We start from the raw sequence: 455,960 nt of genomic DNA on the forward strand, positions 1-455,960 counted from the left end.
TCCAGCGCCGCCATCTCGCCCACCAGGTCGCCCGCGACCCTGATCGCGAGCAGCGCCGTGTCGCCCGTCTCGTCCGTGGTCTGCACCTTGACCACACCGTCCAGCAGGAGCAATGCGTGGGTGTCCTTCGCATCCTGCTCGATGACCTCGCGGTCCGGCCCGTACCGCACGACCGTGCCGATGTTCAGCAGCTCCCCCCGGGTCGATGCCCGCAGCCGGCCGAGCAGGCTGTGCCCAGGCCATCCCGAGTCCGCCCCGGCCACCGCGGCTACCACGGCCGCCTGCGTCGGCCCGGACGAACGCGGGTACACGAATCCGCTCCGGCTCGGAGTCGGCATCACCCCAGGCGTGAACGAACTCCGTGGCGGCAACGCCACCACCGGAGCCTGCCGGCTCACCCGGCTCATGATGTCCTCGACCACCTCACGAGGGGCGCGGCCACGAAGGTCACGCGCATCATCGGTGCCGAACGAGGAGTCCTCGATGAGGTGCTCGACGGCTGCCGATTGACCGACCACCCTTTCAGGCATTGCCACCCCCACCCCTCACCGGTCGACCAGTATTGCGTCGATGCCTTTCCAGTGCTCCTTTGATCACACCACGGGTGGTGTTCAACAGTTCCGCTATCTCGCCGAGAGCATAACCGGCTTCCGACAGGATCAGCGCCGACCGGGCGTACTCACTCGGGATATCGGCGAGGCCGCGCTTGATCTCTAGTTTGGTGACCACCACGTCACCGGGATCGGGTGCCGGCGACGCGATGTCCACCAGCTCGTCGACACTCGATAATCGGAAGTCTTCGGCTGCTCGACGGGCCCGCTCCTTGCTCCACTTGCGGTAGACGTTGGGAAACGCGAAGACGCAGGCGGTCGTGAAGTAGGTCTTGAGGCTCGCCCCGCCTGCCGGGTCCCACGCACCGTCCAGCAGCGCTTTCCGCCGGAAGTCGCCGATCGCCTTGACCACCGTGTCGCCGGCGAGGCTGACCAGGTCGTCGTGCTCCCAATAGGGTGGCGGCACACCGACCGGGCAGCCCTTCTCCTTGCACAAGGTGAAGATCAACCCCGATCGCAGCCACCCCATCATCGAGGCGAAGCCGTACTCGCTGAGCACCCGGGCGAACCGCTGCCATTCAGGTCCTTCGCAGTTCTCCGCGACGAGCGTGTCACGGATCTTGGCGTCTGCTTGGTGTCGATCATCGCTGCCAACCAATCGCGGCCCCCTCGGACGCGGCTCATCCGAACGACAGGTTCTATGTCGGCGCAGACGGCCGGCGGCACGAGTCGGCTCCGATCGCGTCGCGCGTCACCCCGGCGTGCCGGGTTCCGCGTCGTGCCACGTAGAAGCACCACGAGTCACCAAGCCGCCGACTACTCCGGAGCAGCAAGTGAGCCAGATTTCGCGGCCACCGCTACTGAGCACCCGCACCGCACTGGTCCTGCTGTTGGGCCTCGTGTGCGTGCTGGAGCGGGAACCCTGACCTACCTCGCGGGGAAGAACGTCGCCGCCGCGATCCTCGCCGGACTCGCCTCGAGCGGGGTCTCGGTAGCGTTCTTCCACGCGCACGTGGGCTACGACCCGCCCAGCGATGAAGGCTCGCGCGAGGGCACCTGACCCCGTTGCGCGTGACTGCGGCCGCACGGCGAAGGGCGACGAACCATGACGGCTCGTCGCCCTTCGCCGTGCGATCGGGGGACCTACGACTTGGTGGTCAGCGACCGGTCCAGGTCGGGTTCCAGGTAGATCAGGCGGGCGGCGGGGACCTTGTTCCGGACGCGTTGTTCGGCGGCGTCGATGGCTTCGGCCACCTCGTTGATCGACAGGCCGGAGTTCAGCGCGATCTTCGCCGCCACCAGCAGCTCGTCCGGCCCGATGTACTGGGTCTTGATGTGGATGACGCGCTGCACCTTGCCCGCCGCCAGCTCGTCCACGATCACGTCCAGCTCCGCCGGCGCCGCGCCCTCGCCGATCAGCAGCGACTTCATCTCCACGATCAGGATGATCGCGATGACGCCCAGCAGCACACCGATGCAGATGGTGCCGATGGCGTCCCACACCGGGTCACCGGTCAGCGTCGACAGCCCGACGCCCATCAGCGCCAGGACCAGGCCGAACAGCGCACCCGCGTCCTCCAGCAGCACGACCGGCAGCTCCGGCACCTTCGACTGCCGGATGAACTGCCACCACGTGGCGTCGCCCTTGATCTTCTGCGACTCGACGATCGCGGTGCGGAAGCTGTAGATCTCCAGGCCGATCGCGACGACCAGGATGATCACCGCGACTATCGGGCTGCTCAGCTCCTCGTGCGACTCCAGCTTGTGGATGCCCTCGTACAGGGCGAACACCGAGCCGAGGCTGAACAGCATCAACGCCACGATGAACGAGTAGAAGTACCGGTCCCGGCCGAACCCGAACGGGTGGTTCACGGTGGCCGCGCGCCGGGCCGTCTTCTGCCCCAGGAGCAACAAGCCCTGGTTGGACGTGTCCGCCACCGAGTGCACCGACTCGGCCAGCATCGACGACGACCCGGTGATCAGGAAGCCGATGAACTTGGCCACGGCAATCCCGGCGTTGGCCACCAGCGCGGCGATGATCGCCTTGGTCCCGCCCCCTGCTGACACGGTTGCTCCCTCTACGCCCAGGTCCGATTTGTCGGTGTGACCCTACTCAACACCGGGCGTGGCCCGGAAAAGCTGGGTGTCGACGTCCCCTGTGACCAGCACCTCAGGGTCACGCGCGGGCAGCCACACGGACTGGCCCCGTGCCAGCTCCACGGTCTCGTCACCGCACGTCAACCGCGCCCGGCCGCGCGCGCAGAGCAGGATCTGGGGCCCGCTGTGGTCCACCCGGACGTGCACCGAGGGCCCGACCTCGATCCGCGACAGCTCGAACTCCGGGCACGGCGTCCGGTACGACCACAGCCCCGGCGACGTCTCCACCCCCGTCTGCACGGGCATGTCGCCGCACGCGAAGTCCAGCACCCGCATCAGCTCGGGCACGTCCACGTGCTTGGGCGTCAACCCGCAGCGCAGCACGTTGTCGGAGTTGGCCAGGATCTCCACGCCGGTGCCGTGCAGGTACGCGTGCAGGTTGCCGGCGGGCAGGTAGATCGCCTCACCGGGCTGCAGCACGATCCGGTTGAGCAGCAGCGCGGCCAGCACGCCCGCGTCACCGGGGTACGCCTCGCCCAGCTCCAGGACCGTGCGGCACTCCAGGTCGAACTCGCCGTGCTCCTTCACGTGCAGCACGCACGCGTCCAGCACCTGCGGCAGGAGCATGTCCAGCGCGGTCTGCGGCAGCGTGATGAGGGTGGTGAACAGGGCGCGCAGGCCGTCGCCGTCCGGCTGGGCGGCCAGCAGCTCGGCGTACGGCGCGAAGTCCGGCGCGTCCAACGACCGCAGCAGCGCCACCGTGCGCGCCGGCTCGCGGAACCCCGCCAGCGCGTGGAACTCGGTCAACGCGCAGATCAGCTCGGGCTTCGCGGACGGGTCCTTGTAGTTGCGGATCGGCGAGTCCATCGGCACGCCCGCCGCGTCCTCGGCGGCGAATCCGTTCGCGGCCTGCTCGGCGGACGGGTGCGCCTGCAGGCTCAGCGGCTCGTCCGCGGCCAGCACCTTGAGCAGGAACGGCAGCCTGCTGCCCCACCGGTCGGCGTGGCGGGTGCCGAGCTGGCCGTCCGGGTCGTCGGTGAGCAGGTCGAGCAGCGACCGCGCCGCACCGTCCGGTCCCACCACCCGTGACGGGTCGCCGGGGTGGGCGCCCATCCACAGCTCCGCCTCCGGGTGCGGCGTCGGCACCTCCTTCCCGAGCAGCTCGGCGATGGCGGTGCGCGATCCCCACGCGTACGCGCGCACCGCGTTGTGCAGCAGGTCCACAGTCATCCCCTCACACGGCCGGCGCGTACAGCCCGGGTCCGCCCAGCGTGCCCGCCGCCAGACCCAGGTACAGCGCGGCCAGCTCGAACCGCAGGGCGAGCAGCGCGGCGCACACCGCCTCGCCGCCGCTCACCTCCTCGGCCGGTTCGAGCACGTCGGCTCCGGACAAGGTCTCCATCGCGACCCGCCGGGCGAAGTCGGCCTGCGGGCCCCTGCGCACGGCCACCAGCATCGCGCGGACCAGGCCGTCGTGCTCGTCGTCCGGGTCGGCGAACAGGTCGGCACCGGACGTGCCGCGCACGGCCCGGCGGTGCAGCACCGACCGGGTCAGGGCCTGAGGATAGCCGGCCACGTCGCTCACCACGCCCGCGTAAGTCGCCAGGACCTCCGCGCCGTGGGCGGCGACGGCCGTGGCCAGGTCGTCCAGGCCCCACAGCAGCGGGGTCCGCTCGGCGATGCGCAACGCGAGCGTCTTGGCCGGGTTGACGAACGACTCGTGCATCGGGTGGCACCGCTCGGCCTCGCGGTCCAGCTCGTCCGCGACGGCCTGCACGTCCACGTCGAGCAGCCCCAACGACTTCAGCGCCACCAGCCACGCGGCGAACCCGCGGGCGAAGCCGAAGCCCTGCGGCACCGGCACCCGCGGCGGGATGAGCAGCGCGTGCTGCGCGGCGGACGCGGCCACCGGGCCGTCCGGCTCGGCGGTCAGCAGCACCCGCGCGCCACGCCGGGCCACCCGGTCGATCGACTCGGCCATCCGCACGTCACCGGGGTCCTCGGAGTGCGCGAGGACGACGTCCAGCGCACCGACCCACGTCGGCACGTCGTCGGCGACCACGACCGGCACGGGGCAGCGCGTCCCGAGCAGCGCCGTCACCACGCCGGCGATCGCGCCACCCACACCCGGCCGCGTGACCAGCACCAACGCCCGAGGGCGCTCGGAGAACACCCGGTCGACGCCGAGGTCGTCGGCCGCCTCGGCGGTCGCCCGGACCTGCGCGCCCGCGCGTGCGGCGGCGCGCAGCAGACCCTCCCGGTCGGCGTCGGTGAGCCGGGACTGGTCGTCGAGGAGGCTGTCGTCAAGCACCCGAGCTCACCCGGCCGTCGGCTCGACAGCCTCGTCCAGCAGCAGCACCGGGATGCCGTCCCGCACCGGGAACGACCGGCCGCACGAGGTGCAGGTCAGGTAGTCCGCGAGCGGGTCGGACGCGGTGCCGACCTTCAGCGGCGCGTGTTCCGGGCACGGACAGGCCAGGATCTCCAGCAACTGCGCGTCCAGTTGGACAGCCACGGCGCTCATCCCCTCACGATCGCCAGGACCTCGTCGCGCAGCGCCGCGACGGAGGCCGCGTCGGCGGCTTCGACGTTGAGCCGGAGCAGCGGCTCGGTGTTGGACGCACGGAGGTTGAACCAGGAGCCGTCCGGCAGGTTCACCGTGAGGCCGTCCAGCTCGTCCAGCTCGACGCCCTCGCGCGAGCCGAACTCGGCCTTGATGGCGGCCAGCCTGCCCTGCTGGTCGTCCACCGTGGAGTTGATCTCGCCGGACGCCGCGTAACGGGCGTAGTCGCTGGTCAGAGCGGACAGCGGGCCGTCCTGCTCGCCGAGCGCGGCCAGCACGTGCAACGCGGCCAGCATGCCCGTGTCGGCACGCCAGAAGTCGCGGAAGTAGTAGTGCGCGGAGTGCTCGCCGCCGAAGATGGCGCCGGTCTTGGCCATCTCCTCCTTGATGAACGAGTGGCCGACGCGGGTGCGCACCGGCACGCCGCCGTGCTCGCGGACGATCTCCGGCACCGCGTGCGAGGTGATCAGGTTGTGGATGATCGTGCCGCCGGGGTCCTTGGCCAGCTCGCGCACCGCGACCAGGGCCGTGATGGCGGACGGGGACACCGGCTCGCCGCGCTCGTCCACCACGAAGCAGCGGTCGGCGTCGCCGTCGAACGCGACACCCGCGTCCGCGCCCTCTTCCTGGACGCGTTTCTGCAGGTCGACGATGTTCTTCGGGTCCAGCGGGTTGGCCTCGTGGTTCGGGAAGTTGCCGTCGAGCTCGAAGTACATCGGCACGATGTCGATCGGCAGGCCCTCGAACACCTCGGGCACGGTGTGGCCGCCCATGCCGTTGCCCGCGTCGACCACGACCTTCAACGGCCGGCTGCCGCTCAGGTCGACCAGTTCCCGCAGGTAGGCGGCGTAGTCAGTGAGCATGTCCTGCTCGGTGACCTTGCCCTTGGCCACGCCCTCGGCGTCCGGCACGCCCTGCTCGGCGTCCTCGCGGATCTGCGCCAGGCCGCTGTCCTGGCCGACCGGCGCCGCGCCCGGGCGGCACAGCTTGATGCCGTTGTACTTGGCCGGGTTGTGGCTGGCGGTGAACATCGCGCCGGGCAGGTCGAGCTTGCCGGAGGCGAAGTACAGCATGTCGGTGCTGGCCAGGCCGATGCTGACCACGTCGACGCCCTGCGCGGTGACGCCCTCGGCGAACGCCGCGGCCAGGCCGGGCGACGAGTCGCGCATGTCGTGCCCGATCACCACGGCGGGTCCGCCGACCAGGCGGGCGAACGCCGCGCCGAAGTCGCGTACGACGTCGGCGTCGAGCTGCTCGCCGACGACACCGCGGATGTCGTAAGCCTTGACGATGCCGGACAGATCGCGCACGGCCACACTCCCAAGTTGGCTCTTGACACTGCCTTGGGAAGCCTACCGGCGCGCGGCGGGGCGTCGTGCCCGGTCGCTGGGTCTTCGTTCAGTCTTCGTTCGGATCGGGCAGAACGCGCAGGTGGCCGCGTCGGATCGTGCCCGCCGGCAGCTCCGGCAGCTCGACCTGCGGTGTGGCCCGGCCCGCCTCGCGGACCGCCTCGGCCAGCGCCGTCAGGTCGTCCACGGTGGGTTCGGGGGCGCGGAACTCGCCCTGGTGCCGCACGACCTCCCAGCCGCGCGGCGCGGTGAGGCGCAGGGCGTGCTCTTCGCAGAGGTCGTAGGAGTGCGGTTCGGAGTAGGTCGCGAGGGGCCCGACGACCGCCGTGGAGTCCGCATAGGCGTACGTGAGCGTGGCGACTGCCGGGTTCGCGCACCCGGTTCGCGAGCACCGTCTCACGCTCCGCACGGCGGGGACGATATCGCGTCCCGCGCGACGTGTGTTGGATTACCTCCGGCGCGGCGTTGGCGGTGGTGCCGCGCTCGGCCAACTTGCCTGGTCGCGGAGGTACGTGGACGGGGCCGTCCGGCGGACAACTACCCTCTACCCCGTGGTGATGGCTCGGGGTTCACGGCGGCAGGGCGCTCCGCGGCGACGCAACCGCGACCGGCACGGTCGGGGGCTGCGCGGACCCCTCTACCCGGCCACGTTGCCGGCGGCCCGCAGCCGGGCGGAGCGGTTCGACGCGCTGGTGCTGGAGGCGTTGGAGCCGATCGAGGCGCGGTGGCGCACCGAGCTCACGCAGCTGGACGTCGCGGTGGACGACGTGCCGGACATCCAGTCGGGTGATGACGGCGACGTGGTGGAGGACGGCAACGTGCCCCTGGCGCGGCTCGTGCCCGCCGGTGCCGACCGCCGTGCCCGGATCGTGCTGTACCGGCGGCCGTTGGAGGCGCGGGCCAAGGACGGCGCCGACCTGTCCGACCTGGTGCACGACGTGCTGGTCGAGCAGGTGGCCAACTACCTGGGCCTGGACCCGGACGTGATCGACGGCGACTGACCCGAGCGTTGAACTCGGGGTACCCGAACGTACGACTCTCGCGTTCCGAACGTAGGACTCTCGCGAGAGTCCTACGTTCGCGTCGCGAGAGTCCTGCGTTCGGAACGGGTGAGTTGAACGTTCAGGGGCGGCGGCGGGAGGGGATGGCGGTCAGGGCGGTGAAGAGGGCGGCGGCGGCCTGGAGCATCAGGAGCAGTTCGCGCAGGGTCGAGGAGGCCTCGACGCGCACCTCCGAGGCCGTGGTGGGCACCGTCACGCCGACCAGGTGACCCCACGCGCGCACGATCGTCGTCTCACGGCCGTCCACCCACGCACGCCAGCCCGGCTCCTCCTCCGCCGCCAGCACCAGCAGCCGACCCTCGGGCCCCTCGGACACCCGCACGCCGACCTCCGGCGGAGCGGCTTCGACGGGGGCGATGCCCGGCGCGCCCAGCTCGACCGGGGGGTTGCCGCCGGTCCGGGCCCGCCGCGCCAGCTCCGGTGACAGCAGCACGGCGTTGCCCGCCGCCAACTGCACCCGCAGCACCGGCCGCCCGTCCGACATCGCCGGCGTCACGGCCACCAGCTCGCCCACCGCCTCGCGCACCACCTGCGCCGTCTTCAGGTCCGGCGCCACCACGAACGCCACCCCCGACGCCGCCGCCTGCGCCAACGCCGTCCGCGCCGCCGACGCCGACCCGCCGGTCAGGTCGCGCGTCCACCGCTCCAACCTCGCGGTGGCCGTCGCGGCGGGCACCAGGTCGTCGTCACCGAACGCGGGCAGCCGCCCGGCCACCAGCCTCGTCGGCGTGCCCAGCACCAGCACCGAACGCCCGGTGGCCGGCAACTCCTGCGCCAACGTCGACGGCAGCCGCGCACCGTCCGCCGTCAACGCGCCCGAGCGCAGCCCGACGAACCCGGCGCACGCCAGCCCGACCACCGACAGCACCCCGACCACCGACACGACCCGGCGCACCGGCACCGTGCCGGCGTCCCGCCGGAACGCCGACAGCACCACCCACAGCAAGCCCCACCCGACCAGCACCAGCGGCCCACCGGTCCACCCGGGCGACGCGTCACCGCCGGGCAGCGGCGCCACCACCACGGTCCGCAGCACGATCACCGCGAACCCGCCGAGCACGACCACCGCCCAACCCGCCAGCATCGACCGCGACGGCCGCAGCACCGCCGCGACCAGCGCGAACCCGACCACCAGGAGCCCGACGAACGGCACCGAACCCGTCCCGCCCGGCCGCAGCGACAGCAGGTCCACCAGCTCCACCGCGGGCGTCACCACGAACGCGCCCACCCCGTGCAGCACCACGGCCGGGTTCTGCAACACCACCGCCGGCCACGGCAGCAGCAGCGCCATCGGCAGCAGCACGACCATGAACAGCGACGCCACCCGCCGCCGACCGTCACCGTGCCGCCCGGGCACCACCACGAACCCGACCAGCGCCGCCAACGCCACCAGCCCGTGCACCAACGGCGAGAACGCGCCCACCGCCGCCAGCGCCAGCGCCGTCCCCGACGCCACCGGCAGCCACGACGCGCCCGCCCCACCCCGCAGGACCGCGGCCACCCCGGCGAACACCACCGGCGCCAGGACGTGCACCACGACGACGTCCAGCCTGCCCTGGCTCACCGCCGACGTCGCCGCCGGCAGCAACGCGTACGCCGCCGCCACCAAGGCCCGCACCGGCCGCCGCACGGGCATCCGCCGTGACGCCGCGTACGCCAGCAGCCCGGCCAACGGCGCGTCGCCGATGAACAGCAACGCCACCAGGGTGGCGGGCGACCCGACCAGCACGCCGACCGTCCCGAGCACCGCCAACGCCGCGGGTGCGGGCGCGGTCGTGCCACCGGCCACCGGGTGCCACGCGGCCAGGTAGGCCGACCACGTGCTCGCCAGGTCACCGACCGGCAGCAGCCGACCGCCGCTCAGGTCCAGCCCGATCCGCGACGCGTTGGCCAGGATCCCGACCACCGCCAGCCCCACGACCAGCAGCAACGGCGGTCCGAGCACCAGCGACCACAGCACGCGCGCCCGGTCGACCTCCACGAACACCACACCGGGCGCACCGGGGGCGCGCGGCACGGGCGAAGGACGGGGACGCGGCGAGGGTCGCGGCCCGGGCGGCGCCTCCACCGGCACGGCCACGACCGGCCGGCGCAACCCACCGGTCGCCCGCACGGGACGCCGCCGGGACAGCACACCGGCCGGCAGCGCCGAAGGTCCGACCACCGGACGCTCCACTTCGGACGGAAGCGCCCACGCGCCCGGCCGCGCGTCGTCCTCGGGCAGCCGCCCCAACGCCAGGTCCGCCTCGACGCGCCGCCGGACCAACGCCGCCGACGCACCGCGGATCGCGTTGCGCAACCGGGTGATCCGGCTGGTGGACAAACCGCGCACGACCCCGTGCGCCGGTCGTTCGGCACGTCCCGCCAACAACCGCGCCCGCCCGCTCAGCAGGTACCGCAGGGCGCCGATCTCGGCCCGCGCGTCGGAAAACCGGCGCAGCAACAAAAAGCCAGAAGAACGCAAGAACGCGAGCACCGCGAACCGGGGCAGTCCCAGCACGAACGACAACGTCCCGCAGTTGAGCAGGAACGTGCGCAACCCGTGCGCCCGGTCCACACCGCGCAGGGCCGGCCCGGGAGGCGCCGCCGCCGCGTCCAACCTCCGCACGCCACGCCCCGCCGCACGCGCGTGGCGCAGCCGTGCCACCGGGACCGACAGCACCAGGTGCCCGGCGAGGTTGGCCCGCCAGCCGAAGTCGATGTCGTCGCGCAGCAGCGGCAGGGCGCGGTCGTAGCCGCCGAGTTCCTCCCACGCCGTGCGGCGGATCAGCGACCCGGCGGACGGCACCGCCAACGCCTCGGTGCTCTGCCGGAACGACCCGGCCAGCTCGACCCGGCCCATGCCGGTCTGCCGGTGGCCGGACGCGTCGGTCGACAGCGCCGCCTCCACCACGAGCCGCGGGTCGGTCCAGTCCAGGCTCAACGGCCCGAGCACGGCCGCGGACGGCGACACCTCCGCCGCGGTCAGCAACGCGGACAGGCAGTCCGGTTCGGGCGCGCAGTCGTCGTGCAGCAGCCACAGCCACGCGCCCGGATCGCCCCACCGCTGCACGGCGTGCTCGACGGCGGCGTGGACGGCCGCGCCGAAACCGGTGCCGCGGGGCAGCGTCAGCACACCGTCGATCACCCGATCGGGACCTTCGGAGGCGTCGGCGAGCACCTTCGCGGTGCCGTCCACGGAACCCGTGTCGACGGCGATCACGTGCCGCGGCCGCGGCTGCTGGCGGCGCAACGCGGACAGCGCCGTGCCCAGCCACCGGTCGCCGTCGTGGCACACCAGTACCGCCAGCACGGGCGCGGTGCGCAGCCGCGGAGTGGCCCCGCTCGTCAAGTGCCGCTCCTAGTTGCTCCGACTACGCCGTGGGACGACCACGGTAAGCCAGAGCACGGGCCGCGAGCGATCACCCGTGCGCATCCATCACACGGCGCGCTTTTTGAGCTTCCTCCGCTCACGCTCGGACAGCCCGCCCCAAATGCCGAAGCGCTCGTCGTGCTGCAGGGCGTACTCCAGGCATTCGGAGCGCACCTCACAACCGAGGCAGATCCGCTTGGCCTCCCTGGTCGAGCCGCCCTTCTCCGGGAAGAACGCCTCCGGGTCGGTCTGCGCGCACAGGGCGCGCTCCTGCCAGTCCTGCTCATCGGCCGCGTCGAACAGGTCGAGTACGACCGGCTCCGGTGCCGGGACGTCCCCGTCCACGATGCGACCCCCGTCGAATTCCTGCATAGTCCGCCTCCTCGCCTTCCGCTCTCCCCGGTTGGCGGACACCACTCGCCGTCCCCACAACGACGAATGACACCGATGTGATTACACCTGTGTCACAACACGCGGTCAAGCGGAGTCCACAGGACGGGGGATATTCCCGCGGATGGTGCGAAAAGCCTTGACTAGCAGCACAGACGGTGATTGAGGAGGTGCTCGCAGCGATAATGGCTGCGCGGATGGCCTATCGGACGCCTGTGAAGCACCGGCGCGGGGACGTCACACTGGTGGGGTGAAGCGATCAGCGGTGCGTCCGAGTCCACTGTTCCTCAGCCTGCTCGCGGTGACGGTGGCAGGCGCCGTGCTGACCCTGTTCGACGACTCCACCGCCGCGCTGACCGCCGGCACGGTGCTGTTCGTGCTCGGCGGCTGGGCGGTTTCGCTGTGCCTGCACGAGTTCGGTCACGCGATCGTGGCCTACCGCGGCGGCGACTACGCCGTGCAGGCCAAGGGGTACCTGACCCTCGACATCCGGCGCTACACCGACCCGGTGTTCAGCATCGTGCTGCCGTTGGTGCTGCTGGCGTTCGGCGGCATCCCGCTGCCCGGCGGCGCGGTGTGGATCAACCACCACGCCTTGCGCGACAAGCGGGTCGAGTCGATGGTGTCGTTGGCCGGACCGCTGAGCAACCTGGTGCTGGGCATCCTGCTGTCGCTGTCGGTGATCCTTTTCACGCCGCCGGCGGGTTTGGCCGCCGCTCTGTCCTACCTGGCGGCCGTGCAGATCCTCGCGTTCGTGCTCAACATCCTCCCGATCCCGGGCCTGGACGGGTGGGGCGCGATCGAGCCGTACATGTCGTACTCGGCGCGGCAGTTCGGCGCGAAGGCGCGGATGTGGGCGCCGTTCGTGCTCTTCGCGGTGCTGATCGGGTTCCCGACCATCGGCCGGCTGTTCTTCGAGGCCGGGTACGGCGTGTTCGAGTTGATCGGCGGCGACCGGTGGCTGGCGGCGGACGGGCAGGGCACCTTCCTGTTCTGGCGCTGAGCGCCGGTGGGAGGATGGCGACTCGTGAAGGTCGTCGTACTGGTTGGCGGGGTTGGCGGGGCGCGGTTCCTGGTCGGGCTGAAGAGCCTGCTGACCGGTCCGGAGCACGAGATCACCGCCGTGGTGAACACGGGTGACGACGTGTGGATGCACGGGTTGCGGATCTGCCCCGACCTGGACACCTGCATGTACACCCTCGGTGACGGGATCGACTCCGAGCGCGGGTGGGGGCGCGCGGGCGAGACGTGGTCGGTCAAGGAGGAGCTGACCGCCTACGGCGCCGACCCGACGTGGTTCGGGCTGGGCGACCGGGACATCGCCACGCACCTGGTGCGGACCCGGATGCTGCGCGCGGGCTACCCGCTGTCGGCCGTGACGGAGGCGTTGTGCCACCGGTGGGAGCCGGGCGTGCGGCTGCTGCCCATGTCGGACGACCGGGTGGAGACGCACGTCGTCGTGACGACCGAGGAGGGCGAGAAGGCCATCCACTTCCAGGAGTGGTGGGTCAAGCACCGGGCCGGGCTGCCCGCGCGGTCGTTCGCGTCGGTCGGGGTGGAGACGGCGACGCCCGCTCCCGGCGTGCTCGACGCGGTGCGCGACGCGGACGCGGTGCTGATCGCGCCGTCGAACCCGGTGGTGAGCGTGAACACGATCCTGGGCGTGCCGGGGGTGCGTGACGCGTTGCGCAAGACCGAGGCGGGCGTGGTGGGGCTGTCGCCGATCATCGGCGGCAAGCCGCTGCGCGGGATGGCGGACGCGTGCCTGTCGGCGATCGGCGTGGAGACCTCCGCCGAGGCGGTCGGCCGGTACTACGGGTCGCGCAAGACCACCGACAAGGGCGTGCTGGACGGCTGGCTCGTGCACACCGGTGACCGCTCGGACGTGCCCGGGGTCGCGGTGCGCGCGGTGCCGCTGTTGATGTCCGATGTGGACGCCACGGCCGCGATGGCGCGGGCGGCGCTGGAACTGGCCGGTGTCGACGTTGGCTGACCACGCGGCCGGATCGCCGATCACCGTGCTGCCGGTGACCGGGCTGCCGGAGTTCCGGCCCGGTGACGACCTGGCGGCCGCCATCGCCGCGGCCGCGCCTTGGCTGGCCGATGGCGACATCGTGGTCGTGACGTCCAAGGCGTTGTCCAAAGTGGAAGGTCGGCTGGTGCCGGTGCCCGCCGACCCCGAGGCGCGCGACGCCGTGCGGCGGCAGTGGGTCGAGGCCGAGTCGGTGCGCGTGCTGGCGCGGCGCGGGCGGACGTTGATCACCGAGAACAAGCTGGGCATCGTGCAGGCGGCGTCCGGTGTGGACGCGTCGAACGTCAACGGCGACGAGATCGCGTTGCTGCCGGTGGACCCGGACGGATCGGCGGCGGCGATGCGGGCGGCGTTGGCGGCGGCGTTGGGCGTGTCGGTGGCGGTCGTGGTGACCGACACGATGGGCCGGGCGTGGCGGGTGGGCCAGACCGACGCCGCGATCGGGTCGTCCGGGCTGGCCGTGCTGCACCGGTACGCGGGCTCGGTGGACCGCTACGGCAACCCGTTGGTGGTGACCGAGGTGGCGGTGGCCGACGAGATCGCGGCGGCGGCCGACCTGGTGAAGGGCAAGCTGGGCGCGGTGCCGGTGGCGGTGGTGCGCGGGTTGCCGTTCGCGGACGACGGTTCCACGGCCCGTGACCTGGCCCGGCCGGTGGCCGAGGACCTGTTCCGGCTCGGGACGGCGGAAGCGGTCGCGCAGGGGCGGGCCGAGGCGGTGTTGCTGCGCCGTTCGGTGCGGGCTTTCTCGTCGGCGCCGGTGTCCGTGGACGCCGTGCGGCGGGCCGTGGCGGCGGCGTTGACCGCGCCCGCGCCGCACCACACGCGGCCGGTGCGGTTCGTGCGGCTGTCCGGGCGGCGGGACGTGCTGCTGGACGCGATGGCCGACCGGTGGCGGGCGGACCTGCGCGGTGACGGGTTGGCGGAGGAGCAGGTCGCGGCCCGGGTCGGCCGGGGTGACTTCCTGCGGAACGCGCCGGAGATCGTCGTGCCGTTCCTGGTGCGTGACGGTGCGCACGCGTACCCGGACCCGCGCCGGGCGGAGGCCGAGCGGACGATGTTCACGATCTCGGGCGGTGCGGCGGTGCAGGGGCTGCTGGTGGCGTTGGCCGCCGAGGGCCTCGGGTCGTGCTGGGTGTCGTCCACGATCTTCTGCGCGGACGTGGTGCGTGACGTGCTGGGGCTGCCGGCCGCCTGGGAACCGTTGGGCGCGGTGGCGATCGGGCACCCGGAGGCGGAGCTGACGCCGCGGCCGTTGCCCGAGGCGGACGAGAGGTTCCTGGAGCTGTGAGCCACTCGGCGTTGCACGCGGACGCGGTGGCGACGTTGGGCGCCTGGCGTCCGGCGGACCCGGCGCAGGAGTCGCTGCGGCAGGCTTACCTGGGGTTCCTGGCGGCCCGGGAGGACGCGTGCCTGCGGTCGTGCGAGCCGGGGCACCTCACCGCGTCGGCGCTGGTCGTGGACGCTTCCGGGGAGCGCACGCTGCTGACGCTGCACCCGCGGGTGGGCCGTTGGCTGCAGTTGGGCGGGCACTGCGAGGCGTCCGACACGACGCTGGCCGGTGCGGCGCTGCGTGAGGCGACGGAGGAGTCGGGAATCGGCGACCTGCGCATCTCCCCCGTCCCGGTCCACCTGGACGTCCACCCGATCACGTGCTCACTGGGCAAGCCGACCCGTCACTTCGACGTCCGCTTCCTGGTCCGCGCCCCGCTCGACGCCGAACCGTCCCGCAGCTCGGAGTCCCTCGACCTGGCCTGGTGGCCCCTGTCCGCCCTACCACCCGACGTCGACGACCTGCACCCCCTGATCGCCGCCACCACCCCCCACCTCTAACCCCCGCGCGAGAGTCGTACCTCCAGCGCGCGTGAGTCCAACGCTCAGCGGCCGAGAGTCCAACGTTCACGACACCTGAATTCAACGCTCAGCCACGTGCCGCTCGTCGTGAGCGTTGAACTCGGGGTGCGCGAACGTTGGACTCTCGCGCGCTGAACGTTGGACTCACGCGCCGCGAAGGTACGACTCTCGGGCGCTGAGCGTTGGACTCTCGCGGTGTCAGGAGTCGCCGTTGAGGCGTTGGGAGAGGCCCGGGGGGTGTTGGGGTTGGCCGCCGGAGAGGCGTTGGGACAGGGTCGGGCGGGAGCTCGGGACCTGTTGGACGGTCGGGACCGGGCCCGGGGCCACGCGCTGTTCCGGTTCGAGGGCGGGCGCGGCGGGTGGTGGGGGCGGGGGTGGCGGCGCGGGTTGACCTGCGGCTACGTGCGCGGCCAGCACCATGGTCGAGTCCGGGTCGCCGCCACGCGGGTCGACCGCGTTGACCATGGCGCGCGGGATCTGCTGGGTCGCCGACGAGTCCATGGGCGACGTCATGTTGTCCGGCGTCACGACGTGGATGCCACGTGCACGAGCACGGGCCAGCGCCGCGTCGGCCCGAGCGCGGGGGTCCATCCGGATCTCTCCTGCGTGTGCCTTGGGCCGGCTGGTTAACGCCGGCGTGCCGATCGGTGACGCTCGTCGACACGGACCACCGCCCGTGCCGCCGGAGTGCTCATGCCAGAGTATTCGCAAACTACGGGTGGAAGTAAGCGGAGGAGGAAAAACGGCATGTCGGAGCTGCAAGGCGCCGAGGCGGTGGTTCTGGTCGGGGGCAAGGGAACCCGACTTCGACCACTGACCCTGTCCGCGCCCAAGCCCATGCTGCCGACCGCCGGGGTGCCGTTCCTCACCCACTTGCTGTCGCGGATCCGGGAAGCCGGCATGACCCACGTCGTGCTGGGCACGTCCTACAAGGCCGAGGTCTTCCAGGAGCACTTCGGTGACGGCACGGCGCTCGGCCTGGAGCTGGAGTACGTGGTCGAGGACGTGCCGCTGGACACGGCGGGCGCGATCCGCAACGTCGCCCACAAGCTGCGCGAACGCGACGTGGTGGTGTTCAACGGCGACATCCTGTCGGGGGTCGACCTGCGTGCCGTGGTCGACACGCACCGCAAGGCCGAGGCCGACGTGACGCTGCACCTGGTCCAGGTGGACGACCCGCGCCGGTTCGGCTGCGTCCCGACCGACGAGAACGGCCGCGTCACGGCGTTCCTGGAGAAGACGGAGAACCCTCCGACGAACCAGATCAACGCGGGCTGCTATGTGTTCCGGCGCGAGGTGATCGAGGGCATTCCCGCAGGTCGGCCGGTGTCGGTGGAACGGGAGACGTTCCCGGGGCTGCTGGCGGCGGGTGCCCGCGTGCAGGGTTACGTCGACGCGTCGTACTGGCTGGACCTGGGCACGCCCGCCGCGTTCGTGCAGGGTTCGGCGGACCTGGTGCGCGGGATCGCGCCGACGGCCGCGCTGGCGCTGCGAGGTGAGGCGGTGATCCTCGACGGCGCGTCGGTGGACGAGAACGCCGTGGTCAAGGGCGGCGCGACGGTCGGCGCGAACTGCACGGTCGCGGCCGGCGCGGTGGTGGACGGCTCGGTGCTGTTCGACGGCGCGGTGGTCGGCGAGGGCGCCCGGGTCGAGCGCAGCGTGCTCGGGGCGAACTCGCTGGTGCAGGCCGGTGCGGTCGTGTCGGACGCGGTGATCGGTGACAACGCGGTCGTCGGCGCGCGGTGCGAGCTGATCAACGGCGCCAGGGTGTGGCCGGGGGTCGTGCTGCCGGAGGGCGGTGTGCGGTTCTCCGCCGATGTGTAGAGGTCTGATGGTCAGTGATGCTCTCTAGGACGTGGGCGCCGACGTTCCCGCTGGACTTCGGCGCGCTGCTGATGCCGTTGCGGCGGGGTCCGGGCGATCCGACGTTCCGCGTGGACGACGCCGGGGTGTGGCTCGCGGCCAACACCCCGGCGGGTCCGGGCACCCTGCGCGTCCGCCGCGCCGACGTGGTGGAGGCGGACGCGTGGGGCGACGGCGCGCAGTGGCTGCTGGACGGCCTGCCCGCGTTGCTGGGCGCCGGGGACGACGACTCGGCGTTCGAGTGCCACCACCCGCTGGTCGCGGAGACGAGGCGGCGGCGTCCGGGCATCAGGCTCGGCACGACGGGCCGCGTGTGGGACTCGCTGCTGCCCGCGATCCTGGAGCAGAAGGTGACGGGCACCGAGGCGTTCCGCTCGTACCGGGAGCTGGCACGGCGGTTCGGCACGCCGGCGCCGGGCGTGCCTGACCTGGTCGTGCCACCGACACCCCGGGCGATCCTGGGCGTCACGGACTGGGAGTGGCACAAGGCGGGTGTCGACGGTGGCCGTCGCCGTGCCCTGATCGCGGCGGCCCAGGTGGCACACCGCCTGGAACGCGCGGCGGAGCTGGGCGGCGAGGACGGCCGCACCCTGCTCCGGAAGGTGCCCGGCATCGGCGTGTGGACGGCGGCCGAGGTCGCGCAACGGGCCTGGGGCGACCCGGACGCGGTCAGCTTCGGCGACTACCACCTGGCCGGCATCGTCGGCTGGGCGTTGGTCGGACAGGCCGTGGACGATGATCGAATGGCCGAGCTCCTGGCCCCCTACGCCCCCCAACGCCACCGCGCCGTCCGCTACATCCTCGCCTCGGGCGTCACCAAACCCCGCCGAGGCCCCCGCTTCTCCCCCCGCGACTACCGCGCCATGTGATCGCCGAGCCCGATCGACTCCAACGCCCGCCGGAGACGGACGTGCAGGTGCCGGTCGGTTCGCGCGACGACGTCGAGTTCGAGGGCCTCCAGCAGCTTCGGCACGTCCTGGAAAGCGCGAACGGGCCGGCGGTCGATGCCGAGTTCGATGAGGCAAATCAGCGCCTCGACCACGGTGTGCGGCAGGAGTTCGCGGATATCCCGCTCCGCGAAGAGCTGGTCGAGCAGGTCGACAGCTTCACCGTGCGGCTCGCCGGTGTCACCCAGCAGCCGCAACGCGCACCTGATCAGCGGTTCGTCCTCGGCCTCGCTGCCGACTCCGAGTGAGACGACTTCTTCGAGCAACGCGCGCGAGGCCGCCGGGTCCTTGGCCAGGGCGTCGAAGTACAGCGCCCAGTAATGCCCGCCCACCCGCGCACCTGCCTTCAACGCCTTCACGCCCGACGTGTAGGCCGCCAACCGTCGAGGCGGGGAACCCGAAGTCAAGACGGTCAGCAGCAGGTGCCAAAGGGTGACGAACCGCCCTTCGTGCCGCACGAGCACGGTCGACGCGGCCATCAGGTCCGGGAAAAGGGGCTCGATGTTGTGCAGCAGCAATCCCTCGCGCCACGACGTGCGGAGCGCCTCCCACCTGCGGACTTCATCGAGGTAGTTCGGCAGGTACCTCATGTCGGCGGATGAGTCCGCCAACCACTCCACGTCGACCGGTGAGGGCTCCAGCGTCCTCCGCAGCACGACCGATGCGTCGGGCGAAGGTGCGACCGTCAGCACCCGGGTGACGCTGTCCCATTCCTCCTCGTCCAGCTGCGACTGCCACAGCAGGGTCAGGGCTTGCCACTTCGATCGGATGAAGCCGGATACGGCGTATCCGCCACCCGCCACGACGGCGAGCGTGACCAGGTTCGCCGTGTAAGCCGCGATGCGCCCCGCGATCGTCAGCGAGCGCGGCAGGTAGTCGGGGTGGTCGGCGCCCGGTTGCCGGTGTTGAGCGGGGTCCACGAGTGCGGTGAACAGTTCGTGCAGCGCGGTGCGGTCGGCGTCGGGGGTCTCGCGGAACAGCTGGTCCAGGAACGAGATCACGGGGCTGCGGGTGGTCAGTGGGGCGAAGGACAGCACCGGTTCCAGCCAGCCCGCGTCGGTCCCCTGACGCCCGTAGCGCGACTTGGCGGCGCGTTCCTGAGCGAGCACGTCCAACGAGACGCGGTGCACCAGGCGGGCGACCAGGAACTCGCCGAACGTCGCGTGCAGGAATTCGTAGGTCTGCAGGACGCGGCTGTCGTGGGCGGCACGGGCCGCGTGGACGAAGAAGAACCGGCCGACCGCCAACTGGGCCGAGCTGAGCCGGAGGCGGCGGTCCGGGCCGTTACGCGAGCCACCGGGCAGGAGGGCGTTCAGGTCGTCGTCCAGCTCAGTCTCGTCGATCCACTGCACGCCGCGGTTGAACATCGCGAACGCCACCACGGACAGCCTGACCAGTTCCTCCTCCACGGCCTGGTCGACTTGGTCGTCCATCGCGTCACGGAGGCTCTTGTCGACCTCGCGGCGGGCGAACCCGGTCAGCAGCTGCTCGTACAGCGTGGCCGTCGCCAGTCCCGCGCCCTCGTTGTGCAGCGCGTTCCCGTCCGCGTTGTAGAGCGCCAGCATGAACAGCAGCAACGGCTGGCCGGCCAGGTCCTCGAAGCGGAGCGCCACGTCCGGTGCCAGGACGGCGCGCGGGTTGGCGGTGTTCCACACGTCGAGCCAGCGGCGCACCTGGTCGTGGCCGAACGGCTCCAGCTTCAGCACCTTGGTCGGACCGGCGAACCGGGCCCGGTTCGCCACCGCCGTGCGGCTGGTCACGACGAAGATCACCGCACGCTCCTGATCGACCTCGCGCTGCTGGAACTCGCGGATCCGCGCCAGGTAGTCGGACTTGCTCGTGCCGGTGGCCTGGAGCAGTTCGTCGAAACCGTCCAGCAGGACGACGGGGACGGCGGGCGCCGCCGCACGGGCGAGTTCAGGCCAGGTCAGCCGCTCACCGGTCGCCCGGGTGATGGCGTCCTCGACCTGTTCCTGCAGGCTCGCGTCGGCCGGCACGTCCCGCAGCACGACCCGGATCGGCAGGAAGTCCTCCGGCGGCAGCTGGGCGGCCAGGATCTTCGTCAGCAGCGACTTGCCCGCCCCCGGTTGACCCAGCACGACCAGTGGCGCGGTGGTGGCCGCGGAGGAGGTGAGGTAGCCGGCGAGGTAGTCGTCCAGGTCGGCGCGGACCGGCTCGGCGGACCACCACTCGTCCCGGCTCACGTCGGCGGACTGGTCCGCGTCGACCACCTTGAAGCGCGGCGACACGTACGCCTGCGCCAACGTCGGCAGGACCAGGCCAGAGGGGACGTCGCCCTCCACGATCGGACGGCCCAGCACCGCGCGGTGGCTCCGGGCCAGGGCATCACGGCGGTCGTCGGGTGGCTGGGCGCCGACGAGCGGCTCCAGGAAGGCACGCAGGTCCGCGAGGCCCGTGCGGACCTCGGTCCGGGTGGCGGCGTGCTCGATCCCGGTGGTCCACACCGCGAACTCCGGGCAGTCGACCGACAGGCGGCGGTACAGCGCCTGGTAGTGCTCCACGGCCCGGCCCGGCGCCTCGTCGCAGGCCATCACGAACCGCTCACGCGCGTCACCGGTCAGGTCCTGCCAAGCGGCGAAACCGCTGAGGAAGCCGATGACGGTCTCGACCAGGTTCCGGTAGTGGTCCCAGAGCGCGGTGGAGACGGCGTCGGGTGCTGTTTCAGGGCTCGGCAGCGGGCTCGGGGTGTCCAACAACGCGAGGACGACGGTCGACTTGCGCATCGACATCGGCCGGTCCGCGCCGGCCAGCGCCAACTGCTCGCCCGCGCTGATCTTGAGCTGGAACGGCAGGCCGATGTCGTCCAGGGTCTCGAAGAACGCGGTGATCACCAGGATGCTGTGGGCGGCTTCGAGTAATCGGGTCCGTTCGACGCGGTGCAGGCCGGTGACGCGCTCGCGCACGAACGACAGCACCTGCTTGCCCACCCGCACCACCTCGGTGCGGGCGTCGAGCAGGTCGATCCCGCCCGTGGCCAGCACCGCCGCCGCCGAGGCGTGGTCCACGAGCTTCACCAGACCGGTGTCGCCGCCCAGCAGTTTGACCGCGTCGCGGTAGGAGAAGGAGCCGCGCATCGGGACATCATCCACGGCAACGGCCCGCGGCAGGGCGCAGTCAGCGGGTCATGAGGCGAAGCCGCAGGGCCAGGCCCGCGCGCACGGCCAACATCAACGGCGCCCACAACGGGCCGCGGTGGCGGTCGGCGAGGTAGCGGTAGGCGCTGGAGTGGTGGGCGGCGAGCATCCGCTTCGACGCGCGCTGGGTGGAGTGGCCGCCGATGTGCACGACCTCCGCCTCGGGCACGTAGACGTTCAGCCAGCCGGCGCGGCCGAGGCGGTCGCCCAGGTCCACGTCCTCGAAGTACATGAAGTACCGGGGGTCGAAGCCGTCGACCGAGTCGAACGCCTCCCGGCGCATCAGCAGGCACGAGCCCGACAGCCACCCGGCGGTGCGCTCCTCCGGCGCCGCCGCGGCCTGCCGGTACTCCCGCGACCACGGGTTGCCCGGCCACACGACCGCGAACAGCGCGTGCCCCACCCCGCGCCCCAACGACGGCAGCAGCCGTGCCGAGGGGTACACCGCGCCGGACGGTTCGCGGATCAGCGGTCCGAACGCCCCGCCGCGCGGCCACCGCTTGGCCGCTTCCAGCAGCTTGTCCAGGCTGCCCACGCCCCAGGACAGGTCGGGGTTGGCGACCACGACCCAGCCGACCGAGTCGGGCAGCGAGGCGACGCCGCGGTTCGCGCCTGCGCCGTAGCCGAGGTTGCCCCCGGTGGGCAGGAACGTCACGTGCGGGTGCTCGGCGGCGGCGCGTTCGGGCACGCCATCGGTGGAACCGTTGTCCGCCAGCACCACCGACACCGGCCGGGTGGTCGCCGCGGACAGCGTGGACAGGAAGGTGTCCAAGGTCTCACCGGGCGAGTAGGTGACGGTCACCACCGCCAGCTCGTCTCCGTAACGCGTCACGCCGGCAACCCTAGTGGTGACGCGTGTGGCGCACGACGGCGTGCCCCGGAACGGCCGAACGGCTCAACGCAGCCGGTACGTGCGGGCCGCGCGTTCGTAGGCCAGCCGGTGCCGGGCGGCCGACGTGGACCAGGAGAAGTCCTTCGCCCGCACGACCGCCGCCGCGGCCAGTTCGGCCCGCCGGGCCGGGTCGTCCAGCAGCTCGCTCAACGCCGCCGCGATGTCACCCGCGCCGACACCGCAGTACGCCACCGCGTCGCCGCCCACCTCGGGCAGGCTCAACCGCCGGGTCGTGAGCACGGCCGCGCCGCACGCCATCGCCTCCAGCACCGGCAGCCCGAACCCCTCGCCGAGCGACGGGTAGGCCACCACCTCGGCACCGCCGAGGAAACCGGCCAGCGACGAGAACGGCAGGTAACCGGCCCGGATCACGCGCACCCGGTGCGGCACGGCGTCCAGCGCGCGTTCCACCTGGCTGTCCCAGCCGGGCTGGCCGGCGAGCACGAGCGCGGGCGGGTCGCGCCGGTCGCGGACCGCCTGCGCGAACCCGCGGATCAACGCCGGGACGTTCTTGCGCGGCTCCAGCGCGCCGAGGAACGCCACGTAGGGCGTGTCACCGAGGGACAGCCTGCGCCGGACCGCGGCCACGTCCTCGGGGGTCGGCGGGTGGAACCGCTCGGTCTCCACGCCGTGCTGGGCGATGTGCAGCAGCCGCCGGTCCGCGCCCGCCACCCGGGCCAGCTCGTCGGCGGTCGCCCGGGACGGCACCACGCACAGCGCCGCCCGCCGCAGCGAAGCCCTGGTCCAGGCGCGGAAGAAGCGCGCTTTGACCGACGAGTGCAGCACCGCGTCGGTGAAGAAGGTCGCGTCGTGCAGCGTCACCACCGACGCCACCCGGTTCGCCAGCGGCACGGTGTAGTGCGGCGAGTGCACGACCGCCACGCCGAGCCGGTTCGCCAGCCGCGGCAGGGTCGTCTGCTCCCAGGTCAGCCGGGCGGTCCTGGTCGCCACCGCGTCGGCCGCCGGGATGACGCGCGTGCGCGGGGCGAGGGACGTGTAGAGCTCGGCATCGCGGGGTTGGCACACCACGCTGAGCCGGGCACCGTCCGCGTCCAGCGCGGCCACCAGGGAATCCACGTACCGCCCGACACCACCTCGGTCGGCTGGGACGGCGGTGGCGTCGATCAGCACGCTGGGCTCGACGGGTGACACGCGGTGAAGGGTACGGCGGGCTGCCGACAGGTTGACCGGGAATGACGCAAACTGTTCGTCAACTGAACAGGCCGAGATGGATGGCCCACACCGAGCGCGCGGCGTTTTCCCAGGTGAACGCCTCGGCTCGGGTCCGCCCGGTGCCGGTCAAGCGGTCGGCGAGTGACGAATCGGACAGCACCGAGCGCAGCCCCGCGACCAGCGCCGCGCGGTCGCCTCGCGCCACCGTGACGCCCGCGCCGCCCGCCACCTCCACCAACGCGGGCGCGTCCGAGTGGACCACCGGCACCCCGGCCGCCATCGCCTCCACCACCGGCAGCCCGAACCCCTCGGCCAGGCTCGGCGCGGCCAGCACCGCTGCCCGCCGCAGGACAAACGCCAACTGCGCGTCGCTCAGCCGTCCCAACAGGTGGACGTGCGGCGCACGCAGGTCCACCCCTCCCCAGCCTTGCGGCCCGACCACGACCAGCGGCACACCCAGCTCCGCCGTCGCCTCCGTCAGCAGGCCGAAGCCCTTGCGCGGCTCGATGGTGCCGATCGCCAGGACGTACCGGTCGGGCACGTCCACCGGCTCCTCCGCCGGGAACGCCGTCACCCCGTTTCCCACCACGTGGACGGGCACCGGTCCGGGCGCGTACCGCCGCAGCTCGTCGGCCACCACGGACGTCGGCACCACGATCGCACCCGCCCGCGCCACCGCCCGGCTGATCACCCGCTGGTGCCAGGCGACCCCGCGCGGCGTCAACGTCGACGGGTGCGTCCACGGCACGGTGTCGTGCACGGTCACCACCACCCGCCCGCGCGGCGGCGCGAACGGCGTGAAGGCGTGCACCGAATCACCGCCCGGCCAGTACGGCACACCCCGCTCCCACGCGGCGATCAGCGCACGCCGGGGCAACGGCAGCACGCGCGGCCCCCGAACACCCGGGATCACGGCCGCCGACACGTCCGCGTGCCTGCTCACCACCCCGGTCACGGTCCACCCGGCGGGCGCGGTGGCGGCCAACGCGCCAGCCAGCTCCCGCGTGTACCGGCCGGTGCCACCGGGCACCGGCGCCAGCAACTGCTCGGTCAGCACAACGAGGTCGGGCACGTCGCGTACCGTCTCACGCCGTGTCGATCCCCAGCACGACGGTGGTCGTGGTGACGTGGCGTGGGCGGGAGCACATCACCGCGTGCCTCGACGCCCTCGCCCGGCAGAGTCCACATCGGACGCTCGTGGTGGACAACGCCTCCGACGACGGCACCGCCGAGTTGATCGCGGCGCACCCGAGCCGGCCGGAGACCCTGCGCCTGCCGGTCAACCGCGGTTACGCCGGTGGGCTGGCGGCGGCGTTGCCGAGGATCACCACGGAGTACGTGGCCTGGCTCAACGACGACGCGGCGCCCGACGACGGCTGGCTCGCGGCCCTCGAAGACGCCCTGGACACCGCACCGGACGCGGCCGCCGCGACGTCGTCACTGCTGCTGGCGGACGGTTCGACGCAGTCGGTGGGCGTCCGGCTCACCGCCGACGGACACGGCGCCGACCTGGTGCTGGCCGGTCGCGACGTGTTCGGGTTCTGCGGCGGCGCGGCACTGCTGCGCCGGGAGGTGCTGGAGCGCGTGGGCGGTGTCCCGGCGGCGTTCTTCTGCTACTACGAGGACACCGACACGGCGTGGCGGCTGCGGCTGGCCGGTCACCGCGTGCTGTCGGTCGGCCCGGCCCGCGTGCGCCACCGGCACGGCGCCAGCACGAACCCCGGCTCCCGGCTGTTCCACCGCTGGAACGAGCGCAACCGCTTGCTGACGCTGCTGCGCTGCGCGCCCCTCGCCACGGCCCTGCGGGAACTGGCCAGGTTCGCCGCGATCACCGCACTACTCCCGTTGCGGCGCGACACGCCCGATGCGGCCAACTTCCAGGTGCCGCTGCGGCTGCGAGTGCTGCTGGAAGTGCTGGCGAGGCTGCCGATCACGGCGATCCAGCGGTGGCAGATCGGCCGACGTGCGACAGTGGACCGGCGCGTGGTGTGGCGGGAGTGGGCGGGCCGTTAGGGGAGCACGGGGTGGTCGAACGGGCACTGGTCCGGGTAGTCCGGTGACCCGGCGGCGTGGCGCGACGTCGTCTGCGGTGTGGTGACGCGCAGCGGGCTGTCCGAGGGTGACGAGGAACCGCCTGCCGGGTCGTTCGACGGCCCGGTCTGCTGAAAGGGGAGTTCGGTGGCCGAGTACGTCGAGGTGCGCACGGAGGACGGCGACCTGGTGCCGTTCGAGCTGGACGAGGAGTACGACGGCCCGGTGCGCGCGGGCCGCTGGAACCCGGTGGAGCGCGCCGAGGAGACGTTGGAGAACGGCATCGAGCGGGCGAAGAAGGTGGCCCGGTCGGTGGCGGCGAAGATCGGCAGCATGCCGTCGCCGCGACCGGACAAGGTCGCCGTGGAGATCGGCCTGAAGGTCAGCTCCAGCGCCGCGCTGGCGATCGCGAAGTCCTCCGCCGAGGCCCACGTCAAGATCACCGTCGAGTGGCACCGCGACAGCCTGCCCACCGAAGCCCCGCCAGAAGAGGCCGGCTCAGCGGACAACGAGTCCAAGCCCGACCGGGAGCCCGAAGTGGAGGCGTAGGACACCTTGACCGCACGCTGCGGAGCGTGATGAGGCAGAGTTAGCCCGTGGAGCAAGGGACCCTGCCTGACGTCTCGGTGGTCGTGGTCAACTACCGGGGCGCCGACGACACCATCACCTGCCTGCGCGCGCTGTTCGGCGACCTCGACTACCCGGCGGAAAAACTGCAGGTCATCGTGGTCGAGAACGCCTCGGGCGACGGCAGCGCGGACCGCATCCGGGCCGCCGCGCCCCAGGCTGAGGTGGTCGAGGCGCCGGCGAACCTGGGCTTCGCCGGCGGCTGCAACCTGGGCGTGCGCTCCGCGCGCGGGTCGGTGGTCGCGTTCCTCAACAACGACGCCCGCCCTCACCCGCGGTGGTTGCGCGAGGCGGTGGCCGTGCTGCGCACCGAGCCCGCGGTCGGCGCGGTGGCGAGCAAGGTCCTCGACTGGGACGGCCGCGAGATCGACTTCGTGGACGCCGGTCTCACCTGGTTCGGCATGGGCTACAAGCGGCACGCCGGGCAGCCCGACGACGGCAGCCACGACACACCGCGCGACGTGCTGTTCGGCACCGGCTCGGCGCTCGTGGTCCGGGCCGAGGTGTTCCGCGAGCTGGACGGGTTCGACGAGCGGTTCTTCATGTTCTACGAGGACGTCGACCTCGGCTGGCGGATGAACCTGCGCGGCTGGCGCGTCCGGTACGTGCCGACGTCCCTGACCTACCACAAGCACCACGCCTCGATGTCCTCTGTGGACACCAGCCGTGAGCTGTACCTGTTGGAGCGCAACGCCCTGGCCGCGCTCTACAAGAACTTCTCCGACGAGACGCTGGCCAAGGCGCTGCCCGCCGCGCTGGCCCTGGTGGTCCGCCGCGCCACCGCGCGCGGCGAACTGGACGCCACCCAGCTGGAGATCACCCGCCGTCCCGCGAACCCCGAGGACGACCGCGCACCCGTGCCCGTGTCGCGGCAGGCGCTGGCCGGGTTCCTCGCGATCGACCAGTTCGTGGAGCTGCTGCCGTCGCTGGCCGAGTCGCGCAAGACCGAGCAGGCCGCGCGCCGCGTGTCCGACACCGACCTGGTGCCGCTGATGCGCAAGGCGATGGAGCCCGCCTACCCGCTGCCCCGCTACCTGGCCGCGCACGACGTGCTGGTCGAGGTGTTCGGGCTGGAAGAGGTGTTCGGCCGGCCGCGCCGGGTGCTGGTGATCACCGGTGACGCCATCGCCGACCGGATGGCCGGTCCCGCGATCCGGGCCTGGAACATGGCCGACGTGCTGTCCGGCGAGCACGAGGTCCGGCTGGTCACGGTCAACCCGCTGTGCGCGCCGCCCGAGGCGTCGTTCCCGGTGCTCAAGGTGGCCCGGCGCGACCTGGGCGCCCAGGTCGAGTGGGCCGACGTGGTCGTGCTGCAGGGTCACGCGCTGGAGTTCGTGCCGGAGCTGAAGAAGCCGACGTCCACCAAGATCGTCGTCTGCGACATCTACGACCCCATGCACCTGGAACTGCTCGAACAGGGCAAGGACGCGACCGACGAGCAGCGCGAGCTCGACCTCGTCGGCGTCACGAAGGTGCTCAACGACCAGTTGGCGCGCGGCGACTTCTTCCTGTGCGCGTCGGAGCGGCAGCGGCACTTCTGGCTCGGCCACCTGACCGCGCTGGGCAGGCTCACGCCCTCGCTGTACGACAACGACCCCACCGTGCGCTCGCTGCTGGCCGAGGCGCCGTTCGGGCTGCCGGGCAAGCCGCCGCAGCGCACCGGGCCGGGGCTGCGCTCGACGTTGGGCATCGGCGAGTCGGACAAGGTCGTGCTGTGGGCGGGCGGCGTCTACAGCTGGTTCGACCCGCTGACCCTGCTGCACGCGATGGACCGGCTGCGGACCCGCCGCTCGGACGCGCGGCTGGTGTTCCTGGGCATGAAGCACCCGAACCCCGAGGTGCCGGACATGGACATCGCCGGGCAGACCCGGGCGCTGGCCAAGCGGCTGGACCTCGTGGGCTCGCACGTGTTCTTCAACGAGACGTGGGTGCCCTACCAGGACCGGCAGAACTGGCTGCTCGACGCGAACGCGGGCGTGACCACGCACTACGAGCACGTGGAGACGACGTTCGCGTTCCGGACCCGGGTGCTGGACTACCTGTGGGCGGGGCTGCCGATCGTGACCACGGACGGCGACTCGTTCGCCGACCTGGTGCGGCGCGAGGGCCTGGGCGTCGTGGTGCCGTCCGAGGACGCGGACGCGTTGGCCGACGCGTTGGAGAAGGTCATGTACGACACCGCTTTCGCGGCCGCGTGCGTGGACCGGATCGCGGTCGTGCGGGAGCGGTTCACCTGGGAGAACGTGCTCGCGCCGCTGACCGACTTCTGCCGCAACCCGCGGCCCGCCGCCGACCGGCTGCCCGGCTCGTCGTTCATGGTGCGCAACCGGCCGCTCGGCAAGCTGGAGAAGGTGCAGCGGGACGTGGCGCTGGTCAAGGAGTACATGTCCGCCGGCGGTGCCGGTGAGGTGGCCCGCCGGGCGACCGGCCGGGTGCTGAAGAAGTTGCGCGGCCGTGGCTAGGCCGTTGCGGGTGCTGATCGACGGCACCCCCCTGCTCGGGCAGCGGACCGGGATCGGCCGCTACACGGCGGCGTTGGCCGAGGAGCTGGCGTCGATGCTGGACGAGGTCGACGTGCGCGCGGTCGCGTTCACGCTGCGCGGGTGGCGTGCGCTGCGGACCGTGCTGCCGCACGACGTGGTGGCGCGCGGGCTGCCCGTGTCGGCGCGGCTGCTGCGGCAGTTCTGGCTGCGGATGCCGTTCCCGCCGGTGGAGTTCCTGGCCGGGCCGACCGACGTCATGCACGCGACGAACTTCATCCTGCCGCCCGTGCTGCGGGCCGGTGGCGTGACGACCATCCACGACCTGGCGTTCCTGGACGCGCCCGGCGACCTGCCGCCCTCGGACCGGCGGCTGCCGGAACTGGTGCAGAAGTCGGCGACGCGGGCGGACGTCGTGTGCACGCCGACCCGCGCGGTGGCCGAGGTCGTGATGGACCGGCTCGGCGTGCCCGAGTCGAAGATCGTGGTGACGCCGCTCGGTGTGGACCCGGCGTGGTTCGCCGCCCGGCCGCCGTCACCCGCGCTGCGCGCCCGGTTGGGCCTGCCCTCGGAGTACCTGCTGTTCGTGGGCGCGGGTGGGCCGCGCAAGGGCCTCGGCACGTTGCTGACCGCGCACGCCGCCCGGCCGTCGTTGCCGCCGCTGGTGCTGGCCGGGCCGCACGTGGTCAGCTCCGACGACCGGGTGATGCGGACCGGGTACCTGAACGACGTGGACCTGCGGAGTGTCGTGGCGGGTGCGGCGGCGTTGGTGCTGCCGTCGCGCGACGAGGGGTTCGGGCTGCCGGTGCTGGAGGCGTTGGCGTGCAACGTGCCCGTCGTGTGCACGGACGTGGCGGCGTTGCGCGAGGTCGCCGATGGGTACGCGGTGCACGTGCCGGTGGATGACGTGGAGGCGTTGGCGACGGCCATGGTCGACGCCGTCGAGGCACCGCCCACGCCCGCCGACCAGGTGGCACGGCGGACGCACGCGGCGGGGTTCACCTGGCGCCGGACGGCGGAGCTGACGGTGTCGGCCTACCGGCGGGCCGCCGGGCGGTGACCGGGGCCTGTCGGCGGGCCGCGGGGCGGTGACCGGGAGTCCTCTCCGGGAGTCCTGTCCAGGAGGTCTGTCCGGGAGGTCTGTCCGGCAACGCGGGCGGCTCCTCGTTACGGGTGCCCGGTTTGCCGGTCGGTGCGGGCGGGCTTGAGGACGTTCCACGAGATCTGCCGTGAACCCGTCACGGCACAGACGCGACGCAAGAACCGCTGACGCTCGCCTTCCAGGCGGGTCGCGGTCGCTTCAGGGGATCGCCCGATCGCGGACATGGCGGAAAGGTTCTCGCACTGCTTGAGCGCAAAACCAGTGCGATAATCCGACTCCACCCCAACGGCGCAACCGACCCCTCGGGTGGTCACTCAGCGCGTCCACTGCGATGATGCCGGCCATGAGCTTCACGGCTGTGTGGCCGATCACGGACGAGCAAGACGCCGACGCGGCCGACGAGATGACCGTCGATTCGCCGGAGGACGTCGACACCCTCCTGCGCCGCCTCGCCGAACCCGGCGCGGGCCCGGCGGTGATCGAGCACCAGGACCGACCGTTGATCACCGACACCGAGGGTCTGCTCGGAGCGCCGGGGACCACCAAGATCCCCGACCACGACGTCGCCGCCGCCATCCACCGAGGCTACGGCTACCTCACGTACGCGGACCCGGACCACGACTACTCGACGTTGGCGGGTGACCCGGCGTCCCCGGAGTACCGCTCCGAGTACGTCGACTACCCGGCTGGCGCGGGGGTGGCGGTGGAGGTTTTGGCGGACGCGTTGAAGGAGTTCCTGGCCACTGGCGAGCGGCCCACGGGCGTGACGTGGCAGGCTGCCTAGCCGGTCGGTGCTGGGTGGGACACCCAAACGTTTGCGTCGACGCGCGGGTTACGTTCTGTGACGTTCGGGGTCGGTGGTCCGGGGTCCGGTGGTCTGGGGGCGGCTCGGTGGTTGGGGCAGGCTCGATTTGACATGGGGCCCCTTACGGGCACTCCAGGCTGGCCAAAGCCGGCAGGCCCGGCGGGGAAGAGCGTCCCGCCGGGCCTGCCGGATTCGACCAGCCTAAAGCACCCGAACCCCATGTAAAATCGGGCCTTTTGCGGTTCCGCTGCGGGTTCGATGTGGTCCCGCAGTGGGGCCGATGGGGTCCGAGACTTTGTCAGGTCGTGAGCGTTGGGGTTAAGGGACGGCGTGGGTGGTGATGGCGGTGGAGAGGGCTTCTTGCCAGTGCCGCAGTGGGGTCAGGCCTGCGTCGGCCCAGGCCTTGCCGGACAGAACCGAGTAGGCCGGGCGGGGTGCGGGGCGGGGGAAGTCGGCGGTGGTGCAGGGGTGGACGCGGTTGGGGTCCAGGCCCAGTTCGGTGAAGATGGCGCGGGCGAAGCCGTGCCAGGTGGTCTCGCCGGCGCCGGTGGCGTGCAGGACGCGGGGCGGGGTGGCGCCGGAGGACACGGCGGCCGCCAGTTCGAGCAGGCCGTGTGCCAGGTCGAGCGACCACGTCGGCGAGCCCAGTTGGTCGTCCACAACGGACAGTGTCTCGTTGGTGGTCGCCAGGCGGGCCATGGTCTTCACGAAGTTATTGCCGTGCTCGCCGTAGACCCAGGCGGTGCGGACGATCCAGGAACGGTCCCAAGTGGACAGGACGCGGTGTTCGCCTTCGAGCTTCGTGCGTCCGTAGACCGAACGGGGGCCGGTTTCGTCGGACGGCTCGTAGGGCCGTGTGCCGTCGCCGGGGAACACGTAGTCCGTGGACACGTGCAGCAGCGGGACGTTGTGCTCGCGGCAGCTGGTGGCCAGGTGTCCCGGGCCGACCGCGTTGACCTCGAACGCCCGGTCGGCGTCCGACTCCGCCGCGTCGACGGCCGTGTAAGCCGCGGCGTTCACGACCACCGGCCGGTAGCCCGCGTCACGCGCGCTGGACGCGAACACGGCCACCGCGTCCGCCACGGCGGAGGCGTCGGTCAGGTCCAGCTCCGCCGACGACGGCGCGTGCACGAGACCGTCCTCGGGCGCCGCCGCCACCACGTCCCGCCCGAGCTGGCCGCGGCCGCCGGGCACCAGGAGTGCGAGCGCCATCAGCCGGCGAGGGTCGCGCGCTGCTTGAGCGGCTCCCACCACGACCGGTTGTCCCGGTACCACTGCACGGTCGCCGCCAGGCCCTCGGCGAAGTCGACCCGCGGTGCGTAACCCAGCTCGGTGGCGATCTTGGTGATGTCGACCGAGTAGCGCCGGTCGTGGCCCTTGCGGTCGGTGACGGGCTCGACGAACGAGTCCCAGTCACGGTCCGTGGCCTCCAGGAGGCGCTCGGTCAGCTCGCGGTTGGTCAGCTCGGTGCCGCCGCCGATGTTGTAGATCTCGCCGCCGCGACCGCCCTCCAACACGAGCTGGATGCCGCGGCAGTGGTCGTCCACGTGCAGCCAGTCGCGGACGTTGAGCCCGTCGCCGTACAGCGGCACCTTCCGGCCGTCGATCAGGTTCGTGACGAACAGCGGGATGACCTTCTCGGGGAACTGGTACGGACCGTAGTTGTTCGAGCACCGCGTGATGCACACCGGCAGCCCGTGGGTGCGGAAGAACGAACGGGCCAGCAGGTCCGACGACGCCTTGGACGCCGAGTACGGCGAGTTCGGCTCCAGGATGTGGTCCTCGGTCCACGAACCCTCGTCGATCGTGCCGTACACCTCGTCCGTGGAGACGTGCACGAACTTCGCCACGCCCGCCTCCAGCGCGCCCTGGAGCAGCGTCTGGGTGCCCAGCACGTTGGTCAGCACGAAGTCGGCCGAACCGGAGATCGAACGGTCCACATGCGACTCGGCGGCGAAGTGCACCACCACGTCCGTGCGACTCATCAGGTCGGCGACCAGCTCGCGGTCGCAGATGTCGCCCCGGACGAAGGTCAGCCGCGGATCGTCCGCGACCGGCGCCAGGTTCTCCTCGTTGCCGGCGTAGGTGAGCTTGTCCAGCACCACCACCTCGGCGTCGGCATAGGCCGGGTACGCGCCGCCCACCATCTCCCGCACGTAGTGCGAGCCGATGAACCCGGCCCCACCCGTTACCAGAACCCGCATGCTCAGTGCCCTCCTGAAGCCGGCTGCTCATCGCAGTCTGTCACGAGGCCCGTCTGTGCAACCCACCTGGTTGTTACAGCGTCTCCCGTATAAGAGGAATATGCGACGCGGTTCACCTCCGCGCCACTAATCTCGAACAGGCACGCCTGAGCGCACGGGGGAGGCAGGCAGTGGACTCCAGTCCGCCCGAAACAGCCGGTGGATCGGCTGCTCTTCGTGTCCTCGCGCTCACCGCCCGTTCACTGCTGGCGCTGGTTTCGGCGGCTGTGCTCGTCGTCACGTGGTACGGCTGGTACTACCTCAGCGACATCGACGAGGACATCACGACCACCGACGTCATCGCGTCGTCGGTCACCCGGGACGACAACGGCGTGGCCATCCCGCCGCTCGACGGCGCGGTCGACATCCTGCTGGTCGGCGTCGACAGCCGCACCGACGCGCAGGGCAACCCGCTGTCGGACGAGGTGCTGGCGCTGCTCAACGGCGGTGTGGCGGACGGCACGCAGAACACCGACACGATGATCCTGGTGCACATCCCCCAGGACGGCACGCGTGCGGTGGCCATCTCGTTCCCGCGTGACGCCTACGTGGAGATCGCCGACGGGTTCGGCACGCACAAGCTGAACTCGGCGCTGGCCAGGCAGAAGAACGAGACGGCCCAGGAGCTGCGCGAGCGGGGCGTGACCGACGAGGCGCGCATCGAGCTGGAGTCGACGCTGGCGGGCCGCAAGACGTTGATCAAGACGATCGAGGGGCTCACCGGCGGCTCGGTGACCGTCGACCGGTACGCCGAAGTCAACCTGGCCAGCTTCTACGAGGTCACGAAGGCGCTCGGCGGCGTCGAGGTGTGCCTGAACCAGGCGACCCGCGACCGCGACTCGGGTGCCGACTTCCCGGCCGGGCGGCAGACCGTCGAAGGCGCCAAGGCGCTGTCGTTCGTGCGGCAGCGCGGCGGGCTGCCCGGCGGTGACCTGGACCGGATCGTGCGGCAGCAGGTGTTCATCGGCGCACTGGCCCGCAAGGTGCTGTCCACCGGCACGCTGACCGACTTCGACCAGCTCAACCAGCTCGTGACGGCGGTGAAGAAGTCCGTCGTGCTCAGCGAGGGGTGGAACATCACCGAGTTCGCCCTGCAGATGCAGGGCCTGGTCGGCGGCAACATCCAGTTCCGCACCATCCCGGTCGGCGACCCCGTGGACACGTGGAGCGACGGCAACGTGCTGCCGGTCGACCCGGTGCAGGTGCGGCAGTTCATCGAGGGCCTGGCGGGCGACCGGGGCACGTCGAAGGCGCCCACCACGACCACGACCCCGTCCGGGCCGCCGAACTCGGCGATCACCGTGCACGTCTACAACGCCGCCGGGGTGAACCGGTTGGCGGCCGGTGTGCTGGACGCGTTGGTGGAGAAGGGGTTCCGCCGCGGTGTGGCCGACTCCGCGGCGTACGCCGAGACGACGGTCGTGCGGCACGCACCGGGTGAACGGGCGAGCGCCGAAAAGGTGATCCACGCCCTGGGCGGTAACGCCGAGGCCGTCGAGGACGACTCCGTGCCGGGAGGGCAGGTGCAGGTGTACGCCGGCGCCGACTACTCGCCGCCGGACCGGACCGACCCGGCGTCCGTGGACGTCACCGGCACGAGGATCGCGCCCTCCACCAGTTCCACCCCGCCGATCACCGCCGACGGTGTGGTCTGCGTCAACTGAAGCACCCGCCTCGTGGCGAACCGGACGTCCGACCGGCCCAAGGTGGTTAGCCTGATCGGACACCCGATTTCGTAGGAGGACCCCGGTGAAGGCTGCGGTGATCGCCGGACGCGTGCTCATCGCGTTGCTGTCCGCGGCCGTGCTGGTGGCTGCCGGGTACGGCTGGTCGACGGTGCAGCGCGTGCAGGAGAGCGTGAACACGACGGACGTGCTGACCGCGTTGTCCGACGTGCCGAACGCGCCGCCCGCGAACGACGGCGCCACCGACATCCTGCTCGTCGGCAGCGACAGCCGGACCGACGCCCAGGGCGTGCAGCTGCCGGACCACGTGCTGCGCCAGTTGCGCACCGAGGCGACGGACACGCTCAACACGGACACGATCATCGTGATGCGCGTGCCGCACGACGGCCGCAAGGCGCACGCCGTGTCCATCCCGCGGGACACCTACGTGCCCATCCCGGGCCTGCGCGAGGAGAAGATCAACTCGGCGTACGGGCTGACGAAGTTCTTCACCATGGAGCGGTTGGCGGCCGAGGGCGTGTCCGACCTGACCGAGCGCTCCAAGGCGGGCGACCAGGCCGGGCGGCGGGCGCTGGTGCAGGTGGTGCAGGAGCTGACCGGCGTGCGGGTCGACCACTACGCGGAGATCAACCTGTACGGGTTCTACCTGCTCACCGAGGTGATCGGCGGTGTGGAGGTGTGCCTGAAGCAGGCCACGTCGGACCCGGACTCGGGCGCGAACTTCCGGGCGGGTGTGCAGACGATCTCCGGTGGTGACGCGTTGGCGTTCGTGCGGCAGCGCAAGGGCATCCCGAACGGCGACCTGGGTCGGATCACCCGGCAGCAGGTGTTCATGTCGGCGGCGATGTCGAAGCTGCTGTCCGCGGGGACGCTCGCCGACCCGGCGCGGCTGTCCGGGCTGCTGGACGCGGTGAGCAAGTCGATCGTGGTGGACGAGAACCTGGACCTGGCGACGTTCGCGGGTCAGGCGCGCGGGCTGGCCGGCGGGAACTTCGAGTTCGCGACCATCCCGGTGACCGGCGTGGGCGCCCGCAACGACCGCGGCCAGAGCATCGTCACCGTGGACCCGGCCCAGGTGAAGGCCTTCGTCGCCCAGCTCCTGGGCGAGAACCCGACCACCCCGCCACCTCCCCCGTCGACCTCTGCCGCCGAGCCCACACCCACCAACCGCTTCGCCACCACCCCGCTGCTCTCCCTGGACGGCCCGCGCCACCGTGCCGCCGCCCAACCGGGCCCACCCTGCATCGACTGACCCGGGTGTCCTACGTTCGGAACGGGCGTGTCCTACGTTCCGGTACCCCGAGTTGACGTTCAGGACGGCGGGCCGTGTGCTGAGTGTTCAACTCGGGTGTTCCGAACGTAGGACACGGTGGTCCGGAACGTAGGACACGCGGGTGATCGGGTCGATGGGCGGCGGCACGGCGGGGCGTGGCAAGGTTGGCCCATGACCGTCACGGATGCCCTGTTCGCGCCCCTGTTCGCGGCGAATCCCGGCCGTCCCCTGATCACGCACTACGACGACGCGGCGGGTACGCGGGTCGAGCTGTCCCGCGCCACCATCCGGAACTGGGCGGCCAAGACGGCGAACTGGCTGCGTGACGAGCACGACGTCGAGCCCGGCGACCCGGTGGCCGTGCTGCTGCCCGCGCACTGGCAGACGGCGGGCGTGCTGCTGGGCGCGTGGTGGTGCGGCGCGGCGGTGACCGACGACCCGACCGGTGCCAAGGTGGCCGTCGTGGCGCCCGGCGTCGAGGCGCCCGGTGCGCTGGTGACGGCGGTGGCGTCGTTGCACCCCATGGGGTTGGGCAGCGGTGCGCCGGTCGACTACAACGACGACGTGCGGGTGTTCGGCGACGACTTCGCGCCGTGGGAGCCGGTCGCCGGCCACACCCCCGCGCTGCTGAAGTCCACTGTGGACGAGGTGGTGGAGGAGGCGCACCAGCGGGCGGCGACGTTGGGCATCACCACGACGTCCCGCGTGCTGTCCACTGTGGAGTGGGCTCTGCCGGACGGCCTGCTGAACGGTTTCCTGGCCGTGCTGGCGGGCGGCGGTTCGCTGGTGCAGTGCAGCAACGCCGCACCGGACCTGCTGGCCGCGCGCCGCGCCAGTGAGCAGACGACGCTGGACCTGGTCGGCTGAGCCCCTAGGCGGGCTGCCCGACCTGCCTGCCCTTCGCCAGCCGCGCGACGGTCAGCGATCCGGCGTTGAACCCGACCGCGATCGCGGCCACCGCGAGCACCAGGACGAACTCGTAGCCGCCCTGGCCGAGCAGCCCGTTCGGCAGGTGCACGAGGAACAGCGCGCCGAGCATGTTCGCCGCCAGCAGCACGCCCACCACCGGCGTCGCCGCGCCGAGGACCAGCAGCGCGCCGCCGCCGAGTTCGACGATCGCGGCGAACCAGGCGGACAGCGTCGGCAGCGGCACGCCCATGCCCGCGAACGCGGCGGCGGTGCCGTCGAGCCCCCACTGGGCGACCTTCTGCCAGCCGTGCGCGATGAAGACCACCCCCACGCCGATGCGGCCGATGAGCGCTGCCACGTCCTTGAGCATTGCGTTTCCCCTTCGGGTCGGTGACCGGACGCCGCCGACGTTATATGAACTTTCAACCACTTCCGGCGGACGCAGACGGGTTGACAGCGACTCGACAGGGGCGTAGAAAACCAATCAGTTAGATAACCGAGTGGTTAGGTACCCATGGCGGACGATCCCCTGAGCACCACCTTCGCGGCCCTGGCCGACCCGACGCGGCGGGCCATCCTGGCGCGGCTCGCCGAGGGCGCGGCGACCGTGAAGGAACTGTCCGAGCCGTTCGCGATGAGCGGCCCGGCGGTGTCCAAGCACCTGCGGGTGCTGGAGCGGGCGGGACTCATCACACGCGGACGTGACGCCCAGTGGCGGCCGTGCACGCTCGACGCAACGCCGCTGCGCGAGGTCACCGAGTGGGCCGACGGCTTCCGCCGGTTCTGGGACGACAGCCACCGACGCCTGGACGCCTACCTCGAACGCATGAAGGAGCAGGAAGATGACCACTGACACCACCTCGTCGTGGAGCACGCCGTCCGATGTGGAGGTCGCCGTCACGAGGACGTTCGACGCGCCGCAGAAGCTGGTGTTCGACGCGTTCACCAAGCCGGAGCACGTCGTGCACTGGATGCTCGGTCCCGAGGGCTGGACCATGCCGGTGTGCGAGATCGACCTGCGGCCGGGCGGGCGCTGGCACATGGTGTGGCAGCGGGCGGACGGCACCGAGATGGCGATGACCGGCGAGTACCAGGAGGTCACACCGTGGTCGCGGACGGTGCAGACCGAGTCGTGGGGTCCGGAGTGGGCGTCGACGGTGAACACCACCGAGTTCATCGCGGACGGTGAGCGGACGACGGTCGTGCAGACGATGAAGTACCCGTCGCGGGCCGACCGGGACCGGGCGATGGAGACCGGGATGAAGGACGGCGCGGACATCAGCTACGAGCGGCTGGACGCGTACCTCAAGTCGGTGCGCTGACGCACGTCCGTTCGGCGGCAACGTGCACCGATCGGGTTTGGTGTTCACGCGAAGGGGTTACTGAGCGGTTGACCTTCGTCGCGGGACCGTGAACCGGATCGGTGGACATGCTGAGTTCGTACCTGGAGTCCGTGCGGACGGGCTTCGCGGCGTTCGTGGGCGTCGGCGTGCTGGTCCTGCTGCCGTTGGTCGCGTTGCACTACTACCGGTTCGGGCGGGTGGAGCCGCGCCGGGCGCTGGTCCTGTACGGGTTGCTGGCCTACGGGCTGGTGGCGTTGGCGCTGATCTTCCTGCCGTTCCCGACGCGGGTGTGCACCGGTGAGGAGATGCTGTCCACCACGCCGTTCCGGTGGGTGACGGACATGCGCAACAACCTGGCGGCGAACGGGCGGTCCGGGCCCGGTGCCGTGGTCACGTCCACCGTGTTCCTCCAGCAGGTGTTCAACGTCGCGCTGTTCGTGCCGCTGGGCGTGGTGCTGCGGAAGGCTTACGGGCGCGGGCCGTTGGCGGTGGTCGCGATCGGGTTGGGGATCTCGCTGGCAGTCGAGGTCGTGCAGTACACGGGGAACCTGGGTGCGTACGCGTGCCCGTACCGCATCGCGGACGTGGACGACCTCATCTCCAACACCACCGGTTCACTGCTGGGCTGGATGATCGCACCGGTCGCGCTGGTGGTGCCGGCCGTGCCGCACCCCGATGCATCGACCGCCCCACCGGACACGGTGACCGTGCCGCGCAGGTTGGTGGCGCTGGTGGTGGACGTCGTGCTGCTGATCGCGGTGGTCCACCTGGTCTTCGACAACAACCCGTGGTCGATCGCGGCGCTGGCCGCGACTCTGCGCATCGTCCTGCCGGCCACCACGGGCTGGACCGCCGGCGGCTGGCTGCTGCGCTACCGGCTGAGGCGTGCGGACGGCACCCGCGCCAACCCGTTCCGGATCGCCCTGCGCGAACTGGCGGGCGTCACGGGCCTGATCACCTATGCCGCCCTGGCGCCGACCGAGTGGTGGTTCGCACTGGACCTGTCCGTGCTGGCCCTGGTCGTCCTGGGCGCCTTCGTGGTTCCAGTCTTCCGCCGTGACCAACGGGGCTGGCCGGACCTGCTCGCCGACACCCGAGCCGTGCCGACCAGCCCGGAGGCGGCCCGGCCCGGGAGCCGGGCCGCCCGAGGCTCTAGCCGTTGAGCAGGGCGCGGGACATGACCACGCGCTGGATCTGGTTCGTGCCCTCGTAGATCTGGGTGATCTTGGCGTCACGCATCATCCGCTCCACCGGGAAGTCGCGCGTGTAGCCGGCGCCGCCGAACAGCTGCACGGCGTCCGTCGTGACCTCCATCGCCACGTCCGACGCGAAGCACTTGGCCGCGGCGGTGATGAAGCCGATGTTCGGTTCGCCCCTCTCGGCCTTGGCGGCGGCGACGTAGACCATGTGGCGGGCGGCTTCGATCTTCATCGCCATGTCGGCCAGCATGAACTGGACGCCCTGGAACTCGGAGATCGACTTGCCGAACTGCTTGCGGTCCTTGACGTAGGCGATGGCGGCTTCCAGGGCGCCTTGGGCGATGCCCACGGCCTGCGCGCCGATCGTCGGACGGGTGTGGTCGAGGGTGCGCAGCGCGGTCTTCAGGCCGGTGCCCGGTTCGCCGATGATGCGGTCCGCCGGGATCGTGCAGTTCTCGAAGTGGATCTCACGGGTGGGTGAGCCCTTGATGCCGAGCTTGCGCTCCTTCGAACCCACGACGAAACCCGGGTCGTCCTTGTGCACCACGAACGCCGAGATGCCCTGCGACTTCTTCGGCGCGTCCGGGTCCGTCACGGCCATCACCGTGTACCACGTCGACTCGCCGGCGTTGGTGATCCAGCACTTCGTGCCGTTCAACACCCAGTGGTCGCCGTCGAGGCGGGCACGCGTGCGCATCGACGCCGTGTCCGAACCGGCCTCGCGCTCGGACAGCGCGTACGACGCCATCGCCTCACCCGACGCGATGGACGGCAGCACCTGCTGCTTCAGCGACTCCGACGCCGACAGCAGGATCGGCATCGTGCCCAGCTTGTTCACCGCCGGGATGAGGGACGACGACGCGCACACGCGCGCCACCTCCTCGATCACGATGCACGTGGCCACCGAGTCGGCGCCCTGGCCGTCGTAGGCCTCCGGCACGTGCACGGCCGCGAAACCCGACTTGACCAGCGCGTTCAACGCCTCGACCGGGAAGCGCTCCTGCTCGTCCACGTCCGCCGCGTGCGGCGCGATCTCCTTGTCGGCCAGCGACCGGACCGCCTCGCGCAGCGCCTCGTGCTCCTCGGCGAGCTGGTAGGTACCGAAGCTCGGGTCCACGTTAAGTTACCTCCCGGTAGGGCGTCCTACCCGGATGTTAGCGCGCGTTCACTCACTTCGCCGCTGTGCCCTCCGCAACAGCCCGAAGGGCCGCGTCCTTCTCCAGCACCAGCTCCGCCAGCGACTCCTGGAACGCCTCCATCCGCTCGCGCAGCTCCGGGTCCGCCGCCGCCAGGACCCGCACGGCCAGCAGACCGGCGTTGCGCGCGCCGCCCACGGACACCGTCGCCACCGGCACGCCCGCCGGCATCTGCACGATCGAGAGCAGCGAGTCCATCCCGTCCAGGTACTTCAACGGCACCGGCACGCCGATCACCGGCAACGCCGTCGCCGACGCCACCATGCCCGGCAGGTGCGCCGCCCCACCGGCACCGGCGATGATCACCCGCAACCCGCGCGACGCGGCCGTGGCGGCGTAGTCCAGCATCCGCTGCGGCGTGCGGTGCGCCGAGTAGACGCCGACCTCGTAGGTCACGTCGAACTCCGCCAGCGCCTCGGCCGCTGCCTTCATCACCGGCCAGTCCGAGTCGCTGCCCATGATCACGCCGACGTGCGTCACCGCTGCCCTCCGTGGATGTCGTACCCGTCCAGCCACACACCGTCGGACAGCCAGTGCGCCGCGAGCCGGGCCCGCTGCCGCACGTCGTCCATCCGCTCACCGAGCAGCGTCACGTGACCGATCTTGCGCCCCGGCCGCTCCGCCTTGCCGTACAGGTGCACGTGCGCGTCGGGGAACCGGGCGAACAGGTGGTGCAGCCGCTCGTCCGGCCCCATCTCGGGCGCGTCCGCCGCACCGAGGACGTTGGCCATCACGACGGCGGGCGCGGCGAGGTCCGTCGCGCCGAGCGGGTAGTCCAGCACGGCCCGCAGGTGCTGCTCGAACTGCGAGGTCCGGGCACCCTCGATGGTCCAGTGGCCGGAGTTGTGCGGGCGCATGGCGAGCTCGTTGACGACCAGCCCGTCCGCGGTCTCGAACAGCTCGACGGCCAGCAGGCCGACCACGCCCAGCTCGGCGGCGACCTTCAGCGCCAGCTCCTGCGCCTGCTCGGCCAGCGCGGGGTCCACGTCCGGCGCGGGCGCCAGCACCTCGACGCAGATCCCCTCCTGCTGCACGGTCTGCACCAGCGGCCACGCCGCGCCCTGGCCGAACGGCGAGCGCGCGACCAGCGCGGACAGCTCCCGGTGCATCGGCACGCACTGCTCGACCATCAACGGCGTGCCGGCGGCCAGCAGCTCGGGCACGACCCGCTGCGCGCTCTGCGGCGTGTTCAGCATCCACACGCCACGGCCGTCGTAGCCGCCGCGCACCGCCTTCAACACGCACGGCCACCCGTGCTCCGCGCCGAACCTGAGCACCTCGGCGGCATCGTGCACGGCGGTGAACGGCGGCACGGGCGCACCCAGCGCGGCGAGCCGTTCCCGCATGACCAGCTTGTCCTGCGCGTGCACGAGGGCGTCCGGCCCGGGGAACACCTTCACGCCTTCGGCGACCAGCGCGTGCAGGTGCTCCTGCGGCACGTGCTCGTGGTCGAACGTGACGACGTCGCACGACTTGGCGAACGCGCGCAACGCGTCCAGGTCGGTGTGCTTGCCCAGCTCCACGTCGCGCGCGACGAGCGCGGCGGGGTCGGAGTCCGACTCGGCGAGCACCCGCAGCGACTGGCCGAGCGGGATGGCGGCCTGGTGCGTCATGCGGGCGAGCTGGCCGCCGCCGATCATGCCGACGACGGGGAGACGAGTTCGGGAGTCCACGGTTTCGTGATTCTACCTGCACAAACGCAGTGCTCCGGACCGGGTGCGGAAGCCCCGCGCGCTCCTGGAGCGCGCGGGACCCCTCAGCAGGGCCGCCGCGGTGCGAAGGCGGCGGGCCCGGTCCGCGGTGAAGCGCGGGTCGGAACCCGGATCAGGCGCGACGGGCCCGGCGCACCGTCACGAAGGTCAACGCGAGCAGGCCGGCGGCGAGCACGATGAAGATCGCGGACTCGACCAGCTGGAACGGCACGAGCCGCTCCACCGGGTGGTAGTCCTGGAAGAACAGCACGTTGCTGTCCTCCATGCACTTCGTGTAGGCCGCGCTGTCCTGGGCGGTCGAGCACGTCGAGGGGAACGGGACCTCCCGGCCGTCCGGCCCCACGAACCCGCTGTTCACCGTCCACGAACCGTCACCGGGGCCGTCCCACGACCTCTGGAAGGCCCCGTACGTCTGCACCTCGTGCAACGGCGCCTGGAAGTTCGGCCGCAGCACACCCGCCACGACGACGCGCGCCGCCAGGAACAGGCCGAGGGCGAGGCCCATCGACAGCACCGTGCGCCGGGTGAGGGCGCCGAGCGCCAGCCCGAGCGCGAAGCCGAACGCCGCGTACCCGGCCTGGACCAGCGGCACCGCCTCGAACGCCGGCATCTCGAACGCCGGGAAGGGCGGCCGGTCCGACGCCGCGTTGATGCTGTCGAGCATCGTCGACGACGCCAGGCCGACAGCGACGGCCAAGGCCACGGCGGGCACGCCGAGCAGCACGACCTTCCCCGTCAGCCAGCGGGTCGGGGTGACGTCCTGGCTCCACACCACGAGGTGCGTGCGCTGCTCGTACTCGCGCGCGAGCACCGGCGCCGCCCAGAACACCGCGATGGCCAGGCCGGTCGCCATCGGCGCCAGCAGCACCACGCTGCCCACGCTGATGAAGCGCCAGCGCCCGAACAGCCTCTGCGCGTCACCGGTGGCGTCGACCTGCCACGCGACGGTGAGCGCCAGCGCGACGACCACGCCCACGGCGGCGACCAAGCCGATGATCACCCACCGGTGCTGCCGCCAGGTCAGCCACACCAGGTCGCCCCACCCGACCCGGGTGCGCTTGGTCACGGGCGCTGCGGTCGTGGTGCCCGCCGTCGTGTTCGCGGTCATGCGCGGACCCCCTTCCGGGTGGCTTCGAGCTGGGCGAGCACGTAGTCCTCCAACGTCGGCGCGCGCTCGACCCACGGGCCGGCCACCACCGGCCGCGGCTGCCCCTCGGGCAGCTCGACCAGGAACGTCGACTGGCGGTCGGTGTGGCGTGCCTCCACGACCTGGCCCAACGCGGGCGGCACGTCCGAGCGCGGACCGGTGTAGCTGACGTGCCTGCCGAGCAGCTCGTCCAGGTCACCGCCCGCCAGCAGCCGTCCGTGCGCGAGCAGCAGCAGGTAGTCGGCCACGCCGGACAGCTCGGCCACGACGTGCGTGGACAGCAGCACGGTCATGCCGGTCTCGTCGACCTCGCCCAGCAGCTCGGCGGTCACCTCGCGGCGGGCCAGCGGGTCGAGGTTGGCCAGCGGCTCGTCCAGCATGAGCACGTCCGGCCGCGAGCCGATGGCCAGCGCGAACGCCACCTGGGCCTGCTGGCCGCCGGACAGCTTGCCGCACGACCGGTCCAGCGGGATCTCGAAGCGCGCCAGCCAGCGGCGGGCCCGTGCCTCGTCCCACACGACGTTGAGCCGCGCGCCCAGGCGCAGCATGTCGGCCGCCGAGAAGTTCCGGTAGACGGGCTTCTCCTGCGACACGAACGCCACCCGGCCCGCCGCGCCCGCCGACCCCTCGTCGGCGTCGAGGAGTCCGGCCAGGACGCTCATCAACGTCGTCTTGCCGGCGCCGTTCGCGCCAACCAGTGCCGCCACCCGACCCGCGGGCAGCTCGAACGTGCAGTCCCGCAACGCCCACTTGGCACGGTAACGCTTGCCGAGCGCCCGCGCTCGCACCGCGGCCGCGGTGCTGTCGACGACGGACTCGATCGCAGTGCTCACCGGACCGCCACCCCCTCCCCTGCTGTCACCTGGTCGCCGTCCTCGTCGGCGAGGACGGAACGCACGAGCGCGTCGACGTCCTCGGTGTCCAACCCCGCCGCGCGCGCCTCGCGGACCCACTCGGCCAGCCTCGTTCTCAGCGCGGCCATCACCTCCGGGTCGGTCGAGCCGAGACCGGCCTTGATGAACGTGCCCGAGCCCTGACGTGCTTCGACCAGGCCGGACAGCTCCAGTTCGCGGTAGGCCTTGAGCACCGTGTTCGCGTTCACACCACTCCTCGCGACGACGTCGCGGACGGTCGGCAGCCGGTCTCCCGGCCCCAGCCAGCCCAGGCGCAGCGCCTCCCGCACCTGGCGCACGAGCTGGAGGTAGGCGGGGAGGCCGCTGGACCGGTCGATGCGGAACTCCACCCGGCGCCTCCGAATTGTGTCAGTCAACTAAGACACTAGAAGACCATCACGCCCACCGGCCTGTCAAACCCGCGGAAAGGGTGAGGAGCCCGGCGCACTGGGGGGCAGGCGCCGGGCTCCTCTGGGGGGAGGGGAGTCTTCAGTTGTCGGACGCCGGACAGGGGTTCGGCGCCCGCGGTGGGGCTACCGGCCGAGCCGCGACAGCAACGCCACCGCGTCCTCGCAGGTCGGAGGCAGTTCCTCCAGCCAGACCTCGACCGGACCGGTGGGCGCGACGTGCGGGTCCACGGCCAGCCGGTCCGCGGTGAGCACCCGCAGGTTGGTCACCGCCCGCGCCAGGTGCCGGTCGCGGCGCAGCAGCACGCACGCCACCGACGACCCGATCGAGGCCACCGTCTCGCCCGAGTCGAACACCTCCTTCAGCGCGTCGGCCAACAAGGTCATCGCCACCACGCGCGACCACCCGGACGTGCGGGTCAGGTCGAGCGCCACCAGCACCAGCACGTGGTCCAGGCGACCGGCGGCCCGTGCCTCCGCGTACACCTCGCGCAACCTCGTGCGCAGGTACGCGGGCGTGGCCAGGCCGGTCAGCGGGTTGTCCGCGGCGCAGTTCGCCGCGCGCTTCGTCATCACGTCACCCCAGCCCAGCGCGGTGGACCGCAGCATCGGCGCCGGGATGCCGTCCACACTCGCCGACACGATGCCGGTCGAGCCGGGCGGCTCCTCCAGCACCGCGTGCAGCGCCGCCAGGTCCAGCAGCGTCTCGGCCAGCCCGGCGCCCGCCTCGGCGCGCGCGCCGCCCAGCCGGTACAGCTGCGTGCTCGCGTCGTCACCGTCCAGCAAGGCCCGGCACACGTCGTCCACCTCTGCCAACGGCCAGTCAGCCGGGAACGCCCACCCCGCGGCCATCGTGGCGGTGCGCCACCTCGACCGCAGTGCCCGCGACCCTTCAGCGCCTGAGCGCCGTGTGACCGCTTCCCGAACACCCACCCGGATGCCTCCTCGACGTCGGTTTCCGCCTACGAGACGTCGCCGGGTGTCATCCATGACGGCATTCAGTCCACCCAGTCGGGGGGTTTCAGGTGACGGTGCGCGACCTCGTGCGCCACACTGACGCCGCGCGAGGAGGGAAGAACACGTGGCGACCGTTCCTGCCGAAGTCCAGGGACCGAGCGACGCGGAGCTGATCGACTCCGTGCGCGCCGGGAACATCGACGCCTACGGGCAGCTCTACGAACGTCATGTGACCGCCGCGTACAACCTGGCCCGCCAGCTCGCCAGGTCGTCCGCCGAGAGCGACGACCTGGTCTCGGACGCGTTCGCGAAGGTCCTCGACACGCTGCGCGCCGGTCGCGGGCCGGACTCGGCGTTCCGCGCCTACCTGCTCACCGCGCTGCGCCACACCGCGTACGACAAGACGCGGCGGGACCGCAAGCTCGAACTGGCCGACGACGTGGCCGAGGTCGCACCCGAGGCGACCAGCGTGCCGTTCGCCGACACCGCCGTGGCCGGGCTGGAGCGGTCGATGGCGGCCAAGGCGTTCGCCCGGTTGCCCGAGCGCTGGCAGACCGTGCTGTGGCACACCGAGATCGAGGGCCAGTCACCCGCCGAGGTCGCGCCGCTGCTCGGCCTGACCGCCAACGGCGTGTCCGCGCTGGCCTACCGCGCCCGCGAGGGCCTGAAGCAGGCGTACCTGCAGGTGCACCTGGCCGAGACGCAGGCCGAGCGCTGCCGCGCCACCGTGGACCGGCTGGGCGCGTGGACCAGGGGCGGGCTGTCCAAGCGGGAGACCACGCAGGTCGAGGCCCACCTGGACGAGTGCACGAGCTGCCGGGCGCTGGCCGCCGAGCTGGCCGACGTCAACGGCGCGCTGCGCGGGATCATCGCGCCGCTGGTGCTCGGCCTCGGCGCGTCCGGCTACCTGGCCGCGGTCGGCGCGGGCACGGCCAAGGCCGTCACGGTCGCCGCCGCGGCCGCGGGCACGGGTGGCGCCGCCGGTGCCGCCGCGTCCGCACCGCGCCAGTTCCTCGGCGCCGCCGCCTCGGCCGCCGCGCTGGCGATCGCCGTGGCGATCGGGCTGGCCGCCGGTGACGACCAGCAGGTGCCCGCGGCGCAGGCCGCGCCGGTGTCGACCACGCAGCCCGCGGCGCCCACCCGGCAACCGGTGCCCGACCCGCCGCCACCGCCCTCGCCCGAACCGTCGCCGCAGCCCGCGCCCACCACCGAACCCGCCCCCGTGCCGTCACCGTCACCTGCGCCGACACCGGCACCGGCACCGTCGCCGTCGCCGTCGCCCGAGCCCGAACCGACGCCCGAGCCGCAGCCGACACCGGCGGACCTGGTGCCGGTCGTGCCCAGCGGGTTCACCCTGACGCCCGGCGAGGCACCGGTCGACCTGCCGATCACCGTGCGCAACGCCGGTGAGACGGCGTCCGAGCCGGTGACCGCCGAGCTGGACCTGCCGCCCGGCGTCCGGTCCACCGGCCCCGTCGCGTCGTTCGCGGGCGGGCGGCTGGTCCAGCTGGACGGCGCGACCGACCAGACCGTGGCCTGCCCGGCGGGCATCGGCACGGTGACGTGCACCTCCGCGGACGGCATCGCACCCGGCGGCACGGCGACGTTCGTCTTCCGCGTCCAGGCCGACGACCGGGCCACCACCGGCCGGATCACCGGCACCGTGAGCGCGGGCACGGCGATGAGCACGGCGATCTCGGTCGACGTCGAGGTCCGACCGGTGCACGACGACCTGGAACTGCTGGTCCACAAGTGGCAGCACGGGTTCTGGGAACCGCGGCTGGACATCAAGGCCACCAACACCGGTGGCCGGGCGGGCGACCTGCGCCTGGTCGTGGAGTCCGACGAGCACATCGTGCTGGTCTCGCTGTGGCCGGGCTGCGAGCGGTCCTGGAACCGGGTGGTGTGCGAGGTGCCGCTGGAGCGCGGCGAGTCGTTCCGGCTGGCCGTCTGGGCGTTCGGGCACCCCCACCACGAAGGTGTGGTGCGGGTATCGGCGACTCTGGGCACGGCGGCGGAGAGCGTCGAGGTGCCGATCTCGCTGCGCCCCGGTGGCGGTCACCCCCACTTCCCGGAACCACCGGGCGGCCCGACCACGACGACCCCGCCGCCGCCGACCACCACCCGCACGACGCCACCGGCCACCACGACGACCACCGGGCCGACGACGACCACGACCGTGCCGTCGCCTCCTCCGGCACCCTCGACGACCTCGCCGACCACGACCACCGAGTCGTCCGCACCGACCACGACGCAGCCCACGCAGCAACCGACCCCCGCGCCGACCACGACCACGACGCCACCCACGCGCACCGAACCGTGCCGACCCAGGCCGCCGTGGCTGCCCCCGGGCTGGGACGACCTGCTCCCCGGCCGCTGCGGTACCCCTTCGTGATCGTTCGATCACCCGGCTCGGTAGCCTGCCCCGGTGCTGCCACTCGCGCGCCGGGTTCTGGGCCTCCTGCCGGAACCGGTCCGGTTCCTGATCAACAAGCACCGTGAGCTGATCCGGTTCGCCGTGGTCGGCGGCACGACGTTCGTGATCGACAACGGTGTCTGGTACGCGTTGAAGCTGACCGTGCTGCAGGACAAGGTCGTCACGGCCAAGGCCATCGCGGTGCTGGTGGCGGTCATCTCGTCGTACGTGCTGAGCCGCGAGTGGTCCTTCCACACCAGGGGCGGGCGTGAGCGACACCACGAGGCCGCGCTGTTCTTCCTGGTCAGCGGCATCGGCATCGGGGTGAACCTGCTGCCGCTGTACGTCTCGCGGCACGTGTTCGACCTGCACTCGGAGATCGCCGACTTCGCCGCCGGTTCGGTGATCGGCATGCTCCTGGCCACGGGTTTCAAGTTCTGGGCGATGCGGAAGTTCGTCTTCCCCCAGGCGGGCGCCCGCCCGTCCGTGCGGCCGCTGCACGTCGTCACCGAAGAGCGCGAAGTCGCCTGAACAGGCCTTTCACCCCGCTTTCCGTACACTGCCGGGGTGTCCGTTGTCGAAAGCGTCGTCCTCCGCCTGCCCGAACCGCTGCGCTCACTGGCCCTCAAGCACCGTGAGCTGTTGAAGTTCGCCCTGGTCGGCGGCACCTGCTTCGTGATCGACACGGCCATCTTCTTCGGCCTCAAGACGACCGTGCTGAGCGAGAAGCCGGTCACCGCGAAGATCGTGGCGACGCTGGTGGCCACCATCGTGTCGTACGTGCTCAACCGCGAGTGGTCGTTCAAGACCAGGGGCGGGCGTGAGCGCCACCACGAGGCGGCGCTGTTCTTCCTCGTCAACGGCATCGGCATCGCGCTCAACTCGATGCCGCTGTGGGTGTCGCGGTACCTGCTGCACTTCCAGGAGCCGCACGTGAGCAGGCTCGGCGAAGAGGTCGCCGACTTCATCAGCGCCCAGCTCATCGGCACCCTGATCGCCATGGCGTTCCGCTGGTGGGGCTACAAGAAGTGGGTCTTCCCGGAAGCCGACTTCCGGCCGCGCCGCGTCACCAGGGCCTACGACCGCCCCGACGACGAGGAACCACCCGGCCGTTCCTGACCGGCGGTTCAGCGGCTCTCGGCGAGGACCTGCAAGGCCGCGTCGTGCAGGTGGCCGTTGGTGGACAGCACGTTGCCGCCGTCGAAGCGCGCCACGCCACCGAGGTCGCTGAACCGGCCACCGGCCTCCGTCACCAGCACCTGGAACGGCGCGACGTCCCACGGGTTCACGATCGGCTCCGCGGCCACGTCGATCGCGCCCTCCGCGACCAGGCAGTGCTGCCAGAAGTCGCCGAACGCGCGGTTCTCCCAGCACGCGTCGACCAGCGCCAGGTACGCCTCGCGCGAGTGGTACTCGCCCCACGTGCCCAGGTGCGTGGTCGACAGGTAGGCGTCGGACAGGTCGCGCACCGCCGACACGGAGATCGCCCGCTCGCCCGAGGCGTCACGGGTGTGCGCGCCGCCGCCCGTCGAAGCCCACCAGCGACGGCCCAGCGCGGGCGCGCTCACCACGCCGACCACCGGCGCACCTTCCACGACCAGCGCGATCAACGTGGCCCACACCGGCACGCCGCGCAGGAAGTTCTTGGTGCCGTCGATCGGGTCGAGCACCCACGTCCGGCCGTCACCCGTCGTGCCGCCGCGTTCCTCGCCCGCGATCAGGTCGTCCGGCGCCTCGACCGCGAGCACCGCGCGGATGGCGTCCTCGACCGCCACGTCCGCGTCGGTCACCGGTGTGCGGTCGGGCTTGCGCTCGACGACGAGGTCCAGGGCGCGGAACCGGGCTGTGGTGATCTTGTCGGCCTCGTCCGCCAGGCGGAGGGCCAGGGACAAGTCTGCGCGAAGGTCGGGCACGCACGGGATCGTGCCACGCCTACGCTGGGTGCCGTGAGCGTGGTCTTGTTGGCCGAGGACGACCCGACGATCGCCGAGCCGCTGTCCCGCGCGTTACAGCGGGAGGGCTACCAGGTGCAGGTCGTCACCGACGGTCCGGGTGCGTTGGACGCCGCCGAGCACAACGGCGTCGACCTGCTGGTGCTCGACCTCGGCCTGCCCGGGATGGACGGGCTGGAGGTGTGCCGCCGGCTGCGCGCGGGCGGGCGCGGCCTGCCGGTGCTGATGCTCACCGCGCGGTCCGACGAGGTCGACTTCGTGGTGGGGCTCGACGCGGGCGCGGACGACTACGTGGCCAAGCCGTTCCGGCTGGCCGAGCTGATGGCCCGCATCCGCGCCCTGCTGCGCCGCCGCGCGCCCGGCACGCTGGAGGTCAACGGCGTGCGGATGGACCTCGCCGCCCGCCGCGTCACCGTGGACGGGTTGGAGGTGCAGCTGGCGAACAAGGAGTTCGAGCTGCTGCGCGTGCTGATCCAACGCGCGGGCCAGGTGGTGCACCGCGACGAGATCCTGTCCGAGGTCTGGAACGACCCGGAGCTCAAGAGCAGCAAGACCCTCGACATGCACATGTCCTGGCTGCGCCGCAAGCTCGGTGACGTGCGCTCGGTGGAACGCCGCATCGCGACCGTGCGCGGTGTCGGCTTCCGCTTCAACACCGCCGACTGATGCGCAGCCGGATCCTGCGGGCGATCCTGCTGGCCGTCGCGGTCACCGGGTTCGCCCTGGGCCTGCCGCTGGGCTACACGGCGTTGCGGCTGGTGGAGGACGGCGCCCGCACCGACCTGGCCGCGCGGGCGCAGCGGATCGCCGCGTCCATCGACGACCAGATCGCCAACGGCAGGCCGATCGACCTGGAGCCGGTGGAGGTCGGCGTGCCGGAAGGCGGCCACCTCATCGTGACCACGCCCGGCGGGAGGCACGAGTTCGGCCGCACGCCCGGCCCGGAGCCGCTGTCGGTGGAGGTGCCGATCGCGCAGCAGGGCACGGTCCGGCTGGAGCTGTCGTCCGCGCCGATGCACACCGCGCAGTACCAGGTGGCGGCGTTGGTGGTGCTGCTGGTCGTGCTGTCGGTGAGCACCGGCACGGTGGTCGCCACAGTGACCGCGCGCAAGCTCGCCAAGCCGTTGCGGCACGTCGCGGCGCGTGCGGCCAGGTTGGGTGCGGGCGACTTCCGGCGGGACGACCGGCGGCACGGCGTGCCGGAGCTCGACCTCGTGGCCGACGCGCTCGACCGGTCGGCGGGCGCGCTGGCGCAGCTCGTGCAGCGGGAACGAGAGCTGGTCGGCGACGTCTCGCACCAGCTGCGCAGCAGGCTGACCGCGTTGCAGCTGCGGCTGGAGGCGTTGTCGTTGCACCCGGAGCCGGACATGGCGGTCGAGGCGCGGGCCGCGTTGGAGCAGGCCGAACGGCTGGCCGAGGTGCTCAACGAGATGCTGGCCGCGGCCAGGGCCGCCCGCGCGGTCGGCGCGGAACCGCTGGACCTGGGCGCGGAGCTGACGGCCATCGCCGAGGAGTGGCGCGAACCGCTGCGGCGCGTCGGGCGGGCGTTGCGGGTGAAGGTGCCGGACGGCCTGCTGGCCCGGGCCACGCCCGCCCGGCTGCGGGAGGCGATCGGCGTGCTGCTGGACAACGCCCTGCGGCACGGTGAGGGCATGGTCGTGGTGTCCGCGCGCCGTGACGACGGCACGGTGGTCGTGGAGGTCGCCGATGGCGGCGCCGGCGTGCCGGACGAGTTGGCGCACCACATCTTCGAGCGCGGCGTGTCCGGCGGCGGGTCGACCGGTGTCGGCCTGGCGCTGGCGCGTGCCCTGGTGGACGCCGATGGCGGGCGGCTGGAGCTGTCCACCGCCCGGCCCGCGACGTTCGCGCTGTTCCTGCCCGTGCCGAAGGCCGAGGACGTGGTCGGCGTGCCCTGGCGGACCGACCTCACGCCTCGGTAGGCGCGGCCCCCGGCACAGCGGTCGTCGGCTCGGCGGCCTCGGTCGTCCCGGTCTTGGCGGCCTGGGGCAGCACGCCGACCGCGCCGCGCACGACCTGCGCCCACACCAAGCGGCCGAACAGGTAGTGGCAGGCGACGTCCTCGCTGGTGAACGCCGCCCAGTCGTACCGGTTGCCCTGCTCGCGCCAGAAGACCTCGAAACCCTCCTCGGTCGGCAGCAGGCACCACTTGTGCTCGGCCTCCGCGCCGATCGACACGACCTCCGCGGGCACGCCGACCGCCAGCAGCCAACCCTGGACCGACTCCGCGTTCATGCCAACTCCTCCAGGTAGCCCAGCGCGATCAGGTCGGCGACCGGGTAGGTGGCGCGGAAGCGGGCGCCGCCGCCGGGCTGGCCGAACCACTCGGCGGACAGGGTGAACCACACCGGCAGCACCTTCAGCACCCGGTAGCGGTGGTAGCCCGCGTCCACCAGCGCGGGCGGCAACGAGCGTTCCGCGTAGGGGATGCCGAGCTGGCACAGCACCCGGCCTTCCGGCCCGCCGAACCGGTCCAGCTCCACGCCGACCGCGAGCACGCCGGCCTGGCCCGCCTCGTAACCGCCCTCGGGGAACAGCTCGCCGGGCGGCCAGGCGTATTCGGGCGGGTCGGCGCGGACCAGGAACCGGCGGTCCCAATCGCGTTCGTGCAGGCCCGCCAACGGGTCGTAGCCGGCCAGCAGCACGGGGTCCGGCGCGGTGCCGGGCCGCAGCACCAGGCGTGGCCGGTTCACGGCGGGCACCGGGTCGGTCGAGACCGGGCCGGTGGGCTGCGCGCCGGACAGGCGCGAGCGCAGCGCGTCCTGGCTCACCGCGCGCAGGTCGAGGCCGAACCGGGCGGAGGCGTCGACGAGGTGGCCGTCCGGGTGGCCCTGCGGCTCGAAGCGCAGGCCCGCCGCGAACGTCTCGTCCTCCGATGGCGGCGGCAACTGCCTGGCGGGCTTGGCACTGGGCGGCGGGAGCGTGCCGCCGGGGAACATGTGCAGCAGGAACAACGCCGCCGCTTCGGTGGTCGGCTGCGCGCCCTGCGCGGCCCGAACCGGTGCCGCGGGCGGGGTGTCGTGCGGTTCGGTCGGCAGGATCGCGGACGTGGGCCCGGCCGGGAGCGGCGGTGCCGTGGTGTCGCGACCGCCGACCGGGAGCGGGACGACCGCGAACGCGAGGTCGCCCTCCTTCACCGCCTGCCCGACAGCCGCCAGGGCGTCCTTGAGGTCCTTCTGGACGTCCTTGAGCTCGCCCTTCGGCTGGGCCTCGGCCTTCGGCTGGGCTTCGGCCTTCGCGGCGGCTTCGCCCTTGGCCTGACCACCTTGGTTCTGGTTCTGGTTCTGGCCCTGCCCTTGGCCGGACTGGTTCTGACCGGACTGGCCCGCACCGGACTGGCCCGCACCGGACTGGCCTTGGCCAGTCGGCGCCTGACCCGCCGGCGGCTGACCGGGCTGGGGTTGACCGGCTTGGGCGGCACGCGCTTCGACCTTCGGCGCGGGCTGCTGGCCGGGAGCCTGGGTGTTCGCGGCGGCGTTGGCGTTCGCGGCCGGGCTCTGCGCGACGGCAGCCGCGGCAGCCGCGGCGGCAGCGGCCGGAGCCGCCGCGGGCGCGCCACCGACCGATGGGCCGCCGAACGACGGACCCTGCGGCGTGGCCTGGTTCGCGGCCGGAGCCGCGGGCTGGGCGGTCGCGTGCGGTGCCTCGGTGTGCGGCAGCAGCGGACGGTCCAGCACGGCCGCCGCCGACTGCGTCACGGTGCCCTCGGTGCGGGTGACGGTGTCCACGACCGGTGCCGCGGCACCGAGCACGGGGTTCACCACGTCGCCGACCAGGTTGCCCAGGCCACCGCCCTGACCGCCGCCTTGACCGGGTGCGGCGCCGGACCTGCCGGGCGCGTTGTCGTGGCCCGGTGCCACCGCGTCGGCCGCGCCCCGGACCGTGTCCGCCGCGCCCTGGACGGTGCGGCCGACCGTGTCGTCCACCGCGCCGCCGACGTTCTGCACGACGTCGCCCGCCGTGTCCAGCACCGGTTCCACCACGGCCGCGACCGGCGGTGCGACGGTCTCCACGACGTCCACGACCGGCTCGGTCACCGCGCCCACCGTGTCGGTCACCGCGCCGAGCAGGCCGCCGACCAAGCCGGGTGCCTGACCGTTGCCCGGAGCCGCAGCGGGAGCGCCCACGCCCGGAGCACCCGCGCCCGCACCAGGGGCCTGGGCGCCCGGCGCGGCACCGTCACCACGACCCTCGGAACCGCCGGGCAGCAGGCCGTCGAGCAGACCAACGCCTTGGCCGCCACCCAGCAGACCACCACCGCCGAGCAGCCCACCGCCTTGCGGCTGGCCGGAACCGGAACCGTGGCCGTGACCTTGGCCTTGGCCTTGGCCGGGACCCGCGTCGCCGGGCGCGTGCACGCCGGGGTTGGCGTCGACCGGTGGCTGGTGGCCGCCGATCTGCACACCGCTGTCCAACCGCACCGCGCTGGTCAACGTGTCGGTCAGGTGGGCGATGTTGGCCGCCGCACCCCGCACCGCCGTGTCCAGGCCCAGTAACGCGGTCGGGTGCCCGGCGGTCGCCGCCTGCTGCGCGGCGTCGTTGTTCTTCGCCAGGTTCACCAGCTCGCGCACCAGCTCGACCTTGGCCGCGCCGACCTGCTCGGCCGCGTGGTCCAGCCGGTCGGCCGCCGCGTGGCAGCCCCGCAGCACGGAGTTCAGCGTGCCGTCCGGCGCGGTGAACCTGTTCCAGTGGCCGCGCGCCGCCTCACCGGTCGACCCGGTCATCCCGGTCAGCGCCTTGCCCGCCGAACCATCGGACTCGCCCGCCAGCGTGGACAGCTTGGTGCCCGCCTCGCGCCACGCGGTGGCGGACGCGCGCAGCTTGTCCTCGTCGGCCTGGGGCCAGGACACCCCGGCTTTGGCGGCAACATCGGCCAGCTCGGCCGGCAGCTCGATCCCCATCACGGCCCCCTGAGTCAGATCGCGCCGAGCGCGTCGCTGTTGCCCTCATCGACTTCGCGGTACGTGCGGGCCGTCGCGGCGAAGCGCTCACCGACGCCGCCGAACCCCGAGCTCAACCCGGTCAGCCCGGTCAACACCTCGCCGGACGGCCGCACGTGGCTCGCCGCGAAGCTCTGCCCGATCGCGTCGGCACCCCAGCAGTCGCCGATCGAGTCCAGCACGCCGCTCAGCTCGCCCGCGATCTTCCCGGCGCGTTCGGCGAAGGCGGTGAAGTCATCGGCCCCCTCGGCGAGGCGGGCGAGGTCGGTCCGGAAGCCGGTCATCTCGTTCTCCTCGCGATGGGGCTCGGGCGGCGGCCCGGGATGTGGTTCGGGCCGTGGTTCGGGTCGTAGCCCGGATCGTGGCCGGGGCTCGGCGCGACGGCCGGGTTGGCGTCGGCGTCGAGCCAGTCGCGCTGCTCGAAGTCCTCGTCGTCATCGGCGACCGGGCGCCGCCTGGCGGCCGGTTCCGGCGGAAGGACCTCCTCGGCGCCGATCTCTTCCGGGCGGAGGTCGGCCGTGCCGCGCAACAACGCCTCGGGATCCGTGCCGGCGGGCAGCACCGGGCTCAACGTCCGGTAGGTGCCCTCGGCGGCCTTGGCCACCGCCTCCCGCGTCGTGCGCACGATCAACTGGGCGAGCTGCGCCGGCCGCAACCGGTACGCGCGGTCGTCCAGCTCCAGGTCGGTGAGCGTGCCCTTGGCGTCGACCACGGCGGTCACCGACCCGTCGGGGCTGGTGGCCGAACCGGAGATCCGGGCCAGGTCGCGCTGCACGGACGCCAACTGGTCGCGGCTGCGCCGGTAGTCGGCGAGCAGCTCGTCCACCTGGGCGCGGTGATCGGTCGTCACGGCCACCTCCGGGTTTCGCCGTCGCCGGGCATGGTCGTCGGTCGCGCGTTGGACGTTACGACCCCTACCCCGGTTCCCGCCCGTTCGAGGGAAATCCCGGTGTGCACGGCACGGTGGACCGTTCGGGCCAACGCCGACCCGATCACCGACCGCGGCCCGCCGTACGGCTCGACCGGACCGTCCAACGGGCACAGCAGCACGACCGCGTCCGTCACCGTCCCGGTGCCCGGCACGCCCGCCTCGCCCAACGCCTGCGCCTTGGCCTCGGCGACCGTCGCGACCGCGTTGACCAAGGCGGCGTCCGCCAGCCGCACCGGCAGCACGCACACCGCGTTGATCGTGCCGATGCCGGGCGGGTCCTCGGCGGGCGGTCCGGCCGCCCACGTCGGGTGCGCGCCGATCCCCGTCGTCACCCACGACCGCACACCGCTGTCGGTTTCCGGCACCACGTCCCGCACGTCGACGGCGGTGAGCAGCCCGGTGCCGGGACCGCGCAGCCCGAGGTCGGCCGCGATCTCGGCGACGTGCACGTCCGGGTCGGGGCGCGCGTAGTCCTTGGGCACGGTCGCGTTCAGCACCCAGTGCCGCACGCCGAGCCCGCCGCCGTGCGGGCCGGACGAGATCGCCAGCAGCGGCTCCGGCAGCCGCCACACCAGGACGCCGGGGTGCCGTTCGATCACGTGAGCCGCACGAGCGCCCGGTTCGCGCCGCGGCGCTCCACCAGCTCGAAACCCGTGTCGGTGAACATGCCGAACAGCTCCTCCGGCGACGGCCACGTCTCCGGTGTCAGCTCGACCACCCGCACCGCACTACCCCCGCAGCGCCCGGACCACCCGCGACGGGCTCGGCCGACCAAGCCGCTCGGCCATCCACGCGCTGGTGTCGGCGAGCTTGTCGAGGTCGACGCCGTGCTCGACGCCCAGCCCGTCGAGCATCCACACCAGGTCCTCGGTGGCCAGGTTGCCGGTCGCGGACTCCGCGTACGGGCAGCCGCCGAGCCCGCCCGCCGACGAGTCGATCGTGCGCACGCCCGACTGCATCGCGGCCAGCGTGTTCGCCAACGCCTGCCCGTACGTGTCGTGGAAGTGCACGGCGAGCCGGTCCACGCCGTCGAACCCGGTCAGCAGCGCGGTCACCTGACCCGGCGTGGCCACGCCGATCGTGTCGCCCAGCGAGAGCTGGTCGCAGCCCATGTCCAGCAGCCGCTTGCCGACGCCGACCACCTGCTCGCGCGGCACGGCGCCCTCCCACGGGTCGCCGAAGCACATCGACACGTACCCGCGCACCGCCAGCCCTTCGGCCTTGGCGCGGGACACAACCGGGTCGAACATGGCGAACTGCTCGTCCAGCGAACGGTTCAGGTTGCGCTGGGCGAACGTCTCGGTGGCACTGGCGAAGATCGCGACGTGCTCGACGCCCGCCCGCAGCGCGCGCTCCAGCCCGCGTTCGTTGGGCACCAGCACGGGGTAGCTCACACCGGGGCGCTTGACCAGGCCGGCCAGCAGCTCCTCGGCGTCGGCCAGCTGCGGCACCCACTTGGGGTGCACGAAGCTCGTGGCCTCCAGCACCGTGCCGCCCGCGTCGGCCAGCCGGTCCAGGAACTCCAGCTTGGTGCCGACCGGCACGACCTCGGACTCGTTCTGCAGCCCGTCCCGCGGCCCGACCTCCCAGATCGTCACGCGGTCCGGCAGGCCGTTCGCGCCCACCGTGTCCGGCAGGCCGACTTCACGCGCGCCCATCTGTGACCCTGTCCTCCGTCCGGTGGTCGTCGGCCGGGTTGTCGTTGATCTCCCGGTACAGCAGCGAGTGCACCTTCTCCACCCGCCCGATGTCGTCGAACTCCAACGGCTCGTCCGACGCCGACTCGATGATCAGCGTGCCGCAGCCCAGGATCCGGTCCAGCAGCGTGTGCTCGAAGCGGACGCTGTTGATCCGGCCGAGCGGGATGTCCAGCCCGGTGCGCTTGAACACGCCGATCCGGTACATCACGCGCTCGCTGGTGACGATGAAGTGCGTGGTGCGCCAGCGGACCACGGGCGCCAGGGTCAGCCAGGTGACCAGCACCACGACGATCGCGGCGAGCACGAGCCACGCGATCGAGGCCCAGCCGAAGTCCGACACCTGCACCGCGAGGTAGGCGCCACCGCCGACCGCGACGACGAGCGCGAGCACCGGGACGAGCAGCGTCTTCCAGTGCGGGTGCTGGTGGATCACGACGTGCTCGCCGGTGCTGAGCAAGTCGTCCGGGTACGCCACGACTGGTCCCCTTCGGTGGCTGGGCACGCCTCAGGGCCTCACCGTACCCGCAGGTGCACCACGTCCCCGGCGGAAACGGAGTGGTCGTCACCCGCGTCGTCGCGGACCACGAGCGTGCCGTCGGACTCCACGTAACGGGCCGTGCCGAGCAGGGCCTCGCCCCTGGCCAGCTCGACCCTCACCTGGCGGCCGAGCGTGCCGCAGTGCGTCCGGTACTCGTCGCGCAACGACGGCTCGTCGCCACCGGCCCGCCGCCACCGCTCCTCCACCGCGACCAGCTCGCGGAGCAGCGTGATCGCCACCTCGGTGCGGTCCAGCGGACCGGCGTGGTCCTCGAGGCTGGTCGGCACGAGACCGCCCGCGCCCGGCTCGACGTCGTCGGGCAGCCCGGCCACGTTGAGCCCGATGCCGACCACCACGGCCTGCGCCACGCCCGCGGTGATCTCGGCCAGCACACCCGCCGCCTTGGCGTCACCGATGAGCAGGTCGTTCGGCCACTTCAGCGACGCGTCCACGCCGACGCTCTTGGCCGTGCGGACCAGCGCCACGCCCGCGAGCAGCGTCAACCACGGCAACCGCGCGGGCGGCACGCCGGTCGGCCGGAACAGCACGCTCAGGTAGAGGCCACCGGTCGGCGACGTCCAGGCCCGGCCGCGTCGCCCCAGGCCGGCGGTCTGCCGTTCGGCGATGAGCACGGTGCGGTCGTGCGCGCCCCGGTTCGCCGCACGACTGAGGTCGGCGTTCGTGGAACCGGTCTCGGCGACCACGTCGACGGTCGCATAGGGCCCGACGAGGGCGGCGCGGAGGGCGGCGGTGTCGAGGATCACGGGGGCAGACTATGAGCGACCCGCCCCACCCGCTGTGTCGGAGCGGTGTGGATGGCGGGGCGGATCGCGTGGTCAAGCCTGCAACCTCTACCGCGCTGGAGGTCAACACGCCGCGAGGTCGCGTCGGTCGTTCGTGACTCATTTCACGGCGATCACGCATTTCGATCGTCGGGAAATGAGTCACGAACGACCGACTTCCGGGTGACCGGGCCCGCGACGCCGGAGGCGGCGCAATCCGACACAGTTAAGCTGCCGCGCTATGAGCAGTGCGACCGCCCCCATCGGCGAGGAGCCGGACGTCCACACCACGGCCGGGAAGCTGGCCGACCTCTACCGGCGCAACGAGGAGGCCGTGCACGCCGGCTCGGCGCGCATGGTGGAGAAGCAGCACGCCAAGGGCAAGAAGACCGCCCGCGAGCGCATCGAGCTGCTGCTCGACCCCGGCTCGTTCGTCGAGCTGGACGAGCTGGCGCGGCACCGCTCGACGAACTTCGGGCAGGAGCGCAACCGGCCCTACGGCGACGGCGTGGTGACCGGCTACGGCACCGTCGACGGCCGCCCGGTGTGCGTGTTCAGCCAGGACGTCACGGTCTTCGGCGGCTCGCTCGGCGAGGTCTACGGCGAGAAGATCGTCAAGGTCATGGACCTGGCGATCAAGACCGGCCGGCCGATCGTCGGCATCAACGAGGGCGGCGGCGCGCGCATCCAGGAAGGCGTCGTCTCGCTCGGCCTCTACGGCGAGATCTTCCGCCGCAACGTGGCCGCGTCCGGCGTCGTGCCGCAGATCTCGCTGATCATGGGCGCGAACGCGGGCGGCCACGTCTACTCGCCCGCGCTGACCGACTTCGTGGTCATGGTCGACCAGACCTCGCACATGTTCATCACCGGCCCGGACGTGATCAAGACCGTCACCGGCGAGGACGTCGGCTTCGAGGAGCTCGGCGGCGGGCGCACGCACAACACCAAGTCCGGCAACGCGCACTACCTCGGCGACAACGAAGAGGACGCCATCTCCTACGTCAAGGAGCTGCTGTCCTACCTGCCCGCCAACAACATGTCCGAGCCGCCGGTCTTCGACGCGCCGGACGACCTGGTGCACGGCTCGGTCGAGGACTCGATCACCGACTCCGACCGCGAGCTGGACACGCTGATCCCGGACTCGGCGAACCAGCCCTACGACATGCACGAGGTCATCACCCGCGTGCTGGACGAGGGCGAGTTCCTGGAGGTCCAGCCGCTGTTCGCGCCGAACATCCTGGTCGGCTTCGGCCGGGTGGACGGCCACTCGGTCGGCGTGGTGGCCAACCAGCCGACCCAGTTCGCGGGCTGCCTGGACATCGACGCCTCCGAGAAGGCGGCGCGGTTCGTGCGGACCTGCGACGCGTTCAACATCCCGGTGCTGACGTTCGTGGACGTGCCCGGCTTCCTGCCCGGCACCGACCAGGAGTGGAACGGCATCATCCGGCGGGGCGCGAAGCTGATCTACGCCTACGCCGAGGCGACCGTGCCGCTGGTCACCGTGATCACCCGCAAGGCCTACGGCGGCGCGTACGACGTGATGGGTTCCAAGCACCTGGGCGCGGACATCAACCTGGCGTGGCCCACGGCGCAGATCGCGGTCATGGGCGCGCAGGGCGCGGCGAACATCGTGCACCGCAAGACGCTGGCGGCGGCTTCGGCGGCCGGTGAGGACGTGGACGCGCTTCGGGCCCGTTTGCAGCAAGAATACGAAGACACCCTCTGCAACCCTTACGTCGCGGCGGAACGCGGCTATGTTGACAGTGTGATCCCTCCCTCTTTCACGCGTTCGTACGTCGCCAGGGCGCTGGCGGTGCTGCGCGACAAGCGCGAGGTGCTGCCGCCCAAGAAGCACGGGAACATCCCGCTGTGAGCGCGGCACCGCACCTCCGGGTGGTGCGCGGCAACCCGGACGACGTCGAGTTGGCCGCCGTGACGGCGGTCGTGGTCGGCCTGGCCTCGGCCGACGGGCCCACGGCGGACGAGCCGCGCCGATCGGCGTGGTCGGACAAGTCGAGGCAGGTCAGGCGGCCGCTGCCGCACGGCCCCGGCGCCTGGCGCTCCTCCGCACTGCCGTACTGAGGAACACCGCGACTTCCGGACCACCACGCGAGGTCGCGTCGGTCGTTCGCGTCCTCATTCCCCGGCGATCACGCTTTTCGATCGTCGGGGAATCAGGGCGCGAACGACCGACTCCCGTGCGACCGAGCCGGCAACGCCGGAGGCGGCGCCGATTCAACACTGCGCTCAACAGTCCACGCGACGTGAGTTGACCTGGACGCCGTCGCCGAGCACGGTCACCTCGCGGCACCGAGTGCCGTCCGGCACGTGCAGGCGGACCCGCATCCACATGGTGCCGACGCCGGCCCGCGCCTCCAGCACCTCGACACCCTCGGCGGCCAGCGCCGAGGGCACCGCGTCGAGCCGGTTGATCGCCCGCGCGACGGACGTCACCTGGCCCATCACCTGCTGTTCGACGCGGTCGCTGCCGTTGGCGAAAGGCCAGAACGGCACGCCGTAGCCGACCGGGTCCGTGGACACGACCCGAGCCGTCAGGACCAGGATCAGGACGGCCGGCACCGACCAGAGCCACCGGTACCGGCCCCGACTCCGGTCGATCCGGCGAACCACCAGAGCCAGACGCTGCACCACTCCGAGGGTGCCGCACGCCGTCATGGCGCGCATCGGTAGTTCTACGCACCGCTCGGGCACGGCATCCCGAAGTGCCGTGAGCAGGGGTTTCAGGTTCGGCCTCCCGTACCGCACGCACCCGGCCGCCGTCCGTCCGGTCGGGCTCTAGGCTTCAGGTCGTGCGCTTCGTCCTCGCCTCCCAGTCACCCGCCCGCCTGGCCGTGCTGCGTGCCGCCGGTGTCGAGCCCGTCGTCCGCGTGTCCGGCGTCGACGAGGACGCGCTGGCCGCCTCGCTCACCGACCCGACACCGGAAGAACTGGTCACTGCCCTGGCGACGGCGAAGGCCGAGGCGATCGCCCGGGACGAGGACGACGACGCGGTGGTCGTCGGCTGCGACTCGATGCTGCGCACCGCCGATGGCGAGGTGCACGGCAAGCCCGGCACGGTCGAGGTCGCGCGGGAGCGCTGGAAGAAGATGGCCGGCACCACCGGCACCCTGCTGACCGGGCACGCCGTGCTGCGGGTGCGCGGCGGGCAGGTCGTGGCGCGTGCCATCGGGCACGAGGCGACGCTGGTCCGGTTCGGCCGGCCGACCGACGACGAGCTGGAGGCCTACCTGGCCACGGGCGAGCCGCTGCACGTCGCGGGTGCGTTCACGCTCGACGGCCTGGGCGGCTGGTTCGTGGACGGCATCGACGGCGACCCGTCCAGCGTCATCGGCATCAGCCTGCCGCTCACCCGCCGGCTGCTGCGTCAGATCGACGTCGCGGTGTCCGACATCTGGTAGTCGTTGTCACATTTTCCCTGATCCGGGAAGCTCCCCGAAGGACCTTCGCGTTGGGGGAGCTGTGGGTGAACTGCTGACGCGCCGCCGGCACATCGACTTCGGGCGCAGGACGAACACGGGCTGTCGCGGCTGACGCCGCCCCCGTCGTCCTCCCCTGCGCACCCAACCCGGAGCAGTCGTGTCGTTCGTCCGCAGTTATGCGAAGCCGAAGGTGTTCGGCATCACCGTCCTCGCCGCGCTCGTCCTCGGCGCCCTGGCGGGGTACGTCGCCAAGAGCACGGACCAGGCGTGGCTCACCACCACCCTCGGCTCCATCGGCGACGTCTTCACCAGCCTGTTGCAGTTCACCGTCATCCCCCTGGTGTTCACCGCGATCGTGGTGGGCATCACCAGCCTGCGGCGGCTGGGCACGTCGCGCGCCGCGCGGCTGGGCGGCAAGACGCTGCTGTGGTTCGCCACCACGTCCCTGATCGCCGTGCTCATCGGCCTCGCCATCGCGTTGGTCTTCCAGCCGGGCGCGGGCGTGCGGGTCGAGCCGTCGCAGGCGGCGGTGGAGAAGCTCGCCGCCCGTGACCCGGGCTCGTGGAGCACGCTGCTGGAGACCTTGATCCCGTCCAACCTGTTCAGCGCCTTCACCGAGGGCGAGGTGCTGCAAGTCGTGTTCATCTCGGTGCTGGTCGGCTTCGCCGCGTACGCGCTGGGTGAGAAGGCCGCGCCGTTCGTCACGCTGACCCGGTCGGTGTTCGACCTGATCCAGAAGGTCGTCGGCTGGATCGTGCTGCTCGCCCCGATCGGCGTGTTCGGCCTGATCGGCACGGCGTTCGCGACCTACGGCAACTCGTTCGTCCGGCCGCTGTTCTCGCTGATCGCGTCGGTGTACGGCGGGTCGCTGCTGGTGCTGTTCGTGGTGTACCCGCTGCTGCTGCGGTTCGTCGGCCGGGTGTCGCCGGTGACGTTCTTCGCCAAGGCGTGGACCGCGATCCAGTTCGCGTTCGTGTCCCGCTCGTCGGGTGCGACGCTGCCGTTGAGCAGGCAGACCGCCGCCAACCTCGGCGTGGACGACGACTACGCGTCGTTCGCCGTGCCGCTGGGCACGACCACGAAGATGGACGGTTGCGCCGCCGTGTACCCGGCCATCGCCACGGTGTTCATCGCGAACCTGTTCGGCGTGCAGCTGGGCGTGTGGCAGTACGTGGCGATCGTCGCGGTCGCCGTGTTCGGCGCCCTGGCCACTGCCGGCACCACCGGCTGGTTCACCATGCTGACGCTGACCCTGGGCGCGGTGAACATGCCGCCGGAGGTCATCGCCACCGGTGTCGCCGTGGTCTACGCGATCGACCCGATCCTGGACATGGTCCGCACGGCCACCAACGTGACCGGCCAGATCACCGTCCCGGTCCTGGTCGCCCGCACCGAGGGCCTGCTGGACGACGAGGTCCTGAACTCCCCCAGCGAGCCCCCGCTGCTGACCGGCCCCCGCCCCACCCCCGTCCCCGCCTGACCGCTCAACTCACCCACCCCGAACGTAGGACTCTCGCGCCCTGGACGTACGACTCTCGCGAGAGTCCTACGTTCGCGGCGCGAGAGTCCAACGTCCAGAGCACCTGAATTCAACGCTCAGCACGGTCACGCACCGCATTGGCGCAGGTCGGACGGGTCCGGCGTCACGGTCGGCCAGCCGGGCAGGGACTCCGCCTCACGCACCACCGGCGTGCAGCCCAGCTCACCGCCGCCGGCGGCCAGCGAGAACACCTGCGCGAACCACCGCGAGCAGTCCGCGCCCGCCTGGCACGCCCGCTGCACGGCCACCACGTCGGCCACCGTGTCCTTGTTCACGTCGTGCAGCGCCAGGTACGCCCCACTGGCCAGGTACGGCAGCTGCGCCCGCGACCACGCACCCGACCGGCGCACCAGCACCTCGCCCAGCACCTCGCCGTTGACCGCACCGCGCACCAGGCACACGGCGACCTCCGCGTCCACGCACTGCAGCGACGACGCGTCGATCCGGGCTCCCGAAGACGCGATGGTCAACTCGAAGATGTTCGGCCCCGAAGCGCCGCTGGTGCGGATCCGGCCCGCGCCCTCGCCGACGACCAATTCCACTGAATCGACACCGACCTCCTGCTTCACCACCGAACGGCACGCCGTCGCACCGCACCGCAATTCGTCACGCGGCGTCGCGGCACCGGGGTCGGTGGCCGCGGGAGGGCGCAGTGACCAGGCGATGACCAACCCCGCGATAGTGATGAGCACAGCTGCGCAAGCCGTCAGAAGCGCGGCGGTGGGCGGGCGTGTCACGATTTCCGATTGTTCCACCCAAGCGTGAGCTGTCTCTCGGTCACCGGGTACTGACGGGTCACTAAACTCCCCGACCATTGCCGCTCCAAGTTCCCAGCGTTGCCAGGAGGTAGGACGTCGTGTCGCTGCGCAAGGTCCTCGTCGCCAACCGCGGTGAGATCGCCGTCCGGGTCATCCGTGCCTGCCGAGACGCCGGTCTGGCCAGCGTCGCCGTGTACGCCGACCCGGACCGGGACGCCCCGTTCGTCCGGTTGGCGGACGAGGCGTTCGCCCTGGGTGGCAGCACCCCCGGAGACAGCTACCTCTCCATCGACAAGATCCTCGACGTGGCCAAGCGCGCGGGCGCCGACTCGGTGCACCCCGGCTACGGCTTCCTGTCCGAGAACGCGGACTTCGCGCAGGCGGTGCTGGACGCGGGCCTGATCTGGGTCGGCCCGACCCCGCAGGCCATCCGCGACCTGGGCGACAAGGTGACCGCGCGGCACATCGCGATGCGCGCGGGCGCGCCGCTGGTGCCCGGCACCAAGGACCCGGTCTCCGGCCCGGACGAGATCATCGCCTTCGCCGAGGAGCACGGCCTGCCGGTCGCCATCAAGGCGGCGTTCGGCGGCGGCGGTCGCGGCCTCAAGGTCGCCCGGACGATGGAGGAGATCCCGGAGCTGTTCGACAGCGCGGTGCGCGAGGCCGTCACGGCGTTCGGCCGCGGCGAGTGCTTCGTGGAGCGCTACCTGGACAAGCCGCGGCACGTCGAGGCGCAGGTGCTGGCCGACCAGCACGGCAACGTCATCGTCGTCGGCACGCGCGACTGCTCGTTGCAGCGCCGCCACCAGAAGCTGGTCGAGGAGGCGCCCGCGCCGTTCCTGACCGACGAGCAGCGCGCCGAGATCCACCGCTCCGCCCGCGCCATCTGCAAGGAGGCCGGCTACCACGGCGCCGGCACGGTCGAGTACCTGGTCGCCGTGGACGGCACCATCTCGTTCCTGGAAGTCAACACCCGCCTGCAGGTCGAGCACCCGGTCAGCGAGGAGACCGCGGGCATCGACCTGGTCCGCGAGCAGTTCCGGATCGCGGCGGGCGAGGAGCTGCGGTTCACCGAGGACCCGACCCCGCGCGGCCACTCGATCGAGTTCCGCATCAACGGCGAGGACGCGGGCCGCAACTTCCTGCCCGCGCCCGGCACGGTCACCACGTTCACCGCACCGTCCGGCCCCGGTGTCCGGGTCGACGCGGGCGTGGAGAGCGGCACGGTCATCGGTGGCCAGTTCGACTCGCTGCTGGCCAAGCTGATCGTCACCGGCGAGGACCGCCCGCAGGCCCTGGAGCGGGCACGGCGCGCGCTGGACGAGATGGTGGTGGAGGGCATGGCGACCGTGCTGCCGTTCCACCGCGCGATCGTGCGCGACCCGGCGTTCGTCGGCGACGAGGACGGCTTCACCGTGCACACGCGCTGGATCGAGACCGAGTTCGACAACACCATCGCGCCGTTCACCGATGGCGCGGAGGCCGAGGAGTCCGAGCCCCGGCAGACCCTGGTGGTGGAGGTCGGCGGACGTCGGCTGGAGGTCTCGCTGCCCGGTGACCTGGCGCTCGGCGGCGGCGGCGGCGGTGGCGGTGGCGGCGCCGGTGCGGCCAAGGCGGGCGTGAAGGCCAAGCCGCGCAAGCGCGCCGGTGGCAAGGGCGGCTCGGCGGTCTCCGGTGACGCGGTGGCGGCGCCCATGCAGGGCACGATCGTCAAGGTCGCGGTCGAGGACGGCCAGCAGGTCGAGGCCGGCGAGCTGATCGTCGTCCTGGAGGCCATGAAGATGGAGAACCCGGTCACCGCGCACAAGTCCGGCGTGGTCACCGGGCTGGCCGCCGAGCCGGGTGCGACGGTCACCCAGGGCACGGTCATCTGCGAGATCAAGGAATAGGCTCACCCGTGTGAGCGAGCGGGAGATCCGGATCGGCGACGCGGAGCGCGAGCACGCGCTCGGCCTGCTCGGCACGCACCTCGGCGAGGGGCGGCTGAGCGTGGACGAGTACGGCGACCGCTCCGCCCGCGTCGCCACCGCGAAGACCCGCGGTGACCTGTACGCGCTGTTCAGCGACCTGCCCGCGCCACGGCCGACGTTCCCGCCGGTGGCACCGTCCGTGCCCGACCGGGCCCGGAGCGGTTCCCCGGTGGAGTTCCGGGCGAGCACCGCGGCCGTCACGGCGGTCGCGATCATCAGCGTGGTGCTGTTCTTCCTGCTCCGCAATCCGTTCGTCTTCCTGCTGATCCCCGCGGTGATGCTGCTGATCGGCCGGATGGGCAGGCGTTGAGCGCGCCGTCGCTGCTGCTGCTCGACCTGGACGGCGTGCTGCGGCGGTTCCCACCGGACGGGCCGATCGAGGACGACTTCGGCCTGCCGCGCGGCACGTTGGCGCGGGTGTCGTTCGCCCTGGCCGGTCCCGCGACGGCAGGCCGTGCCACCGACGAGGAGTGGCGCGCGGCCGTGCGGCAGCAGCTGGTCGCCGAAGGGCTGTCACCGGCACGCGCGGCGGGCGCGGTGGCGGCGTGGACCCGCACCGGTGAGGTGATCGGTGAGGCGTTGGAGCTGGTGCGGCGGGTGCGCGAGCGGTGCCGGGTGGCGTTGCTGTCCAACGCCACCGACCGGCTGCCGCGCGACCTGGCGGCGTTGGGGCTGGACCGCGAGGTGGACGCGGTCGTGTCGTCCGCGCGGCTCGGGGTGGCCAAGCCGTCGCCCGAGGCGTTCCGGCGCGCGTTGCGGGTGCTCCAGCACTCGCCGTCCGGCACGTTGTTCTGCGATGACAACTCGGTGAACACCGAGGCGGCGCGGACCGTAGGCATCGACGCGGTGCACACGCCGGATTTCCCCTCGCTGCACGAGGCGTTGTCGTCGCGCGGATTGCTGGACGACGGGGTCGGCACCGGTTCGGCAGCCGCGTCGGGGCCGTTGTTGCTGGTCCTGCACGACCGTGACGACGCCGAGGAAGCCGCCCGTGAACTGTCCGCGGCGGGTTGGCAGCCGTGCGCGGTGCACAAGGACGTGCTCGCGGGCGAGGACGACCTCGAGGACGCCGACTGGGTGGTGGAGCTGACCACCGGTCCCGACGACCGGCCCGCGTCCACCCACCGCGGGCTGCTCGAAGAGCTGGCCGGGCGTTACGACGGGTTCGTCACGGACTAGTCTCCCCCGGCATGGAGGCCGTCGAGATCAACGCGGGTGAGTTCTACCTGCGTCAACTCCGCGCCGACGACCGCATCGACGACCGGGTGGCGTTGGTGGGCGGCGGTCTGTGCGCGGACCTCGACGCGGCCGGTGCGCACATCGCCGAACGCGCGGACCAGTGGCACACCGAGGAAACGTGCTCCTGGGCCGTGTGCGACCAGCTCACCGGAACGGCCGTGGGCGAGATCGCCTTGACGAACACCGGTGAACTCGACTGCTGGATCACCCCGGACCTGCGCGGGAAGGGCATCGCGACCCACGCGACGGCGGCCGTGCTGCGGTTCGGCTTCGGCTTCCTCGACCTGCCCCTGATCACCGCCAGACCCCCGGACGACGCGGCCCGCCGGGTCGCGGCGAAGTGCGGCTTCACAGCCGAGGGTCCACTTGGCGTGTGGACACGGCTACGGTAGGTGGCCATGAGGGGTGCTCGGGTGCTCACCGCCACGCTCTGCGCGTTGGCGATGGCCTCCTGCACGCCCGTCCCGGAGAAGAAGGCCGACCGGGTCGACGATCCGCTCGCCATCACCACGACCACCGTGCCGTCGTTGCCGCCCAGGCCGCGGGAGCTGCGGTTGGACGACGTCGACCCGTGCGCCGTGCTCTCGCCCGAACAGCGCATCGAGCTCAGCCTGGACAACCCGCCCAGCGCATATGTGGAAATCGGCTTCGGCAACGCGAAGGCGTGCACCATGCGCAGCAACATCAGCGGGAACGTCGTGCGGCTCGCGCTCGTCACAGTCGAGGGCGTCGGCGTGTGGCTCAGCGAGAACGCCCAGGTCCACGCGGAGCAGACCACGGTCGCCGGTTTCCCCGGGCTGACCGTGCGGACGCCCGGCATGGACAACGTGTGCAACGTCGAAGTGGACGTCGCGGAGGGGCAGTTCCTCGACGTGATGTTCCGCGACGGCGGTAACGAAACAGCGGCGAAGCAAGACACCCTGTGCCAAGGGGCGCAACGGGCGGCAGAAGCGGCGGTAGCCGGTTTGCTGCAGCGGCGCTGATCCACGCGGGGGATGTGCGCTCCACCTACTCCCCGCTGTCGGACCGGGTGGCTAGAGTGAAGTTGCGCGAGAACCGGACGGCGCGTGACGGGGAACGAGGAAGGCGGGAGGTTGTCCATGCCGTCGGAAGACCACGGCCACGGCGCTGACACGGGCTCACCACCGCCCCTGGCGCACACGTTGAACGTCGAGCCGAGCGCGATCCCGAGCCTGCGCAGCGCGTTCGCGGGCGCGTTGACCAAGCTGGACAAGCAGATCGAGCTGGCGATCACCGAGGTCAGGGTCCGTCCGTGGGCGGGCGACCCGGTGAGCCGGGACGCCGCGGAGCAGTTCAACGAGCGGTCGCTCGAATCGGGCGACTCGGCGCTGATCGCGTTGGAGAACTACCAGCGGCAGCTCAAGTCGGCCATGGACGCACTCACCCTGGTCGAGCGGCAGTACCAGTCCATCGAAGAAGACAACACCGGGTTGATGGGACAGCAGGGCAGCCGCTGAGCGCCCGGCGCAGGCAAGGGGAACGTTCATGCCCGATGGACACCGCTGGAGCGGGTACAGCCACGAAGAGCTGTACGAGCAGATCAACTCGGGGCCGGGGCCCAAGGCCTCGCACACCTCGATGGAGCGGTGGCAGGGCGTCTCCGCCGCGTTGACCGAGATCAACGCCGAGCTGCACGCCGGTGTGCTGCGTTCCGGCGCGACCTGGGAGGGAACGGCCGCGGACAAGGCCCGGGTGGGCATCAACCCGCTGGCCTCCTGGGCGGACGACGCCCGGGCGGGCGCGGAGGTCATGCGCATCTCGGCCGAGCTGCAGGCGGACTACATCGCCAAGGCGCGCGCGGACATGCCGCCGCCGGTGAAGGTGACCGCGGAGCAGCCGAACCTGCTCGTCAGCGCGTTGACCCACCTGGTGGGCGGGCAGACGGACTACGAGCAGCAGGAGAAGGCGCAGAACGCGGCGGAGCAGCGCGCGCGTGAGGTGATGACGACCTACGCGTCCAGCACGATCTCCAACACCAGCACGCTGGGGCAGTTCCACCAGCCGCCGCAGTTGATGATCAGCGCGGGCGAGGTGGCGCGCAACGACTCGGCGGGCGTGTCCGGGCCGGGTTGGGGCTACGGCGGTCCGCGCGGTGGGCGTGGCGGTGGCCGTGGTGGGTGGCGTGGCGGCCGCGGTGGTCGTGGTGGCGCCGCTCCGGCTCCGCGTCCCGTGACGCAGCCTTCGTTCGGCGGCTCGACCGGCACGTCGTCGTCCGGGCCGGCCGGGTCGACCAGGGCTTCGACGGCCGCGTTACCTGCCTCGGCGTCGGGCTCCCCCGGCTCGACCCAGTACGGGCCGGGTGGGGTGATCGGCGGTTCGGCCGGCCAGCAGGAGAAGGACCGGCGGAAGTCCTCGTCCACGGGGACCGACACGACGAACGGCCAGCACGCCGGTGGTGGCGGTGCGGGTGGTGCCGGTGGTCCCGGTGGTACCTCGTCGAACCCGCTCCTGCCCCACGGCATGCCACTGCCAGTCGGCACCACGTCGGCGAGCTCGGCGGAGTTCGGCGCGTTCGCGGCCAGCGCGCAGCACGCGGCGGCGGCCGGGCCCGGCGGTGCCACGGGCACGATGCCCGGCGCGGGCGGGCACGTCGGCGGCGGCCAGGACACCGTGCACAAGCGGAGCACGCCCGCACCGGCGCAGCCCGCGTTCGACCCGTTCGGCGGATTGGGTGGTGCGCGTGGCGCGGAAGAGGAAGAAGATGCCACGCACGACGCCGCCGACTACCTTCGGGAGACGGACGACATCTACGGCGTTGGCGGGATCATCTCGCCTCCGGTGATCGGGGAGAGCACTACCCACTGATGACGACGTTCGGCTTGGACTTGGGCAGCAACGACCTGCGCGAACCCGTGACCATCTCGGCGCTGGAGTTCGACGTGCTGTGGGAGCACCTGCGGCTGGAGACCATGCCGCTGGTGCTCAAGGTGCCGTCGCCGGGCAAGACGCACGCCGAGCGTGCCGAATTGGAGCGGCGGGTGTGGACGGAGCTGGACCGCCGCGGCCTCGGCCGGCCGGTGTCGCTGGACCCGTCGCTGGAAGACCTGCTGCACCTGCTGAACCGGCCGCAGCAGGAGGTGGACGGCCGTTTGTGGCTGGACGGCCACAGCGTGCGCGTCCTGGCGGCGGCCAAGGGCCAATCTGGCGTCCTGGCCGTGCTGTCCCGTGACCAGTTGACCCTGCGCCCGGCGTCGGCCGAGGGGCTGCCCCGCGAAGCCCTGTCCGTGCTGCCGGCGCTCCCCGCAGGTCCGGGGCACTCCGTGACGCTGCCCAGCGCCGACCTGGACGCCGCCGCCGCTGCTGCCAACACCCCCGACGACCTCCTGCAGGCGCTCCTCTCCCGCGGCATCCGCGCCGAGGACGCGCGCACGTTGGCCGACATGTTCCGCGACGCGGGCAACCGCGGCCAGTTCGGCGCCGCGAGCCGCGACAAGTGGGGCAAACGCGTCCGCCAGGAGCGCGTCGTGTCGTTCTTCGACAACCCCCAGGGCCGCTACATCCAACTCCGCCAGGCCACCCCGGGCCAACAACCGTGGAGCACCGTCTCCCCCGTCGACACCCGCCGCCTCCTCCACCACCTAGAAACCCTCACCACCGCGTGAGTCCAACGCTCAGGCCGCGAGAGTCGTACGTTCAGAGCACCTGAATTCAACGCTCAGACCGTCTGGACGACACGATCAGGTGAACGATGTACGGGATCCACCGTCCCGCCACTCGGTTATGCATGATCGAACTGCCTCCTGGCCTCCACGGTGCCTACCCGCGCACGCGCCTGCACGACCACATCGGCTCTCCAGCGGTGACCCGTGCCATCCGCGATGGCTACTTGGTCAACTACTGCCGCACGGTCGTCATCCAGCGCCAACGCATGACCAGCCTGCACACCCGTGCCGCCGCCGCGCTGCTGATGGCGGGACCGGACGCCGTGCTGACCGACCACACGGCGGTCTGGCTGCACGGCTGCACGGCCGCCGAGACCGATCGGGTGCACATCCTCCTCGACTACGACCGCAGGGTTCGCCCGCGCCCTGACCTCGCCGTCCACTACCACCAGTACGACCCGGCTGACGTGGTCGAGGTGGACGGCCTGCGCTGCATGGTGCTCGACTACGCCATCGCCGACCTGCTCTGCCGAGGCCGCCACCGCTCCACCGCACTGGCCTGCGCGGATCAGGCGCTCGCGGTGCTGCCGCCCGAGCAACGTGCCGCGTTCAAGGCCGACCTGGCCGTGCGCATCACGACCCGCCGTGATCACCGCGGCCGGCGGCAGGGCGCGTTTCTGCTGGACCTCGCCACGGGCCTACCCGAGTCACCGGCGGAGAGCGCGTTCCTGCTGAGCATCGCCGAAGCCGGTTTCCCGCTGCCCGAGCTCCAGTACCCGATCCGCGACCTGGACGACCGTGAGGTGTGGCGGTTGGACTTCGCCTGGCCGGACGCGCGCGTAGCCGTGGAGTACGACGGCTACGCCGCGCACGTCGACAAGGCCGAGGCCGACCGAGCCCGTGACGAGGACCTGCGACGGCGCGGCTGGAAGGTGCTCCGGGCCGACGTCTCGGACCTGCGCGACCCCACGCGACTGTTCGGACAGCTGAGTGTTGAACTCAGCGCTCCTGAACGTAGGACTCACGCGTTCTGGGTGTAGGACTCACGCGCGCTGAGCGTTGGACTCTCGCGACGTGAGCGTTGGACTCTCGCGACGTGAGCGTTGGACTCTCGCGACGTGAGCGTTGGACTCTCGCGGGGTTAGGGGCCGATGCCTTGGCAGGGGCGGGTGCGGAGGTCGGCGACGTAGTCGTCGGGGGCGCCCGCGGCTTCGGCGGCGTCGGCGACGACGCCGATGTAGCGGGCCGAGGGCAGACCTCCCTCATAAGCGTCCAGGACGTAGAGCCAGGCGGTCACCGAGCCTTCCAGGGTCTGGACGCGCAGGCGGATCTTCTTGTAGAGACCGAGGGCGCCTTCCCAGCGGTCGAGGCGGGACTCGTCACGCGGGCTCACGTCGTAGAGCACGCAGAACACCTGCGAGTCCGGGTCTTCGACGATGGTGGCGAGCGCGCCCTCCCAGCCCAGGTCCTCGCCACCGAACGTCAGACGCCATCCGGCGAGCCACCCGGTCCCCGCCATCGGGGAGTAGGGGGCTCGCTCCATCATCTGGTTCGGGTCCATGTTGGACCCGTACGCGGCATAGAGCGGCACGACCACAGCCTAGCGACCTTGCGATCACCGCGAGGTACCAGAAGACCGGACGACACACCTCGACACCCGACCGCGTACGGTTACCAGCGGCTGCAAGCGGCGCAAACAGTGCCGACGACCACTGAGGAGGACGTGTCGTGACCCGCATCGTCATCATGGGCGGTGGCCCCGCAGGTTACGAGGCGGCACTGGTCGCGGCCCAGCACGGGGCCGACGTGACCATCGTGGAACGCGAGGGCCTCGGCGGCGCCTGCGTGCTCTACGACTGCGTGCCGTCGAAGACGTTCATCGCCTCCGCGGGTGGCCGCAGCGCCTTCCGCAACGCCGGTGAGCTGGGCATTCGCACGGACGACGCGGAAGCGGCGGTCGAACTGCCGGTCGTCCACGGACGGGTGAAGGGCCTTGCGCTCGCCCAGTCCGCCGACGTCCGGGCCCGCCTGCAGCGCGAGGGCGTGCGGATCATCAACGGCATCGCGAAGTTCTGCGACAACGCCAAGGGGCTCGCCCAGCACGAGGTCGTGGCCATCGCGGACGACGGTTCGGAGGAAGTCCTGCCCGCCGACGTCGTGCTCATCGCCACCGGTGCGACCCCGCGCGTGTTGCCCGGCGCCGAGCCGGACGGCAAGCGGATCCTGACCTGGAGGCAGATCTACGACCTCCCGGAGTTGCCCGAGCACCTGGCCGTCATCGGATCGGGTGTCACCGGTGTGGAGTTCGCCTCCGCGTACACCGAACTGGGCGTGAAGGTGACCATGGTCTCCAGCCGCGACCGGGTGCTTCCGCACGAGGACGCCGACGCGGCCGTGGTGCTGGAGGACGTGTTCGCCGAACGCGGCACCGCCGTGGTCAAGCACGCCCGCGCGGACCGGGTCGAGAACGTCGGCGACGGCGTCCTGATTCACCTGGAAGACGGTCGCACGATCGAGGCGAGCCACGCCCTGATGACGGTCGGCTCCGTCCCGAACACCGCCGACCTGGGCCTGGACAAGATCGGCATCGAACTCGGCCGCGGCGGGTACATCCCGGTCGACCGGGTCTCCCGCACGAACATCGCCGGCGTCTACGCGGCGGGCGACTGCACGGGCCTGCTGCTGCTGGCCAGCGTCGCCGCCATGCAGGGCCGCATCGCCATGTGGCACGCGCTGGGCCAGGGCGTCAGCCCGATCCGCCTCAAGACCGTCGCGGCGAACGTGTTCACCAACCCCGAGATCGCGTCCGTGGGCATCAGCCAGCAGGCGATCGACTCCGGCGAGGTACCCGCCCGCACGATCATGCTGCCGCTGGCCACCAACCCGCGGGCCAAGATGGAAGGCCTGCGCCGCGGTTTCGTGAAGCTCTTCTGCCGCCCGGCCACCGGTGTCGTCATCGGCGGCGTGGTCGTCGCGCCCAACGCCAGCGAGCTCATCCTGTCGATCACGCTCGCCGTGCAGAACCAGCTCACCGTCGACGACCTGGCGACCACCTTCTCCGTCTACCCGTCGCTGACCGGGTCGATCACCGAAGCCGGCCGCCAGCTGATGCGCCACGACGACCTCGACTGACGCTCGAGGGGAGGGGCGCCGCCCACGAACGAGCGGCGCCCCAAGCGCTCACTCCACCCAGTCGAACGTCCTGGTCACGGCCTTCTTCCACTGCGCGTACGTCCGGTCCCGCGCCTCGGCGTCCATCGCCGGGTCCCACTGCTTGTCCTGCGCCCAGTTCTGCCGGATGTCGTCCTCCGACGCCCAGAACCCGACCGCCAGGCCCGCCGCGTAGGCCGCGCCCAGCGCCGTCGTCTCGTTGACCACCGGCCTGATCACCGGCACGCCCAGGATGTCCGCCTGGAACTGCATCAGCAGCTCGTTCACGACCATGCCGCCGTCGACCTTCAACGACTTCAGCGGCACGCCCGAGTCGGCGTTCATCGCGTCGATCACCTCGCGGGTCTGGAACGCCGTCGCCTCCAGCACCGCCCGCGCCAGGTGGCCCTTGTTCACGAACCGGGTCAACCCCACGATCGCGCCGCGGGCGTCCGACCGCCAGTACGGCGCGAACAGACCGGAGAACGCGGGCACGAAGTACGCGCCACCGTTGTCCTCCACCGTGCGGGCGTGCTCCTCGATCTCGGCGGCCGTCGAGATCATGCCGAGGTTGTCGCGCAACCACTGCACCAACGACCCCGTCACCGCGATCGAACCCTCCAGCGCGTACACCGGCGCCTGGGACCCGATCTTGTAGCACACGGTCGTGAGCAGGCCGTTCTCGCTCATCACCTGGTCGGTACCGGTGTTGAGCAGCACGAAGTTGCCGGTGCCGTAGGTGTTCTTGGCCTCGCCCGGCGACAGGCACGCCTGCCCGAACGTCGCCGCCTGCTGGTCACCGAGGATGCCCGCGATCGGCACGCCGGCCAGCGCGCCGCGCTCGCGCACCTTGCCGTACTCCTCGGACGACGACCGGATCTCCGGCAGCATCGACAGCGGGATGCCCATGTCCGCCGCGATGCCCTCGTCCCAGCTCAGCGTCTCCAGGTCCATCAACAACGTGCGGGACGCGTTCGTCGGGTCGGTGACGTGCACACCGCCGTCCACCCCGCCGGTCATGTTCCACAACACCCAGGTGTCCATGTTGCCGAACAGCAGGTCACCGGCCTCGGCCTTCTCCCGCGCGCCCTCGACGTTGTCCAGGATCCAGCGGACCTTCGGCCCGGAGAAGTACGTCGCCAGCGGCAGGCCGGTCTTGTCCCGGTACCGCTCCTGCCCACCACCGAGAGCCGCCAGCTCCTGGCAGATCCGATCCGTCCGGGTGTCCTGCCAGACGATCGCGTTGTAGACGGGCTGACCGGTGGTCCTGTCCCACACCAGGGCGGTCTCGCGCTGGTTGGTGATGCCGACGGCGGCGATGTCCCCGGTGGTCAGGTCGGCCTTGGCCAACGCGCCCGCGGCCACCTGCCTGGTGTTGGTCCAGATCTCGTTCGCGTCGTGCTCGACCCACCCGGCGCGCGGGAAGATCTGCTCGTGCTCCTTCTGGTCGACGGAGACCACGCGGCCCGAGTGGTCGAAGATCATGCACCGGGTCGACGTCGTGCCCTGGTCGATCGCGGCGACGTACTTCGTCATGCGCTGGAGTCCTTTCAGACCGGGAGAACCAGGAACAGGAGACCGGCGAGCAGGCCGCCGACCAGCGGTCCGACCACCGGCACCCAGGCGTAGCCCCACTCGGCGCTGCCCTTGTCGCGGATGGGCAGGATCGCGTAGGCGATGCGCGGGCCCAGGTCGCGGGCCGGGTTGATGGCGTAACCGGTCGGCCCGCCGAGCGAGGCGCCGATGCCGATGACGACGAACGCGACACCGGCGTAGCCGAGGGCCGAGTTGCCCAGCTGCGGCACGCCGTCCGCCGCCTCCTTCGCGGCCGGGCTCAGCAGCACCCAGGCGACCAGCACGAACGTGCCGATGACCTCGGTGACGACGTTCCAGCCGGCCTTGGGGATGGTCGGGCCGGTGCAGAAGATGCCGCGCGTGCCCGCCGGGTCGTCGTGGGCGTCGAACTGCGCCTTGTAGGCCAGCCAGGCGAGCACGGCGCCGAGGAACGCGCCGACCAGCTGACCGGCGATGTAGACGGGTACCTGGTCCCACGGGGTCTTGTCCGCGACGGCCAGGCCCAACGTCACCGCGGGGTTGAGGTGAGCGCCGCTCGGCGCGGCGATGCTGGCGCCCGCGAAGACCGCGAAACCCCAGCCGATGTTGATCAGGAGCCAGCCACCGGCGTTGCCCAACGTGTCCTTCAGGACGACGTTGGCGACGACACCCGCGCCCAGAAGGATCAGGATCCCGGTGCCCAGCAGTTCCCACACGAAGATCGAGCCACTGCTCACTCGCCGACCTCCTCGCCTTGACAGGAGGCAGCACGGTCCGGGTCCGGCGGCGCTGCCCACCCCACAATGGGGCTTGACGCTAGTTCCGACCTGATCAGTTGTCCACGGGTGGCGTACCAGCGGGTAACGTGGTCGAGTCAAGTCCTGGTCGAGCATCAGGGAGGCGTTCGTGGTCATGCGTCAGCAGCACCCCGCCACCGCAGGCCGGCTGGGACCGCTCGAACGCTCGCAGTCCTGGGAGCGGCTGGGCGCCGAGACGTTCGACCTGGTGATCATCGGTGGTGGAGTGGTCGGCGTCGGCTCCGCCCTGGACGCCGCGACCCGTGGTCTGCGCGTGGCCCTGGTCGAGGCGCGCGACCTGGCCTCCGGCACCTCGAGCCGCTCGTCCAAGCTCTTCCACGGCGGCCTGCGCTACCTGGAACAACTGGAGTTCGGGCTCGTCCGCGAGGCACTGCGGGAACGCGAACTGATGCTGACCCGCCTCGCACCCCACCTCGTCAAGCCGGTCGCGTTCCTCTACCCCCTCACCCACCGGGGCTGGGAACGCCCGTACACCGCCGCCGGCCTGCTCATGTACGACACGATGGGCGGCGCGCGCTCCGTACCGGGCCAGAAGCACCTGACCAAAGCGGGCGCCCTCCGCCTCGTGCCCGCCCTGAAGCCCTCCGCCCTCGTCGGTGGCATCCGCTACTACGACGCCCAGGCCGACGACGCCCGGCACACCATGATGGTCGGCCGCACCGCGGCCCACTACGGCGCCGTCGTCCGCACGTCCACCCAGGTCGTCGGCTTCCTCCGCGAGGCGGACCGCGTCTCCGGCGTGCGCGTGCGCGACGTCGAGGACGGCCGCGAGACCTCCATCCGCGCCCACGCCGTGATCAACGCGACCGGCGTCTGGACCGACGAGCTGCAACGCCTCTCCGGCAGCCGGGGCCGCTTCCGGGTCCGCGCGTCCAAGGGCGTCCACATCGTCGTCCCCCGCGACCGGATCGTCTCCGAATCAGGCCTGATCCTCCGCACGGAGAAGTCGGTCCTCTTCGTGATCCCCTGGCGGAACCACTGGATCGTGGGAACGACCGACACGGACTGGAACCTCGACCTCGCCCACCCCGCCGCCACCCGGTCGGACATCGACTACATCCTCGACCACGTCAACGAAGTGCTGGCGACCCCACTGACCCACGACGACATCGAAGGCGTCTACGCGGGCCTGCGCCCACTGCTGGCCGGCGAGAGCGAATCCACCTCGAAGCTCTCCCGCGAACACGCCGTCGCCCGCGTCGCACCGGGCCTGGTCGCCATCGCCGGCGGCAAGTACACGACGTATCGGGTCATGGGCGCCGACGCCGTGGACGCCGCCTCCGTCGACCTCCCCGGCCGGATCCAACCGTCGATCACCGACAAAGTTCCCCTGATCGGGGCCGACGGCTACCACGCCCTGGTGAACCAGGCCGACCAACTGGCCACCCGCTACGGCCTGCACCCCTACCGCGTCCGCCACCTGCTGGACCGCTACGGCTCCCTCGTCCACGAAGTCCTGGAGTCGGCGAACGCGGAACTGCTGAAGCCGGTACCGGGCGCGCCGGACTACCTGCAGGTAGAGGTGGTGTACGCGGCTTCGCACGAGGGGGCACTGCACCTCGAAGACGTCCTGACCCGCCGCACCAGGATCTCCATCGAGTACCCCCACCGAGGCGTCGAGTGCGCCCTACCGGTCGCGCGGCTGATAGCCGCCGTCCACGGCTGGGACGACGCCATGGTCGACCACGAAGTCTCCGTCTACACCGCCCGCGTGGACGCCGAACGAGCCTCCCAGGCCGAACCGGACGACCAAGCCGCCGACGCCGTCCGCTCCTCCGCCCCGGAAGCCCGCCCGGAAATCATCGAACCGGTCAGCTGAGCCGCCCTCACGTCCACTGGCACGCCCTTCCCTCTGCCCTTCCGCCCCTACGCCAACGCCGCCAACGCCGCGTGCACCATCACGCGCACACCCACCAGCAGAGCCCGTTCATCCAGGTCGAACCCGGGCTGGTGCAGGTCCTTCTGCTTCCCGACCCCGTCCCACACACCCAACCGGGCGAACGACCCGGGCACGTGCTCCAGGTACCACCCGAAGTCCTCACCACCGGACGACTGCTCGGTCCCGGCCAGCGCGTCCTCGCCCAACGCCGCCTCGACCCCGGCCCTCAGCAACATGGTGCTTTCCCGGTCGTTCACCACGGGCGGCACGCCGCGCCGGTGGTGCAGGTCGAACCCGACGCCGGTCGGCGCCAGCAGCGCACCCACCAGCTCCTTGATCAACGGCTCCAGCTCGGCCCAGATGTCCCGGTCACCGGTCCGCAGCGTGCCCCGCAGCACACCGTCCTGGGGCACCGCGTTGGGCGCCTCACCGGCGTGCACCGCGCCCCACACCAGCACCGTCCCCGAACGGGGGTCCACCCGCCGCGACAGCAACCCGGGCAGCCCCGTGATCACAGTCCCCAGCGCGTGCACCAAGTCCGCCGTCAGGTGCGGCCGCGAGGTGTGCCCACCCGGCGACGTCAGCCGCAGCTCCAGCATGTCGCTGGCCGAGGTGATCGCACCGATCCGCGTCCCGATCCGCCCGACCTCCAGCCGCGGGTCGCAGTGCAGGCCGAAGATCCGCTCCACGCCGTCCAGGCCGCCCGCCGCGAGCACGTCCAGCGCACCGCCCGGCATGACCTCCTCCGCCGGCTGGAACACCAACCTCACCCGTCCGGGCAGCTCAGTGGCCGACGCCAGCGCCAGCGCCGCGCCCAACAGCACGGTGGTGTGGGCGTCGTGCCCGCACGCGTGCGCCACGCCGTCCACTGTGGACGAGTACGGGGCTCCGGTGTTCTCCGGCAGGGGCAGCGCGTCGATGTCCGCGCGCAACGCCACGCACCGCGGCCCGGAGCCGACGTCGCACACCAGGCCCGTCCCACCGGGCAGGATGCGCGGCTTGAGCCCGGCGGAACGCAGCACGTCCGCGATCAGCTCGGTGGTGGCGAACTCGTGCCGGGACAGCTCGGGGTGCGCGTGGAGGTGCCGGCGCCAGGCGACGACCTCGGAGGCGTTCGCCGCCAGCCAGTCGTCCAGCCACGAGGGTCCGCGACCCTCACCGGGATCATCCACAGGGGCAATGCTGACCCCACGATCGGTCAACAGCACCTCGGCACCCTCCTCCGGTAGACGCGAGTCCAGGACCGTCATGCCACACCCGCCAGCAGTCGAGAGCGCTGCGCACCGTCGGTGGCAGCGGAAATTGTGGTCCAGGCGAGGGCGAGTGCCCCGTCGAGCACGGCTCGGTCGGCCGAGGCCGAGGCACAGGCGGTCGCGAACTCGATTTGGTGGTTCACCGCGTCTCCGCAGTCGATGGCGATGGTCGGGTGGATGGCCGGCAGCGCACGGGTGACGTTGCCCATGTCGGTGCTGCCGATCTTCTCCTTGAGCTCCTGCTCGGGGCTCAACGGATGCCTGCCCAGCTCGATCGCGGCACGCCGGTAGGCCTCCGCGAGCCAGGGGTCCGGGGTCAGCTCGGCGTACACCGGGGAGACCTTCACGACCTCGTGGGTGCAGCCGGTGGCGACGGCGCCCGCCTCGAAGCAGCGGTTGATCCGCTCCTCCAGCCGGCGCAGCGAGTCGAGGTCGTCGGCACGCAGGTCGAACATCGCCGACGTGCGGGCGGGCACGATGTTGGGCACGGCGCCACCGCGGGTGACGATGCCGCTGACCATCTGGCCCGGCTCCAGGTGCTGCCGGGCGAGCCCGATGGCGACCTGGGCGACGGTGATCGCGTCGGCGGCGTTCACCCCGAGGTGGGGCGCGGCGGCGGCGTGCGACGGCTTGCCGGTGTAGTGGACCTCGACGTCGGTGATGGCCAGCGATCGCGCGGCCACCGCCTCGTAGGGGGCTGGGTGCACCATCATCGACAACGCCACGTCGTCGAATACCCCGCGTTCGAGCATCAGCACCTTGCCGCCGCCGACCTCTTCGGCCGGGGTGCCGATCACCCGGACGGTGAGGCCCAGTTCGTCGGCCAGGTCACGCAGCGCGAGGGCCGCGCCGGTCGACGCCGCGGCGATGACGTTGTGCCCGCACGCGTGGCCGATCTCGGGCAGCGCGTCGTACTCCGCGCACAGCCCGAGCACCAACTCGCCGGAGCCGAACGACGCCGTGAACGCCGTCTCCAGGTCCGCGACACCGCGTTCGACCTCGAAGCCCTCGGCGGCGAGCAGGTCGGCGACCTTGGCGGCGCTGCGGTGCTCGGCGAACGCCTGCTCGGGCTCGGCGTGGATGCTGCGCGAGAGGCCTACCAGCGCATTCGAGTACCGCTCGACGGCCGAGCGTGTGCTCATCTTGAAGTCGGTACTCATTTGCGTCCATCCTGCATCACGGTCCGGCGGGCACGTCGCAACCCTGGTTGATCAACCGGCAACCGGTCGCGGGGCTGCGCCAAGCGGTGCTCGATTTTCGGTCAGACCGATCACACCCGCGCGAAGGCCGTTCACATTCGCCCGGGCCATGCGCGCGTCATGCTAGGAGAAGGCCTCACGCCACCCAGCGCTTTTCCCACCAAGTGGGAATCACTTGGCTTTGCGCCCGGCCTTCCACTTCGACCACCGCTTCTTGTTACGCCAGTAGACGAGGGCGAACAACAGCACCGCGATACCACCGATCCACAACTTTCTGCGGGTTTCGGCGCTCGACGCGGGCGCGGGCTCCTGGGGCGCGTCGATCGTGGGGCCGGGCGGCACGGTGCCGCCGGGCTCGATCGTGCCCCCCGGCGCCAGGGTCTCCGTGGGCTGGGCCGCGAAGTGCGGCGACGTCGTCACGGCCGCCCCTGTGCCGGCCACGGCGAACACACCGGCCAGCGCTAACAGGCACACCGCGAACAAAGATCGCCACATGGTCGCCAAGCCTAGCTACCGCCTTCCGTGGTTACCACTGTCAGTGGTCAGCCAAACCGGGTTCCGCTCACGTGCTGTGAGCGAACCTCACGCGTCCTCACCCTCGCCGGACCGGAACGCGGCCAGGATCCTCTCGGCGGCCAGCGTGGCCGTCAACCGCCCCTCCCGCACCTGCCGCTCCACCTCGGGCACGACCGACCGCACCGCCGCCGCCGAGCGCAGGCTCGCGAGCAGCTGGTCGTTCACCATCGCCCACGTCCAGTCCACCTGCTGCCGACGACGCCGCTCGGCCAGCTCACCGGCCGCCTCCAGCACCTCCCGGTGCCTGGTCACCTGCTCCCACACCACGTCGAGCCCCGACCCGTCCAGCCCGCTGCACGTCAGCACGGGCGGGTGCCACAACGCGTCGGCCGGGCGCAGCAGCCGCAACGCGCCCGCCAGCTCCCGCGCGGCCTTGCGGGCGTCCATCTCGTGCGGTCCGTCTGCCTTGTTGACCGCGATCACGTCGGCCAGCTCCAGCACGCCCTTCTTGATGCCCTGGAGCTGGTCACCGGTCCGCGCGAGGGTCAGGAACAGCGAGCAGTCCGTCATGTTCGCCACCGCGACCTCGGACTGGCCGACGCCGACCGTCTCGACCAGCACAACGTCGTAGCCCGCGGCCTCGACGAGCACGATCGACTCACGCGTCGCCTTGGCCACGCCGCCGAGCGTGCCCGAGGTCGGCGACGGTCGGATGAACGCCGCCGGGTCGACCGCGAGCCGGGCCATCCGGGTCTTGTCGCCCAGGATCGAGCCGCCGGTGCGGGTGGACGACGGGTCGACCGCCAGCACGGCCACCCGGTGCCCGCGCCCGGTCAGCATCGAGCCGAACGCGTCGATGAACGTCGACTTGCCCACGCCGGGCACGCCGGTGATGCCGACGCGGTGCGCGTTGCCCGCGTGCGGCAGCAGTTCGACCAGCAGCTCCTGGGCCGCCGCGCGGTGGTCCGGGCGGGTCGACTCGACCAGCGTGATGGCCCGCGCCAACGTGCCGCGGTTGCCGGCCAGCACGCCCTTGGCGTACTCGCCGACGTCGACCGGCTTAGCCATCTCGTCCCGGCAGGTCGGCGTGGCCGAGCTGCTCGGCGAGCTTGCGCAGCAGGTCACCGGCCGCGTCCGCGATCACCGTGCCGGGCGGGAAGATCGCCGCCGCACCCGCCTCGCGCAACGCGTCGAAGTCCTGCGGCGGGATCACGCCACCGACCACGATCATGATGTCCTCGCGGCCCATCTCCGCCAGCGCCGACCGCAGCGCGGGCACCAACGTGAGGTGACCGGCGGCCAGCGACGACACCCCGACGATGTGCACGTCGGCCTCCACGGCCTGGCGCGCGACCTCGTCCGGGGTCTGGAACAGCGGGCCGACGTCCACGTCGAAGCCGAGGTCGGCGAACGCGGTCGCGATCACCTTCTGGCCGCGGTCGTGCCCGTCCTGTCCCATCTTGGCGACCAGGATGCGCGGCCGGCGCCCTTCGGCTTCCGCGAACGCCTCCACGACCTCGCGCGTGGCCTCCACGTTGGACACGGACCCGGCCTCCTCCCGGTAAACCCCGGTGATCGTGCGGATCTGCGCGGAGTGCCGGCCCCACACCTTGCCCAGCGCCTCGGAGATCTCGCCGACCGTCGCCTTGGCCCGCGCCGCCGCGATCGCCAGCTCCAGCAGGTTGCCGTCCGAGTCCGCCGCCCGCGTCAGCGCGGCCAACGCCGAGTCCACACCGGACTGATCGCGTTCGGCCCGCAACCGCTCCAGCTTCGCGAGCTGCTGCGCGCGCACCCCGGCGTTGTCGACCTTGAGCACGTCGATCTTCTCGTCGACCTCGACCTGGTACTTGTTCACGCCGATCACCGGCTGCCGCCCGGAGTCGATGCGGGCCTGGGTGCGGGCCGCGGCCTCCTCGATGCGCAGCTTCGGGATGCCCGCGTCGATGGCCTGCGCCATCCCGCCCGCGGCCTCGACCTCGGTGATGTGCGACCACGCGCGGTGCGCCAGGTCGTGCGTGAGGCGTTCGACGAACGCGCTGCCGCCCCACGGGTCGATCACCCGCGTGGTGCCTGACTCCTGCTGGAGCAGCAGCTGGGTGTTGCGGGCGATGCGCGCGGAGAAGTCCGTGGGCAGCGCCAGCGCCTCGTCCAACGCGTTGGTGTGCAACGACTGCGTGTGCCCCTGCGTGGCGGCCATCGCCTCGACGCACGTGCGGGCGACGTTGTTGAACACGTCCTGCGCGGTGAGCGACCAGCCGGAGGTCTGGCAGTGCGTGCGCAGCGACAGCGACTTCGGGTTCTTCGCGTCGAAGCCCTTCACCAGCTTCGCCCACAGCAGCCGGGCCGCGCGCAGCTTGGCGACCTCCATGAAGAAGTTCATGCCGATCGCCCAGAAGAACGACAGCCGCGGCGCGAACGCGTCGATGTCCAGGCCCGCGTCCCGGCCCGCCCGCAGGTACTCCACGCCGTCCGCCAGCGTGTAGGCCAGCTCCAGGTCGGCCGTCGCGCCCGCTTCCTGCATGTGGTAGCCGGAGATCGAGATCGAGTTGAACTTCGGCATCCGCTGCGAGGTGAACGCGAAGATGTCGGAGATGATCCGCATCGACGGCCGCGGCGGGTAGATGTAGGTGTTGCGGACCATGAACTCCTTGAGGATGTCGTTCTGGATGGTCCCGGCCAGCTGCTCCGGCGCCACCCCCTGCTCCTCGGCCGCCACCACGTAGAGCGCCAGGATCGGCAGCACCGCGCCGTTCATGGTCATCGACACGCTCATCTTGTCCAGCGGGATTCCGTCGAACAGCTGGCGCATGTCGTAGATCGAGTCGATCGCCACGCCCGCCATGCCGACGTCACCGGCCACGCGCGGGTGGTCGGAGTCGTAGCCGCGGTGGGTGGCCAGGTCGAACGCGACGGAGAGCCCCTTCTGGCCGGCCGCGAGGTTGCGGCGGTAGAAGGCGTTGGACTCCTCGGCGGTGGAGAACCCGGCGTACTGCCGGATCGTCCACGGCTGGTTGACGTACATCGTCGGGTACGGGCCGCGCAGGAACGGCGCGATGCCCGGGTAGGTGCCCAGGAAGTCGAGGCCTTCGGTGTCGGCGGCCGTGTAGACGGGTTTGACGCCGATGCCCTCGGGCGTCTCCCACGTCAACGCGTCCGCGCCCTTGCCGGTCGCCTCCTGCAGCGCGGCGTGCCACTGCGCGGCGTCGGCGGCGGTGCCGGGCTCGCCCAGGTCGACGTCGGCGAAGTTCGGGATCATCGCTGGACTCCAAGGGCGTCGAACGTGTGCTCCAGCACTTCCAGCGCCGGGCAGCCGGTGAACACGTACTCGTCGATCGCGGCTTCGGACTTCTTGCCCGCCAACAACACCCGCTCCGCGCCGGCCTCGCGCAGGGCCTGCGCCACCGGTGCGGCCAGCTCGGCGTAGCTGCTCTCGCTGCCGCACACGCACGCGATCCGGGCACCGCTCTCGCGGAACTTCGCGACCACGTCCTCGACCGTCTTGGTGGGACCGGCGTTCGGCGTCTCGATACCGCCCGCCTGGAACAGGTTCGCCGCGAACGTGGCCCGCGCGGTGTGCGCGGCGACCGGGCCGAGCGTGGCGAGGAAGACCTTGGGCCTCTCGGCCGCCGCATCCGCCGCGTCCCGCAACGCCTCGAAGTCCTGGGCGTACCGGACGCGCGGCAACGCCCGCCCTCGACCGACCGGAATCGTCGTACCCCTCTGGGACAATGAATCCAGGGGACCCCCTGGCGGGGACGCCTGCGCAGCACGGGCGACGAGGCCTTCGCTCGGCTGGCCCGAGGCGGCGAGACTTTCGCCTGGCCGGTCCGGGGCCGCCGACCGAGAGATCGGCTGCTCGTCGGGGTACGGCGGCCGGACTACCGGTTGCTCGGCCAGGTTCGGGAACTCGCTCACGCCCGTGATCGCGTCGGACCGGTCGGCCAGGTTCGCCCGGCGCCGGGCCCACGTGTCCGCGATCTGGTCGGCGACCAGGTCGAACGCCTTCGGCAACCCACCCGCGGCCTCGATCTCGCGGAACCACGCCCACGCGGCGCGCGCGAGGTCGTCGGTGAGCCGTTCCACGTACCAGGAGCCGCCCGCCGGGTCGATCACGCCGGCCAGCTTCGACTCCTCCAGCAGCAGCGACTGGGTGTTGCGGGCGATGCGCCGGGAGAAGTCGTCGGACAGGCCGATCGCGTGGTCGAACGGCAGCACGGTCACCGCGTCCGCACCGCCCAGACCCGCGCCGAAGCACGCCACGGTGGTGCGCAGCATGTTCACCCACGGGTCGCGGCGGGTCATCATCGCGGGCGACGTGACCGCGTGCTGCGCCTGCGGGCTCGGCGCGCCGGCGACCTCGGTGACCCGCGCCCAGAGCCGCCGCGCGGCCCGGAACTTCGCGATGGTGAGGAACTGGTCGGCGGTCGCCGCGTACCGGAACTCCAGCAGCCGCACAGCGTGCGCGACGTCCAACCCGGCCTCGGTCAGGTGCCGCAGGTACGCCACCCCGGCCGCCAGCGACGCGCCCAACTCCTCCGCGTCCGACCCGCCCGCCTCGTGGAACGGCAGGCCGTCCACCACCACAAGGCGCAGTTCGGGGAACTCGCGGGCCTTGCCGAGCAGGTCGGTCAGCGCCGCCAGGTCAGCGGGCTGCCCCGTGCGCGCCTGGACGCCCAACGGGTCCGCGCCCACGTTGCCCCGGACCTCGCCGGCCAGCACCGGCCGCTGGTCCCAGACCCGCAGCATGGCGCGACCGGCGGCGAGGAAGTCCGCGCCCGCGTCGACGATCACCGGCGCGAGGTCCAGGTAGACGTCGGCCAGCACGTCGTCGTAGGACGCCGGGTCGAGACCCTTGAGCCACAGCGACGTGACGCCGTTCTCCAGGTCGGCCATCACCGCCTCGCGGTCGGCGACCCGGTGCTGCTGGCGGACGTCCCAGCCCTCGACCGCGCCCTGCGGCCTGCTGCCGCGCGTGAACGGGGCCAGGCCGGGGAAACCGGCGTCCGGCGCCCGTTCGGCAGCCGTGTAGAGCGGCTGCACGTCGATGTTGTCGTAGGTGGTGGTGATCAGCGACCCGAAGTCCGCACCCGACTTGCGCAGCACGCCCTGGACCAGGTCCAGCCACTGCTCGCGGTCAGGGGTGGGGAACTCGGCGGCCAGCGCCAACTCGCCTGACGGCTCCATCATGCTCCGGAGTGTTACTCACCAGTAGTACGACGGCTATGTGAGGTTCACCGCCGTGAACGATGCAGACGCCAGTCTTCCACGCTGGGGGATGATGGCGCAGTGGACGAAGACCACCCGGTTACCGGGCCGGACCGGCTGATCGCCGGGCGTTACCGCCTGCGGCACGTCCTGGGACGTGGCTCGATGGGCACCGTCTGGGCCGCGCACGACGAAGTCCTGCGACGCGACGTCGCGGTGAAGGAGATCCTCCGCCCGGAGGGCACGCCGGACGACGAAGCCGAGGTGCTGCGGGAACGGACGTTGCGGGAAGCGCGGTCGGCGGCGGCGCTCGCGCACCCGAACCTGGTGACGCTGTACGACGTGGTGCGGGCCGACGGCGACCCGTACGTGGTGATGGAGCTGGTGCCGTCGTCGTCGCTGGCGGAGGTGGTGCGGCAGCGCGGGCCGTTGACCGACGTGCAGGGCGCCGTCGTGGCCGATGCCGTGGCCGCGGCGCTGGAGGCCGCGCACCGGGCCGGGATCACGCACCGGGACGTGAAGCCGGGCAACGTGCTGGTCGCGGACGACGGCCGGGTGAAGCTGACCGACTTCGGCATCGCCCGCAACGTCGCCGAGGCCACCCTGACCAGCCGCGGGATCACGCTGGGCACGCCCGCGTTCATCGCGCCCGAGGTGGCGGCCGGTGGGGCGGTGTCGTTCGCGGCGGACCAGTGGTCGTTGGGCGCGACGCTGTTCGCGGCGATGACCGGGCAGCAACCGTACGAAGGCGCGAACGTGCTCCAGACGATCAACCAGGTCGTGCACGGTGACGTGCCGTCCGCGGCGGGGTGCGGCGCTTTGGAGGCGGTCGTCGCGGGGCTGATGGTGAAGGAGCCGGAGGGGCGGATCGGGTTGGCCGAGGTGCGGCGGCTGGTGCGGCCGCTGCTGCCCGAGCCGGGGACCGACGTGTTCCCGGTGACGTCGGACACCCGCCCGGTGGTGGAGGTCGTGCGGCCACCCCTGGTCAAGCCGCCGATCGCGCCCGACACGCCGTTGGCGTCCGACCCGGGGCCGCTGCCGTTCGTCCTGGCGGATCCGCCGACGCGTGAGCTGACCCGCCGCCCGGGGTTGACGGCGCTGGTGGCGTTGTCCGCGGTGGTGCTGTTCGCGATCGGCAGCGTGTCCGGCTTCGCGTTGACCAGGACCGTCGCGGGCGCCTCCCTGCTGCCGCCGCCGACCCCGTCCACCCCGTCCGTGCCCGCGATCACGGAGACGCCGTCCCTGCTGCCGACCACGGCGTCGGCCGCGTCCGCGAACGGCGAGCAGGGCGCCGAGTTCACCATCGAGGTCGGGCCGGACTGGACCAGCTTCCTGGAGCAGCGGGCGAACGACGGGCTGGTGCCGAGCACCGTGGTGCACCTGGTCGCGCCGAACGGCTGGTACGAGGTGACGGTGCAGCGGTTCCCGGACTACTACGACCGCAACACGGTCAAGGACTACCTGCAGCACGTGCGGTCCCGGTGGGCGAAGGGCCAGTACTTCGGCGAGGCCTTCGAACCGACCGACGACCTGCCACCGGGCGGCCGTGAAGCGGCTCGCCAGTACAGCTACCGGACCGTCGAACGGGCCACCGACCTGGCTCGCGGCACCGTCCCCCCAGGCCCTGACCTGCGCCGCAGCCGCTACTCCCGCATCCTGCCGAGGGGCAACGACCTGTGGGTGGTCGAGGTCGTGGTGCCGACCGAGCAGGAGGAGGCGGGCCGGAGCCGGCTGTTCGACACCATCGCGCCGACGTTCAGGGTGACGGATTAGCCGGCCCGGCGGCACTGCGGGCAACGGTGGCAGGCGGCTATTAGGCTCGCGGCCGTGACCGGTATTGATGAGAAGACCGCCCCTGAGGCCCTGGCCACCGACGCGGCCAAGGCGTTGGCCGAGCGGACCGGGGTGGACAGGCACGACATCGCCGTCGTCCTCGGGTCGGGGTGGCGCCCGGCGGCCGACCTGATCGGCGAGGCCGTGGCCGAGGTGCCCATGGGCGAGTTGCCCGGGTTCGAGGCGCCCACCGCCGTCGGGCACGGCGGGACGGTGCGGTCGGTGCGCGTCGCCGACAAGAACGTGCTGGTCATGCTCGGCCGGACGCACGGGTACGAGGGCAAGGGCGTGGCCAAGGTCGTGCACGGCGTGCGCACGGCGGCGGCCGCGGGCGTCGGCACGGTCGTGCTGACCAACGCAGCGGGCGGGCTGCGGCAGGGCATGGCGGTCGGCCAGCCCGTGCTGATCAGCGACCACCTGAACCTGACCGCGTCGTCGCCGCTGGTGGGCGCGCGGTTCGTGGACCTCACCGACCTGTACTCGCCGCGGCTGCGCGACCTCGCCCGGGAGATCGACCCGTCGTTGGAGGAAGGCGTCTACGCGGGCCTGCCCGGACCGCACTTCGAGACGCCCGCCGAGATCCGGATGCTGCGCACGATGGGTGCGGACCTGGTCGGCATGTCCACCGTGCTGGAGGCCATCGCGGCCCGCGCGGAAGGCGTGGAGGTGTTCGGCCTGTCGCTGGTGACGAACCTCGCCGCGGGCATCACCGGTGAGCCGCTCAACCACGAAGAGGTGCTGGAGGCGGGCCAGGCGGCGGCCAGCCGGATGGGCGCGTTGCTGCGCGAGCTGGTCACCCGGGCAGAGCCGGCGGCCAGGGCATGAGCCTGAGCCCCGCCCTGCGCGACGCCGCGTTCCGCTGGATCGCCGACGACCCCGACCCGGACACGCGCCTGGAGCTGCAGACCGTGCTGGCGCGGGCGATGGGCGGTGACGCCGCCGCGGCCGACGAGCTGGCCGACCGGATGGCCGGTCCGCTGACGTTCGGCACGGCGGGGTTGCGCGGTCCGGTGCGGGCCGGGCCGAACGGGATGAACCGGGCCGTGGTCATCCGCACCACGGCCGGGCTCGCCGCGTGGCTCAAGGCCAACGGGCACGTCGGCACGGTGTTCGTGGGTCGGGACGCGCGGCACGGGTCGGAGGACTTCGCGACCGCGGCGGCCGGTGTGCTGGCGGGTGCGGGATTCACCGTGCGGGTGCTGCCGGGGCCGCTGCCGACGCCGGTCCTGGCGTTCCTGGTCAAGCGGCACGACGCGGTGGCGGGCGTGCAGATCACCGCGTCGCACAACCCGCCCGCGGACAACGGCTACAAGCTGTACCTCAAGGGCGGCGGGCAGATCGTGCCGCCGGAGGACCGCGAGATCGAGGCGGCGATCCGGGGCGTGCCCGCAGCCGTGTCGGTGCCGCGGTCGGACGACTACCTGCCGGTGTCGGACGCCGAGGTGGACGAGTACCTGGAACGGGTCGCGTCACTGCCCCGCGGCACGGCGCGTGACCTGCGGGTGGCGTTGACCCCGATGCACGGCGTCGGCGGCGCGACGGCGGTGGAGGCGTTGCGGCGGGCCGGGTTCACCGACGTGCGGGTGGTGCGCGAGCAGGCCGTGCCGGACCCGGCGTTCCCGACCGTGGCGTTCCCGAACCCGGAGGAGCCGGGTGCGGCGGACCGGCTGCTGGAGCTGGCGGCGGCCGAGGACGCCGACCTGGCCATCGCGCTGGACCCGGACGCGGACCGGTGCGCGCTGGGCGTGCGCGAGCGGGACGGGTCGTGGCGGATGCTGCGCGGTGACGAGACCGGTGTGCTGCTCGGCTCGCTGGTCCTGTCCACCACGGACAGTGCGGATCCGTTGGTGGCCACCACGATCGTGTCGTCGTCGTTGCTGAAGTCGATCGCGGCGGCGCACGGCGCGCGGTACGCGGAGACGTTGACCGGGTTCAAGTGGCTGGTGCGCGCGGGCGACGGGTTGGTGTTCGCGTACGAGGAGGCGTTGGGCAACTGCGTCGACCCCGCGCACGTCAACGACAAGGACGGCATCTCGGCGGCCGTGGTGGCGTGCGACCTGGCGGCCGGGTTGAAGGCGTCGGGCCGGACCCTGCTGGACGCGCTGGACCAGCTCGCCGTCGACCACGGCCTGCACCTGACCGACCAGGTGTCGCTGCGGTTCACCGACCTGAGCCGGATCGGTGCGCTGATGGCGCGGCTGCGGGCGCAGCCGCCGGGGGGTTTCGCGTTCGAGGACCTGCTGCCCGGGGCCGACGTGGTCCGGCTCACCCGCGAAGGCGTGCGGGTGGTCGTGCGGCCGTCCGGGACCGAGCCGAAGCTGAAGGCGTACCTGGAGGTCGTGGAACCGGTGTCCGACGACCTGCCGGCGGCCCGTGACCGTGCTCGGGCGCGGTTGGCCGAACTGCGGGCTCAGGTGTCCGAGCTGCTCACGCCCTAGCGGTCACGACGCCAGGGCCAGCAGCAGGCACAGCACGGCGACGACGAGCGAACCGCCCGCCACCAGGTACGGACGCCGGGTCGGCGGACTCACCGGGCGCGACCGGCCCTGCGTGAACGCGGCCAGCGAGATCCGGCCGGAGATGTAGCTGGTCGTGCACAGCGCGACGCCGGTCGCGAGGATCATCGTGTTGACGTCCCACGGGCTGTGGTCGACCCCCGGCCACAGGGCGATGAAGACCAGCGGCAGGCCGATCAGCCCGACCCCGATGCCGACCCCCGCACCCCAGGTGATCCGCCGGTTCCGCTTCATCGTGGCGATGCTGCGAGTTTCCATGACTCCCTCCCGTGTCACTACTACTGAGGACGCGCGACGGCCCCGCGGGTTCCCGCGCGACGTCATCACTGGGGTTGGGTGCCATGTTAGTGCCGCGACCGGCAACCTTCGCCTCGTCTTCCGCCGGTCGCGGCACTGTCGAGCGGTTGCCGTGCCGTGCCGGTCGCGGCAACCTTGGCCGCGTGCCCCGCCTGCTGATCGTGCACCACACGCCGTCGCCCGCCATGCAGGAGCTGTTCGAGGCCGTGCTGGAGGGCGCGACCGACCCGGACATCGAGGACGTCGAGGTGGTCCGCCGCCCCGCCCTGTCCGCGACCGCGTCGGACGTGCTGGAAGCTGACGGCTACCTGCTCGGCACGCCCGCCAACATCGGGTACATCAGCGGCGCGTTGAAGCACTTCTTCGACACCATCTACTACCCGTGCCTGGACGCCACGCGCGGTCGGCCGTTCGGGGCGTACGTGCACGGCAACCTGGGCACGGAGGGTGCGGTGAAGGCGTTGCGGGACATCACGGCCGGGTTGAAGTGGCGGCCTGTGGTGGAGACGTTGTCCCTCGCCGGTGCGCCGGACGGTGACGCCCGGGAGCGGTGCCGGGAGTTGGGCGCCACCGTCGCGGCCACGTTGATGCCCTAGCGGCCCAGGGTGGGCATGACCTCGGTCGGGTAGCGGGTGCCGGCCACCGCGTCGGGCGGCACGGCCGCCGCGATCCGGGACAGCTGCTCGTCGGTCAGCTCCAGGTCGGCCGCGGCGGCGTTCTCCTCCAGGTACTTCACCCGCTTGGTGCCGGGGATCGGTACCGCACCCTGGTGGTGCACCCACGCCAGCGCGATCTGGGCCGCCGTCACGTCGTGCTCCCGCGCCACCTGGCGCAGCGACTCGACCAGCGCGAGGTTGCGGGCCAGGTTCTCCTCGGCGAACCGCGGCTGGCCGGCCAGCCGGAAGTCGCCGGGCGCGAAGTCGTCCTTCGACGTGTACTTGCCGGTCAGGAACCCGCGGCCCAGCGGCGAGTACGCGACGACGCCGATGCCCAGCTCACGGCACGTCGGCACGACCTCCGCCTCGATGTCGCGCGACCACAGCGACCACTCGGTCTGCACGGCCGCGACCGGGTGCACGGCGTGCGCCCGCCGGATCGTCTCCGCGCCCGCTTCGGACAGGCCCAGGTAGCGGACCTTGCCCTCGGCGACCAGCTCGGCCATCGCGCCGACGGTCTCCTCGATCGGCACGTCCGGGTCGACGCGGTGCTGGTAGTACAGGTCGATGTGGTCGGTCCGCAGCCGCCGCAGCGACGCCTCGGCGGCTTGCTTGACGTACTCCGGGTCACCGCGCAGGCCCCACTCGGACCGCGGCTGCCCCGGCTCGCGGACGATGGCGAACTTCGTCGCCAGCACGACCTCGTCCCGGCGGCCCTCGACGGCCCGCCCGACCAGCTCCTCGTTGGTGAACGGCCCGTACATGTCGGCGGTGTCGAGCAACGTGACGCCCAGGTCCAGGGCGCGGTGGATGGTCGCCGTGGACCCGGCGTCGTCGCCCGGGCCGTAGAAGTCGCTCATCCCCATGCAGCCCAGACCCTGCGCGCTCACCTCGAGCGCGCCCAACCGGCGCTTCTCCACGGTCGTCCTCCCTACTTGTTCGAGAGCTTCAGGAACTCCGCCGGGTACCGCTCGCCCGCGACGGCGGGTGCGGCGGCCTCGATCGCGCGGAGCTCCTCGGCGCCGAGTTCGAGCGAGGCGGCGGCGACGTTCTCCTCCAGGTACTTCACCCGCTTGGTACCCGGGATGGGGACGACGTGCTCGCCCTGGTGGTGCACCCAGGCCAGGGCCAGCTGACCGGGCGTGACGCCGCGTTCGGCGGCGAGTGCGCGCAACGCGTCCACGATGGCGGTGTTGCGGGCGAAGTTGTCCTCGGCGAACCGGGGCAGGTTGCGGCGCATGTCGTCCTCGGCCAGGTCGGCGACGGACGTGACGCGACCGGTGAGGAAACCGCGGCCGAGCGGCGAGAACGGCACGATGCCGATGCCCAGCTCACGGCACGTCGGCGCGATCTCGGCCTCGATGTCGCGCGTCCACAGCGACCACTCGCTCTGCAGCGCGCTGATCGGGTGCACGGCGTGTGCGCGGCGGATCGTCGCGGCGCCCGCCTCCGACAGGCCCAGGTAGCGGACCTTGCCCTCGGCGACCAGCTCGGCCATCGCGCCGACGGTCTCCTCGATCGGCACGTCCGGGTCGACGCGGTGCTGGTAGTACAGGTCGATGTGGTCCACGCCGAGCCGCCGCAACGACGCCTCGACCGCCTGCTTGACGTACGCCGCGTCCCCGCGCGGCTTGCGGTCGGGGTCGGCGAGCCCGAACTTGGTCGCGACCACCACCTCGTCGCGCCGCCCCCTGATCGCCCGGCCCACCAGCTCCTCGTTGGCGCCCACGCCGCTGACGTCGGCGGGTGCGCCGGGACGCGTGGCCCCGCCGTACACGTCCGCCGTGTCCAGCAGCGTGACACCGAGGTCCAGCGCCCGGTGGATGGTGGCGATCGACTCGGCCTCGTCGCCGACGCCGTAGGACTGGCTCATGCCCATGCAGCCCAGGCCCTGGTTGCCGACCCGGAGTTCGCCCAACGACCTCACGCCGTGATCCCCTCGATGAAGGTGTGCTCGATCTGCTCGTAGTGCGTGATCTTGTAGTCGAGCACTTCCAGGCACGACTGCAGCTCGGCGATGCGCGCGCGGACCGACGCCCGGTGCTCGTACAGCATCTGCTTGCGCCTGCCCGCCGTGGCCGCGCCGAGGTGCCTGAGCTGCGCGTACTCGCGCATCATGCGGATGGGCATGCCGGTGGTGCGCAGGCGGGTCAGGAAGACCAGCCAGCCCAGGTCGTCGTCGCTGTAGGTGCGCCGCCCGCCGGAGTCCCGGGCGGGCGGGTCGACCAGGCCGATCCGCTCGTAGTAGCGCAGGGTGTCGATCGACAACCCACTGCGCTCGGCCGCTTGGGCGATCGAGTAAGTCACGGTGTCGACCGTAGGAGCTGGAGTGCACTCCAGGTCAACCCGTTTCGCGTTCAGTCGTCCTTGGGCAGGCCCCAGGCCTCCAGGTGGGCGGCCATGCCGGCGACGTCGATCTGCTCCCGGCCCAGCGCACGCACCAGGTCGAGGGCTTCGTCCTCCTCCGCGTCGATCCACCAGCCGTTGATGTCGCACAACGTCACGGCGGCGACCCAGCCCAGCCGCCAGTTGCCCTCGGCCAACGGGCGCGTGCGGACGATGGAGTCGAGCAACGCGGAAGCTTTCAGCCAGAGCGTGTCGTAGGCCTCGACCCCCAGCACTGTGGCCCGGGGGCGGTGGGCTGCGGAGTCGAGGAGACCTAAGTCGCGCACGACCAGATCCCCGCCGGTGACGGCGGTCGCCAGCACGAGCAAGTCGCCGGCGTCGAGGTAGTTGACCACTGCTTGACGCGCTCCCTGTCCCGAGGGGCTGGGACTCCGGCGCGGCCACGCCGCCTCCGGGACGCCTGCAGCGCCACCACCCACCCCCTCAGGTCCGTATCGCCTCCCCGCCCAGCGGGCGGCGAGGATGTTGTCGGCCGCGTTGTGCACCGAAGCGCAACCTGGACGCAGCCCGATCTTCAACGGCGCACCATACCGGTGCGCTCCGGACCGCCGTGGCCGTTCACAGAGGTAGAAAAGTGAACGACCGGGCGTGCGGCGGTTGAGCTGCATGGATTGATCGTATCGAACATATGTTCGAACGGCGAGGGCGCGACGATGCGTTCACCCGAAGGTGCGGCGTCGTGGTCGGTGAGTAGTCGGCCGGTCGCCCAGAGGTACGGATTCCCGCAATCCGGACAGGCCGCGTCGGCGTCGGATCGGGCTTGGACTCGGCCTTCGAGCCCGTGGGATCAGGCTCGGGTCACGCGGAGCCGAGGCGGTCGAGCAGGCCCCGGTACTTGGGGAGCACGCGCCCGAGGACCTCGGACAACTGCTCTTCCTTCTGCAACCTGGCCCACCGCTCGGCCAAGGCCAAGCGCACGACCTCCTGCTTCGAACGGCCCTCGGCGGCGGCGAGTTCGTCGAGCCGCCGGTTCTCCTCGTCGCTCAGACGCAGAGTCATCGCCATGGAGAATGACGGTACCAACTTGATACCACGATGGCCAGACCGCGAATTATAACGGTGTTGCGATACGATGTCCCGGTGCCACGACCGAAGACACACGACGAAGCGCTCCGCGGCCGGCTGCTCGAGCGGGCGGGCGAACTGCTGTCCACCGAAGGCCCCGGCGCACTGAGCTTGCGCAGGCTCGCGGCGGATGTCAACACCTCGACCACGGCCGTGTACTCGTTGTTCGGCGGCAAGCCCGCGCTGCTGAACGCCGTGTACGAGGAGGCGTTCCGCCGATTCGGTGAACGGATCGCGAGCGTGCCGCAGACCGACGACCCGGTGGAGGACCTGGTCCAGATCGGCTTGGCATACCGGGCGAGCGCGCTCGCGGACCCGCAGTTCTACCTGGTGATGTTCAGCAAGGTGGTGCCGAACTTCGAGCCGTCCGAGGAGACGAAGGAAGCGGCCAACCAGACGTTCCTGCCGGTCGTGCGGGACGTCGGGCGCGCGGTCGAGTGCGGGGTGTTCACGCCCGAGCCGCCCGAGCGGATCGCGTTGGCGATGTGGGGCATGGTGCACGGCCTGGTGAGCCTGGAGCTCAACGGCAACCTGCCGCCGGGCGTCGAGATCGCCTCCGTCTACGAGCGCGCGCTGCGTGCGCACGCGGACGGTTGGCGCAACGCGTGAAGGTGGGCACGACGTGAAGGTGGGGCCCGGGGAGGTGGCCGCCGCGAAACCTCCCCGGACCCCGTGAACTGTCCAGATCAGGACAGTCCGCTGGTGAGCGCCTTGATCAGCTCGCCGTCGGCGGTGTCACCGTCGAGCGACCAGATCATCGCGCCGCCAAGGCGCCGTTCGGCCACGTAGCGGCCCTTGCGCTTCATCTCGACCGGGTCGTCCCAGGTCCAGAACGTGGTGCCGTCGAACAGCCACGCGTGCCCGGCCTTGGCATCCCGGTGCACGGTGAACTTCCCCAGCTGCGCCTTGAGGATCCGGTAGTCCTCGTACCCGGCCTCGTAGGTCGCGGGCGCCGGGCCGGTCGCGGGCTGGAACAGGCCGTTGTTCTCGTTGCGGACGCCGGTCCAGCCGCGGCTGTAGAACGGCACGCCCAGCACGACCTTGTGCTTCGGTGCGCCGTTGCGCAGGTAGTGGTCGATGGCGACCTGCGAGCTGAACGGCGGTGCGGTCGGGTCGGCCGCGGGCGTGCGGACGGCGGACTGCTGGTTGGTCAGCGGCTCCCAGGCACCGTGGTAGTCGTAGCCCTGGATCGTGGCGAAGGTCAGCAGGTCGAAGACCTTCTTCACCTCGAAGCCGCGGTCGACCTGGGCGGGGTTGGCGGGCAGGAACGCGGTGAGGTCGTAGCGCTCGCCGGTGCGCCGGGACAGCTGGCCGAGCTGCTTGCGGTACTCCACGAGCAGCGCGGTGAAGTTCTGCTTGTCCTCGGGGCGCACGACGTTGCCGGGCGCGGCCTCGGACGACGGCCACTCCCAGTCGAGGTCGATGCCGTCGAACACGCCGGCCGCCGCACCGGGCGCGGCGTCGGGCAGGTTGCCCTTGAGCCACAGGTCCAGGCAGGAGGCGACGTGCGCGGCGCGCGCCTCGGGGGTGAGCGCGGCGTTGGAGAAGTACTTGGAGCCGGTCCAGCCGCCGAGGGAGATGTTGATCCGCAGCTCGGGGTACTTGGCCTTGAGCTGCTTGAGCTGGTTGAGGTTGCCGGACAGCGGCTGGCCCGCGACGTCCGCGGTGCCGTCCACGCTCTGCCCGGCGCCGAACGGCCGCTGGTAGTCGGCCCACGGGTCGGCGCTGACGCACTTGCCGGACTCGTCGAGGAAGCCGAAGGCGTAGTTCAGGTGGGTGAGCCGGGGCGCGGTGCCGTTGGCGACGAGGTCGCGCACCAGGAAGTTGCGGTCGTAGCCGCTCCACTGGGTGTAGTAGCCGACGACGCGCTCAGCTTTGCCGTGACCGCCGTGACCGCCGTGCTTGCCGTGATCGCCGTGCGCGACTGCTTGCGGCGCCAGTGACACGGTCATCGCGGTGGCCAGGAGGGCGGGGAGCACCCATCTCCTGCTCGACATGCTTCTCCTCGCGGTGTGCGTCCCGGCTTGTTCCGGTGTGGTCTGGACCACGGTAGTGATGAGGTCTAGACCACCTCTACGGCCGTTCGGCCGAATCCGGTAATACGAAGTTCCTTCGCATATCTTGCAAACTTTTGCATGTGCGGGCGGGGTGGTGGTCGCGCTAGCTTCGGCGCTGTTCAAGTTTGAATAACCGCTTTGGGGGAAGACATGACGATCCTGGTCACCGGGGCTACCGGCACCATCGGCGGTGAGGTCGTGCGGCAGCTGGCGGCGGCGGGTGTGCCGGTGCGGGCGTTGACGCGGAACCCGGCTCGGGCCGTGCTGCCGGACGGGGTGGAGGTGGTGGGAGGTGATCTGACGCGGCCGGGCGAGCTGCCGCTGGACGGGGTGACGGCGGTGTTCCTGCTGGCGGCGATCGAGTCGGACGACGCGGCGGAGCACGCGCGGGCGTTCCTGGACCGTGCTCCGGACCTGCGGCGGGTGGTGTTCCTGTCGAGCAGCGCGGTGACCGTGCGGCGGCCGGGGAGCTACGAGCTGCACCACGACGTGGAGCGGGTGATCGAGGCGTCAGGCGTGGCGTGGACGCACGTGCGGCCCGGTGAGTTCATGGCCAACAAGCTGATCTGGGCGCGGACGATCAAGGCGGAGAACGTGGTGCGGGCGCCGTTCCCGGAGTCGGTGGGCGCGCCGGTGCACGAGGCGGACGTGGCCGAGGTGGCGGTGCACGCGTTGCTGCACGACGGGCACGCGGGCAAGGCGTACACGTTGAGCGGGCCGGAGGCCTTGACGCACGTGAGACAAGCCGCGGCCATCGGTCGTGGCCTGGGCCGCCCGATCGCCTTCGAACGCCTGACCTACGGCCAGGCCCGCGCGTCCCTGATCCGCGACGAGGGCCTGCCCTACGACGTCGCCGAGTACCTCCTCGGCTACATGGCCCAGCACGCCGAGGAACCGGCCTCCGTCACCCCCGACTTCACGACCGTCACGGGCCACCCGGGCCGCACCCTCGCCACCTGGGCCACCGACCACCACACCGACCTCACCTAACCGCGAGAGTCGTACGTTCACCGCGCGAGAGTCCAACGTCGACAGACGCTGAATTCAACGCTCATGCCTAACGGTGTGAGGGCCGAGCGTTGAATTCAGGTGCGCTGAGCGTTGGACTCTCGCGGCGTGAGCGTTGGACTCTCGCGGGGTTAGTGGACGGCGCCGTATTGGCGGTCGCCGGCGTCGCCCAGGCCGGGGACGATGAAGCCCGAGTCGTTCAGGCGTTCGTCGATGCTGGCGGTGATCAGGCGGACCGGGAGGGCCGAGTCCTCCAGGTGCTTGATGCCCTCGGGGGCCGCCAGGGCGCAGATCGCGGTCACGTCGGTGGCGCCGCGGTCGATCAGCAGCCGGATCGTGTACGCCATCGAACCGCCCGTGGCGAGCATCGGGTCCAGCACGAAGACGGGGCGACCGGCCAGGGAGTCGGGCAGCGACTCCATGTACGGGGTCGGCTGCAAGGTCTCCTCGTCACGCGCCAGGCCGACGAAACCCATCTGCGCGTCCGGGATCAGCTTGTGCGCCTGGTCGGCCATGCCGAGACCGGCACGCAGCACGGGCACCAGCAGCGGCGGGTTGGCCAACCGGTAGCCGGTGGTGCGGGCGACGGGCGTGTGCACCCGCTCCTCGGCCACGGGCAGCTCGCGCGTGGCCTCGTACACCAGCATCACGGTCAGCTCGTGCAGCGCGGCGCGGAACGCCGCGTTGTCGGTGCGGGCGTCACGCATGGTGGTCAGCCGCGCCCTGGCCAGTGGGTGATCGACAACGAGGACGTCCATGGTCGAACAGTATGTGGTACCTCTAACCGATGCCCGACGGCTCGTTACCCACCTCCGTCGTCCGCTTCACCGACACGGCCGGCCGGACGGTGGGCGCGGGGGTTGTGGTGGGCCGCCACGTCGTGACCTGCGCCCACGTCGTCAACCTCGCCCTGGGCCTCGATCCGCACTCGACCGACCGGCCGTCGAAGGCGGTCGAGGTCGACTTCCCGGCCACGTCCCACGAACCCGTGCCCGCACACGTGCGGACCTGGGCTCCACCACCGCCGCGGGAAGGGAGCCCCGGGGACGACGTCGCCACGCTGGAACTGGACCTGCCCGCCGGTGTGACGCCCGCCCGGCTGGTCGACGCACCGCTGCCGGTCGACAGCCCGGTCGACGTCTTCGGCTACCCGGAGAACCGGCCGGACGGCTCGTGGGCCCGTGCGGTGGTCCGCGGTCGGGTAGGCCCCCAGTTGTTGCAACTGGACAGCGAGTCGGCGCTCGCCGTGCAGCGCGGGTACAGCGGCAGCCCGGTGTGGGACCGGCGGACGGGTCGGGTGGCGGGGATCATCGCCACCGCGCACCTGATCAGTGACATCGCGTACGCATATGACGGCCGGCGGATCGCCACGCTGGAGGCAGACGGCACGGTGTGCGTGTGGGACGCGCATACCGGTGATCTGGTCACCGTTCTGCCGCATCGCGTCGTCGGGCGGATCTGGTTCGTCGAACCCGGCAACCGGCTGGTGGCAAGGGACTCCGCCGGTTCGGTCCAGTTCTGGGACATCGACTCCGGGGCCGTCGTCAAGGCGATGCCGGGCGTCTACCACGACCTCGTCGTGTCGTCCGATGGGAGCACGCTGGCGACGAGGCGGCTCAACCGCGTGGAGATCTGGTGGGCCGGCAACGTGGTGATGGCGTTGGCGACCAGGGGCGATCATGGCGTCCGGATGGCGCTCTCGCCCGCGGGGTCGACCGCCGCCATCTTCGACGAAGGCGCGGTCACGGTCGCGAACGTGGGCTCCGGGAGAGGTGCCACCTTTCAGACCCGGCCGCCTTGGGTCGAGGCGCTGCACCTCGTTGACGAAACGCGGATGGTCCTGTCCGACGGCTTCGAACTCGACGTCGTGGACACGGAGTTCAAGCCGATCGCCCAGCTCGCCCGGAACGCGCTCGGAATCGCGTCCGCGGCGGACGGCACCTTCGCGGTGGTGTCGACAGGCGGATCCGCCGCCCTCCACACCAAGGACGGCAAGCCGGTGCGGAACCTGTCACCCGGCGCGTGGTCGTCCGTGGGCTCGGCGTCGTACTCACCTGACGGCCGATCGTTGCTGACCACGTGCGACGACGGTGCGGTCCGCGTGTGGGACCTCATGACGGGGACCGCGCACGTCGAGGTCGACGGCCACTCGACAGTGGGGCGGTTCGCCACGTTCTCGCCCGTGGACCGGACGATCGCGATCGCGACCCGGACGGGCTTCGGGATCATCGGACCCGACGGCACGACCCTCGACAGGGCCACCGAGGTCCAGTCGCTCGCCATCTCGCACGATGGCGCGTACCTCCTCACGTTGGCCTGGGACGAACTCGTGACCTTCTGGGACACGAGACCGGGTCGAGCATCGGCGAGTACAGCGCCCAGCGGCCCGCGACCAGTGTGTTCGCCCTCCCCGCGAGCGGCACGTTCGCCACCGCGCACCTCGACGGCACAGTCTCCCTGCACACCTCGACGACCACGGTGCTCCTCGAAGGCCATGCCATGCCTGTGCGGTCCGTGGCGTCGTCCCGCGAGGGCCATCACATCGCCACCGCGTCCGCCGATGGCACGGCGCGCATCTGGAACCTCCACGGACAGCAGTTGGTGGCGCTGACAGGGCACGATCTGCCCGTTCGCGACGTGGCCTTCTCCCCTGACGGGCGTCGGGTCGTCACGGCGTCGTCGGACGGGACCGCGCGGATCTGGAGCACGAGCGGTGAGCACTTGTCGACTTTGGTCGGCCACATGAGCAGCGTGGGAAGCGTGTCCTACTCACCGGGCGGAACGCGGATCGCGACGACCTCCGACGACGGCACGGCGCGGATCTGGGACTCCGCGACCGGGGCTGAGCTGGCGATCCTGGTGCACGGCGAGAGCGGGATGGCGGTCGTGCTGCCCGATGGGGCGTACCGGACGCAGGGTGACGTCGGTGACCGGTTGTGGTGGGCGGTGAAGCAGGTTCGGTTCGAGGTCGGTGAGTTGGACGGGTACTACCCGGAGATCAGGCGGCTCGGGGTTGACGAGGTGCTGCCGGGGGTAACGTCCTGACATGACCGACCACGTGCGGATCGGGGTGCTTGGGGCGGCGCGGATCGTGCCGGCGGCGGTGGTTCGGCCGGGGCGGGCGGTGGCGTCGGTCGAGGTTTCGGCGGTGGCGGCGCGGGAGGTCGGGCGGGCGCGGAAGTTCGCGGACCGGTACGGGATCCCGCGGGTGCACGGGTCGTACGAAGAGCTGTTGGACGATCCCGGGGTGGATGCCGTCTACATTCCGCTGCCCAACGGGTTGCACGGGAAGTGGGCGTTGGCGGCGCTGGCGGCCGGGAAGCACGTGTTGTGCGAGAAGCCGTTCGCGGCCAACGCGGAAGAGGCGGCGGAGGTCGCGGCGGCGGCGAAGAGCAGTGGGCTGGTGGTGATGGAGGCGTTCCACTACCGGTATCACCCGCTGGCGCTGCGGTTGCCGGAAGTGGTCGCGGAGTTGGGTGAACTGCGGCACGTGGAAGCACGGCTCGCGTTCCCGCTGCCGCGGTTCAGCGACATCCGGTACTCGCTGGACTTGGCCGGTGGGGCGTTGATGGACGCCGGTTGTTACGCGGTGAACATGGTCAGGTACCTCGGTGGCGAGCCGGAGGTGAAGTCGGCGCGGGCGTTGCTGAGGGGTGACGGCGTCGACCGGGCAATGCGGGCGGAGCTGAAGTTCCCTGCGGGGCACACCGGGACCGTGGTGGCGTCGATGTGGTCGCGCTCGTTGCTGCGCTTGTCGGCGAAGGTGTTGGGCGCCAACGGGGAGATGCGCGTGTTCAACCCCTTCGCGCCGCAGGCGGGGCACCGGCTCACGGTCAAGCTGAACGGCCACCGCCGGGTCGAGCGGTTCGACCGGCGGCCGTCGTACGAGTACCAGCTGGAGGCGTTCGCCGACGCGGTGCTGCACGGCAAGCCGTTCCCGACGACGGCGGACGACGCGGTGGCCACGATGCGGGTCGTGGACGACATCTACCGCGCGGCGGGGCTGCCGGTGCGTCAACCGACCTGACGCAGCCGCCAGGTTCGCCGACCAGCCCGGTCTGGTCTGCGTGGAGAGCCGGAGCACGAGCACTTTCCTGGAAGAGGAGCGCCATCTCGACGAGGCTAGGCTTGCCTGGCAGGAGCTGCGTGCCTTGGCGTCGTCCCCGGAGTAGTCGATCGGGCTCATCGCCGAGCTCATCGGCAAGTCGACGTGATGCGAGGAGTGCACTCGATGGACCTCACCAACGCACGTCGGCGCAAGAGCAGCCGCAGCAGCGGTCAAGCCAACTGCGTCGAGATCGCCCACGTCGCCGACCGCACGGCCGTCCGCGACTCCAAGAACCCCGAAGGCCCGGTGGTCTTCTCCGGCGACGTGAACTGGTCGGTCTTCGTCCGGTGAAGTGGGTTGTCGCGCTCATCGCGGCCGTGGTGTTGGTCGGGTGCCAGGGTCAGGAGCAGCAGCCGGCGGTGAAGTGGGGGCCGGAGGAGGTGCGGACCGACCTGGATCCGCTCATCACGCGCTTCCCGGTGCTCGGGGCGCCCTCGGCGGCACGGTGGATGTCCGGCGCGTTCGGGCGCGCCGACGTGCCCGGGCCGTCCACGTACTGGATCGACGCGGTCGTCACGCTGTCGGCGGCGGACGTCGAGCGGGTCCGGGCGGCGTACGCGCCGACCGACCAGGGCAAGTCCCCGGACGTGGTGGAGGGCATGCGCGGGAGGCTGCCGGACGGGCCGTTCCTGACCGGGGAGGCGCTGGACGCCGCGTTCGCCCACGAGCGCTGGTACGCGTCGGCGTACCTGGACCTGAAATCCGGTGAACTCGTGCTCGTCGCGACAGGAACGTGAACAACCTCTCCTAGACTCACCCGTGTGAGCGACGAGCTGGTGCCGGACCCCCGTCAGATGCGTGCCTCGGACGCCGACCGCGAAAAGGTCGCCCAGGTGCTCCAACAGGCGCACGGCGAAGGCAGGCTCGACCTGCACGAGCTGGACGAACGCCTGGCGGCGGTGTACGCGGCCAAGACCTACGGCGAGCTGGTGCCGCTGACCGCCGACCTGGGCGTGTCCGGCCCCTCCGTCATGCCCATGCCGCTGCAGCAGAGCCTCCCGGCCAACCGCATCGGCGGTACGCCCGGCTCCACGGTCTCGTTCGCGTTCTGGTCGGGGGTGGAGCGGCGGGGTGAGTGGGTCGTGCCGCCGACGCACACCGCGGTGGCCTTCATGGGCGGTGTCGAGCTGGACCTGACCCGGGCGCGCTTCGCGGAGGGCGAGACGACGATCAACGCCTACGCGCTCATGGGCGCGGTGGAGATCATCGTGCCGGAGGACATCACCGTCCGGGTCGACGGCATCGGCTTCATGGGCGCGTTCGAGGACGCCACGCACAAGGGCGCGCCGACGATCCCCGGCGGGCCGGTCGTGCGGATCACCGGTTTCGCGATGATGGGCGCGGTCGAGGTGAAGCGGCCGAAGAAGAAGAAGCTCAAGGGGCACAAGTACGACGAGCTGGAGGGCTAGTACCGGTTCGAGCCGCTGAGGTCGTGACCAGGCCGTCCGGCAGGCGTGCGCGGGCCGTGGAGGACGAGGTCACGAAGCCGCCGCACGTGGGCTGACCTGCCCGAAGTCGCTCACTTAGGACGGCCGTCCCATTCCGCCTAGACTCGGCGTCATGGCTGCTCCATCGACATCGCCGTCGCTGCCCCCGGCGCTCGCGGACGCCGTCCGCGACGACGCGTCGCTGCGCCGGTTCCTGCACGGACTGCCCGGTGTGGACCAGGTCGGCGTCGAACAGCGCGCGGCCGGTCTGGGCACCCGAAGCATCAAGAAGGCCTCGAAGCAGTGGGCCATCGACACCGCCATCTCCATGGTCGACCTGACCACGCTGGAAGGTGCCGACACCCACGGCAAGGTGCGGTCGCTCGCGGCGAAGGCGCGGCGGCCCGACCCCGATCACCCGGACGTGCCCCGGGTCGCCGCCGTCTGCGTGTACCCGGACATGGTCGAGACGGCGGTCGAGGAGCTGCGGGGCACCGGTATCGACATCGCCAGCGTCGCCACCGCGTTCCCGTCCGGCCGGTCGAGCCTGAAGGTGAAGCTGGAGGACACCGCCTACGCCGTCGACGCGGGCGCCACCGAGATCGACATGGTGATCGACCGGGGCGCGTTCCTGTCCGGCCGGTACGGGCAGGTGTTCGACGAGATCGTGCAGGTCAAGCACGCCTGCGGGGACGCGCACCTCAAGGTCATCCTGGAGACCGGCGAACTCGCGACCTACGACAACGTGCGCCGCGCGTCGTGGCTCGGCCTGCTCGCGGGCGGCGACTTCATCAAGACGTCCACCGGCAAGGTCTCCCCCGCGGCGACGCTGCCCGTCACGCACGTGATGCTGCAGGCCGTCCGTGACTGGCACACCCAGACGGGCGAACTCCGCGGTGTGAAGCCCGCCGGCGGCATCCGCACGACCAAGGACGCGATCAAGTACCTGGTCGCGGTGCACGAGGTCGCGGGACCGGAGTGGCTGACCCCGACCCTGTTCCGCTTCGGTGCCTCCACGCTGCTCAACGACCTGCTGATGCAGCGGCGCACCCAGTTGGCCGGCCACTACAGCGGCCCCGATTACGTGACGGTGGACTGACATGTGGGAATACGCGCCCGCGCCCGAATCGCGGGACATCGCGAACCTCAAGCCGAACTACCGGATGTTCATCGACGGCCAGTTCGTCGAAGGCGCCGGTGACCCGCTGAAGACGGTCAACCCCGGCACGGAGGAAGTGCTCGCCGAGGTTTCCACGGCCGGTCAGGCGGACGTCGACAAGGCGGTCAAGGCCGCCCGACGCGCCTACGAGCGCGTCTGGGGCAGGATGCCCGGCGCCGAGCGCGCCAAGTACATCTTCCGCATCGCCCGGCTCATCCAGGAGCGCGCGCGGGAGCTGGCGGTGCTGGAGTCGCTGGACAACGGCAAGCCCATCAAGGAATCACGTGACGTGGACGTGCCCACGGCCGCCGCGCACTTCTTCTACCACGCGGGCTGGGCGGACAAGCTCGGCTACGCGGGCTACGGCCCGGACCCGCGCCCGCTCGGCGTGGTCGGCCAGGTCATCCCGTGGAACTTCCCGCTGCTGATGGCGGCGTGGAAGATCGCGCCCGCGCTGGCGACCGGCAACACGGTGGTGATCAAGCCCGCTGAGACGACGCCGCTGACGGCGCTGGTGCTGGCGGAGATCATCCAGCAGGCCGACCTGCCACCCGGTGTGGTGAACATCCTCGCCGGGGCGGGTGACGTCGGCGCGGCCGTCGTGTCGCACCCCGACGTGGACAAGGTCGCGTTCACCGGGTCGACCGAGGTCGGCAAGATCATCCAGCGGCAGCTGGCGGGCACCGGCCGCAGGCTCACCCTGGAGCTGGGCGGCAAGGCGGCGAACATCGTGTTCGACGACGCGCCGCTGGACCAGGCGGTCGAGGGCATCGTCAACGGCATCTTCTTCAACCAGGGTCACGTGTGCTGCGCCGGCTCGCGGCTGCTGGTGCAGGAGTCGGTGGCCGACGAACTGCTGGAGAAGCTGCACGTGCGCGTGTCGACGCTGCGCGTCGGCGACCCGCTGGACAAGAACACCGACGTCGGCGCGATCAACTCGCGCGAGCAGCTGACGAAGATCCAGGAGCTGGTCGAGTCGGGCGACGCCGAGGGCGCCGAGCGCTGGACGTCCGCGTGCCCGTTGCCGGACAAGGGTTTCTACTTCGCGCCCACGGTGTTCTCCAACGTGTCGCAGGCGATGCGGATCGCGCGCGAGGAGATCTTCGGGCCGGTGCTGTCGGTGCTGACGTTCCGCACGCCGGACGAGGCCGTGGCCAAGGCGAACAACACGCCGTACGGGCTGTCGGCCGGGATCTGGACCGAGAAGGGGTCGCGCATCCTGTGGGCGGCGCAGAAGATGCGCGCCGGCGTGGTGTGGGCCAACACGTTCAACCGCTTCGACCCGACCGCCCCGTTCGGCGGCTACCAGGAGTCGGGCTTCGGCCGCGAGGGCGGTCGCACCGGGCTGGAGGCGTACCTCGATGTCTGAGAACCGGATCGCGGTCACGAAGACGTACAAGCTCTACATCGGCGGGGCGTTCCCGCGCTCGGAGTCGGGCCGGTCGTACCCGGTGGTCGACGCCAACGGCGGGTTCCTGGCCAACGCGGCGCAGGGTTCGCGCAAGGACGCCCGGGACGCGGTGGCGGCGGCGCGCAAGGCGTTTGCGGGCTGGTCGGGTGCGACGGCGTACAACCGGGGACAGGTGCTGTTCCGGGTGGCCGAGGTGCTGGAGGGTCGGCGGGAGCAGTTCGCCGCCGAGGTCGCGGCCTGCGAGGGCGTCCCGGCGAAGAAGGCGCAGTCGCTGGTGGACGCGGCGATCGACCGGTGGGTCTGGTACGCGGGGTGGACCGACAAGGTCGCCACGGTGCTGGGCGCGTCGAACCCGGTGGCCGGGCCGTACTTCTCGTTCTCGGTGCCCGAGCCGACCGGTGTGGTGGCGGTGCTCGCGCCGCAGGAGTCGTCGCTGCTGGGGTTGATCAGCGTGGTGGCGCCGGTGATCGCGACCGGCAACACGGCGGTGGTCGTGACCTCGCAGGACCGGCCGTTGCCCGCGGTGACGCTGTCGGAGGTGCTGGCGACGTCCGACCTGCCCGGAGGGGTGGTGAACGTGCTGACCGGGCGCACCGCGGAGATCGCGCCGTGGCTCGCGTCGCACGCGGACGTGAACGCGCTGGACCTGACCGGTGCGCCGGAGTCGGCGCGGGCGGACCTGGAGCGCGCGGCGGCTGGGACGGTGAAGCGCGTGCTGCGGGCGCGTCCGGCGGAGGACTTCACCGGTGAGCCGGGCCTGGCGCGGTTGCGGGCGTTCCTGGAGACGAAGACGGTCTGGCACCCGATCGGGGTGTGACGGTTGCCCGGCTGCCGCCCGGCTAGCGGCGGCAGCCGAACCAGCTGTAGGAGAGCAGGCCGGTGCAGCCCAGCACGACCGCGGTGACCGTGGCCGAGGTCGTGCCGGTCGGCTGCACCGGCCACGTCAGCAGGCGGGTCGGCCAGTCCGCGCCGGGTGGGACGACCAGCGTGACGCCGGTCCAGCCGACCGGCAGCGCCCAGGCGGCGCGTGCGCCGAGGACCACCGCGGCCAGCGCCGCCAGGCCACCGAGGCCGACGACGTCGCGCAGCACGAAGGCGTGCTCCGCGACCAGGCCGGCGGCGAGCAGCAGTGCGGTGACGACCGCGCCGCCGAGGAGCAGGTGCGCCGCGCGGCGGGGCGGCCAGCCGAACGCGGCCGTGCGGTCCAGCGCCAGGTCGTGCCCGCCGAGGCCGGTCGCGACGACGGCCGTGCCCAGCGCCGCCGCGAACGCGGTCACGTGAGGGCCGCCGTCCAGCAGGGCGAGGGCGGCGAAGCCGGTCACGACGGTGGCCGCCGCGGCCGGGACCTGCCTCGATCGCGCGTAGAGCAGCAGCAGGCGCGCCGTCACGCGGCACCCCCGGTGAGGGTGGTCAGGGCGTCACCGGCGCACGCGGCCTGCACCTCGCGGGCCGCCTGGACCCTGGCCGCCTGGTCGGGCTCGGGCACCGCGCGCAGGTGCGCCCAGGCCCGCTCGGTCAGGGCGTCGATGTCCTCGCCCAACCACGCGCGGAAGGACGGCAGCGGCTCCACGCGGCCCGTCAGCCACGCCGTCATCACCGTGCGCGCCGCCACCTCGCGGCTCACCTCGCGGGGGATGCGGTCGCCGTAGCAGGTCCGCGTGCCCGCGCCGGCCACCAGGTACGCCGTCACCTGCTCGGCTGTCAGCGGCTCACGGCGGAAGTAGGTGAAGTCGTCCAGGTTCACCCACACGGCGTCCGTCGACTCCGGACCGCGCTCCGGGTTGCCCCGCACCGCCGCGGCCACCTCCCGCACCGACGTCGGCGGTGACGGCAGCCTCGCCAGCAGCCGCAACGCCTCCCGTGCCGGCCCGGCCAACGCCGCCCGCTCGTGCTCGTGCGCCCGCGTCAGGCACAACTGCTCGACGCACACCAGCTCCGCCGCCACCTCGTCCCGCGCCACGGCCGACATGGGCATCAACGGCACCGCGACCGCGCCGGCCACCAGCAGGGGCAGCACCGCCGCCCACCGCCGCAGCACCAGCAGGAACCCCGTCACCGCCAGCGCGGCGAACCAGAGCAACTGCACGGCGCTCACCGCTGCCGGCACGGAGGCGTACACGGTCACCGGCATCTGCAACGACGGCAGCAGCAGCGTCCAGCCCAGCTCGGCCTGCTCGGGCCCGAGGCCGAACGACATCAGCACCAGCCCGCCGACCGCCAGCAGCGGCGGCGTCAGCACCGAGGGCACGAGCCTGGCCAGCCCCATGCCCAACGCCGCGGCGCCGACCAGCGCGACCACGCCCACCACCGTGACCGGCAGCCAGCCGAGGTGGAAGTAGTCCGTCGCCGACACGACCTGCGCCGCGCCGACCACGAGCACCACCGCGTACGCCGCGACCAGCGCCGTCGCCACCGCGCCGAGCGTCCACGCGACCCGGTGGGCACGGGGCCGCGGCGTGGAGCCGAACAGCTCGTCCACGCCGGACCGCCGGTCCCGCAGGCCCTGCACCGCGCCACCGCCCAGCACCAGCGGCCAGGCGATCATGAGCATGAACCGGACCCACTCGGCCATCGTCGACCACTGCCGCGACCACGCGGCGCTGTTCTTCGTCGACGGACCCCACTGCAGCATGCCCACCACGACGACCACCGTCAGCACACCGAGGACCAGCGCCGCGGTCCGCCTCAGCTCGATCCCGAGGATCCTCACCAGGCACCGCCCAGCAGCGCGGAGTAGCCGCGCTCGATCGGGCTGTCGCCGACGTCGTCCGGCCCGCCGACCGCGGCCAGCTCGTCGGGCGTGCCCTGGAACACCAACCGCCCCTTGTCGATCAGCACCACGTCGGTGCACGCCGCCGCGACGTCCTCGACCAGGTGCGTCGACACGACCACGCACGAGTCGGAGCCCAGCTCCTGCACCAGCTCCCGGAAGCGGACCCGTTGACCGGGGTCCAGCCCGGCGGTCGGCTCGTCCAGCAGCAGCACCTCGGGGTCGTTCACGATGGCCTGCGCGATGCCCGCCCGCCGGACCATGCCGCCGGACAGCGTCTTCAGCTTCGAGTCGGCGCGGTCGGCCAGCCCGACCCGTTCGACGGCCCGTTGCACCGCGCCGGGGACGTCCCGCTTGGGCATCTCCTTGAGCCACGCCACGTACTCGACGAACTCCCGCACGGTGAACCGCTTGTAGTAGCCGAAGTCCTGCGGCAGGTAGCCGAGCGCGCGCCGCACCCGGCGCAGGTCCAGCCGGCCGGACACCGGTTCGCCCAGCACCTCCAAAGTCCCGGACGCGGGCCGCAGCACGGTCGCCAGCGACCGGATCAGCGTGGTCTTGCCCGCGCCGTTCGGCCCGAGCAGCCCGTGCACCCCGCGGCCCAGCCGCAGGTCCAGCCCGTCCACGGCCATCGTCCGCCCCGCGCGCACCCGCAACCCCGTCGCCTCGACCTGCCAGGCGTACCCCGTCGGCGCGACCTCCGCCGCGTCCACCACACGTGCCACGAGCCCTCCCTCCATCACAGCCGCGCGTAGGCCGCGGACCTGAAGAACACGGCGGCGGCGCCCCCGACGAGCACCGCCGCCCAGACCGGTGCCGCACCCGGTGCCAGCACACCGGGCACACCGCCGACGACCACCGCCGGGCCGATCACCAGCAGCACCCACGCGGAGGCCGCGGTGATCGCGGCCCGGCGGAGGCCGATCACGCCGCCGAGCGCGAGCGCCGTCGCCGTCACCCCCAGGCACGGCAGCAGCCAGTACGCGGGCGACGCGCCCGTCAGCCACCCGCCGACCAGCAACGCGGGCAGCACCACCACCAGCACCGCGAACGTCCGCCGCAGCACGAGTTGCAGCCCGGCCCGGGGCGTGGACACGACCAGCTCGTGGGCCGGGTCCACGCCCCGCGACCAGGCCACGGCGACACCCAGCACGGGCACGATCGGCGCGATCAGCAGCACCGCGGACGACGTGGGCAGCACACCGTCCAGTGCCACCGCCGCCAGCACCACGAACGCCGTCATGGCGAGCCACGGCGCCAACGCCGGCGTGGCCCACCGCACGAGCCGGTGGCGTCGGCGTACCGGTGCCCCGGTCGGCGCCATCTCCGCCCACACCGCCGCCGTCAATGCCGTGACCTGCGGTGGAGCCGCGTCGGCCAGGCGCAGCCGGCACGTCTGGCACGTCTCCAGGTGCGCCTCGACGGCCCACAGCACGTCGGCGGGCAGTTCATCGCCGGACGCGTACCGGGCGATCGACCCGGAGGTCGGGTGCTCGCTCATGACAGTGCCTCCCGCATCGCGATCCGGGCCCGCCGGGCGCGGGTCTTCACGGTGCCCTCGGGCACCCCGAGCAGCACCGCGGTCTCCCGCACGGTCAGCCCGTCCAGCACCATCGCCTGCAACACCTGCCGCAACTCGGGTGCCAGGTCGCGCAGCGCGCCACCGACGTCGTCGCTCAACGCGCCCGCCAGCACCTCGTCCTCGGCGGCGGGCGCGGCCGCGGCCACCGGCAGCGGCCACGCCTGGTGCGCACGCCGGCGGAACGCGTCGACCAGCCGCCGCGCCGCGATCGTCCACAGCCACCCGACCGCCGTGCCGTCGACCGCCGCACCCGCGAACGACCCCGCCGCCCGCCACACGGCCAGGTACGTCTCCTGCATGACCTCGGCGACGACCTGCTCGTCGGCGCACCGGCGGCGCAGGCGCACGGCCAGCCACGGCGACGTGCGGCGGTAGAGCTCCTCGAAGGCCGCGCGGTCGCCACGGGCCACCGCGCGGACCAGCTGCTCCTCGTTCACACCCGGCAAGACGCTGGAACCCGGGAAACGGTTCTCACCTTGATGTGATCTGCGTCACTTGCCGGAGCGGAACGCACGACGCCTGGTCAGCACCAGGGCACCCGCGCCGATCAGCACCAGGGAGCCGCCCAGCACCAGGAAGCCGGTGACCGGCGCGCCCGTGGTGGCGAGCGGCGCGGAGCCCGGCTCGTGCGGGGCCGTGCCACCGCCGATCCCGTCCACGGTGGTGGTCGACGTGGTCGGCGCACCGGTGGTGGTCGACGCGGTCGTGGTCGGCGCAGTCGTGGTGGTCGGCTCCGTGGTAGCCGTAGCCGTAGTCGTGGTGGTGGTCGTGGTGGTGGTCGTGGTGGTGGTCGTCGGCGTGACGTCTTCGCAGGTCGTCGCGATGTCGTCGAACGGCGCGTAGTGGATCTCGCCGCCCTTGGAGACCCCGCCCATGACCGCCGTCCGCGCCACGACCGCGCCCTCGATGTTGGACGCGCTGAGGTCGACCAGCGCGGCGTTCGGCGCGTAGACCGTGCCCCACACCGTGGGCGACCCGGCAGGCAGCGTGATGGTGCCCGAGGTGGTGAAGTTCCACAGCACGTGCCGCGACGGCCCGTTGCCCTGCCAGCTCACCTGCGGCGGCGAGAACGCGTAGTCGCCCTCGACCACCACGTTGACGATCAACCAGGCGTCGTCGCCCGGCTGCGACATCCCGTTGACCGGGTTGATGTTGTCCAGGGTGTCCAGCTGCGCCGCGGTCAGGGTGAGCACGTTCTGCCCCGGCACGAGCCCGATGGTGGCGTTGGGGTCGGTCCCGTTCCACGTCCCCTGGCCGTTCTGGTCCCGCAGCACGACCGTCGACGGGCACGCGAACAGGTCCGCGTTGACGTCCCGGTAGGTGGCGAACAGGGACGCGAAGTCGAAACCGTGCGGCCCGCCGACCGACTCGGCGGACTGGGAGGTGTTCACCCGCACCGCGGGCACGCTGCCCGCGGCCGCGCCGTTCGGCACGACGTGCGTCACCCCGCCGGAGGGCAGCACGTCCGCGTTCGCCAGGTCGCCGATCTTGGCGTAGGAGTTGTTCAGCACGGTCACCGTGCCGGTGCCGCTGCCGGCGAAGTCGGCCTGGCCGCCGACGACCAGGCTGGTCGGCCGGGTGTCCCCGTCGAGCACGTACGTGCCCGGGTTGTTGAGGCCCGCCCGGTAGTCGGTGAACCGGACGTCACCGCCGATCGCGACCGGTCCCTCGGTCTCGTTGTCGTGCAGTTCGGCGTCACCCTCGATCAGCACGAGGAACCCGTGGCTGGGATCGGCGTACACGTCGTCCGGCGCGACCGGGCGGAGCGGGTTCAGCACCGCGGTCACGCCGGCGGCGGGCGCGTGGGAGAGGACCGCCGCCGCGGCCAGCGCCGCCAACCCGACTGCCGCCACGCGGCCACTCCGAACACGACCGATGCGCATGTCAGGCTCCTGACGGCGGGGTGCGGGCTGCCTGACACGAAACATCAACGCGCGCGGATCGGCATTTTCGATCACCCCATCGGGTGGACGGCTCAGGCCGGTCCGGTGACCCCGTCGAACAGCTCGCGCAACGTGTCGCTGCCGCCGGTCATGCTCTCCCGGCAGGCCCGGTGGAACTTGTCCACGTCCAGCGCGGCGAAGTCGACCCGCCACCCCGCGTGCAGCGCCAGTTGCCAGAAGAACGCGCGCTGAGCGCGACCGTTGCCCTCCCGGAACGGGTGCAGCGCGTTGACCTCGGCGAAGTGGTGGGCGAACCGGTCGACGAACGCCTCACGGCCCAGGTCGGCGAGGTGCCGCTCCTCGCGGAGCCGGTCGAACAGGTGCTCGCCGTAGGACTCGACGTGCCGCCAGTGCGCGAACAGCGAGGTCCGCGCGATGTCGACCCGCCGCAGCTCACCGGCCCACGGGTAGACGTCACCGAACAGGCGGCGGTGGAACGCGCGCAGGTGCGCCAGGTCGAACCGACCGGGCAGGGTGGACACCTTCAGCTCCGCGTCGCGCAGGACGACGACTTCGGCCTCGATCCGGCGCAGGACGTCGGCGTCGGTCACACCGAGGAGGTTGACCAGCACTCCGGAACCGGGATCGACGTACGGGTCCTCGGTGTTCACAACCGGGGGTTCACGACTTCAGCAACGCCTCGACAGCAACGCCTCGATCCGCCGGGCCACGGCGTCGTCGGCGCCCAACCGGCCGGCGGCGACCTGCCTGGCCGCGTGGACCGCGTCCTCCGACACGTCCTGGCCCTCGAGCCGGACGTTCGCGACCGCCTCGGCCACCGCCAGCTCGGGGTCGCTGGTCAGGCGGCGGAAGTACCGCGCCATGACCGCGTGCGAGAGGGGCGTGCTGCTGGGCTCGGACTCCGGCAGGTCGCCCCGCGCCGCCCGCCACGGCTCCTCGTCGTGCGCCATGTCGCTCAGCTCGTGCCTGCTGAAGTGGCCGTACCGCTCGACCACCGACCGCACGACGCCGCGCTCGCGTTCGGTGAGCCCGCCCGGGTCGCCCTCTTCCCAGGCACACACCTCGGACCGGCCCTGGTGGCGGAAGTAGACCTCGGGCACGACCGGACCTCGCCGCCACGCCTCGATGCGGGCGTTGAACAAGGGCTCGTCGTAGCGGGCCAGGTGCCACGCCTGCGCGTAGTAGAGCAGCTTCTGCAGCTTCATCGGCGACTCGGGCCCGGTGGCGTCGAGCACGGCCGCGGCAACATCGTGGACGTCCGCCATGCCACCTCCCGCGAGTGCTCTGAGCTGGGACTACTCATCTTACCGGAGATCGGCGCCGCAGGGTCGGGCGTTCGGGCGGGAGTTGGTCGGCCCGGTCAGTTCGTGCACCAGCCCAACCGGCCGTCGGTGGTGACCAGCGGCTCGCAGTGGCCGAGCCGGCTGCGGTGCTCCAGGGCCGTGGCGACCTGGTCCAGCATCTCGTCCAGGCTGGTCCACTCGGGCTTGAGCATCTCGCCCGCCTCGCGGTCCCACTCGACCACGCACCCCGACAGCACGCCCGGCCGCAGGTCCAGCGCCAACGCGTCACCGCACCCGTCGAACGCGATCGGCAGCCACATCGGGTGGAAGCCCCTCGTCGGCGTACCCGCCTCAGTGCCGAGGTCCGCGGGCCAGAACCGCTCCTTCAACCGCCACGACCGCAGCGCGTTGGACGGGCCGAGAGGTGTGTAGAACGGCGGCAGCACCTCGGCGAACGCCAGGTCGGCGGTCCCGCCGCAGACGGCCCACCACGCGCGCAGCTCGGCGGGTGGCTCCAGTCCGCAGGCGACCGCCAACGCCTCGACCGCGGCGCCGTCCTCAGGGGGCACGAACGCCGATCCGGTCAAGGGGGCGTGGTCGTCCAGCCACGCCACAATCCGTTCCCAATGGCGCAAAACACCCACATGCACATGATCAGGTGACGGCACCGCCGCCGGTACCGCTCATCGGGGCAGGATCTGGCCGAACGCCGCACAGCCGGCCGGCGGATGGGGCAGGATCGCCGTCGCACGGCACCAAGAGGGGGACGAGGGTGGAACGGGGTTTCGGCGTCGACACCGCGGCGCTGTCGGCGTACGGCAGCACGGCGGCGGGTCTGGCGAGCGAGGTCGGGGCGGTCGGCACGTCCACGTTGGCGGGCACGACATCGCCGGCGGCGGGCAGCTTCGGCGGGATCGGCGACGAGGTCGGCCTCGGCGCGGCGTTCCAGAGCGCGGCACAGGCCCAAGTGGACGGTGTGGCCGCCGCTTCGGCCGCGTTGTCGGCGTTCGGCGCAGAGGTGCAGCGGACCGGCCGGGCGTACCAGGAGCAGGAGGCGCGCAACAGCGCCGACCTCGGCCGGGCAGCGCAGGTCTGACGTGGACGTCGGCGGTTTCCTGGCGGCTCTGGTCCAGCCGATGAAGGACCACCTGGCCAAGCTGGAGGGCGACACCGGCGGCGCGACGAGCGCGGCGGAGGCGTTCGGGCGGGCGGCCACGGCGTTGACCGAGCTCGACAGCAGGCACACGGGCGCGGCCAACACCGCGATGAGCGACTGGTACGGCGAGAAGGCGAACGCGTTCCAGGCCCGCGTCACCGCGTTCTCCGGTGGCGTCGGCACGTTGGCGCGCAACGCGACGGCCACCCAGCAGGCGGCCACCACGGCGGTGAACGCGGTGAACGCCGGCAAGACCGCGATCCAAGGGCTGATCGACGAGTTCACCGGCTGGGCGTGGCCCCGGTTGGCGGCGGCGGTCGCGGCCGGGGTGTTCGGCGGTATCGGCGCGGTGCTCGCGGTGGCGGCGGAGGTGACCGCGAAGGCCCGCGAGTACGAGGGCAGGACCGGTCAGGAGCTGGAGAAGGTGCGCGGTGAGCTGACCGCCGTGGTCGGGCAGCTCCAGGCGTTGCAGAAGCCGGACTTCGCCGGGATCGGTGACCCGTTGGGCGCGGAGAGCGGCGGCACGACGTCCACGTCGTCCGCGGGCGACAGCGGCGGGTCTTCGTCGTCCAGCGGCGGTAGTGGAGGTAGTGGGAGCGGCAGCGGTGGTGGGGGCGGAGGCAGTGGTGGGGGCGGCGGTGGTGGCGGCGGAGGCGGTGCGGTCGGACCGCGCCTGCCCGTGGCCATCCCGCCGCAGCCCGGCACCGGCGTCGGCGTGAACCTGCCGGACGGCAGCTCCGCCGAAGCGCCCAACGAGACCGCCGCACGTGCCGTGCGCAACGCGTTGTCCGCCCTGGGCACCCCGTACGTGTGGGGCGGCGCGAACCCGCCCCAGGGCACCGACTGCAGCGGCCTGACCCAGTGGGCGTACGGGGGCGCCGGGTTCGACATCCCGCGGCCCGCGTCGTCACAGGCCATGGGCGCGTCCGTGCCGCCGGGCCAGCTGCTGCCCGGCGACCTGGTCGTCTGGGACGGCCACGTGGCGATGGTGATCGGCAACGGGCAGATGGTCGAAGCGGGCGACCCGGTGCAGGTCAACCCCATCCGCACGAGCAACAGCGGCATGGGCTTCATGGGCTTCTACCGACCGACGGGCTGAGGACGTGGACGAGACGCAGCGGGCGGCCCGGCGGGTCGCCGACACCGAGCGGCAGGTCGCCGAGCACGCGGCGCGCACCGGGCCGGTGCTCGGCCGGGCGTCGTCACCCGACGACGCGGTCACGGTCGTCACCGCACCCGGCGGACCGCCGCGGGAGGTGCGCGTGTCGCCATCGGCGTTGAACATGGGACCGAGGGCGTTGGCGGACGAGATCCTGCGCGTGTCGGCGCGGGCTTCCCGGGACGCGGCCACGCGCCTGCACCGGACGTTGGAACGGGTGGCCGACCCGGCGGCGGTGCGGGCGTTGGCCGAGATCGGCTTCGAGCGCGGGCCGGACGACGACGGCGGTTTCGACGGTACGTACCTGAGGGGTCCGCGGTGACGCAGGAGCAGGGGCTCGCGACCGAACAGCGGCTCGCGGCGGCCGAAGGCCTGACCGAAGTGCTGGCCCGGACCACCGGCAGCGCCGAGCACCCGACCCGCCTGGCCCGCGCCACCGCGACCGCGACGGGTGAGCTGAAGGCGCTCGACCTGCACCCGAACGCGTTGGCGCAGGGTCCGGACGCGGTCGGCAGGCTGGTCGTGGAGACGGCGCAGCTGGCGACGGACGCGGCCGTGCAGAAGAGCTACAACGAGCTGGCCAAGTCGTTGGGCGACGGCCTGGCCATGGCGGTGGAGGCGTTCGCCGGGCCGCCGCCCTTCAAGGCCGCACAGGACGCGCAGGCGCCTCAGGCCCTGGTCACGGCCCCGGTGGAAGCGCCGAGGGAGGCGCCGGGGACGCACCGGCCGCCCTGGGCGGACCAGGTGAAGGGCCGCGCCGCGGCTCGTCCCCGACCCGAGGAAACGGACGAGGACGACTACTTCGCGGACCCTTTCCGTGGTCAACGGCAGTAGCGCGTGATCGACCCCGTACTCTTGCCCCGCATCGCAAAGGGGCATGGCGTGACCGGGAGGTCGGATGGCACAGGACATCGTCCCGATCGAGCTGGGGCTCACCCAGGGTGATGTGGTCACCCTGTGGGCCCCGCGCTGGCGGGAAGAGGGCGAGGAGTGGGAAGCCTTCCTCGGCCACGAGGAGGACCTGTACGCGTTCCCCGATGCCGCGCACTTGGCGGCGTTCGTGCGCAAGACCGAAGAGCACGACCTGACCGACCACCCGGCGTGGCACGTGGTGCCCGCGCTGTCGGTCGGTGAGCTGTCGCCGGACGACAACCACCAGTTCGACCTGGTCGGCGTGCCCGAGCTGGTCGCCGAGGAGCCCGACACGTGGGTCATCGGCGAGCTGGCCGACGTGATCTCGATCGTGCGGTCGCTGGCGGACGTCTGCGAGCTGGAGAAGGTCCACGAGATCCTGGACTCGGCGGAGGGCTTCGCGCTGCTGCCGCAGGGCACGCTGCCGTTCACCGGCCGCGAGGGTCAGGCGCTGTGGACCGAGATCTCCCAGGTCGTCGCGGAGAAGTGGGACGAGGTGCTGGACGCGATCGACGAGGTCGTGACCACGCCGGAGGTCGACGAGACCGCGCTCAAGGCCGCGCAGGACGAGCTGGCCGAGTTCGAGGAGGCCAACGCCGCCGCGGCGGCATCGGCCTCGGAGGACGAGGACGACGAGGACGGCGACGAGCCGGTCGGCTTCTGGGGTGAGGTCGGCATCGACCCGATCAAGATCATCAGTGGCGCGGGCGAGTACTACACGCTGCGCTGCTACCTCGACGACCAGCCGGTGTTCCTCGGTCGCAAGGGCAAGATCGACGTGTTCACGTCGCCGCGCGCGTTGGCCCGGTTCATCGTCGAGGCCGACGACAACGACCTGGCCGAGGTGTCGACCTGGGGCGAGCTGGTCACCAAGGCGACCGGCGGCGACCTGGAGGTCGAGGTCGACCCGGACAACGTCTACGTGCTCACCGGCCTGGACGAGGACATCGCCGACGGCCCCGACGCCATCGACCCCACCCAGCTCGACCTCGTGGTCGAACTGCTGGAGGACACCGGCGAGTGGGCCAACGACGACACCGTGAAGGTGGCGCTGAACCAGTCCGAGCGGCTGGGGTGGCTGGTGTCGTACGTGCTCAAGCCGGACCCGACGCGGCTGGCGCCCAGCGCGCCGTTCGACGACGAGCAGGTGGCGTGGCGGACGCTGGTGGCGGCGTTCGAGGACCGGCTCAAGGTGCACTAGGCACTCGGCCCTGCGGGGTCGTGCGGAGCAGCAGAGGTCGCGGGCAGCCATCGGAGCCCGCGACCTCTGCTTTGTGCGGTCGCGGTCGTTACTGCGGCTGGCCGAGGGCGGCGTAGGCCGGCTCGATGACGTCCTGGATGAGCGCGCGGCGCTCCTCGTGCGAGATGAAGGCGCCCTTCGCGGCGTTGACGGTGAACTTGCGCAGGTCGTCCCAGCCGAAGCCGAAGTTCTCGACCACGGTGGCGAACTCGCCGGTCATCGACACCATGCTCATCAGCCGGTTGTCGGTGTTCACGGTGACCCGGAAGCCGAGGTCGGCCATCCGCTTGATCGGGTGGTCGGCCAGCGACGCCACCGCGCCGGTGTGCACGTTCGACGTCGGGCACATCTCCAGCGCGATGCGCCGGTCGCGCACGTACGCGGCGAGCGGCCCGACCTGGTCGTCCTTGATGTCCTCGGCCAGCCGCACGCCGTGGCCCAGCCGCTCCGCGCCCGCGAGCTGCACGGCCTCCCACGCCGACTCGGCGCCCGCGGCCTCGGCGGCGTGGATGGTGAAGTGCGCGTTCTGCTGCCGCAGGTACTCGAACGCGGACAGCTCCTTGCTGGGCGGGAACCCGGCCTCGGGCCCGGCGATGTCGAAGCCGACCACGCCCGACTCCCGGTAGCGGACGACGAGGTCGGCGATGCGCTGCCAGCCGTCGTTCTGGCGCATCGCGCACAGCAGCGTGCCGACCTTGATGCGGCCGCCGGACGCCGCCTCGCCCTGCCGGAAGCCCTCCTGCACCGCCTCGACGGCCTGCTCCATGGCCAGGCCCTGGTCGGTGAACAGCTCGGGCGCGTAGCGGATCTCCGCGTACACGACGCCGTCCGCGGCCAGGTCCTGCACGGCTTCGGCAGCGACCCGCACCAGCGCGGCCTCGTCCTGCATGACGCCGCACGTGTGCGCGAAGCCCTCCAGGTAGCGGACCAGCGAGCCGGAGTTGGCGTTGTCGCGGAACCACTCGCCGAGCGCGACCGGGTCGGTGGTGGGCAGGCCCTGGTGGCCGCAGGCGTCGGCGAGCTCGATCACGGTCTGAGGGCGGAGGCCACCGTCGAGGTGGTCGTGCAGGAGGACCTTCGGCGCGCGGCGAAGGTTCTCCTCGGTAAGCGGGGTGGACATGGCGGTCACCGTATACCGGTGACACGCCGTGTCGTTCCCACCTGCGATGATCATGACGCGGTACGATCATCCCCGGGTCACCGGGTGTGTTCAGAACCACTCGGTCGGGTGTCGCAATCGCCCCACTGAAGCCGTTGTGCACTCGTGATGCAGAACTTTGCGCTACTGGTAGCCCGGCTTTAGTCACTCACACGGCGGATGCTCACGCGGAGCAGTCACAGGCGCGCTGCCGGTTACCTTGAGGTAGGGTCGGCGGCGGTCACTCCAACGGAGTACACGCAAGGTCGATCCAGGCGGTTCCGGTCGGGGGGCGCTACTGCCCACCGGCCCAACCTGGTTAGGCTCCCGGAGGTCTCCCCTCCCCTGGACGAAGGCACCCGAGCCGTGAACGAGAACAGCAACTCCACGATGTCCTTCGATCGGATGCGCAACATGCTCACGCGCGCCGCGGAGATCCGTGAGAGCGAACAGCAGCAGATCTTCGACGCACTGGACGAGATCCACGCGCGGATGTCCCCGCTCGAATCGCTGGGTTCCGTTCGCAAGCGCCTGTCCGAGCTGCCCGACCGGACCGAGGTCAGCGTGCTGGCCGAGCGGCTGGACGAGGCGCTGTCCAGGCTGGAGGCGCAGGACAACGCGGTGCAGAGCATCGGGCGGGCCGTCGAAGGCCTGGTCGACAAGCTCGCCAAGCCGTTCGCGCAGCTCGACGGTCGGCTCGACGGGGTGGCGGGCCGGTTCGAGGGCGTCGCCGGGCGGATGGACGGCCTGGAGGACAAGCTCTCCCACATCCACAAGCGCATCGACGACCTCGACGGCCACCTGGACAAGCAGGACGGCAAGGTCGACCAGGTGCCGGCCGCGGTGACCGGGCCGCTGCGGGAGCGGATCGAGGCGCTGGAGGCCGCGCTGCGCGGTCGGCTGGACGAGGTCGACGAGGGCGTGCACGAGCACCTCGACGGCACGCGCGAGGCGTTGCAGCGGTCGGTCACGGAGTCCGCGAACGGCTTGAACGTGCGGCTGGACGAGACGCGCGACAACATCAACAGCACGCGCGACGGGCTGCACGCGGGGATCAACGAGACGCGCGAGACGTTGACGTCGTCGTTGGCGGACACGCGCAGCACGTTGACGGGCAAGCTGGACGAGGCGCGCGAGGCGCTGCACGCGGCGTTGGACGAGACCCGCGACCAGGTCGACTCGACCGACCGGTTGGAGGCGCTGGCGCAGCGCCTGGAGCAGGTGACGTCGCGGCTGGACACCATGGCGACCCGGCTCGACTCGGTGGAGGACGACTTCGCGGCCCGGCTCGGCGAGCTGTCGGGTGTCGTGGAGCAGGGCATCGCCAAGGTCGAGGGCACGCTGTCGACGCGGCCGGACGCGGATTCGCTGGCCGGGTTGGTGCGCAAGAGCAACCAGGAGTCGGAGCTGCGCATCGGTGGTCAGCTGGACGAGGCGATGGCCACGTTCGCCGAGCTGATCCTGGGCGGGGGTTCGCCCACGCCGCCTCCACCGCCCACCGCGTTGCCGAGGCCGCAGCGGCGGACCCGGAAGAACGGGCCCAAGCCGGGTGACAACCGGAACGTGGACGACGACGACCTGACGGCCGAGGGCGCCTGATCGCTGGTAGGTCCGAAAAGCCCGGTCCGCTTGTGCGGGCCGGGTTTTTCGGTGCACGGGCCTTCTCGGTGCCGCCCTCAGTTCTTCCCGGCCGCCCTGCGACGAGAGCTGATGGTCGCCTTCACGTTCGGGGCCGCGCGCGAGGTCCGTCCGCGGACCGCAGCAACCTTCGCCTTGGTGCTGGGCGAGGGCTTCTTCTTCGCCGGAAGTGGCTCGGCGGACTGCTGTCAGCCGCGGATGGTGTCGAGGATCAGTGGGGTGATCGGGGGTGGGGTGTCGCCGATTTCGTAGCCGTTGGTGAGCGATTGCAGGGCTGCGGGGATGGCGTCCGGTGTGTCGGTGTGCAGTTCCAGCAGTGGTTGGTCCTTGGTGACGCGGTCGCCCGGTTTGGCCAGGCAGAGGATGCCGGCGGCCGGTTGGACCGGGTCTTCCTTGCGGGCGCGGCCGGCGCCCAGGCGCCAGGCGGCGACGCCCACGGCGTAGGCGTCGAGGGTGGTCAGGTAGCCGTCGGCGGGGGCGGTGACGAGGTGTTTGTGCTTGGCGGTGGGGAGGGTGGCGTCCGGGTCGCCGCCTTGGGCGCGGATCATCCTGGCCCAGGTTTCGTAGGCCTCACCGGAGGCGAGGACGTCGCGGGGGGATGCGGTGATGCCCGCGCGGGACAGCATTTCGTCGGCCAGGGCGATGGTCAGGTCGATGACGTCCCGCGGGCCCCCGCCGCGAAGGACTTCGACGGATTCGGCGACCTCGACGGCGTTGCCCACGGCGTTGCCCAGGGGGACGGACATGTCGGTGAGCAGCGCCGAGACGCGCAGGCCGTGGTCGGTGCCGATGGAGACCAGGGCGGTGGCCAGGGCGCGGGCCTGGTCGGGGGACTTCATGAACGCGCCCGAGCCGAACTTGACGTCCAGGACGAGGGCCTCGGCGCCCTCGGCGATCTTCTTGGACATGATCGACGAGGCGATCAGCGGGATCGACTCGACGGTGGCGGTCACGTCGCGCAGCGCGTAGAGCTTCTTGTCGGCGGGGGCGAGGCCGGTGGTGGCGGCGCAGATGACGGCACCCACCGAGCGCAGTTGGGCCACGACCTCGTCCACGGAGAGCTGGGCGCGCCAGCCGGGGATGGACTCCAGCTTGTCCAGGGTGCCGCCGGTGTGGCCCAGACCGCGGCCCGAGAGTTGGGGTACGGCGGCACCGCAGGCGGCGACGAGGGGTGCGAGCGGGAGGGTGATCTTGTCGCCGACGCCGCCGGTGGAGTGCTTGTCGACGGTGGGCCGGCCCACGTCCAGGGTCAGCTTCTCGCCGGAGTCGACCATGGCCTTGGTCCAGCGGGCGGTCTCGGTGGAGTCCATGCCGTTGAGGAAGATGGCCATGGCCAGCGCCGACATCTGCTCGTCGGCCACGACGCCGTTGGTGTAGGCGTCGACGACCCAGTCGATCTGGTCGTCGGTCAGGCGGTGGCCGTCGCGCTTGGTCCGGATCACGTCCACTGCGGTGTGGGTCATGGCAGGTCCTCCGGGCCGAAGGCGTCCGGCAGGACCCTGCTCATCGGCAGGATGCCGGACGGGGTGTCGATCAGGCACGGTGCGCCGCCGAGTTCGTAGATCACCTGGCGGCACCGGCCGCACGGCATCAGCAGCTCACCCGTGCCGCTGCGGCAGGCCAGGGCGACGAGCCTGCCGCCGCCGGTGAGCACGAACTGGCCGGCGAGCGTGCACTCGGCGCACAGGCCGACGCCGTAGGCGGCGTTCTCCACGTTGCAGCCGACGACGATCCGGCCGTCGTCGCACAGCGCCGCCGCCCCCACCTGAAGTCCCGAGTAGGGGCAGTAGGCGGACTGGGCGGCCTCGACGGCGCGGGTCCGCAGGAGGTCCCAGTCGACGTCAACCACGGCGGTACACCACGCCGTCCGCCGCGGGCATGCGCAATCGCTGGGACGCGACCGCGAGGACGATCAGGGTGACCAGGTGCGGCGCGTACGTCGTCAACTCGCTGGGCACCTCGTCCACCGAGTAGTACACCGCGTACAGCAGGCCGGCGGCCAGGATGCCGAACGCGGCGGCGAACCAGCGGCGGCGGACGAGCTGCCAGATCACGATGACCACGAGCAGCAGGACGGCGCCGTAGATCAGGGCGAGGAACGTCTTGCCGCCCGAGCGCAGTTGCAGGCCGTCCGCGTAGCCGAACAGGGCCGCGCCGCCCAGGAGACCGCCGGGGCGCCAGTTGCCGAAGATCATGGCGGCGAGGCCGATGAAGCCGCGGCCGTTCGTCTGGCCTTCCAGGTAGCCGGGCTGGCCGGGGTTGAGCACCAGGGCCGCGCCGCCGATGCCGGCCAGCGCGCCGGAGCCGATCACGGCGACGTACTTGTACCAGTAGACGTTGACGCCGAGGGATTCGGCGGCGACGGGGTTCTCGCCGCACGACCGCAGGCGCAGGCCGAACCGGGTGCGCCAGAGCACCAGGTAGCTGCCGATCACCAGCAGGATCGCCAGCATGGTGAGCGGCGAGACGCCGGTGACCAGGCCGCGCAGGATGCCGGCGACGTCGGACAGGCCCACTCGTTGCTGTGCTTCGAGTTCGCCCAGCCAGTCGGAGAGCCCGGAGGCCGAGTACGTGTCGAACTTCGGCACCGCGGGTGATTCGCGGGGGTTGTTCGACAGCGGGAAGAAGATCAGCGTGGACAGGTACTTGGTCAGGCCGGCGCCGAGCAGGTTGATCGCCACGCCGGACACGATGTGGTTCACGCCGAACGTCACGGTGGCGATGGCGTGCAAGAGGCCGCCCAGGGCACCGAACACGGCCGCCGCGACGAGTGCCGCCCACGGGCCCCACTGGTAGCCGGCCCAGGCCGCGCCCCACGTGCCCATGATCATCATGCCTTCGAGGCCGATGTTCACCACGCCCGCGCGTTCCGCCCAGAGGCCGCCGAGAGCGGCCAGGAGGATCGGCAGCGCGAGCCGCACGGCGGTCTGGATGGTGCCGGTGGACGTCAGCTGCGGCACGTCGGTCAGGTAGGACGTGGTCGACAGCAGCACGACCGCGCCCGCCACGCCGAGGGCACCGACGGCCCAACCGGGGATCCGACGCGCCTTGCGCGGCGGCGGAACGGTGGAGGGAGCCTCGGACGGGTTCATCAAAGAAGTGCTCATGCCGCATCCACCGTTCCGAGCTGCCGGCCGACCTGCCGCTGTTGAGCGGCCAGTTCGAACCGGCGGACCACCTCGTAGGCCACGACGACCGACAGCACGATCGCGCCCTGCATGATCGTCACGATCTCCCGGGGCACGCCGACGTTGTCCAGCGCGAGACCCGACTTGTCCAAGAACGCCCACAGCAGCGCGCCGAACGCGATGCCGCCCGGGTGGTTGCGCCCGAGCAGCGCGATCGCGATGCCGGAGAACCCGATGCCCGCCGGGAAGTTCAGGTTGTAGGTGTGGTCGCGGCCCAGGATCTCCGGCATGGAGACCAGGCCCGCGATGCCGCCCGAGAGCAGCATGGCGATCAGCACCATCTTCTTGGCGTTCACGCCACCCGCGGCGGCGGCCGTGGACGACTCGCCGGACGCCCGCAGCTCGAAGCCGAACCGGGTGCGGTTCATCATCACCCAGTAGCCGATGCCCAGCAGGGCGGCCAGGAACACCAGGCCGAACACCGTGCCGGACGAGCCGAACGGGATGCCGGGCACCCAGCCGCTCTCCGGGATCTCCGGGGTGCGGATGTTGTTGCCGCGCAGCTCGCCGAACACGTCCGCGCCGATCAGGTACGCGGCCAGGCCGAGCGCCAGGCCGTTCATCATGATCGTGGAGATGACCTCGTTGACGCCGCGCGTCACCTTGAGGATCGCCGGGATCGCGGCCCACAGCGCGCCCGCGACGGCGGCGGTCAGGATGATCACCAGGGCGTGGATGCCGGGCGGCAGTGCGATCGAGCCGCCGACCACGGCCGCGACGACCGCCGCGACCCGGTACTGGCCCTCGACGCCGATGTTGAACAGGTTCATCTGGAACCCGATCGCCACCGCCAGCGCCGCGATGTAGTAGGTGCCGGTGCTGTTGATGATGTCCACCGCGGTGGTGCCCTCACCGACCTGCGCGAACATCACCCCGAACGCCTGCAGCGGGTTCGCGCCGGACACCACCAGCGCGATACCGCACAGCAGGGCGGAGAACAGGATCGCCAGCACGGGCGGCAGCAGTTTGCCGCGCAAGATTCCCATTACTCGCCTTCCGATTCCGACGCCTGCTCGGCGCTCGTGGCGCCCGTCATCGCACTGCCGAGGTCTTCCGGGGTGACCGTGGCCGGGTCGGCGTCCGCGACCAGCCGACCGCGCAGCATCACCCTGATGGTGTCGGAGAGGCCGATCAGCTCGTCCAGGTCCGCCGAGATCAGCAGCACGGCCAGGCCGCGGGCGCGGGCGTTGCGGATCTCGTCCCAGATCAGCGCCTGCGCGCCGACGTCCACGCCGCGCGTCGGGTGCGACGCGATGAGCAGCACGGGGTCGCCGGACAGCTCACGGCCGACCACGAGCTTCTGCTGGTTGCCGCCGGACAGCGCGACGGCGGCCACGTCGATGCCCGGTGTCCGCACGTCGAAGTCCTCGACGATGCGCTTGGTGTCCTGCTTCGCGCCCGCGAGGTCGAGCCACTGGCCGTTCGACACGGGGCGGCGGGTCTGGTGGCCGAGGATGCGGTTGGCCCACAGCGGCTGCGTGAGCAGCAGGCCCTGGCGGTGCCGGTCCTCGGGGATGTAGCCGATGCCCGCTTCACGGCGGGCCAACGTGCCCAGCCTGGTCAGGTCCCGGTCGCCGAGCAGCACGCGGCCGTGGTGCGCCTTGCGCATGCCCATGATCGTCTCGACCAGCTCGGTCTGCCCGTTGCCCTCGACGCCCGCGATGCCGACGATCTCGCCCGCGCGCACGACCAGGTCGATGTCGTCCAGGACGGGCCGGGTGCCCTCCGCCGCGACCAGGCCCAGGTTCTCCACCTTGAGCACGACGCGGTCGGTGACGGTGGACTCGCGGGTCTCCGGGCTGGGCAGCTCGCTGCCGACCATCATCTCGGCCAACTGGCGAGAGCTGACCGCCTTCGGGTCGGCGGTGCCGACCGTGGTGCCGCGGCGGATGATCGTGACCGAGTCGGCGATCGCCCGGACCTCGTCCAGCTTGTGCGAGATGAACAGGAACGTGAACCCCTGCTCCTTCATGCCGCGCAGGGTGGCGAACAGCTCGTCCACCTCCTGCGGCACGAGCACGGCGGTCGGCTCGTCCAGGATGATCACCTTGGCGCCCCGGTAGAGCACCTTGAGGATCTCGACCCGCTGCCGGTCGGCCACGCCGAGGCGTTCGACGAGCACGCCTGGGTCGACGGTGAGGCCGGTGGCGTCGGCCAGCTCCAGGATGCGCTTGCGCGCCTTGCCGCCGATGCCGTGCAGGGACTCCGCCCCCAGGACGACGTTCTCCTGCACGGTCAGGTTGTCGGCGAGCATGAAGTGCTGGTGCACCATGCCGATGCCGGCCTTGATCGCGTCGGCGGGCGTGCGGAACCGGACCTGCTCACCCGCCACCTCGATGGTGCCCTCGTCGGGCTGCTGCATCCCGTAGAGGATCTTCATCAGGGTGGACTTGCCCGCGCCGTTCTCGCCGCACAGCGCGTGCACCTCGCCGACCTGCACGCTGAGGTGCACGTCGCTGTTGGCGACGACACCCGGGAAGCGCTTGGTGATGCCCGACAGGACGACGGCAGGGGTCGTAGTGCTCAATGGAAGCTCCGTGTGATCTCCGGCAGCTGCCGGGGCTAACCACGCACGAGTGCCGCGACCGGCAGCCTCTGCCCCGCGTTTCGACGGTCGGACGGGTGCATCGGGGTGCCGGCCCCACGTCCTCATCCTGGTCGGATGGGGGCGTGGGGCCGGCGCCGCGAGGCGCCCTGCTGAGCGCCGGAAGACGCGGTAGAGGTTGCCGGTCGCGGCGCTAGGCCCCGCGAGGGTGCTCGCAGGGCCCAGTGCGCCGGAGGCCGGATGGGGTTACGGCGTGGACTTGACCGAGATCTTGCCCGCGATGATCTGGGCCTTGTAGCCCTCGAGGACGGCCTTCAGGTCGTCGTCGATCTTGCCGCCCGAGGTCGAGTAGCCGACGCCGTCCACGGACAGGTCGAACACCTTCGGCAGGCTCGCCAGGTCGTTCTTCGCGACCGCCTTGACGAAGTCGTACACGGCGACGTCGACGCGCTTGAGCATGGACGAGACGATGACGTCCTTGGACTCCTCGACCGTCTTCTGGTTGTACTGGTCGGAGTCGACGCCGATGGCCAGCGCGTTGCCCGCCTTCGCGGCCGAGAACACGCCCTTACCCGAGGCGCCCGCGGCGTGGTAGAGCACGTCGGCGCCGGCCTCGATCTGGCCGGTCGCGGCCTCCTGGCCCTTGGTCGGGTCCTGGAAACCGGTGAAGTCGCCCGCCGGGGTCAGGTACTTCTTCTCGATCTTGATGTCCGGCGCGGCGGTCTTGGCGCCCTGGGCGAAGCCCGCGTCGAACTTCTGGATCAGCGGGATCTCCACACCGCCGACGAAGCCGATGTGGCACGCCTTCGACTTGTAGGCGGCGATGACGCCGGCCAGGAACGAGCCCTGCTCCTCGGCGAACAGCAGCGGCGTGACGTTCGCCGCGCCCTCGACCGCGCCGTCGACGATGGCGAACTTGACGTTCGGGAACTCCGGCGCGACGACCTTCAGCGACTCGGCGTAGGCGAAGCCGACACCGATGATCGGGTTGTGGCCCTCGCTCGCGAGCTGGCGCAGCCGGGTCTGCTTGGCGTCCTCCGGCTCGTTCGGCGCGGCGGTCAGCTCCTTGACCTCGGCGATGCCGAAGTCGGCCTTGGCCTTGTCCAGGCCCGCCGCGGCGGAGTCGTTGAACGACGCGTCGCCACGGCCGCCGATGTCGTAGGCCAGGCCGACCTTCAGCGCGCTGCCGTCGACCTTCTCGCCCGACGCGGCGCTGCTGGAGGTCGCGGTGGCGGCCGGCGGCTTGTCAGCCAGCTTGCAGCCCTCGGCGGTGTTGGTGGACCCGGACCCGGTGTTGTTCCCACCGGTGTCCTTGGCACACGCGGCCATCGTGAGAACGCTGGTCAGCGCGATCGCGGCCACCGCGAGGCCACGCATTCGACGACGCACGGCTCGTCTCCCTCCCTGCTCGTCTAGGAGCAGACAAATCCCGACGGCGGGCCGTCAGGGCTTCCGAGTGGCGAACCGTACCCCGTAGTAATGACACCCGCGCACGTACCGGTCCGCACGTGACCTAATCGTTGGTGCCATCGGGCGACTCCGCCACTCGTAGTGATCCGGCGACTTCCCGCCGTCGTAGCCGGTTACTCACCGTCAATACGTGGACCGGGTGAAGTCGCCGGGCGGCATCACGAGGGCCCATCAGGTTCGGGTGCCCGCAGGGTTGACCCGTTGGTGGGGCGTTGGGGCGGCGTTGGCGACCTCCGGTGCACTCCAGCCTGCACCGATATCCCCCCTAGGAGGTTGCCTTGGACCCCCAGCAGTGGCTCGACAACTTCGAGGCAAAGCTGGCCGATCTCCAGCGGAAGTCGGCCGACCTCCAGGAGAACGTGGAGAACTCGCAGGCCACGGCATCGAGCCCGGACGGCGCGGTGACCATCACGGTCGGCCCCAACGGCGGCCTGCTGAACATCCAGCTCGGCCACCGGGCCACCGAGATGGGCTCCTCCCGCCTCACCGCCGTGATCATGCAGACGGCCAAGGTCGCGCAGAAGCAGGCCGCGCAGCGGGTGATGGAGGCGTTCGAGCCGCTCGGCGAGGGCACCGAGGCACTGCGGATGGTCAGCGACGCCATCCCGGACGACGAGGTGGAGGAGGACGACGAGCGCGACTACGCGGAGCCGGAGCCCGAGCCCGCGTACGTGCCGCCGACGCCACCGCCCGCGGCTGCGGCCCCGGCCCCGCAGAGCAGGCAGATGCAGATGCCGTCGCGACCGGCGCGCGCCAAGCGTCCCGGTGACGACGAGGACGACGACAACCAGCCCTGGTGACGAGGAGACCCTGAACGATGACCGCCCCCGACACCCCGATCGCCTCGCCACCGGGCATGGAGATCACCGAGCAGAACAAGTTCAAGGGCTCCCTGTTCATCTCGGCCTGGGACGAGATGATCACCACGATCGGCAAGGACGCGGAGACCGAGACCGAGAAGGCGCTGGACATCACGTTCGCCGCGATCGGCACGGCGTCGTCCATGGCCATGCTCGCGGTCGACCCGTTCGGCACGATCCTCGGCGCGGGCATCGGCTGGTTGATCGAGCACGTGACGTTCCTCAAGGAACCGCTCGACCAGCTGATGGGCGACCCCGACGAGATCAACGCCAACGTCGAGGCGACCAAGAAGCAGGCCGCCGAGCTGCGCGTGCTGGCCGAGGACCACCGCCGCGAGCTGGCCACGTTCGACGGGTGGACCGGCGCGTCGTCGGAGGCGTTCCAGAAGAACATGGAGTCGATGGGCCAGGAGCTGGACGCCCTGGCCAACGCCGTCGAGCAGAAGGCCAAGATCGTCGCGATCTGCGGCGTGCTGGTGTCGGTGCTGCGCGACATCGTCCGCGACCTGATCGCCCAGCTGCTCGGATCGCTGCTGGCGGGCGCGCTGATCGCCGCCGCCACCGCCGTGATCACGTTCGGCGCGTCCATCGCCGCCTACATCGGCTTCGCGGTCGGCAAGGCCGTGGCGCTGGGCGTGAACATCGCGTCCCGCATCGCCCGCCTCACCGCGGCGCTCGCCAGGCAGATGGGCCGGATCAAGAACCTCGACGAGATCACCGAGAACGTCGGCAAGGGCTGGAACCGGTTCGAGAACATCGCCGACGTGGCCGAGGTCGGCTACGAGTCGTGGAAGGCGCAGAAGGGCGTCGACCGCGAGATCGACAAGGCGCTGGCGCAGGACGCGCAGAACGACAAGGTCACCGAGGCCAACGACAAGGCCGAGCAGGCCAACCAGAAGTACGAGCAGGCCAAGGAGGCGGAGACCAAGGCCGCCGAGGAGGCCAAGAAGGCCAACGAGGCGCTCAACGCCGCCTCGGAGAAGGCCGCCGCCGCCAACGGCAAGGTCGAGTCGGCCATCGCGGAGGCCAACGCCGCCGCCGCGCGTGGCGACCAGGCCGGGTACGACGCCGCGATGGCGAAGTACGAGACGGCCAAGAGCGAGGCCGACTCGCTGCGCTCGGACGCCGCGAGGGCGGCCGAGACCGCCGCGAAGGAGAGCCGGGACGTCGCCGACGCGGCCAAGGCCAGCAACGAGGCGTTGGACGCGGCCAAGCCCGCCGACGACGCCGCGAAGGCCGCGTACGAGGAGTACAAGAAGAACAACCCGGGCCAGGACGACCCGGGGCGCACGTCCGCCGAGAACGACATGACCGCCAAGAACGACGCGGCGAAGGCGGCGAACGCCGAGTACGAGCGGGCGAACGCGGACTACGCGGCGGCCAACGCGGCGGCGGCCGAGGCCAACGCCAAGGCGTTCGCGTCCGGCAACGAGGCGGACATCAAGGCCGCCGAGGAAGCCTCGCGCAAGGCCGAGCAGGCGGGCACGACCGTCGAGCAGGCGGCGAACGAGGCCAAGTCGGCGGGCGAGGCGGCGAAGTCGAGCTACGAGTCGTTCCAGTCGCAGTACTCGCAGCCCGCCCAGGGCGGGACTTCCAGCAGTTCCGTCCAGGTCTAGTAGAAGAACACCGGAGGACCGGCAATGGCACGCGGTGGCGGCGGCGTCGACACGAACTCGGACCCGAACTCCTCGGGGGGCAGTCAGTCGACGCCACCGCCGCCACCCGGGCCGCGGCCGCCGGGCGGGCCGACCGGCAACTCCGGTTTCGGCATGGACCCGACGTCGATGGAAGGGCTGCAGAAGCGGGCCGGTGACCTGCAGTCCCGCCTGGCGGCGATCTCCGGCGGGTTGCAGGGGCTCAAGCTCGCGCCGAACGCGCTCGGTCCGATCGGGATCGTCGCCGTGCCCGCGTTGAACAGCTCCAACGACGCCTCGGTGGAACAGGCGAACAAGGCGTCGAGCGCCATGGGCAACGTGCAGTCGGGGTTGAAGGCCACCGTCCAGACGCACGTGCAGAACGACCAGTTCAGCCGCGACCAGTTCAGCAAGATCGACCCGAACTCGAACGCCCAGCGGCCGCCGGGTTCGCCGGGCTCCGGCCCGATCGGCGCGAAGGGACCAGGCGGGCCTGCCGTCGCGCCGATCACCAACGTGCCGGGCGCCACCGGACCGAACGGGACCGGTGGGTCCAAGGGGCCGGGTGGGCCCGCGGTGACGCCGGTGAAGAACGTGCCCGGTGCTACCGGGCCCAACGGGACCGGCGGGCCCAAGGCGCCCGGTGGTCCCGCTGTCGCGCCGATCAAGAACGTGCCGGGCGCTACGGGACCAGCCGGATCCGGCGGGGTCAAGGCTCCCGGAGGACCGTCTGTCGCGCCGATCACCAACGTGCCGGGCGCCAGTGGACCCAACGGCACCGGTGGGAACAAGGCACCCGGCGGGCCTGCCGTCACGCCGATCAAGAACGTGCCGGGCGCTACGGGGCCCGCCGGTTCCGGCGGGGTCAAGGCTCCCGGCGGTGCACCGGTCTCGCCGATCGGCGGCCTTCCCGGCACGCCCGGCTCGACGTCGGGTGGGTCCAAGCCCCCGGCTTCCCCTGGCGGCTCTCCGGGCTCGCCCGGCGGTCCGGCGGTGAAGGGCGGCCCCACGCCGGGCAGCGGCCCGGTGACCGGTTCGACCACGCCGGGCGGGAACACCGCGTCCCGCACCCTCGGCGGCGGGCTGCCCGGCTCTCCCACGGTGTCGTCCCCGCCGATGGCCGGCGGCGCTCCGATGGCTCCGGGCGCCGCACCCGGTGCCGCCGGCGGCACCGACCGTTCGAGCAAGTACACCGGCGGACCGGGCAAGGGTGTCTTCGACGCACCCAAACCACCGACCGACGCCACCATCAACAAGGCACCCGGCAGCTCGCCGTCGACGCCACCGCCCGCTCCCAAGCCGACCATCAGCACGCCCGGCGCCCCGCCCGTGAGCGCGCCGGCGGTCAACGCACCCACCGGCGGACCGGCCACCGCGACCACGCCGACGACAACGGGCCCGAAGGCGCCACCGGTCACCGCACCATCGGTGAGCGCTCCCGCCGTGCCACCGATGGGCGGCGCTCCGATGGCTCCCGGCGCCGCACCCGGTGCCGCCGGCGGCACCGACCGTTCGAGCAAGTACACCGGCGGACCGGGCAAGGGCGTCTTCGACGCACCCAAGCCGCCGACCGAGGGCAACATCAACAAGGCACCCGCCACCTCGCCCTCGACACCACCACCGGCGCCGAAGCCGACCATCAGCACGCCCGGCGCCCCGCCCGTCACCACACCGCCGGTCAGCACACCGGCCGTCAGCACACCGCCGGTCAGCACCCCTCCGCCCGGCGGCCCGACGAACAGCGCCCCGAACACCACCGCTCCGGCCTCCCCCAGCCCGAAGCCGTCCGTGAGCGCACCCCCGGTCAGCGCACCGGCCGCGCCCCCGGTTGCCGCGCCGCCGGCTGCCGCACCTCCGGCCGCGAGCCCGTCCACGGACCGTTCGAGCAAGTTCGCCGGCGGGGCGGACAGGGGCGTCTTCGACGCACCCAAGCCGCCGACCGAGGGCAACATCAACAAGGCACCCGCCACCTCGCCCTCGACACCACCACCGGCGCCGAAGCCGACGATCAGCGCACCCCCGGCACCGAGCCCGATCAGCACACCTCCCACCGACGTCACCGCACCCAAGACGGTCACCCCGCCGACCGCCGCCACACCGACCATCACCGCGCCTCCGGCGCCGGTCACCACACCCCCACCCGCCCCGGCGAACACCACGCCACCAAGCAACACCGCGACTACACCGACCACCCGCCCGGCGCCGCCCACGATCACCGCACCGCCGACCAACACCACACCTCCGGTCACCGCGCCACCTGCCGCCGCGCCACCGGTCACCGCACCACCCGCCGCCGCGCCGCCGATCACCCCGCCGCCGGTGGCCCCGCTCCCGGCGACCAACACCAACCCACCGACCACCGCACCCACCAACACCGCGCCTCCGGCGCCGGCCACCCCCCCCCCACCCGCCCCGGCGAACACCCGGCCCGCACCGCCGATCGCCGATCCCGCACCGCCGAGCACCACCACCCAGCCGGCCACCCGACCGGCACCGTCGAACCCCACCCCGCCGGTCGCCCCGCCACTGCCCGCGCAGCAGGCCAACACACCCGCCCCACCACCTCCGCCGCCACCGCCGCCGCCCGGCCCCGGAAACCACGCCGCACCACCACCGGCACCGCCCCTGCCCGGGTTCACCAACCACGCCCCACCACCTCCGCCGCCACCCGGCCCTGGAAACCACACCGCACCCCCGCCAGCTCCACCGCTACCGGGGTTCACCAACCAGGCCCCGCCACCCCCACCACCCCCGCCCGGCCCCGGTAACCAGACCGCACCACCGGCACCGCCCCTGCCCGGGTCGTCGAACCCGGCCGCCCCGGCGGCACCCCAGCCGCCGGGATCCGACGCGCAGGCAACGCCGGCGCTGGTGGTCGGGATCCCGGGGACGCCCCAGTCCGACGCGGACACGAGCGCGGACACCGCCCCGGCACCGCCGTACTCGTCCCAGCGCGACAACGCCCTCAAGGACGGCATCCTGAGCAGGCTGCCGGAGCCGATGCCGTCCGAGATGATGGACATCGCGGGCACGAAGGTCGACATCGGGCAGGTCAAAGCCGGCTTCGACGCGTTGTTCGGCACCCTGCGGGACAACCACGGCATCACCAAGGTCCCCGACGTGGACTCCACGTTGGTCGTGCAGCTCGACGAGCAGACCTTCGCCAAGCACTTCGCCGTGCAGATGGAACTCGACGCGGTCCTGAACAACGATTCCGACCTCACGCCCGCGCTGCTCGCGAAGCACGGCCTCGACAACCCGCGGAACGTGCTCAACGAAATCCTGTCCCCCGAGTTCATGGGCGACCTCGCCAACAACGACCCCACGGCGCAGACCCGCCTCGACACCCTGCTCAACCAGGTCGCCACGGCCAAGGTCGATCCCAAACCCGGTGCCCGCCCCGACCGGGTCGCCACCCTGGTCGACAACCACCGGGCCGAACTCGTCGAGAACACCCGCTCCAACCCGGCTCGGTCCATCAACGGCCGGGTCCTGCTCAACACCGGCCACCTCGACGGCATGGCCACGAACCCCGACCACAAGGCCGACGCCATCCGGCACCTGCTGACCCACGAGTTCATGCACGCGAACTCGATCGGCAGTGACCGGACCTTCTCGCACCGGCACGCGGAGGGAGGTGTGTTCAGCCAGGACATCAACCCCGACGAGGCGATGACCGAACTGCTGGCCCGCGAGATCACCGACGCCCTCGCCGAGCGCAAGGCGCAGGACAACGGCCACCAGACCCCGGAGATCCAGTACATCCAGTACGACGACGGCAGCAACCGCTACCAGGCGAACGTCGACGCTCTCGACAACGAGCTGAACGCCGCCCCGCGGACCAGCGCGGAAGCCGCCTTCCAGTCCATGCTCGACAGCTACTTCAGGGCCGCCGACCCCGACAGCACCCCCGGGACGCGTCCCGCCCCGTCCTCCACCGACACCCACGCGACCGCCGCACCCATCCTGCCGCCGCCCAAGGGCAAGGACGTCATCACCGACGAGTCGTGGCGGCACGACAACGCCAAGACCGCCGACTGGTTCGCGCCCAGCAACCCCACGTCCCCGGACGCGTTGAAGGGCCGCCGCGACGGGGCGCACGTGAAGACCGTGAACACGGTCGTCGCCGACGTCACCACCGACAGCACGCCCAGCAGGATCAAGTCCTACCAGGGGCTGATCAACTACGACCTGCGCCGCATCGAGGTCGCGCCCGGCAAGTTCGTGCAGGACTACACGGTCAAGGTCTTCCTCAAGCCCGCCCCGAACCCGGACGCCAAGACCGGCACGAACACGGAGGCCGAGAACAAGGCCATCGCGGACGCCCAGAACAAGGCCAAGGCGGACGTCGAGCGCAAGGCCAAGGAGGGCGTCGACAAACTGCTCAACCAGGGCTTCCGCCTGCCGAGCGGCGACCAGTTCCACCTCAACCTGGAGTTCACCACCGACCCGAACGAAGCCCACACCGTCGTCGAGGTCGGCAACACCGGCACCGACCAGACGCACTGGAACCCGAACTCCAGCTCCAACGTCCTCGCCCACGAGGTCCTGCACTACCTGGGCGTCCCCGACGAGTACAGCGACTCCACCCGCGTCTTCCTGCAGCGCCCCGGCAGCTCCGGCGTGCACCTGAACGACGGCGGCATGATGGGCACCGCCGTCCTCGGCAACGATCCCGGCCTGCGCCCCCGCCACCTGTGGCTCGTCGAGCGCACGGCCAACAGCCAGGTCGCGGTCCCGGACACGCTGCTCAACGACCAAGGGCCCACGATCAGGCCCCCGGCGGCGAACACTCCCCCGGCCACCACGGCGCCGGCGCCCAACCCGAACGCGGCGCCACCGGCCCCGTCCGACAGCCGGCCCGCCCCGAGCGACAACAAGCGCAAGCGTGACGACGACGGCGACGTCGAGTCCGAGGGCGCCATGGACATCGACACCGACGTCCAGGACGGGTCGAAGCGCCCGCGCACCGGCGACGTGCCCGGTTCGTCGAGCCAGGTCCCGTCTGCCCAAGTCCCGTCCACCCAGGGCATGGACCTCGACGTCGACCCGGTGACCGGCGTGACGTGGGACACCGACGTCAACAGCCCGCTCGACCCGCCGGCCGACGCCGAGATGACCGACACCGCCACCAACGTGAACGGCCCGGTCGTCGACCTCCAGAGCGACGCGACGACCAAGTTCAACGACAAGTTCAGGGACCTCGCGGGCGGCAGGCCGGTCCACCTGCCGACGCGGGACGGCTACCTGGCGGACCTGGAAGCGAACGTCGAGAACGACAAGCCGGTCAGCTTCGTCGTCAACGCGATCGTGCCGATCAGCGACATCGACGCGGCGTCCCTGAAGAACGTGATCGACCGGATCACGGCGGACGCCAAGGGCATCGACGGCAAGGTCGCGTTCGTGATCGGCGTGAACACCCGGGGCGACAACAACCCGGACGCGCAGGCCGAGGTCGAGGCGAAGCTCACCGAGTTGGAAGCGGCGCTCGCGGACATCACCGACGTCCCGGTGGCGCTGACCGGCTTCACCTGGAACATGCCGTCGACGGGAAACCTGCCGTACGGCACGATGCGCAACACGACGCTGGACAGCACGCCGTCCCAGTTCGCGATCTCGGCGTTCGCGAACAACGGCAACCACCCCTACGTCGCGGTGCAGGACTTCGACCAGGGCTCCCGCAACGTGCCCTCGGGGCAGCACATCTTCAACCACGTCATCGACAGCATGAAGGGCCCTGACGGCCTGCCGCCGTCCCGACCGCTGATGATCAGCGGCGGCTACCGGATGCCCCCCGACCTCGACGCCTGGGTCGCGGACCTGGAGGCCACGCGCGTCGCCAAGATCGCCAAGCTGCGGGAGTCCGACGACCCGGACCTCGCCAAGATCGAAGCGCTGGAGAAGGCCGGGGAGAGGCTCGCGTCCCCGGACAAGTTCAAGAACGACTTCGCCCGCGAGATCGCGCAGGACATGGACGCCCGCGTCGAGCAGGCCAAGACCAGCCCGATGCTGCCGTACACGCCCGAGCCGAACCTGTTCTTCGACGGTGTCGCGCCGATGGTCGACCCGAACGTGCGGTTCGGTGACGGCGGCGCGGAGTTCTCGATGCTCGGCCGGTCGCTGAACCACTTCTTCGCCAACGAGATCGGCACCATCTACGACCAGAAGATCGCCGACCTCGACGCGGACACCGACGTCGACATGGACGCCGACGTCACCGCGGACGACGTCGACGTGGCCGACCAGCGGGACGCCCACCTCTCGCAGCTGGCGGTCGACGCCCAGACCTACAGTCACCCGATCAGGACCCAGGCGTTCATCTCGGACTTCAAGGGCGGCGCGATCGAGACGGACCTGACGCGCATCGCGCTCCGCTACGCCGAGAAGGGCACGGTCCCCCAGTCGCACGCACCGCTGGGCGGTGTCGCGGACCGCTTCTTCGACACGAAGGACGACAAGCGCGGCACGAGCCTGGGCGGCTTCCGGGACAAGTTCCCGAAGCTCGCCGGCATCAACCGCGACCCCACGAACCTCGCGGCCGACCCGAACCCCAAGCTGAACCCGAACCCCGAGCTGACGGCGCCGCCCATCGGGAACCCGACCGCGCCGCCGCCCGAGCCCTCGACCGCGCCCCAGTTCAAGGAGGTCGCCAAGGTCGTCAAGGACTTGGGCGTCGGTCGCGGGCACGACATCGACCAGTCGATGTCCGCGCCGGTGCCGGGCCACCCCGGCGTGACGGCGGGTCTGGACCAGAGCAGCCGGATCGTCAAGACCGCCGCGGGCGTCAACACCGCGATGTCCGGCCCGGAAGCGTCGATGCAGCGCAGGTTCGGGGCGATGAACAACATCGCGAACCTGCCCTCGACGCGACCGCCCGCCCCGAACGGCCTGTACGACGCGGTGGGCAAGGCGCAGGGCGTCGACCCGGCGCAACTGCGCGACGACGTGACCGGTTACGTGGCGTCCCTGAGTGCCGACCCCGGCAAGGGTCCGGGCAAGAAGGCGGCCGAGGCCGAAGTCGAGATCCGCGAGCAGCTCGCCGACTTCATCACCGACCACCCGACCACCAACGGCGACCTCGTCAACTCCGTCCTGCAGCCGGGCCCGAACGCGGAGTTCGACCCGTCCACCCTGACGGAGGACCCCGACGCGGTGTCGCGCGACGTGATGGCGGGCACCGACACCCACCCGGACGGTGGACCGGTGGAGAGCGGTCCGCTGCCCGACGTGCCGGATCCGGCGCAGGTCAGGGCCGACGCCGAGAGCGCGGCGAACGCCGACCGCATCGCCGCGCAGGCGCTCGCGACGCAGCTTCGGACGCCGATCGTGGTCCACCACCCGAGCGGCCCGCCGACGACCTACACGCCGTTCGGCAAGGACCTGCCCGCCGTGCAGCCGATCGAGGTGGACGCGGTCCAGGGCCCGAACGGCCGGAGCACCTACACGCCGCACACCGCCCCGGTGGCCGGCCCCACCGTCGTGGGCACCCGAGCGGCGCCGACACCCGACACCCTGAGCACTCCACCCGCATCGACGCCCGACAACCCCGGCACCAGGCCCGCGCCCACCCCCGACAACCCGGGCACGCGCCCCGCGCCCAGCCCCGACAACCTGGGGACGCGCCCCGCGCCGATCCCGGACAACCCGGGCACCAGGCCCGCACCAGCACCCACCGCACCGTCGCCCGCGACCACCACGGCTGCGAACACGGCGGCTGCGAACACCACGACCGCGAACACGCCCGACCCGACGACCGGCACGCGTTCCCAGGCCGGTCACCAGCAGCCCGCCGGCCGGAGCACGCCGGGCTTCAGGAACCTCTTCAGCCGCAGCACCCCGCCGCCCGCACAACCGCCGATCCCGCTGGTGAACGTCACCCCGGCCGGCCCGCTGCCCGCGGTGCTGCCGGGTGTGCCGCTGCCGTCGTTCTTCCAGAGCAACCAGGCGCTCGGCTCGGTCGCCGTCAACGACGTGCGCGGCGCGGACCAGGTCACGACCGCGGTGAACGGCCTCCTGCCCGCCGTGAACGGCGTGGCGCCGCAGGGCGTCGACCGCATCGGCAAGGCGCTGAACGACAACTTCGAGTCGTTCCTCGGCAACGGCCGCACGTTCCAGGTCCAGGTGGGCAAGAACTTCTACGACGCCAACGTCACCGCGGTCCTCAACCCCGTGACGGGCACCGGCACGGCGTCACCCGCCAAGGTCGACAGCCGGGTGGACAGCGGCGCGACCAGCACGACGACCACGAGCCTGACGACCGGCAACGACGTCTCGCTCAACGCCACCGCGAGCCAGGGCATGGGCGCGTACGGCACGGTCGGCGTGAAGACCACCCTCTCCACTCCCGTCACCGGCAACACGTCCACGACGACCGCGCTGGACGACCGCGAGGTCCGCGGCGGTGACAGCTCGACCAAGCACGACGTGCCGGTCACGTACCGGGTCACGCTGACCGACGCGCAGGGCAACGTCGTCGGCAACACCGACGTCCACGACAACGGGACCAGCGTCGCCCTCCAGGTCCCGAACGACCTGAGCAACCTGGCGAACACCGACAACACCGCGGGCACGGTGCGTCCACCCGACGCGGAGTGGGGCGCGAAGGTCGAGCACCTCGTGCCCGAGGCGGTCACGGACATCGACGTGGACCAGGCGTTCAAGGACGTGGCGGCGAAGCTGCACCCATCGGTGACGAAGCCCGGCGCGGACGGCCGCACGGTGCTCCGCGACTTCCTCAGCGCCACGAACATCCGCGACAACCTGCACGTGATGCTGAACGGCTGGGTCACCTCGCCGAACCTGACCAGCCCGCACTCGGCGTACGGCTCGGCCGTGCAGATGAAGGCGACGCTGCTGGACGCCGAGCTCGTCGGCACGCACGGCGGCGCGCAGTTCCGGATGCACGACACGGCGACCACCAACACGGGCGTCACGGCCACCGTGGGCTCGGGTGTCGAGGTGAACGCGGCGGTCGGCGGCGGTGTCGGCGTGCCGGGCGTGCCGGTCGGCGCGGCGGGCGTCACGGGTTCGGCGTCCGCCAAGACCTCCGAGACCTCGTCGGCGGGCCTCACGTCGGTCAACCGCGCCGGCATGCAGGTCGGCGGGCAGACCGGCCTGTACAAGGTGACCGCGAACGTCGAGGTGCGCACGCCCAACGGCGACACGGTGACCGTCCCGGTGACCGCGCACGTGCGGCTCGGGCTGCCGGAGGCCACCGCCCACGGCCTGCCCGTGCCGGCGAACACCCAGACCGGGATCACCAAGCCGAACACGGAGAACACCCGGTTCGAACCGCCCTACCTGGCCGAGGGCCTGGCGGCGGGCAACATCCGCGTCGGCGAGTTCACCGCGGCGAACCAGGTGCAGGCGCAGGTCGAGAACGCCCTCAAGGGCCTGCCCGGTTTCGACGGCTTCCTGCCCGAGTGGAACCGGGACACCGACCCGCGCGCGGACGGCAAGAACTTCGCCGACGTCGTGGAGATGCTGAACAACCAGCGCAAGCTCGACGCGGAGCTGTCGCCGACCGCGCTGAGGGCGAAGATGGACAGCCTGCTCGGTCCCGGCGTGCAGGTGCAGCTCAAGCGGCAGGGCTTCGCCACCAACGAGTTCGTCAACGTCACGGTCAAGGCCAAGCTGGGCGGCGCCAAGCACCTCGGCGAGGCGGACGCCCGCCAGGTGCGCGGCCTGTCCTCCTCGGCACCGAAGCTGGACAGCGCGACCACCACGACGAAGGGCTGGAGCGCGGGCGTCGAGGGCCGCGGCGGTGCGAACGTCAAGCCGGGCACCGCGTCGCTCACGCCGACCGGCAACGCGGCCGTGAAGTACAGCAGCACGACGGCGGACAAGACCACCGCCGGTCCGGTGGTGAACGACGTGGCGCTCAACGTCGGTGACGCCAAGTCGCAGGTGTTCGCGCACGACATCGAGTTCGAGGTCGAGATCACCACGTTCAGCCGCAACCAGTCGTGGGTCAAGCGGATGACGCCGGGCTCGCCGCTGCTCCAGGTGCCGAAGGAGAAGACCGTCGTCCGGACGGTCGACCCGAAGAAGCTGCTGGACCCCGCCGCCCGCGACAACCCGACGATCCTGCCGCAGATCAGCGGCAAGGTGCAGCTCTGGGTGCCGGACGGCTCCGCGCTCAAGACACCGTCCGCCGATTTCAAGCCGGGCGACCCGGTGGACGGCACGCTGCCGCCGAACACCACCATCTCCACCCTGCTCAAGCCGGGCGCGACCCGCCCGCCGCGCCACGAGTGGCTGCACGTCGAGGCGGTGGCGAACGCGGAGGCGTTGCGCAACGGCGCGATCGAGCTGGTGAACGCCTCGGCGGGCGCGGACGGGTCGCTGACCGTGCCCGGCACGGAGGCGCGCAACCAGATCGACAAGATGTTCAGCCCGGAGAACCTCAAGGCGAACCTGCGCAAGATGGCCGAGACGGGCCTGGTCACCGACAGCCTGCGGTTCGACCGCCGCGTCACCGACCGCACGGGCGCGATCGGCATGACCGTCAAGTTCGACAAGCCCAAGCTGGTGTCCATTTCGGACACCACGCCGGTCGAGACGTGGACGACCGGTGGTTTCAAGGCGGGCGACAGCGTCGCGCACGGCCAGTCGGTGGAGGGTTCGGCGGGCGTCGCGCTCGGCGGCAAGCCGAACGACACGACGCCGCAGGGCGGCGGGACGTTCAACGCCGGCGCGAAGTGGACGCCGTGGTCGAAGACCGAGACGACGGCCCGCGAGGTCGGCGGCAACGTCGACCGCAAGCTGGTCCGCCCGTCCGGTGAGCGGACCGTCCTGGTGCAGATGGACGCCGAGTTCTCGATGGTCGGCGAGAGCCGGTCGGGCAACGCGATCTACAAGGGCACGCCGCACGCCAACGGCAAGACGGTGACCCTGCCGGGCGGCGTGTTCGTGCGGGTCAGCGAGCAGGTCGCGCGGGACATGGGCCTGTTGGAGGACGTGCCGCCGCACACCTCGCCCGACCACGGCTCGATGCGCCCGCCCAAGCGGCTCAACCCCGGCGAACCCGGCGGGCTCGGCCTCGGCGTGGTCGACGACGTGCCGGACCTGTCACCCGTGGTCGCGCAGCTCGCCACGGTCGTCAACCAGGACACCAGGGGCAAGCTCATCCCCGACTCGGTGCTGGACGACTCGATGCGCAACCTCCAGCGGCTGGTCGACCTGACCTCGCCGACGAGCGTCAAGGGCCTGATCGACTCCGCGGTGGACGGCGGCGTGCCGCTGCTGCTGCACAAGCCGGGCACGGTGATCGGCAAGGACACCTACCAGGTCACGCTGAGGGCCAAGGTCGGGCAGCCGAAGTTCCTGGAAGCGGTCAACGACGGCCGCGACATGGAGCACATCCTGGCCGGCTCGAACAAGGACTCCGACGCACTCACCAAGGGCACGTCCTGGGGTGTCAACGCCAGGGCGGGCGGCCAGCACCTGCCGGACGTTCAGAACGGCCAGTCGCCCGCGGTCGGTGGCGCGGTCGGCGCGAGCCTGAACTTCTCGCAGAGCAAGACCACGACCGACACCACGACCGAGCTGTTCGGCCACAAGCACACCGCCACCGGCCCGGCCGTGCGCTACGAGGTGCCGGTCGAGTTCGAGCTGGTGGTGCACAAGGGCGACAAGGAGGTCGGCCGGGTCAAGGCCGACGAAGCGCCGATCACCGTGCGGCTGCACGCCGACAACGTCCGCGTGGACTCGCCGGACGTGCCGGACGACCGCCGCCCGTACGGCGCGGAGGCGACCAGCCAGCCCAAGGACGAGGCGTCCCCGGCCAAGATCGACCAGTGGCTGCGGGACGGCCTGGACGTGCCCGGCGGCGCGTCGGTCGAGGGGATGCGCGGCATCCAGGACATCCGGATGGCGGCCATCGCGGCGCTCGAACGGGCGGGCGCGGGCAAGGGCATCACCGGCAAGGGCACCGGCTCGCTCAACTCGCTGCTGTCCACGCTCAGCTCCGAGACGCTCCAGTCGATGCTGCCCGGCATGACGAAGACGCCGCTGGAGGTGCCCGGCCTGCACGAGGCGACGCTGGGCAAGGCGCAGCACGCCTCCCTGAAGGTGTACGCGAAGGTGGTCGACACCCGGCTCGACTCGCTCAGCGACGGCGTCAAGCTGGAGAACCCGACCTCCACCACGCACACCACCACGTCCGAGGCGAAGCACACCCAGAGCGGGGACGTGGTCGTCGCGCCGACGGGTGGCGTGAACAAGAAGGCGGAGGACGCGCAGGGCAACCCGGACCTGGTCAACTCGGCCAACTCCGCGTTCGCCTTCCCGGAGTTCAAGCACACCAGCGACGACTCGACCGCCGACTCGGGCGGCCCGGTCAGCGGCACGCAGCAGAACCTGAAGCCGTCCGGGCGCACCGGCCTGACGGAGTCCACCATCGTGTACCGGTTCGTCGCCGACCTCGGCAACGGCAAGGTCGGCGTCTACGACCTGACCGTGCCCGGCTCGGCGGACCTGCGGATGCCGGTGGCGGACGTGGAGGCGGCGTTGGGCCGCACCCTCCCGCCGGAACTGGCCACCGCGCAGGACGGCGTGCGGGACGCGGCGAAGGCGTGGCGCACCGCCGAGGCCGCCGTGGAGGTCGCCCGCCACCAGGCGCAGGACCTGCTCGCCGAGCGCGCCGGCGCGGACATCGAGGTCACCAACCGCGAGACCGTGCTGGACACCCGGTCGCAGGAGGCGGAGACGGCGTTCGACGCGCTGGGCCCGCACGACACCGCGGTCGACAACGCACGCAACGCCCGTGACACGGCGGACACCGCGGTGGAGGACGCGACGACCCGCGCGGTCGACCTCGACCTCGCCTCCCGGCGGGCCGACAAGGCGCTCGGCGACGCGGCGGAGGCCGTCCGGACGTCGCAGGAGGGCGTCGAGCTGGCGGAGATCCAGGCGACGGCCGCCGACAACGCGCGTGCCCGGGCGGACCAGGCGCTGCGCGACGCCGAGGCCGCCCTGGGCCGGCACGACCGGGACAACCCGCCGAGCGCCGACCCGGAGGCCGCGCCCGACCCGGTGCGGGAGGGCTTGGTGCAGGACGTCAAGGACGCGACCGAGGTCCGCGACAACCGGCAGGTCCAGCAGGAGAAGGCCGCGCAGGACCTGGTGACCGCCCGGCAGGAGCACCAGACCGCCCTCGACCGGCAGCAGGCGGCGGCCGACGTGGCCACGGATGCCAGGGCGGCCGCGGACCAGGCCAAGACCGACCTGGAGGCGGCCGAGCGCACGGCCACCGACGCCGGTCACGACTTCGACGCGGCCAACGACCTGCTCCGCGAGGCCCGCGCCAACGCCCGCCAGGCCGAGCAGGCACGGCAGACGGCCGAGCGGGAGCACCAGCAGGCCGTGCGGGACCGCGCGGACCTGGAGACGCGGATCACCGACGCCCAGGCCGACCTGGCGCGGAAGCAGGACGTCGCCGACGTCCGGCAGGCGAGCTGGTGGAACGCCAAGACCGCGGCCGACCGGCAGCTGGCGGCATTCAACGCCCCACCGGGCAACACACCGCCCGCCGGCACGCCGGCCACGACCGCCACCTCGTCCACCAACGCACCTCCGCCCGACCCCGCAACCACCGCACCCGGGCCGAGCTCGCCGTCCGTGCCGCCGCCCGGCGTGCAGACCTTCGGGGCGCCGGCGGCCACCGCCACGAGCACCTTCGGCGCACCCGTCGCGAGCGGCACGCCCACCGCGAGCACGTCGACGCCGAGCACGTCGACCACGCCGAGCGCCACCGCCCAGCGTGACGCCGACGCCGCCGCCCTGGCCGCGCGGCACCAGTCCGAGCGGACCGCGGAGAGCAACGCCGTCGCGGCCCGCCAACTGGCCGAGAAGCAGGCCGCGTCCCTGGCGCTGCGGGCGAAGCAGCAGGCCGAGTACCACGCCGAGGGCGCCGCCCTGGCCGCGAAGCTCGACGCCGAACGACTCAAGGCCGAGGCGGAGCTGCTCGCCAGGCAGCAGCAGGACCGCACCAACGAGAGCAACGCGTTCGCCTCCCGGACCCAGGCCGAGCGCAATCGCGTCGCCGGCGAGCTGACGGCCAACCAGCAGGCACACCGGCAACGGGTCGCCGCGCAGGTCCTGGCCAACCAGGAGCTGGAGCGCAACCAGGTGGAGGCGCAGATCCAGCAGCAGCTCGCCGTCGCGCCGGGCTCGTTCGACCCGAACCAGGTCCGCCAGCAGGTCCTGAACAACCAGGCGGCCGTCCAGCGCAACGTGGAGCAGCAGCTCGACAACGAGCAGGCGGCCGAGCGGCAGCGGGTCGAGCAGCAGCTGCTCGCCCGGCAGGAGAACGACCGCCTGGCCGCCGAGCACCAGCTCAACCAGCGGCAGCTCGCCGAACGGCAGCAGGCCGCGCAGCAGCTCCAGCTCAAGCAGGACGCCGAGCGCGTCAAGGCGGAGCACGATCTCAAGGCCAGGCAGCTGCTGGAGCAGAAGCAGGCCGAGGCGGCGCTCGACGCCAAGCAGGACGCCGACCGCAAGGCCTACGAGCAGCAGCTGAACGCCAGGCAGGACGCCGAGCACGCGGCCGAGCTGGCCAAGTGGCTGCCGCCGGGCACGAAGCACTTCGCCGCGTTCGCCGACGACAACGCCGCGGCCACGTGGGCGAACACGGCCTACCCCGGCCTCGCGACGGTGAACCGGACGAACTTCCAGAACAGCGTCCCCGGCCACGACGTCAACTGCACGAACTGCGTGATCGCCACCCACGAGACGCTGCACGGCCGACCGGTCGCGGCGCCTCCGCTGCCCGCACCGGCCCAGGGCACGTACCTGGAGAACACCTTCAAGTCGACGTTCCAGACCGTCGGGAGCTACCACGAGGTGGTCGACTACCTGGCCGCGCAGCCCGGCAGGCACGTCAGCATCGGCATCACCCGCGCCGACGGCACCGGGCACGTCTTCAACGCCTGGAACGACGGCGGCGACCTCACGTTCTTCGACTCGCAGAACCACCGCCCGGCCAAGCTGGAGCGCGACGCGGTCAAGATCGAGTTCATCCCGCTGCCGGACCTGCCGAAGCCGGCACCGCCGCCCACCACCGCGACCGCACCGCCCGCCGCCGCGACCCCGCCGACCGGCCCGGTCCCGTAGCGTCGTCGGACGCCCCGACTCCAGCAGCAGACCTTCGGAACTGATGAGGTACGCGTGACGCAAGCACGGGACACTGCCGACCAGTGGCTCGACCGGGTCTACGGCGGCACGGTGAAGTCCAGCAGGCACCCGCTGCTGGAGACGTCGCGGGTCGCGGTCTTCGGCTGCCGGTTCCGGGAGAGCCGGGACCCGATGCTGGCCGCCGCGATCGCCGTGCCGACGACCGGTGAGGCACCGTACCCGCTGCCCAACGACCGGCCGTTCGACGACCTGGGCCTGAACGACGACGCGGCGGACTGGCGCGCGCCGGTCGAAGCCGACTGGACCAGGCGCGTCAACGCGCGCAACTGCGTCATCGCGCTGGACGCGGCCGTCGACCACGCCCCGGCCTCCGCGCTGCCGTGGCGTCCCTCCGACGAGCAGCCGGGCTGGTGGGACCGGCTGCGCGCCGGGCACTTCCCGCAGGCGGAGGTGGCGGCCTGCGCGACGTGGCCCGAGGTGGTCGAGGCGGTGCGGGCGGGCGGGCCGGACACCAGGGGCGTCGTCTGGGTGCGGCGGGAGCTGGCGGGCGTGGAGGTGACCGGCCACTTGCTCTACGCGCACAACAACGACGGCGAGGTGGCCGTGCTGGACGCCATGCGGGGCACCCTCGCCCACCTGGAGACGGCGGCCCTCGGCAGCCTCCTGCTGGCCCGCTTCCACCGGCCGCGGCCGGACGTGTCCGAACTGGACTACGCCGCCGCCGTCCGCGCGGCCGAGCGGCACCTGGCGGGTGCCTACGGCGACGAGGTGGTCCTGGTGGACCCGTCGCCGGAGGACGAGCTGTCCAGCGGCTGGCTGTTCGCCTGCACGACCCGCGCCTTCCAGTCGTCGGGGGACCTGCGGGACCAGATGCTCGACGCGGCCCTGGTCGTGCCGAAGAACCCGGGCCGCACGCCGTTCGCGCTGCCCAACGCCGACCCGTGGGGGTGGCTGTCCCGCTGGGACGCGGGCGAGGCGGACCTGCCGGCACCCCCGGCACCCGGTCCCGCCGCCTGGCTCGCCCCGACCCTCGCCCGGCTCGGCGACGTGACGGAGGCCACCAGCCACACCCGGTGGAGTGACGTGCTGGCCGATTTCACCACCCGCCCGGTCGGCACGGCCGCCGTGATCTGGATCCGCCGCCACGACCGCCGCGGCCGCGAGTCCGTGGGCCACCTGGTCAACGCGCGGAGGGTGGAAGGCGGCCTCGAACTGGCCGATGGCACCACCACGACCCCGTTCACGCCGTCCGACGAGGGCACGAGCGCCCTGCACGTCGTCTACTACCGCTGACACCCCGCTCGCTGACCGCCGACCGGTCCCGCTGACCAGCGGAGAGGTCCGCAGTGGACGGTGCCGATCACCCGTTCGGGGTGAGCTGCGCCGCACAACCGAGTGCCCGCCGGTGTGAGGTGAATCGATCAAGTCGCCACCCGGTGTCTCGTCGCTCACAGACGGGTCGGGCCGTTGGGTCGGGTGGCTCGAGCGGGTCTAGCATCCGGGGGTCAAGGTCCGAGTACGCACGTACCGGAGACCAGTCCACCACTGACGCTGGAGGCCGTTGCGCATGGCCGGCACCACCGCACCCGAGCGGGCGGGCACCTCTAAAGGGGGCGGAACGCTCTACCGCGGCGACCTGGGGATGTGGTCCTGGGTCGCCCACCGCATCACCGGTGTGCTGACGTTCTTCTTCCTGTTCGCGCACGTCCTGGACACCGCGCTGGTGCGGGTGTCGCCGGACGCGTACGACAAGGTCATCGAGACCTACAAGAACCCGATCGTCAACCTGTTCGAGGTCGGCCTGGTCGGCGCGGTCCTCTACCACGCCCTCAACGGCATCCGCGTGATGCTCGTCGACTTCTGGGAGAAGGGCGCGCGCTACCAGAAGCAGATGCTGTGGGCGGTGCTCGGCGTCTGGGTGCTGGTGATGATCCCCGGCACCTACTACATGATGGTCCGCACGGTTACCGACCTGCTCGGTGGGGGTCACTGATCATGAGCGAATCCCTGACCCTCGACAAGCCGCGCTCACCGCGCCGCCCCGCCGCCCGCCGCAGCAACTTCGAGCTGTACAGCTGGCTGTTCATGCGCATCTCGGGCGTCGCGCTGGTGGTGCTGGTGCTCGGGCACCTGTTCATCATGAACATCCTCGACGGCGGTGTGCACCGCATCAACTTCGGCTTCGTCGCGGGCCGCTGGGCCTCGCCGTTCTGGCAGTTCTGGGACCTGGCGATGCTGTGGCTGGCCCAGATCCACGGCGGCAACGGCCTGCGCACCGTGATCAACGACTACGCCCGCAAGGACGCGACCCGGTTCTGGCTGAAGGTGCTGCTCTACGTCTCGATGGTGCTGATCATCGCCCTCGGCACGTACGTGATCTTCACCTTCGACCCGAACATCACCGACTGACCCGCCGCGGGGAGTACTCAAGCCATGCAGTTCCACAAGTACGACGTCGTCATCATCGGCGCGGGTGGCGCCGGGATGCGCGCGGCGATCGAGTCCGGCCAGCGCGCTCGCACGGCCGTGCTCACCAAGCTCTACCCCACGCGTTCCCACACGGGCGCCGCGCAGGGCGGCATGTGCGCCGCGCTGGCGAACGTGGAGGAGGACAACTGGGAGTGGCACACCTTCGACACGATCAAGGGCGGTGACTACCTGGTCGACCAGGACGCCGCCGAGATCATGGCGAAGGAGGCCATCGACGCGGTCCTCGACCTGGAGAAGATGGGCCTGCCGTTCAACCGCACGCCCGAGGGCAAGATCGACCAGCGGCGGTTCGGCGGCCACACCCGCAACCACGGCGAGGCGGCCGTGCGCCGGGCGTGCTACGCGGCCGACCGCACCGGCCACATGATCCTGCAGACGCTGTACCAGAACTGCGTCAAGCACGGCATCGAGTTCTTCAACGAGTTCTACGTCCTCGACATCTGCCTGACCGAGACCGAGGACGGCCCGGTCTGCACCGGCGCGGTGGCCTACGAGCTGGCGACCGGCGAGATCCACGTGTTCCAGGCCAAGTCCGTGGTGTTCGCCACCGGCGGCTTCGGCAAGGTCTTCAAGACCACGTCCAACGCGCACACGCTGACCGGCGACGGCATGGGCATCGTGTTCCGCAAGGGACTGCCGCTGGAGGACATGGAGTTCTACCAGTTCCACCCGACCGGCCTCGCGGGTCTGGGCATCCTGCTGACGGAGGGCGCCCGCGGTGAGGGCGCGATCCTGCGCAACGCCTCCGGCGAGCGGTTCATGGAGCGCTACGCGCCCACCATCAAGGACCTCGCGCCGCGCGACATCGTCGCCCGCTCGATGGCCCTGGAGGTGCTGGAAGGCCGCGGTGCCGGTCCGAACAAGGACTACGTGCTGCTGGACTGCACGCACCTGGGTGCCGAGGTGCTGGAGTCGAAGCTGCCCGACATCACCGAGTTCGCCCGCACGTACCTCGCGGTCGACCCGGTGAAGGAGCCGGTGCCGGTCTACCCGACCGCGCACTACGCGATGGGTGGCATCCCGACCAACGTGCACGGCGAGGTGTTGCGGGACAACGACAACGTCGTCCCCGGCCTGTACGCCGCCGGTGAGTGCGCGTGCGTGTCCGTGCACGGCGCGAACCGGCTCGGCACGAACTCGTTGCTGGACATCAACGTGTTCGGCCGCCGCGCGGGCATCGCCGCCGCCGAGTACGCGCTGTCCCACGACCACGTGGAGCTGCCGGAGAACCCCGCCGCGGCCGTCGAGGCGCAGGTGGCGCTGGTGCTGTCCGAGCACGGCCAGGAGCGGGTGGCGGACATCCGCACCGAGCTGCAGGCCACGATGGACGCCAACGCGTCGGTGTACCGCACCGAGGACACGCTCAAGCAGGCGCTGCACGACGTGCAGGCGTTGAAGGAGCGGTACTCGCGGATCACCGTGCAGGACAAGGGGAAGCGGTTCAACACCGACCTCCTGGAAGCCGTCGAGCTGGGCTTCCTCCTGGAGCTGGCCGAGGTTCTCGTCGTGGGCGCGCTGGCGCGCAAGGAGTCCCGCGGCGGTCACGCGCGTGAGGACTACCCCCACCGCGACGACACGAACTTCATGCGCCACAGCATGTACTACAAGCAGGGCGACGGCTTGCTGGCCGACATCCGGCTCGACTACAAGCCCGTGACGTTCACCCGGTACCAGCCGATGGAGCGCAAGTACTGATGACCGCTACCGCTGAAGTGTCCACCGGCTCGCGCGGGAACCAGCCCCCCGTGCCGGACGGCGCGATCACCGTCACCCTGAAGGTGCGCCGGTTCAACCCGGAGTTCGACGACGAGCCGCGCTGGGACTCGTTCGAGATCCCGGCCCTGCCCTCGGACCGCGTGCTGAACCTGCTGCACTACGTGAAGTGGTACATCGACGGGACGCTGACGTTCCGCCGGTCGTGCGCGCACGGCATCTGCGGGTCGGACGCCATGCGCATCAACGGCGTGAACCGGCTGGCGTGCAAGGTGCTGCTGAAGGACCTGCTGGCGGGCGGCGGCAAGCCGACCACGATCACCATCGAGCCCATCAAGGGGCTGCCGGTCCACAAGGACCTGCTGGTCGACATGGAGCCGTTCTTCGAGGCGTTCAAGGCGGTCAAGCCGTACCTCATCACGTACGGCAACGAGCCGACGCGCGAGCGGATCCAGTCCATCGCCGACCGCGAGCGGTTCGACGACACCACCAAGTGCATCCTGTGCGCGGCGTGCACCACGTCGTGCCCGGTGTACTGGACCGAGGGGTCCTACTTCGGCCCGGCGGCGATCGTGAACGCGCACCGGTTCATCTTCGACAGCCGTGACGAGGGCTCCGAGGAGCGGCTGGACATCCTGAACGACGTGGACGGCGTCTGGCGCTGCCGCACGACGTTCAACTGCACCGACGCCTGCCCTCGCGGCATCCAGGTCACCAAGGCCATCCAGGAAGTCAAACGCGCCCTCCTCTTCAAGCGCGTCTAACCCTCCCCCTCCCGCCACCGGCCCCCGAGCCCCGCTCGGGGGCCTTTCCCATCCGCGAGAGTCCAACACTCAGCCCGCGAGAGTCCAACGCTCAGAGCACCTGAATTCAACGCTCAGCCCCGATGCCGCTCGTCGTGAGCGTTGAATTCAGGGTGCGTGAACGTTGGACTCTCGCGCTTCGAGCGTTGGACTCTCGCGTTATGAGGGTTGTTGGCGGGCGGCGCGGGCGGCTTTGGCGCGGCGGCTGCGCAGGTACATCAGCAGGGCGAGGACGAGGCCGAGGCCGGCGACGGCGGTGATCGGGCCGCCCACGTTGCCGAACGCCGTCTGCATCGCGGAGGGCTGGGTGCCGTCCGGCGTGGAGTTGGCGACCTCGCCGACACCGGCGCTGGTCGGCGTCGGCCTGGGCTCGGTGGTCTTCTTCTTCGCCTGCGGCGCGCCCTCGACCAGCCTGCCGACCGGGTTGCCGGACGCGGCCGGTCCCAGGGCGAAGCCGTAGTCGAGCAGGCGGGCCGCCTGGTCGGTCATCCTGGTCGGCTGCTGCTGGCCGCGCAGCAGCACGACGACGAGCCGCTTGCCGTTGCGCTCGGCCGCACCGACGTAGGTGTGCTGGGCGTCGTCGGTGAACCCCGACTTGCCGCCCAACGCGCCCTGGTACGAGGTCAGCAGCCTGTTGTCGTTGACGATCGGCACGGTCCCGCCGTTGGGTGCCGGGAAGTCGATCCGCTGCGTCATCACGGCCTTGACGAAGTCCGGGTAGTCCATCGCCTCGCGGTAGATCAACGCCACGTCGTACGCCGACGTCGACGTGCCCGGCGCGTCCAGCCCGGACGGCGTCACGGCCCGCGTGTCCAGCGCGCCCAGCTCGGCCGCCAGCGCGTTCATCTTCCGGATCGCCGACGGCACCCCGCCCAGCCGGCGTGCCAGCGCGTGCGCCACGTCGTTGCCCGACGCCATCACCAGCGCCTGGAGCAGCTGCTCGACGGTGTACTCACGGCCGTTGCGCAGCCCGATGCACGTGCACTCCTGCGCGATGTCCTCGGGCGTCGCGGCCACCGTGGCGTCGGGCGCCAACTCCTTGGCGACCACCATGGCCAGCAGCACCTTGATCACCGACGCGGGCCGCTGCCTGCCGTGCGGGTCGAGGGCGGCCAGCACGGCGCCGCTGTCCATGTCGGCCAGCAGCCAGCTCTTGGCCGTGATGCCGTCCGGCGGTACGGGCGCGTTCGGCGGCAGCACCAGACCGCACTCGCCGAGGCGCTGTCCCCCGATCGGGCTCTCGGGCACCTCCATCGGTGGCGGGGGCTTCTCACCCGGCGCCACCTCTTCGGACGCGTCGACCGCCGGGGGCGGTGACACCTTGTTCTCGCAGGCCGGCTGGGCCGCCGCGAGCGGTGCGGCCACGGTCGACGCGCCGGCCATCAGCGCGCAAGCAGCCAGGACCAGGGCAACGGGCCGTCGGAACGCGGAGGAACGCACCCGCCCAGGCTATCCACCCCGGATGAGTGACCTGCACCCGCCACGTCGGATACTGCTCCGGTGAAGCTCTCCCGCGGCATGTCCGTGTTCCTGCTTGCCTTCGGGGTGTGGTCCTGGCTGCTCTGGCCGAACTTCCTGCGCAACATCTGGAAGGACCCCCGTTCGTGGGACAGCGGCCCGACCACGTTCTTCACCGTCCACCTGCTGCTGATTGTCGCGTCGCTCACATTCGGCACGGTCATCGGCGTGTTGGGCGTGCGCGGGCTGCGCGCGGCCAGGAGCGGCCGAAGCGCCAATACAGATTGAACCCACCACACCTGGAGGCTCCGCAGTGGAGTTCGTGCGCCTGTTGCTGGTGTTCCTGCACCTGCTCGGCATGGGCATGCTGATCGCGATGTTCTTCGTCCAGCGCCGGGCGGGCGCGGACGCCCCGCTGAACAAGGGCTGGCTGCACGGCAGCGCGTTGCAGCTGCTCACCGGCGTGGCGCTGATGGGCCTGGCCCCGCTGACCGACCAGGATTACAACGACATCAAGGTCGGCGTGAAACTGCTGGTCCTGGTCGTCATCGCGGCCCTGGTGGCGGTGAACCTGAAGAAGAAGCCCGCAGCCTGGCTCACGCCGGTCCTGGCCGGCCTGGTCGTGCTGAACGTCGGCATCGCCGTCTTCTGGACCTGAGCCTCAGCGACGCCGGAACAACGCGCCCAGCAGCAGCCCCGCGCCGACCAGACCGACGGCGGCGCGGGGGCTGGGGGCCGACCGCACCTCGACCACCGGTCGGATCACGGCGGGCGGCGGCGGCGCGGGCGGGTCGCGCAGCAGGTTCTCCCGCGCGGTGGCCGTCCAGGCCGTGATGAACAGCAGCGACTGGGCCACCAGGTTCGCGAAGAACAGCACACCGATGACCGGCCCGAACGCCGCACCGGCCGGCGACGACGTGACCGTGCTCAGGTAGAGCGTCCCGCCCTGCTTCAGCACCTCGAACACGATCGCCGCGGCGGCCGCGCCCTTCGCCGCGCTGCGCAGGCTGAACGGCTTGCGCGGCAGCTTGGCCAGCACCCACAGGAACACCAGCCAGTTCGCCACCAGGCCCAGCATGATCGTGCCGATCTTGAGCAGCGCCTGGGCCCACCCGACGCCGTCGAGGCCGATCCACCGCAGCACCAGCTCGGCCAGCCCGCTGCCGGCGGCGGTGATGCCGAACGACACCACCAGGGCCGCGCCGAGGCTCACCAGCGCCAGCAGGTCCTTCAGCACCGTCTTGAGGAACGGCAGGTCCTGCTTGGGATGCCCCCACTGCGCCGTCAGCGCGTCGCGCAGGTTGCTCACCCACCCGTAGCCGGAGTAGACGGCAGCCAGCAGGCCCAGCACGCCGACCGTGCCCTTGGACTTGATGGCCTCTTCCACCACCTCGTTGATGGTCTCGCCGAGCGCGCCCGGCACCGCCTCGGCGATGGAGGACTGCAGCTCGCCCAGCAGCTCGGGCTGCGAGGCCAGCACGAAACCGGCGACGGCGAAGCCGATCATCAGCATGGGCACCAGCGAGAGCACGCTGAAGTACGTCACGGCCGCCGCGTAGTGCGCCCCGTACTGCTCGCTGTACCGCGTGGCGGCGCGGAACAGGTGGTCCAGCCACGGCCGTTCCCGACGCATCCGGTCGAGCTTCGAGCCGGTCCCAGCGTTTTCCGCCACCCGGGAAAGCTAACCCGCGAGGTGATCACTCGCCAGTCGGGAGGAAGCCGATCCGGTCGTAGGTCCTCGACAGCGTCTTCGCCGCCACCGAACGGGCCCGTTCCGCGCCCCGCGCCAGCACCTTGTCCAGCTCCGCGGTGTCGTCCAGGTACTCGGCCACCCGCGCCCGCACCGGCGTGACGAAGTCGGTGAACACCTCGCCGAGGTCCTTCTTCAGGTCCCCGTAGCCCTTGCCGTCATAGTCGGCGACCAGCGACTCCACCGAACGCCCGGTCAACGCGGAGTAGATGACCAGCAAGTTGCTCACGCCGGCCTTGTTCTCGGGGTCGTAGACGATCTCGCGGCCGGTGTCGGTGACCGCCGAGCGGATCTTCTTGGCCGACCGCTTCGGGTCCTCCAGCAGCTCCACCACGCCCGCCGGCACGGACTTCGACATCTTCGACGTCGGGTCCTGCAGGTCGTAGATCTTGGCGGTGTCCTTGACGATGTAGGGCTCGGGCAGCCGGAACGTCTTGCCGTAGCGGGTGTTGAAGCGCTGCGCCAGGTCGCGGGTCAGCTCCAGGTGCTGGCGCTGGTCCTCGCCGACCGGCACGTGGTGCGCCTGGTACAGCAGGATGTCGGCGGCCTGCAGGATCGGGTAGGTGAACAGGCCGACGCCGACCCCCGCCTCTTGACGCGTCGACTTGTCCTTGAACTGGGTCATCCGGCTGGCCTCGCCGAACCCGGTCAGGCACTGCAGGACCCACCCGAGCTGCGCGTGCTCGGGCACGTGCGACTGCACGAACAGCGCCGAGCGGTCCGGGTCGATGCCCAGCGCGAGCAGCTGCGCGGCCGACACCCGGGTGTTCTGCCGCAGCACCTTGGGGTCCTGCTCGACGGTGATCGCGTGCAGGTCGACGACGCAGTAGAACGCGTCGTGCGTCTCCTGCAGCGCCACCCACTGGCGGATCGCGCCGAGGTAGTTGCCGAGGTGGAACGAGCCCGCGGTCGGCTGGATGCCGGACAGCACGCGGGGGCGGCTCACCGGAGCCGGGTTCTCGGCAGGCAGTCCGACGACCTGGCCTGCGGCGTTCTCAGCGGAGTTTTCGACGACCACGCCGGCGATTCTCCCAGGTCGATCAGACCCCGGTGGTGGCGGGCCGCACCTCGGCCGCGCTGTCGCCGCCGACTGCCGGCCGGGTGACGACGGGCTCGTTGGCCGCCGTGCGCACCACCGCGGCCCTGCGCCGGCGGACCAGGCCGAACACCAGGCCGATCGCGCCGAACGCCACCGCGGCGATGCCGACCGGCGCGTCGAGGGAGACCGGAGCCGCCACCGCGCCGTCGGCCGCCACCGCGACACCTTCGACGACCAGGGAAGACGCCGCGCCCAGGACCAGACCCAGGACCGCACCGCGACCGCGCACCGCCCAGCCTCCTCACCAACACCGTGCCACTCCACGGAGGAGTGAACCTTGTTGACGGACGGCCGCGAACCTACCGAAGCTGTGGGGCTGGCGTGCCCGGTTCGACTGAACGCGACCGGCGGCAGACTAACCGCAGCCGCGCTCACCCCTCCCCGCAGGGGGTTACCTCAACGCGTCGACTCGGCCATATGTCGTAGTGCGCTGCCGGGCCGGGCGACCGGCCAGCGCCGCCGTGGCGTGCAGCTGCTCGGCCGTGCGGGCGGAGCCGTGCTCGGAGCCCGCCATGCGGCTGATGGTCTCCTCCATGAGCGTGCCGCCCAGGTCGTTGGCACCGCCGCGGAGCACCTCGGCGGTGCCCTCGTCGCCCAGCTTGACCCACGAGCACTGGATGTTGTCCACCCGGCCGTGCAGGGCGAGCCGGGCGAACGCGTGCACGGCCCGGTTGTCGCGGCGAGTCGGGCCGGGTCGGGCCACGCCCGCCAGGTAGATCGGCGCGTTGCGGTGCACGAACGGCAAGCCGACGAACTCGGTGAGCCCGCCCGTGCGGTCCTGCAGGGCCGCCAGCGCGCGGAAGTGGCCGAGCCAGTGGCCGGGGTGGTCGACGTGGCCGTACATCATCGTGGACGACGAGCGGATGCCCACCTCGTGCGCGGTGGCGACCACGTCCAGCCAGGTGGCGGCGGGCAGCTTGCCCTTGGTCAGCACCCAGCGCACGTCGTCGTCGAGGATCTCCGCGGCGGTGCCGGGGATGGTGTCCAGGCCCGCGTCGCGCAGCTCGGTCAGCCACTCGCGCACGCTCACGCCCGCCTTGGCCGCCGCGGCGACGACCTCCATCGGGCTGAACGCGTGCACGTGCATGCCCGGCACCCTGGCCTTGATCGCGCGCACCACGTCGGCGTAGTAGGTGACCGGCAGCTTCGGGTCGATGCCGCCCTGCATGCAGACCTCGGTGGCGCCCGCGTCCCACGCCTCCTGCGCCCGGTCGGCGACCTCGGCCACGGACAGCCGGAACGCGTCGGCGTCGCGCTCGCGCTGGGCGAACGCGCAGAACCGGCAGCCGACGTAGCAGACGTTGGAGAAGTTGATGTTGCGGTTGACCACGTAGGTGACGTCGTCGCCGACCACCTCGGCGCGCAGCTCGTCGGCGAGCCGGGCCATGGTCTCCAGCGCCGCGCCGTCCGCGGTCAGCAGCGCCATGGCCGCGTCCGTGTCGTCCAGGAGCTTCTCGGGGCTGTCGGCGGCCAGCTTGAGGGCGCGGGCGGTGTCCTCGGGCAGCCGTTCGACGGCCTTGGGGACCGTCAACGACGCCCAGTCGCCGTAGACGCTGTCGAAGTCACCCCGCCGGTCCTCGGTGCGGCCCTCGGTGTCGATGGCGGTGTGCAGGTCGGCACGGCCGTAGGTGTCGAGGCCACCATCGGGTTCCTGCCACTCGCGGCCGACCACGGGGGCATCCGGCTCGGCCAGGCCGTCCGGCCGCGCCAACGCGGACACGTGCGCGGTGAGCCGGGTGTCGATCCACTGCCCGGCGGGCGCGGTCACGAACCGCGGGTAGACGGCGAGGCGTTCACCCAGCTCGAACCCGGCCGCGCGGGTGTGCTCGGCCAGCACGTCGACCTGGGGCCACGGCCGCTCGGGGTTCACGTGGTCCGGCGTCACGGGCGACACGCCGCCCCAGTCGTCGATGCCCGCGCGCAGCATCAGCCCGAACTCGCCGCCGACCAGGTTCGGCGGTGCCTGCACGCTCGTGGACGACGGCATGACCAGCCGCGCCACCGCGATCGTGGCCGCCAGCTCGTGCAGGTCGGCGTCGGGCATGCCGCGCATCGCGGTGTCCGGCTTGGCCCGGAAGTTCTGGATGATCACTTCCTGGATGTGCCCGTACTGGCGCGCGACGCCGCGCATGGCCAGCAGGGACTCGGCGCGCTCGGTGATCGTCTCGCCGATGCCGATCAGGATCCCGGTGGTGAACGGCACGTTCACCCGGCCCGCGTCGGTGAGCACCCGCAGCCGGACCGCGGGCTCCTTGTCGGGACTGCCGTAGTGCGGGCCGCCCTTCTGCGACCACAGCCGCTCGGCCGTGGTCTCCAGCATCATCCCCATGCTGGCCGCGACCGGCCGCAGCCGCTGCAGCTCCTCCCAGCTCAGCACGCCGGGGTTGAGGTGCGGCAGCAGGCCGGTCTCCTCCAGCACGGCGATGGCGCTGGCCCGCACGTAGTCCAAAGTCGACGAATAGCCACGCGCCTCCAGCCACTCGCGCGCCTGCGGCCACCGCTCCTCGGGCCGGTCGCCGAGCGTGAAGAGGGCTTCCTTGCAGCCCTGGGCGGCGGCCCGGCGGGCGATGTCGAGCACCTCGTCCCGCTCCAGGAACGCGGCGGGCAGCTTGTGCGGGACCGTCGCGAACGTGCAGTAGTGGCAGCGGTCCCGGCACAGGCGGGTCAGCGGGATGAAGGCGTTGCGGCTGTAGGTGACGACACCCGGCCGCCCCTCCGCCAGCAGGTGGGCGTCACGGACCCGGCCCGCGGCGCCCAGCAACGCCTCCAGGTCGTCGCCGCGGGCGTGCAGCAGCACGGCGGCCTCGGTGGCGTCGAGCACCGCGCCGTCAGCGGCACGGCGCAACGCGCGTCGCATCGCCGATGCGCTGGGCGGCGGTTCCGGCGGGGTGATCGAGATGTCCACGGCCACGACAACGACATTAGGTGTGGAAAATTCCTGATCACGCCCAGTGTGACGTCCGACACGCAGCGCAGTCGGGTCACGGCGGCGCTACCGCAGGGGCGCCCTGCCGGCGACGAGGAGCTCGGTGTTGCGGTCGGTCACCGCGCCGACCGCGTCCGCGTTCGCGTGCGGGTCGTTGAACGCGAACTCGCGGGCCAGCGAGGCCAGGCCGCGCGGCGAGAAGTCGTCGTAGTCGGCCTGGTAGGGCGCGTCACCCTCGACCAGCGTCGTGAACAGCGACAACGTGCCGTCGCCGTTGTCCGCGAGCTCGATGATCCGGGCGTGCTGCGGGTGGTCGACGTGCGCGGCGGTGTTGATCTCCCAGAACGCGCGGTCGCCCGTGCCGTGCGGGACGATCCGGTTCTCGTGGGTGTGGCCGTTGACCCAGGCGACGACGTTCGGGAACCGGCCGAGGAGGCCGACCAGGGCCTTGCCGTCCAGCCGCGGGTCGAGCGGGCGGCGGCGGTCGGGCAGGACGTTGCCCATGGTCCAGCTCGTGTGGTGGCTGAACAGGATGAACAGCTCGTCGGTGACGTCCTGCCGGTGCCGGAAGCCGAACACGTCGTAGTAGCGGGAGCTGCCGCGCTTGAGGGTCCGCTCCAGCCACAGGTACTGGTGCAGGCCGATCGAGCCGTCGGCGAAACCCGCGGTGGTCGTGGTGTCGAGGCTGACGCCGGTGACGCCGGGCGCGATCGGGAACGTGTAGAAGACGTCCACGCCGTCCGCGTTGTCCTGGGTGAAGCCGTGGCCGTGCGGCCCGGGGCCGGTGTGGCGCGGGTCGAGGTGGGCCTGGACGAACTCGGCGGTGGTGAACGGGCGGCGGCGGGCGTCCGGGGTGACCGTGCGGACCAGCCCGCCCTCGGCGACGACGGCCGCCGCGTCGAGCACGTGCGCGGGGTCGGTCATGGCCCTGGCGAGCCGCTGCGCCTGGGAGTCGGAGAAGCCCATGATCTTGCGGTTGGCGGTGTAGAGGCCGTCGATCAGCGGGATGCCGTCCGGCAGGGAGCCGACCACGCTGTCGTCGTGGTTGCCGAAGGTGCAGTACCAGGGGATGCGCAGGCCGGGGCTGTCGAACGGGCGGATGACGGCGTCGAGCAGGCCGGGCAGGTGGGGGAAGCCCTTGGCCTTGTAGTCGTCCAGGAGGGTGGAGTGCGGGTTCCAGTAGGCCTTGACGCCGGAGTCCTGCACGCCTTCGTAGCGGGCGGGGTCGCCGGTGTTCGCGGTGATCCGGCCGCCGTTGAGGACGGTGAGGAACCAGTCCAGCTCGACCAGTTCGTGGTTGTCGGTGTTGTCGCCCGTGGTCATCATGAAGTCGATCGGGCGGTTCGTGAACGGCCCGGTGCGGATGGTGTTGACCTTGTTCACCAGGGCGGCCGACGTGTGCTGTGCCAGTGTTTCGTGGGCGCGGAAGGCACCGGCACCCAGCAGCGGGTGGGTGTACTCGAAGCGTGCGGGGCTCTGCGTGTCGACCATGTGCATGTCGGTGAACTGGACGAAGCAGGCCAGCGGCGTGCGCCGATCCGCCCGCCCCGCGCCCGGCGTGGCCAGGTCGGACCGGACCACCAACGGCCAGCCGGGTCCGGCCTGCAACCTCCGGTACCCCGTGCCGCCGACCGCCGTCGCCGCGACGTCCAACGTCGTGCCGGTGGTGGCCGCCCAGGCGGGCCCACCCCACACCAACACCGCACCCGCCGCACCCGTCGCCTGGAAGAAACGCCGCCGGCTGATCCCCATCGAACGCTCCCGTGTCTCGGTTAGGTGAAAAGTTCTCACGAACCGGGAAGCGCGTCACGAACTCGGGATGAAGTGCGGCCGAACGAGCGAAGTCGATCGTCGGGTGGATCGGTTCCGTTGCGGCGCAACGACTTCGCCGTCACTTCTGACCGGGCTTCCTGAGCGTCGGACTCGGGGGTCGCGAACGTAGGACACGCGCGTTCTGAACGCAGGACACGCGCGGATTCGAGCCCGGACCGGCGCCGAACGCCCAGCACGCGGCACAAGTCCTCGACCTCGGGCCGCTTGGCGGCGATGATCTCGTGCACGGGCTTCACCGCCTGACCGTGATCGTGCCCGGTCTCAGGTCCTCGGCCAGTCAAAACTCACGGTCACAGGTGCGTGGTCGGACCAGCGTTCGGCGTAGGTGGCCGCACGCTCGACCACTGCGGAGCTGGCCGTGGCGGCCAGCGACTCGGTGGCGACCTGGAGGTCGATCCGCCAGCCCGAGTCGTTGTCGAACGCCTTGCCGCGGTACGACCACCAGGTGTACGGGCCCGTCACGTCCGGGTGGAGGGAGCGGACCACGTCGACGTAGCGGGCCTCGTCGAAGACGCGGTCCAGCCACGCCCGCTCGGAGGGCAGGAAACCCGACGACTTCTGGTTCGTCTTCCACGCCTTCAGGTCCTCGGGCCGGTGGGCGATGTTCCAGTCGCCGCACACCAGCACCTCACGCCCGTCCGCGGCGGCCTTGTCGCGCAGTTCCACCAGGTACGGCAGGAACGCGGCCATGAACCGGTCCTTCTCGTCCTGCCTCGGCGTGCCGACGTCACCGCTGGGCAGGTACAGCGACGCCACCACGACGTCGGCCAGCTCCACCTCGACGTACCGACCCGAGTGCTCGAACTCGGCCACCCCGAACCCGATCCGCACGGCCTGCGGCGCCTCGCGCGTCAGCACCGCGACCCCGTTGCGCCCCTTGACCTCCGAGTACGCGTGCGCGACGTGCCAACCCTCCGGCGAACGCACCTCGTCCGGCAGCTGGCCTGGCTCGGCCCGAACCTCCTGCAGGCACACGACATCCGCCGACGTCGCGGCCAGCCACTCCAGGTAGCCCTTCTTCGCGGCGGCGCGCAGCCCGTTGACGTTGATCGTGGAGACAGTCAGCACCGGGGCAGCCTAGCCGCGCGGGGCGACCGCCCAGGTGTACGGGTATTCGGCGCCGCAACCGGTGCAGGACGCGGACAGGCCCAGCATCAGCACCAGCGGGCTGCTGCCCTCCGGCGACGGCACCCCGGCCACCTCGTGCCCGTCCACCACCGCGCGCAGACCCGGCCACTCCGGCTCGCACGCGCACGTCACCACGCCACGCCGGAACGACCGCCACTTGAAGAACATCCGCCCATCAGATCACGCGCAGCCGCTGTCCGACGTCGGCGTCACGAACTCGTCCTTCACCCAACGTCCGTCCGCCAGCAGCCGGAAGCCGTTCTCGACCCGGTTCTCCGCCCCCACCACCGCGTCACGCGGCAGGGTCGCCACGATCGGCTGGGTGTCGGCGGGCCCGGAGCGCACGTTGAGGACGTCGGCGATCACCGTCACCCTGCACTCGCGAGCGGCGACCTCCTCCACCCCGAGCTTCTTGCCCTCGTTGGCGACGTACATCAACCCGGCCGCCGCCAGCACACCCGCGACGACCATGCCGCGCACCGGAATCCCGAACATCACGCCTCCCGACACCTCTGCTGAGGTGCAGATATAGCGCGTGCCAAGTGGCCGGGGGCCGCCCGAGGGCACATTCCACCCCACCGGGGAACCGGACGGGTGACGCGGTCACGGAAACGGATCAGGGGACCGCCCGCAGGCAGTCCCCTGATCACCGACCCGGGAAGAAGTGGTCAGCCGGCCATCTTCTTCTGCAGGTTCTCGTCCAGCGTGCCGAGGAAGTCCTCGGTGGTCAGCCAGTCCTGGTCCTTGCCGACGAGCACGGCGAGGTCCTTGGTCATCCGGCCGCTCTCGACGGTCTCCACGATGACCTGCTCCAGCGTCTCCGCGAAGCCCGTCACCTCCGGCGTGCCGTCCAGCTTGCCGCGGTGCTTCAGGCCACCGGTCCACGCGAAGATCGACGCGATCGGGTTGGTGGACGTCGGCTTGCCCGCCTGGTGCTGGCGGTAGTGCCGGGTCACGGTGCCGTGCGCGGCCTCGGCCTCGACGGTCTTGCCGTCCGGCGTCATCAGCACCGACGTCATCAGGCCCAGCGAACCGAAGCCCTGCGCGACCGTGTCGGACTGCACGTCACCGTCGTAGTTCTTGCACGCCCAGACGTAGCCGCCCTCCCACTTCATCGCGGCGGCCACCATGTCGTCGATCAGGCGGTGCTCGTAGGTCAGGCCCGCCGCGTCGAACTGCGCCTTGAACTCCTCCTCGAACACCTTCTGGAAGATGTCCTTGAACGCACCGTCGTACGCCTTGAGGATGGTGTTCTTGGTCGACATGTACACCGGGTAGTTGCGCTGCAACCCGTACGAGAACGAGGCGCGCGCGAAGTCCTCGATGGACTTGTTGAAGTTGTACATGCCCATGGCCACGCCGCCGTCCGGGCCGTAGTTGGCCACCACGTGCTTGATCGGCTCGGAGCCGTCCTCGGGCGTGAACGTGATGGTCAGCTCACCCGCGCCGGGGACCTTGAAGTTGGTCGCCTTGTACTGGTCGCCGTGGGCGTGGCGGCCGATGATGATCGGCTTGGTCCAGCCCGGCACCAGCCGCGGGATGTTGGAGATGATGATCGGCTCGCGGAACACCACGCCGCCGAGGATGTTGCGGATCGTGCCGTTCGGCGAGACCCACATCTTCTTCAGGCCGAACTCCTCCACCCGCGCCTCGTCGGGCGTGATGGTGGCGCACTTGACGCCGACGCCGTGCTTCTTGATGGCGTGCGCGGCGTCGATCGTGACCTGGTCGTCGGTGGCGTCCCGGTGCTCGATGCCCAGGTCGTAGTACTCGAGGTCGACGTCCAGGTACGGGTGGATCAGCTTGTCCTTGATGAACTGCCAGATGATCCGCGTCATCTCGTCGCCGTCGAGTTCGACGACGGTCCCCTGAACCTTGATCTTGCCCATACTCAGGGCGCTCCTCTCGCGACAATGCAAGCAAGACAAGCGTACTGCTATGTCGGGTTGCTTGCGTCCACCCGGGCGGAAAAAGGGAACGGCGTCACACCTGCTCGCTCGCCGCGACCGCCGGTGGCACGTGGGTTCTCCGGGCCAATACAACCAGCCGCGCCGCCGGACCGCCGCACGGGGACGGCGTGGCGCGACACTCGAACACGCGTTCGCGGAATACGCCCTCCACCCGCGTCCGCCCCGCTAACCTCGCACCCGTACGAGTGATCAAGGGGGCAGCGTTGTCGACGGGTCCGACCCATGCCATGAGCGGTCTGCTGGCCTGGGCGGCGGTGACCGCGTTGGCCGAGAACCACCCCATCGGCCAGCTCACGCCGCAGAGCTGGGCGGTCGGCGCGGTGCTCGCCACCGGCGCGGCCCTGCTGCCCGACCTCGACCACCCGTCGTCGACGATCTCGCGCACGTTCGGGCCGGTCAGCGCCGGTGCGTCGGCGTTGATCAACACGGTGAGCTCGTTCGTCTACCGCACCACCCGCACCCGCAAGGACTCCAACCGCGACGGCGGGCACCGCGGCCTGACCCACACGCTGGTCTTCGCGCTGGCCGCCGCCGTGGGCACGACCGCGGTGGTGCAGCAGTCGCAGAAGTGGGCGCTGCCCGCGCTGATGTTCGTGTTCGCGGGCCTGGCCGTGCGCGGGATCATGAACGACTGGTGCCCGCAGAAGGACGCCCTGCTCATCACCGGCGTCTCGGCCGCCATCACGGTGGCCTGCGTGGCGTGGACGGCGCAGACACCGGCCAGCGCGGCGGCGTGCGGGGTGGCGGTCGGCGTCGGGTGCGTGGCCCACTTCCTGGGCGACGCCATCACCGAGCAGGGCTGCCCGATCCTGTGGCCGATCCCGCTGATGGGCAAGACGTGGTTCCCGGTCGCGCCGCCGAAGATCATGCGGATGAAGACCGGTGGCACGGTCGAGATGGCGATCGTCGGCCCGCTGATCACGATCTTGAGCGTCTGGTTGTCCGCTGCCGCGCTCCAGCAGGCCGGCGCGATCCCGTTCCTCGAAACTTTCGACCTGCTACCGATCTAGATTTCAGATAACGGCCATTCGGCGGCTACCACTCCATCACCCGATCGGACTAGCCTCCACCGAAATCCTGTCCCGCGCTCACCCGCGTCGAGGAGGACTTCGTGCCCCACCCCACGCACGACAACGTTGTCGAGGCGGCCGGATGACCACCTGGCTCGGCCTCAACGCCGGTCACGACGACCCGGCGACCGCGGACAAGGTCGCCGTGTCGCTGTACGAGACGCTGCTGTTCCACGCCCAGCTCGTGTGCGTGCACGACGTGGAGGGGCGGCACGCGATGTCGTTCCGGCTCGTCGACGAGCCCTCCGAGAACACCGTGTCGACCCTCATCGAACGCGGTTACGGCGTCGCCGTGCACAACGGCACGCTGCAACGGCTCGCCGGTCCCGAGGAGCTGGCCCGCGGCGCGCTGCGGGCGGTGATCGCGCACCGCGACCGGCGCGAGGGCCGGGCGCTGCGGTTCCCCGGCCAGCGCACGCTGCGCGGCCGTTACGGGGTCTCGGACATCCTCGCGTTCAGCGCGATCGAAGAGGTCCTGCCGCACGGCACGAAGAGCGTGGACGCGCGCGGCGACCTGCAGCCGACGTTCGTCAACGGCCGGCTGGTGCTGAACTGCGACTGAGCCCTGGTCAGCCCGGGTGCGCGCCGACGGCGTCCCTGATCTCGGCGCCGAGGCTGTCCGCGCTGCGCGCGCAGTGGGCGCAGCAGAAGAACCGGCCCTCCACCTCGACGCCGTGGCCGATGATCCGGCAGTCGCAGTGCTCGCAGCGCGGTGCGAGGCGCTGGATCGCGCACTCGAAGCTGTCGAACGTGTGCACGCCACCGCCGACCGTGCGCACCTCGAAGGACATCCAGTAGTCGTTGCCGCAGACGTCGCAAGTCGCCATGGCCGAAGCCTGCGCCGGGCGGCGGGCACCGGCAACTCGACCTCACGGCCGAATCGTCGTACTCCGAGCGGACCAGGCCGGACTCGAACCGGCGTCCTCCCTCCCGGGGGAGGGCGCGTCAACCACTGCGCTACATGGTCCCGAGCCGGGCCGGATTCGAACCGGCGTCCTCCCTCCGAGCAGGAGGGCGCGACAACCACTGCGCTACCGGGCTCCCGCTCAACACTAGCCATGACCGCGGCCCCGGAGACAGGGCCGCTAAGGTCTGCCCTCGTGCGCGGAGTCGACTACTACGAACTCCTCGGGGTCGGCCGCTACGCGTCCGAGGCGGAGATCAAGTCCGCTTACCGCTCCCTGGCCAAGGTGATGCACCCCGACGCGGGCGGGTCCTCCGGCACGTTCCGCATGCTGCAAGAGGCATATGACACCCTGCGAGATCCCGCTCGCCGACGTGACTACGACCGGGGCTGGTCGTTCACCCGTCCGGGGGCACGGCCGACGTCGCCGACCCGCCCGCCGCGCTCGGGCCGGACCGGTCGGTTGCGCAACTTCGGCGAAGACCCGGACTTCGTACCTCCGAAGCCCGTGGTGGACCTCGGCGGCGTCGCGTGGTGGCACCTGGTCGACGTGGGGCAGCGGGTGCGGTACGTCCCGGCCGCCGGTCCGGGTCACGCGCCCGCGTTGGCGGCCCTGTGCGGGTGGTTCTTCCTGCTGCTGCCCGTGGTGGTGATCGACTTCTCACCGTTGGCGCTCGGCGTGTGGCTGGTGCTGGTGGCCGCGGCGGCGGCCATGGCGTTCCGGCTGGTGCGGCGGTACCTGGCGGCGATCCGGGCCGACCGGGCGTTCACGCTGGACCACGACACCGGGGTGGTGCACGGGACCACGGACGACCGGGCCTGCGAACGGCTCACCGCCGAGCTGCTCAGCCGGTACCTGACCCGGCTGCCCGGCGCGCGGATCTTCCACGGCCTGGCCTGGCCCGGCTCGGTGTTCGCCGACGTCGACCACGCCGTGCTGTGCGGGCGCAAGCTCGTGCTGATCGAGTCGAAGTCGTGGCTGCCGGGGCACTACGAGGCCGAGGACGACGGCACGGTCTGGCGCAACGGCCACCCGTTCCGGGGCGGTGGCATGCGGATGCCGCGCAGCCTCGCGGTGTACCGGAAGCTGCTGCCGTGGCTGGACATCCGGACCGCGTTGCTGGTCTACCCGAGCCGGGACGGCGTGGTGACCACCGAGGAACCGGCGGACGCCATCGTGCCGCCGATGACGCCCGCCCAGTTCGTCGAGGAGATCGGCGACTGGCTGGCCGAGGACCCGGCCACGGTGGACCGGGAGGCGTTGCGCGTGCTGATCGGTCAGGTCGTGCCGATCGTGCGGCCGGCTAGCTGAACACGGCCATCCCCCACAGCGAGTAGCCGTACGGGGTGGCGCGTTGGAAGGCGTACAGCTTCACGTAGCGCGCGCTCGTGGCGAGCGTGATCTCGTCGGTGCCGCCGTCACCCGCGTAGTTCTCGTGCACGGTGGTCCACGTCGTGCCATCGGTCGAGACCTGGAGCTGGTACTGCCGGGCGTGCGCGGCCTCCCAGTCGAGCCGGACGCGGCGGATCGGCCTGGTGGCGCCGAGGTCGACCCACAGCGAGTGCTGGTCGGTGAACGCGCTGCTCCACCGGGTGGCCGGGTTGCCGTCGAACGCGTGGGACGACGGGTGCGCGGAGCTCTCCGTCGCGGTGGACCAGGACGGGCGGTGGAGGGCGAGGTCGGCCGCGGTCACGAGTTGGCCCTGGTTCACCGCGCGCGGTGAGGCGTAGGTGGCGCGGACGGCGCTGTCGGGGTTGAGCTGCTTGTCGTCGAAGAACTCCGGCCACGCCATGAAGTACGCCCAGTCGGGTTGGGACGCCAGCTCCGCGGGTGACGGCACCTTGCCGACCTCGGCCAACGCCAGCGGCTTGCCCTGGGCCAGGTTCTTCAGCGTGGTGTAGTAGGTGGTGGCGGGCCAGAAGCTGTTCCACGCGTCGAGCGAGACGACGTCCGCGTACGACGGGCCCGGGTAGTAGTCCGCGATACCGGCCGGGTCGAGGTCCTTGACGTTCCACACCCACGCCATGCCGGTCAGGCCGCGGGTCCGGACGAGGTGGTCGTGGGTCAGCTGGTAGAGCCGGCGGCTGCCGTTCGCACCGGGTCGGCCGCCCCACCAGGACCAGCCGTCGTTCATCTCGTGCAGCGGCCGGAACAGCGGCTGCACGCCCGCGTCCAGGAGTTGACGCAGGAACGGGACGATCTCGTCCAGGCGCGCCTTCCAGGCGTTGTTGAGGGCGGTTCCATGGGTGATCAGCTGTGCCCACTGGGCGTCGGTGAGGTCGTCGTTGACGCCCGCGTCCCAGCCGCAGGCGGTGGGGCGGGTCGGCGGGCAGACGTGCCAGGTCAGCGTGACGAGCGAGCCGTTGCGCCACTCGGTCTCGGCCTGGTCGACCATCGTCTGGCGGTGGGCGACGTCGTCCTGCGCGAAGAGGAAGTCACCGCCCCACAAGCCGGGGTACACGCCGGTGATCGCGTGGACCTTGGCGGTGTGGCGGGCGGGGTCGGAGTTGGGCTCCTTGTTGTGCATGCCGGTCACCGTGCGGGTGCCGGTGATCCGCTTCAGGTAGTCGACGACGGGGATCGGCGGTGGAGCCGCGGCGGCTGCGGGTGGGGCGAGGGTGGTGACGAGTAGGGCTACCAGCGTCATCGCTGTTCGCACTGCGTCCTGCCTCTCGAAAGGGTGGCGGCCTTTTGAGCGTGGCGGCGGGTGGGGTGGACGGTAGCGATTAACCGGTTAAGCAGTCAACCGAATGGCGCATGTCGTAGACGGCTGCCGCGGGCTGCTTCCGGCGGACCCACGGGAGGAGTCGGGGATGAAGATCGACGTCTTCAACGAGGTCCAAGACCCGCGCCCGTGGCAGGAGGGCCACCAGCACGCGCGCATCACGGAGGCGTTGGCGCAGGCGAGGCTGGCGGACGAGCTGATCGGCGAACTGATCCCCGGGTTCGACAAGTGAGGTCGCGGGGTTCGGTGCGAGGATGGGCGCATGCCGAAGAAGCTGCGCCTGACCGGTGACCCGGTCGCCGACAAGCTGCTCAGCGAAGACCCCTTCGCGCTGCTCACCGGGCTGTTGCTGGACCAGCAGTTCCCGATGGAGCACGCGTTCGCCGGACCGCGGAAGATCGCGGACCGGATGGGTGGGTTCAGCATCGACAAGATCGCCGAGACCGACGTGGACGAGTTCGTGGAGCTGTGCGTGCAGCCGCCGGCGATCCACCGGTACGGGACGTCGATGGCGCGGCGGGTGCATGCGTTGGCGTTGCACGTGATCGAGAACTACAAGGGCAAGGCGGCGAACATCTGGAAGGCCGGCAAGCCGGACGGCAAAGAGGTGTTCCGGCGGGTGAAGGCGTTGCCCGGGTTCGGTGACCAGAAGGCGCGGATCTTCGTGGCGTTGCTCGGCAAGCAGCTCGGCGTGACGCCGGACGGGTGGCGTGAGGCAGCCGGCGCGTACGGGGAGGAAGGGTCGCGGCGGTCGATCGCGGATGTGACGAGCGCCGAGACGCTGGCGGAGGTGCGGGCGTTCAAGAAGGCCGCGAAGGCGGCGGTGAGCGCGGAGGACAAGGCGGTGAAGGGCTAGAGTCCCCGCGTGCAGTTGCCGGGACTCGTCGACCTCACGCCGCTGGGCGCCGGTGGTTTCGCCACGGTCTACCGCGCCCGCCAGGTCCAGTTGAACCGCGAGGTCGCGGTGAAGATCGACAACCGGGTGCTGCGGACCGAACGTGACCGGCGGCGGTTCCTGCGCGAGGCGCACGCGGCGGCACGGCTGTCCGGGCACCCGCACGTGGTGTCGGTGCACGACGCGAACTTCACCCCGGACGGCACGCCCTACCTGGTCATGGAGCTGTGCACGGGCGGATCGCTGGCCGACGTGGTCCGGCGCGACGGGCCGTTGGCGGCGGATCGGGTGCGGGAGCTGGGCGTGCAGTTGGCGGACGCGCTCGCCGCCGCCCACGCGGAAGGCGTGCTGCACCGCGACATCAAGCCCGCCAACATCCTGCTGGACCGGTACGGCACGGCGAAGCTGGCCGACTTCGGGCTGGCGGCGTTGCTGGACGCCGAGGGGTCGAGCACCGTCACCCGGGACGCGCTGAGCCCCAGTTACGCGCCGCCCGAGGCGTTCGCGATGGCCCAGCCGACGCCGGCGGCGGACGTCTACGCGTTGGCCGCGACGTTGTACGACCTGCTGGCGGGCAGGCCACCGCGTCCGGTGCCGTGGCCGGTGGAGTCGTTCGACCACCTCGGTGAGGTGCTGCGCTCGCCGGTGCCGCCCGTGCCCGGCGTGCCGCGGGAGCTGCACGAGGCGTTGGTGCGGGCGTTGGAGCCGGAGGTCGGGCGCCGCACGGCCGGCGCGGACCGGCTGCGGCACGAGCTGAGCCAGGTCCCAGGGCAGGTCGCGAGGCACGTGCCAGGTCAGGTCGCGGGCCAGGTGCCGGGGCAGGTCGGGAGGCAGGTGCCAGGTCACGTCGCGGGGCAGGCACCGGGTCACGGCGCGGGGCAGGTGCCGGGTCACGTCGCGGGGCAGGTGCCGGGTCACGGCGCGGGGCAGGTGCCGGGTCAGGTCCAAGATCGGGTGCCGGGTTGGGAGCAGGGCCGGAGTGCGGACCCCCGTCCCCGGTACAGCGCCGCCTACACGCGCCCGCCCACCAAGAAGCCGTGGGCGTTGGTGATCGGCGCGGCGGTGTTGGCGACCGTGGTGGCGGCCGGTACGTGGTGGTGGGCGACCAGGTCATCCGACGCGCAGACGACGCCCGGAGCCCGGACCGGCAGCACGACGTCGAGCGAATCCCTTCCCCCGCCCGGCCTCAAGGAGTGCGCCACCGGCTACTGCGTGGCCGAGCCGACCTGCTACCGCGGCATCGTGTCGGTGGGCGGGCAGGCGGCCGGCGCGCGGAAGGTCGGCAGCTGCTCGGAGGACCACTACTGGGAGGCGTTCGCGGGCGGGTGGTTGTCCGGACCCGTCCCGGACGTCGACAACGACGAGCTGCTCAAGGCGCCCGAGGTGGCCGACATCTGCACGGCCGAGGCGATGAAGGCCAACACCCGACCGACCGTGGACACCTCGGACTGGCAGTTCACGGCGGTCGGGTTCACCGATGGCGAGCGGGCCTACTTCCACTGCTTGGCGAGCGAGCCGGGGGTCGGTGAGGTCACCACCAGCGCGTTCGGGTCCTGAGGCGGTGCCGGCTTGAGCGCGAAGACCAGCATCACCAGCGCCGTCAACGCCAGCAGCGCGGCGATCGGCGCGAGCGGGAGCAACCCGACCCAGCTGATCACCAGGCCGCCGACCACGCCGGACAGGCCGACGCCCAGGTAGATCGCGGAGGCGTTGAGCGACAGCAGCAGACCGCTGTTGGCGGGCGCCAGCTCGATCAGCCAGCTCTGGATGGGCGGGTTCGCCGACCAGGTGAGCGCACCCCAGGCGAACAGCGCGACGGCGGCCGACACGGGGGTGGCCGTGGTCAGCGGCAACGTGGCCAGCACGACGGTGAAGCAGCTGAACAGCACGACGAGCAGCTTGCGCGTGTCGAAGCGGTCCGCGAGGCGACCGGCGGCCCAGTTGCCCAGGACCGAGCCGAGGCCGTAGGCGACGAGCAGCACGCCGATCGTGGCGCCCTCGACGCCCGCGGTCACGGTCAGCAGGGGCGCGATGTAGTTGAAGACGCTGAACACGGCCAGGCACGCGAGCACGGTCAGGCCGAGGACCATCAGCACGCGCCGGTCGGCGGCGGGGGCGAACCGCTCGCGCAGGCCGACCGCCGGTGGGGCGTCGACGCGGGGCAGCCAGAGCCGGACCGCGATGGCGGCGAGCACGGAGACGGCGGCGATGAGCGCGAACACCCCTTGGTAGCCGAGCGGCCCGCCGAGCAGGTTACCCGCCGGCACGCCCAGGACCAGGGAGAACGTCAGGCCGCCGAACACCAGGGCGACGGCACGGCCGCGGTGTTCCGGTGGGGACAGGACGGTGGCGACGAGCGTGGCGGCGGGTGTGTAGACGGCCGCGCCGAGCGCGCTGACGATGCGTGCGACCAGGAGCAGGGGGTAGTTCGGGGCGAGGGCGGCGAGGAGGTTGCCGAAGGCGGCGACGCCCAGGGCGACGACGAGGAGCTTGCGGCGTTCCCAGCGGCCCGTGAGCGCGGCGAGGAGAGGTGACGAGATCGCGTAGGCGATGGCGAACGCGGTGAGCAGTTGGCCCGCGGTGGCGTGGGAGACGTCCAGTTCCTCGCTCACGGCCGGCAGCACGCCGGAGACGATGTACCCGCTCGTGCCGATGGCGAACGCCCCGGCCGCGAGCAGGTAGGTGCGTGCCGACATGAGACTCCCCCGGTGAGGTGACATTCGGTCGAGCGCGCGAGTCCGAGCGGGTGATCGCGCAGCCCTTGTTTCGACGGGGATCGTACTACGGCGACCATCTAACTTCGATGGGTCTCGTAGTATGTCCGGTATGACCACCACGCTCGCCCACCCGGAGCGGGACGAGATCCGGATAACGACGGTGCTGCAGGCGCTGGCCGACCCGGTGCGGCTCCAGATCGTGCGCGCGTTGGCGATGCACGAGGAAGGCCTCTCGTGCGGTGTGCTGCCCTTGGGGGTGACGGCGTCGACCTTGACGCACCACGTTCGGACGTTGAGGGAGGCGGGTGTCGTGCGCGTTCGACCGCAGGGGACGTCGCGGATCAGCTCGTTGCGGCGGGACGACCTGGACGCGTTGTTCCCGGGGCTGCTCGACGGCGTGTTGGCGGCGCGGCGGTGAGCGACGCGAACGACTGGGAGTGGGTGCGGGTGCTCGCCCAGGGGCGCGTGTACGACGAGGACCGGCCCGCGGCGAACCGGTTGGCGTGGGCGGCGGTGGCGCTGGCTGCCTCGCACGGTGGTGAGCGCAGCGGGGTGCGGCGCGCTCGGGCCGTGGCGGACCGGTTCGCGTTGCGCGCCCGGGTGACGCGGTCGCTGGGTGCCTGGGCGGCGGACCCGGACGCGCTGGCGGCGGACGTGCTCCGGGAGGTCGGGGCCGACGTCGGGCTGAGCGGGCGGTTCGCGAAGTCGGTGGCGCAAGCGGTGGGACCCGTCGTGCCGCTGGTGCGGGACGAGTTGTTGCGCGAGCGGTTCGGGCGGTGGGTGGAGGGGTTCGGTCGCTAGGGGTTCGCGGGACCGGTTTATTCGGTTGCGGTGGTTCCTAGGGTGAACAGACGTGCGCGCTTACGTCTCCCTAGCGCTGGCCGGGTTCCGCAGGTACTCCACCTACCGACAGGCGATGGTCGCCGGGATGGCGACGAACGTCGCGTTCGGCCTGCTCAGGATGGCCGTGCTGGTCGCGGCCGTCGGGCAGGCACCGATCGCGGGATACGACGTCGCCGCCACGACCACTTACGTGTGGCTCGGGCAGGGGCTCATGGCCGTCGTGGTGCTCTGGGGCGACAAGCAACTGGCCGACCGGGTGCGCAGCGGTGACGTCGTGGTCGACCTGTACCGGCCGTGGCACCTGCAGTCGGCGCTGTTCGCGGAGGACGTGGGACGCGCCGGGTACGCGGTGCTGGTGCGGTTGGCGCCGCCGGTGGCGTTCGGGGCGGTGTTCTTCCCCTTTCGCTGGCCCGGGTTCGGCACGGCGCCCGTGTTCGTGATCAGCGTGGCTCTGGCGGTGGCGGTGAGCTTCGGGATGAGGTTCCTGCTCAACGCGACCACGTTCTGGCTCTTGGACAACCGCGGTGTCCAAGCGCTGTACACGGCGCTGACGTGGCTGTTCTGCGGGTTGGCCGTGCCGCTCGCGTTCTTCCCCGACTGGGCGCTCCCGATCGTGTGGTCGACGCCGTTCGCGGCCATGTTGCAGGCGCCCATCGACATCTTCCTGGAACGCGGGTCGCCGTGGCCTTTGCTGGCGGCACAGGGGTTCTGGGCCTTGGTCGTGCTGGCGGTGGGTCACTTGGTGCTGGCCCGCGCGGTGCGCAAGGTGGTGGTCCAGGGTGGCTGAGAGCGTCTACCTGAAGCTCGTCGGCGCGCGGTTGCGCGGGCAGATGTCCTACCGGACGTCGTTCCTGTTGCAGTGCGTCGCGCAGGCGATCAACCAGCTGGCCGAGCTGGCGATCATCCTGGTGCTGTTCAACCGGGTGAGCGCGTTGGGCGGGTTCTCGGTCGCGGAAGTCGTGTTGATGTACGCGATCGCGGGCACGGCGTTCGGGATCGCGGACATGGTGGCGGGGCAGCTGGACGAGTTGCCCACCTACATCCGCACCGGGACGTTCGACGTCCTGCTGCTGCGGCCGCTGGGGACGTTGGCGCAGATGATGGCGTCGGACCTGCACCTGCGCAAGGTCGGGCGGATCGTGGCCGGGCTCGTGGTGCTGGCGTACGCGTTGAGCCGCAACGACATCGCGTGGTCGGCGGGGACGGTGGCGCTGGCGGTCCTGGCGCCGGTCAGCGGTGCGGTGATCTTCTCCTCGATCTGGGTCACGGCGAACGCCGTGTGCTTCTGGGTGGTGGACGGCCAGGAGCTGGCCAACACGGTGACCTACGGCAGCAACGCCTTCACGTCCTACCCCATCACGGTCTACGGGCCGTGGTTGCGACGGTTCTTCGCGTTCGTCGTCCCCGGCGCGTTCGTCGCCTACTACCCCAGCCTCGCGTTGCTGGGCCGGCCGGACCCGCTCGGCGGGCCCGCGCTGCTGGGCTGGATCTCACCGCTGGTGGCGGTCGCGGCGGCGGTGGTCGCCGGGCTGGTGTGGCGGACCGCCGTTCGGCACTACCGAGGGACCGGGTCATGATCGAGGTGCGTGAGCTGCGGCGGGAATTCACCGTGACGACGAAGGTCGGCCGGTTCCGGCGGGAGCGGCGGGTGGTGCGGGCGGTCGACGACGTCGGGTTCGAGGTGGCGGCGGGTGAGGCTGTCGGCTACGTCGGGCCGAACGGGGCCGGCAAGTCGACCACGATCAAGATGCTGACCGGCATCCTGGTGCCGACCTCGGGGTTCGTCCGGGTGTGCGGGGTGGACCCGGCACGTCGCAGGCGGGAGTTGGCGCGGCGGATCGGCGTGGTGTTCGGCCAGCGCAGCCAGCTGTGGTGGGACCTGCCGCTGCGGGACAGCTTCGAGCTGTTGCGGGCCGTCTACCGGGTACCGAAGGCCGACTACGCGAGCCGGTTGCGCGAGTGCGTCGACCTGCTGGACCTCGGCCCGTTCCTGGACACGCCGGTCCGGCAGCTCTCGCTGGGACAGCGGATGCGCGGGGAGGTCGTCGCCTCTCTGCTGCACGGGCCGGAGTTGCTGGTGCTGGACGAGCCGACGATCGGGCTGGACCTGGAGTCGAAGGAGCGGCTGCGGGAGTTCCTGGCGGACCTGAACCGCGAGCGCGGCACCACCCTCCTGCTCACCACGCACGACCTGGACGACATCGAGCGGCTGTGCCCGCGGCTCGTGGTGATCGACCGCGGCACGGTGCTCGCGGACGGCGCGCTGGACGAGTTGCGCGCCGAGGTCGCGCCGGAACGGGTGCTGGTGGTCGACCTGGAGAAGCCGGCGGAACTGGTCGGGTTGCCCGGGGTGAGATCAAGCCGGGTGGAATCCAACGGTCTGCGACACCACCTCACGTTTTCCCGGGACACCACCGCGGCGAAAGTGATTTCCGCGGTCGCGGCGCAGGCGGAGGTGCACGATCTGGCAGTCGTGGAGCCGGAGATCGACGACGTGGTGCGTCGGCTGTACGCGCGTCGGTAGAGTCGGGCGAAACGGTCAACGTAGAACGGGAGCACCTCATGCGCGCAGGTCGTCCGGTAGCCACCCTCATGCTGGCAATGGGACTCGCTGCCGCGGTGTCGGGCTGCGAGGCCGTGCAACAGGCCTCCGACACGGCCAACCAGGTGGGCCAGGCGGCGGACAAGGCGCAGCTGTGCATCGACGCGCTGCAGCTCGCCGGTTTCACGCCCAACACGGCCGACCCGCAGAAGGCGCTGGAGGAGACCCAGCAGAAGGCCCAGGAGCTCAACGACCTCGCCGCGAAGGCCGGTGACGCCACGCTCAAGGACGCCATCACGGGCGTCTCGGACACGATGAGCAACGTGACGATCCAGGACCTGGACCCGACCAACTTCGCCACGTGGGCCAAGGAGAAGTCCGACCAGGTGGTGAAGTTGACCAGCGCCTGCTCCTGAGCGGAAATGCCAGGCTGTCGGTACCTTCGGAACAGTCCTACGCTGTGACGCACCGGAGGTGTTGCAGATGCACGCGACAGTAGGCGACCGGTTGCACATCCACAGCCGCGCGGTGGGTCTCGACGAGACAGTCGGCGAGATCCTCGAAGTCCGCGGCCCGGAAGGTGCACCCCCGTATCGGGTCCGCTTCTCCGATGGCCACGAAGGGCTGGTCTACCCCGGCCCCGACAGCCTGGTCGAGCCGCGGACCCCGGAATCACCCAGGATCAAGGACTCGACCTCGGCGCGGTAGAGCAGCGCCGGGCCCATCGGCCCGAACTGGTCGGTGACCTCCAGGTTCAGCACGCCGTGCAGCCTGGAGAACGCACGCAGGCCGGTGAGCAGCACGGCGGGGGGACTTCCCCCTCGCCGCGCGAGCCCGCCCGCCCAGGCCACGAGCCGGCCGTCCAGAGTGGACGACCCGGCAGTGGCCCCGCCCTCGTGCGGTAGAACGCCGAGCGGCGCGCTCACTCGCGCGGTGCGCGGCCACGATCGTCGTCCGGCGGCGCCTGGTAGCCCGGTAGCGGCGTGCCGGTACCAATTCGGGCGGGAGACCGCCCAGTAGCCGGCGGCGGCCGGCCGGGAAATCCGGGCTGTCACACGTTCGGGTGGAGTTCCGGAGGGCGCCGAGGAGGTCCGGGCCGACCTGGTCGACCGGGCACCGACGGCTGGGACCGGGGATGAGCGAAACGGCAACCTGGGAACGGTCTCAGCCCAGGATGGTCGTGATCAGGTCGTCGGCCAGGGCGGGCGTGGCGGCGGCGATGCCGGACCAGCGGCGCGAGAGGTCGAGGTCGAAGGTGAGCGGCCGGCCGCGCAGGTCGAGCAGCGCTCCCCCGGCGGCCGGGACGGTGACGAGGGCGGCGATCAGGTCCATCAGGCGGTGGGTGTCCGAGCCGGGGTCGGCGAACGCGTCCACCGCGCCCTCGGCCACCAGCACGGCCTCCAGGCACGTGGTGGACAGGATGCGGACCCGGTCGACCTCGTTGGCCACGCGCATCCACGCGTCCTCGGTGCCGCGCTTGGGCCGCATCATGCAGATCGACGCGCCCTTGAGGGCGGTGCGGCCGGTGGTGCGGTAGGGGGTGGGCTGCCCCGCGTGCGCCGACCAGGCACGACCGGTGTCGAACCAGACGGTGAGGGCCTCGACGGGCTGGTCGTCGATCACCAGGGCACCGGCGAAGCAGGACAGCGGCACACCCATGGCGGCGTTCGCGGAACCGTCCACCGGGTCGATCACCAGGGTGGCGGCGGAGCCGTTGTCGAGGAACCCGGCCTCCTCGGACAGCAGGTTGGCGCCCGCCTTCGCGGCGGCCTCGGCGATCGCGGCCTCCACGATCGCGTCCACCCGCATGGTGGGCGTGCCGTCCGCACCGTCCGCGATCTCCTCGCGCAGCTGCACGCGGGTGTACTCGCGGCGGGCGCCGTCGTAGGCGGCCGAGGCGGCGAGCGCGGTGGCGGCGAGCGCCGGGTGCACGTCGGAGGGCAGGTTCGGGGTCGGCACAGGCCACTGGTCCATGCCCACAACATGCCACGAGAGGGCCACCGGCGGCGGCCCTCTCGTGGGGTACACCTCAGATCAGGCCCAGGGCCTTGACCGCGTCGCGCTCCTCGACCAGCTCGGCCACGGAGGCGTCGATGCGGGCGCGGGAGAACTCGTCGATCTCCAGGCCCTGCACGATCGAGTACTCGCCATCGGTCACGGTGACCGGGAACGACGAGATCAGGCCCTCCGGCACGCCGTACGAGCCGTCCGACGGGATCGCCATCGACACCCAGTCGCCCTCGGCGGTGCCGTTGACCCAGTCGTAGACGTGGTCGATGGCCGCGTTCGCCGCCGACGCCGCCGAGGACGCGCCACGCGCCTCGATGATCGCCGCGCCGCGCTTGGCGACGGTCGGGATGAACTCGTTCTCCAGCCAGGCCTGGTCGTTCACGGCCTCGGCCGCGACCTGGCCGTTGACCTCGGCGCGGAACAGGTCCGGGTACTGGGTGGCCGAGTGGTTGCCCCAGATGGTCAGCTTCTTGATGTCGGTGACCGACACCCCGAGCTTCTTGGCCAGCTGCGACAGCGCCCGGTTGTGGTCCAGGCGGGTCATCGCGGTGAACCGCTCGGCCGGCACGTCGGGCGCGTGCTGCTGGGCGATGAGGGCGTTGGTGTTGGCCGGGTTGCCGACGACCAGCACGCGCACGTCGTCCGCCGCGCCCGCGTTGATCGCCTCACCCTGCGGCTTGAAGATGCCGCCGTTGGCCTCCAGCAGGTCGCCCCGCTCCATGCCCTTCGTGCGCGGGCGGGCGCCGACCAGCAGCGCCACGTTGACGCCGTCGAAGGCGGTCTTGGCGTCGTCGGTGATGTCGATGCCGGACAGCAGCGGGAACGCGCAGTCGTCCAGCTCCATCGCGGTGCCCTCGGCGGCCTTGACGGCCTGCGGGATCTCCAGCAGGCGCAGGCGCACCGGGACGTCGGGGCCGAGCAGGTGGCCGGAGGCGATGCGGAACAGCAGTGCGTAGCCGATCTGGCCGGCCGCACCGGTGACGGTGACGTTCACGGGCGTGCGGGTCATGTGCCTTCCCGAATGTTGTGGCTTCAGTCCTCGGGCACGACCACTAGGCAGGCTGACGACCTGTCAGCGGCGGTCTCTACTCCGGGACCGCGCACCGGGCGGGTTGCCCGGCAGGTCGGAGGTTACCAACTGGCGAACGATGACAAGGTGTGACAGTGGACATCATCGGCGAGGACTACTCCGACGCGGTCATGTACGGGCAGCAGTGGGAGGGCAGGTCGTTCGTCCGGTGCGACTTCACCGAGGCCGACCTGCGCGGGCTGTCGACGTCCGGCTGCACGTTCACCGACTGCACGTTCGACCGGACCGACCTGGGCGAGTCCACGCACAAGGCGACCGCGTTCCGCTCGTGCCGGTTCACCCGGGCCGTGCTGGGGTCGGCGGAGTTCACGTCCTGCTCGTGGCTCGGGTCGATGTTCGTGGACTGCGCGCTGCGGCCGATCACGTTGACCGAGACGGATCTCACGCTGGCCGGGCTGTCCGGTGCCGTGCTGCGGAAGGCGTCGCTGCGGGGCCTGCGGCTGCGCGAGGCCAACCTGCAGGACGCCGACCTGCGCGAGGCGGACCTGCGTGACGCCGACCTGACCGGCGCGCGGCTGCGCGGGTGCCGGCTGGAGGGCGCGGACCTGCGCGGAGCGCGCCTGGACGCGGACGGGCTCGTCCAGGCCACCCTGCGCGGTGCGCGGGTGGACCTGGACACGGCCGTCGCGTTCGCCGCCGCGCACGGGCTGCGCGTCGGCTAGTGCGCGGGAGCGTTCGCCGGACGACGCGGCGAACGCTCCCGGTCGTGCGCTAGTGGCCCGGTGGCTCCTGGCCCGAGACCTCGACCAGCACGCCGTCCGCGACCAGGTCGTCGATCGTCTTCGGCATCAGGTAGGCGGTGCCGCCGCCCGGCTGCTCGAACCACGGCACGGCGACGCCGGTCAGCACCTCGACCGGGCGGCGCAGCCGGTACACGTGGTACGGGCGGTTGATCCACGACGGCACCAGCGAGCGCTGCGCGAACGGGGTGCCCGCCGCGTAGACGAGGTTGCCCTCGCCCTCGCCGAAGCGGTCCACCTCCATGCCGGCGGGCAGCTCGACCATCTTCTTGTGCCGGAACAGCGTCAGCGGCGGTTCGCCGTTCATCGGGTTGATCGGCCACGACCGCTGGGGCTTCGGCTCCTGCGTCGACGTCGTGGCGCCCGAGGGCTGCGCCGCGGCCTGGGCGGGCACCGGTGCGGGCGGCTGCTGGGGCGGCGGCACCGGACGGCGCTGCGGCTCGTCGCGGAAGCCGTTGTTCATCGGCGGGCGCGGGCGCTGCGGCGGCGGGGGCGGCGGCATCGGGGCCGGGCGCGGCACCCGCCGGTTGGTCAGCACCAGCTTGCCGATCAGGTACGCGGCGGCGTCCTCCAGCCGGTCGAAGCGGACCGGGTTGGTGGGGCCGTGGTCGAACCACGACACCTCCCAGTCCGGGCCCTCGGTGCGCAGCAGCCAGGTGCGGTCGGCGGGCTCGCCGAACCGGTAGGCGGCGGGCGGCACGTCGAGCTCGTCCAGCGCGCGGCGGATGCCGGACAGCTCGCGCTCCTCGTCCGGCGTGACCTGGCGCGGCTCGACCGGCTTCGGCGGCTGCACCGGCGGAGGCGACGCCAGGCTCGGCGCGGGGACCGGTGCCGGCGTCACGTCGTCGAACGGCTGCACGGCCTCGGCGAACTCGGTCGCCTGGTCCGCGAACGGCGGCGGCACCTGTTCGGCGAACTGGTGCTCGGCGGCCGGTTCGTCGTGGTCTTCGTGGTGCTCGGCGCGGTCCTGGTGGTCGTCTTCGTGGTGCTCGACGTGCTCGGACTGGTCGGTGAACCGGGACTCGGGCTCGGCGTGGGCGGGCTCGGCGAACAGCGGTTCGTCCGGCTCGCTGAACGCCTGGTCCGCGGTGAACCGGGCGTCCTCGTGCGCGTCGAACGGCTCGTCGTCGCGTTCCGGCGTGTAGAGCCTGGCCTGGTCGACCTCGAACTCGGCGGTGACCTCGGCCTCGTCGGCGGAGTGGCGCGACTCGGGCTCCGGCTCCGACGCCGCGGCCGGCTGCGCCTCGGGTTCGGCGGGCTCCTCGCGCTGGTCGTGCGCGGGCTCGTCGGCGACCGCCTCGACCTCGGCGGTCTCCTCGGCCGGTTCGGTGTCCGGTTCCTCGTCGGTGAACGGGTTCCAGGTCTGGGTGTCGTTCAGCTCGCGCTCGTAGGAGCCGGGCGCGAACAGGTCCATGCCGTCCACGTAGGACTCGCGCCGGTACCGCTCGTCGATCACCGGACCGTCCTCCTCGAACCGCACCCGGTACGGCGGACCGTCCTGCGCGTACTCGATGACGTCCGGCGACAGCTCGGTGAGGTTCGCGGTCTCCTCCACGTCCACCGGCCCGCCCGGCTCCTCGGCGGCCCGCGACTCGTCGTCGGCAGACAGCTCGGGCAGCGGCGCGGCCACCGTCGCACCCACCTCGACCGGGGACTCGACCGGCGCGGGCAGTGGCTCGGCGACCGGCAGCTCGGTGCCCTGCGGCGCGGCGGGCGCGCCCAGGTTCGCCGCGGCGGCGACCCGTGCCTCCTCGGTCACCTCGGGCAGCACGAAGTCCAGCGCCTTGGCCCGTTCCACCAGCTCGGGCTCGGGCGGCACGCCGTAGGCGCGCAGGTAGTAGCCGACCGCGGCGGGCCAGATCCAGTGCCCATCGGTCTGGAACGCCACCGGCACCACCGAGGGCGCGTCCGGGTTGAGCACGTCGGCGTCGAAACCGCGCCCGATCACCGCGACCGGTGCCCGGTCCAGGTAGCTCAGCAGCAGGTCGTGGTCGGCTTCCGCGACCGGAGGCCGGTTCACCGCCGGCCGACCGCCGGGACCGGCGCCGTCGAACACCCTGGCCGTGCGGAACGCGCGGGGCGGTGGCGGCTGGTCGGCGGGCGGTGGCGGCGGAGGTGGCGGCGCCTGCGCGATGCGGCGGCGCAGCCAGTCCGGCACGTTCTCGTCGGTGCGCGGGAAGAACCGCATCTCGTCCAGGTACGCCTGCGGCGGCGGTGGCGTGGTCCAGGACGGCTCGGCGCGGTCGAAGTCCAGGTTGTAGCTGGACGGGTGGTCCAGCTGGTAGCGCGCGTTGGACCAGCTGCCCCGGCCGTCGCGGTACATGCCCGCGCGCAGCCGCGAGAACAGCCCGGCCACCTCCTGGGGCGGTGACCAGGCACGCAGGGCGCCGTCCGCGGTGCGCACCTCGGCGGCCAGCTCGAAGTACCGGCCGGTCGCGCGGTACTCCGCGGTCACGTGCCGCCACTCCTCCGGCGCGGCCCGCATCAGCGTCAGGCCGATCTGCTTGACCAGCGCATCCTGCTCGGTCGGGTTCAGCGGCTTCAGCTCGGACACGTGGGACATCTTCCCCCGCGACCCACCGTGCCCGCACGGGACCCCGGTGAGCCGAACGGAGCAATGATGCCCCGGCGCCGCACTAGACGCCCGGTTGCGGCTGCTGGATCGCCGCTCCGGCCACCTCGACCAGGCTCCCGTCAGCCAGCAGGTCGCGCACGGAACTCGCCAGGAAGTAGCCCGTGCCGCCGCCCGGCTGACCGAACCACGGCACCGCGACGCCCTTCAGCGCGGGCACCGGCTTCTGCACCCGGTACACGTGGTACCGGCGGTTCAGCCAGTCCGGTGGCAGCGACCGCTGGCCGAACACCGTGCCGGACGCGTAGACGAGGTTGCCGGTCTCGGCGCCGAACCGGTCCAGCTCGGTGCCGACCGGCACGACCACGTTCTCGCGGTCGCGGAACAGCGACAGCGGCGGCTCGTCCGGCAGCGGCTGGATGTCCGCGACCGGCAGCACCAGCGCGCCGGTGTCCGCCGCGGCCCGCGTCCGGTCCAGGTCGACCTGCCACAGCACCTCGGCCAGCAGCACCTTCGCCGCGTCCACCGCGTGCTCGTAGACGCGCGGGTGGCCGTGCGGGCCGCGGTTGGAGTCCCAGAACTGGACCTGCCAGCCGGACGGCCCGGGCGCGGGCTCGAGGACGAACGCGTCCGGCTTCGGCTCGACGATGCCGTACTCGTGCTCGGCGACCCCGAAGTGGTCCAGCCGCTGCTTGAGGTGGTCCAGCGCCCGCTGGTCGGCCTCGGTGATCACGCGGGGCCGGTGCTCGGGCAGCGGCGCGCCCTCGGCCTGCCCGGTGGCCACGGCGGCGGCCGCCCGCTCCGCGTCCGGGGTGACCTGCGGCACGGTGTAGCCGTTGTCGCGGATGTGCTGCACGAGCTGCGGCACCGGCGGCACGTGGTGGTGGCGCAGGTAGTACGCCACCCCGCCGGGCCACACCCAGGTGCCGTCGGTGTGGAAGGACAGCGGCACGGACGGCGTGGCGTCCGGCTTGAGCACGTCCGGCCCGTAGGACCGCGCGGCCAGCACGACCGGCGCGTTCTCCAGGTAGGCCAGCACCTCGTCCCGCTCCTGCGGGTGCACGGCGGGCCGGTCGCGCACCACCGGCTCCGGCCCGTCGAACAGCGGCGCGGCGATCACGGTGCCCGCGGCCGGGCCCAGGCCCGCGCGTTCCCGCAGCCACGCCGGGATCGCGTCGCCGTCGCGCGGGTAGAGCTCCAGCTCCTCGGCGTAGTGCTCCCGGCCGGGCGGCCGCGTCCAGTCCGGCTCGCCGTCCCGGTCGAACTCGGCCGAGTAGGTGTCGGGGTGCACGAGGTGGAACTTGAGCGTGAACCACGTGCCGCGGCCCGGTCGCGCCATGCCGTCGCGCAGCTGCACGAAGAACGGCAGAGCCTCCGGCGGCAGCTCCCAGTCGAACGACGAGCCGTACATGGTCAGCCCGGAGACCTGCGTCTCCAGGTGGCGGCCCACCATCCGGAAGTCGACGAACAGCTGCTCCCAGTCGCCGGGCAGGCGCTGCACCAGCAGGGTGGTGACGGAGCCGAGGATCGCGTTCTGGTCCTCGACGTCCAGCTGCGGTGCGGTCATGCGTTCTGCTCCTCGGTCGTCTCGCTCGCCTCGACCAGCTTGGCGCGCAGCCAGTCGGGGATGAAGGCCTCGTCGCGGGGGAAGGCCTGGAGGTCGCGGGCGAAGTCCGCGGCCGGCACGGGCGGGTCGAACCGCGGGTCGTGGTCGAAGTTGTAGGTGATGTCGATCTGAACCGGCGCGTTCACCACGCACCGCGCGGAGAACCAGGTGCCGCGGCCGGGCTGGAACAGCACCTGCCGCATCTCCCCGAACGCGGCGTTGAGCCCGTCCGGCGGCATCACCTCGGGGGTGGTGCCGTCCGGCAGGTAGACCTTCAGCGTCGCGTCCTGCACGGCCACGGTCATCCGCACCAGCAGGTCGATCCGCCGGAAGCCGTCCGGAGCAGCGTCCAGCAGCATGCCGCCGATGTGCTGGAGCAGCTCGTCGTGGCGCTGCTCAGAAGTCGGCCGGCCAGAGGGCTGCGTTGTGCTCATTCGGGTAGCTCCTGACGTAGATCTCGGTCGTGCCGTCGGCGAGCGTCACACGCCACCGCGTCTGGTAGGTGTGCGGGTGGCGTTGCAGCGGGTCGCGCAGGGCGAACGTGTCGATCATCTCGACCGTACCGCCGGACTTCATCAACGTCGCGCGGTCCCGCTCCATCCGGTGCCACGTCTCGGCGGTCACGAACGCCGGGCGCTCGTTGCCCTGGTTCTGGTCGCGCTGCTGGCTCGACTGGTTCGCCGCCTCACCCGGACCGCCGGTCTCGTTGCCCTGGTGGTGACCGCCGTCCGACAGCTTCTTGCCGTCCGCGTCGACCTCGCCGTGGCTGCCGACGTCGAGCTGGGCGCTGCCGTCACGCCGGATCGCGCCACCGGACCTCAGGTCCGGCCGACCGGTCGTCGCGACCGTCTCGCCGTCGCCGTTCGTGCGACCGCGCCACGCGTCGTTGTCGGCGACCAGCACCGCGTTGGGCAGCGGGTTGTTCAGGTCCGGGCTGAACGGCCGGAACGTGTGCACGTGCGAGGCCGCGCCGTCGCCGCCGGTCTGGAACGTGCCGTAACCCTGCTTCTTGTGGTCGTCCAGCACGAACCGGGTGTCCGGCGGCAGGTCGGCCCGGCCCGCGAACGGGTCGGCGTTGTTGAACGGCCGGGTGACGGCGGCCCGCTGCTCGGGCGTCCAGCCGCTGGTGTCACCGCTGACGACGTTCACCGAGTACACGTACCCGGCGTCGGTCTTGGTCCGCTGCACCGCCAGCCGCACCTCGCCGTTGGCGGGCGTCGGCCAGGTCGCGGTCGGGTTCTGCGCCGTGCCGAGGCCGTAGAAGCCGTCCGAGGTGACCTGCGCGGTCGGCGGTGCGTGGGTGATCTCGGCGTTGACCCGGCTGCGCTGGCCCGAGTAGGTGTCCTCGAACACCACGTGGCCCGACTCGTCGGTGAGGAACCGGCCGCGGCGCTGGCCGTGCTCGTCGCTGACCACGTACTCGGTGCTGGGGTCGTGCACCTGGCCGGGACGGCTGAACGGCTCGCCCTGCCCGAGGTCGGTGACCGGGGTCTGCCTGGTGGTCGGCGGCTCGGTGCGCTCGACCGCGTGCTGCGGGTGACCCTGGGCGTCGGTGGTGAACTCCTGGTGCAGGGGGCCGCGGTCGATGTTGTAGTTCGTGCCCTGCGAGGTGTGCTGGACCTCGGGGTTGCGGACGTCGGTGGACAGGTAGTCCGGCGCGGCCACCCACCTCGGCTTGCCATCGGCGTCGGTCTGGACCGTGCCGCGGTACGTGCCATCGGTGTCGTGCACCTCCATCCGCGTGTTCGGCGGCAGGTCGGTGCGGGCGGTGAACGCCTCGTCCGGTCGGGGTGCCAGCGGGTGGTCGCGGTCGATCGTCACCCGGCCGTTCGCGGGCTCCGGGATCGGCTCGATGATCACCGCGCGGTCGACCGCGACGACCCGGTCACCGATCTTGACGGTGTCCTGGGTGGTCTGGCGGGTGCCGTCTGCGTTGGCCACGAACACGTCGTGCCGGTGGCCGAGCTGCACCCGGTAGTGCGCGTTCGGCGCGGGGTGGCGGACCTCGGGGTTGTCGCCGTGGCGGGTGTTGGGCGCGATGGCGTCGACGTGGACCTTGCCGTCCGCGTCGACGTGCACGACCGTGCGGACGTTGCCGTCCTCGCCCTGGACCGTGATCCGGGTGTCCCGCGGCAGCTCTTGGCCGCTTTGGAACAGCGACTGGTCGTCGCGTAGCTGGACGGTGCGCTCGTGTGTGGTCTCCGGCGCCGTCCACGGCTGCTGGACCTGCGGCTCGATGTCGAGCCGGCCGCGGTGCTCCTGGCCGTCCGCGGCGAGGTCGCCCCGCGGCTCGTGGCCGGGCGGCAGGCCGTTCTCGCCCACCGGGGCGTGCGTGCCGTCCGGTTCGAACGCGTGCCAGCCGCCGTCCGGCGGGAGCTTCGGGCCGCCGGCCTCGCCCGGCGAGCTGCTGTAGACGTTGCCGTCCCGGTCGGACCAGGCCAGGCTGTCCGGCGCGACGACCCGCTGGCCGGTCTCCCGGGCTACGTGCGCGGCCAGGCTGTTCTCGCCGCCCGCGCCCGCGTCGCAACCGACGAACATGATCGGCCGGCCGGCGAGGTCCGGGTGGTTGCCGATCAGCTGGACCAGTTCGGCCCGGGTGTAGTGCGTGTTGCCGATGCGGACGCCGTCGCCGTCGGTGTGGATGTCGAGGACGACGTGGTCGGCACTGGCCGGGATCCGGCTGGACAGGTCGCGCAGGCGGTCCTCGGTGTGCAGCGCGACGCCCGCGTCGGTGACCTGGCTGTTGCGGATCGCCTGGTCGACGCGCTGGGACACCTCGCCGATCGGGATCGGCCCCTGGTGCGCGACGGGCCCCAGGTCGGGGTTCGGGGTGAGGGTCGCGGGCGGGTCGGCCGGGGTGTGGTTGTCGAAGGCGCCGTTCTGCGCTTCGGCGACGGTGACCGGGTCGGGGGTGCGGACGTTGCCGTCGCTGTCGAACGTGCCGAAGTCGGGCGGCAGCACGCGGCCGTCCGCCGGTGGCACGTCGACCTCGTGCAGCACGCCCAGGTCGATCAGGCGTTGCACGCTCATCTGGCCCGTGTTCGGGTCCGCGAGGGCGGCGTCGAGGACGGGCTGGAGCTGGCGCGCGCCGCCGTTCTGGTCGAACGCGGGGGCGACCGGCGCCAGCTCGACGGTGAGCGGGGCGTCCAGGACGTAGACGTGGTAGCCCTTGCCGAGGCTGTCCGGCATGATCGCGCGCTCGCCGAACCCGTACGCCTGGCCGTCCGGGCGCAGCGGGGAGAGGAAGTCGCCGTTCGGGCTGCCGAACCGGTCGAGCACGGTGCCGGCGGGCAGTTCCACGACCACGCGCGGGCCGTCCGCGCCCTGGTTCGGCGGCCAGTCGATGCTGCCGTCCGGCTTGGAGTGGGCGTCGCGGAACGACTGGTAGTCGCCGTACGGGCCGTAGGGCTGGTAGGTCGGCTCGATGAGGGCCGCGGCGCGCTGGTCGTACGTGCCGACCGACTGGTCCGTGGGGCCGGTGCTCTCGTGGACGGAGACGTAGGGGCCGTCGTGCGAGAAGCCCGGCACGACACCCGCGGGCTGGTTCCAGACGTTCTTCTCGGGGAACGGGTCCGCGCCCGCGCCCGGGTCGGTCTCGGACTTGGTGTCGGTCTGGGTGTCGGCGGGCCACTCGTGGCTGGAGGCCGGGGAGTGCTCGTCACCGGGCTCGCCGACCAGGTCGACCGGCGCCTCGGTGCTGTCGGTGTTGTCCGGGCTGTCGGTGTTGTCCGGTGCGTCCGGACCGTCCGGGGCGGGAGTGACGTCGGTCGGCGTGCTGTCGGGCTTGGGCCCTTCCGCCGCGGGCGCGGGACCATCGGTGGACGGTGCCGGGCTGCTGGTCGGCGGCGTCGGGCCGTCCCCGCCACGAGCGGCGGGAGCGGGACCGTCCGCGCGGACCGGCGCGGTCGGCGGCGTGGTCGGCGGCGCGGCGGGCCGTGTCGCCGGTTCCGAAGTACGGGCGGGAGCTGAAGCCTCCGGCCGGGCCGGCGCACCGGTTTGCGGCGCGGGTCCTCCCGGCTGCGGCGCGGGTCCTCCGGACTGCGGCACAGGCCCACCCGGCTGCGGCCCGAAGCCACCGGGCTGGGGCCCGAAGCCACCGGGCTGGGTCGTGGGCATGGACGTCTGCGGCGGCGCGGTGGACGCGGGGCCGCGCTGCTCGGGCATCAACACGGGACCGGTGGCCGGCAACGGCTGAACCGGCATGCCGGTCAGCGAACTGGCACTGACCGCGTCTCCCGCACGACCGTGCTGATCCCGGCCGGACGACGGCGAGCCGGAAGTCTGAGCTCCGGAAGACGGCGAAGCAGCGGCATCCGGCGCGAACCCGCCGGCCGCCGGCGCGACGGGCCCACGCCCACCACCGGCCGCACCACCAGCAGGCGGCGCAGCCCCACCAGCCATCGGAGCCCCGGCAGGAGCACCGCCACCAGGAGCCCCCGCGGCAGGCCCACCAGCCGCCGGAACCCCACCACCGGCAGGCGCGCCACCGTTCACGGGCGCGGAACCAGACGCAGGCCCACCCGGCGGCACCGCCCCACCGGGCGTGGCACCACCGGACACCGGACCACCAGGCACCGAACCACCGGGCGTGGCACCACCGGACACCGAGCCGCCAGGCGCGGCCCCACCAGGCGCGGCTCCGCCAAGCGGCATCCCGCCCGCGATCACGCCGCCACCGACAGGCCCACCGGGCACCGCTCCGCCGACAGGCGCACCACCCGGCGTCGACCCACCAACGGCCGGCCCACCAGGGAGCCCACCACCCGGAACCGCCCCTCCGGGCGTCGAACCACCCGGCGTCGGCCCACCGGGCGTCGAACCACCCGGCAGCGCCCCACCAGGCGTCGAACCACCCGGCGTCGGCCCACCGGGCGTCGTTCCGCCAGGCAACGCCCCACCGGTTGTCGCACCGCCCGGCACACCGCTTCCGGGCACACCGCTTCCGGGCACACCGCTGCCAGGCATCCCGGCCCCCGGCATACCGGTGCCGGGCGTCGGACCACCAGGCGTCGTTCCGCCGTGCACCGGTCCGCCAGGAGTAGTCCCACCGAACGAAGAACCACCCGGCACAGCCCCGCCGGCAGCAGGACCGCCAGGCATCGCACTACCCGGCATGCCACCACCCGGCAGCGCACCGGGCATGCCACCGCCAGGCCGCATCCCGGGCGCGGCAGCCCCGCCCTGAGGCGTCGCACCAGGAGGCGCCGAGCTCAACCCGTTCGCCGAACCACCCACCGCACCGGGCGCGAACGCCGACCCGCCGGGAACCGGCCCACCAGCCGGCATCCCACCGGGCATCCGAGCCGCGGAACCACCCGGAGCCGAACTGCCGGCCGCCGGGCCACCGGGAGCACCGCTCGGTGTCGAACCGCTCGGTGCCGGACCGCTCGACACCGGACCACCGAGGGCCGGGCCACCGGGAGCCGGGCCGAGCCGGCTGCTGATCGACGCCCCGGTCCCACCACCGGCGGGTGACGTCGGCACCGAAGCACCGCTGCGCCCACCGGCCGGCGTCCCGCCGAAACCGGAAGGCGCCGGAGCACCACCCGGCGAAGAACCGCCAGGCGAAGAATCCCCGCCGACCGAAGGCGGCGCACTCACCCTCGGCCCGGGCGCGGGAGGCGCGGCCACCGATGAAGTCCCGGTCGTCCCCCCGGCCGGCCGGTCCAACCCGGCACGGTTCACCGCGGGCCCACCCGGCGTGGCCCCAGGCCCGCCAGGCACCCCACCAGGCACTCCACCCGGCGCAGGCCCCACGCTCGGCGGCGCGCTGACCGGCGCACCGGCGTCGACCCGCGGCGGGTCGACGGAGATCCCGTCCTTCGCACCGCCGATCCCACCGGACACCGCACCGGCCGACGCGCCCATCAGCACGTCCCGCGCCGAGATGTCCTGCCCCATCGCGGCCGCCGTGCCCACCGTGGACACCGCGCCCTCGACCGCGCCACGCGTCGCGCCGACGGCCACCTGCCCCGCCAGCCCGCCACCCTCGAACTTCAGCCCACCCGACACACCGCCGACCAGGCCGGACACCGCACCCGAGACCGCCGCCTCGGTCGTCTTGCCCCAGTCCCACGACTCACGGTCACCGCGCGCGACCTGCACCGCCTGGATGGCCGCGTCGATGCCGACCGAGATCGCGACCTCCTTGAGGATCGCGATGATCAGCTGCCGGAACGTGAACTGCACGATCAGCCGCGTCGCCTGCTGCGCGATCGGGATGCCCGCCGTCGACGCGCCGAACGTGCCGAACGCCGCGGCGATCAGCGCGGCGATCTCGATCGCCAGCGCGATCAGCGACGCGATGATCGACAGCTTGGTGTACTCCACCTCCAGCGCGGTGTTGTCGCAGCTCTCCGCCAACTGCTCGCAGATCTTCTGCAACTTCGGCAGGTAGGAGTCGTCGCCCTCGGCGAACTTCTTCCAGTACTCCTCGAACGCCTGGACGGCCTCGCCGGTCTGGCTCGCGTACACGGTGGACGCCGCGCCGTTGCCCTCGTCGATGACCGACTTCACGCCCTGCGCGGCCGTGCGGTAGGCGTCGGCCATCCGCCGAAGCGCCGTCTCGTCGCCCTCCGGCCAGCTCTGCCCGACCACGATCGGGAAGAGCCAGGTGACCTCGCTCGGGATCTCGATGCCCACCGCAGTGCCCCTCAGTAAGTCCGGGAGATCCCGGTCGCGTTGCCCTGGTCGGAACCCTCGTAGGCATCGGCGGTCTGGTCCACGCCGGTGCGGATGTCGGCAAGGGCCTTGGCGAGGTTGCCGAAGGCCTCCAACGTGGCCTGCGAGTTCGGCACGTACTGCTTGGCGAACGCCTGCCCGGACTCGTCACCGCCCCAGCACTGCCCCTCGGCCTGCAACGCCGAGTTCAACGACTGCAGCACGGCGCTCAGCGAGTCACCGGCCGCACCGAACTGGCCCGCGCCGCGGCGCAGACCGGACACGCTGACATCGAACCCGCTCACCAGCCACTCCTGTCCATGATGCTGTCGCCGTCGTCATCGTCGGATCGCGGCGCGGGCCGGCGCGGTTGCGTCGACGGCTGCGGCACGACGGGCGGCTGGGGGATGAGGTCGGCCAGTGACGGCACCCCGGGCAGCATCTCCGACAGGTCGACGCTCGCGCCCCGCTGCGCGGGCGCCAGCACCTCGTTCAGCTCGGTCCGGGCCTTGGCCACGGCCTGCCGCACGGTCTCGGTGGCGAGTCTGGCCAGCTTGTCCGGGGTGGTGCGCTCGAACGCGTTCGCGGAGAACTCCAGCGACGTCAACGCGCCGGCGGAGTCGACGGTGGCGCGCACGGCACCGTCCTTGGACACCGCGGTCGCGGTGATCGCCATGGCCTGCGCCTGCGTCTCGCGCAGCTCGTCGGTCTTCTTGCGCAGCTCGGCCAGGAGGGAGTCGACCTGCTCGCGCATGGCCGCGTTCCGCGCCTCCAGCTCGGCCCGGCGTCCTGTCGGATCGGTCACAGCGGTCCCCTCGTGAGCGCTCTCCAGAGGTGCTGACGCTAACCGAGGCCGCCGGGTTCCCGCGGATATTCGGCATCGCGTTGTCGGTGCGGGCGGGCAGAGTGTCACCGTGCTCCGTCCGTACCGGGAACTCGCCGCGATACCCCACCTGCCCGGGCTGCTGCTGTGGTCCATGATCGGCCGCATCCACCTGCCGGGTACGCCGTTGGCGGTGTCGTTCCTGATAGCCGGGTGGACGGGGTCGTACGCGTTGGCCGGCGTGGTCGGCGGCGCGTTGACGCTGGGCATGGGCGTGGCGGGGCCGCTGCGGGGCCGTGCCGCGGACCGGAGCCCGGCCGGGCGGTTGCTGCTGGTCACCTCGTCGGGCTACGGGGTGGGCATCGCGGTGCTGGGCGTGCTGCCCGCGGTCACGCCGAGCGCGGCGTGGCCGTTGGCGGTGGTGGTGGCGTTCCTGACCGGGCTGTCCACGCCGCCGGTGACGGCGATGAGCCGGGCGAGCTTCCCCCGGCTGACCACGGGACCCGCCGTGTTCACCGTCGAGGCGTCCATGCAGGAGGTCATGTACATCGTCGGTCCCGCGTTGGCGGCGACCGTGGTGGCGGTGTGGAACGCGCAGGTCGCGCTGTGGCTGTGCGGTGCGCTGGCGGTGTTCGGTGCGCTGGGCTTCGGTGGGGCGCTGCGGCGGGCGGGGCTGGACCGGCCGGTGGCGCGCGAGGTCGAGCGCGGTGGACGGACGCTGCTGCGCGACGGTTCGCTGGTGCTGGCGTTGCTGACGGCGCTGTTCATGGTGGCGTCGCTGGTGTCGATCGACATGGTGATCATCGGCTGGGCGCGTGACCTGGGCAGACCCGCGATGGCCGGTGTGCTGACGGCGGTGTGGGGCATCGGCTCCGTGGTTGGCGGGCTGATCGCGGGCGGGCTCGCCGGGCAGGCTCGGTTCACCCGGCGGATGCTGTTGATGGCGTTGGGCGTCGCACCGCTGGTCCTGGTGCTGCCGCCCGTGCTCGACCCGTCGTCGGCGTGGTTGATCGGCGTGGTGCTGGGGGTGGGCGGAATGGCGATCGCGCCCGCCATCGCGGCGAACAACCAGCGGATCAGCGGGCTCGCGCCGGACGAGCGCAAGGCCGAGGCGTTCGGCTGGATGGGCACGTTCACCACGGCGGGCTCGGCGTTGGCGCTGCCGGTCGCCGGGGCGCTGCTCGACCACTTCGGGCCGGCGGCGGCGGCCGGGGCGAGCACGACGGCGGCACTGGTCGGCGCGGTGCTGGCGAGCCGGGTGCGCGACCGGAAGGCCGTGCCCGTTGGGTGACCGGGTTCGGCTGATCGGCGCGGTGCTCGCGTTCGCGGGCGGGGTGCTCCTGGCGGTCCAGGGCCGGTTGAACGGCGAGCTGGGGCACGTGTTCGGCGACGGGTTCCTGGCCGCGCTGGTGTCGTTCGGCGGCGGGTTCGCGCTGTTGCTGCTGGGTGTGCCGACGACGGTCGCCGGGCGGGCCGGGCTGGGACGGCTGCGGTCGTCGCTGCGCGCCGGGCGGATCCGCTGGTGGCAGTGCGCCGGCGGGGCGTGCGGCGCGTTCTTCGTGTCCACGCAGGGGTTGACGGTCGCGGCGCTGGGCGTGGCGGTGTTCACCGTGGCGGCGGTGGGCGCGCAGGCGGTGGGCAGCCTGCTGGTGGACCGGGCGGGCGTCGGTCCGGCCGGGCGGGTGGCGTTGACGGGGCCGCGGGTGGCCGGTGCGGCGCTGGCCGTGGTGGCGGTCGCGGTGGCGGTGTCGGACGAGGCCGGTGAGGCGTCCTCGTTGTGGTTGGCGCTGCTGCCCGCGCTGGGCGGGTTCGGCCTGGGCTGGCAGCAGGCGGTGAACGGGCTGGTGCGCGAGGCGGCGCAGAGCACCCGCGTGACCACGTTGGTCAACTTCGGCACCGGGACGGCGGTGCTGCTCGTCGTGTGCGCGGTCGACGTGGCGGTGCGGGGGCTGCCCGAGGCCGCGCCGACCGAGCCGTGGTTCTACGCGGGCGGCGCGACCGGGATCTTCACCATCGGCTCGGCCGTGCTCGCGGTGCGGTGGCTCGGCGTGCTGCTGGTCGGGCTGTGCCAGGTCGCCGGGCAGCTCGTCGGCGCGCTCGCGGTGGACGTCCTCGCTCCCGCCGCAGGTGAGCAGGTGTCCGTGCTCGCGTTGGTCGGCACGGCGTTGACGCTGCTCGCGGTGGTGGTCGCCGCGTTGCCCGGTCGGCGTGGATGAGAGGATGAGGCACGTGACTGCGACGATCCTCAACGGCAGGGCCACCCGGGACGCGATCTTCGAAGACCTGCGGGCGCGGGTCGGCGCGTTGCGCGAGCGGGGGGTGACGCCGGGGCTGGCCACCGTGCTGGTCGGCGACGACCCGGGCTCGCACTCGTACGTGCGGGGCAAGCACCTGGCGTGCGAGAAGGTCGGCATCACGTCGATCCGCCGCGACCTGCCCGCGGACATCACGCAGGCGCAGCTGGAAGAGGTCATCGACGAGCTGAACGCCGATCCGGCGTGCACCGCGTACATCGTGCAGCTGCCGCTGCCGGGGCACCTCGACCCGAACCCGATCCTGGAGCGCATCGACCCGTGCAAGGACGGTGACGGGCTGCACCCCGTCAACCTGGGCAAGCTGGTCCTCGGCGACGAGGCGCCGCTGCCCGCCACCCCGCGCGGCGTGGTGGAACTGCTGCGGCGCTACGACGTGCCGCTGTCCGGGGCGAACGTCACCGTCGTCGGTCGCGGCGTGACGGTCGGCCGTCCGATCGGGCTGCTGCTGACCAGGCGTTCCGAGAACGCCACCGTGACGTTGTGCCACACCGGCACCAAGGACCTGGCCGCCGAGGTTCGCCGGGCGGACATCGTGGTGGCGGGTGCCGGCAGCCCCGGCCTGATCACCGCGGACATGGTCAAGCCCGGTGCCGCCGTGGTCGACGTCGGCATCACGCGCACCGAAGCCGGCCTGGTGGGCGACGTTCACCCGGACGTGGCCGAGGTGGCGGGTTTCCTCGCGCCGATCCCGGGTGGCGCGGGTCCGATGACCATTGCCATGCTGCTGACCAACACGGTCGAGGCAGCCGAGCGCACGGCCTGAGGCGGAAGCGGTGGAGTTGTTGCCGGAACAGCGCTGGCGGTCCGCGGCGGGCAAGCACCTGCCGTTCGCGCTGGTGCTCGTGGTGGTCGGCCTGGGCCTGCTCCGAATCGTGCAGTACCACTGGCGGCAGGGCGCGGTGCTGATCGGCGTCGCGCTGCTCATCGCGGCGATCCTGCGCGTCCTGGTGACCGACGAGCAGGCGGGCCTGATCGCCATCCGGAGTCGCAGCGTGGACGCGCTGCTGTACTCCGGCCTGGGCTTCGCCGTGATCTTCGTGGCGATGACCATCATCGGCGGCCCGCTGGACCGCTGACCTGCGTGCGCTCGACCAGTGCCGTGATGACCTCCGTCATCTCCTCCTCCGGCAGCACGTCGGGCAGCGTCAGGTGCTCCACCATCAGGCCGCTCATGGCCAGGTAGAGCGACACCACCGTGGTGCGGTCGCCGGGCAGGCCCGCGTCCAGGTGGAAGCGGACGTTCTGCTCCAGGTTCTCACTGATCGTCCTGGTCAGTGCGGCCTGGAGCTCGGGACGTCTGGTGGCCTCCAGCCTCAGCTCCAGCAGCGCCAGGTAACCCGTCCGGTCGACCTGGAGGCGGGTCAACAGCTCCTGGAGCAGCCGCACCACGAGGCTCTTGTCCGGCGGCGCGGCCATCGTCTCCGCCAACCGCTCGGCGTCCGGCGAAACCCGGACGTGGATGTACTCACCGACCTGTCGCAGCAGGTCGTCGCGGCTGGTGAAGTAGTTCGACGCGGTGCCGTTGGGCACTCCCGCCTCCTGGTCCACGGCGCGGAACGTCAAACCACGCGCCCCCTCCCGCGCCAACACCTCGACCGCCGCATCGACCAGCGCGGTACGCCTGTTCGGGTTACGCACCAAGATCCCTCCCTTGACAACCACTGCGGCCATAGTACTACAGTCAAAGTGGTAACCAACCTCCCGGAGGAGATCGACATGCGAACCCTGTCCTACTTCGTCGCCACCTCGCTCGACGGCTTCATCGCGGACCCGAAGGGCGGCTTCGGCGACTTCCTCTTCGAAGGCGACCACATGACCGCCCTGATCGAGGAGTACCCGGACACCCTGCCCGCGCAGCTGCGCGAGGCGATGGGCATCGACACCCCGAACAAGACCTTCGACACGATCCTGATGGGTCGCGCCACCTATCAAGTCCCAGGCGGCCTGCCGAGCCCTTATCCACATCTGCGCCAGTACGTCGCCTCCACCAGGCTGAGCACCACCCCGGACGACGTCGAGGTGATCACCGACCCACTGACCAAGGTCCGCGAACTGAAGGAAGAGCAGGGCCTGGGCATCTGGCTGTGCGGCGGGGGCAGGCTGGCCGCCACCCTTCTACCCGAGATCGACGAACTGGTCCTGAAAATCCACCCGATCGTCCTGGGCAAAGGTATCCCCCTCTTCGCCGGCGACTTCCCCACCACCCGCTTCGCCAAAGCCACCACGAGAATCTTCGACTCCGGCGTCCTCTTCACCACCTACACCAAAGCCAACCCCTAACCCATGCCATCACCAAACCCGCCCGCCCTCCGTGGCCACCAAGCCCACCGTGCCCACAACGGACCCGCAGCCAGCCCACCGAGGCCCGATTTGACATGGGTTCGGGTGCTTTAGGCTGGTCGAAGCCGGCAGGCCTGGCGGGACGCTCTTCCCCGCCGGGCCTGCCGGCTTTGGCCTGCCTGGAGTGCCCGTAAGGGCCCCATGTCAAATCGAGCCGGACTCAACCACCGAGCCGGACCCAACCACCGAGCCGAAGAAAACACCGAGCCGAAAGAAACCACCGAGCCGGACCTCGGCAATGGGAAAACGGTTGTTTCCGCGGCACCGGCCGAGTCAGCGAAAGTCCCGGGACCGGGAGGGAATACGGAGATCCAATTGCTGCAACCGTTCCGCGCGAATGCTGATCACACCCTCGGCGGACTCGACCACGCCCCGAACCAACAACGCCGGGCTGCTCCGGGCGACCTTGCGATAACGCGCCCACAACCCCGTGGTGCACACGACGTTCACCATCCCGGTCTCGTCCTCGATGTTGAGGAACGTGACACCGCCCGCGGTGCCGGGGCGTTGTCGGTGGGTCACCGCGCCGCCGATCAACACCCTGGTGCCGTTGGGCACCTCGGCCAGCTCCGCGGTGGCCAGGGCACCCAGCGCCGTCAGCCGGTCGCGGACGAACTCGGTCGGGAAGCTGTCCGGGGACAGGCCCATCGCCCACACGTCCGCGACGGCCAGCTCGACCTCGTCCATGCCGGGCAACGCGGGAGCCTCGGTGCCGACCACGGTGCCGGGCAGCCGGTCCGGCCGGATCCTCGCCACGGCACCCGCCGACCACAGCGCCGCCCGCCGGTCCAACCCGAAGCACCCGAACGCGCCCGCGGTGGCCATGGCCTCCACCTGCACGGTGGTCAGTCGCACCCGGGCGCCGAAGTCCGCCATGTCCCGGAACGGTCCTGTGCCCGATTCCCGTTGCGCCACAACCTCTTCGGCGACCTTCTGCCCGATGGTCCGGATGCCGCCCAGGCCGATGCGCACGGCCTGCGCACCGTCCACCAGCTCGAGGGTGGCGTGCGCGAGGCTCGCGTTCACGTCCGGACCGAGCACGCGCACGCCGTGCCGCCGGGCGTCCGCGACCAACGACTGGGGCGAGTAGAAGCCCATGGGCTGGGCACGCAGCAACGCCGCGCAGAACGCGGCCGGGTAGTAGAGCTTGAACCAGGCGCTGACGAACACGAGGTGCGCGAAGCTGAGCGCGTGGCTCTCCGGGAAGCCGAAGTTGGCGAACGCCAACAGCTTCGCGTAGATCTTCTCCGCCAACTCCCCACCGACGCCGTTGGCCCTGGCCCCTTCGTAGAACCGCTCCCGCAGCCGTTCCATCCGGTGCGTCGAGCGTTTGGCGCCCATCGCCCGACGCAACTCGTCCGCCTCCGCCGGGCTGAAGTCGGCCACGTCGACGGCGATCTGCATGAGCTGCTCCTGGAACAACGGCACGCCGAGGGTCTTCTTGAGCGCACCCTCCAGCAGCGGGTGGTCGTAGTCCCACTCCTCCTTGCCGTTGCGGCGGCGGATGTAGGGGTGCACCGAGCCGCCCTGGATCGGGCCCGGGCGGATCAGCGCGACCTCCACCACCAGGTCGTAGAACGTCCGCGGCTTGAGCCGGGGCAGGGTCGCCATCTGGGCGCGGCTCTCCACCTGGAACACGCCCACCGAGTCGGCGCGCTGCAACATCTCGTAGACGCGCTGGTCCTCCAGGTCGAGGTCGCCGATGTCGACCTCGACGCCCTCGTGCTCGCGCACCAGGTCGATGGCGTAGTGCAGCGCCGAGAGCATGCCCAGGCCGAGCAGGTCGAACTTGACCAACCCGATGGAGGCGCAGTCGTCCTTGTCCCACTGCAGCACCGTGCGGTCGGTCATCCGGCCCTTCTCGACCGGGCACACCTCGCTGACCGGCCGGTCGCAGATGACCATGCCGCCGGAGTGGATGCCGAGGTGGCGCGGGAAGTTCTCCAGCTCGGCGGCCAGTTCCAGCACCGGGCCGGGAATACCGCCCTCGTCCACTGTGGACCGCAGTGGGCCCCAGCGGTCGATCTGCTTGCTCCACGCGTCCTGCTGGCCGACCGAGTAGCCGAGCGCCCGCGCCACGTCCCGGATCGCCGACCGGCCGCGGTAGCTGATGACGTTGGCGACCTGCGCGGCGTGCCGTCGACCGTACTTGCGGTAGACGTACTGGATGGCCTCCTCGCGGCGGTCGGACTCGATGTCGAGGTCGATGTCGGGAGGGCCGTCGCGGGCGGGTGCCAGGAACCGCTCGAAGAGCAGGTCGAAGCGGACGGCGTCGACGTTGGTGATGCCGAGGGCGTAGCAGACCGCGGAGTTCGCGGCCGAGCCGCGGCCCTGGCACAGGATGTCGTTGCGCCGGCAGAACGAGACGATGTCGTGCACGACGAGGAAGTAACCGGGGAAGTTCAACTCTTCGATGATCTTCAACTCGTGCTCGATCTGCTGGTACGCCCTGGGGTTCTCGCCGATCGAGCGGTAGCGGCGGGCCGCGCCCTCATAAGTGAGGTGACGCAGGTAGCGGTTCTCGTCGAGTCCCGCCGGCACGTCGAACGGCGGCAGTTGCGGCGCGATCAGCTTGAGGTCGAACTGGCACTGCAGGCCGAGCACGGCCGAGCGGTGCACCGCGCCGGGGTAGCGGGCGAACCGGCGGGCCATCTCCTCCCCCGACCGCAGGCACGCCGTGCGGCCGGGTGGCAGCCAACCGGCCAGCTCGTCCAGGCTGCGCCGCGCCCGCACCGCCGCCATCGCCGCCGCCAGCCGACCGCGCGCGGGCACCGCGTAGTGCACGGCGTTCGTCGCCACGGTCGGCAGCCCCAGGTCGTGGGCCATGCCCCAGAGCAGGTCGTTGCGCGGACCGTCCTCGGGGTAGCCGTGGTCGGTCAGCTCCACGAACACCCGGTCCGCCCCGTACAGCTCGACCAGCCGACGCAGCTGCGCGAACGCCGCCTCCGGCCCTTCCCGCGCCAGCGCACGGCGCACCGCGCCCTTGCGGCAGCCGGTGAGCACGACGCAGTCGTCCCGGGTGTCCGCGACGACCTCCTCCAACCGGTAGACCGGCCGGCCCTTCTCGCTGCCGTCCGCGAGCTGCCCGGTGGTGATCGTGCGGCACAACGCGTGGTAGCCGTCGCGGTTGGTGGCCAGCAGGAGCAGGTGCTCGCCCTCGGGGTCGGGCACGCCGTTCTGCGGCGCGGACAGCCCCAGGCTCAGCTCCGTGCCGAACACCGTGCGCATGCCGAGTTCCTTGGCGGCCTCGGCGAACCGCACCACGCCGTACATGCCGTCGTGGTCGGTCAACGCCACCCCGTCCAGCCCGAGCTGCTGCGCCGCCTCCACCAGCTCCTCCGGGTGGCTCGCGCCGTCGAGGAAGCTGAAGTTGGAGTGGCAGTGCAGCTCGACGTACGGCACGCGGGCACGCGTCGCCCCGAGGTCGTCCACCTTGACCGCGAAGTCGGGTGGCGCCTCGTAGCGGTCGCGGTGCCGCGTCCACGCCGGGCTGTCGCCGCCGTCCGGCACCGGAGGCTTGCCCGACAGCGCGCGCTCCAGCTCCGACCACCGGACCGGCGGGTTGTTCCAGCCCATCAGCGCGGTTCGTCCCGGCGGGGCACGTCGTCGAGCGCGCGCCGGGGCGCCGGGATCGACGGCGCCGCCGGTGGCAGCCGTGCCGGCAGCCAGCCGAAGCTCACCACGTAGGCCGGTCCGCCCCGCTGGTCCGGCACGCGCTGGTCCGGTACGCGCCGGTCCGGCACGCCGTGGTCGGCCAGCCACTCGGCCAGTCCTCGTCGGTCCTGCTCGGGAAAGTCACCGCTCATCAGTCGTACACCCCTTCCACCGCCCACTTGCCACCCGCGCGGATCAGCAGGAACGCCTGTTCCTCGCCGTCCGCCGCGGTTCCCAGCACTTGCAGTCGTGCACCGCGCAGCGCGGTCTCCGCGTCCCACCAGCGCTCGTCCACCGGCCACGGCCCCGACCACGCCACGACCTGCCGTGCCCGACCGCCGTGCACGATCCGGTGCGGCCGCGCGACCAGCTCGGCGTAGCCGGTGACCACGACGTCCGCGCCCGAGGAGTCCAGCAGCGCGACCGGTTCGGGTTCGGCGAACACCGTCGCGGGCGACGGCCCGGGCAGCTGCCCCGGCCACGGTTGGTCCGGGTCGGCCGCCGGGGTGCGCTCGTCGCCCCACGGCACCAGCCGCACCCGTTCGACCGGCCCACGCCCACCGCCGAGCACGGGCGTGAGCACGGCGTCCGGCCCGAGCAGGCCCTGGACGTGCACCATCGCGCGCGCCGCCCGTTCCGCCGCCTCGCCCTGGTCCTGACCCGCGCCCGGCCACAGGCCCAGTTGCAGGGCGGTGGCGTCGACCACCTCCTCCGGGTCGAGGCGGAGCAGGTGGATGCCCGAGGTGGGCCCTGCCCGGGAGAAGGTGGCACGGTCGAGGCGGGCGCGGGTGAGCCAGCCGTCGAGCTGCCAGCGGACCCGGTCCGCGATGCCCTGCGGGGTGAGCGGCTCGGCGCAGCGCCACACCCGGTGCAGCTCCTCGCCGTTCTCGGTGGTGGCGTGGATGCCGAGGCGGGTGCAGGCCAGGCCGCGGTCGGCGAGGCCGGCGTGCAGGCGTTCGGCGAGGCCCTTGGCCGCGAACGCCGCCGCGTCGACCCGGTCGATCGGCGGGTCGAGGTCGCGGGTGACCGACAGCTCGGGTGGCGGGCGGCGCCGTGACCTGGGACGTTCCTCCAGCCCGGAGGCCAGCCGGTGTGCCAGCACGGCGGCGCGGCCGAAGCGGGTGGCGACGTCCCGCTCGGGCACGGCGGCGAACGCGCCCAGGGTGCGCAGGCCGAGCCGGCGCAGCAGGTCGACCAGCGCGGCCCGGTCCTCCCGGCGCTCGGCGGGTTGGTCGAGTTCGTGGATGCCCAGCGGCGCGAGGAAGTCGCGGGTCCGGCCGGGCGGCACGACCAGCCCGCGGTGCGCGGCCAGGGTCGACGCGAACAGCCCATCGGCGAACCCGACCTGCGCCTCGACACCCGCGCGGACCGCGATGTGGTCGACCAGGCGCTCGGCGGCCGACTCGGCGGACTTGAAGTACCCGACCGGCCCTCGGGCCGCGACGACCACCAACCCCGGCCGGACCACCTCGATCCCGGGCGCCGACTCCTCCACCGCCGCCGCGACCGGTTCGAAGAGGCGGGCGTCGCGCACCTCGTCGTACTCGAAGACGGCCAGCTCGGGGCACTGCCCCTGGGCCGCCCGCCGCCGCATCCCGCGCCGCACCCCTTCGGCACGCGCGACCGCCGAGCAGGCAATGACTTCACCCGATCCGACGATGACGGCGGCGGGCACGTGCGGTGGGAGCGCGGCCTCCGCGGCGGCCGCGACGACCGGCCAGTCAGGGCACCAGACGGCGAGCGTGTACAGGGGGTTCACCTTCTTCGACGGGACGTCCACGGCTCACACCGCCTCGACAGCGGCCGAAAAGGCCGGTAACGCCGAACCGGCGGCAGCCGACGACGACCCACCGGCGGGCAGCGACGAACCGGCAGCACCCCGCGACGGACCAGCAGCCGACAGCGGTGAACCGGCAGCGGTCAACGACGGACCGGCAGCACCCGGCGACCGACCGGCAGCCGAGAGCGGCGAACGGGCCGCCGACAGCGCCGGATCGGCGACCGACTGCGCCGAGTCGGCCGACAGCGGGACCAGGGCGGGACGCCGCGGTGGCGTGTTGGTGTTGTCAGTGGCATCGGTGGTGCCGGGCAGCACCAGCGTGGTGTGCCGCGGTCTGGCGGCGGCGCCTCGGCCGGTCGCCTGAACCGTCACCGTCCGGCTGGTCAGCAGGCCGTGGCCGGGTTCCAGGCCCGTCCACCGGCCCGAGGTCGCGGTCAGCTCCACGTCGGCACCCGGCCACGGCACCGCGAACGGCAGCAGGACCGCCTTGCGGTGGCGCGCCCGGCCCGAGAGCTTGCGCGAGGTCGCCGCGGTGACCGGTGTGGCCAGCGCGACCAGGTCGAAACCGTCCAGCAGTGCGGCGACGGTCTTCTCGACCTCGCTCTGGTCCCTCCCAGGTCGAGGGACCAGAGCGAGCCGATGGACGGCCACGCCCAACTCGGCCGCCGCGAGTGCCCCACACCCCGGCAGGCCGATCACGGCCGCCCAGCATCCTTCCCCTGTCGCCGCGGCCATCAGCGCGAGCAGCAACGATGTCGACCCGCGCACCGACACCGTGCTGCCCCGCCGCAGGCCGCCCCACGGGAGGAGCCCTGCCAGTTCCCCGCGAACCGGCAGGGTCCGGGCCGGTGCCGTGGTCAGCTCGCCCGCCGCGCCTACCCCGAGCGCGGTCAGCGTCGCCGTTGCCGACCTGGACACCCGCCCTCCTCCCACTGATCCGCGCGCACCCCTGTGCGCGGATCGCCGTGGGAAGTTCGGCGACCTGTCTGTCGAACACCTGTTCGAACGACAGGGTGATCTTATCCCGAACCGACCACCCGCTGTCAATGCCGGCGGCGTCCCCGATCGGGTGGCCGGCAGACTGCTCCGCGCGCACCGACCGCACCACGGGGGGAACCGTGACCGCACCTCAACACCCGCAGCACCCGCAGAACCGGCCACAACAGGCCCAACAGCCCGGTTACGGCCCACCACCACCCGGCTACCAGCAGCCACCCGGCGCCCAGCCGCCCGGCTTCCACCAACCGCCGGGGTACGGCCCACCGCGCAAGAAGCGGACCGGGCTGGTCATCGGCATCGTGGTCGGCGTCGTCGTGCTCGTCCTGGCCGGTGTGGTCGGCTCGATGTACCTGAGCTACCTCGACGAGCCCGGCGGCGGCCCCGGCACGGACCCGATCGCCCAGTGCGTGCTGAGCGACGAGGTGAAGTCACAGGCGCACGTCAGCAGCTTCCGCCTCATCCAGGCGCCGACCGACGCCAAGAAGGGCATGAAGCAGACCCACTGCGCGTGGGAGCAGACCAAGGGCGAGGACGGCCGCGACCCGCGCCGCCTCAGCTTCCTCGTCTACGACTTCACCACGTTCTCCGACAAGCCGGACCGCAACCTCGACCAGGCGCACGACAACTACGGCAGCTTCACCTCGTACGCCACCGGCGAGCAGGCCAAGACCCTCGACATCGGTGACGAGTCGATGATCCTCATCCCGGCCTCGCCGACCGACCTCACCGAGGTGAACCTGCTGGTCCGCAAGGGCACGGTGCTGTGGAACATCCGCTACCAGGGCCGCGACAAGGGCTTCTTCACCGACTCGGGCTTCCCGATCGCGGACGCCGAGGCGGTGGCCGTCGAGGTGGCCGAGGAACTGACCTCGAAATAGGCGAAGGGGCTCTTCGCACCCGAGCGAAGAGCCCCTCCGACACGGAGAACTAGTGCGCGAAGTGCCGCGTACCGGTCAGGTACACCGTCGCACCGGCCGCCTCCGCCGCCGCGATCACCTCGGCGTCACGCACCGACCCACCGGGCTGCACGATCGCCCGCACACCGGCCTGCACCAGCACTTCCAGCCCGTCCGGGAACGGGAAGAACGCGTCCGACGCGGCGAACGAGCCCCGCGCCCGGTCACCGGCACGCGCCACCGCCAGCCGGGCCGCGTCGACCCGGTTGACCTGGCCCATGCCCGCGCCGACGGTCGCGCCACCGGACGCCAGCAGGATCGCGTTCGACTTCACCGCGCGGCACGCCCGCCACACGAACGCCAGGTCGGCCAGGCCTTCCTCGTCCAACGGCGTGCCGCACGCCAACGTCCACTTGGCCGGGTCGTCGCCCTCGGCCCCGATCGTGTCCGCCGTCTGCACCAACAACCCGCCGGACACCGCGCGCATCTCCACGCCGCCGCGCACCGGCGCGGGCGCGACCAGGATGCGGAGGTTCTTCTTGCGCGTGAGCACGTCCACCGCGCCGTCCGCGTAGGACGGGGCGATGATCACCTCGGTGAAGATCTCCGCGACCTGCTCGGCCAGCTCCACGGTCACCTCGCGGTTGACCGCGATCACGCCGCCGAACGCGCTCACCGGGTCGCACGCGTGCGCGTTGCGGTGCGCCTCGGCGATCGCACCGGGACCGTCCACACGGGACACCGCGATGCCGCACGGGTTGGCGTGCTTGATGATCGCCACGCACGGCAGCTCGTGGTCCCACGCCGCGCGCCACGCCGCGTCGGCGTCGACGAAGTTGTTGTAGGACATCTCCTTGCCGTGCAACTGCTCCGCCGTCGCCAGCCCGGTGCGCCCGTCGCCCTGCGTGTAGAGCGCGGCGCGCTGGTGCGGGTTCTCGCCGTAGCGCAGCACCTGCTTGCGGTTCCACGTCGCGCCGACCCAGCCGGGGAAGCCGGAGCCCTCGTCGTCCGGCGCGACCGCGCTGCCCAGCCACGACGCCACGGCCACGTCGTAGGACGCGGTGTGCCGGAACGCGTCCACGGCCAGCCCCTGCCGGTCGGCCAGCGTGAAGCCACCGGCCTCGACCTGCTCCAGCACCCACGAGTACCGCGCCGGGTCCACGACGACGGCCACGCTGGCGTGGTTCTTCGCCGACGCGCGCACCATCGCCGGACCGCCGATGTCGATCTGCTCCACGCACTCGTCCGGTGACGCGCCCGACGCCACGGTCTGCGTGAACGGGTACAGGTTCACCACGAGCAGGTCGAACGGCTCGATGCCCAGCTCGCGCAGCTTCTCCACGTGCGCGGGGCGCCGCGTGTCGGCGAGCAGGCCCGCGTGCACGCCGGGGTGCAGCGTCTTCACCCGGCCGTCCAGCGCCTCCGGGAACCCGGTGACCTGCTCGACCGGCGTGACCGGCACGCCCGCGTCGGCCAGCGCGCGCGCCGTGCCGCCGGTCGAGACGATCTCGACTCCGGCCGCGTGCAGGCCGGTGGCCAGTTCCAGCAGCCCCGACTTGTCGGAAACCCCGATCAGGGCCCGGCGAACCGGTCGCCTCTCGGCAGGAGTGGTCACGGGATGCTCACCTTTCGTCCGTTCACGGTGCAGCCCTCGCGGGCCAGGCGGGCGACCACGTCGACCAGCAGCCGCCGCTCCACCACCTTGATGCGCTCGTGCAGGCTTTCGACGTCGTCGTCATCGGCGACGACGACCGCTTCCTGGGCCAGGATCGGCCCGGTGTCCACCCCGCCGTCCACCAGGTGCACGGTCGCGCCGGTCACCTTCACGCCGTAGTCGACGGCGTCGCGGACGCCGTGCGCGCCGGGGAACGCGGGCAGCAGGGCGGGGTGGGTGTTGACCATCCGGCCGCCGAAGCGGGCCAGGAAGGCGGGTCCGAGGATCTTCATGAACCCGGCGGAGACCACCAGGTCGGGTCGGTGCGCCTCGACGGCGTCGGCCAGCGCGGTGTCCCACGCGGCGCGGTCGGCGTGGTCGCGCAGCTTGACCGCGAAGCCGGGGACGCCGGCGCGCTCGGCGCGGCTCAGGCCCTCGATGCCGTCGCGGTCCGCGCCGACGGCGACCACCTCGACCGGGTAGCCGGGGTCGGCCGCCGCGTCCAGCAACGCCTGCAACAGGGTGCCGGAACCGGAGACGAGGACGACGACCCTGGCGGGGACGGGAAGCCGGAGTGTGGTCGCGGCGCTCAGCGTGCTCTCCTTGCTGGGGACTGTCACAGCAGCTCAAGAGCAGCCTAGGCGTTGCCTAGCGGGGCTTGTCGGCCAGGTCCTCGTCGCCCTCGCCGTCCTCCTCCGACCCGTTCTCGGGCTCGTCGTCGGGCTCATCCTCGGGGTCGTCGTCCGGCTCGTCCTCGGGCTCGTCCTCGAACTCCTCGACGTCCTCCTCGAGGTCGTCGTACTCGTCGAGTTCGTGGTCGAACTCCTCGTCGTCCTCCTCTTCTCCCTCGGCCTCGTCCTCGTACTCCTCGGCTTCCTCGTCGTACTCGACTTCCTCTTCCGAGTCCTCGAAGTCGTCCTCTTCCGAGTCGTCATCCGGGTCCTCGGAGTCGACGGGCTCGGGCTCCACCACGCGCGGCGGGCGCGGTCCGGCGAACCAGGCCACCACCGCGCCCGGCACGGTGATCCACCCGAACGTGAGCACGGCCAGCAGCCCGGCCGGGATCGTGACCGGGTTGAACACCCCGCCACCGAGCGCACCACCGGCCGCCGCCGCCAGCACCAACGTGCCGACGCCCACCGTGACCGCCGCGACCAGCACCGCGCGCACCCTCGCCCGGGGCGTCTCGGCGGCGTCGCGCAACGACAACCCGGCCAGCACGCCGATCACGCCCGGCAGCACCAGCACCAGCGGCAGGTAACCCGCCTGCTCCTCGGGCAACGCGGCCAGCAGCGGCACGGCGGGCACCGGGCCGCCGACGAACTCCAGCGGGCCCACCACCACCGCGCCGATCGAGAACCCCGAGCCCACCACGTACGACAGCGCGCCCACCACCGCGTTGGGCAGGTAGGCCAGGCACAGCAGCCAGATGCCCAGACCGGTGCCGATGGTGCCGCCGGCCTGGTCGAACAGCGACGCGGTGGTCGGCCACGAGAACACCAGCCCGAGCGCCAGCACCAGCGCACCGGCCGCCGCCAGCGCGAACAACGCCAGCGCGCCCGTGCGCAACCCGCGCCGCGCCACCGGGTCGACCCGCTCGAACACGACTTCGACCAGGCCGCAGCGCTGCGCGACACCGGCGACCGCCGCCAGCCCGGACACCACCGCGCACCCGAAGAACGCCACCGCGGGCGTGGCCCGGACCGGACCCTCGTCACCCATCAGGAACGCGATCACGCTGCCCACCACGGCGTGCGCGCCGGCGATGCTGAACACCACCGACCGCGCCTGCAACGGCTCGAACAGCCCCAGCCGGTCCGCCGCGCCCGCCGCCGCCCGGTACACCAGCAGCATCACCAGCACCGTGGGCAGCAGCGGCAGCAGGCCGAGCTGCCCGCCGTCGAAGCGCAGCGGCACGTGGTGCGCGACCAGCCAGCCCGGCGCGGCGGCGGTGAGCACGCCGGTCGTCGAGAACGACGCGTGCGCGGCGGTCGAGGAGACCAGCGCGAGCAGCGCGGCCACGCCCGCGTAGCCGATGACCACCGAACCGGCCGCCGTCATCGTGAGCACCCGCACGCGTTCGGCGCGGGAGAACTCGGGCGGGCGGACCGAATCCGTCACGACGCCGTGCGAGGTCGTTTGCGACACCGACATCCTCCCACTGTCCCAGTAGCGGTGAGCCGTTCGGGCGAGGCTCGCCGGACATGCGAAGAGGGGTGGCGCCGGACTACCGGCGCCACCCCTCCCACGACGTGATCAGCCCTGCTGGGGACCGCCGAACCCACCGGGCGGGGTGCCCTGGCCGGGCTGCTGGCCCGGCTGCCCGAACTGGCCAGGCTGCGGCATGTAGGACGTCGGCTGCGGCTGGCCCGCCTGCGGTGCGGCCTGCTGCGGCGGCGCCTGCTGGCCGAACTGGCCGGACGGCGGGCCGAACTGCTGCGGCTGCTGGCCCTGCTGCGGGAACGCGCCCGAGTGCGGGTTCCAGCCACCGGGCTGGCCGTAGACGTTCGCGGCCTTCGGCTGGAGCTTCACCACGCCGGTCTCCAGCAGCAGGCTCAGCACCACGGCCGCGGTCAGCAGCAGCGCCACGATCAGCAGCACGATCTGCATGCCCTGGACGTCGGCCTCGGTGGTGATCAGACCCTGGAGCAGCCCCAGCGTGGGGATCAACGCGAACGGCACGGCCGCGTACAGCAGGCCCTTGGGCGCCTTCGGCAGCACGGACAGGCCGGCGAGGGTGCCCGCCGCGTACAGGTACTCCGAGGACGGCACGTCGTCGGCGAACGCCAGCAGGAACGCGATCAGCGCCAGACCGGCCGCGACCAGCGGAAGGATGAGGTTCAGGTTCACACCCACCGCCGGCTGCGCCGGACCCGGCTGCTGCTGAGGGGCGCCGTACGGCTGGGACATGATGCGGTCTCCTCCACCTGCGAAACTGATTTCGGGTCGACAGAACGCTAGCCGATGCACACTCTCCGACGACGAGCGGACTCCCGTGGTTCCCCCCAATGTGCGCATTGACTGCTCCGGTGAACGCACTGAGGGCCACCTCCCGGGGGAGGCGGCCCTCAGCATGTCGCACGAACGGCCCAGTGTCAGCCGATCGCCTGCATGATGTCCCGCATGAGCGCGGCGGTCTCGCTCGGCGTCTTGCCGACCTTGACGCCCGCGGCCTCCAAGGCTTCCTTCTTCGCCTGCGCGGTGCCGGCCGAACCGGACACGATCGCGCCCGCGTGGCCCATCGTCTTGCCCTCGGGCGCGGTGAAGCCCGCCACGTAGCCGACGACCGGCTTGGTGACGTTCTCCTTGATGTAGGCCGCGGCCCGCTCCTCGGCGTCGCCGCCGATCTCGCCGATCATCACGATCGCCGCGGTCTCCGGGTCGGCCTCGAAGGCCGCCAGCGCGTCGATGTGGGTGGTGCCGATGATCGGGTCGCCGCCGATGCCGATGGCGGTGGAGAAGCCGAAGTCGCGCAGCTCGTACATCATCTGGTAGGTCAGCGTGCCGGACTTCGACACCAGGCCGATCTTGCCCGCGCCGGAGATGTTGGCCGGGATGATGCCCGCGTTGGACTGCCCGGGGCTGATCAGGCCGGGGCAGTTCGGGCCGATGATCCGGGTCTTGTTGCCGGTCGCCACGGCGTGCGCCCAGAACGCGGCGGTGTCGTGCACCGGGATGCCCTCGGTGATCACGACGGCCAGGTCGATGCCCGCGTCGATCGCCTCGATCACGGCCGCCTTGGCGAACGCGGGCGGCACGAAGATCACGGTGACGTCCGCGCCGGTCGCCTCCATGGCTTCGGCCACCGAGCCGAACACCGGCAGCACGTTGCCGTCGAAGTCGACCTTCTCGCCCGCCTTGCGCGGGTTCACGCCGCCGACGATGTTCGTGCCGGACGCCAGCATCCTCTTGGTGTGCTTGGTGCCCTCGGCGCCGGTCATGCCCTGGACGATGACCTTGCTGTCCTTGGTGATGAAGATAGCCATCGTCAGACCCCCGCAGCCGCGAGCTCGGCGGCCTTGTCGGCCGCGTTGTCCATAGTGTCCACCACGGTGACCAGCGGGTGGTTGGCCTCGGCGAGGATCCGGCGGCCCTCCTCCACGTTGTTGCCGTCCAGGCGGACCACGAGCGGCTTCTTGGCCTCGTCGCCCAGGATGCCCAGGGCGGCCACGATGCCGTTGGCGACCGCGTCGCACGCGGTGATGCCGCCGAAGACGTTCACGAACACCGAACGCACGTCCGGGTCGTGCAGGATGATGTCCAGGCCGTTGGCCATGACCTCGGCCGACGCGCCGCCGCCGATGTCGAGGAAGTTCGCGGGCTTGACGCCCTTGTGCTTCTCGCCCGCGTAGGCCACCACGTCGAGGGTGGACATCACGAGACCGGCGCCGTTGCCGATGATGCCGACCTGGCCGTCCAGCTTGACGTAGTTGAGGCCCTTCGCCTTGGCCTTGGCCTCCAGCGGGTCCTCCGCCTGCTTGTCCACCAGCGCCTCGTGGTCGGGGTGGCGGAAGGAGGCGTTCTCGTCGAGGGTGACCTTGCCGTCGAGCGCGACGATCTTGCCCTCGGGGTCGCGGACCAGCGGGTTGACCTCGACCAGCGTGGCGTCCTCGGAGACGAAGGTCTCCCAGAGCTTCACGATGACGTCGGCGACCTGGTCGGCCACCTCGGCGGGGAACTTGGCGGCGGCCACGATCTCGTCGGCCTTCGCGCGGTCGACACCCTTGATCGCGTCCACCGGCACCTTGGCCAGGGCCTCGGGCTTGGTCGCGGCGACCTCTTCGATGTCCATGCCGCCCTCGACGCTGGCCATGGCCAGGAAGGTGCGGTTGGCGCGGTCGAGGAGGAAGGAGAAGTAGTACTCCTCGGCGATGTCGGACGCGGGCGTCACCAGCACGCGGTGAACGATGTGCCCCTTGATGTCCAGACCGAGGATGGCCTCGGCCTTGGCTGAGGTCTCGTCCGGGTTCTCGGCGAGCTTGACGCCACCCGCCTTGCCCCGGCCGCCGGTCTTGACCTGGGCCTTGACCACGACGGTCTGGCCGAAGCGCTCGGCGATGGCCTTGGCCTCGGCGGGGGTGGTCGCCACGTCGCCCGGAAGTACCGGGACGTCGTGGGCGGCGAAGAGGTCCTTCGCCTGGTACTCGTACAGGTCCACTCGGGTCTCCTGCGACGTCGGTGTCGGACACCGCGTCTGGTCGTGCGGTCCTCTGAGGTCCGGCGCTCCAGGCTGGGGCCTGGTGCCCACACGTCCAGGCATCACCTGGAACGCCGGCACAGCCGTGGGGGACCGGCTCGACGCGGCTTCGCAAGACACTATCGACCAGCCCGGACTCCACCGCACCCCACGCCCGTGAAGTCCGTCATAGAGGTGGTGAGGTCGATCACCACCCACGATTCAGCGTGCCGTCCGCAGGGCGCCCGAGATGATGAACGCGGCCGTCGCGGCGGCGGCGAGCCAGAGGCCGGGACCGGGTGCGGCCTCGGCGGCACGGGCCGCGGTGAGCGGGTACTCCCAGGCGCGGACGGCCGTGACGACCGCCGCACCGAGCAGCAGCGCCGCGCCGCGGCTCGGCCTGGCCTTGAGCGCGATCGCGGCCGCCGCCACGACCGCGATCAACGCCACCAGCAGCCCGGACGAGCCGACGTGCAGGCCGAACGCGCCGATCGGCACGTAGTCCGGCGCCCGCAGCACGGGCAGGCTGAACGCGCCGAACGCGAGCAGCACCGCGATCAGGGTGGCGGCGATCAGCGGCAGCGACGGCTCGCCCGCGTCCGTGCCGACCTCGTCCCGCTCGACCGCGCCGGCCAGCGCGGCCGTGATGGCAGCCGCCGCGACGGCGACCACGGACGCCGCGGTGAACCAGACGCCGACGCCGGGCCGCACGACGTCGACCTTCGTCGCGGCGAAGACGGCGTCGAGCGCGACGGCGGCGCCCAGCGGGATCGCGGCGGTGGCGACGGTGAACGCGGGCCGGACGGCGGCCTTGGCCAGCAGCGCGGCGGCGAGCAGGCCGGTGGCGATCGCGGCGGGCCAGAGCAGGCGTGCCGCGTAGTCCGCGGGCGGCGGGGAGCCGTCCGGCAGGACCAGGTGGTCGGTCGACGCGCCGATCGCGGCGGCCGCGGCGGCGACCAGGCCGAGCGTGGCGGCGATGACGTGCAGGCGTCGTTGGCCCGGCAGCTCGACGTCCCGCTCGGCACCGTCCTCGTCCTTGACGGCCCGCTGCGGCCAGGCGAGCGCGACGGCGGCGGCGAGCACCAGGAACGGGCCGACCGCCGGTCCGATGGCGTCGACCGCGAGGGCCGAGGCGATCGGCGGCGCGGCGGAGGCGAGCAGGACGGCGGAGAGGCCGAGCAGACCACCCTTGCGGGCCTCGGGCGTGGTGGCGCTGGCCGCGAGGACCGCGAGGGCGGGCGCGGCCAGGGTGAGCACGATGCCGCCCAGCATCGGCAGGGTCGGCGAGTCGAACGTGCCGCGGGCCTGGATCAGCGCGTCGGTCGAGGTGAACGGCGCGGTGAACAGGCCGATGCCCGCGACGGCGCCCGCGGTGGCGGGCAGGGCGAACCTGGCGCGTTCGCTGCGCACGTCCGGTTCGGCGCCGAGGGTGGCCAGCGCGCCGGCGGCGATGAGCAGGACGTGCCCGGCCAGCAGCAGCCACAGGCCCGCGGCGGGGCCGGGCGGGTCCAGGCTCGTCGGCCGGAACAGCTCGGGCCGCGCGGCGTCGACCGGGTCGACGAGCAGCTGCAGGTCGTTGAGCAGGCGGCCGGCGGCGAACACGGCCGGTGCGACGAGGGCCGCCGCGGCGGTGAGCGCCTGCCCGCGGGCGAGGAAGACCGCGGCCAGGGCGGCGGGCAGCAGGGCGAGCGGCGCCAGCAACGGCCAGGCGGTGAACGCGGGCGGCACGGCGCCGTCGACCACACCGACAGCCGGGGCCGCCGCGGTGAGCAACGCGCCCGCCGCGGCCACCCCAACCGCCGTCCGGAGTCTCGTGGGGGCCGTTGAGACCGGTTCAGCGGTTCGGATCACCGGTCGGACGCTAGCAAAACGGGGCCGGCGGCGACGGGCGACCGGTCCCCGGTTGTGGACATCGGACGTCGGGTACTCGCAGTTCGTGGGGACGTCACTTACTTTCAGCCCTATGGGTGACGCGGTGCGGCGGCTCGTGGCGACGTGGGCGGACCGGGTCGGCACCGGCGTGGACGCCGGTCTGGGTGTGGCCGGCGATGCCCTGGAGCTGGCGGGCGGCGTGCTCCGGGCCGTCGCCTCGCCCGGCGGGGTGCGCGGCGTCGCGGTCGAGGCCGCCTGGTTGGCCGCGCACACCGTGCTCTACCCGTGGGGCGTCCTCGAAGAACAGGTGAAGCCGGACGGCCACCTCCGCGCCTACCGCACCGACCACCTGCCGCCCCGCCGGCGCGGGCTCCTGGTTTCGGCGATGGACGCGGCGGGCACCCCGATCGTGTTGGTGCACGGCATCGGGGACAACCGCTCCGCCTTCGCAGTGCTGTCGGGGGCACTGCGAAGGCGTGGTTTCGGAGTGGTGCACGCCGTGAACTACAGCGTGCTGACCGCGTTGACGGGGGACGTCCGGCGGTCGGCGGCGCTGCTCGGGGAGCACGTCGAGCGGATCTGTGAGCAGACCGGGTCCGACCGCGTGCACGTCGTCGGCCACTCGCTGGGTGGCCTCATCGCCCGTTATTACGTGCAGCGCCTCAACGGCGACGCACGCGTGCGCACGCTCGTGACCCTCGGGACCCCGCACCAGGGCACGCTGACCGCCTACCTGGTGCCCACGTCGCTGACCAGGCAGTTGAGGCCCGGTTCCGACCTATTGTCCGAATTGGCCGAACCGTCCCGACCGTGCCGCACCAGGTTCGTCGTGGTGTGGAGCGAGATGGACCAGGTGGTCGTGCCGCAGCGGAACGCCCGGTTGGCGCACCCGGCGTTGGTCGTGGAGGAGCATCGGATACGTGATTCAGGTCACCTTTCACTACCGGTTGATCGACGCACCCTTCACCTCGTTGTGACCGCCATCACGCGTTCGGATGACAACCTGGATCACCCCATCGTGCCTGGACCCGGTCGGTATGGGGAGCGCGTTCATGACCCAGCGTGACGGGTCATACGCGGGGGTGTCCCACTGACCGCTAAACGGTCATCTTCCGACTCGGGGATTGCCCTTAAGGGCTCCGCGCCGTTATCTTCCCCCGGTCCGTTGTCACGGTCTGGTCACAAGCAGGACGACGAGCCGGTACCCCGACCGGCTCAACCGGGATCCCCCGCCCGGTAGTCCGACCGGACTCCCCGAAGACGGAAGGCCAGGTTTTGTCTCAACACCGCTCCCCCGGCGGCCATACGAGTTCTCCTGCGCTCGAAGAAGCGGTAGACCGAGCTTCGACGCGCACGGTGAGCACGCACCGGCTTCCGCCTCCGCCCTCGGCGCTGCGCGGACGGATCGTGGTCGCCGCCGTCGCCGTCGGCGCCTTCGCCGCCGCCGGCGCAGGGCAGACGCTCCACGCGCTCGGCTCCGACTCGCCGTCCCAGGCCGACGAGGTCACCCCGCTCGCGAACTCCGCCGCTGACGGCGCCGCCGCGTTCGGCGTCGGTGGCACCGGCCCCGCCTCACCGCAGATCCTGCCCGTCGCCAAGGCGGTCGACCCCGCGGCCGAGGCGCAGAAGCTCGTCAAGAGCCAGCAGATCACCGAGACCCGCGAAGCCGAACAGGCCGAGGCTCGGCGCCCCAAGTTCGCCCGCCCCGCCGCGGGCCTGTTCACCTCCGGGTGGGGTGGCCGCTGGGGCGAGATGCACTACGGCATCGACATCGCCGGCCCCATCGGCACTCCGATCCTGTCCGCCGCGGATGGTGTCGTGATCGAGGCCGGTCCGGCAAGCGGTTTTGGGCTGTGGGTCAAGGTCGAGCACGCTGACGGCTCGGTCACCGTCTACGGCCACGTGGACACCTACTCGGTGCGCAAGGGCCAGCGGGTCCTGGCGGGCGAGCAGATCGCGCGCATGGGCAACCGCGGCTTCTCCACCGGACCGCACCTGCACTTCGAGGTCTGGAACCCGGACGGCAAGAAGGTCAACCCGCTGTCCTGGCTGAACTCCAAGGGCATCAGCGTCTGAGACCGCCCGTCACCGGGCACGTGAACGCAAGAGGCCGGGCTGCTCGTCGCAGCCCGGCCTCTCCACTGTGTGCAACCTTCCCCCGAAGGTGATCCCCTCCTGCGATCGCCGCCCCCGAAGCGGCTCCCGCCCTCACTGCCCCCCTGCTACCCCCTGTTGCCGCCAGGCGGCTTCTTCTGACCGGTTCACCCCGAATGACCCGGCCGTCCCGCTGGTGACACCCCTATAGACGCCCCAGGGGGATTCGGGTTGCACGGGAATTCGGCCACGTTCAGGTGAACACCGGTCGACCTCCGGGGGTCGACCGGTGTCCTGGCGGGCACCTATATATGCGTAAGGCGGCGAACTACGGCTGAGAGCGCCTCAGAGCTTCACGAGGGGCACGCCGCCGATGAGCATCAGCCGCACCGTCCCCGCGCCGCCGAAGTCGATCGTGGCGGTCGCACGCGGCCCCGAGCCGTCCACGGCCACCACGCGGCCGAGCCCGTACTTGTCGTGGCTCACCCGGTCGCCCACGTCCAGCTTCAGCGCGGGCGTGTCCTTCCAGTTCGCGTTCGTCGGCGCGGGGCGCGACGGGCCGGACCCGCGGCCCCACGACGTCGGCGCGGACGGCGCGCTGCGCTTGGGCTCCACCCGCCGCCAGTCGAGGAGGTCGGCCGGGATCTCGTCCAGGAACCGCGACGCCGGGTTCGCGGACGGCTGGCCCCACGCCGAGCGCACCAGCGCCCGCGACAGGTACAGCCGCTTCCGGGCACGCGTGATGCCCACGTACGCCAGGCGCCGCTCCTCGGCCAGCTCCGCGGGGTCGCCCAAGGCGCGCATGTGCGGGAAGACGCCGTCCTCCCAGCCGGTGCAGAACACCACCGGGTACTCCAGGCCCTTGGCGGTGTGCAGCGTCATCAGCGTGACCACGCCATCGGACTCCGCGTCGGGCACCGAGTCGGCGTCCGCGACCAGCGACACCCGCTCCAGGAACGCGGCCAGCGAACCCTCGGCGGGCAGATCCCCGAAATCAGGAGATGCAGCCTCGTCGGGCGGGGGGGTGTTCAAGTCGGTGAACTCGCGGGCCACCGTGACCAGCTCGTTCAGGTTCTCCACCCGGGTGTGGTCCTGCGGGTCCTCGCTGGCCTCCAGCTCGGCCCGGTAGGCGGTCTTGTCCAGCACCGCTTCCAGGATGTCGGCCACGTCGTCGCCGCGCTCGACCAGCTCGCCGAGCTCGTCCATCATCTCGACGAAACCGGCGATCGCGTTGCGCGAGCGCGGGTTGAGCAGCGGCACCTTGCCCGTCACCGCGTCGCGCAGCGCCGCCGCGAAACCGATCCGCTCGCGCTCGGCGTACATCGACACGCACGCCTCCGCGCGCTCGCCGATGCCGCGCTTGGGCACGTTCAGGATCCGCCGCAACGACACCGTGTCGTCGGGGTTGGACAGCGCCCGCAGGTACGCCAGGGCGTCCCGCACCTCGCGCCGCTCGTAGAACCGGACGCCGCCGACCACCTTGTAGGGCAGGCCGAGGCGGATGAAGATCTCCTCGAACACGCGCGACTGGTTGTTGGTCCGGTAGAACACGGCGATCTCGCCGTTGTTCGCCTCGCCCGTGTCGACCAGGCGGTCGATCTCGTTCGCGACGAACTGCGCCTCGTCGTGCTCGTTGTCCGCGACGTAGCCGACGATCTTCTCGCCGTCGCCCAGGTCGCTCCACAGCCTCTTGTCCCGGCGGTCGGGGTTGCGCGAGATGACCGTGTTCGCCGCGCTCAGGATCGTCTGCGTGGACCGGTAGTTCTGCTCCAGCAGGATCGTGGTGGCCTGCGGGTAGTCGCGCTCGAACTCCACGATGTTGCGGATCGTCGCGCCGCGGAAGGCGTAGATCGACTGGTCGGCGTCGCCCACCACGCACAGCTCGCCCGCCGGCACGCCGTCCGAGCCGGTCCCGATCAGCTCCCGGACCAGCGTGTACTGGGCGTGGTTGGTGTCCTGGTACTCGTCGACCAGCACGTGCCGGAACCGGCGGTGGTAGTGCTCGGCCACGTCCGGGTGGTTCTGCAGCAGCTCGACGGTCCGCATGATCAGGTCGTCGAAGTCGAGCGAGTTCGAGTCGCCGAGCCTGCGCTGGTAGCTCTCGTAGACCTCGGCGACCCGGCGCTCCAGGTCGTTGGCCGCGCGCTCCTTGGCGGTGGCCGCGTCGACCAGCTCGTTCTTCAGGTTCGAGATGTGGATCGCCAGCGTGCGCGCCGGGTAGCGCTTGGGGTCCAGGTCGAGGTCGCGCGCCACCAGCGTGATCAGCCGGCGGGTGTCGTCGGAGTCGTAGATCGAGAAGTTGGACGACATGCCGAGGGTCTTGGCCTCGCGGCGCATGACCCGGACGCACATCGAGTGGAACGTGGACACCCACATCGAGCGGGCCCGCGCGCCGACCAGGTCGGCCACGCGTTCCTTCATCTCGGCGGCGGCCTTGTTGGTGAAGGTGATCGCCATGACCTCGCCGGGGTGGACGTTGCGCTCGGCGAGCAGGTAGGCGATCCGGCGGGTGAGCACGCGCGTCTTGCCCGAGCCCGCACCGGCGACGACCAGCAGCGGGGCGCCCGAGTGCTCGACGGCCCGCCGCTGGGACGGGTTGAGGTCTTCGAGCAGCCGCGCGGACCGGGAGGCGGGGGGACTTGCAGGCAAGTCGAACAAGGCGCTCATCGCCTGTTCACGTTACCGGGTACCCCCGACAGCCCGTGCCTGTGGCATGATGAGGCGGTGCGCATGGCCCACTTCGAGTTTTTTTACGGGAACCGGACTCCGGCTCCCGTGGACCGCTAGCGCCGACAAGCCACCACGAAGCCCCGGAGTCCTCGGACCCCGGGGCTTCGCTGCTGCCAGGGCTGGGACTCCAACCAGAGTCGAGAGGTCGTCACGATGAACAGCACCGAAGCCGCCCCGGACATCGATTCGCTGCGCCAGGAGATCGACCACCTGGACGCGGAACTGCTGCGGCTGGTCAAGCGACGGGTCGAGATCTCCAAGATCATCGGCGCGGCGCGGATGGCCGCCGGCGGCACGAGGATCGTGCACAACCGGGAGATCGACGTGATCAACCGCTACAAGGAACTCGGCCCGGACGGCCGCGACCTGGCGATGATCCTGCTCAAGCTGGGCCGCGGCCACCTGGGGCGCTAGCGCAGAACGCCCAGCTGGTCAGTGCTGATTTGGCCTTGGCCAGGTCCGCACTCACCAGCTGGGCGTCGTCCGGCACGTAGGCCAGTGGGTCCTCCAAGAGGTCCAGTCCGAGCAGGCCCTCCACCAGGGCGTGCAGGCACAACGCCGAGTAGCCGCGCAGGTAGCCGCCCTCCTGCGTGAGCACGGTCGGCAGGCCGAGCCCCGACACGACCCGGCCGATGTCGCGGTACCCGGCGGCGGTGAGGTTGTGCCTGCCGTTCGGGTCGAACGCCGACCCGTCGAAGCCCGAGGCGCACACCAGGAAGTCCGCGCCGAATTCGGCCAGCGCCGGCAACGCGATCTCCGCCAGCGCGCGCCGGTACGCCTCGTCACCCGCGCCCAGGGACAGCTCGACGTTGATGTTCGAGGCACCCGACTCGGCGGGCGCGCCGGTCTGGGCGTGGTTGGCGCCCCACGGGCCGTGCCGCATGTGCACGGACACCGTGAGCACGTCGGGCGTGTCGCGGAACACCTCCTGCGTGCCGTTGCCGTGGTGCACGTCCCAGTCCAGGACGGCGACCCGGCGGCCGGCGCGCCGTGCCGTCTCGGCGACCAGGGCGGCGTTGTTGACCAGGCAGTACCCGTCCGCCATGGCCGGCTGGGCGTGGTGGCCGGGCGGGCGCACCAGGGCGTAGGCCAGGCGGGTCCGACCGGCCGCGACCGCCTCGTACGCCGCCAGCGCGGTGCCGGCGGCGGCGCGGATCGCGTCCCACGAGCCGGGGCCGACGACGGTGTTGACCTCGACGGCGGTGCGCCGCTCGCACGCGGCGCGCAGTCCGGCCAGGTAGGACGGCTCGTGGACGCGGGCCAGCTCCTCGTCGTCGGCGAACCGACCGGTCGACCAGGACAGGTGCGGCGCGACGGGGCCGTGCGCCAGCGCGTGCCGGAACGTGCGCAGCCGGGCCGCGTTCTCCGGGTGCGGTTCGGGCGCGTCGAGCCAGTCCCACCGGCCGGGCAGCTCCCACAGCCCGGTGCCGGTGTCGTGCTCCAGGCAGGCGTCGTGCCAGAAGACCTCCACCCCTGGGAGATATCAGGGCGATCACGGATGGTCCAGCGGGTTTGGCCGAGGGCACACTGGTGTCATGGTCATCGGTCTCATCACGGGCCTCATCGCGATCCTGGGTGTGCTCGCCGCGCTGGCGCACGACGGTTACCTCGCGATGCTCGGTTCCGCCGCCAAGTCCAAGCGCGCCGCGGGCGCGCCCATCGCCCAGTACGTGCGCAGCCGGTGGACCCTCGCCGGGGTGACGACGATCATCGCCCTCGTCGGCCTGCTGATCACGTCGGGCGGGTCCACGTCGGGCGACATCATCGGCGCGCTGATCGCGGGCGGTGCCGGCCTGGCCGCCACCAACGCGCTCCAGGGCACCAGGAAGAAGCTGAACAGCGGGAGCTGAAGATTCACTCATCCGTGTGTCGCTCAGCCCCACAAGGCTGATCTGCGCAGCTCTACGTGCACCCTGCACCTAATCTGAGGCGGCGGGGTCCTCGGCGTCCCACCCCCATGCCCCGCGCCAGTTGAACCCACCAGGTGAGTTCGAGCCCGAACGGGTGACGCAACCGCGAGGGCCGTCAGGTCGGGGGGCGGGAGGGGTCTGCAGAGCATGGACATCGGGGAACCGGAACGGTCGGGTCGGCATCGGCTGGAGGACGGGGCGGCGATCTGGCTGCCGATGGGCGGTGAGCTGGACCACACACCGTTCGACGACGCGGCCACGCGACCGGTGCCCGCACCGCTGCCGCCGCCGGACCCGTTCGTCGACACCGACGCCATGGGGCTGCGCAAGTTCAACATCGGCCTGGTGCCCGCCTCGGTGACCCCGCCCCGGACGTGGAAGCGGGCCGCCTGGTTCGCCGTGCTGTCGTCGGCGGGCGTCCTGGTCGGCCTGGCCGTCGCGGCGGCCAACCTGGTCGGCACCAACCAGCCCGCCGAGCGCATCGGCCTGCCCGGCTACCCGACCGACGTACCGCTGCTGACCGGCTTCGCCACCACACCGCCTCCCCCGACCACCTCCACGGCGCGCCGCGTGCCCGCCGAGGCCGTGGCGAACGGGCTCGTCGCCGCCAACGGTGACCGAACCGACCCGGGCGGCGGCTCCGCGGTCGACCTCACCGCCGCCACCCCAGGCCCGGAGACCGCCCCGCACGTCACCACGGTCCCCGCGCACGCGGAGCCGATCGTGGACGCCGAGACGATCGCGGAGAGCACCGAGCTGTTCTACGAAGAGGTCGCGGCGAACTCCGACACCGCGCTGACGCTGGTCTCGGACACGTTCCGGCTGGCCGGCGGGGTGCTGCTGGAGCAGGAGTTCGCGGACGTGTCGCTGATCGAGGTGCGGGAGATCACCGTGGACCCGACGCGGGGCATCACGGTGAGCACGCTGGAGGTGACCCACCGGGACGGGTCCAGGACCACGCAGCGGCGCGAACTCGTCTTCACCACCGGCCGGGAACCGCTGATCGACGGCGAGCGGTCCGCTGCCGGTGCTTGAAACCGCACTCCTGGTGGGCGTCGTTCCGTAGTCCTTCGTCCGTTCGAGGGACGGCTTTTGACCACTGGCCGCCACGAACGAGTGAAGTCCCTGGTTGAGCTGGATTCCCGCCGGTCCACCACGGTACGAGTCTTGGCGACGACACGACCGAGGGAGTCGCCAGTGCAGCGCCCTACGACGAGCGGTCGCAGGCACAACCGCGCGGGATCGGTCACGGTGGCTGAGCTGCTCAGGAAGCAGCCGGCACCGGCGCGGGTCCGGCACCGCGAGCAGGCCGCCACCCATGGCCTGATCGCCGACCTGCTGCGCGAGCAGGAGGACCCGAGGCTGTCCGCGAGACGACCCACCCGGGCGGCGAAGCTCGCCGGTGTGACCACCGGGGCGGTGGTGCTGCTCGCCTCGATCGCCGCGGCCTCCGTCCTGGTGGGCAACCGCGACGCGGGGCCCGACCTGCCGCGGGTGGAGCCGCCCGGTTCGATCACCGGCTCGTCGGCGCTGCGGCCGGACCTGCTGTCGGCCCAGCTGGGCGGCGTGCGGCCGGAGCGCATTGCGGCACCCGCTCGGCCGGCCGTGCCGTTGACCGCCCACGTGACGGATGAATCGCCGGTGGTGATGCCGTCTCCGCACGTCGACGTCGGGCCGGAACCGCAGGTCGACGTCGTGCGGCGGTTCTTCGAGCTGCTGCCCGCGCAGCCCGCGGAGGCGTCCCGGCTGCTGGCGCCGGAGCTGCTCGGTGGCAGCCCGGGCGACTTCGTCGAGTCCTGGGGTCACGTGCAGGCGATCACGATCGAGTCGACGTCGCTGCGGCCGGACGGCGCGGTGCTGGCGGTCGTCTCGCTGCAGGAGCGCACCGGTCGGTGGCTGCGGGTCGAGCAGGTTTTCCGGTTGACCGACACGAGCGTGCCGCGCATCGTCGCGACCGAAGTCCTATCGGCCCAACGGCGTTGACGCTCGGTAGCGATCACGGTCTTGTTGTTCACTCAGCGTTCAACAAACCACAGATACCGTAGGAAACTTCACTCAAAGGGGTTACGTAGACGGTCACGATTCGGTATCCATGGTCCCGGTCAGTAGCGCAACGCTCTCTCCGGGAAAGGTGTCCAGCGGTGTCGAACGACGACAAACGCCGTCGACAGGATGGCTCGACGGCCAAGCTGTCGGTCGCCGACCTGCTCGCCAGGCGTGAGGCGGAGACGCAGCCGATCCCGCGGATCACCGCCGGTGGAACCGGCAATCAGACAGCAGTCGGTGGAACCGGCCTTCAGACAGCAGTCGGTGGAACCGGCACCAGGATCACCGAACGGCCCGCCGTCGAGCGGCCGGACGACGACGAGGAGACCGTGCGGTTCTCGGCCGCCGCCCTGGCCGGTGCGACCAACCTCTCCGGTCGCGAGCTGCACGTCACCGAACTGCTGCGCCGCGAGGGCCGCGCCGGTGAAGAGGAGCGCGGCGGCGGGTTCTCCGTGCCGAAGCTCGTCGCGATGGCCAGCGGCGGCGTGGTGCTCGCCGGCACCGTCGCGTTCACCGCGTCCAACCTGATGTCGTCCCCGGACGAGCGCCCGCTGGCGGAGGTGCGCTTCGACGCACGCCCGGCGGCCCGCGCCACCAACACGCTCACGAAGGACCTCGCTGCCGCCGCTGCCCAGCAGCAGGCCCAGCAGCCGCAGGCCGAGACCACCACGACGACGCCGGAGCAGGCGCCCGAACCGACGACCCAGCGCGCGCCGCGGCCCAACACGCAGCAGCAGCAGCAGACGACGACCACGACGACCCAGCAGCAGACGCAGCAGCAGGCGCCGACGAGCACGACCACGCAGCCGCCGAGCTCCAGCAGCCAGCAGACGACGACCCCGGCGCCGAGCACGAGCACCACGACGCCACCGCCGCCGAGCAGCAACAGCACGCAGCCGCCGTCGTCCTCCACGCCGCCGTCCTCGTCCAACCCGAGCACCCCGCCGTCCGAGGACAACGGCTCGGGCCTCGGCCTCGACCTGGACCTCGACCTGGGCGGGATCCTGAACCCCATCGGCGGGTTCGACTTCTTCGCTCCGGCCAGCTGACCACCACCCCGACGTTCCGCCACCCCGCCGCTCGGTGTGCCCGAGCGGCGGGTTCGCCGCGACCTCTGGCACTCGAACGGGTGATCCAGTGGGCAATTAGCCCGTTCGGCCTCAAAACTGGTGATCTTCGTGCGAACGGGTGTCCTTACGGCTCGGTATCAGGTATCCCTTCCCGGTCACCTCTCGGCTCACGTGACCTGCGCAACGGCTCGAAAGGCGTAGTCACGGCCGGGGTAGGCTCTGCGGGCGAGCGGTGGCCTAGCCTGTTCCGCGCACCGATCCGCACGACGAGGAGCCCGAGCGTGAGACCTGCTGCCCTTGCCGCGGTCACGCAGCGCCCCAGCGAGGTGGTCCGGTGAGCAACGACGGTCGCGTCATCGCCGAGCGCTACCGCTTCCTGGACCGGATCGGCAGCGGGGCGATGGGCGTCGTGTGGCGCGCCCAGGACGAGCGCCTGGGCCGCGTCGTGGCGATCAAGCAGCTGCTGCTGGCGCCGAGCCTGGACGAGCGCGAGCAGGACGAGGCGATCCAGCGCGCCATGCGCGAGGGCCGCATCGCCGCCAAGCTGCACCACCCCAACGCCATCGCCGTCTACGACGTGGTGGAGGAGAACGGCGCTCCGTGCCTGGTCATGGAGTACCTGCCGTCCTACAGCCTGGCCGACACGATGGCCGAGCACGGCCCGCTGGACCCCATCGAGGTGGCCCAGATCGGCATGCAGGCCGCCGCCGCGCTGGCCGCCGCGCACGCCGCCGGGATCGTGCACCGGGACGTCAAGCCCGGCAACGTGCTGCTGGCCGACAACGGCCTGGTCAAGATCACCGACTTCGGCATCTCCCGGGCCAGCGACGACGTCACGGTCACCAAGACCGGCCTGATCGCGGGCACCCCCGCCTACCTGGCGCCGGAGATCGCGCGCGGCCAGGACCCGACGCCCGCCTCGGACGTGTTCTCGCTCGGCTCGACGCTGTACGCGGCGTCGGAGGGCGAGCCGCCGTTCGGGCTGTCCGAGAACACCCTGGGCGTGCTGCACGCCGTGGCGGCGGGCCGGATCAACCCGCCGCAGGTCGACCACCCGTTGACCGACGTGCTGCTGCGGCTGCTCAACTACGACCCGGCCGACCGGCCGACCATGGCGCAGGCCCGCGACATGCTCAGCGCGGTCGCGCACGGCCGCAACCCCAGCCTGACCGGCCTGCTGCCGGCCAGCTCGCCGGGGTTCGCGCCGGTGCCCGCGGGCGCCACGGCCGTCCTGGACGCCGACCGCACCCGCGTGGTGCGGCCCGGCCCGCGGTCGACGGGCGGCGCCACGCCGGTCGTCGCGCCGCCGCCACCGCAGCGCAACGACAACCGGCCGCTGGTGATCACCGCGGTCGTGCTGGCCGCCATCCTGCTGCTCGGGTTCCTGGCGGTGGCCCTGGACTGGTTCGAGAAGGACGCGGTCACGCCGCCGGCGGGCGGGTCGAGCTCGGCTTCGGCCACGCCGACCACCACGACGACCACGCCCCCGCCGACCACCACCGTCGAGACGCAGACGGTCACCGTCGAGCCGACGACGACCACCACGACGCCGCCGCCCACGACCACGACGACCACCACGACGCCGCCGCCGCCCACGACTACCACTACCACGACTACCACGACGACGACCACCACGACCACCACTGGGGCCTCGACACCCCCCACGGTGGGCCCGGGGGGTTCGTGAACCTCGTAAGGTGGTGCCGAACCCGTTCGGGTGACGCAACGTTCTTGTCCTAGTGGCGTCTTGTCGTTCGCCACTGAATGAAGCCCTAGCAGCTACTGGGAGCACGCCGTGAGCGACGATGGCCGCCTGGTTGCCGGCCGCTACCGACTTGGCCGGCGGATCGGCAGCGGTGCGATGGGCATCGTCTGGGAAGCGCACGACGAGCGCCTGCACCGCACGGTCGCGGTCAAGCAGCTGCTGCTCCAGCCCGGCTTGGCCGAGTCCGACACGGACGAGGCGAAGCGCCGCGCCATGCGCGAGGGCCGGATCGCGGCCCGCCTGCAGCACCCGCACGCGATCGCGGTGTACGACGTGGCGGAGGACGACGGCCAGCCGTGGCTGGTGATGGAGTACCTGCCGTCCAAGAGCCTGTCCACGGCCCTGTCCGAACGCGGCACGCTGCCGCCGCGCGACGTGGCGTCGATCGGCTCGCAGGTCGCCTCCGCGCTCGCCGCCGCGCACAACGCGGGCATCGTGCACCGCGACATCAAGCCGGGCAACATCCTGCTCGGCAACGACGGCACGGTGAAGATCACCGACTTCGGCATCTCCCGGGCCACCGGCGACGTCACGGTCACCGCGACCGGGATGCTCGCGGGCACGCCCGCCTACCTCGCGCCCGAGGTGGCCAAGGGCTACGACCCCGGCCCGCCCTCGGACGTGTTCTCGCTGGGCTCGACGCTGTACGCGGCGATCGAGGGCGCGCCGCCGTTCGGCCTGAACGAGAACACCATCGCGCTGCTGCACCAGGTCGCGTCGGGCAAGGTGGTGCCGCCGAAGCAGGCCGGTCCGCTGACCGCGCTGCTGATGCGCCTGCTGCGCGCCGAGCCGGAGGACCGGCCGACCATGGCCGAGGCCCGCGAGGCGCTGGCCGCGGTGGCGGCGGGCCGGGCCGCGCCGGAGTTCCCGGTGGCGCTGCCGCAGAGCCACCCGCCGTCGTGGCAGGGCGCGCCCGTGCAGGCCCAGCAGACCCGGGCGCTGACCCCGGCCGCCCAGCACAGCCCGCCGGCCACGCCGAACAACCCGCCGCACGCCGCGACCAGGGTGGCGCCCGCGCCGACCCCGCCGCCCGCGCCGCAGCGGCAGCCGAGCCACAACCCGCCTCCCGCCCGCCCGGTCGGCGCGTCGAGACCGGCCGGCGGTCCGATGAAGAGCAAGCGGTCGACGGTGTTCACCGCGCTCGCCATCGCGGGCGCGGCCGTCGTGGGCATCCTGCTGGCGAGCGTGCTGTCCAGCGGTGAGGACCCGGCGGACAACCAGGCCGGCGGCTCCACCACGTCGACCACCGCGGTGGAAGCGGGCGGCGAGGCGTCGGTGACGCCGTCGAAGAAGCCGTCCACGCCGACGGTCAAGATCACCACGGAGCCCTCGGCCGAGCAGCAGGAGCAGGCGGTCCGCGACTACTTCGGCCTGCTGCCGGACCACGTGGACGAGGGCTACGGCCGGCTGACCGCCAAGATGCAGGCGGCGACCGGTGGCCCGGGCGGCTACCAGGGCACGTGGAACCAGGTGAAGTCGATCGAGCTCAAGGGCGTGCGGATGAACTCGCCGTACGCGTACGAGGTCGACATCGCCTACCACATGAAGGACAGCTCGATCAGCACCGAGCGCAAGCTGATCATCCTGAAGTGGGAGAACCAGGGCATCTACATCGACGGCGAGCAGAAGCTCGGCCAGCCGTAGTTCGGCCGGGCCGCTGGTCAGCCGGCCGACGCCTTCAGCGCCTCCAGCAGGCTGGTCACCGCCGGTGAGCCCGCGCCGTCCTCGCGGATCGCGGCGCAGATCGTCCTGGTCGGCTCCGGGTGGCGCAGCTTGCGGACCACCACGCCGGGGTGCACGACGCCGAGGCTGAGCTTCGGCACGATGGTCACCCCGAGCCCGGCCGCGACGAAGCCCTGCGCGGTTGGGTAGTCGTCGGCCTCCACCACGATGTTGGGCGCGAACCCGGCGCCCGCGCAGGCGTTGAGCACGATGTCGCGGCACGGCCCGGGCGGCGCCACGGCGTCCACCCACTGCTCCTCGGCGAGGTCGGCGAGGTCGAGCACGCGCTTGCGGGTCAGCTCGTGGCCGCGCCGCAGCACGGCCAGGTAGGGGTCGTCCAGCAGGTGCACGAGGTGCACGCCGCGCGGTGGTTCGCTGCCCCGGTGGTGCACGACGATGGCCACGTCGGCGCGACCGGCCTCGACCTCGACCATCGGGTCGTCCGGCTCGGTGAGCTTGAGGTCGAGTTGGACGTCGGCGTGCTTGGCCCGGAACAGGGCCACGGCCGGCGGCACGAGGGCCGCGCCCGCGGTGGCGAAGTAGCGCACCCGCAGGCGACCGGTGCGGCCCGCGCGCAGGTCGGCCAGCGCCGCCTCCGCCTCGACCAGCCGGTCGGTGATGTGGGCGGCGTGCTCGGTGAGCAGGCGGCCCGCCACCGTGGGCCGCACGCCGCGCCCGACCCGGTCCAGCAGCGGCAGGCCCGCCTGCTTCTCCAGGGCCGAGACCTGCTGGCTGATGGCCGAGGGCGTGTACCCGAGGTTGACCGCCGCGGCGGTAATGGAGCCGGTGGTGACCACGGCCCGGAGCACCTGCATGCGTCGCACGTCCAACATGGCACAACCGTACAGCGGTGCTTAAGGCTCGTGCAGTTCTATTCACTTGTGCTGATACTTCGTGCTCGCGCAGAGTACGGGGGTGAACAAGCCTGGCACGCTGATCAGGATGGGTGTCCTGGCCCTGCTCTGGGGTTCCAGCTTCCTGTGGATCAAGATCGCACTCACCGGCCTCTCGCCGCTGCAGATCACGCTCACCCGCACCGCGCTCGGCGCGCTGGTGCTCGTCGCGCTCGTGTACTGGAGCAAGCAGCGGCTGCCGCGGGACCGGACGTCCTGGCTGCACCTGAGCTTCGCCGCCCTGTTCGGCAGCGCGGTGCCGTTCGCGCTGTTCGCGTTGGGCGAGCAGACGGTGGACTCGGGCGTGGCGGGTGTGCTGAACGCCACCACGCCGCTGTTCGCGCTGGGCATCGGGCTGGTCCTGGGCACGGACCGGCGGCGCAACCCGGCCCGGCTCGTCGGCCTGGCGCTCGGCTTCGCCGGTGTGCTGCTCATCTTCGCCCCGTGGCAGAAGGCGGGGCTGGCGAGCTGGGGCGCGCTGGCGTGCCTGGCCGCGGCGGCGTCCTACGCGGTCAGCTACGCCTACATCGGCCACAAGGTGTCCGGGCGCGGCCTGACCCCGATGCAGATCTCCTCGGCGCAGCTGGTGGCCGCGGCGGGCATGACGGCGGTCGTGGTGCCGGTGGCCGGGATGCAGCCGGTGCACCTGTCCTGGCAGCCGCTGGTGGCCGTGGCGATCCTGGGCGTGTTCGGGACGGGCGTGGCGTTCGTGCTGAACTACCGCGTCATCGAGGACGAGGGCGCGACCAACGCCACGATGGTCGGCTACCTGCTGCCCGTGGTGTCGGTGTTGCTGGGCGCGCTGTTCCTCGGCGAGGCGCTCAACCTCCGCGTCGTGCTGGGCATGGTGGTGGTGCTCGCCGGCGTCGCGCTCACCCGCAAGCAGCCCGCCACGGCGATCGTGCCGGTGCCGGAGGCCGACGAGCCGGTCGGGGAAACGGGCGCGGAGTCGGTCGGCGAGCCGGTCGGCGGCAAGGTGACTACGCTCAAGTGACCTGGGATAACGCAGTGTTACCCACCGGTACGGTGTGCTCCGCGGCCAACTGAGACAACCGTCCTGGGCAAACGGGTGGACTTGAGACCCAGGTCTCCCCCGATCGCGTGGTGTTCACGCGATCCGCGTCCTGATTCGCCCTCTCGGACGTCTCCTCACATGAGAGGGACGACTCCGGAAGGGAACCCACAGGCCATGAGCAACGACAGCATCACCATCACCACGACGTTCCACCTCCTCGTCCCGGGCGTGGCCCCGGCGCCGGTGGAGGCCGAACTCCACTACGAACCGGAGGACCCGTACGCCGTAGCCGTGCTGTTCCACACCGGCCAGGGCAAGGTCGAGTGGATCTTCGCCCGGGACCTGCTGGCCGATGGCCTGCTCACCTCGTCCGGCGAGGGCGACATCCTGGTCCGGCCGGCCGCCGACGACCCGGAGCGGGTCCTGGTGGAGCTGAACGCGCCCACGGGCTTCGCGATCCTGTCCGCCGACGCGGAGGACATCGCCGAGTTCCTGGACCTCACCTACGACGTGGTGCAGCCCGGCGAGGAAGACCTGTGGATCGACTTCGACCGCGAACTGGCCAAGCTGGTCTCGACCAACTGACCGTCGCGGGCCACGCCATCGCCTAACCTGCTGGCGTGGCGGAGTCCGGGGGGACGGGGACGGTTGGCGGTCGGTACGCGCTGGTCGAGCGGATCGGCAGCGGCGCCATGGGCGTCGTCTGGCGGGCGCGGGACGAGCTGCTGGACCGCGAGGTGGCGGTCAAGCGGCTCCGCTGGCCCGACCTGACGGCCGACGAGGTCGAGGTGGCCAGGGCGCGGGCCATGCGCGAGGCGCGCAACGCGGCGCGGCTGCAGCACCCCGACGCGATCTCCGTGTTCGACGTGGTGGTGGAGGACGACCGGCCCTGGCTGGTCATGGAGTACCTGCCCTCGCGCAGCCTGGCCGGGCTGCTGGCCGAGCGGGGCAGGCTGAGCCCGGACGAGGCGGCCAGGATCGGCGGTCGGGTGGCCGCCGCGCTGGCCGCGGCGCACGCGGCGGGCATCGTGCACCGGGACGTCAAGCCGTCGAACGTGCTCATCGGGCACGACGGCACGGTCAAGCTCACCGATTTCGGCATCTCGCGGGCAGCGGGCGACGGCACGCTCACCGACAGCGGCATGATCACGGGCACCCCCGCCTACCTGGCGCCCGAGGTGGCGCGCGGCGAGCAGCCCGATCAGGCGTCGGACGTGTTCTCGTTGGGTGCGACGCTGTACGCGGTGACCGAGGGCCAGTCGCCGCACGGGGTGAGCGACAACAGCTTCGGGCTGCTGTACCGGGCCGCGGCGGGGCTGATCGAGCCGCCCACGCGCTCGGGGGCGTTGACGGGTGTGCTGAACAGGTTGCTCGCCTCGGACCCGGCTGAGCGGCCGTCAGCGGCCGAAGCGGTCGAGCTGCTGGCCGACCTCGAACCGGAGGTCACGCCCGACCGGGCGGTCGAGGACGAGCCCGGCAGGTCCGAGCCGGAGCCCGAGTCCGGTGACGTGGGAGGCACGAAGCGGAAGCGGTGGCTCGCGCCCGTCGTGGCGGCGGTCGTGCTGCTGGTCGTCGCGGGTGCGGTCGCGGTGGCCGCGCTCCAGCCGTGGACGACCCGCGAGGCGGCCCCGACGACGACGTCCCTGGGCCTCACCGCGAGCGACGCGGCCGAACTCGTGCGCAGGCACTACGAGGCGCTGCCCGAGGACACGGCGGCGGCCTACGCGAACCTGGCCGTGCCGTTCCAGCGGCCGTTCGAGGAGTACCAGGCGTTCTGGGGCCAGTACGACGACGTGCGCGTGGAGGGCATCGTGGTCGTCGAGGTGAGCCCGGCCAGGTACGCCGTGCGGGTGGACGTGAACTTCACGCACGGGGGCGTCGCGTCGCACGGGCGCTACGAGCTCGGCGTGTGGCCAGACGGCGGCCGGTTGCAGATCTTCTCGTCCCAGCAGCTGGAGTAGCGCAGGGGCGGGTCAGCGGCTCCGGGCCGGGGTCGAGCCCGTCAGACCAGCCTGCGGTCCGAGGCCCAGCGGGACAGCTCGTACCGGTTCGACAGCTGCGTCTTGCGCAGCACGCTCGACACGTGCGTCTCGACCGTCTTCACCGAGATGAACAGCTCCGACGCGATCTCCTTGTACGCGTAACCGCGCGCCAGCAGCCGCAGCACGTCCCGTTCCCGGGGGGTCAGCAGGTCGAGCTCCGGGTCGCTGATCGGCGCCGCGCCGGGGCGGTCGGCGAACGCGTCCAGCACGAACCCGGCCAGCCGAGGGCTGAACACCGCGTCGCCCTCCGAGACCCGCACGACCGCGCGCACCAGCTCCTGGCTGGAGATGGTCTTCGTCACGTACCCGCGCGCACCGGCGCGGATGACCGCGATCACGTCCTCGGCCGCGTCGGACACCGACAGCGCCAGGAACACCACCTCGGGCAACGCCGTGCGGACCTGCCGCAGCACCTCCGCGCCGCCGCCATCGGGCATGTGCACGTCGAGCAGCACCACGTCCGGGTGGTGGTGCCCGATGCCCGCGACCGCCTCGCCGACCGAACCGGCCTCGCCGACGACCTCGATCTCGTCGGTGATCGAGTCCAGCTCGGCCCGCACCCCGGCGCGGAACAACGCGTGGTCGTCCACCAGGAACACCCGAACGGTCATGTCCTGGCCCCCGTCTCTCGCTTGTCTGCGGTTTTCCTCGGCATCATCAGCTGCACCTCCGTGCCCTCACCCAGCCGGGTGCGGATCCGGACTTCGCCGCCGTGCCGCTCCATCCTCCCCCCGATGGAGTCCGCGAGGCCATGCCGGTCCTCCGGAACCGTGTCCGGGTCGAAGCCCTTGCCCCGGTCGCGGACGAACACGGTGACGCGTTCCGGCTCGACTTCGCCGTACACGCTGATGTCGGCCACGCCCGCGTGCTTGGCCGCGTTGACCATCGCCTCGCGGGCGGCCTGCACGAGGGCGTACAGGTTCGGGTCGAGGTGGCAGTCGCCGACCACGACCTGCTGCACGGCCAGCGCGAAGCTGTCCTCGACCTCGCCCGCGGCCTTGGCGATCGCGGCGGACACGGTGCTCGGCTCGTTGTTGTCCTCCACGACCCGCCCGTACAGCCACTCCCGCAACTGCCGCTCCTGGCCTCGGGCCAGGCGCTTGACCTCGCGCGGCTGCTCGGCCTGCTTCTGGATCAGGGCGAGCGTCTGGAGCACGGAGTCGTGCAGGTGGGCGGCGATCTCGGCGCGTTCCTCGGTGCGGATGCGGACCCGGCGCTCCTCGCCCAGGTCGTTGATCAGCTTGATCCACAGCGGCACGGTGAGCACCGCCACACCACCGAGGGTCGCGACCACGGCCAGCAGCGCGAAGCGGAGCTGGTCGATGCCGTAGCTGTTGACCAGCAGGACGCCGATGCCGATGGCGACCAGCGCCACGCCCGCGGCCACGCGCACGATCGTGCTGCGGCCCGTGCCGAGGATCCCGGACTTCGCGCCGGCCCGCCAACGGCGGCGCTGCGCCTCGTCGGCCTCGCGCCACACCACTGCCGCGCCGACGAGCGCGACCGCGAGCGGCCCGGCGATCCAGCCGCTGACCGGGCCGGAGAACAGACCGGCCAGCACGGCCGCGGCGATGCCCAGGGCGACCAGGCCGAGCGCCTGCTGGCGTTCCCTCGGGTTGGCGGAGTCCTCCTCCGGCTCGCCGGCCGCGCGTTGCGGCACGAACAGCCACAGCAGGCCGTACGCGATCACGCCGACGCCGTTGAGCGCGGTCAGCGCGGCGAACGCCGCCCGCACCCAGAACACCTCGATGCCGAGGTGGTCGGCGACACCGCCGGCCACGCCCGCGACCACCCGGCCGGTCCGCCTGCGGCGCACCGGCTCGACGGCCTTCGTCTCCACACTCACCCTTTGATGGTCACACGCGGGTCGGGGCCGGTCATCAGGGTTCCACCCGATGCGCGGTTCAGGGTGGGTCCCGGATGTGCGGGCGAGTCGCGTTGAGCAAGCTTGTCGTCGTGAGCGGGAACATCAGCGCAGCCAGCGTCGAAGAGACGCTGAAGGACTTCTGGGCCACGCGGCCCAGGCGGCCTCACGACGGTCGCAAGATCGCCGGTGTCGCCGCCGGTATCGCCAAGCGGTACCAGATCGACCCGGTGATCGTCCGGGTGGCGTTCGTGGCCATGGCGCTGTGCAACGGCGCCGGGGTGCTCATCTACCTGCTCGGCTGGTTGTTGCTGGCGCAGGGCGACGACGAGGCGTCACCCGCGGAGGCGCTGCTCGGGCGTGGCCACAGCTCGACGCCCACTGCGTTGACGGTGTTGCTGGGGCTCGCGGTGGTGCCGGCGACCGGGTTCTTCGTGGACGGCGGATTCACCATGGTCGGCGGCGTGCTGCTGTCCGTGGGTGCGGTCTACCTGCTGCACCGCGGACGCGGGCAGCTCAACCGGCCCGAGTCGAAGGTCGGGATCGGCGGCCTGGGGATCGGTGACTCGGTGGGGGAAAAGGTGTCGACGGAGGAGCACACGACAGACCGCGTGACGCCACCGGCGTGGGACCCGCTGGGCGCGGCGCCGTTCGCGTGGGACCTGCCCGAGCCGGGCGGGACGCCGGAGCCGGTGAGCGCGTCGGCGGTGCCCGCGGTGCGGCGGCGCAAGTCGCGGGTGGGTGCGGCGACGTTCGGCGCGGCGCTGGTCGTGCTGGCCGGGTCGCTGGTGGCGTCGTCGTACTCGGACTGGTTCCACGCGCAGCACGTGCTGGGGTTGTTGGTGGCGGTGCTGGGCGCGGGGATGGTGCTCGGCTCGTTGCGCGGCGGCGGTGGTCGCGGGCTGATCTGGCTCGTCGTGCCGCTGTCGTTCGTCGGGGTGGTGCTGACCTCGGTGGACTTCGACGTGGACGCGAGGCAGATGGGCAAGATCGAGGCTCGGCCGGCGACGATCGCAGAGGTGCGGGAGCGGTACGAGGCGAGCGTCGGCGAGGTGGGGCTGGACCTGACCGGGTTGCCGAACAGCGGCTCGGTGACGACCGAGGTCGAGGTGGGGCTGGGCCGGGCGGCGGTCAAGGTGCCCGCGGACGCGGACGTGACGGTGAACTGCCGGACGGACCTGGGTTCGATGAACTGCCTGGGCCAGGAGTCCGGTGGTGAGGGCAACCACCACGAGGACACGGACTACGGCGTCGACGGGCCCGGTGGGTTGAAGATCGTGCTGGACGTGCGCAGCGATGTCGGAGAGGTGGAGGTGAGTCGTGGCTGACCAGGATTCGATCGAGAAGCGCGGGGTCGACGTGGTGGGGCTGGTGTTCGGGGTCGCGGCCCTGATCGCCGCCGCCTACATGCTCTCCGACGGTGCGGCCTGGCCGGAGTTCCTCGACCTGAGGTGGGCGTTGGCCGGAGGGGCGATGGTGATCGGGCTGGGATTGCTGGCGGGATCGGCACGACGTCGCCGGTGAGGGTGAGACGACGTCGGTAGGGGTGAGACGACGTCGTCGGTAGGGGCGGTCGAGGGGGTTGTGCGGGGGAAGTGAAAGAGAAAGGCCCGTCCTGGGGAGGACGGGCCTTTCTCTTATTCCCACTCGATCGTGCCCGGCGGCTTGCTCGTCACGTCCAGCACCACGCGGTTCACCTCGGCCACCTCGTTGGTGATGCGGGTCGAGATGCGCTCCAGCACGTCGTACGGCAGGCGGGTCCAGTCCGCGGTCATGGCGTCCTCGCTGGACACCGGGCGCAGGACCACCGGGTGGCCGTACGTGCGGCCGTCACCCTGCACGCCCACGCTGCGCACGTCGGCGAGCAGGACGACCGGGCACTGCCAGATCTGGCGGTCGAGGCCTGCGGTCGTCAGCTCCTCGCGGGCGATCGCGTCGGCCTTGCGCAGGATGTCCAGGCGCTCCTGGGTGACCTCGCCGATGATCCGGATGCCGAGGCCGGGACCGGGGAACGGCTGCCGCTGCACGATCGTCTCGGGCAGGCCCAGCTCGGTGCCGACGCGGCGGACCTCGTCCTTGAAGAGGGAGCGGAGGGGCTCGACCAGCTTGAACTGGAGGTCTTCCGGGAGCCCGCCGACGTTGTGGTGGCTCTTGATGTTGGCCGCGCCCGCCCCGCCACCGGACTCGACCACGTCCGGGTAGAGCGTGCCCTGGACCAGGAACTGGTAGTCGCCCTCGGCCTTGAGGTCGCGCTCGGCCTGCTCGAAGACGCGGATGAACTCGCGGCCGATGATCTTGCGCTTCTGCTCCGGGTCGGTGACGCCCCTGAGCGCGTCGAGGAACCGCTCGCGGGCGTCGACGGTGACCAGCTTGACGCCGGTCGCGGCCACGAAATCGCGCTCGACCTGGGCGCGTTCACCGGCGCGCAGCAGGCCGTGGTCGACGAAGACGCAGGTCAGGCGGTCACCGATGGCCCGCTGGACGAGGGCGGCGGCCACCGCGGAGTCGACGCCACCGGACAGGCCGCAGATGGCCTTGCCGTCGCCGACCTGCTCGCGGATCCGGGCCACCTGGTCGTCCACGATCGAGGACGTCGTCCACTGCGGCCGGATGCCCGCGATCTCGTGCAGGAACCGGCGCAGCACCTCCTGGCCGTGCGGCGAGTGGCCCACTTCCGGGTGGTACTGGACACCGGCGAACCGGCGCTCGGGGTGCTCGAAGGCGGCCACCGGCGCACCCTCGCTGGTCGCGGTGACCGTGAAACCCTCGGGTGCCTTGGTGACGCAGTCGCCGTGGCTCATCCACACCGGGTGGTTGGCGGGCAGCTCCTCGTGCAGCAGGCCGCCGCTGTGCTGGACGCCCAGCTCCGTGCGGCCGTACTCGCGGGTGCCGGTGTGCTCGACCGTGCCGCCGAGGGCGCCCGCCATGGCCTGGAAGCCGTAGCAGATGCCGAAGACCGGGATGTCCAGGTCGAACAGCTTCGGGTCGACCTGGGGCGCACCCGGTTCGTAGACGCTCGACGGGCCACCGGACAGCACGATGGCGGCGGGGTCGCGTTCCACCAGCTCCGCCACGGGTGTGGTGTGCGGGACGACTTCCGAGTAGACCTGCGCCTCCCGGACTCGCCGGGCGATCAGCTGCGCGTACTGCGCGCCGAAGTCGACTACCAGCACAGGGCGGTTGCTGCTCTCGGCCACTGGGGAAAAACCTCTCGTCTGGCGGATCCGCGCAGGTGAAGGATGTCATGCGTGGAAGAGGAAGTGCTCACCGGAGGCGGGCTCAACGAGGTCGTGCGGGTCGGGTCGACGGTGCGGCGGCCGACCGGTCCGTGGACGCCCACCGTGCACCGGTTGTTGGAACACCTTGCGCCGCTTGGCCTTTCGCCGGTGGTGCACGGGGTGGTCGAGGTGGGTGGTGAGCGGAAGGAGGTGTTGTCGTACCTGGAGGGTGAGGTCGGCCACCCGCCGTTGCGGGAGGAGTTGCGGTCGGACGAGGTGTTGGTGGCGGTGGCGCGGATGGTGCGGAGGTTGCACGACGCGTCGGTGGGGTTGGTGGGGGTGCGGGAGGGGTGGCAGTTTCCGGCGGTGGAGCCGGTGGAGGTGATCTGCCACAACGATCTCGCGCCGTACAACATGGTGTTCCGCGATGGGATGCCGGTGGGGGTGTTCGATTTCGACGGGGCGCGGCCGGGGCCCCGGTGGTGGGATCTGGCTTATACGGCGTATTGCTTGGTGCCGTTTTCGCCGGAGTTCGGTGGGGTTGAGGAGCAGTGGCGGAGGGCGCGGTTGTTCTGTGCGGCGTATGGAGTGGGAGTGGAGGGGTTGGGGCGGTGGGTGTTGGCGCGGTTGGAGGATATGGTGGGGATGATTCGGGATCGGCCCGAGTTCTGGAGGCAGCGGGAAGAGGGGCATGAGGTGTATTACTTGGGGCATGTGGAGTATGTGAAGGATAATTTTTTGGGGTAGGCAGGGGCAGGGGCGGGGGTTGGGGGTTGGGGGTTGAGGGTTGGGGCAGGCTCGATTTGACATGGGGCCCCTTACGGGTACTCCAGGCAGGCCAAAGCCGGGCAGGCCTGGCGGATGAAGCGCCCGCCAAGCCTGCCCGGCTTCGACCAGCCTAAAGCACCCGAACCCCATGTAAAATCGGGCCTTTTGCGGTCCCGCTGCGGTCCCGCTGCGGGTTCGATGTGGGTTCGATTCGGGTTCGATGTGGGTAAGTGGTTTGTGGTCCCGGTGCGGTTTGTTCATCCCTCCCTGCAAGCTGCATGGCGGTGATGTGTGGGTTGGGCTTACGGTTGCGGCATGGACGCGTTCACGCCTCAGCCACGGCCCTGTTGGATTGCTGGACACGCTGAGCAGGGCGTTTCAGCTCTTGCGGTGCACCATCCGTTCGATGGGACGGAGGTGGCGTCGGTGGCGGTGCCCGGACCTGAGCAGGTGGAGCGGGCCGTGGTGGCGGCGGTGGGGGTGGCGAAGGAGTTTCGGCGCACGCCGGCGCACGTGCGAGCGGAGGCGTTGTTGCACGTGTCGCGGGGGTTGGCGGAGCGGGCTGAGGAGATCGCGGAGACGATCACGGCGGAGAACGGGAAGCCGTTGAAGTGGGCCGAGGTCGAGGTTCGGCGGGCGGTGAACACCTTTCGGTTCGCGGCGGAAGAGGCTCGGCGGTTTACCGGTGACCTGCAGCGGTTGGATACCGATGCGGGTGGGGAAGGGCGGATGGCGGTGGTGCGGCGGGTGCCGCGTGGGCCCGTGCTGGCGGTGGCGCCGTTCAACTTCCCGTTGAACCTGGTGGCGCACAAGGTGGCGCCGGCGTTGGCGGTGGGGGCGCCGGTCATCGTGAAACCGGCGTCGGCTACGCCGTTGTCGGCGTTGTTGTTGGGTGAGTTGTTGGCGGAGACGGGGTTGCCCGAAGGTGCTTTCTCCGTGTTGCCGGTGCGTGGGGCGGACATGAAGAGTCTCGTGACGGATGAGCGGTTGCCGGTCATTTCGTTCACGGGGTCGACGGCGGTGGGGTGGTCGTTGATGGACTCCGCGCCGAGGAAGCACGTGGTGATGGAGTTGGGGTCGAACTCGGCGGCGATCGTCTGCCCGGATTGGGACGATCTGGACTTCGCGGCGCAGCGGATCGCGACGTTCGGGAACTACCAGGGCGGGCAGTCGTGCATCGCGGTGCAGCGGGTGTTGGTGCACCGGGAGGTTGCCGGGGAGTTCGTGCCGAAGTTGGTGGAGGCGGTGCGGGGGTTGAAGACCGGTGATCCGCACGACCCCGAGGTGGAGGTGGGGCCGTTGATCGACGAGGACAACGCCCGGCGGGTCGAGGAGTGGGTCGCGGAGGCCGTGGCCGGTGGTGCGGTGCTGCACGTCGGGGGTGGGCGGTCGGGGACGTCCGTGGAGCCCACGGTGGTGCAGGACGTGCCGGTGGAGGCGAAGTTGTGGCACCAGGAGGTGTTCGGGCCGGTGTTGGCGGTGGCGGTGGTCGGGTCGGTGGAGGAGGCGTTCGAGCTGGCCAACGCGACCGAGTACGGGCTGCAGGCCGGTGTCTTCACCAAGGACGTGACGGTGGCGTTCGCGGCGGCGGCGGAGCTGGAGGTCGGTGGGGTGATCATCGGGGACGTGCCGTCCTACCGCGCCGACCAGATGCCCTACGGCGGGGTGAAGGGGTCGGGCACCGGGCGGGAAGGGGTGCGGTCGGCGATGGAGGACTTCACCGAGGAGCGCACGATGGTGCTCACCGGCATCACTCTTTGAGCGCGCCCTTCGCCAGGGTCAGCAGGCCGTTGACCAGGTCGTCGGTGTGGGTGCCCGTGGCCAGGGCGCGGAGTTTCAGGCCCATGACCATGCCGACGACGGCGCCGGCGACCTGGTCGGCGTCCTTCACCCCGATGGACGCCAGGACGGTCTCCGCGAGCTTGTCGTAGGCGGCGAAGCACTCGGCGGCGGCGGCGCGCAGTTCCGGGTCGCGGCCGGCGTGCAGGTAGAGCTCGTAGGGCGCGATGCGCTCGCTGTCGGTACCGGTGGCTTCAGCGACCTGGCCGACGAGTTCCGCCACCTGGTCGAGGTCGGCGCAGACGGTTTCGTTCTGCGTGGCGAGGTCGGCGAAGCGCCTGGTCTCCTCGGTGACGAAGTGGCGCAGGCTCTCCCGCAGCAGGTCCTGCTGGGTGGCGAAGTGGTAGGTGACGGAGCCGAGCGAGACGCCCGCCTCTTGGGCGATGCGCCGGTTGGTCACGCCGGCGACGCCGTCGTCACCGATGATCCGCAGCACGGCCGCGATGATCCGCTGCCTGGTCTCGGCCGGTCTCGTCATGTCGTTCATTGTCCGCCATGGGACGGGTCGGCGGATTCGCGATACTGTTCGTTCGAACGAACGAGAGGTGGGCGCATGCGGTTGTCGGGCTCGACGGTGTTGGTGACGGGCGCTACGGGCGGGATCGGGCACTCGATCGCGCGGAGGTTGGCGGGTCGGGGGGCGAAGCTGGTGCTGACCGGGCGGAAGGTCGCCGAGCTGGAACGCCTCGCCGACGAGGTCGGCGGACGGGCTGTGGTGGCGGACCTGGCGGGTGGTGTCGGGCAGTTGGTGGAGGAGGCCGGGGCGGTCGACGTGCTGGTGGCGAACGCCGCGCTGCCGGCCGGCGGGCCGTTGCTCGACTTCACCGACGAGCAGGTCGGGCAGGCGCTGGCGGTGAACCTGGAGGCGCCGATCGCGTTGGCCCGGGCGTTGGTGCCGTCGATGACGGCGGCGGGGCGCGGGCACGTGGTGTTCGTCGGGTCGTTGGCGGGCAAGGTGGCGTCGGCGGGTTCGGCGCTGTACAACGCGACGAAGTTCGGGTTGCGCGGGTTCGCGTTGGGGTTGCGGGAGGACCTGCGCGGCAGCGGCGTCGGGGTGTCGGTCGTCCAGCCGGGGTTCGTGCGGGACGCCGGGATGTTCGCCGACTCCGGTGCGACGGCGCCCGCCGGGCTACGGACCGTCTCGCCGGAGCAGGTAGCGGACGGTGTCGTGAGGGCGGTCGAGGAGGACCGGGCCGAGGTGAACGTGGCACCGGTGGAGTTGCGGGTGCTCAGCGCCCTGGGTGGCCAGTTCCCGGCGTTCTCGTCGGGGTTGCAGCGGAGGTTGGTGCGGTGACGGCGGCGACGATCCCACACCCGCGGTGGCGGGTCCCCTTCCTGGGCGACGTCCTGGGCACGAACCCGCGCACGCCGGTGCAGGACACCATGCGGATGGGCCGGGAGCTGGGGCCGATCTTCACCCGGCGGTTCCTGGACCAGGAGATCGTGTTCGTCGGCGGTGCGGCGCTGGCCGCGGACCTCGCCGACGAGTCGCGGTTCGCCAAGCACCTGGCGCTGGGCGTGGAGGCGTTGCGGGACGTCGGCGGCGACGGGCTGTTCACCGCGTACAACGAGGAGCCGAACTGGAAGGCGGCGCACGACGTGCTGCTGCCCGCGTTCACCCAGAGCGCCATGCGCGCCTACCACCCGACGATGGTGGACGTGACCGCCCAGTTGGTGGCGAAGTGGGACCGCGGCGGGGTGGTCGACGTGTCGGCGGACATGACGAACCTGACGTTGGAGACCATCGGGCGGGTCGGGTTCGGGTACTCGTTCGAGTCGTTCTCGCGCACCGAGGTTCACCCGTTCGTGCGGGCGATGATCGGGTCGTTGCGGTACGCGCAGCGCAAGAACTTCGTGCTGCCGGTGGTCGGCCGGTTGCTGGGACGGGCGGCGGAGGAGCGCTACCGGGCTGATCTCGCGTTCCTCGCGGAGGTCGTGGACGAGGTGGTGCGGTCGCGGCGCGGGTCGGGCGGGTCGGACCTGCTCGGGCTGATGCTGGCGTCCGGGGAGCTGGACGAGGTGAACATCCGCAACCAGGTGATCACGTTCCTGATCGCGGGGCACGAGACGACGTCCGGCGCGCTGTCGTTCGCGCTGTACTACCTGTCGCGGCACCCGGAAGTGGTCGAGAAGGCCCGTGCGGAGATCGACGCGGTGTGGGGTTCGGCGGACGTGCCGGAGTTCGAGCAGGTCACCAAGCTGCGGTACGTGCGGCGGGTGCTGGACGAGGCGTTGCGGCTGTGGCCCACGGCGCCGGGGTTCGCCCGGGAGGCGCGGGCGGACACCGTGCTCGGTGGGCGGTACCCGCTGCGGGCCGGGCAGTGGGCGCTGGTGCTGCTGCCGCTGGTCCACCGGGATCCCTCGGTGTGGCCGGCACCGGAGGCGTTCGACCCGGACCGGTTCGCGCCCGCGGCGGTGAAGGCCCGGCCCGCGCACGTCTACAAGCCGTTCGGGACGGGGGAACGGGCGTGCATCGGGCGGCAGTTCGCGGTGCACGAGGCGACGTTGGCACTGGGCACGGTGTTGCGGCGGTACGACCTGGTCGGTGTCCCCGACTACGAGTTGCGGGTGGCCGAGATGCTGACGTTGAAGCCGGACGGGTTCACCGTGACACCTCGGCGGAGGTGAAGCCCTTGGCGCGGCGCAGCGCCGCGGTGAGGTCGGTCCCGGTGGCGGCGGTGTGGCCGTCAGGGCGGATCAGGGCGTCGCCCTCGACGGTGAAGCCGGGGCCGTAGCGGCGGCTGTCCGGGCGCAGCTCGCCGTCGCCGTTGGTGGTGAGGGGTGAGTCGCGGTAGGCGAAGGGCTCGAAGAGGCGGCCGGAGTCGATCTCGTCGGTGAGGTTGTTCGTCAGCACGTGGCGGCGGTGGGCGCGTTCGGCTTCGGTCCGCGGCACGAGGAAGCGCATCGTGGCGTCGGTGACCCGGAGGTTCTCGTCGGCGGCCGCGGCACGTTCGTGGTGGTAGGAGTCGAGGAGGTGCGGGCCCGCCTCGCCCGCCCGGTCGAGGGCGATCTTCCACGCGGCGTTGTCGGCGTCGCAGATGCCGGAGTTGAGGCCGCGGGCGCCGAACGGGCTCATCACGTGGGCGGCGTCGCCCGCGAGGAGGACGTTGCCGACGCGGAAGTGGGTGGCCCGCCGCTGGTGGAAGCGGTAGGTGGACTGCCAGAGGATCTCGTGCGGGCGGTCGCCGGTGATGGCGCGGACGTGGTCGGGCGTGAGCTCGAAGTCCTCGGGGACCTGCCAGTCGATCCGGTGCACGCCGTCCGGTTGCGGGTGGACCAGGACCTGGCGGCCGGGGTTCCACGGCGGGTCGAAGTAGAAGCGGCGCTCCGGCTCGGGGTGGCCGAGGTCGACGCGGATGTCGGCGATGACGAACCGGTCGGTGAACGAGTGGCCGTCGAACGGGATGCCGAGCAGGTGCCGGACGGTGGAGTGGGCGCCGTCCGCGGCGACGCAGTGGGTGCCCTCGAAAGTGCGGTTCCGGGTGTGGAGGGTGACGTGGTCGGTTTGTTGTACGCGATCGACTCGCTGCCCGAAGTGGACGGTGATGAGGGGTTCGGTTGCGGCTTTTGTGTGCAGGATGCGTTCTACGGTGGTCTGCGGTGTGTTCACGAACGGCGGGAAGCCCTCGGTGCGGGGTAGTTCGAGGGTGAGCACTTCGCGGTCGCGGTAGTACGTGCGGCCGCGGTACCAGGTGACGCCGGCGTCCACGACGGCCCGGCCGACGCCGACGCGGTCGAGGATGTCCAGCACGGCCCGGTGGACGCAGATCGAGCGGCTGCCGATGGCCTGGTGGTGCGGTGCGGCTTCCAGGACGGTCGTCGGCACGCCCGCGCGGGCCAGCAGGAGCGCGGTGGTCAGCCCCACCGGGCCCGCGCCGACGACCAGCACCGGTGTCATCGCAGCGCCGCCCACACCTCTCGGTCCCGTTCGGCGGTCCAGATCCGGGGCCAGTCCACGCCGTCGCACTCGTCCCAGTACCGCTGCACGTCGAACGGCAGGCAGTGCTCGAAGATCGGCCAACGCCCGTAGCGCGGCGCCAGCGCGGCGTGCGCGGCCTCGAACGCGTCCTTCACCGTGCCGCCGCCGCGGTGCGCGGTCCCGACCGTGCGGCGCAGTTCGTCCAGGAAGTGCCGTGACTGGGCGATCGCCGCGTCGACCTCGGTCCGGTCGCGGGCCGGCGCACCGCGTCCGCCGACGAGCTGCTCGGCGCCCAGCGCGGCCACCCGGTCCAGCGTCGTCGTCGCCCACTCGTCGTGGAACGCGTCCCCGGTGTAGAGGGCGGCCTGCGACTCGACCAGGTCACCCGCGAACAGGATCCGCTGGTGCGGCAGCCACGCCACGATGTCCCCCGCGGTGTGGCCGCGACCGCAGTAGCGCAGCTCCACCTCGCCCCGGTCACCGCCGAGCGGGATGGTGAGCCGGTCGGAGAACGTGACGGTCGGCCAGGTCAGGCCGGGGATGCCCGCGGGCTCCTCGAACAGCCGGGGCATGCGGCCGTGCTCGCTGAGCCAGTCCTCGCGACCGCGTTCGGCGATCAACGCCCTGGTGTTCTCGTGCGCGATGATCTCGGCGGCGCCGAACGCGCTCGCGCCCAGCGTGCGGACCGCGTGGTAGTGGCTCAGGACCAGGTGGCGGACCGGCTTGTCGGTGTGCTCGCGGAGCAGGTCGAGCCAGCGCCTGGCGGCCTTCGGCGTGGCGCGGGCCTCGACGCAGGCCAGGAAGTCCTCGCCCTCGATCGCGCCGACGTTCGGGTCGCCTTCGGCGGTGAGGGTGTAGACGCCCTCGGCGAGTTCGACGAACCGCTCTTCCTTGGGCGTGAGGTCGGCGCTGGACGCGAACGGCTTCGTGGCCACACCACCCACCATAGGGCGATCAGGTCGACTTGACCTCCACGATCGGCAGCCGGGGCAGCCGCAGGGCACCGGGGGCGTCGGCGGGGACGGCGGGTTTCTTCGGCGCCACGGGAGCGATCCGCCGGTAGCCCGCCGACTGGTCGGGGCGGTCGTCCGGCTCGCCCTTGTTCGGCCACACCGAGAACGCCCGCTCGGCCTGCGCGGTGATGGTGAGCGACGGGTTCACGCCCAGGTTCGCCGAGATCGCCGCACCGTCCACCACGGACAGGCCCGGGTACCCGTAGACCCGGTGGTAGGGGTCGATGACGCCGCTGGCCGGGTCCGAGCCGATCGGGCAGCCGCCGATGAAGTGCGCGGTCAGGGGGATGTTGAACAGCTCACCCCACGTGCCGCCCGCGATGCCGTCGATGTGCTTGGCCGCGAGCAGGTTGGCCTCGTGGCCCGCTTCGATGAACGTCGGGTTCGGCCGGCCGTGCCCCTGCTTCGAGGTGAGCTTGCGACCGAACAGGCCCTTCTTCGTGAAGGTGGTGATGGAGTTGTCGAGGCTCTGCATCACCAGCAGGATCACGGTCCGCTCGCTCCACCGGTGCACGGACATGAGCCGGGCCAGCCGCAGCGGGTGGCGGACGGCCTGGGACAGGAACTGCAGCAGGCGCGGCGTCGACTTCGCTCCGTCCGTGGCCAGGGTCTGGAGCAGGCCCATGGCATTGCTGCCCTTGCCGTAGCGGACCGGTTCGATGTGGGTCTGCTCGTCCGGGTGGATCGAGGACGTGATCGCCACGCCCTGGCTGAAGTTGCGCTCCTCGTCCACGGTGAAGCGGGCCGCGCCGATGATCGACTCGGAGTTCGTCCTGGTCAGCTCGCCGAGCTTGGGCGAGAGGTTCGGCAGGGCGCCCTCAGCCTTCATCCGGTGCAGCAGCTGCTGGGTGCCCCAGGTGCCGGCGGCCAGCACGACCTGGTTCGCGGTGATCGTGCGGCGGCCCTTGCGCAGCTTGCCGCCGGTGCGCCGGGTGCCGACCGCCCACGTGCCGTCCGGGGCTTGGCGCAGGTCGGTGACGGTGGTCAGCGGCAGCACCCGGGCGCCGTTGCGCTCGGCCAGGTAGAGGTAGTTCTTGACCAGGGTGTTCTTCGCGCCGACCCGGCAGCCGGACATGCACGCGCCGCACTGCGTGCAGCCGGTCCGGCTCGGGCCCGCACCGCCGAAGTACGGGTCGTCGGCGGGCTTGCCCGGCTCGCCGAAGAACACGCCGACCGGCGTCGGGTGGTAGGTGTCGGCGACGCCCATCTCCTCGGCGACGCGCTGCATCACCACGTCCGATGGTGTGGTGGTCGGGTTCTGCACCACGCCCAGCATCCGGCTCGCCTGGTCGTAGAACGGGGCCAGCTCGGCTTCCCAGTCGGTGATGTGCGCCCACTGCCGGTCGGCGTAGAACGGTTTGAGCGGCCGGTACAGGGTGTTGGCGTACACCAGCGACCCGCCGCCGACGCCCGACCCGGCCAGGATCATCACGCTGCGCAGGGCGTGGATGCGCTGGATGCCGTAGCAGCCGAGCGCCGGCGCCCACAGGTAGCGGCGCAGGTCCCACGACGTCTTGGCGAACTCGTCGTCGGCGAACCGGCGGCCTGCCTCGATGACGGCCACGCGGTAGCCCTTCTCGGTGAGCCGGAGGGCGGCGACGCTGCCACCGAAGCCCGAGCCCACCACCACGACGTCGTAGTCGGTGTTGTTACCGGCGAGTTCACCCATGGGTGGGAGGTTAGGCGTAACTTCCGGTAACAGGCTAGTGATGAATCGGTTCAGTCCGCGCGGGCGTGAAAAAGCCCCCGCCTGGAGCAGGGGCTTCTCCACGGAGAACCTCAGCCGCGGATGGTCAAGCCGACCTTCTGGAACTCCTTGAGGTCCGAGTAGCCGGTCTTGGCCATGGCACGGCGCAGTGAGCCGAACAGGTTGGTCACGCCGCGGGGGTCGACGGACGGGCCGAACAGCAGTTTGCGCAGGTCGACGACCTGGTCGACGCCGGTCGACACGTGGCTGCGCGGGACGGACGGGTGTGCGGAGGCGGCGGTCCAGTAGAGGCCCTGGCCCGGCGCCTCGGAGGCCGCCGCGAGCGGCTCGCCCAGCATGACCGCGTCGGCGCCGCAGGCGATCGACTTCGCGATGTCGCCGCTGGTCAGCACGCCACCGTCAGCGATCACGTGGACGTACCGGCCGCCGGTCTCGTCCAGGTAGTCGCGGCGGGCGGCGGCGGCGTCGGCGATGGCGGTGGCCATCGGGACGCCGATGCCCAGCACCGAGTCGGTCGTGGTCACGCCCGGGGTGTAGCCGTAGCCCACGATGACGCCCGCGGCGCCCGTGCGCATCAGGTGCATCGCGGTCCGGTAGTCGCCCACGCCGCCCGCGATGACCGGGATGTCGAGGTCCGCGATGAACGACTTCAGGTTCAGCGGCTCGCCGTCGCGCGAGACGTGCTCGGCGGAGATGATCGTGCCCTGCACGACCAGGATCTCCACGCCGGCCGCCAGCAGGTCCGGGGTCAGCTCGGCCGCCCGCTGCGGGCTGACCCGCACGGCGACCGTGACGCCCGACTCGCGGACCTGCTTGATCGCCTCGGCGATCAGGTCCATCCGCACCGGCTCGGCGTGCAACTCCTGCAGCACCTTCACCGGCGCGGCCGGGTCGTCGGTGTCCTCCACCGCCTGCACCAGCCGGAACAGGGCCTCTTCCACGTCACCGTGCCGGGCCCACAGGCCCTCCGCGTTGAGGACGCCCAAGCCACCCAGCTCGCCGATCGCGACCGCCGTGCCCGGCGACACGATCGCGTCCGTCGGGTGGGTGATCAGGGGAATCTCGAACCGGTAGGCGTCGATCTGCCACGCCGTCGAGACGTCCTTCGAGGATCGGGTCCTGCGGGACGGGATGATCTCGAGGTCGTCCAGCTCGTAGGCCCGCCTCGCGGTCCGGCCCATGCCGATCTCGACCAGATCGCGCACCTTTGTCGTCCTTCCGTGGAGCTAGCGGAACCTGGGAACACTAGCCCAAGGCGATCCGAATTCAGCGGGTCGTGTAGTTCGGGGCTTCGACGGTCATGGTGATGTCGTGCGGGTGGCTCTCCTTGAGCCCGGCCGCCGTGATCCGCACCAGCTGCTTGCGCTGCAGGTCGGCGACGGTCTTCGAGCCGGTGTAGCCCATCGCGGCGCGCAGGCCGCCCACCAGCTGGTGCACCACGGTCGACAGCGGACCGCGGAACGGCGTGCGGCCCTCGATGCCCTCGGGCACCAGCTTGTCCTCGGACAGCACGTCGTCCTGGAAGTAGCGGTCCTTCGAGTACGACTTGCCCTCGCCGCGGCCCTGGAGCGCGGCCAGCGAGCCCATGCCCCGGTAGGTCTTGAACTGCTTGCCGTTGACCAGCACCAGCTCACCGGGCGACTCGGCGGTGCCCGCGAGCAGGCTGCCCAGCATGACCGCGCTCGCGCCCGCCGCGATCGCCTTGGCGATGTCACCCGAGTACTGGATGCCGCCGTCACCGATCACCGGCACACCCGCCGGCCCGCACGCCAGACTGGCCTCGTAGATCGCGGTGATCTGCGGCACACCGACACCCGCGACCACGCGCGTGGTGCAGATCGAGCCGGGGCCGACGCCGACCTTCACGCCGTCCGCGCCCGCGTCCACCAGGGCCTGGGCGCCCGCGCGGGTGGCGACGTTGCCGCCGACCACGTCCACCTCGTCGCCCAGCTCCTTCTTCACCCGGGCGACCATCTCCAGCACGTTGCGCTGGTGGCCGTGCGCGGTGTCGACCATGATCACGTCGACGCCCGCCTCGGCCAGCGCCATGGCCCGCGCGAAGCTGTCCTCGCCGACCCCGATCGCGGCGGCGCACAGCAGCCTGCCGTCCGGGTCCTTCGAGGCGTTCGGGTACTGCTCGGTCTTGACGAAGTCCTTGACCGTGATCAGGCCGCGCAGCTTGCCCTCGCCGTCCACGATCGGCAGCTTCTCCACCTTGTGCCTGCGCAGCAGGCCCAGCGCGGCCTCGGCCGACACGCCGACCTGGGCCGTGACCAGCGGGCCCTTGGTCATCACCTCGCTGACCTTGCGCGAGTGGTCGACCTCGAAGCGCATGTCGCGGTTGGTGATGATGCCGACGAGCTTGCCGCTCGCGTCCGTGACCGGCACGCCGGAGATCCGGTAGCGGGCGCACAGCTCGTCGACGTGGCGGATCGTGTCGTCCGGGGTGCACGTGACCGGGTCGCTCACCATGCCCGCCTCGGACCGCTTCACGGTCTCCACCTGGCGGGCCTGCTCCTCCAGGGACAGGTTGCGGTGCAGCACGCCGATACCGCCCTGGCGGGCCATCGAGATGGCCATCCGGCCCTCGGTCACGGTGTCCATCGCGGCCGAGGCCAGCGGCACGCGCAGGGTGGTGTTGCGCGACAGCTTGGTGCTGGTGTCCACGCCGCTCGGGACGATCTCCGACTCGGCGGGCAGCAGCAGTACGTCGTCGAAGGTCAGTCCCAGCATGGCGAACTTGGGCGGGACTCCGTCAGCGTTGAGCTCGCTGGTCATGGCGGCTGGCTTGCCTTCCGTCGTGCGGCGATCCCGCCGCCGCGGATCGGGTGCCACGCAGCGGCGATGGGTTCAGGTCATGGTATCTGGACGTGGCCGGGGGTCCGCCCGGTACCGTGCGGGGTCGTGCCGCACGACGCGTTGCCACCAGACCCGTTCGCGGGTGACCCGGAGGACCCGGCCCGGGTCCTCGGCGAACCCGACCACGACCACGACCACCCGCCGATGGACGACGCCGAGCGGGCCGAGCTGATCGGCGACCTCAGCGACCTCGCGGTGTACCAGGCGCTGCTGGAACCCCGTGGTGTCAGAGGGATCGTGGTGGACTGCGGCGAGTGCCAGGAGCCGCACTACCACGACTGGGCGCTGCTGCGGTCGAGCCTGGAGCAGCTGCTGTCCGATGGCCGGATGCGCCCGCACGAGCCCGCGTACGACCCGGATCCGGTGGCGTACGTGAGCTGGGAGTACTGCCGCGGTTACGCCGATGGGGTCACCGCGACCGAGAGCGCCCGCTGACCATGTGACGAAGCCCGCTCCCGGGCGGGGAGCGGGCTTCGTCACAGGCGGGTCAGTTCTCCGGCGTGCCCTGCGTCTGGCCATCGGTGACGCCGGGGGTCTGCGGCGGGTCACCCCGGCTCTGACCGCTGGCCGGAGGCTCGCCCGACGTGGGCGGCGGTGGCGGCTGCGCCGTGCCGTCCGTGGTCGGGACCGTCTCGGTGGTCGTCGTCGGCGTGGTCGTCGTGGTCGGTTCCGGCACCGTCGTCAGCACCGCGGACGACGGCCGGCTCGGCTCGGTCGTGGGCAGCGGCAACGACGTGGCCTGGTCCGCGGTGGTCGGCGTGTTCGGCGACGGCGTGGTGCTGGTCAGCTCCTCCAGCAGCGACTCGTGCTGCTGGGCCAGGGCGTCTTTGTCGTCGTCCGGCGAAACGGACGGCAGGATCTCGCCCGCCTTGAGCAGCGCGTCACGCGCTTCGCTGTACCGGCCGTCGCGCAGCGCGGCGCGAGCGGTGTCGAGGTCGGTGCGCACCGCGACGGCGGCTTCCACCGACCGCGCGTGCTCGGAGTAGAGGACCCTGGTCAGGCCCCAAAGCGCGTCACCGGGCTGGGCGTCGCGCGCGACCAGGCTCATCCCGGTGAACGCGATCGCCAGCACGGCGGCGGCGCTCGCGAGGGGGATGAGGAAGCGGTGCCTGCTCCTCGGCTGGGGGCGGGCGGCGGCGATCGTGGCCACCGCGGTCTCGGTGTCGACCAGCTCGCCCATCGGCGGGCTGTCGACCTCGCGCCGCCAGGCCAGCAGCAGCGCGTTCAGCTCGTCGTCGACGAGCGACGCCGGCGGCTCGCCGGCACGTCCGCCCAGCGCGTCGAGCAGCGCGTCGTCAGCTCGGATGTCCGCGAGGTCGTCCCCGGGGTCCACCAAGGTGTCCTCGACCAGGGCGTCATCAGACTGCGGCGGTCTCTCATCTCGTCCGCGCACGACTTTTCCGTTGCCCTTCTCGTGCTGGTCAGCCACTCAGACCACCTCCTCCGCTGCCAACGTTTTGCGAAGGCGGGCCAGGGCGCGGTGTTGCGCCACCCGAACCGCGCCCGGCGTGGAGCCGACCGCGTCGGCGGTCTCCTCGGCCGACAGGCCGACGACCACGCGAAGCAGCAGGATCTCCCGCTGCTTCTCCGGAAGGACTTTCAGGAGCACGGCCATCCGCTCCGACAGCTCGCCCTGCATGGCGCGCTGCTCGGGACCGGCCTCCGTCTCAGGGGCATCGGGCACCTCCGGGACCGGTTCGGACCGGTTCCGGGCTGCGGAGCGATGCGCGTCGGCCACCTTGTGCGCGGCGATCCCGTAGACGAACGCCAAGAACGGCCGACCCTGGTCGCGATAGCTGGGCAGGGCCGTCAGCACCGCGAGACACACCTCCTGGGCCACGTCGTCCGCCGAAGCGAAAGACCTCTCCTGCCTTCCGACTCTGGCGCGGCAGTACCGCACCACAAGGGGTCGGATGGATGCCAGGAGCCGCTCGATCGCGTGGCGTTCGCCATCGACGGCTGCGCCCACTTCGGCGTCCAGTCCGTCCCCCAAGTTGGTCATCGCAGACAACTGCCCTGGTGTTACGCGTAGGCGTACCGACAAAGAACAGCACGGGACGATCGACGTCGCCCGTACTGGTGAGGCTCACCGTACCGGTCGCACGACCGAATGTTGGGCAACGGGGTCCAGATGGGGTCTTTAGACCTCACCTGATCAGCCGACACGCCGTGGACGTCGCCGAGGTCGTGGGTGCGGCGGGCATCGGGAGGTCGTGGGCGCACAGCGGCCCGGTGACGCGCGTGGCGTCACCGGGCCGTGGCTGGAGGAAGGAGTGCCGGTGCGACTCGCCTGACGAGTCCGACGAGCCTGGCCCCGAGCCTGTGCGTCCTGCGGACTAGGACACGAGACCGCGCCGGAAGCCGTGCGCGACGGCCTGCGCCCGGTCGCGCACGCCGAGCTTGCGGAACAAGCGCCGGGCGTGGGTCTTCACCGTGTCCTCGGACAGGTAGAGCTCACGCCCGATCTGCCCGTTGCTCTTGCCCTGGCTCATCCCGCGCAGCACCTGGAGCTCGCGCTCGGTGAGCTGGACGCCCGGGTCCGACGGCTGGCGCGGCGCGGGCACGCTCGTGCTCGCGAGCGTGTGCGCCAGTGCGGCGACCAGCTCGGGGCGCGAGGCGTCCCAACGCAGGTAGCCGCGGGCCCCGCCGGCGATCGCGGCGGCGATGCTGCCCGCGTCGTCCGGTGCGCCGAAGACGATGACGTTTGCCTGCGGGTTGGCCGAGACGAGTCGCCGGGTCGCTTCGACCCCGGTCGGGACGGCGCGCTGGGTGCCAACCAGTACGACGTCGACCGGCTGCCGAGAGAACCGAGCCAACAACTCGTCACCGTGCGCTACGCAGTCGATGCGGCTAACCCCCTGGGACAGCCGACATCACGCGGGTGAGACCCTCCCGCACACTGCGCCGGTCGTCGCAAATAAGGACCGTGGTCACGGGGACTCCTTCCTGCAGCCGAGTGACGTTCCACATCCCCTATCGGACGCTAGAGGCCGAACCTTGACACGATCCGGTGCTTAATCCGTCAAGAAGTTCGTCTCAGGGTCTGCGTTCGGGGGTTCCCCGGAACGGAGCAGCGCAGTCGGGATCCACGGCGATCGGTCCGCGAGACGGCGGCCCGACGGGTCGGCCCTGCGCAACACGCAGCTCAGAGCGTTTTCCGCGCGTTCCTTCACGTTTTCCGTGCCCGCAATACTGCGGTCTGCCTGGGCGTTTGCCACGACAAGCGCCGTCGGCCAGACCAACGAGAAAAGCCCTCGGCGGTCAGTGTGATTTAGGTCACACAGTAGCAGGTCCACCCCGCGATCGACGCTTTCGGGTGTCCCCCACACCACGAGGGCGGTGCCGAGGACGAGGTCGGACTTGAGGATGTGTCGCGTTGCACCGGCCTCCCGAGCGGTCGCCGCGGCGACCTCGGCCGGGTGCACCGCCTGCCCGGCGTGACCGCCGGCCAACGCGATCTCGGCGGCCAGCCACTGGTGCCGCACTCGGCTGCGCCAACCGTGTGGCCGGACCCTCGCGTGCAGCCGCCGTGCTTCGACGAGCCGCCCGGCACCGACCGCGTCGGCCGCGAGCCCGAGCAGCGCGTCGGCCCGCGCACCGGCCACGTCCACGTCGTCCGGGTCTTGGCCGCCGGAGTCCCGGTCTTCGGGCACCATCGCCAACGCCCGCCCGTCCAGCACCCGTGCCGCCGCGTGGCCGCCGAGCTGGCGCCGGTGCGAGGCCAGCGTGGAAGCCGCCAACGACCCGAACAGCCCACCGCGTCCGATCAACTCCCCGAGCACCGCGGCCGCCGCCGCGTAGTACCCCTGCCCCCCGAGCACCACCGCCGCCAACCACCGCTCTTCCACCCCACCGCCCAACGCACCCCACACCTCGGCCTCGGGCCGATCCCCGAACGCCGCCTCCCGCACCCCCACCACCTCAACCCCTCCCCCCGGGCCGAGCCACCGCCGGCCACTCGCTCGCGGGTTATCCACAGGCAGCCGGCGGACACGTCGGAACGCCGGACCCTCGTGGCAGGGTAGGTGCAGGCAGAACGCATGGAAGGGGGTGGATCGGACCGTGGCGCCGGAGGACCAGCGGCCCGAGCCGAGCAGTGCGGCCACGCCCAGCCAGACGGGTGAACCAGCAACCGGCTTGGCCGATGGGGCCACCCCCGCAGGCCTTCGGGCAACACTTTCGGGTGGTCATCGCCCAAAAATGTACGGAAACACTGTTCCGAATCCTCGGTTGAAAACCAGCGGAGCCCTCGCCAACCACAACCCCGTCAACACCCACCCCGACCACCGCGAACGACAGCGCCTGGAAGCGAAGCGGATCCGCAGCGAACGGGCCCGACGCGAACGGAGGTCCGGCGCGAACGGGTCCGCGGCGAGCAGGTCCGCAGCCACGAGCAGGTCCGCGACGAGCAGGTCCGCGGCGAGCAGGGACAGGGCGAGCAGGGACAGGGCGAGCGGAGACGGGGATGCGAGGCCGGGATGAGCGATGGTCGGCGGCGCATGCCGCAGGGATCAGCAGACGGCCCGCTGGGTGATCAGCAGACGGCCCGCTCGATCGCGTCCGCGGCCGAGGCGAGGTCGTTGATCCGCTCCGCCGGCTGCGGCACGACGCCGCGTTCCCAGCCGGGGCCGCCGGCGAAGACGCGGACCTGTTGGCGGGTCCTCGGCAGCGCCGCCACGACACCCGGATCGGCGTAGCGCGGCAGCTGGGCCCACAGCACCACGGCCGAAGGTGCGGTGCGGCGGACGGCTGAGGCCAGGGCGTCGGCGGGTAGCGCCGCTCCGAGCTGCCGGGTGCCGAGCCCGCGCTGCGCGAGCACCGCCGCCAGCGGGTAGAGCGGCAGGTTGTGCCGTTCGTCCGGCATGCACGCCAGCAGCACGGGACGGTGGTTGCGCGGGCTCGTCACGACCGGGGTGGCGCGGATGACGGCGGCCAGGACGCACTCCTCCACCAGGTGCGACACCTCGACCCCGGCGCCGGAGTGCTCCCACCTCGCGGCGATCGCGGCCATCACCGGGCGGACCACCTCGTCCCACGTCGTGACCACGCCGTCCGCCTCGATGGCGTCGGCCAGCAGCGACTGCACCGCGGCCGAGTCCATCGCCAACGCCGCCCGCCCGACGCCCTTGGCCCGCCGGTTCTCCGCCTGCAGCTTCAGGCCACGCCCACCGGCCGGTGCGGAACCGCCGTCGAGCTCGCCGCCGGTCAACGACGGGGGGACGGCGGTCAGCGGCGCCCGCAGGCGGCTGGTCAGGGCGTACTTGGCGGCCTCGGCGGACGACGCGCCGCGCAGCAGGGCCCGCTGCATCAGCTCCAGCCGTGCTACGTCGAGTGGCGCGTATTTGCGGTGTCGCCCGGTTGTGTGATCACTGGGGCCGAGGCCGTACCGGCGGTCCCAGGTGCGCAGAGTGGCCGGCGCGACGCCGAGCCTGCGGGCCACGGCGGCCACCGAGAGGGTCACCGAATGCGCTGGATCGTCTTCCGCCGCAACGGTTTCCTGGTCGCCTTCCGGCACGGTCCCGGCGTGGTCGGGTGGCGTCATCACGCTGACATCGTCCGTTCACCTGACGTCACCGGCAACTCCGGGTTTCAACTCCAAGCGATCACCCATCGTATGAATTGCCGGCAAAAGGCCCCGCACCCCTTGAACAAGTTTTGGCGCGGTTCTACGGTGGATCATCGTTAAGCCGAATGGAGCAGTTCTCGTCCATGGGCCAAGGAGGCGGTCTCGATGGCGGACACCCGAAGGCTTCCCGGTCCCAACGCGGATCTGTGGGACTGGCAGATGCGCGGCTCGTGCCGCGGGATGGACAGCGCGTTCTTCTTCCACCCGGACGGGGAGCGCGGACCGGCGCGGGCGCGACGGGAGGCACGGGCGAAGGCCGTGTGCCTGTCGTGCCCGGTGCTGGAGATGTGTCGGCGGCACGCCCTGGCGGTGCAGGAGCCCTACGGGATCTGGGGCGGCCTCTCGGAGTCCGAGCGGGACAGCATCATCAAGGCGCGCAAGCGGCAGTTGACGCCCGCTTGACGCCGAACGCGCGGGAGGGGCGGCACCTCGCGGGTGCCGCCCCTCCCGTTCGCTCTGCGCGACGACCTGGTCAGTGACCGTGGCCGTGGCCGTGCCCGTGACCGGCGCCGCCGGAGGCGGACTCCTCTTCCTTCTTCTCCACGACGGCGCTCTCGGTGGTGAGCACCATGCGGGCGATGGAAGCGGCGTTGGTGACCGCGGAACGCGTCACCTTCACCGGGTCGATGATCCCGGCCTCGAGCAGGTCGCCGTAGGCCAGCGTGGCGGCGTTGAGGCCGAAGCCCCAGTCCTGCTCGCGGACCTTGTTCACCACGACCGCGCCTTCGAGGCCCGCGTTCGCGGCGATCCAGAACAGCGCCGAGCCCAGGGCCTCGCGGACGATCGCGACACCGGTCGCCTCGTCACCGGACAGGCCGAGGCCGCCGTCGAGCACCTTGGCCGCGTGCACCAGGGCCGAGCCGCCGCCGGGCACGATGCCCTCCTCGACCGCGGCCTTGGTCGCCGCCACCGCGTCCTCGATGCGGTGCTTGCGCTCCTTCAGCTCGGTCTCGGTGGCCGCGCCGACCTTGATCACGGCGATGCCGCCGGACAGCTTGGCCAGCCGTTCCTGCAGCTTCTCGCGGTCCCAGTCGGAGTCGGTGGCCTCGATCTCGCGGCGCAGCTGCTCCGCGCGACCGGCCACGTCCGCCGACGAGCCGCCGCCGTCGACGATGGTCGTGTTGTCCTTGGAGACGACGACCCGCCGGGCGGAGCCCAGCACGTCGAGGTTCGCCTCGGACAGCTTCAGGCCGACCTCGGCCGCGATGACCTGCGCGCCGGTGACGACGGCGAGGTCGTCCAGGAACGCCTTGCGGCGGTCGCCGAAGTACGGCGCCTTGACCGCGACCACGCGCAGCGTCTTGCGCAGGGCGTTGACCACCAGGGTGGACAGCGCCTCGCCCTCGACGTCCTCGGCGATGATGACCAGCGGCTTGCCGGCCTCGGCGACCTTCTCCAGGATCGGCAGCAGGTCGGCCAGCGCCGAGATCTTCTCGCGGTGCAGCAGGATGCGGGCGTCCTCGAACACCGTCTCCTGGGCCTCGAGGTCGGTGGCGAAGTGCGCCGACACGTAGCCCTTGTCGAACTGCACGCCCTCGGTGATCTGCAGCTCGGTGGCCATCGAGGAGGACTCCTCGACGGTGATCACACCGTCCTCGCCGACCTTCTCGATGGCTTCGCCGAGCAGGGCGCCGATGGACTCGTCACGGGACGAGACGGTGCCGACCTGGGCGATGTTGTCGCGGCCCTTGACCGGGGTGGCCTTGGCCTTGAGGGCGTCGACGACGGCCTCGGCGGCGGCCTGGATGCCGACGCCGAGCGACATCGGGTTCGCGCCGGCGGCGACGTTGCGCAGGCCGACCCGGACCATGGCCTGGGCCAGCACGGTCGCGGTCGTCGTGCCGTCGCCCGCCACGTCGTTGGTCTTGGTGGCGACGCTCTTGGCCAGCTGCGCGCCGAGGTTCTCGAACGCGTCGTCCAGCTCGATCTCGCGGGCGATGGTCACGCCGTCGTTGGTGACGGTGGGCCCGCCGAACTTCTTGTCGAGGACGACGTGCCTGCCGCGCGGGCCGAGGGTCACCTTGACCGTGTCCGCGAGCTTGTTGACGCCGCGCTCGAGTGCCCGACGAGCGTCCTCGTCGAAGCTGATCTGCTTGGGCATTGCCTACGCCTCTCTTGATGCGAAACGCCCCGGGAGCCCCGGGAAGGGGATCGCCGGGGCGTCTTGCGTGTCAGCCGAGCGTCAGTTGATGACGGCCAGCACGTCGCGGGCGGAGAGGATGAGGTACTCCTCGCCGTTGTACTTGACCTCGGTGCCGCCGTACTTGGAGTAGATGACGACGTCGCCGACAGCCACGTCCACGGGGACGCGGTTGCCCTTGTCGTCGATCCGGCCGGGGCCGACCGCGATGACCTTGCCCTCCTGGGGCTTCTCCTTCGCGGTGTCCGGGATCACGAGGCCGGAAGCGGTCGTGGTCTCGGCCTCGCTGGCCTGGACGACGATCTTGTCCTCGAGCGGCTTGATGTTCACGCTCACCGGGCTGACCTCCACGGTCGTCGAAAGCGTTGGCAGGTTGCGTTTACGGCTCCTGCCACCCCGCCGTCGCGGGGGTCGGGGCGGTTGCTGGTGCCGTGCATCTAGCACTCTACCCACGCGAGTGCCAACGCTTCAACGACCCCCCGCTACCGGCCGGGTGAACTCGTCCACTCGTGGCACACCGCCGTTCACCTGGTCGCCAACATCGTCGGCAACGGTGTCCGCATGACTGCGGTGACCCGACGTTCCCTGCTCATCGGCGGTGTGGCCGGTGTGGCGCTCGCCACCACCGGCGCGGGCTTCCCCAAGCTCGACGACCCCTTCACCCTCGGCGTCGCCTCCGGCGACCCCCGTCCCGACAGCGTGGTGCTGTGGACGCGCCTCGCGCCCCGCCCGCTGGAGGAGAACGGCCTCGGCGGCATGCCCGACCGGGTCGTCCCGGTGCACTGGGAGCTGGCCGAGGACGAGCGGTTCCAGCGCGTGGTGCGGCGCGGCGTGCAGCCCGCCCGGCCGGACCTCGGGCACAGCGTGCACGTGGAGCCGTTCGGCCTGCGGCCCGGCCGCGAGTACTACTACCGGTTCCGGGTGGACGGCCACCTGTCCCCCGTCGGCCGCACCCGGACCACGCCCGAGCCGTGGGTCCTCTCTCAGGACCTGACCATGTGCTTCGCGTCGTGCGCGCACTTCGGCGAGGGCTACTTCACCGCGTACCGGCGGCTGGCCGAGGACCACCCGGACGTCGTGCTGCACCTGGGCGACTACCAGTACGAGTACGCGGCCAAGGCGGCGGACGTGCGCGCGGTCGTCGGCCCGGAGACCCGGACGCTGGCCGACTACCGGCTGCGGCACGCGCAGTACAAGACGGACGCGGACCTGCAGCTCGCGCACTCCGTGGCGCCGTGGCTGGTGGTGTGGGACGACCACGAGATCGAGAACAACTGGGCCGACGACGTGCCCGAGCAGCCGGACCCGGACTTCGCGGCACGGCGCGCGGCGGCGTTCCAGGCGTACTACGAGAACATGCCGCTGCGGCGCGGCGCACGGCCCAACGGCACCGACATGCAGCTCTACCGGCGGGCCCAGTGGGGTGGTTTGGTCAACTTCCACATGCTCGACACCCGCCAGTACCGGGACGACCAGGCGTGCGGCGACGGGTGGAAGACCTGCGCGGACGCCGGGCTGCCGACCCGGTCGATCACCGGCGCGGAGCAGGAGGCGTGGCTGCTCGACGGGTTCCGGCAGTCCCGCGCGCGGTGGGACGTGCTCGGCCAGCAGGTGTTCTTCGCCGAGCGCGACCGCAAGGACGGGCCGGAGAAGGAGGTGTCGATGGACGGGTGGGATGGCTACCTGGCCTCCCGCGACCGGGTCACCCGCGGGTGGGTCGACGCTGGTGTGCGCAACGCCGTCGTGCTGACCGGTGACGTGCACGCGCACTACGCGGCGGACGTGAAGCTGGACTGGAACGACCCGGCGTCGTCGCCGACCGTGGGCACCGAGCTGGTGTGCTCGTCGGTGACGTCCGGCGGTGACGGCAACGACACGGTCGACCAGGTGCAGCTGCGGCTCAACCCGCACATCAAGCTGCACAGCAGGCGGCGCGGGTACGTGCGGACGAAGTTCACCGCGCGGGAGGTGCGGGCCGACTTCCGCACGTTGCCGTACGTGCGGACGGCCGGGGCGCAGGCCACGACGCTGAAGTCGTTCGTGGTCGAGGACCGCAACCCCGGCCTGAACCCGGTGTGATCAGCTCCGCAGGACGTTGATCAGGGCGGTCCAGCTGTCCTTGCCATGCCCCGCCGCGATGGCGCGGTCGTAGAGGGACTGGACCGCCCTGGGCAGCTCGCTGTCGACCCCGACGGACTCGCTGGCGCCGACGATGTGGGCCGCGGTGGCTCCCATCATGGCCGCGTTGGCGAGGTCGCCGGGGTGCTCGTCGGCGTCGACGTGCTTGGCGGTCTCGGCCACGTACATCGACAGCGTGTTGAGGTTGTCGGTGAGGTAGGGCGCGTACCGCTCGGCCGTGAGGCCGGCCGACGTCACCAGGGCGATGCCGTGCAGCATCGCGGCCAGCGAGGTGAGGAAGACGTCCAGCTGCGCCTGGTAGAGCAGCTGCGCGAGGGTGTGGTCCTCGCCCAGGTAGTCGGGCCTGCCGATCACGGCGAGCGTGTCGGCGTGCCGGTCGAACACCTCGCGCGGGCCGCTGTAGAAGACGTACGCGGCCGGGTGGCCGACCATCTCGGCGTTCGCCATCACGCCGCCGACCAGCAGTTCCGCCCCCCGTTCGGCGAGCCAGGCGGCGGCCTTGAGGGTCTGGTCCGGCGTCTCGGAGCTGAGGTTGACCACGACGCGGCCGGCGAGGTCGTGCCCGTCGAGGATGTCGTACATGGCGGCGTAGTCGGTGAGGCTGAGGACCAGCAGCCGGTTCGCGGCCACGGCTTCGGCGGCGGTGGCGGCGCGGGTGGCTCCCAGGGCGACGACGGCGTCGGCACGGGCCGGGGTGCGGTTCCAGACCGTGGTCGGGTGGCCGGCGTCGAGGAACCTGGTGACCATGGCCTGACCCATCGGGCCGAGGCCGATCAGGGTCAACGGGGTCTTGGCAGTCATGTGTTCTTCACTCCTTCGTGTGAGTTCCACGGTGGACTGGGGCGCGCACGGTCCGCTGTGGGTCCGCTGGGGGTCGGCTGACGGTCGCCCGGTTACGGTCCGGGCGTGAGATTCGGGGTGTTGGGGCCGCTCGGGGTGTGGACGGCGGGCGGTGAGGCGGTCCGGGTGCCGGAGGCCAAGGTCCGGCTGCTGCTGGCGGACCTGCTCGCGCACGAGGGGCGGCCGGTGTCGGCGGACCGGTTGGCGTTCGACCTGTGGGGTGACGAGCCGCCCGGCAACCCGGTGAACACCCTGCAGACGAAGGTCTCGCAGCTGCGGCGGGCGCTGGAGGCGGCCGAGCCGGGTGGGCGCGAACTGGTCGCGCACGGGCCCGCCGGGTACGCGCTGCGGGTCGATTCGTCCACCTTGGACGTTCTGCGGTTCCGGGAGCTGGTGGCGGCCGGGCGGTTCGGCGAGGCGCTGGCGTTGTGGCGGGGCGAGCCGCTGGCGGAGTTCGCCGACGCGCCGTTCCTGGCGCCGGTGGTGGCGCGGTGGGCCGGGGAACGGCTGGCGGCGCTGGAGGAGTTCGCCGAGTCGGGTGACGTGGACCTGGCTCCGGAGGTGGCGCGGCACCCGTTGCGCGAACGTTTGCGCGGACTGCACATGCGTGCCCTGTACCGGGCCGGTCGGCAGGTGGAGGCGTTGGCGAGCTACGCCGAGCTGCGCCGGATGCTGGTGGAGCAGGGGCTGGAGCCCGGTCCGGAGCTGGCCGAGCTGCACCGGGCGATCCTCAACCACGAGCTCGCGCCGGTCGCGCGGACGAACCTGCCGGTGGCGGTGACCGGGCTGGTGGGCCGGGACCAGGCGGTGCGGGACCTGTGCGAGCTGCGTTCCCGGCTGGTGACGCTGACCGGTCCCGGCGGCGTGGGCAAGACGAGCCTGGCCCTGGAGGTCGCCCGGCGGCTGCCGGTGCCGGACGGGGTGTGGCTGGTCGAGCTCGCGGGCGTCGGCCGGGCCGAGCAGGTGGTGAGCGCGGTGGCCGACGTGCTCGGCGTGCGCGAGGACGCGTCGGGGACGGCGCTGGTGGAGGCGCTGCGCGGTCGCGAGGTGCTGCTCGTGCTGGACAACTGCGAGCGGCTGGTCGAGCCGGTCGCCGAGCTGGTGTCACGGCTGCTGCGGGCCGTGCCGGGGTTGCGCGTGCTCGCCACCAGCCAGGAACCGCTCGGCTTGGCGTTCGAGACGGTGTGGGCGGTGCCGCCGCTGGACCTGGCGAGCGCGGTCACGTTGTTCGCAGCGCGCGCTGCCGCCGCCGCGCCCGGTTTCACGGTGACGCCGGACAACGCGCCGGTGGTCGAGGCGATCTGCCGCCGGCTCGACGGGCTGCCGCTGGCGGTGGAACTGGCCGCGACGCGCGTGCGCGGGCTCGGCGTGACGGCGCTGCTCGACCGGCTGGACGACCGGTTCCGGCTGCTGGCCACCGGGCACCGGGACGCGCCCGCCCGGCAGCGCACGTTGCGCGCGATGATCGACTGGAGCTGGGACCTGCTCGGTGACGCCGAGCGGATCGTGCTGCGGCGGTTGTCCGTGCACGTGGACGGGTGCGCGCCGGACGCCGCCGAGGCCGTGTGCGCGGGCGGCGGGGTGGCGGCCGACGAGGTGCTGGACGTGGTGACCAGGCTGGTCGACCGGTCGTTGGTGGTCGCGCCCGAGCACACCGGCCAGCCTCGGTTCCGACTGTTGGAGTCGGTCGCCGACTACGGGCGGGAACGGCTGCGCGAGGCCGGTGAGTTCGAGGAGGTGCGGGCCCGGCACGCGGCGTTCTACCTGGGGTTGGCCGAACGCGCCGACCCGGAGCTGCGGGCGTCCGGGCAGTTGGCGTGGCTGGACCGGTTGGACGCCGACACGGCGAACCTGCGTGCCGCCCACGACGCGCTGGACCCGGCCGGCGCGGCCCGGCTGACCCGGGCGTCGACCTGGTACTGGTTCCTGCGGGGACGGCTGCGGGAGGGTCGGCGGCTGATGACCGCCCCGGATCCGGTGACGGCGGCGTGGCGGGCGGGATTCGGGGTGCTGCTGGGTGAGGCGGCGGAGCCGTCGGCGATCACCGGGACGGCGGGGATCGAGGATCGGCGGGAACGGGCGCGGGCGCGGTGGTTCCTGGGCTACGTGCTGTCGACGGTCGGTGACATGCCGTCCGGCGAGGAGCTGACCGACCGGGCGTTGGCGGCGTTCGAGGAGCTGGGCGACCGGTGGGGTGTGGCAGCGGCGCACAGCGACCGGGTGAGCCAGGCACTGGCCCGGGGACGGGTCGACGAGGCGCGTGCGTCGGCTGCCCGGGCCGACGAGCTGTTCGTGGCGTTGGGTGAGCGGTGGGGTCAGCTGAAGGCGTCGTTCGGGTTGGGGATGCTCGCGCAGCTGGCCGGTGACCACGAGCGCGCGGAGGCCGTGCACCGGGACGGGCTGCGGGTGGCGGAGGAGCTGCGGTCGTGGCCGGAGGTGTCGTACAAGCTGTCCTGGCTGGGGCGGGTGGCGTTGCTGCGCGGTGACTACGCGCAAGCCCGTGAGCTGCACGAACGGGCTCGACGTGCGGCGGCTGAGCACGGGTTCTCGCCGGGTGAGGTGTACGCGGAGACGGGGTTGGCGCTGGGCGCGCGGCGGGAGGGGCGGCTGGACGAGGCGGAGGCGCACTGGGAGCGGCTGCGGTCGTGGCACCGGCAGGTCGGGTTCGAGGCGGGTGCCACGTTGGTGCTGGCGGAGCTGGGGTTCGTGGCCGAGCAGCGCGGTGACGCGGCGCGGGCGTTGGAGCTGCAGTCGGAGGGGTTGGCGCTGGCCCGGCAGGTGGGTGATCCGCGGGCGATCGCGTTGGCGTTGGAGGGTGTGGCGGGTGCGCTGGCGTTGGCGGGTGACGCGGAGGCGGCGGCCCGGTTGCTGGGCGCGGCGACGGCGGCCCGTGCGTCCGTGGGCGTGCCGCTACCGGCCGGTGAACGCGGTGACGTGGACCGGATCGCCGCCGCGGCCCGTGCCGCGCTGGGCCCGGAGTCCTACGCCGCCGCCTTCACCACCGGCCACGCCGAAGGCCTGCACACCCGCGTGTCGAAGAGCGTTATTCAGAACTCACCAGCCTCGGCTGGTGAGTTCTGAATAACGCTCTTTCGACTCGCGCGGGGTCAGAGGATTTGGATGGTGCTCACGGGCAGGCCGGGGGTGGTGGACAGGTCCAGGGCCGAGGGCTTCGCGCCGGCGGCCACCAGGTGGGCGCCGAGGGCGGCGATCATCGCACCGTTGTCCGTGCACAGCCGGGGACGCGGCACGCGCAGCTCGATGCCCGCCTCCGCGCAGCGCTCGGCCGCGAGCCCGGACAGGCGCGAGTTCGCCGCCACCCCGCCGGAGATGACCAGGGTGTCCACGCCGAGGTCCTTGCAGGCCCGGATGGCCTTGGCGGTCAGCACGTCGGCCACCGCCTCCTGGAACGACGCGGCGACGTCGGCCAGCGGGATCTCCTCGCCCGCGCGCTCCTGCTTCTCGACCCACCGCGCCACCGACGTCTTCAGCCCGGAGAACGAGAAGTCGTACTTGGAGTCACGCGGCCCGGTCAGCCCGCGCGGGAACGCGATCGCGCAGCCGTTGCCCTGCTTGGCGAGCTTGTCGATCGGCGGACCGCCCGGGTAGGGCAGGTCGAGCAGCCGGGCCACCTTGTCGTACGCCTCACCCGCCGCGTCGTCCACGGTGGACCCGATCTCGGTGATCTTCTCCGCCAGGCCCTCGATCAGCAGCAGCTGCGAGTGACCACCCGACACCAGCAGCGCCACGCACCGCTTCGGCAGCGGGCCGTGCTGGAGGGTGTCCGCGGCGACGTGCCCGGCGAGGTGGTTGACGCCGTACAGCGGCTTGTCCAACGCCGCCGCGTACGCCTTCGCCGCCGACACGCCGACCAGCAGCGCGCCCGCGAGCCCGGGACCGGCGGTGACCGCGATGGAGTGCACGTCCCGCAGCTCGATCCCGGCCTTCTCCACGGCACGGCGCATGGTCGGCACCATCGCCTCCAGGTGCGCGCGCGACGCCACCTCGGGCACGACGCCGCCGAAGCGGGCGTGCTCCTCGACGCTGGACGCCACCTCGTCGGCGAGCAGTTCCATCGACCCGTCCGGGCCGAGCCGGACGATGCCGACGCCGGTCTCGTCGCACGAGCTCTCGATACCGAGGATGAGCCGGTCAGTCACGGTTCGCGGGCCTTCCCATCGTGTACGCGTCGGCGCCCGACGGCTGGTAGTAGCGGCGGCGCACGCCCAAGTGCTCGAAGCCGTGCGCCAGGTAGAGGCCGATGGCCCGCTCGTTGTCCGTGCGGACCTCCAGGAACACCGGCAGCCCCAGCTCGTCGGCCTTGGCGAGCAGGGCGCGCAGCAGCGTCTTGCCGACACCGCTGCCCTGGTAGTCGACCACGACCGCGATCGTGTGCACGCTGGCCTCGAAGTCGGTCAGGCCGAGCCCCGCGTACCCGATCAGCGCGTCGCCGACGTACGCGCCGACGTAGAAGTTGCCGTTGTCGAGCTCGCTGCGGAAGGCGTTCGCGCTCCACGGGTCGTCACCGGGGAACAGCTCCCGCTCGATCTGCGCGCACCGCGCCGCGTCCTGCCGGCGCAGCGGTGCGATCGTGACGGTCCCGGAGCTCACGCCTTGGTCACCCGCTTGCGCCCGACCGGCTCGACCGCGTCGGGACGGCGCAGGTAGAGCGGGGTGAGCGCGGCCGGACGCGCACCGGCCAGCAACTCCTCGGCCGCCGCCGCGACCAGCGACACCGGTGACGGGTAGCGCGCCTCGACCACCGGCAGCCCGATCACGTCGGCGTACATCTCGGCGCCCTCACCGGCGGCCTCGGCCACCGCGGGCAGCTTCGCGACCAGGTCCGCGGGCCGGTCCACGTGCGGCCCGTCGGTGCGCCGGCCGGCCGCGTCGTAGGCCGCCCAGTACACCTCCTTGCGACGCGCGTCGGTGGCCACCAGCAGCGGTTTGCCGGTGGCGGCGTCCAGCGCGACGGCGTCCGGGGTCGGCACGGGGTAGACGGGCCGGTTCAGCGCCTGGCCGAGAGCGGCGGCGGTGACCAGGCCGACGCGCAGCCCGGTGAACGGTCCCGGGCCCGAGCCGCAGACGATCGCGTCGAGGTCCGACAGCCGGTGACCGGCCTCGGCCAACGCCTCTTGCAGGTGCGGTGTGAGCAGCTCACCGTGCGCCTTCGCGTTCACCGTCACCCGCTGGGCGAGCAGCCGGGGAGGTGCGCCGGGCGTCAGTTCGACGACACCGGCCGTGACGGCGGGGGTGGCGGTGTCCAAGGCGAGCACTAGCACAACTGGAAAGAGTATCGGGTGGCGTGAGACACACTTGTGTTGACGTCCACGTCAGGCCGGAGGATGGCCGGGTGCGCATCGGAGAACTGGCGCGGCGGGGTGGCACGACCACCCGTGCGCTGCGCTACTACGAGTCCCTCGGCCTGCTGACCGCGCGTCGGGGCGCGAACGGGCAGCGGGAGTACGACGAGGACGACCTGAGGCTCGTGCACGAGATCCGCTCGCTCGCCGGCATCGGGTTCGCGCTGGAGGACACCCGGCCGTTCGTCCAGTGCCTGCGCGAGGGTCACACGACCGGTGACGCGTGCGCGGAGTCCGTCGAGGTGTACCGGCGCAAGCTCGCCGAGCTGGACGACTGCATCACCCGCCTCCAGGCCGTGCGCGACCAGGTGCGCGCGCAACTGCAGGACGCCGAACGGCGAACCGACCCGTGCTCGCCTTGACCGACGCCAGTTGTCCACAGGCACGGTAGTTGTCCACAGGGCGACCGTGATCGCGCCGAATCGTCGTGGTGTGCCGGCAGGATCAAGAACAGGGGACCCCCTGGCGGGGACGTCTGCGACAGCGAGGCCTCCCCCGGCGGGGGGACAGTCTGGGCAAACGTGGCTGCGCCCCAGCAGGGACGTCTGCGCCGGCGGAGACGCCTGGCGGCAGCGGGGCTCGGGCTGGCGGGGCCGACTGCGCCGGCATGGCTCGCCCCAGCGGGGACGTCTGCGGCAGCGGCCATCACCGGTGCGGATGTATGGCGGCAGCGGGGCCCACGACGGCGGGGATGGCTGGGGTGGCGTGGCTCGGGCCACAGTTGTGGTGCGCCCCGTGCCCCGGCCGGTCACTGTAAGGGGATGCTGCTGCCAGCGTTGGCCTCGCCGTCGTCCAAGGTCGCCCTGCGGTTCCCCGAGCGGGAGCTGACGTACGAGCAGTTGGCGCGCGAGGCACGTCAGGTCGCGTACGGGTTGGTGGGCAAGCGGCGGGTGGCGGTGTGGGCGCACGTCCGGCCCGAGACGTGCGTGGTGGTCGTCGGGGCGTTGTTGGCCGGCGTGCCGGTCGTGCCGCTCAACCCCAAGGTCGGGGAACGCGAGCTCGCGCACGTCCTCGCCGACAGCGAGCCCGACCTGGTCGTCGACGACGAACTGCCGTCCGGACCGCCGGTCGACCTGCCCGAGCCGGACGGCGAGGCGCCCGCGTTGATCGTCTACACGAGCGGCACCACGGGACCACCCAAAGGTGTGGTGCTGCCGAGGCGTGCGTTGGCGACGAACCTCGACGCGCTGGCGAAGGCGTGGGCGTGGACCGGGGACGACGTGGTGGTGCACGGCCTGCCGCTGTTCCACGTGCACGGCCTGGGCGTCGGGGTGATCGGGCCGCTGCGGCGCGGCGGGACGGTGCACCACCTGGGGTCGTTCAGCGTGGTGAAAGCCGCCGGGGCGTTGCGGGACGGCGGCACGATGCTGTTCGGGGTGCCCACGATGTACCACCGGATCGCGGCCGAGCCCGAGCACGCGGAGGCGTTCGGGAAGGCGCGGCTGCTGGTGTCCGGGTCCGCGGCGCTCCCCGCTTCGGTGCACGAGCGCGTCGAGCAGCTCACCGGTCAGCGGGTGGTGGAGCGCTACGGGATGACCGAGACGTTGATGAACACCAGCGTCCGCGTGGACGGCGACCGGCGGCCGGGCACGGTCGGGCTGCCGCTGGACGGGGTCGAGCTGCGGGTCGTCGGCGACGAGCCCGGCGAGATCGAGGTGCGCGGGCCGAACCTGTTCCTGGAGTACCTGAACCGGCCGGACGCCACGCGTGAGGTGTTCCGCGACGGCTGGTTCCGCACCGGTGACCTGGCCGTGGTCGAGCCGGACGGGTACGTGCGGATCGTCGGCCGACGCGCCACCGACCTGATCAAGAGCGGCGGCTACAAGATCGGCGCGGGCGAGATCGAGAACGCCCTGCTGGAGCACCCGGCGGTGGCCGAGGTCGCGGTGACCGGCGAACCGGACGACGACCTGGGCGAACGGGTGGTGGCGTGGGTCGTGGTGCGCGGGGAGGCGCCCGAGCCGGAGGCGTTGAGCGACCACGTGGCCCGGCTGCTGTCACCGCACAAGCGGCCGAGGGTGGTGCGGTTCGTGGACGCGTTGCCGCGCAACGACATGGGCAAGGTGCTGAAGCGGGAGCTGCGGTGAACCCGCTCGGCTGGCCGGGGTACGAGGCACAGCTCGGCCGGGCGCGGGAACGGTCCGGCGGCGTCGAGTCGGTGTCGTGGCGGCGGCACCGGGACGCCGTGGTGATCACGTTCGACTTCCGGTTCCTGGGTGGTTCGGTGGGCACGGCGACCGGCGAGGTGATCGAGGAGGCGTTCACCGAGGCGCGGACCGCTCGGCTGCCGGTGGTGTCGCGGATCGCGACCGGTGGCAGCCGGATGCAGGAGGGGATGCTGTCGTTGCGGCAGCTCCAGCGGGTGGCGCGGCTGTGCGCGGCGCACCGGGAGGTCGGGCTGCCGCACGTGTCGGTGCTGGGTGATCCGACGACCGGTGGGCTGTGGGCGTCGCTGGGCGCGGGTGCCGACGTGGTGATCGCGGTGGCGGGGGCGCAGGTCGGGTTCGCGGGCAGCCGGGTGCGGCCGGTGGACGACCCCGCTTACACGGCGGAGGGGCAGTTCGCGGCGGGCACGGTCGACCTCGTGGTCCGGCCCGACGAGGTGGACGCGACCGTGGCACGGGTCCTCTCCTTGCTGACGCGCGGTGACGCCGTGCCGGCGGAGGTGCCGCGCGCTCTGGGTGCGTCGGAGTTGCCACGTGACGGGTGGAGTGCGGTGTCGCGGGCGCGCGCTCCGGAACGTCCCCGAGCGGCGGCTTACCTGGACGACTACTTCGATGTGCGGATGCCGATCAGCGGTGATCGTGCGGGCGGGGTGGACGCGGGGATGCTGTGCGGCATCGGGCGGCGGGGTGAGCGGGCGATCGCGTTCGCCGCGCAGACCGGCACCGCCACCACCCCGGCCGGTTTCCGCACGGCGGCGCGGCTCATCCGGCTGGCGTCGCGGTTCGCGCTGCCGGTGCTGACGCTGGTGGACACGCCGGGTGCGGCGAACGACGTGGCCGCCGAGAAGGCGGGGGTCGGTGCGGCCATCGCGGAGCTGTTCGGCGCGGTCGCCGAGGCTCGCGTGCCGATCACCACCCTCGTCATCGGCGAGGGCGGGTCCGGCGGCGCGCTGGCGTTGTCGTCACCGGAGCACACCTGGATCACGCCGGACGCCTACTTCTCCGTGATCGCGCCGGAACTGGCGGCGGCGATCCTCAAGCGCGACGACGTGCCCCAGCTGGCCGACGACCTGCGGCTGCGACCTCAGGACCTGGTCGAGCTGGGCGTCGTGCGCGGCATCTCGGAGCGCTGACCGGTCACGCCGGGAGTTCGCGGTCGACCCAGGTGCCGTGCGGGTGCAGGTGGGCGATGCGCACGTCGTCGTCCCGGCGTTCCAGCCTGATCAGCAGGTGGTCCTCGGACAACCGTTCGGCCGCGCCCTCGCCCCACTCCACGGCGACCACCGCGTCGACCAGGTCCGTGTCCAGGTCGAGGTCGTCCAACTCGTCCAGGTGACCGCCGAGCCGGTAGGCGTCCACGTGCACCAACGGCACGCCGCGCCCGTCCGGCGCGGGGTCGTGGACGCGGGCGATCACGAACGTCGGCGAACTGACCCGACCCGTCACGCCCAGGCCGTCTGCCAGGCCGCGCACCAGCGCCGTCTTGCCCGCGCCCAACGGCCCGGACAGCAGCACCAGATCACCGCCACGCACCAACGCACCCAGCTTGCGCCCGAACTCCTCGGTGTCGTGCACCTCGGGGAGCGTCACGCTCACGCTCGTCGCCACCACCGCCGCCTGCTTTCCGACCGTTCGGCGGCACTGCGCCGAACCAATCCGACCAGGTGCCCGGTGACCAGGTCGGGTTGTTCCAACATGAGCATGTGGCCCGCCCCGGACACGCGGACCAGTTCGCCGTGCGGCATCTCCTCGGCCATCCGCTCGGCGTGCGAGAACGGCGTCAGCTTGTCGGCGTCACCGCTGATCACGAGGACCTCGCAGTGCCGGAGACCGGCCAGCGCCTTGTAGCGGTTGTGCGTGCCGAGGGTCTCCAGGAACTCCGTCAGCACCTGCACCGTGGCGCCGTTGATCATCTGCGCCATCAGGTCGACCAGCGACGGGCTGACCTTGCCGGTGCCGAACGCCAGCGCCCGGATCCCGCTCCAGGTGAGCGTGGACACCCGGCGCCGGACCCACTCCACCACGCCCGGCTGCAGGCCGGCGATCCGTCCGACGCCCAGCGTCACCGGGTTGTAGCGGGACAGCACGGACTTCGGCAGGCCCGCGCCGCCGACCGCGCCCGCCGCCGTGCCGACGAGCGCGACACCGCGCACCCGGTCGGCGAACAGCTCGGGCCGCTGCTCGGCCAACGCCATGATCGTCATTCCACCCATCGAGTGACCGACGAGCACCAGCGGTCCTTCGGGGGCCATCGAGCGGATCACCGCGTCGAGGTCCTTGGCGCACTGGTCGATCGTGCTGCCCTCGGCGGTGGAACGACCGGACCGGCCGTGGCTGCGCTGGTCGTACAGGACTTGGCGGACGCGGGGACCGACGAGCCTGGCCAGGTCGCGGCGCTGGAAGTGCCAGCAGCGGCGGTCCAGGGCGAAACCGTGCACGAGGACGACCGTGACCTCGGGGTTCCCGCCGTCCTCCGGGTCGACCTCCTCGACCGACAGCGGCACGCCGTCGTCCGCCGCGACGGTCGACTCGCGGGTCGGGGTGAGGCGGCCCAGCGGTTCGTCGGCGAGCGGGTCGTCGAGCTGCCGGTCGTGCGAGACCTTCTTCTGGTTCGCGGCCACGCCCACCGCGACACCGGTCGCGGCGGCGCCGAGGATGCCGCCGGCCCAGCCGACGGCTTTCCACACCGTGTTCACCGGCGTGTCCCCACATACTTCCGGGTGACACGCGGCCGGTACATGCCGGTGACGATCTCGTAGTCGATGGTGCCGGTGGTGTCGGCCCACTCGCGGGCAGTCGGCTCGCCCCTGTCACCGGATCCGAACAGCACGACCTCGTCCCCCTCCGCCACCGCGTCGTCGCCGCAGTCGACCACGACCTGGTCCATGCAGACCCGGCCGACGACCGGGCGGCGACGTCCGGCCAGCCAGACGTCCATCCGGTTCGACAGGCTGCGCGGCACGCCGTCCGCGTAACCCACGGGCACCAGGGCCAGGTTCGTGTCGTCCCGCGCGGTCCAGCTCAGACCGTAGGACACCGATTCCCCGGCCGGGATGCGCTTGGTGAGGGCGACCGCGGAGCGGAACGTCATGACGGGGCGCAGGTCGGTCGGCACGGGGACCGGGTTGAGGCCGTAGATCGCGATGCCCGGCCGGACCAGGTCTAGGTGGAGGTCGGGGCGCGTGATGAGGGCGGCGGAGTTCGCGATGTGGCGGCGCGGGTCGAGGCCGGCGGCGAGGGCTTCGCGGTAGGCGTCGTCGAAGCGCTCGGCCTGGGCGTCGGTGCCGCGGTGGCCGATCTCGTCGGCGACGGCCAGGTGTGACCAGATCGAGTGAACTTCGACGTTGTGGGTCTTGGCGGCGCGTTCGACCAGCTCCGACCAGCGGCCGGCCGGGCAGCCGCTGCGGGACAGGCCGGTGTCGATCTTGAGGTGGACGCGGGCCCTCTTGCCCACCCTGTCGGCCGCCGCCGCGATCTCCTCCAGTTGGGTGAGGGAGGACGCGGCCAGGTCGACGTCCTGCTCGACACCCGGCGCGTAGTCCGTGCCCGGCGGGTCCAGCCAGGCCAGGATCGGCACGGTCAGCCCGGCCGCGCGCAGGGCCAGGGCCTCTGCGAGGGAGCAGGAGCCGAGCCACGTCGCACCCGCCTCGACCGCCGCCCTGGCCACCTCCACGGCGCCGTGCCCGTACCCGTCGGCCTTGACGACGGCCATCGTGTCGGCGTTCGGCGCGAGGGCGGCGAGGTGGGCGACGTTGTGCCGGAGGTTGTCGAGGTCGATCACGACCTCAGCGCGAGGAGCAGCCATAACGCCGTTCATGGTGACACAACCCCACCGACCCCGATCGCGCGAGTCGAACGTCCAGGTCCCGCGTGTCGAACACTCAGGTACCCCGAATTCAACGCTCAGTCCCGAGTGCCGGCGTCGCGAGCGTTGACTTCAGGGGGCCTGGACGTTCGACACGCGGGACCTGAGTGTTCGACACGCGGGGGGTTAGAGGGGGCGGACGGCGCGGATGGCGTCGGGGAGGGCGGCCAGCAGCGAGGTGGCGGGGATCGGGGCGCCGTCAGAGGCCAGGTCGGCGGCCAGGGCGTGGACCTTGGCGGCGCAGCCCGCGGCCAGGACCGGGTCCAGGCCCGCGGCCAGGAGGGAGCCCAGGACGCCGGACAGGACGTCGCCGGAGCCCGCCGTCGCGGCCCACGAGGAGCGGGCGCGGTTGACCAGGACGCGACCGTCCGGGCCGGCGATGACGGTGGCGTGGCCCTTGAGCAGCACGACGGCGTTGTAGCGTTCGGCGGCCTTCCGCGCGGCCGTCACCCTGTCAGTGCCCACAGGCCCGGCCAGCCGCTCGTACTCGCGGTCGTGCGGTGTCAGCACGAGAAGGGTGTCGGGGTCGCGCGCGTCCCACAGGTCGGGGTTGTTGGCCAGCATGGTGATCGCGTCGGCGTCCGCGCACACCGGCACACCGGCTTCCAGCACCGTGCGCAGGACCGCCTCCGCGCCCAACCCCGTGCCCAGCCCGGGCCCGACGACCCACGCCTGCACCCGGCCCGCGTCCGTGATCGAGCCCGTGCAGATCGACTCCGGCCACCGCGCCCGGACGTCCTCCGCCGCCGGACCGGCATACCTGACCAGGCCGGACGTCGACAGCAACGCCGCACCGGTCGCCAGCACCGCCGCGCCCGGGTACGTCGCCGAACCGGCCGCGATCCCCGTCACGCCCTGCGTGTACTTGTCGTCCTCCGGCCCCGGCACGGGCCACGCCACGCCGATGTCGGCGATGTCCAGCTCGACCAGGTCCGGTCCGTGCAGCTCGCCGTCCAGCCCGATGTCGACCAGCCGCACGTCACCGCAGTCGGCCAGCGCGTGCACGGGCTTGAGGCAGCCGAACGTCACGGTGGTGTGCGCGCGCACGGCGGGCCCGGAGACCGCGCCCGTGTCCGGGTCGACACCGCTGGGCAGGTCGACCGACAGGACCGGCGCCTCCAGGTGCGCCACGTGTTCCGCGGCGTCCGGGCGCAACGGGCCGCGGGCGGAGAGGCCCACGATGCCGTCGATCACCAGGTCGACGTCGCGCAGTCGCGGGACCACCCGGCCACCGACGCGACGGAACGCGGCCAGGCCCTCGGCGTGCACACGATCAGGTGTCAGCAGGACGGCTGACACGGCAACGCCGCGTTTGCGGAGGTAGTAGCCCGCCCACAGCGCGTCGCCACCGTTGTTGCCCGCGCCGACGAGCAGGCCGACCCGTCGCTTGCCCGCCAGCAGCTCCGCCGCGACGACCGCCACGCCGAACGCCGCCCGGCGCATCAGCGCGCCGGCCGGCACGACCGCCATGACGCGTTCTTCCGCCGCCCTGACCCGATCCGTGGTCCAGAAACCCCGCATGGGGCCAAGCGTGCCCTACTCGACCGTGACCGACTTGGCGAGGTTGCGCGGCTTGTCCACGTCGTAGCCGCGACTGCGGGCGATCTCCGCGGCCAGCACCTGCAGCGGCACGGTGGAGATCAACGGCTGCAGCAGCGTCGACACCGCCGGGATCTCGATCAGGTGATCCGCGAACGGGCGAACCGTCTCGTCACCCTCTTCAGCGATCACGATCGTGCGAGCGCCCCGTGCCTGGATCTCGGAGATGTTCGACACCAACTTGGAGTGCAGCACCGCCCGGCCCTTCGGCGACGGCATCACCACGACCACCGGCAGGCCCTCTTCGATCAACGCGATCGGGCCGTGCTTCAACTCGCCCGCCGCGAAGCCCTCGGCGTGCATGTAGGCGAGTTCCTTGAGCTTCAACGCGCCTTCGAGCGCGACCGGGTAGCCGACGTGGCGGCCGAGGAACAGCACCGCCTTCGAGTCGGCCAGCTCCCGACCCAGCGCGCGGACCTGCTCGACCGTGCCCAGCACCTTCTGCACGGCGGCCGGCATGGCCTCCAGCTGGTGGAACTCCTGGGCCACCTCGTCGGGGTACTTCGTGCCGCGCGCCTGCGCCAAGGCCAGGCCGACCAGGTAGTTCGCCGCGATCTGGGCGAGGAACGCCTTGGTCGACGCGACGCCGATCTCCGGACCGGCGTGCGTGTAGAGCACGGCGTCGGACTCGCGCGGGATCTGCGCGCCGTTGGTGTTGCACACCGCCAGCACCCGCGCCTTCTGCGACCGTGCGTGCCGGACCGCCTCCAACGTGTCGGCGGTTTCACCCGACTGGGAGACGGCGACGACGAGCGTGTCGCGGTCCAGCACCGGGTCGCGGTAGCGGAACTCACTGGCCAGCTCGACCTCGACGGGCAGCCGCGTCCAGTGCTCGATGGCGTACTTGGCGACCAGGCCGGAGTGGTAGGCCGAACCGCAGGCGACGACGAAGACCTTGTCGACGTCACGCAGATCCTGGTCGGACAGCCGCTGCTCGTCCAGCACGATCCGGCCGTCGCGGAAGTGGCCGCGCAGCGTGTTGGCCAGCGCTTCCGGCTGCTCCTCGATCTCCTTGAGCATGAAGTACTCGTGGCCGCCCTTCTCGGCGGCCGACAGGTCCCAGTTGACCGTGAACGGCTTGGCCTGGGCGTCCGCGCCGTCGAAGTCGGTGACGCGGTAGCCGTCGCGGTCGATCACCACGAGCTGGTCCTGGCCGAGCTCGACGGCCTCGCGGGTGTGCTCGATGAACGCGGACACGTCGCTGGCGACGAACGTCTCGCCCTCGCCCACGCCCACTACCAGCGGTGACGAACGGCGCGCGGCGACGACCACGTCCGGGTGATCCGCGTGCGTGACGACGAGGGTGAAGGCGCCTTCGAGGCGGCGGACCACCGTGCGGACGCTGGCTTCGAGGTCGCCCTTGGTGTCGCCGTCGTCGTACGCGCGGGCGATGAGGTGCGCGGTGGTCTCGGTGTCGGTGTCGCTGGCCATCTCGACGCCGACCGCTTCGAGCTCGGCGCGCAGGGCGGCGAAGTTCTCGATGATGCCGTTGTGGACGACGGCGACGCGGCCCGTGACGTCGCAGTGCGGGTGGGAGTTGCGGTCGATCGGCGCGCCGTGGGTGGCCCAGCGGGTGTGGCCCATGCCCGCGGTGCCGGTGAAGGCGTCGCGGCCGACCTCGTCCAGGCGTGCCTCCAGGTTCGTCAGGCGACCGGCCTTGCGTTCGACGGCCAGGCCGCCGTCACCGTCGAGGACGGCGACGCCCGCCGAGTCGTAGCCCCGGTACTCCAGCCGTCGCAGCCCGTCGAGCACGACGTCCAGCGCCGACCTGTGGCCCACATATCCCACGATTCCGCACACGCCGCACAGCGTAACTAGACCAGGGGCGTCACTCGAACGGGCCACTTTGCCGCGTTTGCGCTGGTCAGGACGCGAATTGGTGTAGACCAATCTGACCGTGCGCGCCGCCACCACGATCGACTACCGTTCGCGGGGTGAGCGGCTACTCGGCGAAGCAGGTGCTCGACCAGCTCAGCAGGCCCGGTGAGCACCCCGTGCTGCGCGGCGACCTGGCGTTGGTCGGGCTTCCGGGCCTGGTCTACACGCCCGCGGTCGGGTTGGGGCTGCCCGCGGTGGCGTTCGGCCACGGCTGGTTGCAGCCGGTCAACCGCTATCGCGCGCTGCTGCGGCACCTGGCGTCGTGGGGTTTCGTGGCCGCCGCGCCGTGGACCCAGCGCGGGCTGCTGATGTCGTCCCGGCTGCTGGCCGGGAACCTGCGGACGGCGCTCGACGTGTGCACCGGCGTGCGGCTGGGTGACGGCGGGATCAGCGTGGACGCGTCACGGCTGGCGGTGGCGGGTCACTCGATGGGTGGAGGCGCGGCGGTGCTCGCGGCGGCGGACGACCCGCGCGTGCGCGCGGTCGTGACGCTGGCCGCATCCGAGACCCGGCCGTCAGCGCTCGACGCGGCCCGCCGGGTGACCGTGCCAGGGCTGCACCTGGCCGGCGGGGAGGACCGCATCGCGCCGCCGGTCGGGCACGCGGAGGCGATCGCGGAGGCGTGGCAGGGGCCGGTGCAGCTGCGGTCGTTGCCGAAGACCAGCCACCTGGGGTTCGCGGAGGGGCGGCACTGGAGCGAACTGCTGCTCGACGGCAAGGGTGAGCGGGCGGCGCAGAAGTTGGCGCGGGCGCTGATGACGGCGTTCCTGCTGCGGACGCTCAAGGGCGAGAAGAAGTGGGACGCGCTGCTCGACGGCGACGTGAAGGGCGCTGTCCTCACCGTCCAGCGCGGACCGCTGGTCCGCCACTGAACCACTCCCCCTGACCGCCACCGAGCCGCTCTCCTGATCCCGCGCGCCCTGCCGAATGCGGTGGCCGATCGAGGGTCGGGGCGGAAGCCGGTGGCCGGTCGGGGTCAGGTCGGGGCGCAGTAGCCGGCCGGGGTCGGGGTGCGGTCGGTCGGGGTGCGGTCGCGGTGGGTGCCGGTCGGTCGGGGTGGTCGCGGGTCACGGTGAGGCTGGGGTGCGGCGGCGGGCCGGGCCGGTGCGGGGGTTCGGCGTGTGCTGCGGTGCCGTGTGCGAGTTCCTGCCGTGTGCGAGTCCCTGCCGTGTGCGAGTCCTGCCGTGTGCGAGTCCTGCCGTGTGCGAGTCCTGCCGTGTGGGCCGGGCTGTGGCATGGGCGGGTGGGTGTGGGTGGGGCTGGTCGTTGGTGCTGGGTCCTCCGGCCCCTCGACGTCGTCTGGTGGTGGGTCGGTCGCCTGGTGGGCTGGCCGTCGTGGTGGTCGCGACGGGGCGTGGTTGGCGAGGCGGTCCATATCAACCGAGGTACGGGAACAGTGTTTCCGTACATTTTCGGGCGATGTTCACCCGATTGGGTTGGCAGGCGACTGGTCGAGGGGCGGAGGGGTGGTCAGGTCAGCCAGCTCTGGCCGCCGAAGTCGTCGTCATCGTCCACCGGTGCCGGGCGGCGGGGGGCCGTTGGGCGGGGTGGTGGCGGCGGTGGGGCCGGCGCGGCCACGGGAGGTTGGGGTGGTGGCGGTGGGGTCGGGCTCCACGCCGTGTTCACCGGCGGCGGGGTTTCATAGGTCGGCTCGTCGTCTTCCGTGCCGAACTTGAACTCGCCGCTCTTCTTCTCCGTCGCCGCCTTCGTGTTCCAACCGCCGGCGGCCTTCTGCGCCTTCTCGGCCTCGTTCAGCCGCTCGACGATCTTCTGCGCGGTCTGCCCCTGCTTGGCGAAGCTGTCGCTCGCCTGCTCCTTCGCCTCACGCGTGCGGCGCTCGCGCAGCTCACGCCGGTCGGCGTGCTCACGCGAAATCTGGTCCATGCGGCTCATCGCCACGGCCAACCTGTCCGACGCGACGCTCATCGGCCCTCCTCACCGAGCACACCCTGGACGCGGCTGAGGCTGACGTCGTCGTCGAAAAGCGACCCGGTCGTGCGCCACTGCCCGGGACTGCTGCGCTCGTTGTCGCCGCCGCCACCCTGCTGACCACCGCCGGCCATGCCGCCACCCATCATCCCGCCGCCCATCATCCCGCCACCGACAGCCGAACCGCCGGACTGGCCCGCGTGGGACTCCTGCATCGACGGGAGCACGGCGGAACCGGCCTGGCCCGCCTGCGAGGCGTTGGTGTCCGACGCCAGGCCCTGGTCGGCGGAACTGGCCGGAGGGCTGTTCCACGTCTGGTCCGAACCCGACGACGACGAACCGCCGCCCAGCACCGAGTCCGCGCCGTTGAAGCCGGAACCGCCGCCGAGCACCGACGCGCCGGACGTCGACGTCGTCCCCTCGGTGTTGGGCTGGCCGAAACCACCACCCCCACCGTCGAACGCGGCTGGGGCCGATGGGAAGCCCATGGCCTGGAACGACTGCGAGGGCGGGCCCTGGAACGCCGAGGGCTCGGTGAAGCCGCCGCTGACCGGGGCCGCGGCGACGCTGCCCGCGAAGCCCGAGTTGTCCGGTGCGGGCATCGTGGTGAACTGCGGTTCGGTGAAGCCGCGGCTGAAGCCCGGGTCGGGCGCGGTCGGCGGGCTGAACTGCGGCTCGGTGAAGCCACCGCCACCCGCACCACCGGAGAAGCCCGGGTCGGGCGCGGACGGAGGGGCGGACTGCGGTTCGGTGAAACCGCCACCGGAGAAGCCCGGGTCCGGCGCCGTGGGCGGGGCGAACTGCGGCTCCGTGAAGCCACCGCCGCCCGCGAAGCCCTGGTCCGGGGCGAACTGCGGCTCGGTGAAGCCGATGGCCGGTTCCGGTTGGCCGATCAGCGGTTCCGCCGGGGCCGGCATGGTGGTGACGTCGGACGGCAGGTCGCCGCTCGGCACGTCGGCGGGCAGCGGCACGGCGTTGTCCAGGCCCGGGACGGTCGGCATCTCACCGGCGCCGGAGTCGGGGGTGTCCTCGCCGAACTCCACGCCGTACTCCTCGGGCGTGCCGTCGCCGTTGTCGACGGTGAGGTTGATCTCACCGGTCAGCGGGTCGACCTCGGCGGTGATGGCCAGGCCGTCCAGCTCGATCAACGCCTTGCCGTCCGCGCCGGCCTCGATCGGAATCGCGCCGTTCGCGCCACCCTCGGCCGGGCCGCCGACCGCGCCGATCGCGGCACCGGGCGTACCGGGGGTGCCGCCGGCCGCGCCGGGCACGCTGACCGTGGTTGCCGTCGCACCGGCCAACGCGCCCGCCAGCGCCGCCCCGCCGTTCTGGCCCATGAGGGCCTTCAACGCGTCGGGGTTGTTGCTGAAGTCGACGTCGTAGGTCTTCGGCTCGCTCTGCGGCGTGTCGACGGTGATCTGCACGTGGCCGTTCTCGTCCGGCTCCGTGATCTTGATCTCGTTGTCGCCGCTCTTGATGGTGACGGTCTCCGGCGCCTCTTCGTCGCCCTTCAACCCGTCTGGCTTGCCGGCCTGGTCGTCCGGCTTGCCGTCGCCGTCGAGGTCGTCGATCTTGCCGTCGCCATCGGTGTCGCCGGGCAGCTTGATCTCGTCCGGCTTGCCGTCGCCGTCCTTGTCCAGCGGGTTCTCCGGCTTCGGCATCTCGGGCACGGACGGCGTGCCGCCGCCGCCACCGGAACCGCTGCCGCCGCCACCCGTGCCGCCACCGGTGCCGCCACCGCCACCGGTGCCACCGCCGGTGTCGCCACCCTTGTCCCCGCCCTTGTCGCCGCCTTCTTCACTCGCGGCCGCGGGGAACGGGTTCTCGAACTCCGCCATGTAGTTGGCGAGGGTCTCCCACTGGGCGTCCACGGAGGACTTGGTCTCCGTGCAGCACGTCTTGAACTGCTCGTAGAGCTGCCAGAACTCGCGGTTGAACGAGTCGCGGATCCACTTCTTGCACTGGTTGATCGCGTAGTCGCGGTTCTCGTCGTTCAGGGTGCAGTCGTCGGAGTGGATCCGGTCGGCGATGTTGCTGCCGGTCTTCGAGTCCACCCAGCCGGCGATCTCCAGCACGCGGTCCTTGGAGTAGTCGCCCTCGCCGCGCGCGAACGACACGACCTTCTCCGCCATGTACGTGTCCGCCTGGCCGATCTGCTCCCGGTACATGCCGAGGACCTCGTCGGCCTTGCTCTTGCACAGCTGGTACACGCCGCGGACCGCGGTGCGGGTCAGCTTGGCCGCGCCTTCGAGCGCGTCGCCGAGTTCCGTGATCTTCGGCGAGAGCTCGCCGGTGTAGTGCTCGTGGGACTTGGTGGCCGCCTCGCCCTCCCACTCGCCGTACAGGGCCTTGAGCTGACCGTCGACGTCCGACTTCATGTCGTCGATCTTGGTCTTGGCGGTGCTGAACTCGTCGGCTTCCATGAGCAGCTTGTGGAAGTTGATCCCGCGCTGCTCGTCGTACGGCTTCTGGATCTGCTCGGCGTAGTTGATCGCCGTGGTGTTGCCCATGCAGTCGCCCGGCCGGTTGTTCCAGATGCCCTCGAACTTCTCGAACACCTTCAAGCCGGCCTTGCCCGCGTCGAACAGCTCGTCGGACAGCTTCACGCCCGCGCCGGACGACGTCGGCGGCTGCTTCGAGTCCAGGTCCTGCTGGCCGTCCTGGACGGCCTTGGTCTGCTCCTGGCTGTTGTAGCTGTTGGACTCGCCCTCGGCCTTGGCCTCGTCGTAGCGGTTCTGCAGGCCGTCGTCGGCACCGGCGTGGTCGCCCCAGTCCCACAGGCTCGACGTGTCGTAGCGGTCCTTGTAGGTGTTGGCCTCGTCCGGGATGTTCCACGGCGCGGTCGAGGACACGTAGGCGTGCATGAGCTCCGCCTTCTTGTCCTCCGACACGTTCGGGTCGTCGAGAACGGCCTTGACGTCGTTCCAGCTCGGCTCGGCCATCAGTACTGGCTCCCCAAGTCCGCGGCGTTGGTGGATTCGACATCGCCGTAGGTCGAGGCACCGGAAGCGATCTTCCCGGCGAATCCGCCGAGCACGCTGGTCATGTTCGCGATGCCTTTGCCGAAGTTGTCGATGCCCGTTTTGTAGTTGGCGAAGTGCTGCTGGTGCGCTTCACCGAAATCACGGGCGATCGTCTGGGTCTGACCGACGTCCTTCAATCCGTCGGCCGTCTCCTTCGCCGCATCGGAAATGCCCTTCGAGGCTTTTCGCATCGCCTCGGTACTGGTGCCGTAACCGGCCACGGCGCTCCACTCCCCTCCGTGGCTCGAAGGCCACGCCCCAACTCGACGACTCGCCCCTTTTCGACGCGACGCTTCGGTGTGCGGTTCCCATCGTCGCAGCCCACCGGGCCGGCTGACGGTGGTTCTGCGCTGGTCCTTGCAGGTGTAAACGCCGGCGCGCGGACGTCGGCCCTACCGGGGCGGTGGCGGCGGGCCGTTCGGCGGCTGGGGCGGCTGGTAGCCCTGGGGAGGCGGCGGGTTCTGGCCGTGGGGTGGCTGCGGGTACGGCGGCTGACCCGGGTACGGGCCGCCCGGCTGGGGACCGCCCGGGAACTGCTGACCGGGGAACTGCTGGCCCGGGTAGGGCTGACCGGGGTGTTGGCCGGGGTGGGGAGGGCGAGGGGCCTGCTTGTTCCCGCTCTTCTTCACCAGCACGACGATCCCCACGACGATGCCGATCACCACCAGCGCGATGATCACCATCTCGGCGTAGCCGATGTTGCCCATCCCCGAACCCCCGAACGACTCGCCCGTCAGTGCACCGAGGAAACCACACCGGCCAGTCGCTGTGCCGCGGACTCGGCCAGTTCGTGCGTGGCGGCCTCGACCATGACGCGCACCAGCTGCTCGGTCCCGGACGGGCGCAGCAGCACCCGGCCCGTGTCGCCCAGCTCGGCCGTCACGGCGGCGACCGCCTCGCTGACCGCGGCGTCCTTGGCCACCGCCGCCTTGTCGCCGACGACCACGTTGATCAGCACCTGCGGCAGGCGGTGCATCACGGCCGCGAGTTCGGCCAGCGGCTTGCCGGTCTCCGCCATCCGCGCCATCAGCCGCAGCGCGGTCAGCAGGCCGTCACCGGTGGTGGCGTGCGCCGGGAGGATCACGTGCCCGGACTGCTCACCGCCCAGCGCGAACCCGCCCGCGCGCAGCTCCTCCAGCACGTAGCGGTCGCCGACCGCGGTGGTCTTGAGGGCGATGCCGTGCTCGCGCATCGCCAGGTGCAGGCCGAGGTTGCTCATCACGGTCGCGACCAGCGTGTCGTCGGTCAGCTCGCCGGCTTCCTTCATGCCGAGCGCCAGCACCGCCATGACCTGGTCACCGTCGAGGTCGTTGCCGTCCGCGTCGACCGCGACGCAGCGGTCCGCGTCACCGTCGTGCGCGATGCCCAGGTCGGCGCCGTGCTCGACCACCGCGGCACGCAGCTTCGCGACGTGGTTGGAGCCGCAGTCGTCGTTGATGTTCAGCCCGTCCGGTGTGGTGTGGATCTCCACGACGTCGGCGCCCGCACGGCGGTAGGCGTCCGGCGCGGCCACGGACGCGGCGCCGTTCGCGCAGTCCACCACGACCTTCAGGCCGTCCAGGCGGTGCGGCGTCACCTTCAGCAGGTGCTGCACGTACTGGCCCTCGGCGTCCTCGATGTCGCGGACGCGGCCGATGCCCGCGCCGGTCGGCCGGTGGTCGCGCTCGCCCAGCTTCTGCTCGATCTCGTCCTCGACCGCGTCGGGCAGCTTGTGCCCGCCCGCGGCGAACAGCTTGATGCCGTTGTCGGGCATCGGGTTGTGCGAGGCGGAGATCATCACGCCGACGTCCGCGCCCAGCGCCGACACCAGGTAGGCGACCGCCGGGGTGGGCAGCACGCCCGCGCGCAGCACGTCCGCGCCCGCCGACGTGAGGCCGGCCACCACCGCCGCCTCCAGCATCTCGCCGCTGGCCCGCGGGTCGCGGCCGACCACCGCGACCGGGCGGTGCGAGCGGTCGTGCTCGGCCAGCACCCGGGCCGCCGACGCGGCGATGGACAGCGCGAGTTCGGGGGTCAGGTCCGCGTTGGCGAGACCGCGTACGCCGTCAGTGCCGAACAGCCGAGCCATGATCGCCGTGACCTCCATGCACACAAAACAAACGGGGGAGAAAAGCACTGCGGGAGCAGCAGTTCGACGAAGAACTGACTGCTCCCGCAGGGATGGTGCTCGCTCGACCAGGAAGGTCAGCGCTTGCTGTACTGAGGCGCCTTGCGGGCCTTCTTGAGACCGTACTTCTTCCGCTCCTTGACCCGGGGGTCACGGGTGAGGAAGCCGGCCTTCTTCAGCACCGGGCGGTCCTCGGAGTCGACGGCGATCAGCGCACGCGCGATCGCGAGGCGCAGCGCACCGGCCTGGCCGGTGGTGCCGCCGCCGCGCAGGTTCGCGATGACGTCGAACGTCTCCGGCTTCTCCGTCGTCACCAGGGGCTCACGGATGAGCTGCTGGTGCACCTTGTTCGGGAAGTAGTCCTCGAGGGACTTCCCGTTCAGGGTGAACTTGCCGGTGCCGGGGAGGAGCCGCACGCGGACGATGGCCTGCTTGCGCCGGCCGACCGTCTGCGCGAGGTGGTGCGCACCCGCGTTGAGGGTGTGCCGCACGACGGGCGCGGCCTCGACCTCGGCGTCCTCGACCTCGTCCGCCTCGGCGGCGGGGGTCTCGGCTTCGGTGGCCTCGGCCTCGGTGGCTTCCGCCTCGGTGGCCTCCGCCTCGACGGCTTCGGTCTCGACAGCGTCGGTCTCGACGGCGTCGGTCTCGGCCTCAGGGGTCGTCACGTCGATGTCCTCGGTCTGCTGCTCGGTCACTGGGCGACCTTCTTGATCTCGAACGGCTGCGGCTGCTGCGCAGCGTGCGGGTGGTTCGGGCCCGTGTAGACCTTGAGCTTGCCCGCGATAGCGCGGCCGAGGCGGTTCTTGGGCAGCATGCCCTTGATCGCCTTCTCGACCAGCCGGTCGGCGCGGGTGTCGAGCACCTCGCCGAACGAGCGCTGGCTCAGGCCGCCCGGAAAACCGGAGTGCCGGTACACGAACTCCTGGTCACGCTTCTTGCCGGTCAACGCCACCTTGTCCGCGTTGATGACGATGACGAAGTCACCGGTGTCAACGTGTGGGGCGTAAGTCGGCTTGTGCTTGCCGCGCAGCAGCGTCGCGGCCTGGGTGGCGAGCCGACCGAGCACCACGTCCTGGGCGTCGATCACGTGCCAGGTTCGGGTCACCTCGCCGGGCTTCGGGCTGTACGTGCGCACGGGTCTACCTCGTCGTCACTTGCGTCTGGGGTCATTGCGGCGGCTGCTCAGGCCAGAGACCCCAGGTGGGCAGAGGACCAGAACACGAGGTACGCATAGTGCGCACCAGTTACCGCACAACAACGTAGGAAGATACCGGTTGAGGTCGGCGTGGGTCAAAACGGGGCCCCTCAACCGGGCCGGAACAGACGCGTGGCCCCGGAACCTCGAGGTTCCCGGGGCCACGCGAGGGGTCACGCTGGGGTGACCTGGGTCACCAACGAGCGGAGTTCTTCTGCTCCGCCGCGTTGTAGGCGTCGTTGGCCGACGCGACCGCGGCACCGACCGACGCCAGCACCTGCTGGAGGTCGCCCGCCGACTGGTTCCACTTGGCCTGCGCCTCGGCGTAGGCGCCGGACGAGGCACCTTCCCACTGCGCGATGACCGGGTCGATGCGGGACTTCAGGTCGTCGAGGGCCTGCTGGACCTGGCTGGCCTGGCTGGCGATGTCACCCGCGGCCGTCCCGAGGGCCGCGAAATCAACCTTGATCATGTCGTTCATGGAATCCCCTTGAGGTCAAAACCGAAATGAGCAATTGGTGAACAGGTGGGGCGAGCGAAGAAAATGCTCGATCAGCCGCCGAGGCGACCCATGATCTGCGACATCTCCTGCGCCTGCTCCTGCTCCTGCTGCACGTAGGTCTGCGTCGTGCCGGTGATCTGCTCGGCGATGGAGACCAGGGCCTCCTGCAGCTTCGCGGCGTCGTCGTTGAAGCGCTCCATCAGCCGGCCGAACGCGGTGGCGGCCTCGCCCTTCCACGCGCCACTCACCGAGTCGATGGTGTTGCGCAGGTTGTTCAGGATGCCCTGAACGCCGTCGTTCGTGGACATGATGTCCTTGGCAGCGTTCTCGAGCTCCGGAATTCCGGTTGCGTAACCAGCCATTGGTCGCGACCCCCTAGGTCGTTGAGATCAGGCGTTCTTGGTTCGTACGCCTCTTACGACGCAGACCCTGCCATGGTCGGTTCCGTGCTGTCGCGACTTCTCGGGAAGTCGTTGCGGTTGTAAACGCGCCGGGTCGCCGAGCACCCTCAGTAGAGGATTCGCGCTTGCGAAAAGTCCTCGTCATCGCCCCTTTCGGGGGGCAGTTGACCACTGGGGCCCGCCACCGCGCGGGAACCGAGCACCGGGCGCGGTGGAACCGCATTTGCATTCGCGTCCGTTTGCTCTCGCGATTTCTCGGGCGAGAGCAGTTCGGCGCCCGGTGGCAACTGCTCCACCGGCAGGCCGCGGTGCTGCCGGAAACCGGTGGCGACCCGCTGGACGTCCGGTGACGTGGGCGCGTGCCGGTCGGGCTGGACCTGCCGCGCCTTGGCCTGCTCGGCGAGCCGCCGGTTCCGCTCGCGCTGGGCGGCGTTCTTCTCGCCCGCGGCGGCGGCCGCGCGCCGGCCTCTGGTCACCGCCGCTTCGAGGTCGGAGCGGAACCGGGCGAAGGCCTCCGGGATGCCGGTCATCACATTCCCCACAAAGTCACTTGGTCACGGTCAGCGTGCCGACCACCTGCTCGCACGCGGGGCGGACCCGGTCGTGCCCGTCCCGCGGGTACTGGCACCCGACGCTGACCTGGACGTCGTCCTGGAACAGCACGTACCAGTCGATGACGGCCGACCCCACCTCTTCCCGGTAGTAAACGACATCCTTGGCGGCGAAGTCGGCGGAAGGGTCGAAATCGGACACGTTCTCGCGCTGGTCGTACTGGCCGCGCAGCTCGGCCTCGGCCCGCGGCCGGTCGTCGGTGGCGTTGTAGTTGAGCACCCGCTCCTCCACCGCGATGACGTCCAGGTCCGACTCGGGCGCCTCGGGTTTGAGCAGCACCTTGCGGGTCTCGACCTGGCCGCCGGTCTGCTGCCAGCCGCTGGGGGCGACGAAGCTGTAGTCGTACTGCGCGATGGTCTTGCCACCGGCGGTGGTGGACGGGGTGGTGGGACCGCCGGTCGTGGTGTCGTCCCTGGTCAACGCGTACGCCACGGACGCACCGACGACAGCGACCACCACGGCGGCGACGACCACCAGCAGCGGCACCCGGCTGCGGCGCGGCGGCACGGGCGCGGGACCGGTGGCGGTCGGCGGGAAGTAGGACGGCTGCGGGAACCCGGCCGGCGGCGAGGGCGGCGTGATCCGCCGGGTGATCTTGCGGGTCTGGTCGTCGGTGATCTTCTGGGTGACGTCGCCCTGGCCGGGCGGGAGCGCGCCGGTGCGCAACGGGTCCACGCTCACCGCCCGCAGCGCGCCGCGGGCCACCACGGTCTCCGGCTGGTCGATGCTCGTCGGCACCACGCCGGACTGCTCCAGCACCAGCCGCGCCACCAGCGGGATGCGGCTGGAACCGCCGACCAGGAACACGCCGGCGAGGCCGCGCGGGTCGAGGCCCGCGTCCCGCACCGCGGTCACCACGAGCGCGGCGGCGCGGGTGAGCGGCGTGGTGATCAGGCGTTCCAGGTCGGTGCGGGTGACGTGGGCGTCGGGGAACGGCGGCGGCATCGGCACGTCGGTGTAGGCGTGCCGGGACAGCGTCTCCTTCGCGCCGCGCACGTCCTGGCGCAGCACCCGGCGCTTGCGCCGGTCGGCCAACTCCCGACCCTCCACGAGCTGCCGCCACGCCTCCGGGTCGCCGGGCGAGACCAGCGAGCCGACGTGCTCCAGCAGCGCCTGGTCGACGTCCGCGCCGCCGAAGCCGGGGTCGCCCTTGGTGGCCAGCACGCGGAACGTGCCGCCCCGGCGGGCCACCACGCTGGCGTCGACCGTGCCGCCGCCGAGGTCGAGCACGGCCAGCGCCGCGCCGTCCGGGATGGCGTGGGTCGCCGAGTGGAACACCGCCGCCGCGACCGGCTCCGGCACCAGCCGGACCTCCTGGCCGAGGCCCCGTGCGGCCTGCAGCAGCACCCTCGTGCGGATCGCGCCCCAGTCCGCCGGGTGGGTGAGCACGAGCAGGTCGACCCTGGCGCCGCCCGCCACCCGCCGCGCCTCGTCCACGGCCCTGGTCAGCACGGCCCGCACGACGTCGACCACCGGCAGCACGCTCGTGCCGAGCAGCAGTTCGCGCTCGTCGACGCGGCGCTTGGGGTGCGGCTCGTAGCGGGACGGGTCCACCGCCGCCTGGCGCTCGGCCTCCTGGCCGACGAACAGCGTGCCGTCCGCCGCCGCGAACACCGCGGAGGGCACGATCGGCTGCCCGTCGACCACCACGACCTGCGGTTCGCGACCGTGGCGCGACAGGGCGACGCAGGTGCTGGACGTGCCGAAGTCCACCGCCACGTGCAAGCTCATCCGTCATCCCCTCGTCGGCCGGGGCGGGCCTGCATATGCATACCTCACCGCACCGACGCCCCGCCGCCGGGTCGCGGTGGTCGGCGGGGCGCGGTGATCGGCGGGGTGCGCCGGTGGTCGGCCGTCGTGCTCGGCGTGGGCCTGCGGTTCCGCGGCCGGTGGTGGGTACGTGCGTCACCCCACCTTGGGCCGGATGCGGTCCGCCGCGCTGTGCCCCAGGTCGTCCAGCACGACCACCGCTTCCTGCCACCTCCGCCGCGCCGCCGCACCGTCGCCCGCGGCGTGGAGGGTGTCGCCGAGGCGGTCCAGGGTCATCGCCTCCTCGAAGCGCTCCCCCACGGCGCGGTACTGCGCGAGGGCGTTCTCGTAGCAGCGCGCGGCTTCGCCGAGGTCGTCCAAGTGGTGGTTGATGTAGCCCAGGCTGTCCCAGATGGCCGCCTCGCCGGCCTGGTCGTCACCGGTCTCCTGGTGCAGCGCCAACGACCGCAGGCAGTGGTCGAGCGCGGTGCGGTGGTCGCCGAGCAGGGCGTGCAGCCAGCCGACGGAGTTCAGCATGCGGCGGTAGGACGCGGCGTCACCCAGTTCCTCCCGGAGCCGGAGGGCCTGTTGGGCGTGGTGCAGCGCGTCGGCGTGCCGTTCGTCGTACTCGTAGAGGATTGCGAGGTCGCCGTGCAGGTTGGCCCGGGCCCTCGGGTCACCCGCCGCCAGCTCCAGCGCCTGTTCCAAGTGCGATTCCGACTCGCCGGAGTGCTCCAGCGTGCGGTGGATCCGCCCCAGCCCGCGGTGGGCCGTCGCCTGCGCCGCGTCGTCGCCGAGCCGGCGGGCCGCGTCGAGGGCGAACCGGTGACACCGCAGGGCCTCCTGCCAGTAGCCCCGCCTGCCGCAGAACGACGTGATCGACGCGGTGAGCCGCCAGGTGTGCGCGTCGAAGCCGTGCCGGAACGCGTGCTCGACCACCCGGAACACCGTGGCCTTCTCCAGTTCGAGCCAGGCCAGCGCGTCGTCGTGGTCGGCGGCACCGGTGACGACGACGCCCGGCAGCGGCGGGTCGAGGACGACTTCGGTGTCGCGGTAAGGGGCGCGCACGCTCTCCACGGCCGCCACCGCGTGCAGGTAGTGGTCGAGCAGGCGGTGGACGGCGGCGCGGCGCGCGGGCTCGTCGACGCGCTCGGCGACCACCTCGCGGGCGTAGGTGTGCACGAGGTCGTGCAGCGAGAAGCGGCTCGGGCGGTGCTCGACCAGCAGGTTCATCCCGCTCAGCTCGCGCAGGCAGGCACGCGCCTCGCGCACCGCGATCCCGGCCAGGCTCGCGACCGCCGGGACCGACACCTCCGGGCCGGGGTGCAGGCCCAGCAGCTCGAACACCCGGCGCGCGGCCGGGGTGAGCCGTTCGGACGACCAGGAGAAGACGGCCTTGACGCTGACCGCGTCGTCACCGATGTCCAGGGCGTCCAGCCTCGTGCGCTCGTCGGCGAGCTCGTCGGCCAGCGCCCGCAGCGGGAACTCCGGGTGCGCGGCGGCCCGTGCGGCGACCACCGCCAACGCCAGCGGCAGCCCCGCGCAGTGCTCGACCACGTCCCGCGCGGCCCCGGGCTCGGCCGCCACCCGGTCCGCGCCGAGCTGCCGTTCGAGCAGCGCGAACGCGTCGGCGTCGGCCAGCACGCCCAGCGCCAGCGGCCGGGCGCCTTCCCGGACGATCAGCCCGTCCAGCCGGCGGCGGCTGGTCACCACGGTGAAGCACCCCGGTCCGCTCGGCAGCAGTGGGCGGACCTGCTCGCTGTCGCAGGCGTTGTCCAGCACGACCAGGATCCGCCGGTCGGCCATCGCGCCCCGGTACAGGTTGACCAGCTCGTCCGACGTCGACGGCAGCCCTTCCCGCGCCACGCCCAACGCGCCGAGGAAACCCCGCAGCGCCTCGTCGGGGCCCACCGGGGCGCCGCTCGGGTCGAACCCGCGCAGGTCGACGTAGAGCTGCCCGTCCGGGAACCGGTCGCCGTGCCGCGCGGCCCAGTGCAACGCCAACGTGGTCTTGCCGATGCCGGCCGCACCGTCGACCGCGGAGATCACCACCGCGCCGCCGTCCGCCGGTGCCGCGTCGAGCAGCCCGCCCAGCACGTCCAGCTCGTGCCGGCGACCGACGAAGAACCTGGTGTGCACCGGGAGCTGCCGCGGCACGGGCACCGCCTGCCCGCCAGCCGCGGCCGTCGGCCCGGACGTCAGGATCCGCTGGTACAGCTCCTGCAACCGCGGCGCCGGGTCCACGCCGAGCTCGTCGACCAGCCGCCCGCGCAGCGCGTCGTAGGCGGCCAGCGCCTCCGCCTGCCGGTCGGACCCGGCCAGCGCCAGCATGAACTGGCCCCAGAACCGCTCCCGCAACGGGTACCGCCCGGTCAGCACGCGCAACTCGGCGACCAGCTCGCCCGTCCGGCCCGCCGCCAGGTCGGCGTCGATCCGGCGTTCCAGGGCGGTCAGCCGCTCCTCCAGCAGCGGCGCCACGGCCTCGGCGTGCAGCACGTCCGACCGCACGTCCGACAGCGGTTCGCCCCGCCACAGCGCCAGCGCCTCGGCGAACCGGCCCCGCCCGGCCAGGTCGCGGAACCGGGTGAGGTCGAGTGCGTCGGGCGGGACCTCGGCCAGGTAGCCGTTCGTGGTCGTGCGCACGACGTTCGCCTCGCCCAACGCCTGGCGCAGCCGCCGCACCACCATCTGCAACGTCGCCTTGGCCCGGTCCGGGTTCGGCACCCGGCCGTCCCACAGCCGGTCGACCAGGTCGTCCGCCGGCACCGGCCGGTTGGCGTCCAGCAGCAGGACCGCCAACAGCAGCCGGGCCCGACCGGCGGGAACCGGCACGAGCACGTCGCCGTGCCAGACCTCCAGCGGACCGAGGACGTTGAACCTGGTCGTCGTCTTCCCCACCGCGGTCATGCCTGTTCTCCGAGTTCGCGTCGCACATCGTCGGCCGCAGGGTGCCGGAGGTCCTCGAAGATGGCCAGCGCGTTGCGCAGCGCGGCACGGGCCGCTTCCCGGTCACCCGCGCGCCGGTGCGTCTCGCCGAGGTCCCGCCACACGCCGGCTTCGTAGTACCGGTCTCCCGACCGCGCGAAGAGGTCCAGGCTCTTGCGGATCATGGTCAGCGCGTCGTCCAACCGGCCCAGTTCGCGGTAGGCGAGGCCCAGGGTGCCGAGTGCGGCGGCGTGCCCGGGCAGATCGGTCAGCTCCTCGTACCGCTCGATCGCGTCCGCCGCGTGGCGCACCGCCTCCTCGTGCCGGCCGAGCAGGTGGTAGCTCCACGAACTGGACGTGAGCGCGCGGGCCTGCCCGTGCGCGTGGCCCAGTTCCCGGAACAGCTCCAGCGCGTCCAGTTGCAGCGGCAGCGCCTCGGCGGACGCCTGGTGGACCCCGCTGAGGTTCACCAGCACGTAGCCCTCCGAGACGCGGTCGCCGAGGTCGTGGAACAGGCGCCGGGCGGTGTCGAGGTGCTCTCCCGCCTCGGTCCACCGGTGCAACAACGTCGCCGCCCGGCCCAACCCGCGGTGCATGCCGGCCTGCCCGCGGACGTCGCCGAGCCGTTCCGCCGCGCGCAACGCCTTCCGGCACGCCTCCAGCCACTCCGGCCAGTGCCCGCTGGAGTGGAAGTACGTCGCCGTGCACTCGGGGATCAGCCAGGCTCGGGCGTCGGACGCGTGCTCCGCCGCGTGGCCCGCCACCGCGAGCAACGTCCGGAACTCGGCGCGGTACCAGTCGAGGGCGGCGGCGTGCGACTCGACGCGCTCGGGGCGCACGCCCGGTCGCGGCGGTGGCGGGTCCACCGGCTTGCGCTCGGGGTAGAGCGCCTTGTCGGCCTGCTCGGCGGTGTGCAGGAAGTGGTCGACCAGGCGGGTACCGGCCTCGCGGAGGTCGGCGGCCGGGTGCTGGTCGGCGACCAGGTCGGCGGCGTACGCGCGGAGCAGGTCGTGCAGCGCGTACCGGCCCGGCACGTGCTCGGCGACCAGGTGCGCCCGCGTCAGCTCCACGAGCGCACGGCGTGCCTCGGTGACCGGGAGCGCGGCCAGGCTCGCGGCGGCGGCCGCGGAGAGGTCCGGGCCGGGGTGCGGGCCGAGCAGCCGGAACAGCCGGGCGGCGGTGTCGCCCAGGTACCGGTAGGACCACGAGAAGACGTCCCGGACCGACGTCAGCCGGTCACCGGTGTCCAGCGCGTCGAGCCGCGTGTGGTCGGCCGCCAGTTCGTCGGCGAACGCGCGCAGCGGCGCCGAGGGTTCCGCCGCCGTGCGGGCCGCCACGACGGCCAGCGCCAGCGGCAGGCCCGAGCACCGGGCGACGAGCCGGTCCACCGCTTCGGGCTCGACCGCCGACCGGGCCCGTCCGACCCCCGCCTCCAGCAGCGCCACGGCCTCGTCCCGGTCGAGCAGGTCCAGCCGGACCGGCCGGGCGCCTTCCCGCACGACCAGGCCGGTGAGCCGGTCGCGGCTGGTGACCAGCACCAGGCAGCCCGGCGTGCCGGGCAGCAGCGGGCGGACCTGGTCGGCGTCACGGGCGTTGTCCAGCACCACCAGGACCTTCCGGTCGGCCAGCAGGCTGCGGTACAGCGACGCCTGCGCCTGCACCGCCGGCGGTATCCGGGACGGCGGCACGTCGAGCGCTTCGAGGAAGCCGCGCAGGGCGTCCGTCGGCGACATCGGCCGGCCGGACGGGTCGTACCCGCGCAGGTTGACGTACAGCTGGCCGTCCGGGAACCGCGGTGCGACCTCGTGCGCCCAGTGCACCGCGAGCGCCGTCTTCCCGATGCCCGCCGGGCCGTTGATCGCCGAGATCCCCACCGTGGAGCCGGAGACGGCGGCGTCCAGCTCGCGCAGGGCGCGGTGACGTCCGACGAAGATCCGCGGCCGGACGGGCAGCTGGCGCGGTACCCCGGCGCGGTGCGGCGGCACGGCCGGCTCGTCGGTCAGGACCCGCTGGTGCGCCTCGCGCAGCGCCGGACCCGGTTCGACCCCGAGTTCCTCGGCCAGCAGCGAACGCACCTCCCGGTAGGCGGCCAGCGCCTCCGCCTGCCGCTCCGACCGGTACAGCGCCAGCACCAGCTGCGCCCAGAACCGCTCCCGCAACGGGTGCCGCCGGGTGAGCACCCGCAGCTCCTCCACCACCTCCGGCGCCCGACCCGCCGCCAGGTCGGCGTCGAGGCGTTGTTCGAGCACGCCCAGTCGGTGCTCCAGCAGCGGCACGACCTCCTCGCGGTGCAGCAGGTCCGACCGCACGTCCGGCAGCGGGTCACCGCGCCACACGGCCAGCGCCTCGGCGTACCGGCACTGCCCGGCCGACGCGCGGTACCGGTGCAGGTCCAGGCTCCCCGGAGGCACCTCGGCCACATACCCACCGGTGGCGGTGCGGATCACGTTCGCCGCACCGAGCGCCCGGCGCAGGCGGGCGACCGCCATCTGCAACGTCGCCCTGGCCCGCTCGGGGTTGGGCGGCTCGCCGTCCCACAGCCAGTCGACCAGCCGGTCGGAGGGCACGACCTCGCCGGCGCGCAGCAGCAGAGCGGCCAGCAGCGTCCGGCCCAGGCCCGCGGGCACCGGCACGCCACGGCCGTCGACCCGCACCCGGAGCGGGCCGAGGATTGCGAACTCGATCACCAGACCCCCCTAATGCCGTGACCGGGAACCCTCGCCGCGTCTGCCGACGCCCGGCAGGGCGGCTAGCGGGTTGTCCCGGCACGGACCAGCAGCACGAAGGCCTCCCACTCGGCGTCGAGCCAGGCGGAGGCGTCCTCGGCCGACGTGAACTCGTCCGGCCGCACGCAGTCGTGCGCGGGCAGGACCGGCGCGGCCTCGTCGGTCAGCCACCGCACGGCGTTGGCCGCGGTGTGCGCGTACCAGGTCAGCGCACGCCGGTCGGCGGCGTCGACGTCGTCCCCCTCGGCGTCGGCCAGCTCGGCCGCGTACCGCCGCAGCAGCGGGTGCATCGAGTACCGGCCCGACGCGTGCCCGGACAGCAGGTGCGCGGCGGTCAGCTCCGCGATCGCGGCCTCCGCGTCGGGCACGGGCAGGCCGGCCACCGCCGCCGCGGCGGACACCGACGAGCTCGGCACCCGGTGGTGGCCGAGCAGCCGGAACACCCGCGCCGCCATCGGACCCAGCAGCCGGTACGACCACGAGAACACCGTGCACAGCCGGGCGTCCTCCTCGCCCGTGTCCATGTGGTCCAGCAGCTCCTGGTCCACCGCCAACTGGTCGGCGACGTCCGCCAGCGTGAAGTGCGGGTTGACCGCGGCCCGCGTCGCCACCACCGCCAACGCCAGCGGCAGGCCGGCGCACAGCTCCACCAGCGTGCCGGTCGCCGCCGCCTCCTCGGCCAACCGCTCCGGGCCGAGCCTGCGCTCCAGCAGGGCACGCGACTCGACGTCGTCGAGCGGCTCCAGGGTGATCGAACGGGCGCCCAGGCCCGCGAGCCGGTCACGGCTGGTGACCACGACGAACGCGCCGTCCGGCACCAGGGGCCGCACCTGCTCGGCGTCACGGGCGTTGTCGAGCACGATCAGCAGCTTGCGGCCCTCGACCGCGCGGCGGAACGCGGCGACCTGGGCCTCGAACCCCGCCGGGACGGACGGCACGTCCAGCGCGTCCAGGAAACCCCGGAGCACCTCACCCGGCGGCACGGGCTCGGCGGACGGGTCGAACCCGCGCAGGTTCGCGTACAGCCGGCCGCCGGTGAACGCCTCCGCGGCCAGGTTCGCCCAGTGCACGGCGAACGCGGTCTTCCCGACGCCCGCCATGCCGCCGACCACCACGACACCCGGACCCGCCTCGGCACCCGCGGACAGCTCGGCCGACTCCTCGTCACGGCCGACGAAGTACGGCCCGCGCGAGGGCAGCAGGTGCGGCACCACCGACCGCGCCGGCACCAGGTCCGGGTTCGCGAGCAGGATCCGCTCGTGCAGCTCGCGCAACTCGCGCCCCGGCTCGACGCCCAGTTCGCCGGCGAGCACCTCCCGTGCCTCGCGGTAGGCCGCCAACGCCTCCGCCTGCCGCTCCGACCGGTACAGCGCGAGCATCAGCTGCGCCCGGAACCGCTCGCGCAACGGGTGCGCCCTGGTCAACGACCGCAGCTCGGCGACCAGCTCGTGCGCCGCGCCCGCGGCCAGGTCGGCGTCGATCCGCCGGGCCAGCGCGTCGAGGCGTTCCTCCTCCAGCGGCACGACCTCCAGCCGGTGCAACGCGTCCGACCGCACGTCCGACAGCGGCGCGCCACGCCACAGCGCGAGCGCCTCCGCGTACCGCCCGGCGTCCACCAGGGACCGGAACCGGTGCAGGTCCAGCGCGTCGGCGGGCACGTCGGCGAGGTAGCCGCCCGCGGCGGTGCGGACCACGTTCGCCTGGCCGAGCGCGCGGCGCAGCCTGGTCACGGTCATCTGCAGCGTGGCGCGGGCGCGGGCCGGGTCGGGCGCACCGCCGTCCCACAGCCGGTCGACCAGTTCCCCGGCGGTGACGACCTCGCCCGCCCGCAGCAGCAACGCGGCCAGCAGGACCCGTGACTTGCCCGCCGGGACGGCCACCGGCCGGCCCGCGTGCCTGACTTCGAGGGGTCCGAGCACCCTGAACTCAGTCGTCACCCGGCCCCCCTTGCACGGCCACGAGTGTACCGGCGCCGATCACGGGCCGTGACGTCACGACGACGGTCGGCTGATCTCATCGCGCAACGCCTCGGCCGCCGCGGGATCCAGCTCGGTGAAGATCGCCAACGCCTGCCGGGCCGCCTCCTCCGCCTCGCCGACCGCGCCCCGGTCCCTCTCGGCCCGCGCGAGCCGGCGCAGCGTGTTCGCCTCTTCCTCCCGCGCACCGGTCTCGCGCCACAGGGCGACCGCCGCGCGGAACCGCTCGACCGCCTCGGCCGGCCTGCCCGAGTGGTGCAGGGCGTGCCCGAGGCTGTCGAGGGCGTGCGCCTGGCCGGACCGGTCGCCCTCCGCGCGGAACACCTCCAGCGCCTCGCCGCAGCACGCCAGGGCGGCGGCGTGGTCGCCCAGCAGGGTGCGGAACCAGCCGACCGCGTTCACCGCGCCCGCCACCGTGCACGGGTCACCGGTGCCGCGCGACAGCTCCAGCGCGCTCACGCACTCGCGCAACGAGTCGGCGTACCGGCCCTGCCGCTCGAACACCGCCGCCAACCCGCGGTGCGCGCGGGCCCGGCCGGACGCGTCGCCCAGCTCGGCGGCCAGCTCCAGCGCACGGCGGTAGTGGCCCACCGCCTGGTCCGGCTCACCCTCCTCGGTCAGCGCGAGGCCAAGCTCGCGGTGTGCCCGGACCTGCGCATCCAGGTCGCCGAGCCGTTCACCCGACGCCAACGCGATCCGCTGCGTCGCCACCAGGTCCTGCCAGTGGCCGCGGCGCCGGAAGTAGGCGGCGCCCGCCCACGCCAGCCGCCACGCGTGCGCGGGGAAACCGCGGTCGTGCGCACGCCCGACGAGGGTCACCAGCGCCTGGTGCTCGGCCTCGAACCAGGCCAGCGCCTCGCGGTCGTCGGCGAACGGGGTCAGGACCACCGCGTCGTCGGCCGGGTCGAGGTCGAGCGGGTCGCGCCGCGGGTGGAGCAGCCGGTCGGCCCGGTGGGCGGTGTGCACGTAGTGGTCCAGCACTCGGCGCAGCACCTCGTGCCGCTCGGCGTCGTCGTAGTGCTCGCGCGCCTGGTCGGCCGCGTACAGGCAGACCAGGTCGTGCGACGTGATCCGGTCGGGCGAGACCTGGGACAGCAGCCTTGACCGCACGAGCTCCCGCAACGCCTCGCGGGCTTCCGCCAGTGGCAGGGCGGCCAGGCTCGCGACCGCTTCCGCGGTCCGCTGCGGACCGGGGTGCAGGCCGAGCAGGCGGAACACCCGCACGGCGGGCTCGCTCAACTGGCTGCTGGACCAGGACAGCACGGCCCGCACGTCGGTGGTCGGGTCACCGCCGTCCAACGCCGCCAGCCTCGTGCGCTCGTCGGCGAGTTCGGCCGCGAGCGCGCTCAACGGCAACGAGGTGTCCGCCGCGGCACGGGCCGCGACGACCGCCAGCGCGAGCGGCAACCCGCCGCAGTGCGCCACCAGCGCGGCGAACGCCTCCGGTTCGGCGTCCGACCGCGACGCGCCGAGCTGCCGGGCCAGGAACGCCCGCGCCTGCGACTCGGTCAGCAGGTCGAGCGCCAGCGGCACCGCTCCCTCGCGCACGACCAGGCCGCTCAGGTCGTTGCGGCTGGTGACCAGCACGAACGACCGTGCGCCGCCGGGCAGCAGCGGCCGGACCTGGTCGCTGTCGCGCGCGTTGTCCAGCACCACCAGCACCCGCCGGTCGGCCAGCGCGGTCCGGTAGTGCGCGGCGCGGGCGTCCAGCCCCACCGGCACCCGGTCCGCCGCCACGCCGAGCGCCTCCAGGAAACCGCGCAGCGCCTGGTCCGGCGGCAACGGCTCGGCGACCGGGTGGAACCCGCGCAGGTCCACGTACAGCTGCCCGTCCGGGAACCGGTCGGCCACCTGGTTCGCCCACTGCACGGCCAGCGTCGTCTTGCCGACGCCCGCCGCACCACCGATCGCGGAGATCACCACGGCGCCCGCGTCGGCGTCCAGCAGGCCGGTCAGCTCGCGCAGCTCCTCCTCCCGACCGGCGAAGAAGCCGTTGGGCGACGGCAGCTGCCGCGGCACGGGCCGCGCGCCGAGCAGTTCCCGGTGCAGCCGCTGGACGTTCGGGCCCGGCACGACGCCCAGCTCGTCGGCGAGCCGGGACCGCAGCTCCTCGTACGCGGCCAGCGCGAGGTCCCGCCGACCGGCTCGGGACAGGGCCAGCATCAGCAGGCCCCAGAACCGCTCCCGCAACGGGTACCGGCGGGTCAGCGACCGCAGCTCGGGCACCAGCTCGTGCGCCGCGCCCGCCGCCAGGTCCGCCTCGATCCGCCGTTCCCGCACCACCAGGTGCTCCTCCAGCAGGGGCGCGACGTCCTCGGCGTGCAGCACCGGCGACGGCACGTCCGACAGCGGCTCGCCCCGCCACAGCTCCGACGCCGCCGCGAACTCGCCCGCCGCCGCCAGCTCGCGGAACCGCTCGAGGTCCAGCGCGCCGGGCGGGACCTCGGCCAGGTAGCCGTTCGCGGTCGTGCGCACCACGTTCGCCTCGCCCAGCGCCCGCCGCAGCCGCGTCACGACCATCTGCAGCGTCGCCCTGGCCCGGCGCGGGTTCGGCGCGTCACCGTCCCACAGCCGCTCGACCAGGTCGTCCACCGCCACCGGCCGGTTCGCGCGCAGCAGCAACGTCGCCAGCAGCACGCGGGCGCGGCCCGCCGGCACCGGCACGGGCCGGTCGCCCAGCCGCACGTCCAGCGGTCCGAGCACGCCGAACCGGGTGTCCGCCGTCATGCCGGGTTCACCTCCGCGCCGCCCCGTCGTTCCCCCGCAGCATGTGTACCGGACCTCGCGTCCCGCGTCGCCGGAGATTCCCGCACGGCGGTGAGTCCGCCGTGAGCCGTTTGTGAGGTCGTTCGCGCACAGTGGTGACGTTCACCGCCGCGACCCCCAGGGGCCGCGGGGCCTGGCTGGAGATCGAGGGGGGAAGCCGGTCCCGGTGGCAGGTGGGTCGTCGGGGGGCGACGCGCCGGCCCGGCCCACGCCGCGGTGACGACCGGACCGCGGGCGTCCCCGACTCCTCCCCGTCGGGTACGCCCGCGGTCGTCGCTCCCATGCCGACCGCGGGCCGTTCACCCCAGTGCCGCCAGCCGGGCGCGGATCTCGGCCTCCTGCGGGAAACCGGCCTTGACGCACAGGTCCAGGGCGTCGGCCAGGTGGGTCCGGGCGGTGCCCGGGTCGCCGAGCCGCAGCAGCAGGTCCGCGTAGTTGAGGTGGGTCCGCATGGCCGACAGGCTGTTCAGGTCGCCGACACCCCGCGCGAAGATCCCCTCGTAGGTCGCCGCGGCGTCGGCCAACCGGCCGAGGCCGACGAGGACCTGCGCCAACGTCTCCTCCACCGCGCCGAGCGACACCCGGCCGGGCAGCTGCCGGCACAGCTCGACGGCCCGCAGGCACACCTCCAGCGCCTGCTCGTGCCGACCGGCGTGGCTCAACGTCCCGGCGTGGTTGTTCAACGCCAGCGCCAGCCCCGGCAGGTCGCCCAGCCCCGCCCACAGCCCCACCGACCGCTCGCCGTACCGCACGGCCTCGTCGTAGCGGCCGAACGACTCGTAGGCGCCCGCGAGCTCCAGGCAGCTGGCCGCCATGCCGCGCACGTGGCCGATCTCCTCCCGCAGCGCCAACGCCCGGTGCAGGTGCTCCAGAGCCTCCTCGAACCCCATGTTGCGGGTGATGCCGCCGAGCGTGTGCAGGGCCACCGCCTCGGCGAACCGGTCACCCAGGTGACGCGCGGAGGCCAGCGCGATCTCGGTGAACCGCCGCCATTCGGTCCAGACGTAGTGGCGGTACAGGTAGCCCCACAGCGCGGTCGGGATCTGCCACGCGTGCTCGTGCCTGCCGTGCTCGCCCGCGTGCGGGATGACCAGCCGCAGGTTCGGCATCTCGCCGTCGATCCAGGCCACCGCCTCCGCACCGTCGGCGAACGACAGCAGGGGCACGGTGTCGGCGATCGGGGTCAGCGGCAGCTCGGTGCGGGTGGTGCGCAGCAGCCGGTCCGCGCGGTCGATGTTGTGCAGGTAGAAGTCCAGCAGCCGCTCCACCGCGCGCCCGCGCTCCTGCTCGGGCTCCTCCGCCTTCGCCGAGGTCTCCGCGTGCAGCCGCAGCAGGTCGTGCAGCACGAACCGGCCCGGCCGCGGCTGCTCCAGCAGGTGCGCCCGGAACAGCTCGTCCACCGAACGGCCGGCCCGCTCGACGTCCACGCCGGCCAGCGCGGCCACCGCCTCGACCGTGAAGTCGCGGCACGGCGCCACGCCCAGCAGCCGGAACACCCGTTGCGCGGCCGTCGTCAACGCCCGGTACGACAGGCAGAACGTGCTGCTGACGGCCGAGGCCGGATCGCCGGCGACCACCAGCTGGGCGAGCGGGTCCCCGGCGCGCAACGCCGTCACGTAGTCGGCCACGCCGCGCGGCTCGCCGGCCAGGTTCGCGGCGGCGACCCGCAGCGCCAGCGGCAACCCCGCGCACACCCGCACCAGCTCGGCGACCGCGTCCGGCTCGGCGTCCACCCGCTCCGCGCCCAGGATTCGGCGCAGCAGGTCCACCGCCTCGGCGCGGGCGAGCGCGTTCAGCCGGACCAGCACGGCGTCGTCGAGCGCGACCAGCCCGCGCAGGTCGTTGCGGCTGGTGAGCACGGCGAAGTTGCCCGCGCCCGATGGCAGCAGCGGACGCGCCTGCGCCACGTCGACCACGTTGTCCAGCACGATCAGGATTCGGCGGTCGGCCAGCACCGACCGGTACAGCGCGACCTGCTCGTCCAGCGCCGCGGGCACCCGCTCCGCGGGCACGCCCAGCGCGGCGAGCAGCTGGGTCAGCGCCTGCTCCGACGTCAACGGCGGGAACTCCGGGTCGTGGCCGCGCAGGTTGACCAGCAGCTGCCCGTCCGGGAAGTCCGCCGCCACCCGGTGCGCCCAGTGCACGGCCAGCGCGGTCTTGCCCAACCCGCCCATGCCGGTGATCGCGACCGCCGTGGCGCCCCGCGCCCGCGCCGCCAACCGGTCCAGCGCGCCCACCTCCTCACGCCGCCCGGTGAAGCTGCGCACGTCCGCGGGCAGCTGCCGGGGCGCGATAGCCCCACCCGGCGGCTCCGGCACCGCGCCCAGCGCCAGCCGGTGCGCCTCGCGCAACTGCTCGCCCGGGTCCACGCCCAGCTCGTCGGCCAGCAGTGCGCGGACCTCCCCGAACGCGGCCAGCGCCTCCGCCGTGCGGTCCGAGCGGTGCAGGGCCAGCACCAGCGCCGCCCAGAACGGCTCGCGCAGCGGGTGCTCCCTGGTCAGCGCGCGCAGCTCCGGCACCAGCTCGGCGGCCCGACCCGCGTCCAGGTCGGCCGCGATCCGGCGCTCCAGCACCGCCAGCCGCTCCTCCAGCAGCGGCGCCACCTCCTCGGCGTGCAGCACGTCCGACCGCACGTCCGACAGCGGCGTGCCGCGCCACAGCGCCAGCGCGTCGGCGAACCGGCCCCGCGCCGCCAGGTCGCGGAACTCGTGCAGGTCCAACGCACCCGGCACGACGTCGACCAGGTAGCCGTGCGTCGCGGTGCGCACGACGGTCGGGTCGCCCAACGCCTGACGCAGCCGCGCCACCACCATGTGCAGCGTCGCCTTGGCCCGCTGCGGGTTGGGCTGGTCGCCGTCCCACAGCCGCTCGACCAGCTCGTCGACCGTCACCACCTGGCCCGCCCGCAGCAGCAGCGCGGCCAGCAGCGCCCGGCCCCGGCCGGCGGGCACCGCGACCGGCTCGTCGCCCCGCCACACCTCCAGCGGTCCGAGGACGGCGAAGCGGGTCACCGGCGCGGTCACGGCAGACCGGCCACTTTCGCCCGCAACGCCGCCACGTTGCCGTGGCCGACCTGTTCCAAGATGTCCAGCGCCGCCTGCCAGACCTCACGGGCCGCGTCGTGGTCGCCCGCCAGCACGTGCGTGTCGCCCAGCCGTTGCAGCGTCGCGGCTTCCTCCCACCGGTCGCCGCTCTCCCGGTACCGCGGCAACGCCTCCCGGTAGCAGCGGACGGCCTCGTCCAGCTCGCGCAGCCGGTGGTGCACGTAACCGAGGCTGTCCCACGTCGCCGCCTCCGCCAGCAGGTCGTCGACCTCGCGGCACAGCTCCAGCGCCCGGCCGCAGTCGGCCAGCGCGCGGCGCAGGTCCTCGCCCAGCATCGCGCGGGCCCAGCCGACGGCGTTGAGCGCGCGGGCCGTGCCGGGGAGGTCGCCCAGCTCCTCGAACACCGCCAGCGCCTGCTCGGCGTGGTGCAGCGCCTCGGGCAGCCGGTCCCACGCCTCGTACAGCCCGCCGAGGTGGCGGTGGATGTGCGCCTGGCTCTGCCGGTCGCCCAGCTCGCGCACCAGGTCCAGCGCGGCGGTGAGGTGCGTCTCGGACTCGGCGAACCGGCGCAGCACCACGCAGATCCGGCCGAGGCCGCGGTGCGTCGAGGCGAGCGCGACCCGGTCGTCCAGCCGCCGTGCCGCGGCCAGTGCGACCTCCAAGCACCTCGCCTGCTCGTGCCAGAACGACCGCAGGCGGGCGAACGCCGTGGTGGCCCACGCCAGCTGCCAGGCGTGGATGTCGAAACCGTGCGCGGCGGCGTGGCCGACCGCGGCGGACAGCGACGCGTGCTCCAGGGTGAACCAGGCCAGCGCGTCGGCCCGCCCGGTCAGCTCCGTCACCACCGCGCCGGGCGCGGGCCGCGCGAGCCGCACCTCCTCGCGCTGCGAGTACAGCAGCCGGTCGGCCGCGTCCGCGGTGTGCAGGTAGTGGTCGAGCACCCGCCGCAGGGCTTCGCGCGTGCCGTCCCGGTCGTCGTGCGCGGCGACCAGGTCACGCGCGTAGGCGTGCACCAGGTCGTGCAGCGTGAAGCGGCCCGGCACCGGCTCGGCGATCAGGTGCAGCCTGCCCAGCTCGCCCAGGGCCTGGCGGGCGGCGCGCACCGGCACACCGGCCAGGCTCGCCGCCGCCGGGATCGACACCTCAGGCCCGGCGTGCACGCCCAGCAGCAGGAACATCCGGGCCGCGGCCGGGCTCAACCGCTCGTAGGACCACGAGAACACCGTCTTGACGCTGGTCGTCGCCTCACCCGTGTCGAGCGCCGCCAGCCTGGTCCGCTCGTCGGCCAGCTCACCGGCCAACGCCCGCAGCGTGAAGCCGGGGTGCGCCGCCGCCCGTGCCGCGACCACGGACAGCGCCAGCGGCAGCCCCGCGCAGTGGCCGATCAGCTCGCGCACCGCGTCCGGCTCGGCGCCGACCCGCTCCGCGCCGAGCTGCCGCACCAGCAACGCGGTCGCCTCCTCGTCCGACAGCACGCCGAGCGGCAACGGCCGCGCGCCCTCGCGCACCACCAGCCCGTCGAGCTGGTTGCGGCTGGTCACCAGGGCCAGGCAGCGCGAACCGCTCGGCAGCAGCGGCCGGACCTGCTCGCTGTCCGCGGCGTTGTCCAGCACCACCAGCACCCGGCGACCGGCCAGCAGGCTCCGGTACAGCGCGACCTGCTCGTCCAACCCGGACGGCACCCGCTCCGGCAGCACGCCCAACGCGCACAGGAAACCGCTCAACGCCTCGCCCGGGCTCGTCGGCACGCCCGTCTGGTCGAACCCGCGCAGGTTCACGTACAGCTGCCCGTCCGGGAACCGGTGCGCGTTCCGGCTCGCCCACCGCAACGCCAACGCCGTCTTGCCCACGCCCGCCGTGCCGTGGATCGCCGAGACGACCACCGCGCCCTCCTGACCGGCCGGCGCCGAGTCCAGCAGCGCCGACAACACGGCCAGTTCGCGCTCGCGCCCGACGAAGAGCCGGGTGTGCATCGGCAGCTGCCTCGGTGCGGGCACGGCCCGCGGTGCGCTCGGGGTGCCCGAAGGCACGCCCTCGGCGAAGTCCGGTGCGGCGGTGAGGATCCGCTGGCGCAGCTCCTGCAACCGCGGTCCCGGGTCGACGCCAAGCTGCTCGGCCAGCAGCCCGCTCACCGACCGGTAGGCGGCCAGCGCCTCGGCCTGCCGGTCGGAGCGGGACAGCGCTTCCATCAGCTGACCCCAGAACCGCTCCCGCAACGGGTGCTCGCGGGTCAGCGACCGCAGCTCGGGCACCACCTGCGCGGCCCGACCCGCCGCCAGGTCCGCGTCGAGCCGCCGTTCCAGCGCGTCGAGCCGTTCCTCCAGCAGCGGCGCGACGTCCTCGCCGTGCAGCAGGTCGGACGGCACGTCCGACAGCGGCTCGCCACGCCACAGGTCCAGCGCCTCGGTGAGCCGGTCGCGGTCCACCAGCTCGCGGAACCGGTGCAGGTCGAGCGCACCCGGCGGCACGTCCGCCGCGTACCCGCCGGTGGCGGTGCGCACCACGTTCGCCGTGCCGAGCGACTGGCGCAGCCGGGTCACCACCATGTGCAACGTCGCCCTGGTCCGCGCCGGGTCGACCGACCGGCCGTCCCACAGCCGGTCCACCAGGACGTCCATCGGCACCACGCTGCCCGCGCGGAGCAGCAGGCTGGCCAGCAGCACCCGCGCCTTGCCCGCGGGCAGCGCCACCTGCCTGCCGCCGTGCCAGACCTCGAGGGGCCCGAGCACCTTGAACTCGGTCTCCACGCGCCACCCCCTTACCCGCGCGCCGAAGCATAGGGCAGCACACCGACAGCCGAGAGTGAGCGTGAGTCGACTGTGAGTGCCGTCCGGCACAGTCACCCGCGTCCACCGCACCGGCCGCACGGCGATCCGCGACACCGGGGGGTATCGCCGTTCGGGCAGGTCGGACGGGCGGGCGGGGCGACGGCGGCCCGTGCCGCGACCCGACGCGCGTCGAGCCCGGCACGGGCCGCCGACTTCCCGCCGGAACGCGGGAAGGCCCCGCCGGAGCGAGGCCTTCCCGTCGTGCTCGAGGACCGGTCAGTCCGGGTCGATCCACGCCAGCTGGATGCGCTGCTCGCCCAGCTTGCGGGTGACCAGCGTGCCCCGGCCGGGAGGCTGCGGCGACGGCTTGAGGTTGCCCACGATCGCGCCCTCCTCCTTCGAACCGGAACCCACCATGATCGGTGCCGAGATCTCCTTCAGCTTGCCCAGGATCGGGTCGTACATGGCCCGCGACGCGCCACCCATGCGGCGCACCGCGACGATGTGCAGGCCGACGTCCTTGGCCTGCGGGATGAACTCCGCCAGCGGCTGCAGCGGGTTCGCCCCGCCCTGCGGCGCGACCAGGTCGTAGTCGTCCACGACCACGAACAGCTCGGGGCCCTTCCACCAGGAGCGGTTCTTCAGCTGCTCCTGGGTGACGTCCGGGCCGGGCAGGCGGTTCACCATCGAGCCGCGCACGTCCTTGATCATGTCCGTGAGCTGCGCCGACGACACCGCGTAGGACAGCAGGTGGTCGGTCTCGATGTAACCGAGCATGGTGCGCCGGTAGTCGACCAGCATGATCAGCGCCTCGGTCGAGGTGTAGCTGGTCATGATGCCGCGCACGATCGTGCGCAGCAGGTTGGTCTTGCCCGACTCGCCGTCGGCCAGCGACATGAAGTGGGGGTCGGCGTCGAAGTCCAGGTACACCGGCGCCAGCTCGTCCTCGTTGACGCCGATCGGCACCAGGTGGCCCCGGTTCGGCCGCTGCTGCTGCACCTGCGCAATGAAGTCCGGGTACGGCAGCAGGTCGGGCAGCAGGCGGACCTGCGGCGCACGCCGGCCACGCCAGGCGGCGGACACCTTCGCGATCATGTCCTGCACGCCCGCCGCCACGTTCTCCGCGTCCGAAGACGCGTCGATGCGCGGCAGCGCGGTGAGGAAGTGCAGCTTCTGCGGCGACAGACCGCGACCCGGCCGACCCGGCGGCACGTTGACCGCGACCTTCCGGTCCACCTCGGACTCGCTGACGTCACCGAGGCGCAGCTCGAACCGCGTGCCGAGCAGGTCCTTCATCGCGGGCCGGATCTCCGCCCACCGGTTCGCCGCCACGACCACGTGCACGCCGTAGGACAGACCCTGCGCGGCCAGCGCCTGGACCATCGGCTCCAGCGCCTCGAACTCCTGCCGGAAGTTCATCCAGCCGTCCACGATCAGGAACGCGTCACCGAAGTTGTCGTCCCGGATCTCGCCGCGCCGCCTGCGGTTGCGGAACTCGACCATCGAGTCGATGCCCTGCGCGCGGAACCTCAGCTCGCGCTCGGAGATCAGGCCCGACAGCTCGGCCACCATCCGGCGCGCCTTGTCCACGTCCAACCGGCTGGCGAAACCACCGACGTGCGGCAGGTTCTCCAGCGACGCCAGCGTGCCGCCACCGAGGTCGAGGCAGTAGAACTGCACTTCCTCGGGCGTGTGCGTCAACGCCATGGACGTGATCAGCGTGCGCAGCATCATCGACTTGCCCGCCTGCGGGCCGCCGACGATCGCGCCGTGACCGGCCGCACCGGAGAAGTCCGCCCACAGCAGGTCGCGCCGCTGCTCGAACGGCTTGTCCACCACGCCCAGCGGCACCTGCAACTTGCCGTTGGAGAAGAACCCGGGCGCGGTCAGGCCGCGGTCCTCGGTCGGCTGCAACGGCGGCAGCAGCGTGTCCAGCGACGGCGGCTCGTTCAACGGCGGCAGCCACACCTCGTGCGCCGGCGGGCCCTGGCCCACCAGCCGCTCGACGATGACCTCGAGCTCCGAGGGCTCGTTCGAGTCCTCTTCCTTCTTCTCCTGCTTGACCGGCTCGATCGGCCGCACCGGCTCCTTGGGGATCTCGATGTAGTCCGGCACGAAGTAGCGCGGGCGCTTGTCGCTGGTCACCGGCGCGGACGGGCCCGCGACCTGCAACCCGGCGGGCCGGTACGGGCCCGACACGTACAGCGCCTTGAACCGGGTCAGCGGCGAGCCCTGCACGCCCAGGTACCCCGAACCCGGGATGGGCGGCAGCTCGTAGGCGTCCGGCACGCCGATCGCGGCACGCGACTCGGCGGCGGAGAACGTCTTCAGACCGATCCGGTAGGACAGGAACGTGTCCAGACCGCGCAGCTTGCCCTCTTCCAGCCGCTGCGACGCCAGCAGCATGTGCATCTGCAGCGACCGGCCGACGCGGCCGATCTGGAGGAAGATGTCGATGAAGTCCGGCTTCGCCGTCAGCATCTCGGAGAACTCGTCGATGCAGATGAACAGCGCGGGCAGCGGGTCGAGGTCGGCGCCGTTCTCGCGCGCCTTCTCGTAGTCCCACACGTTCTTGTAGTTGCCCTTGGCCAGCACTTCCTGGCGCCGGGACACCTCACCGGCGATGGCGTCCTTCATGCGGTCGACCAGGGTCAGGTCGCCCGCCAGGTTGGTGATCGTCGCGGCGACGTGCGGCGCCTTGTCCAGGCCGAGGAACGTCGCACCACCCTTGAAGTCGACCAGGATCATGTTGAGCGAGGTCGAGGAGTGCGTCGCCAGCATGCCGAGCACCAGCGTGCGCAGGAACTCGGACTTGCCGGAACCGGTGGCGCCGATGCACAGGCCGTGCGGGCCCATGCCCTCCATCGCCGCTTCCTTGATGTCCAGCTCGACCTGCTGGCCGAACTCGCCGATGCCGAACGGCACCCGGTAGCGGTCGCGCACCGGCCGCGGCCGCCAGGCCGCCTGCACGTCGAAGGTCATCGGGTCGCCGGGGATGCCCAGGAACTCCAGCAGCGGCGGGTTGTTGCTCATCGACAGCGGGTCCTCGTCGCTGCCGCCCGCCTCGACGCCGCCGATCCGGTACGGCGACAGCCGCCGGGCCAGCGCCTCGGCCTCGACCACGCTCAGCCAGTCCGGTGCGCCGAACCACTCGACGCCGCTGGCGCTGCGCGCGCCGAGCTTGCCGTCCTCGATCACCAGCCGCAGGCCGCGGCGGGCGGTGAGGTTGCCCAGCGACTCGGACAGGTCGAGCAGCGTGACGCCGACCAGGCCCTCTTCCAGGATGATCTGCTCTTCGCGGGTGACGTCGCCGTCGTCGATCACGATCACGACGTGCGGCTGGTCGGCGGGCGGCGGCGCGTTGCGGGTGAACCGCTGCCGGTCGCGCAGCTGCTCGTCCAGCATCTGCTCGACCTCGGTCAGCGAGCCGGCCATCATCCGCATCTGGCCGATGCCGTCGACGATCGTCGGGTGCTGCACGTGCGGCAGCCACTTCATCCACTCCCACTCGGCCTTGGTGCGACCGGTGGTGACGACCGCGATCAGCAGGTCGTCCGGCGAGTGGAAGGTGACCATCTGGGCCAGCAGGGCGCGGGCCAGGCCGCGCTTCTCGTTGATCTCGCCGAGCAGGCCGACCGCGGCGAAGCCGCGCAGCGCGATGGAGATCGGGAGGTCGGGCACGAGCGAGTGGGCGCGCACGAACCGGCGCAGCGCCAGCGTCGCGATCGGCTCCAGCTCCTCGACCGGGCCGGTCTGCGGCGGCACCAGCCGGGTGGCCAGCCGCTGCGAGCCGCGGCCCGCGCGCAGGTGGCAGAAGTCGGGGTCGTTCTGCCGGCGCTCCCACATGCGCCGGGTGGTGGCCAGGGACCACAGCATCTGCGGGTCGGGGTGCACCCACTCGCGCTCGGCGCGCTGCTCGTTGGCGGCTTCGCGGGCGCGGTCGCGCATCTGGCCGAGGTAGCGCAGGTAGTCCTTGCGGTCCTCGTTCATCTCGGCCTTCTTCTGGCCCTTGCCGCTGCCCATGCCGCCGGCCATCATGCCGATGGTCGACACCAGCATCATGCCCGGCATGATCATCGCCGCCGGGCTGCGATTGCTGTAGCTGAACATCAGCACCATCATCCCGACCGACGACACGATCATGACGACCGGCATCGCCTTCATCATGATGTTGCCGGGGATGACCCGGGGCACCTCGGGTGGCGGTTCGAGGTGGACCTCACCGCCCGGCGGGCGGGGAGCGGCGAGGCGTGCCGTGCGCTTGAACTGCAGCGTGCTCACCTGACAGGCACCTCTTCAGCGTCGATCCCGTTGCGATCCTCCCGACCCGGCAGGACCGGGTGGACGGGCGGGCCACCAGCGGCAGGGGAGCCGCCCGCGGCAACCGACACTATGGCGCATCGGAACCCCGCACGACGGGGGGTCGGGCAAATCCGCGGTCAACGTGTTGCAACGGGTTGCGCGGAACGGCCCTGCCGCGATGGCCGCTGCCCTCATACTGGGCTCGCTCCTGGAGAGGGGCGGACGAAGCACGTCCGACCGGACCAATAAGGTCGGGGCGGAACCACGGCACACACTCATCGGGACTTTAGGGGGCGCTGGTGGCGACCGGAACGACGGTGTTCAGCCGGGTGACGGTGGTTGCGCCGCGAACGCGTATCGACGTCGCGCTGCCCGCCGACGTCGCGGTGGCCGACCTGCTGCCGATGCTGCTGGACATGGCCAAGGAGGCCACTCCGGACGGTGGCGTGCGGCACGGCGGCTGGGCGTTGGCCAAGCTGGGCGACGGTCCGCTCGACCCGAGCCGCACGCTGGCGTCGCTCGGCGTGGTCGACGGCGAGCTGCTCCAGCTGCGCAAGCGCAACGAGAACCCGCCGCCTCCGCTGTACGACGACGTGGTCGACGCGATCGCCGAGTCCGACCCGGACAGCTTCCGCCCGTGGACCAAGGACACGGCTCGGCGCTACGGCCACCTCGCGGGCGCGTTGGCGCTCATCACGGCCGCGATCGCGGTGCTGATGGCCGGTCCGCTGGCGGGCGGCGGCAACCTCGCGCCGGCGATCTGCGCGGGCGTGGTCGCCATCGCGGCGATGGCGGCTGGCGCGGTCGTGGCGCGGTCCTACGCGGCGACGGGCACGGGCGTGCTGATCGCCGCGGCGGGCGGGCTGCCGATGGCCTACGTCGCGGGCCTGTACATCGTGCCGGGACCGATCGGCCGACCGAGCCTGCTGCTGGCCAGCGTGCTGGTGCTGATCTTCGCCTCGGCCGCGATCATGCTGATCGGCCGCGGCATCACGGTGTTCATCGCGGCGGCCACGGCGGGCGCGCTCAGCGCCCTCGCGTTCCTCGTCGGCATCTTCGTCGACCACCCCGTGCAGGGCATCGCGGCGGCCACCACCGCGGTCTCGCTGGCGGCGCTGTCCGTGCTGCCCCGGTTGACGATCCAGCTGGCCAAGCTGCCGCTGCCGACCGTGCCGGGAAGTGCCGAGGACCTCAAGGAGGACACCGGTTTCCCGGAGTACTCCGTGATCGAGCGGCGCACCGCCAACGCGCACGAGTACCTGACCGGCATGATCATCGGCTGCGGTGGCATCGCCGCGGTGTTCGCCGTGATCGCGGCGGGCAACGGCACCATCTGGGGCCCGCTGCTGGCGATCGTGGTGACGCTGGTGCTGCTGCTGCGCGGCCGTGCCTACGCCAACGGCGCGCAGGCGGTGGCACTGCTGGCCAGCGGCATGGTCGCGGGCACGGGCGTGCTGCTCGGGTGGCTGGTGCAGTCCTCGGCGGGCGACCGGCTGCTGTACGTGTTCGGCACGCTGGTGATCGTCGGCGCGGCCGCGCTGGTGCTCGGCGTGATCTTCCCGAACCAGAAGTTCTCCCCGGTGCTGCGTCGCACGGTCGACATCCTGGAGGCCATCCTCATCGCCGCGGTGCTGCCGCTGGCGCTGGCGGTGATGGACCTCTACGTGGCCATGCGCCAGCTCATCCCCGCGTGAGGCCCTGATGCGCATCCGCAAGATCGCCGCGCTGAGCGCGGTGGCGGCCACCCTGGTGTCCGCTCCCGGCGCGTTCGCCCAGCCGTCGACGACCACGCCCAAGGCCACGACGACGACCGCGGCGCCGGCGACGACCACCGCGAACGCGGCCGCCCGGCCGAACTCGCAGCCACCGCCGGTGAACCGGTCGTTCCTGCGTGGGCCCGAGGCGCCTCAGGAAGACGTCCCCTACACGCAGAAGACGCAGTGCGTGACCTCGGGCGCGGACCGCCCGATCCCCAACAAGCCGTGGGGCCAGATGCAGCTCCGGCTGGAGGAGGCGCACCGCTTCGCCACCGGCAAGGACGTCAAGCTCGCGATCATCGACACCGGCGTCAACGCCAACCACCCGCGGCTGGCGAACCGGGTCATCCCGGGCGGCGACTACGTCGAGACCGAGAAGAAGGGCGTGCACGACTGCGACGGCCACGGCACCGAGGTCGCGGGCGTGGCGGCGGCCAGCCGTGACGAGGCGACCGGTTTCGTCGGCGCCGCGCCCGACGCGACGGTGCTGGCGTTCCGCCAGACCAGCGACAACTTCGAGTTCAAGGACCCGACGGGCAAGGACTCCCGGGAGACCGCGGGCAAGGTCGGCACCTTGGCGAAGGCCATCGTCTCCGCCGTCGACCAGGGCGCGAGCGTGATCAACATTTCGCTGACCTCGTGCGGCGACCCGACCGAGCCCAGCGACCAGGAGCGCGAGCTGCAGGCCGCGATCGACTGGGCGGTGAACGACCGGAACGTGGTCATCGTCACGGCCGCGGGCAACATCGACTCCGAGGGCGGCTGCCGGGCCCAGAACGACAACGAGGACCCGAACCGGGTCAACGTGGTCGCGTCGCCGCCGTGGTACGCCGACAACGTGCTCTCCGTGGCGTCGGTGGGCCAGAACGGCCAGGTGTCGTCGTTCTCCGTGTGGGGCCCGTGGGTCAGCGTCGCCGCGCCGGGCGAGGACATCGTCACCCTCGACCCGAACGGCCAGGGCCTGACCGACGCGAACCGCGACCCGCGGAGCAAGCAGCTCGCCAAGATCCAGGGCACCAGCTTCGCCTCGCCGTACGTGGCGGGCGTCGTCGCGCTGGTGCGCCAGCGGTTCCCGGAGCTGAAGGCGAAGCAGGTCATGGAGCGCATCACGGCGACCGCCCAGCACCCGGGCAACCCGACCGGCCGGGACCACAAGGTCGGCTACGGGATCATCAACCCGGTGGCCGCGCTGACCGCCGAGCTGCCGTCCGAGCGTCCCGGCGCCAAGCCGGTCGTGCCGGAGCAGCTGATGACCGACCTGGGTCCGCTGAACCCGCCCAGCAGCACGCCGATGATCGTGGCCCTGTCCGGCACGGGCGCGGGCGTCGGCCTGCTCCTGCTGACGATGTTCATCGTGCACACCGTGAGCCGCAACCGCGCCAGGCGCGTACCCGCTCCGAAGCGCTCCTCGATCTAGCCACAGCACTCGAAAGACCAGAAGAGCGGAAGCGTCCTCACCGGACGCTTCCGCTCTTCCTCGCTTGCGAACCAGTGGGCGGCCTTCGCGTCAGTCCTCACCGAGAACCGGTGGCGCCGACTTCTTGGGCTTGCCGAACACCTGCTCGGTCGACCCGGCCAACTGGACCTTCGACTTGTGCTCCTTGTCGCCACCCTGCTGGCCACCGGCACCCATGCCGCCCATCATCCCGGCGCCCATCATCCCGGCACCGCCCGCCGCCGGCCCTCCCGGACCCGCCGCCGCGGCAGCCGCCGGACGCGCGCCCGGCTCCACGGGCCGCGGCTCGGACACGCCCGTCGACCCGCCGGGCTGCATCCGCTCCGCGGGGTCACCACCGGGCAGCCCACCGCCACCGGGCACACCACCGCCACCGCCGGGCACACCGCCACCGCCACCACCCGGCACGCCACCACCGGACCCGCCGGACCCGGCCGGCTTCGTGTCGGCGGGCGGCGTGGTGCCGAGCGGCTCCGGAGCACCCGGCTTCGCGGGCGCGGTGAAAGTCCAGTTCTGCTCGGGGTAGGGGTGCTCCATCTTCACGTCGGCGAAATCGTCCGAACCGGACACCCCGTCGCACAACCGCAGGAACGCCTCCAGCACGTCCCGCACCGACTCGTGCAGTTCCTTCGCCGGGTCGTGCAGCTCGTCCAACGCCTCCACCACGCGCCGGTCGCCGTCCAACGGCAGCGCCGCCGCGCCGGACACCGTCTCGGCCGCCTCGGCGAACACCCGGGACATGTCCTGCACGATCCCGCGGATGCCCTCGGCGGTCTGGTCCAGCGCCTCGCCCATCGCGTGCATCGCGTCGGACATGTCGTGCCCGGCCAGCCCGACCTTCTGCATGTGCTCCACGAACGCGTCCGCGTCCTTGCCCTGCCACGCCGAGTCGAGCTTGCCCAGCGGCTTGGTCAGGTCACGCGTCACGTGCTCGGCGACGAGCCCGGCCTTGCGCCAGCGCTCCGCCTCCTCCTGGAGGTCGTTCCAGTCGCCCACGACGGGCGTGAAGTAGTCCGCCACGAGGTCGCGCACGCCGAGCCGGCGGCTGATCCCGGACAGGTAGTCCAGCTCCGGCCCGACCTCGGCGGCGATCTGCCTGCCGTCCTTGCCCCGCATCAGCTCAACCCCGCCCGCCGGTCGACCGCCTTGATCAGCGCCACCGCGTCCTCGTCCTGGGCGCCGTAGTGCTCGGCCACCTCGTGCAGGCCCTTCGCCGCGGACGTCAGCACCTCGCACGCCCGGTCGAGCTGCTGGTTGAGCAGCCCGGCGGCCCGGCCGTACGCCTCGGCGTTGCGCAGCGTGCGACCCAGCTCGCCGAAGCTCTGGGGGCGCATCGGCGTCTCGCGCAGCTCCGCCCGCGCCCGGGTCAGCTCCTCGGCCGCCTCTTCGACGCGCTTCGCGTACAGCTCGATCCAGCGCGGGTCGACCGAAACCTGCCTGCCGCCCGCCGGCCCACGTGTGACCTCGTTCACCCGGACACCTCCTGGTCCCTCTGACGGGAACCGGCCCACGCCGGTTCCCCCAAAGGGCTCAGCAACACGGGGCTCAGCCGCCCTGCTTCCGGGCCTTCTCCTCGGGCAGCAGTCCTTGGTCCTTCGGCACCGGGATCGCGTCCCAGCTGCGGGAGGCGTCGTTGCGGTTGAGCTGCGGCCCGTTGGGCAGCAGCCGCAGGATCGACTCCGGTCCGGGCGAGAACCCGTCCGCGCCGAGCCCCAGCGCACCGCTGGTGGTGACGTCCGGGATGCCGTACTTCACACCGCGGCCGGTGATCAGGTGGATCGGGCCGCTGGCGAAGTCCTGGGTGGACGTCGCGCTGCGCACCACGGCCGACTTGCCCGGCGCCATCGCGAACTGGCTGACGATCTCGCCGGTCGCGCCGACCTGGTTGATCTCCACCGGCACGACGTCGGACGGGATCGGCAGCGACGGCGCGATGGTGACCTTGGTGTGCTGCGACTTGTTGGCCGACGACACGTTCTGCGCCTGCCAGCCCAGGCAGATGACCCGGTTGTTCTGGTTGGGCTCCAGCACCTCGGGCACGTCCGGCGGGTAGTCGGCGAAGTCGAGCTGCTCGACGGTCGGCGCGCTGTTGGTGCGCGCGATGTCGACCAGCTTCGGCTCGGCGCCCTGCGCGTAGGCCGCGCGGATCAGGTCGGCCGCGGCCCGGCTGATCTTCTGCAGGCCTTCCTTGAGCACCACGTGGAACTCGGAGTCCGCGCCCGCGCGGCGGACCTCGATCACGGCGCCGACCCGCAGGTTCTCGCCCTGGATGTAGGTCACGTTCTGGCCGCGGCCCGGGATCTCGGGCGCCACCAACGGCTTCGCCTCGGGGATCGCGTTGAGCAGGCCGGAGCTGATCGCCCGCGGCTTCTTCTGGCTCAGGTTCAACGCGGTGCGGACCTCGGCGTTGGTGAGGTCGACCTTGGCGCGCACGGTGGACGTCGAGGTGATCTTGGAGTTCACCGGCGCCTTGTAGATCAGGTACGCCTGCTTGTCGTCGGTGCCCGCGCGCACCAGCAGGGCGCGGTTGCCGTCGAGCAGCTCGCCGCCGCCGCTGTAGCCCGCGAGGACGGTGGTGGTGAACTTGCCCGGCGCCGACGGGTCGTTGAGCGACTCGTCCAGCTGGAGCGTGTCGCACACCGACCAGTCCGGCCCGATCCGGTCGGCGGGCTTGGGCAGCACGTCCGGTCCGTCCGGGATGCCGGTCAGCCGGCCCTTGGGCAGCTTCGCCAGTGCCTTCTCGCTGACCAGCTTCGGCTCGCCGCCCGCGGCCTGCGGCGGTCCCGCGTTCACCTGGCCCGCCGCCGCGTCACCGCCCGCGACCGCGGCCTGGCCCTTGTCCGGGTTGGACCGCTGGAGCAGCAACAGCCGCGCGGACGCGAGGTTGGTCATCGGGATCAACGTCTTCGTGTTGTTGACCACGTGCACGACGTAGACCTGGCCGGTCTCCTTGGAGATGGCGATCTGCGTCTGGTCGTCGACCTGAGGGTCCGGCGAGAAGAAGCCGAAGATCAGGAACCCGATCAAGCCGATCACACCGAGCAGGACGCCCACCGCGGTCGCGCGCGAGTGCGTGCGCATCGGGTCGTGCAGCATCACCGCGTCTCTGCGCACCAGGGCGGACTGCATCCTGCGCAGCACGAAGCGGTAGGCCTGGACCTGTGACTTGGTGGTGGGTGTTGATGCCATTCTCGGCTCGCTGCTCTCCCAGTCGCGGTACGGTCTGCACGATAGCCGGACGGCGGGTGGTCCGTGTGCGGGTTGGTGAGACCCGGTCGGTCCACCCGGCGCACGTCGACGGAAAGAGAACCAGAGCGGATGTCCGTGACCACCCCACATCCGGGCCAGCCCAACCCCGCCATGGCACGCGCGCAGGCGGCAGGTGGTGCCGTGCGCGCCGCGCTGCTCCGGGCGCGCCGTCGCACCGAAGGCGCGAGCCTGGGCGCGCTGCCGGTCGCCAACCTGGTTGTCCTCGAGGTCGGTGTCGCCATCGGCCTGGTCCTGATCGCCGTCGGCGCCACCGGTGACAGCGTCGAGCCCGTGCTGATGTACACGGCCGGCGGCATCGTTCTCATCGCGTTGATCCTGGCGTTCACCCGGTCACGGGGCCGCTGGCTGACCCAGTGGATCGGCCTGGTGGTGCGCTACAGCTTCCGCTCGCACGGCCGCACGGCCAAGCGCTCCGGCCCGGTGGAGATGAAGCCGCCCTCGGAAGAAGAGTCCTCGGTCATCGGCCCGGACGACCCGCGGGTGGCGTTGCTGCGCCTGGCGGTCCCGGACCTGGTGGTGGCACGGGGCGTCGACCACGAGCGCCGTCCGCTCGGCATGGCCTGGCACCAGGGCGCGTGGACCGCGGTGCTGCTGGTCGACCCGGCGCCCGGCCTGATCACCGCGGTGGGCAGCGCGCCGTCGCTGCCGCTGGGCGCGCTCGCGCCGACGCTGGAGGACCGCGGTGTGGTGCTCGACGCGATCTCGGTGATCTGGCACTGCTACCCGGGCAGCGCGGCGCTGCCGGTGAACGCGCCCGCGCTCAACGCGTACATGGAGGTGCTCGGCCCGCTGCCCGCGGCGGCGCGGCGGACCACCTGGATCGCGGTGCGGCTGGACCCGCGGCGGTGCGCGGCGGCGATCCGGGAACGCGGCGGCGGCGTCGTCGGCGCGCACCGGGCGCTGATCGGCGCCCTGTCCCGGGTGCGCAACGCGTTGGAGTCGACGGGTGTGTCGATCCGGCCGCTCGACCCCGACGAGCTGATCCGCGCGGGCATCTCGGCGGCCGAGCTGACCTCGGTGGCCGGGTCGAACAACTCGGTGTCGTTGCGGGAGAAGTGGTCCGGTGTGACGGCGGGCGGCGTCGGCCACGCCAGCTACGCGATCACCGGCTGGCCGTCCAAGGGGATGCGCAACAACCTGAACGCGCTGACCGGCGTGCGGGCGCTGTCCTCGACGCTGTCCATGACGATCTCGCCGAGCAGCGAGCAGGGCCAGGTCGGGCTGCGCGGCATGGTCCGGGTGAGCGCGCGGACGCCGTCCGAGCTGGACCGGGCCGACGACCGGCTCAAGGCGCTGGCCGACAAGCTCGACATCACGCTGACCCCGTTGAACGGCCTTCAGGTCGCCGGCCTGGCCGCGACGCTGCCGCTGGGAGGTGTGGCGTGAGCAACTCCCGGTTGATGGACTCGCGCGGCAAGGGCGTGGCGCCGGAGTTCCTGGTGTCGCCGCAGATGCTGGACGTGGTGAGCCCGTCCGGCGACCGCGGCGGCATGGTGCTCGGCTCGGGCTTGCAGGGCGAGCCGCTGACGATCTCCGTGCTGCGGTCCGCGCCGACCCGCATGGTCGTGGTCGGCGGGCTGTACCTGGCCAGGCAGATCGCGCTGCGGGCGATGGCGACCGGCGCGTGGATCACCATCGCGACGGGCCGCCCGGCGGCCTGGCAGCCGGTGGTGCGCGCAGCGGGTGCGGGTGCGGACGGTCGGCCCTCGCCGCTGGTGCAGCTGCGCCGGCTGAGCCCGGTGGAGCTGCCGCGGCCCTCGGAGGACACCCCGCTGCTGGTCGTGCACGACGGCGGCCACGTGCCGCAGGAGTTGTTCCCGCCGCGGTCGCCGTGGCAGACGACGATGTACGTGTTGCCCTATTTGCACCCCCAGGCGGCGACCACGGCGAATTCCGCGGACCTCGTGCTGCTGCAGCGGCTGCCGGTCGGGCAGGCGCAGTTGGCGAGCCAGATCTGGCGGCTGCCGCCGCAGATGGCGCACCAGCTCACCACGCTCAAGGACGACCAGGTGATCGCGCTCGGCACGAACCTGTGGCGGCCGTTGCGGCTGGTCACCACGCCCGGTGAGCAGCAGATCCTCGGTGCGGTCCGGCGCGGCGACTGACCCGCGCACGGACCGGACGTGCCCCTGGACGACTCGTCCGGGGGCATATTTTTTCGCCCCGGTCCAGTCACTCTCCGCAGCAATTGGTTCACAGCACGAATAAAACTGTGGACGAGTCGTTCGTCGGTTATTCCGGGCAAATTCTTGCGCCTCACCCGCAGGGCGAACTAGGAATTACTCACCGTGTCCGGTCGGTTTCGGGGGCGACGCCGACCGGACACCCACCCTGCGAAAGAGGAGACCCCCTGCCATGGGAGACGTTCGCGCGTCCTGGACGAAGACGAAACGGTTGGCCGGTGTCGGGCTGGCCACGGGTACGGCGTTCGCGGTCACGGCCGCGCTGACCACGTTCACCTCCGCCGCGGCGGAGGGCGAGATCCTCGGGTCGGGCGCGCCCAACGCGGTCAAGGACAGCTACATCGTCGTGCTCAAGGACGTGGCCGCGAGCAGCGTCGGCACGTTGAGCGGCAAGTACCAGGCGAACGTCAAGCACACGTACACCGCCGCGCTGCGCGGCTTCTCGGCCACCATGACCGAGGCGCAGGCCCGCAAGCTGGCCGCCGACCCGTCGGTGGCGTACGTGCGGCAGGACGGCGAGGTGACGATCTCCGCCACGCAGGCGCCGACCCCGTCGTGGGGCCTGGACCGGATCGACCAGGCCGCGCTGCCGCTGGACAACTCCTACACCTACCCGAACGAGGGTGAGGGCGTCACCGCCTACATCATCGACACGGGCATCCGGAACTCGCACAGCGACTTCGGCGGTCGTGCCGTGTCCGGTCGCGACACCGTCGACAACGACAACGACACCGCCGACTGCAACGGCCACGGCACGCACGTCGCGGGCACGGTCGGCGGCGCGAAGTACGGCGTGGCCAAGAAGGCCAAGCTGGTCGGCGTGCGGGTGCTGAACTGCGCGGGCTCCGGCACGTACGCGGGCGTCATCGCGGGGATCGACTGGGTGACGGCGAACGCGGTCAAGCCGGCCGTGGCGAACATGTCGCTCGGCGGTGGCGCGGACGCCACGGTCGACCAGGCCGTGCGCAACTCCATCGCGTCGGGCGTGACCTACGGCCTCGCGGCGGGCAACGACAGCGGCGCCAACGCGTGCAACACGACGCCGGCGCGCACGCTGGAGGCGATCACGGTCGGCTCCACGACCAACACCGACGCCCGGTCGTCGTTCTCGAACATCGGCACCTGCCTGGACATCTTCGCGCCGGGCTCGTCGATCACGTCCGCGTGGCACACCAACGACACCGCCACCAACACGATCAGCGGCACGTCCATGGCGACGCCGCACGTGGTCGGCGCGGCGGCCGTCTACCTGGCCGCGAACCCCACCGCCACGCCGCAGCAGGTGCGTGACGCCCTGGTCAACGGCGCGACGAACGGCGTGGTCGGCAACGCGGGCACCGGTTCGCCGAACAAGCTGCTGCGCCTGGTCGGCACGTCCACCCCGCCGCCCGGCGGCTGCGCGGCGAAGACCAACGCGACCGACGTGGCCGTGCCGGACCTGGGCACCGCCACCAGCCCGATCGCGATCGCGGACTGCGCCGGCAAGGCCGGTACCGCGGCGACCGTCGAGGTGCACGTCAAGCACACCTACCGGGGCGACCTGGCGATCGACCTGATCACGCCGAGCGGTGCGGTCAAGCAGCTGAAGGTGACGTCCGGTTCGGACGGTGCGGACAACGTCGACGCCACGTACACGGTGAACCTGTCGGCGGAGAACGCCAACGGCACCTGGCAGCTGCGCGTGCGTGACGCGTACAGCCAGGACACGGGCTACATCGACACCTGGACCCTCGACCTGTAAGCCGGTCGCCTGTTCCGATCGCTCCACAGCGGCCCCGCACCACTTCCCAGTGGGCGGGGCCGCTCCGCGTTTCACCTGATCAGGCACTGCTTCGCCCCAGTGGGACTGTGCCAGGGTCATAATCAAGTCGATCGTGGAGGTTGGAAACCATGTCCGCTGCGCTACAGGAAGAGACCCGGGCGCGACAGGAAGAGGCCACCCTGCCGGACCCGTTGATCGGCCCACACACCATTCAGGAATGGCTCGACCTGCCCTCCCCGGAGGACGGTTCGAGCGTCGAGCTGATCTTTGGACACTTCCACGTGACTCCCCCACCTTCCGGCGAGCACCAGCTCGCGGTGACCCGCCTGATCCGGCCAATGGAGGATTCGATCTCCGCGGCCGGCCGGACAGACCTCTACGCGGTGATCGGCGTGGGAGTGAAGATCTCATCCACTCTCCGCAACGGTTTCATCCCCGATGTGGTGATCATGGACCGGCCGCCGACCGGTGCGAGCTTCCCCGCCGAGGCACTGCGACTGGCGGTCGAGGTGTGGTCTCCGGGCAACACCCGGAACGAGCGGGAGGCGAAGATGGCCGCCTACGCCGTCGCCGGCGTGCCGTTCCTCTGGACGATCAGCCGGAAGGGCGATCACCCCGGGCTGGAGCTGACCGCGCACCGCCTGCACGGCGACCAGTACGCGGTGGACAACACGGTCCGGTCCGCCGGGCCCACGACCATCACCGCCGCACCGATTCCGGTCACGCTCGACCTGGCCGACCTCGTCTTCTGACCCTCACACCCGGGCCGCGCAGGACTGCAGGGCCTCCAGGACCCGTGGCCAGGTGCAGTCGGTCGGTTCGGTGGTCCGGTTGTGCGCCGCGATCCTCAGCCGCTCTTCCCGGTCGTCCACGAGGCGCGCGATGCCCGTCGCCAGGTCGTGCGTCAGCACCCCCTCCACCCCGTCACGCACGAAGTCCGCGACGCCCGTCCCCGGCCGCGCGACCACCGGCACCCCCGCCGTCCGCGCCTCCAGCGCCGCCAGCCCGAACGCCTCCTGCGACGCCGGGTTCACGAACACGTCCGCCCCCGCCAGCAGGTGACCGACCCCCTGCCGGTCCAGCCGTCCCGGCAGGCTCACCCACTCCAGCCCGTGCCGCCGCACGTAGCGCCGCAGCGCCGCCATCTCCGGCCCCGCCCCGGCCAACGTCGCCCGCAACGGCACCTCGGCGCGCACCGCCCGCAACGCCCGCAGCAACGCCATCGGCTCCTTCCGCGCCGCGAGCCGGCCCACGGACACGACGTGCACCGCGTCGTCCGGCCGCTGCGTCGGTATCCCCCGCCACGCGGACGGCACGATCCCGTTCGGCACCACGCCCACCGGCATCCCCGGCACCACCGCGCGCACCCGCTCCGCCGCCGCACGGCTCACCGCCGCCACCGCCACCGGCGCGGTGCTCCACGACACGAACTGGTCCAGCACCCGGTAGCACCGCCGCACCGCCGGGTCCCACATGCTGTGCACCACGACCACCACCGGCAGGTCCAGCCGCATCGCCGACCGCACCCCCGACCAGGCGAACGGCGAGATCGCGCCGACGTGCGCGTACACCACAGTCGGCCGCAGCGAGGCGAGCACCCGGTCCAGGTGCGCACCCGCCCGCGGGTGCACGGGCAGCTCCCACGGCAGCCGCACCGCGATCCGGTGCACCGAGTACCCCTCGCCGGACGACGCGAGCCGGGTCGCGGTCACCACGTGCACGTCCTCACCACCGCACGCCTGCTCCCGGGCCAACCCGGCCACCTGCACCTCGATCCCGCCCAGGCGCGGCAGGAAGCAGTCGGTGACGTGAACGATGGACAAGTGCACTCCCGTCAAGCCGCCGAACGGACCAACTGACACTCTTGCACCCGTGAGCCGAACGTGCGTCTTCTTCCACGCCCACCCCGACGACGAGGCACTGCTGACCGGCGGCACGATGGCGCGCCTGGCCCGGGAGGGGCACCGCGTCGTGCTGGTCGTCGCCACGGCAGGCGAACGAGGGCTGAGCGCGCACCGGGCCGACCTCGGCCCGGTCCGCACCAGAGAGGCGCACGCGTCGGCCCGCGTGCTGGGCTGCGCGCGGGTGGAGTTCCTCGGCTACCCCGACTCGGGCCTGGACGGGCGGCACGGGTTCGCCCGCGCCGACGTGGGCGAGGCCGCGGAACAGCTGGCCGAGCTGCTGCACGAGGAACGCGCCGACCTGCTCACCACCTACGACCCGCACGGCGGCTACGGGCACCCCGACCACGTGCAGGTGCACCGGGTCGGCACGCTGGCCGCCGAGCTCGCCGGCACGCCCCGCGTCTGGGAGGCGACGGTCGACCGCACGTGGCTGCTGCGCGGCCTGCGGCTCGCCCGGCTGGTCCGCGACTTCGACCTCGCGCCGTTCGAGCAGGCCTACACCGCGCGGCCGGAGATCACCCACTCGGTGGACGTCCGGCGGTACGCGCGGGCGAAGCGCGAGGCCATGGCGGCGCACGCGACCCAGACCACGGGCGGCGAGGACACCCGGACCCTCGCCGCGCTGCTGAAGCTGCCGCCGCCGCTGTTCAGGGTCGTCCTGGGCACCGAGTGGTACGTCGAGCGCAAACGGTTGCGGGCACGATGAGGCGGTGGGTGCGGATCACCGCGTCGCTGGCGTCACTGGGACTGGCGGCGTGGCTGGTGATCGCGCTGGTGCCCGCCGTGGGCGGGGTGGCGTGGACGGCGGTCGGCGAGCACCTGCGCGCCATCGGGCCCGGCACCGCGCTCTGGTTGACCGTCCTGTGGCTGGCCGGGCTCTGGGCCTACACCTACGTGCTCACCGGCTCGCTGCCCGGCTTGCGCCACACCCAGGCGTTCAGCCTGAACGCGGCGGGCAGCGCGATCAGCAACGTGCTGCCGTTCGGCGGCGCGGCCGGGGTCGCGGTGACCGCGGTGATGGCGGCGAGCTGGGGCCACTCCGCGCGGGCGATCACCACGTCGGCGATCGTCAGCGGCCTGTGGAACACGCTGTCCCGGGCGGCGCTGCCGCTGGTGGCGCTGGCCGTGCACGGCGCGGTGGTCGGCGACGGCGTGCTGATCGGCGCGGTCGCGGCGGCCGGCGGGCTGCTCGTCGCCGTCGCGGTGCTGATGCGCCTGCGGTGGCTGTGCCGGCTCCTCGGCAGCCGGGCGGCCCGGTTCCTGCTGCGGCTGCGCCGGCAGACCGCCCAGGTGGTCCGCGACGGCTGGCGGCGGATGACCGCGGGCATGCTCGCCTACCTGCTGCTCCAGGCCGTGCTGCTGTGGTGGTGCCTGGCCGCCGCGGGTGTCCACCTGGGACTCGGGCCGACGCTGGCGGCGTTCGCGGTGAGCAGGCTGCTCACGCTGGCCGTGGTCACGCCCGGCGGTGTCGGTGTCACCGAGAACGGCACCATCGCGCTGCTGGTCGGCCTGGGCACGCCCGCCGCACCGGCCGTGGCGGGTGTGCTGCTGTTCGCGTTCTTCACCTACCTGGTGGAGATCCCGCTGGGCGGCGCGGCCTGGCTCAGCTGGTCGGCGCGGCGCGCACGTTCCGGGTGACCGCGGCCCGCGCGGCGAGCTCGTGGTCGGCCGGGTAGTCGACCCGCACCAGCGACAACCCGTGCGGCGGCGCCACGGTGACCTCGCTGGACCTCGCGGTCAGCGACAGCAGCGACGCGGGCCACCCGACCGGCTTGCGCCCCTCGCCGACGGCCAGCAGCGCGCCGACCAGGCTGCGCACCATGGAGTGGCAGAACGCGTCCGCGGACACGTGCGCGGTCAGCACGGCGCCGTCACGCACCCACTCCAGGCGTTGCAGCTCGCGGATCGTGGTCGCACCCTCGCGCCGCTTGCAGAACGCGCAGAAGTCCCGTTCGCCCAACAACAACCGCGACGCCTCGTTCAACGCGGCCAGGGCCAGCGGACGCGGCCACGCCAGCGTGTCCAGCCGCCGCAGCGGGTGCGCGCCGAACGGGGCGTCGGTGACCCGGTACTCGTAGTGCCGGCGCAGCGCGGCGAACCGCGCGTCGAACTCGGCGGGCACCACCCGGGCCGAGAACACCCGCACGTCGGCGGGCAGCGCGCGGGCCAGGCGCTTGGGCAGACCGGCGACGTCCACCGTGGACGGCAGGTCGACGTGCGCCACCTGCCCCGACGCGTGCACGCCCGCGTCCGTGCGACCCGCCACGGTCAGCTGCACGTCCTCGCGCAGCACCGTGGACATGGTGTCCTCCAGCACACCGCACACCGTGCGGCGGTCGGGCTGGCGAGCCCACCCGGAGAACTCCGTGCCGTCGTAGGCCAGGTCCAGTCGCACACGAACGAGCCCGTCGTCCCCAGCGGGAACGACGGGCTCGTCGGTGAAGTGCGCGTCCGTCAGGACCCGTCCTTCTTGTCCTCGGCCTTGTCGTCGGCCTTCGCCTCGGCGGAAGCGTCGTCGGCGCCCTCGGCGGGCTCCTCGGTCGCGTCCTTCGTGGCGGACTCGGGCGCCTCGGCGTCCTGGTCCTGCACGTCCGCAGTGCCTTCGGTCTCCTCGGCCTCAGACGCCGCCGTGTCCTTCTCGGGGGCGGCAGCCTGGTCCTTGGCGAACTTGGTCTTGCGGGCGCGCTCGGCCTCGGAGGTGACGGTGGACTCCGCGACCAGCTCGATCACGGCCATGGGGGCGTTGTCGCCCTTGCGCGGCAGCGTCTTGGTGATGCGGGTGTAGCCACCGGGGCGGTCGGCGAACTGCGGGCCGATCTCGGCGAACAGCTTGTGCACGATGTCCTTGTCGCGGATCACCTTCAGGATCTCGCGACGGTTGTGCAGGTCACCGACCTTCGCCTTGCTGATCAGCTTCTCGGCGTACGGGCGCAGCCGCTTCGCCTTGGCCTCGGTGGTCGTGATCCGACCGTGGGTGAACAGGGACGTGGCCAGGTTGGCCAGCATCAGCCGCTCGTGGGCCGGCGAGCCCCCGAGACGGGGTCCCTTGGTGGGGGTGGGCATCGAATTGCTCCTCGGATTTCTTTCTGATCCTCTGCTCCGGCCCGGCCGCTAAGCGACCTCAGAGCTGCTCGGTCTCCGCGTAGTCCTGGCCGTCGTCGTGGTTGTCCACGGCGGTGTCCGTGCCCCAGCCTTCGGCGGGGTAGTCGGACGCGGCGGCCGACGGGTCGAACCCAGGGGGGCTGTCCTTCAGCGCGAGGCCGAGGCCGACGAGCTTCATCTTGACCTCGTCGATCGACTTCGCACCGAAGTTGCGGATGTCCAGCAGGTCCGCCTCGCTGCGCGAGACCAGCTCGCCCACGGTGTGGATGCCCTCGCGCTTGAGGCAGTTGTAGGACCGGACGGTGAGGTCCAGGTCCTCGATCGGCATCGCGAACGCCGCGATGGTGTCCGCCTCGGCGGGCGAGGGGCCGATCTCGATGCCCTCGGCGTCGACGTTCAGCTCGCGGGCGAGGCCGAACAGCTCGACCAGCGTCTTACCGGCCGACGCGACGGCGTCGCGCGGCGTGATGGACGGCTTGGTCTCGACGTCGAGGATCAGCTTGTCGAAGTCGGTCCGCTGCTCGACACGGGTGGCCTCGACCTTGTAGGTCACCTTCATGACGGGCGAGTAGATCGAGTCGACCGGGATGCGGCCGATCTCGGCACCGGCCTGCTTGTTCTGCACGGCGGGGACGTAGCCGCGACCGCGCTCGACCACGAGCTCGATCTCCAGCTTGCCCTTGCCGTTCAGGGTGGCGATGTGCAGGTCGGGGTTGTGCACGGTGACACCGGCCGGAGGCACGATGTCGCCCGCGGTCACCGCGCCCGGCCCCTGCTTGCGCAGGTACATGGTCACCGGCTCGTCCTCCTCGGAGCTGACGACCAGCTCCTTGAGGTTGAGGATGATGTCGGTGACGTCTTCCTTCACACCGGGGACGGTCGTGAACTCGTGCAGCACACCGTCGATGCGGATGCTGGTCACGGCCGCGCCGGGGATGGACGACAGCAGGGTGCGGCGAATCGAGTTGCCGAGGGTGTAGCCGAAGCCCGGCTCCAGCGGCTCGATGACGAACCGGGAGCGGGTCTCGTTGACCGCTTCCTCGCTGAGCGAGGGGCGCTGGGAAATCAGCACTGGGTTCTTCCTCTCTAGCCCCGACGCCCGCTATTTGACGTCGTGGGAACCGGTCGCGGAGACCGGCAAACGCGTGCGACACACCATTCCGTGCCGCCGCGGGACCCGACTGGAGGGGCCGCGGACGGCCCCTCCAGGAGGATCACTTCGAGTAGAGCTCGACGATGAGCTGTTCGGTGACGGGCGTGTCGATCTGCGCCCGCTCCGGCAGCTGGTGGACCAGGATGCGCAGGTTGGACTGCACGACCTGGAGCCACGCCGGGATCGGCCGGTCGCCGAAGGAAGCACGCGCGGCCTCGAAGGGCAGCGTGGGCAGCGACTTCGGCTTCACGTCGATGATGTCGAACTTCGACACCCGGAAGCTCGGGATGTTGACCTTCTGGCCGTTCACGATGAAGTGACCGTGGCTGACCAGCTGGCGGGCCTGACGACGGGTGCGCGCGAGACCCGCGCGGTACACCACGTTGTCCAGCCGGGACTCCAGGATCTGCAGCAGGTTCTCACCGGTCTTGCCGGGGCGACGAACCGCTTCCTCGTAGTAGCGCCGGAACTGCTTCTCCAGGACGCCGTACGTGTAGCGGGCCTTCTGCTTCTCCTGGAGCTGGAGCAGGTACTCCGACTCCTTGATCCGACCGCGGCCGTGCTGGCCGGGCGGGTAAGGACGACGCTCGAACGCCTGGTCCCCGCCGACGAGGTCGACCTTGAGACGGCGCGAGATGCGAGTGGCCGGTCCGGTATAGCGAGCCATGTTGTCTTACTCCTCCCCGTGCCTCAGACCCGGCGCCGCTTGGGCGGGCGGCAGCCGTTGTGGGGCTGCGGGGTCACGTCCTGGATGGTGCCGACCTCGAGGCCGGCGGCCTGCAGCGAACGGATCGCGGTCTCGCGGCCGGAGCCGGGACCCTTCACGAACACGTCCACCTTGCGCATGCCGTGCTCGGCGGCCTTGCGCGCGGCGTTCTCGGCGGCCATCTGCGCGGCGAACGGCGTGGACTTGCGGGAGCCCTTGAAGCCGACGTGGCCGGCGGACGCCCAGCTGATCACGTTCCCCAGCGGGTCCGTGATGGACACGATGGTGTTGTTGAACGTGCTCTTGATGTGCGCCTGGCCGTGCGAGACGTTCTTCTTTTCCTTGCGCCGGACCTTCTTGACCCCGGCGCCCGTACGGGACTTGGGTGGCATGTCTGGGTGAACTCCTACTTGCTAGAGACGCGAGGTCTTACTTCTTTCCGGCCTTCTTCTTGCCGGCGACGGTCTTCTTCGGACCCTTACGAGTGCGCGCGTTCGTCTTGGTGCGCTGCCCGCGGACGGGCAGGTTGCGACGGTGGCGCAGCCCCTCGTAGCAGCCGATTTCCATCTTCCGGCGGATGTCGGCCTGAACCTCGCGGCGGAGGTCACCCTCGACCTTGAAGTGGTTCTCGATGTAGTCCCGCAGCTTCGCCAGGTCGTCGTCACCGAGGTCCTTCACCCGGACGTCCGGGGAGATCTCGGTGGCGGTCAGCAGCTCCTTCGAGCGCGTCCGACCAATGCCGAAGATGTAGGTGAGCGCGATCTCCAACCGCTTTTCGCGGGGGAGGTCGACGCCAGCGAGTCGTGCCATACGGCGCTTGCTCCTAACAGTGGTGTCGCTCCAGGTCTGCTCCTCGCCCGATCCCGGGACTGACTCGCTGTGTCAGTTCCGGTCGCTCTCGCGACCGGTGTCCCGGCCCCGGCCTGGAGTCCGGGGGTGTGCCACACGTGGTTCTTTGTGGGGCAGGTGCGAAGAGGCTTACTCGGTGTCGCGTCCGGTGAAGACTCGACTCGTGCTGGTCGTGCTCCGCTCAGCCCTGGCGCTGCTTGTGGCGCAGGTTCTCGCAGATCACCATGACCCGGCCGTGACGGCGGATCACCTTGCACTTGTCGCAGATCTTCTTGACGCTCGGCTGGACCTTCACGCCTGAGCTTCTCCTGCGTCAGCCGACGTGCCCGTGATCGGGCACGCCGGAGGTCACTTGTAGCGGTAGACGATGCGCCCGCGGGACAGGTCGTAGGGCGAGAGCTCCACGACAACCCGGTCCTCAGGGAGGATGCGGATGTAGTGCTGACGCATCTTGCCGCTGATGTGTGCCAGGACCTTGTGACCGTTCTCCAACTCGACGCGGAACATCGCGTTGGGGAGCGGCTCGACTACGCGGCCCTCGACCTCAATGGCCCCGTCCTTCTTGCCCATGTCCTCCGCGTTTCGTGACGGTGGGTGTTACTTCCGGAGTGCGGGCACGCGGCACCCCGACTCCTCCAGGCCCTTGCGAACCCTGCCACCTCCGGGAAGAGATCCCCGGGCATGACGGAACCGGCGCGACGTATGCGCCACCCGTCCATAGTACGCGGGTCAGCTCGAACGCCCAAATCGGGCCTTGCGGGCGACCAGGAGGGCCAGTCCCCAGGGGCCCGCGACCCAGATCCACCAAGGGTAGAGGACCTCGCCGAGGGAGAGGCTGATGACACCCCACACGAGGACGTTGACGGCGCTGGCGGCGAGCCACGCGCCGGTCATGGCCCTGACCACGGCGTTCGGCCGCTGCGGGACAGGGGCGGGCGCGTCGGGGGGCAGGTCGGCGGTCAGGGCGCTGAGCTCGGCGTACGTGCGGGCCTCGTGGGCGGCGCGGGTGCGCTCGTCGAACTCGGTCAGGGTCAGCCTGCCCTCGGTGTGGGCACGGGTCAGCTCCTCGACGACCGCGTTCCGGTCGTCGTCGGCCGCGCGGGTGAAGGACTCGTGCACGTCGCCACCTCCGTCCGGGCTGGGTTCGAGTGCATGGTAACAGCGTTACTTTTGCGGCCGGGTGGCCCACCAGACCACGCCGAGGACGGCGCCGGGCGGCACGGCGACCCACAGGAACCACGGGTGCACGAGGCCCTCGTCGCCGAGGAGGCTCGCGAGCAGCCAGACCGCGAAGTTGAGCGCGCTGATGCTCAGCCAGATGGTGGTGAGGATCCTCATCGCCGAGGGTCCGCTTCCGGTCTTCACCCGCTTGGGTGTCGGCAGGGCTGTTGCTCCGGCGGGCGGGACGGGTGGCGCGGACGACGTGGACGGCAGGTCCGCCGTGAGGACGGCCAGTTCGCCCCGGGTCTTCGCCTGCCAGGTCCGCACCACGCGGGCGTCGAACTCGGCGAGGTCGAGGCTGCCATCGGCGTGCGCGTGGTGCAGCCACTGCTGGACCAGTTCGCGTTCGGCGTCGGAGGCCCGGATGTCCTCGGGCCGCACAGGCTGGGTCACCCCGTCATCCTGGCCGGGCGGTGGACGTGACGACAGGGGGCTAACCCCCGGTTCGGCCTGCGCCGAACGGCCCTTCTCGAACACGACGCCGGTGAACCCCGACGAGGGGTCCACCGGCGCAGGTGTCAGATCTCAGACGATGTCAGTCGTCAGATGTCAGCCGTCAGTCGTCATCGAGCGCGGTCAGCACCCAGGGGCCGTCGTCGGTGATCGCCACCGAGTGCTCCCAGTGCGCCGCGCGCGAGCCGTCCGCGGTGATCACGGTCCAGCCGTCGTCCAGCTCGACCGTGCGCTCCGTCCCCAGGGTCAGCATCGGCTCGATGGCGATCGCCATCCCGGCCTTCAACCGGGGCCCCTTGCCGGGCTTGCCGTGGTTGGGCAGGAACGGGTCCATGTGCATCTTCGTGCCGATGCCGTGCCCGCCGTACCCCTCCACGATCCCGTACTCGACCCCGTGCTCGTCACCCATCCGAACGGTCGCCGACTCGATCGCGAACGAGATGTCGCTGAGCCGCCCACCGGCCACCGCCGCCTCGATGCCCGCGACCATCGACACCCGCGTGGCCTCGGACAGCTTCAGCTCGGCGTCCGTCACCGAACCGACCGGCAGCGTGATGGCCGAGTCGCCGTGCCACCCGTCGAGGATCGCACCGCAGTCGATCGAGATCAGGTCACCCTCGGCCAGCACCTGCGTCCGGCTCGGGATCCCGTGCACCACCTGCTCGTTCACCGACGCGCAGATCGACGCCGGGAAGCCGTGGTAGCCCTTGAACGACGGGATCGCGCCCGCGTCGCGGATGCTCTGCTCCGCCAGCTCGTCCAGCTCGGCCGTCGACACGCCCGCCTTGGTGTGCGAGGCCAGCAGCGCCAACGTGCGAGCCACGACCAGCCCGGCAGCCCTCATGGCTTCGAGCTGGCCGCGGCTCTTGATCTCGATCATGCGGTCCCGACCGGGAACGACGCGACCGACCCGACGCAGCACATCGACGAGTCCACCGCTCACTTCAGGTCGCGCAGCGCGCGGAGGGCGCGCTCGCTGATCTCGTCGACCTCGCCGACCGCGTCGATGCTCACGACGATGTCAGCGTAGTGGTCGAGCAGCGGCGCGGTCTCCGAGCGGTACACCTGCTGGCGGTGCCGGATCACGTCTTCCTTGTCGTCCGTGCGACCCCGGGCGAGCAACCGCTCGACCACGACGTCCTCGGGGATCTGGAACTCCAGCACCGCGTCCAGCTTGTGCCCCTCCGCCGCCAGCATCTCGCCCAGCACGCCCGCCTGCGCGGTGTTGCGCGGGAAGCCGTCGAGCAGGAAGCCGTTGGCGGCGTCCGGCTGCGAGAGCCGGACGCGCACCATCTCGTTGGTCACCTCGTCCGGCACCAACTCACCCGAGTCCAGGTACTCCTGGACCTCCTTGCCCAGATCGGTCTGCTCGCTGATGTGGGCGCGGAACAGGTCCCCGGTGGAGATGTGCGGCACACCGAGCTCACGGCTGAGCGTCTTGGCCTGGGTGCCCTTGCCCGCACCGGGCGGGCCGACGAGAACGAGTCGCACTAGCGGAGGAACCCTTCGTAGTTGCGCTGCATGAGCTGGCTCTCGATCTGCTTCACGGTGTCGAGGCCGACACCGACCATGATCAGCACCGCCGTACCGCCGAACGGGAAGTTCTGGTTCTGGCCCTGACCGGTGAGGTCGAGGAACAGGTTCGGCAGGATGGCGACGATGCCCAGGTAGAGCGAGCCGGGCAGCGTGATCCGCCCCAACACGAAGCGGAGGTACTCAGCGGTGGGTCGACCCGGTCGGATACCCGGGATGAACCCACCGAACTTCTTCATCTCGTCCGCGCGCTCGTCCGGGTTGAACGTGATGCCGACGTAGAAGTACGTGAAGAAGACGATCAGCAGGAAGTAGAGCGCGATGTGCACCGGGCTGGACTGGCTCACCAGGTGCGTCGCGACGAAGCTCTCCCACCAGTTCGGCGCCGATCCGTCGGTGGAGGCGGTCAGGCGCGAGATCAGGTCGGGCAGGTACAGCAGCGACGAGGCGAAGATGACCGGGATGACACCGGCCTGGTTCACCTTCAGCGGCAGGTAGGTCGACGTGCCGCCGTACATCCGGCGGCCGATCATCCGCTTCGCGTACTGGACCGGGATGCGGCGCTGGGCCTGCTCCACGTAGATGACGCTGGCGATGATCAGCAGAGCCGCGACGCAGACCAGGAAGAACGTCAGGCCACCGCGGTCGAGGATGATCTTGCCCTCGATCGGGATGCGGGCCGCGATGCCGGTGAAGATCAGCAGCGACATGCCGTTGCCGATCCCCTTCTCGGTGATGATCTCACCGAGCCACATGATCACGCTGGTGCCCGCGGTCATCACGACCACGAGGACGACCAGGTTGAAGATGCTGTCGTTGGGGATGACCGGCACTTCGCAGTTCGCGAACAGCTGCCCGCGCACGGCCAGGGCGATGATGCCCGTGGACTGCAGGACCGCCAGCGCGATGGTCAGGTAGCGGGTGTACTGGGTCAGCTTGCCCTGACCCGCCTGCCCTTCCTTCTTCAGCTGCTCGAACCGCGGAATCACCACGGTGAGCAACTGGATGATGATGCTCGCCGTGATGTACGGCATGATGCCGAGCGCGAAGATCGACAAGTTCAGCAGCGCGCCACCGCTGAACAGGTTGATCAGGGAGTAGATCCCCTGCTGGTCGACCGACTCGACACACTGTTTGACGTTCTTGAAGGAGACGCCCGGCGCGGGCATGGTGGCGCCCAACCGGTACACCACGACGATCCCGAGCGTGAACAGGATCTTCTTGCGTAGGTCCGGCGTCGCGAGAGCCGAGCGGAATGCGCCGAGCACGCGAACCTCCATCAGCGTTGCCGCCCCACTGGGGTCGGCATCCTGCGGTGCCGGCTGTGTTGCCGACACAGTCTTGCGGACGTGCCGTCGACACATCGCCGACGGTGGCGGAAGCGACGGATAGCCGCGACCGACCCGGAGGGCATCCGGGTTCAGCCCGCGACTTTAACAGTCGCTTGGCCGATCGCCGTAGTCAGTCTTCCCTCACACTTCGTACCCGATCGACTACCGCCGCGCGCAAGCCCCCGAATGGATCAAGTGCGGTTGGTCGCGAGCAGGCCCGCCATGCCGAGCAGGACCGCCGCCGTGCCCTTGTCCAGCCTCGCCCTGGCCCGCCTGGTGAGCCCCGCCTTGCGGATGCCCGCGCCCAGCGCCACGTACGCCGTGCCCGCCAGTGCCTCCGCCGCCAGGTAGACCGCGCCGAGGGTCGCGAGCTGCACCGGGATCGGGCCGCGGGCCGGGTCGACGAACTGCGGCACGAACGCCGTGAAGATCAGCAGCGCCTTGGGGTTCGTGATCGCGACCACGAACTCCTTGCGCAGCGGCGTACCCCTGCTGGCTGGCGTTTCACCGCTTTCCTTGGTCATCAGGATGCGCGCGGCGAGGTAGACGAGGTAGGCGACACCGGCCCACTTGATCACGGTGAGCGCGGTGGTGCTCGCCGCCAACACGGGACCCAGTCCGGCCACGACCGCACCGACCATCAGGGAGAAGGCCGCAAGGCGGCCCAGGAGCGCCACCACGGCCCGCAACGGGCCGTGGTGGACCCCGTGGTGCATGCCCACGAGGTTGTTCGCACCAGGGGTCAGCGCGACGAGCACCGAGGCGCCGAAGAAGACCGCGAGCCACATGCCTGGACGCTAACCCGGCCACCAACCGGTTTTACGCCCTGCGCGAACGCACGTCCCGGCAGGGCCTCTTGCCGGCGGGACAGGCCTCGCGGACGCCGGCAACCGTCAAAAAGAGGTGACCGACCCCGGACACGCGAACGGCCCCGGAGCGGGAGGCTCCGGGGCCGTTCGACCGTGCTGTTCAGTGCCGTGCTGTGCTCCGTGCGTCAGAGCACGGTGGTGGTGCCACCGGCGGCGGCGATCTTCTCGACCGCGCTGCCGGAGAACTTGTTCGCCACGACGTCGAGCTTGACGCCGTCCAGGTCACCGTTGCCGAGGACCTTCACGAGCTCGTTCTTGCGCACCAGGCCCGCGTGGATGAGAGCGTCCACGTCCACCCGACCACCCTCGGGGAACACCCGGGCGAGGTCGCCCACGTTCACCACCTGGTACTCGGTGCGGAACGGGTTGCGGAAGCCCTTCAGCTTCGGCAGGCGCATGTGCAGCGGCATCTGGCCACCCTCGAAGCGCGGCGAAACGTTCTTCCGCGCCCCGGTGCCCTTCGTGCCGCGACCGGCCGTCTTGCCCTTGGAGCCCTCACCGCGACCGACACGGGTCTTCGCGGTCTTGGCGCCGGGGGCCGGACGCAGGTCATGGATCTTGATGGTCACGACTGGACCTCCTCGACGACCACCAGGTGGCGCACGGTGTGGATCAAACCGCGCACCTGCGGCGTGTCCTCGCGGACCACCGACTGGCGGATCTTGCGCAGACCGAGGGTCCGGAGGGACTCGCGGTGGTTGCGCTTGGTACCGATGCTGCTCTTGACCTGGGTCACCTTGAGCTCAGCCATGGTCACACCGCCCCTGCACGCGCACGGAGCATGCCGGCGGGAGCCACATCCTCGATCGGCAGACCGCGACGGGCGGCCACCTCCTCGGGGCGCTGGAGACCCTTCAGGGCCGCCACCGTGGCGTGCACGATGTTGATGGCGTTGTCGGAGCCCAGCGACTTGCTCAGCACGTCGTGGACACCGGCGCACTCCAGCACCGCGCGGACCGCACCACCGGCGATGACACCGGTACCGGCCGAGGCCGGACGCAGCATGACGACACCGGCCGCCTTCTCGCCCTGGATCGGGTGAGGGATCGTGCCCGCGATGCGAGGGACGCGGAAGAAGTTCTTCTTCGCCTCCTCGACACCCTTGGCGATCGCCGCGGGGACTTCCTTGGCCTTGCCGTAGCCGACACCGACCATGCCGTCGCCGTCGCCGACCACGACCAGCGCGGTGAAGCTGAAGCGACGACCACCCTTCACGACCTTGGAGACGCGGTTGATCGCAACCACGCGCTCCAGGTGCGGGGTCTTCTCCTGGGCCGCTCCGCCGCGGCCACCGTCACGGCGGTCGCGGCGCTCTCCGCGCTCGCCCCCGCCGCCTTCGCGACGCGTGCGTCCTGGCATCAGGCGTCCCTCTCAATTCGGTTCATGTGCATTGTCAGAACTCCAGCCCAGCCTCGCGAGCGGCATCGGCCAGAGCGGCGATCCGACCGTGGTAGGCGTTGCCGCCGCGGTCGAAGACCACCTTGGTGATCCCGGCGTCCTTGGCGCGGGCGGCGGCCAGCTGGCCGACCTTCGCCGCACGGGCCTTCTTGTCGCCGTCGAGCGACCGGACGTCCGCCTCCACGGAGGAAGCCGCCGCCAGGGTGCGGCCGGCGAGGTCGTCGATGATCTGCACGGTGATGTGCTTCGACGACCGGTGCACGACCAGGCGCGGGCGCTCCGGCGTGCCGCTGACCTTCTTGCGGAGGCGGAAGTGACGGCGGGTCTTGGCGATGCGGCGAGTGGTCGAGATGTCCTTGCCCACCGGCTTGCGCTTCGTTGCAGTCTCGCTCATGTCACTTACCCGTCTTTCCGACCTTGCGGCGGATCTTCTCGCCCGCGTACCGCACACCCTTGCCCTTGTACGGGTCGGGCTTGCGGAGCTTGCGGATGTTGGCGGCGACCTCGCCCACGAGCTGCTTGTCGATGCCGGACACGGAGAAGCGGGTCGGGGTCTCCACCGCGAAGGTGATGCCCTCGGGGGCCTCGACCTTCACCGGGTGGCTGTAGCCCAGCGCGAACTCCAGGTCGGAACCCTTCAGCGCCACGCGGTAACCGACGCCGTGGATCTCCATCTTCTTCTCGTAGCCCTGCGTGACGCCCACGACCATGTTCTGCACCAGGGTGCGCGACAGGCCGTGCAGCGAGCGGCTGCGACGCTCGTCGTTGGGGCGCTTCACCTCGAGAGTGCCGTCGTCGGCCTTCTCGATGATGATCGGCTCAGCGATGTTGAGCGACAGGGTGCCCTTCGGGCCCTTCACGCTCACAGCCTGGCCGTCGATGTTCACGTCGACCCCGGAGGGGACGGTGATCGGCAGTTTTCCGATGCGCGACATTGCCTAGTCCCCCTTCCTCACCAGACGTAGGCGAGGACTTCTCCGCCCACGCCCGACTTGTTGGCCTGGCGGTCGGTCATCAGACCGCCAGAGGTCGAAATGATCGCGACGCCCAGACCGCCCAGCACCTTCGGCAGGTTGGTCGACTTCGCGTACACGCGCAGACCGGGCTTCGACACGCGGCGGAGGCCGGCGATGCTGCGCTCCCGGTTCGGGCCGTACTTCAGCTCGATCACCAGGTTCTTGGCCACGTCGCCCTGCTCATCGCGGTAGCTCGCGATGTAACCCTCGCGCTTGAGGATCTCGGCGATGTTGGCCTTCAACTTCGAGTGCGGCATCACGACCTTGTCGTGGTAAGCCGAGTTCGCGTTCCGCAGACGCGTCAACATGTCTGCGATCGGGTCGGTCATCGTCATGGTGACCTGGTCAACCTTTCTCGCTGCGGTTCCCCAGCCAGGGTCCGAGCCGGCCTTGCGGCCGGCTGGTCGTGGACGGGCCTACAGCGAAGTGATGAGTCAAAAAAACCTGCCGCCGAGCCGGACTTACCAGCTGGACTTGCTCACACCGGGCAGCTCGCCCCGGTGCGCCATCTCGCGGAGGCAGATCCGGCACAGGCCGAACTTGCGGAACACCGAGTGCGGGCGACCGCAACGCTGGCAGCGGGTGTAACCCCGCACCTTGAACTTCGGCTTGGCCGCGGCCTTGTTGATCAGCGCCTTCTTGGCCATGATCAGTTCTCCTTGAACGGGAAGCCCAGGAGCTTCAGCAGCGCCCGGCCCTCTTCGTCGTTGGTCGCGGTCGTCACGACGGTGATGTCCATACCGCGGGGACGGTCGATCGCGTCCGGGTCGATCTCGTGGAACATCGACTGCTCGTTGAGGCCGAACGTGTAGTTGCCGTTGCCGTCGAACTGCTTGCCCGACAGGCCGCGGAAGTCGCGGATACGCGGCAGCGCGATCGTCAGCAGGCGGTCCAGGAACTCCCACATCCGGTCGCCGCGCAGCGTGACGCGCGCGCCGATCGGCATGCCCTCGCGCAGCTTGAACTGCGCGATGGACTTGCGGGCCCGGCGGACCTCGGGCCGCTGGCCGGTGATGATCGAGAGGTCCTTGACGGCACCCTCGATCAGCTTGCCGTCACGGGCGGCGTCGCCGACACCCATGTTGACGACGACCTTCACCACGCCCGGGATCTGCATGACGTTGGCGTACTCGAACTGCTCGCGCAGCGAGGCGACGATCTCCTCGCGGTAGCGGGCCTTGAGCCGCGGAATGGTCTTCTCAACGGTGGTCATCAGATGTCCTTCCCGTTACGACGGGAAATGCGGACCCGCTTGCCCTCGTCGTTCGTCCGGTAGCCCACACGGGTCGGCTTGCCGTCCGAGTCGACCACCATCACGTTGGACACGTGGATGGGGGCCTCCTGGGTCACGATGCCGCCCGACTGCGCGCCGCGCTCGGTCTGCGTGATCCGGGTGTGCTTCTTCATGCGGTTGACGCCTTCGACCAGGACGCGGTTCTCAGCGGGGTAGGCCTGGATGACCTTGCCGCGAGCACCCTTGTCCTTGCCGGCGATAACCACGACGGTGTCGCCCTTCTTCACCTTCATGGTCAGAGCACCTCCGGCGCCAACGAGATGATCTTCATGAACTTCTTGTCGCGCAGCTCTCGACCGACCGGGCCGAAGATGCGGGTGCCCCGCGGCTCGTTGTCGTTCTTGATGAGCACCGCGGCGTTCTCGTCGAACCGGATGTAAGAGCCGTCGGGACGGCGCTTCTCCTTCACGGTCCGGACGATGACCGCCTTGACGACGTCGCCCTTCTTGACGCCGGCACCCGGGATGGCCTGCTTCACCGTCGCGACGATGATGTCCCCGATGCCCGCGTAGCGGCGGCCCGAGCCACCGAGAACACGGATGCAGAGGATTTCCTTCGCACCGGTGTTGTCGGCGACGCGCAGCCGCGACTCCTGCTGGATCACTTACCTGCTCCTTGACCATTCCTGGCCCGCCAGATTTCCGACCTGACGGGCTCGGTCGAACCCAGATTTCCGACCTGACGGGCTCGGTCGAACACTGTGCCCGTTCTACCTGGGCTTACTTGGCCTTCTCGAGGACCTCGACGAGGCGCCAGCGCTTGGTGGCCGACAGCGGCCGCGTCTCCATGAGCAGCACGCGGTCGCCGATGCCGGCGGTGTTCTGCTCGTCGTGCGCCTTCACCTTGGTGGTGGAGCGCATGACCTTCGAGTACCGGCGGTGCTTCTTGCGGTCCTCGACCGCCACCACGATCGTCTTGTCCATCTTGTCGGACACGACGTAGCCCTCGCGGACCTTGCGGTCGTTGCGACCCTCGGTAGTCACTTCGTTGTTCTCGCTCATGCCGCACCCTCACCAGTGGAAACCGCGTCGGGAGAGGCCGAGAGGCCCAGCTCCCGTTCCCGCATCACGGTGTAGATCCGGGCGATCTCGTGCCGGACCGTGCGCAGGCGGCGGTTGTTGTCGAGCTGCCCGGTGGCCATCTGGAAGCGGAGGTTGAACAGCTCCTCCTTCGCCTCCCTCAGGCGCAGCACGAGCTCTTCCTCGGTGAGCTCACGCAGCTCGGAAGCGGTGGTACCCGCTGCCATCAGAACTCACCACCCTCACGCGTAACGATGCGGCACTTCATCGGGAGCTTGTGGATCGCGCGGCGCAGTGCCTCGCGGGCCACAGCCTCGTTCGGGAAGCTCATCTCGAAGAGCACCCGACCCGGCTTGATGTTGGCCACCCACCACTCCGGCGAACCCTTACCGGAACCCATGCGGGTCTCGGCGGGCTTCTTGGTCAGCGGGCGGTCCGGGAAGATGTTGATCCAGACCTTGCCACCACGGCGGATGTGCCGGGTGATGGCGATACGAGCCGACTCGATCTGCCGGTTGGTCACGTAGGCGGGCTCCAGAGCCTGGATGCCGTACTCGCCGAAGGTGACCCTCGTGCCGCCCTTGGCAGCACCGGACCGTCCGGGGTGGTGCTGCTTGCGGTGCTTAACCCTGCGCGGGATGAGCACGACTCAGCCCTCCGTCTTCTCTTCGGTCGCGGTCGGCGCGGCGGCCTGGTCGCCCGCAGCGGCCCGGCCGGCCTCGGTGCTGGTCGCGGTGGTGCCGCTGGCACCGGAACGACGCGCCCGGTTCGGGCGGTCGGCGCGGTCGCGGTCACGACGCGGCGCGCGGTCGGCCGCCGGAGCGGCGTCACGCTCGCGCTTGGCGCTGATGCCACCGACGATGTCGCCCTTGTAGATCCACACCTTCACGCCGATCCGGCCGAACGTGGTGCGGGCCTCGAAGAAGCCGTAGTCGATGTCGGCACGCAGCGTGTGCAGCGGCACGCGGCCATCGCGGTAGTGCTCGGAGCGGGACATCTCGGCACCGCCGAGACGACCGCCGCACTGCACGCGGATGCCCTTGACCTGGGGCGAGCGCATGGCCGACTGGATGGCCTTGCGCATCGCGCGGCGGAACGCCACGCGGTTGGACAGCTGCTCGGCCACGCCCTGCGCGACGAGCTGGGCGTCCGACTCCGGGCTCTTCACCTCGAGGATGTTGAGCTGCACCTGCTTCTTGGTGAGCTTCTCCAGCTCACCGCGGATGCGGTCGGCCTCGGCGCCGCGGCGGCCGATGACGATGCCCGGCCGGGCGGTGTGGATGTCGACGCGGACCCGGTCGCGGGTGCGCTCGATCTCCACCTTCGAGATACCGGCGCGCTCCATGCCCTTGGACAGCAGCTTGCGGATCTTGACGTCCTCCGCCACGTACTCCGCGTACTGCTTGTCGGCGTACCAGCGGGACTTCCAGTCCGTGGTGATCCCAAGTCGGAAGCCGTGCGGGTTGATTTTCTGGCCCACTACCGAGCCCCCTTCCTGTCAGCGCCGGCCTTCGCGCTGGTCTTCTTCGGACGGCTCTCCACCTCGACGGTGATGTGGCTCGTCCGCTTGCGGATCCGGTACGCACGGCCCTGGGCACGCGGGCGGAACCGCTTGAGGGTCGGACCCTCGTCCACGTAGACCTTCGACACCCACAGGGTGTCGGGGTCCAGGGACAGGTTGTTCTCGGCGTTGGCCACGGCGCTCTGCAGCACCTTGCGGACCGGCTCAGATGCCGCCTGCGGCGCGAACTGGAGCACGGCCAGGGCCTCGCTGGCGCTACGACCCCTGATGAGCTCGACGACGCGACGCACCTTCATGGGCGTGTCACGGACGTAGCGAGCCCGAGCCACGGCGCGCGGGAACTCCGGCGCTTCGGCTTCGTTACGGGCGTTCATCGCTGCTTCCCCTTGCTCTTCCTCTAGTTCGTCGCCTAGCGACGGCGCGACTTCCGGTCGTCCTTGATGTGGCCCTTGAACGTGCGGGTCGGGGCGAACTCGCCGAGCTTGTGCCCGACCATCGCCTCCGTCACGAACACCGGCACGTGCTTGCGGCCGTCGTGCACCGCGATCGTGTGGCCCAACATGTCGGGGATGATCGTCGACCGGCGGGACCAGGTCTTGATGACGGTCTTCTTGCCCGACTCGTTGAGGACGTCCACCTTCTTGAGCAGGTGGTCGTCCACGAAGGGGCCCTTCTTAAGGCTGCGAGGCATCCTTCACTCCCTCCCTGCTCAGCGCTTCTTACCGGTGCGACGACGCCGGACGATGAGCTTGTCGCTTGGCTTGTTGCGGCGGCGGGTGCGACCCTCGGGCTTGCCGGCCGGGTTCACCGGGTGGCGACCACCGGAGGTCTTGCCCTCACCACCACCGTGCGGGTGGTCGACCGGGTTCATCGCGACACCGCGGACGGTGGGCTTGCGGCCCTTCCACCGCATGCGGCCCGCCTTGCCCCAGTTGATGTTCTGGTGCTCGGCGTTGCCGACCTCGCCGACCGTGGCGCGGCACCGGACGTCCACGTTGCGGATCTCGCCCGAGGGCATCCGCAGCTGGGCGTAGGGGCCGTCCTTGGCGACGAGCTGCACGCTGGCGCCCGCGGACCGGGCGATCTTCGCGCCGCCGCCGGGGCGGAGCTCGATCGCGTGGATCACGGTGCCGACCGGGATGTTGCGCAGCGGCAGGTTGTTGCCCGGCTTGATGTCAGCCTTCGGGCCGTTCTCCACCATGTCGCCCTGCTGCAGCTTCGACGGGGCGATGATGTAGCGCTTCTCGCCGTCGAGGTAGTGCAGCAGCGCGATGCGCGCGGTGCGGTTGGGGTCGTACTCGATGTGAGCGACCTTGGCCGGCACGCCGTCCTTGTCGGTGCGGCGGAAGTCGATCAGGCGGTAGGCCCGCTTGTGACCGCCACCCTTGTGCCGCGTGGTGATCTTGCCCGACGCGTTGCGGCCACCACGGCCGTGCAACGGGCGGACCAGCGACTTCTCCGGCGTCGTCCGAGTGATCTCGGCGAAGTCGGAGACGCTCGCACCGCGACGACCCGGGGTCGTCGGCTTGTACTTGCGAATGCCCATCTCTACGCAGTCCTCGTCGTCATCAGGCGGCCGGGCCGCCGAAGATCTCGATCGGCTTGCTCTCGGCGGACAGCGTCACGATGGCGCGCTTGGTGTCCTTGCGCTTGCCGTATCCCGTGCGGGTCCGCTTGCGCTTGCCCTGGCGGTTGATCGTGTTGACGCTGACGACCTTGACGCCGAAGACCTTCTCCACGGCAATCTTGATCTGGGTCTTGTTCGAGCCGGGGGCCACCACGAAGGTGTACTTGTTCTCCTCGAGCAGCCCGTAGGACTTCTCGGAGATGACCGGCGCGAGCAGGATGTCCCGGTGGTCGGGGATCACTTCGCGGCCTCCTCGTCGGCGTCGGACGACGTCGCGGTGGCCTCGGCGGAACCCTGCCCGTGCTGGGCCTTGCTCGCCAGGAACACGTCGAGCGCGTCCTTGGTGAACACCACGTCGTCGTTGACCAGCACGTCGTAGGTGTTGAGCTGGTCCGGCGCGATGATGTGCACGTGCGGCAGGTTGCGCAGGCTGACCCACGAAACCTCGTCGGTGCGCAGCAGCACGGCCAGCACGCGGCGGGCCTCGGTCACCGACCCCAGCACCTTGCGGGCCGACTTGGTCGACGGCGTGTCGCCCTCGACGAAGCTCGTCACCACGTGCACCTGGCCGGCACGCGCCCGGTCGGAGAGGGCGCCACGCAGGGCGGCGGCCTTCATCTTCTTGGGGGTGCGCTGGCTGTAGTCACGCGGCTGCGGGCCGTGGACGACGCCACCACCGGCGAACTGCGGCGCGCGGGTCGAGCCCTGACGGGCGCGGCCGGTGCCCTTCTGCCGGTACGGCTTCTTACCACCACCGCGGACGTCGCCGCGGGTCTTGGTGGCGTGCGTGCCCTGGCGGGCCGCGGCCAGCTGGGCCACGACGACCTGGTGCAGCAGGGCCACGTTCGCCTGCGCGTCGAAGATCGCGGAGGGCAGCTCGACGGAACCGTCGGCCTTGCCCGCCGGGGTGCGGATCTCAACGGAAGTCATGATCAGGCACCACCCTTCGCAGCGGTCTTGATGAACACGGTGCCGCCCTTGGGACCGGGCACGGCGCCCTTGATGAGCAGCAGGCCGGACTCGGCGTCCACGCGGTGCACCTTGAGGTTCTGGGTGGTCACCCGCACGTTGCCCATCCGACCCGCCATCCGCAGGCCCTTGAACACGCGGCCGGGCGTGGCGCAGCCGCCGATGGAACCCGGCGAGCGGTGCTTGCGCTGGGTGCCGTGGCTGGCGCCGAGGCCCTTGAACCCGTGGCGCTTCATGACACCCGCGGTGCCCTTGCCCTTGCTGGTGCCGACCACGTCGACCACCACGCCGGCCTCGAAGACCTCGGCGGTGATTTCCTGGCCGACCGTGTACTCGGACGCATCCGTGGTGCGCAGCTCCGCCAGGTGGCGGCGGGGCGTGACGCCCGCCTTGGCGTAGTGGCCCGCGACGGGCTTGTTGACCTTGCGCGGGTCGATCGCGCCGAAGGCCAGCTGCACGGCCGAGTAGCCGTCGTTCTCCTGGGTCCGAACCTGGGTGACCACGTTCGGCTCGGCCTTGACGACGGTCACCGGAACGATCCGGTTGTTCTCGTCGAAGACCTGAGTCATGCCGAGCTTGGTGCCCAGGAGGCCCTTAACCTGCCTGTCAGACATGGGTCTCGTTACTCTCCGCCCCAAATGGGATCAACACTGCCGCGTCCAACGCTTACTGGATGTTGACGTCGACGCTCGCCGGCAGGTCGATGCGCATGAGCGCGTCCACCGTCTTCGGCGTCGGGTCGAGGATGTCGATCAGACGCTTGTGCGTGCGCATCTCGAAGTGCTCGCGCGAGTCCTTGTACTTGTGCGGCGAGCGGATGACGCAGTAAACGTTCTTCTCAGTGGGCAGCGGCACAGGCCCGACGACCCGAGCGCCGGTGCGCGTCACGGTCTCGACGATCTTGCGCGCGGACGCGTCGATCGCCTCGTGGTCGTAGGCCTTGAGCCGGATGCGGATCTTCTGTCCCGCCATGATGGCTTGCCGTTCCTCTGCTTCTAGTACCGCTGCGGTGCGGGCACCTTGCACGAGGTCACGGGACCTCCGGCGCGCTCCGCCCCCTATTCAGGATTGACACCGAGCGGTGTCACGGTGCCCGGTCCACGCGGTCGGGCGTGTCGCGCCCCAACCCATAGACCGGTCCCACTGATGAAACCTGTGGGATTGTCTTACTCGATCAAACCCCGCTCGTGACGGGGCGGCCGAGTCCAGAACTCGAACCGGCCGCCCCGACGAGCAACCCGTCAATGGTCGCACACCGGGGTGCGCAGACCAAATCGGGGGGTGAGATTTAGAGCCAGGTCACTTGATGATCTTGGTGACCGAGCCCGCGCCGACGGTGCGGCCACCCTCGCGGATGGCGAACCGCAGACCCTCGTCCATGGCGATCGGCTGGATCAGCTTCACGGACATGGTCGTGGTGTCGCCCGGCATGACCATCTCGGTGCCCTCGGGGAGGGTCACGACGCCGGTCACGTCGGTGGTGCGGAAGTAGAACTGCGGGCGGTAGTTGTTGAAGAACGGCGTGTGGCGGCCACCCTCGTCCTTCGACAGGATGTAGACCTGCGCGTCGAACTCGGTGTGCGGGGTGGTGGTGCCGGGCTTGATGATCACCATGCCGCGCTCCACCTCCTCGCGCTTCACGCCACGCAGCAGCAGCGCGGCGTTGTCGCCCGCGCGGCCCTCGTCGAGGAACTTCTTGAACATCTCGATCGAGGTGACCGTCGTCTTCTTCGAGGTCTCCTTGATGCCGACGATCTCGACCTCTTCGTTGACCTTGACGATGCCGCGCTCGATGCGGCCGGTCACCACGGTGCCACGACCGGTGATGGTGAACACGTCCTCGACCGGCATCAGGAACGGCCGGTCGACCTCGCGCTCGGGCTCCGGGATGTTCTCGTCCACGGCGTCCATCAGACCGATGAGCTTCTCGCCCCACTCGGCGTCGCCCTCCAGCGCCTTCAGCGCGGAGACGCGGACGACCGGCAGGTCGTCACCGGGGAACTCGTACTCGGAGAGCAGCTCGCGGACCTCGAGCTCGACGAGCTCCAGGATCTCCTCGTCGTCCACCATGTCGGCCTTGTTCAGGGCCACCACGATGTAGGGCACACCGACCTGGCGGGCCAGGAGGACGTGCTCCTTGGTCTGCGGCATCGGGCCGTCGGTCGCCGCGACCACCAGGATGGCGCCGTCCATCTGCGCCGCACCGGTGATCATGTTCTTGATGTAGTCGGCGTGACCGGGGCAGTCGACGTGCGCGTAGTGGCGCTTGTCGGTCTGGTACTCGATGTGCGCGATCGAGATCGTGATGCCGCGCTGCTTCTCCTCCGGCGCCTTGTCGATCTGGTCGAACGGCGTGAAGGGGTTCAGGTCCGGGTACTTGTCGTGCAGGACCTTGGAGATGGCAGCCGTCAGCGTCGTCTTACCGTGGTCGATGTGACCAATGGTGCCGATGTTGACGTGCGGCTTCGTCCGCTCGAACTTCGCCTTCGCCACTGGAATGTCCTCCTGGACTTCTATTGCTTAGCCCGGCGGGTGGGTTCCCACCCGCCGGACTTCACGTCAGGGTCGGTTGTGCGGACCCCGGGGCATCCCCCCGGAGAGCCCGCGTGGTGCTGCGGTGCTCCGGTTGGGGTTACTCGCCCGTCGCCTTCGCGATGATCTCCTTCGCGACGTTCGCGGGAACCTCGGCGTAGGAGTCAAAGGTCATCGAGTAGTTCGCGCGACCCTGGGTCTTGGACCGCAGGTCGCCGACATACCCGAACATCTCCGACAGCGGGACCAGCGCCTTGACGACGCGGGTGCCACTGCGCTCTTCCATGGCCTGGATCTGGCCACGGCGGGAGTTCAAGTCGCCGATCACGTCGCCCATGTAGTCCTCGGGCGTGGTGACCTCGACGGCCATCAACGGCTCGAGGATCGCCGGGCTCGCCTGCCGGGCGGCTTCCTTGAGCGCCATGGAGCCCGCGATCTTGAACGCCATCTCCGACGAGTCGACCTCGTGGTAGGCGCCGTCGACCAGCGTCACCTTGACGCCCACCAGCGGGTAGCCCGCCAGCACGCCGTACTGCATCGCGTCCTGGGCGCCCGCGTCCACGGACGGGATGTACTCCCGCGGGATGCGACCACCGGTGACCGCGTTGACGAACTCGTAGAGAGCGCCGTCCTCGGTCTTCTCCAGCGGCTCCAGGTCGATGAGGACCTTCGCGAACTGGCCGGAACCACCGGTCTGCTTCTTGTGGGTGTAGGAGTACTTCTCCACCTTGCGGCGGATCGTCTCCCGGTACGCCACCTGCGGCTTGCCGATGTTGGCCTCGACCTTGAACTCGCGGCGCATGCGGTCCACCAGGATGTCCAGGTGGAGCTCGCCCATGCCGGCGATGATCGTCTGGCCGGTCTCCTGGTCGAGGTTGACCCGGAACGTCGGGTCCTCCTCGGCCAGCTTCTGGATCGCGGTGCCCAGCTTCTCCTGGTCGGCCTTCGTCTTGGGCTCGATCGCCACCTGGATGACCGGCTCGGGGAAGGTCATCGACTCCAGCACGATGGGGTGCTGCGGGTCGCACAAGGTCTCACCGGTGGTGGTGTCCTTGAGACCGATCACGGCGTAGATGTGACCGGCGATGGCCTCTTCGACCGGGTTCTCCTTGTTGGCGTGCATCTGGAAGATCTTCCCGATGCGCTCCTTGCGGTCCTTGGTCGAGTTGATGACCTGGGTACCGGAGGCGACCTTGCCCGAGTAGACCCGGATGTAGGTGAGCTTGCCGAAGAACGGGTGCGCGGCGATCTTGAACGCCAGCGCCGAGAACGGCTCGTCCGTCGCGGGCTTGCGGAAGGCCGGCGTCTCGCCGTCCTGCAGCGTGCCCTCGACCGGCGGGAGGTCCAGCGGAGCGGGCAGGAAGTCGATCACCGCGTCGAGCATGGGCTGGACGCCCTTGTTCTTGAACGCCGAGCCGCACAGCACCGGGTAGGCGGTGCGGTTCTTGACGATCGCGCGGATGCCCGTCTTGATCTGCTCGACGGTCAGTTCCTCACCGGCGAGGTAGGACTCCATGAGCTCGTCGTCGGTCTCGGCGACGGCCTCGACCAGCGCCTCGCGGTACTCGGCGGCCTTGTCGGCGAGGTCGGCCGGGATCTCCTCGACCGTGTAGTCCTCACCCTTCTGGACCTCGCCGCGCCAGGTCAGCGCCCGCATCTCGACCAGGTCGACGACGCCGATGAAGTCGCTCTCCGACCCGATCGGGATCTGGATCGGCAGCGGCTTGGCGCCCAGGCGCTCCTGGATCGTCCGCACGGTGAAGTAGAAGTCCGCGCCCAGCTTGTCCATCTTGTTGACGAAGCAGATGCGCGGGACGTCGTACTTGGTCGCCTGGCGCCAGACCTGCTCGGACTGGGGTTCGACGCCTTCCTTGCCGTCGAACACGGCAACGGCACCGTCGAGGACGCGGAGGTTGCGCTCCACCTCGACGGTGAAGTCGACGTGGCCCGGCGTGTCGATGATGTTGATCTGGTGGTTCTTCCAGAAGCAGGTCGTCGCGGCCGACGTGATCGTGATGCCGCGCTCCTGCTCCTGCTCCATCCAGTCCATCACCGCGGCGCCGTCGTGGACCTCGCCGATCTTGTAGCTGATCCCGGTGTAGAACAGGATCCGCTCGGTCGTCGTGGTCTTGCCCGCGTCGATGTGGGCCATGATCCCGATGTTGCGGACCTTGGCCAGGTCGGTGAGCACGTCCTGTGCCACGGGTGTCTTCCCCTGTCTTGAGCTAGCTGGTAGCAGGCTCACTAGGGCTGGGAGGCGCCAGGCGGGCCACTCGGGCTGCCCGCCTGGCGTCACGTCACCAGCGGTAGTGGGCGAAGGCCTTGTTGGACTCGGCCATCTTGTGCGTGTCCTCGCGGCGCTTGACGCTCGCGCCCAGGCCGTTGCTCGCGTCGAGCAGCTCGTTCATCAGGCGCTCGATCATGGTCTTCTCACGGCGCTGCCGCGAGAAGGTGATCAGCCAGCGCAGCGCGAGCGTGGTCGAGCGACCCGGCTTGACCTCGACCGGCACCTGGTAGGTGGCGCCACCGACGCGGCGGGACTTCACCTCGAGGGCGGGCTTGACGTTGTCCAGCGCACGCTTGAGCGTGACGACCGGGTCGGTACCGGTCTTGTCGCGGGCACCCTCGAGGGCGCCGTACACGATCCGCTCGGCCACGGAGCGCTTGCCGTCGACCAGCACCTTGTTGATGAGCTGGGTCACCAGCGGAGAGCTGTAGACCGGGTCGGAGATCAGCGGCCGCTTCGGGGCCGGTCCCTTGCGGGGCATCAGCTCTTCTCCTTCTTCGCGCCGTACCGGCTGCGAGCCTGCTTGCGGTTCTTCACGCCCTGCGTGTCGAGGGAACCGCGGATGATCTTGTAGCGGACACCGGGTAGGTCCTTCACACGACCGCCGCGCACGAGCACCATCGAGTGCTCCTGCAGGTTGTGGCCCTCACCGGGGATGTAAGCCGTGACCTCGATACCGCTCGTCAGCTTCACGCGGGCGACCTTGCGCAGCGCCGAGTTCGGCTTCTTGGGCGTGGTCGTGTAGACGCGGGTGCACACACCGCGCCGCTGCGGGCTGCCCTTGAGCGCCGCGGTCTTCTGCTTGGCGACCTTGTCCTGCCGGCCCTTGCGGACCAGCTGCTGGATCGTTGGCATACGCCGGCTGCTTCTTCCCTTTACGTGCCCGCCGCGTGGGCGACGAGCCCTGTTTACTTGGTCCCTCTCTGCACCCGAGGTCGGGCGTGTCGCCGCTCTCGGCAGTGCCGAAAGTGCGTACACAGCGGCCCCAGGTCCGCAGGCGACATCCCAGGATGCCCCTACGCGTGGAGGTCACCGCGGCCGGCTTTCCAGCACCACTGGCGCGTAGGCACGCGGAGCGGCCCGACATGGGTCGGGCACGAGTACCAAAGATACCCCGCCTGGTTCCCACGGGTCAAAACGGATCCGCTACCGCGCCTGATCGGGCGGACGACGCGCCGTGCGCCCGTCCACTGCGGGCGTGACGTGTGACGGTCGTCGCAGCCGCTCGCCCGGCGACTCGCAGTCATCAGAACACGGATCGGCGCGACGCGCAGGTGGAGGCGGCCGCCACTTCACTCGAACGAGTGGTGTGAGGTGTCCGGCGACGACGTGCCCGGGCAGTGCCCGACGCCGGTCACACTGGTCGGGTGAACTCCGATCTCATCGCGGGCATGGCGGCGCTGGTGGCCGCCGACGCCTCGCCCGAGGTGCTCGCGGTGCGTGGCGACGTCGTGGTGGTCCGGGTCGCGGACGTGGTGCTCAAGGCCCACGAACGCGGCTCGGACCTCGACGTCCTCACCGCGCGGCTCCGGTTGGCCGCCGACCCGCGGCTGGGCGAGCTGCTGCTCGCACCCCGGTCGGTACCGGCGGTGGTGCTCGGGCGGGTCGTGACGGCGTGGCCGATGGGCACGCCGGTGCCGCAGAGCGAGCCCGAGGACCTGCCGATGGAGGCCGCCGGGCGGATGCTGGCCGCGTTGCACCGGTTCACCGCGGCGGACTTCGCGCCACCAGTGCCCCTGGCCGGCGCCGTGCCCCGGATGCGGCGGGCGGTGCGCGACCTGGCGCTGGACACGCCCGCGGCGGACCTGGTGCGGCGGGCGTTCGCGACGTTGCCGGCGTTCGAGGAGGGCGGCACCACGCTCATCCACGGCGACTGGCACCTCGGCCAGCTGGTGTGGCGGGACGGGTTCCGGCTGATCGACGTGGACGACCTGGGTGTCGGCGACCCGGCGTGGGACCTGGCGCGGCCGGCGGCGCTGCACGCGGCGGGCGTGCTGGACCCCGACGCTTGGGGACGGCTGCTCGGGGCGTACCTGGACGCGGGTGGCGCGGGCGTGCCGCGGGACGACCCGTGGTCGGTGTTGGACGCGCCCGCGCGCGCTCTGGTCGTGCAGATGGCGGCGCGTGCCCTTTCCGCTGCGGAGCGCGACGGAACGGAGTTGAACGACGCCCAGGAAGCGCTGATCGAGGCATGTGCCCGGATCGTGTCGACACACGAACCCATTCGGCGCGGCTAATATCGAATCCATCGCGTCAAGAGCAGGAGGCTCACACGATGCAGTGTCCCAAGTGTCATGCGAACATGCGCACCTTCGACCGCATGGGCGTGCACATCGAGCAGTGTGATGGCTGCCGCGGGGTCTTCCTCGACTACGGCGAGCTCGAGGCCATCACCCGGCTCGAGCAGCAGATGGCCACTCCGCCGCCCCCGCCGCCCGTCGCGCCGCAGCCTGCCCAGGTGCACTACGTCCAGCAGCCGGTGCAGCCGGGCTGGGGTGCCGCGCCGGGTTACGGCGGCCACTACGGGCACCGGAAGCACCGCGGTCTGGGTGGGTTGTTCTTCTCGTCCTGATCTTCGGGCCGGTGGCCCCGCGCCCTCGGTGCGGGGCCACTGTTGCCACTACTGAAAAACAGGGTGATACTCGGTAGTGACCCGAGGAGGCCCGTCATGTCCGTCGCCACGGAGGCTGCGCAGATCCGCGACCTGTTCGACCAGATCGAGGAGATCGAAGAGGTCGCGTCGAGCTTGTCGGAGGACGACGAGCGGCGGCGCAAGCTGCGCGGCGTGGTGGCGAAGGCCCTGCGCAAGGCACCGCCGGTGCGGCCGGTGGTGGCCGGTGAGCTGCTGGACCTGACCGAGAAGACGGTCAAGGCGTGGGCGCGCGAGGGCGTGCTGGCCATCCACAGCCAGGAGCCCCGGATGTTGTTGGACGCCGTGCGGCTGCACGAGGTGCTGCACGTCGTGTCGGATTTGAGGCGGGCGGGCAAGAGCCGCGCGTTGCTGGACGAGGTGCACCGGCGGTTGAGCGACGCGGCGCTGCTCGACCGCGACGACCTCGCCACCAGCCTGGAGCAGATGCACCGTGGCGAAGGACGCGTAGTTCGCTGATCACCGTCGTCGAAACGCCCGTCGCGGCCTTCCAGGCCGCCGGCCTGCGCGGTGCGGCCCGAGTCGCCTACGACAGGTTCCTGGACGAACTGGCCCACAGCGGCTGCCTGGCCCTCGGTTACCGCGTGACCGGCCCCGAGCCGCTGCCCCGGCTCTGCGTGAAGCACCTCCGCGGCACCGACCGCGTCGTCGTCGCCTTCCCCTCGTCGCACACCGCGTGGATCCTGCTCGTCGGCCCGCACGACGACGACCCCGGCCGCGACCTCTACGAGACTTTGTACGCCCTGGCCGGCGTCCGCCCGAAGCTGACCGAGAAGCGCACCAAGCCACCGTGCTGCTCCGACGCCACCCCGCCGCTCGCCGACTCGGACCTGGTGGACGACCTGGTCGCCCGCGCCCGCTCCCTGGCCAAATCCCGCCGCCGCCCCACCTGAACCCCCGCGTGTCGAACCTCCAGGCCCACCGAGTCGAACGCTCAGGACCCGTGAGTTCAACACTCAGGACGCACCGGCGGGGTCCTGACGACGGCGACCGCGCGTTCTGAGCGTTGAACTCGGGGGACCTGGGCGTTCGACACGCGGGGCCTGAGCGTTCGACTCGCGCAAAAAGGCCCCCGGAGCGGGAGGCTCCGGGGGCCTTTCAGCGGACTAAGACCGTCAGCGGTAGTCGCGGCCGAAGTCGTAGTCGTCCAGCGGGACCGCGGCGCCCGTGCCCGTGCCGAAGACGTCCGGCGTGTAGTAGCCGTCGTCGTAGCTCGGGATGGCGTACGCCGCCGCACGCGCTTCCTCGGTCGGCTGCACCTGGATGTTCCGGTACCGGTTGATGCCGGTGCCGGCCGGGATCAGCTTGCCGATGATCACGTTCTCCTTCAGGCCGATCAGCTTGTCCGACCGGCCGTTGATCGCGGCGTCGGTCAGGACACGCGTGGTCTCCTGGAAGGAGGCCGCCGACAGCCACGAGTCCGTGGCCAGCGACGCCTTCGTGATACCCATCAGCACCGGACGGCCGGCGGCGGGCTCGCCACCCTCGGCCACCACGGCCCGGTTGCCCGACTCGAACTCCGCGCGCTCGACCAGCGAGCCGGGCAGGAACTCGGTCGCACCCGAGTCGATGATCGTCACCCGGCGCAGCATCTGCCGGACGATGACCTCGATGTGCTTGTCGTGGATCGCCACACCCTGGGCCCGGTAGACCTTCTGGACCTCCTGCACCAGGTGCAGCTGGGCCTCGCGGGGACCCATCACGCGCAGCACCTCGTGCGGGTCGGGCGTGCCCTCCAGCAGCTGCTGGCCGACGCCCACGTGGTCGCCGTCCTGCAGCGGGCCGGTGGCCGTGTTCGCGAGCCGCTGACGCTTGGACAGCTTCTCGAAGATGATCTCCTCGGACCCGTCGTCCGGGATGAGGGTGATCTTCCAGAACCGGTCGCCGTCCTCGATGCGCACCCGGCCGTCGACGTCCGCGATGGGCGCCTTGCCCTTCGGCACGCGAGCCTCGAACAGCTCCTGCACACGGGGCAGACCGGTGGTGATGTCGTCACCGGCCACACCACCCTGGTGGAACGTGCGCATGGTCAGCTGCGTGCCGGGCTCACCGATCGACTGCGCGGCGACGATGCCGACTGCCTCGCCGACGTCGACCAGCTGGCCGGTCGCCATCGAACGGCCGTAGCAGGACGCGCACACACCGACCGCGGACTCGCAGGTCAGCACGGAGCGGACCTTGACGCGGGTCACGCCCGCCTCGACGAGCGTGGCCAGCGCCGGGTCGCCCAGGTCGTCACCGCGGTTGAGCACGATGTTGCCACCGGCGTCGGTGATGTCCTCGGCGATGGTCCGCGCGTACACGCTGGTCTGCGCGAACTCGGCCAGCACGACCTTGTCGCCCTGCCGCTCGCCGACCGTCATGTTCACGCCGCGGCTGGTGCCGCAGTCGACCTCGCGGATGATGACGTCCTGCGACACGTCCACCAGACGACGGGTCAGGTAGCCCGAGTCGGCGGTGCGCAGCGCGGTGTCGGCCAGACCCTTGCGGGCGCCGTGCGTGGCGATGAAGTACTCCAGCACCGACAAGCCCTCGCGGAACGAGTTCTTGATCGGACGCGGGATGTACTCGCCCTTCGGGTTGGTCACCAGACCACGCATACCGGCCAGCGAGCGGACCTGGGTCATGTTGCCCGCCGCCCCGGACGCCACGATCATGCGGATCGAGTTGTCCTCGGGGAAGTTGGCCTCCATGACCTCGGCGACCTCTTCGGTGGCCTTGGTCCACACCTTGACGAGCTCGTTGTTGCGCTCGGTGTGGGAGAGCTGACCGCGCTGGTAGCGCTTCTCCACCGCGTCGGCGAGCTTCTCGTACTCGTCCAGGATGCCCTGCTTGGCCTCCGGCACGAGCACGTCGGAGATCGCGACCGTGACACCCGACCGGGTGGCCCAGTAGAAACCGGCGTCCTTCAGCTTGTCCAGCGTCCGGGCGACGGTGACCATCGGGTACCGCTCGGCCAGGTCGTTGATGATCGTGGCCTGCCGCTTCTTGGGCATGACCTCGTTGATGAACGGGTAGTCCTGCGGCAGGACCTCGTTGAACAGCACGCGACCGAGGGTGGTCTCGGCCAGCCACGGCTGACCGGGCTCCCAGCCCTCCGGCTCGGCGCCCTTCGGCGGGTTCTTGTCCGTGATCCGGATCTTGACCATGGACTGCAGGCCCAGGACCTTGCGGTCGAACGCCATCAGCGCCTCGGCCGGGGACGAGTACGCCTGGCCCTCGCCGAGGTCGTTCTCCTTGTGCCGGGTCAGGTGGTACAGGCCGGTGACCATGTCCAGACGCGGCATGGCCAGCGGCTTGCCCGACGCGGGCGAGAGGATGTTGTTCGACGACAGCATCAGCACGCGCGCCTCGGCCTGCGCCTCGGCGGACAGCGGCAGGTGGACCGCCATCTGGTCACCGTCGAAGTCGGCGTTGAACGCTTCACAGACCAGCGGGTGCAGCTGGATGGCCTTGCCCTCGACCAGCTGCGGCTCGAAGGCCTGGATGCCCAGCCGGTGCAGCGTGGGCGCGCGGTTGAGCAGCACGGGGTGCTCGGTGATGACCTCTTCCAGCACGTCCCACACGGCGGGGCGCGCGCGCTCCACCATCCGCTTGGCGGACTTGATGTTCTGCGCGTGGTTGAGGTCGACCAGCCGCTTCATCACGAACGGCTTGAACAGCTCCAGCGCCATCTGCTTGGGCAGGCCGCACTGGTGCAGCTTCAGCTGCGGGCCGACCACGATGACGGAACGGCCCGAGTAGTCGACGCGCTTGCCGAGCAGGTTCTGGCGGAACCGGCCCTGCTTGCCCTTGAGCAGGTCGGACAGCGACTTGAGCGGCCGGTTGCCCGGGCCCGTCACCGGCCGGCCGCGGCGGCCGTTGTCGAACAGCGCGTCGACGGCCTCCTGCAGCATCCGCTTCTCGTTGTTGACGATGATCTCGGGCGCGCCGAGGTCGATCAGCCGCTTGAGGCGGTTGTTGCGGTTGATCACGCGGCGGTACAGGTCGTTCAGGTCGGACGTGGCGAAGCGACCACCGTCGAGCTGCACCATCGGGCGCAGGTCCGGCGGGATGACCGGGACGCAGTCCAGCACCATGCCCTGCGGGTTGTTGCGGGTCGCCTGGAAGGCGGCCACGACCTTCAACCGCTTCAGGGCGCGCAGCTTCTTCTGGCCCTTGCCGCTGCGGATGGTCTCGCGCAGCACGTCGGCCTCGGCGTCGACGTCGTAGTCACCCAGGAGCTTCTGGATGGCCTCCGCGCCCATGGCACCGGTGAAGTAGTCGCCGTAGCGGTCGTACAGCTCGCGGTAGAGCAGCTCGTCCGCGATCAGCTGGGCGCGCTCGAGCTTGGTGAAGGTGGACCAGATCTCGTCGAGCCGGTCCAGCTCGCGCTGGGCGCGGTCGCGGAGCTGGCGCATCTCGCGCTCGCCGCCCTCCTTGACCTTGCGGCGGACGTCGGACTTGGCGCCCTCCGCCTCCAGCTCGGCCAGGTCGGCTTCCAGCTTCTGCGCACGGGCCTCGACGTCGGCGTCACGCCGGTTCTCGACCCGCTTGCGCTCGACCTGCATCTCGTTCTCGAGCGTGGGCAGGTCGTTGTGGCGCAGCTCGGTGTTCACGCCCACGATGACGTAGGCCGCGAAGTAGATGATCTTCTCGAGGTCCTTGGGCGCCAGGTCGAGCAGGTAGCCCAACCGGCTGGGGACGCCCTTGAAGTACCAGATGTGCGTGACGGGCGCGGCCAGTTCGATGTGGCCCATCCGCTCACGGCGCACCTTGGCGCGGGTCACCTCGACGCCGCAGCGCTCGCAGATGATGCCCTTGAAGCGGACGCGCTTGTACTTGCCGCAGTAGCACTCCCAGTCCCGGGTGGGACCGAAGATCTTCTCGCAGAACAAGCCGTCCTTCTCCGGCTTGAGCGTGCGGTAGTTGATGGTCTCGGGCTTCTTGACCTCGCCGTAGGACCACTGGCGGATGTCGTCCGCGGTCGCGAGACCGATGCGAAGCTCATCGAAGAAGTTGACGTCGAGCACGTCTACTCTCTTCCCCTTTTTGGTTCGGTGCTGCTTGGGGTGCTGGTGGCTGGGTCACCGGGAACGCGGGGCGCTCCCGGTGACCGGCGAGCGTCAGTTGACGACGTCGTCCACGGACGGCGACTCGGACCTCGACAGGTTGATGCCGAGGTTCGCGGCCGCGCGCTCCAGGTCTTCGTCGTCGCCGTCGCGCATCTCGATCGCGGCGCCGTCCGAAGACAGCACCTCGACGTTGAGGCACAGCGACTGCAGCTCCTTGAGCAGCACCTTGAAGGACTCCGGGATACCCGGTTCCGGGATGTTCTCGCCCTTGACGATGGCCTCGTAGACCTTCACGCGGCCGAGCACGTCGTCGGACTTGATCGTGAGCAGTTCCTGGAGCGTGTACGCGGCGCCGTACGCCTGCATCGCCCAGCACTCCATCTCACCGAACCGCTGGCCACCGAACTGCGCCTTACCACCCAGCGGCTGCTGCGTGATCATCGAGTACGGGCCGGTCGAACGCGCGTGGATCTTGTCGTCGACCAGGTGCAGCAGCTTCAGGATGTACATGTAGCCGACCGACACCGGGAAGGGGTACGGCTCGCCGCTGCGCCCGTCGAGGAGCACCGCCTTGCCGTTCTCCTTGACCATGCGCTCGCCGTCGCGGTTCGGGATCGTCGAGCCGAGCAGGCCCGTGATCTCGTCCTCGCGCGCGCCGTCGAAGACCGGCGTGGCCGTCTTCGTGCCGGGCTCCACGTGGTAGAGCTCCTCGGGCAGGTTCTTCGCCCAGTCCGGGTCGCCGTTGATGCTCCAGCCCTGCTTGGCGATCCACCCGAGGTGGGTCTCCAGCACCTGGCCGATGTTCATACGACGCGGCACGCCGTGCGTGTTCAGCACGATGTCGACCGGGGTGCCGTCCTCGAGGAACGGCATGTCCTCGACCGGCAGGATCTTGCCGATGACGCCCTTGTTGCCGTGCCGGCCGGCGAGCTTGTCGCCGTCCTGGATCTTGCGCTTCTGGGCCACGTAGACGCGGACCAGCTCGTTCACGCCGGGGGGCAGCTCGTCGTCGTCCTCGCGGCTGAACACGCGGATGCCGATGACCTTGCCGTACTCGCCGTGGGGCACCTTCAGCGACGTGTCGCGCACCTCGCGCGCCTTCTCGCCGAAGATCGCGCGGAGCAGGCGCTCCTCCGGGGTCAGCTCGGTCTCGCCCTTGGGCGTGACCTTGCCGACCAGGATGTCGCCGGGCTGGACCTCGGCGCCGATGCGGATGATGCCGCGCTCGTCGAGGTCGGCCAGGACCTCCTCGGAGACGTTCGGGATGTCCCGGGTGATCTCCTCGGCGCCCAGCTTGGTGTCCCGCGCGTCGATCTCGTGCTCCTCGATGTGGATCGAGGTCAGGACGTCGTCCTGCACGAGGCGCTGCGACAGGATGATCGCGTCCTCGTAGTTGTGGCCCTCCCACGGCATGATCGCGACGAGCAGGTTCTTGCCCAGCGCCATCTCGCCGTTCTCGGTGCACGGCCCGTCGGCCAGGACCTGGCCCTCCTGCACCCGGTCGCCCTCGTTCACGATGGGCTTCTGGTTGATGCAGGTGCCCTGGTTCGAGCGGCGGAACTTGTGCAGGCCGTAGGTCTGCCGCGAGCCGTCGTCGGCCATGACCGTGACGTAGTCGGCGGAGATCTCCTCGACCACACCGGTCTTCTTGGCCACCACGACGTCACCGGCGTCGACCGCGGCGCGCAGCTCCATGCCGGTGCCGACCAGCGGCGACTCGGAGCGGAGCAGCGGCACGGCCTGGCGCTGCATGTTCGCGCCCATCAGGGCGCGGTTCGCGTCGTCGTGCTCCAGGAACGGGATCATCGCGGTCGCGGCCGACACCATCTGCCGCGGCGAGACGTCCATGTAGTCCACGTCGGACGGGTCGATCTGCTCGACCTCGCCGCCCTTCTTGCGGACCAGGACCTTGTCCTCGAGGAAGTTGCCCTCGTCGTCGATCTTGGCGTTCGCCTGCGCCTTGACGTAGCGGTCCTCTTCGTCGGCCGTCAGGTAGTCGATCTGGTCGGTGACCCGGCCGTCGACGACCTTGCGGTACGGCGTCTCGATGAAGCCGAACGGGTTGACCCGCCCGTAGGAGGACAGCGAGCCGATCAGGCCGATGTTCGGGCCTTCCGGCGTCTCGATCGGGCACATGCGGCCGTAGTGCGACGGGTGGACGTCGCGGACCTCCATGCCGGCGCGCTCACGGGACAGACCACCCGGGCCCAGCGCCGACAGGCGGCGCTTGTGGGTCAGGCCCGCGAGCGGGTTGGTCTGGTCCATGAACTGCGACAGCTGGGACGTGCCGAAGAACTCCTTGATCGCCGCCACCACCGGGCGGATGTTGATCAGGGTCTGCGGCGTGATGGCCTCGACGTCCTGGGTCGTCATGCGCTCGCGGACGACGCGCTCCATGCGGGACAGGCCGACCCGGATCTGGTTCTGGATCAGCTCGCCGACGGTGCGCAGGCGGCGGTTGCCGAAGTGGTCGATGTCGTCGACCTCGACGGGCACCTCGACGTCGCCGGGCTTCATCGTCGTCTCACCGGCGTGCAGGCGGACCAGGTACTCGATCGTCGTGACGATGTCGTCCTCGGTCAGCACGCCCGTGGTGATCGGGGTGCTCAGGCCCAGCTTCTTGTTGACCTTGTACCGGCCGACCTTCGCGAGGTCGTAGCGCTTGTCCTTGAAGAACAGGTTCTCCAGCAGCGCCTGCGCGGACTCCTTCGTCGGCGGCTCGCCCGGACGCAGCTTGCGGTAGATGTCGAGCAACGCCTCGTCGGTACCCGCGGTGTGGTCCTTCTCCAGCGTCGTCAGCAGCGTCTCGCTGAACGAGAAGCGCTCGCGGATCTGCTCGGTGGTCCAACCCAGCGCCTTCAGCAGCACGGTCACCGGCTGGCGGCGCTTGCGGTCGATGCGGACACCCACGGTGTCGCGCTTGTCCACGTCGAACTCCAGCCAGGCACCCCGGGACGGGATGATCTTGACGCTGAAGACGTCCTTGTCGGTCGTCTTGTCGATCGCGGTGTCGTAGTAGACACCCGGCGAGCGGACGAGCTGGGAAACCACGACCCGCTCGGTGCCGTTGATGATGAACGTGCCCTTGTCGGTCATCATCGGGAAGTCACCCATGAACACCGTCTGGCTCTTGATCTCGCCGGTGGTGTGGTTGGTGAACTCCGCCGTGACGAACAACGGGGCGGCGTACGTCATGTCCTTGTCCTTGCACTCCTCGGTCGAGGCCTTGACCTCGTCGAAGCGCGGGTCGGAGAAGGAGAGCGACATCGAGCCGGAGAAGTCCTCGATCGGCGAGATCTCGTTCAAGACCTCCTCGAGGCCGCCCGTCGGCGCCTCGTCACCTTCGTCGACGCGGCGCTGGAACCACGCCTCGTCGCCGGTGAGCCATTCGAACGACTGAATCTGCAGGTCGAGCAGGTTGGGCGTCTGAAGCGGTTCGTGGATCTTCGCGAAAGAGACTCGCTTCGGCGCTCCGGGAATCCCCGACGTGGAGTTGGTCGCAGCAGTGGCCTTGGTCGCGCGAGAGATCGCCAAGATGCGTCCTTCCAGGGACAGGTAGCTGGCTAGTCAGCGGAACTAGCACGGCTGTCAAGGGTGCGGCGATGCCCGGCAATCCAGCTCTCGGCGAAGGGCAAACGGAAAGAGGGCAGCGCAAAGGAGCAGTCTAGCCACGGACGCGGCAACTGTCGAGAGGCACCTGGAAGGACCTTTCTCGTGCTCACCGACAGAGTGACCCCGCTGACGCTCACAGTCAAGATGCCACGCGGCGATCACTCCACTGGCGCAAGCGGCGATAACGCGGAGTTACCGCTGTGACCTGCGAAAATACATGGACGTGAGCTGACGTGAACCTTTGGCGGGTGTTCCGACCCCGAAGGGAGATGGTGTCGGCTTCGTTCGGTCACCGAAGCAAAATTGTGGTGCAGATCACGTTGTGCGGAGGCGTAAAACCAGGTCCGCAGTCCTGAGTGGACGCCCAGGAGGGCCGACCGAGGGCCGACCGGAGGCCGGCGGGTCAGCACTTGGCGGTTTCGGCCGCCTGGTCGCCGCTCTGGCCGAACATCTCCATGTTGTCGACCTTCCACCGGCCGTCGACCCGCTGCGCGCCGACCCGCATCATCGCGATGCCGCCGCCGCTCTGGTTGTCGGTCGTGCGGGTGGTGACCTGGTCGAGGAACAGCAGCACGGTGGCCCGGTCGCCGTCGAGCGAGGTCACGCCGCTGGACACGGCCTTCACCGTGACCACGAGCTTCTGCTCGGGCGCGAGCTCGCGCACCGGGCCGAAGATCGCGTTGTACTGGCACTGCGCCTTGCCGACGAGCAGCTCGTTGGCCGCCTTCTCGGTGGCCGAGACGTCGGCGAAGTTGTAGGAGAACGCCTTCTCGACCGCCTCGCGGGCCTGGCCGGCGACCTCGGTCGTGCCCGCGCTGTCCACCAGTGCCTGGTTGTAGCGGATGCCGTCCTCGCGGTGCTGGAACCACACGCCCAGCCCGACCAGCAGGCCGGCCAGCACGACCAGCGCGATCGGCAGCGCGGGGCCCGCGGTGGGGAGCCTGGTGGAGCGGGCCGGGACGGGGTCGTGCTCGGCGACCCCCTCGGTCACGTCGTCGGCGCCGGGCTTGGCGTGCTTCGGGCCGGGATCGTCCAGCACGCTGGGTGCGACGGCCTCGCCGGTGCGCTTGCGGCGGCCGGTCGGCCGGGGTCGTGGCGCGGGTTCGGGGGTCTCGTCCTCGGCCGCGGTGTCCTCGCGCGGCTCGATCAGGCCCGTGGCGTCGGTCGCGCGCATGACGTCGCGGTCACCGGGCAGGGCGTCGTGGTCCTGGCGGGCGGCGGGTCGGTCGTCGGTCGGCTCGGCGCCGGCGCCGGTGCCCGGGTCGATCTCAGTGCCGGCCTCGACCTGCGCGTCCTTCACCGGCGAGGTCTCGGCGTCGGCGGGCGCGGTGCCCGGCTCCGGGCGTTTGCGCAGGCCGGCGACGCGCGGCCGGGTGGTCGGCGTGGTCGGGACGGGGCGGCGGCGGGACGGTGGCACTGACGTCATCTCCTCGGTTCACGCGCCGCCGGCCGCGACCGGCCCCAGCGCGCTGAGCTTCCAACCGGCATCGGTGCGGGTCAGGTCCGTCTGGTACCGGTTGACCTTCTTCACCGACTGCCCGCCCTCCGGCGTCACCGTGGTCTCCACGACGGCGATCAGGTGCGCCTTGCCCGCCCGCGCGTCCAGCTCGGTGACGGCCGCGTCCAGCACCCGGCTCACGGTCACCGTCCTGGCGTCCTGGATCTGCTTCTTCCGGCTGTCCCGGCCGCTCTCGATCTCGCCGCGCAGCTCACCGGTGGACGACTCCAGCCACCGGTCGAGGTCCTCGTCGACCTTCTTGTAGTCGAGGGTGGTGAAGTTCGCGATCCCGACCTGCCCGACCCGCAGCACCTCTTCCCGCTCCCGCGAGAACGTCACCGAGTCGCTGGACGACGCGCTCCACCACGACACCCCGGCCCACAGCGCGTAGCCGAAGGCCAGCACGGCGAGCGCGACCGCGACCGGCAGGGCCCAGCCCCACCGACCCGCACCTCGAACGTCCATCCGTCCCCCTCCTCAGCCCGGCAGACCGAGCAACTGCCCCAGGCTGGTCAGCACCGGCGGCTCGGCGGCGGTCCGGTCGGCGGCCGGTTCCCGGCCCGGCTGCGACGTCGCGTCACCGGTCGGCGTGGCGACCGGAACCCCACCGTAAGGCGCGTTCTGGGCACCCCGCACGCTGGTGGCGCTCCCCCGCGCCAGGGCGCAGTAGGCCTGCGTGTTGAGGGCCACCGGCGAGGTGTCGGTGCCCTGGCGGATCGTGGTGGCGTCGTAGCCGACCGTGCACGGCGGTGGGTCGAACACGTTCAGGGCCAGCCCGAAGTGCGCGCCCGTGCCGTCGCCCTTGGCCACGGTGAACCCGCCGCCGACGACGATCGGGTACGTCACCGCGATCTGCTCCAGCCCGTCCAGCCGGGTGACCAGGATGTTCCCCGTGGTCAGCAGGTTGGCCAGCACCACGCCCAGGTTCGGCCCGGTCTCCGCCAGCAGCGCCGACACCTGCTCGGCGGCCTGCGGCGAGACGCCGATGAGCCGCCGGAGGTCGGTGTCGGAGTTCTTCAGCTGCTCGGCCAGCGACCTCAGGTCCGCCGAGAACGACCTGATCGCGCCACCCTGCGCGACCTGCGTGTTCAGCACCACCAGCCCGCTGTCGAGCAGCGCCTCGGTCTGCGGCAGGTGGTCCGTCGCCGCCTGGGTGAACGCCTTGGTGTTGTCCAGCAGCACCTGCAGGTCCGGCCCGGTGCCGTTGAACGCCAGGTCGAGCTCGTCCACCACGGTCCGCAGCGACTCGGTCGGCACCGACTTGGCGAACGCGTCGAGGTTGGTGAGCAGGTTGTCCACCGGCGGCGGCGTCTTCGTCGCCGAGCGCGGGATGACCGCCCCGTCCGCCAGGAACGGCCCGTCGTCACCGCGGGGCCGCAGGTCGACGAACTGCTCGCCCACCGCGGACCGGTTGGCGACCACGGCCTCCAGGTCGGCCGGGATCGACGGCGCGCTCGGGTCGATGTCGAGGTCGACCTCCAGCCCGTCCGAGGTCAGCCGCATCTGCCCGACCCGGCCCACGGCGACGCCGCGGTAGGTGACCTCGGCGTTGGTGAACACGCCGCCGGACTCGGCGAGCTGCATCGTCACCACGTACCCGGACGCGCCGAACACCCGGCCGAGCCCGACGTACCGGGCGCCGACGTAACTCACGCCGACCAGGGCGATCAGCACGAACGCGCCGATCTGGAGCTTGATCCGACCCGGGATCACCGGCCACCTCCGAGCAGTCCGCCGAGCAGGTCGCCCAGCCCGGAGTCGCCCGTGACGCCGGGCAGCGGCAGGTTCGGCAGGGGCAGCGGCAGCGACGGCGCGTTGCCGTCGATGCCGGGCAGCCCGGGCAGGCTCGGCAGCGGCGACTGCCGCGACCTGCCCAGGTTCTCCACGACCGTGCCCAGGTTCAGGTCGAGGTCGGCGTACAGGTTCGTGTAGTCGCCCTTGATGGCGTCCACCGCCGAGTCCGGGAACGGGTAGGTCAGCAGCAGCTCGAAGCCGTTGGGCAGGTTGGTGCCCGCCTCGGCGAGCTTGCGCAGCGTCGGCGCCAGCGCCTTGAGGTCGGCCACGATGTCGTCCTTGGACTTGTTCACCGTGTCCACCGCGACGTCGGACAGCGTGTCCAGCGACTGCAGCAGCGTGACGAGCTGGGTGCGCTGCTCGCTGAGCACCTTCAGACCCGGCTCCAGCCCGTCCAGCACGCCGGTGATCTGCTCGCGCTGGGCGTTGAGCGTGCCGCCGAGCCGGTTGAGGCCGTCCAGTGCGCGGGTGATCTCGCCCTTGTGCGCGTCCAGGTCGCCGACCAGCGTGTTCAGGTTGTCCAGCAGCGACCGGATCTGCGGCTCGTTGCCCTCCAGGGCCGCGTTCAGCTCCCGGCTGATGTCCTGGAGCTGGGCGATGCCACCGCCGTTGAGCAGCATCGACAGCGCGCCGAAGACCTCTTCGACCTCGGGGTTGCGGTTGGTCCGCTCGACCGGGATGACCGAGCCGTCCGCCAGCGCGCCCTCGGCACGCCCCTCGGCGGGCCTGGCCAGCTCCACGTACTTCTCGCCGAGCAGCGCGGACTGGCGCAGCCGGGCCACCGAGTTGCCCGGCAGCCGCACGTCGCCGTTGACCAGCACGGTCACCTCAGCGGTCCAGCCGTCCGCGCCCAGGTCGATCCGGTCCACCCGGCCGACCGGCACGTCGTTGACCTTCACGCCCGCCTGCGGCACGAGGTCCAGCACGTCCTTGAACTGGACCTTCACCTGGTACGGCCGGTCGCCGAGGTCCGCGCCGCCGGGCAGCGGCATGTTGTAGACGCCGTCGAAGCCGCCCGAGCCGCAGCCGGTCAGCACCAACGCGCTCGCCACGAGCACCGCGACCCGCCTCACCGGGGCACCCCCGCGAGCGGCAGGGGCAGCGGCAGCTTGCCCTGGGACAGGTCGCTCACCACTTCGGCGGGCGTCTTCAACGGCACGGCACCGCTGAGCACCGGTTCCAGCTGCCGGCACGTCTCGGCCAGCACACCGGGCACCCGACCGGGCTCGACGCCCTGGATGAGCTTGCAGACCAGCACGATCGGCGGCTGGTTCAGCTCGTTCAGGTCGGCGCGGACGTCGAGCGTGCCGGAGGCCGCGTTGTAGGCGTTCTGCAGGTTGCCCAGGGCCAGCGGCCCGACGTCCAGCGCCTCGGCCAGCGACGCGCGCTGGTCCACCAGGATCTGCGTGATGCCGGCGAGCTTGTCCACGTTCGACTTCAGCACGGCCCGGTTGTCCTGGATGAAGCCCTGCACCTGGCCGAGCGCGGTGGCCAGCTCGTTCAGCGCGCCGCCCAGGTTCTCCCGCTCGTCGGCCAGGAACCCGGCGACCTCGGCCAGCTGCCGGTTGAGGTCGCGCACCTGGCTGTCGTTCGCGGCCAGCATCCCGGTGAACTTCTGCAGGTTGTCCACAGTGCCGAACAGGTCGTCCTTCGAGCCGGACAGCGTGCGCGCGGCGTCACCGAGCTGCTTGATCGTGTCACCGAGCGCCTGCCCGTTGCCCTCGAGGTTGGCCGCCGCCGAGTCGAGCAGCTCCGACAGCGCGCCGTCCTTGTTGGCCCCGTTCGGGCCGAGCGCGGTGGTCAGCTTGTCCAGGCTCGCGTACAGCTCGTCCAGCTCGACCGGGGTGGCGGTGCGCTCACGCGGGATGGTGGCGTTGTCGCCCATCACGTCGCCGCCGGTGTAGGCGGGCGCGAGCTGCACGTACCGGTCGCTGACCACGCTAGGCGCGACCACCACCGCTTGCGCCGCCGCCGGCACCTTCACCGTGCGGTCGAGCGACATCACGACCCGCACCGTCGTGCCCCGCGGCTCGACCTCCTCGATGGTGCCGACCCGCACGCCGAGCACCCGCACGTCCGAGCCCGGGTAGACGCCGACCGCCGCGCCGAACACGGCGGTCACCCGGCGGCTGTCGGCACCGGCGAACACCCACCACATCGCCGCCGCGGCCACGATCGCGAGCACGCACGCGATCGCGACGGCACGCACCAGGTCGCGGCCTGTTCTCGTGGTAGCCACGTCAGTTCCCTCCCCCGGAAGGTGACGAGCGCTGCACGCCGGGAGGGAGGCAGCCCTCTTCGTTGAAGCCGACCACGCCGAGGTTCACCGAAGGCGGCAGCAGGCCGCAGATGTAGGTGTCGAACCAGCGGCCGTTGCCCAGCGTGTTGGCGAACACCCGGAAGAACGGGCCCATCAGCGACAGGCTTCGGTCGAGCGAGTCCTGGTTGCGCTGCAACATCGTGGCGACCCGGTCCAGCTGCTCCAGCGCGGGCCTCAGCTGCGCGGAGTTGTCGGCGACCAGGCCGGACAGCTCCTCGGACAGCTCACGTGTGCCGCGCAGCAGCGCCCCGATCGCGTCCCGCCGCTTGCGCAGCTCCTCCAGCAGCAGGTTGCCGTCCGCGAGGAGCTTCTCGAACTGCTCGTTGCGGTCGGACAGGGTCTTGGTGATCTCGTTGGTGTTGGCCAGCAGCTGCGCCAGCTGCTCGTCGCGCGACGAGATCGTCTTCGACAGCGCAGACAGGCCGTCCAACGCCCCGCGCACGCTCTCCGCCGAGCCCTGGAACGTCTCCGACAGCACCTGGAAGCTCTCCGCGAGCTGCTGGGTGTCGATGGCGCCGACCGTGGACGCCAGGCCGTTGAACGCCTCCTGCACGTCGTACGGCGACAGCGTGCGCTCGCGCGGGATCGGCTGCCCCGGGTCCAGCGGCTCGGAGCCCTGCGGGTCCAGCGCCAGGAACTTCTGCCCGAGCAGGGTCTTGATCCTGATCACCGCGGTCGTGCGGTCGCCCACCCAGGCGTCCTTGACCCGGAACGACACCTTCACCTTGTCGCCGTCCAGCTCGACCTCGGTCACCTTGCCGACCTTCACCCCGGCCACCCGCACCTCGTTCGACGGGATCAGCCCCGCCGCCTCGGTGAACTCGGCCGAGTACGTGGTGCCGCCGCCGATGATCGGCAGGTCGTCGGAGTAGAAGGTGGCGAGCAGCAGGAGGGCGATCACGGTGAGGCTGACCACGCCGACCGTCACCGGGTTGCGTTGGGCGTTCATCGGCGGCACCTCGGCTGCGTGACCGGCAGAGCCGTGATCGGGATCGGGTCGTTGATGATCGGCGGCACGGCCACCTGGCCGGTGCCCTCGCACAGGAAGAAGTTGAACCAGGACCCGTAGGACGCGGTCCGCGACATCGCCTCGATCTTGCCCGGCAGGGTCCGGATGACGCCCTCCACGACCGTCTCGTGGTCGGCCAGCGTCTGCGACACCAGGCCGAGGTCGGCGATGTCGTCCTTCAGCGGCTGCCGCGACTGGTCGAGCAGGTCGGCGGTGGTGTTGGTCAGCTCGCCCATGGCGCTGATCGCGTCACCGATCGGCTCCCGGTCGCCCGCGAGGCCCGTCGTCAGCTCCTGCAACGTCGTGACCAGCGTGGACACCTGCTCGGTGCGCGAGTTCACGGTGTCCAGCACGGCGTTGAGGTTGGTGATCACCTCACCGATCACCTGGTCCCGGCTCGCCAGCGTCGACGTCAGCGACGCGGTGTGGCGCAGCAGGCTGTCGATCGTGCCGCCCTCGCCCTGCAACACCTGGATGATCTCGTTGGACAGCTTGTTCACGTCGTCCGGGTTCAGCGCCTGGAACAGCGGCTTGAAGCCGTTGAACAGCACGGTCAGGTCGAGCGCGGGCTTGGTGCGCTCCAGCGGGATCACGTCGCCGGGCTCGAGCGCGGACGCGTCGCCCACGCCGTGCTCCAGCGAGATGTACCGCTGGCCGACGAGGTTGCGGTACTTGATCGTCGCGGTGACCGACGCGGGCAGCGTGCGGTCGCCCTCCAGCGAGAACTCCACCTCCGCCAGCCGCCGGTCGACCACCCGGATCTCGTCGACCTGGCCGACCCGGACGCCCGCGATGCGGATGTCGTCGCCCTCGTTGAGCGCCGTCACGTCGGTGAACCGGGCGGTGTAGCCGGTGGCGCCGTTGAAGTTGACGTTCGAGATGGTCACCGCGAGCAGCGCGGTCGCCAGGATCGTGATCGCGGCGAACACGGACAGCTTGACCAGCGGCGCGGCCAGCGACCTCATGCCGTCACCTCCGCTCCCCGGTACAGGGGGCCGAGCAGCAGCGCGGTGAAGCTCGGCATCTCGTCCTCCTCCAGGCCGAACTGCGGTGCGAGCAGCGCGGCCAGGAAGTCCTGCTCCTCGGGCGAGTTGGCCAGCGACGGCACGCCGCTGAACGACGACACGACCGTGCCGTCGTCCCGGATCGTGCCCGTGTTCGGCGGCAGCACGCCGTCCGCGGCCACCCGGGCGGGCGGCGGTGACGTCGAGCCGTCCTTGACCGGGCCCTCCGGCGGGTACTGGGGGAACGGGTCCGGCCGCGGCACGATGTCGTAGCAGCGCGGGCCGCGCTTGTCGGCGTACTCCGGGTCGTCCTTGCCCGGCTCGTACTTGCCGCGGTTGGCGGTGATCTCCAGCGTGATGTGCAGGCCGGGCTCGTCGGTGCCCTTGCCGAACACCTGGTCCATGATCGGCTTGAACTCGGCGAGGCCCTTGAGCAGGCACGGGTACTCGGGCGAGTACTTCGCCAGCAGCTCCAACGTCGGCCTGCTGACGTCGGCGAGCTGGATCAGGTTGTTCTTGTTCACCGCGAGGAAGCCGTGCAGGTCCAGCGACGTGGTGGTCAGCGTGCCGTACATGGCCAGCAGGTTGTCCCGCTGCTCGACCAGCGTGCGGCTGGTGACCGTGGCGTCCGACAGCGCCTGCACCAGGTCCGGCGCGGCGTCGGCGTAGACGTGGGAGACGTCGGCGAGGCGGCTGATGCCGTCCTTGAGCTTGGGCAGCTGCGGGTTGAACTCGCCCAGGTAGGCGTCGAGCTGCACCAGCGTCTCGCCCAGCGGCTTGCCCCGGTTCTCCAGCGCCTGCGACATCGCGGTCAGCGTGGTGGCCAGCTTCTCCGGCTGCACGGCCTGCAGCACCGGCATCAGGTCGTCGAGCACGCGTTCCAGCTCGATGGCGCTGCTGGAGCGGTCCTGCTCGATGACGGCACCCTCGCGCAGCGGTGCCTGCCGCTCGGCGGGCAGCACCAGGTTCACGTACCGCTCGCCGAACAGGGTCTTCGGCAGCAGGCGCGCGGAGACGTTGGCCGGGATGTGCTCGACCTGCTCGGGGTCGAGCGCCAGGTCCAGCTCGGCGCCGTCGCCCGAGGTCCGGATGCCCTTGACCTGGCCGACGATCATGCCGCGGACCTTGACGTCGGAGTCGATCAGCAGCTGGTTGCCGACCCGGTCGGTCTTCAGCGTCACCTTCACGACCTCGGTGAACGCGTCGTTGTACAGCGCCACGGTGAAGGAGAGGAAGAGGGCGATGACCGCGATGAACACGACGCCCAGGAGTCGCCGCTTGATCATCCCGCGATCCTCACCGTCGTCGTCGTGCCCCAGATGGCCATGCTCAGGAAGAAGTCCAGCAGGCTCGTGGTGACGATCGCGGTGCGGACCGCGCGGCCCACCGCGACACCCACGCCCGCCGGGCCGCCGCTGGCGCGGTAGCCGTAGTAGCAGTGCGTCAGGATGATCACCACGGCGAAGACGAGCACCTTGCCGAACGACCAGAGCACGTCCACCGGTGGTAGGAACAGGTTGAAGTAGTGGTCGTACGTGCCCGCCGACTGCCCGTAGAACTCGACCGTGATGAACCTGGCCGCCAGGTACGAGGTGAGCAGGCCGATCACGTACAGCGGGATGATCGCGATGAAACCCGCGATGATCCGCGTGGTGACCAGGTACGGCAGGCTGGGGATGCCCATGACCTCCAGCGCGTCGATCTCCTCGGAGATCCGCATCGCGCCCAGCTGCGCGGTGAAGCCGGAGCCCACGGTCGCGCTCAGCGCCAGTCCCGCGACCAGCGGCGCGATCTCGCGGGTGTTGAAGTACGCGGACACGAAGCCCGCGAACGCCGACGTGCCGATCTGGTTCAGCGCGGTGAAGCCCTGCAGGCCGACGACCGTGCCGGTGAACACCGACAGGCCCACCATCACGCCGATCGTGCCGCCGATGACGGCCAGCGCGCCCGACCCGAAGCTCACCTCGGCCAGCAGCCGCAGCGTCTCGCGCAGGTAGCGGGTCAGCGTGCGCGGGATCCAGCAGATCGCCCGGACGTAGAACCACAGCTGGTCGCCGAAGGTGTCCAGCATCGCCAGCGGCGCGTTCGCCACCTTGCGGAACCGGTCGGTGCTCGTGGCCATCTCAGCTCCCCTTCGCCGGGACGACCTGGAGGTAGATCGTGGTGAGGACGAAGTTCACGAAGAACAGCAGCAGGAACGTGATGACCACGGCCTGGTTGACCGCGTCGCCGACGCCCTTGGGCCCGCCCGCCGGGTTCAGGCCCCGGTAGGCGGCCACGATGCCCGCGATGAACCCGAAGATCAGCGCCTTGATCTCGGAGATCCACAGGTCCGGCAGCTGCGCCAGGGCGCTGAAGCTCGCCAGGTACGCGCCGGGTGTGCCGTCCTGCAGGATCACGTTGAAGAAGTAGCCGCCCATCACGCCGACCACGCTGACCATGCCGTTGAGCAGGACGCTGACCAGCATCGCGGCCAGCACCCGCGGCACGACCAGGCGCTGGATCGGCGAGACGCCCAGCACCTCCATGGCGTCGATCTCCTCGCGGATCTTGCGCGAGCCGAGGTCCGCGCAGATCGCCGAGCCGCCCGCGCCCGCGATGAGCAGGGCCGTCACGATCGGGCTGGCCTGCTGGATGATCGCCAGCACGCTCGCCGCGCCGGTGAACGACTGCGCGCCGATCTGCCTGGTCAGCGACCCGATCTGGAGCGCGATGACCGCGCCGAACGGGATCGACACCAGCGCGGTCGGCAGCACCGTCACGCTCACCACGAACCAGCACTGCTGGATGAACTCCCGCAGCTGGAACGGGCGGCGGAACGTGTTGCGCGCGACGTCGATGGCGAGCCCGAACATCCGCCCCGTTTCGCGCAGCGCGCCGACGCCGGGGAACGTCGCCGGTGAGCTCACAGCACGCCCCCCTGCCGGGGCCACGGGCTCGGTGTGATCGGGCCGGTCCGGTCACCGGCGTCGGCCATCACCCGGTAGTGGCTGCGCTCCTCGGGCGTGAGGCTGGCGATGATGCCCTGCTGGGCCTCGGGCGGCAGCGTGTGCAGGATGCTCATCACCCGGTCCTTGCGCCGCCGCACCGCGCCACGCGGCGGCAGGCCCGGCGTCGGCTCCAACTGCGGCACGACGCCGCGCACGTCCTCGTCCGGCGGACCGTCCGCGTGACCCGCCTCGCGGTGGGCCAGCTCGGCGGCCATCGTCGCCTGGTCCTTCTCCTCCGACATGCCGATCGGGCCGATGCGGCGGCCGTTGAGGAACTGCTCGACCACCGGTTCGTCGCTGGTCAGCAGCACCTCGCGCGGGCCGAACATGACCAGTTCGCGGCGGAACAGCATGCCGAGGTTGTCCGGGACCGTGCGGGCCACGGTGATGTTGTGGGTGACGATCAGGATCGTCGCGTCGATCTGCGCGTTCAGGTCGATCAGCAGCTGGCTGAGGTAGGCCGTGCGGACCGGGTCGAGGCCGGAGTCCGGCTCGTCGCAGAGGATGATCTCGGGGTCGAGCACCAGAGCGCGGGCCAGGCCGGCGCGCTTGCGCATACCGCCGGAGATCTCGCCGGGGAGCTTCTTCTCCGCGCCGACGAGGCCGACCATCTCCATCTTCTCCAGCACGATCCGCCGGACCTCGGCCTCGGTCTTGCGGGTGTGCTCGCGCAGCGGGAAGGCGACGTTGTCGAAGAGGTTCATCGAGCCGAACAGCGCGCCGTCCTGGAACAGCACGCCGAACAGCTTGCGGATCTCGTAGAGCTTGTGCTCGGAGCAGCGGACCAGGTCCACGCCGTTGATGACGATCTTGCCCTGCTCCGGTTTGAGCAGCCCGACCAGGGATTTCAGGAAGACGGACTTGCCCGTGCCAGACGGTCCGAGCATCACGCTGACCTCGCCGGGAGGGAGGGTGAGCGTGACGTCCCGCCAGATGGTCTGCTTGCCGAAGGACTTGGTCAGGCCCTCGACGACCACCTCGACGCCCATCGCACCTCCAGGTCAGTGGCAGCAACGCCAGACGCCGGACAGGCCGGTGTCATACCGGTGCAACGAGGCCGCCCCGACGTGGTTACTCACCAGTTGGGTTAATGCGGTCTCAGCTGGGTAACGGTGTGAGCCGGCTCATCCCGCACTGCCACCCGATCGTGGGGCACAGCCGCCGACGTGGTCAAGATCACCGACCCGAGACAGCACGAAGGCGGACACCCGGATCGGGTGCCCGCCTTCGCAGCAGCGACAGCGCTAGATCACTTGAGCGAGATCTTGGCGCCGGCAGCCTCGAGCTTCTCCTTGGCGGCGTCGGCGACGTCCTTCGCCACGTTCTCCAGCAGCGGCTTCGGAGCGGACTCGACCAGCTCCTTGGCCTCCTTCAGGCCCAGGCCCGAGACGACCTCGCGGACGACCTTGATGACCTGGATCTTCTTGTCGCCGGCGCCCTCGAGGACGACGGTGAACTCGTCCTTCTCCTCCTCGGCGGGGGCAGCGGCGCCGGCCGGGCCGGCAGCGGCGGCAACGGCGACCGGAGCGGCGGCGGTGACCTCGAAGGTCTCCTCGAAGTCCTTCACGAACTTCGACAGCTCCAGGAGGGTCATCTCCTTGAACGCGTCGAGCAGCTCGTCGGTGCTGAGCTTCGCCATGATGGCGGTCCTTTCTCTTTCAACGCCCGAACTGCGGCCGGGACGCGGAGTTTCCGGGTGTGATCAGCTTTCGGCCGGAGCGTCGGCCTCGGCGGCGGCAGGCGCCTCCGCGGCCTTCTTCTCCTGGAGGGCAGCAGCCAGGCGAGCGACCTGGGAGGCGGGGGCCTGGAACAGACCCGCGGCCTTGGCCAGGTTGCCCTTCATCGCGCCCGCCAGCTTGGCGAGCAGCACCTCACGGGTCTCGAGGTCCGCGATGGCGGTGACCTCTTCGACCGAGAGGGGGCGGCCGTCCATGTAGCCGCCCTTGATGACCAGGGCCTTGTTGTCCTTCGCGAAGTCACGCAGGGCCTTGGCCGCGTCGACCGGTTCGCCTTCGACGAAGGCGATGGCGGTCGGGCCGACGAGCAGGGCCTCGAGCCCCTGCACGCCCGCGTCCTCGGCGGCACGCTTGACCAGCGTGTTCTTCGCAACGGTGTACGTGGTGCCCGCGCCGAGAGCGCGACGCAGCGTGGTGAGCTGCGCCATGGAGAGGCCGCGGTACTCGGTCACGACAGCGGCCGAGCTTCCACGGAACTTGTCCGTGAGCTCGGCGACGGCCGAAACCTTGCTGGGCTTCGCCATGATCGCCTCCTCTCTGGGCTAAGTGACGCGCCGGTCGAGCCGAGAGGTCCGCGCAAAGCAAAAACGCCCCTGCGCAGCAGCACGGGGCGTGACGGGCGTGCGAGCACGCTCGATTCTTCCTCGTTCTCCTGCGCGGGCCGCCCGCTTCGCGGGACCTTCGTTCCCCGTCACGTGGACAGGGATGACCAGCGGTCTTTGGTGAACCGTCGACAACACTAGCAGGGGCACTGACGGTGACCCAAATCGGTCATGATGTGACGCGTGACCGAAGAGCCGCCGCGGAACCCGCCGCCACCGGACATCGACCCGGAACAGCTCCGGCAGTTCCAGGAGTTCCAACGGTTCCAGGAGTTCCAGCGCTTCCAGCAGGCCCAGGGCACCAACCCGCCGAGCCTGCCGCCCGGCACCAACGCCCCACCGAGCCTGCCGCCCGGCGCCGGCCCACCACCCGGCCTCCCGCCGGCCTACCCCCCACCGGCCACCCCACCGCGCAAGCCGCTGTGGAAGATCCTGCTGCGCAGCAAGCTCGTCCGCCGCCTGGTGTACGTGGTGGTCGTGCTGCTGATCGCCTCGTACTTCTACGAGCAGTACTTCGGCGGTGACGACCCGGGCAGCGTGGCGGTCGACAGCGGCGGCATCGAGAACAACGTCATCGCGCCCGCCACCCCGTACGGCAGCAGCGGCACGGTCGGCCAGTTCTACAAGCACGTCGGCACCGGAGACGGCGGCCGGGCCTGCGCGTACTTCAAGGGCGACGGCCCGAAGACGGCGTTCGCGGAAGCCTTCGGCGCGGCCGACTGCGCCGCCGCGGTGACGAAGCTGAAGGGCCAGGTGACGGACGTGAGCACCTACCGCCAGCTCGGCTTCCCCGACACGATGGTCAGCCCGCCCGCCTCGGGTTCGGTCGAGGTCAGCTCGTGCGCGCTGGTCGTGCGCAACGGACCGAAGCTGGGCAAGTTCGTGCTCACCAAGCAGAACGGCGACATGTGGGCGATCACCGGCTACGAGGCCGAGAACTGCTCCTGACCGAAGAAGCGCCCCTCGGCGGGAGGCCGAGGGGCGCTTCGGTCGTGCGGACGAGCCGTGGTCAGGCGGTGACCTCGTCGGACAGCAGGTTGCGCGTCCGGTTCGGGTCGACCGGGATGCCCGGGCCCATCGTGGTCGAGACGGTGATCTTCTTCAGGTACCGGCCCTTGGCCGCGGACGGCTTGGCGCGCAGGATCTCGTCCAGCGCGGCGGCGTAGTTCTCGACCAGCTTGTCCGGGTCGAACGACACCTTGCCGATCACGAGGTGCAGGTTGGCCTGCTTGTCCACGCGGAAGTTGATCTTACCGCCCTTGATGTCCGAGACGGCCTTGGTGACGTCGGGCGTCACAGTGCCGGTCTTCGGGTTCGGCATCAGGCCGCGCGGGCCGAGGATGCGGGCGATGCGACCGACCTTCGCCATCTGGTCGGGCGTGGCGATCGCGGCGTCGAAGTCGAGCCAGCCACCCTGGATGCGCTCGATCAGGTCCTCGGAGCCGACCGCGTCGGCACCGGCGGCCTCGGCCTCGGCGGCCTTGTCACCGGTGGCGAAAACGATCACGCGGGCGGTCTTGCCCGTACCGTGCGGCAGGTTCACGGTGCCGCGGACCATCTGGTCGGCCTTGCGGGGGTCGACGCCGAGCCGGATGGCGACCTCGACGGTCGCGTCCAGCTTCACCTTGGAAGTCTCCTTGGCGAGCTTGGCTGCCTCCAGCGGCGAGTAGAGCCGCTCCCGGTCAACCAGCTCAGCAGCGTTCTTGTACGCCTTGCTGCGCTTCATGCTTCTGTCCTTAAAGTGGATCAGTTGTGGTGACGAGCCAGCGCGCGGCTCTCCCACGAACTACGAAAAGAGAAAGGTCAGCCTTCGACGGTGATGCCCATGGAGCGGGCGGTGCCGGCGATGATCTTCGCCGCCTGGTCCACGTCGTTGGCGTTGAGGTCGACCATCTTGTTCTGCGCGATCTCCCGCACCTGGTCCATGGTCACCTTGGCGACCTTGAGGCGGTGCGGCTCGCCCGAGCCCTTCTCCACACCGGCGGCCTTGAGCAGCAGCTTCGCGGCCGGCGGGGTCTTGAGCTTGAAGTCGAACGAGCGGTCTTCGTACACGGAGATCTCGACCGGCACCACGGTGCCGCGCTGCGACTCGGTCGCGGCGTTGTACTGCTTGCAGAACTCCATGATGTTGACGCCGTGCTGACCCAGCGCGGGACCAACGGGCGGCGCGGGGTTCGCGGCCCCGGCCTTGATCTGCAGCTTGATGATCGCTGCGAGCTTCTTCTTCTTGGGAGGCATCTCGGTTCCTTTATTGCGGTGTCCACGCGCGGCCCTGCCAGCCGCAGCGTGGCTGCCGGCCACCCCTGCACGGGGCAGCCGGAGATCGTGTTGTCCTGGCTAGATCTTCGAGACCTGGCTGAACGACAGCTCGACCGGGGTCTCGCGACCGAAGATCGACACCAGGACCTTCAGCTTCTGGCCGTCCGCGTTGACCTCGCTGATCGTCGCGGGCAGCGTGGCGAACGGGCCGTCCATGACGGTGACCGACTCGCCGACCTCGAAGTCCACCTCGACGGTCGACTTCGCGGGCGTCGCGGCGCTCTTCTTGCCGGCGGCGGGCTTCTGCTCGACCTGGGGCAGCAGGAACTTCAGCACCTCGTCGATGGTCAGCGGCGACGGCTTCGACGTCGCGCCGACGAAACCCGTCACGCCCGGCGTGTTGCGCACCGCGCTCCACGACGCGTCGTTGAGCTCCATCCGGACCAGGATGTAGCCGGGCAGCACCTTGCGCTGCACCTGCTTGCGCTGGCCGTTCTTGATCTCGGTGACTTCCTCGGTCGGCACCTCGACCTGGAAGATGTAGTCCTCCATGTCGAGCGTCTGGATGCGCGTCTCGAGGTTGGTCTTGACCTTGTTCTCGTAGCCGGCGTATGAGTGCACGACGTACCAGTCGCCGGGCGCGCGCCGCAGTGCGTCGCGCATCTCCTCGGCGGGGTCCGCGGGCTCGGCGTCGATGTCCACGACGGCGGCGACAGCCTCGACGTCACCGCCCGACTCGACGTCACCACCGGATTCGACGTCACCACCGGACTCGACGTCACCACCGGATTCGACGTCGCCACCGGACTCGACGTCACCGCCGGATTCGACATCGCCGCCGGACTCGGCCTCGACGGGGGCGGACTCCTCGGTGTCCTCCGACGCCTCCGCCTGCTCGACGTCCTCGACGCCACCGTCGAAGTCCTGCTCGTCGGTCAGGTCGTTCAGCTCCTGGGCGTCAACGCCGCCGTTCTCGGAGGTCACTGTGGGTCTCGCTTCCTCTCATGCATCACATGTCCGCCGCCACCCGGGGCGGCAGGTGATCGGCTCAGCCGAACACCCTGAACATGCCCCAGGCGAAGGCCGTATCCAGGCCGAACACCAACGCCACCATGAAGGCCACGAAGACCAACACGACTCCGGTGTAGGTGATCATCTGCTTGCGGGTCGGCCAGATGACCTTCCGCAGCTCGCTGACCACCTCGCGGATGTACCGGACGATGCGGGCGAAGAAACCGACCCGCTTCTCCGAGTCCGCCCGCGAGCGCGTGGGACGGCCCTTCTTGGTCTCCTCGGCGTCGGAGTCGGCCGCGGCCGCCTTCTTCGCCTCCGCGGAGTCCTTGCGACCCGCCGGACGCGCGGAACCACGGCGCTCGCGCCGCGCTGCGGCGGTAACCGGCCGGGACGCGCCCTCGCGCTCTTCCGGCTGGTCCTGCTCGCGGCCCTCGCTCATGCCGTCCTCCGCTCACCATCGCGCTTCGACGCAGGGGCGACAGGACTTGAACCTGCAACCTGCGGTTTTGGAGACCGCTGCTCTGCCAGTTGAGCTACACCCCTTTGGGAAACCGTGAACCGGAATCCCCTGGCCGGAGACGCCCCTGACCCTCCTCACGTGGCCCGTGAGGCAGCGACTGGACGTTCCAAGACCGGAAGCATACGGCACCAGGTACCCCTCCTTCCAACTGGCCCGGTCAGAGGGGGTGCCGGCCGCCGAGTCGGTTGTGCGATCTGCCACGATTGGCGGCATGGGCACGCCTGAGACGACCACCGGGACCAGTACCTCCGAGCACCCGCGGATCTCCCAGCGGATCGGCGGCATCGCCGAGTCCGCCACCCTCGCGGTCGACGCGAAGGCGAAGGCGCTCAAGGCCGCGGGTCGACCGGTGATCGGCTTCGGTGCGGGCGAGCCGGACTTCCCGACCCCCGAGGCCATCGTCGCCGCAGCTCAGGCGGCTTGCGCGGACCCCAAGAACCACCGCTACACGCCCGCCGCGGGACTGCCCGAACTGCGGGAAGCCGTAGCCGCGAAGACCAAGCGCGACTCGGGCTACGAGGTCACCGCCGCGCAGGTGCTGATCACCAACGGCGGCAAGCAGGCCGTCTACCAGGCGTTCGCCACGGTCGTGGACCCGGGCGACGAGGTGCTGCTCCCGGCGCCGTACTGGACCACCTACCCCGAGGCGATCACGCTGGCGGGCGGCGTCCCGGTGCAGGTCACGGCCGACGAGTCGACCGATTACCTGGTGACGGTGGAGCAGCTGGAGGCGGCGCGCACCCCGAAGACCAAGGTGCTGCTGCTGTGCTCGCCGTCCAACCCGACCGGCTCGGTCTACTCGCGTGAGCAGATCACCGCGATCGGCGAGTGGGCGCTGGAGCACGGCCTCTGGGTGATCACCGACGAGATCTACGAGCACCTGGTGTACGACGGCGCCGAGTCGGTGTCGCTGCCGGTGGCCGTGCCCGCGATGGCGGACCGCACGATCGTGCTCAACGGCGTGGCCAAGACCTACGCGATGACCGGCTGGCGGGTCGGCTGGCTGATCGGACCCACCGACGTGGTGAAGGCCGCCGCGAACCTGCAGTCGCACCTGACCTCGAACGTGGCCAACGTGTCGCAGCGGGCCGCGCTGGAGGCCGTGTCCGGGCCGCTGGACGCGGCGCACGAGATGCGCGAGGCGTTCGACCGCCGCCGGCGCACCATCGTCGACCTGCTGTCCGCGATCCCCGGCGTGGAGTGCCCGACCCCGAAGGGCGCGTTCTACGTGTACCCCTCGGTCAAGGCGTTGATCGGCAAGGAGCTGCGCGGCACGACGATCACCGACACGGTGCAGCTCGCGGCGCTGATCCTGGAGCACGCCGAGGTGGCCGTGGTGCCCGGAGAGGCGTTCGGCACGCCCGGCTACCTGCGGCTCTCGTACGCGTTGGGCGACGACGACCTGAAGACCGGCGTCACCCGGATGGCCGAGCTGCTGGCCGAGGTGAAGTAGCACTCGGAGTAGCACACAGTTTCGACGCTCCGTCACGAAAGGCACCTCCGATGGGGGTGCCTTTCGTCGTCTTGCGACTCAGGCGCCTCACCGCGGGTAGCTGTGATGTGTACCACCCTGACGGAGTGGAGGAGCCATGCCGGACCCGAAGCGGGACGCCCGGGGCACCGCCCGTGTCGTGCTCGGGCTCTTGGTCGCGGCGGTCATGTGCGTCGCGTTCGTCGGCTTCCTCGCGTGGTGGCTGCTCTTCGACCGCACCGCCTCCGAGGTCGAGAACGCGCTCGACGACCTCCAGGCCGACCAGGGCGTGGTGCTGGTCTACGAGGCGACCGGTGACGTGGCCGCGGCGACCGTCCGCTACTCCACGACCGCCGACGTCGAGGAGGAGGTGGCCGCGCTGCCGTGGACCAAGGAGTTCACCGTGATGGGCGCGTTCCGCGGCGGGACGCTCGACGTCACCACCGGCCCGGACGGCGGCACGGTCACCTGCCGGGTCACCGTGGACGGGGTGGAGAAGCGGACCGCGACCGCGTCCGGGCCCGACGCGGTCGCCGAGTGCTCGGACTTCTGACGCCGAGACCTCACCCTAGGTAACTCGTTCGGGTGATAACTGTAACCGTCGGTAGAACGAGACCGATGGTCCGTTCAGACCAGTCGATCTTCACCCGAGGAGCGCAGCGCATGACGCAGCCCGACCCACCCGAGCGGCCGGCCCGCAAGTGGCTCGTGATCGGGGCTTCGGCGGCGCTCGTGGTGGGCGCGCTCGCGCTCGTGCTGTGGACCACGGCGCCGGAGCCGCCGGTCCGGGTCGTCTACGAGGTCACCGGCACCGCGCCGCGGGCCACCGTCACGTACTCGACCTTCCAGGGCGGCGAGACGCGCCGGGAGGAGCTGACGGACCTGCCCTGGCGGCTGGAGCTGCTGGCCACCGGCGAGCCCGAGCACGGCGTGCTGACCGTGACGATCGGGCCCGGCGGCGGCGCGGTGGCGTGCGAGGTGCGGGTGGCCGACGTGGAGCGGCGTTCGGCCACCGCCAAGGGCCCGGGCACCAGCGCGCTGTGCGGCTTCTAGGGACGCGGGCGGACCAGGGCCGACGCGCCGCCCAGCACGGACTTGCCCTCGAACGACGCCGTCACGTTGACCTTGACCGTCCCGTCGTCCAGGAGCTTGGTCACCTTCGCGGTGACCTCGATCACCGCGCCCTTGTCGTCGTCGGGCACCGGCACGGGCCTGCCGAACCGCACGCCGTACTGGACCACGGCGCCGGGATCGCCCGCCCACTCGGTGACGATCCGGGCGGCCAGGCCCATGGTGAGCATCCCGTGCGCGATCACGCCGGGCAGGCCGACCTCGCGGGCGAACCGCTCGTTCCAGTGGATCGGGTTGAAGTCGCCGGACGCGCCCGCGTACCGGACCAGGTCGGCGCGGGTGATGCGGACCGACAGCGGCGGCAGCTCGTCGCCGACCGAGACCTCCGAAGCGCGGATCACGCGTCCTCCCCGCGCACCACGAGCGTGCAGCGGCCGGTCGTGACCGGTTCGCCGTCCTCGGTGCTCAACTCGGCCCTGATCGACAGCATGTCGTTGCCCATCCGCGAGGTGATGCTGTCGACGTGCAGCACGGCGGTGAGCCGGTCGCCCGCGACGATCGGGCGGTGGTGGACGAACGACTGGTCGCCGTGCACCACGCGGCTGTAGTCCAGGCCCAGCTCGGGGTCTTCGACCAGCACGTCGTTCGCCTTCAGCGACACGATGATCGCGAAGGTGGGCGGCGCGATGACATCGCGGTACCCGGCCGCGCGGGCGGCTTCGGGGTCGCGGTGCAGCGGGCTCGTCTCGCCGACCGCTTCGGCGAACTCGCGGATCTTCTCGCGGCCGACCTCGTAGGGCGGCGACGGCGGGTAGGAACGTCCGACGAACGACTGGTCGAGAGGCACCCGAGGAGGTTATACGGGGGCGCGTGACACGCGACGAGGCCCGCCCCGGATCCCGGGACGGGCCTCGTCGTGAGTTCTGGCTACCGGCTCAGCGGGTTTCCTTGTGAGCGCGGTGCGTCTTGCAGTTCGGGCAGAACTTCTTGATCTCCAGGCGGTCCGGGTCGTTGCGCCGGTTCTTCCTGGTGATGTAGTTCCGGTGCTTGCACTCCTCGCACGCGAGGGTGATCTTCGGGCGTACGTCGGTTGCAGCCACGGTCCTTGCCTTTCTAGAGCTCGTGTGCCCCGGCCCGACCGGGCGACCAGTGCGGGCTTACCGCCTGGCGGGGATCGTGCACCCCACCCCCGCCAACAGCACCGCGGGATGGGGGTCCAGGGGGCTTGCCCCCTGGGCGGGGTTCGGGGGCCGCGCCCCCGATGTGACGCGGAGCGAGCCGGTCTGCGCTTTCCGCAGACACAGCCCACCCACTCGCGTAGCGGTGGCCGGACTTGAACCGGCGACACAGCGATTATGAGCCGCTTGCTCTACCAACTGAGCTACACCGCTTAGACAACGCAGCCGCGATGCATGAGCACCGCGGCCAGTTGTTGAGCCCCTTTACGGAATCGAACCGTAGACCTTCTCCTTACCATGGAGACGCTCTGCCGACTGAGCTAAAGGGGCTTGCTGTTGCTCTTGCAGCGAGGAGAACTCTACAACAGCCGTGCCGCAGAACGGAAATCGGGGTGCCCCTCAGTGGACCAAGGTGAGCACCGTCTCATCCCGGGCGCCCCTCACCTGCACGGTCCGCGCCCGCAGCCACGCCTCGAAGCGGTCCTCGGACAGCGGCCGGGAGATCAGGTAGCCCTGCGCCACGTCGCAGCCCATGCCGACGAGCTGGTCGCGCGCGGCGTCGTCCTCGACGCCCTCGGCGACCACCGTGAGGCCCAGGGAGTGGCCCAGTTCCACGATCGAGCGGACCACCGCCATGTCGCCGAGGTCGGTGCCCATGCCGAGCACGAAGCTCTTGTCGATCTTCACCTCGTCCACCGGCAGCTGCCGCAGGTACGCCAGCGACGAGTAGCCGGTGCCGAAGTCGTCCACGGCCAGCACGACGCCCATCTGGTGCAGCCGCCGCAGCACGGGCAGCGCCCGCTCGGGGTCGGCCATCACGCCGGACTCGGTCAGCTCGAACGTCAGCAGCTCCGGCGGCACGTCGTGGCGCTTCAACGCCGCCGCCACGCGGTCGGGGAACTCCTCGTCGGCCAACGTCCGCACGGACAGGTTCACCGCGATGGACATCCGCAGCCCGCGGTCGATCCAGAGCCGCACCCTGGCCAGCGCGGTGTCCATGACGAAGTCCGTGAGCACGTCCACCAGCCCGGTGGCCTCGACGGCGGGCACGAACTCGTCCGGGTCGACGCGCCCGAACTCGGGGTGCTTCCAGCGCACCAGCGCCTCCGCGCCGACCACCTGGCGGCTCGGCAGCGCGACCTTCGGCTGGTAGTGCACGGAGATCTGGCCGTTCTCCAGCGCCGACCGGAACTGGGTCACCAGCTGGAAGCGGCGCAGGAAGATCTGGCCCATGCTCGGCGCGTACTGGCGCAGCGGCTCGTTGTCGCTGGTCGCCCGGACCGCCACGTCGGCGCGTTGCAGCAGCGCGTCCGGGTCCGGCTCCTCGACCTCGCAGTCCGTCGTGGTCGCCCAGCCGACGACCGCGCCCGCCTCGACGGTGAGCCGGTCGACCGGGTAGGGCACCGACAGCGCGGCGCGCAGCCGTTCGGCGATCTCCTGGATCTGCTCGGCCTGCCGGTCCAGCAGCAGCGCGGCGAACGCGCCGCCCTCCAGCCTGGCCAGCGGCACCTCGGGCCCCAGCTCGTCGCGCAACCGGCGACCGGCGGCGACCACCATCCGGTTGCCCCACGCCTGACCGAGCGCGTCGGACACGGTGGACAGCACGGTGAGGTCGACGCGGACCACCACCGACGTGTTCGCCTCGCGCATCGGCTCGGTCGCGGCCTCGCGGAAGCCGGGCCGGTTGAGCAGGCCGGTCAACGGGTCGTGGTAGGCGTCGTGGCGCAGCCGGGCGAGCAACCGCCGGTTGTCCACCGCGGTGGACAGGTGGCTGGCCAGCGTGCGCAGGAGCTGGATGTCGGCCTTGCCGAAACCGCGCCACCGGCTGAGCCGGTCGTGCACCTCGACCGCGCCGAGCAGCTGGGTCGCCCCGCGCAGCGGCACGACCAGCGCTTCCTGCGCGTCCCGGCGGACCAGGGCCTCGGAGACCTCCTCGCCCGCGTCCACGATGCGGAAGTACCGCACCTGGGCGCCGGGCAGCTGAAGCATGGCGTCCTCGCGCAGCACGCGCGGGTCGTCGCGGCGCATGCCCGGCGGCAGCGGCTCGCCCGCGACGAGCGTGCGCATCGGCGCCTGGGGGTCGGTGCGCAGCCGCAGCACGACCCGGTTGGCGTTGAGCTGCTCGCGGATGCGTTCGGCGATGAGCTGCCAGTCGTCGTCCTCGCCGCAGCCGTCGTCCTCTTCCGGCGTGGCGCCGCGCGGTCCGGTGACGTGGCGGCCCGAGCGGGCCACCCGCAGCGAGACCTCGCTGAGCGCCTCCAGGTCGCGCTGCTCGCGCAGCAGGCCCGAGTAGGCCAGGTAGATCGCGGTGATGCCGAGGAAGACCAGGCCGATCAGCAGGCCGCCCCACGGCGCCTTGTCGGCGATCTCGTAGCCGGCCAGGCCGGCGGAGGTGTTCAGCAGGGCCACCACGAGCGTCTGCAGCACCAGGCGCAGGCTCGGCGCGACCCGCATGCCCTTGCCCATGATCCGCAACGCGGTCAGGCCGAGCACGCTGGCCAGCAGCGGCACCGCGATCGTGCCGACGAACGCGCCCGCCCAGAACGGGCCCTGCGCGCCGAGGAACCGCTTGACCAGCTCGGCGACCGCGAAGGCCACCGAGATCTCCATGAACATCAGGCCCGCGTTGTAGACGGCGCGGTCGAGCACGCGGCGGCCGAGGAGCGTGCCGACGCCCGCGACGACGTGCGCGGCCAGCACGATCTCGAACGGCGCGACCAGCAGGCCGAGCACGAGCGGGATCTCGGTGAACGAGATGGTCCAGGCCACCCCGCTGCGCACGTCGACGTTGATGGCCAACTGCTCGGCGAGCAGGAACCCGATCACCAGCAGCGGGCCGGTCCACCACAGCTTCGCGTCCGGTTCGGTGTCGGGCAGCCAGCGGCCCACGAGGAACGCGGACAGCGCGCCCGCGAAGAGGAGCAGGGCCGCGAACACGCTGAACGCGCGGTTCGTGGACCGGGTCGGCGCGCTGGGCGCCGTGGCCGACACGTGGTCGGACATCCAGCCTCCTCGTCGGCCATCGTCGCGGTCGGCCGGGTCGCGGCCTACGTGCTCCGGGCGTGACTGAGGGGTCCCGAACACCGACCAGGACCCCTCCAAGGCTGCCAATGTACCCCGGTCGGGGGACGAAATGGCAGGTCGTGTAGCGGAATGCCACGAGAAGTGACGGAGCAGATCACACGATCAGTCGGCCCCGGATCACCGTCACGGCCTGTCCGGCGAGCCTTACGCGATCTTGCTCCAGAGTGGTCCGGACCAGCCCACCGCGGGCCGACGCCTGCTCGGCCAGCAGGTTCGCCCGACCCAGCCGAGGCGACCACCAGGACGCCAGCGTGCAGTGCGCGGAACCGGTTACGGGATCCTCCGGAACTCCGTAGGAGGGGTAGAAGCACCGGCTCACGATGTCGCGGTCCGGTCGGTCGTCGAGCGCGGTGACGATCACGCCCCGACCGGGGACCTCGGCGAGCGCGGCGAAGTCCGGGCGCAGGCCGCGGACCTCGTCGGCGGAGGCGGCTTCCACCAGGACGTCGGACACGGCCTGGGCGACGGCCCGCACCGTCACGCCCGGCAGGCCGGCGCGCAGCGGCGTGGTCATCTCGATCGGCTCCGCCGGGTCGGCCGGGAAGTCCATCTCCACCCAGCCGTTGTCGGCGGTGCAGGTGAGCACGCCGCTGCGGGTGTCGAAGCTGCGACTGCCACCCAGCACGTGCGCGGTGGCCAGGGTGGCGTGGCCGCACAGGTCGACCTCGGCGACCGGCGTGAACCAGCGCAGCGGCAGCGGGCCGTCCTGGTCGACCCGCACGAACGCCGTCTCGGCGTGCTTCATCTCGGCGGCGACCGCCTGCATCCACCGCTCGTCCACCGGGCCGTCCAGCAGCACCACGCCCGCCGGGTTGCCCGCGAACGCCCGGTCGGTGAACGCGTCGACCACGTACAGCTCCACGGCGGGCAATCTACGTCCCGAACGGGTTAGCTGGCAGGCGTGGACCCGCTGCTGCCCGCGATGGCGCCCGTTGACGATCCCTACTCGTTCTCCGAACTGCCCGAGGACGCCCTGAACGCCACCTGGGGCGCGCTGCGCACGCACTCGCTGCACTGGCACCCCGGCGCGGACCTGGACGACCTGCTGCGCCGGTGGCCGTTGAGCGGTGGGGGCGACCACGACACGGCCGCGCTGGTGACCGTGCCCAGTCGTGCCGTCGAGGCCGCGGACGTGCTGGCGCGGCACGGTTTCGCGCCGCTGCTGGTGACCGCCGCCCGGCTGCCCGGCCGCGGGTACGACGGCCGTTCGACGGTGAAGATCCGGCCGTTGACGCCGGAGCACCTCGACGTCGCCGTGGAGCTGAACCTGGACACGGCGCGGTTCGACAGCCGGTTCGGCATGGTCACCGCCCGGCCGTCCAGCGCCGTGCGGCTGCGCGAGCTGATCACGTCGCTGCTGGAGCGGCCGGAGCCGTGCGGGTGGTTGGCGGAGCGCGACGGCGAGGTCGTCGGCTTCCTGTACTACGACCTGCCGGGGCACTCGGACTGGATCGCCACGCGGACGTCCGTGCGGCCGGTGGCCTATCTCGGGCTGCTCGGCGTGCGGGAGGACGCGCGTGGCGGCGGGATCGGCGCGGCGCTGACCGACCACGCGCACGAACGGCTGGACGACGCGGGCGTCGGCGTGACGCTGCTGCACCACGCCCTGCCCAACCCGCTGTCCACGCCGTTCTGGTACTCCCACGGCTACCGGCCGCTGTGGACGACCTGGCAGCGCCGTCCCGCCCGCTAGTGCCGCGACCGGCAACCTTCACCGCGTCCTCCGGCGCTCGGCAGGGCGCCTCGCGGCACTAGACCCTCGCCAGCTCCTTGCGCTCGTACCGGAGGCCCGCGCGGATCTCGTCCAGCACGAGGCGGGCCTGCGTCGCGGCGACGTGCTGCGCCGCACCGCTGCCGATCGCGTCGCGCAGCGCCAGCCAGACCGCGGCCTCGTCCTCCCGGACCGCGGTGAGCAGGTCGCGGTGCTCGGGGTAGGGGTGCAGGGCGATCTTGTCCGTGTACGCCCTCAGCGCGGCCAGGGTCGACCGCGACAGCTCACCGGTCGAGGCGACCCGGTCCAGCTTCGCGGGCAGGTCCACCGAGGCCAGCTCGGACAGCGACAGCGGGCCGAAGTCGAGCACCGTGTTCAGGCCGTACTCCAGGTCGTCGGCGGCGTGGAGCAGCTCGCGCGCGTCGTCGAGCGGCGGCACGTCGTCACGCCGCACCGAGGACCGGACGACCAGCCCGAGGGCGACACCGGTCGCGAGGGCCGCGAGGGCGATGAGGATTTCGCTCATGTGTTCCAGTCTCGACGCCCCACCGGTCCCGCTCGGACGAGCGGGCGACAACGGGTCGATCGGAGCGCCGACCGGTCACGGGTAGTTCGGCTGGGCTGAACGGGGCAACCGCCCGGCGTGGCGCCGTCGTCCGGACGGCGCAAGGGGGCACAGTGGCAGGTGCCTCGTCCACCCGAGTGAACTTGTCCGGCCGGGGTACTCGGAGTACAGGTCCAGACCTCCTACGAGGTGAGGGAAGCAGGTTCGGGAAGGACGGGGCGAGGGGGTCGCCATGAGCGTCGCGAGGGAGTTGTCCGGGCGGGCGAAAGCCATGCTCCGCGCCGTTGCCGCTGGTCGGGCTCAGCTGACGGGGGGACGCGAGCCCGATCTGTACGTGGACGGGTTGCCGTGCTGCGACCAGATGGTCACGCACGACCTGGTGCACGCGGGGCTGCTGCGGGCGCGGCGGGCGGTGGGCTTGGAGGAGCGCTCGGACGCGGAGCTGACGGAAGCGGGACGCGCCGCCATCGCTTAACCCTCGAACAGGCGTTCGATATGGGTTATGCTGCACACGAGGCCGGCACGCAAGCGAGAGGAAGCGCTTGCGCGCCGGCCTCACCTCCGTCAACCGCCATCGAACAGCCACGACCCCTCGCCGCCACCAGTCACCGAGCGACCACGCCGACCACCGCAGACGAGACGTCAGCGGCCACGTGCGAATGGGACATCACCACGCAACCCGACCACCTGTGAACGGGGGTCCGGGGGCAGCGCCCGCCGGGCGGGGTCTGGGGTCGCACCCCCAGGGGACACAACGCGAAACCCCTGCTCGCGCTTTCTGCGAGCAGGGGTTTCCGTTTCGGGTGGCGGGTAGAGGATTCGAACCTCTGTAGCTTTCGCGACGGATTTACAGTCCGCTCCCATTGGCCGCTCGGGCAACCCGCCCCGCGCCCGGTGGTGCCGGGTGCGGTGGAGACAATACATAAGCCCGTGGGGGGATGCGCAACCGGGTTCCCCGGTAGGCTTCCGGACGGTTCCAGATCCACCTACGCGGAGGTACCGAGCACGTGGCAGACCCGTCGTTCGACGTGGTGAGCAAGGTCGACCGCCAGGAGGTCGACAACGCGCTCAACCAGGCCGCCAAGGAGCTGAGCACCCGGTTCGACTTCCGCGGCACCGGTACTCAGGTGTCCTGGGCGGGCGAGGAGGCGATCACCTTCCAGTCCGAGACCGAGGAGCGCTGCAACGCCGCGATCGAGGTCTTCCGGGAGAAGTTGATCAAGCGGGGCATCTCGATGAAGGCCTTCGAGATCGGTGAGCCCGCCCTGTCGGGCAAGGTGTTCAAGGTGACCGGCAACGTGGTCCAGGGCATCTCGAGCGAGAAGGCCAAGGAGATCGCGAAGAAGGTCCGCGACGAGGCCCCCAAGGGCGTGCAGGCGCAGATCCAGGGCGACCAGCTGCGCATCTCGGGCAAGAAGAAGGACCACCTGCAGGACGTCATCGCCCTGCTGAAGAACTCCGACTTCGGCATCGCCCTCCAGTTCACCAACTACCGATGAAGGGCATCGTCCTCGCGGGTGGCAGCGGCACGCGCCTGCACCCCATCACGCAGGCGGTGTCGAAGCAGTTGCTGCCCGTGTACGACAAGCCGATGGTGTACTACCCGCTGTCGGTGCTGATGCTGGCGGGCGTGCGCGAGATCCTGCTCATCTCGACGCCGGTGGACCTGCCGCTGTTCCGCCGCCTGCTCGGTGACGGCTCGCAGTTCGGCCTGACCATCGAGTACGCCGAGCAGGCTCACCCGAACGGGTTGGCCGAGGCGTTCATCATCGGCGCGGACTTCATCGGTGACGACGACGTGTCGCTGGTCCTGGGCGACAACATCTTCTACGGCCACGGCTTCTCCAAGGTCCTGCAGCACAACGCCACCTCGCTGGACGGCTGCGTGCTGTTCGGCTACCCGGTGAAGGACCCGGAGCGGTACGGCGTCGGCGAGGTCGACGCGGACGGCAGGCTGATCTCCATCGAGGAGAAGCCCGCGCAGCCGAAGTCGAACAAGGCCATCACCGGCCTGTACTTCTACGACAACGAGGTCGTGTCGATCTCCAAGGCGCTCAAGCCGTCACCGCGCGGCGAGCTGGAGATCACCGACGTCAACCTGGCCTACCTGCGCGAAGGCCGGGCGCAGCTGGTCGACCTCGGCCGCGGTTTCGCGTGGCTGGACACCGGCACGCACGACTCGATGCTGGAGGCGGGCCAGTTCGTGCAGGTGCTGGAGCACCGGCAGGGCGTGCGCATCGCGTGCCTGGAGGAGATCGCGCTCCGGATGGGCTTCATCACCGCCGAGCAGTGCTACGCGCTGGGCGAGAAGCTGGCGAAGTCCGGCTACGGCCAGTACGTGATGAACGTCGCACTGGAAGCCCGCTAGGACCGGCGGGCCAGCTCCTCCAGCCGGCGCACGCGGTCCGCGATCGGCGGGTGGGTGGAGAACAGCCTGGCCAGGTTCTCCCCCGCCCGGAACGGGCTCGCGATCAGCAGGTGCGACTGCGCGACCACGGCCGGTTCGGGTGCCAGGGGCGCCGCCCGCGTGCCGATGTCGATCTTGCGCAGCGCCGAGGCCAGCGCCAGCGGGTCGCCGGTCAGCTCGGCGCCCGACTCGTCGGCCTGGTACTCCCGGGACCGGCTCACGGCCAGCCGCACGATGACCGCCGCGACCGGGGCGAGCACGGCGATGAGCAGGATCGCGAACGGGTTGGGCCGGTCCTCGTCGCCGTCGCCGCCGAAGACGCCCGCGAAGATCGCCAGGTTCGCCAGCATGCTGACCACGCCCGCCAGCGCACCCGCGACGCACGAGATGAGGATGTCGCGGTTGTAGACGTGCGACAGCTCGTGCCCGAGCACGGCGCGCAGCTCGCGCTCGTCGAGCAGCTCCAGGATGCCGGTCGTGCAGCACACGGCGGCGTTGCGCGGGTTGCGGCCGGTGGCGAAGGCGTTCGGCGCGACCGTGGGGCTGAGGTAGAGGCGGGGCATCGGCCGGCGCGCGGTCCTGGCCAGTTCGCGGACGATCCGGTACAGGGCGGGCTGCTCGACCTCGGACACCGGCCGGGCGCGCATGGCGCGCAGCGCGAGCTTGTCGGAGTTGAAGTACGCGTAGGCGTTCACGGCCAGCGCCAGCAGCAGGCCGACGACCAGGGCGGTGCGCCCGAACAACGAGCTGATCGCCACGATCAGCCCGCTCATGGCAGCGAGCAGCAACGCGGTCTTCAACGCGTTGAAGTGCTTGTGCACGCTTCGCCTCCGGGTGTTCCTACGTCCTCTCCCTCAACGCGCCCGGTCGGCGCGTGGTTCCGGTACCGGGGCGTGCCGGGCGTGTGGCGGTGGTCTCCGGTGCGGGTTCGGCGCCCGCGTCCAGCGGTGGCGGCGGTGGCACGTGCGTGACCCACGTGGCCAGCACGTCCCGTTCGTGGACGAGTTCGGCGACCGCGCCGTCACCGTCGAGGCCGCCCGTGCCGGGGTAGGAGAAGTCCGGTGCCCAGTGCAGGGCGTCGAACGGGCACGCCTCGACGCAGATGCCGCAGTACAGGCACTGCCCGTAGTCGATGGCGAACCGGTCGAGCACGTTGCGCGCACGGGGGCGGGCCGAGCCGGGCTGCTGCTCGACCTCGGTGTGCGAGTCGATGTGGATGCACCAGTCGGGGCACTCGCGAGCGCAGATCATGCACACCGTGCAGTTGGCCTCCAGCAGCGCGATGACGCCTCGGGTGCGCGGGGGCAGGTCAGCCACTGGTGTCCTCCTCGGAACGCTCGGAGCGCTCGTAGCGCGGTCCCCACGACGGGTCGGGTACGCCGGGTGGCGCGGCCCGCCTGCGGCTGGGTGCGGAGCTGCCGTCCTCGCCCGGTTCGAGCCGGCCCGGCCACGGGCGCACCACGCGGGAGGCCAGCACGAAGTCCTTGCGCAGCGGGTGGCCGGTGAAGCTGTCGGGGAGCAGCAGGTGGGCCGCGTCACCGTCGACGAGGGTGAGGCCGAACATCTCCACGGCTTCCCGCTCGTGCCACGCCGCGCCCGCCCACAGCCCGGCCACGCTCGGCAGCACGTCGTCCGGCCCGAGTTCGGTGCGCAGCAGCAGGCCGTCCTTGGTGCCCGGGTCGAGCACGTGCAGCAGCACGGCGTGCCGCTGACCGACCGCGCCGGGGCGTCCCGCGTCCTCGACGCCGAGCCAGTCGAACTGCGTGCAGCCCAGCTCGTCGCGGGCGTGGCGGGCCGCCTCGACCCACGCGGCCGGCGGCACGTGCGCGGTCGTCTGCCCGAACGCCGTCTTGACCTGGGCGTCCGGCACGCGGGAGGCCAGGTCCTGCGACGCGGCGCTCACGACACCATCCGGTGCAGCGCGGCGAGGCCGTCCAGCAGCGCCTCGGGACGTGGCGGGCAGCCCGGCACGGCGACGTGCACCGGCAGCGCCTGGTCGATGCCCTTGGTGACGCTGTAGGAGTCCCAGTACGGGCCGCCGGTGTTGCTGCACGCGCCCACGGAGATCACGTAACGCGGTTCCGGCATCTCCTGGTAGGTCGCGATCACCACGGGCAGCATGACGTCGGTGACCGTGCCGGAGACGACGAGCACGTGGGCCTCGCCCGCCGCGTGCACCGGGTCGACGCCCAGGGCGGCCAGCTGCTCCGGGCGGTGGCCTTCGAGCGCGGCCATGACCTCGACGCCGCAGCAGGCCAGGCCGAGGTCGAGCACGGTGACCCGGTACGTCGTGCCCCAGTCCAAGGTGGAAACCGTCACGCGGGTGAGGTTAATACGTGGGGGCCCGCCCGGCTGCGCGCCCGGCGGGCCCCCAACCCCCCAATACCCCCCTGTTTGCTCCCACGTGAACAAGCACCTGGTTGCGGCAGAAGTCTCTTACGGATCGCGTATACCTGTCCAGGGAAATCCATCAAGATCTTCGGATAATTTCAGCACGAACTGTGGTCAAGTTCAGTACAACTAATCGGTAGAACATCACGCACCGACCCGAGAGGCCCTGCATGTCGACCTCGGCCCAACTGCTCCTGCCCGCGGGCAACCAGCTCAGCAGGCTCCTGCACACCTCGCCGCTGCTGATGGACACCACGTTGGACCAGCTCAGAACCCTGATCGCGGTGTACGAGACGCGTTCGGCGCTGCGCGCGGCCCGGGTGCTCGGCCGGGAGCAGTCCAGCGTGCAGAAGCAGATCGACACGCTCAACCGCAACTTCAAGTCGTTGTGCGGCGAGCCGCTGGTCGTCAAGCAGGGCCGGGGAAAAGATGTGCTGATCACAGCGACCGGCGAGGCGTTGGTTGAATTGGCACGTACCACGTTGACCGAGTGGCTCGATTCGATTCACGAGTGCCGGCGCAAGCTCGGCACCACGGTCACCGTCGGCACGACGCGGTTCATGCTCGACTCGCTGGCCAAGGCGTGGCACCACGTGGCGGACGACTTCCGCAGGCGGGACGTGGAGCTGAAGGTCGTGCACATCCGCACCAAGGACATCTGGCAGAGCCTGGAGTCCAAGGAAGTCGACATCGTGTGCGGCAGCGTCGTCACGCACGCGGGCCGCAACAGCGGTGTCGAGGACTTCGACGTGATCGAGTGGCGGCGCGGCGGGTTGGCGCTGCTCACGAACCTGCCGGAGAGCAAGCTGGGGTCGAGCGTCGGCACCGGGGAGTTGCCGAAGCTGCCGCTGGTCGTGCCCGGCGAGGGGTTGATCGCGGAATTCCTGCGCGGCTGGTTCGGATCGGATTATCGGAACGAATTGGACATCGCGGCAGAAATCGACGAGATCCAGTACGGCATGTCGCTGCTGCGGTCCGGGCTGGTCGAGGGCTGCATGATCGTCACGTCCGGCCTGGGCGTGGTGGCCGCGAACAACGAGCTGCGCGAGGGGTCCGGCTTGCGGGTGGTCGAGCTGAAGAACGACCGGAAGCCGCAGCTGGAGCGGTTGGTCGGGGTCTTCGCCCGCAGGGAGGAGCGGGCGAAGTTCCCGGCCGACCACCCGTTGAACCTGCTGTGGGCGGCGTTCCAGCGCGAGGTGTCGGACTAGCGGCGGCTCGGCGCGGGCCTAGCGCGCCGGATCCGCCGGGCGTTCCCCGCGGCGCCGTTGGGCTTGGCGCACCAGCCACTCCAGTCCGGTCAGCGGCTTGGGGTCCTCAGGCTTCTGCCGTTCCACGGGCTCCTCCTGCTCCTGTTGCGGTTGGGGCGACGGACGCTGGGCGTCGAGGTCGTTCATGGCGCGCTCCCTACCTTGGTCGACAGCGAGTGCCGTCGATCGGAGCACCGACCGGGGTGGGTTCGCTAGCGCGATCAGCCCTATGGGTGACGACGATCAGCGCGGTCCGGTGGTGAGGGCGTCGCCGTAGCGCTCGGCGTACCGGGTGGGCGTCTCGCCGAACACGGCGGTGAAGTCGCGGACGAAGTGGGGTTGGTCGGCGTAGCCGAGGTCGGCCGCCGGCGCCGCCCAGTCGATCCGCCCGCCCGTCGCCATGCGCTCGGTCACCTCGTGCAGCCGGTAGCGGCGGATCACCCACTTCGGGCCGACGCCGACGTGCTCGGCGAACAGGCGCTGGAGCTGCCGGACGCTGCCGCCGACCTCGCGGGCCAGCACGTCGACCCTGGTCATCGAGGGGTCGCCGACGATCCGGTCGACGATGTCGGCCGCCTGCCGCGCCCTCGGGTCCGGTTCGGGCAGGTCGCGGCGGAGCGCGGCCTCCACGCCGGCGAGGTCGGCGTGGGCGGGCAGGTGGTCGAAGACCGTCGCGGCGGGGACCGAGCGGTCGGTGAGCGACTGGACCGGGGCGCCCAGGAAGGGCCGGAAGGCGCCGGGGCGGAAGGCGACGCCGAACACCCGGCCCGCGCCGTCGAGGTCCTTGAACACGTGCCCGCTCGACACGCCGCTCAGCACGGCGGCGCCGTCGTCGTGCAACGCCAGGTGGACGTTCGGGTAGGGCACGATCAGCTGCCGGTACGGCCGGTCGTAGTGCCACTCCACCACCCAGTACCGCGTCACGTACGGGGCGAGGTCGGGTGAGGGCCGGTGGAACTCGTGGCGCTGGTGGCGCCGCCACGCCGGCTCCCGGTCGTCCCTCGTCACGCCGGCGAGCGTATGTCGCCTTTGTTCAAGACACCCGCGGAAACCGTACCTAGGGTGGCCGCATGTCCCGTGAGCAATTGATCGACAAGGCCGTGGCGACCGCGTCGGAGGTCGTCGGGAACGTCAAGCCCGACCAGTTGGACGCGCCGACGCCGTGCGCGGAGTTCGACGTCCGCAGGCTGGTGAACCACCTGCTGTTCTGGGGCCCGTCGCTGAGCGCCGCCGGGCGCAAGCAGCCGGCACCGCCGCCGCCCGCCGCCGCGGAGGCCGACGTCGACCTGACCACCGGCGACTGGGCCGCCGACCTGCGGGCACTGCTGCGTGACCGTGCCGACGCGTGGGCCGAGCCGTCCGCCTGGGAGGGGACGACGACGCTGGGCAGCCCGCAGGAGCTGCCGGCCGCGATGATCGGCGCGATGGTGCTGGGCGAGACGGTCGTGCACACGTGGGACCTGGCCCAGGGCACCGGTCAGGTGGTGTCGTGGGACGCGGAGGTGCTGGAGTTCCTGCACGCCGACCTCCTGGAGACGGCGCCGATGGGCCGCGAGATGGGCCTCTACGGCCCCGAGGTCGAGGTGCCCGCCGACGCGCCCCTGATCGACCGGATCGTCGGCCTCACCGGTCGCCGGCCGTAACCCCCACCACTGCCGAGGCCCCGCCGAGTCGTTCACGACCCGGCGGGGCCTCGGCATTCGGCGATCATCCCGCCGTGCGGGACGTGCTCGACCTGGAGCGTCGCCGACCGGCGAGTGTTCAGTTCCGGAGTTCCATGGTGCAGCACTTCGGGCCGCCGCCGGACTTGCGCAGTTCCGAGATGTCCACGAAGACCGGGTCGAAGCCGCGGGCGGCCACCTGGTCGGCCAGGGCGGTGGCTTCCACCGGCAGGACCACGTGGCGGCCGTCTGAGACCGCGTTCAGGCCCAGGCAGGCGGCGTCCTCGGCGGTGGCGATGACGGCGTCGGGGAACAGGCGGCGCAGGACGCGTCGGCTGCCCGGCGAGAAGGCGTCCGGGTAGTAGGCGACCAGGTCGTCGGCCAGCACGAACAGGGCGACGTCCAGGTGGTAGTAGCGGGGGTCGGTCAGCTGCAGCGAGATCACCGGGACGCCGAGGACCTCCTGGGCCTCGGAGTGGGCCAGCGGGTCCGTGCGGAAGCCCGTGCCGGCCAGGAGGTACTTGCCGGTCCAGGTGAAGTCGCCCTCGGCCTCGTTCGTGCGCTCGGGCATGACGACGTCGCGGTAGCCGTTGGCCAGGAACCAGCGGCGGAAGTGGTCGGCCTCGGCGGCACGCTGGGGTGCGCGGAAGCGGGAGCCCAGGACCTGGCCCTCGATCACGGTGCCGGAGTTGGCCGAGAAGACCATGTCCGGCAGGCCCGGCTGGGGGTCGATGGTCTCGACCTCGTGCCCGAGGCGCTCGTAGGTCTCCTTCAGGGCCGTCCACTGCTCCATCGCCAGCGACGTGCTGATCGGCTGCGTGGGGTCCATCCACGGGTTGATCGCGTACTCCACGGTGAAGTACGCGGGCGGGCACATGAGGTACCGACGGGTGGTCGGCACGCGCACCTGCGTTGCGGGGGTGGCGACGTCGAGCACGATCGGCTCGTCACCGGGGCCCGCGAAGGAAACCGAGGTCATGGATCGAAATGTAGATTGCCCTCCGACCATCGAACAACGCCGCGATATTGCGTCTCCTAGGGCAGAATGTTGCGTGTGGACTCGATCGACCAGCGAATCATTTCGCGCCTGATGGCCAACGCCCGCTCCAGCTACGCCGACATCGGCAAGGAGGTCGGCCTGTCGGCGCCCGCGGTGAAGCGGCGGGTGGACAAGTTGCTGGACACGGGCGTGCTGCGCGGCTTCACGGCCGTGGTCGACCCCGAGCAGCTCGGCTGGGGCACGGAGGCGTTCGTGGAGGTGCACTGCCGCGGCAACGTGGCGCCGCACGACATCCAGCAGCGCCTGGAGTCGATGCCCGAGGTCAGGGCCGCCTACACGGTCTCCGGCGCGGCGGACGCGATCGTGCACCTGCGCGCGGCGAACATCCACCACCTGGAGACCGCGCTGGAACGGCTGCGCGCCGTCGAGATCATCGACCGGACCGTCTCGACTGTCGTGCTCTCCCGACTCTTGGACCGCCCGCCCGCGCCCTAGAGTCGCCCGCATGGCCGAAGTGCTCCTGCAACGTTCCGACCGCGTGGCGGTCATCACCGTGCACGACCCCGAACGCCGCAACGCGCTCACGCTGGACCTCTCCGACCAGCTCGTGGCCGCCGTGCGGACCTGCGAGGACGACGCGGACGTGCACGCCGTCGTGATCACGGGCGCGCCACCGGCGTTCTGCGCGGGCGCGGACCTCACCGCGCTCGGCGAAGCCCGGGAAGACGGCCTGCGGCGCATCTACGCCGGGTTCCTCGCGGTGGCCCGCTGCACGTTGCCGACGATCGCGGCGGTCGGTGGCGCGGCGGTCGGCGCGGGGCTGAACCTGGCGCTGGCCTGCGACGTGCGGCTGGTCAACGCGGACGCGACGTTCGACGCGCGGTTCCTCCAGCTGGGCATCCACCCCGGTGGCGGGATGACGTGGATGCTGCACCGGCTCGCCGGTCCCCAGACCGCGACCGCCATGACCCTGTTCGGTCAGGTTTTGGGCGCGGACGCGGCGGTATCCCACGGTCTGGCCTGGGCACGGGTCGACGGCGGGCACGACGAGCTGGTCGCCGCGGCGGTCGAGTTCGCGCGTCCCCCGGCCGAAGCCTCGCGCGCACTGGTCCGCACGATCAAGGCGTCCATGCGCACGACCGCCGCGCTGACCGACCACGCCCGGGCCGTGGACACCGAGCTGACGCCCCAGGTCGCCTCGATCGGGACACCGGAGTTCCAGGCCAGGCTGGCCGCGATGAAGGCCAGGATCAGCGGCCGGGAGTGACCTGGACAGACCGCGAGAGTACCTGTAACTTCAAGTAACAGTTACCAGCCAGTATTACTCGATTACTGCCCAGTTGGCGCCCTGCGCACCTGGTGGGACGAACCGTCCCGCAGAGTGGTACAGGGGAAACCGGCACTTCGTCGGGCACGACTACCCTCGCGGAGGGGCACGGGGGCATCAGCTCCCAGGCGGTTGTGAGGAAAGGGATCGGCGTAGGACATGACTACCGACGTTGGTAACGGCGCCGCGCCAGGTGGCTCGCCTGAGCAGACCGCACCCGGGGAGACCACGCCCGGCAGGAGCGGCACGGTCCGCAAGCTCGACCGCGTGGTGATCCGCTTCGCCGGCGACTCCGGCGACGGCATGCAGCTCACCGGCGACCGGTTCACCTCCGAGGCCGCCGCGTTCGGCAACGACCTCGCCACCCAGCCGAACTTCCCGGCCGAGATCCGGGCGCCCCAGGGCACGCTGCCCGGCGTCTCCAGCTTCCAGCTGCACTTCGCCGACTACGACATCCTCACCCCCGGCGACCGCCCCGACGTGCTGGTGGCGATGAACCCGGCCGCGCTCAAGGCGAACATCGACGACCTGCCCAAGGGCGGGATCCTCATCGTCAACACCGACGAGTTCACCAAGCGCAACCTGGTCAAGGTCGGCTACGCGGCCGACCCGCTGGAGGACAACTCCCTCACCGAGACCTACCAGGTGCACAAGGTCGCGATGGCCACGCTGACCATCGGCGCCCTGGAGAACACCGGCCTGGGCAAGAAGGACGCGGAACGGGCGAAGAACATGTTCGCCCTCGGCCTGCTGTCCTGGATGTACCACCGGCCGACCGAGGGCACCGAGCGGTTCCTGCGCGAGAAGTTCGCCAAGAAGCCCGACATCGCCGAGGCCAACGTGCTGGCGTTCCGGGCGGGCTGGAACTACGGCGAGACCACCGAGTCGTTCGCGGTCACCTACGAGGTCGCGCCCGCCAAGCTGAACCAGGGCACGTACCGCCAGATCACCGGCAACACCGCGCTCGCCTACGGCCTCATCGCCGCCGGTCAGCAGTCCGGGCTGCCCGTGGTGCTGGGCACGTACCCGATCACCCCGGCGTCGGACATCCTGCACGAGCTGTCCAAGCACAAGAACTTCGGCATCACCACGTTGCAGGCCGAGGACGAGATCGCGGGCATCGGCGCGGCGCTGGGTGCCTCCTACGGCGGCGCGCTCGGCGTGACGTCGACGTCCGGCCCCGGTGTGGCGCTGAAGTCCGAGACCATCGGCCTGGCCGTGATGACCGAGCTGCCGCTGATCGTCGTGGACGTGCAGCGCGGTGGCCCGTCCACCGGTCTGCCGACCAAGACCGAGCAGGCCGACCTGCTGCAGGCGATGTTCGGCCGCAACGGCGAGTCGCCGGTCGCGATCGTCGCGCCGCAGTCGCCCGCGGACTGCTTCGACGCCGCGCTGGAGGCCGCCCGCATCGCGCTGGCCTACCGCACGCCGGTGCTGCTGCTGTCCGATGGCGCGATCGCCAACGGCTCCGAGCCGTGGCTGATCCCCGAGGTGTCCGAGCTGCCCGACCTGGGCGTGGAGTTCGCCACCGAGCCGAACTCGCCGGACGGTGACGCGTTCTGGCCCTACCTGCGCGACCCGGAGACGCTGGCCCGGCCGTGGGCGGTGCCCGGCACGGCCGGTCTGCAGCACCGCATCGGCGGGCTGGAGAAGGCCGACGGCACCGGCAACATCTCCTACGACCCGGCCAACCACGACTACATGGTGCGGCTGCGGCAGCGCAAGATCGACGGCATCCGGGTGCCCGACGTCGAGGTCGACGACCCGTCCGGGCAGGCACGCGTGCTCGTCGTGGGCTGGGGCTCGTCCTACGGCCCGATCGGCGCGGCGGCGCGGCGGGTGCGCAAGCTGGGCATGCCGGTCGCGCACGCGCACCTGCGGCACCTCAACCCGTTCCCGAAGAACCTGGGCGAGGTGCTGGCGCGGTACGACAAGGTCGTGGTGCCCGAGATGAACCTCGGCCAGCTGGCGCTGCTGCTGCGCGCCAAGTACCTGGTCGACGCGATCAGCTACACGAAGGTGCAGGGCCTGCCGTTCAAGGCCGAAGAGCTTCAGGACGTGCTCGCCGACGTGATCAAGGGAGTGTCCGAATGACGGCGACGGAACTGGGCCTGCCGACCATTGGGGGTCTGGTCGGCGTGCCCACGGCGGACGAGCCTCAGAAGGCCAAGGACTACAAGTCGGACCAGGAGGTCCGCTGGTGCCCCGGCTGCGGCGACTACGTGGTGCTCAACGCCGTGCAGTCGTTCCTGCCCACGCTGGGGCTCAAGCGCGAGAACATCGTGTTCGTGTCCGGGATCGGCTGCTCGTCGCGGTTCCCGTACTACATGAACACCTACGGCATGCACTCCATCCACGGGCGTGCGCCGGCCATCGCGACCGGCCTGGCCGTGGCCCGGCCGGACCTGTCGGTGTGGGTCGTCACCGGTGACGGCGACGCGCTGTCCATCGGCGGCAACCACCTGATCCACACGCTGCGTCGCAACGTGAACCTCAAGATCCTGCTGTTCAACAACCGGATCTACGGCCTGACCAAGGGCCAGTACTCGCCGACGTCCGAAGAGGGCAAGGTCACCAAGTCCACGCCGCTCGGCTCGCTGGACCACCCGTTCAACCCGGTGTCGCTGGCGCTGGGCGCGGAGGCCACCTTCGTCGGCCGCGCGGTCGACTCGGACCGGGCGGGGCTGACCGAGGTGCTGCGGCAGGCCGCCGAGCACCGCGGGTCGGCGCTGGTGGAGATCTACCAGAACTGCCCGATCTTCAACGACGGCGCGTTCGACGTGCTCAAGGACTCCGACGAGGCCGCCCGGCGGATCATCAACGTGGTCGACGGGCAGCCGATCACGTTCGGCAACGGCGAGTACTCGGTGGTGCGGGACGGCTTCGGCCTGGCCGTGGCCAAGTCGGCGGACGTCGCGCCGGAGGACGTCGTGGTGCACGACGCGTCGGACCTGAACCTGTCGTTCGCGCTGTCGCGGCTGTCGACGCAGGACCTGCAGCACACCGTCACCGGCGTGTTCCGCAACGTCGCGCGCACCACGTACGACGACGCGGCGCGGGCGCAGGTGGAGCAGGCCAAGGCCGCGAAGCCCGCGGACCTGCGCGCGCTGCTGCACGGCAAGGACACCTGGACCGTCACGGGCTGAGCCTCACCGCACGGGCGAGGGCCCCTGTTCCGCCTCCCGGAACAGGGGCCCTCTCTCATGCGGGCATCGCTTCGCAGGCTGCCCGGGCTCATGCCCCAACGAACGCCTCGCCGAAAGCCGAGACCGGTCCGGCCGAACACCTCGCCGGTGCTGGTGCTGGTGCTGGTGCTGGTGCTGGTGCGAACGCTTCGCAGGGGTCCTCGCCAGGGGGTCCCCTGCTTTCATTCTCCCAGAGGGGTACGACAATTCCTGGCCGGTCGGTGTGCGGCGACCGGCCAGGACTGGCCGAGGGGTGTTGCTACGGGGCCTGGCGGAAGCCCGCCTTCTCGGCGTCCGAGGTGGTGCGGAACCACACGTCGGCGCGGGTCTCGCGGAAGTTCGCCGACTCGTTGGTGAAGTAGCGGCGGCCGGTCAGGGTCGCCTTGACCTGGAACTCCGGTGCCGGGGCCAGGCCATCGGACTTCGGCAGCACCGAGCCGGGGCCGAACGGCGAGCGCGGGTTGAAGCCCTCCTGCTGGCCCTGGAAGCGGGTGCTGCCGGGTGCGGGCCTGCCGCCGGTGCTCGGGCTGAACCCGACCGGGCGCGGGCGCACCGGGCGCGGTGGCGGAGGCGTGATCGGCTTCGGCGCGAGCGGTGCGGGTGGGGGCGTGCGCTGGCCGCCCGCGGGACGGGTGGGGCGCTGCGGCAGGCCGCCGGTCGGGTTCATCGGCACGGGGTTGCCGGCCAGCAGTTCGGGCGCGAGCGTGGGCACGAACGGCTGGTCGTTGCCGGACGACGGCGACGGCGCCGGGCGGGGCTGCTCCGGCTCCTCCACGGCGTCGTCCTCCAGCGGCTCGAACAGGCTGCGCGGCCGGGCGGGCTCGTCCTTCTTCGGCTCCGGCTTGGGCTCGGCCGTGCGGGCGGGCAGGGGCTGGTCGGCCGCCTGCGGGACGAACGTCGGCTCGAACGCGGGCGGCTCGGTCACCTCGGGCTCGGCGACCACCTCGGGCGCAACCGGCTCGACAGCTTCGGGCGCACCCGTCGGCTCGGAGGGCGCGGCGACCTCCGGCTCGGACTCCACCGGCTCGGCGTCGACCACGGCGCGGATGACGTCGGTGTGCGGGCCCTCGTCGTCGGGCTCCTCGGCCGGACGGACCTCGCCGTGACGCGGCTCGTCCTGGCGGCTCTCCTGCTGCCGGGCCAGGTCGTTGAGGAACGCCTCGTCGCTGGACGTCGGCCTGGTGGTGGGCTCAGCCGGCTCACCGCGGGCCGACTCGACGTCCACCGGCGTGAAGTGGCCGGTCAGGTCGTGCTCGGGCCACACCTGCGGCTCGGGCTCGTCGGTCCGCCGCCGCTCGCCGTCGACCTCGGCGATGGCCTGCGCCAGCGCGGTGGCCGGGATGAGGGCCGTCTCCTCGGTGGCACCGGGCCTGCGTTCCGGCTCGTCCTCCTCCTCGCGGCCGGCGGTGTCCACGTCCTCGTCGTAGACCTCCTTGACGGGCTCCTCGCGCCACACCTCGCGCGGCTGGAAGACCTCGACCTCCGGCGGCGCGGTCGGCTCCTCCTGCCGCGGCGCCACCTCGGCGACCGGACCGGACGGCACCGCGGGCATCAGGGTCGTCGTCGCCTCGGCGGGCAGTTCCGGCTCGTCGTCCGGCTGGTACGACCGCGGCCGCGGCTTGGGCTCCAGCGTCTCCCTGGTGTCCGCACCCGGCGCCAGCCGCTCGAACAGGCTGCGCGGCGGCTCGTCGTCGAGCTCGGGGAAGTCGTGCTGCTCCTCGAAGTCGGACAGCGGCCGGTGCTCGTCGTCCAGCTCCTCCAGCAGCGAGTCGCGCTGGTCGAGCTTCATGTTGGTCACGTCGTAGCGGACCGGCTCGTTGGTGACGTCGAAGTGCACGGGCTCGTTCGTCACGTCGAAGCGGGCGGGCTCGGGCGCCGCGTCGAACCGGGGGCGCTCGGCGACGGCCTCGTAGCGCGCGGGCTCGGGCGTCAGCACGTCGTCCGCCAGCGAGCGGGACGCCTCCACGTGCCAGTTGTCGAACTCGTCACGCACGTCCGCCTTCGCGGCGGCGGCGGAGCCCGAGGACGAGCCGGCACCCGGGCGCGGCGACGTCAGGAGGCGTTCCTCCAGGTCTTCCAGCTCCCTCTTGGCCGGACGCACCAGGACCAGCCAGGTGAGTGCGACGCCTGCCACGAAGGACAGCAGGCTCCACAGCCACACCTGCCCGAAGAGCGAACTCACGGGAGACCCTCCCACTGCTGCTTTGTCACACCCCGACACGCTCCGCTCCCAGGCCTTCACCCGGTAGTGGAAGCGGTGCAAAACTACCCTGACCGCCGGTTCCGGCGCGTGGGGCCGGCCGGACCCGTGGCCAGAGTTCGATAGTAGGCCACTCAGAGCAACTGACCAGCCAAAACGGCTGGCGTAGAGTAGCCCGTGTGCCGCCGTTGACCCCTGCCTCCACTGCTGCGCCGGAGGTCGACCGCACCAACCGCGGGATGGCGTTCGGCATCGGCGCCTACTTCCTCTGGGGCATCGTGCCCGCTTACTGGCCGTTGCTGCAGCCGGCCGGGTCGGTGGAGATCCTGGCGCACCGGATCGCCTGGTCACTGGTCGTGATGGTCGTCATCACGGCGGTGGTGGGGCGTTGGGCGGGCATCCGCAGGCTGTCGGCGCGCGGCTGGGCGATGGTGGCCGCCGCGTCGGTGCTCATCGCGGTCAACTGGGGCGTCTACATCCACGCGGTGAACACGTCGCACGTCGTCGAGGCCGCGCTCGGGTACTTCATCAATCCGCTGGTCAGCGTGCTGCTCGGGGTGGTCGTCCTGCGGGAACGCCTGCGCTTGCCGCAGTACGGGGCGCTGGTGATCGCGGTGGCCGCGGTCGTGGTGCTGGCGGTGGACTACGGCAGGCTGCCGTGGATCTCGCTCGCGCTGGCGTGCTCGTTCGGCGTGTACGGGCTGTTGAAGAAGACCGTGCCGCTGGACGCGACGGCCAGCCTGACCGCGGAGAGCATCGTGCTCGCGCCGATCGCGGTCGGTTACCTGATCTGGCTGGGGCCGGCCGGGACGTTCCACTCGGGCGGCTGGGGCCACGCGCTGTGGCTGGCGTCGGCCGGGCTGGTGACCGCGATCCCGCTGATCCTGTTCGGCGCGGGCGCCCGCCTCGTGCCGCTGGTGACGATGGGCATGCTGCAGTACCTGGCGCCCGTGCTGCAGTTCGCGTGGGGTGTGTTCGTGATGCACGAGCCGATGCCCGCGTCCCGCTGGTTCGGCTTCGCCCTGGTCTGGCTCGCGCTGCTGGTCTTCACCGTGGACACGATCCGCACCCGCCGCCGCCTCCCCGTCCCCGACCTCACCTGACCCCGCGAGAGTCCAACGCTCACGTCGCGAGAGTCGTACGTTCAGGACACCTGAGTTCAACGTTCGGCCCTAACGCTGTTAGCCGTGAGCGTTGAATTCAGGGGTCGCGAACGTACGACTCTCGCGCGCTGAGCGTTGGACTCTCGCGGGTTAGTGGGAGCGGGTGACGACGTAGTCGCTCACGGAGGCCAGGGCGTCGCGGGCGGTGCCGGCGGGCAGGACGGTCAGGGTGGCGCGGGCGCGGGCGGCGTAGTCGTCCAGGGTGCGGCGGGCGCGCTGCAGGCCCGTGGACGCGCGCAGGAGGGCCAGGGCCTCGTCCACCTCGGCGTCGTCGGTGATGGGAGCGGCCAGGAGCTTGGCCAGGCGTGAGTCCGGCTCGTCTTCCAGCGCGTAGAGCATCGGGAGGGTCTTGACGCCCTCGCGCAGGTCCGTGCCGGGCGTCTTGCCCGACTCCTCCGAGGGCGACGCGATGTCGATGACGTCGTCGGAGATCTGGAACGCCGCCCCGATGACCTCGCCGTACGACCGCAGCGCCTCCACCTGCTCCGGCGTCACGTCGGAGAACATCGCCCCGAACCGGGCGGCGGTGGCGATCAGCGAACCGGTCTTCTCCGCGATCGTGGTCAGGTAGTGCGCGACCGGGTCCTCACCCGCCCGCGGGCCCATCGTCTCGCGCATCTGGCCGGTCACCAGCTCGGAGAACGTCTCCGCGATGATCCGCGCCGCACCCGTGCCCAGGTCCGCGACCAGCGCCGACGCGTGCGCGAACAGGTAGTCGCCGGTCAGGATCGCGATGCTGTTGTCCCACTTCGCGTTGGCCGACGCCGCACCGCGGCGCATGGTCGCCTCGTCCATCACGTCGTCGTGGTACAGCGTGGCGAGGTGGGTCAGCTCGACGACCGCCGCCGCCTTGATCACGCTCTCCCGGTCCCACGTGCCGCCGAACTGGGCGGACAGGATGGTGAACAGCGGGCGGATGCGCTTGCCGCCCGCGGACACCAGGTGCAGGGACGTCTCCATCACCGGGTGGAACTCGCTCTGCACGACCTTGTGCAGCAGCTCTTCCACCTCGGCCAGGCCGTCCTGAACCACCTCCGCGAGCACGGGGTCCGCAAACCGGAACCCCGTCCCCGCCCGCTCGCTACTGGTCACGGCTACAGAGCCTACGTACCACTAGAAGATGAACGTGCCGGCACCCGCCCAATCGAGGGCGAACGACGGGTAGACGCCGAGCACGAGCGTGATCGCCGCACCCAGGGTGATGGCCACCGTGGTGAACGCGCCGGGCACGCTCACCGTGGGGCCGTCCGGCGCGGGCTCGCTGAAGTACATCAGCACGATCACCCGCAGGTAGAAGAACGCCGCCACCGCCGAAGCGACCAGGGCGATCACCACCAGCGGCACCATGCCGGCTTCCACGGCTGCCGCGAACACCACGAACTTGCCGACGAATCCGCTGGTCAACGGCAGACCGGCCAGCGCGAGCAGCAGGAACGTGAACACGCCCGCCACCACCGGCGACCGCTTGGCCAGACCCGCCCACTGGGACAGGTGGGTGGCCTCGCCGTCACCGTTGCGCACCAGGCTGACGATGCCGAACGCGGCGATCGTGGTGAAGCCGTACGCCATCAGGTAGAACATCGTGCCGGACAGGCCCTGGTCGTTCAGCGAGATCGCGCCGATCAGCAGGAAGCCCGCGTGCGCCACCGACGAGTACGCGATCATCCGCTTCACGTCGGTCTGGGTGAGGCCGAGGACCGCGCCGATCACCATGGACGCGATGGCCACGCCCCACAGCACGCCGTTCCACTCCCAGCTCGACCGCTCGAACGCGCCGTAGAGCACGCGCAGGATGCCGCCGAACGCGGCGACCTTCGTGCACGCCGCCATGAACGCCGTCACCGGCGTGGGCGAGCCCTGGTAGACGTCCGGGGTCCAGGCGTGGAACGGGCCGACCGAGGCCTTGAACAGCAGGCCGACGACGAGCAGGCCGAAGCCCGCGTACAGCAGCGTGTCGGACCGGTCGGTGGCCGTGGTGGCGTTGGCGATGTCGGCCAGCTTCACCGAGCCCGCGTAGCCGTACAGCAGGGCCACGCCGTACAGGAAGAACGCCGACGCGAACGCGCCGAGCAGGAAGTACTTCACCGCGGCCTCCTGCGACAGCAGGCGGCGACGGCGGGCCAGGCCGCACATCAGGTACAGCGGCAGCGACAGCACTTCCAGCGCGATGAACATGGTGAGCAGGTCGTTCGCCGCGACGAAGACCATCATGCCGCCGAGCGCGAACAGCGTCAGCGGGAACACCTCGGTCTGCATGCCGAACCGGGTCGCGTGGGCCCGGGTCTGCACCATCGTCGACCCGGAGCCCTTGTACACCTGCGAACCCTGGCCCGGCAGGATCGAGGCGTCGGCGACGAACGCGCCGCCCGGCTCGACCGACCGGTCCGCGATGAGCAGCACGGCGCCCAGGCCGAGCAGCAGCAGCGTGCCCCACAGGAAGATCACCGGGCGGTCGACCGCGATGGTGCCCGCCAGGGTCAGCTTGCCCTGCTCAGGGGTGCCTTCCCCGGACGCGTACACCACGAGCCCGGCGCCCGCCGCGGCCAGCGTGAGCAGGGTCAGCACGACCTGCGCCGCCCACCGCTGCACCTTGGGCAGGAACGCCTCGAAGAGCACGCTGAGGCAGGCCGCGCCGAGCACGATCAGCAACGGTGCGACGGCCCCGTAGTCGATCTCCGGGGCTTGCAGCCGTTCCACGTTCTGCGAGAGGAACGTCGTCACGTCACTTGCCTTCCTGCGCGACCGGGTCGGCCACCCCGACCTCGCTGAGCGTCGCCCCGACGGACGGGGTGATCACGTCCAACACCGGCTTCGGGTAGAAGCCGAGCACCAGGATCAGTGCCACCAGCGGCGCGAGCACGGCCAGTTCGCGCTTGTTCAGGTCCGGCACCGACGCGCGCTCCGGGTCGACCGCCGCACCGGGCCCGCCGACCGCGTCGATCAGCGCCGTGCCGCGCACCGGGCCCTGGAACACCCGCTGGTACAGCCACAGGACGTACAGCGCGGCCAGCACCATGCCGATGGCGGCCAGGATCGTGTAGACCGGCTCGTTCGGGTAGGAGCCGATGAGCACCAGGAACTCGCTCACGAACGAGTTGGTGCCCGGCAGTGCCAGCGACGACAGACCGGCCACGAAGAACAGCCCGCCCAGCACCGGGGTGAGCTTGGCCATGCCGCCGTAGTCCTCGATCAGGCGCGAGCCGCCGCGGGCCATCACCATGCCGACGACCAGGAACAGCATGCCGGTCGAGATGCCGTGGTTGACCATGTACAGCACCGCGCCGGTGCCCGCCTGCGAGCTGAACGCGAAGATGCCCAGCGCGATGAAGCCGAAGTGCGCGATCGAGGTGTAGGCCACGAACCGCTTCATGTCGGACTGGCCCACGGCGAGCAGCGAGCCGTACAGGATGCCGACCACGGCCAGGATGAGCACCAGCGGCGCGAGTTCCTTGCTGGCCGCCGGGAACAGCGGCAGGCAGTAGCGCAGGAACCCGAACGTGCCGATCTTGTCCAGGATGCCGACCAGCAGCACGCCCGCGCCCACCGGCGCTTCCGCACCGGCGTCGGGCAGCCACGTGTGCAGCGGCACCAGCGGCGCCTTGATGGCGAACGCCACGAAGAAGCCGAGGAACAACCAGATCTGGGTGGACAGCGGCAGCTCGCGCGTCACCGTGACCAGCGTGGCCCAGTCGAACGTGCCCTGGCCGATCTTGTCCGCGCTGACCACGTAGAGGCCGATCACCGAGGCCAGCATGATCAGGCCGCCGAGCAGCGAGTACAGGAAGAACTTCATCGCCGCGTACTGCCGGTTCGGCCCGCCGAAGCGGCCGATCAGGAAGTACATCGGGACCAGCACGGCCTCGAAGAACACGTAGAACACGAACACGTCGGTGGCCGCGAAGACACCGACCATGCCGGTCTGCATGGCCAGCAGCAGTGCGAAGAACCCGCCCGCGCTGCGGCCCTCGGGCAGCTTGTCCGCCCACGAGCCGCCGATGACGACCGGCACCAGGAACGCGATCAGCGCGATCATCACCAGCGCGATGCCGTCCACGCCGAACGACAGGTGCACGCCGAACGCCGGGATCCACTCAGCCGAGCTGGTCAGCTGCAGCCGGTCGCCGCCCGGGTCGAACGCCGTCCACGCCAGCACCGCCAGCACCAGCTCGGCCAGCGAGAACGCCAGTGCGACCGTCTTGGCCAACCGGTCGTTGCCCCGCAGGAACGCCACCACCAGGCTGCCGGCGAGCGGCAGCAGGAGCAGCGCGATCAGCGTCCAGCTCACGAGAACCTCACCATCAGCAGCGCGCCCAGGACGAAGACCGCACCCAGGAGCATGGAGAGCGCGTACGAGCGCACGAACCCGGTCTGCAGCCTGCGCAGCCGGCCCGAGCTACCGCCGAGCAGCGCCGCCGACCCGTTGACCAGGCCGTCGACGCCCTTGTTGTCCACGAACACCAGCGCGCGGGTGAGCCAGGTGCCCGGCCGCGCGAAGAGCGCCTCGTTGAGCGCGTTGCCGTACAGGTCGGCACGCGCGGCGCGGACCGGGAACGACACCCGAGCCGGCCGTTCCACCGGCTGCTCACGGCGCAGGAAGAGCAGGAAGCCGAGCGCGGCGCCGAGCGCCGACAGGCCGAGTACCAGGAAGTTCACCACGCCGTGCGAGAGCACGCCGTGCTGCTCCTGCAGCTCGCCCAGCGACGGGGTGAGCCAGCCGGCCAGGTTGTGGCCGGAGGAGAAGAACCAGCCGGCGCCGACCGAGCCGACCGCCAGCACGATCATCGGCAGCGTCATGCTGACCGGCGACTCGTGCGGGCGGTACTCGCGGCCGTCCTCCGAGCGCAGCTCGGTGTACCGGGGCTTGCCCAGGAACACCAGGACGAACAGCCGGGTCATGTAGAACGCGGTCAGGCCCGCGCCCAGGGCGGCCACGCCGCCGAAGACCCAGCCGCGCCACCCCTCCATGCTGAACGCCGCCGCGATGATGGCGTCCTTGGAGAAGTAGCCGGACAGGAACGGGAAGCCGATCAGGGCCAGGTAGCCGAGCGTCCAGGTGACGAAGGTGATCGGCATCTTCTTCATCAGCCCGCCCATCCGGCGGATGTTGCCCTCGTCGTTCATGCCGTGCATGACCGAACCGGCGCCGAGGAAGAGCCCGGCCTTGAAGAAGCCGTGCGTGAGCAGGTGCATGATGCCCAGCGCGTAGCCGATCGGGCCGAGGCCGACCGCCAGGATCATGTAGCCGATCTGGCTGACCGTCGAGTAGGCCAGCACCTTCTTGAAGTCGTCGTACGCGCAGCCGATGATGCACCCGATCAGCAGCGTCACCCCGCCGATGATCATCACGACCAGGCGGCCGTCCGCCGACAGGTTGTAGATCGGGTTCGACCGGGCGATCAGGTACACGCCCGCGGTGACCATCGTGGCCGCGTGGATCAGGGCGGAGACCGGGGTCGGGCCCGCCATCGCGTCCGGCAACCACGCCTGCAGCGGGAACTGGCCCGACTTGCCGCACGCGCCGAGCAGCAGCAACAACGTGATGGCCAGCACCTCGGCCGACGAGAACTCGCCGACGCGCGCGAACACCTCGGTGTACTGGGTGGTGCCCAGCTCCTTGAACATGATGAAGATGGCGATCGCCAGGCCCAGGTCGCCGACCCGGTTCATCAGGAACGCCTTCTTCGCGGCCGACGCCGCTTCCGGCTTGTACTGGTACCAGCCGATGAGCAGGTAGGACGCCAGGCCGACGCCCTCCCAGCCGAAGTACAGCGTCACGAAGCCGTTGCCGAGCACCAGCAGCAGCATCGCGGCGACGAAGAGGTTCAGGTAGGCGAAGAACTTCCGCCGCCCCGCCTCGTGCGCCATGTACCCGATCGAGTAGATGTGGATCAGCGACCCGACACCGGTGATCAGCAGCACGAACGTCAGCGACAGCGGGTCGAGGCGCAGCCCGAACTCCACGTCGAGCGCGCCGACCGGGATCCAGTCGAACAGGTGCACCTCGGTGGTGCGCGCGTCCGGCGCGAGCGCCACCGTGTCGAAGAACAGCGCGACCCCGTACGCGAACGCGGCGATCACGGTGGCGCAGCCCAGCAGGTGGCCCCACTTGTCGGTGCGCTTGCCACCCAGGAGCAGCACGAGCGCGCCGAAGGCCGGCAGGGCTAGCAACAACCAGGCGAGACTGCCGATCCCGCTGGCGGCAACGCTCGAAGACCCGCTTGCGGGGTCGAGCATGGACAGAGTCGTCACCGTCGACCTCTCAGTACTTCAGCAGGTTGGAGTCGTCGACCGAGGCCGAGCGACGCGTCTTGAAGATCGCCATGATGATCGTCAGACCGACCACGACCTCGGCCGCCGCGACGACCATCACGAAGAACGCCATCACCTGGCCGTCCAGCCCGCCGTTGATGCGGGCGAACGTGACCAGGCTGAGGTTCACCGCGTTGAGCATCAGCTCGACGCACATGAACACCACGATGGCGTTGCGCCGCACCAGAACGCCGACCGCGCCGAGGCTGAACAGCAGCGCGGACAGCAGCAGGTAGTACGTAGGGGTCACGACGACTCTCCCTTGAGCGCGTGCGCGTCGGGCTGGTGCCCGGTGCCGGACACCTCCGCGACGTCGTCGTCGAGAGTTTCCTTGGCGGTCGTCTCGATCAGCTCGGACAGCGACTCGGCGGCCACCGAACCGTCCGGCAGCAGGGCGGGCGTGGCCACCGAGTTGGCGGTGGCGAACACGCCGGGGCCGGGCAGCGAGCCGGGGCGGTCGCCGCGGAAGCGCTCCTCGACCAGCTGGCGCTGGGTCTTCTTGGCGTCCTTGCCGGTGCGCGAGGTGAACGCGAGCACCATGGCGCCGACCGCCGCGGTGATCAGCAGCGCCGACGTCAGCTCGAACGGGAACAGGTAGTCGGTGAACAGCGCCTCGCCGATGTTGGCGACGTTGCCGCCGTTCTGCGTGTTCTGCGCGGCCAGGCCGACCGGCTCCACGTCGGTCAGCGCGCGGGCGACCGAGGCGACCACGATGCCGGCGAAGCCGACGCCGATGACCGCCGCGGCGAGCCGCTGCCCGCGCAGCACCTCGACCACCGAGTCGGAGCTGTCCCGGCCGACCAGCATCAGCACGAACAGGAACAGCATCATGATCGCGCCGGTGTAGACGATGATCTGCACGAAGCCGAGGAACGGCGCCTGCTGGACCATGTAGAGCACGCCCAGGCTGAGCATGGTGAGCACCAGCCACAGCGCCGAGTGCACGGCGTTGCGCGCGAACAACATGCCCAGCGCGCCGGCGAGGGCGAGCGGGCCGAGGATCCAGAACGCGACCGCCTCGCCGGTGGTGACGGTGTCGACCACGCGCTGGACCTCGTCGGGCTGCTGCGCCAGGAGCATGAGGCTCACTTCGACGCCTCCTCGGGGCCCGTCTCGACGAGCGAGCCTTCCGGCACACCGGCCTTGCGCGCGAGCGTCGGGCCGTTGACGTAGTAGTCCTGCTCGTTCTCGCCGAGCCGCATGGGGTGCGGCGGCTGCTCCATGCCGGACAGCAGCGGCGCGAGCAGGTCCTCCTTGGTGAAGATCAGCTTCTGCCGGTTGTCGTCGGCCAGCTCGTACTCGTTGGTCATGGTGAGCGACCGGGTCGGGCACGCCTCGATGCACAGGCCGCAGCCGATGCACCGCAGGTAGTTGATCTGGTAGTCCATGCCGTAGCGCTCACCGGGCGAGTAGCGCTCGTCCTCGGTGTTGTCGCCACCCTCGACGAAGATCGCGTCCGCCGGGCAGGCCCACGCGCACAGCTCGCAGCCCACGCACTTCTCCAGCCCGTCCGGGTGCCGGTTGAGCTGGTGGCGGCCGTGGAACCGCGGCGCGGTGACCTTCTTGACCTCGGGGTACTCCTCGGTGACGACCTTCTTGAACATCGTGCCGAAGGTGACGCCGAAGCCCTTGACGGGATCAAACACGCCCATCGCTGGCCTCCTTGTGTGAAGCTGCGGGTACCGCTGCCGGTTCCTGCGTCTGGTTCTCGGCGCCGGGCAGCTCGGCCACCCGCACCTGCCTGCGCGGCGGTGCCTTGGGCACCTTGAGGTCCAGCGGCGGCACGGGGTAGCCGCCGCCGGTGACCGGCACGGCGTCGGGGTCGTGCGGTTCCCGCTTGTCGGGCAGCAGGAACGCGATCACCAGCACCACCGCGAGGAACGCGCCGATCACGATCAGCGCCGTGCTGGTGTCCAGGCCGCCCGCGGTCTCCCACTCCTGGCGCAGGTAGCGGGCGAACGCCACCGCGACGAACCAGACCAGCGCGATCGGGACCAGGAACTTCCAGCCCAGCCGCATGAACTGGTCGTAGCGCAGGCGGGGCAGCGTGCCGCGCAGCCAGATGAACAGGAACAGGAAGGCCAGCGTCTTGAGCACGAACCACAGCAGGCCGAACCAGCCGCTGTTGAGCAGGTGGTCGTCGCCGACGAACGGGAACCGCCAGCCGCCCAGGAACAGGGTGGTGGCCAGCGCCGAGACGGTGACCATGTTGACGTACTCGGCGAGGAAGAACAGCGCGAACTTCAGCGAGCTGTACTCGGTGTGGAAGCCGCCGACCAGCTCCGACTCGGCCTCGGGGAGGTCGAACGGCGCGCGGTTGGTCTCGCCGACCATCGAGCAGACGTAGATCAGGAAGCTGACCGGCAGCAGGTAGAAGTACCAGCCGCTGGACTGCGCGTCGACGATGTCGGACGTGGACAGCGAGTGCGAGTGCATGACTACCGCGACGATCGACAGGCCCATCGCGATCTCGTAGGAGATCACCTGCGCGGCCGAGCGCAGCGCGCCCAGCAGCGGGTAGGGCGAGCCGGACGCCCAGCCCGACAGCACGATGCCGTACACGCCGAGCGAGGAGCACGCCAGCACCACCAGCACGCCGACCGGCAGGTCGACCAGCTGCAGCGCGGTGCGCTCGCCGAAGATCGAGACCTCACCGCCGATCGGGATGACCGAGAAGGCGACGAACGCGGGGATCGTGGAGATCACCGGCGCCAGGAAGAACACCCACTTGTCGGCCAGGACCGGGCGGATGTCCTCCTTGAACGCGAGCTTGAGGCCGTCCGCGAGCGATTGCAGCCACCCGTTCGGCCCGACCCGGTTCGGGCCGGGACGCTGCTGCATCCGGGCCACGACCTTGCGCTCCCAGTTGATCATGAACAGCGTCATGACCACGAGGAACGCGAAGATCGCCACGACCTTGACGATGATCAGCCAGAGCGGATCGTCGGCGAGGAGTTCTGCCGTGCTCATGCCATGCCTCCGCTAGAGACGGCCACCACTGAGCCGTGGCCGGCGACGAGGTTGCGCCGCACGGTGACCGCGCCCGAGTTGCCGGGCAGCCACACGACGCCATCGGGCAGGTCCGCCGCCTCGACCGGCAGCACCACCTCGCCCCGATCGGTGGATACGGTGATCTCGCCACCGAGTTCGACACCCAGGTGCGCGGCGGTGGCGGCGGACAGCTTGGCCACCACCGGGCGCGCGGTGCCCGCCAGGTTCGGCTCGTCGTCCTGCAACGAGCCGTTGTCCAACAGCCTGCGCCACGTCGCGAGCACGGCCTGGCCGGTCTTCGGCTGGGTGAGCAGCGGCGCCGGGACGGTGGGCGCGGACGCCGTCACCGTCGCCGAACCCAGTCTCGCCAGGTCGGCCGCCGCGGCGGCCGGGGTCTGGGTGAACAGGTCCGCGTCCATCTCCACGGCCAGCGTGTCGAGCACCCGGCCGTCCGGCAGCGCGCCGGTGCCCTCCAGGGTGGTGACGAAGGGCCGCTGGCGGCCCTCCCAGTTCAGGTAGCTGCCAGCCTTCTCCACCGCGGGCGCGACCGGGAGCACCACGTCGGCGTGCGCGGTGACCGCGCTGTGCCGCAGCTCCAGGCTGACCACGAAACCGGTGAAGTCCAGCGCGCGCTCGGCCAGCGCCGGGTCCGGCAGGTCGAACGGGTCGACACCGCCGACCACCAGCGCGTCCAGCGCACCGCTCGCGGCGGCGGTGAGGATGCCCGTGGTGTCACGGCCCGCCCGCACGGGCAGCGCGCCGGCCTCCAGGCCCCACGCCCGCTCGACCTCGGCCCGTGCCGCGTCGTCGCTCACCAGGCGACCGCCCGGCAGCAACGTCGGCAGCAGACCGGTCTCCAGCGCGCCCCGCTCACCGGCGCGGCGCGGGATCCAGGCGACCTTGGCGCCGGTCCGCTCGGCCAGCGCGGCGACCGCGGAGAACAGGCCCGGCACCTCGGCGGCGCGTTCGCCGACCAGGATCACCGAACCCGGCTTCGCCAGTTCCTCGACCACGTCGGCCGCGTGCTCGGGCAGCGCGTTGAGCGCCGAGGGCTCCTGGCCGGGCACGCACGCGAGCAGCACACCGCTCGTCTTCTCCACCGCGGGCGTCGTGAACTGGCCCAGGTGGTAGACCTTCGTCCGGTTCTTGCGGGCCGCCTTGCGCAGCCGCAGGAACACGATCGGCGACTCCTCCTCCGGCTCGAACGCGACCAGCAGCGCGGCGGGCGCGGACTCGATGCCCGCGTACGTGACGCCGCCGTTGTCCGGGTTCGTGCCGAGGACGGCGCTGGTCAGGAACTCCAGCTCCTCCGCCGAGTGGGCGCGGGCGCGGAAGTCGACGTCGTTGGTGCGCAGCGCGATCCGGGCGAACTTCGAGTACGCGTAGGCGTCCTCGACGGTGAGCCGGCCACCGGCCAGCACGCCGACGCCCTTGCCGTCCCGCGCCTTCGCCAGGCCCTCGGCGGCGTACTGCAGCGCCTCGGTCCAGGACGACTCGCGCAGCTCACCACTGGCCTTGTCGCGCACCAGCGGGCGGCGGATCCGGTCACCGGCGCTCGCGTAGGCGAACGCGAAGCGGCCCTTGTCGCAGGTCCACTCCTCGTTGACCTGCGCGTCGTCGCCCGCCAGCCGGCGCTGCACCTTGCCGCGCCGCCAGTCGGTGCGGGTGGCGCAGCCCGAGGAGCAGTGCTCGCACACACCGGGCGTGGACACCAGGTCGAACGGCCGCGCGCGGAACCGGTAGGCGGCGCTGGTCAGCGCGCCCACCGGGCAGATCTGGATGGTGTTGCCGGAGAAGTAGGACTGGAACGGCTTCTCCTGCGCCACGCCGATCTGCTGCTGCGAACCGCGTTCCAGCAGCTCGATGAACGGGTCACCGGCGATCTGCGCGGAGAACCGCGTGCAGCGCTGGCACAGCACGCACCGCTCGCGGTCCAGCAGCACCTGCGTCGAGATCGGGATCGGCTTCGGGAACGTTCGCTTGTGCTCGTGGAAGCGGGAGTCCGCGCGGCCGTGCGCCAGCGCCTGGTTCTGCAGCGGGCACTCGCCGCCCTTGTCGCAGATCGGGCAGTCCAGCGGGTGGTTGATGAGCAGCAGCTCCATCACGCCCTGCTGCGCCTTGTCCGCCACCGGCGAGGTCAGCTGGGTCTTGACGACCATGCCGTCGGCGACCGTCATGGTGCAGGAGGCCTGCGGCTTCGGCATCGGCCGGCCGCCCATCTCCACCTCGACCAGGCACTGCCGGCAGGCGCCCGCGGGCTCCAGCAGCGGGTGGTCGCAGAAGCGCGGGATGACCGTGCCGAGCCGCTCCGCGGTGCGGATCAGCAGCTCGCCCTTGGGCGCGACGACCTCGATGCCGTCGATGACGAGCTTCACGTGGCCCTCGGGGACCACCAGCTCGGCTTTCTGTTCCGGCGCGATCGTCATGCGCTAGCTCCAGCCAGGACCTGTGAGTTCTGGTCGCACAAGGCCAGGAACTCGTGCTTGAAGTACTTGATGCCACTGGTGATGGGGCTGACCGCGCCGTCACCGAGGGCGCAGAACGAGCGGCCCAGGATGTTGTCGCAGACGTCCAGCAGCGTGTCGATGTCCGACGCCGTGCCGTTGCCCGCCACCATCCGCTGCAGGATCTGCACCAGCCAGTAGGTGCCCTCGCGGCACGGCGTGCACTTGCCGCACGACTCGTGCTTGTAGAACTCGGTCCACTTCATGACCGCCCACGGCACGGACACCGTCTCGTTGAAGATCTGCAACGCGGTGGTGCCCAGCATCGAACCGGCCTCGGCCGCGCCCTCGAAGTCCAGCGGCACGTCCAGGTGGTCGGCGGTGAACAGCGGGGTGGACGAGCCGCCCGGCGTCCAGAACTTCAGCGGGATGCCGTCCTTCATGCCGCCCGCCAGGTCCAGCAGCTCGCGCAGCGTGATGCCCATCGGGGCCTCGTACTGGCCGGGGCGCTCCACGTGGCCGGACAGCGAGAAGATCTTCGGACCGGGCGAGCGCTCGCGGCCCATGGTGCGGAACCAGTCCGCGCCGCCGTTGACGATGTAGGGCACGCTGGCGATCGTCTCGACGTTGTTCACCACGGTCGGCGAGGCGTACAGGCCGGCGGTCGCCGGGAACGGCGGCTTGAGCCGGGGCTGGCCGCGCTTGCCCTCCAGCGAGTCCAGCAGCGCCGTCTCCTCGCCGCAGATGTAGGCGCCCGCGCCCGCGTGCACGACCACGTCGAGGTCGAAGCCCGAGCCGAGGATGTCCTTGCCCAGGTAGCCCGCCTCGTACGCCTCGCGCACGGCCGCGTGCAGCCGGCGGATCACGTGCAGCACCTCGCCGCGCACGTAGATCGCGGCGAAGTTCGCCCGGATCGCGTACGAGGTGATGATGATGCCCTCGATCAGCGAGTGCGGGTCCGCCATCATCAGCGGGATGTCCTTGCAGGTGCCCGGCTCGCCCTCGTCGGCGTTGATGACGAGGTAGTGCGGCTTGCCGTCTCCCTGCGGGATGAAGCCCCACTTCATGCCGGTGGGGAAGCCCGCACCGCCGCGACCGCGCAGCCCGGAGTCCTTGCACTGCTGGATCAGCTGGTCCGGGTGGGCCTTGAGCGCCTTGCGCAGCGCCGTGTACCCCTCCAGCTGCTCGTAGGTCTTCAGCGTCCACGAGCGCGGCGAGAGCCAGCGCTTCGTCAGGACGGGAGTCAGGTTGTCGACCACGTCAGCTCCCCTACCTACTTCTTCTCCGGCAGCGGCGGGAACTCCGCGTTGTCCGGCATGGCCGGCGCGGTCCAGCCGCGTTCCGCGGCGATCTTGGCCCCGCGCACCGTCTCCGGCGCGGCCGACGGGCCGTCCAGGTCCGCGTCCCGGCCTTCGAAGAACCCGGCCAGCTGCAGCTCGGCCTGGCGGAAGTCGGTCAGCGGCGCGCCCCGCGTCGGCTGGGGCTTCTCCCCCGCCTGCAAGGACTTCACCAGGTCCAGCGCGCCGTCCGGCGTCTGGTTGTCGAAGTACTCGTAGTTGACCTGGAGCACGGGGCCGAGGTCGCAGGCCGCCAGGCACTCGGCGTGCTCCAGCGTGATCGAGCCCGGCGTGCCCGGCTCGCCCGCGGTCTCCTCGTGGCCGACGCCCAGGTGGTCCTTGAGCTTGGCGTAGATCGCGTCACCGCCGAGCGCGGCGCACAGCGTGTTCGTGCAGACGCTCACCAGGTGCTCACCGCACGGGCGGCGCTTGTACATGGTGTAGAACGTCGCGACCGCGCTGACCTCGGCGTTGGTCAGGTCGAGCTGGTCGGCGCAGAACGTGATGCCCGCCTGGCTGACGTAGCCCTCGACCGACTGCACCAGGTGCAGCATCGGCAGCAGCGCCGACCTGGCCTGCGGGTAGCGCGCGATGATCGCCCGCGCCCGGTCCGCGATCGACTGGTCGAACACGCTCGTGTCAGCGACGTTCTCCGTCACCAGCCGCTGCGTCTCGACGGGGTCCAGCGCGGAGGCCGCGTAGACCTCTTCCGAAGTGCTCATCGGTCACAACCACCCATCACCGGGTCGATAGAGGCCACCGACGCGATGACGTCGGCGACCATGCCGCCCTCGCACATCGCGGGCATCGACTGGAGGTTCACGAAGCTGGGTTCGCGCACGTGCACGCGCATCGGCCGGGTGCCGCCGTCCGAGACGATGTGGTAGCCCAGCTCGCCGCGCGGCGACTCGATCGGCACGTACACCTGGCCCGCAGGCACCGCGAAGCCCTCGGTCACCAGCTTGAAGTGGTGGATCAGGGACTCCATGGACTGGCCCATGATCTTGCGGACGTGCTCCAGGGAGTTGCCCATGCCGTCCGCGCCGATGGTCAGCTGCGCGGGCCACGCGATCTTGGCGTCCTCGACCATGACCGGGCCGGGCGTGAGGTTGTCCACCGCCTGCCGCACGATCTTGAGCGACTGGTGGATCTCCTCCAGCCGCAGCAGGTAGCGGGCGTAGGAGTCGGCGGCGTTCGACGTGGGCACGTCGAACTCGTAGTTCTCGTAACCGCAGTAGGGCTCGACCTTGCGCAGGTCCCACGGCAGGCCCGCGGAACGCAGGATCGGGCCGGTGATGCCCAGCGCGAGGCACGCGTCCACCGGCAGGTAGCCGACGCCCGCGAGGCGGTTGCGCCAGATCGGCTGGCCCGAGAGCAGCTTGTCGTAGTCGGGCAGCCGGGAGTCCATCACCTTGATGAAGTCCTTGATCTTCTGCTCGGCGCCCTGGGGCAGGTCCTGCGCCAGGCCGCCGGGCCGGATGAACGCGTGGTTCATCCGCAGACCGGTCAGGAACTCCAGCAGGTGCAGGACCTCTTCGCGCTCGCGGAAGCCCGCGGTCATGCCGGTCAGCGCGCCCAGCTCCATGCCGCCGGTGGCCAGCGCCACCAGGTGCGAGCTGATCCGGTTGAGCTCCATGAGCAGCACGCGGATCGTCTGCGCCCGCTGCGGCACGGTGACGCCGAGCAGCTTCTCGACCGCCATGCAGTACGCGGCCTCGTTGTGCAGCGGTGCCAGGTAGTCCATGCGCGTCACGAACGTGACGCCCTGAGTCCAGTTGCGGTACTCGACGTTCTTCTCGATGCCGGTGTGCAGGTAGCCGATGACGCTGCGGGCCTGGGTGACCGTCTCGCCCTCCAGCTCCAGCACCAGGCGCAGCACGCCGTGCGTGGAGGGGTGCTGCGGGCCCAGGTTCATGACGATGCGCTCGTCGCCCGCGGCCTCGGCCAGCACCTCGTCCCAGTCGCCGCCGGTCACCGTGTAGACGGTGCCCTCGGTCGTCTCGCGCGAACCCGCGTACGCGTCGGGGTTCGGCGTGGTCCGGGTGGCGTCGTAGGAGTCGCTGTCGCGGCCCGGGGCGCTGGTGTCGGTGCCCGTGGTCACGTCGGAAATTCGCTCGGTCATGAGTAGGACCGCCTCTGGTCTGGCGGGGGGATCTCCGCGCCCTTGTACTCCACCGGGATGCCGCCGAGCGGGTAGTCCTTGCGCTGCGGGTGGCCGTCCCAGTCGTCCGGCATGAGGATCCGGGTGAGCCCCGGGTGGCCGTCGTAGACGATGCCGAACATGTCCCAGGTCTCGCGCTCCTGCCAGTCCGCGGTCGGGTAGACCGAGACCACGCTGGGGATGTGCGCGTCGTCCACGTCGACCGCGACCTCCAGCCGGATGCGCCGGCGGTAGGTCATCGACGTCAGGTGGTAGACGGAGTGCAGCCGCTGCGGCGCGTCCACGCCGTAGTCCACACCGGACACCGAGCTGCACAGCTCGAAGCGCAGCGCCGGGTCGTCGCGCAGGATGCGCGCCACGTCGACCAGCCGCTCCCGGCGCAGGAAGAACGTGATCTCGCCGCGGTCCACGGTGATCTGCTGGACGGTGTCGGCGGGCAGGCCCTGCTCGCGGAGGGCGGCCAGCAGCTCGTCGGCGACCTCGTCGAACCAGCCGCCGTAGGGCCGCTCGGACGGCGCGGCGACGTGGGCGGGCAGCCGCAGGCCGCCGAAGCCGGAGGTGTCGCCGGTGCCGGAGATGCCGAACATGCCCTGCCGCGCCTTGCCCGCGACCATGCCGCCGCGCGCGAGGTGCTCCTCGTGCTCGGCCTCGTTCATGCTCGCCGAGCTGAGCGCCTCGTCGTTGCCGGGAGTGCCGGCGCCGGGGGTCTTCTCGACGTCCTTGCCGCTGCCTTCGCCGCCGCTAGTCTCGTTTGGCATTGCCGCTCACTTCTTCGCAAAGCGCTGGGACGACGGGATCAGGTCCGTGGTGCGGCCCGACTCGGCCAGCGCCGCGGCCCGGGTCGCACCCAGCGGCTCGTCCATGATCTTCGCGTGGATCTTGAGGATCGCGTCGATCAGCATCTCCGGCCGCGGCGGGCAGCCCGGCAGGTACATGTCGACCGGCACGACGTGGTCCACGCCCTGCACGACCGCGTAGTTGTTGAACATGCCGCCGCTGGAGGCGCACACGCCCATGGCGAGCACCCAGCGCGGCTCGGGCATCTGGTCGTAGATCTGCCGCAGCACCGGCGCCATCTTGTTGGTCACCCGGCCCGCGACGATCATCAGGTCCGCCTGGCGCGGCGAGGCGCGGAAGACCTCCATGCCGAACCGCGCGAGGTCGTAGCGCGGGCCGCCGGTGGTCATCATCTCGATCGCGCAGCAGGCCAGGCCGAAGGTGGCGGGCCACAGCGAGGACTTGCGCGTCCAGTTGACCAGCTTCTCCACGCTGGCGAGCAGGATGCCGTTCGGGAGCTTCTCTTCGAGACCCACTTGGATCTTCCCCCTCAGTTCCAGTCGAGGCCGCCGCGACGCCACACGTAGGCGTACGCGAAGCCGACCGTCGCGACGAACAGTGCGATCTCCACCAGGCCGAACAGGCCGAGGCGGTCCGCGGAGACCGCGAACGGGTAGAGGAACACCATTTCGATGTCGAACAGGATGAACAGCATCGCCGTCAGGTAGTAGGCGACCGGCATGCGGCCACCGCCCACGACGGGCTGCGGGGACGGCTCGATGCCGCACTCGTACGCGTCGAGCTTCGCGCGGTTGTATCGACGGGGGCCGATGTACGGCGCGGCCGTCACCGAGAACAGCGCGAAGGCCCCGGCGAGGACGAACATCAATACGAGGGGGAGGTAAGGGTCCAGCACTCTCCGTCGTCCTTTCCTCGCGTCGCGGTGGTGGTGCACCGCTGACCGTTGCGCACCCTAAAGGGTGTTCTTGCGGCCTCCGGAGGTTAGGCGCGCCTAACAATCCGCAGGTCGCTTGTGAAACACTTCACAAGGCATCTCAGCCGGTTGTGAACTGATTCACAAGACCTGAGGGTCAGTGTAGAACGTCACACAGAGGCGTGACAGGCACCCCTGCCATAGGCCCTGACCTGCACTTTCTCGGTGCAGATCAACAGTTGGGCAACCCATCCGTGAACGGGACCACACCGAAAACGAAACAGCGCCGTCCCGGAGGACGGCGCTGAGACGGTTAGCGGAGGCCCGTTAGGCCGTTGGGGCGAGTTTCGTGGCGGCGGTGATGATGCGGTCGAACGAGTCGCCGTCCTTGGGGTCGTAAAGGCCCGCCAGCAGCTTCAGGACCAGCCTCATCAGGGTCTTGCGGGGCAGCCCGTACTTGGTCGCGGTGCGCATGATCGTCGGGTTGCCGATGAGCTTGCTGAAGACGTTGCCGAGCCGGTAGTAGCTGCCCAGGGCCTGTTCGATGCGCACCGGGTAGCCGTGCAGCGCGCGTTCCCGGCTGGCGCCCTGGCGGGCCAGCGCCTGCACGACGGACTCGGCCGCGATCCGGGCCGACTCCATGGCGTAACCGATGCCCTCGCCGTTGAACGGGTTGACCATGCCGCCCGCGTCGCCGACCAGCAGCAGGCCGTCGCGGTAGTGGGGCTTGCGGTTCAGGCCCATCGGCAGGGCCGCGCCGCCGATCTTGCCGGTGGCGTTCTCCTCGCGGAAACCCCACTCCTCGGGGGTGCCGTCCAGCCAGCTCTTGAGCAGCGCGCGGTAGTCGGTGGTGCCGTAGGCCTTGGAAGTGCTCAGGATGCCGAGGCCGACGTTCACGGTCCCGTCGCCCATGCCGAAGATCCAGCCGTAGCCGGGCAGCAGCACGTCGTTGGCGCGGTCCCACAGCTCCAGGTGCGACTCCAGGTAGTCGTCCTTGGTGCGGGGGCTGGCGTAGTAGCGGCGGACCGCGACGCCCATCGGCTTGGCGTCGTCCTTCTGGATGCCGACGCTGAGGGCGAGGCGGGCGCTGACGCCGTCGCAGGCCAGCACGATCGGCGCGCGGTAGGTGACCGGGGTCTTGTCCGGGCCCTGCTTGGCCTCGACGCCGACCACGCGGCCCTTCTCCACCAGCGCGCCCGTGACGGTGGTCTGCTGGTGCATCCGGGCGCCCGCCGCGACGGCGGTGTTCGCCAGCATCTCGTCGAAGTCCTGCCGCGGGCGCACCAGGCCGTAGGGCGGGAACGTGGCCAGCTCGGGCCAGTCGAGCTCCAGCGTGACGCCGCCGCCGACCACGCGCAGGCCGCGGTTGTGCAGCCAGCCCGCTTCCTCGCGGGTGTCGATGCCCAGGTCGACGAGCTGCTTGACGCCGCGCGGGGTCAGGCCGTCGCCGCACACCTTCTCGCGGGGGAAGGTGCTCTTCTCCAGCAGCACCACGTCCAGGCCCGCGCGTGCCAGGTAGGTGGCCGCGGTGGAGCCCGCGGGCCCCGCACCGACCACGATCACCTCGGCGTCCTCGCCTGCCTTGCGGCGGCTGGGAGTTGTCATCCCCGCTCCTTGTGCCCGTGTTCACAAAGTCCGGCGCGAGTCTACTTGCGCGTTCCTGAGGAGTTTTCGGGCTTGAGGGGTTCGGCGGGGCTTTCGGGGCTGTGGGGGCTTCGAGGGGCCGGCGCTAAGCGGGCTTGGTGGCGCGGTGCAGCGCGACCATGCCGCCGGTGAGGTTCATCCAGGCGACGTCCTCCCAGCCCGCGCGGGCCACGATTTCGCCGAGCGCGCGCTGGTCGGGCCAGGTGCGCATGGACTCGGCGAGGTAGGAGTAGGCCTCCGGGTTGGAGGACACGAACCGGGCGATCACCGGCAGGATCCGCAGCAGGTAGCGCATGTAGACGAAGCGGAACGGGCGGAAGGTGGGCGTGGAGACCTCGCACACCACCAGCCGTCCGCCGGGCTTGACCACGCGGGCCATCTCGCGCAGGGCGGTCTCGGTGTCGTTGAAGTTGCGGATGCCGAAGGACACCGTGACGGCGTCGAACGAGTTGTCCGCGAACGGCAGGCGCAGGGCGTCGGCGGCGACCTTCGGCACCGGCCGGTGCGCGCCGCCGAGGAGCATGCCGAGCGAGAAGTCGGCCGCCACGCACCACGCGCCCGACGCCGCGTACTCGACCGTGGAGACCGCCGTGCCCGCGGCGAGGTCGAGCACCTTCTCGCCGGGCTTGGCGTCCAGCACCCGCCTGCTCCACTCCCGCCAGCGCCGGTCGAACCCGAGCGTCATGACCGAGTTCGTCCGGTCGTAGCCCTTGGCCACGCCGTCGAACATCTCGGCGACCTCGCGGGGGTTCTTGTCCAGACCTGCACGCGCCATGCCGGAAGCCTAAGTGACGCCCCCACCCCACGCGCGGGAGTCCTACCCCCAGCCCTCGAGAGTCCAACCCTCACCCCGCGCGTGTCCTACGTTCGGAACGCGCGTGTCCTACGTTCAGGACCCCCGAGTTGAACGCTCAGGACGGCCGGGCGGTGTTCTGAGCGTTGAATTCGGGTGTTCTGAACGTAGGACACGCGTGACGTGAACGTAGGACACGCGCGGGCTGGAGGTTGGACTCTCGCGGCGTGAGCGTTGGACTCTCGCTGGTCAGGGGGCGCGGAGGGCGGTCAGCATGCCGGTCACGGCGGCGTGCCAGGGGTACTGCTCGGCGCGGGCGCGGGCCGCCGAGCGGCGGGTCGGTTCCGGGTGGTCCAGCAGGGTCGTGACGGCGCCGGCGAAGGCCGGGGCGTGGTCGGGGACGGCGGCACCGCAGTTGGGGCGGACGATCTCGCGGAGCGCGGAGGAGGCGGAGACGACGACCGGGGTGCCGGAAGCCAGCGCTTCGAGGGCGGCCAGCCCGAACGTCTCGTGGGGACCCGGTGCCAGGGAGACGTCGGCGGAGGCCAGGAGGGTGGCGACGTCCGAGCGCTGGTTGACGAAGCCTAGGAACGTCACCGGCAGGCCGGCCGCACGGCGTTGCAGCGCCTCCCGGCGAGGGCCGTCACCGGCGATCACCAGCCGCACGTTGTGCCCGGCCGCGTGCAACTCGGCCGCGGTGTCGACGCTGCGCTCGACGTGCTTCTCCGGCGACAACCGCCCGCAGTGCACGAGCAGCGCGTCCGCGCCCTGAGCCAGGTCCGCCCTCAACGACCGGTCGTGCCGCGTCGGCGTGAACGTCCGCAGGTCCACCCCGAGCGGCACGCGGACCACGTTGCGCGCCCCGATCCGATCGAACTCCTCCCGCGCGAACTCCGTCGTGCACACCACCGTGTCGTAGGACGCGGCCATCCGCGCGTTCGCCCAGTCCGCACCCCGCCGAGCCACCGGCGCGGGCAGCAGGAACTGCTCCAGCAGCCGGTCCAGCCGCTCGTGCGAGATCAGCACGCTCGGCACGCCCCGCGCCGCCGCCCACCGGCCCATCCCGCGCAACGTGAGCCGGTCCGACACCTCCAGCCGGTCGGGCGACAAGTGGTCGAGCAACGTCCGCACCCGCCACGGGTCCACGGCCCGGTACCCGCCGGTGCCGGGCAGGCGCGGGGCGGGCAGCGTGATCCGCCGCACCCCCGGCGACAGCTCCTCGTCGGCGTGCGCGGCACCGGGGACGACGAGCGTGACCTGATGACCACGTGCCGCGTAACCACTGCCGAGGTGGTGCAACGCCGTGCGCAGACCACCCGAGCGCGGGCCGTAGAAGTTGGCCAGCTGCACGATCCTCATGCGAGCCCGATCCTCATGCCGCACGACGCTCCGGCACGTCCAGCACGTCCGCGTAGTGGCCGAGCAGCTCGTCGCACACCGCCGACCAGGTGCGCCCGCGCACCCACCGCCGCGCCGCCTGCCCGAACTGGCGACGGCGCAGCGGGTCGCCCAGCTCCACCACGGCACGTCTGAGCTGCGCGTCGTCCGAGAACAGGTACCCGGTGTTCGGCTGCACCAGGTCACGCGGCCCGCCCGCGTCCGGCGCGATCACCGGCACACCGCTGGCCAACGCCTCCTGCACGGCCTGGCAGAACGTCTCGTGCGGCCCCGTGTGCACGAACACGTCCAAGCTCGCGTAGGCCGTCGCCAGGTCCTTGCCGCTCTTGAACCCGAGGAACGCCGCACCGGGCAGGTCCCGCCGCAACTGCGCCTCCTCCGGTCCCTCGCCCACCACGACCAGCCGCACGCCGGGCAGGTCGGCGAGCGCACCCAGCCGATCGACCCGCTTCTCCGGCGACAACCGGCCGACGTACCCGACGAGCAGCTCGCCGTCCGGCGCGAGCGAGGCGCGCAACGCGTCGTCCCGCCGGGACGGGTGGAACAGCTCGACGTCCACGCCCCGGCCCCACCGGTGCACGCGCGGCACGCCGTGCTCCTGTAGCGCTTCGACCGCCCACGTCGACGGCGCGAGCGTGCGGTCGGCCTGGGCGTGCAGCCGACGCGTCCACCGCCAGGCGGCGCGGGCGGTGAGGCCGAGCCCGTAGTGACCGGCGAACCCGGCGATGTCGGTCTGGTAGACCGCGACCGTCGGGATGCCCAGCCGACGGGCCGCCGACACGCCCCGCGCGCCCATCACGAACGGGCTCGCCAGGTGCACGACGTCCGGCCGGAAGTCGGCCAACGCGGTCAGCACCTTCCGCGTCGGCACGCCGACCGGCAGCGAGCTGAACCGCGGCAGGTCCACCGCGGGCACCCGGACGACCGGCGTGCCGCGGTGGTCGTCGGCACCCGCGCCGGGCGCCACGACCAGCGCTTGGTGGCCGTGCGCCTTCAGGTGTTCCAGGACCCTCAGAACGGAGTTGGTGACCCCGTTGACCTGGGGCAGGAAGCTCTCGGTAACGATCGCTACGCGCACGCCGATCACCATGCGGTGCGAAGGACACGGCGGCGTGACACCTCTGCGAACGCCCGCCGAACTCCTCGCGTCGCGGTTGACGTTGTCCCCGGGTTCACCTGGAGTACGCGGCGCGGTCACTCTGTGCGGTGACACTAGGTCGGCATGACCGTCTTGTCGTCCCGACCCGCGCAGCCCGTCGATCCCGGCCTGGTGTCGATCGCGCTGGAGATAGCGGGCCGACTCGCCAACGACGCGTCCGACGTGATCATGGCGACGGCCGGTCGCGGTGCGCGACCCGATGACGAGGCCTCGCCGTTCGACTGGGTGACCGACACCGACCGGACGTTGGAGCGGCACACGCGGCGGGTGCTGATGGCGGAGTTCCCGGACATCCCGGTGTTCTGCGAGGACACCGACCTGGACGTGGCGAGCGACGCGGAGTTCCGCTGGGTCGTCGACCCGGTCGACGGGACCGCGAACTACGTCGCCGGCGTGCCGTGGTGCGCGTACAGCCTCGCGCTGGTCGACCGGTGGGGGCCGGTCGTCGGCGTGGTCGCGGACCCCTACCGTGCCCAGATCTACGCCGCCGCGCGGGGACGTGGCATGCGGGCGAACGGCACGCCGGTGCGGCTGGGCGACCAGGCGGTGAGCTCGATCGTGTGCACGGAGATGACGCGGACCGGGCCGTGGCCGGGCATGGGCGAGTTCATCTCCCGGGCCGCGGTGGCGGGCACGGGCGTGCGGGTGCTGGGCTCGAAGGCGCTGGCCGTCGCCCAGGTGGCCCTCGGCCACGCCGCCGCGGCCGTGCTCGACAGCTACCACGAGTGGGACGTGGCGGGCGCGGTTGCCCTGGCGGTCGAGTCGGGCGCGGCCGTGCTGGACCGAAGAGGCGAAGACGCCCCGCTGCCGGTGGACGGCCTGCTCGTCGCCATGCCGGAGGTGGCGGAGGAAGTCCTGGCCTGGTGGCAGGCTTCGACCTCCCGTTAGGCCGTTTGGCAGATCAGTGTGGTCTGTGCATGGTTGGTCACGCCAGGCCCGATACGCCAGGAAGGCGTGCCACATGGCGGGATGATCCCAAAGGACCAATCCATTGATCCACTTGGCCTAAGGGCTGCCCAGGTGCGGCAGTTGCTGTTCCAGGACTTCCAGGTCCGTGCGGACCGCGTCGAGCGTCGTCTGGTTCAGCAGGCGCAGGGCCGCTCGGCCCACCTCGTCCTCGAACGACGTGAAGTCGCGGACCGCGGCGGACAGGCGGTCGGTCACCGGGTGCTGGTGGTCGGCGTCCAGGGCGCGGCCCAGGTCGGCCAGCCGGCGGACGTCCGGCAGCTCGGCGGCGAACCGGGCGGCGATGCGCTCCAGCCACTCGCGCGCCGGTGACGCGGGGACGGTGGCCACGGCCGCGTGCACCCGGCGCACGGCCAGTTCGCAGCGGCCCACCATCGCCGACCAGCGGTCGTTCAGCGGAGGCGGAGGGAGAGGCGGGGGGAAAGGCATCGGCATGGGTGGTGGTGCGATTGCCGGGCGGCGTCGGCGGACGGCCCCGACGACCAGGCCGATCAGGGTTCCGGGGATGCCGCCCATCACCACGCCGACGATGCCGGACGCGACGAAGGCCGCGGCCCACATCGTGTCGCCGTCGTCGTCCGAGGACGGCACCGCCAAGCCGAACATGATCAGGATCGTCATCAGCGCGGTGCCGATGAGAAGTCCCCACAGCGCCGACCGTCCCATGGCACCCAATATGCCAGGTCAGGCGTCGTAATCCACGGTAACCGCGGTGGTCGTGGCGAACGACTGGCACGTCAGCACGAAGCCGGCCTCGACCTCGCGCGGCTCCAGCGCGTAGTTCCGCCGCATCTCCACCTCACCGGAGGTGACCAGCGCACGGCACGTGCCGCACACCCCGCCCTTGCACGCGAACGGCAGGTCGGCGCGCACCCGTTGGGCCGCGTCGAGGATCGGCACGTCCGCCGGCAGCGGCACCTCCGTGCTGCGGCCGTCCAGGATCACGGTCGCGACCGAAGAGGCGACCGAGGACGACTCCGCACGGCGCGGTGGAGGCGGCGGCTCGTCCACGTAGAACAGCTCGTGGTGCACGGCAGAAGGGTCGACGCCCAAGGAACCCAGCACGTCCTCCGCGTCACGCACCATCCCGTACGGCCCGCACAGCCACCACGCGTCCACGTCCGCCCACGGCACGACGGTCGAGAACAACGCCCGCAGCTTCGCCGCGTCCAACCGCCCGGTGAACAGCTCGACGTCCCGCGGCTCCCGCGACAGCACGTGCACGAGCTGGAACCGCGCCGGGTACCGGTCCTTCAGGTCGGCCAGCTCCTCGGCGAACATCACCGTGTCCGCACGCCGGTTCCCGTACAGCATCGTCACCCGCGCCCCGCCGGCCAGCACGGACGCGGCGATCGACAGCGCGGGCGTGATGCCCGAACCGGCGACCACCAGGCCGTGGTGCGACCCGCCGGACGGCGTGAAGCCACCCAGCGGCGGCAGGACCTCCAGCACGTCACCGCGCTGCGCCCGGTCCACCAGCCACGTGGAGAACAGGCCGCCTTCCACCCGCCGCACCCCGATCCGCAGCGGACCGCCGGCGGGCGCGCAGATCGAGTACGACCGCCGCTCGTCGCCGTTGCGCAGGGTCAGGTACTGCCCCGGCGCGAACGCGAACTCCGCGGCCAGCGACGGCGGCACCTCGAACGTCACCGCGGCGGCGTCCGAGCACAGCCGCTCGACCGACGCGACGGTCAGCTTGTGGAACACCGGCCGCGCCATCAGATCTCCTTCACGTGCTCGAACGGCTCGGCGCAGTCCGCGCACCGGCGCAACGCCTTGCACGCCGTGGACCCGAACCGCGACACCTCCGACGTGCGCGGCGACCCGCACCTGGGGCACGGCACCCGCTGCGACGGCGGCGTCAGGTTCAACGGCACGGGACCGACCGCGCGCGGACCCAGCCGGGACGGCGGCGCGATGCCCGCCTCCCGCAGCTTGCGCAACCCGTCCTCGCTGATCCAGTCGGTGGTCCACGCGGGCGACAGCGACAGCCGCACGTCCACCTCCGCGTACCCGGCCGCGTGCAGCGATCGCCGCAGGTCGGCGGCCATCTCGTCGAGCGCCGGGCACCCCGAGTAGGTGGGCGTGATCGTCACCGACACCCGCCCGCCGGACTCGGTCACGTCCCGCAGCACGCCGAGGTCGGCCAGCGTCAGCACCGGCAGCTCCGGGTCACGGACGCGCGCGGCGACTTCCAGGGCGGTGCTCACCACGTCGCCCCCGGCAACGACCGGTGCAGGTGCTGCATCTCCGCCAGCAGGTAGCCGAACGCCTCCGTGTGCACGCCGTCGCGCCCCGCCAGCCCGTTCACCCGCGCCGCGGGCACGTCGGTCGGCCTGGTCAGCCCGCCCGCCGCCAGCACCGCGTCCAGCACACCGTCCACTTCGGACCGCAGCTCGGCCGGGTCGACCGCGACACCGGCCAGCCGCAGCTCCACGGCGTGCGCGGTGAACAGCTCGGCCAGGAACGGCCACACCCGTTCCAGCCCCGCCTGCATCCGCCGGTGGGACTCCTCGGTGCCGTCACCGAGCCGCACGACCCACTGGGCCGCGTGGTCGCGGTGGTAGGCCAGCTCCTTCAAGCCCTTCTCCGCCACGGCCGCCAGCACCGGGTCGGCACTCGCCCGCAGCCGCGAGTACTGCGCGACCTTCCACGACGAGAACACCAGCAGCCGGGCCGTGGTGGTGCCGAAGTCACCGCCCGCGAACGGCCCGCACTCGATCTCCGCCAAGTGCACGTTGCGGAAGTCGCGCTCGTCGCGCAGGTACGCCAGCGCGTCCTCGTCCCGCCCCGCGCCCTCGACCTCGCCGGCCCGGGTCAGCAGCAGGCGGGCCTGGCCGAGCAGGTCGAGCGCGATGTTGGCCAGCGCGACGTCCTCCTCCAGCTCCGGCGCGCGGGAGCACCACTCGGCCAACCGCTGCGACATGATCAGCGCGTCGTCACCGAGCATCAGGCAGTACGCGGTCAGGTCGGCGCGGTCGACGGCGGGCACCTCGCGGTCCACCCCGGCCAACGCCTCGGAGAACCCGGTGCCGAACGCCCAGTGCGCGTCCTCGTGCCCGTCGATCAGGGCTTCATACGCGTTATCGAAGCTCATAGGTGCGGCACGTCCTCGGGGATCTCGTAGAACGTCGGGTGCCGGTAGACCTTGTCCCCGCTCGGCTCGAAGAACGGGTCCTTCTCGTCCGGCGACGACGCGGTGATCGCCGCCGCGGGCACCACCCAGATCGACACGCCCTCGTTGCGCCGGGTGTAGACGTCACGCGCGTTGCGGACGGCCATCTCGGCGTCCGGCGCGTGCAGCGACCCGACGTGCACGTGGTTCAACCCGCGCTTGCCGCGCACGAAAACTTCCCACAAGGGCCACGACGAACTCATGCCACACCCTCCCGAGCCGTGTGCTTGGCGGCGTGCGCAGCGGCGGCGGCACGGACCCACTCGCCGTCCTCGTGCGCCTTGCGACGGTGCTCGACGCGTTGCTTGTTGGTGGGTCCGTTGCCGCCGACGACCTGCCAGAACTCGTCCCAGTCCGGCTGGCCGAAGTCGTGGTGACCGCGCTCGGGGTTCCACTTCAGCTCCGGGTCCGGCAGCGTCACGCCCAGCTTCCGCGCCTGCGGCACGGTCATGTCGACGAACTTCTGCCGCAGCTCGTCGTTGGTGTTGCGCTTGATCCGCCACTTCATCGACTGCTCGGTGTTGGACGACTCGGCGTCCGGCGGGCCGAACATCATCAGCGACGGCCACCACCAGCGGTTCACCGACTCCTGCACCATGGCGCGCTGGGCGTCGGTGCCGGACATCATCGTCAGCAGCAGCTCGTAGCCCTGCCGCTGGTGGAAGGACTCCTCCTTGCAGATCCGGATCATCGCCCGCGCGTACGGCCCGTAGGACGTGCGGCACAGCGGCACCTGGTTGCAGATCGCGGCGCCGTCCACGAGCCAGCCGATCACGCCGACGTCGGCGTAGGACAGCGTCGGGTAGTTGAAGATCGAGGAGTACTTCTGCCTGCCCGAGATCAGCTTCTCGGTCAGCTCGCCCCGGTCCGCGCCCAGCGTCTCGGTCGCGGCGTACAGGTACAGCCCGTGCCCGGCCTCGTCCTGGACCTTGGCCAGCAGGATCGCCTTGCGGCGCAGCGACGGCGCGCGGCTGATCCAGTTGCCCTCGGGCTGCATGCCGATGATCTCGGAGTGCGCGTGCTGCGCGATCTGCCGGATCAACGTCTTCCGGTAGCCGTCGGGCATCCAGTCACGTGGCTCGACGCGCTGCTCGGCCGCGACGGTGCGCTCGAACTGAGCCTCCAGGTCCATGCCTCGATGTTACACCTGGAGACCGATTTACGGCAGAACTGTCACAAACCGCTGGACGTGCTTCTTCTGGCCGTACCCCTCCGCACGAGCCAGACCAGCGGCACCAGCACCGCCCACACGGCGAGCAGGAACGTGCCGATCGGCAGCAGCGCGAGCACGGCCGTGCGCCCGGCGACGCGCGCCACCTCCGGGTCGGCCGTGTCGTACTCGATGCGCACGAGCTGACCGGGCTCCAGTCCTTCCGGGTACAGCAGGCCCTGCGACGGGCTGTGCACGGCGCCGTCCGGCGTGGCGAAGCGCACCACCGTGCGCTGGAACGAGACGGACACCACCTCGGCGGTCGCCTTGCCCAGCCGCTCCTCGATCATCAGGTCGTCGCGCCAGCACGCCGCGAGCAGGATCACGCCGATCAGCGTCACCACCGCGCCGAACACCACCAACGACCGGCTGACCAGGAGTCGAGCCCTCGGGCGGGCACCTGTCCGCACTGCGTCGTCCACCACAACTGAGGAGTCTAGGGCGGCCTCCGCTCCGGATCTCAGCGACGAGTCCATACCCTCGACGCCGTGACCTCAGCTCCTGTCTCGCGGACCCGACAACGGCTGCGCGCGCACACCAGGCGCGTCATGGGCGGCAACCTGCTGGGCAGGCTGCCCGCGCCGACCGGTGCGCTGAGCTGGGTGCGCGACGGAACGGGCCTGGTCGGGTGGGGTGAGGCGGCCCGGTTCGAGGTGTCGGGACCGGACCGGTTCGCCGCCGCCGACCGCTGGTGGCGCGAGTTCACCGAGGACCTCGAGGTCGAGGACGAGGTCGGCGTGCCGGGCACCGGACCGGTGGCGTTCGTCAGCATGGCGTTCTCCGACCGGCCCGGCCACTCGGTGCTCGTGGTGCCGGAGGTGGTGATGGGCCGGCGCAACGGGCACGCCTGGCTGACCACGATCGGCGACAGCGGCAAGCGCCGGGTCGAGCCGGTGCGCAGGCCGGCGGAGGTCCGCTACAGCGACGGGCAGGTGTCCGTCACCGGGTACCGGGAGGCGGTGCGCGCGGCGGTCGAGCGGATGCGCGCCGGCGAGCTGGACAAGGTCGTGCTGGCCCACGACCTGCTGGCGGTCGCGGACACCGACATCGACCACCGGTTCGTACTCGAAGGCCTGGCCGGTCGGTACCCCGAGTGCTGGGTGTACGCCGTGGACGGCCTGATCGGCGCCACGCCCGAGCTGCTGCTGCGGCGCAGCGGGTCCGTGGTCGACTCACGGGTGCTCGCGGGCACCACGTGGCCGCACGACGGGATGTCCGACGACGAGCTGGCCGCCGCGCTGCTGTCGTCGGGCAAGAACCGCGACGAGCACGAGTACGCGGTGACGTCGTTGGTGGAGACGCTGCGGCCGTTCTGCGACACGATGTCGGTCGACGGACCCTCGGTGCTGCGGCTGCCGAACGTCTCGCACCTGTCCAGCGACGTCATCGGCACGCTCAGCGGCACTCCGTCGTTGCTGGCGCTCGGCGAGGCCCTGCACCCCACGGCGGCCGTGGGCGGCACGCCTCGCGCGGACGCCATCGCGATGATCGAGGAGCTGGAGGGCATGGACCGGGGCCGCTACGCCGGTCCGGTCGGCTGGATCGACGGCAACGGGGATGGGGAGTTGGGCATCGCGCTGCGCTGCGCCCAGGTCGACGGCCGCACCGCCCGCCTGTTCGCCGGCTGCGGGCTGGTCGCCGAATCCGACCCGGACTCCGAGGTCCACGAGGCGCACGCCAAGATGCTGCCCTTTCGCGAAGCCCTCGAAGGCCGGTAACCGGGTTATCGCGCTTCCAAGCCCGCCACGAACCCCGACCAAGCGGCCGAGCCGACCCACAACGTGCCGGCGCCCGGGTTCTTGGAGTCACGAACACCGACACCGCGGTCGGCGGTGATGCGGCACTCCACGCACGCGTCGCTGGCGGGGGCGCTGTAGGTGCTCTTGAACCAGCCCATGTCACGCGGTGAGTCCGGCATGGTCACCCTCCAGTAGCCGCCTGTGGATCAACTCGATCGTATCCGCGTGGCCACAGGCGAGGTCTTGGAGTTTCCTGAACGCCCGCAACAGGTTCGCCGTGTCTAGAGGTGCCTGTGATCAGTGCAAGCGGTACCGATGTCGAGGCGTGGGTGAAGGTCGACGACGACTGCGACATCGTCTGCGAGTTGGACGGAGGAAGGGGAGGCCCAGTTCAAGTTCGGCGGCAAGCGCTCGTTCGCCCTGGAGCTGATCTTCACCGAGCGGGGCCTGGAGAACCTGAGCCGGATGAGCACGGAGGCGTTGCGCAGGTTGCGATCAGGCGAGGCTTGAAAGTTGACGCACGCGGGGCCGCCCCCGGGTCGAGGGCGGCCCCGCGTGTGACGTTCGACTTGCTCAGTGCTGGTGACCCGCGAGCAGCTCGCGCGTCTCGTGGATCTTCTTGAACGACTTCGGCTCGCTCACGGTCGCCGCACGCGCCGCGAAACCCGCCGCACCGGGCGCGACGGCCGGCTTGCCCGGCGTGAACAGCCAAGTCTGGAACAGTTCGTCCAACTGCTTGCCGGACAGCTTCTCCGCGAACGCGATGAACTCGTCGGTCGACGCGTTGCCGTTGCGCTTGGCGGCGGGCCACTCCTGCAGCAGCCGGAAGAACGCCTCGTCGCCGATCTCGCCGCGCAGCGCGTGCACGGTCAGCGCACCCCGGTCGTAAACGGCGCCGTGGAACTGGTTGGCCGCGCCCGGATTACCGGGCAGCACCTGCCAGAACGGGCTGTCGGCCGGGTACAGGCCGTAGACGTAGTCCGAGTTCTCCTGGGCCGTGCCCTCGCCGACGTGCTCGGACCACAGCCACTCGGCGTAGCTGGCGAAGCCCTCGTTCAGCCAGATGTCCTGCCACCCCTGCACGGACACCGAGTCGCCGAACCACTGGTGGCCGACCTCGTGCGCCACCACGTAGGTGTTCGAGCCGCGCCGGAAGAACGCGGCGTCGTAGGTCGACCGGGTCTGGTTCTCCAGCGCGAAGCCGATGCCCGGTGTCGCCACGCCGCCCTGCGCCTCGAACGGGTAAGGCCCGAACTGCGACTCCAGGAACTCCGTCACCTCGGGCGTGCGCTCGATGCTGGCCACGGCCGCGCCGTAGTCCGCGCCGAGCCGTTCCGAGTAGGCGTTGAGCACCGGCTGGCCGTTCGGCGCGGTCGACTGGCGGATCTCGAACTGGCCGATCGCGATGAACGCCAGGTACGTCGCCATGGGCTGCAGGCTGCGGTAGCGCCAGCGCGTCCAGCCGTTGATCTGCTGGGCCGTGCCGCCGAACGTGCCGTTGGAGATCACCTCGACGCCGGTGGGCACGGCCACCGAGATGTCGAACTTCGCCTTGTCGGTCGGGTGGTTGTTGCTCGGGAACCACCACGGCGCGATGTCGGGCTGGTCGATCGCCAGCGCGCCGTCCGGGGTCCGCTTCCACGACGTGTAGCCGTCCACCGCGTACGTGGAGGGCACGTCGGAGTAGGTGACGACGACCGTGACGTCGGAACCCTTGCGCAGCGTGCCGCGCGGGTCGACCACGAGTTCGCCGCCGGACTGCGAGAACGAGGCGACCTTGTTGTTGACCCGGACCGAGCTGACCTTCAGCAGGAAGTCGAGGTTGAACCGGCTCAGGTCCTGGGTGGTCCTGGCCAGGATCGTGGTGGTGCCGGACAGGTTGTCGGTGGCCGGCTGGTAGTTGAGCCTGATGTCGTAGTGGGCGACGTCGTACCCGCCGTTGCCCGCGTTCGGGTAGTACGGGTCGCCGATGCCCGGCGCTCCGGGCTGGGCCGCCGTCGCCGTGCCGGCGAGCAGGAGCAGGGACGCCGCGGCGGCGGTACCGAGGGTCAGCTTCGCTCTCAGGGACATGCGGCGAAGCTAGTCCCGGCCCACGGCGGGCTGTACCCCCGACAGTAGGATTCGCCTAGTGGAATGACGTCGAGACGGCGGCCTTCAACCTGGCGTGCAGATCACGCAGTTCGTGCCGTTGCGCCCGGACCTCCACCACGCGGATTCCGCTCGGCGGGTCGAGCGCCTGCCGCAGCTCGTCCGGCGTGCGCGCCTCGGTGTGCGGCACGTGGTGCGCCGCGCACAGCGCCTTCAGGTCCACGCCGTGCGGCGTGCCGAAAACGCGTTCGAAGATCTGCTCGTGCTCCTTCGCGCCCTGCTCCAGCAACGCGAAGATGCCTCCGCCGTCGTCGTTGAGCACGACGACCGTCAGGTCGGGTCGCGGCTCGCCGGGGCCGATGAGCAGGCCGTTCGCGTCGTGCAGGAACGTCAGGTCGCCGATCAGCGCGTAGGTCGGGCCCTCGGTCAACGCGATGCCGGCGGCCGTGGAGACGCTGCCGTCGATGCCCGCCACGCCCCGGTTGGCGTACGTGCGCACGTCACGGCGCGGCGCGGCGACCAGGTCGACGTCGCGCACCGGGTTGGACGAGCCCAGGAACAGGGTCGCGCCCGGCGGCAGCGCGGCCACCAGGTCACGGGCCACGTGCAGGCCGGTCGGCCACGGCTGCTTCGCCAGCAGGTCGTCCACCACGTCGGCGACCGCCTTGTCCGCGTGCTGCCAGGCGGTGAGCCAGTCGTCGTCCACGTCGTGCTCGCCCAGCACCAGGTCGGTGGACGTGTGCGTGGCGGTGAACTGCGGGTCCGGCCAGTCGAGCTCGTCGGACAGCACGTGGACGACCGGGGTCTGCGCGATGAGCTTGAGCACACCCCGGGAGAGCGTGGCGCGGCCGACGACCACCAGCGACCGCGGCTTGAGGTGCTCGGGCAGGTCGCCCGCGTTGAGCAGCAGCGTGCCGTGGCGCAGGCCGTGCCCGGTCGGCTCCGCGATCACCGGCCAGCCGGCGCGTTCGGCCAGGTCGGAGACGTCGTGGTCGGTGTCGCCGACGATCACCAGGGTGCGCGGGCCGAGGTGGTCGGCGGCGTGCGTCGAGGTGGTCGTGCGGTAGGCCGTGCGGGTCCACGGCATGTCGAACGGACGGCCGTCGAGGCTCTCCGGCCAGTCGTCGGGCCGACCGTCCGGCACCAACGGCTCGCGGAACGGCACGTTGACGTGCACCGGGCCCTGCTCGCGCGCGGTGGCGACGGCGCGGCACACCAGGGAGCGCCACAGGCCGTTCTGGTTGCCCCGGCGTTCGGCGATGGGGAACTGGAGGGTGTCCGTGCCGAAGATGCGCTGCTGGTCCACGGTCTGGCTGGCGCCAGTGCGGTAGAGCTCGACCGGGCGGTCGGCGGTGACCGCGATCACCGGCACTCCCGAGTGCCTGGCCTCCAGCACCGCCGGGTGCAGGTTCGCCACGGCGGTGCCGGACGTGCAGGTGACGGCGGTGACCTCGCCGCTGCCCTTGGCCAGGCCGAGGGCGAGGAAACCGGCGGTCCGCTCGTCGACGCGGACGTGCAGGGTGAGGCGTCCGGCCGCCGCCGCCTCGGACAGGGCGAACGACAGCGGGGCGTTGCGCGATCCGGGGCTGAGCACGACGTGCCGGACGTCGTTGCGGATCAGCTCGTCGACGAGCACCCTGGCCTGCGCGGTGGACGGGTTCACCCCGACATTGTCGCTCAGCCCGCGACCAGGTGATTCCACGCGCTGAGCCGGACCGGGCCCGCTCTCAGCCGCCGCGCGGGCCTATTGTCCCTAGCCGTGGCAGATCAGGACGTTTCCGAGCTGTTCGACCCCACCCGCTGGAAGCAGGTCGAGGGGTTCGACTTCACCGACATCACCTACCACCGCGCGGTCGACCAGGGCACGGTGCGCATCGCGTTCGACCGGCCCGAGGTGCGCAACGCGTTCCGGCCGCACACGGTCGACGAGCTGTACCGCGCGCTGGACCACGCCCGGATGAGCTCGGACGTCGGCTGCGTCCTGCTCACCGGCAACGGCCCGTCGCCGCGCGACGGCGGCTGGGCGTTCTGCTCGGGCGGTGACCAGCGCATCCGCGGCCGCAGCGGCTACCAGTACGCGTCGGGTGAGACGGCGGAGACGATCGACCCGGCACGGGCGGGCAGGCTGCACATCCTGGAGTGCCAGCGCCTGATCCGGTTCATGCCGAAGGTCGTGATCGCGGTCGTCCCGGGGTGGGCGGCCGGTGGCGGGCACAGCCTGCACGTGGTGTGCGACCTCACGCTGGCCAGCGCCGAGCACGCCAGGTTCAAGCAGACCGACGCCGACGTCGGCAGCTTCGACGGCGGCTACGGCTCGGCGTACCTGGCCAGGCAGGTCGGCCAGAAGTTCGCCCGCGAGATCTTCTTCCTCGGCCGCGCCTACACCGCCGACGACATGCACAAGATGGGCGCGGTGAACGCGGTCGTGCCGCACGCCGAGCTGGAGTCGACGGCGCTGGAGTGGGCCAAGGAGATCAACGGCAAGTCGCCGACCGCGCAGCGGATGCTGAAGTACGCGTTCAACCTGATCGACGACGGCCTGGTCGGGCAGCAGATCTTCGCGGGCGAGACCACGCGCCTGGCGTACATGACCGACGAGGCGGTGGAGGGCCGGGACGCCTTCCTGGAGAAGCGCCCGCCGAACTGGTCCGACTACCCCTACTACTACTGATGATGATCACCCTCGACCAGGTGCGTGCCGCGTTGAGCGGCCAAGGCGTGATGGCGGCCCAGGACGGCGACCACCCGCCGTTGCGGGGCTGGGAGACCGCGGCCGCGCTCGCGGTCACGACGTCGGGCTCCACGGGCGAGCCGAAGACCGTGCTGCTCGGCGCGGACGCCCTCACCACGTCCGCCGAGCTGACCCACGCCCGCCTCGGCGGGCCCGGCACGTGGCTGCTCGCCCTGCCCACCACGCACATCGCGGGCATCCAGGTGCTGGTGCGGTCGGTCGTGGCGGGCACCGAGCCGGGTGTGATGGACCTCGCCCCCGGTTTCCGCGCGTCCGACTTCGCCGTGGCGGCCCGCCCGGTGCTGGCCGAGCCGGGGCGGCACTACACCGCGCTCGTGCCGACCCAGCTGGCCCGCCTGGTCGCCACCGAAGGCCCGGGGCTGGCCGCGGTGCGGCAGTTCGACGCCGTGCTGATCGGCGGCGCGGCCACCCCGCCCGCCGTGCTGGAACGGGCGCGGCGGCTCGGGGTGCGGGTCGTCACCACGTACGGCATGAGCGAGACGTCCGGTGGGTGCGTCTACGACGGGCTGCCGCTGGACGGCGTGCGCGTGCGGCTGGATGACGGCCGGATCGAGGTCGGCGGGCCCGTGCTGGCGCTGGGCTACCGGGGCGGCGAGCCGTTCGGCGAGTGGTTCCGCACCGGTGACCTGGGGCGCATCCGGGACGACGGGACGCTGGAGGTGCTGGGGCGTGCCGACGACGTGATCATCAGCGGTGGCGAGAACATCGCGCCCTCCCGGGTCGAACGCGCGCTCACGGCGCAGCCCGGTGTGCGGGAGGCGTGCGTGGTGGGGCTGGCCGATCAGGAGTGGGGTCAAGTGGTGGCCGCGGCCGTGGTGCCCGAAGATCCTGGTGACCCGCCCGACGCGGACGAGCTGTGCGCGGCGGTCGGCGAGGTGGTGGGGCGGTTCGCCATGCCGAAGCGGGTCGTGTTCGTGACGGAACTGCCCTTGCGCGGACCGGGCAAGGTGGATCGGAAGGCGGTCGCTAGCTCGTTTGGGTGAGTTTCTGTCTTATTAGCGACCTTGTTGGTTGACAGCTAACCACGCCAGGCGATTGGCTCGGCAGCGCCGAGACGCGAGCGGCCCTGCTGCGGTCACCTCCGCACCGCCGCGTCCGGACGAGGAGTGCTGCGATGACCAGGCGCTACCTGATACCGCTCGCCGTCGCCACCGTCCTGACCGCCGGTCTGGTGGCACCCGCCGCCGCCCAGGGTGACCGCGAGTGGACGGCCGACCTCACCACCGTGGACGCCGACGACAACGGCGTCACCTCCCACCACGGCACCATCCGGCTCGACCGCGCCGCACCGACGCCCGCCAGCGCGCGGGCCGCCGTCCGCACCGGGTTCCTGCAGCTCGACCCGCGCACGTTCGACGCGCCGGTCAACGCCGTCGCCGCGACCGTGAAGAGCGCCGTCCCGGCAGGCGCCGAAGTCGCCGTCGACGTGCGCGGCGCGTTGGGCGACGAGCAGTGGACCGAGTGGGTCGAGGCGCGGCCCGACGCGCCCGCCGTGCTGCCGACCTCGGTCACCACCGTGCAGGTCCGGTTGGCGCTGACGGCGGAGAAGGCCTCGCCCGAGGTGAGCGGGCTCGACCTCCGGGCGTTCACCGCGCCCGCGTCGTCGGACGTCGGCGCGCAGGCCGCGGGCCTGTCCTACCGGATCTTCGCGACCCGCGAGGGCCTGGTCGGCGGCACCACCGCGAACGGGCACGTGATCGTCGCCCGCGACCACTTCGTCGCCCTGCCGTCGCGGCGCGGCCTGTCCGCCAAGGGCACCGGCACGTACAGCGTGCGGGTGTGCGCGTCCAACGGCCGGTGCGAGTGGGCGCCGGTGTGGGACGTCGGCCCGTGGAACACCAAGGACGACTACTGGAACCCGTCGTCCACCCGGGAGATGTGGAAGGACCTGCCGCAGGGCAAGCCCGAGGCGCAGGCCGCCTACCAGGACGGCTACAACGGCGGCAAGGACCAGTTCGGCCGCACGGTGGCCAACCCGGCGGGCATCGACCTGGCCGACGGGACGTTCTGGGACGGCCTGAAGCTGACCGACAACGCCTGGGTCACCGTGACCTACCAGTGGACCGGTTCGGGCCCGGCCGGGTTCGTCCGGACCGCGGGCGACCCGCTGAACGTGCGCAGCGGCGCGACGTCGACCGCCTCCCAGGTCGGCCTGGCCGCGAACTACGCGCAGGTGCGGGTCGAGTGCCAGGTCACCGGCCAGTCGGTGACGGGCTCGCAGGGCACGTCGAACATCTGGTACCGGATCGCGGCGGGCAAGTACGTCGCGCGGGCGTACGTGTCCGGCGTGTCGGGCGCCACCACCTGCTGATCACGCGGCCACCCGGGAGCGGGTCCCCGTGCCCCATGTCGGAGGATGTCCGACATGGCCACAGTCGCCCAGTGGGTATCGGGGACCCGCCCCCGCACGCTGCCGAACTCGATCGCGCCGGTGCTGGTCGGCGCGGGCGCCGCGCACCACATCGACGGCTTCACCCTCGTCTGGGCCGTCCTGGCGCTCGTGGTGTCGGTGGCGCTGCAGGTCGGCGTGAACTACGCCAACGACTACTCGGACGGCATCCGGGGAACGGACGCGAACCGCGTCGGCCCGTTCCGGCTGGTCGGCTCGGGTGCGGCCGACCCGGGGTCGGTGCGCGCGGCGGCGTTCGCGGCGCTGGGCGTGGCCGCGGTGGCGGGCCTGGTGCTGGTGGTGCTGTCCGGCCGGTACTGGATGGTGGCGTTCGGCGCGGTGTGCATCGCGGCGGCGTGGTTCTACACCGGTGGCCGCAAGCCGTACGGGTACGCGGGGCTGGGCGAGCTGGCCGTGTTCGTGTTCTTCGGGCCGGCGGCGGTGCTCGGCACGCTGTACGTGCTGACCGGTGAGGTCACCGGGATCGGCATCGGCGGCGCCGTCGCGATGGGCACGTTCTCGACCGGTGTGATGATCGCGAACAGCCTGCGCGACATCCCGACCGACCTCCAGGCGGGCAAGCGGACCCTGGCGTCGACCCTCGGCGACCGCGACTCGCGGCGGCTGTACCTGGCCCTGGTCACGATCCCGTTCCTGATCACGCTGGTGATCGGCCTGCGCGTGCCGCTGGCGCTCATCGGTTTCCTGGCGCTGCCGCTGGTGATCCTCGGCGCGCGGCGCGTGGTGAACGGCAGCAAGGGCCGCGACCTGATCCCCGTGCTGCGCGACACGGGCCTGGCGATGCTGGTGTGGGGCATCGCCGTGCCCGTCGCGCTGGTACTGGGCTGAGGCCCTTCGGCCGTTCGTGGCCGATGTGGGACAACCGGGATCCCGACGCCTGCCCGAAGCGGTAGAACGGTCGGGTGGGCGGGCTGGGGCGGTTCGGATCGCTGTGCGCGGGCGTGGTCGTGCTGGCGGTGTGCTGGCTGGCGGCGCTCGTGACGCTCGCCGGGTGGATGCTCCTCGATGCGGGTGGAGCCCTGCTGGCGTTCCTCGGCATCCCCGTCGTGCTGGTGCTGCTGGTGATCGGGGCCGTGGTGGGGACGGCATCCGAGGAAGGCCTGGGGCGAACCTCCGGGGAAGGCCCGATCACCAAGGCGCTCATGGCGTTCTTCTTCATCGGGTGCGGCGCGCTCGTCGTCGCGAGCGGCGTCCTGAACTTCTCCGGCGCCAACATCTACCACGCGCACTTCGGTGAGCGGACCGAGGCCGTCTTCTCGTCCGTCGTGGAGTTCAACGGCGAGTCCGGCGGCGTGGTGAAGCGGTGGTACTACGTCGACGACCGCGCCACCGGTGACAACCTCGGGCCGCTGGCGAGCCCTCCACCGGACGGGACGGAGAAGGGCGACCCGATCACGGTCCTCGTGGACCCCGCCGGCTGGATCCGCCCCGTCCCGGCCGACAGCGCGGGCTGGACCACCGTGCCGACGGTGATCCTGCTCGGCTGCGCGGGTGTGGTCGCCCTCGGCGCCCTCGGCGTGCTCGCGACGGGGCTCGTGGTGCTCACCAGGCGTCCTCGGTGAACGAGATCGGCTCGTCGTCGTCACGTGGCCGGGGCTTTGGTGGGTCCACGCGTGGCTCCTCGCCGCGGCACAGGGCGGAGAGGGCTTCGCGGTCCGCTTCCAGTGCCGCCCGCACGCCGCGGTCGGCGGCGGCTTCGCCCATGAGGACTTGGCGCCAGCTCAGGTAGCCGCCCGCGATCCGGCGCTGCAACGCCTGCAGTTCCGGCGAGGCCGCGTTCGACTTCGCGTACTGCATCACCCGCCGCACGTCGTCGGCGGACGGCTCGCGCTGCGGGTAGCGCAGCTTGGCCGCCTCGCGCATCGCCTTGTCGGCGTCGGCTACCGACCTGGCCAGCACGTCCTCCGCCGTGAGCACCTCCGCCGTCCGCCACGCGCTCACCGCACACCCCTTCCCACGCGCCGATCCCCGCTGCGACGCACCGCACGCGCCGCGCGTTCCCATGAAATCAGGATTCACCGACCCCACATACCGGTCGACCGGAACCTCTCCAGCGTGGCCCGGTGCGGCGCCAGGTCCATGCCCTGCGCGGCCACCCAGTCGTCGTCGTAGTACGTGTGCCCGTAGCGCTCGCCGCCGTCGCACAGCAACGTCACCACGCTCCCGCGCAGCCGCGACGCCCGCATCTCCGCGATCAGCTGGAACGCGCCCCACAGGTTCGTGCCGGTCGACCCGCCGACCCGCCGGCCCAGCACGTCCTCGACGTGCCGGATCGTGGCCACCGACGCCGCGTCCGGCACCTTGTACATCCGGTCGATCACGTCGGGGATGAACGACGGCTCCACCCGCGGCCGGCCGATGCCCTCGATGCGCGAGCCCCGCGTGCCGGTCAGCGACGGGTCCCGGTCGCGCCACGCGTCGAAGAACACCGAGTGCTCCGGGTCGACCACGGCCAGCCGGGTGTGCAGCTTGCGGTAGTGGATGTAGCGGCCGATGGTGGCGCTCGTGCCGCCGGTGCCCGCGCCGACCACGACCCACTCCGGCTCGGGCGCCGCCTCCAGCGCCATCTGCTGGAACACCGACTCGGCGATGTTGTTGTTGCCGCGCCAGTCCGTGGCCCGCTCGGCGTGCGTGAACTGGTCCATGAAGTGCCCGCCCAGCTCCGCCGCCAGCCGCCGCGACTCGTCGTAGATCGCGCCCGGCTCGTCCACGAAGTGGCACCGTCCGCCCTGGCGCTCGATCAGCGCCACCTTCTCCTGGCTGGTCGACCGGGGCATCACCGCGATGAACGGCAACCCGAGCAGCCGCGCGAAGTACGCCTCCGACACGGCGGTCGAGCCGGACGACGCCTCGATCACCGGCGTGCCGCCGACGACCCAGCCGTTGCAGATGGCGTACAGGAACAGCGATCGCGCGAGCCGGTGCTTGAGCGAGCCGGTGGGGTGGGTCGACTCGTCCTTCAGGTACAGGTCGATGCCCCACTCCGGTGGGAGCGGGAAGTGCAGCAGGTGCGTGTCGGCGCTGCGGTTGGCGTCCGCTTCGATGATGCGGACGGCCTCGCACACCCATTCCCGGGTCCGGGAACTACATCGGTCTACCGAAGAGGTCACGCCGGCACGATAACTTCTGCGACGTGAACTCACTTCTGAGCGGCTCGTTCCGCGGCAGCCTCCTCGCCGGCGCCGTCGGCGACGCGCTCGGCGGTTCGATCGAGTTCGACCGGATCGACCGCATCCGGGGCCGGTTCGGGCCTGCGGGCCTCACCGACTACGCGCCCGCCTACGGCAGGCTCGGCGCGATCACCGACGACACCCAGATGACCCTGTTCACCTTGGAGGGCCTGCTGTTGGCCCGCAAGCGCGGCAGCGACCCGGTGCACGAGGTGCGCGTGGCGTACGCGCGGTGGCTGCGCACGCAGGGCGGACCGGAGGTCACGCCGGACGGGTGGCTGCTGGACGTGCCCGAGCTGCACGACCGGCGCGCGCCCGGCAACACGTGCCTGACCGCGTTGCGCTCGGGCGTGCTCGGCACGGTGGACACCCCGATCAACGACTCCAAGGGCTGCGGCGCGGTGATGCGGGCGGCACCGGTGGCGTTGTGGTCCGACGACGTGCGCGAGGTGTTCGACCTGGCCGCCGCGACCGGCGCGCTGACCCACGGCCACCCCAGCGGCTACCTGTCGGCGGGCGTGCTGGCCGTGCTGGTGCAGCAGGTGCTGGCGGGCGTGGCGCTGCCCGCCGCGATCGAGCAGGCCCGCGCCGAGCTGATCCGGTGGGACGGGCACGAGGAGCAGCTGGCCCTGCTCGACCTCGCCGTGGAGCTGGGCGTGGGCGGCGTGCGGCCGACGCCCGAGGTGATCGAGACGACGTTGGGCGGCGGGTGGGTCGGCGAGGAGGCGTTGGCGATCGCGGTGCTGACCGCGCTGGCCGCGCGCGACCTCGCGGACGGGCTGCTGCTCGCGGTCAACCACTCCGGGGACAGCGACTCGACCGGTGCGCTGTGCGGCAACCTGCTGGGCGCGCGGGACGGTGTCGAGGCCATCCCGGCGCACTGGCTGGAGACGCTGGAGCTGCGGGACGTGGTGGAGCGCCTCGCCGACGACGCGGTGAGCGCGTTCGAGCGGTGACCGGACGGGCCGCCGCCCGCGATCAGCGGGAACGCCTCACGAACTGGGGAAGGCGCTGCAAGGCGTACGGATAGGGCAACGGCCGGCTGCTGACCTCGGTCAGCCGCTCCACGTGGGCGTCGTCGAGTGACCAGCCGGCGGCACCGAGGTTGTCCTGGAGCTGGTCCGGCGTCCGGACCCCGATGATCGGACCGGTCACCCCGGGTTGCTGGAGCAGCCAGCGCAGGGCGACCTGGGACGGCGTCCTCCCGACCTCGGCGGCGACGGCCGAGACCGCCTCCACGACCTGCCAGGTGCCCTCGCTCGCGTCGTCGTGCACCGACTGCCGCCGGTCACCCAGCCTGGTGCCTGCCGGTGCCTCGGTCATCTCCCGGGTGTACTTGCCGGTCAGCCACCCGCCGCCGAGCGGGCTCCACGGGATCAGGCCGAGGCCCTCGTTGCGGCAGATCGGCAGCAGTTCGAGTTCCGCGTCGCGTTCGAGCAGGTTGTAGAGCGGTTGCAGGCTGACGAACGGCTCCCACCCGTGCTGTCGGGCCAGGTCGATCGACTTCTGCAACTGCCACCCGGTGTAGTTGCTGGCACCGACGAAGCGCACCTTGCCGCTGGTGACCAGTCGGTCGAGGGTGGACAGCGTCTCCTCGATCGGGGTGGCGTCGTCGAAGACGTGGATCTGGTACAGGTCGATGTAGTCGGTGCCGAGCCGGCGGAGACTCGCCTCGACGGCCCGCACCAGGTGCTTGCGGCCGGCGCCGTTCACCGGTGCGCCGGCGGCCATCTCCCCGTACGCCTTGGTGGCGATCACCAGGTCGTCGCGGTCGTGCGAGCGCAGCCAGCTGCCGATGATCCGCTCCGAACCGCCGAACTGGTAGGTGTCGGCGGTGTCGATGAAGGTGCCCCCGGCGGCGGTGAACTCGCCGAGGATCCGGTGGGCGGTCGGCTCGTCGGTCTGGCTGCCGAACGTCATGGTGCCGAGCGCGAGTTCGCTGACCTCGAGGCCCGTGCTCCCGAGGAATCGTCGTTGCATGGGTCGAACAGTAGGCACGGTCGCGGCCGGGGACCGGGCCAATTCGCCGCGGAGATCCCGCGCCGATCCGCCGCTGGGCGAGCCGGGACAGGAGCCTGGACACGCCTTAACCTACATAGGTAGGCTAGAGGCGTGGAACCACTCGGACGCATCGGCCGGGCCACCGTCGACGTGCTGGCCGTGCTGCTCGACAGCGACCAGCCGCGCTGGGGCCTGGAGATCATCAAGCTGACCGGGCGACCGTCCGGCAGCGTCTACCCCCTGCTCGACCGCCTGGAACGGGCCGGGTGGGTCACGTCGTCCTGGGACGACGACAGCGAACGCCGCGGCCCGCGCCGCCGGATGTACGTGCTCACGCCCGGAGGCGCCCAGGAGGCGACCAAGGTGTGCGCGAAGGCCGGCGGTCGGGCGAAGGCCGGGACCGCGCCCACCACCCGACCGGAGGTCGCCCGATGAACCGACTCGTGACCCGACTCGCGCTGGCCGTGGTCGCCGCCGCCGCCGCACGGCTGCCCCGCGGGCAAAGGGACCGTTACCTGGAGCAGTGGCGTGCCGATGTCGAAGGCGCGCGGGAACTGGGCCTCAACCCGCTCGGCGTGGCGTTCGGCGCGGCCCGCATCGCGAAGCGGGAGCGCGGGCCCGTGCTGCTGCCGATCGGTCCGCTGGCGCTGGCCCTGCGGCTGCGCGAGAGCACGAACATCGGCGCCGTGCTGGCCGTGATGGTGCTGGCGAACCTCGGCGGAGCGATCCTGCTGGTCGTGTAGCGGGGCTAGGCGGCGTCGCCGCGCAACTGGGCGCGGAGCTTCTCGCGCTCGGCACGCCGCACGGCCTGCTTCTCCTCCAGCCCCTGCGCGACCCGCGTGCGCAACCCGCTGAACACGAACAGCGACAGCGGCAGCGCCACCACCACGCCCACGGCGAGGGCGACCAGCAGCGGCACGTTCACGAGCACGAGCAGCGCGGTGACCGCGGCGACCATGCCGAGGCGCGCGCCGACGTAGAGCGTCACATCACGACCCAGGTGCACGTCAACCAGGTTACGCGTCGCCCGCCGGGCCGGCCGCCGCGGTGTTCGGACGACCCTCGAACCGGGTGGACAGCACGACCGTGGTGCGCGTGCGCGCGACGCCCTGGATGCGGCGCAGCCGGCCGAGCGAGCGCTCCAGGTCGTCCACCGTGGCGACCCGGACCTTCACGATGAACGACTCGTCGCCCGCCACCCGGTAGCACGACTCGACCTCGACCAGCTCGGCCAGCGCGAGGGCCAGCTCGTCGTCGTCCGCGGTGTCGGTGGGGTGGATGCTGACCAGCGCGGTCACGCCGAGGCCGACGGCGCTCGGGTCGACCACGGCGTGGTAGCCGACGATGACGCCGGTGGCTTCGAGCTTGCCGACCCGTTCGTGCACGGCGGAGGCCGAGAGGCCCACCTTGCGGCCCAGGTCGGCGTAGGTGGCCCGGCCGTTCTCCCGCAGGGCGGCGATGATCTGGCGATCAAGAGCGTCCACCGGTCACAGGGTAGGCCCACGGACCTGCCCGGAAGAAAGGCGGTGATGTCCGAACCGCGCGCTTCGTCCCTTACTACCTCTTTACCATCACCCAAGCGTTCGAGTACCCGATGGGTGGGGTGCCACCATGCGTCCGGTACGTCTGTTCACCATCGGGGAGGATGCCGTGACCGTGACGCAGGGACATCAGGGGGAACGCCTGCTGACGCCGGGCGAGGTCGCGAACTTGTTCCGGGTCGACCCGAAGACGGTCACCCGCTGGGCCACCGCGGGCCGGATCGGCTCGATCCGCACGCCGGGCGGCCACCGCAGGTTCCGCGAGTCCGAGGTGCAGCAGCTGTTGTCCCAGCTGACCACGGAGGCGACCGAACCCGTCCGGCACTGACGACGCACACCTCCTGGACACGGGTAACCTCGTGGCAAAGGAGGTGGCGACCATGCTCTACCTGCTCGCGGTGATCGGTGCGCTCACCATCGCCGTGCTGCTGTGGCGTGCGTTCGGGCCGGACCGGGTCGATACCGCCCCCAGTCGTCGTGTCGTGGCACCGGACGACGACCCCGACTTCCTGCGCAAGCTCGGTGAGCAGCGCAAGAAGAAGCCGGACGACGAGGAGTGACGCCAACGGAGGGGCCTCAGCCCGAGGCCCCCTCGTCCTGACCGACGTCCCCGGTCGTCCGGGTCAGTTGTTCGGGAAGTCGTCGGCCACGGTGGCGGCGAGTTCCAGCAGTGCCAACCGGGTGTCCGGGGCGAGCTTGTCCAGCTCGATCTCCGCGCCCTCTTCCAGGTGCGTGTCGAACGGGATGCGCACCACGGCGCGGCAGCGCTGGGCGAAGTGCGCGGCCAGCTTGTCCAGGTCGACCTTGCCCGAGCCCGGCCGCACCGAGTTGATCACCGCGACGGACTTCGCGACCAGGTCGCGGTAGCCGTGGGCGTCGAGCCAGTCCAGCGTCGCCGCCGAGGTCTGCGCGCCGTCCACCGAGCCCGACGAGACCAGCACCAGCGAGTCGGCCTGGTCGAGCACGCCCTTCATGGCCGAGTGCATCAAGCCGGTGCCGCAGTCGGTGAGCACGATGTTGTAGAACAGCTCCAGCAACGAGACCGTGCGCAGGTAGTCCTGGTCGCTGAACGCCTCCGACACGGCCGGGTCCTGCTCGGACGCCAGCACTTCGAGGCGGCTGGGCGACTGCGAGGTGTACGCGCGCACGTCGCTGTACCGGGTGATCTTCGAGGCGTCGCGCAGCAGGTGCCGCACGGTCGCCGTGGTCTCCCGCGGCACCTTCAGCGCCAGCGTGCCGCGGTCGGGGTTGGCGTCGACGGCGATGACCCGGTCGCCGCGCAGCGAGGAGAACGTCGAGCCGAGCGTGGTCGTCGTCGTGGTCTTGCCGACGCCGCCCTTCAGGCTCAGCATCGCGATCTTGTAGCAGCCGCGCAGCGGCTGGTTGATCCGCGCGATCAGCTCACGCCGGCGGAGGTCGGCCGGGCTCTCGCCGAGGTTCACCAGGCCGCCGGTGACCGAGTGCAGGGTCTTGCGCCAGCCCGACTGCGGTGGCCGCTTCGCGCGCTTGATCAGCTGCTGCGAGGAGACGTCGTTGGCGTTGGCCCGCTGGGCCTGCTGCGGCGGCTGGGGCTGGACGCTCTGCGGGAAGTTGTTGGGGAAACCGCCCTGGTACTGGTGCGGCCCCGACTGGCCCGGGTGGGGGTACGGACCGGACTGGCCGCCCGAGACCTGGTAGGCGCCGGATTGCCCGCCGGACACCTGGTAACCGCCCGACTGGCCGCCCGAGACCTGGTAGCCACCCGACTGCCCGCCCGCGACCTGGTAACCGCCCGACTGGCCGCCGGAGACCTGGTACGGCCCGGATTGCTGGCCCGGCACCGGGTACTGACCCGACTGCGCCGGGAACCCGCCGGACGGCGGTCCGGTCACCGGGCCGGACGTCGACGGGTCGAGGTAGACGGTCTGGGGGTCGACGTACTGGGCTCCCGACCCCGGCTCGACCTGGTAGCCGCCCGACTGGGTCGGGTTGGGCTGCTGCCCTTCCGCTCCGGCCGGCTGCTGCCACGACGGCTCAGGATTCTCGTAGCGACCGGTCACCGCTGGGGTCCTCCCTGAGCAAGCGGATCGAGACCTCCCCGACCTCACGCGTTCGACGGTAGTCGGCGAGCAGTGGTTCCACGACACTGGGTGCGCGCTGGACCGGCGGAATCCCGGGCAGGTCGGCGGGCACCGCGCACCCGTTGGTCTACGGGATCAGCCGACGCCGGCGTACGAGTGCAATCCAGTCGTTACGAGGTTGATGAAGAACAGGTTGAACACGGTCAGCGCGAAGCCGAGCGAGTTGATCCAGGCGGCGGGCCTGCCGCGCCACCCCGCCGTCGCCCGCGCGTGCAGGTAGGCCGCGAACACCACCCACGAGACGAACGCCACGGTCTCCTTGGGGTCCCAGCCCCAGAACCGACCCCACGCCGCCTCGGCCCAGATCGCGCCGCAGATGATGCCGATGGTGAACAGCGGGAACGCGAACACCGTGCTGCGGTAGGCGAGCCGGTCCAGCACGTCGGCGTCGGGCAGCTTGGTGAACCGCGCCCGGCCCGAGGTCTTCAGCAGGTACAGCACGCTGGCCACGCCGGGCACCAGCAGCACGCCGCTGGACACCGAGATCACCGACACGTGCACCACGAGCCAGTACGACTGCAACGCGGGCTGCACGGGGGCGGCGTCGGCGTAGAGCACCGTGCCGCCGAGGAACATCAGGATCACGATCGGCACGAGCACGAAACCGCCGAGCTTGCGCACGTCGAACGTGCGCGAGAGCACCAGCCACGTGACGACTGCGGCGAGCGTGAGGAGCGAGCCGTACTCGTACATGTTGCCCCACGGCGCGCGTTCGGTCGCGAAACCGCGCAGCACCAGCGAAGTCGCCTGCAGCAGCGCGCCGAGGACGGTGAGCGCCGCGCCCATGCGGCCGAGGCGTTCGGCGCGGGACCGCCGTTCCGGCTGGGCGACCAGGCCGGGCGTCCACGTGCCGTCAGCCTGCTTGCCGCCCGCCGCGACGGCACCGGCCAGTTCCCGTGCCTTGGCGGGCCGGGCGAACGCGGCCTCGCACAGGTACAGCACGGCGGCGAAGAAGTAGATCGCCACGGCCGCGCCGTAGGTCCAGTCGCTGTAGGTCGCCAGGGTCGCGTTGACCGGCATCAGCTGTCCTCCTTGTCAGCGCGAACGGCAAGCGCGTCGGCAGGCCTGTCGGCGGGTTCGGCGCGGTCGGCGAGCAGGTCGCGGGACAGGGCGGTGAACTCCTCGCCGTACCCGGCCTGGTCGGTGCGCGCGAGGCCGCCGACCTCGACCACGGTACGCCCGTCCTCCTGCGGCGTCGCCCGCACCCACACGCGGCGGCGCTTGATGCTCAACGAGACGGCCAGACCCAGGATGACCAGCACCGAGAACAGCAGCACCCACACCTGGGTCGGGTCGTGCGACACCTGCAGCGACACCCAGTCGCGCACGCCGTCGAAGCGGATCACGGTGCCGTCGTCCAGGGTGAGCTGCTCGCCCTGCGTGAGGTTCTGCCGGGCGACCTTGGTGAGCTTGCCGTCCTGCACCATCTTCTGGTCGATGGAGAAGATGGACTGGCCGCGGCCGGAGTCGGTGCCGAGGTCGCCGCGGTAGACGTCGATCGCGACCGCCGGGTCGTTCGCGGCGGGGAACGCGGAGTCCAGCAGCTCGCCCTGGAACACGGCGGTCGGCGCGAGCAGGCCGGTGATCGCGAGCTGGCTCTTGCGGCGCTGCTCGGCGTCGGGCACGTTCGGCGGGTCGAACTTGGTGGCGCCTTCGGAGGCGAGCGTGACCTGGTTGACCGGGCGCCACTGGGTCGCGCCGGTGCGGGTCTCGCCGTTGGGGAAGGTGACCGTGAACAGCGGCGTGTAGCCGTGGCCGAGGAGGTAGAGGCGGTCGCCCGCGGTGCGCAGCGGGCTGTTGACCTCCAGCGGGTACGGCCGCCAGGTGCCGTTCTCCAGGTCCGCGCCGGACTGGTAGTGGATGGCCGCGTGGAAGCTCTCCGCCTGGCCGTTGTGCAGGTACGTGGCGTCGAAGTCGTCGACCCGCACGCAGAACTGGTTGAGCCGCGTGCCGTCCACGCGCAGCCCCGGGCGGAACGTGTCGTAGTTGTAGACGCCAGAGTTGCAGAACTGGCCGCCGTTGGCCTGCACGATGACCTGGCCCTCGTACCCGAGCATCTTGCCCAGCGCGAACGCGATCAGCAGGCCGAGCAGGGAGAAGTGGAACACCAGGTTGCCGGTCTCGCGCAGGAAGCCGCGTTCGGCGCTGATCGTGCGGGCGCCGTCCGGCTCGTCGCGGGTGACCGTGCGCCAGCCCTTCAGCCGGCGTTCGGCCCGCTCGATGACGTCCCGGGGTGACGCGGTCGTGCCGGCCGACGCGTGGTGCGGCATGCGGGCCAGGTTGCGCGGCGTGAGCACCGGCTTGGCCCGCATCTGCTTGAAGTACTCCCAGGTGCGCGGGAGCAGGCAGCCCACCAGGGACACGAACAGCAGCACGTAGATCGCGGAGAACCAGAAGCTCGCGTAGACGTCGAAGAACTGCAACCGGTCCAGGAACCGACCCCACCAGCCGTTGTCGGCGATGTACTCGTCGACCTTGAACGAGTTCAGCGAGCGCTGCGGCAGCAACGCGCCGGGCATCGCGCCGAGGGCGAGCAGGAACAGCAGGGTCAACGCGGTGCGCATGGCCGTCAGGCCGCGCCACGTGTTGCGCAGGAAGGCGAGGGCGGTGCGCACTACAACGGCAGCTTCAGGTCGTTGACCACGGCGTCCCGCAGCCAGAGCACGAAATCGCCCCACAGCCCGGTGACCAGCGCCACCCCGACCGCCATCAGCAGCACCCCGCCGAACACCTGCACCTGCCGGACGTGCGACCGCAGCCACCCGGTCGTCCGCACGGCCCACCGCGCGCCCAGCGCGATCAGGACGAACGGCAGGCCGAGCCCGAGGCAGTAGGCGAGCACCAGGACCGCGCCGCGCGCGGTGACCGAGCCGACCTCCGTGCTGCGGGTCAGCGCCAGCACGCCCATCAGCGTCGGCCCGATGCAGGGCGTCCAGCCGAGCGCGAACACCCCGCCGAGCAGCGGCGCGCCGAGCAGCCCGGCCTTGGGCGTCCGGTGCACCCGGACGTCGCGCTGGAGGGCGGGGACGAGGCCGATGAACACCAGGCCCATGGCGATGGTGATCACGCCGCCGATGCGCTGCAGCAGGTCGCCCTGGAACCAGAACAGGTCGGTCAGCCCGAGCACGACGAACGACGTCAGGGCGAACACGACCGTGAAGCCGAGCACGAACAGCAGGGCGGCGCCCGCGACCCGCCAGCGGCCGGACTTGGCGGCTTCCCCCTCGGCCACGGCCGGTGCTTCCGCGCCGACCAGGCCCGCGAGGTAGGCGAGGTAGCCGGGGACCAGCGGGACCACGCACGGTGAGGCGAACGAGATCGCCCCGGCGAGCACCGCCACCCCGGTCGCGAGCAGGATCGGGCCGGAGGTGGCCAGATCGGTCGGGTTCACGCATTCAGGGTAGGTAGCCGCCACTTGACGCCGCTCACCGGCATCCCTTATGGGCGACCTGGGTCACAGTGCCGGATGGCCGCTGCTTCCTGGGCGACGGATGGCTACTACCCGTCTCGGTGAATGTTTAAACGCGACTATCAATCCTTGTGGGTTAGCGGGCAACTCCATAGCGTGACCACATGCGTGCTCACCGGCTCGTCCTGCCCGTGCTGGCCGTTGCTTTCGCCGTCGTCGCCGCTCCCCTGCCCGGCGGCGCCGCAGAGCCCGGCGCCGGCGTGGAGTGGGTCGAGGTCTTCTCCCCGGACGGCACGATCTCGCGCACGCCCGTCCCGGTCGCGGTCGAGACCAGGGCCGCGCCCGCGGAGGTGGCCGCCGACGTGGTGGCCATCCAGGAGACCGGCGCGCCCGACCAGCGGTTCGACCTGGTCTTCGTCGGCGACGGCTACACCTCGGCCGAGCTCGCCGCCTTCCACGACCACGTGGTGGGCAAGTGGGCGGAGCTGGCCGCCGTGGAGCCGTTCAAGTCCTACCGCCAGTACTTCAACGTGTGGCAGGTCAACGTCGTGTCGAACGAGTCCGGCGTGGACCACGACCCGGCCCTGGGCACGGACCGCGACACCGCGCTGGACATGGGCTTCTGGTGCCAGGGCCGCGACACCCAGACCGAGCGCCTGCTGTGCGTGAACCAGACCAAGGCCACCCAGTTCGCCGCCCTGGCACCGCAGGCCGACCAGGTCATCGCGCTCGGCAACACGGCCAAGTACGGCGGCGCGGGCGGTGGGGTGGCGACCGCCGCGGGCGCGAACGACCAGGCCGGGCAGATCGCCGTGCACGAGCTGGGCCACTCGATCGGCAAGCTGGCCGACGAGTACGACTACCCGTACGACCGGTACAGCGGCACGGAGCCGACCGAGGTCAACGTGACCGCGGACCCGACCGGCGCGAAGTGGTCGGCCTACCTGGGCCTGCCGTCGCCGGACGGTGGCGTGGTCGGCGCGTTCGAGGGCGCCCGCTACTACAAGTACGGCCTGTACCGACCCACCGAGGACTCGATCATGCGCACGCTGGGCCGGGAGTTCAACCTGGTCGGCCGGGACGCGATGGTCGAGGCGTTCAAGGCGAAGGTGCCCGAGCTGCGCTGACGGCTACTCGGCGGCCAGCTCCTCGACCAGCGGCAGCAGGTCGGACGCGATCACGCCGCCGAGGAACGCCGCGGCGACGCGGTGCTGCTTGTCCAGCACGAACGTGGACGGCACGGTGTTGGGCGGCAGCCCGCGGAACGACAGCATCGCGCGGCCGGACTCGTCGTAGATCGACGGGTAGCTCAGCTGCCGGTTGGCCATGAAGTCCCGGGGCGCCTCGACCGAGTTCTCCTTGACGTCCACGCCCAGCACCTGCACGCCCAACGGCCCGGTCTCGTCCTGCACCTTCTGCAGCTCGGGCGCCTCGGTCCGGCACGGCGGGCACCAGGCGCCCCAGATGTTGACGACGACGACCTTGCCCGCGTAGTCCTCCAGCGAGATCGTCCGGCCGTCCTCCATCAGGCTCGGACCGGTCAGGCCCTTGATGCCCTTGCGCTCGTCGCCCTCGTAGCGCAGCTTCGTCTCGCCGTTGGGCGCGACGAGCTGGAACTCCGAGCCGGCCACCACCGCGTCGTCACCGGACGTGCAGCCCGTGAGCAGCAGGAACGCCGCCGTGAGGCCACCGAGCAAGGACCGCGCCCTCATGCCCCGGTCACCCTCGGGTTCGTCGCGCCGACCGGTTCGGTGTAGACGACCCGGACCAGCTGCTCGCCCTCGAACACGAGGCTGGTCAACGACGCCAGCGAGCACTCGCGGCGACGCGGGTCGTGCCACATCCGCTTGCCCTCCATGAATCGCCGCAGCGTCCAGATCGGCAGCTGGTGCGACACGCACACCGCCTCGTGGCCCTCGGCCACCGACCGGGCCCGCTGCACCGCGCCGAGCATCCGGTGCGCGATCGCCAGGTACGGCTCGCCCCACGACGGCCGGAACGGGTTGACCAGCTTCGGCCAGTGCTTGGGCGAGCGCAGCGCGCCGTCGCCGACGGCCACCTTCAGGCCCTCGAACTTGTTGTCCGCCTCGATCAGCCGCTCGTCGGTGTCGAGTTCGAGCCGGTGCGAGTCGGCGATCGGCGACGCGGTCTGCTGCGCCCGGTCCAGCGGCGAGGCCACGACGTGCGCGATGTCGTGGTCGGCCAGGTGCTCGGCCACGGTCAGCGCCTGCTTCTGGCCGCGTTCGGACAGCTTGAAGCCCGGCAGGCGGCCGTAGAGGATGCCGGTCGGGTTGTGCACCTCACCGTGCCGCAGCAGGTGGACGACTGTTCGGCTCACTTGGTCGCCTCCGCGGCGGCAGCGGCACGGGCGGCGTGCGGCAGGGCGTCGGCGATGACCTCGAAGTCGGCTTCGGTCATGGCCGCGTTGACGAACCACGCCTCGAAGGCGCTCGGCGGCGCGTACACGCCCCGTTCGAGCAGGGCGTGGAAGAACGGCGGGAAGCGCCACGTCTGCGCGGCCTGGGCGCCCGCGTAGTCGGTGACCTCGGCGTCGGTGAAGAACACGCTGACCAGGTTGCCGGCGAACTGGACGCGGTGCGCGACGCCCGCCTCGGTGAGCGCGGCGGTGAACAGCGCGCCCAGCCGGGTGGCGTTGGCGTCCAGGGTGCGGTAGACGTCGTCGGTGGCCGCGCGCAGCGTGGCCAGGCCGGCGGCGACCGCGACCGGGTTACCGGACAGCGTGCCCGCCTGGTAGACCGGGCCGGACGGGGCGAGCTTGCCCATCACGTCCGACCGGCCGCCGAACGCCGCCGCGGGCAGGCCGCCGGACATGACCTTGCCGAACGTGTAGAGGTCGCCTTCGACGTTCTCCAGGCCGTACCAGCCGGCGCGGGAGACGCGGAAGCCGGTCATCACCTCGTCCATGATCAGCAGCGCGCCGTTGTCCCGGCAGAGCTGCTTGAGCTCGGCGTTGTGCCGGGGCGCGATCGCGCCCATGTTGCCCGCCGCGGCCTCGGTGATCACGCAGGCGATCTCGTCGGGGTTCTCGGCGAACGCCCGCTTGACGGCCTCGACGTCGTTGTAGGGCAGGACCAGGGTGTCGGCGGCCTGCGCGCCGGTGACGCCGGGTGACGTGGGCAGGCCGAGGGTGGCGACGCCGGAGCCCGCCTGGGCGAGCAGCGCGTCCACGTGGCCGTGGTAGCAGCCGGCGAACTTGACGACCTTGCGGCGCCCGGTGAAACCGCGGGCCAGCCGGATCGCGCTCATGGTGGCCTCGGTGCCGGAGTTCACCAGGCGGACCTGGTGCACCGGGGCGACCCGGTCGATGATCTCCTCGGCCAGCTCGATCTCGCCCTCGGTGGGCGTGCCGAACGACAGGCCGTGCACGGCGGCCTCGCGGACGGCGTGCACCACGTCCGGGTGGGCGTGCCCCAGGATCATCGGGCCCCAGGACGACACCAGGTCGACGTACCGGTTGCCGTCCGCGTCCCACAGGTGCGGGCCCTCGCCGCGCACCATGAACCTGGGCGTGCCGCCGACCGAGTGGAAAGCCCGTACCGGTGAGTTCACGCCACCGGGGATCACCGCCGCCGCGCGCTCGAACAGTGCCTGGGATCGCGTCGCTGTCACGTCGTCCAGTCTCACACGTCGGGTTGTTCGGCCTGCTTCCGACCACGGGTGCGCACGGCGAGCACGGTCTGGCGCAGCGCGTCGAGCAGCAGCACGCCCGCGATCGTGACCAGGCCCACGGACGCGCCGATCCAGTTGCCCTTGAACCGCGTGGACTCCAGCGGCGGGTGGTCGGGCACGGGGTAGCTGTAGTGCACGACACCCCGGTTCCAGCACCACACGGCGGCGGGCACCAGCAGCGCGATCAGCACCACTTCGCCGATCGCGATGAGCGCGCGCTTCGGCTGGTGCAGCGTTGGCGTGTCGGGGTCGGGCTCGGGTTCCGGCACGGTCTCGGTCTCGACGGTGGCCGCAGTCACGTCGGTCAGCTTCTCACGCCCGTCCGGGTCGTCACCGTCACGTCGCACTGTGACCGCCACCTCGCGTGGTCAGCAGCTTCGCGATCGCGGCGCGGAGCGCGTCGGCGTCGCGCGCCCAGCCCATCACCACCGTGCCGTCGACGAGCCGGAGGGGCACCGCCTCCGTGCCGCGGGGCAGCGACCAGCCGCCTCCGAGGACCCGCGCGCCGGCTCGCGGTTCCACCCCTTCGACCGCCTCGACGTCACCGACGCGCAGCTCGTCGCGGCCCTGGTGGAGGGCGACGGGCGTGAGGCGGACGGCGTAGAGGCGCCGGCGGCCCTGCACCCAGAGGGCGGTGGGCAGGAGCAGGACGAGCGCGACGAGCAGCCACAGCAGCGGGCGGACGGCGCCGGTGAGCGCTTCGACGGCGAACCCGAGGACGGCGAACACCGGGCCCCACAGCAGCGGCCACCAGGACGTGCCCGGTTCGGCGTACAAGGTCGGCTGGTCCACGGTCGCGCTAGCCCTGGTTGCCGGAGAAGTACTGCCGCGTACCGGGCAGGAAGCTGAACACCGACGCGGCGGCCGGCAGCACGAGCCGCAGCACGATGACCACCCAGTCGAGCGTGCCGGTGTCACCGTCCCGGGCGGCGATGATCGCGGCGGCCAGCGCGAGCACGCCGATGACCGACGCGCCACCGCACAGGGCGAGCCTGGCGTGGTAGTTGCCGCCGAGCAGCAGGACCGCGCCCCAGACCAGCGCGATGGCCAGGCAGGCGCTCGCGAACAACGCCATGATCGGCCCGAACCCCGCGAAGGCGCCCTCGCCGGTCGCGATCGCGCGGGTGAGGGACCCGAGCGGCCACGACAGCGCCGTCAGGATCCACAGGACGAACGAGACGACGACGGCGTTGGGCCGGACCAGGGCGGTGGTGTGCTGGTCGACGTTGCGCATCTGGCCCGGGTACGGCGACTGGTAATGCGGTTGGGGGCCTGCTCGGGGGTACTCGACGGGACGCATGGGCTGCCCGTACGGGTCGGGGTGGAACGGTTGCCCGTGCGGGTCGCGGTCGAACGGCGGCTGCGTCATCTCGGCGCCGACCGCGTGTAGGTGTTCGACGCGGGCAGGTACATCGCCACGAACCCGAGCGCGCAGGCGCCCAGGAACACCCACGACCAGACCACGCCCACCAGCCAGTGCACGTGCGGCATGCCGTCCGCGGTGGAGACGAGCATCGCGACGAGCCCGAAGGCGGCCGAGGGCAGGGCGAGCACGGTGAGCGTGATCCGCGCCCAGTTCCGGCCCGCGCGCAGCTTGGCGGCGGCGATCAGGAACGGCACCGACAGCACCGCGAAGAGGAGCGCGAACAGGATCGGCGTGAACCGGGCGACCAGCTCCGCCTCGCCCCTGGTCATCGGGTCGGCCTGGGCCTCCGAGTCGCGCACGAGGTCGTCGGTCAGCCCGTCCATCCCGGTGTAGAACAGGCCCGGCAGCGCCAGCACGACCAGCGCCGCCGCCGCGATCCAGCACCACGACGCGACGGTCGTGGTGACCGGGCGGCGGGGCGCGAAGTCGTGCTGGTCGACGGGCGGCATCGGCGCGGGCAGCTGGAAGCCGGGCGGCAGCGGTGCGTCCGCCCGGCCCTGTCCAGGCAGGTCCACCTGGTGGAACGGCGAGGCGAACGGGTCCGGTTCGGGCATGGGGTTCTCCGCGGGGTTCAGTGCTGCTTCACCCACTGTGCCGTACCGGGGAGCCAGGTGAACGCCAAACCGACACCGATCAGCAGCAGCGTCACGAGGTTCACGGCACTGGCGCCCGGCAGCACGATCCACAGCACGTGCAGCACGGCCACCGCGGTGAGCACACCGCGTGCCCACCGCCTGCCCTGCCGCAACAGCCACCCGAACAGCCCGTAGCCGAGGCCGAACCCGACCGCGACGACGGTCAGCTGCGTCAGCAGCCCCGTGATCGCGGCCGGGTCGTCGCCGACCCGGTGGGCGGCCTGCTCGAACTCGTCCCGGCGCAGCCACAGCACGAGGTTCTCCAGCAGCAGGAACGCGCCGAGGGCGAACCACACCGCGACCGCGCCGCGCACCACCGCGGGCGGCTGCCCGGTCATCCGGCTCGTTTGGCCGAGTCGAAGTAGGCCTTCGAAGCGGGCAGGTACAGCGTGACCACGGCGGCGGCCACGACGAGCACGATGACCAGGCCGACCAGCGAGAAGCCGATCAGGTGGTAGAGCAGCACCAGCACGCCCACCACGGTCAGGGTGATCCGCGCCCAGTTGCGGCCCGCGCGTGCCTTCATCGCGAAGAGCACCATCAGCGCGGCCAGCACCACGCCGACGATCACGCTGCCCACCAGCACCAGGTTGACCGCGGCTTCGAGCTGCTCCGGCGTGACCTCCGGCGTCGACGCCGCGGTCTTGCGCGCCTCTTCGAGGGCGGCGTCGCGCTGGGTCAGCACCAGCGCGGACGACACGATGAGCAGGATCGCGCTCGCGAGCCAGAGGAAGAACGACAGGCGGACTTCCTTCGGCTCCGGCACGGCGGGCTGGTTGTACCCGCCGTGCCCGGCCAGCTCCGACGCGCTCAGCGGCGGTGGCGCCGGGGTGTAGGGCTGCTGAGGCGGGGGCGGCGCGGACGGGTAGGGCTGCTCCGGCGGCCGGTTGTCAGGGTCCTGTGGGGTCGTCACGCCTGCAAACGCTATGGCCTGGTCAAGGTCGTTGTCCACCGCGACGGGCCGTGGCTGCAGACCTGTGACCCGCGGCCTCGGCTACCGGCGGTGGTTCGTCCTCGGGCGGTGGTCGGCGGTGGTCATCGCGGTGCGGGTCCCGGGGCCACCGGAGGGCGTGGCTTGAAGTAGCCCGAGACCGACGTCTGGTACATCAGCACCACGGCGGCACCGTCGATCAGCATCGTGACCACGCCGAACGCCAGGTCGATGCCGTTGACCGACAGGCCGGACGCCGCCGTGAAGCCGGTCGCGGCGGAGAGGAGCCGCAGCACGCCGAGGAGGATCCCGGCGGCGGCGATGACGGTGAGCACGACCCGCGCCCAGTTCCGGCCGCCGGCCATCCGGTTGGCGAGCAGCGTGTAGACCAGGATCAGACCGGCCGCGATCACCAGGCCGAACACGATCCCGCCGGTCGCGGCGGCGTCCAGGTCGTCCTGGCTGAGGGTCGGCTGCTGCACGCGCAGCTCGCGGATCAGCATCTCGCGGTCGGCCAGCTGCACCATGAAGCGGACCATGCCGACCACGGCGCTGAGGATGAACAGCCACCGGGCTATGTCGATCAGCTTGGGCGGGGTCGGTCTCGGTGGCCTGGTGCGGGCGGGCCGGGAGAACCGGGAGGACCGGGTGGTGTCGGGCCGGTCGGACCGGCCGGGTTCGGGCGTGGTCATCCGCGGTCCAACCAGCCCGCGGCCTCGACCGCCCAGTAGGTGAGCACGATGTCGGCGCCGGCCCGGCGGATCGACGTCAGCATCTCCAGCACGGTCCGCTCGCGGTCGATCCAGCCGTTGCGGGCGGCGGCCTCGACCATCGCGTACTCGCCGGAGATCTGGTAGGCCGCGACCGGGACGTCGGCGATCTCGGCGACGGCCTTGACGATGTCGAGGTAGGGCAGGGCGGGCTTGACCATGACCATGTCGGCGCCCTCGGCCAGGTCGAGCGTGACCTCGCGGAGCGCTTCGCGGGCGTTGGCCGGGTCCTGCTGGTAGGTCTTGCGGTCGCCTTGGAGCTGCGACTCGACCGCGTCGCGGAACGGGCCGTAGAGGGCGGACGCGTACTTGGCGCTGTAGGCCAGGATGCCGGTGTCGGTGTGGCCGGCTTCGTCCAGCGCGGAGCGGATGAACCCGATCTGGCCGTCCATCATGCCGCTCGGGCCGACGACGTGGGCGCCTGCCTCGGCCTGGGCGACAGCCATCTCGCCGTAGACCTCGAGGGTGGCGTCGTTGTCGACGGCGCCCTCGGGGGTCAGGACGCCGCAGTGGCCGTGGTCGGTGAACTCGTCCAGGCAGCAGTCGGACATCAGGACGGTCGAGTCGCCGAGTTCGTGGCGCAGGTCGCGCAGGGCGGTGTTGAGGATGCCGTCCGGGTCGGTCGCGCCGGAGCCGACCGCGTCGCGCTCGGCCGGGACGCCGAACAGCATGATCCCGCCGACCCCGGCCTGGACCGCTTCCACGGCGGCTTTGCGCAACGACTCGCGGGTGTGCTGGAAGACGCCCGGCATGCTCTGGATCTCGGCCGGGGAGTCCAGGCCTTCCTTGACGAACACGGGGAGGATCAGCTGGCGCGGGCGCACGGTGGTTTCACCGACCAGGCGGCGCATGGCCGGGGTCGTGCGCAGGCGGCGGGGGCGGTGGGCTGGGAACACGGCGGGTACTCCCTGGGCGATGGGTTGAGCCCGGCTCGGATTGTCGGTGCCCTGTGGTTCGGTATGTGCAAGGGGTGCTGCGAGCAGGGGTACGCCTGTTTTGCTGTCGGCTCAAGCCTGTTGGCTGTTGGCTCAAGCCGGTTGGCTCAAGCCCGGCCTGATTTGACATGGGGCCCTTACGAGCACCCCAGGCAGGCCGTAGCCGGCAGGCTCGGCGGGGAAAAGCGTCCCGCCGAGCCTGCCGGCTCCGACCAGCCCAAGGCACTCGAACCCATGTCAAATCAGGCCTCGGTGTGCCTGTTCCGGGTCCGTTGTGGTCCCGTCCCGATTGGGTTCCGGTCCCAGGTCCGTTGGGTTCCGTCCCGATTGGGTTCCGGTCCCAGGTCCGTTGGGTCCCGTTCGGCGGTCAGGACCTGCGCAGGCGCTTGGTCTTGCGTGGTGGTGGCAGGGCGCCTTCGGCTCGCAGTCGGGCGGCGTGCTGGGCCAGGGCGTCGACGAGGGCCGGGACGTTGGCGTCTTCCGGTTGGACGTCGACGCGCAGGCCGAACTCGCGGGCCGTTTCGGCGGTCTGCGGGCCGATGCACGCGACCAGGGTGCGTGCGTGCGGCTTGCCGGCGATGCCGACCAGGTTGCGGACGGTGGAGGACGAGGTGAAGCACACCGCGTCGAAGCCGCCCGACTTGATCATCTCGCGGGTGTCCGCGGGCGGTGGGGCGGCGCGGACGGTGCGGTAGGCGGTGACGTCGTCGATCTCCCAGCCGCGTTCGCGCAGGCCCGCCGCCAGGGTTTCGGTGGCGATGTCGGCGCGCGGGAGCAGGACGCGGTCCACCGGGTCCAGGATGTCGTCGTACGGCGGGAAGTCCGCGAGGAGGCCCTCGGAGGACTGCTCACCGGACGGGACCAGCTCGGGGATGATGCCGAAGCTGCGGACCTTGGCGGCGGTCGACTCGCCGACGCAGGCGATCTTGACGCCGGAGAAGGCGCGGGCGTCCAGGCCGAACTCGCGGAACTTCTCCCAGACCGCGCGGACGGCGTTGGTCGAGGTGAAGACGACCCACTGGTAGCGGCCGTCGACCAGGCCCTTCACCGAGCGCTCCATCTGCGCGGGGCTGCGCGGCGGCTCGACGGAGATGGTCGGCACCTCGACCGGGATCGCGCCGTGGGAGTGGAGGCGGTCGCTCATCGCGCCCGCCTGCTCCTTGGTGCGCGGGACGAGGACGCGCCAGCCGTACAGGGCGCGCGACTCCCACCAGGAGAGCTTGGTGCGGCCGGCGACGGCTTGGCCCACCGTGACGACCAGCGGGCCGCCGAGGTCGCCCGCGTCGGCGGCCAAGGAAGCGAGCGTGGTGTCGACGGTGCGCTGGCCGAAGCCGGTGCCGTCGCAGGTCACCGCGACCGGGGTCTGCGGGGCCACGCCGTTCTCCACCAGGGAGGACGCGGCCTCGGCGAGGTGACCGCCGGTGGCGTGGAGCACGAGCGTGCCGGGTGCGGCGGCCAGGCCGGACCAGTCGGTCACGCCCCGGACGTCGGCCTCGGTGTGCACGGCGCCCAGCGCGACACCCGCGTAGGCGGGCACGGCGGTACCGGCGGGGACGCCGGGCACCACGTCGAAGGCGATCGTGGTCTTGGAGACCGCGTGGGCCTCCTTGACGACGGAATCGAGGGTCAGCGGGTCACCGGCTACCAGGCGGACCACGGCGTGGCCGTTCTTCGCCTCGGCGACCAGGTCCTTCGCGACGTCGGCGGGATCGCCCACGGCGGGTCGCACCTCGACGCCGTCGGGTACCAGCGCCACCACCTCGGCCGGGACGTCCGGGTCCGTGACCACGAGCTCCGCCTTGTGGAGCAGGTCGCGGGCCCGGACTGTGAGCAGCCCGGTGTCGCCCGGACCTGAGCCGACGAACGCGACTCGGCCGGGGGTCTTGCGTGCGCGGGTCATCAGGGCACTCCCCATCAACTACGCCCCGCCGGCGACGCGGTGGCGTGGCCGGAGAGGTCGAGCAACTCGGCGGCCAGCGCGCGGCCGAGTTCCTCTGCTGCGGTCAAGTCACCGGTGGCGGACGCACGGAGGAGGTCGCCGTCCTCCGTCGCCATGACCCCGCGCAGGGACAGGCGGAGAACGACTTGCGTCGACCCGTCGGCTGCGTCTTCGGCGAGGTCTTCCACCACATCGGCCAGTGCGCCGACCGGCGCGCTGCAGCCTGCTTCGAGCGCGGCCAACAAGGCACGCTCGGCAGCTACAGCGGCCCTGCTGGCCGAGTCGTCCAGAGTGGACTGGAGGAGGTGTTCGGTGTCGACGTCGTCGACCCGGCACTCCACTGCGAGGGCGCCCTGTGCGGGCGCGGGGAGCATCTGGATGGGCTCCAAGGTCTCGGTGATCTCGGCGGTGCGGCCGAGGCGGGCGATGCCGGCGCGGGCCAGCACGACGGCGTCCAGCTCGCCGTCGGCGACCTTGCGGATGCGGCTGTCGACGTTGCCCCGGAGCGGGACGACCTCGATGCCGAGGCCGAGCGCGTCGAGCTGCGCGGCGCGGCGGGGTGAGCCGGTGCCCACCTTCGCGCCGGTGGGCAGCTCGCCCAGGGTCAGGCCGTCGCGGGCGACGAGCGCGTCCCGCGGGTCCTCGCGGGGCGGGACGGCGGCCAGCGACAGGCGCGGGTCGCGCGCCGTGGGCAGGTCCTTGTAGGAGTGCACGGCGACGTCGATCTCGCCGTTCGCGAGCGCGTCGCGCAGCGCCGAGGTGAACACCCCGATGCCGATCTCGGCGATGGGTGCGGACGAGCGGTCACCGGGCGTGGAGATCGTGACGATCTCCACGGTCGCGCCCGCCTCGCGCAGCGCGTCGGCCACGTGGCCGGTCTGCGCGAGCGCGAGGGCGCTGCCGCGGGTGCCGATCCTCAGGGTGCGGTTCACCGCTTCTCACCTTTGGGTTGCGTCGAATGGGGGGTGCTGACGGCGGACGGCGCCTGCGGGTCGAGCCCGAACAGCTCGCGCAGCGCCTCGGCGTAGCCGGCCCCACCGGGCGCCGCGGCCAGCTCCTTCACCCGCACGGTGGGGGTGTGCAGGAGCTTGTCCACCACCCGGCGCACGGTCTTGGCCAGCTCGTCGCGCACCGCGCCGTCCAGCTCGGGCAGCCGCGAGTCCAGGCGCAGCAGCTCGGCGTCCACGACCTCGGCGGCGCGCTTGCGCAGTGCCGTCACGGTGGGCGTGACCCCGGCCGAGCGCTGCCCGGCCAGGTAGGCGCGGACCTCCTCGGCCACGATCTCCGCCGCGCGCAGCGTGCCCTGCCCGGTCGGGGCGTCGGACAGCCTGCGCTGAAGGGTCTCCAGGTCGACCACGCGGACGCCGTCGAGCAGCGTCGCGGCCGGGTCGACGTCCTTGGGCAGGCCGAGGTCGCAGACGACCAGCGGCCGGTCCGGGGCGCGGTCGCCGATGTGCTCGGCGCCGACGACCGTGCCGACCGAGCCGGTGCAGGCGAACAGCACGTCCGCCTTCGCGACCTCGTCGGTCAGGGTGTCCAGGCCGGTGGACGTGGCGCGGACGCCGTCCGCGCGCAGGGCCGTGGCCAGGCGTTCGCCGTTGGCGGCCGTGCGGTTGGCGATGACGACCTCGCCGATGCCGGCGCGGCGCAGGTGGGCGGCGGCCAGGCCGCCCATGGAGCCGGCGCCGACGATGAGGGCCTTGCGGCCTTCGAGCCCGTCGAGCGCGGCGGCGGCGTCGGCGAGGGCCTCGGAGACGACGGACGCGCCGGCGTGGTCGATGTCGGTCTCGGTGTGCACGCGCTTGCCGACCCGCAGGGCGTGCTGGACCAGCTCGTGCAGCGTGCGGCCGACCACGCCCTGGTCGTCGGCGGCGTTGTAGGCGTTGCGCAGCTGGCCCAGGATCTGGGCCTCGCCGACCACCATCGAGTCCAGGCCGCCCGCCACTGAGAACAGGTGCTCGACGGCGGCGGCGGAGTAGTGCACGTAGAGGTGCTCGAACAGGTCGGCGGGCTCTGCTCCGGCTTGGCGGGCGAGCACCTCCACGACCTCGTTCATGCCGCCGTGGAACGTCTCGACGACCGCGTACACCTCGACCCGGTTGCAGGTCGACAGCAGCACGGCCTCGGACACGCTCGGCGCCGTCAGCAGCTGGTCGAGGACCTTGCCGCGATCGGCGTCGGCGACCGCGACGCGCTCCAGCACGGGGACCGGCGTGGTCCGGTGGGACAGACCGACGACGAGCACGCTCATGCGCACACCACCGACCGGCTCACTACCCGCACGATCACGGGCGAATCACCACCCCGTCCACACCGATGCCGTTGACCACGTCACCGGCGGCCTCGTCAGCCCGTCGCGCGACGTGGAACGACAGGATCTGCATCTCGACCGCCAGGTCGACCTTGCGCACTTCGACGTAGTCCGGCACTTGGAGCACGACGGGTGCGAAGTTCAGGATGCACTGGACTCCGGCGGATACCAAACGGTCGCAGACGGCCTGAGCTGCCTGTGGGGGTGTCGCGATGACCCCGATCGAGACCTCGCGCTCGGCGCAGACGGTCGTGATGTCGTCGATGTGGTCGACCGGTATGCCGCCTACCGGCACTCCCGTCAGGTCCGGGTCGATGTCGAACAGCGCGGCGACCGGGAAGCCGCGGCTGGGGAAGCCGCCGTAGTTGGCCAGCGCGTGACCAAGATTACCGATCCCGACGACCGCCACCGAGTGCTTGCGGGTGAG

434 protein-coding genes, 6 tRNA genes and 2 pseudogenes (1 of these 442 running past the window's edge) are annotated in these 455,960 nt (G+C 71.5%); 155 read left to right on the plus strand and 287 right to left on the minus strand.

The window, feature by feature from the left end; translation table 11 throughout:
* From B0I31_RS18135 to B0I31_RS18175, 8 genes are all read right to left on the minus strand, one after another.
* Positions 1 to 311: cyclic nucleotide-binding domain-containing protein (locus B0I31_RS18135; RefSeq protein ID WP_245950060.1), on the minus strand; the 311-nt coding region annotated here is incomplete at its 3' end.
* Between the two features lie 211 nt (positions 312 to 522).
* Entirely contained in the window at positions 523 to 1,209 is a 687-nt protein-coding gene (locus tag B0I31_RS18140) for an RNA polymerase sigma factor (protein WP_146173881.1), read from the minus strand.
* Positions 1,210 to 1,694: 485 nt separating this feature from the next.
* A complete protein-coding gene (locus B0I31_RS18150) occupies positions 1,695 to 2,618 on the minus strand; it encodes a cation diffusion facilitator family transporter (RefSeq protein ID WP_106616596.1) in 924 nt (307 codons plus the stop codon).
* A gap of 42 nt (positions 2,619 to 2,660) precedes the next feature.
* On the minus strand, positions 2,661 to 3,872 hold the full coding sequence (gene manA, locus B0I31_RS18155; RefSeq protein WP_106616597.1) for a mannose-6-phosphate isomerase, class I: 1,212 nt from the start codon (positions 3,870 to 3,872) through the stop codon (positions 2,661 to 2,663).
* A 10-nt stretch (positions 3,873 to 3,882) separates the two neighbouring features.
* A complete protein-coding gene (locus B0I31_RS18160) occupies positions 3,883 to 4,959 on the minus strand; it encodes an SIS domain-containing protein (RefSeq protein WP_106616598.1) in 1,077 nt (358 codons plus the stop codon).
* Positions 4,960 to 4,965: 6 nt separating this feature from the next.
* Positions 4,966 to 5,163, minus strand: coding sequence for a Trm112 family protein (locus B0I31_RS18165; RefSeq protein WP_073886315.1), 198 nt, complete (start codon positions 5,161 to 5,163; stop codon positions 4,966 to 4,968).
* A 5-nt stretch (positions 5,164 to 5,168) separates the two neighbouring features.
* Entirely contained in the window at positions 5,169 to 6,521 is a 1,353-nt protein-coding gene (locus B0I31_RS18170; RefSeq protein ID WP_106617022.1) for a phosphomannomutase/phosphoglucomutase, read from the minus strand.
* 88 nt (positions 6,522 to 6,609) lie between these two features.
* Positions 6,610 to 6,969: a DUF3499 domain-containing protein gene (locus B0I31_RS18175; protein ID WP_073885657.1), complete on the minus strand. Its 360-nt coding sequence runs from the start codon at positions 6,967 to 6,969 to the stop codon at positions 6,610 to 6,612.
* A 148-nt stretch (positions 6,970 to 7,117) separates the two neighbouring features.
* On the opposite strand from B0I31_RS18175, the gene B0I31_RS18180 reads away from it, so the two are divergent.
* Positions 7,118 to 7,561, plus strand: coding sequence for a metallopeptidase family protein (locus B0I31_RS18180; protein WP_053723291.1), 444 nt, complete (start codon positions 7,118 to 7,120; stop codon positions 7,559 to 7,561).
* A 121-nt stretch (positions 7,562 to 7,682) separates the two neighbouring features.
* On the opposite strand, the gene B0I31_RS18185 is transcribed toward B0I31_RS18180, so the two are convergent.
* Both B0I31_RS18185 and B0I31_RS18190 read right to left on the minus strand, forming a co-directional pair.
* Complete coding sequence (locus B0I31_RS18185) at positions 7,683 to 10,952, minus strand: glycosyltransferase family 2 protein (RefSeq protein WP_106616599.1); 3,270 nt, start codon at positions 10,950 to 10,952, stop codon at positions 7,683 to 7,685.
* 87 nt (positions 10,953 to 11,039) lie between these two features.
* The gene (locus B0I31_RS18190) at positions 11,040 to 11,345 is read right to left on the minus strand and encodes a WhiB family transcriptional regulator (RefSeq protein WP_053723270.1); all 306 of its coding nucleotides are present in this window, start codon (positions 11,343 to 11,345) and stop codon (positions 11,040 to 11,042) included.
* 268 nt (positions 11,346 to 11,613) lie between these two features.
* Here B0I31_RS18190 and B0I31_RS18195 point away from each other — a divergent pair, with 268 nt between their 5' ends.
* The 4 genes from B0I31_RS18195 to B0I31_RS18210 are packed head-to-tail and all read left to right on the plus strand — an operon-like array spanning position 11,614 to position 15,225.
* Positions 11,614 to 12,366 (plus strand): site-2 protease family protein, encoded by a 753-nt coding sequence (locus tag B0I31_RS18195; RefSeq protein WP_106616600.1) that lies wholly within the window; start codon positions 11,614 to 11,616, stop codon positions 12,364 to 12,366.
* Positions 12,367 to 12,390: 24 nt separating this feature from the next.
* Positions 12,391 to 13,356: a 2-phospho-L-lactate transferase gene (gene cofD / locus B0I31_RS18200; RefSeq protein ID WP_106616601.1), complete on the plus strand. Its 966-nt coding sequence runs from the start codon at positions 12,391 to 12,393 to the stop codon at positions 13,354 to 13,356.
* Entirely contained in the window at positions 13,349 to 14,683 is a 1,335-nt protein-coding gene (locus tag B0I31_RS18205) for a coenzyme F420-0:L-glutamate ligase (protein ID WP_245950141.1), read from the plus strand. Before cofD ends, B0I31_RS18205 begins: the two co-directional genes overlap by 8 nt.
* Positions 14,680 to 15,225 (plus strand): NUDIX hydrolase, encoded by a 546-nt coding sequence (locus B0I31_RS18210; RefSeq protein ID WP_106616603.1) that lies wholly within the window; start codon positions 14,680 to 14,682, stop codon positions 15,223 to 15,225. The genes B0I31_RS18205 and B0I31_RS18210 overlap by 4 nt, the downstream gene beginning before the upstream one ends.
* 219 nt (positions 15,226 to 15,444) lie before the next feature.
* On the opposite strand, the gene B0I31_RS18215 is transcribed toward B0I31_RS18210, so the two are convergent.
* Entirely contained in the window at positions 15,445 to 15,837 is a 393-nt protein-coding gene (locus tag B0I31_RS18215; protein WP_106616604.1) for a hypothetical protein, read from the minus strand.
* 156 nt (positions 15,838 to 15,993) lie between these two features.
* Between B0I31_RS18215 and manB the strand changes: the two genes are divergently transcribed.
* Together manB and B0I31_RS18225 are read left to right on the plus strand one after the other, a co-directional pair.
* The gene (gene manB / locus B0I31_RS18220; protein WP_106616605.1) at positions 15,994 to 17,070 is read left to right on the plus strand and encodes a mannose-1-phosphate guanylyltransferase; all 1,077 of its coding nucleotides are present in this window, start codon (positions 15,994 to 15,996) and stop codon (positions 17,068 to 17,070) included.
* Positions 17,071 to 17,087: 17 nt separating this feature from the next.
* Positions 17,088 to 17,978 carry a DNA-3-methyladenine glycosylase family protein gene (locus tag B0I31_RS18225; protein ID WP_106616606.1) on the plus strand — a complete coding sequence of 297 codons (891 nt, stop codon included), beginning with the start codon at positions 17,088 to 17,090 and terminating at the stop codon, positions 17,976 to 17,978.
* Here B0I31_RS18225 and B0I31_RS18230 read toward each other — a convergent pair.
* The 4 genes from B0I31_RS18230 to B0I31_RS18245 form a co-directional block, all read right to left on the minus strand.
* Positions 17,963 to 21,151, minus strand: a complete 3,189-nt coding sequence (locus B0I31_RS18230; RefSeq protein WP_106616607.1) for an NACHT domain-containing protein — start codon at positions 21,149 to 21,151, stop codon at positions 17,963 to 17,965. The genes B0I31_RS18225 and B0I31_RS18230 overlap by 16 nt on opposite strands.
* 40 nt (positions 21,152 to 21,191) lie before the next feature.
* On the minus strand, positions 21,192 to 22,043 hold the full coding sequence (locus tag B0I31_RS18235; protein ID WP_106616608.1) for a glycosyltransferase family 2 protein: 852 nt from the start codon (positions 22,041 to 22,043) through the stop codon (positions 21,192 to 21,194).
* A 63-nt stretch (positions 22,044 to 22,106) separates the two neighbouring features.
* Positions 22,107 to 23,234 carry a glycosyltransferase family 4 protein gene (locus B0I31_RS18240; protein ID WP_106616609.1) on the minus strand — a complete coding sequence of 376 codons (1,128 nt, stop codon included), beginning with the start codon at positions 23,232 to 23,234 and terminating at the stop codon, positions 22,107 to 22,109.
* Between the two features lie 79 nt (positions 23,235 to 23,313).
* Positions 23,314 to 24,348 (minus strand): glycosyltransferase family 4 protein, encoded by a 1,035-nt coding sequence (locus B0I31_RS18245; RefSeq protein WP_106616610.1) that lies wholly within the window; start codon positions 24,346 to 24,348, stop codon positions 23,314 to 23,316.
* Positions 24,349 to 24,374: 26 nt separating this feature from the next.
* Here B0I31_RS18245 and B0I31_RS18250 point away from each other — a divergent pair, with 26 nt between their 5' ends.
* The 5 genes from B0I31_RS18250 to B0I31_RS18270 all read left to right on the plus strand — a co-directional run bounded on the left by B0I31_RS18250 (position 24,375) and on the right by B0I31_RS18270 (position 30,300).
* On the plus strand, positions 24,375 to 25,289 hold the full coding sequence (locus B0I31_RS18250; protein ID WP_245950143.1) for a glycosyltransferase family 2 protein: 915 nt from the start codon (positions 24,375 to 24,377) through the stop codon (positions 25,287 to 25,289).
* A 165-nt stretch (positions 25,290 to 25,454) separates the two neighbouring features.
* Positions 25,455 to 25,856: a CU044_2847 family protein gene (locus tag B0I31_RS18255; protein WP_181320238.1), complete on the plus strand. Its 402-nt coding sequence runs from the start codon at positions 25,455 to 25,457 to the stop codon at positions 25,854 to 25,856.
* Between the two features lie 47 nt (positions 25,857 to 25,903).
* Positions 25,904 to 28,396 (plus strand): glycosyltransferase, encoded by a 2,493-nt coding sequence (locus B0I31_RS18260; RefSeq protein ID WP_106616611.1) that lies wholly within the window; start codon positions 25,904 to 25,906, stop codon positions 28,394 to 28,396.
* Positions 28,389 to 29,474 carry a glycosyltransferase family 4 protein gene (locus B0I31_RS18265; protein WP_245950062.1) on the plus strand — a complete coding sequence of 362 codons (1,086 nt, stop codon included), beginning with the start codon at positions 28,389 to 28,391 and terminating at the stop codon, positions 29,472 to 29,474. Before B0I31_RS18260 ends, B0I31_RS18265 begins: the two co-directional genes overlap by 8 nt.
* 385 nt (positions 29,475 to 29,859) lie before the next feature.
* Positions 29,860 to 30,300 (plus strand): Imm1 family immunity protein, encoded by a 441-nt coding sequence (locus B0I31_RS18270; RefSeq protein WP_106616613.1) that lies wholly within the window; start codon positions 29,860 to 29,862, stop codon positions 30,298 to 30,300.
* A 339-nt stretch (positions 30,301 to 30,639) separates the two neighbouring features.
* Here B0I31_RS18270 and rfbD read toward each other — a convergent pair whose 3' ends face one another.
* Positions 30,640 to 31,533, minus strand: a complete 894-nt coding sequence (rfbD, locus tag B0I31_RS18275; RefSeq protein WP_106616614.1) for a dTDP-4-dehydrorhamnose reductase — start codon at positions 31,531 to 31,533, stop codon at positions 30,640 to 30,642.
* Complete coding sequence (gene rfbB, locus B0I31_RS18280; protein WP_106616615.1) at positions 31,533 to 32,525, minus strand: dTDP-glucose 4,6-dehydratase; 993 nt, start codon at positions 32,523 to 32,525, stop codon at positions 31,533 to 31,535. The genes rfbD and rfbB overlap by 1 nt, the downstream gene beginning before the upstream one ends.
* A gap of 170 nt (positions 32,526 to 32,695) precedes the next feature.
* On the opposite strand from rfbB, the gene B0I31_RS18285 reads away from it, so the two are divergent.
* The 3 genes from B0I31_RS18285 to B0I31_RS18295 all read left to right on the plus strand — a co-directional run bounded on the left by B0I31_RS18285 (position 32,696) and on the right by B0I31_RS18295 (position 36,389).
* Complete coding sequence (locus tag B0I31_RS18285) at positions 32,696 to 34,228, plus strand: LCP family protein (protein ID WP_106616616.1); 1,533 nt, start codon at positions 32,696 to 32,698, stop codon at positions 34,226 to 34,228.
* Between the two features lie 85 nt (positions 34,229 to 34,313).
* Complete coding sequence (locus B0I31_RS18290; RefSeq protein WP_106616617.1) at positions 34,314 to 35,501, plus strand: LCP family protein; 1,188 nt, start codon at positions 34,314 to 34,316, stop codon at positions 35,499 to 35,501.
* Positions 35,502 to 35,693: 192 nt separating this feature from the next.
* Positions 35,694 to 36,389: a TIGR03089 family protein gene (locus B0I31_RS18295; protein WP_106616618.1), complete on the plus strand. Its 696-nt coding sequence runs from the start codon at positions 35,694 to 35,696 to the stop codon at positions 36,387 to 36,389.
* Between the two features lie 4 nt (positions 36,390 to 36,393).
* On the opposite strand, the gene B0I31_RS18300 is transcribed toward B0I31_RS18295, so the two are convergent.
* The gene (locus B0I31_RS18300; RefSeq protein WP_106616619.1) at positions 36,394 to 36,801 is read right to left on the minus strand and encodes a DoxX family protein; all 408 of its coding nucleotides are present in this window, start codon (positions 36,799 to 36,801) and stop codon (positions 36,394 to 36,396) included.
* A gap of 144 nt (positions 36,802 to 36,945) precedes the next feature.
* Between B0I31_RS18300 and B0I31_RS18305 the strand changes: the two genes are divergently transcribed.
* The 3 genes from B0I31_RS18305 to B0I31_RS18315 all read left to right on the plus strand — a co-directional run bounded on the left by B0I31_RS18305 (position 36,946) and on the right by B0I31_RS18315 (position 38,937).
* Complete coding sequence (locus B0I31_RS18305; protein WP_106616620.1) at positions 36,946 to 37,284, plus strand: ArsR/SmtB family transcription factor; 339 nt, start codon at positions 36,946 to 36,948, stop codon at positions 37,282 to 37,284.
* Entirely contained in the window at positions 37,274 to 37,753 is a 480-nt protein-coding gene (locus tag B0I31_RS18310; protein WP_106616621.1) for an SRPBCC family protein, read from the plus strand. The genes B0I31_RS18305 and B0I31_RS18310 overlap by 11 nt, the downstream gene beginning before the upstream one ends.
* Positions 37,754 to 37,860: 107 nt before the next feature.
* Positions 37,861 to 38,937: a VanZ family protein gene (locus B0I31_RS18315; RefSeq protein ID WP_106616622.1), complete on the plus strand. Its 1,077-nt coding sequence runs from the start codon at positions 37,861 to 37,863 to the stop codon at positions 38,935 to 38,937.
* Here the strand turns inward: B0I31_RS18315 and B0I31_RS18320 are convergent.
* From B0I31_RS18320 to B0I31_RS18350, 7 genes are all read right to left on the minus strand, one after another.
* On the minus strand, positions 38,927 to 40,090 hold the full coding sequence (locus tag B0I31_RS18320; RefSeq protein WP_106616623.1) for an acyl-CoA dehydrogenase: 1,164 nt from the start codon (positions 40,088 to 40,090) through the stop codon (positions 38,927 to 38,929). The two genes, B0I31_RS18315 and B0I31_RS18320, sit on opposite strands and share 11 nt — an antisense overlap.
* Before the next feature lie 52 nt (positions 40,091 to 40,142).
* Entirely contained in the window at positions 40,143 to 40,628 is a 486-nt protein-coding gene (purE, locus tag B0I31_RS18325; RefSeq protein ID WP_106617024.1) for a 5-(carboxyamino)imidazole ribonucleotide mutase, read from the minus strand.
* Positions 40,629 to 40,645: 17 nt separating this feature from the next.
* Complete coding sequence (locus tag B0I31_RS18330) at positions 40,646 to 41,842, minus strand: 5-(carboxyamino)imidazole ribonucleotide synthase (RefSeq protein ID WP_106616624.1); 1,197 nt, start codon at positions 41,840 to 41,842, stop codon at positions 40,646 to 40,648.
* Between the two features lie 151 nt (positions 41,843 to 41,993).
* A complete protein-coding gene (locus tag B0I31_RS18335; protein ID WP_106616625.1) occupies positions 41,994 to 42,989 on the minus strand; it encodes a hypothetical protein in 996 nt (331 codons plus the stop codon).
* On the minus strand, positions 42,986 to 43,861 hold the full coding sequence (locus B0I31_RS18340; RefSeq protein WP_106616626.1) for an ATP-binding cassette domain-containing protein: 876 nt from the start codon (positions 43,859 to 43,861) through the stop codon (positions 42,986 to 42,988). Before B0I31_RS18340 ends, B0I31_RS18335 begins: the two co-directional genes overlap by 4 nt.
* Complete coding sequence (locus B0I31_RS18345; protein ID WP_106616627.1) at positions 43,858 to 44,271, minus strand: GntR family transcriptional regulator; 414 nt, start codon at positions 44,269 to 44,271, stop codon at positions 43,858 to 43,860. The genes B0I31_RS18340 and B0I31_RS18345 overlap by 4 nt, the downstream gene beginning before the upstream one ends.
* Before the next feature lie 183 nt (positions 44,272 to 44,454).
* Positions 44,455 to 45,180 carry a GGDEF domain-containing protein gene (locus tag B0I31_RS18350; protein WP_245950064.1) on the minus strand — a complete coding sequence of 242 codons (726 nt, stop codon included), beginning with the start codon at positions 45,178 to 45,180 and terminating at the stop codon, positions 44,455 to 44,457.
* Positions 45,181 to 45,409: 229 nt separating this feature from the next.
* On the opposite strand from B0I31_RS18350, the gene B0I31_RS18355 reads away from it, so the two are divergent.
* From B0I31_RS18355 to B0I31_RS18365, 3 genes are read left to right on the plus strand one after another with little or no spacing between them, the layout of a single operon-like run.
* Positions 45,410 to 47,680 (plus strand): sigma-70 family RNA polymerase sigma factor, encoded by a 2,271-nt coding sequence (locus B0I31_RS18355; protein WP_106616629.1) that lies wholly within the window; start codon positions 45,410 to 45,412, stop codon positions 47,678 to 47,680.
* A gap of 36 nt (positions 47,681 to 47,716) precedes the next feature.
* Entirely contained in the window at positions 47,717 to 48,232 is a 516-nt protein-coding gene (locus B0I31_RS18360) for a GtrA family protein (RefSeq protein WP_181320260.1), read from the plus strand.
* 36 nt (positions 48,233 to 48,268) lie between these two features.
* A complete protein-coding gene (locus B0I31_RS18365; protein WP_106616630.1) occupies positions 48,269 to 48,820 on the plus strand; it encodes a GtrA family protein in 552 nt (183 codons plus the stop codon).
* An 8-nt stretch (positions 48,821 to 48,828) separates the two neighbouring features.
* On the opposite strand, the gene hisN is transcribed toward B0I31_RS18365, so the two are convergent.
* Complete coding sequence (hisN, locus tag B0I31_RS18370) at positions 48,829 to 49,614, minus strand: histidinol-phosphatase (RefSeq protein WP_106616631.1); 786 nt, start codon at positions 49,612 to 49,614, stop codon at positions 48,829 to 48,831.
* Between the two features lie 39 nt (positions 49,615 to 49,653).
* On the opposite strand from hisN, the gene B0I31_RS18375 reads away from it, so the two are divergent.
* Together B0I31_RS18375 and B0I31_RS18380 are read left to right on the plus strand one after the other, a co-directional pair.
* A complete protein-coding gene (locus tag B0I31_RS18375) occupies positions 49,654 to 50,319 on the plus strand; it encodes a response regulator transcription factor (protein ID WP_106617026.1) in 666 nt (221 codons plus the stop codon).
* On the plus strand, positions 50,319 to 51,593 hold the full coding sequence (locus B0I31_RS18380) for an ATP-binding protein (RefSeq protein ID WP_106616632.1): 1,275 nt from the start codon (positions 50,319 to 50,321) through the stop codon (positions 51,591 to 51,593). Before B0I31_RS18375 ends, B0I31_RS18380 begins: the two co-directional genes overlap by 1 nt.
* Before the next feature lie 64 nt (positions 51,594 to 51,657).
* On the opposite strand, the pseudogene B0I31_RS18385 reads toward B0I31_RS18380, so the two are convergent.
* From B0I31_RS18385 to B0I31_RS18420, 9 genes and pseudogenes are all read right to left on the minus strand, one after another.
* A pseudogene (locus tag B0I31_RS18385) lies at positions 51,658 to 51,906 on the minus strand (hypothetical protein); the annotation flags it as partial.
* Complete coding sequence (locus B0I31_RS18390) at positions 51,903 to 54,572, minus strand: TNT domain-containing protein (RefSeq protein ID WP_106616633.1); 2,670 nt, start codon at positions 54,570 to 54,572, stop codon at positions 51,903 to 51,905. The pseudogene B0I31_RS18385 and the gene B0I31_RS18390, both read right to left, overlap by 4 nt.
* A 14-nt stretch (positions 54,573 to 54,586) precedes the next feature.
* The gene (locus B0I31_RS18395; RefSeq protein WP_106616634.1) at positions 54,587 to 54,895 is read right to left on the minus strand and encodes a hypothetical protein; all 309 of its coding nucleotides are present in this window, start codon (positions 54,893 to 54,895) and stop codon (positions 54,587 to 54,589) included.
* Positions 54,892 to 55,461: a YbaB/EbfC family nucleoid-associated protein gene (locus tag B0I31_RS18400; RefSeq protein ID WP_106617027.1), complete on the minus strand. Its 570-nt coding sequence runs from the start codon at positions 55,459 to 55,461 to the stop codon at positions 54,892 to 54,894. Before B0I31_RS18400 ends, B0I31_RS18395 begins: the two co-directional genes overlap by 4 nt.
* A complete protein-coding gene (locus B0I31_RS18405; RefSeq protein ID WP_106616635.1) occupies positions 55,458 to 56,141 on the minus strand; it encodes an adenosylcobinamide amidohydrolase in 684 nt (227 codons plus the stop codon). Before B0I31_RS18405 ends, B0I31_RS18400 begins: the two co-directional genes overlap by 4 nt.
* A complete protein-coding gene (locus tag B0I31_RS42605; protein ID WP_281262306.1) occupies positions 56,138 to 56,266 on the minus strand; it encodes a hypothetical protein in 129 nt (42 codons plus the stop codon). The genes B0I31_RS18405 and B0I31_RS42605 overlap by 4 nt, the downstream gene beginning before the upstream one ends.
* A 4-nt stretch (positions 56,267 to 56,270) precedes the next feature.
* Positions 56,271 to 57,200 carry a hydroxymethylglutaryl-CoA lyase gene (locus B0I31_RS18410; protein WP_106616636.1) on the minus strand — a complete coding sequence of 310 codons (930 nt, stop codon included), beginning with the start codon at positions 57,198 to 57,200 and terminating at the stop codon, positions 56,271 to 56,273.
* Complete coding sequence (locus tag B0I31_RS18415; protein WP_106616637.1) at positions 57,187 to 57,717, minus strand: PH domain-containing protein; 531 nt, start codon at positions 57,715 to 57,717, stop codon at positions 57,187 to 57,189. Before B0I31_RS18415 ends, B0I31_RS18410 begins: the two co-directional genes overlap by 14 nt.
* A gap of 38 nt (positions 57,718 to 57,755) precedes the next feature.
* On the minus strand, positions 57,756 to 58,541 hold the full coding sequence (locus B0I31_RS18420) for a biotin--[acetyl-CoA-carboxylase] ligase (protein WP_106617028.1): 786 nt from the start codon (positions 58,539 to 58,541) through the stop codon (positions 57,756 to 57,758).
* 262 nt (positions 58,542 to 58,803) lie between these two features.
* Between B0I31_RS18420 and B0I31_RS18425 the strand changes: the two genes are divergently transcribed.
* Together B0I31_RS18425 and B0I31_RS18430 are read left to right on the plus strand one after the other, a co-directional pair.
* The gene (locus B0I31_RS18425; protein ID WP_106616638.1) at positions 58,804 to 60,435 is read left to right on the plus strand and encodes an acyl-CoA carboxylase subunit beta; all 1,632 of its coding nucleotides are present in this window, start codon (positions 58,804 to 58,806) and stop codon (positions 60,433 to 60,435) included.
* A complete protein-coding gene (locus B0I31_RS18430) occupies positions 60,432 to 60,644 on the plus strand; it encodes an acyl-CoA carboxylase subunit epsilon (RefSeq protein ID WP_106616639.1) in 213 nt (70 codons plus the stop codon). The genes B0I31_RS18425 and B0I31_RS18430 overlap by 4 nt, the downstream gene beginning before the upstream one ends.
* Before the next feature lie 165 nt (positions 60,645 to 60,809).
* Here B0I31_RS18430 and B0I31_RS18435 read toward each other — a convergent pair whose 3' ends face one another.
* Positions 60,810 to 61,211: a hypothetical protein gene (locus B0I31_RS18435; protein WP_146173882.1), complete on the minus strand. Its 402-nt coding sequence runs from the start codon at positions 61,209 to 61,211 to the stop codon at positions 60,810 to 60,812.
* Between the two features lie 161 nt (positions 61,212 to 61,372).
* Between B0I31_RS18435 and B0I31_RS18440 the strand changes: the two genes are divergently transcribed.
* Together B0I31_RS18440 and B0I31_RS18445 are read left to right on the plus strand one after the other, a co-directional pair.
* On the plus strand, positions 61,373 to 61,981 hold the full coding sequence (locus tag B0I31_RS18440; protein ID WP_106616641.1) for a Maf family protein: 609 nt from the start codon (positions 61,373 to 61,375) through the stop codon (positions 61,979 to 61,981).
* A 178-nt stretch (positions 61,982 to 62,159) separates the two neighbouring features.
* Positions 62,160 to 63,482: a dicarboxylate/amino acid:cation symporter gene (locus B0I31_RS18445; protein ID WP_106616642.1), complete on the plus strand. Its 1,323-nt coding sequence runs from the start codon at positions 62,160 to 62,162 to the stop codon at positions 63,480 to 63,482.
* A gap of 125 nt (positions 63,483 to 63,607) precedes the next feature.
* On the opposite strand, the gene B0I31_RS18450 is transcribed toward B0I31_RS18445, so the two are convergent.
* Positions 63,608 to 64,084 carry a hypothetical protein gene (locus B0I31_RS18450; RefSeq protein WP_146173883.1) on the minus strand — a complete coding sequence of 159 codons (477 nt, stop codon included), beginning with the start codon at positions 64,082 to 64,084 and terminating at the stop codon, positions 63,608 to 63,610.
* A 314-nt stretch (positions 64,085 to 64,398) separates the two neighbouring features.
* Here B0I31_RS18450 and B0I31_RS18455 point away from each other — a divergent pair, with 314 nt between their 5' ends.
* The 9 genes from B0I31_RS18455 to B0I31_RS18495 all read left to right on the plus strand — a co-directional run bounded on the left by B0I31_RS18455 (position 64,399) and on the right by B0I31_RS18495 (position 72,172).
* A complete protein-coding gene (locus B0I31_RS18455) occupies positions 64,399 to 66,189 on the plus strand; it encodes an acetyl/propionyl/methylcrotonyl-CoA carboxylase subunit alpha (protein WP_106616644.1) in 1,791 nt (596 codons plus the stop codon).
* Positions 66,190 to 66,199: 10 nt separating this feature from the next.
* Complete coding sequence (locus tag B0I31_RS18460) at positions 66,200 to 66,580, plus strand: DUF1707 SHOCT-like domain-containing protein (protein ID WP_181320239.1); 381 nt, start codon at positions 66,200 to 66,202, stop codon at positions 66,578 to 66,580.
* Positions 66,577 to 67,449, plus strand: coding sequence for an HAD family hydrolase (locus tag B0I31_RS18465; protein ID WP_106616646.1), 873 nt, complete (start codon positions 66,577 to 66,579; stop codon positions 67,447 to 67,449). The genes B0I31_RS18460 and B0I31_RS18465 overlap by 4 nt, the downstream gene beginning before the upstream one ends.
* A gap of 11 nt (positions 67,450 to 67,460) precedes the next feature.
* On the plus strand, positions 67,461 to 67,901 hold the full coding sequence (locus B0I31_RS18470) for a GNAT family N-acetyltransferase (RefSeq protein ID WP_106616647.1): 441 nt from the start codon (positions 67,461 to 67,463) through the stop codon (positions 67,899 to 67,901).
* Between the two features lie 6 nt (positions 67,902 to 67,907).
* Positions 67,908 to 68,492 carry a DUF3558 domain-containing protein gene (locus tag B0I31_RS18475; RefSeq protein ID WP_106617029.1) on the plus strand — a complete coding sequence of 195 codons (585 nt, stop codon included), beginning with the start codon at positions 67,908 to 67,910 and terminating at the stop codon, positions 68,490 to 68,492.
* 117 nt (positions 68,493 to 68,609) lie between these two features.
* On the plus strand, positions 68,610 to 68,987 hold the full coding sequence (locus B0I31_RS18480) for a transcriptional regulator (protein ID WP_106616648.1): 378 nt from the start codon (positions 68,610 to 68,612) through the stop codon (positions 68,985 to 68,987).
* A gap of 28 nt (positions 68,988 to 69,015) precedes the next feature.
* Complete coding sequence (locus B0I31_RS18485) at positions 69,016 to 70,335, plus strand: PPE domain-containing protein (RefSeq protein ID WP_106616649.1); 1,320 nt, start codon at positions 69,016 to 69,018, stop codon at positions 70,333 to 70,335.
* Positions 70,335 to 71,132, plus strand: coding sequence for an ESX secretion-associated protein EspG (locus B0I31_RS18490; protein ID WP_106616650.1), 798 nt, complete (start codon positions 70,335 to 70,337; stop codon positions 71,130 to 71,132). The genes B0I31_RS18485 and B0I31_RS18490 overlap by 1 nt, the downstream gene beginning before the upstream one ends.
* A 197-nt stretch (positions 71,133 to 71,329) precedes the next feature.
* Positions 71,330 to 72,172: a DUF559 domain-containing protein gene (locus tag B0I31_RS18495; protein WP_245950066.1), complete on the plus strand. Its 843-nt coding sequence runs from the start codon at positions 71,330 to 71,332 to the stop codon at positions 72,170 to 72,172.
* Between the two features lie 101 nt (positions 72,173 to 72,273).
* On the opposite strand, the gene B0I31_RS18500 is transcribed toward B0I31_RS18495, so the two are convergent.
* The gene (locus B0I31_RS18500) at positions 72,274 to 72,723 is read right to left on the minus strand and encodes a gamma-glutamylcyclotransferase family protein (RefSeq protein ID WP_033429064.1); all 450 of its coding nucleotides are present in this window, start codon (positions 72,721 to 72,723) and stop codon (positions 72,274 to 72,276) included.
* A 137-nt stretch (positions 72,724 to 72,860) separates the two neighbouring features.
* Here B0I31_RS18500 and B0I31_RS18505 point away from each other — a divergent pair, with 137 nt between their 5' ends.
* On the plus strand, positions 72,861 to 74,264 hold the full coding sequence (locus B0I31_RS18505; RefSeq protein ID WP_106616652.1) for an NAD(P)H-quinone dehydrogenase: 1,404 nt from the start codon (positions 72,861 to 72,863) through the stop codon (positions 74,262 to 74,264).
* A gap of 48 nt (positions 74,265 to 74,312) precedes the next feature.
* Here B0I31_RS18505 and glpK read toward each other — a convergent pair whose 3' ends face one another.
* Both glpK and B0I31_RS18515 read right to left on the minus strand, forming a co-directional pair.
* On the minus strand, positions 74,313 to 75,818 hold the full coding sequence (glpK, locus tag B0I31_RS18510) for a glycerol kinase GlpK (RefSeq protein WP_106616653.1): 1,506 nt from the start codon (positions 75,816 to 75,818) through the stop codon (positions 74,313 to 74,315).
* Positions 75,819 to 75,832: 14 nt separating this feature from the next.
* Complete coding sequence (locus B0I31_RS18515; RefSeq protein WP_106616654.1) at positions 75,833 to 76,573, minus strand: MIP/aquaporin family protein; 741 nt, start codon at positions 76,571 to 76,573, stop codon at positions 75,833 to 75,835.
* 175 nt (positions 76,574 to 76,748) lie between these two features.
* Between B0I31_RS18515 and B0I31_RS18520 the strand changes: the two genes are divergently transcribed.
* The gene (locus tag B0I31_RS18520; RefSeq protein ID WP_106616655.1) at positions 76,749 to 78,473 is read left to right on the plus strand and encodes a glycerol-3-phosphate dehydrogenase/oxidase; all 1,725 of its coding nucleotides are present in this window, start codon (positions 76,749 to 76,751) and stop codon (positions 78,471 to 78,473) included.
* A 47-nt stretch (positions 78,474 to 78,520) separates the two neighbouring features.
* Here B0I31_RS18520 and B0I31_RS18525 read toward each other — a convergent pair whose 3' ends face one another.
* The 6 genes from B0I31_RS18525 to B0I31_RS18550 all read right to left on the minus strand — a co-directional run bounded on the left by B0I31_RS18525 (position 78,521) and on the right by B0I31_RS18550 (position 86,685).
* Positions 78,521 to 79,783: an amidohydrolase gene (locus tag B0I31_RS18525; protein WP_106616656.1), complete on the minus strand. Its 1,263-nt coding sequence runs from the start codon at positions 79,781 to 79,783 to the stop codon at positions 78,521 to 78,523.
* Entirely contained in the window at positions 79,780 to 80,946 is a 1,167-nt protein-coding gene (locus B0I31_RS18530) for a M20 family metallopeptidase (protein ID WP_106616657.1), read from the minus strand. Before B0I31_RS18530 ends, B0I31_RS18525 begins: the two co-directional genes overlap by 4 nt.
* A 210-nt stretch (positions 80,947 to 81,156) precedes the next feature.
* Positions 81,157 to 81,480 carry a hypothetical protein gene (locus B0I31_RS18535; RefSeq protein ID WP_146173884.1) on the minus strand — a complete coding sequence of 108 codons (324 nt, stop codon included), beginning with the start codon at positions 81,478 to 81,480 and terminating at the stop codon, positions 81,157 to 81,159.
* 87 nt (positions 81,481 to 81,567) lie between these two features.
* On the minus strand, positions 81,568 to 82,569 hold the full coding sequence (gene meaB / locus B0I31_RS18540; RefSeq protein WP_106616659.1) for a methylmalonyl Co-A mutase-associated GTPase MeaB: 1,002 nt from the start codon (positions 82,567 to 82,569) through the stop codon (positions 81,568 to 81,570).
* Positions 82,562 to 84,757 (minus strand): methylmalonyl-CoA mutase, encoded by a 2,196-nt coding sequence (scpA, locus tag B0I31_RS18545; RefSeq protein ID WP_106616660.1) that lies wholly within the window; start codon positions 84,755 to 84,757, stop codon positions 82,562 to 82,564. Before scpA ends, meaB begins: the two co-directional genes overlap by 8 nt.
* Entirely contained in the window at positions 84,754 to 86,685 is a 1,932-nt protein-coding gene (locus tag B0I31_RS18550) for a methylmalonyl-CoA mutase family protein (RefSeq protein ID WP_106616661.1), read from the minus strand. Before B0I31_RS18550 ends, scpA begins: the two co-directional genes overlap by 4 nt.
* A gap of 102 nt (positions 86,686 to 86,787) precedes the next feature.
* Between B0I31_RS18550 and B0I31_RS18555 the strand changes: the two genes are divergently transcribed.
* Genes B0I31_RS18555 through B0I31_RS18565 form a run of 3 tightly spaced genes read left to right on the plus strand, consistent with a single transcriptional unit; the run spans position 86,788 to position 90,977 of the window.
* Positions 86,788 to 88,479 carry a serine/threonine-protein kinase gene (locus B0I31_RS18555; RefSeq protein ID WP_245950070.1) on the plus strand — a complete coding sequence of 564 codons (1,692 nt, stop codon included), beginning with the start codon at positions 86,788 to 86,790 and terminating at the stop codon, positions 88,477 to 88,479.
* Positions 88,480 to 88,533: 54 nt separating this feature from the next.
* The gene (locus B0I31_RS18560; protein WP_425444372.1) at positions 88,534 to 89,364 is read left to right on the plus strand and encodes a purine-nucleoside phosphorylase; all 831 of its coding nucleotides are present in this window, start codon (positions 88,534 to 88,536) and stop codon (positions 89,362 to 89,364) included.
* A complete protein-coding gene (locus B0I31_RS18565) occupies positions 89,361 to 90,977 on the plus strand; it encodes a phospho-sugar mutase (RefSeq protein WP_106616662.1) in 1,617 nt (538 codons plus the stop codon). Before B0I31_RS18560 ends, B0I31_RS18565 begins: the two co-directional genes overlap by 4 nt.
* Before the next feature lie 3 nt (positions 90,978 to 90,980).
* On the opposite strand, the gene B0I31_RS18570 is transcribed toward B0I31_RS18565, so the two are convergent.
* Entirely contained in the window at positions 90,981 to 91,313 is a 333-nt protein-coding gene (locus B0I31_RS18570; protein ID WP_073885740.1) for a hypothetical protein, read from the minus strand.
* Positions 91,314 to 91,495: 182 nt separating this feature from the next.
* On the opposite strand from B0I31_RS18570, the gene B0I31_RS18575 reads away from it, so the two are divergent.
* Positions 91,496 to 91,948, plus strand: coding sequence for a flavodoxin family protein (locus B0I31_RS18575; RefSeq protein WP_106616663.1), 453 nt, complete (start codon positions 91,496 to 91,498; stop codon positions 91,946 to 91,948).
* Here B0I31_RS18575 and B0I31_RS18580 read toward each other — a convergent pair.
* The 5 genes from B0I31_RS18580 to B0I31_RS18600 form a co-directional block, all read right to left on the minus strand.
* Positions 91,945 to 92,874, minus strand: a complete 930-nt coding sequence (locus B0I31_RS18580; protein WP_106617032.1) for an aldo/keto reductase — start codon at positions 92,872 to 92,874, stop codon at positions 91,945 to 91,947. The genes B0I31_RS18575 and B0I31_RS18580 overlap by 4 nt on opposite strands.
* Before the next feature lie 65 nt (positions 92,875 to 92,939).
* Entirely contained in the window at positions 92,940 to 93,887 is a 948-nt protein-coding gene (locus B0I31_RS18585; protein WP_106617033.1) for an aldo/keto reductase, read from the minus strand.
* Between the two features lie 44 nt (positions 93,888 to 93,931).
* Positions 93,932 to 94,315, minus strand: coding sequence for a MerR family transcriptional regulator (locus tag B0I31_RS18590; RefSeq protein ID WP_106616664.1), 384 nt, complete (start codon positions 94,313 to 94,315; stop codon positions 93,932 to 93,934).
* 50 nt (positions 94,316 to 94,365) lie between these two features.
* Entirely contained in the window at positions 94,366 to 94,749 is a 384-nt protein-coding gene (locus B0I31_RS18595) for a type II toxin-antitoxin system death-on-curing family toxin (RefSeq protein ID WP_106616665.1), read from the minus strand.
* 463 nt (positions 94,750 to 95,212) lie between these two features.
* Complete coding sequence (locus B0I31_RS18600) at positions 95,213 to 95,413, minus strand: type II toxin-antitoxin system VapB family antitoxin (protein ID WP_233824133.1); 201 nt, start codon at positions 95,411 to 95,413, stop codon at positions 95,213 to 95,215.
* A gap of 81 nt (positions 95,414 to 95,494) precedes the next feature.
* Here B0I31_RS18600 and B0I31_RS18605 point away from each other — a divergent pair, with 81 nt between their 5' ends.
* Positions 95,495 to 96,088, plus strand: a complete 594-nt coding sequence (locus B0I31_RS18605; RefSeq protein ID WP_106616666.1) for a TetR/AcrR family transcriptional regulator — start codon at positions 95,495 to 95,497, stop codon at positions 96,086 to 96,088.
* A 77-nt stretch (positions 96,089 to 96,165) separates the two neighbouring features.
* Here the strand turns inward: B0I31_RS18605 and B0I31_RS18610 are convergent, their stop codons facing one another.
* The gene (locus tag B0I31_RS18610; RefSeq protein WP_106616667.1) at positions 96,166 to 97,476 is read right to left on the minus strand and encodes a glycoside hydrolase family 18 protein; all 1,311 of its coding nucleotides are present in this window, start codon (positions 97,474 to 97,476) and stop codon (positions 96,166 to 96,168) included.
* 210 nt (positions 97,477 to 97,686) lie between these two features.
* Here B0I31_RS18610 and B0I31_RS18615 point away from each other — a divergent pair, with 210 nt between their 5' ends.
* Positions 97,687 to 98,526: an NAD(P)H-binding protein gene (locus tag B0I31_RS18615; RefSeq protein WP_106616668.1), complete on the plus strand. Its 840-nt coding sequence runs from the start codon at positions 97,687 to 97,689 to the stop codon at positions 98,524 to 98,526.
* Between the two features lie 149 nt (positions 98,527 to 98,675).
* Here B0I31_RS18615 and upp read toward each other — a convergent pair whose 3' ends face one another.
* On the minus strand, positions 98,676 to 99,302 hold the full coding sequence (gene upp, locus B0I31_RS18620) for a uracil phosphoribosyltransferase (RefSeq protein WP_106616669.1): 627 nt from the start codon (positions 99,300 to 99,302) through the stop codon (positions 98,676 to 98,678).
* Between the two features lie 29 nt (positions 99,303 to 99,331).
* Here upp and B0I31_RS18625 point away from each other — a divergent pair, with 29 nt between their 5' ends.
* From B0I31_RS18625 to B0I31_RS18670, 9 genes are all read left to right on the plus strand, one after another.
* On the plus strand, positions 99,332 to 101,155 hold the full coding sequence (locus tag B0I31_RS18625) for a trypsin-like peptidase domain-containing protein (protein ID WP_106616670.1): 1,824 nt from the start codon (positions 99,332 to 99,334) through the stop codon (positions 101,153 to 101,155).
* Positions 101,044 to 101,589, plus strand: coding sequence for a WD40 repeat domain-containing protein (locus tag B0I31_RS42610; RefSeq protein ID WP_106616671.1), 546 nt, complete (start codon positions 101,044 to 101,046; stop codon positions 101,587 to 101,589). Before B0I31_RS18625 ends, B0I31_RS42610 begins: the two co-directional genes overlap by 112 nt.
* 1 nt (position 101,590) lies before the next feature.
* Positions 101,591 to 102,571 carry a Gfo/Idh/MocA family protein gene (locus B0I31_RS18635; protein ID WP_106616672.1) on the plus strand — a complete coding sequence of 327 codons (981 nt, stop codon included), beginning with the start codon at positions 101,591 to 101,593 and terminating at the stop codon, positions 102,569 to 102,571.
* A gap of 204 nt (positions 102,572 to 102,775) precedes the next feature.
* Entirely contained in the window at positions 102,776 to 102,943 is a 168-nt protein-coding gene (locus B0I31_RS18645; RefSeq protein ID WP_106616673.1) for a DUF397 domain-containing protein, read from the plus strand.
* The gene (locus tag B0I31_RS18650; protein ID WP_106616674.1) at positions 102,940 to 103,389 is read left to right on the plus strand and encodes a hypothetical protein; all 450 of its coding nucleotides are present in this window, start codon (positions 102,940 to 102,942) and stop codon (positions 103,387 to 103,389) included. Before B0I31_RS18645 ends, B0I31_RS18650 begins: the two co-directional genes overlap by 4 nt.
* A gap of 24 nt (positions 103,390 to 103,413) precedes the next feature.
* Positions 103,414 to 104,061, plus strand: coding sequence for a DUF1707 SHOCT-like domain-containing protein (locus tag B0I31_RS18655; protein WP_245950075.1), 648 nt, complete (start codon positions 103,414 to 103,416; stop codon positions 104,059 to 104,061).
* 151 nt (positions 104,062 to 104,212) lie between these two features.
* Positions 104,213 to 105,178 (plus strand): deoxyribose-phosphate aldolase, encoded by a 966-nt coding sequence (gene deoC, locus B0I31_RS18660; RefSeq protein ID WP_106616675.1) that lies wholly within the window; start codon positions 104,213 to 104,215, stop codon positions 105,176 to 105,178.
* Between the two features lies 1 nt (position 105,179).
* Positions 105,180 to 106,607 (plus strand): aldehyde dehydrogenase family protein, encoded by a 1,428-nt coding sequence (locus tag B0I31_RS18665; RefSeq protein WP_106616676.1) that lies wholly within the window; start codon positions 105,180 to 105,182, stop codon positions 106,605 to 106,607.
* Positions 106,600 to 107,466: an aldehyde dehydrogenase family protein gene (locus B0I31_RS18670; RefSeq protein ID WP_106616677.1), complete on the plus strand. Its 867-nt coding sequence runs from the start codon at positions 106,600 to 106,602 to the stop codon at positions 107,464 to 107,466. The genes B0I31_RS18665 and B0I31_RS18670 overlap by 8 nt, the downstream gene beginning before the upstream one ends.
* Before the next feature lie 22 nt (positions 107,467 to 107,488).
* Here the strand turns inward: B0I31_RS18670 and B0I31_RS18675 are convergent, their stop codons facing one another.
* The 9 genes from B0I31_RS18675 to B0I31_RS18715 all read right to left on the minus strand — a co-directional run bounded on the left by B0I31_RS18675 (position 107,489) and on the right by B0I31_RS18715 (position 114,802).
* The gene (locus tag B0I31_RS18675) at positions 107,489 to 108,037 is read right to left on the minus strand and encodes a hypothetical protein (RefSeq protein WP_106616678.1); all 549 of its coding nucleotides are present in this window, start codon (positions 108,035 to 108,037) and stop codon (positions 107,489 to 107,491) included.
* Positions 108,034 to 109,359, minus strand: a complete 1,326-nt coding sequence (locus B0I31_RS18680; RefSeq protein ID WP_106616679.1) for a hypothetical protein — start codon at positions 109,357 to 109,359, stop codon at positions 108,034 to 108,036. The genes B0I31_RS18675 and B0I31_RS18680 overlap by 4 nt, the downstream gene beginning before the upstream one ends.
* Positions 109,356 to 110,144, minus strand: a complete 789-nt coding sequence (locus B0I31_RS18685; protein ID WP_425444373.1) for an ABC transporter ATP-binding protein — start codon at positions 110,142 to 110,144, stop codon at positions 109,356 to 109,358. The genes B0I31_RS18680 and B0I31_RS18685 overlap by 4 nt, the downstream gene beginning before the upstream one ends.
* A gap of 14 nt (positions 110,145 to 110,158) precedes the next feature.
* Entirely contained in the window at positions 110,159 to 110,920 is a 762-nt protein-coding gene (locus B0I31_RS18690) for a hypothetical protein (RefSeq protein ID WP_106616681.1), read from the minus strand.
* Positions 110,917 to 111,438 (minus strand): RNA polymerase sigma factor, encoded by a 522-nt coding sequence (locus B0I31_RS18695; protein WP_181320240.1) that lies wholly within the window; start codon positions 111,436 to 111,438, stop codon positions 110,917 to 110,919. Before B0I31_RS18695 ends, B0I31_RS18690 begins: the two co-directional genes overlap by 4 nt.
* A 54-nt stretch (positions 111,439 to 111,492) precedes the next feature.
* Positions 111,493 to 112,884, minus strand: a complete 1,392-nt coding sequence (locus tag B0I31_RS18700) for a choice-of-anchor A family protein (RefSeq protein ID WP_181320241.1) — start codon at positions 112,882 to 112,884, stop codon at positions 111,493 to 111,495.
* Between the two features lie 92 nt (positions 112,885 to 112,976).
* Complete coding sequence (locus B0I31_RS18705) at positions 112,977 to 113,555, minus strand: Fic/DOC family protein (protein WP_106616684.1); 579 nt, start codon at positions 113,553 to 113,555, stop codon at positions 112,977 to 112,979.
* Positions 113,556 to 113,573: 18 nt separating this feature from the next.
* Positions 113,574 to 114,170, minus strand: a complete 597-nt coding sequence (locus B0I31_RS18710) for a type II toxin-antitoxin system antitoxin SocA domain-containing protein (protein ID WP_106616685.1) — start codon at positions 114,168 to 114,170, stop codon at positions 113,574 to 113,576.
* A gap of 95 nt (positions 114,171 to 114,265) precedes the next feature.
* Positions 114,266 to 114,802 (minus strand): SMI1/KNR4 family protein, encoded by a 537-nt coding sequence (locus tag B0I31_RS18715; RefSeq protein WP_181320242.1) that lies wholly within the window; start codon positions 114,800 to 114,802, stop codon positions 114,266 to 114,268.
* A gap of 158 nt (positions 114,803 to 114,960) precedes the next feature.
* On the opposite strand from B0I31_RS18715, the gene B0I31_RS18720 reads away from it, so the two are divergent.
* From B0I31_RS18720 to B0I31_RS18740, 5 genes are all read left to right on the plus strand, one after another.
* Positions 114,961 to 115,284 (plus strand): hypothetical protein, encoded by a 324-nt coding sequence (locus B0I31_RS18720; protein WP_106616687.1) that lies wholly within the window; start codon positions 114,961 to 114,963, stop codon positions 115,282 to 115,284.
* Between the two features lies 1 nt (position 115,285).
* On the plus strand, positions 115,286 to 116,443 hold the full coding sequence (locus B0I31_RS18725) for a C40 family peptidase (RefSeq protein ID WP_106616688.1): 1,158 nt from the start codon (positions 115,286 to 115,288) through the stop codon (positions 116,441 to 116,443).
* Positions 116,444 to 116,447: 4 nt separating this feature from the next.
* Positions 116,448 to 116,825, plus strand: a complete 378-nt coding sequence (locus B0I31_RS18730) for a hypothetical protein (protein WP_106616689.1) — start codon at positions 116,448 to 116,450, stop codon at positions 116,823 to 116,825.
* Positions 116,822 to 117,337 carry a YbaB/EbfC family nucleoid-associated protein gene (locus B0I31_RS18735; protein ID WP_106616690.1) on the plus strand — a complete coding sequence of 172 codons (516 nt, stop codon included), beginning with the start codon at positions 116,822 to 116,824 and terminating at the stop codon, positions 117,335 to 117,337. The genes B0I31_RS18730 and B0I31_RS18735 overlap by 4 nt, the downstream gene beginning before the upstream one ends.
* 64 nt (positions 117,338 to 117,401) lie before the next feature.
* Complete coding sequence (locus B0I31_RS18740; RefSeq protein ID WP_106616691.1) at positions 117,402 to 118,616, plus strand: primosomal protein; 1,215 nt, start codon at positions 117,402 to 117,404, stop codon at positions 118,614 to 118,616.
* Between the two features lie 88 nt (positions 118,617 to 118,704).
* On the opposite strand, the gene B0I31_RS18745 is transcribed toward B0I31_RS18740, so the two are convergent.
* Entirely contained in the window at positions 118,705 to 119,775 is a 1,071-nt protein-coding gene (locus tag B0I31_RS18745; RefSeq protein WP_106617035.1) for an adenosine deaminase, read from the minus strand.
* Positions 119,776 to 120,183: 408 nt separating this feature from the next.
* Here B0I31_RS18745 and B0I31_RS18750 point away from each other — a divergent pair, with 408 nt between their 5' ends.
* Complete coding sequence (locus B0I31_RS18750) at positions 120,184 to 121,392, plus strand: coiled-coil domain-containing protein (protein ID WP_219910744.1); 1,209 nt, start codon at positions 120,184 to 120,186, stop codon at positions 121,390 to 121,392.
* A 227-nt stretch (positions 121,393 to 121,619) separates the two neighbouring features.
* Here B0I31_RS18750 and B0I31_RS18755 read toward each other — a convergent pair whose 3' ends face one another.
* The 6 genes from B0I31_RS18755 to B0I31_RS18780 form a co-directional block, all read right to left on the minus strand.
* Positions 121,620 to 122,894: a thymidine phosphorylase gene (locus tag B0I31_RS18755; RefSeq protein WP_106616693.1), complete on the minus strand. Its 1,275-nt coding sequence runs from the start codon at positions 122,892 to 122,894 to the stop codon at positions 121,620 to 121,622.
* Positions 122,891 to 123,280, minus strand: coding sequence for a cytidine deaminase (locus B0I31_RS18760; protein ID WP_106616694.1), 390 nt, complete (start codon positions 123,278 to 123,280; stop codon positions 122,891 to 122,893). Before B0I31_RS18760 ends, B0I31_RS18755 begins: the two co-directional genes overlap by 4 nt.
* On the minus strand, positions 123,273 to 124,538 hold the full coding sequence (locus B0I31_RS18765; protein WP_106616695.1) for an ABC transporter permease: 1,266 nt from the start codon (positions 124,536 to 124,538) through the stop codon (positions 123,273 to 123,275). The genes B0I31_RS18760 and B0I31_RS18765 overlap by 8 nt, the downstream gene beginning before the upstream one ends.
* Positions 124,535 to 125,605: an ABC transporter permease gene (locus tag B0I31_RS18770; protein ID WP_106616696.1), complete on the minus strand. Its 1,071-nt coding sequence runs from the start codon at positions 125,603 to 125,605 to the stop codon at positions 124,535 to 124,537. The genes B0I31_RS18765 and B0I31_RS18770 overlap by 4 nt, the downstream gene beginning before the upstream one ends.
* Entirely contained in the window at positions 125,605 to 127,146 is a 1,542-nt protein-coding gene (locus B0I31_RS18775) for an ABC transporter ATP-binding protein (protein WP_106616697.1), read from the minus strand. Before B0I31_RS18775 ends, B0I31_RS18770 begins: the two co-directional genes overlap by 1 nt.
* A gap of 264 nt (positions 127,147 to 127,410) precedes the next feature.
* A complete protein-coding gene (locus tag B0I31_RS18780) occupies positions 127,411 to 128,541 on the minus strand; it encodes a BMP family lipoprotein (protein WP_106616698.1) in 1,131 nt (376 codons plus the stop codon).
* A gap of 371 nt (positions 128,542 to 128,912) precedes the next feature.
* On the opposite strand from B0I31_RS18780, the gene B0I31_RS18785 reads away from it, so the two are divergent.
* Complete coding sequence (locus B0I31_RS18785; protein ID WP_106616699.1) at positions 128,913 to 129,434, plus strand: YbaB/EbfC family nucleoid-associated protein; 522 nt, start codon at positions 128,913 to 128,915, stop codon at positions 129,432 to 129,434.
* Between the two features lie 17 nt (positions 129,435 to 129,451).
* The gene (locus B0I31_RS18790) at positions 129,452 to 131,110 is read left to right on the plus strand and encodes a WXG100 family type VII secretion target (protein ID WP_106616700.1); all 1,659 of its coding nucleotides are present in this window, start codon (positions 129,452 to 129,454) and stop codon (positions 131,108 to 131,110) included.
* Positions 131,111 to 131,193: 83 nt separating this feature from the next.
* On the opposite strand, the gene B0I31_RS18795 is transcribed toward B0I31_RS18790, so the two are convergent.
* Entirely contained in the window at positions 131,194 to 133,611 is a 2,418-nt protein-coding gene (locus B0I31_RS18795) for a hypothetical protein (protein ID WP_245950161.1), read from the minus strand.
* 388 nt (positions 133,612 to 133,999) lie between these two features.
* Here B0I31_RS18795 and B0I31_RS18800 point away from each other — a divergent pair, with 388 nt between their 5' ends.
* From B0I31_RS18800 to B0I31_RS18825, 6 genes are all read left to right on the plus strand, one after another.
* Positions 134,000 to 146,242, plus strand: coding sequence for a toxin glutamine deamidase domain-containing protein (locus B0I31_RS18800; protein WP_106616702.1), 12,243 nt, complete (start codon positions 134,000 to 134,002; stop codon positions 146,240 to 146,242).
* A gap of 54 nt (positions 146,243 to 146,296) precedes the next feature.
* Positions 146,297 to 147,556, plus strand: a complete 1,260-nt coding sequence (locus B0I31_RS18805; protein WP_106616703.1) for a YrhB domain-containing protein — start codon at positions 146,297 to 146,299, stop codon at positions 147,554 to 147,556.
* A 274-nt stretch (positions 147,557 to 147,830) separates the two neighbouring features.
* Positions 147,831 to 148,256, plus strand: coding sequence for a succinate dehydrogenase, cytochrome b556 subunit (gene sdhC, locus B0I31_RS18810; protein WP_053722475.1), 426 nt, complete (start codon positions 147,831 to 147,833; stop codon positions 148,254 to 148,256).
* A gap of 2 nt (positions 148,257 to 148,258) precedes the next feature.
* Positions 148,259 to 148,672, plus strand: a complete 414-nt coding sequence (locus B0I31_RS18815; protein WP_073885781.1) for a succinate dehydrogenase hydrophobic membrane anchor subunit — start codon at positions 148,259 to 148,261, stop codon at positions 148,670 to 148,672.
* Positions 148,673 to 148,696: 24 nt separating this feature from the next.
* Complete coding sequence (gene sdhA / locus B0I31_RS18820; RefSeq protein ID WP_106616704.1) at positions 148,697 to 150,448, plus strand: succinate dehydrogenase flavoprotein subunit; 1,752 nt, start codon at positions 148,697 to 148,699, stop codon at positions 150,446 to 150,448.
* On the plus strand, positions 150,448 to 151,230 hold the full coding sequence (locus B0I31_RS18825) for a succinate dehydrogenase iron-sulfur subunit (RefSeq protein ID WP_106616705.1): 783 nt from the start codon (positions 150,448 to 150,450) through the stop codon (positions 151,228 to 151,230). The genes sdhA and B0I31_RS18825 overlap by 1 nt, the downstream gene beginning before the upstream one ends.
* A 198-nt stretch (positions 151,231 to 151,428) precedes the next feature.
* On the opposite strand, the gene B0I31_RS18830 is transcribed toward B0I31_RS18825, so the two are convergent.
* On the minus strand, positions 151,429 to 152,709 hold the full coding sequence (locus B0I31_RS18830; RefSeq protein WP_106616706.1) for a D-alanyl-D-alanine carboxypeptidase family protein: 1,281 nt from the start codon (positions 152,707 to 152,709) through the stop codon (positions 151,429 to 151,431).
* 60 nt (positions 152,710 to 152,769) lie between these two features.
* Here B0I31_RS18830 and B0I31_RS18835 point away from each other — a divergent pair, with 60 nt between their 5' ends.
* Together B0I31_RS18835 and B0I31_RS18840 are read left to right on the plus strand one after the other, a co-directional pair.
* A complete protein-coding gene (locus tag B0I31_RS18835; protein WP_106616707.1) occupies positions 152,770 to 153,015 on the plus strand; it encodes an SCO4848 family membrane protein in 246 nt (81 codons plus the stop codon).
* 25 nt (positions 153,016 to 153,040) lie between these two features.
* Complete coding sequence (locus B0I31_RS18840) at positions 153,041 to 153,385, plus strand: hypothetical protein (protein ID WP_106616708.1); 345 nt, start codon at positions 153,041 to 153,043, stop codon at positions 153,383 to 153,385.
* A gap of 3 nt (positions 153,386 to 153,388) precedes the next feature.
* Here B0I31_RS18840 and yhjD read toward each other — a convergent pair whose 3' ends face one another.
* The 10 genes from yhjD to B0I31_RS18885 form a co-directional block, all read right to left on the minus strand.
* Positions 153,389 to 154,360, minus strand: a complete 972-nt coding sequence (gene yhjD / locus B0I31_RS18845; RefSeq protein ID WP_106616709.1) for an inner membrane protein YhjD — start codon at positions 154,358 to 154,360, stop codon at positions 153,389 to 153,391.
* A gap of 64 nt (positions 154,361 to 154,424) precedes the next feature.
* Entirely contained in the window at positions 154,425 to 155,447 is a 1,023-nt protein-coding gene (gene trpS, locus B0I31_RS18850; RefSeq protein ID WP_106617036.1) for a tryptophan--tRNA ligase, read from the minus strand.
* Between the two features lie 70 nt (positions 155,448 to 155,517).
* The gene (locus B0I31_RS18855; protein WP_106616710.1) at positions 155,518 to 155,805 is read right to left on the minus strand and encodes a hypothetical protein; all 288 of its coding nucleotides are present in this window, start codon (positions 155,803 to 155,805) and stop codon (positions 155,518 to 155,520) included.
* A gap of 162 nt (positions 155,806 to 155,967) precedes the next feature.
* Positions 155,968 to 158,487 (minus strand): bifunctional FO biosynthesis protein CofGH, encoded by a 2,520-nt coding sequence (locus tag B0I31_RS18860; RefSeq protein ID WP_106616711.1) that lies wholly within the window; start codon positions 158,485 to 158,487, stop codon positions 155,968 to 155,970.
* A gap of 81 nt (positions 158,488 to 158,568) precedes the next feature.
* Entirely contained in the window at positions 158,569 to 160,254 is a 1,686-nt protein-coding gene (locus B0I31_RS18865; RefSeq protein WP_106616712.1) for a TIGR03767 family metallophosphoesterase, read from the minus strand.
* A gap of 35 nt (positions 160,255 to 160,289) precedes the next feature.
* Positions 160,290 to 160,562 carry a hypothetical protein gene (locus B0I31_RS40030; RefSeq protein WP_146173888.1) on the minus strand — a complete coding sequence of 91 codons (273 nt, stop codon included), beginning with the start codon at positions 160,560 to 160,562 and terminating at the stop codon, positions 160,290 to 160,292.
* 34 nt (positions 160,563 to 160,596) lie between these two features.
* Positions 160,597 to 161,403 (minus strand): exodeoxyribonuclease III, encoded by an 807-nt coding sequence (locus tag B0I31_RS18870; protein ID WP_106616713.1) that lies wholly within the window; start codon positions 161,401 to 161,403, stop codon positions 160,597 to 160,599.
* Positions 161,404 to 161,412: 9 nt separating this feature from the next.
* On the minus strand, positions 161,413 to 161,631 hold the full coding sequence (locus tag B0I31_RS18875; protein WP_073885791.1) for a hypothetical protein: 219 nt from the start codon (positions 161,629 to 161,631) through the stop codon (positions 161,413 to 161,415).
* A 12-nt stretch (positions 161,632 to 161,643) separates the two neighbouring features.
* Complete coding sequence (locus tag B0I31_RS18880) at positions 161,644 to 161,958, minus strand: SH3 domain-containing protein (RefSeq protein WP_146173889.1); 315 nt, start codon at positions 161,956 to 161,958, stop codon at positions 161,644 to 161,646.
* 173 nt (positions 161,959 to 162,131) lie between these two features.
* Positions 162,132 to 163,352: an NADP-dependent isocitrate dehydrogenase gene (locus B0I31_RS18885; RefSeq protein WP_106616715.1), complete on the minus strand. Its 1,221-nt coding sequence runs from the start codon at positions 163,350 to 163,352 to the stop codon at positions 162,132 to 162,134.
* Between the two features lie 284 nt (positions 163,353 to 163,636).
* On the opposite strand from B0I31_RS18885, the gene B0I31_RS18890 reads away from it, so the two are divergent.
* Together B0I31_RS18890 and B0I31_RS18895 are read left to right on the plus strand one after the other, a co-directional pair.
* Positions 163,637 to 164,443 (plus strand): metal-dependent hydrolase, encoded by an 807-nt coding sequence (locus B0I31_RS18890; protein WP_106617037.1) that lies wholly within the window; start codon positions 163,637 to 163,639, stop codon positions 164,441 to 164,443.
* A 142-nt stretch (positions 164,444 to 164,585) separates the two neighbouring features.
* Positions 164,586 to 165,065, plus strand: coding sequence for a hypothetical protein (locus B0I31_RS18895; protein ID WP_106616716.1), 480 nt, complete (start codon positions 164,586 to 164,588; stop codon positions 165,063 to 165,065).
* Between the two features lie 7 nt (positions 165,066 to 165,072).
* Here the strand turns inward: B0I31_RS18895 and B0I31_RS18900 are convergent, their stop codons facing one another.
* From B0I31_RS18900 to B0I31_RS18910, 3 genes are all read right to left on the minus strand, one after another.
* Positions 165,073 to 165,330, minus strand: coding sequence for a Prokaryotic metallothionein (locus B0I31_RS18900; protein WP_106616717.1), 258 nt, complete (start codon positions 165,328 to 165,330; stop codon positions 165,073 to 165,075).
* Positions 165,331 to 165,398: 68 nt separating this feature from the next.
* Positions 165,399 to 165,471 (minus strand) — tRNA-OTHER (locus tag B0I31_RS18905).
* A tRNA-Ser gene (locus B0I31_RS18910) sits at positions 165,472 to 165,545 on the minus strand.
* 58 nt (positions 165,546 to 165,603) lie between these two features.
* Here B0I31_RS18910 and B0I31_RS18915 point away from each other — a divergent pair.
* Positions 165,604 to 166,719, plus strand: a complete 1,116-nt coding sequence (locus B0I31_RS18915; protein WP_106616718.1) for a J domain-containing protein — start codon at positions 165,604 to 165,606, stop codon at positions 166,717 to 166,719.
* Here the strand turns inward: B0I31_RS18915 and B0I31_RS18920 are convergent.
* Positions 166,712 to 168,055, minus strand: a complete 1,344-nt coding sequence (locus tag B0I31_RS18920) for a glycosyl hydrolase (protein ID WP_106616719.1) — start codon at positions 168,053 to 168,055, stop codon at positions 166,712 to 166,714. The two genes, B0I31_RS18915 and B0I31_RS18920, sit on opposite strands and share 8 nt — an antisense overlap.
* A 166-nt stretch (positions 168,056 to 168,221) precedes the next feature.
* Here B0I31_RS18920 and B0I31_RS40680 point away from each other — a divergent pair, with 166 nt between their 5' ends.
* From B0I31_RS40680 to B0I31_RS18930, 3 genes are read left to right on the plus strand one after another with little or no spacing between them, the layout of a single operon-like run.
* A complete protein-coding gene (locus B0I31_RS40680) occupies positions 168,222 to 168,365 on the plus strand; it encodes a hypothetical protein (protein WP_181320243.1) in 144 nt (47 codons plus the stop codon).
* A gap of 30 nt (positions 168,366 to 168,395) precedes the next feature.
* Positions 168,396 to 168,989, plus strand: a complete 594-nt coding sequence (locus B0I31_RS18925) for an HhH-GPD-type base excision DNA repair protein (protein ID WP_106616720.1) — start codon at positions 168,396 to 168,398, stop codon at positions 168,987 to 168,989.
* A 9-nt stretch (positions 168,990 to 168,998) separates the two neighbouring features.
* Entirely contained in the window at positions 168,999 to 170,585 is a 1,587-nt protein-coding gene (locus B0I31_RS18930; protein WP_106616721.1) for a serine/threonine-protein kinase, read from the plus strand.
* Here B0I31_RS18930 and B0I31_RS18935 read toward each other — a convergent pair.
* A complete protein-coding gene (locus B0I31_RS18935; protein WP_106616722.1) occupies positions 170,519 to 171,724 on the minus strand; it encodes an MFS transporter in 1,206 nt (401 codons plus the stop codon). The two genes, B0I31_RS18930 and B0I31_RS18935, sit on opposite strands and share 67 nt — an antisense overlap.
* Before the next feature lie 121 nt (positions 171,725 to 171,845).
* Between B0I31_RS18935 and B0I31_RS18940 the strand changes: the two genes are divergently transcribed.
* The 7 genes from B0I31_RS18940 to B0I31_RS18970 all read left to right on the plus strand — a co-directional run bounded on the left by B0I31_RS18940 (position 171,846) and on the right by B0I31_RS18970 (position 175,838).
* A complete protein-coding gene (locus B0I31_RS18940; RefSeq protein WP_425444374.1) occupies positions 171,846 to 172,163 on the plus strand; it encodes an ArsR/SmtB family transcription factor in 318 nt (105 codons plus the stop codon).
* Positions 172,160 to 172,546, plus strand: a complete 387-nt coding sequence (locus B0I31_RS18945) for a hypothetical protein (RefSeq protein ID WP_106616724.1) — start codon at positions 172,160 to 172,162, stop codon at positions 172,544 to 172,546. The genes B0I31_RS18940 and B0I31_RS18945 overlap by 4 nt, the downstream gene beginning before the upstream one ends.
* A gap of 52 nt (positions 172,547 to 172,598) precedes the next feature.
* Positions 172,599 to 173,375, plus strand: coding sequence for an ABC transporter permease (locus B0I31_RS18950; RefSeq protein ID WP_106616725.1), 777 nt, complete (start codon positions 172,599 to 172,601; stop codon positions 173,373 to 173,375).
* Positions 173,368 to 174,165, plus strand: a complete 798-nt coding sequence (locus B0I31_RS18955) for an ABC transporter permease (RefSeq protein ID WP_106616726.1) — start codon at positions 173,368 to 173,370, stop codon at positions 174,163 to 174,165. The genes B0I31_RS18950 and B0I31_RS18955 overlap by 8 nt, the downstream gene beginning before the upstream one ends.
* Complete coding sequence (locus tag B0I31_RS18960; protein WP_106616727.1) at positions 174,162 to 175,112, plus strand: ABC transporter ATP-binding protein; 951 nt, start codon at positions 174,162 to 174,164, stop codon at positions 175,110 to 175,112. Before B0I31_RS18955 ends, B0I31_RS18960 begins: the two co-directional genes overlap by 4 nt.
* Before the next feature lie 38 nt (positions 175,113 to 175,150).
* Positions 175,151 to 175,546, plus strand: a complete 396-nt coding sequence (locus tag B0I31_RS18965; RefSeq protein ID WP_106616728.1) for a bacteriophage spanin2 family protein — start codon at positions 175,151 to 175,153, stop codon at positions 175,544 to 175,546.
* Between the two features lie 67 nt (positions 175,547 to 175,613).
* Positions 175,614 to 175,838: a DUF1918 domain-containing protein gene (locus tag B0I31_RS18970; protein WP_073885810.1), complete on the plus strand. Its 225-nt coding sequence runs from the start codon at positions 175,614 to 175,616 to the stop codon at positions 175,836 to 175,838.
* Here B0I31_RS18970 and B0I31_RS18975 read toward each other — a convergent pair.
* The 3 genes from B0I31_RS18975 to B0I31_RS18985 form a co-directional block, all read right to left on the minus strand.
* The gene (locus B0I31_RS18975; protein WP_181320270.1) at positions 175,760 to 176,056 is read right to left on the minus strand and encodes a WHG domain-containing protein; all 297 of its coding nucleotides are present in this window, start codon (positions 176,054 to 176,056) and stop codon (positions 175,760 to 175,762) included. The genes B0I31_RS18970 and B0I31_RS18975 overlap by 79 nt on opposite strands.
* A 238-nt stretch (positions 176,057 to 176,294) precedes the next feature.
* The gene (locus tag B0I31_RS18980) at positions 176,295 to 177,104 is read right to left on the minus strand and encodes an inositol monophosphatase family protein (RefSeq protein WP_106617038.1); all 810 of its coding nucleotides are present in this window, start codon (positions 177,102 to 177,104) and stop codon (positions 176,295 to 176,297) included.
* A gap of 55 nt (positions 177,105 to 177,159) precedes the next feature.
* Positions 177,160 to 178,149: a malate dehydrogenase gene (locus B0I31_RS18985; RefSeq protein ID WP_106616729.1), complete on the minus strand. Its 990-nt coding sequence runs from the start codon at positions 178,147 to 178,149 to the stop codon at positions 177,160 to 177,162.
* 191 nt (positions 178,150 to 178,340) lie between these two features.
* Here B0I31_RS18985 and B0I31_RS18990 point away from each other — a divergent pair, with 191 nt between their 5' ends.
* On the plus strand, positions 178,341 to 178,892 hold the full coding sequence (locus tag B0I31_RS18990; RefSeq protein WP_106617039.1) for a pentapeptide repeat-containing protein: 552 nt from the start codon (positions 178,341 to 178,343) through the stop codon (positions 178,890 to 178,892).
* A 49-nt stretch (positions 178,893 to 178,941) separates the two neighbouring features.
* On the opposite strand, the gene B0I31_RS18995 is transcribed toward B0I31_RS18990, so the two are convergent.
* The 6 genes from B0I31_RS18995 to B0I31_RS40685 all read right to left on the minus strand — a co-directional run bounded on the left by B0I31_RS18995 (position 178,942) and on the right by B0I31_RS40685 (position 190,613).
* On the minus strand, positions 178,942 to 181,524 hold the full coding sequence (locus B0I31_RS18995; protein WP_245950081.1) for a TNT domain-containing protein: 2,583 nt from the start codon (positions 181,522 to 181,524) through the stop codon (positions 178,942 to 178,944).
* Positions 181,525 to 181,606: 82 nt separating this feature from the next.
* Positions 181,607 to 183,109: a TNT domain-containing protein gene (locus tag B0I31_RS19000; RefSeq protein ID WP_106616731.1), complete on the minus strand. Its 1,503-nt coding sequence runs from the start codon at positions 183,107 to 183,109 to the stop codon at positions 181,607 to 181,609.
* Positions 183,106 to 183,582 (minus strand): hypothetical protein, encoded by a 477-nt coding sequence (locus tag B0I31_RS19005; RefSeq protein ID WP_106616732.1) that lies wholly within the window; start codon positions 183,580 to 183,582, stop codon positions 183,106 to 183,108. Before B0I31_RS19005 ends, B0I31_RS19000 begins: the two co-directional genes overlap by 4 nt.
* Entirely contained in the window at positions 183,545 to 189,790 is a 6,246-nt protein-coding gene (locus B0I31_RS19010) for a WXG100-like domain-containing protein (RefSeq protein ID WP_106616733.1), read from the minus strand. Before B0I31_RS19010 ends, B0I31_RS19005 begins: the two co-directional genes overlap by 38 nt.
* Before the next feature lie 11 nt (positions 189,791 to 189,801).
* Complete coding sequence (locus B0I31_RS19015; protein WP_245950083.1) at positions 189,802 to 190,113, minus strand: WXG100 family type VII secretion target; 312 nt, start codon at positions 190,111 to 190,113, stop codon at positions 189,802 to 189,804.
* Positions 190,110 to 190,613, minus strand: a complete 504-nt coding sequence (locus B0I31_RS40685; RefSeq protein WP_181320244.1) for a YbaB/EbfC family nucleoid-associated protein — start codon at positions 190,611 to 190,613, stop codon at positions 190,110 to 190,112. Before B0I31_RS40685 ends, B0I31_RS19015 begins: the two co-directional genes overlap by 4 nt.
* 109 nt (positions 190,614 to 190,722) lie before the next feature.
* Between B0I31_RS40685 and B0I31_RS19025 the strand changes: the two genes are divergently transcribed.
* The 4 genes from B0I31_RS19025 to B0I31_RS19040 are packed head-to-tail and all read left to right on the plus strand — an operon-like array spanning position 190,723 to position 194,022.
* Positions 190,723 to 191,922, plus strand: a complete 1,200-nt coding sequence (locus B0I31_RS19025; RefSeq protein ID WP_245950085.1) for an MFS transporter — start codon at positions 190,723 to 190,725, stop codon at positions 191,920 to 191,922.
* Positions 191,915 to 192,847, plus strand: coding sequence for a DMT family transporter (locus B0I31_RS19030; RefSeq protein WP_106616736.1), 933 nt, complete (start codon positions 191,915 to 191,917; stop codon positions 192,845 to 192,847). The genes B0I31_RS19025 and B0I31_RS19030 overlap by 8 nt, the downstream gene beginning before the upstream one ends.
* Positions 192,848 to 192,860: 13 nt before the next feature.
* A complete protein-coding gene (locus tag B0I31_RS19035) occupies positions 192,861 to 193,709 on the plus strand; it encodes a bifunctional methylenetetrahydrofolate dehydrogenase/methenyltetrahydrofolate cyclohydrolase (protein WP_181320245.1) in 849 nt (282 codons plus the stop codon).
* Between the two features lie 19 nt (positions 193,710 to 193,728).
* Positions 193,729 to 194,022 carry a DUF3017 domain-containing protein gene (locus B0I31_RS19040; RefSeq protein ID WP_106617041.1) on the plus strand — a complete coding sequence of 98 codons (294 nt, stop codon included), beginning with the start codon at positions 193,729 to 193,731 and terminating at the stop codon, positions 194,020 to 194,022.
* Here B0I31_RS19040 and B0I31_RS19045 read toward each other — a convergent pair.
* Positions 193,997 to 194,587: a TetR/AcrR family transcriptional regulator gene (locus B0I31_RS19045; RefSeq protein WP_106616738.1), complete on the minus strand. Its 591-nt coding sequence runs from the start codon at positions 194,585 to 194,587 to the stop codon at positions 193,997 to 193,999. The genes B0I31_RS19040 and B0I31_RS19045 overlap by 26 nt on opposite strands.
* Before the next feature lie 75 nt (positions 194,588 to 194,662).
* Between B0I31_RS19045 and B0I31_RS19050 the strand changes: the two genes are divergently transcribed.
* A complete protein-coding gene (locus B0I31_RS19050) occupies positions 194,663 to 195,226 on the plus strand; it encodes a dihydrofolate reductase family protein (RefSeq protein WP_106616739.1) in 564 nt (187 codons plus the stop codon).
* Positions 195,227 to 195,559: 333 nt separating this feature from the next.
* Here the strand turns inward: B0I31_RS19050 and B0I31_RS19055 are convergent, their stop codons facing one another.
* Genes B0I31_RS19055 through B0I31_RS19070 form a run of 4 tightly spaced genes read right to left on the minus strand, consistent with a single transcriptional unit; the run spans position 195,560 to position 201,638 of the window.
* Positions 195,560 to 198,862 carry an error-prone DNA polymerase gene (locus tag B0I31_RS19055; RefSeq protein WP_106616740.1) on the minus strand — a complete coding sequence of 1,101 codons (3,303 nt, stop codon included), beginning with the start codon at positions 198,860 to 198,862 and terminating at the stop codon, positions 195,560 to 195,562.
* Complete coding sequence (locus B0I31_RS19060; RefSeq protein WP_106616741.1) at positions 198,862 to 199,092, minus strand: hypothetical protein; 231 nt, start codon at positions 199,090 to 199,092, stop codon at positions 198,862 to 198,864. Before B0I31_RS19060 ends, B0I31_RS19055 begins: the two co-directional genes overlap by 1 nt.
* On the minus strand, positions 199,092 to 200,720 hold the full coding sequence (locus B0I31_RS19065) for a DNA polymerase Y family protein (RefSeq protein ID WP_245950087.1): 1,629 nt from the start codon (positions 200,718 to 200,720) through the stop codon (positions 199,092 to 199,094). Before B0I31_RS19065 ends, B0I31_RS19060 begins: the two co-directional genes overlap by 1 nt.
* 3 nt (positions 200,721 to 200,723) lie before the next feature.
* The gene (locus tag B0I31_RS19070) at positions 200,724 to 201,638 is read right to left on the minus strand and encodes a hypothetical protein (RefSeq protein WP_106616742.1); all 915 of its coding nucleotides are present in this window, start codon (positions 201,636 to 201,638) and stop codon (positions 200,724 to 200,726) included.
* 200 nt (positions 201,639 to 201,838) lie between these two features.
* Between B0I31_RS19070 and B0I31_RS19075 the strand changes: the two genes are divergently transcribed.
* Positions 201,839 to 202,597 (plus strand): hypothetical protein, encoded by a 759-nt coding sequence (locus B0I31_RS19075; RefSeq protein ID WP_146173891.1) that lies wholly within the window; start codon positions 201,839 to 201,841, stop codon positions 202,595 to 202,597.
* A gap of 49 nt (positions 202,598 to 202,646) precedes the next feature.
* Here B0I31_RS19075 and purH read toward each other — a convergent pair whose 3' ends face one another.
* From purH to B0I31_RS19110, 7 genes are all read right to left on the minus strand, one after another.
* Entirely contained in the window at positions 202,647 to 204,230 is a 1,584-nt protein-coding gene (purH, locus tag B0I31_RS19080; RefSeq protein ID WP_106616744.1) for a bifunctional phosphoribosylaminoimidazolecarboxamide formyltransferase/IMP cyclohydrolase, read from the minus strand.
* Positions 204,227 to 204,862, minus strand: coding sequence for a phosphoribosylglycinamide formyltransferase (gene purN, locus B0I31_RS19085; protein WP_106617043.1), 636 nt, complete (start codon positions 204,860 to 204,862; stop codon positions 204,227 to 204,229). Before purN ends, purH begins: the two co-directional genes overlap by 4 nt.
* Before the next feature lie 55 nt (positions 204,863 to 204,917).
* Positions 204,918 to 206,423 (minus strand): cell division protein PerM, encoded by a 1,506-nt coding sequence (locus B0I31_RS19090; RefSeq protein WP_106616745.1) that lies wholly within the window; start codon positions 206,421 to 206,423, stop codon positions 204,918 to 204,920.
* 102 nt (positions 206,424 to 206,525) lie between these two features.
* Positions 206,526 to 207,179: a DUF5336 domain-containing protein gene (locus B0I31_RS19095; protein ID WP_106616746.1), complete on the minus strand. Its 654-nt coding sequence runs from the start codon at positions 207,177 to 207,179 to the stop codon at positions 206,526 to 206,528.
* A 185-nt stretch (positions 207,180 to 207,364) separates the two neighbouring features.
* Positions 207,365 to 208,255 (minus strand): succinate--CoA ligase subunit alpha, encoded by an 891-nt coding sequence (gene sucD / locus B0I31_RS19100; protein ID WP_106616747.1) that lies wholly within the window; start codon positions 208,253 to 208,255, stop codon positions 207,365 to 207,367.
* A gap of 2 nt (positions 208,256 to 208,257) precedes the next feature.
* Positions 208,258 to 209,427 carry an ADP-forming succinate--CoA ligase subunit beta gene (gene sucC, locus B0I31_RS19105; RefSeq protein WP_106616748.1) on the minus strand — a complete coding sequence of 390 codons (1,170 nt, stop codon included), beginning with the start codon at positions 209,425 to 209,427 and terminating at the stop codon, positions 208,258 to 208,260.
* A 240-nt stretch (positions 209,428 to 209,667) separates the two neighbouring features.
* Complete coding sequence (locus B0I31_RS19110; RefSeq protein WP_106616749.1) at positions 209,668 to 211,236, minus strand: hypothetical protein; 1,569 nt, start codon at positions 211,234 to 211,236, stop codon at positions 209,668 to 209,670.
* 172 nt (positions 211,237 to 211,408) lie between these two features.
* Here B0I31_RS19110 and B0I31_RS19115 point away from each other — a divergent pair, with 172 nt between their 5' ends.
* Positions 211,409 to 212,383 (plus strand): alpha/beta fold hydrolase, encoded by a 975-nt coding sequence (locus tag B0I31_RS19115; protein WP_106616750.1) that lies wholly within the window; start codon positions 211,409 to 211,411, stop codon positions 212,381 to 212,383.
* A gap of 290 nt (positions 212,384 to 212,673) precedes the next feature.
* Entirely contained in the window at positions 212,674 to 213,393 is a 720-nt protein-coding gene (locus tag B0I31_RS19120; protein WP_245950090.1) for a M23 family metallopeptidase, read from the plus strand.
* 363 nt (positions 213,394 to 213,756) lie between these two features.
* Here B0I31_RS19120 and pcrA read toward each other — a convergent pair whose 3' ends face one another.
* Positions 213,757 to 216,078 carry a DNA helicase PcrA gene (gene pcrA / locus B0I31_RS19125; RefSeq protein ID WP_106616752.1) on the minus strand — a complete coding sequence of 774 codons (2,322 nt, stop codon included), beginning with the start codon at positions 216,076 to 216,078 and terminating at the stop codon, positions 213,757 to 213,759.
* Between the two features lie 216 nt (positions 216,079 to 216,294).
* On the opposite strand from pcrA, the gene B0I31_RS19130 reads away from it, so the two are divergent.
* Positions 216,295 to 216,555 (plus strand): chorismate mutase, encoded by a 261-nt coding sequence (locus tag B0I31_RS19130; protein ID WP_106616753.1) that lies wholly within the window; start codon positions 216,295 to 216,297, stop codon positions 216,553 to 216,555.
* On the opposite strand, the gene B0I31_RS19135 is transcribed toward B0I31_RS19130, so the two are convergent.
* Positions 216,524 to 217,612, minus strand: coding sequence for an arginase family protein (locus B0I31_RS19135; protein WP_106616754.1), 1,089 nt, complete (start codon positions 217,610 to 217,612; stop codon positions 216,524 to 216,526). The two genes, B0I31_RS19130 and B0I31_RS19135, sit on opposite strands and share 32 nt — an antisense overlap.
* Positions 217,613 to 217,676: 64 nt before the next feature.
* Between B0I31_RS19135 and B0I31_RS19140 the strand changes: the two genes are divergently transcribed.
* The 6 genes from B0I31_RS19140 to B0I31_RS19165 all read left to right on the plus strand — a co-directional run bounded on the left by B0I31_RS19140 (position 217,677) and on the right by B0I31_RS19165 (position 224,576).
* Complete coding sequence (locus B0I31_RS19140; RefSeq protein ID WP_106616755.1) at positions 217,677 to 217,991, plus strand: hypothetical protein; 315 nt, start codon at positions 217,677 to 217,679, stop codon at positions 217,989 to 217,991.
* Positions 217,992 to 218,198: 207 nt separating this feature from the next.
* Positions 218,199 to 219,086 (plus strand): hypothetical protein, encoded by an 888-nt coding sequence (locus tag B0I31_RS19145; protein ID WP_106616756.1) that lies wholly within the window; start codon positions 218,199 to 218,201, stop codon positions 219,084 to 219,086.
* 216 nt (positions 219,087 to 219,302) lie between these two features.
* Positions 219,303 to 220,034, plus strand: a complete 732-nt coding sequence (locus B0I31_RS19150) for a hypothetical protein (protein ID WP_106616757.1) — start codon at positions 219,303 to 219,305, stop codon at positions 220,032 to 220,034.
* 158 nt (positions 220,035 to 220,192) lie between these two features.
* Complete coding sequence (locus B0I31_RS19155; RefSeq protein WP_106616758.1) at positions 220,193 to 221,146, plus strand: hypothetical protein; 954 nt, start codon at positions 220,193 to 220,195, stop codon at positions 221,144 to 221,146.
* Between the two features lie 355 nt (positions 221,147 to 221,501).
* Complete coding sequence (locus B0I31_RS19160; protein WP_106616759.1) at positions 221,502 to 222,854, plus strand: serine/threonine-protein kinase; 1,353 nt, start codon at positions 221,502 to 221,504, stop codon at positions 222,852 to 222,854.
* Positions 222,855 to 222,962: 108 nt separating this feature from the next.
* Positions 222,963 to 224,576, plus strand: coding sequence for a serine/threonine-protein kinase (locus B0I31_RS19165; RefSeq protein ID WP_106616760.1), 1,614 nt, complete (start codon positions 222,963 to 222,965; stop codon positions 224,574 to 224,576).
* A 17-nt stretch (positions 224,577 to 224,593) separates the two neighbouring features.
* Here the strand turns inward: B0I31_RS19165 and B0I31_RS19170 are convergent, their stop codons facing one another.
* Positions 224,594 to 225,487: a LysR family transcriptional regulator gene (locus tag B0I31_RS19170; protein ID WP_106616761.1), complete on the minus strand. Its 894-nt coding sequence runs from the start codon at positions 225,485 to 225,487 to the stop codon at positions 224,594 to 224,596.
* Between the two features lie 82 nt (positions 225,488 to 225,569).
* On the opposite strand from B0I31_RS19170, the gene B0I31_RS19175 reads away from it, so the two are divergent.
* The 3 genes from B0I31_RS19175 to B0I31_RS19185 all read left to right on the plus strand — a co-directional run bounded on the left by B0I31_RS19175 (position 225,570) and on the right by B0I31_RS19185 (position 228,523).
* On the plus strand, positions 225,570 to 226,541 hold the full coding sequence (locus tag B0I31_RS19175; RefSeq protein ID WP_425444375.1) for a DMT family transporter: 972 nt from the start codon (positions 225,570 to 225,572) through the stop codon (positions 226,539 to 226,541).
* A gap of 195 nt (positions 226,542 to 226,736) precedes the next feature.
* Positions 226,737 to 227,147 carry an SsgA family sporulation/cell division regulator gene (locus B0I31_RS19180; RefSeq protein ID WP_053721570.1) on the plus strand — a complete coding sequence of 137 codons (411 nt, stop codon included), beginning with the start codon at positions 226,737 to 226,739 and terminating at the stop codon, positions 227,145 to 227,147.
* A gap of 35 nt (positions 227,148 to 227,182) precedes the next feature.
* Positions 227,183 to 228,523 (plus strand): serine/threonine-protein kinase, encoded by a 1,341-nt coding sequence (locus B0I31_RS19185; RefSeq protein WP_281262307.1) that lies wholly within the window; start codon positions 227,183 to 227,185, stop codon positions 228,521 to 228,523.
* 41 nt (positions 228,524 to 228,564) lie between these two features.
* Here B0I31_RS19185 and B0I31_RS19190 read toward each other — a convergent pair whose 3' ends face one another.
* Both B0I31_RS19190 and B0I31_RS19195 read right to left on the minus strand, forming a co-directional pair.
* Positions 228,565 to 229,215 carry a response regulator gene (locus B0I31_RS19190; RefSeq protein WP_106616762.1) on the minus strand — a complete coding sequence of 217 codons (651 nt, stop codon included), beginning with the start codon at positions 229,213 to 229,215 and terminating at the stop codon, positions 228,565 to 228,567.
* Positions 229,212 to 230,450, minus strand: a complete 1,239-nt coding sequence (locus B0I31_RS19195; RefSeq protein WP_245950093.1) for an ATP-binding protein — start codon at positions 230,448 to 230,450, stop codon at positions 229,212 to 229,214. The genes B0I31_RS19190 and B0I31_RS19195 overlap by 4 nt, the downstream gene beginning before the upstream one ends.
* 110 nt (positions 230,451 to 230,560) lie before the next feature.
* Between B0I31_RS19195 and B0I31_RS19200 the strand changes: the two genes are divergently transcribed.
* Positions 230,561 to 231,796: a PspC domain-containing protein gene (locus B0I31_RS19200; RefSeq protein WP_245950095.1), complete on the plus strand. Its 1,236-nt coding sequence runs from the start codon at positions 230,561 to 230,563 to the stop codon at positions 231,794 to 231,796.
* Positions 231,789 to 231,992, plus strand: coding sequence for a hypothetical protein (locus tag B0I31_RS19205; protein ID WP_106616765.1), 204 nt, complete (start codon positions 231,789 to 231,791; stop codon positions 231,990 to 231,992). Before B0I31_RS19200 ends, B0I31_RS19205 begins: the two co-directional genes overlap by 8 nt.
* A gap of 113 nt (positions 231,993 to 232,105) precedes the next feature.
* Here B0I31_RS19205 and guaA read toward each other — a convergent pair whose 3' ends face one another.
* Positions 232,106 to 233,665 (minus strand): glutamine-hydrolyzing GMP synthase, encoded by a 1,560-nt coding sequence (gene guaA, locus B0I31_RS19210; RefSeq protein ID WP_106616766.1) that lies wholly within the window; start codon positions 233,663 to 233,665, stop codon positions 232,106 to 232,108.
* Between the two features lie 51 nt (positions 233,666 to 233,716).
* Between guaA and B0I31_RS19215 the strand changes: the two genes are divergently transcribed.
* Both B0I31_RS19215 and B0I31_RS19220 read left to right on the plus strand, forming a co-directional pair.
* Positions 233,717 to 234,433, plus strand: coding sequence for an aminoglycoside phosphotransferase family protein (locus tag B0I31_RS19215; protein WP_219910745.1), 717 nt, complete (start codon positions 233,717 to 233,719; stop codon positions 234,431 to 234,433).
* A gap of 336 nt (positions 234,434 to 234,769) precedes the next feature.
* Positions 234,770 to 236,215 carry an aldehyde dehydrogenase family protein gene (locus B0I31_RS19220; RefSeq protein WP_106616768.1) on the plus strand — a complete coding sequence of 482 codons (1,446 nt, stop codon included), beginning with the start codon at positions 234,770 to 234,772 and terminating at the stop codon, positions 236,213 to 236,215.
* Here B0I31_RS19220 and B0I31_RS19225 read toward each other — a convergent pair.
* Positions 236,205 to 236,771, minus strand: coding sequence for a TetR/AcrR family transcriptional regulator (locus tag B0I31_RS19225; RefSeq protein ID WP_106617046.1), 567 nt, complete (start codon positions 236,769 to 236,771; stop codon positions 236,205 to 236,207). The genes B0I31_RS19220 and B0I31_RS19225 overlap by 11 nt on opposite strands.
* 75 nt (positions 236,772 to 236,846) lie before the next feature.
* On the opposite strand from B0I31_RS19225, the gene B0I31_RS19230 reads away from it, so the two are divergent.
* Positions 236,847 to 237,587 carry an SDR family NAD(P)-dependent oxidoreductase gene (locus B0I31_RS19230; RefSeq protein ID WP_106616769.1) on the plus strand — a complete coding sequence of 247 codons (741 nt, stop codon included), beginning with the start codon at positions 236,847 to 236,849 and terminating at the stop codon, positions 237,585 to 237,587.
* On the plus strand, positions 237,584 to 238,921 hold the full coding sequence (locus B0I31_RS19235; protein ID WP_106616770.1) for a cytochrome P450: 1,338 nt from the start codon (positions 237,584 to 237,586) through the stop codon (positions 238,919 to 238,921). The genes B0I31_RS19230 and B0I31_RS19235 overlap by 4 nt, the downstream gene beginning before the upstream one ends.
* Here B0I31_RS19235 and B0I31_RS19240 read toward each other — a convergent pair.
* The 5 genes from B0I31_RS19240 to guaB all read right to left on the minus strand — a co-directional run bounded on the left by B0I31_RS19240 (position 238,896) and on the right by guaB (position 245,711).
* Positions 238,896 to 240,191: an FAD-dependent monooxygenase gene (locus tag B0I31_RS19240; RefSeq protein WP_106617047.1), complete on the minus strand. Its 1,296-nt coding sequence runs from the start codon at positions 240,189 to 240,191 to the stop codon at positions 238,896 to 238,898. The genes B0I31_RS19235 and B0I31_RS19240 overlap by 26 nt on opposite strands.
* On the minus strand, positions 240,188 to 241,147 hold the full coding sequence (locus tag B0I31_RS19245) for an MBL fold metallo-hydrolase (protein ID WP_106617048.1): 960 nt from the start codon (positions 241,145 to 241,147) through the stop codon (positions 240,188 to 240,190). Before B0I31_RS19245 ends, B0I31_RS19240 begins: the two co-directional genes overlap by 4 nt.
* A 19-nt stretch (positions 241,148 to 241,166) precedes the next feature.
* Entirely contained in the window at positions 241,167 to 242,894 is a 1,728-nt protein-coding gene (locus B0I31_RS19250) for an FAD-dependent oxidoreductase (protein ID WP_106616771.1), read from the minus strand.
* Between the two features lie 110 nt (positions 242,895 to 243,004).
* Positions 243,005 to 244,138: a GuaB3 family IMP dehydrogenase-related protein gene (locus tag B0I31_RS19255; protein WP_106616772.1), complete on the minus strand. Its 1,134-nt coding sequence runs from the start codon at positions 244,136 to 244,138 to the stop codon at positions 243,005 to 243,007.
* A gap of 61 nt (positions 244,139 to 244,199) precedes the next feature.
* Complete coding sequence (gene guaB, locus B0I31_RS19260; RefSeq protein ID WP_106616773.1) at positions 244,200 to 245,711, minus strand: IMP dehydrogenase; 1,512 nt, start codon at positions 245,709 to 245,711, stop codon at positions 244,200 to 244,202.
* A 66-nt stretch (positions 245,712 to 245,777) separates the two neighbouring features.
* Between guaB and B0I31_RS19265 the strand changes: the two genes are divergently transcribed.
* Positions 245,778 to 246,227 carry a DUF5319 domain-containing protein gene (locus B0I31_RS19265; RefSeq protein ID WP_073885858.1) on the plus strand — a complete coding sequence of 150 codons (450 nt, stop codon included), beginning with the start codon at positions 245,778 to 245,780 and terminating at the stop codon, positions 246,225 to 246,227.
* 52 nt (positions 246,228 to 246,279) lie between these two features.
* On the opposite strand, the gene B0I31_RS42615 is transcribed toward B0I31_RS19265, so the two are convergent.
* From B0I31_RS42615 to B0I31_RS19290, 5 genes and pseudogenes are all read right to left on the minus strand, one after another.
* A complete protein-coding gene (locus B0I31_RS42615; RefSeq protein WP_106616774.1) occupies positions 246,280 to 247,221 on the minus strand; it encodes an anti-sigma-D factor RsdA in 942 nt (313 codons plus the stop codon).
* Positions 247,222 to 247,794 (minus strand): sigma-70 family RNA polymerase sigma factor, encoded by a 573-nt coding sequence (locus B0I31_RS19275; protein ID WP_106616775.1) that lies wholly within the window; start codon positions 247,792 to 247,794, stop codon positions 247,222 to 247,224. It lies immediately after the preceding gene.
* 334 nt (positions 247,795 to 248,128) lie between these two features.
* Positions 248,129 to 248,726, minus strand: a pseudogene (locus tag B0I31_RS19280) (response regulator transcription factor).
* Positions 248,727 to 248,806: 80 nt separating this feature from the next.
* Positions 248,807 to 249,703, minus strand: a complete 897-nt coding sequence (locus B0I31_RS19285) for a hypothetical protein (protein WP_106616777.1) — start codon at positions 249,701 to 249,703, stop codon at positions 248,807 to 248,809.
* 623 nt (positions 249,704 to 250,326) lie between these two features.
* Complete coding sequence (locus B0I31_RS19290; protein ID WP_106617049.1) at positions 250,327 to 251,334, minus strand: MerR family transcriptional regulator; 1,008 nt, start codon at positions 251,332 to 251,334, stop codon at positions 250,327 to 250,329.
* Between the two features lie 189 nt (positions 251,335 to 251,523).
* On the opposite strand from B0I31_RS19290, the gene B0I31_RS19295 reads away from it, so the two are divergent.
* Positions 251,524 to 251,820, plus strand: coding sequence for a WhiB family transcriptional regulator (locus tag B0I31_RS19295; RefSeq protein WP_033428626.1), 297 nt, complete (start codon positions 251,524 to 251,526; stop codon positions 251,818 to 251,820).
* A gap of 70 nt (positions 251,821 to 251,890) precedes the next feature.
* Here the strand turns inward: B0I31_RS19295 and groL are convergent, their stop codons facing one another.
* Both groL and groES read right to left on the minus strand, forming a co-directional pair.
* On the minus strand, positions 251,891 to 253,519 hold the full coding sequence (gene groL / locus B0I31_RS19300; protein ID WP_106616778.1) for a chaperonin GroEL: 1,629 nt from the start codon (positions 253,517 to 253,519) through the stop codon (positions 251,891 to 251,893).
* An 81-nt stretch (positions 253,520 to 253,600) separates the two neighbouring features.
* Positions 253,601 to 253,894 carry a co-chaperone GroES gene (gene groES / locus B0I31_RS19305; protein WP_015105192.1) on the minus strand — a complete coding sequence of 98 codons (294 nt, stop codon included), beginning with the start codon at positions 253,892 to 253,894 and terminating at the stop codon, positions 253,601 to 253,603.
* Positions 253,895 to 254,119: 225 nt separating this feature from the next.
* Here groES and B0I31_RS19310 point away from each other — a divergent pair, with 225 nt between their 5' ends.
* Entirely contained in the window at positions 254,120 to 255,637 is a 1,518-nt protein-coding gene (locus B0I31_RS19310; protein WP_106616779.1) for an alkaline phosphatase D family protein, read from the plus strand.
* Here the strand turns inward: B0I31_RS19310 and B0I31_RS19315 are convergent, their stop codons facing one another.
* Positions 255,638 to 256,498 carry an NAD(P)-dependent oxidoreductase gene (locus B0I31_RS19315; RefSeq protein WP_106616780.1) on the minus strand — a complete coding sequence of 287 codons (861 nt, stop codon included), beginning with the start codon at positions 256,496 to 256,498 and terminating at the stop codon, positions 255,638 to 255,640.
* A gap of 105 nt (positions 256,499 to 256,603) precedes the next feature.
* Here B0I31_RS19315 and B0I31_RS19320 point away from each other — a divergent pair, with 105 nt between their 5' ends.
* Positions 256,604 to 259,618 (plus strand): AfsR/SARP family transcriptional regulator, encoded by a 3,015-nt coding sequence (locus B0I31_RS19320; protein WP_106616781.1) that lies wholly within the window; start codon positions 256,604 to 256,606, stop codon positions 259,616 to 259,618.
* Between the two features lie 26 nt (positions 259,619 to 259,644).
* On the opposite strand, the gene tsaD is transcribed toward B0I31_RS19320, so the two are convergent.
* Genes tsaD through tsaB form a run of 3 tightly spaced genes read right to left on the minus strand, consistent with a single transcriptional unit; the run spans position 259,645 to position 261,819 of the window.
* The gene (gene tsaD, locus B0I31_RS19325) at positions 259,645 to 260,697 is read right to left on the minus strand and encodes a tRNA (adenosine(37)-N6)-threonylcarbamoyltransferase complex transferase subunit TsaD (RefSeq protein ID WP_106616782.1); all 1,053 of its coding nucleotides are present in this window, start codon (positions 260,695 to 260,697) and stop codon (positions 259,645 to 259,647) included.
* Complete coding sequence (gene rimI / locus B0I31_RS19330) at positions 260,690 to 261,148, minus strand: ribosomal protein S18-alanine N-acetyltransferase (protein ID WP_106616783.1); 459 nt, start codon at positions 261,146 to 261,148, stop codon at positions 260,690 to 260,692. Before rimI ends, tsaD begins: the two co-directional genes overlap by 8 nt.
* Positions 261,145 to 261,819 (minus strand): tRNA (adenosine(37)-N6)-threonylcarbamoyltransferase complex dimerization subunit type 1 TsaB, encoded by a 675-nt coding sequence (tsaB, locus tag B0I31_RS19335; protein ID WP_106616784.1) that lies wholly within the window; start codon positions 261,817 to 261,819, stop codon positions 261,145 to 261,147. Before tsaB ends, rimI begins: the two co-directional genes overlap by 4 nt.
* Before the next feature lie 71 nt (positions 261,820 to 261,890).
* Here tsaB and B0I31_RS19340 point away from each other — a divergent pair, with 71 nt between their 5' ends.
* From B0I31_RS19340 to B0I31_RS19350, 3 genes are all read left to right on the plus strand, one after another.
* On the plus strand, positions 261,891 to 262,262 hold the full coding sequence (locus B0I31_RS19340; RefSeq protein ID WP_106616785.1) for a MerR family transcriptional regulator: 372 nt from the start codon (positions 261,891 to 261,893) through the stop codon (positions 262,260 to 262,262).
* Between the two features lie 399 nt (positions 262,263 to 262,661).
* The gene (locus B0I31_RS19345) at positions 262,662 to 263,987 is read left to right on the plus strand and encodes an acyl-CoA synthetase (RefSeq protein WP_106616786.1); all 1,326 of its coding nucleotides are present in this window, start codon (positions 262,662 to 262,664) and stop codon (positions 263,985 to 263,987) included.
* Positions 263,984 to 265,198: a carboxyl transferase domain-containing protein gene (locus B0I31_RS19350; RefSeq protein ID WP_106616787.1), complete on the plus strand. Its 1,215-nt coding sequence runs from the start codon at positions 263,984 to 263,986 to the stop codon at positions 265,196 to 265,198. The genes B0I31_RS19345 and B0I31_RS19350 overlap by 4 nt, the downstream gene beginning before the upstream one ends.
* A 4-nt stretch (positions 265,199 to 265,202) precedes the next feature.
* Here B0I31_RS19350 and tsaE read toward each other — a convergent pair whose 3' ends face one another.
* From tsaE to glmS, 5 genes are all read right to left on the minus strand, one after another.
* Positions 265,203 to 265,661, minus strand: a complete 459-nt coding sequence (gene tsaE / locus B0I31_RS19355) for a tRNA (adenosine(37)-N6)-threonylcarbamoyltransferase complex ATPase subunit type 1 TsaE (RefSeq protein ID WP_245950099.1) — start codon at positions 265,659 to 265,661, stop codon at positions 265,203 to 265,205.
* Positions 265,658 to 266,761: an alpha/beta fold hydrolase gene (locus B0I31_RS19360; RefSeq protein ID WP_181320247.1), complete on the minus strand. Its 1,104-nt coding sequence runs from the start codon at positions 266,759 to 266,761 to the stop codon at positions 265,658 to 265,660. The genes tsaE and B0I31_RS19360 overlap by 4 nt, the downstream gene beginning before the upstream one ends.
* On the minus strand, positions 266,758 to 267,870 hold the full coding sequence (alr, locus tag B0I31_RS19365) for an alanine racemase (protein WP_106616790.1): 1,113 nt from the start codon (positions 267,868 to 267,870) through the stop codon (positions 266,758 to 266,760). Before alr ends, B0I31_RS19360 begins: the two co-directional genes overlap by 4 nt.
* A 186-nt stretch (positions 267,871 to 268,056) precedes the next feature.
* Positions 268,057 to 269,451, minus strand: coding sequence for an NAD(P)H-hydrate dehydratase (locus B0I31_RS19370; RefSeq protein WP_106616791.1), 1,395 nt, complete (start codon positions 269,449 to 269,451; stop codon positions 268,057 to 268,059).
* 15 nt (positions 269,452 to 269,466) lie between these two features.
* Positions 269,467 to 271,329, minus strand: a complete 1,863-nt coding sequence (gene glmS, locus B0I31_RS19375) for a glutamine--fructose-6-phosphate transaminase (isomerizing) (RefSeq protein WP_106616792.1) — start codon at positions 271,327 to 271,329, stop codon at positions 269,467 to 269,469.
* Between the two features lie 134 nt (positions 271,330 to 271,463).
* Here glmS and B0I31_RS19380 point away from each other — a divergent pair, with 134 nt between their 5' ends.
* Positions 271,464 to 272,279: a dienelactone hydrolase family protein gene (locus tag B0I31_RS19380; protein WP_106616793.1), complete on the plus strand. Its 816-nt coding sequence runs from the start codon at positions 271,464 to 271,466 to the stop codon at positions 272,277 to 272,279.
* 598 nt (positions 272,280 to 272,877) lie between these two features.
* Here B0I31_RS19380 and B0I31_RS40690 read toward each other — a convergent pair.
* The 18 genes from B0I31_RS40690 to eccCa form a co-directional block, all read right to left on the minus strand.
* Complete coding sequence (locus tag B0I31_RS40690; protein WP_106616795.1) at positions 272,878 to 273,333, minus strand: hypothetical protein; 456 nt, start codon at positions 273,331 to 273,333, stop codon at positions 272,878 to 272,880.
* On the minus strand, positions 273,330 to 276,278 hold the full coding sequence (locus B0I31_RS19395; RefSeq protein ID WP_106616796.1) for a WXG100 family type VII secretion target: 2,949 nt from the start codon (positions 276,276 to 276,278) through the stop codon (positions 273,330 to 273,332). The genes B0I31_RS40690 and B0I31_RS19395 overlap by 4 nt, the downstream gene beginning before the upstream one ends.
* The gene (locus B0I31_RS19400; RefSeq protein ID WP_146173892.1) at positions 276,278 to 276,580 is read right to left on the minus strand and encodes a hypothetical protein; all 303 of its coding nucleotides are present in this window, start codon (positions 276,578 to 276,580) and stop codon (positions 276,278 to 276,280) included. The genes B0I31_RS19395 and B0I31_RS19400 overlap by 1 nt, the downstream gene beginning before the upstream one ends.
* Before the next feature lie 171 nt (positions 276,581 to 276,751).
* Positions 276,752 to 277,066, minus strand: coding sequence for a hypothetical protein (locus B0I31_RS19405; RefSeq protein ID WP_181320248.1), 315 nt, complete (start codon positions 277,064 to 277,066; stop codon positions 276,752 to 276,754).
* Between the two features lie 26 nt (positions 277,067 to 277,092).
* A complete protein-coding gene (gene glmM / locus B0I31_RS19410; protein ID WP_106617051.1) occupies positions 277,093 to 278,427 on the minus strand; it encodes a phosphoglucosamine mutase in 1,335 nt (444 codons plus the stop codon).
* 116 nt (positions 278,428 to 278,543) lie between these two features.
* On the minus strand, positions 278,544 to 279,161 hold the full coding sequence (rpsI, locus tag B0I31_RS19415) for a 30S ribosomal protein S9 (protein ID WP_425444376.1): 618 nt from the start codon (positions 279,159 to 279,161) through the stop codon (positions 278,544 to 278,546).
* Positions 279,158 to 279,601: a 50S ribosomal protein L13 gene (gene rplM / locus B0I31_RS19420; protein ID WP_033436749.1), complete on the minus strand. Its 444-nt coding sequence runs from the start codon at positions 279,599 to 279,601 to the stop codon at positions 279,158 to 279,160. The genes rpsI and rplM overlap by 4 nt, the downstream gene beginning before the upstream one ends.
* Before the next feature lie 253 nt (positions 279,602 to 279,854).
* Positions 279,855 to 280,133, minus strand: coding sequence for a WXG100 family type VII secretion target (locus tag B0I31_RS19425; RefSeq protein WP_245950101.1), 279 nt, complete (start codon positions 280,131 to 280,133; stop codon positions 279,855 to 279,857).
* 80 nt (positions 280,134 to 280,213) lie between these two features.
* On the minus strand, positions 280,214 to 280,525 hold the full coding sequence (locus tag B0I31_RS19430; protein ID WP_106616799.1) for a WXG100 family type VII secretion target: 312 nt from the start codon (positions 280,523 to 280,525) through the stop codon (positions 280,214 to 280,216).
* Between the two features lie 146 nt (positions 280,526 to 280,671).
* Positions 280,672 to 281,094: a hypothetical protein gene (locus B0I31_RS19435; protein WP_146173893.1), complete on the minus strand. Its 423-nt coding sequence runs from the start codon at positions 281,092 to 281,094 to the stop codon at positions 280,672 to 280,674.
* Between the two features lie 16 nt (positions 281,095 to 281,110).
* Positions 281,111 to 282,907, minus strand: coding sequence for a type VII secretion-associated protein (locus B0I31_RS19440; RefSeq protein ID WP_106616801.1), 1,797 nt, complete (start codon positions 282,905 to 282,907; stop codon positions 281,111 to 281,113).
* 174 nt (positions 282,908 to 283,081) lie between these two features.
* Complete coding sequence (locus B0I31_RS19445) at positions 283,082 to 285,832, minus strand: AfsR/SARP family transcriptional regulator (protein WP_106616802.1); 2,751 nt, start codon at positions 285,830 to 285,832, stop codon at positions 283,082 to 283,084.
* Complete coding sequence (locus B0I31_RS19450; RefSeq protein ID WP_106616803.1) at positions 285,829 to 288,537, minus strand: AfsR/SARP family transcriptional regulator; 2,709 nt, start codon at positions 288,535 to 288,537, stop codon at positions 285,829 to 285,831. Before B0I31_RS19450 ends, B0I31_RS19445 begins: the two co-directional genes overlap by 4 nt.
* A gap of 62 nt (positions 288,538 to 288,599) precedes the next feature.
* On the minus strand, positions 288,600 to 290,513 hold the full coding sequence (locus B0I31_RS19455) for an AfsR/SARP family transcriptional regulator (protein ID WP_106616804.1): 1,914 nt from the start codon (positions 290,511 to 290,513) through the stop codon (positions 288,600 to 288,602).
* Positions 290,514 to 290,567: 54 nt separating this feature from the next.
* Entirely contained in the window at positions 290,568 to 293,279 is a 2,712-nt protein-coding gene (locus tag B0I31_RS19460; RefSeq protein WP_106616805.1) for an AfsR/SARP family transcriptional regulator, read from the minus strand.
* 338 nt (positions 293,280 to 293,617) lie between these two features.
* Entirely contained in the window at positions 293,618 to 296,341 is a 2,724-nt protein-coding gene (locus B0I31_RS19465) for an AfsR/SARP family transcriptional regulator (RefSeq protein ID WP_106616806.1), read from the minus strand.
* The gene (locus B0I31_RS19470) at positions 296,338 to 299,109 is read right to left on the minus strand and encodes an AfsR/SARP family transcriptional regulator (protein WP_146173894.1); all 2,772 of its coding nucleotides are present in this window, start codon (positions 299,107 to 299,109) and stop codon (positions 296,338 to 296,340) included. Before B0I31_RS19470 ends, B0I31_RS19465 begins: the two co-directional genes overlap by 4 nt.
* A gap of 297 nt (positions 299,110 to 299,406) precedes the next feature.
* On the minus strand, positions 299,407 to 303,411 hold the full coding sequence (eccCa, locus tag B0I31_RS19475) for a type VII secretion protein EccCa (RefSeq protein ID WP_106616808.1): 4,005 nt from the start codon (positions 303,409 to 303,411) through the stop codon (positions 299,407 to 299,409).
* A 320-nt stretch (positions 303,412 to 303,731) separates the two neighbouring features.
* Between eccCa and eccD the strand changes: the two genes are divergently transcribed.
* Together eccD and mycP are read left to right on the plus strand one after the other, a co-directional pair.
* Positions 303,732 to 305,126 (plus strand): type VII secretion integral membrane protein EccD, encoded by a 1,395-nt coding sequence (gene eccD / locus B0I31_RS19480; protein WP_106616809.1) that lies wholly within the window; start codon positions 303,732 to 303,734, stop codon positions 305,124 to 305,126.
* Positions 305,127 to 305,133: 7 nt separating this feature from the next.
* Complete coding sequence (gene mycP, locus B0I31_RS19485; RefSeq protein WP_106616810.1) at positions 305,134 to 306,606, plus strand: type VII secretion-associated serine protease mycosin; 1,473 nt, start codon at positions 305,134 to 305,136, stop codon at positions 306,604 to 306,606.
* A gap of 90 nt (positions 306,607 to 306,696) precedes the next feature.
* On the opposite strand, the gene B0I31_RS19490 is transcribed toward mycP, so the two are convergent.
* From B0I31_RS19490 to eccB, 3 genes are all read right to left on the minus strand, one after another.
* Positions 306,697 to 307,761 (minus strand): WXG100 family type VII secretion target, encoded by a 1,065-nt coding sequence (locus B0I31_RS19490; protein WP_106616811.1) that lies wholly within the window; start codon positions 307,759 to 307,761, stop codon positions 306,697 to 306,699.
* Positions 307,761 to 308,117 (minus strand): hypothetical protein, encoded by a 357-nt coding sequence (locus tag B0I31_RS19495; protein WP_106616812.1) that lies wholly within the window; start codon positions 308,115 to 308,117, stop codon positions 307,761 to 307,763. Before B0I31_RS19495 ends, B0I31_RS19490 begins: the two co-directional genes overlap by 1 nt.
* A gap of 73 nt (positions 308,118 to 308,190) precedes the next feature.
* Positions 308,191 to 309,834: a type VII secretion protein EccB gene (gene eccB, locus B0I31_RS19500; protein WP_106616813.1), complete on the minus strand. Its 1,644-nt coding sequence runs from the start codon at positions 309,832 to 309,834 to the stop codon at positions 308,191 to 308,193.
* 129 nt (positions 309,835 to 309,963) lie between these two features.
* Here eccB and eccE point away from each other — a divergent pair, with 129 nt between their 5' ends.
* The 4 genes from eccE to B0I31_RS19520 all read left to right on the plus strand — a co-directional run bounded on the left by eccE (position 309,964) and on the right by B0I31_RS19520 (position 314,612).
* Entirely contained in the window at positions 309,964 to 311,301 is a 1,338-nt protein-coding gene (eccE, locus tag B0I31_RS19505) for a type VII secretion protein EccE (RefSeq protein ID WP_106616814.1), read from the plus strand.
* Between the two features lie 14 nt (positions 311,302 to 311,315).
* Positions 311,316 to 312,020: a hypothetical protein gene (locus B0I31_RS19510; protein ID WP_106617053.1), complete on the plus strand. Its 705-nt coding sequence runs from the start codon at positions 311,316 to 311,318 to the stop codon at positions 312,018 to 312,020.
* A gap of 250 nt (positions 312,021 to 312,270) precedes the next feature.
* The gene (locus tag B0I31_RS19515; RefSeq protein WP_106616815.1) at positions 312,271 to 313,839 is read left to right on the plus strand and encodes a S8 family peptidase; all 1,569 of its coding nucleotides are present in this window, start codon (positions 312,271 to 312,273) and stop codon (positions 313,837 to 313,839) included.
* Between the two features lie 149 nt (positions 313,840 to 313,988).
* Positions 313,989 to 314,612, plus strand: a complete 624-nt coding sequence (locus tag B0I31_RS19520; RefSeq protein WP_106616816.1) for a Uma2 family endonuclease — start codon at positions 313,989 to 313,991, stop codon at positions 314,610 to 314,612.
* A 3-nt stretch (positions 314,613 to 314,615) separates the two neighbouring features.
* Here B0I31_RS19520 and B0I31_RS19525 read toward each other — a convergent pair whose 3' ends face one another.
* A complete protein-coding gene (locus tag B0I31_RS19525; protein ID WP_106617054.1) occupies positions 314,616 to 315,683 on the minus strand; it encodes a glycosyltransferase family 4 protein in 1,068 nt (355 codons plus the stop codon).
* A 49-nt stretch (positions 315,684 to 315,732) separates the two neighbouring features.
* Between B0I31_RS19525 and B0I31_RS19530 the strand changes: the two genes are divergently transcribed.
* Positions 315,733 to 316,470 carry a PIG-L deacetylase family protein gene (locus B0I31_RS19530; protein ID WP_245950103.1) on the plus strand — a complete coding sequence of 246 codons (738 nt, stop codon included), beginning with the start codon at positions 315,733 to 315,735 and terminating at the stop codon, positions 316,468 to 316,470.
* On the plus strand, positions 316,467 to 317,402 hold the full coding sequence (locus tag B0I31_RS19535) for a lysylphosphatidylglycerol synthase transmembrane domain-containing protein (protein ID WP_106616817.1): 936 nt from the start codon (positions 316,467 to 316,469) through the stop codon (positions 317,400 to 317,402). The genes B0I31_RS19530 and B0I31_RS19535 overlap by 4 nt, the downstream gene beginning before the upstream one ends.
* Here the strand turns inward: B0I31_RS19535 and truA are convergent.
* The 39 genes from truA to rpsL form a co-directional block, all read right to left on the minus strand.
* Complete coding sequence (gene truA / locus B0I31_RS19540; protein ID WP_245950105.1) at positions 317,368 to 318,159, minus strand: tRNA pseudouridine(38-40) synthase TruA; 792 nt, start codon at positions 318,157 to 318,159, stop codon at positions 317,368 to 317,370. The genes B0I31_RS19535 and truA overlap by 35 nt on opposite strands.
* A 59-nt stretch (positions 318,160 to 318,218) precedes the next feature.
* Positions 318,219 to 318,827, minus strand: coding sequence for a 50S ribosomal protein L17 (rplQ, locus tag B0I31_RS19545; RefSeq protein WP_106616819.1), 609 nt, complete (start codon positions 318,825 to 318,827; stop codon positions 318,219 to 318,221).
* Positions 318,828 to 318,885: 58 nt separating this feature from the next.
* Positions 318,886 to 319,938, minus strand: coding sequence for a DNA-directed RNA polymerase subunit alpha (locus B0I31_RS19550; protein ID WP_033436734.1), 1,053 nt, complete (start codon positions 319,936 to 319,938; stop codon positions 318,886 to 318,888).
* Positions 319,939 to 320,080: 142 nt separating this feature from the next.
* Entirely contained in the window at positions 320,081 to 320,686 is a 606-nt protein-coding gene (rpsD, locus tag B0I31_RS19555; RefSeq protein WP_053718426.1) for a 30S ribosomal protein S4, read from the minus strand.
* Between the two features lie 23 nt (positions 320,687 to 320,709).
* On the minus strand, positions 320,710 to 321,117 hold the full coding sequence (gene rpsK, locus B0I31_RS19560; RefSeq protein WP_015105236.1) for a 30S ribosomal protein S11: 408 nt from the start codon (positions 321,115 to 321,117) through the stop codon (positions 320,710 to 320,712).
* 37 nt (positions 321,118 to 321,154) lie between these two features.
* Positions 321,155 to 321,535 (minus strand): 30S ribosomal protein S13, encoded by a 381-nt coding sequence (gene rpsM, locus B0I31_RS19565; protein WP_106616820.1) that lies wholly within the window; start codon positions 321,533 to 321,535, stop codon positions 321,155 to 321,157.
* Between the two features lie 220 nt (positions 321,536 to 321,755).
* The gene (rpmJ, locus tag B0I31_RS19570) at positions 321,756 to 321,869 is read right to left on the minus strand and encodes a 50S ribosomal protein L36 (RefSeq protein ID WP_010148647.1); all 114 of its coding nucleotides are present in this window, start codon (positions 321,867 to 321,869) and stop codon (positions 321,756 to 321,758) included.
* A gap of 53 nt (positions 321,870 to 321,922) precedes the next feature.
* Entirely contained in the window at positions 321,923 to 322,144 is a 222-nt protein-coding gene (gene infA / locus B0I31_RS19575) for a translation initiation factor IF-1 (protein WP_005166804.1), read from the minus strand.
* Between the two features lie 159 nt (positions 322,145 to 322,303).
* The gene (locus tag B0I31_RS19580; RefSeq protein WP_106616821.1) at positions 322,304 to 322,693 is read right to left on the minus strand and encodes a DUF1707 SHOCT-like domain-containing protein; all 390 of its coding nucleotides are present in this window, start codon (positions 322,691 to 322,693) and stop codon (positions 322,304 to 322,306) included.
* Between the two features lie 45 nt (positions 322,694 to 322,738).
* On the minus strand, positions 322,739 to 323,188 hold the full coding sequence (locus B0I31_RS19585) for a DUF1707 SHOCT-like domain-containing protein (RefSeq protein WP_181320249.1): 450 nt from the start codon (positions 323,186 to 323,188) through the stop codon (positions 322,739 to 322,741).
* A 163-nt stretch (positions 323,189 to 323,351) separates the two neighbouring features.
* Positions 323,352 to 324,128 carry a type I methionyl aminopeptidase gene (gene map / locus B0I31_RS19590; protein WP_106617056.1) on the minus strand — a complete coding sequence of 259 codons (777 nt, stop codon included), beginning with the start codon at positions 324,126 to 324,128 and terminating at the stop codon, positions 323,352 to 323,354.
* Between the two features lie 59 nt (positions 324,129 to 324,187).
* Positions 324,188 to 324,739 carry an adenylate kinase gene (locus tag B0I31_RS19595; RefSeq protein ID WP_073885906.1) on the minus strand — a complete coding sequence of 184 codons (552 nt, stop codon included), beginning with the start codon at positions 324,737 to 324,739 and terminating at the stop codon, positions 324,188 to 324,190.
* Positions 324,739 to 326,049, minus strand: a complete 1,311-nt coding sequence (secY, locus tag B0I31_RS19600; protein ID WP_106617057.1) for a preprotein translocase subunit SecY — start codon at positions 326,047 to 326,049, stop codon at positions 324,739 to 324,741. The genes B0I31_RS19595 and secY overlap by 1 nt, the downstream gene beginning before the upstream one ends.
* 254 nt (positions 326,050 to 326,303) lie before the next feature.
* Positions 326,304 to 326,900: a LysE family translocator gene (locus B0I31_RS19605; protein ID WP_106616823.1), complete on the minus strand. Its 597-nt coding sequence runs from the start codon at positions 326,898 to 326,900 to the stop codon at positions 326,304 to 326,306.
* 206 nt (positions 326,901 to 327,106) lie between these two features.
* Entirely contained in the window at positions 327,107 to 327,550 is a 444-nt protein-coding gene (gene rplO, locus B0I31_RS19610) for a 50S ribosomal protein L15 (RefSeq protein WP_053715222.1), read from the minus strand.
* Entirely contained in the window at positions 327,547 to 327,732 is a 186-nt protein-coding gene (rpmD, locus tag B0I31_RS19615; RefSeq protein ID WP_053715223.1) for a 50S ribosomal protein L30, read from the minus strand. The genes rplO and rpmD overlap by 4 nt, the downstream gene beginning before the upstream one ends.
* 2 nt (positions 327,733 to 327,734) lie before the next feature.
* Complete coding sequence (gene rpsE / locus B0I31_RS19620) at positions 327,735 to 328,340, minus strand: 30S ribosomal protein S5 (RefSeq protein ID WP_106616824.1); 606 nt, start codon at positions 328,338 to 328,340, stop codon at positions 327,735 to 327,737.
* A 34-nt stretch (positions 328,341 to 328,374) separates the two neighbouring features.
* A complete protein-coding gene (gene rplR, locus B0I31_RS19625) occupies positions 328,375 to 328,773 on the minus strand; it encodes a 50S ribosomal protein L18 (RefSeq protein WP_106616825.1) in 399 nt (132 codons plus the stop codon).
* A gap of 1 nt (position 328,774) precedes the next feature.
* Positions 328,775 to 329,314 (minus strand): 50S ribosomal protein L6, encoded by a 540-nt coding sequence (gene rplF, locus B0I31_RS19630; RefSeq protein ID WP_106616826.1) that lies wholly within the window; start codon positions 329,312 to 329,314, stop codon positions 328,775 to 328,777.
* 17 nt (positions 329,315 to 329,331) lie between these two features.
* Positions 329,332 to 329,730 (minus strand): 30S ribosomal protein S8, encoded by a 399-nt coding sequence (rpsH, locus tag B0I31_RS19635; RefSeq protein WP_033428586.1) that lies wholly within the window; start codon positions 329,728 to 329,730, stop codon positions 329,332 to 329,334.
* Positions 329,731 to 329,856: 126 nt separating this feature from the next.
* Complete coding sequence (locus B0I31_RS19640) at positions 329,857 to 330,042, minus strand: type Z 30S ribosomal protein S14 (RefSeq protein ID WP_053715226.1); 186 nt, start codon at positions 330,040 to 330,042, stop codon at positions 329,857 to 329,859.
* Between the two features lie 2 nt (positions 330,043 to 330,044).
* Positions 330,045 to 330,608, minus strand: coding sequence for a 50S ribosomal protein L5 (rplE, locus tag B0I31_RS19645; RefSeq protein ID WP_073885912.1), 564 nt, complete (start codon positions 330,606 to 330,608; stop codon positions 330,045 to 330,047).
* A complete protein-coding gene (rplX, locus tag B0I31_RS19650; RefSeq protein ID WP_073885913.1) occupies positions 330,608 to 330,922 on the minus strand; it encodes a 50S ribosomal protein L24 in 315 nt (104 codons plus the stop codon). Before rplX ends, rplE begins: the two co-directional genes overlap by 1 nt.
* Positions 330,923 to 330,924: 2 nt before the next feature.
* Positions 330,925 to 331,293, minus strand: coding sequence for a 50S ribosomal protein L14 (gene rplN, locus B0I31_RS19655; protein ID WP_033436721.1), 369 nt, complete (start codon positions 331,291 to 331,293; stop codon positions 330,925 to 330,927).
* 115 nt (positions 331,294 to 331,408) lie between these two features.
* On the minus strand, positions 331,409 to 331,690 hold the full coding sequence (rpsQ, locus tag B0I31_RS19660) for a 30S ribosomal protein S17 (protein WP_106616827.1): 282 nt from the start codon (positions 331,688 to 331,690) through the stop codon (positions 331,409 to 331,411).
* Positions 331,687 to 331,935 carry a 50S ribosomal protein L29 gene (gene rpmC, locus B0I31_RS19665; protein ID WP_033428581.1) on the minus strand — a complete coding sequence of 83 codons (249 nt, stop codon included), beginning with the start codon at positions 331,933 to 331,935 and terminating at the stop codon, positions 331,687 to 331,689. Before rpmC ends, rpsQ begins: the two co-directional genes overlap by 4 nt.
* On the minus strand, positions 331,935 to 332,354 hold the full coding sequence (gene rplP, locus B0I31_RS19670; RefSeq protein ID WP_053715230.1) for a 50S ribosomal protein L16: 420 nt from the start codon (positions 332,352 to 332,354) through the stop codon (positions 331,935 to 331,937). The genes rpmC and rplP overlap by 1 nt, the downstream gene beginning before the upstream one ends.
* 3 nt (positions 332,355 to 332,357) lie before the next feature.
* Complete coding sequence (rpsC, locus tag B0I31_RS19675) at positions 332,358 to 333,188, minus strand: 30S ribosomal protein S3 (RefSeq protein ID WP_073885916.1); 831 nt, start codon at positions 333,186 to 333,188, stop codon at positions 332,358 to 332,360.
* Entirely contained in the window at positions 333,188 to 333,604 is a 417-nt protein-coding gene (gene rplV / locus B0I31_RS19680) for a 50S ribosomal protein L22 (protein ID WP_053715232.1), read from the minus strand. Before rplV ends, rpsC begins: the two co-directional genes overlap by 1 nt.
* Before the next feature lie 35 nt (positions 333,605 to 333,639).
* Complete coding sequence (gene rpsS / locus B0I31_RS19685; protein WP_015105260.1) at positions 333,640 to 333,921, minus strand: 30S ribosomal protein S19; 282 nt, start codon at positions 333,919 to 333,921, stop codon at positions 333,640 to 333,642.
* Between the two features lie 18 nt (positions 333,922 to 333,939).
* Complete coding sequence (rplB, locus tag B0I31_RS19690) at positions 333,940 to 334,776, minus strand: 50S ribosomal protein L2 (protein WP_077011035.1); 837 nt, start codon at positions 334,774 to 334,776, stop codon at positions 333,940 to 333,942.
* A 22-nt stretch (positions 334,777 to 334,798) separates the two neighbouring features.
* On the minus strand, positions 334,799 to 335,098 hold the full coding sequence (gene rplW, locus B0I31_RS19695) for a 50S ribosomal protein L23 (protein ID WP_073885918.1): 300 nt from the start codon (positions 335,096 to 335,098) through the stop codon (positions 334,799 to 334,801).
* Positions 335,095 to 335,787, minus strand: a complete 693-nt coding sequence (rplD, locus tag B0I31_RS19700) for a 50S ribosomal protein L4 (protein ID WP_106616828.1) — start codon at positions 335,785 to 335,787, stop codon at positions 335,095 to 335,097. The genes rplW and rplD overlap by 4 nt, the downstream gene beginning before the upstream one ends.
* 2 nt (positions 335,788 to 335,789) lie before the next feature.
* Positions 335,790 to 336,440 (minus strand): 50S ribosomal protein L3, encoded by a 651-nt coding sequence (gene rplC, locus B0I31_RS19705; RefSeq protein ID WP_073885920.1) that lies wholly within the window; start codon positions 336,438 to 336,440, stop codon positions 335,790 to 335,792.
* 52 nt (positions 336,441 to 336,492) lie between these two features.
* Complete coding sequence (rpsJ, locus tag B0I31_RS19710) at positions 336,493 to 336,798, minus strand: 30S ribosomal protein S10 (RefSeq protein ID WP_003938093.1); 306 nt, start codon at positions 336,796 to 336,798, stop codon at positions 336,493 to 336,495.
* 327 nt (positions 336,799 to 337,125) lie between these two features.
* Entirely contained in the window at positions 337,126 to 338,319 is a 1,194-nt protein-coding gene (tuf, locus tag B0I31_RS19715) for an elongation factor Tu (protein WP_106616829.1), read from the minus strand.
* Positions 338,320 to 338,458: 139 nt separating this feature from the next.
* Positions 338,459 to 340,561: an elongation factor G gene (gene fusA, locus B0I31_RS19720; protein ID WP_106616830.1), complete on the minus strand. Its 2,103-nt coding sequence runs from the start codon at positions 340,559 to 340,561 to the stop codon at positions 338,459 to 338,461.
* Positions 340,562 to 340,655: 94 nt separating this feature from the next.
* A complete protein-coding gene (gene rpsG, locus B0I31_RS19725) occupies positions 340,656 to 341,126 on the minus strand; it encodes a 30S ribosomal protein S7 (protein WP_053715239.1) in 471 nt (156 codons plus the stop codon).
* Entirely contained in the window at positions 341,126 to 341,500 is a 375-nt protein-coding gene (rpsL, locus tag B0I31_RS19730; RefSeq protein ID WP_030473471.1) for a 30S ribosomal protein S12, read from the minus strand. The genes rpsG and rpsL overlap by 1 nt, the downstream gene beginning before the upstream one ends.
* Positions 341,501 to 342,012: 512 nt before the next feature.
* Here rpsL and B0I31_RS19735 point away from each other — a divergent pair.
* From B0I31_RS19735 to B0I31_RS19750, 4 genes are all read left to right on the plus strand, one after another.
* Positions 342,013 to 342,882: a phosphotransferase gene (locus B0I31_RS19735; RefSeq protein ID WP_106617058.1), complete on the plus strand. Its 870-nt coding sequence runs from the start codon at positions 342,013 to 342,015 to the stop codon at positions 342,880 to 342,882.
* A 38-nt stretch (positions 342,883 to 342,920) separates the two neighbouring features.
* Entirely contained in the window at positions 342,921 to 343,217 is a 297-nt protein-coding gene (locus B0I31_RS19740) for a TFIIB-type zinc ribbon-containing protein (protein WP_073885924.1), read from the plus strand.
* 96 nt (positions 343,218 to 343,313) lie between these two features.
* Entirely contained in the window at positions 343,314 to 343,754 is a 441-nt protein-coding gene (locus tag B0I31_RS19745; RefSeq protein ID WP_106616831.1) for a hypothetical protein, read from the plus strand.
* Between the two features lie 125 nt (positions 343,755 to 343,879).
* Positions 343,880 to 344,188 (plus strand): hypothetical protein, encoded by a 309-nt coding sequence (locus B0I31_RS19750; protein ID WP_106616832.1) that lies wholly within the window; start codon positions 343,880 to 343,882, stop codon positions 344,186 to 344,188.
* 222 nt (positions 344,189 to 344,410) lie between these two features.
* Here the strand turns inward: B0I31_RS19750 and B0I31_RS19755 are convergent, their stop codons facing one another.
* From B0I31_RS19755 to rplJ, 15 genes are all read right to left on the minus strand, one after another.
* Positions 344,411 to 348,307: a DNA-directed RNA polymerase subunit beta' gene (locus B0I31_RS19755; protein WP_106616833.1), complete on the minus strand. Its 3,897-nt coding sequence runs from the start codon at positions 348,305 to 348,307 to the stop codon at positions 344,411 to 344,413.
* Between the two features lie 93 nt (positions 348,308 to 348,400).
* Entirely contained in the window at positions 348,401 to 351,883 is a 3,483-nt protein-coding gene (gene rpoB, locus B0I31_RS19760) for a DNA-directed RNA polymerase subunit beta (RefSeq protein WP_106616834.1), read from the minus strand.
* Between the two features lie 481 nt (positions 351,884 to 352,364).
* A complete protein-coding gene (locus B0I31_RS19765) occupies positions 352,365 to 353,387 on the minus strand; it encodes a hypothetical protein (RefSeq protein ID WP_146173895.1) in 1,023 nt (340 codons plus the stop codon).
* A gap of 9 nt (positions 353,388 to 353,396) precedes the next feature.
* Entirely contained in the window at positions 353,397 to 353,924 is a 528-nt protein-coding gene (locus B0I31_RS19770; RefSeq protein ID WP_106616836.1) for a nuclear transport factor 2 family protein, read from the minus strand.
* Positions 353,925 to 353,936: 12 nt separating this feature from the next.
* Positions 353,937 to 355,172 (minus strand): MCE family protein, encoded by a 1,236-nt coding sequence (locus tag B0I31_RS19775; RefSeq protein WP_106616837.1) that lies wholly within the window; start codon positions 355,170 to 355,172, stop codon positions 353,937 to 353,939.
* The gene (locus B0I31_RS19780) at positions 355,169 to 356,326 is read right to left on the minus strand and encodes an MCE family protein (protein ID WP_106616838.1); all 1,158 of its coding nucleotides are present in this window, start codon (positions 356,324 to 356,326) and stop codon (positions 355,169 to 355,171) included. The genes B0I31_RS19775 and B0I31_RS19780 overlap by 4 nt, the downstream gene beginning before the upstream one ends.
* Positions 356,323 to 357,492 carry an MCE family protein gene (locus B0I31_RS19785; RefSeq protein WP_106616839.1) on the minus strand — a complete coding sequence of 390 codons (1,170 nt, stop codon included), beginning with the start codon at positions 357,490 to 357,492 and terminating at the stop codon, positions 356,323 to 356,325. Before B0I31_RS19785 ends, B0I31_RS19780 begins: the two co-directional genes overlap by 4 nt.
* A 1-nt stretch (position 357,493) precedes the next feature.
* Positions 357,494 to 358,522: an MCE family protein gene (locus tag B0I31_RS19790; RefSeq protein WP_106616840.1), complete on the minus strand. Its 1,029-nt coding sequence runs from the start codon at positions 358,520 to 358,522 to the stop codon at positions 357,494 to 357,496.
* Positions 358,519 to 359,547 carry an MCE family protein gene (locus B0I31_RS19795; RefSeq protein WP_106616841.1) on the minus strand — a complete coding sequence of 343 codons (1,029 nt, stop codon included), beginning with the start codon at positions 359,545 to 359,547 and terminating at the stop codon, positions 358,519 to 358,521. The genes B0I31_RS19790 and B0I31_RS19795 overlap by 4 nt, the downstream gene beginning before the upstream one ends.
* Entirely contained in the window at positions 359,544 to 360,872 is a 1,329-nt protein-coding gene (locus B0I31_RS19800; protein WP_106616842.1) for an MCE family protein, read from the minus strand. Before B0I31_RS19800 ends, B0I31_RS19795 begins: the two co-directional genes overlap by 4 nt.
* Positions 360,869 to 361,708: an MlaE family ABC transporter permease gene (locus B0I31_RS19805; RefSeq protein WP_106616843.1), complete on the minus strand. Its 840-nt coding sequence runs from the start codon at positions 361,706 to 361,708 to the stop codon at positions 360,869 to 360,871. Before B0I31_RS19805 ends, B0I31_RS19800 begins: the two co-directional genes overlap by 4 nt.
* A gap of 1 nt (position 361,709) precedes the next feature.
* Complete coding sequence (locus B0I31_RS19810; RefSeq protein WP_245950150.1) at positions 361,710 to 362,441, minus strand: MlaE family ABC transporter permease; 732 nt, start codon at positions 362,439 to 362,441, stop codon at positions 361,710 to 361,712.
* A gap of 50 nt (positions 362,442 to 362,491) precedes the next feature.
* The gene (locus tag B0I31_RS19815; RefSeq protein WP_106616845.1) at positions 362,492 to 363,565 is read right to left on the minus strand and encodes an ABC transporter ATP-binding protein; all 1,074 of its coding nucleotides are present in this window, start codon (positions 363,563 to 363,565) and stop codon (positions 362,492 to 362,494) included.
* 260 nt (positions 363,566 to 363,825) lie between these two features.
* Entirely contained in the window at positions 363,826 to 364,215 is a 390-nt protein-coding gene (rplL, locus tag B0I31_RS19820) for a 50S ribosomal protein L7/L12 (RefSeq protein ID WP_106616846.1), read from the minus strand.
* 63 nt (positions 364,216 to 364,278) lie between these two features.
* On the minus strand, positions 364,279 to 364,836 hold the full coding sequence (gene rplJ / locus B0I31_RS19825) for a 50S ribosomal protein L10 (protein ID WP_106616847.1): 558 nt from the start codon (positions 364,834 to 364,836) through the stop codon (positions 364,279 to 364,281).
* A gap of 261 nt (positions 364,837 to 365,097) precedes the next feature.
* On the opposite strand from rplJ, the gene B0I31_RS19830 reads away from it, so the two are divergent.
* Complete coding sequence (locus B0I31_RS19830) at positions 365,098 to 365,862, plus strand: hypothetical protein (RefSeq protein ID WP_106616848.1); 765 nt, start codon at positions 365,098 to 365,100, stop codon at positions 365,860 to 365,862.
* Positions 365,863 to 365,923: 61 nt separating this feature from the next.
* Here B0I31_RS19830 and rplA read toward each other — a convergent pair whose 3' ends face one another.
* The 5 genes from rplA to B0I31_RS19855 form a co-directional block, all read right to left on the minus strand.
* Complete coding sequence (gene rplA, locus B0I31_RS19835) at positions 365,924 to 366,640, minus strand: 50S ribosomal protein L1 (RefSeq protein WP_106616849.1); 717 nt, start codon at positions 366,638 to 366,640, stop codon at positions 365,924 to 365,926.
* Between the two features lie 77 nt (positions 366,641 to 366,717).
* Positions 366,718 to 367,152, minus strand: a complete 435-nt coding sequence (gene rplK / locus B0I31_RS19840; protein ID WP_106616850.1) for a 50S ribosomal protein L11 — start codon at positions 367,150 to 367,152, stop codon at positions 366,718 to 366,720.
* 99 nt (positions 367,153 to 367,251) lie between these two features.
* Complete coding sequence (gene nusG, locus B0I31_RS19845) at positions 367,252 to 368,157, minus strand: transcription termination/antitermination protein NusG (RefSeq protein WP_106616851.1); 906 nt, start codon at positions 368,155 to 368,157, stop codon at positions 367,252 to 367,254.
* 64 nt (positions 368,158 to 368,221) lie between these two features.
* On the minus strand, positions 368,222 to 368,626 hold the full coding sequence (gene secE / locus B0I31_RS19850; RefSeq protein ID WP_106616852.1) for a preprotein translocase subunit SecE: 405 nt from the start codon (positions 368,624 to 368,626) through the stop codon (positions 368,222 to 368,224).
* Between the two features lie 31 nt (positions 368,627 to 368,657).
* Positions 368,658 to 368,730 (minus strand) — tRNA-Trp (locus B0I31_RS19855).
* Between the two features lie 188 nt (positions 368,731 to 368,918).
* On the opposite strand from B0I31_RS19855, the gene B0I31_RS19860 reads away from it, so the two are divergent.
* From B0I31_RS19860 to B0I31_RS19870, 3 genes are all read left to right on the plus strand, one after another.
* On the plus strand, positions 368,919 to 370,160 hold the full coding sequence (locus tag B0I31_RS19860) for a pyridoxal phosphate-dependent aminotransferase (protein WP_106616853.1): 1,242 nt from the start codon (positions 368,919 to 368,921) through the stop codon (positions 370,158 to 370,160).
* 136 nt (positions 370,161 to 370,296) lie between these two features.
* The gene (locus B0I31_RS19865) at positions 370,297 to 370,731 is read left to right on the plus strand and encodes an MmpS family transport accessory protein (protein WP_106616854.1); all 435 of its coding nucleotides are present in this window, start codon (positions 370,297 to 370,299) and stop codon (positions 370,729 to 370,731) included.
* Between the two features lie 110 nt (positions 370,732 to 370,841).
* The gene (locus B0I31_RS19870; RefSeq protein ID WP_106616855.1) at positions 370,842 to 371,231 is read left to right on the plus strand and encodes a hypothetical protein; all 390 of its coding nucleotides are present in this window, start codon (positions 370,842 to 370,844) and stop codon (positions 371,229 to 371,231) included.
* Here B0I31_RS19870 and B0I31_RS19875 read toward each other — a convergent pair.
* From B0I31_RS19875 to B0I31_RS19905, 7 genes are all read right to left on the minus strand, one after another.
* The gene (locus B0I31_RS19875) at positions 371,228 to 371,650 is read right to left on the minus strand and encodes a MaoC family dehydratase (protein WP_106616856.1); all 423 of its coding nucleotides are present in this window, start codon (positions 371,648 to 371,650) and stop codon (positions 371,228 to 371,230) included. The genes B0I31_RS19870 and B0I31_RS19875 overlap by 4 nt on opposite strands.
* Positions 371,647 to 372,096, minus strand: a complete 450-nt coding sequence (locus B0I31_RS19880) for a MaoC family dehydratase N-terminal domain-containing protein (RefSeq protein WP_106616857.1) — start codon at positions 372,094 to 372,096, stop codon at positions 371,647 to 371,649. The genes B0I31_RS19875 and B0I31_RS19880 overlap by 4 nt, the downstream gene beginning before the upstream one ends.
* A gap of 88 nt (positions 372,097 to 372,184) precedes the next feature.
* Positions 372,185 to 372,349, minus strand: a complete 165-nt coding sequence (rpmG, locus tag B0I31_RS19885; protein WP_015105301.1) for a 50S ribosomal protein L33 — start codon at positions 372,347 to 372,349, stop codon at positions 372,185 to 372,187.
* Between the two features lie 218 nt (positions 372,350 to 372,567).
* Positions 372,568 to 372,640, minus strand: a tRNA-Met gene (locus tag B0I31_RS19890).
* A 44-nt stretch (positions 372,641 to 372,684) separates the two neighbouring features.
* A tRNA-Thr gene (locus B0I31_RS19895) sits at positions 372,685 to 372,757 on the minus strand.
* A 69-nt stretch (positions 372,758 to 372,826) separates the two neighbouring features.
* A complete protein-coding gene (locus tag B0I31_RS19900) occupies positions 372,827 to 375,430 on the minus strand; it encodes a putative bifunctional diguanylate cyclase/phosphodiesterase (RefSeq protein ID WP_106616858.1) in 2,604 nt (867 codons plus the stop codon).
* 175 nt (positions 375,431 to 375,605) lie between these two features.
* Entirely contained in the window at positions 375,606 to 376,373 is a 768-nt protein-coding gene (locus B0I31_RS19905; RefSeq protein WP_106616859.1) for a PhzF family phenazine biosynthesis protein, read from the minus strand.
* A 39-nt stretch (positions 376,374 to 376,412) separates the two neighbouring features.
* On the opposite strand from B0I31_RS19905, the gene B0I31_RS19910 reads away from it, so the two are divergent.
* Entirely contained in the window at positions 376,413 to 377,204 is a 792-nt protein-coding gene (locus B0I31_RS19910; protein WP_106616860.1) for a GNAT family N-acetyltransferase, read from the plus strand.
* A gap of 58 nt (positions 377,205 to 377,262) precedes the next feature.
* Here B0I31_RS19910 and B0I31_RS19915 read toward each other — a convergent pair whose 3' ends face one another.
* Complete coding sequence (locus B0I31_RS19915; RefSeq protein ID WP_106616861.1) at positions 377,263 to 377,748, minus strand: hypothetical protein; 486 nt, start codon at positions 377,746 to 377,748, stop codon at positions 377,263 to 377,265.
* Positions 377,749 to 378,019: 271 nt separating this feature from the next.
* Between B0I31_RS19915 and B0I31_RS19920 the strand changes: the two genes are divergently transcribed.
* Positions 378,020 to 378,262, plus strand: coding sequence for a hypothetical protein (locus tag B0I31_RS19920; protein ID WP_106616862.1), 243 nt, complete (start codon positions 378,020 to 378,022; stop codon positions 378,260 to 378,262).
* A gap of 329 nt (positions 378,263 to 378,591) precedes the next feature.
* Here the strand turns inward: B0I31_RS19920 and B0I31_RS19925 are convergent.
* A tRNA-Tyr gene (locus B0I31_RS19925) sits at positions 378,592 to 378,672 on the minus strand.
* 122 nt (positions 378,673 to 378,794) lie between these two features.
* On the opposite strand from B0I31_RS19925, the gene B0I31_RS19930 reads away from it, so the two are divergent.
* Both B0I31_RS19930 and rfbA read left to right on the plus strand, forming a co-directional pair.
* On the plus strand, positions 378,795 to 379,286 hold the full coding sequence (locus B0I31_RS19930; protein ID WP_106616863.1) for a YajQ family cyclic di-GMP-binding protein: 492 nt from the start codon (positions 378,795 to 378,797) through the stop codon (positions 379,284 to 379,286).
* Positions 379,283 to 380,155, plus strand: coding sequence for a glucose-1-phosphate thymidylyltransferase RfbA (rfbA, locus tag B0I31_RS19935; RefSeq protein WP_106616864.1), 873 nt, complete (start codon positions 379,283 to 379,285; stop codon positions 380,153 to 380,155). The genes B0I31_RS19930 and rfbA overlap by 4 nt, the downstream gene beginning before the upstream one ends.
* On the opposite strand, the gene htpX is transcribed toward rfbA, so the two are convergent.
* From htpX to B0I31_RS19955, 4 genes are read right to left on the minus strand one after another with little or no spacing between them, the layout of a single operon-like run.
* Positions 380,152 to 381,015, minus strand: coding sequence for a zinc metalloprotease HtpX (htpX, locus tag B0I31_RS19940; protein ID WP_106616865.1), 864 nt, complete (start codon positions 381,013 to 381,015; stop codon positions 380,152 to 380,154). The genes rfbA and htpX overlap by 4 nt on opposite strands.
* Positions 381,016 to 381,034: 19 nt before the next feature.
* Positions 381,035 to 381,511, minus strand: coding sequence for a 4Fe-4S binding protein (locus B0I31_RS19945; RefSeq protein WP_106616866.1), 477 nt, complete (start codon positions 381,509 to 381,511; stop codon positions 381,035 to 381,037).
* On the minus strand, positions 381,504 to 382,097 hold the full coding sequence (locus B0I31_RS19950) for an NADH-quinone oxidoreductase subunit C (RefSeq protein ID WP_106616867.1): 594 nt from the start codon (positions 382,095 to 382,097) through the stop codon (positions 381,504 to 381,506). Before B0I31_RS19950 ends, B0I31_RS19945 begins: the two co-directional genes overlap by 8 nt.
* Positions 382,094 to 382,513 (minus strand): NADH-quinone oxidoreductase subunit B, encoded by a 420-nt coding sequence (locus B0I31_RS19955; RefSeq protein ID WP_106616868.1) that lies wholly within the window; start codon positions 382,511 to 382,513, stop codon positions 382,094 to 382,096. Before B0I31_RS19955 ends, B0I31_RS19950 begins: the two co-directional genes overlap by 4 nt.
* 242 nt (positions 382,514 to 382,755) lie before the next feature.
* Between B0I31_RS19955 and B0I31_RS19960 the strand changes: the two genes are divergently transcribed.
* A complete protein-coding gene (locus B0I31_RS19960) occupies positions 382,756 to 383,793 on the plus strand; it encodes a LysR family transcriptional regulator (protein WP_106616869.1) in 1,038 nt (345 codons plus the stop codon).
* An 18-nt stretch (positions 383,794 to 383,811) separates the two neighbouring features.
* On the opposite strand, the gene B0I31_RS40695 is transcribed toward B0I31_RS19960, so the two are convergent.
* Together B0I31_RS40695 and B0I31_RS19965 are read right to left on the minus strand one after the other, a co-directional pair.
* Positions 383,812 to 383,979, minus strand: coding sequence for a hypothetical protein (locus tag B0I31_RS40695; protein WP_181320250.1), 168 nt, complete (start codon positions 383,977 to 383,979; stop codon positions 383,812 to 383,814).
* Positions 383,980 to 384,075: 96 nt separating this feature from the next.
* Entirely contained in the window at positions 384,076 to 384,840 is a 765-nt protein-coding gene (locus B0I31_RS19965; protein WP_106616870.1) for a helix-turn-helix domain-containing protein, read from the minus strand.
* 62 nt (positions 384,841 to 384,902) lie between these two features.
* Here B0I31_RS19965 and B0I31_RS19970 point away from each other — a divergent pair, with 62 nt between their 5' ends.
* On the plus strand, positions 384,903 to 385,475 hold the full coding sequence (locus B0I31_RS19970; protein ID WP_106616871.1) for a TIGR03086 family metal-binding protein: 573 nt from the start codon (positions 384,903 to 384,905) through the stop codon (positions 385,473 to 385,475).
* Positions 385,476 to 385,593: 118 nt separating this feature from the next.
* Here B0I31_RS19970 and ddaH read toward each other — a convergent pair whose 3' ends face one another.
* Complete coding sequence (gene ddaH, locus B0I31_RS19975; protein ID WP_106616872.1) at positions 385,594 to 386,472, minus strand: dimethylargininase; 879 nt, start codon at positions 386,470 to 386,472, stop codon at positions 385,594 to 385,596.
* A 75-nt stretch (positions 386,473 to 386,547) separates the two neighbouring features.
* Between ddaH and B0I31_RS19980 the strand changes: the two genes are divergently transcribed.
* The 4 genes from B0I31_RS19980 to B0I31_RS19995 all read left to right on the plus strand — a co-directional run bounded on the left by B0I31_RS19980 (position 386,548) and on the right by B0I31_RS19995 (position 390,966).
* Positions 386,548 to 386,988: an Lrp/AsnC family transcriptional regulator gene (locus tag B0I31_RS19980; RefSeq protein ID WP_181320251.1), complete on the plus strand. Its 441-nt coding sequence runs from the start codon at positions 386,548 to 386,550 to the stop codon at positions 386,986 to 386,988.
* Between the two features lie 10 nt (positions 386,989 to 386,998).
* Positions 386,999 to 387,760 (plus strand): enoyl-CoA hydratase, encoded by a 762-nt coding sequence (locus B0I31_RS19985; protein ID WP_106616874.1) that lies wholly within the window; start codon positions 386,999 to 387,001, stop codon positions 387,758 to 387,760.
* Between the two features lie 219 nt (positions 387,761 to 387,979).
* Positions 387,980 to 389,914: a 2-oxoacid:acceptor oxidoreductase subunit alpha gene (locus B0I31_RS19990; protein WP_106616875.1), complete on the plus strand. Its 1,935-nt coding sequence runs from the start codon at positions 387,980 to 387,982 to the stop codon at positions 389,912 to 389,914.
* Positions 389,911 to 390,966: a 2-oxoacid:ferredoxin oxidoreductase subunit beta gene (locus B0I31_RS19995; protein WP_106616876.1), complete on the plus strand. Its 1,056-nt coding sequence runs from the start codon at positions 389,911 to 389,913 to the stop codon at positions 390,964 to 390,966. The genes B0I31_RS19990 and B0I31_RS19995 overlap by 4 nt, the downstream gene beginning before the upstream one ends.
* Positions 390,967 to 391,264: 298 nt before the next feature.
* Here B0I31_RS19995 and B0I31_RS20000 read toward each other — a convergent pair whose 3' ends face one another.
* Positions 391,265 to 393,187 carry a sunset domain-containing protein gene (locus tag B0I31_RS20000; protein ID WP_106616877.1) on the minus strand — a complete coding sequence of 641 codons (1,923 nt, stop codon included), beginning with the start codon at positions 393,185 to 393,187 and terminating at the stop codon, positions 391,265 to 391,267.
* 197 nt (positions 393,188 to 393,384) lie between these two features.
* Here B0I31_RS20000 and rarD point away from each other — a divergent pair, with 197 nt between their 5' ends.
* Positions 393,385 to 394,308 (plus strand): EamA family transporter RarD, encoded by a 924-nt coding sequence (gene rarD, locus B0I31_RS20005; protein WP_245950108.1) that lies wholly within the window; start codon positions 393,385 to 393,387, stop codon positions 394,306 to 394,308.
* 150 nt (positions 394,309 to 394,458) lie between these two features.
* Here the strand turns inward: rarD and B0I31_RS20010 are convergent, their stop codons facing one another.
* The 19 genes from B0I31_RS20010 to B0I31_RS20100 all read right to left on the minus strand — a co-directional run bounded on the left by B0I31_RS20010 (position 394,459) and on the right by B0I31_RS20100 (position 416,234).
* Complete coding sequence (locus B0I31_RS20010; protein ID WP_106616879.1) at positions 394,459 to 395,460, minus strand: polyprenyl synthetase family protein; 1,002 nt, start codon at positions 395,458 to 395,460, stop codon at positions 394,459 to 394,461.
* A 21-nt stretch (positions 395,461 to 395,481) separates the two neighbouring features.
* A complete protein-coding gene (nuoN, locus tag B0I31_RS20015; protein WP_106616880.1) occupies positions 395,482 to 397,089 on the minus strand; it encodes an NADH-quinone oxidoreductase subunit NuoN in 1,608 nt (535 codons plus the stop codon).
* Between the two features lies 1 nt (position 397,090).
* Complete coding sequence (locus tag B0I31_RS20020; protein ID WP_106616881.1) at positions 397,091 to 398,653, minus strand: NADH-quinone oxidoreductase subunit M; 1,563 nt, start codon at positions 398,651 to 398,653, stop codon at positions 397,091 to 397,093.
* Complete coding sequence (nuoL, locus tag B0I31_RS20025; RefSeq protein WP_425444377.1) at positions 398,650 to 400,602, minus strand: NADH-quinone oxidoreductase subunit L; 1,953 nt, start codon at positions 400,600 to 400,602, stop codon at positions 398,650 to 398,652. The genes B0I31_RS20020 and nuoL overlap by 4 nt, the downstream gene beginning before the upstream one ends.
* 25 nt (positions 400,603 to 400,627) lie before the next feature.
* Complete coding sequence (gene nuoK, locus B0I31_RS20030) at positions 400,628 to 400,927, minus strand: NADH-quinone oxidoreductase subunit NuoK (protein ID WP_053715303.1); 300 nt, start codon at positions 400,925 to 400,927, stop codon at positions 400,628 to 400,630.
* Positions 400,924 to 401,757: an NADH-quinone oxidoreductase subunit J gene (locus B0I31_RS20035; RefSeq protein WP_106617060.1), complete on the minus strand. Its 834-nt coding sequence runs from the start codon at positions 401,755 to 401,757 to the stop codon at positions 400,924 to 400,926. The genes nuoK and B0I31_RS20035 overlap by 4 nt, the downstream gene beginning before the upstream one ends.
* A 5-nt stretch (positions 401,758 to 401,762) precedes the next feature.
* Complete coding sequence (gene nuoI / locus B0I31_RS20040) at positions 401,763 to 402,329, minus strand: NADH-quinone oxidoreductase subunit NuoI (protein ID WP_106616882.1); 567 nt, start codon at positions 402,327 to 402,329, stop codon at positions 401,763 to 401,765.
* A complete protein-coding gene (gene nuoH, locus B0I31_RS20045; protein ID WP_106616883.1) occupies positions 402,316 to 403,647 on the minus strand; it encodes an NADH-quinone oxidoreductase subunit NuoH in 1,332 nt (443 codons plus the stop codon). The genes nuoI and nuoH overlap by 14 nt, the downstream gene beginning before the upstream one ends.
* Positions 403,644 to 406,094, minus strand: a complete 2,451-nt coding sequence (locus B0I31_RS20050) for an NADH-quinone oxidoreductase subunit G (protein WP_106616884.1) — start codon at positions 406,092 to 406,094, stop codon at positions 403,644 to 403,646. Before B0I31_RS20050 ends, nuoH begins: the two co-directional genes overlap by 4 nt.
* On the minus strand, positions 406,091 to 407,371 hold the full coding sequence (gene nuoF / locus B0I31_RS20055; protein WP_106616885.1) for an NADH-quinone oxidoreductase subunit NuoF: 1,281 nt from the start codon (positions 407,369 to 407,371) through the stop codon (positions 406,091 to 406,093). The genes B0I31_RS20050 and nuoF overlap by 4 nt, the downstream gene beginning before the upstream one ends.
* A gap of 14 nt (positions 407,372 to 407,385) precedes the next feature.
* Positions 407,386 to 408,171: an NADH-quinone oxidoreductase subunit NuoE gene (nuoE, locus tag B0I31_RS20060; RefSeq protein WP_245950110.1), complete on the minus strand. Its 786-nt coding sequence runs from the start codon at positions 408,169 to 408,171 to the stop codon at positions 407,386 to 407,388.
* Positions 408,168 to 409,571, minus strand: a complete 1,404-nt coding sequence (locus B0I31_RS20065; protein ID WP_106616886.1) for an NADH-quinone oxidoreductase subunit D — start codon at positions 409,569 to 409,571, stop codon at positions 408,168 to 408,170. The genes nuoE and B0I31_RS20065 overlap by 4 nt, the downstream gene beginning before the upstream one ends.
* Positions 409,568 to 410,266, minus strand: a complete 699-nt coding sequence (locus B0I31_RS20070; protein WP_245950155.1) for an NADH-quinone oxidoreductase subunit C — start codon at positions 410,264 to 410,266, stop codon at positions 409,568 to 409,570. Before B0I31_RS20070 ends, B0I31_RS20065 begins: the two co-directional genes overlap by 4 nt.
* 108 nt (positions 410,267 to 410,374) lie before the next feature.
* Positions 410,375 to 410,923, minus strand: coding sequence for a NuoB/complex I 20 kDa subunit family protein (locus B0I31_RS20075; RefSeq protein WP_106616888.1), 549 nt, complete (start codon positions 410,921 to 410,923; stop codon positions 410,375 to 410,377).
* Between the two features lie 14 nt (positions 410,924 to 410,937).
* Complete coding sequence (locus B0I31_RS20080; protein ID WP_053715312.1) at positions 410,938 to 411,303, minus strand: NADH-quinone oxidoreductase subunit A; 366 nt, start codon at positions 411,301 to 411,303, stop codon at positions 410,938 to 410,940.
* Between the two features lie 345 nt (positions 411,304 to 411,648).
* Positions 411,649 to 412,926 carry a geranylgeranyl reductase family protein gene (locus B0I31_RS20085; protein WP_106616889.1) on the minus strand — a complete coding sequence of 426 codons (1,278 nt, stop codon included), beginning with the start codon at positions 412,924 to 412,926 and terminating at the stop codon, positions 411,649 to 411,651.
* A gap of 124 nt (positions 412,927 to 413,050) precedes the next feature.
* Entirely contained in the window at positions 413,051 to 413,740 is a 690-nt protein-coding gene (locus B0I31_RS20090) for a demethylmenaquinone methyltransferase (protein WP_106616890.1), read from the minus strand.
* A gap of 267 nt (positions 413,741 to 414,007) precedes the next feature.
* The gene (locus B0I31_RS20095) at positions 414,008 to 415,117 is read right to left on the minus strand and encodes a glycosyltransferase (RefSeq protein WP_106616891.1); all 1,110 of its coding nucleotides are present in this window, start codon (positions 415,115 to 415,117) and stop codon (positions 414,008 to 414,010) included.
* A gap of 13 nt (positions 415,118 to 415,130) precedes the next feature.
* Positions 415,131 to 416,234, minus strand: coding sequence for a glycosyltransferase family 4 protein (locus tag B0I31_RS20100; protein WP_219910746.1), 1,104 nt, complete (start codon positions 416,232 to 416,234; stop codon positions 415,131 to 415,133).
* A gap of 144 nt (positions 416,235 to 416,378) precedes the next feature.
* Between B0I31_RS20100 and B0I31_RS20105 the strand changes: the two genes are divergently transcribed.
* Complete coding sequence (locus tag B0I31_RS20105) at positions 416,379 to 417,203, plus strand: inositol monophosphatase family protein (protein WP_106616892.1); 825 nt, start codon at positions 416,379 to 416,381, stop codon at positions 417,201 to 417,203.
* Positions 417,204 to 417,320: 117 nt separating this feature from the next.
* Here the strand turns inward: B0I31_RS20105 and B0I31_RS20110 are convergent, their stop codons facing one another.
* The 7 genes from B0I31_RS20110 to B0I31_RS20140 are packed head-to-tail and all read right to left on the minus strand — an operon-like array spanning position 417,321 to position 422,142.
* Positions 417,321 to 417,947 carry a hypothetical protein gene (locus B0I31_RS20110; protein WP_106616893.1) on the minus strand — a complete coding sequence of 209 codons (627 nt, stop codon included), beginning with the start codon at positions 417,945 to 417,947 and terminating at the stop codon, positions 417,321 to 417,323.
* An 18-nt stretch (positions 417,948 to 417,965) separates the two neighbouring features.
* Positions 417,966 to 419,000: a 1,2-phenylacetyl-CoA epoxidase subunit PaaE gene (paaE, locus tag B0I31_RS20115; protein WP_106616894.1), complete on the minus strand. Its 1,035-nt coding sequence runs from the start codon at positions 418,998 to 419,000 to the stop codon at positions 417,966 to 417,968.
* Positions 419,000 to 419,491, minus strand: coding sequence for a 1,2-phenylacetyl-CoA epoxidase subunit PaaD (gene paaD, locus B0I31_RS20120; RefSeq protein ID WP_106617063.1), 492 nt, complete (start codon positions 419,489 to 419,491; stop codon positions 419,000 to 419,002). The genes paaE and paaD overlap by 1 nt, the downstream gene beginning before the upstream one ends.
* Positions 419,488 to 420,378: a 1,2-phenylacetyl-CoA epoxidase subunit PaaC gene (gene paaC, locus B0I31_RS20125; protein WP_106616895.1), complete on the minus strand. Its 891-nt coding sequence runs from the start codon at positions 420,376 to 420,378 to the stop codon at positions 419,488 to 419,490. Before paaC ends, paaD begins: the two co-directional genes overlap by 4 nt.
* Entirely contained in the window at positions 420,375 to 420,659 is a 285-nt protein-coding gene (gene paaB, locus B0I31_RS20130; protein WP_106616896.1) for a 1,2-phenylacetyl-CoA epoxidase subunit PaaB, read from the minus strand. The genes paaC and paaB overlap by 4 nt, the downstream gene beginning before the upstream one ends.
* Complete coding sequence (gene paaA, locus B0I31_RS20135; RefSeq protein ID WP_106616897.1) at positions 420,656 to 421,588, minus strand: 1,2-phenylacetyl-CoA epoxidase subunit PaaA; 933 nt, start codon at positions 421,586 to 421,588, stop codon at positions 420,656 to 420,658. The genes paaB and paaA overlap by 4 nt, the downstream gene beginning before the upstream one ends.
* 41 nt (positions 421,589 to 421,629) lie before the next feature.
* Entirely contained in the window at positions 421,630 to 422,142 is a 513-nt protein-coding gene (locus tag B0I31_RS20140) for a DUF3592 domain-containing protein (RefSeq protein WP_106616898.1), read from the minus strand.
* 12 nt (positions 422,143 to 422,154) lie between these two features.
* On the opposite strand from B0I31_RS20140, the gene B0I31_RS20145 reads away from it, so the two are divergent.
* On the plus strand, positions 422,155 to 423,384 hold the full coding sequence (locus tag B0I31_RS20145; RefSeq protein WP_106616899.1) for an isochorismate synthase: 1,230 nt from the start codon (positions 422,155 to 422,157) through the stop codon (positions 423,382 to 423,384).
* A gap of 5 nt (positions 423,385 to 423,389) precedes the next feature.
* Here B0I31_RS20145 and B0I31_RS20150 read toward each other — a convergent pair whose 3' ends face one another.
* The 3 genes from B0I31_RS20150 to menD form a co-directional block, all read right to left on the minus strand.
* Complete coding sequence (locus B0I31_RS20150) at positions 423,390 to 423,584, minus strand: DUF397 domain-containing protein (RefSeq protein ID WP_106617064.1); 195 nt, start codon at positions 423,582 to 423,584, stop codon at positions 423,390 to 423,392.
* Positions 423,585 to 423,978: 394 nt separating this feature from the next.
* Positions 423,979 to 425,475 (minus strand): M1 family metallopeptidase, encoded by a 1,497-nt coding sequence (locus B0I31_RS20155; protein WP_106616900.1) that lies wholly within the window; start codon positions 425,473 to 425,475, stop codon positions 423,979 to 423,981.
* A gap of 55 nt (positions 425,476 to 425,530) precedes the next feature.
* A complete protein-coding gene (gene menD, locus B0I31_RS20160) occupies positions 425,531 to 427,156 on the minus strand; it encodes a 2-succinyl-5-enolpyruvyl-6-hydroxy-3-cyclohexene-1-carboxylic-acid synthase (protein ID WP_106616901.1) in 1,626 nt (541 codons plus the stop codon).
* A gap of 96 nt (positions 427,157 to 427,252) precedes the next feature.
* Here menD and B0I31_RS20165 point away from each other — a divergent pair, with 96 nt between their 5' ends.
* The 5 genes from B0I31_RS20165 to B0I31_RS20185 all read left to right on the plus strand — a co-directional run bounded on the left by B0I31_RS20165 (position 427,253) and on the right by B0I31_RS20185 (position 432,217).
* Positions 427,253 to 428,164, plus strand: coding sequence for a 1,4-dihydroxy-2-naphthoyl-CoA synthase (locus B0I31_RS20165; RefSeq protein ID WP_106616902.1), 912 nt, complete (start codon positions 427,253 to 427,255; stop codon positions 428,162 to 428,164).
* A gap of 2 nt (positions 428,165 to 428,166) precedes the next feature.
* The gene (gene menE, locus B0I31_RS20170; protein ID WP_106617065.1) at positions 428,167 to 429,228 is read left to right on the plus strand and encodes an o-succinylbenzoate--CoA ligase; all 1,062 of its coding nucleotides are present in this window, start codon (positions 428,167 to 428,169) and stop codon (positions 429,226 to 429,228) included.
* Positions 429,229 to 429,359: 131 nt separating this feature from the next.
* Positions 429,360 to 430,556 (plus strand): hypothetical protein, encoded by a 1,197-nt coding sequence (locus B0I31_RS20175; protein ID WP_106616903.1) that lies wholly within the window; start codon positions 429,360 to 429,362, stop codon positions 430,554 to 430,556.
* Between the two features lie 54 nt (positions 430,557 to 430,610).
* Positions 430,611 to 431,483 (plus strand): 1,4-dihydroxy-2-naphthoate polyprenyltransferase, encoded by an 873-nt coding sequence (locus tag B0I31_RS20180; protein WP_106616904.1) that lies wholly within the window; start codon positions 430,611 to 430,613, stop codon positions 431,481 to 431,483.
* Between the two features lie 74 nt (positions 431,484 to 431,557).
* Positions 431,558 to 432,217: a hypothetical protein gene (locus B0I31_RS20185; protein WP_106616905.1), complete on the plus strand. Its 660-nt coding sequence runs from the start codon at positions 431,558 to 431,560 to the stop codon at positions 432,215 to 432,217.
* Here the strand turns inward: B0I31_RS20185 and B0I31_RS20190 are convergent.
* Together B0I31_RS20190 and cds1 are read right to left on the minus strand one after the other, a co-directional pair.
* On the minus strand, positions 432,198 to 432,596 hold the full coding sequence (locus B0I31_RS20190) for a hypothetical protein (protein WP_106616906.1): 399 nt from the start codon (positions 432,594 to 432,596) through the stop codon (positions 432,198 to 432,200). The genes B0I31_RS20185 and B0I31_RS20190 overlap by 20 nt on opposite strands.
* Before the next feature lie 74 nt (positions 432,597 to 432,670).
* Positions 432,671 to 433,720: an L-cysteine desulfhydrase Cds1 gene (gene cds1, locus B0I31_RS20195; RefSeq protein WP_106616907.1), complete on the minus strand. Its 1,050-nt coding sequence runs from the start codon at positions 433,718 to 433,720 to the stop codon at positions 432,671 to 432,673.
* A 68-nt stretch (positions 433,721 to 433,788) separates the two neighbouring features.
* Here cds1 and B0I31_RS20200 point away from each other — a divergent pair, with 68 nt between their 5' ends.
* Entirely contained in the window at positions 433,789 to 434,781 is a 993-nt protein-coding gene (locus B0I31_RS20200; RefSeq protein WP_106616908.1) for an ADP-ribosylglycohydrolase family protein, read from the plus strand.
* Between the two features lie 22 nt (positions 434,782 to 434,803).
* Here the strand turns inward: B0I31_RS20200 and B0I31_RS20205 are convergent, their stop codons facing one another.
* Entirely contained in the window at positions 434,804 to 435,805 is a 1,002-nt protein-coding gene (locus tag B0I31_RS20205; RefSeq protein ID WP_106616909.1) for an aldo/keto reductase, read from the minus strand.
* A gap of 132 nt (positions 435,806 to 435,937) precedes the next feature.
* Between B0I31_RS20205 and B0I31_RS20210 the strand changes: the two genes are divergently transcribed.
* Both B0I31_RS20210 and B0I31_RS20215 read left to right on the plus strand, forming a co-directional pair.
* Complete coding sequence (locus tag B0I31_RS20210) at positions 435,938 to 436,261, plus strand: PadR family transcriptional regulator (RefSeq protein WP_106616910.1); 324 nt, start codon at positions 435,938 to 435,940, stop codon at positions 436,259 to 436,261.
* The gene (locus B0I31_RS20215) at positions 436,258 to 436,569 is read left to right on the plus strand and encodes a hypothetical protein (RefSeq protein ID WP_106616911.1); all 312 of its coding nucleotides are present in this window, start codon (positions 436,258 to 436,260) and stop codon (positions 436,567 to 436,569) included. Before B0I31_RS20210 ends, B0I31_RS20215 begins: the two co-directional genes overlap by 4 nt.
* 5 nt (positions 436,570 to 436,574) lie before the next feature.
* Here B0I31_RS20215 and B0I31_RS20220 read toward each other — a convergent pair whose 3' ends face one another.
* Together B0I31_RS20220 and B0I31_RS20225 are read right to left on the minus strand one after the other, a co-directional pair.
* Positions 436,575 to 436,832: a DUF4229 domain-containing protein gene (locus B0I31_RS20220; RefSeq protein WP_274534280.1), complete on the minus strand. Its 258-nt coding sequence runs from the start codon at positions 436,830 to 436,832 to the stop codon at positions 436,575 to 436,577.
* Between the two features lie 10 nt (positions 436,833 to 436,842).
* Positions 436,843 to 437,310 carry an Lrp/AsnC family transcriptional regulator gene (locus B0I31_RS20225; RefSeq protein WP_106616912.1) on the minus strand — a complete coding sequence of 156 codons (468 nt, stop codon included), beginning with the start codon at positions 437,308 to 437,310 and terminating at the stop codon, positions 436,843 to 436,845.
* Between the two features lie 127 nt (positions 437,311 to 437,437).
* On the opposite strand from B0I31_RS20225, the gene B0I31_RS20230 reads away from it, so the two are divergent.
* Complete coding sequence (locus B0I31_RS20230; RefSeq protein ID WP_245950114.1) at positions 437,438 to 437,695, plus strand: BldC family transcriptional regulator; 258 nt, start codon at positions 437,438 to 437,440, stop codon at positions 437,693 to 437,695.
* Between the two features lie 52 nt (positions 437,696 to 437,747).
* Positions 437,748 to 437,927, plus strand: coding sequence for a hypothetical protein (locus B0I31_RS20235; RefSeq protein WP_073886373.1), 180 nt, complete (start codon positions 437,748 to 437,750; stop codon positions 437,925 to 437,927).
* Positions 437,928 to 437,990: 63 nt separating this feature from the next.
* Here B0I31_RS20235 and B0I31_RS20240 read toward each other — a convergent pair whose 3' ends face one another.
* The 4 genes from B0I31_RS20240 to B0I31_RS20255 all read right to left on the minus strand — a co-directional run bounded on the left by B0I31_RS20240 (position 437,991) and on the right by B0I31_RS20255 (position 442,878).
* Positions 437,991 to 439,406 carry a nucleotide-binding protein gene (locus B0I31_RS20240; protein WP_106616913.1) on the minus strand — a complete coding sequence of 472 codons (1,416 nt, stop codon included), beginning with the start codon at positions 439,404 to 439,406 and terminating at the stop codon, positions 437,991 to 437,993.
* A 156-nt stretch (positions 439,407 to 439,562) separates the two neighbouring features.
* Positions 439,563 to 440,507, minus strand: coding sequence for a c-type cytochrome biogenesis protein CcsB (gene ccsB, locus B0I31_RS20245; protein ID WP_106616914.1), 945 nt, complete (start codon positions 440,505 to 440,507; stop codon positions 439,563 to 439,565).
* A complete protein-coding gene (gene resB, locus B0I31_RS20250; protein ID WP_106617066.1) occupies positions 440,507 to 442,051 on the minus strand; it encodes a cytochrome c biogenesis protein ResB in 1,545 nt (514 codons plus the stop codon). Before resB ends, ccsB begins: the two co-directional genes overlap by 1 nt.
* Before the next feature lie 50 nt (positions 442,052 to 442,101).
* Complete coding sequence (locus B0I31_RS20255) at positions 442,102 to 442,878, minus strand: cytochrome c biogenesis CcdA family protein (protein WP_106616915.1); 777 nt, start codon at positions 442,876 to 442,878, stop codon at positions 442,102 to 442,104.
* A 182-nt stretch (positions 442,879 to 443,060) separates the two neighbouring features.
* Between B0I31_RS20255 and B0I31_RS20260 the strand changes: the two genes are divergently transcribed.
* Positions 443,061 to 444,023 carry a M64 family metallopeptidase gene (locus B0I31_RS20260; protein WP_106616916.1) on the plus strand — a complete coding sequence of 321 codons (963 nt, stop codon included), beginning with the start codon at positions 443,061 to 443,063 and terminating at the stop codon, positions 444,021 to 444,023.
* 3 nt (positions 444,024 to 444,026) lie between these two features.
* Here B0I31_RS20260 and B0I31_RS20265 read toward each other — a convergent pair whose 3' ends face one another.
* The 15 genes from B0I31_RS20265 to B0I31_RS20335 form a co-directional block, all read right to left on the minus strand.
* A complete protein-coding gene (locus B0I31_RS20265) occupies positions 444,027 to 444,608 on the minus strand; it encodes a TlpA disulfide reductase family protein (protein ID WP_106616917.1) in 582 nt (193 codons plus the stop codon).
* Positions 444,605 to 445,234: a histidine phosphatase family protein gene (locus B0I31_RS20270; protein WP_106616918.1), complete on the minus strand. Its 630-nt coding sequence runs from the start codon at positions 445,232 to 445,234 to the stop codon at positions 444,605 to 444,607. Before B0I31_RS20270 ends, B0I31_RS20265 begins: the two co-directional genes overlap by 4 nt.
* Entirely contained in the window at positions 445,231 to 446,526 is a 1,296-nt protein-coding gene (hemL, locus tag B0I31_RS20275; protein ID WP_106617067.1) for a glutamate-1-semialdehyde 2,1-aminomutase, read from the minus strand. Before hemL ends, B0I31_RS20270 begins: the two co-directional genes overlap by 4 nt.
* A gap of 11 nt (positions 446,527 to 446,537) precedes the next feature.
* Positions 446,538 to 446,933 (minus strand): hypothetical protein, encoded by a 396-nt coding sequence (locus B0I31_RS20280; RefSeq protein ID WP_106616919.1) that lies wholly within the window; start codon positions 446,931 to 446,933, stop codon positions 446,538 to 446,540.
* Entirely contained in the window at positions 446,923 to 447,378 is a 456-nt protein-coding gene (locus B0I31_RS20285) for a hypothetical protein (RefSeq protein WP_106616920.1), read from the minus strand. Before B0I31_RS20285 ends, B0I31_RS20280 begins: the two co-directional genes overlap by 11 nt.
* 7 nt (positions 447,379 to 447,385) lie before the next feature.
* Positions 447,386 to 447,955 (minus strand): hypothetical protein, encoded by a 570-nt coding sequence (locus B0I31_RS20290; protein WP_106616921.1) that lies wholly within the window; start codon positions 447,953 to 447,955, stop codon positions 447,386 to 447,388.
* Complete coding sequence (locus tag B0I31_RS20295; protein WP_106616922.1) at positions 447,952 to 448,566, minus strand: hypothetical protein; 615 nt, start codon at positions 448,564 to 448,566, stop codon at positions 447,952 to 447,954. The genes B0I31_RS20290 and B0I31_RS20295 overlap by 4 nt, the downstream gene beginning before the upstream one ends.
* Positions 448,567 to 448,583: 17 nt before the next feature.
* The gene (locus tag B0I31_RS20300) at positions 448,584 to 448,985 is read right to left on the minus strand and encodes a hypothetical protein (protein WP_106616923.1); all 402 of its coding nucleotides are present in this window, start codon (positions 448,983 to 448,985) and stop codon (positions 448,584 to 448,586) included.
* Positions 448,982 to 449,560 (minus strand): hypothetical protein, encoded by a 579-nt coding sequence (locus tag B0I31_RS20305; RefSeq protein ID WP_106616924.1) that lies wholly within the window; start codon positions 449,558 to 449,560, stop codon positions 448,982 to 448,984. Before B0I31_RS20305 ends, B0I31_RS20300 begins: the two co-directional genes overlap by 4 nt.
* Positions 449,561 to 449,682: 122 nt before the next feature.
* Positions 449,683 to 450,270, minus strand: a complete 588-nt coding sequence (locus tag B0I31_RS20310) for a hypothetical protein (protein WP_106616925.1) — start codon at positions 450,268 to 450,270, stop codon at positions 449,683 to 449,685.
* Complete coding sequence (gene hemB, locus B0I31_RS20315) at positions 450,267 to 451,244, minus strand: porphobilinogen synthase (RefSeq protein ID WP_106616926.1); 978 nt, start codon at positions 451,242 to 451,244, stop codon at positions 450,267 to 450,269. The genes B0I31_RS20310 and hemB overlap by 4 nt, the downstream gene beginning before the upstream one ends.
* A gap of 406 nt (positions 451,245 to 451,650) precedes the next feature.
* The gene (locus B0I31_RS20320; RefSeq protein WP_073886031.1) at positions 451,651 to 453,183 is read right to left on the minus strand and encodes a bifunctional uroporphyrinogen-III C-methyltransferase/uroporphyrinogen-III synthase; all 1,533 of its coding nucleotides are present in this window, start codon (positions 453,181 to 453,183) and stop codon (positions 451,651 to 451,653) included.
* A 14-nt stretch (positions 453,184 to 453,197) separates the two neighbouring features.
* Complete coding sequence (hemC, locus tag B0I31_RS20325) at positions 453,198 to 454,154, minus strand: hydroxymethylbilane synthase (protein WP_106616927.1); 957 nt, start codon at positions 454,152 to 454,154, stop codon at positions 453,198 to 453,200.
* The gene (locus B0I31_RS20330; RefSeq protein WP_106616928.1) at positions 454,151 to 455,473 is read right to left on the minus strand and encodes a glutamyl-tRNA reductase; all 1,323 of its coding nucleotides are present in this window, start codon (positions 455,471 to 455,473) and stop codon (positions 454,151 to 454,153) included. Before B0I31_RS20330 ends, hemC begins: the two co-directional genes overlap by 4 nt.
* 34 nt (positions 455,474 to 455,507) lie before the next feature.
* Positions 455,508 to 455,960, minus strand: partial view of a redox-sensing transcriptional repressor Rex gene (locus B0I31_RS20335; RefSeq protein ID WP_106616929.1) — the 3' portion only. The gene runs 318 nt beyond the window's last position; 453 of the gene's 771 nt are visible here — the last part of the coding sequence; the start codon falls outside the window, past its right edge; the stop codon is at positions 455,508 to 455,510.

Source organism: Saccharothrix carnea, assembly GCF_003014735.1.
Taxonomy (GTDB): Bacteria; Actinomycetota; Actinomycetes; order Mycobacteriales; family Pseudonocardiaceae; genus Actinosynnema; species Actinosynnema carneum.

Bases quoted from the DNA above. Each gene is read 5' to 3' on its own strand.
- B0I31_RS19810 (WP_245950150.1), bottom strand. From the start codon at position 362,441: ATGTTCGGGCTCGCCATCGACGTCGCGCGCAACACGTTCCGCCGCCCG.
- sdhA (WP_106616704.1), top strand. From the start codon at position 148,697: ATGCAGTTCCACAAGTACGACGTCGTCATCATCGGCGCGGGTGGCGCC.
- B0I31_RS42610 (WP_106616671.1), top strand. From the start codon at position 101,044: ATGCCTGTGCGGTCCGTGGCGTCGTCCCGCGAGGGCCATCACATCGCC.
- ddaH (WP_106616872.1), bottom strand. From the start codon at position 386,472: ATGACCTCGGTTTCCTTCGCGGGCCCCGGTGACGAGCCGATCGTGCTC.
- B0I31_RS19345 (WP_106616786.1), top strand. From the start codon at position 262,662: ATGCTGCTGCCAGCGTTGGCCTCGCCGTCGTCCAAGGTCGCCCTGCGG.
- B0I31_RS18410 (WP_106616636.1), bottom strand. From the start codon at position 57,200: ATGGGCGCGCGTGAAGTCGGCCTGCCGGACACGGTGGGCGCGAACGGC.
- B0I31_RS18665 (WP_106616676.1), top strand. From the start codon at position 105,180: ATGTGGGAATACGCGCCCGCGCCCGAATCGCGGGACATCGCGAACCTC.
- B0I31_RS18550 (WP_106616661.1), bottom strand. From the start codon at position 86,685: ATGGAGCCGTCAGGCGAGTTGGCGCTGGCCGCCGAGTTCCCCACCCCT.
- B0I31_RS18190 (WP_053723270.1), bottom strand. From the start codon at position 11,345: ATGCAGGAATTCGACGGGGGTCGCATCGTGGACGGGGACGTCCCGGCA.
- B0I31_RS18625 (WP_106616670.1), top strand. From the start codon at position 99,332: ATGCCCGACGGCTCGTTACCCACCTCCGTCGTCCGCTTCACCGACACG.
- B0I31_RS19520 (WP_106616816.1), top strand. From the start codon at position 313,989: ATGTCCGCTGCGCTACAGGAAGAGACCCGGGCGCGACAGGAAGAGGCC.
- rpmC (WP_033428581.1), bottom strand. From the start codon at position 331,935: ATGGCAGCGGGTACCACCGCTTCCGAGCTGCGTGAGCTCACCGAGGAA.
- rpmD (WP_053715223.1), bottom strand. From the start codon at position 327,732: ATGGCTGAGCTCAAGGTGACCCAGGTCAAGAGCAGCATCGGTACCAAG.
- paaE (WP_106616894.1), bottom strand. From the start codon at position 419,000: ATGGCGCGGCCGGTGTTCCACAAGCTGACCGTCGCGTCGGTCGAGCGG.
- rplK (WP_106616850.1), bottom strand. From the start codon at position 367,152: ATGCCTCCCAAGAAGAAGAAGCTCGCAGCGATCATCAAGCTGCAGATC.
- B0I31_RS18380 (WP_106616632.1), top strand. From the start codon at position 50,319: ATGCGCAGCCGGATCCTGCGGGCGATCCTGCTGGCCGTCGCGGTCACC.
- rpsE (WP_106616824.1), bottom strand. From the start codon at position 328,340: ATGCCAGGACGCACGCGTCGCGAAGGCGGCGGGGGCGAGCGCGGAGAG.
- B0I31_RS18745 (WP_106617035.1), bottom strand. From the start codon at position 119,775: ATGTCCACCCCGCTTACCGAGGAGAACCTTCGCCGCGCGCCGAAGGTC.
- B0I31_RS19435 (WP_146173893.1), bottom strand. From the start codon at position 281,094: ATGACCGGCATCCCGGAGGCCTTCGCCCGGTTCCGCTCCGACCTCGAA.
- B0I31_RS19430 (WP_106616799.1), bottom strand. From the start codon at position 280,525: ATGGCTGGTTACGCAACCGGAATTCCGGAGCTCGAGAACGCTGCCAAG.
- B0I31_RS19060 (WP_106616741.1), bottom strand. From the start codon at position 199,092: ATGAGCGGTGACTTTCCCGAGCAGGACCGACGAGGACTGGCCGAGTGG.
- B0I31_RS18570 (WP_073885740.1), bottom strand. From the start codon at position 91,313: ATGGAAACTCGCAGCATCGCCACGATGAAGCGGAACCGGCGGATCACC.
- deoC (WP_106616675.1), top strand. From the start codon at position 104,213: ATGGCTGCTCCATCGACATCGCCGTCGCTGCCCCCGGCGCTCGCGGAC.
- B0I31_RS19170 (WP_106616761.1), bottom strand. From the start codon at position 225,487: ATGTTGGACGTGCGACGCATGCAGGTGCTCCGGGCCGTGGTCACCACC.
- B0I31_RS20230 (WP_245950114.1), top strand. From the start codon at position 437,438: ATGCGTCCGGTACGTCTGTTCACCATCGGGGAGGATGCCGTGACCGTG.
- B0I31_RS18270 (WP_106616613.1), top strand. From the start codon at position 29,860: ATGAGCTTCACGGCTGTGTGGCCGATCACGGACGAGCAAGACGCCGAC.
- B0I31_RS19370 (WP_106616791.1), bottom strand. From the start codon at position 269,451: ATGCGGGGTTTCTGGACCACGGATCGGGTCAGGGCGGCGGAAGAACGC.
- yhjD (WP_106616709.1), bottom strand. From the start codon at position 154,360: ATGCGTCGGGAACGGCCGTGGCTGGACCACCTGTTCCGCGCCGCCACG.
- sucD (WP_106616747.1), bottom strand. From the start codon at position 208,255: ATGGCTATCTTCATCACCAAGGACAGCAAGGTCATCGTCCAGGGCATG.
- B0I31_RS19535 (WP_106616817.1), top strand. From the start codon at position 316,467: ATGAGGCGGTGGGTGCGGATCACCGCGTCGCTGGCGTCACTGGGACTG.
- B0I31_RS20155 (WP_106616900.1), bottom strand. From the start codon at position 425,475: ATGTCCCTGAGAGCGAAGCTGACCCTCGGTACCGCCGCCGCGGCGTCC.
- B0I31_RS20065 (WP_106616886.1), bottom strand. From the start codon at position 409,571: ATGACCGAGCGAATTTCCGACGTGACCACGGGCACCGACACCAGCGCC.
- B0I31_RS18530 (WP_106616657.1), bottom strand. From the start codon at position 80,946: ATGAGTACCGACTTCAAGATGAGCACACGCTCGGCCGTCGAGCGGTAC.
- B0I31_RS20215 (WP_106616911.1), top strand. From the start codon at position 436,258: ATGAACCGACTCGTGACCCGACTCGCGCTGGCCGTGGTCGCCGCCGCC.
- B0I31_RS19490 (WP_106616811.1), bottom strand. From the start codon at position 307,761: ATGCGGGGCAAGGACGGCAGGCAGATCGCCGCCGAGGTCGGGCCGGAG.
- B0I31_RS18765 (WP_106616695.1), bottom strand. From the start codon at position 124,538: ATGAGCACTTCTTTGATGAACCCGTCCGAGGCTCCCTCCACCGTTCCG.
- B0I31_RS20330 (WP_106616928.1), bottom strand. From the start codon at position 455,473: ATGAGCGTGCTCGTCGTCGGTCTGTCCCACCGGACCACGCCGGTCCCC.
- B0I31_RS20150 (WP_106617064.1), bottom strand. From the start codon at position 423,584: ATGCCGGACTCACCGCGTGACATGGGCTGGTTCAAGAGCACCTACAGC.
- meaB (WP_106616659.1), bottom strand. From the start codon at position 82,569: ATGGCTAAGCCGGTCGACGTCGGCGAGTACGCCAAGGGCGTGCTGGCC.
- B0I31_RS19995 (WP_106616876.1), top strand. From the start codon at position 389,911: ATGACGGCGACGGAACTGGGCCTGCCGACCATTGGGGGTCTGGTCGGC.
- B0I31_RS19230 (WP_106616769.1), top strand. From the start codon at position 236,847: ATGCGGTTGTCGGGCTCGACGGTGTTGGTGACGGGCGCTACGGGCGGG.
- B0I31_RS18645 (WP_106616673.1), top strand. From the start codon at position 102,776: ATGGACCTCACCAACGCACGTCGGCGCAAGAGCAGCCGCAGCAGCGGT.
- B0I31_RS20205 (WP_106616909.1), bottom strand. From the start codon at position 435,805: ATGCAACGACGATTCCTCGGGAGCACGGGCCTCGAGGTCAGCGAACTC.
- B0I31_RS20085 (WP_106616889.1), bottom strand. From the start codon at position 412,926: ATGACAACTCCCAGCCGCCGCAAGGCAGGCGAGGACGCCGAGGTGATC.
- B0I31_RS19805 (WP_106616843.1), bottom strand. From the start codon at position 361,708: ATGGCCACGAGCACCGACCGGTTCCGCAAGGTGGCGAACGCGCCGCTG.
- B0I31_RS20265 (WP_106616917.1), bottom strand. From the start codon at position 444,608: ATGAGGGCGCGGTCCTTGCTCGGTGGCCTCACGGCGGCGTTCCTGCTG.
- manB (WP_106616605.1), top strand. From the start codon at position 15,994: ATGTCGGAGCTGCAAGGCGCCGAGGCGGTGGTTCTGGTCGGGGGCAAG.
- B0I31_RS18670 (WP_106616677.1), top strand. From the start codon at position 106,600: ATGTCTGAGAACCGGATCGCGGTCACGAAGACGTACAAGCTCTACATC.
- B0I31_RS18780 (WP_106616698.1), bottom strand. From the start codon at position 128,541: ATGCGTGGCCTCGCGGTGGCCGCGATCGCGCTGACCAGCGTTCTCACG.
- B0I31_RS19055 (WP_106616740.1), bottom strand. From the start codon at position 198,862: ATGGGCTGGAACAACCCGCCGGTCCGGTGGTCGGAGCTGGAGCGCGCG.
- B0I31_RS18180 (WP_053723291.1), top strand. From the start codon at position 7,118: ATGGCTCGGGGTTCACGGCGGCAGGGCGCTCCGCGGCGACGCAACCGC.
- rplF (WP_106616826.1), bottom strand. From the start codon at position 329,314: ATGTCGCGCATCGGAAAACTGCCGATCACCGTCCCCTCCGGGGTCGAC.
- B0I31_RS18960 (WP_106616727.1), top strand. From the start codon at position 174,162: ATGATCGAGGTGCGTGAGCTGCGGCGGGAATTCACCGTGACGACGAAG.
- B0I31_RS19985 (WP_106616874.1), top strand. From the start codon at position 386,999: ATGGCCGAAGTGCTCCTGCAACGTTCCGACCGCGTGGCGGTCATCACC.
- B0I31_RS19915 (WP_106616861.1), bottom strand. From the start codon at position 377,748: ATGAGCGAAATCCTCATCGCCCTCGCGGCCCTCGCGACCGGTGTCGCC.
- B0I31_RS20235 (WP_073886373.1), top strand. From the start codon at position 437,748: ATGCTCTACCTGCTCGCGGTGATCGGTGCGCTCACCATCGCCGTGCTG.
- B0I31_RS20090 (WP_106616890.1), bottom strand. From the start codon at position 413,740: ATGGCGCGTGCAGGTCTGGACAAGAACCCCCGCGAGGTCGCCGAGATG.
- B0I31_RS18710 (WP_106616685.1), bottom strand. From the start codon at position 114,170: ATGGCGGACGTCCACGATGTTGCCGCGGCCGTGCTCGACGCCACCGGG.
- B0I31_RS19960 (WP_106616869.1), top strand. From the start codon at position 382,756: ATGTCGACCTCGGCCCAACTGCTCCTGCCCGCGGGCAACCAGCTCAGC.
- B0I31_RS18525 (WP_106616656.1), bottom strand. From the start codon at position 79,783: ATGACGGTCCTGGACTCGCGTCTACCGGAGGAGGGTGCCGAGGTGCTG.
- B0I31_RS18980 (WP_106617038.1), bottom strand. From the start codon at position 177,104: ATGGACCAGTGGCCTGTGCCGACCCCGAACCTGCCCTCCGACGTGCAC.
- B0I31_RS40690 (WP_106616795.1), bottom strand. From the start codon at position 273,333: ATGAGCGTCGCGTCGGACAGGTTGGCCGTGGCGATGAGCCGCATGGAC.
- B0I31_RS19130 (WP_106616753.1), top strand. From the start codon at position 216,295: ATGAACAGCACCGAAGCCGCCCCGGACATCGATTCGCTGCGCCAGGAG.
- B0I31_RS18895 (WP_106616716.1), top strand. From the start codon at position 164,586: ATGACCACCTGGCTCGGCCTCAACGCCGGTCACGACGACCCGGCGACC.
- secE (WP_106616852.1), bottom strand. From the start codon at position 368,626: ATGAGCGAGGGCCGCGAGCAGGACCAGCCGGAAGAGCGCGAGGGCGCG.
- rplC (WP_073885920.1), bottom strand. From the start codon at position 336,440: ATGTCTGACAGGCAGGTTAAGGGCCTCCTGGGCACCAAGCTCGGCATG.
- B0I31_RS19920 (WP_106616862.1), top strand. From the start codon at position 378,020: ATGAGCGTCGCGAGGGAGTTGTCCGGGCGGGCGAAAGCCATGCTCCGC.
- B0I31_RS19515 (WP_106616815.1), top strand. From the start codon at position 312,271: ATGGGAGACGTTCGCGCGTCCTGGACGAAGACGAAACGGTTGGCCGGT.
- B0I31_RS18900 (WP_106616717.1), bottom strand. From the start codon at position 165,330: ATGGCGACTTGCGACGTCTGCGGCAACGACTACTGGATGTCCTTCGAG.
- eccE (WP_106616814.1), top strand. From the start codon at position 309,964: ATGTCCGTGACCACCCCACATCCGGGCCAGCCCAACCCCGCCATGGCA.
- B0I31_RS18350 (WP_245950064.1), bottom strand. From the start codon at position 45,180: ATGGCCGCGGGGTGGGCGTTCCCGGCTGACTGGCCGTTGGCAGAGGTG.
- B0I31_RS18700 (WP_181320241.1), bottom strand. From the start codon at position 112,884: ATGCGCATCGGTCGTGTTCGGAGTGGCCGCGTGGCGGCAGTCGGGTTG.
- B0I31_RS19240 (WP_106617047.1), bottom strand. From the start codon at position 240,191: ATGACACCGGTGCTGGTCGTCGGCGCGGGCCCGGTGGGGCTGACCACC.
- B0I31_RS19190 (WP_106616762.1), bottom strand. From the start codon at position 229,215: ATGACCGTTCGGGTGTTCCTGGTGGACGACCACGCGTTGTTCCGCGCC.
- B0I31_RS20105 (WP_106616892.1), top strand. From the start codon at position 416,379: ATGACCGTCTTGTCGTCCCGACCCGCGCAGCCCGTCGATCCCGGCCTG.
- B0I31_RS18920 (WP_106616719.1), bottom strand. From the start codon at position 168,055: ATGACGCTGGTAGCCCTACTCGTCACCACCCTCGCCCCACCCGCAGCC.
- mycP (WP_106616810.1), top strand. From the start codon at position 305,134: ATGCGCATCCGCAAGATCGCCGCGCTGAGCGCGGTGGCGGCCACCCTG.
- nuoH (WP_106616883.1), bottom strand. From the start codon at position 403,647: ATGAGCACGGCAGAACTCCTCGCCGACGATCCGCTCTGGCTGATCATC.
- B0I31_RS18690 (WP_106616681.1), bottom strand. From the start codon at position 110,920: ATGAGCGAGCACCCGACCTCCGGGTCGATCGCCCGGTACGCGTCCGGC.
- B0I31_RS18600 (WP_233824133.1), bottom strand. From the start codon at position 95,413: ATGACTCTGCGTCTGAGCGACGAGGAGAACCGGCGGCTCGACGAACTC.
- rplV (WP_053715232.1), bottom strand. From the start codon at position 333,604: ATGAACGCCCGTAACGAAGCCGAAGCGCCGGAGTTCCCGCGCGCCGTG.
- B0I31_RS19640 (WP_053715226.1), bottom strand. From the start codon at position 330,042: ATGGCCAAGAAGGCGCTGATCAACAAGGCCGCGGCCAAGCCGAAGTTC.
- B0I31_RS18880 (WP_146173889.1), bottom strand. From the start codon at position 161,958: ATGTTCGGGATTCCGGTGCGCGGCATGGTCGTCGCGGGTGTGCTGGCG.
- B0I31_RS19970 (WP_106616871.1), top strand. From the start codon at position 384,903: ATGTCCCGTGAGCAATTGATCGACAAGGCCGTGGCGACCGCGTCGGAG.
- B0I31_RS20180 (WP_106616904.1), top strand. From the start codon at position 430,611: ATGGCCACAGTCGCCCAGTGGGTATCGGGGACCCGCCCCCGCACGCTG.
- rplE (WP_073885912.1), bottom strand. From the start codon at position 330,608: ATGACCACCGTTGAGAAGACCATTCCGCGGCTCAAGGCCCGCTACCGC.
- B0I31_RS19275 (WP_106616775.1), bottom strand. From the start codon at position 247,794: ATGACCAACTTGGGGGACGGACTGGACGCCGAAGTGGGCGCAGCCGTC.
- B0I31_RS18875 (WP_073885791.1), bottom strand. From the start codon at position 161,631: ATGTTCTTCAAGTGGCGGTCGTTCCGGCGTGGCGTGGTGACGTGCGCG.
- B0I31_RS18475 (WP_106617029.1), top strand. From the start codon at position 67,908: ATGAGGGGTGCTCGGGTGCTCACCGCCACGCTCTGCGCGTTGGCGATG.
- B0I31_RS19095 (WP_106616746.1), bottom strand. From the start codon at position 207,179: ATGTCCCAGCCGTACGGCGCCCCTCAGCAGCAGCCGGGTCCGGCGCAG.
- rfbD (WP_106616614.1), bottom strand. From the start codon at position 31,533: ATGGCGCTCGCACTCCTGGTGCCCGGCGGCCGCGGCCAGCTCGGGCGG.
- B0I31_RS19145 (WP_106616756.1), top strand. From the start codon at position 218,199: ATGGACATCGGGGAACCGGAACGGTCGGGTCGGCATCGGCTGGAGGAC.
- B0I31_RS18230 (WP_106616607.1), bottom strand. From the start codon at position 21,151: ATGCGCGGCTCCTTCTCCTACCGCGACGCGGTCAAACTGCTGGGCGGC.
- B0I31_RS19180 (WP_053721570.1), top strand. From the start codon at position 226,737: ATGAGCAACGACAGCATCACCATCACCACGACGTTCCACCTCCTCGTC.
- B0I31_RS19815 (WP_106616845.1), bottom strand. From the start codon at position 363,565: ATGGGCGTCGAGGTGGTCGTCGAGGGCCTGACCAAGTCCTTCGGCAAG.
- ccsB (WP_106616914.1), bottom strand. From the start codon at position 440,507: ATGCCGGTCAACGCGACCCTGGCGACCTACAGCGACTGGACCTACGGC.
- nuoE (WP_245950110.1), bottom strand. From the start codon at position 408,171: ATGAGCACTTCGGAAGAGGTCTACGCGGCCTCCGCGCTGGACCCCGTC.
- B0I31_RS19140 (WP_106616755.1), top strand. From the start codon at position 217,677: ATGGTCATCGGTCTCATCACGGGCCTCATCGCGATCCTGGGTGTGCTC.
- rplR (WP_106616825.1), bottom strand. From the start codon at position 328,773: ATGAGCGAGACTGCAACGAAGCGCAAGCCGGTGGGCAAGGACATCTCG.
- B0I31_RS19405 (WP_181320248.1), bottom strand. From the start codon at position 277,066: ATGGGCAACATCGGCTACGCCGAGATGGTGATCATCGCGCTGGTGGTG.
- nuoI (WP_106616882.1), bottom strand. From the start codon at position 402,329: ATGGGCGTGTTTGATCCCGTCAAGGGCTTCGGCGTCACCTTCGGCACG.
- guaB (WP_106616773.1), bottom strand. From the start codon at position 245,711: ATGACCAGCGAGCTCAACGCTGACGGAGTCCCGCCCAAGTTCGCCATG.
- B0I31_RS19005 (WP_106616732.1), bottom strand. From the start codon at position 183,582: ATGAGCACAACGCAGCCCTCTGGCCGGCCGACTTCTGAGCAGCGCCAC.
- B0I31_RS18615 (WP_106616668.1), top strand. From the start codon at position 97,687: ATGACGATCCTGGTCACCGGGGCTACCGGCACCATCGGCGGTGAGGTC.
- B0I31_RS19225 (WP_106617046.1), bottom strand. From the start codon at position 236,771: ATGACGAGACCGGCCGAGACCAGGCAGCGGATCATCGCGGCCGTGCTG.
- B0I31_RS18315 (WP_106616622.1), top strand. From the start codon at position 37,861: ATGCTGAGTTCGTACCTGGAGTCCGTGCGGACGGGCTTCGCGGCGTTC.
- B0I31_RS19250 (WP_106616771.1), bottom strand. From the start codon at position 242,894: ATGGGTGAACTCGCCGGTAACAACACCGACTACGACGTCGTGGTGGTG.
- rpsL (WP_030473471.1), bottom strand. From the start codon at position 341,500: ATGCCAACGATCCAGCAGCTGGTCCGCAAGGGCCGGCAGGACAAGGTC.
- groL (WP_106616778.1), bottom strand. From the start codon at position 253,519: ATGCCCAAGCAGATCAGCTTCGACGAGGACGCTCGTCGGGCACTCGAG.
- B0I31_RS18815 (WP_073885781.1), top strand. From the start codon at position 148,259: ATGAGCGAATCCCTGACCCTCGACAAGCCGCGCTCACCGCGCCGCCCC.
- B0I31_RS18985 (WP_106616729.1), bottom strand. From the start codon at position 178,149: ATGACCCGCACGCCCGTGAACGTCACCGTCACCGGTGCGGCCGGCCAG.
- rfbB (WP_106616615.1), bottom strand. From the start codon at position 32,525: ATGCGGGTTCTGGTAACGGGTGGGGCCGGGTTCATCGGCTCGCACTAC.
- B0I31_RS18490 (WP_106616650.1), top strand. From the start codon at position 70,335: ATGACGACGTTCGGCTTGGACTTGGGCAGCAACGACCTGCGCGAACCC.
- rpsG (WP_053715239.1), bottom strand. From the start codon at position 341,126: ATGCCCCGCAAGGGACCGGCCCCGAAGCGGCCGCTGATCTCCGACCCG.
- B0I31_RS18790 (WP_106616700.1), top strand. From the start codon at position 129,452: ATGACCGCCCCCGACACCCCGATCGCCTCGCCACCGGGCATGGAGATC.
- B0I31_RS19860 (WP_106616853.1), top strand. From the start codon at position 368,919: ATGGGCACGCCTGAGACGACCACCGGGACCAGTACCTCCGAGCACCCG.
- B0I31_RS18485 (WP_106616649.1), top strand. From the start codon at position 69,016: ATGCCCGATGGACACCGCTGGAGCGGGTACAGCCACGAAGAGCTGTAC.
- B0I31_RS19000 (WP_106616731.1), bottom strand. From the start codon at position 183,109: ATGACCGCACCGCAGCTGGACGTCGAGGACCAGAACGCGATCCTCGGC.
- B0I31_RS20110 (WP_106616893.1), bottom strand. From the start codon at position 417,947: ATGGGACGGTCGGCGCTGTGGGGACTTCTCATCGGCACCGCGCTGATG.
- rpsS (WP_015105260.1), bottom strand. From the start codon at position 333,921: ATGCCTCGCAGCCTTAAGAAGGGCCCCTTCGTGGACGACCACCTGCTC.
- B0I31_RS20140 (WP_106616898.1), bottom strand. From the start codon at position 422,142: ATGGACTCGTCGCTGAGATCCGGAGCGGAGGCCGCCCTAGACTCCTCA.
- pcrA (WP_106616752.1), bottom strand. From the start codon at position 216,078: ATGAGCGCCTTGTTCGACTTGCCTGCAAGTCCCCCCGCCTCCCGGTCC.
- B0I31_RS18935 (WP_106616722.1), bottom strand. From the start codon at position 171,724: ATGTCGGCACGCACCTACCTGCTCGCGGCCGGGGCGTTCGCCATCGGC.
- B0I31_RS18635 (WP_106616672.1), top strand. From the start codon at position 101,591: ATGACCGACCACGTGCGGATCGGGGTGCTTGGGGCGGCGCGGATCGTG.
- rpsK (WP_015105236.1), bottom strand. From the start codon at position 321,117: ATGCCACCCAAGTCCCGTACGGGCGCCGGGGTCAAGAAGGTCCGGCGC.
- B0I31_RS18580 (WP_106617032.1), bottom strand. From the start codon at position 92,874: ATGGGGATGAGCGACTTCTACGGCCCGGGCGACGACGCCGGGTCCACG.
- B0I31_RS19795 (WP_106616841.1), bottom strand. From the start codon at position 359,547: ATGAGGTCGCTGGCCGCGCCGCTGGTCAAGCTGTCCGTGTTCGCCGCG.
- B0I31_RS18770 (WP_106616696.1), bottom strand. From the start codon at position 125,605: ATGGGAATCTTGCGCGGCAAACTGCTGCCGCCCGTGCTGGCGATCCTG.
- B0I31_RS18940 (WP_425444374.1), top strand. From the start codon at position 171,846: ATGTCCGGTATGACCACCACGCTCGCCCACCCGGAGCGGGACGAGATC.
- B0I31_RS18610 (WP_106616667.1), bottom strand. From the start codon at position 97,476: ATGTCGAGCAGGAGATGGGTGCTCCCCGCCCTCCTGGCCACCGCGATG.
- B0I31_RS18480 (WP_106616648.1), top strand. From the start codon at position 68,610: ATGCCGTCGGAAGACCACGGCCACGGCGCTGACACGGGCTCACCACCG.
- eccB (WP_106616813.1), bottom strand. From the start codon at position 309,834: ATGGCATCAACACCCACCACCAAGTCACAGGTCCAGGCCTACCGCTTC.
- map (WP_106617056.1), bottom strand. From the start codon at position 324,128: ATGATCGAGATCAAGAGCCGCGGCCAGCTCGAAGCCATGAGGGCTGCC.
- infA (WP_005166804.1), bottom strand. From the start codon at position 322,144: ATGGGCAAGAAGGACGGGGCCATTGAGGTCGAGGGCCGCGTAGTCGAG.
- B0I31_RS18215 (WP_106616604.1), bottom strand. From the start codon at position 15,837: ATGGACCCCCGCGCTCGGGCCGACGCGGCGCTGGCCCGTGCTCGTGCA.
- B0I31_RS19870 (WP_106616855.1), top strand. From the start codon at position 370,842: ATGACGCAGCCCGACCCACCCGAGCGGCCGGCCCGCAAGTGGCTCGTG.
- B0I31_RS18425 (WP_106616638.1), top strand. From the start codon at position 58,804: ATGAGCAGTGCGACCGCCCCCATCGGCGAGGAGCCGGACGTCCACACC.
- B0I31_RS20320 (WP_073886031.1), bottom strand. From the start codon at position 453,183: ATGACCCGCGCACGCAAGACCCCCGGCCGAGTCGCGTTCGTCGGCTCA.
- B0I31_RS18305 (WP_106616620.1), top strand. From the start codon at position 36,946: ATGGCGGACGATCCCCTGAGCACCACCTTCGCGGCCCTGGCCGACCCG.
- B0I31_RS20300 (WP_106616923.1), bottom strand. From the start codon at position 448,985: ATGACCGGGCAGCCGCCCGCGGTGGTGCGCGGCGCGGTCGCGGTGTGG.
- B0I31_RS18755 (WP_106616693.1), bottom strand. From the start codon at position 122,894: ATGACCCACACCGCAGTGGACGTGATCCGGACCAAGCGCGACGGCCAC.
- rplA (WP_106616849.1), bottom strand. From the start codon at position 366,640: ATGAAGCGCAGCAAGGCGTACAAGAACGCTGCTGAGCTGGTTGACCGG.
- B0I31_RS20260 (WP_106616916.1), top strand. From the start codon at position 443,061: ATGCGTGCTCACCGGCTCGTCCTGCCCGTGCTGGCCGTTGCTTTCGCC.
- B0I31_RS19295 (WP_033428626.1), top strand. From the start codon at position 251,524: ATGGCGGACACCCGAAGGCTTCCCGGTCCCAACGCGGATCTGTGGGAC.
- B0I31_RS20095 (WP_106616891.1), bottom strand. From the start codon at position 415,117: ATGAGGATCGTGCAGCTGGCCAACTTCTACGGCCCGCGCTCGGGTGGT.
- B0I31_RS18825 (WP_106616705.1), top strand. From the start codon at position 150,448: ATGACCGCTACCGCTGAAGTGTCCACCGGCTCGCGCGGGAACCAGCCC.
- paaB (WP_106616896.1), bottom strand. From the start codon at position 420,659: ATGAGTTCGTCGTGGCCCTTGTGGGAAGTTTTCGTGCGCGGCAAGCGC.
- rpsD (WP_053718426.1), bottom strand. From the start codon at position 320,686: ATGGCTCGCTATACCGGACCGGCCACTCGCATCTCGCGCCGTCTCAAG.
- B0I31_RS19425 (WP_245950101.1), bottom strand. From the start codon at position 280,133: ATGATCAAGGTTGATTTCGCGGCCCTCGGGACGGCCGCGGGTGACATC.
- B0I31_RS19440 (WP_106616801.1), bottom strand. From the start codon at position 282,907: ATGAGCTTGCACGTGGCGGTGGACTTCGGCACGTCCAGCACCTGCGTC.
- B0I31_RS20295 (WP_106616922.1), bottom strand. From the start codon at position 448,566: ATGCCCGAACCGGACCCGTTCGCCTCGCCGTTCCACCAGGTGGACCTG.
- upp (WP_106616669.1), bottom strand. From the start codon at position 99,302: ATGGACGTCCTCGTTGTCGATCACCCACTGGCCAGGGCGCGGCTGACC.
- rpsQ (WP_106616827.1), bottom strand. From the start codon at position 331,690: ATGAGCGAGAACAACGAAGTGACTACCGAGGGTCGCAACGACCGCAAG.
- B0I31_RS19900 (WP_106616858.1), bottom strand. From the start codon at position 375,430: ATGTCCGACCACGTGTCGGCCACGGCGCCCAGCGCGCCGACCCGGTCC.
- B0I31_RS19990 (WP_106616875.1), top strand. From the start codon at position 387,980: ATGACTACCGACGTTGGTAACGGCGCCGCGCCAGGTGGCTCGCCTGAG.
- B0I31_RS40680 (WP_181320243.1), top strand. From the start codon at position 168,222: ATGAAGATCGACGTCTTCAACGAGGTCCAAGACCCGCGCCCGTGGCAG.
- B0I31_RS18300 (WP_106616619.1), bottom strand. From the start codon at position 36,801: ATGCTCAAGGACGTGGCAGCGCTCATCGGCCGCATCGGCGTGGGGGTG.
- B0I31_RS19510 (WP_106617053.1), top strand. From the start codon at position 311,316: ATGGACTCGCGCGGCAAGGGCGTGGCGCCGGAGTTCCTGGTGTCGCCG.
- B0I31_RS19290 (WP_106617049.1), bottom strand. From the start codon at position 251,334: ATGACGCCACCCGACCACGCCGGGACCGTGCCGGAAGGCGACCAGGAA.
- B0I31_RS19115 (WP_106616750.1), top strand. From the start codon at position 211,409: ATGGGTGACGCGGTGCGGCGGCTCGTGGCGACGTGGGCGGACCGGGTC.
- B0I31_RS18740 (WP_106616691.1), top strand. From the start codon at position 117,402: ATGGCACAGGACATCGTCCCGATCGAGCTGGGGCTCACCCAGGGTGAT.
- purE (WP_106617024.1), bottom strand. From the start codon at position 40,628: ATGGGCAGCGACTCGGACTGGCCGGTGATGAAGGCAGCGGCCGAGGCG.
- B0I31_RS19605 (WP_106616823.1), bottom strand. From the start codon at position 326,900: ATGTGGCTCGCGGTCTTCTTCGGCGCCTCGGTGCTCGTCGCGCTGACC.
- rplD (WP_106616828.1), bottom strand. From the start codon at position 335,787: ATGACTTCCGTTGAGATCCGCACCCCGGCGGGCAAGGCCGACGGTTCC.
- B0I31_RS18965 (WP_106616728.1), top strand. From the start codon at position 175,151: ATGCGCGCAGGTCGTCCGGTAGCCACCCTCATGCTGGCAATGGGACTC.
- rpsJ (WP_003938093.1), bottom strand. From the start codon at position 336,798: ATGGCGGGACAGAAGATCCGCATCCGGCTCAAGGCCTACGACCACGAG.
- scpA (WP_106616660.1), bottom strand. From the start codon at position 84,757: ATGATCCCGAACTTCGCCGACGTCGACCTGGGCGAGCCCGGCACCGCC.
- B0I31_RS18520 (WP_106616655.1), top strand. From the start codon at position 76,749: ATGCGTCAGCAGCACCCCGCCACCGCAGGCCGGCTGGGACCGCTCGAA.
- B0I31_RS18750 (WP_219910744.1), top strand. From the start codon at position 120,184: ATGTCCTTCGATCGGATGCGCAACATGCTCACGCGCGCCGCGGAGATC.
- glmM (WP_106617051.1), bottom strand. From the start codon at position 278,427: ATGGCTCGGCTGTTCGGCACTGACGGCGTACGCGGTCTCGCCAACGCG.
- sdhC (WP_053722475.1), top strand. From the start codon at position 147,831: ATGGCCGGCACCACCGCACCCGAGCGGGCGGGCACCTCTAAAGGGGGC.
- paaA (WP_106616897.1), bottom strand. From the start codon at position 421,588: ATGGACCTGGAGGCTCAGTTCGAGCGCACCGTCGCGGCCGAGCAGCGC.
- rplL (WP_106616846.1), bottom strand. From the start codon at position 364,215: ATGGCGAAGCTCAGCACCGACGAGCTGCTCGACGCGTTCAAGGAGATG.
- B0I31_RS19770 (WP_106616836.1), bottom strand. From the start codon at position 353,924: ATGGACGTTCGAGGTGCGGGTCGGTGGGGCTGGGCCCTGCCGGTCGCG.
- B0I31_RS19765 (WP_146173895.1), bottom strand. From the start codon at position 353,387: ATGACGTCAGTGCCACCGTCCCGCCGCCGCCCCGTCCCGACCACGCCG.
- B0I31_RS19800 (WP_106616842.1), bottom strand. From the start codon at position 360,872: ATGATCAAGCGGCGACTCCTGGGCGTCGTGTTCATCGCGGTCATCGCC.
- B0I31_RS18535 (WP_146173884.1), bottom strand. From the start codon at position 81,480: ATGTGGCGATCTTTGTTCGCGGTGTGCCTGTTAGCGCTGGCCGGTGTG.
- rplX (WP_073885913.1), bottom strand. From the start codon at position 330,922: ATGAAGGTGAAGAAGGGCGACACCGTCGTGGTTATCGCCGGCAAGGAC.
- glpK (WP_106616653.1), bottom strand. From the start codon at position 75,818: ATGACGAAGTACGTCGCCGCGATCGACCAGGGCACGACGTCGACCCGG.
- B0I31_RS19865 (WP_106616854.1), top strand. From the start codon at position 370,297: ATGCCGGACCCGAAGCGGGACGCCCGGGGCACCGCCCGTGTCGTGCTC.
- B0I31_RS20290 (WP_106616921.1), bottom strand. From the start codon at position 447,955: ATGACGCAGCCGCCGTTCGACCGCGACCCGCACGGGCAACCGTTCCAC.
- alr (WP_106616790.1), bottom strand. From the start codon at position 267,870: ATGGCTGCTCCTCGCGCTGAGGTCGTGATCGACCTCGACAACCTCCGG.
- rfbA (WP_106616864.1), top strand. From the start codon at position 379,283: ATGAAGGGCATCGTCCTCGCGGGTGGCAGCGGCACGCGCCTGCACCCC.
- rpsH (WP_033428586.1), bottom strand. From the start codon at position 329,730: ATGACGATGACCGACCCGATCGCAGACATGTTGACGCGTCTGCGGAAC.
- B0I31_RS18390 (WP_106616633.1), bottom strand. From the start codon at position 54,572: ATGGGGATCGAGCTGCCGGCCGAGCTGGCCGATGTTGCCGCCAAAGCC.
- B0I31_RS20175 (WP_106616903.1), top strand. From the start codon at position 429,360: ATGACCAGGCGCTACCTGATACCGCTCGCCGTCGCCACCGTCCTGACC.
- nuoL (WP_425444377.1), bottom strand. From the start codon at position 400,602: ATGCTCGACCCCGCAAGCGGGTCTTCGAGCGTTGCCGCCAGCGGGATC.
- B0I31_RS18310 (WP_106616621.1), top strand. From the start codon at position 37,274: ATGACCACTGACACCACCTCGTCGTGGAGCACGCCGTCCGATGTGGAG.
- B0I31_RS19220 (WP_106616768.1), top strand. From the start codon at position 234,770: ATGGACGCGTTCACGCCTCAGCCACGGCCCTGTTGGATTGCTGGACAC.
- B0I31_RS18585 (WP_106617033.1), bottom strand. From the start codon at position 93,887: ATGGGCATGAGCCAGTCCTACGGCGTCGGCGACGAGGCCGAGTCGATC.
- rplJ (WP_106616847.1), bottom strand. From the start codon at position 364,836: ATGGCGAAGCCCAGCAAGGTTTCGGCCGTCGCCGAGCTCACGGACAAG.
- resB (WP_106617066.1), bottom strand. From the start codon at position 442,051: ATGCGCACCGCGTTGACCCTGCTGTTCCTGCTCGCCCTCGGCGCGATG.
- B0I31_RS40695 (WP_181320250.1), bottom strand. From the start codon at position 383,979: ATGAACGACCTCGACGCCCAGCGTCCGTCGCCCCAACCGCAACAGGAG.
- B0I31_RS20310 (WP_106616925.1), bottom strand. From the start codon at position 450,270: ATGACCACGCCCGAACCCGGCCGGTCCGACCGGCCCGACACCACCCGG.
- B0I31_RS19090 (WP_106616745.1), bottom strand. From the start codon at position 206,423: ATGTCGGTGTCGCAAACGACCTCGCACGGCGTCGTGACGGATTCGGTC.
- B0I31_RS18990 (WP_106617039.1), top strand. From the start codon at position 178,341: ATGTACGGGCAGCAGTGGGAGGGCAGGTCGTTCGTCCGGTGCGACTTC.
- B0I31_RS19745 (WP_106616831.1), top strand. From the start codon at position 343,314: ATGTCCGTCGCCACGGAGGCTGCGCAGATCCGCGACCTGTTCGACCAG.
- B0I31_RS18925 (WP_106616720.1), top strand. From the start codon at position 168,396: ATGCCGAAGAAGCTGCGCCTGACCGGTGACCCGGTCGCCGACAAGCTG.
- B0I31_RS18295 (WP_106616618.1), top strand. From the start codon at position 35,694: ATGACCGTCACGGATGCCCTGTTCGCGCCCCTGTTCGCGGCGAATCCC.
- B0I31_RS19050 (WP_106616739.1), top strand. From the start codon at position 194,663: ATGCGAACCCTGTCCTACTTCGTCGCCACCTCGCTCGACGGCTTCATC.
- menE (WP_106617065.1), top strand. From the start codon at position 428,167: ATGATCACCCTCGACCAGGTGCGTGCCGCGTTGAGCGGCCAAGGCGTG.
- B0I31_RS18470 (WP_106616647.1), top strand. From the start codon at position 67,461: ATGGAGGCCGTCGAGATCAACGCGGGTGAGTTCTACCTGCGTCAACTC.
- B0I31_RS20070 (WP_245950155.1), bottom strand. From the start codon at position 410,266: ATGAACGAGGCCGAGCACGAGGAGCACCTCGCGCGCGGCGGCATGGTC.
- B0I31_RS19445 (WP_106616802.1), bottom strand. From the start codon at position 285,832: ATGACCGCGGTGGGGAAGACGACGACCAGGTTCAACGTCCTCGGTCCG.
- B0I31_RS19460 (WP_106616805.1), bottom strand. From the start codon at position 293,279: ATGACGGCGGACACCCGGTTCGGCGTGCTCGGACCGCTGGACGTGCGG.
- B0I31_RS19740 (WP_073885924.1), top strand. From the start codon at position 342,921: ATGCAGTGTCCCAAGTGTCATGCGAACATGCGCACCTTCGACCGCATG.
- B0I31_RS19790 (WP_106616840.1), bottom strand. From the start codon at position 358,522: ATGAACGCCCAACGCAACCCGGTGACGGTCGGCGTGGTCAGCCTCACC.
- paaC (WP_106616895.1), bottom strand. From the start codon at position 420,378: ATGAGCTTCGATAACGCGTATGAAGCCCTGATCGACGGGCACGAGGAC.
- B0I31_RS20035 (WP_106617060.1), bottom strand. From the start codon at position 401,757: ATGCTCCTGGCGCAGCAGCCCGACGAGGTCCAGCGCGTGGTCGACACC.
- B0I31_RS20050 (WP_106616884.1), bottom strand. From the start codon at position 406,094: ATGACGATCGCGCCGGAACAGAAAGCCGAGCTGGTGGTCCCCGAGGGC.
- B0I31_RS18225 (WP_106616606.1), top strand. From the start codon at position 17,088: ATGCTCTCTAGGACGTGGGCGCCGACGTTCCCGCTGGACTTCGGCGCG.
- B0I31_RS18565 (WP_106616662.1), top strand. From the start codon at position 89,361: ATGAGCCTGAGCCCCGCCCTGCGCGACGCCGCGTTCCGCTGGATCGCC.
- B0I31_RS19395 (WP_106616796.1), bottom strand. From the start codon at position 276,278: ATGGCCGAGCCGAGCTGGAACGACGTCAAGGCCGTTCTCGACGACCCG.
- rpsM (WP_106616820.1), bottom strand. From the start codon at position 321,535: ATGGCACGACTCGCTGGCGTCGACCTCCCCCGCGAAAAGCGGTTGGAG.
- B0I31_RS19315 (WP_106616780.1), bottom strand. From the start codon at position 256,498: ATGACTGCCAAGACCCCGTTGACCCTGATCGGCCTCGGCCCGATGGGT.
- rplB (WP_077011035.1), bottom strand. From the start codon at position 334,776: ATGGGCATTCGCAAGTACAAGCCGACGACCCCGGGTCGTCGCGGTGCG.
- rplQ (WP_106616819.1), bottom strand. From the start codon at position 318,827: ATGCCCACCCCCACCAAGGGACCCCGTCTCGGGGGCTCGCCGGCCCAC.
- B0I31_RS19265 (WP_073885858.1), top strand. From the start codon at position 245,778: ATGGGTTCAGGTCATGGTATCTGGACGTGGCCGGGGGTCCGCCCGGTA.
- B0I31_RS18865 (WP_106616712.1), bottom strand. From the start codon at position 160,254: ATGGGGATCAGCCGGCGGCGTTTCTTCCAGGCGACGGGTGCGGCGGGT.
- B0I31_RS18335 (WP_106616625.1), bottom strand. From the start codon at position 42,989: ATGACCGCGAACACGACGGCGGGCACCACGACCGCAGCGCCCGTGACC.
- B0I31_RS18970 (WP_073885810.1), top strand. From the start codon at position 175,614: ATGCACGCGACAGTAGGCGACCGGTTGCACATCCACAGCCGCGCGGTG.
- B0I31_RS18885 (WP_106616715.1), bottom strand. From the start codon at position 163,352: ATGGGCAAGATCAAGGTTCAGGGGACCGTCGTCGAACTCGACGGCGAC.
- B0I31_RS19310 (WP_106616779.1), top strand. From the start codon at position 254,120: ATGACTGCGGTGACCCGACGTTCCCTGCTCATCGGCGGTGTGGCCGGT.
- B0I31_RS18395 (WP_106616634.1), bottom strand. From the start codon at position 54,895: ATGACCGGCTTCCGGACCGACCTCGCCCGCCTCGCCGAGGGGGCCGAT.